The 451,437-nt window shown below is 65.6% G+C and carries 400 protein-coding genes, 16 tRNA genes, 4 pseudogenes and 1 riboswitch (2 of these 421 running past the window's edge); of the genes and pseudogenes, 240 read left to right on the top strand and 180 right to left on the bottom strand.

Translation table 11 applies throughout. The features are described from left to right. The 4 genes from HALZIN_RS0100300 to HALZIN_RS0100315 all read right to left on the bottom strand — a co-directional run. Positions 1 to 139, bottom strand: partial view of an App1 family protein gene (locus tag HALZIN_RS0100300; protein ID WP_031382269.1) — the beginning only. 989 nt of this gene lie to the left of the window's left edge; only the first 139 of its 1,128 coding nucleotides appear in the window; its start codon is at positions 137 to 139; its stop codon lies off the left edge, out of view. A 90-nt stretch (positions 140 to 229) separates the two neighbouring features. Continuing rightward, positions 230 to 793: a type 1 glutamine amidotransferase domain-containing protein gene (locus HALZIN_RS0100305; RefSeq protein WP_031382270.1), complete on the bottom strand. Its 564-nt coding sequence runs from the start codon at positions 791 to 793 to the stop codon at positions 230 to 232. A gap of 220 nt (positions 794 to 1,013) precedes the next feature. Continuing rightward, a complete protein-coding gene (locus tag HALZIN_RS0100310) occupies positions 1,014 to 1,487 on the bottom strand; it encodes a Dps family protein (RefSeq protein ID WP_031382271.1) in 474 nt (157 codons plus the stop codon). 118 nt (positions 1,488 to 1,605) lie between these two features. Next, positions 1,606 to 2,766, bottom strand: a complete 1,161-nt coding sequence (locus HALZIN_RS0100315; RefSeq protein ID WP_031382272.1) for a glycerate kinase — start codon at positions 2,764 to 2,766, stop codon at positions 1,606 to 1,608. 264 nt (positions 2,767 to 3,030) lie between these two features. Between HALZIN_RS0100315 and HALZIN_RS0100320 the strand changes: the two genes are divergently transcribed. The 4 genes from HALZIN_RS0100320 to HALZIN_RS0100335 are packed head-to-tail and all read left to right on the top strand — an operon-like array spanning position 3,031 to position 7,176. Next, positions 3,031 to 3,588, top strand: a complete 558-nt coding sequence (locus HALZIN_RS0100320) for a hypothetical protein (protein ID WP_150113064.1) — start codon at positions 3,031 to 3,033, stop codon at positions 3,586 to 3,588. Next, positions 3,585 to 3,965 (top strand): hypothetical protein, encoded by a 381-nt coding sequence (locus HALZIN_RS0100325; RefSeq protein ID WP_031382274.1) that lies wholly within the window; start codon positions 3,585 to 3,587, stop codon positions 3,963 to 3,965. The genes HALZIN_RS0100320 and HALZIN_RS0100325 overlap by 4 nt, the downstream gene beginning before the upstream one ends. Further along, complete coding sequence (locus HALZIN_RS0100330) at positions 3,962 to 5,830, top strand: sensor histidine kinase (RefSeq protein ID WP_231664015.1); 1,869 nt, start codon at positions 3,962 to 3,964, stop codon at positions 5,828 to 5,830. The genes HALZIN_RS0100325 and HALZIN_RS0100330 overlap by 4 nt, the downstream gene beginning before the upstream one ends. Next, complete coding sequence (locus tag HALZIN_RS0100335) at positions 5,827 to 7,176, top strand: sigma-54-dependent transcriptional regulator (protein WP_031382276.1); 1,350 nt, start codon at positions 5,827 to 5,829, stop codon at positions 7,174 to 7,176. Before HALZIN_RS0100330 ends, HALZIN_RS0100335 begins: the two co-directional genes overlap by 4 nt. Positions 7,177 to 7,196: 20 nt before the next feature. Here the strand turns inward: HALZIN_RS0100335 and HALZIN_RS0100340 are convergent, their stop codons facing one another. Continuing rightward, on the bottom strand, positions 7,197 to 7,619 hold the full coding sequence (locus HALZIN_RS0100340; RefSeq protein ID WP_031382277.1) for an HIT domain-containing protein: 423 nt from the start codon (positions 7,617 to 7,619) through the stop codon (positions 7,197 to 7,199). A gap of 207 nt (positions 7,620 to 7,826) precedes the next feature. Between HALZIN_RS0100340 and HALZIN_RS0100345 the strand changes: the two genes are divergently transcribed. The 5 genes from HALZIN_RS0100345 (at position 7,827) to HALZIN_RS0100365 (ending at position 12,326) form a co-directional block, all read left to right on the top strand. Then, positions 7,827 to 8,855, top strand: coding sequence for a TAXI family TRAP transporter solute-binding subunit (locus HALZIN_RS0100345; RefSeq protein WP_031382278.1), 1,029 nt, complete (start codon positions 7,827 to 7,829; stop codon positions 8,853 to 8,855). A gap of 93 nt (positions 8,856 to 8,948) precedes the next feature. Further along, the gene (locus HALZIN_RS0100350) at positions 8,949 to 11,090 is read left to right on the top strand and encodes a TRAP transporter permease (protein ID WP_031382279.1); all 2,142 of its coding nucleotides are present in this window, start codon (positions 8,949 to 8,951) and stop codon (positions 11,088 to 11,090) included. 24 nt (positions 11,091 to 11,114) lie between these two features. After that, positions 11,115 to 11,861, top strand: a complete 747-nt coding sequence (locus HALZIN_RS0100355) for a sulfite exporter TauE/SafE family protein (RefSeq protein WP_031382280.1) — start codon at positions 11,115 to 11,117, stop codon at positions 11,859 to 11,861. Positions 11,862 to 11,958: 97 nt separating this feature from the next. Beyond that, a complete protein-coding gene (locus HALZIN_RS0100360; RefSeq protein ID WP_031382281.1) occupies positions 11,959 to 12,084 on the top strand; it encodes an entericidin A/B family lipoprotein in 126 nt (41 codons plus the stop codon). Between the two features lie 110 nt (positions 12,085 to 12,194). Beyond that, the gene (locus HALZIN_RS0100365; RefSeq protein ID WP_031382282.1) at positions 12,195 to 12,326 is read left to right on the top strand and encodes an entericidin A/B family lipoprotein; all 132 of its coding nucleotides are present in this window, start codon (positions 12,195 to 12,197) and stop codon (positions 12,324 to 12,326) included. 122 nt (positions 12,327 to 12,448) lie between these two features. Here HALZIN_RS0100365 and HALZIN_RS0100370 read toward each other — a convergent pair whose 3' ends face one another. The 5 genes from HALZIN_RS0100370 to HALZIN_RS0100390 all read right to left on the bottom strand — a co-directional run bounded on the left by HALZIN_RS0100370 (position 12,449) and on the right by HALZIN_RS0100390 (position 17,403). Beyond that, a complete protein-coding gene (locus HALZIN_RS0100370; protein ID WP_031382283.1) occupies positions 12,449 to 13,204 on the bottom strand; it encodes an ABC transporter permease in 756 nt (251 codons plus the stop codon). Further along, a complete protein-coding gene (locus HALZIN_RS0100375; RefSeq protein ID WP_031382284.1) occupies positions 13,201 to 14,244 on the bottom strand; it encodes an ABC transporter ATP-binding protein in 1,044 nt (347 codons plus the stop codon). The genes HALZIN_RS0100370 and HALZIN_RS0100375 overlap by 4 nt, the downstream gene beginning before the upstream one ends. Before the next feature lie 159 nt (positions 14,245 to 14,403). Continuing rightward, on the bottom strand, positions 14,404 to 15,609 hold the full coding sequence (locus HALZIN_RS0100380; protein WP_051907304.1) for an ABC transporter permease: 1,206 nt from the start codon (positions 15,607 to 15,609) through the stop codon (positions 14,404 to 14,406). 7 nt (positions 15,610 to 15,616) lie between these two features. Next, a complete protein-coding gene (gene osmF, locus HALZIN_RS0100385; protein ID WP_084173245.1) occupies positions 15,617 to 16,534 on the bottom strand; it encodes a glycine betaine ABC transporter substrate-binding protein OsmF in 918 nt (305 codons plus the stop codon). Positions 16,535 to 16,800: 266 nt separating this feature from the next. Next, on the bottom strand, positions 16,801 to 17,403 hold the full coding sequence (locus tag HALZIN_RS0100390; protein WP_031382287.1) for a LysE family translocator: 603 nt from the start codon (positions 17,401 to 17,403) through the stop codon (positions 16,801 to 16,803). A 93-nt stretch (positions 17,404 to 17,496) separates the two neighbouring features. Here HALZIN_RS0100390 and HALZIN_RS0100395 point away from each other — a divergent pair, with 93 nt between their 5' ends. Further along, positions 17,497 to 18,900, top strand: coding sequence for an aminotransferase-like domain-containing protein (locus tag HALZIN_RS0100395; protein ID WP_031382288.1), 1,404 nt, complete (start codon positions 17,497 to 17,499; stop codon positions 18,898 to 18,900). A 70-nt stretch (positions 18,901 to 18,970) separates the two neighbouring features. Then, positions 18,971 to 20,011, top strand: coding sequence for a hypothetical protein (locus HALZIN_RS0100400; RefSeq protein WP_031382289.1), 1,041 nt, complete (start codon positions 18,971 to 18,973; stop codon positions 20,009 to 20,011). Between the two features lie 3 nt (positions 20,012 to 20,014). Here HALZIN_RS0100400 and HALZIN_RS0100405 read toward each other — a convergent pair whose 3' ends face one another. Both HALZIN_RS0100405 and HALZIN_RS0100410 read right to left on the bottom strand, forming a co-directional pair. Continuing rightward, on the bottom strand, positions 20,015 to 21,019 hold the full coding sequence (locus tag HALZIN_RS0100405; protein WP_031382290.1) for an ion transporter: 1,005 nt from the start codon (positions 21,017 to 21,019) through the stop codon (positions 20,015 to 20,017). Between the two features lie 28 nt (positions 21,020 to 21,047). After that, a complete protein-coding gene (locus HALZIN_RS0100410; RefSeq protein WP_031382291.1) occupies positions 21,048 to 21,557 on the bottom strand; it encodes an acyl-CoA thioesterase in 510 nt (169 codons plus the stop codon). Between the two features lie 172 nt (positions 21,558 to 21,729). Here HALZIN_RS0100410 and HALZIN_RS0100415 point away from each other — a divergent pair, with 172 nt between their 5' ends. Beyond that, complete coding sequence (locus tag HALZIN_RS0100415; RefSeq protein WP_031382292.1) at positions 21,730 to 22,038, top strand: hypothetical protein; 309 nt, start codon at positions 21,730 to 21,732, stop codon at positions 22,036 to 22,038. A 93-nt stretch (positions 22,039 to 22,131) separates the two neighbouring features. Here the strand turns inward: HALZIN_RS0100415 and HALZIN_RS0100420 are convergent, their stop codons facing one another. From HALZIN_RS0100420 to HALZIN_RS0100440, 5 genes are all read right to left on the bottom strand, one after another. Next, entirely contained in the window at positions 22,132 to 23,445 is a 1,314-nt protein-coding gene (locus HALZIN_RS0100420; protein ID WP_031382293.1) for a short-chain fatty acid transporter, read from the bottom strand. Positions 23,446 to 23,535: 90 nt separating this feature from the next. Next, positions 23,536 to 24,897 (bottom strand): MATE family efflux transporter, encoded by a 1,362-nt coding sequence (locus tag HALZIN_RS0100425; RefSeq protein ID WP_051907305.1) that lies wholly within the window; start codon positions 24,895 to 24,897, stop codon positions 23,536 to 23,538. 84 nt (positions 24,898 to 24,981) lie between these two features. Continuing rightward, positions 24,982 to 25,230: a YfhL family 4Fe-4S dicluster ferredoxin gene (locus HALZIN_RS0100430; protein ID WP_031382295.1), complete on the bottom strand. Its 249-nt coding sequence runs from the start codon at positions 25,228 to 25,230 to the stop codon at positions 24,982 to 24,984. A 32-nt stretch (positions 25,231 to 25,262) separates the two neighbouring features. Next, the gene (gene coaD / locus HALZIN_RS0100435) at positions 25,263 to 25,790 is read right to left on the bottom strand and encodes a pantetheine-phosphate adenylyltransferase (RefSeq protein WP_051907306.1); all 528 of its coding nucleotides are present in this window, start codon (positions 25,788 to 25,790) and stop codon (positions 25,263 to 25,265) included. 29 nt (positions 25,791 to 25,819) lie between these two features. Continuing rightward, a complete protein-coding gene (locus HALZIN_RS0100440; RefSeq protein WP_031382297.1) occupies positions 25,820 to 27,703 on the bottom strand; it encodes a beta-ketoacyl synthase in 1,884 nt (627 codons plus the stop codon). A gap of 395 nt (positions 27,704 to 28,098) precedes the next feature. Between HALZIN_RS0100440 and trmB the strand changes: the two genes are divergently transcribed. Continuing rightward, positions 28,099 to 28,794, top strand: coding sequence for a tRNA (guanine(46)-N(7))-methyltransferase TrmB (gene trmB, locus HALZIN_RS0100445; protein ID WP_031382298.1), 696 nt, complete (start codon positions 28,099 to 28,101; stop codon positions 28,792 to 28,794). Here trmB and HALZIN_RS0100450 read toward each other — a convergent pair. Beyond that, positions 28,791 to 29,684, bottom strand: a complete 894-nt coding sequence (locus HALZIN_RS0100450) for a LysR family transcriptional regulator (RefSeq protein WP_031382299.1) — start codon at positions 29,682 to 29,684, stop codon at positions 28,791 to 28,793. The two genes, trmB and HALZIN_RS0100450, sit on opposite strands and share 4 nt — an antisense overlap. 92 nt (positions 29,685 to 29,776) lie before the next feature. Between HALZIN_RS0100450 and HALZIN_RS0100455 the strand changes: the two genes are divergently transcribed. The 6 genes from HALZIN_RS0100455 (at position 29,777) to HALZIN_RS0100480 (ending at position 35,960) form a co-directional block, all read left to right on the top strand. Then, positions 29,777 to 30,193, top strand: a complete 417-nt coding sequence (locus tag HALZIN_RS0100455) for a PACE efflux transporter (RefSeq protein ID WP_051907576.1) — start codon at positions 29,777 to 29,779, stop codon at positions 30,191 to 30,193. Further along, positions 30,190 to 30,522, top strand: a complete 333-nt coding sequence (locus HALZIN_RS0100460) for a DMT family transporter (RefSeq protein WP_201448216.1) — start codon at positions 30,190 to 30,192, stop codon at positions 30,520 to 30,522. The genes HALZIN_RS0100455 and HALZIN_RS0100460 overlap by 4 nt, the downstream gene beginning before the upstream one ends. Before the next feature lie 74 nt (positions 30,523 to 30,596). After that, positions 30,597 to 32,039: a D-alanyl-D-alanine carboxypeptidase/D-alanyl-D-alanine endopeptidase gene (gene dacB / locus HALZIN_RS0100465; RefSeq protein ID WP_031382302.1), complete on the top strand. Its 1,443-nt coding sequence runs from the start codon at positions 30,597 to 30,599 to the stop codon at positions 32,037 to 32,039. An 89-nt stretch (positions 32,040 to 32,128) separates the two neighbouring features. Further along, entirely contained in the window at positions 32,129 to 33,466 is a 1,338-nt protein-coding gene (locus HALZIN_RS0100470; RefSeq protein ID WP_031382303.1) for a deoxyguanosinetriphosphate triphosphohydrolase, read from the top strand. Between the two features lie 109 nt (positions 33,467 to 33,575). After that, positions 33,576 to 34,496 carry a bile acid:sodium symporter family protein gene (locus tag HALZIN_RS0100475; protein ID WP_031382304.1) on the top strand — a complete coding sequence of 307 codons (921 nt, stop codon included), beginning with the start codon at positions 33,576 to 33,578 and terminating at the stop codon, positions 34,494 to 34,496. 93 nt (positions 34,497 to 34,589) lie between these two features. Continuing rightward, positions 34,590 to 35,960 carry an MFS transporter gene (locus HALZIN_RS0100480; RefSeq protein ID WP_031382305.1) on the top strand — a complete coding sequence of 457 codons (1,371 nt, stop codon included), beginning with the start codon at positions 34,590 to 34,592 and terminating at the stop codon, positions 35,958 to 35,960. 243 nt (positions 35,961 to 36,203) lie between these two features. Here the strand turns inward: HALZIN_RS0100480 and HALZIN_RS0100485 are convergent, their stop codons facing one another. Together HALZIN_RS0100485 and HALZIN_RS0100490 are read right to left on the bottom strand one after the other, a co-directional pair. Continuing rightward, positions 36,204 to 37,106 carry a nuclease-related domain-containing protein gene (locus HALZIN_RS0100485; protein WP_031382306.1) on the bottom strand — a complete coding sequence of 301 codons (903 nt, stop codon included), beginning with the start codon at positions 37,104 to 37,106 and terminating at the stop codon, positions 36,204 to 36,206. An 88-nt stretch (positions 37,107 to 37,194) separates the two neighbouring features. Continuing rightward, positions 37,195 to 38,259 (bottom strand): diguanylate cyclase, encoded by a 1,065-nt coding sequence (locus tag HALZIN_RS0100490; protein WP_035575044.1) that lies wholly within the window; start codon positions 38,257 to 38,259, stop codon positions 37,195 to 37,197. Between the two features lie 94 nt (positions 38,260 to 38,353). On the opposite strand from HALZIN_RS0100490, the gene HALZIN_RS0100495 reads away from it, so the two are divergent. Next, a complete protein-coding gene (locus HALZIN_RS0100495) occupies positions 38,354 to 39,253 on the top strand; it encodes an NAD-dependent protein deacetylase (RefSeq protein ID WP_035575046.1) in 900 nt (299 codons plus the stop codon). Positions 39,254 to 39,366: 113 nt separating this feature from the next. On the opposite strand, the gene HALZIN_RS0100500 is transcribed toward HALZIN_RS0100495, so the two are convergent. From HALZIN_RS0100500 to HALZIN_RS0100525, 6 genes are all read right to left on the bottom strand, one after another. Then, positions 39,367 to 40,359, bottom strand: a complete 993-nt coding sequence (locus HALZIN_RS0100500) for an aldo/keto reductase (protein ID WP_031382309.1) — start codon at positions 40,357 to 40,359, stop codon at positions 39,367 to 39,369. An 85-nt stretch (positions 40,360 to 40,444) separates the two neighbouring features. Continuing rightward, a complete protein-coding gene (locus HALZIN_RS0100505; protein WP_031382310.1) occupies positions 40,445 to 40,870 on the bottom strand; it encodes a YbaY family lipoprotein in 426 nt (141 codons plus the stop codon). Between the two features lie 59 nt (positions 40,871 to 40,929). Next, entirely contained in the window at positions 40,930 to 41,304 is a 375-nt protein-coding gene (locus HALZIN_RS0100510; protein WP_031382311.1) for a translation initiation factor Sui1, read from the bottom strand. Positions 41,305 to 41,405: 101 nt separating this feature from the next. Beyond that, positions 41,406 to 42,101, bottom strand: coding sequence for an HAD-IA family hydrolase (locus HALZIN_RS0100515; RefSeq protein ID WP_031382312.1), 696 nt, complete (start codon positions 42,099 to 42,101; stop codon positions 41,406 to 41,408). Between the two features lie 202 nt (positions 42,102 to 42,303). Further along, positions 42,304 to 43,290, bottom strand: a complete 987-nt coding sequence (locus HALZIN_RS0100520) for a 2-hydroxyacid dehydrogenase (RefSeq protein ID WP_031382313.1) — start codon at positions 43,288 to 43,290, stop codon at positions 42,304 to 42,306. 45 nt (positions 43,291 to 43,335) lie between these two features. Further along, entirely contained in the window at positions 43,336 to 44,304 is a 969-nt protein-coding gene (locus tag HALZIN_RS0100525; RefSeq protein ID WP_031382314.1) for a sugar kinase, read from the bottom strand. 506 nt (positions 44,305 to 44,810) lie between these two features. Between HALZIN_RS0100525 and HALZIN_RS0100530 the strand changes: the two genes are divergently transcribed. The 3 genes from HALZIN_RS0100530 to HALZIN_RS0100540 are packed head-to-tail and all read left to right on the top strand — an operon-like array spanning position 44,811 to position 47,816. Beyond that, positions 44,811 to 46,562 carry a carbon starvation CstA family protein gene (locus tag HALZIN_RS0100530; RefSeq protein WP_031382315.1) on the top strand — a complete coding sequence of 584 codons (1,752 nt, stop codon included), beginning with the start codon at positions 44,811 to 44,813 and terminating at the stop codon, positions 46,560 to 46,562. Beyond that, positions 46,549 to 46,845, top strand: a complete 297-nt coding sequence (locus HALZIN_RS0100535; RefSeq protein WP_051907307.1) for a cory-CC-star protein — start codon at positions 46,549 to 46,551, stop codon at positions 46,843 to 46,845. Before HALZIN_RS0100530 ends, HALZIN_RS0100535 begins: the two co-directional genes overlap by 14 nt. Positions 46,846 to 46,874: 29 nt before the next feature. Beyond that, on the top strand, positions 46,875 to 47,816 hold the full coding sequence (locus HALZIN_RS0100540) for an ArsA family ATPase (protein WP_051907308.1): 942 nt from the start codon (positions 46,875 to 46,877) through the stop codon (positions 47,814 to 47,816). A gap of 94 nt (positions 47,817 to 47,910) precedes the next feature. On the opposite strand, the gene HALZIN_RS0100545 is transcribed toward HALZIN_RS0100540, so the two are convergent. Continuing rightward, on the bottom strand, positions 47,911 to 49,293 hold the full coding sequence (locus HALZIN_RS0100545; RefSeq protein WP_031382318.1) for an NAD-dependent succinate-semialdehyde dehydrogenase: 1,383 nt from the start codon (positions 49,291 to 49,293) through the stop codon (positions 47,911 to 47,913). A 153-nt stretch (positions 49,294 to 49,446) separates the two neighbouring features. On the opposite strand from HALZIN_RS0100545, the gene HALZIN_RS16635 reads away from it, so the two are divergent. Further along, a complete protein-coding gene (locus HALZIN_RS16635; protein WP_051907309.1) occupies positions 49,447 to 50,628 on the top strand; it encodes a right-handed parallel beta-helix repeat-containing protein in 1,182 nt (393 codons plus the stop codon). Positions 50,629 to 50,659: 31 nt separating this feature from the next. Here HALZIN_RS16635 and HALZIN_RS0100555 read toward each other — a convergent pair whose 3' ends face one another. Next, complete coding sequence (locus HALZIN_RS0100555) at positions 50,660 to 51,016, bottom strand: hypothetical protein (RefSeq protein WP_231663392.1); 357 nt, start codon at positions 51,014 to 51,016, stop codon at positions 50,660 to 50,662. Between the two features lie 199 nt (positions 51,017 to 51,215). Here HALZIN_RS0100555 and HALZIN_RS17240 point away from each other — a divergent pair, with 199 nt between their 5' ends. Continuing rightward, a complete protein-coding gene (locus HALZIN_RS17240) occupies positions 51,216 to 51,515 on the top strand; it encodes a DUF4235 domain-containing protein (protein WP_031382321.1) in 300 nt (99 codons plus the stop codon). On the opposite strand, the gene HALZIN_RS17020 is transcribed toward HALZIN_RS17240, so the two are convergent. The 5 genes from HALZIN_RS17020 to HALZIN_RS0100585 all read right to left on the bottom strand — a co-directional run bounded on the left by HALZIN_RS17020 (position 51,415) and on the right by HALZIN_RS0100585 (position 56,795). Continuing rightward, complete coding sequence (locus HALZIN_RS17020; protein ID WP_051907310.1) at positions 51,415 to 52,104, bottom strand: DMT family transporter; 690 nt, start codon at positions 52,102 to 52,104, stop codon at positions 51,415 to 51,417. The two genes, HALZIN_RS17240 and HALZIN_RS17020, sit on opposite strands and share 101 nt — an antisense overlap. A gap of 173 nt (positions 52,105 to 52,277) precedes the next feature. Beyond that, entirely contained in the window at positions 52,278 to 53,342 is a 1,065-nt protein-coding gene (gene fba / locus HALZIN_RS0100570; RefSeq protein WP_031382323.1) for a class II fructose-bisphosphate aldolase, read from the bottom strand. Between the two features lie 91 nt (positions 53,343 to 53,433). Further along, positions 53,434 to 54,612 carry a phosphoglycerate kinase gene (locus tag HALZIN_RS0100575; protein WP_031382324.1) on the bottom strand — a complete coding sequence of 393 codons (1,179 nt, stop codon included), beginning with the start codon at positions 54,610 to 54,612 and terminating at the stop codon, positions 53,434 to 53,436. 69 nt (positions 54,613 to 54,681) lie between these two features. After that, the gene (locus HALZIN_RS0100580; protein WP_031382325.1) at positions 54,682 to 55,719 is read right to left on the bottom strand and encodes a type I glyceraldehyde-3-phosphate dehydrogenase; all 1,038 of its coding nucleotides are present in this window, start codon (positions 55,717 to 55,719) and stop codon (positions 54,682 to 54,684) included. 98 nt (positions 55,720 to 55,817) lie between these two features. Then, positions 55,818 to 56,795 (bottom strand): MDR family oxidoreductase, encoded by a 978-nt coding sequence (locus tag HALZIN_RS0100585; RefSeq protein WP_031382326.1) that lies wholly within the window; start codon positions 56,793 to 56,795, stop codon positions 55,818 to 55,820. 214 nt (positions 56,796 to 57,009) lie between these two features. Between HALZIN_RS0100585 and HALZIN_RS0100590 the strand changes: the two genes are divergently transcribed. From HALZIN_RS0100590 to HALZIN_RS0100615, 5 genes are all read left to right on the top strand, one after another. Beyond that, positions 57,010 to 57,381 (top strand): diacylglycerol kinase, encoded by a 372-nt coding sequence (locus HALZIN_RS0100590; protein ID WP_031382327.1) that lies wholly within the window; start codon positions 57,010 to 57,012, stop codon positions 57,379 to 57,381. Between the two features lie 248 nt (positions 57,382 to 57,629). Next, a complete protein-coding gene (gene adk, locus HALZIN_RS0100595; RefSeq protein ID WP_031382328.1) occupies positions 57,630 to 58,286 on the top strand; it encodes an adenylate kinase in 657 nt (218 codons plus the stop codon). Between the two features lie 137 nt (positions 58,287 to 58,423). Beyond that, positions 58,424 to 59,110 carry a tRNA (adenosine(37)-N6)-threonylcarbamoyltransferase complex dimerization subunit type 1 TsaB gene (gene tsaB / locus HALZIN_RS0100605; protein ID WP_031385294.1) on the top strand — a complete coding sequence of 229 codons (687 nt, stop codon included), beginning with the start codon at positions 58,424 to 58,426 and terminating at the stop codon, positions 59,108 to 59,110. 132 nt (positions 59,111 to 59,242) lie between these two features. After that, positions 59,243 to 60,058 carry an undecaprenyl-diphosphate phosphatase gene (locus HALZIN_RS0100610; RefSeq protein ID WP_031382329.1) on the top strand — a complete coding sequence of 272 codons (816 nt, stop codon included), beginning with the start codon at positions 59,243 to 59,245 and terminating at the stop codon, positions 60,056 to 60,058. Beyond that, complete coding sequence (locus tag HALZIN_RS0100615; RefSeq protein WP_031382330.1) at positions 60,055 to 60,828, top strand: class I SAM-dependent methyltransferase; 774 nt, start codon at positions 60,055 to 60,057, stop codon at positions 60,826 to 60,828. The genes HALZIN_RS0100610 and HALZIN_RS0100615 overlap by 4 nt, the downstream gene beginning before the upstream one ends. On the opposite strand, the gene HALZIN_RS18120 is transcribed toward HALZIN_RS0100615, so the two are convergent. Next, on the bottom strand, positions 60,807 to 61,160 hold the full coding sequence (locus HALZIN_RS18120; RefSeq protein ID WP_031382331.1) for a hypothetical protein: 354 nt from the start codon (positions 61,158 to 61,160) through the stop codon (positions 60,807 to 60,809). The genes HALZIN_RS0100615 and HALZIN_RS18120 overlap by 22 nt on opposite strands. Before the next feature lie 111 nt (positions 61,161 to 61,271). Between HALZIN_RS18120 and HALZIN_RS0100625 the strand changes: the two genes are divergently transcribed. Then, the gene (locus HALZIN_RS0100625; protein WP_031382332.1) at positions 61,272 to 62,393 is read left to right on the top strand and encodes a phospholipase D-like domain-containing protein; all 1,122 of its coding nucleotides are present in this window, start codon (positions 61,272 to 61,274) and stop codon (positions 62,391 to 62,393) included. A gap of 94 nt (positions 62,394 to 62,487) precedes the next feature. Here the strand turns inward: HALZIN_RS0100625 and HALZIN_RS0100630 are convergent, their stop codons facing one another. Continuing rightward, complete coding sequence (locus tag HALZIN_RS0100630; RefSeq protein ID WP_031382333.1) at positions 62,488 to 63,135, bottom strand: YecA/YgfB family protein; 648 nt, start codon at positions 63,133 to 63,135, stop codon at positions 62,488 to 62,490. A 73-nt stretch (positions 63,136 to 63,208) separates the two neighbouring features. Between HALZIN_RS0100630 and HALZIN_RS0100635 the strand changes: the two genes are divergently transcribed. From HALZIN_RS0100635 to HALZIN_RS0100645, 3 genes are all read left to right on the top strand, one after another. Continuing rightward, the gene (locus HALZIN_RS0100635) at positions 63,209 to 63,763 is read left to right on the top strand and encodes a SprT family zinc-dependent metalloprotease (protein WP_031382334.1); all 555 of its coding nucleotides are present in this window, start codon (positions 63,209 to 63,211) and stop codon (positions 63,761 to 63,763) included. Between the two features lie 165 nt (positions 63,764 to 63,928). After that, complete coding sequence (gene acs / locus HALZIN_RS0100640) at positions 63,929 to 65,878, top strand: acetate--CoA ligase (protein ID WP_031382335.1); 1,950 nt, start codon at positions 63,929 to 63,931, stop codon at positions 65,876 to 65,878. Between the two features lie 283 nt (positions 65,879 to 66,161). Further along, positions 66,162 to 66,824, top strand: coding sequence for a response regulator (locus tag HALZIN_RS0100645; protein WP_031382336.1), 663 nt, complete (start codon positions 66,162 to 66,164; stop codon positions 66,822 to 66,824). 123 nt (positions 66,825 to 66,947) lie between these two features. Here HALZIN_RS0100645 and mntR read toward each other — a convergent pair whose 3' ends face one another. The 6 genes from mntR to HALZIN_RS0100675 form a co-directional block, all read right to left on the bottom strand. Beyond that, entirely contained in the window at positions 66,948 to 67,361 is a 414-nt protein-coding gene (gene mntR / locus HALZIN_RS0100650) for a manganese-binding transcriptional regulator MntR (RefSeq protein WP_031382337.1), read from the bottom strand. 16 nt (positions 67,362 to 67,377) lie between these two features. Then, a complete protein-coding gene (locus HALZIN_RS0100655; RefSeq protein WP_231663394.1) occupies positions 67,378 to 68,658 on the bottom strand; it encodes an Nramp family divalent metal transporter in 1,281 nt (426 codons plus the stop codon). A gap of 170 nt (positions 68,659 to 68,828) precedes the next feature. Continuing rightward, positions 68,829 to 72,779: a hybrid sensor histidine kinase/response regulator gene (locus HALZIN_RS0100660; RefSeq protein WP_031382339.1), complete on the bottom strand. Its 3,951-nt coding sequence runs from the start codon at positions 72,777 to 72,779 to the stop codon at positions 68,829 to 68,831. 131 nt (positions 72,780 to 72,910) lie between these two features. Then, positions 72,911 to 73,423 (bottom strand): hypothetical protein, encoded by a 513-nt coding sequence (locus HALZIN_RS0100665; protein ID WP_031382340.1) that lies wholly within the window; start codon positions 73,421 to 73,423, stop codon positions 72,911 to 72,913. 91 nt (positions 73,424 to 73,514) lie between these two features. Beyond that, positions 73,515 to 75,296 carry a sodium:solute symporter family protein gene (locus tag HALZIN_RS0100670; RefSeq protein WP_031382341.1) on the bottom strand — a complete coding sequence of 594 codons (1,782 nt, stop codon included), beginning with the start codon at positions 75,294 to 75,296 and terminating at the stop codon, positions 73,515 to 73,517. A gap of 6 nt (positions 75,297 to 75,302) precedes the next feature. After that, the gene (locus tag HALZIN_RS0100675; RefSeq protein WP_031382342.1) at positions 75,303 to 75,563 is read right to left on the bottom strand and encodes a DUF4212 domain-containing protein; all 261 of its coding nucleotides are present in this window, start codon (positions 75,561 to 75,563) and stop codon (positions 75,303 to 75,305) included. An 828-nt stretch (positions 75,564 to 76,391) separates the two neighbouring features. On the opposite strand from HALZIN_RS0100675, the gene HALZIN_RS0100680 reads away from it, so the two are divergent. The 3 genes from HALZIN_RS0100680 to ttcA all read left to right on the top strand — a co-directional run bounded on the left by HALZIN_RS0100680 (position 76,392) and on the right by ttcA (position 79,770). Further along, the gene (locus HALZIN_RS0100680) at positions 76,392 to 78,209 is read left to right on the top strand and encodes a DUF294 nucleotidyltransferase-like domain-containing protein (protein WP_031382343.1); all 1,818 of its coding nucleotides are present in this window, start codon (positions 76,392 to 76,394) and stop codon (positions 78,207 to 78,209) included. 11 nt (positions 78,210 to 78,220) lie between these two features. Next, on the top strand, positions 78,221 to 78,838 hold the full coding sequence (locus tag HALZIN_RS0100685) for a 3'-5' exonuclease (RefSeq protein WP_031382344.1): 618 nt from the start codon (positions 78,221 to 78,223) through the stop codon (positions 78,836 to 78,838). Between the two features lie 77 nt (positions 78,839 to 78,915). After that, positions 78,916 to 79,770 carry a tRNA 2-thiocytidine(32) synthetase TtcA gene (ttcA, locus tag HALZIN_RS0100690; RefSeq protein WP_031382345.1) on the top strand — a complete coding sequence of 285 codons (855 nt, stop codon included), beginning with the start codon at positions 78,916 to 78,918 and terminating at the stop codon, positions 79,768 to 79,770. A gap of 16 nt (positions 79,771 to 79,786) precedes the next feature. On the opposite strand, the gene hpxO is transcribed toward ttcA, so the two are convergent. Continuing rightward, positions 79,787 to 80,962, bottom strand: a complete 1,176-nt coding sequence (gene hpxO, locus HALZIN_RS0100695) for an FAD-dependent urate hydroxylase HpxO (protein WP_031382346.1) — start codon at positions 80,960 to 80,962, stop codon at positions 79,787 to 79,789. A gap of 215 nt (positions 80,963 to 81,177) precedes the next feature. Between hpxO and HALZIN_RS0100700 the strand changes: the two genes are divergently transcribed. The 11 genes from HALZIN_RS0100700 to HALZIN_RS0100750 all read left to right on the top strand — a co-directional run bounded on the left by HALZIN_RS0100700 (position 81,178) and on the right by HALZIN_RS0100750 (position 91,021). Further along, on the top strand, positions 81,178 to 81,900 hold the full coding sequence (locus tag HALZIN_RS0100700) for an alpha/beta family hydrolase (protein ID WP_031382347.1): 723 nt from the start codon (positions 81,178 to 81,180) through the stop codon (positions 81,898 to 81,900). Between the two features lie 81 nt (positions 81,901 to 81,981). After that, positions 81,982 to 82,057: transfer RNA gene (locus HALZIN_RS0100705), tRNA-Val, on the top strand. Positions 82,058 to 82,078: 21 nt separating this feature from the next. Beyond that, positions 82,079 to 82,155: transfer RNA gene (locus HALZIN_RS0100710), tRNA-Asp, on the top strand. A gap of 85 nt (positions 82,156 to 82,240) precedes the next feature. Continuing rightward, a tRNA-Asp gene (locus HALZIN_RS0100715) sits at positions 82,241 to 82,317 on the top strand. 78 nt (positions 82,318 to 82,395) lie between these two features. Beyond that, positions 82,396 to 82,472 (top strand) — tRNA-Val (locus HALZIN_RS0100720). A gap of 14 nt (positions 82,473 to 82,486) precedes the next feature. Continuing rightward, positions 82,487 to 82,563: transfer RNA gene (locus HALZIN_RS0100725), tRNA-Asp, on the top strand. 116 nt (positions 82,564 to 82,679) lie between these two features. Further along, on the top strand, positions 82,680 to 84,749 hold the full coding sequence (locus tag HALZIN_RS0100730; protein WP_084173255.1) for an FAD-dependent oxidoreductase: 2,070 nt from the start codon (positions 82,680 to 82,682) through the stop codon (positions 84,747 to 84,749). 123 nt (positions 84,750 to 84,872) lie between these two features. Beyond that, positions 84,873 to 85,937: a threonine aldolase family protein gene (locus tag HALZIN_RS0100735; RefSeq protein ID WP_031382349.1), complete on the top strand. Its 1,065-nt coding sequence runs from the start codon at positions 84,873 to 84,875 to the stop codon at positions 85,935 to 85,937. A 201-nt stretch (positions 85,938 to 86,138) separates the two neighbouring features. After that, positions 86,139 to 88,061: a PrkA family serine protein kinase gene (locus tag HALZIN_RS0100740; RefSeq protein ID WP_031382350.1), complete on the top strand. Its 1,923-nt coding sequence runs from the start codon at positions 86,139 to 86,141 to the stop codon at positions 88,059 to 88,061. Positions 88,062 to 88,152: 91 nt separating this feature from the next. Next, complete coding sequence (locus HALZIN_RS0100745) at positions 88,153 to 89,436, top strand: YeaH/YhbH family protein (protein ID WP_031382351.1); 1,284 nt, start codon at positions 88,153 to 88,155, stop codon at positions 89,434 to 89,436. 37 nt (positions 89,437 to 89,473) lie between these two features. After that, a complete protein-coding gene (locus HALZIN_RS0100750) occupies positions 89,474 to 91,021 on the top strand; it encodes a SpoVR family protein (RefSeq protein ID WP_031382352.1) in 1,548 nt (515 codons plus the stop codon). Between the two features lie 6 nt (positions 91,022 to 91,027). Here the strand turns inward: HALZIN_RS0100750 and HALZIN_RS0100755 are convergent, their stop codons facing one another. Beyond that, positions 91,028 to 91,339, bottom strand: a complete 312-nt coding sequence (locus HALZIN_RS0100755) for a high-potential iron-sulfur protein (protein ID WP_031382353.1) — start codon at positions 91,337 to 91,339, stop codon at positions 91,028 to 91,030. Between the two features lie 220 nt (positions 91,340 to 91,559). On the opposite strand from HALZIN_RS0100755, the gene HALZIN_RS0100760 reads away from it, so the two are divergent. The 3 genes from HALZIN_RS0100760 to HALZIN_RS0100770 all read left to right on the top strand — a co-directional run bounded on the left by HALZIN_RS0100760 (position 91,560) and on the right by HALZIN_RS0100770 (position 93,299). Next, positions 91,560 to 92,066 carry a methylated-DNA--[protein]-cysteine S-methyltransferase gene (locus tag HALZIN_RS0100760; RefSeq protein WP_031382354.1) on the top strand — a complete coding sequence of 169 codons (507 nt, stop codon included), beginning with the start codon at positions 91,560 to 91,562 and terminating at the stop codon, positions 92,064 to 92,066. Positions 92,067 to 92,134: 68 nt separating this feature from the next. Then, positions 92,135 to 92,410, top strand: a complete 276-nt coding sequence (locus tag HALZIN_RS0100765) for an Lrp/AsnC family transcriptional regulator (RefSeq protein WP_031382355.1) — start codon at positions 92,135 to 92,137, stop codon at positions 92,408 to 92,410. Between the two features lie 37 nt (positions 92,411 to 92,447). Beyond that, entirely contained in the window at positions 92,448 to 93,299 is an 852-nt protein-coding gene (locus HALZIN_RS0100770) for a DNA/RNA non-specific endonuclease (RefSeq protein WP_031382356.1), read from the top strand. 108 nt (positions 93,300 to 93,407) lie between these two features. Here the strand turns inward: HALZIN_RS0100770 and HALZIN_RS0100775 are convergent. From HALZIN_RS0100775 to HALZIN_RS0100785, 3 genes are all read right to left on the bottom strand, one after another. Continuing rightward, a tRNA-Leu gene (locus HALZIN_RS0100775) sits at positions 93,408 to 93,494 on the bottom strand. A 24-nt stretch (positions 93,495 to 93,518) separates the two neighbouring features. Beyond that, a tRNA-Leu gene (locus HALZIN_RS0100780) sits at positions 93,519 to 93,605 on the bottom strand. Between the two features lie 147 nt (positions 93,606 to 93,752). After that, positions 93,753 to 93,839: transfer RNA gene (locus tag HALZIN_RS0100785), tRNA-Leu, on the bottom strand. Between the two features lie 205 nt (positions 93,840 to 94,044). Here HALZIN_RS0100785 and rnr point away from each other — a divergent pair. From rnr to HALZIN_RS0100830, 9 genes are all read left to right on the top strand, one after another. Beyond that, complete coding sequence (gene rnr / locus HALZIN_RS0100790; protein WP_035575053.1) at positions 94,045 to 96,453, top strand: ribonuclease R; 2,409 nt, start codon at positions 94,045 to 94,047, stop codon at positions 96,451 to 96,453. Continuing rightward, a complete protein-coding gene (rlmB, locus tag HALZIN_RS0100795; protein WP_084173257.1) occupies positions 96,450 to 97,388 on the top strand; it encodes a 23S rRNA (guanosine(2251)-2'-O)-methyltransferase RlmB in 939 nt (312 codons plus the stop codon). The genes rnr and rlmB overlap by 4 nt, the downstream gene beginning before the upstream one ends. A 286-nt stretch (positions 97,389 to 97,674) precedes the next feature. After that, complete coding sequence (gene rpsF, locus HALZIN_RS0100800; protein ID WP_031382359.1) at positions 97,675 to 98,073, top strand: 30S ribosomal protein S6; 399 nt, start codon at positions 97,675 to 97,677, stop codon at positions 98,071 to 98,073. Between the two features lie 26 nt (positions 98,074 to 98,099). Continuing rightward, entirely contained in the window at positions 98,100 to 98,327 is a 228-nt protein-coding gene (gene rpsR / locus HALZIN_RS0100805; RefSeq protein ID WP_031382360.1) for a 30S ribosomal protein S18, read from the top strand. Positions 98,328 to 98,340: 13 nt separating this feature from the next. Further along, the gene (locus HALZIN_RS0100810) at positions 98,341 to 99,192 is read left to right on the top strand and encodes a hypothetical protein (RefSeq protein WP_031382361.1); all 852 of its coding nucleotides are present in this window, start codon (positions 98,341 to 98,343) and stop codon (positions 99,190 to 99,192) included. 15 nt (positions 99,193 to 99,207) lie between these two features. Beyond that, a complete protein-coding gene (gene rplI, locus HALZIN_RS0100815) occupies positions 99,208 to 99,654 on the top strand; it encodes a 50S ribosomal protein L9 (RefSeq protein WP_031382362.1) in 447 nt (148 codons plus the stop codon). Between the two features lie 181 nt (positions 99,655 to 99,835). Continuing rightward, positions 99,836 to 101,224, top strand: coding sequence for a replicative DNA helicase (gene dnaB, locus HALZIN_RS0100820; RefSeq protein WP_031382363.1), 1,389 nt, complete (start codon positions 99,836 to 99,838; stop codon positions 101,222 to 101,224). A 113-nt stretch (positions 101,225 to 101,337) separates the two neighbouring features. Further along, entirely contained in the window at positions 101,338 to 101,637 is a 300-nt protein-coding gene (locus HALZIN_RS0100825) for a hypothetical protein (RefSeq protein WP_031382364.1), read from the top strand. Positions 101,638 to 101,916: 279 nt separating this feature from the next. After that, positions 101,917 to 102,219, top strand: a complete 303-nt coding sequence (locus HALZIN_RS0100830) for a DUF6482 family protein (protein WP_031382365.1) — start codon at positions 101,917 to 101,919, stop codon at positions 102,217 to 102,219. 26 nt (positions 102,220 to 102,245) lie between these two features. Here HALZIN_RS0100830 and HALZIN_RS0100835 read toward each other — a convergent pair whose 3' ends face one another. After that, a complete protein-coding gene (locus HALZIN_RS0100835; protein WP_031382366.1) occupies positions 102,246 to 102,638 on the bottom strand; it encodes a thiol-disulfide oxidoreductase DCC family protein in 393 nt (130 codons plus the stop codon). A 202-nt stretch (positions 102,639 to 102,840) separates the two neighbouring features. On the opposite strand from HALZIN_RS0100835, the gene hemH reads away from it, so the two are divergent. Then, on the top strand, positions 102,841 to 103,830 hold the full coding sequence (gene hemH, locus HALZIN_RS0100840; protein WP_031382367.1) for a ferrochelatase: 990 nt from the start codon (positions 102,841 to 102,843) through the stop codon (positions 103,828 to 103,830). Positions 103,831 to 103,850: 20 nt separating this feature from the next. Here hemH and HALZIN_RS0100845 read toward each other — a convergent pair whose 3' ends face one another. The 6 genes from HALZIN_RS0100845 to HALZIN_RS0100870 are packed head-to-tail and all read right to left on the bottom strand — an operon-like array spanning position 103,851 to position 109,757. Beyond that, complete coding sequence (locus HALZIN_RS0100845) at positions 103,851 to 104,240, bottom strand: Na+/H+ antiporter subunit G (RefSeq protein ID WP_031382368.1); 390 nt, start codon at positions 104,238 to 104,240, stop codon at positions 103,851 to 103,853. A 13-nt stretch (positions 104,241 to 104,253) separates the two neighbouring features. Further along, positions 104,254 to 104,523 (bottom strand): K+/H+ antiporter subunit F, encoded by a 270-nt coding sequence (locus HALZIN_RS0100850; RefSeq protein WP_031382369.1) that lies wholly within the window; start codon positions 104,521 to 104,523, stop codon positions 104,254 to 104,256. After that, entirely contained in the window at positions 104,517 to 105,014 is a 498-nt protein-coding gene (locus tag HALZIN_RS0100855) for a Na+/H+ antiporter subunit E (RefSeq protein ID WP_031382370.1), read from the bottom strand. Before HALZIN_RS0100855 ends, HALZIN_RS0100850 begins: the two co-directional genes overlap by 7 nt. Beyond that, positions 105,011 to 106,606 carry a monovalent cation/H+ antiporter subunit D gene (locus tag HALZIN_RS0100860; protein ID WP_031382371.1) on the bottom strand — a complete coding sequence of 532 codons (1,596 nt, stop codon included), beginning with the start codon at positions 106,604 to 106,606 and terminating at the stop codon, positions 105,011 to 105,013. The genes HALZIN_RS0100855 and HALZIN_RS0100860 overlap by 4 nt, the downstream gene beginning before the upstream one ends. Then, positions 106,603 to 106,953: a Na+/H+ antiporter subunit C gene (locus HALZIN_RS0100865; RefSeq protein ID WP_031382372.1), complete on the bottom strand. Its 351-nt coding sequence runs from the start codon at positions 106,951 to 106,953 to the stop codon at positions 106,603 to 106,605. Before HALZIN_RS0100865 ends, HALZIN_RS0100860 begins: the two co-directional genes overlap by 4 nt. Continuing rightward, positions 106,953 to 109,757, bottom strand: coding sequence for a monovalent cation/H+ antiporter subunit A (locus tag HALZIN_RS0100870; RefSeq protein ID WP_031382373.1), 2,805 nt, complete (start codon positions 109,755 to 109,757; stop codon positions 106,953 to 106,955). The genes HALZIN_RS0100865 and HALZIN_RS0100870 overlap by 1 nt, the downstream gene beginning before the upstream one ends. Positions 109,758 to 110,293: 536 nt before the next feature. Here HALZIN_RS0100870 and HALZIN_RS0100875 point away from each other — a divergent pair. Next, positions 110,294 to 111,592: a lytic murein transglycosylase gene (locus HALZIN_RS0100875; protein ID WP_031382374.1), complete on the top strand. Its 1,299-nt coding sequence runs from the start codon at positions 110,294 to 110,296 to the stop codon at positions 111,590 to 111,592. 11 nt (positions 111,593 to 111,603) lie between these two features. Here HALZIN_RS0100875 and HALZIN_RS0100880 read toward each other — a convergent pair whose 3' ends face one another. Next, complete coding sequence (locus tag HALZIN_RS0100880) at positions 111,604 to 112,317, bottom strand: 16S rRNA (uracil(1498)-N(3))-methyltransferase (protein WP_031382375.1); 714 nt, start codon at positions 112,315 to 112,317, stop codon at positions 111,604 to 111,606. A 148-nt stretch (positions 112,318 to 112,465) separates the two neighbouring features. On the opposite strand from HALZIN_RS0100880, the gene phaR reads away from it, so the two are divergent. The 4 genes from phaR (at position 112,466) to HALZIN_RS0100905 (ending at position 116,317) form a co-directional block, all read left to right on the top strand. Beyond that, positions 112,466 to 112,924 (top strand): polyhydroxyalkanoate synthesis repressor PhaR, encoded by a 459-nt coding sequence (gene phaR / locus HALZIN_RS0100885; protein WP_031382376.1) that lies wholly within the window; start codon positions 112,466 to 112,468, stop codon positions 112,922 to 112,924. 81 nt (positions 112,925 to 113,005) lie between these two features. After that, positions 113,006 to 114,292, top strand: a complete 1,287-nt coding sequence (gene purD, locus HALZIN_RS0100890; protein ID WP_031382377.1) for a phosphoribosylamine--glycine ligase — start codon at positions 113,006 to 113,008, stop codon at positions 114,290 to 114,292. 124 nt (positions 114,293 to 114,416) lie between these two features. Beyond that, the gene (locus HALZIN_RS0100900) at positions 114,417 to 115,289 is read left to right on the top strand and encodes a phosphoribulokinase (RefSeq protein WP_031382378.1); all 873 of its coding nucleotides are present in this window, start codon (positions 114,417 to 114,419) and stop codon (positions 115,287 to 115,289) included. A 50-nt stretch (positions 115,290 to 115,339) separates the two neighbouring features. Next, positions 115,340 to 116,317: a LacI family DNA-binding transcriptional regulator gene (locus HALZIN_RS0100905; RefSeq protein WP_231663418.1), complete on the top strand. Its 978-nt coding sequence runs from the start codon at positions 115,340 to 115,342 to the stop codon at positions 116,315 to 116,317. A gap of 43 nt (positions 116,318 to 116,360) precedes the next feature. Here HALZIN_RS0100905 and HALZIN_RS0100910 read toward each other — a convergent pair whose 3' ends face one another. The 6 genes from HALZIN_RS0100910 to HALZIN_RS0100935 form a co-directional block, all read right to left on the bottom strand. Beyond that, entirely contained in the window at positions 116,361 to 117,092 is a 732-nt protein-coding gene (locus tag HALZIN_RS0100910) for an SDR family oxidoreductase (protein WP_031382380.1), read from the bottom strand. A 10-nt stretch (positions 117,093 to 117,102) separates the two neighbouring features. Then, positions 117,103 to 118,647, bottom strand: a complete 1,545-nt coding sequence (locus tag HALZIN_RS0100915) for an FGGY-family carbohydrate kinase (RefSeq protein WP_031382381.1) — start codon at positions 118,645 to 118,647, stop codon at positions 117,103 to 117,105. A gap of 45 nt (positions 118,648 to 118,692) precedes the next feature. Continuing rightward, positions 118,693 to 119,673, bottom strand: a complete 981-nt coding sequence (locus HALZIN_RS0100920) for an ABC transporter permease (protein WP_031382382.1) — start codon at positions 119,671 to 119,673, stop codon at positions 118,693 to 118,695. Beyond that, positions 119,670 to 121,172 (bottom strand): sugar ABC transporter ATP-binding protein, encoded by a 1,503-nt coding sequence (locus HALZIN_RS0100925; RefSeq protein ID WP_031382383.1) that lies wholly within the window; start codon positions 121,170 to 121,172, stop codon positions 119,670 to 119,672. Before HALZIN_RS0100925 ends, HALZIN_RS0100920 begins: the two co-directional genes overlap by 4 nt. A gap of 57 nt (positions 121,173 to 121,229) precedes the next feature. Next, positions 121,230 to 122,168, bottom strand: coding sequence for an ABC transporter substrate-binding protein (locus HALZIN_RS0100930; RefSeq protein WP_031382384.1), 939 nt, complete (start codon positions 122,166 to 122,168; stop codon positions 121,230 to 121,232). A gap of 186 nt (positions 122,169 to 122,354) precedes the next feature. Continuing rightward, positions 122,355 to 123,083 carry an SDR family oxidoreductase gene (locus tag HALZIN_RS0100935; RefSeq protein WP_031382385.1) on the bottom strand — a complete coding sequence of 243 codons (729 nt, stop codon included), beginning with the start codon at positions 123,081 to 123,083 and terminating at the stop codon, positions 122,355 to 122,357. A gap of 347 nt (positions 123,084 to 123,430) precedes the next feature. On the opposite strand from HALZIN_RS0100935, the gene HALZIN_RS0100940 reads away from it, so the two are divergent. Together HALZIN_RS0100940 and coq7 are read left to right on the top strand one after the other, a co-directional pair. Beyond that, entirely contained in the window at positions 123,431 to 123,772 is a 342-nt protein-coding gene (locus tag HALZIN_RS0100940) for a histidine triad nucleotide-binding protein (RefSeq protein ID WP_031382386.1), read from the top strand. Positions 123,773 to 123,940: 168 nt separating this feature from the next. Next, complete coding sequence (coq7, locus tag HALZIN_RS0100945; protein ID WP_031382387.1) at positions 123,941 to 124,582, top strand: 2-polyprenyl-3-methyl-6-methoxy-1,4-benzoquinone monooxygenase; 642 nt, start codon at positions 123,941 to 123,943, stop codon at positions 124,580 to 124,582. Positions 124,583 to 124,746: 164 nt separating this feature from the next. Here the strand turns inward: coq7 and HALZIN_RS0100950 are convergent, their stop codons facing one another. The 3 genes from HALZIN_RS0100950 to HALZIN_RS0100960 all read right to left on the bottom strand — a co-directional run bounded on the left by HALZIN_RS0100950 (position 124,747) and on the right by HALZIN_RS0100960 (position 130,811). Further along, on the bottom strand, positions 124,747 to 125,781 hold the full coding sequence (locus tag HALZIN_RS0100950; RefSeq protein ID WP_031382388.1) for an SDR family oxidoreductase: 1,035 nt from the start codon (positions 125,779 to 125,781) through the stop codon (positions 124,747 to 124,749). A gap of 45 nt (positions 125,782 to 125,826) precedes the next feature. Continuing rightward, entirely contained in the window at positions 125,827 to 128,919 is a 3,093-nt protein-coding gene (locus tag HALZIN_RS0100955) for an FAD-binding and (Fe-S)-binding domain-containing protein (RefSeq protein WP_084173258.1), read from the bottom strand. Between the two features lie 92 nt (positions 128,920 to 129,011). Next, the gene (locus HALZIN_RS0100960) at positions 129,012 to 130,811 is read right to left on the bottom strand and encodes a thiamine pyrophosphate-requiring protein (RefSeq protein WP_031382390.1); all 1,800 of its coding nucleotides are present in this window, start codon (positions 130,809 to 130,811) and stop codon (positions 129,012 to 129,014) included. Positions 130,812 to 131,157: 346 nt separating this feature from the next. Between HALZIN_RS0100960 and HALZIN_RS0100965 the strand changes: the two genes are divergently transcribed. Further along, complete coding sequence (locus HALZIN_RS0100965) at positions 131,158 to 133,017, top strand: glycoside hydrolase family 15 protein (RefSeq protein WP_268871166.1); 1,860 nt, start codon at positions 131,158 to 131,160, stop codon at positions 133,015 to 133,017. 32 nt (positions 133,018 to 133,049) lie between these two features. Here the strand turns inward: HALZIN_RS0100965 and HALZIN_RS0100970 are convergent, their stop codons facing one another. From HALZIN_RS0100970 to HALZIN_RS0100980, 3 genes are all read right to left on the bottom strand, one after another. Further along, on the bottom strand, positions 133,050 to 133,469 hold the full coding sequence (locus HALZIN_RS0100970; RefSeq protein ID WP_031382392.1) for an OsmC family protein: 420 nt from the start codon (positions 133,467 to 133,469) through the stop codon (positions 133,050 to 133,052). An 88-nt stretch (positions 133,470 to 133,557) separates the two neighbouring features. Then, positions 133,558 to 134,235, bottom strand: coding sequence for an N-acetylmuramate alpha-1-phosphate uridylyltransferase MurU (gene murU / locus HALZIN_RS0100975; RefSeq protein WP_031382393.1), 678 nt, complete (start codon positions 134,233 to 134,235; stop codon positions 133,558 to 133,560). Beyond that, positions 134,232 to 135,290, bottom strand: coding sequence for an aminoglycoside phosphotransferase family protein (locus HALZIN_RS0100980; RefSeq protein WP_031382394.1), 1,059 nt, complete (start codon positions 135,288 to 135,290; stop codon positions 134,232 to 134,234). The genes murU and HALZIN_RS0100980 overlap by 4 nt, the downstream gene beginning before the upstream one ends. A gap of 178 nt (positions 135,291 to 135,468) precedes the next feature. Between HALZIN_RS0100980 and HALZIN_RS0100985 the strand changes: the two genes are divergently transcribed. The 8 genes from HALZIN_RS0100985 to HALZIN_RS0101020 all read left to right on the top strand — a co-directional run bounded on the left by HALZIN_RS0100985 (position 135,469) and on the right by HALZIN_RS0101020 (position 143,920). Further along, the gene (locus HALZIN_RS0100985) at positions 135,469 to 137,901 is read left to right on the top strand and encodes an LPS-assembly protein LptD (RefSeq protein ID WP_031382395.1); all 2,433 of its coding nucleotides are present in this window, start codon (positions 135,469 to 135,471) and stop codon (positions 137,899 to 137,901) included. Between the two features lie 14 nt (positions 137,902 to 137,915). After that, positions 137,916 to 139,223 (top strand): peptidylprolyl isomerase, encoded by a 1,308-nt coding sequence (locus HALZIN_RS0100990; protein ID WP_031382396.1) that lies wholly within the window; start codon positions 137,916 to 137,918, stop codon positions 139,221 to 139,223. Beyond that, entirely contained in the window at positions 139,216 to 140,256 is a 1,041-nt protein-coding gene (gene pdxA, locus HALZIN_RS0100995; RefSeq protein WP_031382397.1) for a 4-hydroxythreonine-4-phosphate dehydrogenase PdxA, read from the top strand. Before HALZIN_RS0100990 ends, pdxA begins: the two co-directional genes overlap by 8 nt. Positions 140,257 to 140,285: 29 nt before the next feature. After that, positions 140,286 to 141,113: a 16S rRNA (adenine(1518)-N(6)/adenine(1519)-N(6))-dimethyltransferase RsmA gene (gene rsmA, locus HALZIN_RS0101000; protein WP_031382398.1), complete on the top strand. Its 828-nt coding sequence runs from the start codon at positions 140,286 to 140,288 to the stop codon at positions 141,111 to 141,113. Further along, the gene (gene apaG, locus HALZIN_RS0101005) at positions 141,113 to 141,496 is read left to right on the top strand and encodes a Co2+/Mg2+ efflux protein ApaG (protein WP_031382399.1); all 384 of its coding nucleotides are present in this window, start codon (positions 141,113 to 141,115) and stop codon (positions 141,494 to 141,496) included. Before rsmA ends, apaG begins: the two co-directional genes overlap by 1 nt. A 49-nt stretch (positions 141,497 to 141,545) precedes the next feature. After that, positions 141,546 to 142,373, top strand: a complete 828-nt coding sequence (locus HALZIN_RS0101010; RefSeq protein ID WP_031382400.1) for a symmetrical bis(5'-nucleosyl)-tetraphosphatase — start codon at positions 141,546 to 141,548, stop codon at positions 142,371 to 142,373. A gap of 63 nt (positions 142,374 to 142,436) precedes the next feature. Beyond that, the gene (gene glpE / locus HALZIN_RS0101015; protein ID WP_031382401.1) at positions 142,437 to 142,766 is read left to right on the top strand and encodes a thiosulfate sulfurtransferase GlpE; all 330 of its coding nucleotides are present in this window, start codon (positions 142,437 to 142,439) and stop codon (positions 142,764 to 142,766) included. Next, positions 142,763 to 143,920: a tRNA nucleotidyltransferase/poly(A) polymerase-related protein gene (locus HALZIN_RS0101020; RefSeq protein ID WP_031382402.1), complete on the top strand. Its 1,158-nt coding sequence runs from the start codon at positions 142,763 to 142,765 to the stop codon at positions 143,918 to 143,920. Before glpE ends, HALZIN_RS0101020 begins: the two co-directional genes overlap by 4 nt. 15 nt (positions 143,921 to 143,935) lie before the next feature. On the opposite strand, the gene folK is transcribed toward HALZIN_RS0101020, so the two are convergent. Together folK and folB are read right to left on the bottom strand one after the other, a co-directional pair. Beyond that, positions 143,936 to 144,454 carry a 2-amino-4-hydroxy-6-hydroxymethyldihydropteridine diphosphokinase gene (gene folK, locus HALZIN_RS0101025; RefSeq protein WP_031382403.1) on the bottom strand — a complete coding sequence of 173 codons (519 nt, stop codon included), beginning with the start codon at positions 144,452 to 144,454 and terminating at the stop codon, positions 143,936 to 143,938. Continuing rightward, complete coding sequence (gene folB / locus HALZIN_RS0101030) at positions 144,451 to 144,807, bottom strand: dihydroneopterin aldolase (protein ID WP_031382404.1); 357 nt, start codon at positions 144,805 to 144,807, stop codon at positions 144,451 to 144,453. Before folB ends, folK begins: the two co-directional genes overlap by 4 nt. A 96-nt stretch (positions 144,808 to 144,903) precedes the next feature. Between folB and HALZIN_RS0101035 the strand changes: the two genes are divergently transcribed. Next, complete coding sequence (locus tag HALZIN_RS0101035; RefSeq protein WP_031382405.1) at positions 144,904 to 145,503, top strand: glycerol-3-phosphate acyltransferase; 600 nt, start codon at positions 144,904 to 144,906, stop codon at positions 145,501 to 145,503. 304 nt (positions 145,504 to 145,807) lie between these two features. Here HALZIN_RS0101035 and tsaD read toward each other — a convergent pair whose 3' ends face one another. After that, on the bottom strand, positions 145,808 to 146,845 hold the full coding sequence (tsaD, locus tag HALZIN_RS0101040) for a tRNA (adenosine(37)-N6)-threonylcarbamoyltransferase complex transferase subunit TsaD (RefSeq protein ID WP_031382406.1): 1,038 nt from the start codon (positions 146,843 to 146,845) through the stop codon (positions 145,808 to 145,810). Positions 146,846 to 147,122: 277 nt separating this feature from the next. Here tsaD and rpsU point away from each other — a divergent pair, with 277 nt between their 5' ends. From rpsU to rpoD, 3 genes are all read left to right on the top strand, one after another. Continuing rightward, on the top strand, positions 147,123 to 147,338 hold the full coding sequence (gene rpsU, locus HALZIN_RS0101045) for a 30S ribosomal protein S21 (protein WP_031382407.1): 216 nt from the start codon (positions 147,123 to 147,125) through the stop codon (positions 147,336 to 147,338). 148 nt (positions 147,339 to 147,486) lie between these two features. After that, positions 147,487 to 149,316: a DNA primase gene (gene dnaG / locus HALZIN_RS0101050; RefSeq protein WP_031382408.1), complete on the top strand. Its 1,830-nt coding sequence runs from the start codon at positions 147,487 to 147,489 to the stop codon at positions 149,314 to 149,316. A gap of 292 nt (positions 149,317 to 149,608) precedes the next feature. Then, a complete protein-coding gene (rpoD, locus tag HALZIN_RS0101055) occupies positions 149,609 to 151,453 on the top strand; it encodes an RNA polymerase sigma factor RpoD (RefSeq protein WP_031382409.1) in 1,845 nt (614 codons plus the stop codon). 88 nt (positions 151,454 to 151,541) lie between these two features. Here rpoD and HALZIN_RS0101060 read toward each other — a convergent pair whose 3' ends face one another. After that, positions 151,542 to 152,462 (bottom strand): LysR substrate-binding domain-containing protein, encoded by a 921-nt coding sequence (locus HALZIN_RS0101060; protein ID WP_031382410.1) that lies wholly within the window; start codon positions 152,460 to 152,462, stop codon positions 151,542 to 151,544. 142 nt (positions 152,463 to 152,604) lie between these two features. Here HALZIN_RS0101060 and HALZIN_RS0101065 point away from each other — a divergent pair, with 142 nt between their 5' ends. After that, on the top strand, positions 152,605 to 153,984 hold the full coding sequence (locus tag HALZIN_RS0101065) for an L-serine ammonia-lyase (protein ID WP_031382411.1): 1,380 nt from the start codon (positions 152,605 to 152,607) through the stop codon (positions 153,982 to 153,984). Positions 153,985 to 154,112: 128 nt separating this feature from the next. Here the strand turns inward: HALZIN_RS0101065 and fabB are convergent, their stop codons facing one another. From fabB to HALZIN_RS17750, 3 genes are all read right to left on the bottom strand, one after another. Further along, entirely contained in the window at positions 154,113 to 155,330 is a 1,218-nt protein-coding gene (gene fabB, locus HALZIN_RS0101070) for a beta-ketoacyl-ACP synthase I (protein WP_031382412.1), read from the bottom strand. 13 nt (positions 155,331 to 155,343) lie between these two features. Next, complete coding sequence (gene fabA / locus HALZIN_RS0101075; RefSeq protein ID WP_031382413.1) at positions 155,344 to 155,859, bottom strand: 3-hydroxyacyl-[acyl-carrier-protein] dehydratase FabA; 516 nt, start codon at positions 155,857 to 155,859, stop codon at positions 155,344 to 155,346. Between the two features lie 197 nt (positions 155,860 to 156,056). After that, on the bottom strand, positions 156,057 to 156,245 hold the full coding sequence (locus HALZIN_RS17750; protein ID WP_150113065.1) for a hypothetical protein: 189 nt from the start codon (positions 156,243 to 156,245) through the stop codon (positions 156,057 to 156,059). Between HALZIN_RS17750 and HALZIN_RS0101080 the strand changes: the two genes are divergently transcribed. Then, complete coding sequence (locus HALZIN_RS0101080; protein ID WP_031382414.1) at positions 156,244 to 158,097, top strand: putative bifunctional diguanylate cyclase/phosphodiesterase; 1,854 nt, start codon at positions 156,244 to 156,246, stop codon at positions 158,095 to 158,097. The genes HALZIN_RS17750 and HALZIN_RS0101080 overlap by 2 nt on opposite strands. Positions 158,098 to 158,115: 18 nt before the next feature. Here the strand turns inward: HALZIN_RS0101080 and HALZIN_RS0101085 are convergent, their stop codons facing one another. From HALZIN_RS0101085 to HALZIN_RS0101115, 7 genes are read right to left on the bottom strand one after another with little or no spacing between them, the layout of a single operon-like run. Further along, positions 158,116 to 159,396 carry an SAM-dependent methyltransferase gene (locus tag HALZIN_RS0101085; RefSeq protein ID WP_031382415.1) on the bottom strand — a complete coding sequence of 427 codons (1,281 nt, stop codon included), beginning with the start codon at positions 159,394 to 159,396 and terminating at the stop codon, positions 158,116 to 158,118. After that, positions 159,393 to 160,181, bottom strand: a complete 789-nt coding sequence (locus HALZIN_RS0101090) for a DUF1365 domain-containing protein (protein ID WP_031382416.1) — start codon at positions 160,179 to 160,181, stop codon at positions 159,393 to 159,395. Before HALZIN_RS0101090 ends, HALZIN_RS0101085 begins: the two co-directional genes overlap by 4 nt. Then, on the bottom strand, positions 160,178 to 161,485 hold the full coding sequence (locus tag HALZIN_RS0101095) for an NAD(P)/FAD-dependent oxidoreductase (RefSeq protein ID WP_031382417.1): 1,308 nt from the start codon (positions 161,483 to 161,485) through the stop codon (positions 160,178 to 160,180). The genes HALZIN_RS0101090 and HALZIN_RS0101095 overlap by 4 nt, the downstream gene beginning before the upstream one ends. Further along, positions 161,485 to 162,282, bottom strand: a complete 798-nt coding sequence (locus HALZIN_RS0101100; RefSeq protein ID WP_031382418.1) for an SDR family NAD(P)-dependent oxidoreductase — start codon at positions 162,280 to 162,282, stop codon at positions 161,485 to 161,487. The genes HALZIN_RS0101095 and HALZIN_RS0101100 overlap by 1 nt, the downstream gene beginning before the upstream one ends. 45 nt (positions 162,283 to 162,327) lie before the next feature. Further along, positions 162,328 to 162,756, bottom strand: a complete 429-nt coding sequence (locus HALZIN_RS0101105; RefSeq protein WP_031382419.1) for a nuclear transport factor 2 family protein — start codon at positions 162,754 to 162,756, stop codon at positions 162,328 to 162,330. A 49-nt stretch (positions 162,757 to 162,805) separates the two neighbouring features. Beyond that, positions 162,806 to 164,221 carry a deoxyribodipyrimidine photo-lyase gene (gene phrB / locus HALZIN_RS0101110; protein ID WP_031382420.1) on the bottom strand — a complete coding sequence of 472 codons (1,416 nt, stop codon included), beginning with the start codon at positions 164,219 to 164,221 and terminating at the stop codon, positions 162,806 to 162,808. Positions 164,222 to 164,255: 34 nt separating this feature from the next. Further along, positions 164,256 to 165,167, bottom strand: a complete 912-nt coding sequence (locus tag HALZIN_RS0101115; protein ID WP_035575062.1) for a MerR family transcriptional regulator — start codon at positions 165,165 to 165,167, stop codon at positions 164,256 to 164,258. A gap of 369 nt (positions 165,168 to 165,536) precedes the next feature. Between HALZIN_RS0101115 and HALZIN_RS0101120 the strand changes: the two genes are divergently transcribed. Further along, entirely contained in the window at positions 165,537 to 166,448 is a 912-nt protein-coding gene (locus tag HALZIN_RS0101120; RefSeq protein ID WP_031382422.1) for a TIGR01777 family oxidoreductase, read from the top strand. Between the two features lie 25 nt (positions 166,449 to 166,473). Here HALZIN_RS0101120 and rapA read toward each other — a convergent pair whose 3' ends face one another. Together rapA and HALZIN_RS0101130 are read right to left on the bottom strand one after the other, a co-directional pair. After that, positions 166,474 to 169,425: an RNA polymerase-associated protein RapA gene (rapA, locus tag HALZIN_RS0101125; protein ID WP_031382423.1), complete on the bottom strand. Its 2,952-nt coding sequence runs from the start codon at positions 169,423 to 169,425 to the stop codon at positions 166,474 to 166,476. 115 nt (positions 169,426 to 169,540) lie between these two features. Beyond that, positions 169,541 to 170,338 carry a TlpA family protein disulfide reductase gene (locus tag HALZIN_RS0101130; protein WP_031382424.1) on the bottom strand — a complete coding sequence of 266 codons (798 nt, stop codon included), beginning with the start codon at positions 170,336 to 170,338 and terminating at the stop codon, positions 169,541 to 169,543. A gap of 149 nt (positions 170,339 to 170,487) precedes the next feature. Here HALZIN_RS0101130 and HALZIN_RS0101135 point away from each other — a divergent pair, with 149 nt between their 5' ends. Further along, the gene (locus tag HALZIN_RS0101135; protein WP_031382425.1) at positions 170,488 to 170,739 is read left to right on the top strand and encodes a hypothetical protein; all 252 of its coding nucleotides are present in this window, start codon (positions 170,488 to 170,490) and stop codon (positions 170,737 to 170,739) included. Positions 170,740 to 170,897: 158 nt separating this feature from the next. On the opposite strand, the gene HALZIN_RS0101140 is transcribed toward HALZIN_RS0101135, so the two are convergent. After that, entirely contained in the window at positions 170,898 to 171,764 is an 867-nt protein-coding gene (locus HALZIN_RS0101140; protein ID WP_031382426.1) for a RibD family protein, read from the bottom strand. 281 nt (positions 171,765 to 172,045) lie between these two features. Between HALZIN_RS0101140 and HALZIN_RS0101150 the strand changes: the two genes are divergently transcribed. Both HALZIN_RS0101150 and HALZIN_RS0101155 read left to right on the top strand, forming a co-directional pair. Further along, the gene (locus tag HALZIN_RS0101150; RefSeq protein WP_031382427.1) at positions 172,046 to 173,347 is read left to right on the top strand and encodes an ATP-grasp domain-containing protein; all 1,302 of its coding nucleotides are present in this window, start codon (positions 172,046 to 172,048) and stop codon (positions 173,345 to 173,347) included. Positions 173,348 to 173,414: 67 nt separating this feature from the next. Further along, positions 173,415 to 175,472 carry a CocE/NonD family hydrolase gene (locus tag HALZIN_RS0101155; RefSeq protein WP_031382428.1) on the top strand — a complete coding sequence of 686 codons (2,058 nt, stop codon included), beginning with the start codon at positions 173,415 to 173,417 and terminating at the stop codon, positions 175,470 to 175,472. Positions 175,473 to 175,505: 33 nt separating this feature from the next. Here HALZIN_RS0101155 and HALZIN_RS0101160 read toward each other — a convergent pair whose 3' ends face one another. The 4 genes from HALZIN_RS0101160 to hmgA form a co-directional block, all read right to left on the bottom strand. Next, positions 175,506 to 175,688 carry a hypothetical protein gene (locus HALZIN_RS0101160; RefSeq protein WP_031382429.1) on the bottom strand — a complete coding sequence of 61 codons (183 nt, stop codon included), beginning with the start codon at positions 175,686 to 175,688 and terminating at the stop codon, positions 175,506 to 175,508. 259 nt (positions 175,689 to 175,947) lie between these two features. Continuing rightward, entirely contained in the window at positions 175,948 to 176,589 is a 642-nt protein-coding gene (gene maiA / locus HALZIN_RS0101165; RefSeq protein WP_031382430.1) for a maleylacetoacetate isomerase, read from the bottom strand. Between the two features lie 12 nt (positions 176,590 to 176,601). Continuing rightward, positions 176,602 to 177,621, bottom strand: coding sequence for a fumarylacetoacetate hydrolase family protein (locus tag HALZIN_RS0101170; protein WP_031382431.1), 1,020 nt, complete (start codon positions 177,619 to 177,621; stop codon positions 176,602 to 176,604). Positions 177,622 to 177,655: 34 nt separating this feature from the next. Next, positions 177,656 to 178,963: a homogentisate 1,2-dioxygenase gene (hmgA, locus tag HALZIN_RS0101175; protein ID WP_031382432.1), complete on the bottom strand. Its 1,308-nt coding sequence runs from the start codon at positions 178,961 to 178,963 to the stop codon at positions 177,656 to 177,658. A gap of 308 nt (positions 178,964 to 179,271) precedes the next feature. On the opposite strand from hmgA, the gene ugpB reads away from it, so the two are divergent. From ugpB to HALZIN_RS0101195, 4 genes are all read left to right on the top strand, one after another. Further along, a complete protein-coding gene (gene ugpB / locus HALZIN_RS0101180) occupies positions 179,272 to 180,618 on the top strand; it encodes a sn-glycerol-3-phosphate ABC transporter substrate-binding protein UgpB (protein ID WP_051907311.1) in 1,347 nt (448 codons plus the stop codon). A 67-nt stretch (positions 180,619 to 180,685) separates the two neighbouring features. Beyond that, on the top strand, positions 180,686 to 181,561 hold the full coding sequence (gene ugpA / locus HALZIN_RS0101185) for a sn-glycerol-3-phosphate ABC transporter permease UgpA (RefSeq protein ID WP_031382434.1): 876 nt from the start codon (positions 180,686 to 180,688) through the stop codon (positions 181,559 to 181,561). Continuing rightward, positions 181,561 to 182,406 (top strand): sn-glycerol-3-phosphate ABC transporter permease UgpE, encoded by an 846-nt coding sequence (ugpE, locus tag HALZIN_RS0101190; RefSeq protein WP_031382435.1) that lies wholly within the window; start codon positions 181,561 to 181,563, stop codon positions 182,404 to 182,406. Before ugpA ends, ugpE begins: the two co-directional genes overlap by 1 nt. Positions 182,407 to 182,460: 54 nt before the next feature. Then, on the top strand, positions 182,461 to 183,588 hold the full coding sequence (locus HALZIN_RS0101195; RefSeq protein WP_051907312.1) for a sn-glycerol-3-phosphate import ATP-binding protein UgpC: 1,128 nt from the start codon (positions 182,461 to 182,463) through the stop codon (positions 183,586 to 183,588). Positions 183,589 to 183,772: 184 nt separating this feature from the next. Here HALZIN_RS0101195 and HALZIN_RS18630 read toward each other — a convergent pair whose 3' ends face one another. The 3 genes from HALZIN_RS18630 to ispB all read right to left on the bottom strand — a co-directional run bounded on the left by HALZIN_RS18630 (position 183,773) and on the right by ispB (position 185,480). Next, on the bottom strand, positions 183,773 to 184,009 hold the full coding sequence (locus HALZIN_RS18630) for a BrnA antitoxin family protein (protein WP_051907313.1): 237 nt from the start codon (positions 184,007 to 184,009) through the stop codon (positions 183,773 to 183,775). 345 nt (positions 184,010 to 184,354) lie between these two features. Continuing rightward, a tRNA-Pro gene (locus tag HALZIN_RS0101205) sits at positions 184,355 to 184,431 on the bottom strand. A gap of 74 nt (positions 184,432 to 184,505) precedes the next feature. Continuing rightward, positions 184,506 to 185,480 carry an octaprenyl diphosphate synthase gene (ispB, locus tag HALZIN_RS0101210; protein ID WP_031382438.1) on the bottom strand — a complete coding sequence of 325 codons (975 nt, stop codon included), beginning with the start codon at positions 185,478 to 185,480 and terminating at the stop codon, positions 184,506 to 184,508. A 314-nt stretch (positions 185,481 to 185,794) separates the two neighbouring features. Between ispB and rplU the strand changes: the two genes are divergently transcribed. The 17 genes from rplU to HALZIN_RS18260 all read left to right on the top strand — a co-directional run bounded on the left by rplU (position 185,795) and on the right by HALZIN_RS18260 (position 203,561). Next, positions 185,795 to 186,106 (top strand): 50S ribosomal protein L21, encoded by a 312-nt coding sequence (rplU, locus tag HALZIN_RS0101215; protein WP_031382439.1) that lies wholly within the window; start codon positions 185,795 to 185,797, stop codon positions 186,104 to 186,106. 36 nt (positions 186,107 to 186,142) lie between these two features. After that, entirely contained in the window at positions 186,143 to 186,400 is a 258-nt protein-coding gene (rpmA, locus tag HALZIN_RS0101220; protein WP_031382440.1) for a 50S ribosomal protein L27, read from the top strand. Between the two features lie 86 nt (positions 186,401 to 186,486). Then, positions 186,487 to 187,683, top strand: coding sequence for an Obg family GTPase CgtA (gene cgtA, locus HALZIN_RS0101225; RefSeq protein ID WP_031382441.1), 1,197 nt, complete (start codon positions 186,487 to 186,489; stop codon positions 187,681 to 187,683). 13 nt (positions 187,684 to 187,696) lie between these two features. Further along, entirely contained in the window at positions 187,697 to 188,836 is a 1,140-nt protein-coding gene (gene proB, locus HALZIN_RS0101230; RefSeq protein ID WP_031382442.1) for a glutamate 5-kinase, read from the top strand. 190 nt (positions 188,837 to 189,026) lie between these two features. Next, positions 189,027 to 189,293 carry a 30S ribosomal protein S20 gene (gene rpsT, locus HALZIN_RS0101235; RefSeq protein ID WP_031382443.1) on the top strand — a complete coding sequence of 89 codons (267 nt, stop codon included), beginning with the start codon at positions 189,027 to 189,029 and terminating at the stop codon, positions 189,291 to 189,293. Between the two features lie 141 nt (positions 189,294 to 189,434). Next, positions 189,435 to 191,117, top strand: a complete 1,683-nt coding sequence (gene murJ / locus HALZIN_RS0101240; RefSeq protein WP_084173260.1) for a murein biosynthesis integral membrane protein MurJ — start codon at positions 189,435 to 189,437, stop codon at positions 191,115 to 191,117. Positions 191,118 to 191,236: 119 nt separating this feature from the next. After that, positions 191,237 to 192,316 carry a bifunctional riboflavin kinase/FAD synthetase gene (gene ribF / locus HALZIN_RS0101245; RefSeq protein ID WP_031382445.1) on the top strand — a complete coding sequence of 360 codons (1,080 nt, stop codon included), beginning with the start codon at positions 191,237 to 191,239 and terminating at the stop codon, positions 192,314 to 192,316. Between the two features lie 10 nt (positions 192,317 to 192,326). Beyond that, a complete protein-coding gene (ileS, locus tag HALZIN_RS0101250) occupies positions 192,327 to 195,167 on the top strand; it encodes an isoleucine--tRNA ligase (protein ID WP_031382446.1) in 2,841 nt (946 codons plus the stop codon). Beyond that, positions 195,160 to 195,699 carry a signal peptidase II gene (gene lspA / locus HALZIN_RS0101255; RefSeq protein ID WP_236254942.1) on the top strand — a complete coding sequence of 180 codons (540 nt, stop codon included), beginning with the start codon at positions 195,160 to 195,162 and terminating at the stop codon, positions 195,697 to 195,699. Before ileS ends, lspA begins: the two co-directional genes overlap by 8 nt. 42 nt (positions 195,700 to 195,741) lie before the next feature. Next, positions 195,742 to 196,191 (top strand): FKBP-type peptidyl-prolyl cis-trans isomerase, encoded by a 450-nt coding sequence (gene fkpB / locus HALZIN_RS0101260; protein ID WP_031382448.1) that lies wholly within the window; start codon positions 195,742 to 195,744, stop codon positions 196,189 to 196,191. 67 nt (positions 196,192 to 196,258) lie between these two features. Further along, positions 196,259 to 197,212, top strand: coding sequence for a 4-hydroxy-3-methylbut-2-enyl diphosphate reductase (ispH, locus tag HALZIN_RS0101265; protein ID WP_031382449.1), 954 nt, complete (start codon positions 196,259 to 196,261; stop codon positions 197,210 to 197,212). A 125-nt stretch (positions 197,213 to 197,337) separates the two neighbouring features. Continuing rightward, positions 197,338 to 197,793 (top strand): GspH/FimT family pseudopilin, encoded by a 456-nt coding sequence (locus tag HALZIN_RS18635; RefSeq protein ID WP_084173650.1) that lies wholly within the window; start codon positions 197,338 to 197,340, stop codon positions 197,791 to 197,793. Beyond that, positions 197,790 to 198,206, top strand: a complete 417-nt coding sequence (gene pilV / locus HALZIN_RS0101270) for a type IV pilus modification protein PilV (RefSeq protein WP_035575070.1) — start codon at positions 197,790 to 197,792, stop codon at positions 198,204 to 198,206. The genes HALZIN_RS18635 and pilV overlap by 4 nt, the downstream gene beginning before the upstream one ends. Next, the gene (locus HALZIN_RS17255) at positions 198,203 to 199,210 is read left to right on the top strand and encodes a PilW family protein (RefSeq protein WP_084173652.1); all 1,008 of its coding nucleotides are present in this window, start codon (positions 198,203 to 198,205) and stop codon (positions 199,208 to 199,210) included. Before pilV ends, HALZIN_RS17255 begins: the two co-directional genes overlap by 4 nt. After that, positions 199,207 to 199,656: a pilus assembly PilX family protein gene (locus HALZIN_RS17260; RefSeq protein WP_201448159.1), complete on the top strand. Its 450-nt coding sequence runs from the start codon at positions 199,207 to 199,209 to the stop codon at positions 199,654 to 199,656. The genes HALZIN_RS17255 and HALZIN_RS17260 overlap by 4 nt, the downstream gene beginning before the upstream one ends. A 15-nt stretch (positions 199,657 to 199,671) precedes the next feature. Next, entirely contained in the window at positions 199,672 to 203,106 is a 3,435-nt protein-coding gene (locus HALZIN_RS17265) for a pilus assembly protein (RefSeq protein WP_084173262.1), read from the top strand. Positions 203,107 to 203,114: 8 nt separating this feature from the next. Further along, positions 203,115 to 203,561 carry a type IV pilin protein gene (locus tag HALZIN_RS18260; protein WP_035575071.1) on the top strand — a complete coding sequence of 149 codons (447 nt, stop codon included), beginning with the start codon at positions 203,115 to 203,117 and terminating at the stop codon, positions 203,559 to 203,561. Here HALZIN_RS18260 and HALZIN_RS18640 read toward each other — a convergent pair. Then, positions 203,558 to 204,067: a GspH/FimT family pseudopilin gene (locus HALZIN_RS18640; protein WP_084173264.1), complete on the bottom strand. Its 510-nt coding sequence runs from the start codon at positions 204,065 to 204,067 to the stop codon at positions 203,558 to 203,560. The genes HALZIN_RS18260 and HALZIN_RS18640 overlap by 4 nt on opposite strands. 217 nt (positions 204,068 to 204,284) lie before the next feature. On the opposite strand from HALZIN_RS18640, the gene HALZIN_RS0101305 reads away from it, so the two are divergent. The 4 genes from HALZIN_RS0101305 (at position 204,285) to HALZIN_RS16645 (ending at position 207,575) form a co-directional block, all read left to right on the top strand. Further along, a complete protein-coding gene (locus HALZIN_RS0101305; protein ID WP_031382454.1) occupies positions 204,285 to 204,494 on the top strand; it encodes a hypothetical protein in 210 nt (69 codons plus the stop codon). Then, a complete protein-coding gene (gene tnpB, locus HALZIN_RS0101310; protein WP_031382455.1) occupies positions 204,491 to 204,847 on the top strand; it encodes an IS66 family insertion sequence element accessory protein TnpB in 357 nt (118 codons plus the stop codon). Before HALZIN_RS0101305 ends, tnpB begins: the two co-directional genes overlap by 4 nt. A gap of 43 nt (positions 204,848 to 204,890) precedes the next feature. Further along, positions 204,891 to 206,492, top strand: a complete 1,602-nt coding sequence (gene tnpC, locus HALZIN_RS0101315) for an IS66 family transposase (RefSeq protein ID WP_031382456.1) — start codon at positions 204,891 to 204,893, stop codon at positions 206,490 to 206,492. 78 nt (positions 206,493 to 206,570) lie between these two features. Further along, positions 206,571 to 207,575: an NAD(P)/FAD-dependent oxidoreductase gene (locus HALZIN_RS16645; RefSeq protein ID WP_236254943.1), complete on the top strand. Its 1,005-nt coding sequence runs from the start codon at positions 206,571 to 206,573 to the stop codon at positions 207,573 to 207,575. 26 nt (positions 207,576 to 207,601) lie between these two features. On the opposite strand, the gene HALZIN_RS0101325 is transcribed toward HALZIN_RS16645, so the two are convergent. The 3 genes from HALZIN_RS0101325 to HALZIN_RS0101335 all read right to left on the bottom strand — a co-directional run bounded on the left by HALZIN_RS0101325 (position 207,602) and on the right by HALZIN_RS0101335 (position 208,553). Continuing rightward, positions 207,602 to 207,892 carry a type II toxin-antitoxin system RelE/ParE family toxin gene (locus HALZIN_RS0101325; RefSeq protein WP_031382457.1) on the bottom strand — a complete coding sequence of 97 codons (291 nt, stop codon included), beginning with the start codon at positions 207,890 to 207,892 and terminating at the stop codon, positions 207,602 to 207,604. Beyond that, positions 207,880 to 208,158 (bottom strand): CopG family ribbon-helix-helix protein, encoded by a 279-nt coding sequence (locus HALZIN_RS0101330; RefSeq protein ID WP_031382458.1) that lies wholly within the window; start codon positions 208,156 to 208,158, stop codon positions 207,880 to 207,882. The genes HALZIN_RS0101325 and HALZIN_RS0101330 overlap by 13 nt, the downstream gene beginning before the upstream one ends. A gap of 146 nt (positions 208,159 to 208,304) precedes the next feature. Next, a complete protein-coding gene (locus HALZIN_RS0101335) occupies positions 208,305 to 208,553 on the bottom strand; it encodes a PP0621 family protein (RefSeq protein WP_031382459.1) in 249 nt (82 codons plus the stop codon). A 154-nt stretch (positions 208,554 to 208,707) separates the two neighbouring features. Here HALZIN_RS0101335 and HALZIN_RS0101340 point away from each other — a divergent pair, with 154 nt between their 5' ends. After that, a complete protein-coding gene (locus tag HALZIN_RS0101340; protein ID WP_031382460.1) occupies positions 208,708 to 210,339 on the top strand; it encodes an NAD+ synthase in 1,632 nt (543 codons plus the stop codon). A gap of 144 nt (positions 210,340 to 210,483) precedes the next feature. On the opposite strand, the gene HALZIN_RS0101345 is transcribed toward HALZIN_RS0101340, so the two are convergent. After that, positions 210,484 to 211,275 carry an outer membrane protein assembly factor BamD gene (locus HALZIN_RS0101345; RefSeq protein WP_031382461.1) on the bottom strand — a complete coding sequence of 264 codons (792 nt, stop codon included), beginning with the start codon at positions 211,273 to 211,275 and terminating at the stop codon, positions 210,484 to 210,486. A 212-nt stretch (positions 211,276 to 211,487) separates the two neighbouring features. Between HALZIN_RS0101345 and rluD the strand changes: the two genes are divergently transcribed. From rluD to clpB, 3 genes are all read left to right on the top strand, one after another. Continuing rightward, positions 211,488 to 212,447, top strand: a complete 960-nt coding sequence (rluD, locus tag HALZIN_RS0101350; RefSeq protein ID WP_031382462.1) for a 23S rRNA pseudouridine(1911/1915/1917) synthase RluD — start codon at positions 211,488 to 211,490, stop codon at positions 212,445 to 212,447. Continuing rightward, complete coding sequence (pgeF, locus tag HALZIN_RS0101355) at positions 212,444 to 213,199, top strand: peptidoglycan editing factor PgeF (RefSeq protein ID WP_031382463.1); 756 nt, start codon at positions 212,444 to 212,446, stop codon at positions 213,197 to 213,199. Before rluD ends, pgeF begins: the two co-directional genes overlap by 4 nt. A gap of 254 nt (positions 213,200 to 213,453) precedes the next feature. Then, positions 213,454 to 216,045 carry an ATP-dependent chaperone ClpB gene (clpB, locus tag HALZIN_RS0101360; protein ID WP_031382464.1) on the top strand — a complete coding sequence of 864 codons (2,592 nt, stop codon included), beginning with the start codon at positions 213,454 to 213,456 and terminating at the stop codon, positions 216,043 to 216,045. Positions 216,046 to 216,335: 290 nt separating this feature from the next. Here clpB and HALZIN_RS0101370 read toward each other — a convergent pair whose 3' ends face one another. Next, entirely contained in the window at positions 216,336 to 216,776 is a 441-nt protein-coding gene (locus HALZIN_RS0101370) for a protein tyrosine phosphatase family protein (RefSeq protein WP_031382465.1), read from the bottom strand. Between the two features lie 20 nt (positions 216,777 to 216,796). Further along, positions 216,797 to 217,708, bottom strand: a complete 912-nt coding sequence (locus HALZIN_RS0101375) for an MBL fold metallo-hydrolase (protein WP_031382466.1) — start codon at positions 217,706 to 217,708, stop codon at positions 216,797 to 216,799. 575 nt (positions 217,709 to 218,283) lie between these two features. Here HALZIN_RS0101375 and HALZIN_RS0101380 point away from each other — a divergent pair. From HALZIN_RS0101380 to HALZIN_RS0101390, 3 genes are all read left to right on the top strand, one after another. Then, positions 218,284 to 220,518: an NADP-dependent isocitrate dehydrogenase gene (locus HALZIN_RS0101380; protein WP_031382467.1), complete on the top strand. Its 2,235-nt coding sequence runs from the start codon at positions 218,284 to 218,286 to the stop codon at positions 220,516 to 220,518. Between the two features lie 114 nt (positions 220,519 to 220,632). Then, a complete protein-coding gene (locus HALZIN_RS0101385; protein WP_031382468.1) occupies positions 220,633 to 221,169 on the top strand; it encodes a retropepsin-like aspartic protease family protein in 537 nt (178 codons plus the stop codon). A gap of 38 nt (positions 221,170 to 221,207) precedes the next feature. Beyond that, a complete protein-coding gene (locus tag HALZIN_RS0101390; RefSeq protein WP_031382469.1) occupies positions 221,208 to 221,741 on the top strand; it encodes a hypothetical protein in 534 nt (177 codons plus the stop codon). A gap of 22 nt (positions 221,742 to 221,763) precedes the next feature. Here the strand turns inward: HALZIN_RS0101390 and HALZIN_RS18125 are convergent, their stop codons facing one another. The 3 genes and pseudogenes from HALZIN_RS18125 to HALZIN_RS18645 all read right to left on the bottom strand — a co-directional run. Further along, positions 221,764 to 221,913, bottom strand: a complete 150-nt coding sequence (locus tag HALZIN_RS18125; RefSeq protein WP_201448160.1) for a hypothetical protein — start codon at positions 221,911 to 221,913, stop codon at positions 221,764 to 221,766. Positions 221,914 to 222,044: 131 nt separating this feature from the next. Continuing rightward, a complete protein-coding gene (locus HALZIN_RS18265; RefSeq protein WP_051907317.1) occupies positions 222,045 to 222,371 on the bottom strand; it encodes an MDR/zinc-dependent alcohol dehydrogenase-like family protein in 327 nt (108 codons plus the stop codon). A 178-nt stretch (positions 222,372 to 222,549) separates the two neighbouring features. After that, positions 222,550 to 222,645 (bottom strand): annotated as a pseudogene (locus HALZIN_RS18645) (hypothetical protein); the annotation flags it as partial. On the opposite strand from HALZIN_RS18645, the gene HALZIN_RS18650 reads away from it, so the two are divergent. Beyond that, complete coding sequence (locus HALZIN_RS18650) at positions 222,635 to 222,964, top strand: hypothetical protein (RefSeq protein WP_422723628.1); 330 nt, start codon at positions 222,635 to 222,637, stop codon at positions 222,962 to 222,964. The pseudogene HALZIN_RS18645 and the gene HALZIN_RS18650 sit on opposite strands and share 11 nt — an antisense overlap. Before the next feature lie 62 nt (positions 222,965 to 223,026). On the opposite strand, the gene gnd is transcribed toward HALZIN_RS18650, so the two are convergent. From gnd to HALZIN_RS0101420, 4 genes are all read right to left on the bottom strand, one after another. Further along, a complete protein-coding gene (gene gnd, locus HALZIN_RS0101405) occupies positions 223,027 to 224,004 on the bottom strand; it encodes a phosphogluconate dehydrogenase (NAD(+)-dependent, decarboxylating) (RefSeq protein WP_031382470.1) in 978 nt (325 codons plus the stop codon). Positions 224,005 to 224,144: 140 nt separating this feature from the next. Beyond that, positions 224,145 to 225,389, bottom strand: coding sequence for a ribonucleotide-diphosphate reductase subunit beta (locus HALZIN_RS0101410; RefSeq protein WP_031382471.1), 1,245 nt, complete (start codon positions 225,387 to 225,389; stop codon positions 224,145 to 224,147). A 176-nt stretch (positions 225,390 to 225,565) separates the two neighbouring features. Continuing rightward, the gene (locus tag HALZIN_RS0101415) at positions 225,566 to 228,496 is read right to left on the bottom strand and encodes a ribonucleoside-diphosphate reductase subunit alpha (protein WP_031382472.1); all 2,931 of its coding nucleotides are present in this window, start codon (positions 228,494 to 228,496) and stop codon (positions 225,566 to 225,568) included. Between the two features lie 395 nt (positions 228,497 to 228,891). Continuing rightward, entirely contained in the window at positions 228,892 to 229,926 is a 1,035-nt protein-coding gene (locus HALZIN_RS0101420; protein ID WP_031382473.1) for a LacI family DNA-binding transcriptional regulator, read from the bottom strand. A gap of 111 nt (positions 229,927 to 230,037) precedes the next feature. On the opposite strand from HALZIN_RS0101420, the gene ltnD reads away from it, so the two are divergent. From ltnD to HALZIN_RS0101475, 11 genes are all read left to right on the top strand, one after another. Beyond that, positions 230,038 to 230,973, top strand: a complete 936-nt coding sequence (gene ltnD, locus HALZIN_RS0101425) for an L-threonate dehydrogenase (RefSeq protein ID WP_031382474.1) — start codon at positions 230,038 to 230,040, stop codon at positions 230,971 to 230,973. Then, positions 230,970 to 232,313 carry a 3-oxo-tetronate kinase gene (otnK, locus tag HALZIN_RS0101430; RefSeq protein ID WP_031382475.1) on the top strand — a complete coding sequence of 448 codons (1,344 nt, stop codon included), beginning with the start codon at positions 230,970 to 230,972 and terminating at the stop codon, positions 232,311 to 232,313. The genes ltnD and otnK overlap by 4 nt, the downstream gene beginning before the upstream one ends. Then, a complete protein-coding gene (gene otnC, locus HALZIN_RS0101435) occupies positions 232,310 to 232,957 on the top strand; it encodes a 3-oxo-tetronate 4-phosphate decarboxylase (RefSeq protein WP_031382476.1) in 648 nt (215 codons plus the stop codon). The genes otnK and otnC overlap by 4 nt, the downstream gene beginning before the upstream one ends. Before the next feature lie 37 nt (positions 232,958 to 232,994). Further along, on the top strand, positions 232,995 to 233,789 hold the full coding sequence (gene otnI, locus HALZIN_RS0101440) for a 2-oxo-tetronate isomerase (RefSeq protein ID WP_031382477.1): 795 nt from the start codon (positions 232,995 to 232,997) through the stop codon (positions 233,787 to 233,789). A gap of 50 nt (positions 233,790 to 233,839) precedes the next feature. Then, positions 233,840 to 234,823: a D-erythronate dehydrogenase gene (denD, locus tag HALZIN_RS0101445; protein WP_031382478.1), complete on the top strand. Its 984-nt coding sequence runs from the start codon at positions 233,840 to 233,842 to the stop codon at positions 234,821 to 234,823. Between the two features lie 68 nt (positions 234,824 to 234,891). Further along, entirely contained in the window at positions 234,892 to 235,908 is a 1,017-nt protein-coding gene (locus HALZIN_RS0101450; protein WP_031382479.1) for a TRAP transporter substrate-binding protein, read from the top strand. A gap of 256 nt (positions 235,909 to 236,164) precedes the next feature. Continuing rightward, positions 236,165 to 236,782: a TRAP transporter small permease gene (locus HALZIN_RS0101455; RefSeq protein ID WP_035575073.1), complete on the top strand. Its 618-nt coding sequence runs from the start codon at positions 236,165 to 236,167 to the stop codon at positions 236,780 to 236,782. Further along, complete coding sequence (locus tag HALZIN_RS0101460; RefSeq protein ID WP_031382481.1) at positions 236,779 to 238,053, top strand: TRAP transporter large permease; 1,275 nt, start codon at positions 236,779 to 236,781, stop codon at positions 238,051 to 238,053. Before HALZIN_RS0101455 ends, HALZIN_RS0101460 begins: the two co-directional genes overlap by 4 nt. Positions 238,054 to 238,068: 15 nt before the next feature. Next, complete coding sequence (locus HALZIN_RS0101465) at positions 238,069 to 239,529, top strand: aldehyde dehydrogenase family protein (protein ID WP_201448162.1); 1,461 nt, start codon at positions 238,069 to 238,071, stop codon at positions 239,527 to 239,529. A gap of 11 nt (positions 239,530 to 239,540) precedes the next feature. Next, entirely contained in the window at positions 239,541 to 240,656 is a 1,116-nt protein-coding gene (locus tag HALZIN_RS0101470) for a tartrate dehydrogenase (RefSeq protein WP_035575075.1), read from the top strand. Further along, complete coding sequence (locus HALZIN_RS0101475) at positions 240,653 to 241,534, top strand: NAD(P)-dependent oxidoreductase (protein WP_031382484.1); 882 nt, start codon at positions 240,653 to 240,655, stop codon at positions 241,532 to 241,534. The genes HALZIN_RS0101470 and HALZIN_RS0101475 overlap by 4 nt, the downstream gene beginning before the upstream one ends. Here the strand turns inward: HALZIN_RS0101475 and HALZIN_RS0101480 are convergent. The 3 genes from HALZIN_RS0101480 to HALZIN_RS0101490 are packed head-to-tail and all read right to left on the bottom strand — an operon-like array spanning position 241,531 to position 244,970. Then, on the bottom strand, positions 241,531 to 242,868 hold the full coding sequence (locus tag HALZIN_RS0101480; RefSeq protein WP_031382485.1) for a four-carbon acid sugar kinase family protein: 1,338 nt from the start codon (positions 242,866 to 242,868) through the stop codon (positions 241,531 to 241,533). The two genes, HALZIN_RS0101475 and HALZIN_RS0101480, sit on opposite strands and share 4 nt — an antisense overlap. Continuing rightward, positions 242,865 to 244,127 carry a ribulose-bisphosphate carboxylase large subunit family protein gene (locus tag HALZIN_RS0101485; protein ID WP_031382486.1) on the bottom strand — a complete coding sequence of 421 codons (1,263 nt, stop codon included), beginning with the start codon at positions 244,125 to 244,127 and terminating at the stop codon, positions 242,865 to 242,867. Before HALZIN_RS0101485 ends, HALZIN_RS0101480 begins: the two co-directional genes overlap by 4 nt. A gap of 15 nt (positions 244,128 to 244,142) precedes the next feature. Beyond that, a complete protein-coding gene (locus HALZIN_RS0101490) occupies positions 244,143 to 244,970 on the bottom strand; it encodes a phosphogluconate dehydrogenase C-terminal domain-containing protein (protein WP_031382487.1) in 828 nt (275 codons plus the stop codon). A 175-nt stretch (positions 244,971 to 245,145) separates the two neighbouring features. Between HALZIN_RS0101490 and nanR the strand changes: the two genes are divergently transcribed. The 4 genes from nanR to HALZIN_RS0101510 all read left to right on the top strand — a co-directional run bounded on the left by nanR (position 245,146) and on the right by HALZIN_RS0101510 (position 248,897). Further along, positions 245,146 to 245,853, top strand: coding sequence for a transcriptional regulator NanR (nanR, locus tag HALZIN_RS0101495; RefSeq protein ID WP_031382488.1), 708 nt, complete (start codon positions 245,146 to 245,148; stop codon positions 245,851 to 245,853). A gap of 220 nt (positions 245,854 to 246,073) precedes the next feature. Then, the gene (locus HALZIN_RS0101500; RefSeq protein WP_031382489.1) at positions 246,074 to 246,790 is read left to right on the top strand and encodes a response regulator; all 717 of its coding nucleotides are present in this window, start codon (positions 246,074 to 246,076) and stop codon (positions 246,788 to 246,790) included. Next, on the top strand, positions 246,787 to 248,424 hold the full coding sequence (locus HALZIN_RS0101505; protein WP_328286624.1) for an ATP-binding protein: 1,638 nt from the start codon (positions 246,787 to 246,789) through the stop codon (positions 248,422 to 248,424). Before HALZIN_RS0101500 ends, HALZIN_RS0101505 begins: the two co-directional genes overlap by 4 nt. A gap of 23 nt (positions 248,425 to 248,447) precedes the next feature. Continuing rightward, complete coding sequence (locus HALZIN_RS0101510) at positions 248,448 to 248,897, top strand: lipocalin-like domain-containing protein (protein ID WP_031382491.1); 450 nt, start codon at positions 248,448 to 248,450, stop codon at positions 248,895 to 248,897. Here the strand turns inward: HALZIN_RS0101510 and HALZIN_RS0101515 are convergent, their stop codons facing one another. After that, positions 248,898 to 249,812, bottom strand: a complete 915-nt coding sequence (locus HALZIN_RS0101515) for a LysR family transcriptional regulator (RefSeq protein WP_031382492.1) — start codon at positions 249,810 to 249,812, stop codon at positions 248,898 to 248,900. A gap of 135 nt (positions 249,813 to 249,947) precedes the next feature. On the opposite strand from HALZIN_RS0101515, the gene metE reads away from it, so the two are divergent. The 5 genes from metE (at position 249,948) to HALZIN_RS17045 (ending at position 255,641) form a co-directional block, all read left to right on the top strand. Beyond that, positions 249,948 to 252,236: a 5-methyltetrahydropteroyltriglutamate--homocysteine S-methyltransferase gene (gene metE, locus HALZIN_RS0101520; protein ID WP_031382493.1), complete on the top strand. Its 2,289-nt coding sequence runs from the start codon at positions 249,948 to 249,950 to the stop codon at positions 252,234 to 252,236. Between the two features lie 185 nt (positions 252,237 to 252,421). Beyond that, a complete protein-coding gene (locus HALZIN_RS0101525; protein WP_031382494.1) occupies positions 252,422 to 253,039 on the top strand; it encodes an FMN-dependent NADH-azoreductase in 618 nt (205 codons plus the stop codon). 34 nt (positions 253,040 to 253,073) lie between these two features. After that, the gene (locus tag HALZIN_RS0101530) at positions 253,074 to 253,478 is read left to right on the top strand and encodes a DoxX family protein (protein ID WP_031382495.1); all 405 of its coding nucleotides are present in this window, start codon (positions 253,074 to 253,076) and stop codon (positions 253,476 to 253,478) included. Positions 253,479 to 253,657: 179 nt separating this feature from the next. Then, positions 253,658 to 254,098, top strand: coding sequence for a lactoylglutathione lyase (gene gloA, locus HALZIN_RS0101535; protein ID WP_031382496.1), 441 nt, complete (start codon positions 253,658 to 253,660; stop codon positions 254,096 to 254,098). A 388-nt stretch (positions 254,099 to 254,486) separates the two neighbouring features. After that, entirely contained in the window at positions 254,487 to 255,641 is a 1,155-nt protein-coding gene (locus HALZIN_RS17045) for a GGDEF domain-containing protein (protein WP_051907319.1), read from the top strand. A gap of 19 nt (positions 255,642 to 255,660) precedes the next feature. Here HALZIN_RS17045 and HALZIN_RS0101545 read toward each other — a convergent pair whose 3' ends face one another. The 4 genes from HALZIN_RS0101545 to HALZIN_RS0101560 all read right to left on the bottom strand — a co-directional run bounded on the left by HALZIN_RS0101545 (position 255,661) and on the right by HALZIN_RS0101560 (position 262,307). Next, positions 255,661 to 258,561, bottom strand: a complete 2,901-nt coding sequence (locus HALZIN_RS0101545) for a valine--tRNA ligase (protein ID WP_031382498.1) — start codon at positions 258,559 to 258,561, stop codon at positions 255,661 to 255,663. A gap of 155 nt (positions 258,562 to 258,716) precedes the next feature. Next, positions 258,717 to 259,151, bottom strand: a complete 435-nt coding sequence (locus HALZIN_RS0101550; RefSeq protein WP_031382499.1) for a DNA polymerase III subunit chi — start codon at positions 259,149 to 259,151, stop codon at positions 258,717 to 258,719. A 327-nt stretch (positions 259,152 to 259,478) separates the two neighbouring features. Beyond that, entirely contained in the window at positions 259,479 to 260,576 is a 1,098-nt protein-coding gene (locus HALZIN_RS0101555; protein WP_031382500.1) for a branched-chain amino acid aminotransferase, read from the bottom strand. Positions 260,577 to 260,783: 207 nt separating this feature from the next. Then, positions 260,784 to 262,307, bottom strand: a complete 1,524-nt coding sequence (locus HALZIN_RS0101560) for a leucyl aminopeptidase (protein WP_031382501.1) — start codon at positions 262,305 to 262,307, stop codon at positions 260,784 to 260,786. 164 nt (positions 262,308 to 262,471) lie between these two features. On the opposite strand from HALZIN_RS0101560, the gene lptF reads away from it, so the two are divergent. The 5 genes from lptF (at position 262,472) to HALZIN_RS0101585 (ending at position 266,365) form a co-directional block, all read left to right on the top strand. After that, entirely contained in the window at positions 262,472 to 263,551 is a 1,080-nt protein-coding gene (gene lptF, locus HALZIN_RS0101565; RefSeq protein WP_031382502.1) for an LPS export ABC transporter permease LptF, read from the top strand. Continuing rightward, the gene (lptG, locus tag HALZIN_RS0101570) at positions 263,551 to 264,615 is read left to right on the top strand and encodes an LPS export ABC transporter permease LptG (protein WP_031382503.1); all 1,065 of its coding nucleotides are present in this window, start codon (positions 263,551 to 263,553) and stop codon (positions 264,613 to 264,615) included. The genes lptF and lptG overlap by 1 nt, the downstream gene beginning before the upstream one ends. Before the next feature lie 278 nt (positions 264,616 to 264,893). After that, positions 264,894 to 265,142 carry a bacterioferritin-associated ferredoxin gene (locus tag HALZIN_RS0101575; RefSeq protein ID WP_084173656.1) on the top strand — a complete coding sequence of 83 codons (249 nt, stop codon included), beginning with the start codon at positions 264,894 to 264,896 and terminating at the stop codon, positions 265,140 to 265,142. A 195-nt stretch (positions 265,143 to 265,337) separates the two neighbouring features. Beyond that, a complete protein-coding gene (gene bfr / locus HALZIN_RS0101580; protein ID WP_031382505.1) occupies positions 265,338 to 265,820 on the top strand; it encodes a bacterioferritin in 483 nt (160 codons plus the stop codon). Between the two features lie 365 nt (positions 265,821 to 266,185). Then, positions 266,186 to 266,365, top strand: coding sequence for a hypothetical protein (locus tag HALZIN_RS0101585; protein WP_031382506.1), 180 nt, complete (start codon positions 266,186 to 266,188; stop codon positions 266,363 to 266,365). Here the strand turns inward: HALZIN_RS0101585 and HALZIN_RS0101590 are convergent. Both HALZIN_RS0101590 and HALZIN_RS0101595 read right to left on the bottom strand, forming a co-directional pair. Further along, a pseudogene (locus HALZIN_RS0101590) lies at positions 266,362 to 267,276 on the bottom strand (MFS transporter); the annotation flags it as partial. The gene HALZIN_RS0101585 and the pseudogene HALZIN_RS0101590 sit on opposite strands and share 4 nt — an antisense overlap. Positions 267,277 to 267,532: 256 nt before the next feature. Next, positions 267,533 to 268,735, bottom strand: coding sequence for an ISL3 family transposase (locus HALZIN_RS0101595; protein ID WP_031382508.1), 1,203 nt, complete (start codon positions 268,733 to 268,735; stop codon positions 267,533 to 267,535). 267 nt (positions 268,736 to 269,002) lie between these two features. Here HALZIN_RS0101595 and HALZIN_RS0101600 point away from each other — a divergent pair, with 267 nt between their 5' ends. Continuing rightward, positions 269,003 to 269,707: an extensin-like domain-containing protein gene (locus HALZIN_RS0101600; RefSeq protein WP_031382509.1), complete on the top strand. Its 705-nt coding sequence runs from the start codon at positions 269,003 to 269,005 to the stop codon at positions 269,705 to 269,707. A 181-nt stretch (positions 269,708 to 269,888) separates the two neighbouring features. Here the strand turns inward: HALZIN_RS0101600 and aguA are convergent, their stop codons facing one another. After that, positions 269,889 to 271,031, bottom strand: coding sequence for an agmatine deiminase (gene aguA / locus HALZIN_RS0101605; RefSeq protein WP_031382510.1), 1,143 nt, complete (start codon positions 271,029 to 271,031; stop codon positions 269,889 to 269,891). A 104-nt stretch (positions 271,032 to 271,135) separates the two neighbouring features. On the opposite strand from aguA, the gene HALZIN_RS0101610 reads away from it, so the two are divergent. The 6 genes from HALZIN_RS0101610 (at position 271,136) to HALZIN_RS0101635 (ending at position 279,792) form a co-directional block, all read left to right on the top strand. After that, positions 271,136 to 271,759: a YbhB/YbcL family Raf kinase inhibitor-like protein gene (locus HALZIN_RS0101610; protein ID WP_031382511.1), complete on the top strand. Its 624-nt coding sequence runs from the start codon at positions 271,136 to 271,138 to the stop codon at positions 271,757 to 271,759. A 247-nt stretch (positions 271,760 to 272,006) separates the two neighbouring features. Beyond that, the gene (locus HALZIN_RS0101615) at positions 272,007 to 273,728 is read left to right on the top strand and encodes a VRR-NUC domain-containing protein (RefSeq protein ID WP_051907321.1); all 1,722 of its coding nucleotides are present in this window, start codon (positions 272,007 to 272,009) and stop codon (positions 273,726 to 273,728) included. After that, complete coding sequence (locus HALZIN_RS0101620; protein WP_031382513.1) at positions 273,725 to 276,028, top strand: ATP-dependent DNA helicase; 2,304 nt, start codon at positions 273,725 to 273,727, stop codon at positions 276,026 to 276,028. Before HALZIN_RS0101615 ends, HALZIN_RS0101620 begins: the two co-directional genes overlap by 4 nt. A gap of 91 nt (positions 276,029 to 276,119) precedes the next feature. Continuing rightward, on the top strand, positions 276,120 to 277,061 hold the full coding sequence (locus HALZIN_RS0101625) for a hypothetical protein (RefSeq protein WP_031382514.1): 942 nt from the start codon (positions 276,120 to 276,122) through the stop codon (positions 277,059 to 277,061). Between the two features lie 37 nt (positions 277,062 to 277,098). Continuing rightward, the gene (locus tag HALZIN_RS0101630) at positions 277,099 to 278,307 is read left to right on the top strand and encodes a toxic anion resistance protein (protein WP_031382515.1); all 1,209 of its coding nucleotides are present in this window, start codon (positions 277,099 to 277,101) and stop codon (positions 278,305 to 278,307) included. 213 nt (positions 278,308 to 278,520) lie between these two features. After that, positions 278,521 to 279,792, top strand: a complete 1,272-nt coding sequence (locus HALZIN_RS0101635) for a malic enzyme-like NAD(P)-binding protein (protein WP_031382516.1) — start codon at positions 278,521 to 278,523, stop codon at positions 279,790 to 279,792. A 109-nt stretch (positions 279,793 to 279,901) separates the two neighbouring features. Here HALZIN_RS0101635 and HALZIN_RS0101640 read toward each other — a convergent pair whose 3' ends face one another. Further along, a complete protein-coding gene (locus HALZIN_RS0101640) occupies positions 279,902 to 280,684 on the bottom strand; it encodes a DUF481 domain-containing protein (protein ID WP_031382517.1) in 783 nt (260 codons plus the stop codon). A gap of 91 nt (positions 280,685 to 280,775) precedes the next feature. Next, positions 280,776 to 283,298 carry a penicillin-binding protein 1A gene (locus HALZIN_RS0101645; RefSeq protein WP_031382518.1) on the bottom strand — a complete coding sequence of 841 codons (2,523 nt, stop codon included), beginning with the start codon at positions 283,296 to 283,298 and terminating at the stop codon, positions 280,776 to 280,778. A 244-nt stretch (positions 283,299 to 283,542) separates the two neighbouring features. Between HALZIN_RS0101645 and pilM the strand changes: the two genes are divergently transcribed. The 12 genes from pilM (at position 283,543) to eno (ending at position 300,835) form a co-directional block, all read left to right on the top strand. Further along, on the top strand, positions 283,543 to 284,604 hold the full coding sequence (gene pilM / locus HALZIN_RS0101650; protein ID WP_422723629.1) for a type IV pilus assembly protein PilM: 1,062 nt from the start codon (positions 283,543 to 283,545) through the stop codon (positions 284,602 to 284,604). Continuing rightward, the gene (locus tag HALZIN_RS0101655; protein WP_035575076.1) at positions 284,601 to 285,167 is read left to right on the top strand and encodes a PilN domain-containing protein; all 567 of its coding nucleotides are present in this window, start codon (positions 284,601 to 284,603) and stop codon (positions 285,165 to 285,167) included. The genes pilM and HALZIN_RS0101655 overlap by 4 nt, the downstream gene beginning before the upstream one ends. Continuing rightward, the gene (locus HALZIN_RS0101660; RefSeq protein ID WP_031382521.1) at positions 285,164 to 285,805 is read left to right on the top strand and encodes a type IV pilus inner membrane component PilO; all 642 of its coding nucleotides are present in this window, start codon (positions 285,164 to 285,166) and stop codon (positions 285,803 to 285,805) included. The genes HALZIN_RS0101655 and HALZIN_RS0101660 overlap by 4 nt, the downstream gene beginning before the upstream one ends. Next, positions 285,802 to 286,359, top strand: a complete 558-nt coding sequence (locus tag HALZIN_RS0101665) for a pilus assembly protein PilP (protein ID WP_031382522.1) — start codon at positions 285,802 to 285,804, stop codon at positions 286,357 to 286,359. Before HALZIN_RS0101660 ends, HALZIN_RS0101665 begins: the two co-directional genes overlap by 4 nt. Positions 286,360 to 286,390: 31 nt before the next feature. Beyond that, positions 286,391 to 288,472, top strand: coding sequence for a type IV pilus secretin PilQ (locus tag HALZIN_RS0101670; RefSeq protein ID WP_051907322.1), 2,082 nt, complete (start codon positions 286,391 to 286,393; stop codon positions 288,470 to 288,472). Further along, a complete protein-coding gene (gene aroK, locus HALZIN_RS0101675) occupies positions 288,472 to 289,014 on the top strand; it encodes a shikimate kinase AroK (RefSeq protein WP_031382524.1) in 543 nt (180 codons plus the stop codon). Before HALZIN_RS0101670 ends, aroK begins: the two co-directional genes overlap by 1 nt. Before the next feature lie 5 nt (positions 289,015 to 289,019). Further along, the gene (gene aroB, locus HALZIN_RS0101680; RefSeq protein WP_031382525.1) at positions 289,020 to 290,129 is read left to right on the top strand and encodes a 3-dehydroquinate synthase; all 1,110 of its coding nucleotides are present in this window, start codon (positions 289,020 to 289,022) and stop codon (positions 290,127 to 290,129) included. A 452-nt stretch (positions 290,130 to 290,581) separates the two neighbouring features. Then, a complete protein-coding gene (gene gltB / locus HALZIN_RS0101685; RefSeq protein ID WP_031382526.1) occupies positions 290,582 to 295,033 on the top strand; it encodes a glutamate synthase large subunit in 4,452 nt (1,483 codons plus the stop codon). Between the two features lie 167 nt (positions 295,034 to 295,200). After that, entirely contained in the window at positions 295,201 to 296,619 is a 1,419-nt protein-coding gene (locus HALZIN_RS0101690) for an FAD-dependent oxidoreductase (RefSeq protein WP_031382527.1), read from the top strand. Positions 296,620 to 296,979: 360 nt separating this feature from the next. Further along, positions 296,980 to 298,629, top strand: a complete 1,650-nt coding sequence (locus HALZIN_RS0101695) for a CTP synthase (RefSeq protein ID WP_031382528.1) — start codon at positions 296,980 to 296,982, stop codon at positions 298,627 to 298,629. Positions 298,630 to 298,641: 12 nt separating this feature from the next. Continuing rightward, a complete protein-coding gene (gene kdsA, locus HALZIN_RS0101700; RefSeq protein ID WP_031382529.1) occupies positions 298,642 to 299,493 on the top strand; it encodes a 3-deoxy-8-phosphooctulonate synthase in 852 nt (283 codons plus the stop codon). Positions 299,494 to 299,539: 46 nt separating this feature from the next. After that, positions 299,540 to 300,835 carry a phosphopyruvate hydratase gene (eno, locus tag HALZIN_RS0101705; protein ID WP_031382530.1) on the top strand — a complete coding sequence of 432 codons (1,296 nt, stop codon included), beginning with the start codon at positions 299,540 to 299,542 and terminating at the stop codon, positions 300,833 to 300,835. A 564-nt stretch (positions 300,836 to 301,399) separates the two neighbouring features. Here eno and fdxA read toward each other — a convergent pair. Together fdxA and mutS are read right to left on the bottom strand one after the other, a co-directional pair. Beyond that, a complete protein-coding gene (gene fdxA, locus HALZIN_RS0101710) occupies positions 301,400 to 301,723 on the bottom strand; it encodes a ferredoxin FdxA (protein WP_031382531.1) in 324 nt (107 codons plus the stop codon). A gap of 240 nt (positions 301,724 to 301,963) precedes the next feature. Next, complete coding sequence (mutS, locus tag HALZIN_RS0101715) at positions 301,964 to 304,549, bottom strand: DNA mismatch repair protein MutS (protein WP_031382532.1); 2,586 nt, start codon at positions 304,547 to 304,549, stop codon at positions 301,964 to 301,966. A gap of 110 nt (positions 304,550 to 304,659) precedes the next feature. Here mutS and HALZIN_RS0101720 point away from each other — a divergent pair, with 110 nt between their 5' ends. The 9 genes from HALZIN_RS0101720 (at position 304,660) to HALZIN_RS0101760 (ending at position 312,042) form a co-directional block, all read left to right on the top strand. Next, positions 304,660 to 305,166: a CinA family protein gene (locus HALZIN_RS0101720; RefSeq protein WP_051907323.1), complete on the top strand. Its 507-nt coding sequence runs from the start codon at positions 304,660 to 304,662 to the stop codon at positions 305,164 to 305,166. 168 nt (positions 305,167 to 305,334) lie between these two features. Then, a complete protein-coding gene (recA, locus tag HALZIN_RS0101725; RefSeq protein WP_031382534.1) occupies positions 305,335 to 306,408 on the top strand; it encodes a recombinase RecA in 1,074 nt (357 codons plus the stop codon). 35 nt (positions 306,409 to 306,443) lie between these two features. After that, positions 306,444 to 306,929 (top strand): regulatory protein RecX, encoded by a 486-nt coding sequence (locus tag HALZIN_RS0101730; RefSeq protein ID WP_031382535.1) that lies wholly within the window; start codon positions 306,444 to 306,446, stop codon positions 306,927 to 306,929. A gap of 235 nt (positions 306,930 to 307,164) precedes the next feature. Next, the gene (gene alaS, locus HALZIN_RS0101735; protein ID WP_031382536.1) at positions 307,165 to 309,768 is read left to right on the top strand and encodes an alanine--tRNA ligase; all 2,604 of its coding nucleotides are present in this window, start codon (positions 307,165 to 307,167) and stop codon (positions 309,766 to 309,768) included. Positions 309,769 to 309,859: 91 nt separating this feature from the next. After that, positions 309,860 to 311,110: an aspartate kinase gene (locus HALZIN_RS0101740; protein ID WP_031382537.1), complete on the top strand. Its 1,251-nt coding sequence runs from the start codon at positions 309,860 to 309,862 to the stop codon at positions 311,108 to 311,110. Between the two features lie 209 nt (positions 311,111 to 311,319). Continuing rightward, positions 311,320 to 311,508, top strand: coding sequence for a carbon storage regulator CsrA (csrA, locus tag HALZIN_RS0101745; RefSeq protein WP_031382538.1), 189 nt, complete (start codon positions 311,320 to 311,322; stop codon positions 311,506 to 311,508). A 94-nt stretch (positions 311,509 to 311,602) separates the two neighbouring features. Continuing rightward, positions 311,603 to 311,695: transfer RNA gene (locus tag HALZIN_RS0101750), tRNA-Ser, on the top strand. 49 nt (positions 311,696 to 311,744) lie between these two features. After that, a tRNA-Arg gene (locus HALZIN_RS0101755) sits at positions 311,745 to 311,821 on the top strand. Between the two features lie 144 nt (positions 311,822 to 311,965). Further along, positions 311,966 to 312,042 (top strand) — tRNA-Arg (locus HALZIN_RS0101760). 205 nt (positions 312,043 to 312,247) lie between these two features. Here the strand turns inward: HALZIN_RS0101760 and HALZIN_RS0101765 are convergent. Continuing rightward, positions 312,248 to 313,228, bottom strand: coding sequence for a tRNA dihydrouridine synthase (locus HALZIN_RS0101765; RefSeq protein WP_035575077.1), 981 nt, complete (start codon positions 313,226 to 313,228; stop codon positions 312,248 to 312,250). A gap of 138 nt (positions 313,229 to 313,366) precedes the next feature. Continuing rightward, positions 313,367 to 313,840 (bottom strand): transcriptional repressor LexA, encoded by a 474-nt coding sequence (gene lexA, locus HALZIN_RS0101770; protein WP_031382540.1) that lies wholly within the window; start codon positions 313,838 to 313,840, stop codon positions 313,367 to 313,369. A 240-nt stretch (positions 313,841 to 314,080) separates the two neighbouring features. Here lexA and smc point away from each other — a divergent pair, with 240 nt between their 5' ends. From smc to HALZIN_RS0101800, 6 genes are all read left to right on the top strand, one after another. Next, positions 314,081 to 317,587 carry a chromosome segregation protein SMC gene (gene smc, locus HALZIN_RS0101775; RefSeq protein ID WP_031382541.1) on the top strand — a complete coding sequence of 1,169 codons (3,507 nt, stop codon included), beginning with the start codon at positions 314,081 to 314,083 and terminating at the stop codon, positions 317,585 to 317,587. A 210-nt stretch (positions 317,588 to 317,797) separates the two neighbouring features. Continuing rightward, entirely contained in the window at positions 317,798 to 319,252 is a 1,455-nt protein-coding gene (zipA, locus tag HALZIN_RS0101780; RefSeq protein ID WP_031382542.1) for a cell division protein ZipA, read from the top strand. Positions 319,253 to 319,429: 177 nt separating this feature from the next. Continuing rightward, on the top strand, positions 319,430 to 321,472 hold the full coding sequence (ligA, locus tag HALZIN_RS0101785; RefSeq protein WP_031382543.1) for an NAD-dependent DNA ligase LigA: 2,043 nt from the start codon (positions 319,430 to 319,432) through the stop codon (positions 321,470 to 321,472). Then, positions 321,472 to 321,738: a YheU family protein gene (locus HALZIN_RS0101790; RefSeq protein WP_031382544.1), complete on the top strand. Its 267-nt coding sequence runs from the start codon at positions 321,472 to 321,474 to the stop codon at positions 321,736 to 321,738. Before ligA ends, HALZIN_RS0101790 begins: the two co-directional genes overlap by 1 nt. A gap of 219 nt (positions 321,739 to 321,957) precedes the next feature. Continuing rightward, positions 321,958 to 323,112 (top strand): patatin-like phospholipase family protein, encoded by a 1,155-nt coding sequence (locus HALZIN_RS0101795; RefSeq protein ID WP_160171079.1) that lies wholly within the window; start codon positions 321,958 to 321,960, stop codon positions 323,110 to 323,112. A gap of 110 nt (positions 323,113 to 323,222) precedes the next feature. Next, on the top strand, positions 323,223 to 324,026 hold the full coding sequence (locus HALZIN_RS0101800; RefSeq protein WP_031382546.1) for a 3-hydroxybutyrate dehydrogenase: 804 nt from the start codon (positions 323,223 to 323,225) through the stop codon (positions 324,024 to 324,026). Positions 324,027 to 324,056: 30 nt separating this feature from the next. On the opposite strand, the gene mnmC is transcribed toward HALZIN_RS0101800, so the two are convergent. The 3 genes from mnmC to HALZIN_RS0101815 all read right to left on the bottom strand — a co-directional run bounded on the left by mnmC (position 324,057) and on the right by HALZIN_RS0101815 (position 327,236). Continuing rightward, complete coding sequence (gene mnmC / locus HALZIN_RS0101805; RefSeq protein WP_031382547.1) at positions 324,057 to 326,105, bottom strand: bifunctional tRNA (5-methylaminomethyl-2-thiouridine)(34)-methyltransferase MnmC2/FAD-dependent 5-carboxymethylaminomethyl-2-thiouridine(34) oxidoreductase MnmC1; 2,049 nt, start codon at positions 326,103 to 326,105, stop codon at positions 324,057 to 324,059. A 262-nt stretch (positions 326,106 to 326,367) separates the two neighbouring features. Continuing rightward, on the bottom strand, positions 326,368 to 326,667 hold the full coding sequence (locus HALZIN_RS0101810) for a YciI family protein (RefSeq protein ID WP_031382548.1): 300 nt from the start codon (positions 326,665 to 326,667) through the stop codon (positions 326,368 to 326,370). Positions 326,668 to 326,699: 32 nt separating this feature from the next. Beyond that, the gene (locus HALZIN_RS0101815) at positions 326,700 to 327,236 is read right to left on the bottom strand and encodes a septation protein A (RefSeq protein ID WP_031382549.1); all 537 of its coding nucleotides are present in this window, start codon (positions 327,234 to 327,236) and stop codon (positions 326,700 to 326,702) included. 101 nt (positions 327,237 to 327,337) lie between these two features. Here HALZIN_RS0101815 and HALZIN_RS0101820 point away from each other — a divergent pair, with 101 nt between their 5' ends. After that, positions 327,338 to 328,225, top strand: a complete 888-nt coding sequence (locus HALZIN_RS0101820) for a PHP domain-containing protein (RefSeq protein WP_031382550.1) — start codon at positions 327,338 to 327,340, stop codon at positions 328,223 to 328,225. A gap of 279 nt (positions 328,226 to 328,504) precedes the next feature. After that, on the top strand, positions 328,505 to 329,128 hold the full coding sequence (locus tag HALZIN_RS0101825) for an L-threonylcarbamoyladenylate synthase (protein WP_031382551.1): 624 nt from the start codon (positions 328,505 to 328,507) through the stop codon (positions 329,126 to 329,128). Positions 329,129 to 329,240: 112 nt separating this feature from the next. Here HALZIN_RS0101825 and HALZIN_RS0101830 read toward each other — a convergent pair whose 3' ends face one another. The 5 genes from HALZIN_RS0101830 to HALZIN_RS0101850 all read right to left on the bottom strand — a co-directional run bounded on the left by HALZIN_RS0101830 (position 329,241) and on the right by HALZIN_RS0101850 (position 332,511). After that, positions 329,241 to 329,723, bottom strand: a complete 483-nt coding sequence (locus HALZIN_RS0101830) for a sirohydrochlorin chelatase (protein WP_051907325.1) — start codon at positions 329,721 to 329,723, stop codon at positions 329,241 to 329,243. Positions 329,724 to 329,889: 166 nt separating this feature from the next. Beyond that, positions 329,890 to 330,114 (bottom strand): hypothetical protein, encoded by a 225-nt coding sequence (locus HALZIN_RS0101835; RefSeq protein WP_031382553.1) that lies wholly within the window; start codon positions 330,112 to 330,114, stop codon positions 329,890 to 329,892. A 440-nt stretch (positions 330,115 to 330,554) separates the two neighbouring features. After that, positions 330,555 to 331,502, bottom strand: coding sequence for an oxidoreductase (locus HALZIN_RS0101840; RefSeq protein ID WP_035575079.1), 948 nt, complete (start codon positions 331,500 to 331,502; stop codon positions 330,555 to 330,557). Positions 331,503 to 331,510: 8 nt separating this feature from the next. Beyond that, the gene (gene hmuQ / locus HALZIN_RS0101845; protein WP_031382555.1) at positions 331,511 to 331,843 is read right to left on the bottom strand and encodes a heme-degrading protein HmuQ; all 333 of its coding nucleotides are present in this window, start codon (positions 331,841 to 331,843) and stop codon (positions 331,511 to 331,513) included. 140 nt (positions 331,844 to 331,983) lie between these two features. Then, positions 331,984 to 332,511: a cytochrome b gene (locus HALZIN_RS0101850; protein ID WP_031382556.1), complete on the bottom strand. Its 528-nt coding sequence runs from the start codon at positions 332,509 to 332,511 to the stop codon at positions 331,984 to 331,986. Positions 332,512 to 332,834: 323 nt separating this feature from the next. On the opposite strand from HALZIN_RS0101850, the gene HALZIN_RS0101860 reads away from it, so the two are divergent. From HALZIN_RS0101860 to HALZIN_RS0101875, 4 genes are read left to right on the top strand one after another with little or no spacing between them, the layout of a single operon-like run. After that, a complete protein-coding gene (locus HALZIN_RS0101860) occupies positions 332,835 to 333,191 on the top strand; it encodes an ArsR/SmtB family transcription factor (protein ID WP_031382557.1) in 357 nt (118 codons plus the stop codon). Then, a complete protein-coding gene (gene arsC, locus HALZIN_RS0101865) occupies positions 333,188 to 333,601 on the top strand; it encodes an arsenate reductase (glutaredoxin) (RefSeq protein WP_031382558.1) in 414 nt (137 codons plus the stop codon). The genes HALZIN_RS0101860 and arsC overlap by 4 nt, the downstream gene beginning before the upstream one ends. Continuing rightward, positions 333,598 to 334,314: an arsenical resistance protein ArsH gene (arsH, locus tag HALZIN_RS0101870; RefSeq protein WP_031382559.1), complete on the top strand. Its 717-nt coding sequence runs from the start codon at positions 333,598 to 333,600 to the stop codon at positions 334,312 to 334,314. Before arsC ends, arsH begins: the two co-directional genes overlap by 4 nt. Positions 334,315 to 334,329: 15 nt before the next feature. Further along, positions 334,330 to 335,640: an arsenic transporter gene (locus HALZIN_RS0101875; protein ID WP_031382560.1), complete on the top strand. Its 1,311-nt coding sequence runs from the start codon at positions 334,330 to 334,332 to the stop codon at positions 335,638 to 335,640. Positions 335,641 to 335,865: 225 nt separating this feature from the next. Here the strand turns inward: HALZIN_RS0101875 and HALZIN_RS0101880 are convergent, their stop codons facing one another. Next, entirely contained in the window at positions 335,866 to 336,783 is a 918-nt protein-coding gene (locus tag HALZIN_RS0101880) for a LysR family transcriptional regulator (RefSeq protein WP_031382561.1), read from the bottom strand. A 147-nt stretch (positions 336,784 to 336,930) separates the two neighbouring features. Here HALZIN_RS0101880 and HALZIN_RS0101885 point away from each other — a divergent pair, with 147 nt between their 5' ends. From HALZIN_RS0101885 to HALZIN_RS0101895, 3 genes are all read left to right on the top strand, one after another. Beyond that, positions 336,931 to 338,082: a 4-oxalomesaconate tautomerase gene (locus tag HALZIN_RS0101885; protein WP_051907326.1), complete on the top strand. Its 1,152-nt coding sequence runs from the start codon at positions 336,931 to 336,933 to the stop codon at positions 338,080 to 338,082. A gap of 60 nt (positions 338,083 to 338,142) precedes the next feature. Continuing rightward, positions 338,143 to 339,270 (top strand): type 2 periplasmic-binding domain-containing protein, encoded by a 1,128-nt coding sequence (locus tag HALZIN_RS0101890; protein WP_051907327.1) that lies wholly within the window; start codon positions 338,143 to 338,145, stop codon positions 339,268 to 339,270. A 67-nt stretch (positions 339,271 to 339,337) separates the two neighbouring features. Further along, entirely contained in the window at positions 339,338 to 341,308 is a 1,971-nt protein-coding gene (locus tag HALZIN_RS0101895; RefSeq protein ID WP_031382564.1) for a tripartite tricarboxylate transporter permease, read from the top strand. Positions 341,309 to 341,550: 242 nt separating this feature from the next. Here HALZIN_RS0101895 and HALZIN_RS17290 read toward each other — a convergent pair whose 3' ends face one another. From HALZIN_RS17290 to HALZIN_RS0101935, 9 genes are all read right to left on the bottom strand, one after another. Next, on the bottom strand, positions 341,551 to 341,838 hold the full coding sequence (locus tag HALZIN_RS17290; RefSeq protein ID WP_084173268.1) for a HigA family addiction module antitoxin: 288 nt from the start codon (positions 341,836 to 341,838) through the stop codon (positions 341,551 to 341,553). A 9-nt stretch (positions 341,839 to 341,847) separates the two neighbouring features. After that, complete coding sequence (locus HALZIN_RS0101900; RefSeq protein ID WP_031382565.1) at positions 341,848 to 342,126, bottom strand: type II toxin-antitoxin system RelE/ParE family toxin; 279 nt, start codon at positions 342,124 to 342,126, stop codon at positions 341,848 to 341,850. 167 nt (positions 342,127 to 342,293) lie between these two features. Continuing rightward, complete coding sequence (gene recD / locus HALZIN_RS0101905) at positions 342,294 to 344,732, bottom strand: exodeoxyribonuclease V subunit alpha (RefSeq protein WP_084173270.1); 2,439 nt, start codon at positions 344,730 to 344,732, stop codon at positions 342,294 to 342,296. Then, positions 344,729 to 348,871 (bottom strand): exodeoxyribonuclease V subunit beta, encoded by a 4,143-nt coding sequence (recB, locus tag HALZIN_RS0101910; protein ID WP_035575080.1) that lies wholly within the window; start codon positions 348,869 to 348,871, stop codon positions 344,729 to 344,731. Before recB ends, recD begins: the two co-directional genes overlap by 4 nt. Continuing rightward, on the bottom strand, positions 348,868 to 352,635 hold the full coding sequence (gene recC / locus HALZIN_RS0101915; protein ID WP_035575081.1) for an exodeoxyribonuclease V subunit gamma: 3,768 nt from the start codon (positions 352,633 to 352,635) through the stop codon (positions 348,868 to 348,870). The genes recB and recC overlap by 4 nt, the downstream gene beginning before the upstream one ends. Positions 352,636 to 352,971: 336 nt before the next feature. Continuing rightward, complete coding sequence (locus tag HALZIN_RS0101920) at positions 352,972 to 353,946, bottom strand: siderophore-interacting protein (protein WP_031382569.1); 975 nt, start codon at positions 353,944 to 353,946, stop codon at positions 352,972 to 352,974. A 122-nt stretch (positions 353,947 to 354,068) separates the two neighbouring features. Then, positions 354,069 to 354,902, bottom strand: a complete 834-nt coding sequence (locus tag HALZIN_RS0101925) for a hypothetical protein (RefSeq protein ID WP_031382570.1) — start codon at positions 354,900 to 354,902, stop codon at positions 354,069 to 354,071. Between the two features lie 80 nt (positions 354,903 to 354,982). Then, positions 354,983 to 355,498 (bottom strand): methylated-DNA--[protein]-cysteine S-methyltransferase, encoded by a 516-nt coding sequence (locus tag HALZIN_RS0101930; RefSeq protein WP_051907328.1) that lies wholly within the window; start codon positions 355,496 to 355,498, stop codon positions 354,983 to 354,985. A gap of 1 nt (position 355,499) precedes the next feature. Next, positions 355,500 to 356,345: an AlkA N-terminal domain-containing protein gene (locus tag HALZIN_RS0101935; RefSeq protein WP_051907329.1), complete on the bottom strand. Its 846-nt coding sequence runs from the start codon at positions 356,343 to 356,345 to the stop codon at positions 355,500 to 355,502. A gap of 242 nt (positions 356,346 to 356,587) precedes the next feature. Between HALZIN_RS0101935 and HALZIN_RS0101940 the strand changes: the two genes are divergently transcribed. Both HALZIN_RS0101940 and HALZIN_RS0101945 read left to right on the top strand, forming a co-directional pair. Continuing rightward, on the top strand, positions 356,588 to 358,090 hold the full coding sequence (locus HALZIN_RS0101940; protein WP_031382573.1) for a protein adenylyltransferase SelO: 1,503 nt from the start codon (positions 356,588 to 356,590) through the stop codon (positions 358,088 to 358,090). 109 nt (positions 358,091 to 358,199) lie between these two features. Further along, positions 358,200 to 359,699, top strand: a complete 1,500-nt coding sequence (locus HALZIN_RS0101945) for a CoA-acylating methylmalonate-semialdehyde dehydrogenase (RefSeq protein WP_031382574.1) — start codon at positions 358,200 to 358,202, stop codon at positions 359,697 to 359,699. A gap of 80 nt (positions 359,700 to 359,779) precedes the next feature. On the opposite strand, the gene HALZIN_RS0101950 is transcribed toward HALZIN_RS0101945, so the two are convergent. Further along, on the bottom strand, positions 359,780 to 360,457 hold the full coding sequence (locus HALZIN_RS0101950) for a hypothetical protein (protein WP_031382575.1): 678 nt from the start codon (positions 360,455 to 360,457) through the stop codon (positions 359,780 to 359,782). 197 nt (positions 360,458 to 360,654) lie between these two features. After that, a riboswitch (TPP riboswitch) is annotated at positions 360,655 to 360,772 on the top strand. Between HALZIN_RS0101950 and HALZIN_RS0101955 the strand changes: the two genes are divergently transcribed. Further along, positions 360,762 to 362,159: a sodium:solute symporter family transporter gene (locus HALZIN_RS0101955; protein WP_031382576.1), complete on the top strand. Its 1,398-nt coding sequence runs from the start codon at positions 360,762 to 360,764 to the stop codon at positions 362,157 to 362,159. (Overlaps the previous riboswitch by 11 nt.) A gap of 148 nt (positions 362,160 to 362,307) precedes the next feature. Beyond that, positions 362,308 to 363,999, top strand: a complete 1,692-nt coding sequence (gene ilvD, locus HALZIN_RS0101960) for a dihydroxy-acid dehydratase (protein ID WP_031382577.1) — start codon at positions 362,308 to 362,310, stop codon at positions 363,997 to 363,999. A 50-nt stretch (positions 364,000 to 364,049) separates the two neighbouring features. Here ilvD and HALZIN_RS16655 read toward each other — a convergent pair whose 3' ends face one another. From HALZIN_RS16655 to HALZIN_RS0101980, 4 genes are all read right to left on the bottom strand, one after another. Further along, positions 364,050 to 364,286 (bottom strand): XRE family transcriptional regulator, encoded by a 237-nt coding sequence (locus tag HALZIN_RS16655; RefSeq protein WP_231663112.1) that lies wholly within the window; start codon positions 364,284 to 364,286, stop codon positions 364,050 to 364,052. Positions 364,287 to 364,483: 197 nt separating this feature from the next. Then, positions 364,484 to 364,645 (bottom strand): hypothetical protein, encoded by a 162-nt coding sequence (locus tag HALZIN_RS17760; RefSeq protein ID WP_328286625.1) that lies wholly within the window; start codon positions 364,643 to 364,645, stop codon positions 364,484 to 364,486. A 32-nt stretch (positions 364,646 to 364,677) separates the two neighbouring features. After that, entirely contained in the window at positions 364,678 to 365,781 is a 1,104-nt protein-coding gene (locus HALZIN_RS0101975; protein ID WP_031382578.1) for a malate dehydrogenase, read from the bottom strand. Positions 365,782 to 365,930: 149 nt separating this feature from the next. Then, the gene (locus HALZIN_RS0101980) at positions 365,931 to 366,386 is read right to left on the bottom strand and encodes a hypothetical protein (protein WP_031382579.1); all 456 of its coding nucleotides are present in this window, start codon (positions 366,384 to 366,386) and stop codon (positions 365,931 to 365,933) included. A 269-nt stretch (positions 366,387 to 366,655) separates the two neighbouring features. Here HALZIN_RS0101980 and HALZIN_RS16660 point away from each other — a divergent pair, with 269 nt between their 5' ends. Then, positions 366,656 to 368,968: a putative bifunctional diguanylate cyclase/phosphodiesterase gene (locus HALZIN_RS16660; protein ID WP_236254946.1), complete on the top strand. Its 2,313-nt coding sequence runs from the start codon at positions 366,656 to 366,658 to the stop codon at positions 368,966 to 368,968. A 32-nt stretch (positions 368,969 to 369,000) separates the two neighbouring features. Here HALZIN_RS16660 and HALZIN_RS0101990 read toward each other — a convergent pair whose 3' ends face one another. Then, positions 369,001 to 369,801 carry an IclR family transcriptional regulator gene (locus HALZIN_RS0101990; protein WP_031382581.1) on the bottom strand — a complete coding sequence of 267 codons (801 nt, stop codon included), beginning with the start codon at positions 369,799 to 369,801 and terminating at the stop codon, positions 369,001 to 369,003. A gap of 251 nt (positions 369,802 to 370,052) precedes the next feature. Here HALZIN_RS0101990 and thiO point away from each other — a divergent pair, with 251 nt between their 5' ends. The 10 genes from thiO to cadR all read left to right on the top strand — a co-directional run bounded on the left by thiO (position 370,053) and on the right by cadR (position 380,378). Beyond that, complete coding sequence (gene thiO, locus HALZIN_RS0101995) at positions 370,053 to 371,207, top strand: glycine oxidase ThiO (protein WP_051907330.1); 1,155 nt, start codon at positions 370,053 to 370,055, stop codon at positions 371,205 to 371,207. Between the two features lie 84 nt (positions 371,208 to 371,291). Continuing rightward, on the top strand, positions 371,292 to 371,594 hold the full coding sequence (locus HALZIN_RS18130; RefSeq protein ID WP_201448163.1) for a nuclear transport factor 2 family protein: 303 nt from the start codon (positions 371,292 to 371,294) through the stop codon (positions 371,592 to 371,594). Continuing rightward, positions 371,591 to 371,956: a hypothetical protein gene (locus tag HALZIN_RS18135; RefSeq protein WP_201448164.1), complete on the top strand. Its 366-nt coding sequence runs from the start codon at positions 371,591 to 371,593 to the stop codon at positions 371,954 to 371,956. Before HALZIN_RS18130 ends, HALZIN_RS18135 begins: the two co-directional genes overlap by 4 nt. Before the next feature lie 12 nt (positions 371,957 to 371,968). Beyond that, entirely contained in the window at positions 371,969 to 372,925 is a 957-nt protein-coding gene (locus tag HALZIN_RS0102005) for a LysR family transcriptional regulator (protein ID WP_031382583.1), read from the top strand. Positions 372,926 to 373,118: 193 nt separating this feature from the next. Then, on the top strand, positions 373,119 to 374,618 hold the full coding sequence (locus tag HALZIN_RS0102010; protein WP_031382584.1) for an amino acid permease: 1,500 nt from the start codon (positions 373,119 to 373,121) through the stop codon (positions 374,616 to 374,618). A 49-nt stretch (positions 374,619 to 374,667) separates the two neighbouring features. Next, positions 374,668 to 376,047 (top strand): glutamine synthetase family protein, encoded by a 1,380-nt coding sequence (locus HALZIN_RS0102015; RefSeq protein ID WP_031382585.1) that lies wholly within the window; start codon positions 374,668 to 374,670, stop codon positions 376,045 to 376,047. 297 nt (positions 376,048 to 376,344) lie between these two features. Then, positions 376,345 to 377,730, top strand: coding sequence for an aldehyde dehydrogenase family protein (locus HALZIN_RS0102020; protein WP_031382586.1), 1,386 nt, complete (start codon positions 376,345 to 376,347; stop codon positions 377,728 to 377,730). Between the two features lie 95 nt (positions 377,731 to 377,825). Then, a complete protein-coding gene (locus HALZIN_RS0102025; RefSeq protein WP_031382587.1) occupies positions 377,826 to 379,007 on the top strand; it encodes an iron-containing alcohol dehydrogenase in 1,182 nt (393 codons plus the stop codon). 53 nt (positions 379,008 to 379,060) lie between these two features. Next, positions 379,061 to 379,789 (top strand): glutamine amidotransferase-related protein, encoded by a 729-nt coding sequence (locus tag HALZIN_RS0102030; RefSeq protein WP_031382588.1) that lies wholly within the window; start codon positions 379,061 to 379,063, stop codon positions 379,787 to 379,789. Positions 379,790 to 379,925: 136 nt separating this feature from the next. After that, complete coding sequence (gene cadR / locus HALZIN_RS0102035) at positions 379,926 to 380,378, top strand: Cd(II)/Pb(II)-responsive transcriptional regulator (protein ID WP_035575089.1); 453 nt, start codon at positions 379,926 to 379,928, stop codon at positions 380,376 to 380,378. Between the two features lie 175 nt (positions 380,379 to 380,553). Here cadR and corA read toward each other — a convergent pair whose 3' ends face one another. Together corA and HALZIN_RS0102045 are read right to left on the bottom strand one after the other, a co-directional pair. Further along, entirely contained in the window at positions 380,554 to 381,507 is a 954-nt protein-coding gene (gene corA, locus HALZIN_RS0102040; protein ID WP_031382590.1) for a magnesium/cobalt transporter CorA, read from the bottom strand. Between the two features lie 182 nt (positions 381,508 to 381,689). Then, positions 381,690 to 382,820, bottom strand: coding sequence for a glycosyltransferase family 9 protein (locus HALZIN_RS0102045; RefSeq protein ID WP_051907331.1), 1,131 nt, complete (start codon positions 382,818 to 382,820; stop codon positions 381,690 to 381,692). Positions 382,821 to 382,990: 170 nt separating this feature from the next. On the opposite strand from HALZIN_RS0102045, the pseudogene HALZIN_RS0102050 reads away from it, so the two are divergent. The 8 genes and pseudogenes from HALZIN_RS0102050 to HALZIN_RS0102085 all read left to right on the top strand — a co-directional run. Continuing rightward, a pseudogene (locus HALZIN_RS0102050) lies at positions 382,991 to 383,305 on the top strand (YkvA family protein); the annotation flags it as partial. Positions 383,306 to 383,500: 195 nt separating this feature from the next. Further along, entirely contained in the window at positions 383,501 to 384,172 is a 672-nt protein-coding gene (locus HALZIN_RS0102055) for a GntR family transcriptional regulator (protein ID WP_231663104.1), read from the top strand. Positions 384,173 to 384,213: 41 nt separating this feature from the next. After that, positions 384,214 to 385,413, top strand: coding sequence for a CaiB/BaiF CoA transferase family protein (locus HALZIN_RS0102060; RefSeq protein WP_031382594.1), 1,200 nt, complete (start codon positions 384,214 to 384,216; stop codon positions 385,411 to 385,413). Positions 385,414 to 385,426: 13 nt separating this feature from the next. Beyond that, positions 385,427 to 386,719, top strand: coding sequence for a TRAP transporter large permease (locus HALZIN_RS0102065; RefSeq protein ID WP_031382595.1), 1,293 nt, complete (start codon positions 385,427 to 385,429; stop codon positions 386,717 to 386,719). Between the two features lie 50 nt (positions 386,720 to 386,769). Continuing rightward, the gene (locus HALZIN_RS0102070; protein ID WP_031382596.1) at positions 386,770 to 387,816 is read left to right on the top strand and encodes a TRAP transporter substrate-binding protein; all 1,047 of its coding nucleotides are present in this window, start codon (positions 386,770 to 386,772) and stop codon (positions 387,814 to 387,816) included. A gap of 11 nt (positions 387,817 to 387,827) precedes the next feature. Beyond that, positions 387,828 to 388,349, top strand: a complete 522-nt coding sequence (locus HALZIN_RS0102075) for a TRAP transporter small permease subunit (protein WP_031382597.1) — start codon at positions 387,828 to 387,830, stop codon at positions 388,347 to 388,349. Next, complete coding sequence (locus HALZIN_RS0102080) at positions 388,342 to 390,282, top strand: aconitate hydratase (RefSeq protein WP_031382598.1); 1,941 nt, start codon at positions 388,342 to 388,344, stop codon at positions 390,280 to 390,282. The genes HALZIN_RS0102075 and HALZIN_RS0102080 overlap by 8 nt, the downstream gene beginning before the upstream one ends. Next, positions 390,282 to 391,223: a hydroxymethylglutaryl-CoA lyase gene (locus tag HALZIN_RS0102085; protein ID WP_031382599.1), complete on the top strand. Its 942-nt coding sequence runs from the start codon at positions 390,282 to 390,284 to the stop codon at positions 391,221 to 391,223. Before HALZIN_RS0102080 ends, HALZIN_RS0102085 begins: the two co-directional genes overlap by 1 nt. Before the next feature lie 152 nt (positions 391,224 to 391,375). On the opposite strand, the gene HALZIN_RS0102090 is transcribed toward HALZIN_RS0102085, so the two are convergent. From HALZIN_RS0102090 to HALZIN_RS0102115, 6 genes are all read right to left on the bottom strand, one after another. Then, complete coding sequence (locus HALZIN_RS0102090; protein ID WP_031382600.1) at positions 391,376 to 392,146, bottom strand: transporter substrate-binding domain-containing protein; 771 nt, start codon at positions 392,144 to 392,146, stop codon at positions 391,376 to 391,378. Positions 392,147 to 392,280: 134 nt separating this feature from the next. Next, the gene (locus HALZIN_RS0102095) at positions 392,281 to 393,009 is read right to left on the bottom strand and encodes an ABC transporter permease (RefSeq protein WP_031382601.1); all 729 of its coding nucleotides are present in this window, start codon (positions 393,007 to 393,009) and stop codon (positions 392,281 to 392,283) included. Next, positions 392,997 to 393,713 (bottom strand): ABC transporter permease, encoded by a 717-nt coding sequence (locus tag HALZIN_RS0102100; RefSeq protein WP_031382602.1) that lies wholly within the window; start codon positions 393,711 to 393,713, stop codon positions 392,997 to 392,999. The genes HALZIN_RS0102095 and HALZIN_RS0102100 overlap by 13 nt, the downstream gene beginning before the upstream one ends. A 22-nt stretch (positions 393,714 to 393,735) precedes the next feature. Then, positions 393,736 to 394,506 (bottom strand): ABC transporter ATP-binding protein, encoded by a 771-nt coding sequence (locus HALZIN_RS0102105; protein WP_031382603.1) that lies wholly within the window; start codon positions 394,504 to 394,506, stop codon positions 393,736 to 393,738. A 259-nt stretch (positions 394,507 to 394,765) separates the two neighbouring features. Next, positions 394,766 to 395,761, bottom strand: a complete 996-nt coding sequence (locus HALZIN_RS0102110) for a succinylglutamate desuccinylase (RefSeq protein WP_031382604.1) — start codon at positions 395,759 to 395,761, stop codon at positions 394,766 to 394,768. Then, positions 395,751 to 396,569 (bottom strand): DUF1338 domain-containing protein, encoded by an 819-nt coding sequence (locus tag HALZIN_RS0102115; RefSeq protein ID WP_031382605.1) that lies wholly within the window; start codon positions 396,567 to 396,569, stop codon positions 395,751 to 395,753. The genes HALZIN_RS0102110 and HALZIN_RS0102115 overlap by 11 nt, the downstream gene beginning before the upstream one ends. Before the next feature lie 459 nt (positions 396,570 to 397,028). Here HALZIN_RS0102115 and HALZIN_RS0102120 point away from each other — a divergent pair, with 459 nt between their 5' ends. Beyond that, entirely contained in the window at positions 397,029 to 398,582 is a 1,554-nt protein-coding gene (locus tag HALZIN_RS0102120) for a methyl-accepting chemotaxis protein (protein ID WP_035575093.1), read from the top strand. Positions 398,583 to 398,613: 31 nt separating this feature from the next. Here HALZIN_RS0102120 and HALZIN_RS0102125 read toward each other — a convergent pair whose 3' ends face one another. After that, the gene (locus HALZIN_RS0102125; protein ID WP_031382607.1) at positions 398,614 to 399,690 is read right to left on the bottom strand and encodes a tartrate dehydrogenase; all 1,077 of its coding nucleotides are present in this window, start codon (positions 399,688 to 399,690) and stop codon (positions 398,614 to 398,616) included. A gap of 127 nt (positions 399,691 to 399,817) precedes the next feature. Between HALZIN_RS0102125 and HALZIN_RS0102130 the strand changes: the two genes are divergently transcribed. Both HALZIN_RS0102130 and HALZIN_RS0102135 read left to right on the top strand, forming a co-directional pair. Next, a complete protein-coding gene (locus tag HALZIN_RS0102130) occupies positions 399,818 to 400,759 on the top strand; it encodes a LysR family transcriptional regulator (RefSeq protein WP_031382608.1) in 942 nt (313 codons plus the stop codon). A gap of 63 nt (positions 400,760 to 400,822) precedes the next feature. Next, positions 400,823 to 402,124 (top strand): glycosyltransferase, encoded by a 1,302-nt coding sequence (locus HALZIN_RS0102135; protein ID WP_031382609.1) that lies wholly within the window; start codon positions 400,823 to 400,825, stop codon positions 402,122 to 402,124. Between the two features lie 19 nt (positions 402,125 to 402,143). Here HALZIN_RS0102135 and HALZIN_RS0102140 read toward each other — a convergent pair whose 3' ends face one another. Further along, the gene (locus HALZIN_RS0102140) at positions 402,144 to 402,830 is read right to left on the bottom strand and encodes a TVP38/TMEM64 family protein (RefSeq protein ID WP_031382610.1); all 687 of its coding nucleotides are present in this window, start codon (positions 402,828 to 402,830) and stop codon (positions 402,144 to 402,146) included. Between the two features lie 126 nt (positions 402,831 to 402,956). After that, positions 402,957 to 404,144, bottom strand: a complete 1,188-nt coding sequence (locus HALZIN_RS0102145) for a TauD/TfdA family dioxygenase (RefSeq protein WP_031382611.1) — start codon at positions 404,142 to 404,144, stop codon at positions 402,957 to 402,959. 122 nt (positions 404,145 to 404,266) lie between these two features. On the opposite strand from HALZIN_RS0102145, the gene HALZIN_RS0102150 reads away from it, so the two are divergent. Together HALZIN_RS0102150 and HALZIN_RS0102155 are read left to right on the top strand one after the other, a co-directional pair. Further along, positions 404,267 to 405,154, top strand: a complete 888-nt coding sequence (locus HALZIN_RS0102150) for a LysR substrate-binding domain-containing protein (protein ID WP_031382612.1) — start codon at positions 404,267 to 404,269, stop codon at positions 405,152 to 405,154. After that, positions 405,138 to 405,602 carry a hypothetical protein gene (locus HALZIN_RS0102155; RefSeq protein WP_150113068.1) on the top strand — a complete coding sequence of 155 codons (465 nt, stop codon included), beginning with the start codon at positions 405,138 to 405,140 and terminating at the stop codon, positions 405,600 to 405,602. The genes HALZIN_RS0102150 and HALZIN_RS0102155 overlap by 17 nt, the downstream gene beginning before the upstream one ends. 6 nt (positions 405,603 to 405,608) lie before the next feature. Here the strand turns inward: HALZIN_RS0102155 and HALZIN_RS0102160 are convergent, their stop codons facing one another. From HALZIN_RS0102160 to HALZIN_RS0102170, 3 genes are read right to left on the bottom strand one after another with little or no spacing between them, the layout of a single operon-like run. Then, positions 405,609 to 407,330: an ArnT family glycosyltransferase gene (locus HALZIN_RS0102160; RefSeq protein ID WP_031382614.1), complete on the bottom strand. Its 1,722-nt coding sequence runs from the start codon at positions 407,328 to 407,330 to the stop codon at positions 405,609 to 405,611. A gap of 27 nt (positions 407,331 to 407,357) precedes the next feature. Then, positions 407,358 to 407,645, bottom strand: a complete 288-nt coding sequence (locus tag HALZIN_RS0102165; protein WP_031382615.1) for a lipid-A-disaccharide synthase N-terminal domain-containing protein — start codon at positions 407,643 to 407,645, stop codon at positions 407,358 to 407,360. Continuing rightward, complete coding sequence (locus HALZIN_RS0102170; RefSeq protein WP_051907333.1) at positions 407,642 to 408,466, bottom strand: glycosyltransferase family 2 protein; 825 nt, start codon at positions 408,464 to 408,466, stop codon at positions 407,642 to 407,644. Before HALZIN_RS0102170 ends, HALZIN_RS0102165 begins: the two co-directional genes overlap by 4 nt. Before the next feature lie 484 nt (positions 408,467 to 408,950). On the opposite strand from HALZIN_RS0102170, the gene HALZIN_RS0102175 reads away from it, so the two are divergent. Further along, positions 408,951 to 409,613: a response regulator gene (locus tag HALZIN_RS0102175; protein ID WP_031382617.1), complete on the top strand. Its 663-nt coding sequence runs from the start codon at positions 408,951 to 408,953 to the stop codon at positions 409,611 to 409,613. Next, positions 409,610 to 411,028, top strand: coding sequence for an ATP-binding protein (locus HALZIN_RS0102180; protein WP_031382618.1), 1,419 nt, complete (start codon positions 409,610 to 409,612; stop codon positions 411,026 to 411,028). The genes HALZIN_RS0102175 and HALZIN_RS0102180 overlap by 4 nt, the downstream gene beginning before the upstream one ends. 73 nt (positions 411,029 to 411,101) lie before the next feature. Here HALZIN_RS0102180 and HALZIN_RS0102185 read toward each other — a convergent pair whose 3' ends face one another. The 6 genes from HALZIN_RS0102185 to HALZIN_RS0102215 all read right to left on the bottom strand — a co-directional run bounded on the left by HALZIN_RS0102185 (position 411,102) and on the right by HALZIN_RS0102215 (position 415,865). Beyond that, positions 411,102 to 411,881 (bottom strand): M90 family metallopeptidase, encoded by a 780-nt coding sequence (locus HALZIN_RS0102185; RefSeq protein WP_031382619.1) that lies wholly within the window; start codon positions 411,879 to 411,881, stop codon positions 411,102 to 411,104. A 33-nt stretch (positions 411,882 to 411,914) separates the two neighbouring features. Beyond that, entirely contained in the window at positions 411,915 to 413,495 is a 1,581-nt protein-coding gene (locus HALZIN_RS0102190) for a bifunctional GNAT family N-acetyltransferase/carbon-nitrogen hydrolase family protein (protein WP_031382620.1), read from the bottom strand. A gap of 119 nt (positions 413,496 to 413,614) precedes the next feature. Then, the gene (locus HALZIN_RS0102195; RefSeq protein ID WP_031382621.1) at positions 413,615 to 413,863 is read right to left on the bottom strand and encodes a GlsB/YeaQ/YmgE family stress response membrane protein; all 249 of its coding nucleotides are present in this window, start codon (positions 413,861 to 413,863) and stop codon (positions 413,615 to 413,617) included. Between the two features lie 260 nt (positions 413,864 to 414,123). Further along, a complete protein-coding gene (locus HALZIN_RS0102200) occupies positions 414,124 to 414,831 on the bottom strand; it encodes a dienelactone hydrolase family protein (protein ID WP_031382622.1) in 708 nt (235 codons plus the stop codon). A gap of 266 nt (positions 414,832 to 415,097) precedes the next feature. Beyond that, a complete protein-coding gene (locus HALZIN_RS0102210) occupies positions 415,098 to 415,364 on the bottom strand; it encodes a DksA/TraR family C4-type zinc finger protein (RefSeq protein ID WP_031382623.1) in 267 nt (88 codons plus the stop codon). A 99-nt stretch (positions 415,365 to 415,463) separates the two neighbouring features. After that, positions 415,464 to 415,865 carry a heme-binding protein gene (locus HALZIN_RS0102215; protein WP_031382624.1) on the bottom strand — a complete coding sequence of 134 codons (402 nt, stop codon included), beginning with the start codon at positions 415,863 to 415,865 and terminating at the stop codon, positions 415,464 to 415,466. Positions 415,866 to 416,080: 215 nt separating this feature from the next. On the opposite strand from HALZIN_RS0102215, the gene HALZIN_RS16670 reads away from it, so the two are divergent. From HALZIN_RS16670 to HALZIN_RS0102240, 5 genes are all read left to right on the top strand, one after another. Further along, positions 416,081 to 416,575 carry an IS110 family transposase gene (locus tag HALZIN_RS16670; protein WP_051907334.1) on the top strand — a complete coding sequence of 165 codons (495 nt, stop codon included), beginning with the start codon at positions 416,081 to 416,083 and terminating at the stop codon, positions 416,573 to 416,575. Positions 416,576 to 416,973: 398 nt separating this feature from the next. Continuing rightward, positions 416,974 to 417,837: a PA4780 family RIO1-like protein kinase gene (locus HALZIN_RS0102225; protein ID WP_031382625.1), complete on the top strand. Its 864-nt coding sequence runs from the start codon at positions 416,974 to 416,976 to the stop codon at positions 417,835 to 417,837. A gap of 88 nt (positions 417,838 to 417,925) precedes the next feature. Beyond that, entirely contained in the window at positions 417,926 to 418,798 is an 873-nt protein-coding gene (locus HALZIN_RS0102230) for an urea carboxylase-associated family protein (RefSeq protein ID WP_031382626.1), read from the top strand. Positions 418,799 to 419,025: 227 nt separating this feature from the next. After that, complete coding sequence (locus tag HALZIN_RS0102235; RefSeq protein WP_031382627.1) at positions 419,026 to 419,382, top strand: hypothetical protein; 357 nt, start codon at positions 419,026 to 419,028, stop codon at positions 419,380 to 419,382. Positions 419,383 to 419,463: 81 nt separating this feature from the next. Next, positions 419,464 to 420,471, top strand: coding sequence for a zinc-dependent alcohol dehydrogenase family protein (locus HALZIN_RS0102240; RefSeq protein WP_031382628.1), 1,008 nt, complete (start codon positions 419,464 to 419,466; stop codon positions 420,469 to 420,471). A 78-nt stretch (positions 420,472 to 420,549) separates the two neighbouring features. On the opposite strand, the gene HALZIN_RS0102245 is transcribed toward HALZIN_RS0102240, so the two are convergent. Beyond that, positions 420,550 to 421,695 (bottom strand): AI-2E family transporter, encoded by a 1,146-nt coding sequence (locus tag HALZIN_RS0102245; protein WP_084173274.1) that lies wholly within the window; start codon positions 421,693 to 421,695, stop codon positions 420,550 to 420,552. Between the two features lie 163 nt (positions 421,696 to 421,858). Here HALZIN_RS0102245 and HALZIN_RS0102250 point away from each other — a divergent pair, with 163 nt between their 5' ends. Continuing rightward, positions 421,859 to 422,737, top strand: a complete 879-nt coding sequence (locus tag HALZIN_RS0102250; RefSeq protein WP_031382630.1) for an NAD(P)-dependent oxidoreductase — start codon at positions 421,859 to 421,861, stop codon at positions 422,735 to 422,737. Between the two features lie 105 nt (positions 422,738 to 422,842). Here HALZIN_RS0102250 and HALZIN_RS0102255 read toward each other — a convergent pair whose 3' ends face one another. The 6 genes from HALZIN_RS0102255 to HALZIN_RS0102280 form a co-directional block, all read right to left on the bottom strand. After that, complete coding sequence (locus tag HALZIN_RS0102255) at positions 422,843 to 424,345, bottom strand: tripartite tricarboxylate transporter permease (protein ID WP_031382631.1); 1,503 nt, start codon at positions 424,343 to 424,345, stop codon at positions 422,843 to 422,845. A gap of 37 nt (positions 424,346 to 424,382) precedes the next feature. Next, positions 424,383 to 424,931 carry a tripartite tricarboxylate transporter TctB family protein gene (locus HALZIN_RS0102260; RefSeq protein WP_031382632.1) on the bottom strand — a complete coding sequence of 183 codons (549 nt, stop codon included), beginning with the start codon at positions 424,929 to 424,931 and terminating at the stop codon, positions 424,383 to 424,385. Then, positions 424,928 to 425,926 (bottom strand): Bug family tripartite tricarboxylate transporter substrate binding protein, encoded by a 999-nt coding sequence (locus HALZIN_RS0102265; protein ID WP_084173276.1) that lies wholly within the window; start codon positions 425,924 to 425,926, stop codon positions 424,928 to 424,930. Before HALZIN_RS0102265 ends, HALZIN_RS0102260 begins: the two co-directional genes overlap by 4 nt. A gap of 120 nt (positions 425,927 to 426,046) precedes the next feature. Further along, a complete protein-coding gene (locus HALZIN_RS0102270; protein WP_031382634.1) occupies positions 426,047 to 426,577 on the bottom strand; it encodes a chromate transporter in 531 nt (176 codons plus the stop codon). Beyond that, complete coding sequence (locus tag HALZIN_RS0102275; protein WP_031382635.1) at positions 426,574 to 427,140, bottom strand: chromate transporter; 567 nt, start codon at positions 427,138 to 427,140, stop codon at positions 426,574 to 426,576. Before HALZIN_RS0102275 ends, HALZIN_RS0102270 begins: the two co-directional genes overlap by 4 nt. A gap of 2 nt (positions 427,141 to 427,142) precedes the next feature. Continuing rightward, on the bottom strand, positions 427,143 to 428,777 hold the full coding sequence (locus HALZIN_RS0102280; protein WP_031382636.1) for a gamma-glutamyltransferase family protein: 1,635 nt from the start codon (positions 428,775 to 428,777) through the stop codon (positions 427,143 to 427,145). A 189-nt stretch (positions 428,778 to 428,966) separates the two neighbouring features. Between HALZIN_RS0102280 and HALZIN_RS0102285 the strand changes: the two genes are divergently transcribed. Beyond that, entirely contained in the window at positions 428,967 to 429,701 is a 735-nt protein-coding gene (locus tag HALZIN_RS0102285) for a GntR family transcriptional regulator (protein ID WP_084173278.1), read from the top strand. 30 nt (positions 429,702 to 429,731) lie between these two features. Then, positions 429,732 to 429,944: a hypothetical protein gene (locus HALZIN_RS16675; RefSeq protein ID WP_051907335.1), complete on the top strand. Its 213-nt coding sequence runs from the start codon at positions 429,732 to 429,734 to the stop codon at positions 429,942 to 429,944. 29 nt (positions 429,945 to 429,973) lie between these two features. On the opposite strand, the gene HALZIN_RS0102295 is transcribed toward HALZIN_RS16675, so the two are convergent. Further along, complete coding sequence (locus HALZIN_RS0102295; protein ID WP_031382637.1) at positions 429,974 to 431,293, bottom strand: DEAD/DEAH box helicase; 1,320 nt, start codon at positions 431,291 to 431,293, stop codon at positions 429,974 to 429,976. A gap of 180 nt (positions 431,294 to 431,473) precedes the next feature. On the opposite strand from HALZIN_RS0102295, the gene HALZIN_RS0102300 reads away from it, so the two are divergent. Next, positions 431,474 to 432,205 (top strand): TSUP family transporter, encoded by a 732-nt coding sequence (locus HALZIN_RS0102300; protein WP_031382638.1) that lies wholly within the window; start codon positions 431,474 to 431,476, stop codon positions 432,203 to 432,205. Between the two features lie 120 nt (positions 432,206 to 432,325). On the opposite strand, the gene HALZIN_RS0102305 is transcribed toward HALZIN_RS0102300, so the two are convergent. Together HALZIN_RS0102305 and HALZIN_RS0102310 are read right to left on the bottom strand one after the other, a co-directional pair. Then, a complete protein-coding gene (locus HALZIN_RS0102305) occupies positions 432,326 to 433,915 on the bottom strand; it encodes an ArnT family glycosyltransferase (protein ID WP_031382639.1) in 1,590 nt (529 codons plus the stop codon). 109 nt (positions 433,916 to 434,024) lie between these two features. Further along, positions 434,025 to 434,948, bottom strand: a complete 924-nt coding sequence (locus tag HALZIN_RS0102310) for an AraC family transcriptional regulator (RefSeq protein WP_084173280.1) — start codon at positions 434,946 to 434,948, stop codon at positions 434,025 to 434,027. 237 nt (positions 434,949 to 435,185) lie between these two features. On the opposite strand from HALZIN_RS0102310, the gene HALZIN_RS0102315 reads away from it, so the two are divergent. Further along, the gene (locus HALZIN_RS0102315; protein ID WP_031382641.1) at positions 435,186 to 436,244 is read left to right on the top strand and encodes an NAD(P)-dependent alcohol dehydrogenase; all 1,059 of its coding nucleotides are present in this window, start codon (positions 435,186 to 435,188) and stop codon (positions 436,242 to 436,244) included. Positions 436,245 to 436,320: 76 nt separating this feature from the next. Here HALZIN_RS0102315 and HALZIN_RS0102320 read toward each other — a convergent pair whose 3' ends face one another. Then, entirely contained in the window at positions 436,321 to 437,130 is an 810-nt protein-coding gene (locus HALZIN_RS0102320; RefSeq protein WP_031382642.1) for an acyl-CoA thioesterase, read from the bottom strand. Positions 437,131 to 437,200: 70 nt separating this feature from the next. Between HALZIN_RS0102320 and tadA the strand changes: the two genes are divergently transcribed. Next, the gene (tadA, locus tag HALZIN_RS0102325; RefSeq protein ID WP_084173282.1) at positions 437,201 to 437,743 is read left to right on the top strand and encodes a tRNA adenosine(34) deaminase TadA; all 543 of its coding nucleotides are present in this window, start codon (positions 437,201 to 437,203) and stop codon (positions 437,741 to 437,743) included. Between the two features lie 86 nt (positions 437,744 to 437,829). Here tadA and mltF read toward each other — a convergent pair whose 3' ends face one another. Further along, positions 437,830 to 439,287, bottom strand: coding sequence for a membrane-bound lytic murein transglycosylase MltF (gene mltF, locus HALZIN_RS0102330; protein ID WP_031382644.1), 1,458 nt, complete (start codon positions 439,285 to 439,287; stop codon positions 437,830 to 437,832). A gap of 167 nt (positions 439,288 to 439,454) precedes the next feature. Here mltF and purL point away from each other — a divergent pair, with 167 nt between their 5' ends. After that, complete coding sequence (purL, locus tag HALZIN_RS0102335; RefSeq protein WP_031382645.1) at positions 439,455 to 443,468, top strand: phosphoribosylformylglycinamidine synthase; 4,014 nt, start codon at positions 439,455 to 439,457, stop codon at positions 443,466 to 443,468. Between the two features lie 194 nt (positions 443,469 to 443,662). On the opposite strand, the gene HALZIN_RS0102340 is transcribed toward purL, so the two are convergent. After that, complete coding sequence (locus tag HALZIN_RS0102340; protein WP_031382646.1) at positions 443,663 to 443,977, bottom strand: putative quinol monooxygenase; 315 nt, start codon at positions 443,975 to 443,977, stop codon at positions 443,663 to 443,665. Between the two features lie 50 nt (positions 443,978 to 444,027). Beyond that, positions 444,028 to 444,252, bottom strand: a complete 225-nt coding sequence (locus tag HALZIN_RS0102345) for a hypothetical protein (protein WP_031382647.1) — start codon at positions 444,250 to 444,252, stop codon at positions 444,028 to 444,030. 141 nt (positions 444,253 to 444,393) lie between these two features. Here HALZIN_RS0102345 and HALZIN_RS17300 point away from each other — a divergent pair. The 10 genes and pseudogenes from HALZIN_RS17300 to nadA all read left to right on the top strand — a co-directional run. Beyond that, a pseudogene (locus tag HALZIN_RS17300) lies at positions 444,394 to 444,621 on the top strand (ATP-dependent helicase); the annotation flags it as partial. Continuing rightward, positions 444,590 to 445,036 (top strand): transposase, encoded by a 447-nt coding sequence (locus tag HALZIN_RS18655; RefSeq protein ID WP_422723630.1) that lies wholly within the window; start codon positions 444,590 to 444,592, stop codon positions 445,034 to 445,036. The pseudogene HALZIN_RS17300 and the gene HALZIN_RS18655, both read left to right, overlap by 32 nt. A gap of 20 nt (positions 445,037 to 445,056) precedes the next feature. Continuing rightward, a complete protein-coding gene (locus tag HALZIN_RS0102360; RefSeq protein ID WP_031382649.1) occupies positions 445,057 to 445,968 on the top strand; it encodes a segregation and condensation protein A in 912 nt (303 codons plus the stop codon). Positions 445,969 to 445,985: 17 nt separating this feature from the next. After that, entirely contained in the window at positions 445,986 to 446,894 is a 909-nt protein-coding gene (scpB, locus tag HALZIN_RS0102365; RefSeq protein ID WP_031382650.1) for an SMC-Scp complex subunit ScpB, read from the top strand. Next, on the top strand, positions 446,891 to 447,775 hold the full coding sequence (rluB, locus tag HALZIN_RS0102370; RefSeq protein ID WP_031382651.1) for a 23S rRNA pseudouridine(2605) synthase RluB: 885 nt from the start codon (positions 446,891 to 446,893) through the stop codon (positions 447,773 to 447,775). The genes scpB and rluB overlap by 4 nt, the downstream gene beginning before the upstream one ends. Before the next feature lie 71 nt (positions 447,776 to 447,846). Continuing rightward, a tRNA-Lys gene (locus HALZIN_RS0102375) sits at positions 447,847 to 447,922 on the top strand. A 19-nt stretch (positions 447,923 to 447,941) separates the two neighbouring features. Beyond that, positions 447,942 to 448,017 (top strand) — tRNA-Lys (locus HALZIN_RS0102380). 35 nt (positions 448,018 to 448,052) lie between these two features. Beyond that, positions 448,053 to 448,128 (top strand) — tRNA-Lys (locus HALZIN_RS0102385). A gap of 19 nt (positions 448,129 to 448,147) precedes the next feature. Next, positions 448,148 to 448,223, top strand: a tRNA-Lys gene (locus HALZIN_RS0102390). A 258-nt stretch (positions 448,224 to 448,481) separates the two neighbouring features. Continuing rightward, entirely contained in the window at positions 448,482 to 449,510 is a 1,029-nt protein-coding gene (nadA, locus tag HALZIN_RS0102395; protein WP_031382652.1) for a quinolinate synthase NadA, read from the top strand. An 80-nt stretch (positions 449,511 to 449,590) separates the two neighbouring features. On the opposite strand, the gene HALZIN_RS0102400 is transcribed toward nadA, so the two are convergent. Beyond that, on the bottom strand, positions 449,591 to 451,437 hold the 3' portion of the coding sequence (locus HALZIN_RS0102400) for an efflux RND transporter permease subunit (RefSeq protein ID WP_031382653.1). 1,237 nt of this gene lie beyond the right edge of the window; only the last 1,847 of its 3,084 coding nucleotides appear in the window; its start codon lies off the right edge, out of view; the stop codon is at positions 449,591 to 449,593.

A 451,437-nucleotide genomic window follows, 5' to 3' on the forward strand; every position in this document is an offset into this window, starting at 1 on the left:
AGGCCTCGCGCGTCGAGCCGTAGCCGCGATAGGCCTGCACCACCACCCCGCCGCGTCCGCGATCGGATTTCATCGGTCGGGCGGCGAGTTTCAGCAGTTTGCGCAATGCCTGATAGGGCGTTCGAGGGCCGTGGGCCATGCGAGCTCCGGGTCGAGAAATGATGGGCGCTAACGTGCAAACGTCCGCCGCGCCGATGGCAGGGCGGACGTGAACAGGCGAGACAACGGCTCAGGCGTGCTGTTCGCTGTGACGCCCTTCGCCGATCTCCTCGATCAACTTGCTGCAGAACGCGTCGAGATCCGCCGGCTTGCGGCTGGTCACCAGCCCGCTGTCGACGACCACTTGCTCATCGACCCACTCGGCACCGGCGTTCTTGAGATCCTGGGCGAGGCTCGGGAACGAGGTCATGCGGCGGCCCTTGACGACACCGGCATTGATCAGCAGCCAGGGGCCGTGGCAGATCGCGCCGACCGGCTTGCCGGTTTCGAAGAAATGCCGGGCGAAGGCCTGGGCCTTCTCGTTGACGCGCAGGCTATCCGGGTTGAAAAGGCCGCCCGGCAGCACCAGGGCGTGGTAACTCGCGACATCGGCGTCGTCGAGCGCGACATCGACGTCGTAGGTGTCGCCCCAGTCGGTTTCCGCCCAGGCGCGGATCCCTTTCTTGTCCGGGGCGACGACATGCACGGTGATGCCCTGCGAATCGAGTTCCTTCTTGGGCACCGCGAGCTCCGATTCCTCGAACCCGTCGGTGGCGAGAATCGCAACGCGCTTTCCACTCAGCTTCTGGCTCATGGCTACCTCCTTGCGGCACAGTGAGCGGCACGGCATGAGGCCGTGCTTCAGAGACTTTCTGGGGATCATCGGCGACGATCACAAGGGCGATCGCCGGACGATGTCCCTTCAGCATAGGCAATGGCGCTAAGACGGCAATCGTCGCGCCGCCAGCGGCGGCATTCAGAAACGACGCCGCCGCCCCGTGGGGCGGCGGCGTGCAAGCGCTAACGAACGGTGCTCAGCCGAGATAGGCGTTGAGCATCCAGATGGTCTTTTCCTGCTCGCGGATATAGTCGCCGACCTGCGAGGCGGTGCCTTCGTCGTCGGCGTCGGCGGCCAGGCTGAGCAGCTCGCGCTGCAGTTCGATCAGCGTCTGATAGCCCTGGACGATGCCGCGCACGCAGGCCTCGCCCTGGTGAACGTCCTTGTCTTCCTGGATGGAGGCGATCTTGACGTAGTCGCTGTAGGCATGGACCGGCTGATGGCCCAGGGTCAGAATCCGCTCGGCGACTTCGTCGACCTTGGTCAGCAGGTCGTCATAGAGCTCCTCGAACTTGGTATGCAGCTCGAAGAACTGATGGCCCTTGACGTTCCAGTGGTAGCCGCGAACGTTCATGTAGAAGATCTGGTAGTTGGCCAGCAGCGTATTGAGCTTGTCGGCCAGTTCGTTGGCGCTGCTGTTGTGCAGGCCGATGGCGTTGGTATCGCTCATTAATGCCCCTCCATAAAACGGTTGTCCGATGGTAGCTGCCCACGGCGAACGCGGACAGCCATCGCGATGCATCGTCGAGATAGCGCTATCCTATTGATTTGGGGCATTCCCGCCACTTTCAAGGGGGCGATGAGACGCGTGGCTCTGGACGCGACAAGACCATCAGCCGGGCCACGGCTTCGGCGCGCTCGGCGAGCAGTTCACCACAGCGCGCCAAGGCCTCGTCGAGGCTCATCGGGCCGTCGGCCAGCGCCAATGCGGCACAGACGCCTTCGTCGTGGGCGGCCTGCCAGCCCTCGCCCAGCCGACCGGCGAGCACCACCGTGGGCACGCCGTGCGCGCGGGCGCGCCGGGCGATGCCGATCGGCGTCTTGCCGGCCAGGCTCTGGCCGTCGAGCTGACCCTCGCCGGTGATCACCAGGTCGCTGTCGGCGAGCGCTTTATCGAAGTTGGCCTGATCCATGACCAGCTCGATTCCCGGGCGCAGTTCGGCATTCAGCAGCGCGCGGGCGGCAAAGCCCATGCCGCCGGCAGCACCCGCCCCGGGATAGTCGCGCTCGTCGCGGCCCAGCGTGTCGGCGAGGCAGTCGGCGAAGTGGGCCAAGGCGCTGTCGAGGCGCTCGACCTCGGCCTCGCTGGCGCCCTTCTGGGGGCCGAACACGGCGCTCGCCCCACGCGGCCCGGTCAGCGGGTTATCGACGTCGACGGCGGTCTCGACCCGTAACCCGGCGAGGCGCGGGTCGAGCCCGGAAAGATCCAGGCTGGCCAGCTTGGCCAATGCCGCGCCGCCGGGGGCCAGCGGCCGGCCGGCGCGGTCCAGAAGGCTCGCGCCGAGCGCCGCGAGCATGCCCGATCCGGCATCGTTGGTGGCGCTGCCGCCCAGCGTCAGGATCAGCCGCTCGGCGCCGGCGTCGAGCGCGGCCAGAATCAACTCGCCGACCCCGCGGGTGGTGCTGGTCAGCGCGGTTCGCTCGTCACGCCCCAGGGCCTGCAGGCCGCTGGCCTCGGCGAGTTCCACGTAAGCGGTGCGGCTGGTCGCGTGCCAGCCCCAGGCCGCCTCGGCGGGCCGGCCCAACGCATCGTGGACGGTGGCGGTGCGCCGCTCGGCGCCGGTCGAGGCGAGCAGCGCATCGAGCGTGCCCTCGCCGCCGTCGCCCATCGGGCACTCCACCAGTTCGGCGTCGGGCAGCACCCGACGCAGGCCACGGGCGATCGCCGCCGCCGCCTCGCGGGCGCTCAGCGCGTCCTTGTAACTGTCGGGGGCAATCAGAAACTTCATGGCCTTCCTCAGGTAGTAAGATCGAATGTCGAGTGAGCCCGGCGCGCCACGCAGGCTTTGCCAATATGCGCCAAGCCAGCGATAAAACAAAACCCATGGCGGTTCGTGGCGCCGCGGATATGCTTGAATGGTGGCCTGTCGGTTATCGGAGCGGGCCGGACGCATGCTGCTTTGGTCCTGTTTGGCGCGACCCGGCGAACGCCCGACAATAAGCCGCGCTACGCTTTAAGAATACCGATTTCCGCCGCTTTGGAGGCGCTCGCCATGACTAGTGGGCTTCGCGTATTGGCCGTTATCGTCAGCCTCGTTCTGGCCGGCTGTCAGTCAGGCCCCGGGCCATTGGCAGCGGGCGCCTCGGCCTCGCTGCCGGCGGCCTGCAGCTGGCCCCGGCGCTCCGAAGCGTCGGTACAAACCTGGGTGCGGGCGGGGATCGCCGAGCTCGAGGCGCGCGGTTTCGACATCCGCAACGCCGATCTGGCGCTGGGCGTGGTCAGCGCCGAGCGTCGTACCCGCCAACCGGGCAGGGGGGCCGTCGATCGCCCCTGGTACGACGGCATCTCCTTCTGGGGCGGCTCGCATCGCCGCGCGGCGAGCGGGTTCGGGCTGGGCTTCGGCGTCGGCGGAGGCTTCGACGATCCGGTACAGATCGAGCGCGTGTCGCTGGTCGTCGGCGACCAGACAATCAAGCTGACCCGCGACTCGAGCGTGATCGACGCCGGTGGCTACGTGCTCGATGCGCGTGCCTACAATCGCGACGCCTTCTGTCGCCAGGTCAGCGGTGCCATCGAGTCGCGCTTGCTGAACATGCCGGAGGCCTCATGAGACGCCTGGTGCCGGTAACGGTATTGCTGCTGATGCTGGCGACGTCGGTGACCGGTTGCGCCACGTCCCGCGTCGCCCCCAGCGAGCGACTGGCGGTGATGGACGCCACGCCGCGCCGGACGCTGGCCAGTGCCATCGACGAGCTGGTCGCGCGGGGTTTCGTGATCCGCCTGGCGAACGCCGAACTGGGGCGGGTCGACGCCGTGCTGGCGACTCGCTCGGGCTATGTGCTAACCCTCGTGGCCAGCCCGGCGACTGCCGGCACCCGTCTGGCCATCCAGGGGCGCCAGGGCGGTCAGCCGCTCGATCCGGCTCGCTTCGACCCGCTGCTGGCGGCGATCCAGGCGCGGCTCGCGACGGCCAGTCCTGCACCGTGAGTCCGGTTCGCCGACGCCGGTTGCGTCGCCTGGCGGCGCTGGCTGGCGGCTTTGCTACCGTTGCGCTGCTGTGGTGGGTCTGGCACTGGCAGTTCGACAATGCCCTGCGCGAGGCGCAGCGTCACGCCGATACCCGACTGGCGCTGTATACCAGCAGCCTCGAGGGTGCGCTCGAGCGTTTCGCCTACCTGCCCGATCTGTTGGCGCGCCAGCCGCTGATTCGCTCGGCGCTGGGCCGCCAGCCGCAGGATACTCTCAATGCAGCGATGATCCGGCGGATCAACGCGCACCTGGCGCGGGTCGCGGCAAGTTCCGGCGCCGAGGCGATCTATATGATGAACGCCCGGGGGCTGACCGTCGCGGCGAGCAATGCTGCCCGCGAGGACAGCTTCATCGGCCAGCGCTACGACTACCGGCCCTACTTTCGACAGGCCATGCGTGGCGGGCAGGGCGAATTCTTTGCCGTCGGCAGCACCACCGGCCGGCCGGGGTATTTTGTTTCGGCCCCGGTGACGGCCGGCGATGTCTCGGTCTCGGTAACGGCCGGCGAGACCGCATCTCGAGGAGCGTCCGCAGCGCCGCCGCTCGGGGTAGTCGCGGTCAAGGTCTCGCTGGAGTCGCTGCAGGCCGATTGGCGACAGGCCGGCGAGAAGGTGATGCTGAGCGATGCCAATGGCGTGGTGATTCTCTCCAGTCGCGCCGACTGGCGCTATCGCTACATGGGTGGACTGGACGCCGAGGCGCTGGGCGAGATCCGCGCCCAGCGCCAGTTCAACGGCACCGAACTGCGCGCGCTGGGCGAGCGGTTGGGCGATGGCTCGCTGTTGATCGACGGCAACGGCGTCGGCAAGCGCTTCTTCACCGTCACGGCGGACAGTACGGCTGGCGGCCTGGGCTGGCGAATGCATTATCTGGTGCCGGTACGCCCGTTGTATGCCAGGGCGCGCAATGCGGTGCTGGTCGCCGGGGCGCTGTGCCTGGCCTTGCTGCTGCTGGGACTCTGGCTGCGCGAGCGCCAGCAACGTCTGTGGCTGCGCGAGCGCGAGGCGCGGCTGATGCGCGACGCCAACGAGCGCCTGGAGAGCCGTGTCGAGGCGCGCACCCGCGAGCTGGAATCGGCCCAGGCCGAGCTGGTCCAGTCCGGCAAGCTGGCGGCGCTGGGCACCATGGCGGCGGGCATCGCCCATGAGCTCAACCAGCCGCTGGCCGGCATCCGCACCTATGCGGCGAGCGGCGCGCGGCTGCTCGAGCGCGGCCGGCCCGAGTCGGCGCAGGACAACTTCCAGCGCATCCAGGCGCTGTCCGAACGGCTCGCCACGCTGATCCGCCAACTCAAGCTGTTCGCCCGAAAGGGCGGCGCCCGCGAGCCGATCGACCTGCTAGCGCGGCTCGACTTCGTGCTCGAGCTGCTCGACGAGCGCATCGTGCGACAGGGGGTCGAGCTCGAGCTGCCCGAAAGCGTGCAGCCGGTCTGGGTGGCCGGCGACAGCGTGCGCATCGAACAGCTGCTCACCAACCTGCTGCGCAACGCCCTGGACGCCCTGCGCGAAGTCGCCGCGCCGCGACTGAGCGTGGACGTGGCGCTGAGCGACACGCGGGTGGTGCTGACGGTCGCCGACAACGGGTCGGGGATCGACGAGGCATTGATCGGGCAGCTCTTCGACCCGTTCTTCACCACCAAGGAGGTCGGCGACGGGCTGGGGCTCGGGCTGTTCATCGCCTACGGCATCGTGCAGGATCTCGCTGGACGCATCCGCGCCGAGAATCGCACTGGTGCGCAGAGCGGCGCGGTCTTCATCGTCGAATTGCCGCGTGCCTTCGAGACCCGACGCCGCCAACCCAGCGAGGAGGATTCCGTGACATGAGCGAACTGCCGGTCTGGCTGGTCGACGACGACCCCGGCGTGCGCGAGTCGCTGAGCCAGTGGTTCGAGCTCGGCGAGCTGGCGGTGAGGAGTTTTGCCAGCGGTGAGGCGGTGCTTGCCGCGCTCGATGCCGGCGAGCCCTGCGGGGCGCTGATCTCGGACGTCAAGATGCCCGGGCTCGATGGTCTGAGCCTGTTGCGCGCTGTCCAGGCGCTCGACGACGAGGTGCCGGTGCTGCTGATCACCGGGCATGGCGACGTGCCCATGGCGGTGGGTGCCATGCGCCAGGGCGCCTGGGACTTCATCGAGAAACCCTACGAGCCCGAGCGCCTCGAGGAGCAGGTGCGCCGCGCCCTCGAACGCCGCCGCCTGAGCCAGGAAAACCGCCGCTTGCGCCAGGCGCTGCGCCAGGGCGGGCTGGCTGCGCGGCTGATCGGCGAAGCGCCGGGCATGCAGCGGCTGCGCGACGAGCTCGCCAATCTCGCGCCGACTCGCGCCAATGTGCTGGTGTTCGGCGAGACCGGCAGCGGCAAGGAGGTGGTAGCGCGCTGTCTGCACGAATTTGGCCCCGGCCAGGCGGCGCCGTTCGTGGCGCTGAACTGCGGGGCGATCGCGCCGGAGCTGTTCGAGTCGGAACTGTTCGGCCACGAAAAGGGCGCCTTCACCGGCGCGCTCGAGACCCGGGTCGGCAAGCTCGAGCATGCCAGCGGCGGCACGCTGTTTCTCGACGAGATCGAGTCGATGCCGTTGACCGCCCAGGTCAAGCTGCTGCGCGCGTTGCAGGAGGGCGAAGTCACCCGGCTGGGCAGCAATCGGGTGATCGCGCTCGATCTGAGGGTGGTGGCGGCGAGCAAGAGCGACCTGCTGGCGCTGGCGAGCGAGAGGGCGTTCCGCGAGGACCTGTACTACCGGCTGGCGATCGCCGAGCTGACGATTCCGCCGCTGCGCGAACGCCGCGAGGACATTGCGTTGCTGTTCGCGCATTTCTGCCGCCAGGCCGCCGAGGTGCATCAGCGACCGCTGCGCGAAATGGACAGCGAGCTGTTCGCCGCGCTCAGCCGTCACGCCTGGCCAGGCAATTTGCGCGAGCTGCGCAACGCCGCCACCCGTCACACCCTGGGGCTGGATATCCCGCAACTGACGCCGCAGCCGGGCGACGTCCCACGCGAGGCGGCCGGCGGTTCGCTCAACGATCAGGTCGCGGCCTTCGAGGCCTCGCTGCTGCGCGCCGCGCTGGCGCACCATCAGGGCAATATCCAGGCGGTGCTCGATGAACTGGACCTGCCGCGGCGCACTCTCAATCAGAAAATGCACAAGTACCGCCTGCGCCGTGACGCCTTCGTCTGAATACAGCTGTCTACGCCCTCCTAGCGGGTCTCGAGCGCGTTGATCAATGGCATGATCAGCCGGCAACGCGCGTCGAGTTCGCTCGTGGCATAAGGCTCGGGCGTGCCCACCCCCCACACCGGGCCCGGCCAGGCGGCGTCGCCGCGGTAGCGGACGATGACGTGGAAATGCAGCTGGGGCACCTGGTTGCCCAGTATGGCCAGGTTGAGCTTGTCGCCGTCCAGCGCGGCCTTGAGCGCGCTGCCCAACCGGGTCGCTTCTTGCCACAGCCGGGCCTGGTCGTCGGCGTCGAGATCGCCGACCTCGACGATCCCGGCGCGACGCGGTACCAGGATCAGCCAGGGGAAGCGGGCGTCGTTCATCAACAGCACCCGGCACAGCGCCAGGTCGACGATGACGTGGGTGTCGGCGGCCAGCCGCTCGTGCAGGGAGAAATCGTTCATGGCGAGCCTCGCTGGTTTCGGCATCGTATCGGCAATAAATTGCCGATATCGAGGTTGGTGTCGGCGTCTTGTTGCCGATCGGCGGTGGCCGCGATTGCGTAGGCGGCGGTTAATGCCTTGAATCGATGTCATTTTGGAACACTGGCAAGCGATTTGCAGGGGTTGTCGCGCCTCAACACAATAACTGCCAATTTCAGGAGAAAAGGCATGCACAAGCGTCAGTTCCTAAAGTCTGCATTGACCCTGGCCAGCGCCGCGGCATTGGGCATTTCCGCCTCGTCGGCCTTCGCGCAGGATGACTCCCGCCAGTATATCATGGGCACCGCGACCACCGGCGGCACCTACTATCCGGTGGGCGTGGCGCTGTCGACGCTGGTCAAGGTCAAGCTCGAGCCCAGCACCGGGATCTCGGTGTCGGCGATCAGTTCCGCCGGCTCCGGCGAGAACCTCAAGCTGATGGACGAGAATCAGGCCCAGTTCGGCATCCTGCAGGGCTTGTACGGCGCCTATGCCTGGAACGGCACCGGCCCGGTGCCCAAGGCGTACAAGAACCTGCGCAGCGTGTCGATGCTGTGGCAGAACGTCGAACACTTCGTGGTCAACAACGAAATGGCCGAGTCGGGCACCATCGCGGACATGACCAACCTGTACGGCGAGCCGTTCTCGATCGGCGCGCGCAACTCGGGCACCGAAGGCTCCGGGCGCTACATCCTCGGCCAGTTGGGCATCGAGCCGGACAAGATGGACATTGCCTACCTGGGCTACGGGCCCAGCGCCGACGCCCTGCAGAACGGCACCATCCAGGGCATGAACATTCCCGCCGGCGTGCCGGCCTCGGCGGTGACCCGGGCCTATGCCAACGCGGGCGAGGACATCACCACGCTGAACTTCACCGACGAGCAGCTCAAGCAGGTCAACAGCGAGTTCGACCTGTGGACGCCCTACGAGATACCGGCCGATACCTATCCCAACCAGTCCGAGCCGATCAACACCATCGCCCAGCCCAACATTCTGGCGGTGCGTGCCGATGTGCCGGCCGATGACGTCTATGCCATCACCAAGACGATGTACGAGAACCTGCCGTTCTTGCAGAACATCCATCCGGCCACCAAGGCCATGGCGCTGGAAAAGGCCATCGCCGGTCTGCCGATGCCGCTGCATGAAGGCGCGGCGCGTTACTTCAGGGAGCAGGGCCTGGAAATTCCCGAGCGCCTGCAGCCGGTCCCGGCCGAGTAAGCCTTTCCTTCCCGAGGCCTGGCGTCCGCCGGGCAGCACGAGCCTCCCGGCACCCGACCGGGAGGCTCGTTACCGATTCGCGAGGAGTGAACCGTGAGCGATCCCATCATCGAACAGGTCCGCGACGAGGACGCCAGCGCAGCCGAGGATCGCCTGCAGCATCCCTGGCTGGGGCGCTTTCTGTTTGGCTTTGCCATCGTCACGGCCCTGGTGCACCTGTATTTCAATACGTTCTCGACCATTTCCACGCTGTGGACGAGCGCCATGCATTTCGGCTTCTTCGGCGTGTTGTGCGCCCTGTCGGTGCCCATGGCGCGGCCGGAGGGTGCCGGCGCCAAGCGCCTGGTGCTGGGTGTCGACGTCATTCTGGCCCTGGCGACGGCGGGTTGCGTCATCTACCTGATGGCTTTCGAGGATGCCCTTTACGCGCGGGGTGTGACCTTCATCGCCTCGGATTGGGTGGCTTCGATCGCCGCCGTGGTACTGGTCCTCGAGTTCGCCCGGCGCACCACCGGCTGGTTCATCCCGGTACTGTGCATCATCGCGCTGACCTACGTCGCCTGGTGGGGGCAGTATGTCGACGGTATCTTCAACTTTCCCGGCCTGAGCTGGGAGACGGTGCTGTTTCGTAGTTACCTAGGCGGCCAGGGCATGCTGGGCTCGATCGCCCGCATCTCCTGGTCGTACGTGTTCATGTTCATCATGTTCGGCGCGTTTCTGGTCAAGTCCGGCGCCGGCGACTTCATCATCGACCTGGCGCGCTGCGCCGCCGGTCGCTTCGTCGGCGGGCCGGGCTTCGTCGCGGTGTTCTCCTCGGGACTGATGGGCTCGGTGTCCGGCTCGGCGGTGGCCAATACCGTGTCCACCGGGGTGATCACCATCCCCTTGATGCGCAAGGCCGGTTTCCCGGCGCGCTTTTCCGCCGGCGTCGAGGCCGCCGCTTCCACCGGAGGGCAGCTGATGCCGCCGGTGATGGGCGCGGGGGCGTTCATCATGGCCTCCTACACCCAGGTGTCGTACCTGACCATCATCGGTGTCGCCGCGCTGCCGGCGCTGCTCTACTTCCTGTCGGTGGCGATGTTCGTGCGCATCGAGGCCAAGCGCAGCAACGCCCAGCATCTCGCCGACCCGGATGCCCCGGGGATCGTCGAGGTGCTCAAGACGGGCTGGCATTTCCTGCTGCCGCTGGTGGTGCTGGTGTGGGCGCTGATCTACGGTTTCACCCCGACCTATGCCGCGGGCATCGCGATCGCCTCGGTGATCGTGGCGTCGTGGCTGTCCAAACAGCCGATGGGGCCGAAGAGGGTCATCGAGGCGCTGGTGCTGGGGACCCGCAACATGATCACCACGGCGATCCTGCTGATTACCGTGGGGCTGATCGTCAACGTGGTCTCGACCACCGGCATCGGCAACACCTTCTCGCTGATGATCACCGACTGGGCCGGCGGCAGCCTGCTGGTGACCATCGTGCTGATCGCCATCGCCTCGCTGATCCTGGGCATGGGGCTGCCGGTCACCGCCTCGTACATCGTCCTGGCGACGCTGTCGGCGCCAGCGCTCTACAATCTGATGGCGAATGCGCAGTTGCTCGATCTGCTGGTGGCCGGCGACCTGCCGGAACAGGCCAAGGCGGTGTTCATGATCGCCGCACCCGACCAGCTGCAGGCGCTGGCGAGTCCGATGAGCATGGCCGAGGCCCAGGCGCTGCTGGCGAAGGTCCCCGACACCTTCTCGAGCCAGCTCTACGAGCAGGCGCTGTCGCCGCAATTCCTGACCATGTCGCTGGTCGCCGCGCACATGGTGATCTTCTGGCTGTCGCAGGATTCCAACGTCACCCCGCCGGTCTGCCTGACCGCCTTCGCCGCGGCGGCGATCGCTGGCACGCCGCAGATGCGCACCGGCCTGACCGCCTGGAAACTCGCCAAGGGGCTGTATATCGTGCCGCTGCTGTTCGTGTGGTCGCCGTTGATCACCGGTACGCCGCTGGAAATGGTCACGGTGTTCGTGATGGCGCTGTTCGGCGTCTACGCGATCATCGCCGGGCTGGAGGGCTATCTGGAGCACGAGCTGTCCTGGTGGCTGCGCCTGCTGATGTTCCCGATCGGCGCGCTGATGCTGTGGCCGCACGGCATGCTCAGCGTCGACCTGCTCGGGGTGGCGATCTTCGTCGCGGTGCTGATATGGAGCGCGCGTCAGGGGGCTGGACCGGCGCGGCCCGCAGCCACTCAGGGTTGACGGTGGCGATGACAGGGAGCGTCCATGGGTTGGCTTGATGGAGTGATGCTGGTGGCATTCGGCGCTGTCGCCGGCTTCATCAACGTGCTGGCGGCCGGGGGCTCGATGCTGACCCTGCCGCTGCTGATGCTGCTGGGTTTGCCGCCGCAGGTCGCCAACGGCACCAACCGGGTGAGCATCGTGCTGCAGAGCGTCAGCGCGGTGGGCAGTTTCCGGCGTGCCGGCGCGGGCGATCTGGGCGTCAGCCTGCGCTTGTCGCTGCCGGCGGTGGCTGGCGCGCTGCTGGGCGCCTGGCTGGCCCTGCTGGTCTCCGATGCGATCTTTCAGGGCGTACTGATCGCAGCGATGGCGCTGGCCTCGCTGATGATGCTGCTGCCTCAGCCGCGGCTCGCCACGCAGACCTTGACCCCAGCGCGGATCACCCCGACGGTCCATCTGGCGATGTTCGTCATCGGCCTGTACGGCGGTTTCATCCAGGTCGGCGTGGGGGTGCTGTTCATCGCCGTGCTGTATCGGTTGCTCAGGATCGACCTGGCCCAGGTCAACGTCTTCAAGGTCTTCATCATTTTAGTCTATACCCTGCCGGCGCTGGCAGTGTTCGTGCTCAACGGGCAGGTGCGCTGGGGTTACGGCTTGCTGCTGGCGCTGGGCAGCATGAGCGGCGCCTGGCTGGCGGTGCGGGTCAACATGGGGCCGCGCGGCGCGCTGTGGGTCAAGTGGCTGACGCTGGCGGTGATTGTGGCGATCATCCTGCGGCTGGCATTTTTCTGACGTCTCGGCGCTTGCGTCCGCGTACGAATTGCCGCTTGCCGAGGCGCCGTTCATGGGTGATAACTGAACTATCCACACGACATTTCAGGGGAAGGCGATGAAAGGCTCATTGAGGATGGCGGCATTGTTGCTGCTGGTTGCGCTGGCCGGCTGCAACACCATGGAAGGGCTGGGCAAGGACGTCAAAAAGGTCGGCTCGGAAATCGAACAGGCTGCCGGCTGATCTGCTGGGCGGGTGGGTGTGCGCAATCGCCCATCGCCTGTTAGGCTTTGGGTGTGACGTTTTGTCACAAGGCCGCTCAAGCGGCGACTTCATTCGTTAAGGAGGACCCAATGAAGAAACTGACAGCGATGATGTTCCTGATGCTGATGGCTGCCGGTACCCTGGCAGGCTGCAACACCCTGGAAGGGGCTGGTGAAGATATCGAGCAGGGCGGCGAAGAGATTCAGGAAGAAGCCTCCTGATAGACTTCGTGCCGCCCGATCCGCTCGGGCGGCACTAGCTATCGTCCGCCCCTCGATTGCAATTCTCGCCCTTTACCGCAGTTCGTTTCTCCCGGCCGGCCTTTCGACGAATCCGTCACCTCTCAACCACCGAAGCGAAAACGCCGTTCCAGACGTTCGAACAGCAGATCGCTGACGATCGCCAGCAACCCTACCAGCACCGCCCCCTGAATCACGTAGGCGATATTGCCGCCGACCAACCCGGCGATGATCGGCGTGCCGAGGCTCTGCGCACCCACCGTCGAACCGATGGTCGCGGTGCCGATATTGATGATCACCGAGACCCGGACGCCGGCGATGATCACTCGCATGGCCAGCGGCAGCTCGACCCGCCAGAGAATCTGCCAGGCGCTCATGCCGGTGCCGCGTGCGGCTTCCAGCGTGGTGGGCGGCACCGAGCCGAGCCCGGCGATGGTGTTCTGGACCACCGGCAGCAAGCCGTAGAGCGACAGCGCAACGATGGTCGGCACGAAGCCGAAGCCGGCCAGCGGCACCACGATCGCCAGCACCGCCGCAGGGGGAAATGTCTGACCGATCGCCGCCAGCGACGACACCATCGGCTCGAACTCGCGGCCTGCCGCACGGGTCACGAACAGCCCCGCCGTGGCGCCGATACCGATCGATATCAGTGATGACACCAGCACCAGGCCAAGATGGTCGAGGGTCAGCTGCAGAAAGCTCTCGCGCTGGTAGATGGCCTTGTCAAGCTCCGGGAAGGCGGCCGCGAACAGCGGCTCGAGCTCCTCCATGAACAAGGTCAGGACGACGAGCAGCGTGGCGAGGATCGGCAGCAGCCAATCGCGCGGCGTGGCGGGCACGAAGAGGCTTGCGCGATTCATGGCTGACGCCCCATTACGCCCTCCATGGTCACTTCGCCGATCAGCTTGCCGGCCTCGTCGATCACCGGCAGTACCATGACCCTGAACCACACCATGCGCGACAGCGCTTCCTTCATGGTCATCTCGGGCGTGGCGATCCATTCGCCGTTGACCGCGGTCCGCGTCTCGCCGTCTGCGCTGAGCCGGCCACCGTGCAGCGCCAGCGGGCGTCCGTCGGCATCGACTTCCCAGCTGTGCCGGCTCGCAGCGCGATCGCGCGCGAGGCGCGGCGGCCGGCAATACTGGTCGACCCAGCGCCGCGAGAGCAGCTTCAGGCCCAGGTCGGCCTTGCCGATGAAGTCGCTGACGAAGCCGTCGGCGGGGTCGACCAGCAATTCGATGGGTCGGTCGTACTGCACCAGCCGGCCCTGGTTGAGGATCGCCACCTTGGAAGCCAGCTTGAGCGCTTCGTCCATGTCGTGGGTGACGAAGACGATGGTCTTGCGGGTCTGTTCGTGGACCCGCAGCATCTCGTTTTGCAGTACCTCGCGGGTCAGCGGATCGACGGCGCCGAACGGCTCGTCCATCAGCAGCACCTCGGGGTCGGCGGCCAGTGCGCGGGCCACGCCGACGCGCTGGGCCTGGCCGCCCGACAATTGATGCGGATACTTGTCGCGGTATTCGCCGGCCGCAAGATGGAACAGGTTCATCAACTCGTCGATGCGCGCATCGATGCGCGACCGGGGCCATTTGAGCAGGTTGGGCACCACGGCGATGTTCTCGGCCACCGTCCAGTGCGGGAACAGCCCGATCGACTGAATCGCGTAACCCATGCGCCGACGCAGCTGTTCCGGCTTGAGCCGACTGACATCTTCGTCGCCGAGCAGGATCCGCCCGCGGCTCATCGGTATCAACTGATTGATCATGCGCAGGGTGGTCGACTTGCCGCAGCCCGACGGGCCGATCAGCACGCCGAATTCACCGCTCTCGACGCGCAGCGAAATGTCGTCGACGACGTTCTTGCCGGCGTAGGTCTTGGTGAGGCCTTGCAGTTCAATCATGAGATGGCCTTGCTGAAAATGGCTGCGCTCGTTCATGCGGCGTTAAAAATAAGCTCAAGATACTCATTTACAACAGTAAACTCCGTCCTCTCGCTGATTTTTGCCTTGCCTGACCATCGCTCACCATCTTTTCAGTCAAGGCCGGTTGGTTATTGCCAATTAGCGCCCGCCGGCGGGACGGCTGATGGCGACCAGGATCTGCAGCAGGAAATCGGCGATTACCGCCAGGGCGATGGTCGGTACCGCGCCGAGCAGTACCAGATCGATGGCGTACTGACCGAGCCCCTGGAAGACGAACGCGCCCAGCCCGCCGGCGCCGATCAACGCCGCGACGACCGTCAGGCCGATCGCCTGCACGGTGACGATGCGCAACCCCGAGAGGATCACCGGTAACGCCAGCGGTATTTCCACCCGCCACAGCACCTGGCGCCGAGTCATGCCCATCCCGCGCGCCGCCTCGAGGGTCGCCGCTGCAACCCCGGCGAAACCGGCGTGGGTGTTGCGCACCACCGGCAGCAGTGAATACATGATCAGCGCGATGATCGCCGGTGCGGCGCCGATGCCCTTGATTCCCAGCGCACGCAGCAACGGGAAGCTGTCGCCAAGTGCCGAGAGCGGCGCCACCAGCAGCGCGAACAATGCGATCGAGGGGATCGTCTGGAAGAAATTCAGGGTGCCGAACAGCGAGCCGCGCAGCGCCGGCCGGCGATGCGCCAGCAATCCCAGCGGCAAGCCGATGGCCAGGGCCGGCGTCAGCGCCAGCGCGACCAGTCTCAGGTGAGTGAGCAGCTGAGCGATGAAGGCGTCCTGGATGTTGAAATACTCGCGGAGAATCGACAGCGCATTGAACTGGCCGCTGGCAAATAGCCCGGCGATGGCGGCGGCCAGGGCCAGGCCGTAGGCGCCGCCGACCCATAGCGGCGCGCGCAGGCGCTGGAAGGCATCGACGATCATCAGCAGCGTACAGAACACCAGCACCCAGAAGGCCGCGCCCTGCGAGACCCGCGCGACCGGCGAGGCCTCGACAAGCGCACGGGCGGCGTAGTCGCCGAGCGCGTAGAGGGTCAGCAGCAGCGTCAACGGTGCGACGGCCAGTGTCAGGCGCAGGCCCTGCTCGGCGGACAGCGGCCTGGCCAGCGCGGCGAGCGCCAGCAGCAGGGCCAGCAGCGCGAGAGTCGCGGCCTGCCAGGTCGTCAGTGCCGCCGCCAGGTTGATTGCTTCGCCGGATACCAGCCGATTGGGCGCCATGGCAGCGAACGGCAGCCACACGCAGCCCAGCAGCGCCGCTACCCACAGCGTCAGCAGCACGCGGTTGGCGACCAGGCGCCTGGCCTGGTCGCCGGTCGGAATCGCGTTGACGGTCACGGTCCGCTCAGTCCAGGAAGCCGTTAGCCTCGAGATAATCGCGGGCCACTTGCTTGGCCGGCAGGCCATCGACCTGAATCTTGCTGTTCAGTTCCTGCAGCGTCTCGCGATCGAGCGAGGCGAGTACCGGCTCGAACAGTTCGGGGAGCTGCGGGTTGGCTTCGAGGACTTGCTCGCGCATCGCCACCGTCGGCTCGTAGACCATCTGCACGCCCTGAGTATCCTCCATGACCTTGAGCCCGGCGGGCTTGATCGCGCCGTCGGTGCCGTAGACCATTGCCGCGTTGGTGCCGCTGGTGCCTTCGGCGGCAGCCCGGATGGTCGCCGCGGTGTTGCCGCCGGAGAGCACCAGCAGCTGATCCTGCGAGAGTGTGAAGCCGTAGGCTTCCTGGAAACTCGGCAGGGCCGCCTGGCTTTCGACGAACTCGGCGGAAGCGGCCAGCTTGACGCCCCCGCCGTCGTTCACCCACTGGCTGAAATCGGCCATGCTGGAAAGATCGTTCTTCTCGGCGAGCGACTGTTTCACCGCGATCGCCCAGGTATTGTTGGCCGGTGCCGGCTCGAGCCAGACGATGCCGTTCTTCTCGCGGTCCCAGTCGCGGACTTTCCGATAGCCCGCCTCGGCATCCTTCCACGCCTTGTCGTCGGTGGTGTTGCTGAAGAAGGCGCCGTTGCCGGTGTATTCGGGGTAAAGGTCGATCTCGCCCTCGAGCAGGGCGGTGCGCACGATATTGGTCGGGCCGAGCTGCAGCTTGTTCTCGACCGGGTAGCCGGCGTCCTCGAGCAGGGCGATCAGCATGTTGCCGAGCAGCGCGCCCTCGGTATCGACCTTCGAGGCGACACGCAACGGGTCGGCGGCCATGACCTGTCCCAGCGTCAAGGCGACGCCGACCGCGAGACCGAGTGATTTGCCCATCCTGGCCATGTTTCCATCCTCTTGTTGACGCGATGTGATGTGTTGAGACGACGCGCCCGAAATCCCTGGGGCCGCTTCGCGTGATGCACCGTCGGCATTGTCAAAGCCTAGCCACAATGCGCGTGACGCTCCACGTTTCAGCACTTTATCGAAACGGCGCGTGCCGAGTCCAGCGGCGTCGTCGCGCTGCCGTCGCGAAGATCAACAAGGCGGGCACGGTCGATGACGTGAGGCGGACTGTCGCCGATGGCGTTGCGATAGTTCGGTCTTTCTCCTCAACCCAGGATGAACACCACGGTGGCGGCGGTCATCGTGCCCATCAGGCCGTTGAAGATCCGCCAGGCGCGTGCGCTCTTGAGGTGGCGGCCCACGGCCATGCCGAAGCCGGCCCACAGCGAGATGCACGGCAGGGCGACGAGCTCGGCGAAGCCGGCCAGCAGCAGGGCGTCGACCCAAGTGCTGCCCTGTTCGGGCAGAAAGCCGGCCATCAGCGCCAGCCCCATCACCCACGCCTTGGGATTGGCGAACTGGAAGGCAGCGGCCTGCCAGAAGGTCAGCGGCCGGCCCTCGCCGCGCAGGCGCAAATCGGGCGGCGGCGCGCTGGCGATCTTCCAGGCCAGGTACAAAAGGTAGGCGCTGCCGATGATCTTGAGCAGCGTCTGGAACAGTGGAAAGCGTTCGAACAGCAGACCCAGGCCCAGCGCGATGGCCGAGAACAGCACGAAGCAGCCGGCCACGATGCCGAGTATGTGCGGCAGGGTGCGCCAGTAGCCGTAGTTGGCCCCCGAGGCGGTAAGCATAAGGTTGTTGGGGCCGGGGGTCAGCGTCATCGAGATCATGTACAGCGCGGCCGGGCCGAGCATGGCGAGCGTATCCATTTTGTATCCATACAAATTTCAGGTTTGCTTTGAATTGTCCCTCTTTGCCAGCATAATGGCGGTTCCAACGGCGTCAACGGATTTATTGTCACCATGACAATCTGGAAACCCGAGTTACCGGCCGGGGTGACGCGTTACCGGGCGCTGGCCGACGCGATCGCCGCGGCCGTCGCCTCCGGCGAGCTCGAGCCCGGCCAGCGGCTGCCGCCGCAGCGACGCCTGGCCGATACGCTGGGCGTTACCGTGGGCACGATCACCCGCGGCTATGACGAGGCCGAGCGACGTGGCCTGCTCGAGGCCCGCGTGGGCAGCGGCACTTATGTGAAAGATCGCCGCGCCAGCGCTCCCGGCTTTCGCCACGTGTCGGTTGAGCCGAGCGCGACCGCTGGCGAGCTGATCGATCTCAGCCTGAGCCTGCCGCCGCCGCATCCGCAGCGCCCGGCGGGTCTGGGCGAGGTGCTGGCCGCGCTTGCCGACGACCCCTCGGCGCTGCAGGCGGCGGTGGACTATCAATCCGAGCACGGCACGCCCGCGCATCGTCGCGCGTTGGCCGACTGGCTGACCCGGCTGGGCTTGCCCATGGTGGCCGACGAACTGACGATCACCCTGGGCGGCCAGCACGCCATCTTCCTGGCGCTGCAGGCGCTGACCCAACCCGGCGAACGCATCGCCGCGGCGGCGCTCACCTATCCGGGGGCGATCGCCGCCGCCCAGCAGTGCCACCTCAAGCTACAGCGCATTCCCTTGGACGATCAGGGCCTGGATGTCGAGGCGCTGGCGCGGCTCTGTCAGCAGCAACCGCCGCGGCTGGTCTATCTCACCCCCGAACAGAACAACCCGACCGGCGCGCAGTTGAGCGAGGCGCGTCGCGAGCGGTTGGTCGAGCTGGCGCGGCGCTACGATTTCTGGCTGATCGAGGACGGCGTGCAGTACCTGCCGCCCGAGGCGCGGGGCAGGCCGCTCTACCTGCGGGCGCCCGAGCGCACGCTGTACCTGTTCAGCACGTCCAAGGTGATCGCCGGCGGGCTGCGCATCGGCCTGCTGCGCGCCCCACCGACGTTGCAGGAGCGCCTGGCCAGCGCCCAGCGCGCGCAGAGCTGGATGGTGCCGCCGTTGATGGTCGAGGTGGTCTGCCGCTGGATCGACAGCGGTGCCGCCGAGCGATTGCTCGGCTGGCAACTCGACGAGATCGCCGCGCGCCAACGTCTGGCCCGGCAGCGGCTGGCTGCCTTCGCGCCGAGCGGCCAGCCTCACGGCTTCCACCTCTGGCTGGAACTGCCCAACGGCTGGCGCGCCGCGGCACTGATCGAGCAACTCGAACGCCAGGGGGTGCGGGTGACCAGCGCCGAGCCGTTCTGCGTCGGCAGCGAGCCGGCGCCGCAGGCGATTCGTCTGTGCGTCAGCGCGGCGGCCGACCGCGAGACGCTGGAGCGTGCGCTCAAGATCATCGCCGACACGTTGGCCGCGCCGCCGGCCAGCCCCTGGCGTACGCTGTGAACGGCGACGCTTGCATCGCCGGCTTATCGCCTCCACCTAGTAAGGCATCACCTCTTGCAAGGAGTCGCCCATGAATCGCGCCCAGGTACTTGCCCACGGCACGTTGCACTGTTTCCCCGTCGGCCTGCGCGATGCCGATGACAAGCCGGTCAACGCCGAGGTCTCGGCGGTGGTCTACGACGGTCGGCGGCTGATCCTGGCCAGCGACAAGCCGATCCCCGGCGAGTCGCGCTCGGCGGTGTTTGCGGTCGACATCGATGCGCACGGCATCCCCGACGATGCCAGCCTCGATTACTTCACCGAACCGGCGATCAAGAGCGCCGCCAAGTACGAGGATTTCGCGCTGACCGCCGACGGTCGTCACGTACTGGCGACCACCGGCTTCGATCGCATCGCCGAGGACGACCACACGCTGAATGCCTACAACCATCTGCTGATCTGGCCGCTGGGTCAGCCCGAGCGGGTGCAGGTGGTCGACCCCGATCCCCGAGACGGCGTCGAGGGCTCGTTGGAGCTGCGCAACAAGCTCGACGGTGCGATCGGCACGCCCTACTACAAGATCGAGGGGCTCGCGGCGATCCCCGGCGAGCGCGGCGACGGGCTGCTGATGTTCGGCGTGCGCGAGCAGGGCAACACTCACGCCGACTTCGATTACGTGTGCCGGATAGTGGGCGCGCACTATCGCGTCAACGCCCAAGGCAATCTCGAGTTCATCGACGAACTGCGCAGCCTGTATCGGTTCAATCCCGGCGACTTCCCCCAGGTGCGTCACGTCTGTGGCCTGTCGAGCCTGGAATACGACCCCTACAACGCCCGGCTCTACCTGCTGACCAGCTTCGAGACCGAGATCGACGGTGTCGAGCATATCGGCGGCTACCTGTGGACGATGAGCCTCGATGACCTCAATGCCGGCCGCGCCCCGCAACTGGTCGAGGACGAACACGGTGAGCCGCTGGTCTTCGAGCACAAGGCCGAGGGGCTGGCGGTACTCGACGAGGAAAGCTTGTTCGTCGCCTACGACAACGATCGCAACCTGGCGCTGGGGTCGATCGACGCGCGCGATGAGCGCCACGCCAACGAGGCGCCCTATACCATCCTGCGCATCGTCTGACGCTCAGTCGTAGCGTTGCTGCCAGCGCTTGGTGGCGATCTGTTCCTTGAGCAGTTCGAGGGTCTCGATCAGCACCTGCTCGGTGATGCGCTCGCTGCGCGTGTCGGCGACCATCAGGATGTCCATGCCGCTGTCGGTGGCGCGGCGCAGCAACTGCGAGAACTCCGGCGAGCGCAGGCCGCCGACCGCCTCGTGGATCAACCGGCCGGCCAGGTCACTGAGCGTCTGGTCCATCGCCTCGCTCAGCTGGCGGCCCATCGGCAGGCGCTGCAGGCGCTGAATCTCGGGGCTTTCCTGCAACGTACGCCCAACCAGGGCGCTGATATAGCGGGCGATCAGCGCGCGGTTGTCGGTGTAGATGTCGTTCAGGCCGGCTTCCAGGCGTTGGGCGATCTCGTCGACCAGCTGCTCCTTGCGCGGCGCCAGCACCTCGTCCGAGAGCCGCTGCGAGAGCGTGTTGCTGCGCCGGATCTCGTCCTGAACGCTGCCGATCAGACGCACCGCGACGCGATCGGAAAGCTCCTCCAGAAGGATGTTGTAATACTTGTGCACCACGCCGAACAGGTACCAACGACGCACTTCGATCAGGCCCAGACGCTGCAGGCGGTGAAGCAGCGCGACGACGCGCAGCACGCGCAGCCAGCGAAAGCCGGCCAGCGGAATGCAGCCGAGTACGTCGTACCAGTGCACGAAGGGGTAGAAGAACCAGCGATGATAGCGGCGCTCGGCGATTGCCACGATCCAGCCGAGTAGCACATCGAGAACGAAGATGCTGACGAACGCCAGGTCGATGGCGAAGAAGTGCTCGCGAACGTTCTGCTGATAGAGCCTCTGCAGTTGCGGAGCGAGCGAGGCGAATGCCTCGCGCAGCGGGGTCACCAGATAGAGGCTGTCGAACAGCAGCAGGGCCAGATTGGCGATCACCAGGACGATCACCAGCACATCCCAGCCCAGCTTGAGCCGTTCTCCGGGCGAGGATCGCTGGCGCTGCGACTTCGTCGGTGTCATGTGGCCTCCTTGCGTGCCCGGCCGGCTCTCAGGAAGCTGGGCCGGTGTATTGGCTGTCGTGCTCCCGCGAGGCCTGTTCGGCCTGCTTGCGCAATTGCTTGCGTAACGCGGCCTTCTCGAAGCGATGTTGCTGCAATGGCGTTGCCGGGCGCAGCGGCGGTACCTGGACCGGGCGTCCCTGCGCGTCCACCGCGACCATCGTCAGGTAGCAGCTGTTGGTGTGGCGGATGAGCTTCTCCTGGATCGACTCGGCGATGACCTTGATGCCGATCTCCATCGACGAGCGGCCGACGTGGTTGACCGAGGCCAGGAAGGTCACCAGCTCGCCGACGTGGATCGGCTGTTTGAACAGCACCTGATCGACCGACAGGGTCACCACATAGCTGCCGGAATAGCGACTGGCGCAGGCGTAGGCGACCTCGTCGAGTTTCTTGAGAACCGCCCCACCGTGGACCTTGCCGCTGAAGTTGGCCATGTCGGGGGTCATCAGCACGGTCATGGTCAGGGAGTGCTGGCGGGGCATGTCATTGGGCGTCATGGGCTGGCTCGTCACGGTGCGCGGTCTCTCGGTCGGCTCTCGGTCGGGCATGCGCAGTGGCGCAGCCCCGGTTGTATCATGTTTGAGGGCGCGCACGGGAGCCCGCGGCTTGGGGCATCGAATGCAATTTGTGCTGTACTGGTAGGACGATCAACGGATGAGGAGGCTTAACATGGATGCAGCCTTTCATGTCGGTGTCACGGTGCAGGCCCTGGATGGCACTCGGTTGGGCGACGTCGATGCGCTGGGCGGCAAGTATGCGCGCATCGTCGACACCGACGGCAACTTCCGCTGGCTGCCTTACACCCGGCTTTCGGCCACTGCCAGCGACCGCTTGACGCTGCTCGACGACCCCGACGGCCGGCTCGGCGCGGTACTCACCTCGCCGCCGCCGGGCGAGGAGGGGGCCCGCGTCGACGAGGCCAGCAGCGAATCGTTTCCGGCCAGCGATCCGCCGGCCTTTACTCCCGAGAAGGATTGAGCGACAAGCGCTGAGCGAGCAGCACCGAGTCGGTCGCACGACCGGCTAGCCTGTACCCTGGCGGTCAGCGCCGGTCGCTCGGGGTATGGCCACTCAAGGTATATAGCTCAGCCCCAGGCTGATGATGACGCCGGTGACCACCAGTTGGATCAGGCAGAAGCCCATGATGTCCTTGGCCTTGAGCCCGGCGATGGCGAGCACCGGCAACGCCCAGAACGGCTGGAGCAAGTTGGTCCAGGCGTCGCCCCAGGCCACCGCCATGGCGATGCGCGGAACATCGGCGCCCAGCGCCTGGGCCGCGGGCAGCATGACCGGAGCCTGGACTGCCCACTGGCCCCCGCCGGAGGGCACGAACAAGTTGACCACCCCGGCGCTGATGAACGTCCAGAACGGCAGCGTGTCGGCGTTGGCGATCGACACGAAGCCCTGCGACAGCGTTTCGGCGAGTCCCGACTGGACCATGATCGCCATGATCCCGGCATAGAAAGGGAACTGAATGACGATCCCCGCGCCGCCCTTGATCGCCTCGTTGAGGCTGTCGAGCAGGCGGCGTGGCGTCCTGTGCAGGACGATGGCCAGGAACAGGAACAGGAAGTTGACGACGTTCAGGTTGAGGCCGCCACCGCGCAGCAGGAAGTGATCGAGCAGGAACAAAAGCCCCGGAATGCCCACCAGCCAGGCCAGGCTGACGCTGTTCTCGAGATGCTCGGCGGGACGCGTGGCCACACCGTCGTGAGGCTCGACGTCGCTGAGCTTATCCGCCTCGACGTAGACGCTGTCCTTGTCGTCGGGCAGCATCCAGCGGTTGACCAGCGGTACCGCGATGAACAGCGCGACGACGATCGCCAGGTTGAACAGCGAGAAGATCGTCTGCGAGGTCGGGATCACGCCGATCTGGTCGGCGGTGAAGTGGCCCTCGGTGGCGATCACCAGCGGGATCGAGCCGGCCAGCCCGGCGTGCCAGACGACGAAGCCGGAGTAGGCGCTGGCGACCAGCAGCCGGTAGTCGACGCGGATCTGACGGGCCAGCTCCTTGGCGAACAGCGCCCCCACCACCAACCCGAAGCCCCAGTTGATCCAGCTCGCGGCGAGCGACACCAGAGTGACCAGCACGATCGCCCGCGCCGGCGTGCCGGCCTTGCCGGCGAGCCGGGCCAGCTGGCGCTTGACCGGCGGTGAGCTGGCGAGCATGAAGCCGGTCACCAGCACCAGCAGCATCTGCATCGAGAAGGTCAGCAGGTCCCAGAAGCCGTCGCCCCAGAAACGCAGCACCGCCAGTGGCGTCTGACGTTCCACGCCGATCGCCGCGGCGGCGGCGACCAGGGTCAGCAGCAGCACGAAGATGAAGGGGTCGGGCAGGTAGCGGTCGACCAGTTTCACGGCTGGTCGTGACAGGTATTTGAGCATGGATGTCTCGCTTGTTGTTGGCGGCGCGTTAGCAAAGCATAGCGGTAACCTTGCGTAACCGATAACCCGCGTCGGCGTCTCCGGTCAACGCTACTTGTGGCCAATGGCCTCGACCCGGTCGCTCCAGCGCGTGCGGCGGTAGTGCAGGTAGTACCCGCCCAGCGTCACCGAGCGCACCAGCGTGAACAGCAGAAAGGCCAGCCACAGGCCGAGATTGCCGAGCCCCAGCGGGCCGGTCAGCAACCACCAGCCAGGCAGGTAGACGATCAGCCCGGCGAACACGCTGTTGCGCATCTCGCGGGTCGCCGTGGCGCCGATGAACACCCCGTCGAGCAGATAGCTCCAGACCGCCAGGGCCGGCATCAGGATCATCCACGGCAAGTAGTCGGCGGCGGTCTCGCGAACCGCCGGCAGGTCGGTGAGCAGGGCGATCAGTGCCGTGCCGCCGAGCGTGAAGCAGAGCATGGCGGCGACGGTGGTCAACAGCGAGAAGCGTGCTGCGGCGCCGACCGCTGCGGAGAATTCGTTCCAGTCGCGGCGCCCGATGGCGCGCCCGGTCAGCGCCTCGGCGGCTTGTGCAAAGCCGTCGAGGCTGTACGAGGTGAGCATGATGAACTGCAACAGCACGGCGTTGGCGGCGACCACCACGTCGCCCTGGCTGGCGCCCTGGGCGGTGAAGAAGGCCAGCGCGAACAGCAACCCCAGGGTGCGCAGGAACAGCTGGCTGTTGACCTGGAACAGTTCGCGGTAGGCGGCCAGCCGCCATAGCCGCTCGCGGCGAAACACGCCGCCGAGTTCGGCGAGCTGGCGGCGCACCAGCCATAGCCCCAGCGTCAGCGCCGTGTAGTCGGCGATCACCGTGGCCCAGGCGACGCCGTCGCTGGCCATTCCCAGGCCGACCACGAACAGCAGGTCGAGGACGATGTTGACGCTATTGGTGAGCACCAGGATCGCCAGCGTCACGCGGCTGTTCTGCTGGCCCAGGAACCAGCCGAGAATCGCGTAGTTGGCGAGCACCGCCGGCGCCGACAGGAAACGGATGACGGCGTAGTCGCGGGCCACCGCGGTGGCCTCGGCGCTGCCGTCGAGCAGCCACAGGCCGAGGGCGGTCAACGGCCGCGAGAAGACGATCAGCAGGCCGCCGATGACCAGCGCCATCACCAGCGCCTGGCCGAGCAGGTTGCGCACCGCGGTGGCGTCGTCGCGGCCCTGCGCCTGCGAGGTCAGACCGGTGGTGCCCATGCGCAGAAAGCCGAAGCCCCAATAGAGAAAGCTGAACAGCATCGCACCCAGCGTCACTCCGGCGAGGTAGCGCGATTCCGGCAGGTGGCCGACCACCGCGGTATCGACCAGGCCGAGCAGCGGTACGGTGATGTTGGACAGGATGATCGGCCAGGCCAGTGCCCAGACTCGCTGGGTGGCGGGGTATGCGGGGGCGGGTGCGGCAGACACGCGGATTCCTTGCTCGGCGTTGGCCTTGACGTTGTGGCGCGTCGGTGTCGCGTGACGATCCGGGTGGCGCAATGCGCTCGGGAATCAGGCGGCGCTGATCAGCTCGTACTTCTTCAGCAGCTGGTCGCGGGTCTCGCTGCGCGTCGGGTCAAGCGGGATGCAGTCTACCGGGCATACCTGCTGGCACTGGGGCTCGTCGAAGTGACCGACGCATTCGGTGCACAGGTTGGGGTCGATGACATAGATCTCTTCGCCGGCCGAGATGGCGTCGTTGGGGCACTCGGGTTCGCAGACGTCGCAGTTGATGCATTCGTCGGTGATCATCAGGGCCATGGTTCATGTCCTCGCTGGGTAAAGAGGGATCCTCACTGGCCTGGATTTTGCGCGCTAAAGCTCCGTCCGACGGAGCCCGGGTCGCAATGGAAGTGTTCGCGCAGCGCAGCGGCGACGCGGGGATGCACGAGTCCGCTGATGTCGCCTCCCAGGCGTGCGATCTCTCGCACTATGGTGGCAGAAATGTAGGAATTTTCGACCGCCGGGGTCAGAAACAGGCTTTCGACATGGGGCGCCTGGGCGCGGTTCATGTTGGCCAGTTGCAATTCGTACTCGAAGTCGGAGACGGCGCGTAGCCCGCGCAGCACGATGCGCGCCCCCTGCTGGTCGAGCAGTTCGGTGAGCAGGCCGCTGAAGCCGACGACATTCACGTTGTCGAGTTCGTCGACCACGTCGCGGGCCAGCGCCACGCGGGTGTCGAGATCCAGCGCCGGGCGCTTGCCGGGGCTCGCCGCCACGGCGATTACCACCTTGTCGAAGATCCGCGCGGCGCGCTCGATCAGATCGAAGTGACCGTTGGTGATGGGGTCGAAGGTGCCGGGGTAGATAACGATGTTCATGGGCGGTCCTGTTCGAAGCGGGCGCGAAGTCACTCGTCGTCGAGACGCCCGTAGGGGTTGTCCACGGTCAGCGAGACCGGCCGGGCATAGCCCGGAATACGGATGCCGTCGGCCTCGACCGTGAGCTCGGGGCCCTCCAGCACGCCCTCGCCGAAACGATAGATGACCGAGAACTCGCCGGTATCGGCACGCCGGTCGTAGGCTGCGCTGGCGGCGAGAACCGCTTCGCGGCGCTGCTTCCAGGCGTCGACCGCGGCCTGGCCGTGACGCTGCGCCAGCAGCCGCTCGGTGACCGCCGGCGACAGTACCAGGCCGGTGGCGTTGTTGCCGCCGAAGCCCTTGGCATTGATGAAGGCGGCATCGGCCTGGAAGGCCAGCGGCTCGCGGAACAGCCGCAACCGCTCGGCGTGCACGTCGTCGGCGATCGCCTCGAGGGTGGGAATGCCCGGTACCAGGCCATGAGCGAAGCTGCCCAGCGCACTGGTCAGCTGATCGCCCGCGGCGCTGCCCTGGGAGTGACCGACGAACGCCTTGAGCCCGGCCACCGGCCACTCCTCGATGCCGTTGGCGCGGGCCACGGCGTCGAGCACGTGGGATTCGGTGGTGCGATTCTTGGGCGTGCTGGTGGCGTGGGCGTGGACGAAGCTTCTTTCGCGTACCGCGCGTTCGCCGAGGATCTCGCGAGCCAGGCTCACCGCCTTGCCCAGGGTGATGTAATTGCCGATGCCCGGCGCCGAGATCGAGCGCTTCCAGCCGTCGGCGTTGACGAACACCCCCGGCGCCGAGCCGAGGATCTGGGCGCCGGTCTCGAGCGCCAGGCGGTCGTCCATCAGCAGCACGAACTGGCTGGCCTCGGCGATGGTGAAACCGCAGTTGCGGGCGAACGGCCGGCAGGCGCGCTGATAGTCGCTGTCGGTGAGCAGGCTCAGCGCATCGAGCGCCTTGAGGCTGTCGTCGTCGGCCAGCGCGCCCATGCTGCGAAAGCCCTCGACGATCTCGGGGGTGATCGGCGCATCGCTGGTGCCGACCATCACCACCCGGCGCGCACCGCTGCGGATGTCCTCGATGCCCAGTCGCAGGTTGTACAGGAAGCTCGCGCAGGCGCCCTGAATCGCCCCGGTGGCGCCGACGCTGCCCAGTACGTAGGCATTGAGAAAATCCGCCGGCATCTGGCCGTAACCCAGCGGCATCTGCTTGGAGGTGGCACGGTTGCCGGAGACGAAGCTCTTGAGCAGCCCGCCCCAGCCGGGTTCGTCGAGCTGGCCGATGGAATTGCCGGCGTAGACGGCGACCTGGTCGGGGTCGAGGCGATCGTGCAGCGCCTGCCAGTCCAGGCCGCTCTGGCCCAGGCAATCGCTGGCGCCGAACACCGCCATCGACAGCCCGCGCGGGTGATGCACGCTGCGATACAGCCGGCCGGGCTCGAAACCGTATGGCAGCCGGCCGGCGGCGCGCACCTGCGCCTGGCGGCGCTCCGGCAGCAGCACGTCGAGCACCCCGGCCGGGACGCTGACCTCGACCTGGCGACCGTCGATGTCGCGGACCTGCCAGGTCTCGGGCAACGGGTCGGGCAACTGACGGCGACGCACCTGGAAGGTCAGCGGTCGCTCTAAGTGCATCTGCGTCGGGCGATTGGCGGGGATGCCGTCGGCGTTGAAGGCGGCGTCCTCGTTGCGGCGGATCAGGGTATGATCGAGTACCCGCTGGCGCACCTGGCTGACCAGCTCGCCGGCGGCGATCGACTCACCGTGGATGTCCTGCCAGCCGCCGTCCGGCTGACGGCTGATCAGCTGCATCATGGCGGCCAGGCCGATCAGCGTACGTTCCTGCTCCTCGACGGGCAGGGCATCGAGCACCGTGCGCCGAAACGCCTGGTGTCCGGAGGTCCTGCCGGCGGCATTGACACCGCCCATGCCGACAATCACCGGTAACTGTGACAAGCCGCGTCCCTCGTTGTGCTGTGAGTCTACGAGTCCTGTTGCTGTCTGGCCTCGCGCAGCGCAGGAGCGATGGCGGGCCGGCAGAACGGCGGGGCATCTGGGTGCCCTGATGTTCGAGTCTGGGGCGCGATGATAGCACCTGCCTCGCAGCCCCGTCATGCTGGCCGGGCCAAGTGATGGGACACTTCGCGGGTCGATGCCGCGCCCGCGATCAAACGCATGTTTGAAAACAGCTGCATTCCGGCTTACGCTAAAACGGCTGTTTGAGTCAGACGAGTTGAAGTGGGTATTGGCGCGCCCGAGGGTGCGCCGTTTTTTGCTAGACTAGCCGCTCTTCGATTCGTTCCGCCGAGCGCGCCAATCCTGACATGCATGCTTCTTCCCGTTCCGTTACCAGCAACCAGTCCGCTCCCCACGACGACCTGGCGCGGCGCGTCACGCGTGCGCTGAACCACCCGCTGCGCAAGCCGGTCGCCGAGCACACCCGCCGGGCCTTTGCCGAGGCCCGGCGCTGGCTGGCGGACCAGTCGCGCCCGCTGGTGCTCGACGCCGGTTGCGGAGTGGGGCTGTCGACCCGCCAGCTGGCCGCTCGCCACCCCGAACATGCGGTGATCGGTATCGACCGCAGCGCCGACCGGCTGGGGCGCGATCACGGCCCGCTGCCCGCCAACGCGTTGCTGGTACGCGCCGATCTGGTGGATTTCTGGCGCCTGGCGCTGGCTGCCGACTGGCAGCCGACACACCACTATTTGCTGTATCCCAATCCCTATCCCAAGGCGTCGCACCTCAAGCTGCGCTGGCACGGCCATCCGGTGTTTCCGGCGCTGCTCGCGCTGGGCGGGCGGCTCGAGGTGCGCTCCAACTGGCGGCTGTATCTCGACGAGTTCGCCCTGGCTACGCATCAGGCCAGCGGTCAGCGGCCCACGGTCGTCGAGCACGATTCGCAGGGCGCCTTCCTGACCCCCTTCGAGCGCAAGTACGTCGCCAGCGGTCAGACGGTGTGGCGGCTCACCGTCACGTTGCCCCATGCTCCCGCGCTGATGCCCGCCGTCGCGGAGGACTAGCGGCACAGTCGCGCGCTGAGTTCGCGCTCCAGCCAGCGGGCGATCGGCCCCTGCCCGGCGGCGCGGCGGCGCACCAGTTCCACGCCGACGCTGGCCGGCTCGGGCAGCTCGCTGATCATTAAGCGGCTGACCAGCGAGCGGTACATCGGATAGGTGGCGATGTGTTCGGGCACCAGCGCCCAGCCGATGCCCTGGCTGACCAGCTCGGCGATCGCGTAGTAGCTGTTGAGCTGCCAGACCCGTGGCGACAGCCGCGCTGGATGCTGGCCGCCCAGCGGAGTGCCGCCCAGCGGCGAGGCGACCACCAGTTGGCGATGGCGGCTGAGCGTCGACAGGCGCACCTCGCGCTCGCCGGCCAGCGGGTGATCGGCGGCGACGATCGCGGTCTGCGAGAGGCGCGCGATCTGGCGCACGCTGAGCGCTTCGGGCAGCGTCGGCTGGCTGAACAGCACGCCCAGGTCGGCGGTGCCGTCGGCAACCCAACTGGGGATGTCGTCCTGCGCGCCGTTGAGCAGCGACAGCTCCAGCGCCGGCCAGCGCTCGGCGAGCACCGTCAGCGTATCCATCAACGGCGGATAGGGCAGCGCCTCGTCGACGGCCAGGGTCAGCCGCGATTCCTCGCCGCTCGCCAGGGCATTGGCGCGGGCCGCGAGCTGGTCGCACTGGCGCAGGATCTCGCGCGCTTCGAGCACCACCGCCTCGCCCTCGGCAGTGAGCACCGGCGTGCGGCGTCGCCGGTCGAACAGCGTCAGGCCAAGATCGAGTTCGAGATGAGCGATCGCCGTGCTGACCGCCGACTGGGCCTTGCCCAGGCGGCGTGCGGCGGCCGAGAACGAGCCTGAGTCGGCCGCCGCCAGCAGGCAGCCGAGCTGGTCGAGATTCCATTGCATGATCTATCTGTTTTCCTGATAGGTATTAACTCGAATCCATCAAGATACTACCTAGAATGCGGGTCGACCATGACATGTTCGAGAGGATGGCGATGCGTAGCTGGAGAGAGCGCGTGTTGCATACCACGCTGTTCGAGGCCGGCGGGCTGGTGCTGGTCACGCCGCTGGCGAGCTGGCTGACCGGTCACGGGATCGGCCGGCTGGGCCTGCTGACCGTGTCTCTGGCGACCTTCGCCATGCTCTGGAATCTGCTCTGGAACCGGCTGTTCGATCGTTGGGTGCCGACCCGTCGGCGCAACCTGGTCCAGCGCGTCGCCCAGGCGCTGGGCTTCGAACTTGGCCTGCTGGTAATGACCCTGCCCGTGGTCGCCTGGTGGCTGGGCATCGGCCTGATCGAGGCGTTCTGGCTCGATCTTGGGTTCATGCTGTTCTTCCTGGGCTACGCATTGATCTTCAACAGCGCCTTCGATGGCATCGTGCAGCGCCGCTTGGCAAGGAGGAACAACTGATGGCCTACGTGTATCTGTGTCTGGCGATCGTCGCCGAAGTGCTGGGTACCAGCGCGCTCAAGGCCTCGCAGGAGTTCTCCCGGCTGTGGCCGAGCGTCGGGGTGGTGATCGGCTACGGGCTGGCGTTCTACTGGCTGACGCTGGTGCTGCGCACCTTGCCGGTGGGCATCGCCTACGCCGTGTGGGCGGGGCTGGGCATCGTGCTGGTGACGCTGATCGGCGTGGTATGGTTCGGCGAGAAGCTCGACTGGCCGGCGGTGGCGGGCCTGGCGATGATCATCGCCGGCGTGACGGTGATCCAGCTGTTCTCGAGCGTCTCGGCACACTGATCCATGCCTGACACTCTTCGGCTAGCCTCGGCGGCCTGCTAGGCTAGGGCGCTTTCGCCAACCGAGGGTCTCCCATGCTTCGCCCGCTCGCCGCCGTGCTGCTGTCGCTGACCTTGCTGGGTACCGCCTCGCCCGGCCTGGCCGCCGGCTTCGATTATGTCGCCCGACTCGCCGATAGCGGCTTTCGCATCAGCGCCAAGGCGCAACTGCTTGACAGCGGCGCGGTGCTCGGCGAAATCGACCCGCAGCGTCAGCTTTCGCCGGCCTCGGTGTCCAAGCTGTACATCGCTGCCGCCGCGCTGGATCGCTGGGGGCCGCAGTACCGCTTCACCACGCGGCTGGTATCGACCGGCGAGCTCGATGCACAAGGCGTCCTGAAGGGCGATCTGGTCTTCGAGGGCGGCGGCGACCCGGCGCTGACCTCAGAAGATCTGTGGCGGCTGATTCAGCGCCTGCGCCTGCAGGGCGTGAGCGCGGTCGACGGCCAGCTGGTGATCAGCCAGTGGCGCTTCGGTCCGGTGAAATGCCGGAGCACCGATCGCTGCCAGACCCGGACGCGCACCGATAACGCCTACAGCGCGCTGCTGTCCTCGGCGGCGGTGAATTACGCCAACTGGTGTCTCGATGTGCTGCCCGGTGGCCGTCCGGGCGATGAAGCACGCATCCTGAGCTGCGATACCGTCGAGCCCACCACCCGCATCGACAATAACGTCGCCACCGTGGCCCGCGGTGGCGACACCCGGCTGGCCGCCGAGCGAATTACCGACGCGCGTGGCGACGTGCTGGCGATCCGCGGGCAGATCGCCCTGAAAAGCTACCCGCGGGCGGTCTATCTCGCCAGTTCCGACCCCGCCCGGCAGACCGCCCAGACGCTGCTGGCGATGCTCGAGCGGGCCGGCGTAACGGTCAGCGGCGGCAGTGCGACCAGTCACACCCGGCCGCCCGACAATGCTCGGCAGCTGGCCGCGGTGGACGGCAAGCCACTGCAGGAGCTGCTGACGCGCACGCTCAATTATTCCAACAACTTCATGGCCGATACCCTGAGCCTGGACCTGGCCGATACCGCGCGGGCGAGCCTGGCCGAGGGTGGCGAGGCGATCGAGTCGTTTGTCGACGGCGTGCCCGGTCATGGGCCGATAAACCTGCTCAGCGGCAGCGGCCTGACCACCGAGAATCGCACCTCGGCCCAGGGCGTCAATGCCCTGCTCGAGGCGATGTATCAGCGCCCGGCGCTGTTCCCGACCTTCGTCGCCGGGCTACAGCTGCCGGAAAACGGCCCGATGCGCTTCATTCGCCGCGGCGATCCGCTGTTCCAGAGCCGGGTGATGCTCAAAACCGGGACGCTCAATCAGCCCTACTCGGTACGCTCGATCGGTGGGTACTTTCGCACTCTGGAGGGACGCTGGGGATCGTTCAGCGTACTGGTCAACGGCACCGCGCAGACGCCGTACCTGTCCTGGTCGCAGGTCCTCGATCCGCTCTCCAAGGACCTGGCGGCGATGATCCGCGCCTACTGAGCGTGCGCATGCGGCGATGTCAGCCGGCGAGTGACGTAGAATGAGGGCATGCTGTACTACCGCGCCGTCACCACGACCAAGGAAGCCCCATGACGCAGATGCACTGGGAGCGACTGCTCGATCCGCAGCGTCTCAACGACAAGCCGCGCGCCGCGCGCGGCGAGATCGGCCGCAGCCCGTTCCACAAGGATCACGATCGGATCGTCTTCGCCGGCTCGTTCCGGCGCCTCGGGCGCAAGACCCAGGTGCATCCGTTGACCGACAACGATCATATCCACACCCGCCTGACCCATTCGCTGGAGGTCGGCTGCGTGGGCCGCAGCCTGGGCATGATCGTCGGCGAGAAACTCTCCCACCGGCTGCCGGAGTGGATCACCCCGGCCGACCTGGGAGTGATCGTCCAGGCCGCCTGCCTGGGGCACGACATCGGCAACCCGCCGTTCGGTCATGCCGGCGAGTACGCCATCCGCGACTGGTTCAAGCGCGCCGGGAGCGACGGCAGCGGCCTGCTCGAGGGGCTATCGGAGACCCAGCGCGAAGACCTTTTGACCTACGAGGGCAACGCCCAGGGCTTTCGCATCGTCACCCAGGTCGAATACAACCAGTTCCGCGGCGGCATGCGCCTGACCGCGGCGACGCTGGGCACCATGCTCAAGTATCCCTGGACGGTCGAGCACGGCGGCCGCGCCGGCAAGTTCGGCGCCTATCAGTCGGAAAAGGCCCAGCTCGCCGAGGTGGCCGAGTGCCTGGGACTCAAGCAGCGCGATGACTGGGCCTGGTGCCGGCATCCCTTGGCCTACCTGGTCGAAGCCGCCGACGACATCTGCTATGCGCTGCTCGATCTCGAGGATGGCCTGGAGATGGGCATCCTGCGCTTCGACGAAGTCGCCGGCGTGCTGACCCAGATTGCCGGTGGCGAGCCGGCCGAGTATCCCGCGATGCGTGCCGCCGGCGTCTCCCAGCGGCGTTGCATCGCCGCGCTGCGCGGCGCGGCGATGGAGCGCGCGGTCAACGATGTCGGCGAGGTGTTCGTGCAGCACGAGGCCGCACTGCTCAGCGGCGCGCTGCAGGACGACCTGCTCGAACTCTGCCATCCGGATCTGGGCTGGGGGGTCACCTCGGCCAAGCAGCTGGCCCGGGAGCGGATCTTTCAGAACGAGCGCAAGGCCAAGCTCGAGATCGGCGCCTACACCACGCTGGGCATTCTGCTCGAGGCGTTCATCGGCGCCGCCCACGAACTTCATCATCATGGCAGCTCGACCTTCAAGCATCAGCGCGTGCTGGCCTTGATCGGCGAGAACACGCCCAGGCCCAGCTGGACGCTCTATGACAGCTATCGTCGGATGCTCGATTTCATCGGCGGCATGACCGACCACTACGCCGTGGATCTGGCCCAGGAGATGGGCGGACGTCTGAAGGGTGACTGATTCTCCAGGAGCCTGCCGGATTTGGCGCTGACCTGCTGCGACAAAGCCATTGAATTATTTGCTAAGTGCCAAGGGCGCCCCACACCAATCGGAATACGAATTTGGAAACATGAACCGACTCATCTCTTTCGTCGAATCCAATCTTGTATGGTTTGTCATTGCCGTAGCCGGGTTGGGATTGACAGTTCCGGAAACCGGGAAATTCCTTGAACCTTCCATCGGGCCATTACTTGCGTTGCTGATGCTTATTATCAGCCTGACCTTCGACGCGCATGACGTGCGAATAGTCCTTCGTAAACCGTCACGACAGTTTTTGGCACTGGGCCTGGTCTATGGACCTATGTCGATTGCCGGATGGCTGACGGGCCGCCTGTTCTTTGGAAGCGGTCCGTTGGCCGCAGGCCAAACCTTGCTTGGCACACTGCCAACGGATGTCTCCTCTCCTCTTCTGGTGCTGATGGCGCGGGGCAATGTTGCCCTGGCCGCCGTTTTCAACGCAGTCAACACGGCGTTGTCTCCGTTCATCGTTCCTTTCCTGTTTCTATGGCTGACAGGCATACAATTGGAAGTTCCCCTTGGCTCGATTATCCTTGAACTGGTGTTGATCGTTCTCGTTCCTACCGTCCTGGGTGTGAGCTTGCGTACAGGGTTCCCATGTTTCTTTGCTCGGCATGATTCGGCTTATGCGGGGCTTGGATCAATTATATATCTACTGATACTGCTCGCTGTGGTAGGCCCGAACGCAAAAACCATCATTGGTTATGGTTGGTACGCTCTTGTGATTGCCGGGGCGGCCTTGTGCCTCAACCTGACCGGTTACTTGGTAGGGATGGTCTCGCGACTGCTAACCACTGATCGCAAAGAGGTGATCACCTATCTCTTTACCGTGAGTAAAAAGGAGTTCAGCATTGCTGCCGCTTTTGTGGCTGCATCCGGCCTGCCATCGGAAATAGCGATTCCAGCGGCTTTTTTTGCAGTGATTCAGATGATCACCTCACCCATTGCGGCCAAGATTCTTGCACGAGGCTAGACATGATGTTTTGACCTGCCCGTCCTCAACGATCGTGGGTTAGTGTTGGGGACGGACATCCATCAACAGCAGAGCCACATTGAGGAGGGTCTCGTGCTCCAGGTGCTGACTCATCGTATCTACCGCCATCTGTTTCTGGCTCAGGTTACCGCCCTCGTCGGCACTGGCCTGACGACCGTCGCCCTGGCGCTGCTTGCCCACGACCTGGCAGGCGGGCAGGCAGGGATCGTGCTGGGTACGGCCCTGGCGATCAAGATGGTGGCCTATGTGGGGATCGCGCCAGTGGCCGGGGCTTACGCCTCGCGTCTGCCTCGTCGCGTCCTGCTGGTCGCTCTGGATCTGCTACGCGCGTCTGTGGTTTTCGCGCTGCCCTTCGTCACCGAAGTGTGGCAGATCTATGTGCTGATTTTTCTGCTCAATGCCGCCTCGGCGGGGTTTACGCCAGCCTTTCAGGCGACGATTCCAGACATCCTTGAGGACGAGGGGCAGTACACCCGGGCGTTGTCGTTGTCGCGTCTCGCCTATGATCTCGAGAATCTGCTCAGTCCCATGGCCGCCGCGGCGTTGCTGGTGGTGATGAGTTTCGATGTGCTGTTCCTGCTCAATGGCCTGGCCTTCCTGGTCTCGGCCGGCCTGGTCGTCTCGGTAGTGCTACCTTCATCTCAGACCGTGGACGAGGCGCCGAGTGTCTGGCGCCGGATCTCCCACGGCATGGGTATCTATCTGAAAACACCGCGGCTGCGTGGGCTGCTAGCCCTGAACATGGTGGTCTCGGCCGCCGGGTCAATGCAGATCGTCAACACCGTGGTCTACGTCCGCTCTGCCCTGGGCATGGGCGAGCAGGCCGTAGCCATGGCCTTCGCGGCGGTCGGAGGCGGCTCGATGCTGGTGGCCCTGCTGCTGCCGAAAATCATGGACCATGCGCGCGAACGCCTGCTCATGCTTGCGGGCGGCGTCCTGATGACGCTAAGCCTCTTTATGGGGCTGCTGGCCCCGGGGTTCGTGGGGCTGCTGGGGCTGTGGTTCTTGCTGGGCGTCGGCGCCTCGCTGGTCATGACGCCCACCGGGCGCTTACTCAAACAATCGTGCCAGCCTGAGGACCGTCCGGCGCTATTTGCCGCCCAGTTCTCGCTATCGCACGGCTGTTGGCTGCTGGCCTATCCGCTGGCCGGCTGGTTCGGGGCGCAGGCGGGGCTGATCGAGACCTTCGCCCTGCTGGGGACGATCGCGCTGGTATCGACGGTGCTGGCGTCCCGCGTCTGGCCGTCACGGGATCCGGTGGCTCTCGAGCATGATCACGCGCCTGTCGAGCACACCCACCGGCATTACCATGACGAGCACCACCAGCATGAACATGAGGGCTGGGAGGGGCCGGAACCCCACCGTCACCCCCATCTTCACCCGCAAGGTCGGCATCGTCATGTCTTCGTAATCGATCGTCATCATCTGGCGTGGCCTAGATAATGAGCGATAGCGCGTTTCGGAACCGTATACACGGCGGCCATGAGAAAACGCCGCATGACCGCAATGCCAGATAACATCTATACCTACCTACCTACCTACCTACCTACCTGACTGTCAGATGCTTGGATACCAATCCAGCGATGGAGAAGCGCACTTGCAGTTCGCCGCGCCTGAACCTGGATGCAGTTGGTCCTCGAGGTCGAGGCCTCTATTTTTCCACCGCCATGGATCTGGTCGCGACGGTCAATGCCAGCGCCCTGCAGTTGGTTTGTGGTGGGCGCGTCGGATCAACGCCCGGGCCACGTCGCCGTGCACAGCATCGCCGAACGCGCCGAGCCGCGCCTCGGCGAGCAGTTGTGCCAGCCCCTCGCCACTGACTACCAGCACATCGTTCGGGGCCTGATCGCTGTCGATCTGCCAGCCGGGCAGCACCAGCACCCCGCGCACCGGCACGTTCAAGCCGCACTCTCGAGCCAGCCAATGGCGCATCCAGCCGGCGGCTTGGCGGGTCTTGCGCAGCGGTTCGCGCTCGCTCCAGCCAGGAAAGCGCAGGCGCTGGCCTTCCACAGCCACCTGGTCCTGGGGGCGGCCGGCGGCGTCCAGCGGATGCGTCCTCGCGCGGGTCTCGACCACGAACACGCCGTAGGGCGTCAGCGCCACATGGTCGATGGTGAAGGTGTCGCTGGGGATGTCGTGGAAGACGAAAAACGGATGGCTCTCGGGGCGGATCAACCGCTCTAACTCCTGACCCACCGCCAGCTCACAGGCCAGCCCCAGCTTAAGCCGGCGAATGCGCTGGAAGTCGCGCATCAGCAAGAAGCAGAACAGTAGCACCAACGCTGAGCAGAGCAGCCCGTAGAGCGCCCATTCGAACCAGATCTGCTTGTCGGCGAAGAGCATGCGGCCCATGCCGTAGGTCAACGGGGCGAGGATCACGATCGGCCCCAGTGCGCCGTTCAAGAACAGGCTGGTGAAGGCGCGATCGAGGCGATCGCGCAGCGCCTGGCCCGGTTCGCGCAGTGGATGGGCGTCGAACGGCGAGTGGACACGAGCGTCGTGCAGGTTGCGCAGCGCCATCACGATACCCGCAGTGGCGCCGAGCGGCGTCAGGAAAATCAGTGGTAACAGGTATTCCAGCCAGGCCATCTCATGTTCATCCTTGCCGCGAGGGTGTGCACGAAGCGCTCATTCTAGCCAAGCGGCCCGTCGCTCACCATGCGCCAACCGGCGCGATTCAAGCCGAACGGGTGATCGGCGTGTAGGCGACCACCCGGTTGCGACCCTGGGTCTTGGCGCTGTAGAGCGCCTGGTCGGCGTGGCACAGCCAGTCATGGTAGTCGTTCATGGCGTCGGTCGCTTCGGCCAGTCCGATACTCAGCGTGCAGGGCAGCAGAGTCTCGCCCTGGACCTCGCGACGCGCAAAGCGTTCGCGCAGCGCGTCGAGCTGCGCCAGGGCCTGGTCGATGGGCGTGTCGGGGAGCAGCACGCCGAACTCTTCGCCGCCGTAACGGCCGACCAGCGCCTGGTCGCCCAGTGTCTCGCGCAGGAAGGCCGCGGCGCGTCGCAGGGTCTGGTCGCCCATGGCATGGCCGAAGGTGTCGTTGATCTGCTTGAAATGGTCGAGGGCGATGAGCGCCAGGGTGATCGGGGGACATTCTGCGGTGAAGTGGCGCTCGGCCAGGACTTCCCAGTGGCGGCGATTATACAGCCCGGTGAGGCCGTCGGTTCGGCTGAACCGGGTCAGCAGGCGTTTCTGCTCGACCAGCGCCTTGGCCTGGCGGTAGACGATCTGGCCGATCGTCAGCGGGTAGATAATCAGCAGCGGCAGACTGGCGAACAACGAAAGCGGCGAAGGCACCAGCGTGAAGGCCGGCACGTCGAGCGCCAGCCAGCCGACGGTCGCACCGGCCCCCAGCGCGATCAGCCCGCGCGCGAGCATGCGCAGCCCGCCGACGGCGATATTGTTGAAGCACAACAGCGTGGCGAAAACCGCGCCGGGGAGTACGCTGAAGCCCATCGCCGCGATCCAGACGCCGCCGAGCAGGGTGTCCAGTAGCAGCAGGCGACGTTCGTGGGTGTGCGGTTCGCGGCTGCGTGCGGTCCACCAGCGAGCGATGTGCGGCCAGGCCAGGCCGTTGATCGCCAGCAGCGTCCACAGCGGCCAGCCGGCGGCGGTTTCGTAAAGTGTTGCGGCGACACACAGCGACCCCAGCCCCAGGCCGATGATGCGAGGCAGGTAGGCGCGCCGGGAGAGGGCGAGGCGCGGATCGCGGCGGAGTGTGGCGGCGGCGGCAGACATGCGGCGTTACGGTCCTGATGCTGGCCACCCGGGCCGGGTGTGTGAGACGTTTTACCTTGGCGCAAAACCCGACTGGCGACTAGTGGAAAGTTTCATGACGACGATCAACGATATTCGCCCGACGCCCGGGCCCGGGCCCGCATCGGGTGGGCCGGGCAGCGCCGCGGCGCAGGCCGCGTTCCAGGCCTTGCAGGCGTTCGCCGAGCGCTATCCGCGGCTGATGGTACTGACCGGCGCCGGGGTGAGTACCGACTGCGGCATTCCCGATTACCGCGATGCGATGGGCGCCTGGAAGCGTTCGCCGCCGGTCCGGCACCAGGCGTTCATGGCCAGCGCGGCGACCCGTCAGCGCTACTGGGCGCGCAGCCTGATCGGCTTTCGCGCCATCGAGGTCGCTCGCCCGGGCCCGGCGCATCGCGCTCTGGCGCGGCTCGAGGCGCTCGGCCACGTCACCGCGCTGGTCACCCAGAATGTCGATGGGCTGCACCAGCGCGCCGGCTCGCGGCGGGTCATCGACCTGCACGGGCGCGCCGAGATCGTGCGCTGCATGGGCTGCGGCGCCAGCCGCATGCGTCATGCGCTGCATCGCGAGCTGGCCGAGCGTAATCCCGACTGGCTCAAGCTCGACGCAGCGGCCGGCCCGGATGGCGACGCCGATCTCGACGGCCTGGACTTCTCGCGCTTTGAAATCCTCGACTGCACGCGCTGCGGCGAAGGCATCTGGAAGCCTGACGTGGTGTTCTTCGGCGACAACGTGCCGCGCACCCGGGTCGATGCCGCCTTCGCGGCGCTGGCCGAGGCCGATGCGCTGCTGGTCGCCGGTTCGTCGCTGATGGTCTACTCGGGGTTTCGCTTCGCTCGCCAGGCGGCACGCGACGGCAAGCCGATCGCCTGCATCAATCGTGGCCACACCCGTGGCGACCTGCTCTACTCCCTCAAGCTTGACGCGGCGACGGGCGAGACGCTGACGGCACTGGCCGAGGCGCTCGGCTGAGACGACGTCGCGATGCTAAAACGTCTTCCTGTACACGCTGTGATCGGCTATTCGACCGATGCAAGAAAGCCCAGCATCGCCCAGCCCGAGCTTTGCGTGGACGCACGCGCATTTCAGCGTGTCGGCGGCGCCATGAACTCCGGGCCCACCGGGTCGCTGACGTGTTTGGCGAGGAGCCGATCGATCTCGGCCAGGTCGTCGGCGTTGAGCTTCCAGCCGTCGATGGCATCGAGCGGCTCCATCTGGTCGGGACGTCGGCCACCCCACAGCGCGATGCCGTTGGCATGGCCGTCGAGCAGCCAGCGCACGGCAAGTTCCAGCACGTGCTTGCCGTGGCGCTCCCGGGCGAAACGCTCGAGGGCATCCACCGCGGCCAGGTACTGAGCGTATCGCGGCTCCTGGAACTTGGGGTCGTTATTGCGCAGGTCGTCGCCGTTGAACTGAGTGTCGCGGCGCATCTTGCCGCTGAGCAGGCCGCGGCACAGCGCACCGTAGGTCAGCATGGTCAGCCCCTCGCGCTCGGCGTAAGGGATTATGTCGTGTTCGGCGTCGCGCTCGAACAGATTGAGCGGCGGCTGCACGCTGTGCAGCGGGGCGACTCCGCTGAAGGCCCGGCACTGCTCGACGGTGAAGTTGCTGACACCGATGGCGCGGATCTTGCCGTCTCGGTAGAGCCGCTGCATGGCGCTGGCGGTTTCCTCCATCGGCACCTGGGGGTCGGGCCAGTGGATCTGGTACAGATCGATCGTCTCGGTGCCCAGCCGACGCAGCGAATCCTCGACTTCCCGCTCGAGGCGCGGCGCGGTGGCGTTGCGCACCAGTCCCTCGATGCCTTCGCCCCATTCGAGGCCGGCCTTGCTGGCGATCACCAGCTCGTCGCGCTGGCCATATTCGGCGAGTGCCTTGCCGACGACTTCCTCGGAGTGACCGTAGCCGTAGGCCGGGGCGGTGTCGATCAGATTGATGCCGCGATCCAGCGCGGCGTGAATGGTACGGATCGCCTGGGCGTCGTCACTGCCGCCCCACATCTTGCCGCCGATCGCCCAGGTGCCCAGGCCGATGCGCGAGGCGGACAGGCCGGTATCGCCGATCTTGAGGGTTTCCATGGGAACGCTCCCTGTTGTGGTGAGTGGATGGCCCTTAGGCTGGCCGGTTAGCGTCGGCTTGGCAAGTCGCCGGCGCGTGTCGGATTCAGGGCCGGCTGGCGGCGACCGGTTCGACGGGCACCTCGACCGGGCCAGTCGCGGCGTTGCCGGTGAGAACCGCGACCGGTTCGGGCGAGGCGTAGAGCAGCCGGCCGTCGGCGCGGATCTCGGCGCGCAGCCGGTAATCGCCACCGGCGCCGACGGCGTTGGCGTCATAGCGCAGTATCACGGGAATCGGCCCGCGGCCCAGGCGCGTGTAATTGCCAGTGGCGATCACTCCGCCGCTCGCCGAGCCTTCACGCAGGGTGACGCTGAGCTCGGCGTTGCGCGGCAGTTCGAGCGGGGCATCGGCGACGACGCGCGCCTCGAGATTGGCGAGGCGCGGGGTCAGCGCACAGCCGCCGAGAGCGAGCAGGACAAGCAGCGCCAAGGCCAGTCGCAGTGGTCGTGGCAGGCCGGGGTGGCGGGTCATAACGGCTCCTGATGCAGTGGGGAATGACATGAAGGGGCGCCGGCAGCGCTAACCCGCGCTCAGCCGCCGGCCAACTTGACCGTGTAGCCCCGGGATTCGAGCTCGGCCTTGAGTAGCTGGCGATGATCGCCCTGAATCTCGATGACGCCCGCCTTGATTGCGCCGCCGGTGCCGCAGCGCTTCTTGAGCGTCTTGGCCAGCGCCTTGAGCTCGTCATGGGCGAGCGGCACGCCGTGTACCGTGGTCACGCCCTTGCCCTTGCGGCCGCTGGTCTCGCGGCGGATGCGCACCACCCCGTCGAGGGCGGCGATGCGTTCGGCCTCGGCCTCGTCGGCGCACTGGCAGTCGGCAAGCGGTTGGCGGCAGGCGGGGCAGGTCTCGCCATGTTCGGTCGAATAGACGAGCCCTCGCAGCTGATCCTGAAGGGAGGCCATCAAGCGGCTCCTGTCGAATGGCACATGGAGACGATGATAGCGCAGCACGCCGCCGGCGACGATGGCCGGCGCGGAGCGTTCGCTGCCGCCTTCGAACGGCGTCAGCGGGCGGCGGCGACCGGCATGACGCGGCTGACGGTCTCGGCGAGGCGGGCGAGGATGACGGGCAGTTGGCCCATGTCGGTCATCGAGATCGCCCCTTGGGGGGTTCGTTCCTCCTCGGCGAAGCGATTGATGTGCACCACGCGCATGCCGGCGGCGAGCCCGGCGGCGACCCCTACCGCGGCGTCATCGATCACCACGCACTGCTCGGGCATGAAGCCCATGCTGCGGGCGGCGTGCAGGAACAATCCCGGGTCGGGCTTCCAGCATTGCAGCGTGTAGCCGCTATACAGGCGCTCGTCGAAATAGCGGCGCAGGCCGGTGCTGTCCAGTGCGTTGCGGATCTTGTGCTCGGGGCCGTTCGAGGCCACGCAGCGGGGAAGGTCGGACAGCGCATCGAGGGTTTCGCGAACGTGGGGGATGGGTTGAAGCTCGCGGGCCATGCGCAGGGCCATGGTCTTGCGCATCTCGGCCTCGGCGGCGCTGCGCACCGTGGCGTCGAGCGCGCCATGGCGGCGCTCCAGCTCGGCGACGATGGTCATGAAGCGCACACCGCGGAACTCCTCCATGTATTGTCGTGCGGCAAAGGGCAGGCCGACGCGATTCAGCGTATCGGCCATCACTTCCGCCAGTAGCGGTTCGCTGTCTACCAGGGTGCCATCGCAATCGAAAAGCAGACAGAGGGAGTGGGGCATGGGTCGTGTCTCTTGCGGCTAGCCTCGCTGTAGCGGGCTCATACTCTTGGTTATCGGCAAGGCCGGCACACGGTTGAGGGTGAATGGCCTTCGTTTCAAGAACACTGTTTCCGAACAGTGTAGTGCAATATAACAAAACATGACAAAGCCATTTTCGACTGAGATGGGCCAGGCGGGGCAGCCCGGACGGCGCCGGCCGCAATCAGCCCTGGCGCCGCTCCCAGGCGGCTTCGTTGACCAGGCTGATCGGTCGCTCGCCATTGAGCGCGAGGGTGATGTTGTCGACTGCGCGTTGAGCCATGGCGGTGCGTGTCTCATGGGTCGCCGAGCCGATGTGCGGCAGCGCCACGACGTTGGCCATGTGCGGCAGCGGCGAATCGCCGGGCAGCGGTTCGCGCTCGAAGACGTCGAGCCCGGCGGCGCGGATCTCGCCGGTCTCGAGCGCGGCGATCAGCGCCGCCTCGTCGACCACCTTGCCGCGGGCGATGTTGATGAAGATCGCGCTCGAGCGCATGCGCGCGAACTGTTCGGCGCCGAACAGGTGAGTGGTCTCGGCGGTCAGCGGCACGCTGACGCAGACGAAATCGGCGCTCTCGAGCAACTCATCGAACTCACAGCGCCGGGCGCCGAGCTCGGCTTCCAGCGCGGGCTTGGGCGAGGCATGGGTGTAGAGCACGTTCATGCCGAAGCCCAGCGCACCGCGCCGCGCCACGGCGGCGCCGATGCGCCCCAGACCGACCATGCCCAGCGTCTTGCCGTGCACGTCGGTGCCGTAGAGCGATGCGCCGATGCTTTCCTGCCAGTCGCCGCGCTTGATGAAGTCGGCCAGCTCGACGACCCGCCGCGCGGTGGCCATGATCAGCGAAAAGCCGGTGTCGGCGGTGGTTTCGGTGAGCACGTCCGGTGTATTGCAGAGCAGGATGTCGCGGCGGGTCAGTTCGTCGACCGGATAGTTGTCGTAACCCACCGAGATGCTGGCGATCGCCTCGAGGTGCGGGGCGCCATCGAGCAGCTCGGGGGTGATCCCGAGGCTGGCGCCGACCAGCCCGTGGGCTTCGCCGAGGGCCTCGCGAAACGCCGGGTCGTCCGCCGACTCGAGATCGGGGAAATAGTCGACGTGAAAGCGTTCGCTGAGCTGTTCGAGGTGCCGATCGGTGAGCCGCCGGAAGGCGACGATACGCTTTTTCATGGGTGACTCCGGATATCGCTTGTCGTGGTGGGCGGTGAGCGTCGTTCAGTTCAGGTCGGGCAGTTCGCTTTCCAGCGCTTGTAAGCGCTCGCGGTGAGGCAGGCCCTCCATGTCGCCGAGTACTTGCACCGCCTCGGCGCCGATCAGGTTGCCGCGGCGCAGCGCGGCGCGCGGCGACAGGCCGTCGAGCAGCGCGCTGACCACGCCCACCGCGAAGCCGTCGCCGGCGCCGACGGTATCGATGACCCTGGCCACCTTGAAGCCTTCCACGGTGAAGCTTTCCGCGTGGCTGCGATAGTAGCTGCCCTCGGGGCCGAGCTTGATGATCACGGCCTTGGCGCCCCGCTCGAGATAGAAGCCGGCGATGTCGTGGGCGGATTCCAGGCCGGTCAGCCGGCGGCCCTCGGCAAGCCCGGGCAGCACCCAGTCGGCGCTCGCGGCCAGCGCATTGAGGGTATCGCGCATCTGTTCTTCGCTGGACCACAGGCTGGGCCGCAAGTTGGGATCGAAGGAGATGCTGGCGCCGGCCTTGCGGGCCTGTTCGAACATGTGCTCGGCCAGCGCCCGTGCCGAGCTCGACAGCGCCGGAGGAATGCCGGTGGCGTGCAGGTGGCGAACCGCCGCGAAGTCCACCGCGTCGGCGTCGGCGGGGCTCAGGTGGCTGGCGGCGCTGCCGCGGCGCACGTATTCGACGTGGGGGTCGGAGCCGTCCTCGCTGCGGGCCTTGAAGACCAGGCCGGTGGAATGCTCGGGATCGCGGCGCAGATGGCGGCAATCGAGCCCTTCGTGTTCCAGCGTGCGCCGGATGTAATGACCGAAGCTGTCGTCGCCCACCCGGCTCAGCCAGCCGACGTGGAAGCCCAGCCGGGCCAGGCCGATGGCGACGTTGGTGTCGGCGCCGGCGATGCCGCGGGCGAAGTGCTCCACGTCGGCCAGTTCGCCGGGAGTCTCGGCGACGAACAGCGTCATCGCCTCGCCGAAGGTGAGGATCTCGGGGTTGTCTGCGTGGCTCATGGCGTACTCCTGCGGTTGATGGCACTGTTCGAAGCCGGGCTAGGCGGGCCAGCTCGTCGTGGCTCACGCTGGCAAGATCGTCGCCTTCCACGGGTTATTCGGTGGCGCGAGGCACGTCTGCGGGAAGGCCGCCATTAGCGCGCCATTCGTGGCAGTCCACGGCATTGGTCACGGCGGCACGGGGGCAGCCATTATGCCAGGCGCTGTCCTTGCAGTGCACATGGCGCAGCGTCAGGCGCTCGCGCTGGGTTAGACATTCGTCGCGCTCCGGAGCCCGCCCGATCGGCAGGAGGCGCGTCATACGGCGGTTTGCGGCATGCAGCTGGGGAGGGCGCCGCCGGCGTCGGTTTGACGCCTTTGCGAATAATTGCTTAGTTTCTCAGGGTATGCCTGTTCCGATTGTGGCCGGTGTGTAACACGTCGCGTCGGCCGGTCAGGCCGAAGGCTTGCGCCGTTATCCCTCGTGAACGGCACCTCTCCCCGCTGTCAGCCATCAAGGACCAGTCATGAACGCAATCTGGATCGCCGTTTTCGGCGTCGTGTGTTTCGTGATGGGCTTTCGGTTCTATTCGAAGTTCATCGCCGAACGCATCTATCGCCTGGACCCCGACTTTCAGACGCCCGCGCATACCTATCGCGACGGCGTCGACTACGTGCCCACCAACAAGTGGATCCTGTGGGGCCACCACTTCACCTCGGTCGCCGGTGCCGCGCCCATCGTCGGCCCCGCCATCGCCATCTACTGGGGCTGGCTGCCGGCGATCCTCTGGGTCGTGCTGGGTACGCTCTTCGCCGCCGGCGTGCATGACTTCGGCGCCATCGTGCTGTCGAATCGCCACAAGGGGCACTCCATAGGAACGCTGGCCAACCGGCTCATCGGGCAACGCGCCAAGCTGCTGTTCTTGTTCATTATTATGGTCCTGGTGCTGATGATCAACGCGGTCTTCGCGTGGGTCATCGCCAAGCTGTTCATTGTCTTCCCGTCGAGCGTGCTCTCGGTGTTCATCCAGATCCCGCTGGCGGTGTGGATCGGCTATCGCGTCTACCGACATTCGGGGTCGATGCTGCTGCCGTCGGTGGTGGCGCTGGTGGTCATGTACGGCACGGCGCTGCTGGCCAGCGTGATCCCTGCCCTGCAGATCGATCTGGTGAGCTGGTTCGGCGGGGCGGACGCCCCGGTCGTCGGCGGCTTCGACGGCACCTCGATGGCCTTTCTGGTGTGGATCATGGTGCTGATGATCTATGTCTACGTCGCTTCCACCCTGCCGGTCTGGAAGCTGCTGCAGCCGCGTGATTACATCAACTCCCACCAGCTCGTCGTCGGCCTGGCGCTGCTCTACCTGGGCCTGCTGTTCGGGGCCCCGGCGATGACCGCGCCGGCAGTCAACGGCGAGGCCGACATCAGCTGGTATCCGCTGCTGTTCATCACCATCGCCTGCGGGGCGATATCCGGCTTCCACGGCCTCGTCGGTTCGGGGACCACCTCCAAGCAGCTCGACAAGGAGACCGACGCCCGGCTGATCGGTTACGGCGGCGCGCTCGGCGAGGGCATGCTGGCCATGGTGGCGATCATTGCCGTGGGCACGCTGTTCGCCAGCAGCGCCGACTTCACTGCCACCTATTCCAGCTTCACGGCGGCCGGCTCCAGCGGCCTGGGCTCGTTCGTCAAAGGTGCCGGCCAGCTGGCGGCCAACCTGGGCATTCCACCGCAGATGGGCTCGACGCTGGTAGCGGTGATCGTGGTCAGCTTCGCGGCTACCACCCTGGACACCTCGGTGCGCCTGATGCGCTACATCATCGCCGAGCTGAGTACCGAGTATGGTATGCCGGTGCTGGCCCACAAGCACGTGGCAACCACCATCGCCGTGGTGTCCAGCGCGGCCCTGGTGATCTTGCCGGAAGGTCCCAACGGCTTCGGCTCCGGCGGCTATCTGTTGTGGCCGCTGTTCGGTACCAGCAACCAGCTGCTGGCAGGCATCACGCTGATGCTGGTGTCAGTATGGCTCAAGCGCCAGGGGCGGCCGGTGATCTTTACCCTGGTGCCGATGTTGTTCCTGCTGGTCATGACCCTGTGGGCCATGGGGCAGCAGGTGATCTTCACCTGGTCCGGCTTGGGGGACGCCCCGCGCAACCTGCTGCTGTTCAGCTTCGGCAGCCTGATCCTGGTCTTTGCGCTATGGATCCTGCTGGAGGCCTCACGCAGCTTTCGTCAGGGGGCCGGGGTGCGCCTGGATGCGTTGAGCGATGAGCCGCGCTGATCGTGACGACAACGCGCCCGCCGGCTGGCGGGCGCGGATTGGCCGGGTCATCCAGGGCTACGATGCGGTGCTGAGTCTGCCGCATCGCCAGGAGATCGCTCGCGAGCTGCAGGATGAAGAGGACCTGTTCATGTTGCTGTGCTTCTGCGACATGATGGGCATCCCCAACCCCGTCAGCGACATGACCCTCGAACTCTATCCCTACATGCTCGAGCGTTTCCACGAGTGGCACCGGCGCCAGGGCATTCCGCGCTCGCCGCTGGACAGCTTCCGCTGCTGCTAGCCGTTCTGTCATCCGACGAGGAGTCCGACATGGCCAGGAGCCTGTTCTTTGGCGGCAAGGGCGGCGTCGGCAAGACCAGCTGCGCCACCGCCTATGCGCTCAACTGCGCGGCGGCGGGACAGAAGACCCTGCTGGTGTCCACCGATCCCGCCCACAACCTGGCCGACCTGTTCGGCCGAGCGCCGGGAGCTACGCCGACACGCATGCGCCCCGATCTCGACGTGGTCGAGCTCGATCCCGATCGCGAGACGCAGCGCTATCTCGATCAGGTCAAGGACACGATCCGGCCGCTGGTCAGTGGCGAGCGCAGCACCACGGTATTCCGCCAGCTGGAGCTGGCGCGTCACGCGCCGGGTACCGAGGAGGCAGCGCTGTTCGACGCCCTGGTCGGGCTGCTGCTCGAGACCGGCCGCGACTACGATCGGCTGATCTTCGACACCGCCCCCGGCGGTCACACCGTGCGCCTGCTGGCACTGCCCGAGATCATGGGCGCCTGGGTCGACGGCCTGATGCAGCGGCGTCGCAAGGTACGCAGCGACTACAAGGCATGGCTGGGCGACGGCGAGGTGGTCGACGACCCCATCCAGGAGGCGCTGATGCGCCGCCGCGGCCGCCTGGCCGCCGCCCGCGAGCACTTGACCTGCGCCGCGTATTCGGCGGTGGTGCTGGTCGCCAACCCCGAACGCCTGCCGACCCTGGAGACGGCCCGCACCCGCGAGCTGCTCGAGTCCCACGGTCTGCACGTCGGGGCGTTGGTGATCAACAAGTGCCTGCCGGAAGACGTCGACAGCACCTGGCTGATCAACTGGCGCGACGAGCAGCGCCCATGGCGCGAGCAGCTCGCTGCCACCTTCGCCGACCGGCCGGTGCGCGAGATCGGCCATCAGCCGCACGCCCCGGCGTCCAGCGATGACCTGCAGCCCTTGAGCGATGCCCTGCAGGGGCTGACTCCCTGGCAAGACCACGACTGAGCGAATGATTGCCCGATTGCACCGAGGCCTCGCCATTTGGCGGGGCCTCGGTATTTCCGGAGAAGTTGCCGTCACGGCGCATCGGGGCTTCCGTCTATGAGTCGGCGACGAACACTGTACGCACGTTGAGGAATTCGCCGAAGCCGTATTCGCTCTGCTCGCGCCCGTAGCCGCTGCCCTTGACGCCGCCGAACGGCAATTCGGCGAATGGCGTGGTCGGGCGGTTGACGAAGCTCATGCCCACGTCCAGACGCCGCGCGACCTGCTCGGCGCGCTTGACGTCCTGGCCGACCACGGTGCCGCCCAGCCCGTAGGGACTGTTGTTGGCCAGCTCGATGGCGTGTTCGGTGTCGTCGGCGATGACCACCGAGGCCACCGGGCCGAACAGTTCCTCGTCGAAGGCCGGGTTGCCGGGCGCGGCGTTGGTCAGCACGGTGGGGGCGTACCAGGCGCCGGGCTTGTCGAGGATCTCGCCGCCGGTCTCGAGCTGCGCGCCCTTCTGCACGGCCCGCTTGACCTGATCGTGCAGGTCGTCGCGCAGGTCCTTGCGCGACATCGGGCCGATGTTGGTGCTTTCGTCCATCGGGTCGCCGATGCGCAGCTTCTGCACCTGATCGACGAGGCGCTCGGTGAAGCGCTCGACCAGCGGTTCGACCACGATCAGCCGCTTGGAGGCCGCGCAACTCTGGCCGGTGTTGTCGAAACGCCCGTCGATGGCGATCTCGACCGCCTTGTCGATATCGGCGTCGTCGAGCACGATCAGCGGATCGATACCGCCGAGCTCCAGGACGCTGGGCTTGGCCAGCTCCCCGGCGGTGGCAGCTACCGACTTGCCGGCTTCCTCGCTGCCGGTCAGCGTCACCCCGCAGACGATCGGGTCGCGCATGATCTCGGCGATCTCGCTCGAGGACACCGGCAGCCAGGTAAAGGTACCCTCCTCGAAGCCGGCGTCATGGAACAGCTGGGTGATCAGTTTGGCGCTGCCCGGCACGTTGGACGCGTGCTTGAGCAGGCAGGCGTTGCCGCCGGCCAGGTTGGGCGCGGCAAAGCGCACGACTTGATAGAGCGGGTAGTTCCACGGCATCACGCCGAGCACCGCGCCCATCGGGTCGCGGACCACCTCGGCCTTCTGGGCGCCGGCCACCTGCTTGGGCTTGGGCGCCATGTAATCTTCGGCATTGTCGGCGTAGAAGCGCACGATGGCCGCCGAGATCCGGGTCTCGGCGATCACGTCGCCGAATTTCTTGCCCATCTCGTGGCAGATCACTTCGGCGATGTCGGCCTGGCGCTTGTCGATCAGGTCGGCCACGGCATGCAGCTTCCTGGCTCGCGCGGCGACCGGCAGCTTGCGCAGCTCGGCGAAGCCGTGGCGGGCAGCGTCCAGCTTGGCCCTGATCTCCGGCTCGCTGAGCATCTCGTGCTCGCCGATCACCTTGTCATTGGCGGGGTTCACGGCAGTCAGCGTCTTGCGGCTCATCGTCTCCTCCTTGGCGTTGACGGCTGGGGCATGCGTCCTTTCCTTCATTCGCAAGCTCACAGTGTAGACAGTGATGCCAAGGGCTTGCCCCTTCAAGGGCGCGATGAAGCTCCATTTCGATTATCGTATGCCGCTGCACAAGGAGCCCGCTCGATGGCCGCCCGCTTCGATTTCGTTCACAGTAACGGGCTGCGGCCCGACGACGAAGGCCGGATAGAGGAGGAGTTCGTGAAGCTGTTAGCTGATCCAAAACGCATGCGGTGGCTCGCCTGCTCGGCGCTGGTGCTGATCATGGCCCTCGCCTCGGGGTTGGTATCGGCCAACCCCGAGGCGGATTGCGATCGTCGCATCAGGCCGGGCGAGGATCTGCAGAATGCCCTCGACGGCTTGCCACGCAACGACCAGCAACAGACGGTGTGCCTGGATGCGGGCATTTATCGCCTCAATGAGATGGTGGTAATAGAGCGCGACAACCTGACGCTACGCGGCCAGGCGAGCGGGGGGCAGAAGGCCACGGTGCTGCAGATGCAGGAAGGCCTTTCCAGCCCGGTGCTGGTGCTGGGGGACGCCTATAATCGCGAGCCGCAGAGCCCCATCCGCCAGGTCACGGTGGAAAACCTGGCGCTTCGCGGCGACGCGAGTACGCAGCGCGAGTTCAAGCCGGCGCTCCCTTACCTGAGCAACAGCGGCCTGGTCGTCAGGCGCGGTGAAGGCATCGTGCTGCGCAACCTGGATATTCGCCAATGTCGAAGCGCCTGTCTGCTGACCGAGTATCACAGCCGGGACGTGCTGATCGAGAACAACACCATGAGCCAGGCCAAGTGGGATGGCTTGTCGCTCAACCGGGCCGGACCGACACGCGTCGTCGGCAACGTCATCGAGGACAACGTGGCGGCGGGCATCACCGTCGAGTACCTGCAGGGCAGCGAGATCGTCGACAACGTCATCGCCGGTAACGGCTCGCATGGCCTGTACCTGGCCGATGCTGAAAACAATCGTTTCAGCAACAACCTGATCAAGAATAATCAGCTGGCTGGGGTCTTTCTGACCTGCTCGATCCGTGACCGTGATCCAGTGTTGTGCTGGGAAGACAGCTTTAGCCGCAATAATGTGTTCAGCAACAATCGCTTCGAGAACAATCGCTACGGCTTCCGCATCGCGGTGGACAAGGCCGCCAACTGCCAGGAGCGCGGCGGACCGCCGACCAACGTCTCGCGGGGTGATGTCTTTGTCGACAGTCCCAACAAGGAGCCCGCCTGGGAAGAATACGGCCGTTGCATCGCCTATGACGGCAGCCGGACCCTGGAGCCATCGAGTCCGCAGAGTTCGGACTAAGCGTCAGCCATTCAATCGCGCGGGGTTGGGTCTAAAGCGCCGCCAGGCGGCGCGAATTGGCCGTGCTGCGGCGATGGTAGGGTTCCAGGGTGCGTTGGCCGGTTTCCCACCAGGGCGCATAGCTGCCAGTGTACAGCCCGAGCAACGATTGCTGCAGTTGTGCGGCGACCTCGATGCCGGCATCGAGCTTCTCGGTGACCATGCGCTGGTTCTCGTCAAGCATGGCCGGGCTGGTGGGCGCTCGCGTGCACCAGAGATTGTTGCGCAAGGCGATCGTCGACAGCGACGAGGCCCAGAGTTCGTAGGTCATCAGGCTGACCGACCAGATGCCGCTGAGGGCCGTCGGCGAGAAAGGCATCAGCGGATCGAGAGCACAGGTTTGACGCATGGGCGAACACCGTGGTGGGCTTGGCTAATGGATTTATCGGCAACAGGGCCGAAAGTCTTCAGTGCATGCTACAGGGATACCGGCTGTCATGCTGTGTTGCAATATCGGCATTCGCAACCGTCTAAGCTACGCTGAGTGCGTAATGCTTCGCCGTCCCCGACGGCACGACGATTCAGGGAAGAACCAGAAGGAGACGCCAATGAAAGATGAAACGCTTTGGTCGCTGCTCAGCACCGGTGCGGCCATCGCCGCTGGCGTGGCGGCCAGGAACGGCGCGCGCAAGTCCTATGAACGCAAGATCGGCAAGCCACCGCTCGACCCCTACGAGCGTGATGTGAAGTGGCGCCATGCGCTGCTGTGGGGCGCAGGCACCGGCATGATCGTCGGCGTGTCGCGAATCATTGGTCGACGAGCCGGCAGCGAGGCGGTGCGGCGCGTCCAGCGTCGCCGCCAGCGCCGCCAGCGGCTGCTCGATTACGGCCCCCGCCCGCTGGGGTAGCATCGGCCTCGTATTCATCCGGCGCCAGCGGGGTGAGCACTGCGGGCACCCCGGGTAGCGTGATCAGCGTACCCAGCGCCATCGCCAGCCCGCCCAGCAGACCGAAGGTCGCCGCATCGCCGGTTTCGCCCAGTGGCAGCGCATCGAGCAGCCAATGTGCGATACGCGCGCCGAGTCCGCTCTCATGCGCCAGCGCGCCGAGGCTGGCGATCATCGAGGCCAGGCTGGCCGGGGTGCGGCGCAGCCCGGGCAGGTAGACGGCAAACGACAGGCCGACGCCGAGCACCCCGAGCAGCAGGAAGCCGACGAGATCGGTGGAGTGCAGCGCGGCAATTACCTGGTCATGGTCCACGAGCAGCGCAAGCACCACCACGAACGTGCTGAAGGCGATGGCCAGCGTGGCGGGTACGGCGCCACGAGCGGCGGCATTCTGAAAGGACAGGATGAACAGCGCATACGACAGCGCCGAGGCGATCCCCGCCGCCACGCCGATCGCCGTTATGCCCGATGCGCCACCATTGAGAAGGCCGGTGAGCAGGGCGACGCCCCACAGGGCGGCGGCCGCGATGATCCACGGTATGCCCGTCACGGACTCCTCCTTGAGTCGTGCCCCGCGAGGGACAAGGTCACTGAGCCTGGCATTATGGTCGAGCCTGGCCGGCAGGACCAAGCGCGTGGCGGATGGCTGCACGTGGCCGCGTGGCTGGGGTAGGCTGTGCTGCCATTTCGACCGAGCGGTAATGGCATTTCGCCCGGTAGCGCTCAGTTCACGCGGGGCGTCAGTTCGCCGGTCGCGTAGCGCTGGGCCATCGCCTCCAGGCCGAGCGGCTTGATGCGGCTGGCGTTGCCGGCGCTGCCGAAAGCCTCGAAACGCGCGATGCACAGCTCGCGCATGGCGCTGACGGTTTCCTTGAGAAACTGGCGCGGGTCGAACTCGGCCGGGTTATGGGCCAGAAAGCGCCGCACCGCGCCGGTCGAGGCCAGGCGCAGATCGGTGTCGATATTGACCTTGCGCACGCCGTGCCGGATGCCTTCGACGATCTCCTCGACCGGCACGCCGTAGGTCTCGGGGATCCTGCCGCCGTACTCGTTGATGATCTCCAGCCACTCCTGGGGTACCGACGAGGAGCCGTGCATCACCAGGTGGGTGTTGGGAATGCGCTCGTGGATGTGGCGGATGCGCGCGATGGACAGCGTGTCGCCGGTCGGCGGGCGGCTGAACTTGTAGGCGCCGTGGCTGGTGCCGATGGCGATCGCCAGGGCATCGACATGGGTCGCGGCGACGAAGGCGGCGGCCTCCTCGGGGTCGGTGAGCAGCTGCTCGTGGGACAGCGTGCCCGCGGCGCCGATGCCGTCCTCCTCGCCGGCCTGGCCGGTTTCCAGCGAGCCCAGGCAGCCCAGTTCGCCCTCGACGGAAACCCCGCAGGCGTGCGCCATCTCGACGCTGCGCCGGGTGACCTCGACGTTGTAGGCGTAGTTGGCCGGGGTCTTGCCGTCGGCCTCGAGCGAGCCGTCCATCATCACCGACGAGAAGCCCAGCTGGATCGAACGCTGGCAGACCGCGGGGCTGGTGCCATGGTCCTGATGCATGACCACCGGAATGTGCGGGAACTCCTCGATCGCGGCCAGGATCAGGTGGCGCAGGAAGGGTGCGCCGGCGTATTGGCGGGCGCCGGCGGAGGCCTGGACGATCACCGGCGAATCGGTGGCATCGGCGGCTTCCATGATGGCGCGCATCTGTTCCAGATTGTTGGCGTTGAACGCGGGAACGCCGTAGCCATGGTCGGCGGCGTGGTCGAGGAGTTGGCGCAGGCTGATCAGGGCCATGGGTGTGCGTTTTCCTGATGGTCGTAAGTGAGGCGTTTAATAAGTGGGGCGGCTAAAGCGCCGCCCCGGGTTGGTGGTGCTGGTTTTTAGCTTACCTGGCGGCGGCTTGCCTGGCCCCGTCCTGCAGGGCGATCACCGCCGGCAGTTGCTTGCCCTCGACGTACTCGAGGAAGGCGCCGCCGCCGGTGGAGATATACGAGACTTTATCCTCGATGGCGTACTTGTCGATCGCCGCGAGGGTGTCGCCGCCACCGGCGATCGAGAAGCCGTTGCTCGCGGCGATCGCCTTGGACAACGCCTCGGTGCCCTTGCCGAACTGATCGATCTCGAACACCCCGACCGGGCCGTTCCAGAGGATGGTGCCGGCGTCCTTGAGCAGCGCGGCGAAGCGCGACGCGGTCTCGGGGCCGATGTCGAGGATCATCTCGTCGTCGCCGACCTGATCGACCGGACGCACCACCGCCTCGGCCGATTCGGAGAACTCGGTGGCCACCACCACGTCCGTAGGCAGCGGGATCTCGACCTTGGCCATCAACGCCTTGGCCTGGTCGACCAGGTCGGCCTCGTGCAGCGACTTGCCGACGTTGTGGCCCGCCGCGGCGATGAAGGTGTTGGCGATACCGCCACCGACGATCAATTGATCGCACTTCTCGGACAGTGCCGTGAGCACCTCGAGCTTGGTCGAGACCTTGGAGCCGCCGACGATTGCCACCATCGGCCGCGCCGGTTTGGCCAAGGCCTTTTCCAGCGCCTCGAGTTCCTTGGCAAGCAGCGGCCCGGCGCAGGCGTCGGCGGCGAAGCGCGCCACGCCGTGGGTCGAGGCCTGGGCGCGGTGGGCGGTGCCGAAGGCATCCATGACGTAGATGTCGCAGAGCGTGGCGTAGGCCCGGGCCAGCGCCTCGTCGTCGCTTTTCTCGCCGCGGTTGTAGCGCACGTTCTCGAGCAGCACGACCTCGCCGTCGGCGACTTCGACCGGTGTATCGAGGTAGTCGTCGACCAGCCGTACCGGCTGGCCGAGCAGCGTGCCGAGATGAGTGGCCACCGGGGCCAGCGAGAATTCGTCGGCGGGCTCGCCTTCGCTGGGACGGCCCAGGTGGCTCATCAGCAGCACCTTGGCGCCGGCGTCGCGCGCCGCCTCGATGGTCGGCAAGCAGGCGCGGATGCGGGCGTCGGAGGTGACGCGGCCCTGCTTGACCGGGACGTTGAGATCTTCGCGAATCAGCACGCGCTTTCCGGCGAGTGCCAGGTCGGTCATCTTGCGCACGTTCATGGACGGATGCTCCTGATGGTGGCTGAACCCGTTGGCTGAACCCGGATAGCCTTGTCGGGGCGGGCGGTGTCACTCGGCACGCGCATCGAGTTCGGCCAGTCGCGCGGCGACGTCGAGCATGCGGTTGGCGAAGCCCCACTCGTTGTCGAACCAGCTGAGCAGCTTGACCAGGTGGCCGCCGGCGACCCGGGTCTGAGTGGCGTCCACGATACCCGAGCGCGGGTCGTGGTTGAAGTCGACCGAGGCCAGGGGCTCTTCCGTGTAGCCGAGCCGCCCGGCCAGGCGCGCGCGGCTGGCCTCGGCGAGCAGCGCGTTGACGGTGGCCGCATCGCACGCCTGGCGCACCGAGATCGCCATGTCCATCGCCGAGACGTTGATCGTCGGCACCCGCACGTGCAGGCACTCGAAGCGGCCGGCGAGCGTCGGCATCAGCCGCTCGATGCCGCGCGCCAGGCCGGTATCGACGGGGATGATCGACTGCATCGCCGAGCGCGTCAGGCGCAGGTCGGACTTGTGATAGGCGTCGATTACCGGCTGGTCGTTCATCGCCGAGTGGATGGTGGTGGTCACGCCGTGCTCGATGCCCAGCGCTTCGTCGAGCACGGTGAGGATCGGAATCAGGCAGTTGGTGGTGCACGAGGCCGCCGAGACGATGCGCATCGCCGGCTCGAGGGCGGCTTCGTTGATGCCGCCGACCACGGTCAGGTCGACGTCGGATTCGGCGGGCTGCGAGAACAGCAGGCGCCGGGCCCCGGCGGCGAGGTGAAGCTCGGCGGTGGCGCGGTCCTTGAAACTGCCCGAGCACTCGATCACCAGGTCGATCTCCAGCTCCTGCCAGGGCAGGCGCTGCGGGTCGGGCTCACGGAGCAGGGCGATCGACCGGCCGTTGATGGTGAGCGTGTCGCCGTCGCTCGCGACCTCGCCGGGGAAACGCCCGTGGGTGGTGTCGTAGCGGGTCAGGTAGGCGACGGTCGCCAAGTCGGAAAGCTCGTTGATCGCGACTACCTCGAGCCCCGCTTCGCCCCCGAGTTCGGGGCGCTCGACCAGTGCGCGCAGCACACACTGGCCGATGCGGCCGTAACCGTTGATGGCGATGCGATGGGGCATGGAGGGCTCGGCGATGGTGGTGATCAGGAGCGCGATTCTAGCGCAAAGCGCGCGGCGCCCCAACCGGCCGGCTCTCGGGCCACGGCCACGGCCACGGTTCAGTCGATGTGCGGGTCGAGCAGCAGCCGGCCATGGATGTCGCCGTTGATCATCGCCTCGGCGCGCTCGGCGATCATCTCCATGCCGAGCTCTTCGTAATGCATGGCGTGACGCACCGCTTCGGGGAGCTCGGCGATATGCTGCCAGGCCTCGCGGCGCCGGGCCAGAGGTTGCATCGCGCTGTCGATACCAAGCAGCGAGACGCCGCGCAGGATGAACGGCATCACCGTGGTGGGCAGTTCGCTGCCGCCGGCCAGGCCCACCGCGGCGACCAGTCCGTGGTACTCCATCTGTGCCAGCACGTTGGCCAAGACGTTGTCGCCGACGGTGTCGATGGCGCCGGCCCAGCGGCTCTTCTCCAGCGGTCGCGGTTCGCCTTCGAACTCGTGGCGTCCCAGCACTTCGCTCGCACCCAGCTCCTTGAGCCACGCCTCCTGGTTGGGCTTGCCGGTGACCGCATGCACTTCATAGCCGTAGTGGGCGAGCATCTTCACCGCCCAACTGCCCACGCCGCCGGTGGCGCCGGTGACCACCACCCGGGCACCGCGCGCCAGGCCGGCTTCCTGCAGGCGCATCACGCTGAGCATGGCGCTGAGTCCGGCGGTACCGAACAGCATCGCCTCGCGGGTAGAGAGCGCCTCGGGGCAGGCCACCAGCCACTCCTCGTCGACCCGCATGGTCTCGGCGAAGCCGCCCCAGTAGCGTTCGCCGACGCCCCAGCCGGTAAGGATCACCTTGTCGCCCCGGGCGAAGCGCCCGCCCTCGCAACTGCGCACCGTGCCGGCGAAGTCGATGCCCGGCACGAACGGGTAGTCGCGGACGATCTTGCCCTTGCCGGTCACCGCCAGCGCGTCCTTGTAGTTGAGATCGGAAAAGTCGATGTCGACGGTCACGGCGCGCTCGGGCAGGCGCTCCTCGTCGATCGTTTCGACCCGGGCGCGCGGGTCTTCATCCTTGAGCATCAGCACGCGGGGCATGGTCATCTCCTGATGTTGGGCATTTCGCGACCATCCCAGACTAGCCGGCCTGGCGGGGTCCGGCAACGCCGGCCCGAGCGCGGATGCTTGCCAGTGCGGGGGCCTTTGCTACCATCGACGGATTGCCGGCATGCCGCCCGGAGCAGCATGCCGGAAGTCTCGACAGGCCCGGCAAGTGGGTGCCCAAGGCGCGCAACAGGAGCGAAATGGCAGCATGAAACCACGCGAAACCGGCTGGCGGCACTTGGTGCATTCGACCCGCTATTCCCTCAAGGGCTTGAAGGCGGCGTTCGCCAACGAGGCGGCCTTTCGCCAGGAGGCGGTGCTGTGCCTGTTGCTGCTGCCGCTGGCCTGGTGGGTCGGCGAGACCCCGGTCGAATGGCTGTTGCTGGTCGGTAGCTGCGTGGCGGTGCTGATCGTCGAACTGCTCAACAGCGCAGTGGAGACCGTGGTCGATCGCATCGGTCCCGAGCATCACGTGTTGTCGGGGCGCGCCAAGGACATCGGCTCCGCCGCGGTGATGCTGTCGCTGGTCATGGCCGGGCTGACCTGGGGCTTGCTGCTCTGGCAGCGTCTGCTCGGCTGATGCCGCCCGGCGCGAAGCAATGAGCGCAGCGCACGGCTGGCTTCTACAGTGACAGTGGAAGGGCTGGGTGCGTCAGCGTGTCGCGTTCAGCCGTTTGTCTGCTTGTCTGGCCGCGACGCCCCCGGTATCGTCACGGGTCTTTCCATTAGTTACGGACGTAGTCACGGACGGCGCCGCCTCCGACACCCACTATGCCGCCAGCGTCAATAACAAAATTGGCCGCGAAAAAATCTAAAGGAGCAGCACAGATGCGTTTGATCCTCTTGGGCGCCCCCGGTGCCGGCAAAGGTACGCAAGCCCAGTTCATTTGCGAGCGCTTCGGCATTCCGCAGATTTCCACCGGCGACATGCTGCGCACCGCGGTCAAGGAAGGCAGCGATCTGGGCCTCAAGGTCAAGGAGATCATGAACGGCGGCGGACTGGTGTCCGACGACATCATCATCGCCCTGGTCAAGGAGCGCATCGGCCAGCCGGACTGTGCCAACGGTTTCCTGTTCGATGGCTTTCCACGGACCATTCCCCAGGCCGACGCGATGAAGGAAGCCGGCGTCAAGCTCGATCACGTGGTCGAGATCGCGGTCGACGACGAGGAGATCGTCAAGCGCCTGGCGGGGCGCCGTGTGCATCCCGACTCGGGGCGCGTCTATCATCTCGAATACCATCCGCCCCGGGAAGAGGGCAAGGATGACGTCACCGGCGAGACGCTGATCCAGCGCGAGGACGATCGCGAGTCGACGGTGCGCAATCGGCTGTCGGTCTATCACGATCAGACCGAACCGCTAATCGCCTACTACCGCGAGTGGGCCGAGCAGGCGCCCGGCGAGGCGCCGGCCTACCACCGCATCGCCGGGATCGGCACGGTCGACGACATCAAGCGGCAGGTGATCGAAGCGCTGGAAGGCTGAGGCCCCGAGCTAGCCCGCACACACGCAGCCCGGTCCCGGTGGCCGGGCTGCGTGTATCGGGTGGCAGCCGCGCGCGGCTTTTGCCGGCTCGCCGCCGGCCGTATAATGCCCGCGCCATTCCACCAGGCGTAACTGCCATGTCGACACTGCTGGCCCTGGATGCTTCCTCGAGCGCCTGTTCATGCGCGCTGTGGCGCGACGGCGAGGTGCTCTCGCGTTTCGCGCTGACCCCCCGCGAGCACACCCGGCGCTTGATGCCGATGATCGATGAATTGCTCGCCGAGGCCGGGCTCTCCACCGCCGATCTTGATGCGCTGGCCTATGGCCACGGGCCGGGTTCGTTCACCGGCCTGCGGATCGCCGCCGGCGTCGCACAAGGCCTGGCGTTCGGCCTCGAACGGCCGCTGATCGGCGTGTCGACGCTCGAGGCGCTGGCGCTGGCCGCGCATCATCAACTGCACGTGCGCTACGTGGTGCCCGCGCTCGACGCGCGCATGAACGAGATCTATGTCGCCGCCTATCATTGCCGCGACGGTGAACTCACTGTACTGGCCGACGAGGCGGTGTTGCCCCCCGAGGGTTTCGAACTGCCCGACGAGCGCCGCGATGTCGACTGGTGTGGCGTGGGCTCCGGCTGGACGCTGTGGGAGGCGATGCCGGCCAGGGTGCAGGATGCCCTGGCCCAGCGCCTGCCCGAGCGTCAGCCCAGTGCGGAATGGATGGCGCGTCTGGCCGCCCGGGCGCAGGCGCGTGGCGAGGGCCGGGCGCCGCACGAGGCCACGCCGGTCTATCTGCGCAACGAGGTGGCCTGGAAGCGTGCCTAGACCTAATCCCCGCGTTGGGCATTCGGCGGCCGCTCGTTGAACGACGCCGGAGCCGATTCGTTTATTCTCCTCTGCGCGCCTCCCTTGCCGGCGGCGTGTCGCGGATTTCGTTGATCACAAGGACGGCTGACAATGGATTGGTTCCAGTTGGTTGCGCTTTCGCTCATCCAGGGGCTCACCGAGTTTCTGCCGATCTCCTCGTCGGCGCACCTGATTCTGCCCTCGCAGCTTCTCGGCTGGCCCGACCAGGGGCTGGCCTTCGACGTCGCCGTGCATGTCGGCACGCTGGCGGCGGTAATGATGGCCTTTCGCCGCGAGGTGGCGGGCATCATCGTCGGCTGGTTCGGCCAGTTCGCCGGTGGCGGGTCGCTGGCCTCGCGCCAGACCGATGCCAGCTGGCTGGGCTGGATGGTACTGCTGGCGACGCTGCCGGCGGTGATCGCCGGCGGGTTGTTCAACGACCTGGTCGAGACCTCGCTGCGCTCGTCGCTGGTGATCGCGCTGGCGACGCTGGGTTTCGGTCTGCTGCTGTGGTGGGCCGACGTGCGTGGCAGTCGTAACCGCGATATGGCCAGCCTGACCCTCAAGGCGGCGCTGATCGTCGGGCTGTTTCAAGCGCTGGCGCTGATCCCCGGAACCTCGCGCTCGGGCATCACCATCACTGCGGCGCTGCTGCTGGGCTTCGATCGCCAGAGTTCGGCGCGCTTCTCGTTTCTGCTGTCGATTCCGCTGATCATCGCCGCGGGCACTCTGAAGGGCCTGGAACTCGCCAAGGCCGGCACCGATACCGCACTGCACGACGTGCTGCTGGGCGCCGGTCTGTCGTTCGTTGCCGCATTGGCATGCATCAAGCTGTTCCTGGCAGCGCTGGATCGCATCGGCTTGTGGCCGTTCGCCGTTTATCGACTGGTACTCGGCGTCGTGCTGCTGGGGTTGTGGCTGGCATGACGACGAGGGTCCCGGTGGTGGTCGGCGAGCCGCTGCGCGCGCTCGCCGAGCGCCTGGGCCTTGACTGGGTGGCGAGCCCCCCGGCCGCCGGGCTGTGGCTGATCGAGACCGCCGCAGGGCTGGCGATCGCCGGCGATCCGGGCTGCTATGGCAAGCCGCTGTCGGCCGATTTCGTCGCCGGCAAGGCCGATCATCGACGGCGCTTCGGTGGCGGCCGCGGCCAGTTGGTGGCCAAGGCCTGCGGGCTGACCAGGGGAGTGACGCCGAGGGTGGTCGACGCCACCGCCGGGCTGGGTCGCGATGCCTTCGTGCTGGCCGGGCTGGGCGCCGAGGTATTGATGCTGGAGCGGGTGCCGGCGATCGCCGTGTTGCTCGAGGATGCCCTGGCGCGGGCAGGCCGTGACCCTGAAGTCGCCGAGATCGCCGCGCGCATGCGGCTATGCCGCGTCGACGCCGGCGATCCCCGGGCGCTGCTCGCGGCGGTGAGCGAGGCGCGCTTCGCGCCGCAGGTGATCCATCTCGACCCGATGTTCCCGCATCGCGACAAGTCGGCGCTGGTCAAGAAGGAGATGCGCGTGTTCCGCGAGCTCGCCGGCGACGACGACGACGCGCCGCGGTTGCTGGAGGCGGCGCTGGACGTCGCCACCCACCGGGTGGCGGTCAAGCGCCCGCGCAAGGCGCCGCCGATCGCCGGGCCGCGACCGGCCCACAGCCTCGAGGCCAGGACCAGCCGCTACGATCTCTACGTTCACCGTTCGCTGCGTGGCTGAGCGGGCCCCGCGGCCTCCGGCGAGACGGCGCTGAGCAGCTGTGGATCGGCCACCTCGTGCTGCCGGGCGAGTTGCAGCAGACGCTGACGCAGGGCCGGGTCGAACAGGCTGCGGCTGCGTGCCAGCGCTTCCTGAAGCAGGCTGTCGAAGGCCCGCCTGGCGTTGTCCTGGCATAGCCAGCCTTCGCTTTCCAGGGTGTCCAGCAAGCCGCTGAACAACCGCCGATCGAAGAATTCGGGGGCATTGAGCCCCGAGAGCAGCGTCAATCGCTCGGCGAGCTGGCGGCGAAGCGCGGCGCGTAACGGGTCCAGCAGCGGGTTCAGCAAAGCCATCCGGGTGCCGATGCAGAGAATGTTCAGGCATTATAGCGACATGACCCGGCCGAATGTCGGCGACATTGAGCGTCGACGACGGCGTGAACGACAGGGAACGGGGGGCAGGCAATGCGCGGGGTTTGGCGAGACGGCAACCGGTTCGCGTTGCTGCCGGAAAGCGCATGCTTTCTGCCGGCGATGACCGAGGCGATCGCGGCGGCACGGCATTCGATCATTCTCGAGCTCTACCTGATGGAGTCGGGCCGCCTGGCCAACCAACTGATCGATGCGTTGATCGCTGCGGCGGCGCGCGGCGTGCCGGTGCTGGCGCTGCTCGACGGCTATGGGGCGATGGGGCTGCAGGCCGAGGATCGCCGACGCCTGGCCGATGGCGGCGTGGCGCTGCGCTTCTTCAATCCGCTGGCCTGGCGCCGGCTGGCCAAGAATCTGACCCGCGATCACCGCAAGTTGCTGGTGATCGATGGCCGCATCGCCTTCACCGGCGGCTTCGGGGCCAGCGACACCTTTCTCGATGCCTGGTTCGAAGTCGCGGTGCGCATCGAGGGGCCGGTGGTGGCCGACTGGATGCGGCTCTTCTCGCGGTTGTGGGATTCGTCGCTGACCCGCGGCGCGGGCGACCCGGGGCTGATCAAGGGCCTGCAGCTGGCGATCGCCCCGCTCGAGGACTATCAGGGCATGTGTGGCCGGGTGGTCTGGGGCCAGGGCTATCGTTATCAGGCGATCCGCCTGTCGCTGCACCAGCAGATCGCCAACGCCCAGCGCCGGATCTGGTTCTGCACGCCCTATTTCGTGCCCACGCTGAGCCTGCGTCGGCGGCTGGCGCGGGCGGCCAGGCGCGGCGTCGACGTGCGTCTGCTGCTGCCCGGCGAGTCCCACGATCACCCGGGGATCCGCTATGCCGGCCAGCGCTTCTACCGGCGCCTGCTGCGTGCCGGGGTGCGTATCTACGAGTATCAGCCGCGCTTCATTCACGCCAAGTTCTCGCTGGCCGACGATTGGGCGACGATCGGCTCCTGCAATTTCGACCACTGGAGCTTGCAGTGGAACCTGGAGGCCAACCAGGAGATCCACGATGCGCGCTTTGCCAAGGAAGTGGCGGTGCTGTTCGAGAAGAACTTCACGCAGAGCCGCGAGATCCTGCCCGAACAGTGGGCACGGCGGCCGCTCGGCCAACGCCTGCGCGAATGGCTCTTCGGCACGCTGGATGCCTGGGTGACGCGTCTCAAATAGAGCCTTGCGGGCTGCGGGCTGCGGGCCGATCATTCTGCTCGTCGCTCGTCGCTCGTCGCTCGTCGCTCGTCGCTCGTCGCTCGTCGCTCGTCGCTTAGCGGCGGCGCTTGTCGCCATGCCCGGCGGGCTTCTTCTTGCGCGGCGCCGGCTTGGGTTTCTCCGGCGGCACACGATAATGCAGATACAAATCGAGCACCAGTTCGGGAAGCTGGACGACCAGCCGCTCGGCCTCGCGCGGCTCGGCGATGAACTCGGCCATGTCGGGCTCGTCGTCGAACAGCCCCGACAGCGCCATGAACGGCAACAGCAGGGTCGCCGCGGCTTCCTCGTCATCCTCGAACCAGGCCGCCTCGTCGAGAAACACACCCTCCATGAAGCCGGCGCACCAGTCACCGATCGGGGTTTCCTCGGCGGCGACGCCGCCGAGTGTCAGCTCGAACGGCAGTTCGGGCAACAGGCCCTGTTCCAAGGCGGCGATGGCGTTGCCGCGCAGGCGTTCGAGCAGACCCAGAATCGTCTCGCGCTCGGCGGCGTCGGCGAATGCCGGCTCGCCGTGGAAGAGTTCGCTGATCCAGGTCGCCGCCGGCACCTCGCGGGGTGCGACGGCCAGCGCGACCAGCAAGCCATGGGCACCGATGATGTCCAGCGCGTCTTCGCCGGCACGCTCGGAGTCGAGGAAATCGTCGAGCAGGTCCAGCGCTTGGTCGTCGAGCAGCGGTTGCGGCGGGGGCGTTTCTGACATCGGCTGAATTCCTCAAGAACGAAGGCTGGGCGCGCTTGCCGCGCGCCGCGTTCGCCGGCATTCTAGCATCCCTATGCAAGTACCGACGCTCCCCGCTCCCGATGCCGACTGGCTGGCCGCGCTCGATCGCGACGCCCTGCACGGCGCGGCGCATGAACGCGCCGCCGAAGCGTGGCGACTGGCCTGCGAAGTGCATCCGCAATTGCCGCGTCCGGCGGCCTGGTTCGATCTGCGTGGCAAGGGCGCTGGCCAGGCACATTTCGGCCGTGGCGGGCTGCGCTTCAATCCGCAGCTGCTCGCCGAGAACCGCCTGGCGTTCTTCACCGAGGTGATCCCCCACGAAATGGCCCACTGGCTGGTCCATCATCTCGCTGAAGGTCCGCAGGCGCGCCCCCATGGCCGCGAATGGCGGCACGTGATGCGCGCGCTCTATGGCCTCGAGCCGCGGGCGACGCACGTCTTCGACACGCGCACGGCGAGCCCGGCGCCCTATCGCTACCGTTGCGCCTGCCGCGATCACTTCTTCAGCCGCCGTCGTCATGCCAGCGCCCGCGCCGGGCGGGACTACTTTTGCCGCAAGTGCCGCAACGCGCTGGTCTACAAGGATTGTACGGTGCTCCGGGGTTAAAATAAACGTTTGATATAAAAGCTAAATTTGCTTCTACCAATGTCTAATTGGGGGGCTTGCCCCCGCTGGGTATAAGCTGTCTACAATTTCATCATCGGCTTGGCCATACAATGCTGGCCGACTCGCCGAGCGCGAGGCCACCACTTCCAGGGACAGAGGCGCGACATGACCGAGCAGCAGAAAGTCCATCCAGTCAGTGAGGAGTTTGCCGCCAACGCATGGGCCGACAAGGAGAAATACCTGTCGATGTACCAGCAGTCGGTCGACGACCCGCAAGGCTTCTGGGCCGAGCAGGCCAAGCGCCTCGACTGGTCCAAGGCGCCGACCCAGATCAAGCACGCCACCTTCGATGCCGACAACGTGGACATCCGTTGGTTCGAGGATGGCGAACTCAACGCCTGCTACAACTGCCTGGACCGCCACCTCGAGCGGCGCGGCGACCAGCCGGCGATCATCTGGGAAGGTGACGACCCCAGCGATTCCAAGACCTACAGTTTTCGCGAACTGCACGCGCGCACCAGTCAGCTGGCCAATGCGCTGAAGTCGATGGGCGTCGGCAAGGGCGATACCGTCACCCTGTACATGCCGATGGTGCCCGAGGCGAGCATGGCGATGCTCGCCTGCGCGCGCATCGGCGCGATCCATTCGGTGGTGTTCGGCGGCTTCTCGCCGGACGCGCTGGCCCAGCGAGTGGTCGACGCGCAATCCAAGGTGGTGATTACCGCCGACGAGTCGATTCGTGGCGGCAAGCATGTCCCGCTCAAGGAAAACGTCGACGCCGCGCTGACCCGCGAGGGTACCGATGTGGTCGACAAGGTGCTGGTGGTCAAGCGCAGCGGTGGCGAGATCGACTGGCACGAGGGTCGCGACGTGTGGTTCCACGAGCGCGTCGATGAGCAGTCCAGCGACTGCCCGGCGGAGCCGATGAACGCCGAGGATCCGCTGTTCATCCTCTACACCTCGGGCTCCACCGGCCAGCCCAAGGGGCTCAAGCACACCACCGGCGGCTACCTGCTGCATGCCGCGTTGACCCATCAGTACGTGTTCGATTACCAGGAAGGCGAAGTCTACTGGTGCGCTGCCGATGTCGGCTGGATCACCGGCCACAGCTATATCGTCTACGGTCCGCTGGCCAACGGCGCGACCACGCTGATGTTCGAGGGCGTGCCCAGCTACCCGACGCCGGGGCGCATCGGCGAGGTGATCGACAAGCACCACGTCTCGATTCTGTATACCTCGCCCACCGCGATCCGCGCGCTGATGGCTCACGGCGACACGGTGATGGACTCCAGCACGCGCAACAGCCTGCGCCTGCTGGGATCGGTGGGCGAGCCGATCAATCCCGAGGCCTGGGAGTGGTTCCATCGGGTGATCGGCAACTCTAAGTGCCCGATCGTCGATACCTGGTGGCAGACCGAGACCGGCGGCATCATGATCGCGCCGCTGCCCGGCGCCGTCGATCTCAAGCCGGGCTCGGCGACGCGGCCGTTCTTCGGCGTGCTGCCGGCGCTGGTCGACAACGAGGGCAACATCCTCGAGGGCGCCAGCAACGGCAATCTGGTGATTCTCGACTCCTGGCCGGGACAGGCGCGCTCGATCTGGCAGAACCACGAGCGCTTCGTGCAGACCTATTTCTCGGCCTACCCGGGCAAGTATTTCACCGGCGACGGCTGCCGCCGCGACGAGGACGGCTATTACTGGATCACCGGGCGTGTCGACGACGTGATCAACGTCTCGGGGCATCGCATGGGCACCGCCGAGATCGAATCCTCGTTGGTCGCCCATCAGGCGGTGGCCGAGGCCGCGGTGGTCGGCTACCCCCATGATATCAAGGGCCAGGGCATTTACATCTACGTCACCCTGGGCGACGAGTACGAGCCCAGCGACGAGCTCAAGAAGGAACTGACCCAGTGGGTGCGCAAGGACATCGGTCCGATCGCCTCGCCGGACGTGATCCAATGGGCGCCGAGCCTGCCGAAGACCCGCTCGGGCAAGATCATGCGCCGCATTCTGCGCAAAATCGCCGCCAACGAGACCGATGGCCTGGGCGATACCAGTACCCTGGCCGATCCCAGCGTGGTCCAGGATCTGATCGAGAATCGCGCCAACCGCTAAGCCTCGTTCAGCCAGTGCCGTCGGCCACCCGGAGTCGCCAGCGCCTCAACGGATGAATGTCGAAACGGATGGAGCACGCCAGTTCATCGACGGTTTTTGGCCTCTCTCGCCGGTCTTCAAGGGCCGGCTTTTTCATGGCCGATCGCATGCGTTGACAGCGGGCTTCGCGAGGCTTGGGAATCGGCGCAGGCATGGGGTAACATGCCAGGCACCCTAGGCGACAGGCCCGGCCGCGAAGTGCCCGACGCGACGGCTCGCTGCAGGAGGATCCGGAGGAGACTCAATGGCTTTTGCCCAGAAATTTATCGTCGCCGATGATCACCCGCTGTTTCGAGCGGCGTTGACGCAGGCGCTGCGACAGGTCGCGCCGCAGGCCGAGATCGTCGAATCCGACACCATGGATGCGACGACCGAGGTGGTGACGCGACACCCCGATGCCGACCTGATTCTGCTCGACCTGCACATGCCGGGCGCGCATGGCTTCTCGGGGCTGATCCAGTTGCGTGGACAGACCCCGGAGATCCCGGTCGCGGTGATCTCGGGCAGCGACGAGCCGCACGTGGTGCGCCGGGCGATCGATTACGGCGCCTCGGGGTTCATTCCCAAGTCGTCGTCGTTGAGCGAGATCGCCGCGGCGGTCAGCGAGATTCTCGGCGGCGAGATCTGGCTGCCCGAATCGCTGGCCGATGTGCTCGGTGAGGCCGACGAAGAGGACACCCGCTTCGCCGAAGCGATCGCCTCGCTGACCCCCCAGCAGTTTCGCGTGCTCAACATGCTCACCGAAGGGCTGCTCAACAAGCAGATCGCCTACGAGCTCAGCGTCTCGGAAGCGACCATCAAGGCGCATGTCACGGCGATTCTGCGCAAGCTCGGCGTGCATTCGCGCACCCAGGCGGTGATCGCCGCGCAGAAGCTCGAGGTCGAACCGCCCAAGGTCGAATCCTGAGTCCGCGAGTGGCCTGAGCGGTGCGCTAAAAGCCTCCTGAAAACGTAAGAAGCCGCCCTGCAGTCATGCGGGGCGGCTTCTTACATTGTGCGTCACCGATTTGTCCGGCGCAGCGACTGGTAATCAGCGTTGGCGTTCGAGGAATTCGCGCATCGCGGCCACCGTCTCCTCGCTGCAGTGATGCTCGATGCCTTCGGAGTCGGCGCGGGCGACGTCCTCGGGGACGCCCAGCGCGCATAGTGTGTCGAGCACCACGCGATGGCGCTGGGCGACGCGTTCGGCCAGCCCCTCGCCCTGGGCGGTGAGAAAGATGCCGCGATAGGGGCGGGCGATGGCCAGGCCGTCGCGCTTGAGCTTGGCGACCACCTTGGATACCGCGGCTGCGCTGACCCCGAAGCACTCGGCGAGATCGCTGGCGCGCGCCTCGCCGAGTTTGGCATGCAGGTGGGCGATTTCCTCCACGTAGTCCTCGACCAGTTCAGTCTGATGGTCCTGCCGCACGCGCTTGAAATATTCATGTTTTGGCAGTGAGTTCATTCGCAACCTGGTTCGGTTAACCCGCGAGAGTGAAAAACAGCACGTAGGCGTTGAGGCCAATGATCAGTGTACAGATGACGCCTCCGATCAGGGTCACGGCCTTGTGGTTGACCAGATTGCCCATGACCTTGCGATTGGCCGTAAAGCATAACAGAGGCACCAGCGCGAAGGGGATGCCGAAACTGAGAATTACCTGACTGGCGACCAGCGCCTTCTGTTCGGAGACGCCGAGCATGATTACCACCAGCGCCGGCAGCATGGTGATCAGGCGCCGTAACCAGATCGGGATCGTGAAGTTGACGAATCCCTGCATGATTACCTGGCCCGACAGGGTGCCGACGATCGACGAGGACAGACCGGCCAGCAGCAACGCCGCACCGAAGATATGGCTGGCGGTGGCCTGCCCCATCATCGGCGCGAGCAGCTTGTAGCTGTCGCTGATGGTGGCGATGTCGACACGCCCCTGAGCGTGGAATACCGCGGCGGCCATCGCCAGCATGCTCAGGTTGACCAGTCCGGCGATCGCCATGCCGATGATCACGTCGAGACGATAGTACTTCATCAGCCGCCGGCGCTGACTGTCGTCGGTGACCCGGATGCGGTCCTGCGACAGCGCCGAATGCAGGTAGATGACATGCGGCATGATGGTCGCGCCGAGTATCCCTGCCGCCAGATAGAGCGAATAGCCGTCCGGAAAGCCGGGAATCAGCAAGCCCTTGAGCAGCGGCTCGACGGCCGGTCGACTGAGCAGCATTTCAAGCAGGAAACCCGCGGCGATGGCGAGAATCATCGAGCCGATGAGGATTTCCATCAGTCGGAAGCCGTAGCGATGCAGGTGCAGGGCCAGGTAGGTGATCGCTCCGGTCAGCAGCGCGCCCTCCATCAATGACAGGCCGAACAGCAGATTGAAAGCCAGCGCCGCGCCGAGGAACTCGGCGAGGTCGGTGGCGATGGCCACGACTTCCGCCTGGACCCAGTAGAACCACACCAGCGGCCGTGGGTAGCGCTCGCGGATGACCTGCGGCAGGTTGCGGCCGGTAGCCAGCCCCAGACGCGCCGACAGCGTCTGGATCAGCATTGCCATCAGGTTGGCGGTCAGCACGACCCACAACAGGGCGTAGCCATAGCGCGAACCGGCTTCGATATTGGTGGCGAAGTTGCCGGGGTCGATGTAGGCCACGGCGGCGATCAGTGCGGGACCGAAGAACGCCGTCCAGCCCCAGCGACGGCGCTTGCCGCGCAGCGCGAAGGCCGCCTTGTCGCGGATCGCATTGTCGGAGATCGATTGCAGCATCATGCGAGCTCTCAGTGACTGACATCCATGATCGATTAACCCATGATTGATTAACCGTAGTTAATAACTGATCTAAAGGTTAATTTGTCGTCTGTACGTTGTCCAATAGCCATGCACAAGAAAGCCGATTGGTAGCGTCTATCGGCATGGGTTTGGCAGTCGCTGGGCTGCGGCTAGTGCTCCTGGCGCGTGGCACGACTGGCCTGCAGGGTTCGCGTCAGCAGCGCGCGCAGCGCGGCGGGGCGCACCGGTTTCAGCAGCAGCTGATAGCCGCCGCGCTTGATCTCCTCGGCGACCTCCTCGGTGCGATCGGCGGTGATCACGATCCCCGGTACCGGCCCGCGACAGCGCTCGAGCAACGTCTCGAGGGCCATCAAGCCGGTGACCTCGTTGTCGAGATGATAGTCGGCGAGGATCGCGTCGGGATCGCCGTCGAGGTGGCGCAGTACCGATTTGGCGCCACCGATCGAGGTGGCGGTGAGCACCTCGCATCCCCAGCCGGTCAGCATCGCCTTCATGCCTTCGAGGATCAGCGTTTCGTTGTCGATGCACAGGATACGCGCGCCCTTGAGCTTGTTGCTGGTGCGGCTATTGGAGGGCTCTTCGCTGGCTCTGGCCACCTGCTGGGCGCTGACTGTCGGTACGTCGACGGAGAACACCGTGCCCACGCCCTCCCAGGAGCGAACCTTGAGCGGATGATCGAGCACGCGGCTCATGCGATCGGCGATCGACAGCCCCAGCCCCAGGCCCCTTTCGCTTTCCTTGTGACGCGAGGCCTGATCGAGACGCCGGAACTCCTGGAAGATCTCGGCCTGCTTGGATTCGGGGATCCCCGGGCCGGTGTCCCAGACCTGGATCGACAGCCGCCCGGCGCGGTGCCGGCAGCCCAGCAGCACGCGGCCGTGCTGAGTGTAGCGCAGCGCGTTGGAGAGAAAGTTCTGCACGATGCGCCGCAGCATCTGGGCGTCGCTGTCGATCCATCGGGCGGTGGGGACGACGACCAGGTCGAGGCCGCGTTCGTCGGCCATCACTTCGAATTCGGCACGCAGCGGGCGGAAGATGTCGGCCAGTGCGAAGTGGCTGCGGCGCGGTGTCAGGGCACCGGCGTCGAGCTTGGAAATATCGAGCAGGGTGCTGAGCAGCTCCTCGGCGGTCTGCAGTGAATTGTCGATATGCCCGAGGGTTCGCGAGTGATCGCTGGACAGTTGTTCCTGCGACAGCGCCGAAGTGAACAGTCGTGCGGCGTTGAGCGGTTGCAGCAGGTCGTGGCTGGCGGCGGCCAGAAAGCGGGTCTTCGAGGTGTTGGCGTCCTCGGCGACTTGCTTGGCCTGGCGCAGCGCCTGCTCGGCTTCGGCGCGGACGCGGTTTTCCTGGCGCAGCGCGGCGTTGGCCTCCGACAGCGCCTGGGTGCGCTCGCGCACGCGCTCCTCGAGGTTCTCGTTGGTCTCCTTGAGGGCGATCTCGGCCAGCCGGCGCTCGGTGATGTCCTGATAGAGCGCGAAGAAGCCGAGTATTCCGCCGCTGTCGCCGAAGTGCGGCGTATAGGTGACCAGCAGGTAGCGGGTGCCGCCATCGTCGTCCAGCGAGACCTCGAAGCTGACCCGCTCGCCGTCCAGCGCACGGTGCATCCATGGCATGCGCTCGCGAGCCACGGCGGGAGAGATCACATTGTCGACGCGCTCGCCGATCACCGCGTTGCGATCGACCTTGAAGACCTGCTCATAGGCGCGGTTGGTGAAGAGGTAACGGCATTCCTTGTCGAAGTAGGCGATCAACGCCGGTACGTTGTCGGTGTAGATGCGGATGTTGTTCTCGGAGCGGATCAGCGCTTCCTCGGTGCGCTTCTGCTGGGTGATGTCCTGATAGGTATAGACGAAACCGCCGCCGGGCATCGGGTTACCTTGCACCTCGAGCACGCTACCGTCCTGGCGATAGCGCACGTAGCGGTGCGGATGGCCCTGGCGGATGTTGTCCATCAGCAGTTCGACGTGCTCCTCGGGGTCGCCGGGGCCGTATTCGCCATTCAGGGCGTTGTAGCGCAGCACTTTGTCGAACGGTGCGCCGACCCGGATCAGGTGGTCGGGAAAGCGGAACAGTTCCAGGTAGCGCTGGTTCCACACCACCAGGCGCAGGTTCTGGTCGACCACGCTGATGCCCTGGTTGATGTTCTCGATGGTCGCCTGCAGCAGCGCGCGGTTGAATTCGAGAACCTGCGAGGCCTCGTCGACGATCGAAATGACGTCCGAGATGCCGATGCCGCGGCCCTGCAGCGCTGAATTGACGACGATGCGCGCCGAGGAGGCGCCGAGCACCGAGGCCAGGAAGCGCTCGGTGAACTGGATCACGTCGATCGAGGCGCGGGTATTGTGATCCAGGGTCTGGCCATTGCGCAGCGCGTAGTCGTCGAAGGCGCGCTCGACCTGGCCGGCGCCCAGGAAACGCTCGCACAGCACCTTGAGATCGCCCACCGTGGTGGCGCCGGTCCAGGGCCGGTTGATCGAGGTCTGGCGGGTCTCGACGCTGTCGACGAACAGCGAGGCCTGAATGCGTTCGACCACCCGCTGCGGCGTGACCTGCGAGACGAAGATATAGCAGAACAGGTTGAGCCCCAGCGACAGCATCACCCCATGGGTGAAGGGACTGCCGATATTCAGTGAGAACAGCCGGTCGGGGGCCAGCCACTCGATACCCAGCGGACCGTTGGCGAGCCAGCCGCCGGGCACCACGCCGGCATTGATCAGTGCCGGCAGCAGCAGGGTGTAGGCCCAGATCGCGAAGCCCACGTTCATCCCGGCGATCACCCCGAGGCGGTTGCCGCGCTTCCAGTAGAGCCCGCCGAGCAACGCCGGGGCGAACTGCGCCGCGGCGGCAAACGACAGCATCCCGGTCGAGGCCAGCGAGCTGAACTCGGCGATCAACTGATAGAACACGTAGGCCAGCGCCAGGATCACCACGATGGTCACGCGCCGCGCCCGCAGCACCAGACGGCCGTAGTCGCGGGCCTTGGTGTCGAACCAGCGCAGCCGGAACAGCAGCGGAATGACGATCTCGTTGGAGACCATGATCGACACCGCGACGGTGGCGACGATGACCATGCCGGTGGCCGCCGAAAAGCCGCCGATGAAGGTGGAAAGCGTCAATAACGGGTTGTCGAAGGCGATAGGCAATGCCAGCACGAAGGTATCGGGCTCGACGCTGCCGTCGGGGAACAGCGTCAGCCCGGCGGCGGCCAGCGGCAGCACGAAGATGCCGAAGGCCACCAGGTAGAGGGGAAACAGCCAGCGTGCGCGTGCGGCGTCGTCGCTGTGGGTGTTCTCGACCACGGTGACGTGGAACTGGCGCGGCAGGCAGAAGATCGCCAGCATGGCGAGCAGGGTCTGGGCCCAGAAGCTCTGGCCGAAATCCTGTTCGGTGAGCTGGCGCTGGAGCTGCAGAAAATCGTCGGCGCGGGTCAGCATATCGCCCATGCCGTCGAACACCCCCCAGGTGACATAGGCACCCAGCGCCATGAAGGCGCTCAGCTTGACTATCGACTCGAAGGCGATGGCCTGGATCAGGCCCTCGTGATGTTCGGTGGCGTCGGTATGCCGGGTGCCGAACAGAATCGCGAACAGCGCCATGACTGCGGCGACGTAGAAGGCGGTATCGGCGAATAGCGGCGTGCGGGTCATGTCCGTCGAAGCGGTCAACACCGTGAAGGCGGCGGACACGGCCTTCAACTGCAAGGCGATGTAGGGCAAGGTGCCGACCAGCGCCACCAGACTGGCGAAGGCCGCCAGTGACTGGGTCTTGCCATAGCGCGAGGCGATGAAGTCGGCGATCGAGGTGACGTTCTGTCGTTTGGCGACGCGAATCATCTTGGCCAGCACTGGCCAGAACAGCAGGAAGGTCAGCAATGGGCCGATGAAGATGCTGGCGAACGACCAGCCCGACGTGGCGGCCTGGCCGACGGCGCCGTAGTAGGTCCAGGAGGTGAAATAGATGGCCAGCGCCAGGCTGTAGATGACCGGTCGTCGGTTGGCCGGGCCGTGCCGACGTGCATGGCGATCGCCACGCCAGGCGATGAGAAACAGGATGGCGATGTAGCACAGCGAGACGGCGATCAGCAGCCAGCCTGGAAACATGAACTCTCTCCCTTGACCAGCGGCCATTCTAAGACAACACCGAGGATGAAGGCAGTCGCGATCCTGGACCCCGTGACGATCCCGTGGCGTGCCTGGCGGCAAGCCGCCAGACGCGTATCAAGCGTGGCGCGTCACTCCGAACACACCGCTTCGAGCAGCGGGTCGCTGCGTTCGAGTTGTCGCAAGCGCTCGACATCGGGCTGGCGATTGTCGGCGTTGAGCGGCACCATCTCCCGCGTCGCGCAATTCAGCAGATAGGTCTGATACGTCAGCAGGTCGCGATATTGTCGTTCGAAGCGGTAGAGGATGAATTCGACCAAGCGTTCCCCGTTGGCCTGCGAAGCCATCCTGTCGTTCCGGTCGACCACGCTGAAGGCGGTGGTCAGCGGATAGAGGTAGGTCCAGGGACGCCACAGCATCTGGCTCTTTTCGGTCGACACCACCTGTGCCGATTCGGGCAACTGCTGGCGTTTGTAACCGTACCAGGCGTACTCGTAGTTGATCTGGTAGGCCAGCATGCCCAACCCCGCGCACACCGGTACGATCCAGCGCGGCAGACGTTTACCGCTGAGCAGGCGCAACAACAGCGCCACGCCTGCGGCGCCCAGGCCGGCAAAGGCTGCCGCGACCAAATGCCATATCATAGTGAGTCCTTGCTCAAAGAATCGGGCTTCCCAGTGGGAAGCCCGATTCGACTGGAGCCAGCGAGCTGACTCGTCAGGGTTGCATTATCGCCTAGTGATCGACCGCAGTGCCAGCCCCCTTGGGATAGCGCACGCTCTCCACCAGATCCTGGATTTCCTTCGGTGGCTCCTCGCTGGCATTGGCGACCAGGAAGGCCACGGCGAAGTTGATGATGGCCCCTACCGCGCCGATGGACAGCGGGGAGATGCCCAGCACCCAGTTGGCGGCGGTATCCGGCAGGTTGTTGGTGCCCGGGATGAAGAACCAGCCCTTGTAGATGAAGATGTATACCAGGGTGAAGGTCAGCCCCGACAACATGCCGGCGATGGCGCCCTTGTTGTTCATCCGCGTGGAGAAGATTCCCATCATCAATGCCGGGAACAGCGAGGCGGCGGCGATGCCGAAGGCCAGTGCAACCACCTGGGCGGCGAACCCGGGTGGGTTGGCACCGAGGTAGGTGGCGACGACGATGGCCACCGACATCGAAATCCGCGCGGCTTGCAATTCGCCCTTCTCGGTGATTCGGGGATTGATCGCGCCCTTGATCAGGTCATGACTGATCGCCGAGGAGATCGCCAGCAGCAGACCGGCCGCGGTGGACAGCGCGGCAGCCAGGCCGCCCGCGGCGATCAGACCGACCACCCAGCCGGGCAGGTTGGCGATTTCCGGGTTGGCCAGTACCAGGATGTCGTTGTTGACCTGCAGCTCGTTGCCCTGCCAGCCGCGTCCGGAGAAATCGGCTGAGTCGTTGAACATCTGGATGTTGCCGTCGTTGTTCTTGTCCTCGAAGGTGATCAGCCCGGTTTCTTCCCAGGTGCGAATCCAGTCGGGGCGATCGGCGTAGGCGATGGGATTGGCGGCGGCGTCCTCGTAGTTCTCGACTTGGCCGGCCATGTCAGGGTAGATGGTGGTGATCAGGTTCAGGCGGGCCATCGAAGCCACGGCGGGCGCGGTGAGGTAGAGCAGGCCGATGAACACCAATGCCCAGCCGGCGGACCAACGTGCATCGGCCACCTTGGGTACGGTGAAGAAACGCATGATGACATGGGGCAGGCCGGCGGTACCGATCATCAGTGACAGCGTGAACAGCACCATGTTCAGCTTGTTGTCGACCATCGCCGTGTATTCGTTGAAGCCCAGCGCGGTGACTACTTCGTTGAGCTTGGCCAGCAGCGGCTCGCCGGAGGCGCTATTGTCGGAGAACAGGCCCAGCGCCGGTATCGGGTTGTCGGTCAGTTCCAGCGAGATGAACACCGCCGGAATGGTATAGGCGATGATCAGCACGATGTACTGAGCCACCTGGGTATAGGTGATCCCCTTCATGCCGCCCAGCACCGAATAGAAGAACACCACCACGGCGGCGATGATCAGGCCGGTGGTCGCATCGACTTCCAGAAAGCGCGAGAAGGCAACGCCGGCGCCGGCCATCTGACCGATGACGTAGGTGACCGAGGCCACGATCAGACAGACTACCGCGACCATGCGTGCCGTCTTGCTGTAGAAGCGGTCGCCGATGAACTCGGGCACCGTGAACTTGCCGAACTTGCGCAGGTAGGGTGCCAGCAGCATGGCCAGCAGCACGTAGCCGCCCGTCCAGCCCATCAGGAAGGTCGAGTTGGCGTAGCCACCAGCGGCGATGAGGCCTGCCATGGAGATGAACGAGGCGGCGGACATCCAGTCGGCGCCGATCGCCATGCCGTTGGTGATGGGGTGGACCCCGCCGCCGGCAACGTAGAAATCCTTGGTCGTGCCGGCCTTGGCCCATATCGCGATACCGATATACAGCGCGAAGGAGGCGCCCACGAACAGGACATTGATCGCAAATTGACTCATGCCGACTTACTCCTCGAGGCCGAATTGCTTATCCAGCCGATTCATCTTCCAGGCATAGAAGAAGATCAAGCCGATGAAAGTCAGGATGGATCCCTGTTGCGCGAACCAGAAACCCAGGTCGGTACCGCCGACGGGGATGCCGGCGAGCAAGGGGCGTAGCAGGATGGCGAAGCCATAGGACACCAGCGCCCAGACGATCAGGCACCCGGTTATCAGGCGAAGGTTCGCCTTCCAGTAGGCAGCAGCGTTGGATTTGTCATCTGCCATATTATTGCTCTCCGTGGTGTATTTAAGCGGGTAAGTGGCACTGAGGTCATGTTGGCCCAGCAGGGCAATCGCTCGTCTACAACAACGCTCATCGCTAACTTTTTGCATGCGACGAATGTCGCGTTGGGGAATGTTCCGACCGGCTGACTCTCTTCGGTCGGCTCTTTTTATAGCGACTGTAGCGGCTGAAGCCATCCTCCCTTCACGTCATGGCCCATTGTCGAGGCGTATTATCGACGTGGGATTGCCTTGAGTGACTCAACAGCAATATTGGGCAACAAAAACAAAAAGTAAAATCCTCTACCTTAGTATTATGAGCAAAAGTTCATTAATATAATATTGTTTAAATTCAGTAATTTATTGGCATGTTCGTACGATTATTACGGGTGCGATCCGGCGTTTATAGGACGATGGTCTAGGCAGGGATTCATGGGACAATGGTCTAGGTCTGATTGTGTAGATCGATAGTCTATCTTTTGTCGGGAAGCGGCGCGTTGTTATGCTGACTCGAGAAGCATGGTTGCATGCAGTCATGCCGAGGCGCGAAACAATACGCATGCTGAATGGCTTCGGTGATATGCATATCAAGGGATGATTATGCAAAGCATCATGGGTATTGGACTTTCGCCTCATGTTGGACGCATGACGTCTTCATCAAGGATGACCCCACGTGATTGAAATGATTCGGCACTACGAACAGACCGTTGTCGGGCATTGCGGCGCAACCTTCGAGGCTCCGGGTCTTGCTGCCGCCATCCGCCCGAATCATTGGCCTTCGGGTGATCGTCGGTTGTGCGGGGTCGCTATGACTATCAAGAGTGCAGCCTGATGGTCGATATCGACCTGTCACAACCGCCTTTCTCTCTGCTCGACGATGCCGGGCGTGCACGTGTGCTCAACGGCGTCGACCTGGCTTATTTCGATAGCGACGAGATCATTCTCGAGGTCGGCCAGCCCGGCGAGTTCGTGTATGTCATTCACAAGGGCGAGATCGCCGAGTTCGACCCACTCGCGCCAGGCGCTCAGGCGCGTATCGGTCATTACACCGCCGGCGACCTGTTCGGTGCCATCAGCATCCTCAACGGCACCAGCCGTTACCGCTTCAAGGTGGAACAGGAAAGCCTCTGCTATGTGATGCCCAAGGCGCTATTCGAGCGCCTGTGCGACGATTACCCGACCTTCGCCGAGTTCTTCCGCCGCGGGCTGGCGCAGAAGACCCGTATGCTGGCCGAGCGCCGTGCCGAGAGCGGCGTGAACATGGCGAGCTTCATGCTCGCGCGGATCAGTGAATGCATGCGCAAGCCGCTGATCGTGACGGCGGCCACCAGCATTGCCATGGCGGTCGGTCGGCTCAACGAGAGCCATGCCGATAGCCTGCTGGTCGGCAAGGACGGCCGCTTCGGGGTGGTGACCAAGACCGATCTGCTCAATGCGCTGGTGATGGAAGGCACGGCGCAGGACCGTCCGGTGGTGGGTATCGCTCACTTCGAGCTGGTGGCCGCCGGCCCCGATCAGTATCTGTTCGAGGCGCTGGTAAAAATGACTCGCCATGAGGTATCCAGAGTCGTGGTGGTGGAGCGGGACAGCCCGATCGGGGTGGTCGAGTTGACCGATGTGCTCAGCTATTTCTCCAGCCGCTCCTACGTGGTCAGCCTCGAACTCGAGCAGGCCGACGATATCGAGGCCCTGGCCCGCGCCAGTGCGCGGCTGCCGGGGCTGGTTCAGGCCTTGATGGCGCAAGGGGTCAAGCTCCGGTTCGCCATGGATCTGCTGGCAGCGCTCAATGGCCGCATCATCAACAAGGCCTTCCAGTTTCTCATCGAACCGCGCTGCCGGGCCCAGAGCTGTCTGCTGGTGATGGGCAGCGAGGGGCGTGGCGAACAGATCCTCAAGACCGATCAGGACAATGCGCTGATCGTCGCCGACGACAGCGACTGGCCGGATTGCGCCGACGCCATGCAGCGCTTCACCGAAACGCTCTATCGGCTGGGCTATCCGCCGTGTCCGGGCAATATCATGGTCTCGAACCCGGTCTGGGTGGACAGCGAGAGTGGCTGGCGCAGGACGATCACGCGCTGGGCCGAGCGGCGTGACGGCGCGGCGTTGATGAATCTCGCGATCATGCTCGACGCGCATGGCGTGGCCGGCGACATCCGCTTGCTGGGACGTCTGCGCGAGCATCTCTTCGCCAGCTGTTCGCACGATGAGCTGCTGTTGTCTTACCTTGCCCGGGCCGCGCTGCATTTTGCCGCACCATTGACCCTGTTCGGTACGCTCAAGAAGCCCCGGCACGGCATCGACATCAAGAAGGGTGGGATCTTCCCGATCGTGCACGGCGTGCGCACCCTGGCACTGGAATGCCGCATCACCGCGACCTCGACCCTGGGCCGGCTGGAGGCACTCGCCGATCAGGGGCGGCTGGAAGCGGACTTTGCCGCTGATCTCGGCGAGGCGCTGGCGCTGTTCACCGAACTGCGCCTCAAGCAGCAACTGGCCCAGCTCAACGGTCGGCAGAACAGCGACGAACCCAATCTGGTCGTGGTCCAGACCCTGTCGTCGCTGGAGCGCGACCTGCTGCGCGAGGCGCTGCATATCGTCAAGGATTTCCAGCAACGCCTGACCCACCGTTTCCATCTCGAATACTGACGAGGGCTGCAATGATACGTTCGCTACGGCGTGTGGCCGACCGCCGCCGTCAAGCCGATGGCCGCTATGGTTGGTTGTTCAATCCCTACACCGGCGAGGAGCTGGTGGCCATCGATTGCGAAACCACCGGTCTTGACACCAAGACCGCCGAATTGGTCTCGATCGCCGCGGTGCGCATCAAGGGCGAGCGGGTGCTGACCAGCGATTCGCTGGACCTGCGTCTCCAGCCACCGGCCAGCCTGAGCGGCGATTCGATCAAGATCCATCGCCTGCGCGGAGTCGATCTGAACGATGGCGAGGCGCTCTATGATGCGTTGGAGACATTCCTCGATTTCGTCGGCAATCGTCCGCTGCTGGGCTGGTGCATCGATTACGACCTGGCGGTGATCAACCGTCACCTGCGGCCGCTGTTCGGCTTCGACCTGCCCAACGTGTGCCTCGACATGGCTCAGGTCTACCTGCGCGAGATGCGTCGGACGCGACCGCACCTGGAACCGACGGTGGACTTCGAGACGCTCGCCAGGGCGCTCAACGTGCCGGTGATGGGACGCCATACCGCGCTTGGCGATGCCGTGACCACGGCGCTGATGTTCGTTCGTTTGAAGAAGGGCGCGCTGGCGGCGGGCTAGGCGGTAACGGCATCGCAAGTCGCCGGGCACGGTGATAGCATAGGCGCGCCTTCATATCCCTGCGTGTCGTTCGCCCCATGCAAGCATCTACCGGTACCCAGAAACGCGAGTTCAACAAGCTCCAGAAACGCCTGCGTCGCCAAGTCGGCAACGCGATCATCGACTATGCGATGATCCAGGACGGCGACAAGGTGATGGTCTGCCTGTCCGGGGGCAAGGACTCCTACACCTTGCTCGAGATCCTGCGCAACCTGCAGCGCAACGCGCCGATCGACTTCGAGCTGGTGGCGGTCAATCTCGACCAGAAACAACCCGGCTTCCCGGAGCATGTGCTGCCCGAGTACCTGAGCGGCATCGGCGTCGACTATCATATTCTCGAGCGTGATACCTATTCGGTGGTCAAGGAGAAGACCCCCGCGGGCAAGACCACCTGTGCGCTATGCTCGCGGCTGCGGCGCGGTTCGCTGTACGGCTACGCCGAGGAGATCGGTGCGACCAAGGTGGCGCTGGGTCATCATCGCGAGGATATCCTCGAGACGCTGTTCCTCAACATGTTCTATGGCGGTTCGCTCAAGTCGATGCCGCCCAAGCTGCTCTCCGACGACGGCAAGAACCTCGTCATCCGCCCGCTGGCCTACTGCCGCGAGGCGGACATCGCCGAGTTCGCGCGGCTGATGGCGTTTCCGATCATTCCCTGCAACCTGTGCGGCTCGCAGCCCAACCTGCAGCGCCAGGTGATCAAGGAGATGCTCGCCGACTGGGAGCACAAGCACCCCGGACGACTGGAGACGATGTTCAAGGCGGTCACCAACGTCGCGCCGTCGCAACTCGCCGATCGCGAGTTGTTCGATTTCGAAGGGCTCGAGGACAAGCAGCGACGCATGAACGCGGGGCGCATCGCGGCCTTCGACCTGCTGGCCCGGGAGGCCTGAGTGTTTCACGTCGCGCTCATGACAACGGCCCGCCGCGGATGGTCTTCTCGATACCGCCCATGATGGTCGAGCCATCCTCGGTGGCGAGCGCGGCGTACCAGGCCTGGGTGGCCGCCGGATTCGCGCCGTGGGTGGTCTCGGCGCGCTTGCGGGCACGGCTGACGATCTCGCCGACCCGCGCGACCCGCGCCGCGTCGTAGGCCTTGAGCGCGGCAGCAATGTCGCCCTCGGCGTTTTCCAGCACCCGCGCCAGCACCCAGCCGTCCTCCATGGCCTGGCAGCCGCCCTGGCCCAGGTCGGGGGCCATGCCATGCGCGGCGTCGCCGATGATCGCCGTGCGCTGACCGACCAGCCGATCCAGCGGCTCGATGTCATGGATCTCGACGCGGGCCATCTGCGCCGGGTCGAAGCGCTCGATCAGCCGCTGCACCGGGGCCGCCCAGCCGGTGAAATGTTCGCGCAACTCGTCGCGATAGCGCGTCGGATCGCTGGCGGTGCCGGCCGGCAGCGGCACGTCGAAGAAGCAGTAGAATTCGGGGCTGGCGGCGTCGCCGCTCATCGGCATCAGCGACACCCGCTGATGCTCGCCGACGTACTGCACCCAGTGATCGAGTGGCGCCAGGTCCGTGCTGGCCGGCACGCGCACGTTCCAGTTGACGTAACCGCAGTAACGCCGCGCCACGCTGTGGCCAAGCACCTTTTCGCGCAGCCGCGAATGGGTGCCGTCGGCGATCACCAGCAGATCGGCGGTTTGCCGGCTGCCATCGTCGAAATGCGCGGTGATGCCCTCGGCGTCGTTGTCGAAATCGCTGCATGTCACTCCCAGGCGCACATTGCGCTCGCCCACCGCCTCGAGCAGCAGGCGCTGCAGCTCGGCGCGGGCGATCGGGCAGGCGCGCTGGCCGACCGCCTCGTAAAGGGGGGCGAGGCTGAATTCGCTGAGCAGCTCGCCGTCCTGGGTGGCGTAGCGCATATGCCGCATGTTGCCGCTGACGCGTTCGACGGCCTCGCCGAGGCCCAGCCGCTCGAGTACCTTGACGCCGTTGGACCACACCGAGATCGCCGCCCCCACCGGCCGTAGCTCGCTGACCCGGTCGACCACGCTGACCCGGTGACCGGCCTGTTGCAGCGCCAGTGCCGCGGTCAGCCCGCCCATGCCGGCGCCGATGACGAGGAGGTTCAAAGCGGCCATGATGCATTCCGTGGTTGTCGTTGGCGGGTGATCGGGTCCGAATTTCGATTTGACCGATCGTTCAGCTTTCCATGCTAAGCGATCTCTCGAGGCGTCTGCAAAGCGCCTGGCATGTCGTGTCGCGGCTCGCAGACAGTCATGTCGATCTTCCGATTGGAGGAATCTGCGTACCATGGACACCCCAGCGGCAGAATAAAGCGATTACCGGGAGGAATATGACTATTTACCGGCAGCGGGGCTATCGGCGGGTTGCGCCGCAGATGCTCAGCGAGGCCTTGGCGTCAGCGGATGATGCGCTGCTGTATATCGACGGCCTGGGGCCGCTGGAAAAACTCGGCGAGGCGCGCCATGGGCGCCTGCTGCTGGCGCATGGGGCGGGCGCCGGGCAGGATGCCGCGTTCATGCGCCAGCTGCGCCAGGCCCTGGCGGACGAAGGCGTGCAGACCCTGGCATTGGAGTTCGCCTACATGCAGCGCATGCGCGAGGAGCAGCGTCGCCGGCCGCCACCGCGTGCCGAGCGGTTGGTCGAGGAGCTGCGCCGTTGGCGCGAGGCGCTCGATGTCGCGGGGCTGGCGCCGGCCTGGCTGGGCGGCAAGTCGCTGGGCGGGCGGGTCGCCAGTCTGCTCGCCGCCGAGGACGGCGCGCCCGGGCTGATCCTGTGCAGCTATCCCTTTCATCCGCCGGGCAAGCCCGAGCGCACGCGGCTGGCGCACTGGCCGACGTTGCGCTGTCCGACGCTGGTCCTGCAGGGCACGCGCGACCCATTCGGTAGCCAGGAGGAGGTCGCCGGTTATACACTGCCGAGCGGCGCCGAGGTGCATTTTCTCGCCGACGGCGAGCATGACTGGCGGCCGCGCCGCGCCACCGGGCGCAGTCAGCAATCGCTGATCGACGAGGCCGCGGCGGTCGCCGCCCGCTGGATGGCCAAGACGCGGTGAGACGTGCTTCAAGCACCGGGACGCTGTCGAAAAGGCGTTGACATTCCGACGTTGCCCGGTAGAATGCAGCGCCACGTGACCGGGTGGTTAGCTCAGTTGGGAGAGCACCAGCCTTACAAGCTGGGGGTCACTGGTTCGAACCCAGTACCACCCACCAAATCACGTTGCGAAGACATGCGGACCGGTAGTTCAGTCGGTTAGAATGCCGGCCTGTCACGCCGGAGGTCGCGGGTTCGAGTCCCGTCCGGTCCGCCATTCTTCGTGCCGATTTCGCCTGGCGATTTCGGATTGACCAGGCAGCTGCGTGTTGACGGCGGTGACAGCCCGATGCGTTGAAAATGGACCGGTAGTTCAGTCGGTTAGAATGCCGGCCTGTCACGCCGGAGGTCGCGGGTTCGAGTCCCGTCCGGTCCGCCATGTCTGTCGAGATTCTGCTACAGGTTCTCTACTAGTAGATTCTCTAGTAGCCCCGCTAACTTGTGTAGCGCATTCGATGGGTGATTAGCTCAGTTGGTTAGAGCACCAGCTTCACATGCTGGGGGTCACTGGTTCGAGTCCAGTATCACCCACCACGCGGATATAATGCGGACCGGTAGTTCAGTCGGTTAGAATGCCGGCCTGTCACGCCGGAGGTCGCGGGTTCGAGTCCCGTCCGGTCCGCCATTTCCCTCCCTGCACCATTCGCCGCCTCGCATTGCCGGGCAGGCCCCACGCGTCCAGCCTGTCTTCCGTCTTCCGTCTTCCGTCTTCCGTCTTTGGCCTTGGTCGCGATTGTTTCCATGCGGCGATTCGCTACACTGTTCATACAGTTGTTTGAATCTTGCCGAGGAACCTCCGTGACCGCTTATCCGCACCTGTTCCAGCCGTTGCAGCTGGGCTCGATCACCTTGCCGAATCGCGTCCTGATGGGCTCCATGCACACCAATCTCGAGGAAGCGCCGGACGGGTTTGCGCGGCTGGCGGCGTTCTATGCCGAGCGCACGCGCGCCGGCGTGGGGCTGATCGTTACCGGCGGGATCGCACCCAACGCCGAAGGGGCGGTGTTTCACGGCGCGGCCAAGCTGACCAGCACCGCAGAAGCCGATCGGCACCGTGTCGTCACCACGGCGGTTCACGAGGCGGGCGGGCGCATCTGCCTGCAGATCCTGCACGCTGGACGCTACGCCTATTCCCCCGATCTGGTGGCGCCTTCGGCGATTCAGGCGCCGATCAACCCTTACCCGCCGCGCGCGCTCGATGGCGACGAAATCGAGCGGACGATCGCCGATTACGTCGAGTGCGCGCGGCTGGCCGGCGAGGCCGGCTACGACGGCGTCGAAGTGATGGGCTCCGAGGGCTATCTGATCAACCAGTTCGTCTGCGCGCGCACCAATCGGCGCGACGATGAATGGGGCGGGCCGTTCGAGAACCGCATGCGCTTTGCAGTGGCGATCGTCGAGCGCATCCGCGAGGCGCTGGGCGAGGCGTTTCTGATCATCTTCCGGCTGTCGATGATCGACCTGGTCGAGGAGGGCAGCACCTGGCAGGAGGTGGTCGCGCTGGGGCGCGCCGTCGAGGCCGCCGGGGCGGGCCTGATCAATACCGGCATCGGCTGGCACGAGGCGCGGGTGCCGACCATCGTCACCAGCGTGCCGCGGGCAGTGTTCAGCGAACTGACCCGGCGCATGAAGGCCGAGCTCAAGGTGCCGTTGATCACCACCAACCGCATCAACATGCCCGAGATCGCCGAGCGGGTGCTGGCCGACGGCCACGCCGACATGGTCTCGATGGCCCGGCCGTTCCTTGCCGATCCGCAGTGGGTGAGCAAGGCGCGCGCCGGCGACAGCGCGGCGATCAATACCTGCATCGCCTGCAACCAGGCGTGCCTGGACCATACCTTCCAGGGCAGGCTGACTTCGTGCCTGGTCAATCCGCGCGCCTGTCACGAGACCGAGCTGACGATCGCGCCGGCCGATACGCCCAAGTCGGTGGCGGTGGTTGGTGCCGGGCCGGCGGGGCTGGCCAGCGCAGTGACCGCGGCCCAGCGCGGCCACCGGGTGGTGCTGTTCGAGCGCCAGGCCGACATCGGCGGCCAGTTCAACTTCGCCCGCCTGATTCCCGGCAAGGAGGAGTTCGCCGAGACGCTGCGCTACTACCGCGAGATGCTCGAACGTCATGGCGTCGATGTGCGTCTCGGAACCGCCGCGGATATCGAATCGCTGCGCGGCTTCGACGCGGTGATCCTGGCCAGCGGGGTGCGTCCGCGCGCGCTCGAGCTGCCCGGCAGCGATCATCCCAGCGTCATCGACTACCCGACGGCGATCCGTCATCCCGAGCGGGTCGGGCGGCGGGTGGCGATCGTCGGCGCCGGCGGCATCGGCTTCGACGTCGCCGAGCTGTTGAGTCATGCGGGGCATCCGGCGCTCGACCCCGCCGCCTGGTGCGCCGAATGGGGGGTCGACCTGACGGTCGACGGGCCCGGCGGTCTCAAGCCGTCGGCGGCGGTGGCGTCGCCGCGCCAGATCCATCTGCTGCAGCGCAAGACCTCGAAGCCGGGCAAGGGGCTGGGCACCACCACCGGCTGGGTGCATCGCGCCGCGTTGCGCCATCGCGGGGTGGAAAGCTGGGCGGGCTGCGAGTATCTGGGTATCGACGACGCCGGGCTGACGCTGCGCGTCGACGGCGAGCGGCGGCGCCTGGCGGTCGACAGCATCGTGATCTGCGCCGGTCAGGAGTCGGTGATCGAACTGCTCGAGCCACTGCGCGCCGCCGGGGTGGCGGTGCAGGTGATCGGCGGTGCCGAGAAGGCCGCCGAGCTGGATGCCAAGCGGGCCATCGATCAGGGCACCCGGGTGGCCGCGGCGCTCTAGCGCGGCGGCTCGCGTGCAGCGCGCACAGTGGTAGACTCATGTAGCGTGTTACCCACGCGACGCCGGGCCGCGATGGCACCCAGTCGTGGCTTGCAACCATAACAGCCCTCAAAGGAAGCCGACATGCCCGCCGATTGCTCTCCACGCTTCGTGGCCAGCGACAATACCTCTGGCATCTGCCCTGAGGCGCTGGAGTACCTGCTCAAGGCCAACGCCTGCGATGATCTCGCCTACGGCAACGACAGCTGGACCCAGCGTGCCGCGGATCGCTTTCGCAGCTTCTTCGACTATGACTGCGAGGTGTTCTTCGTCTTCAACGGCACCGCCGCCAACTCGCTGTCGCTGGCGGCCATGGGCCAGAGCTATCACAGCGTGATCTGCCATGAGCTGGCACATATCGAGACCGATGAGTGCGGCGGTCCGGAATTCTTTTCCAACGGCTCCAAGCTGCTGACCGCCAGCGGCGCTGACGGCAAGCTCACTCCCCAAGGCATCGAGCGGCTGGTCACCAAGCGTAGCGACATCCACTATCCCAAGCCGCGGGTGGTCTCGATCACCCAGGCCACCGAGGTGGGAACGGTCTATACCCGCGAGGAACTGCTCGGTATCCGGGCGATGGCCGACAAGTACGATCTGCGGCTGCACATGGACGGCGCGCGCTTCGCCAATGCCTGTGCCTCGCTCGCGGCCTCGCCGGCCGAACTGACCTGGCAGGCCGGGGTCGACGTGCTGTGCTTCTCGGGGACCAAGAACGGCTTGCCGATGGGCGAGGCGGTGGTCTTCTTCAACCGCGAGCTGGCCGAGGATTTTGACTATCGCTGCAAGCAGGCCGGTCAGCTGGCCTCCAAGATGCGGTTTATCGCCGCACCCTGGCTGGGGCTGATCGAGACCGGCGCATGGCTGGACAACGCCAGTCATGCCAATGCCATGGCCGGCTACCTGGCAGACGGGCTGGCGGCGCTGCCCGGCACCGAGCTGATGTTCCCGGCCCAGGCCAACAGCGTGTTCGTCAAGCTGCCGCCGGCGGTGCTGGCCCGGTTGCGCGAACTCGGCTGGACCTTCTATACCTTCATAGGCGCTGGCGGCGCTCGCTTCGTGTGCGCCTGGAATACCACCACAGAGCTGCTCGATGACTTGTTGAGCGATATTCGTCTAGCGCTGGAGGCGAGCCATTCCAATGTCGGTTGAGCAGTTTTCGGCATCGTCATCGAACCAAATGGGCCGCCCGGAGCTCTTAGAAAAAAGCGGGGCGCCATGCGGTTGCGTTGAAAGACCTCATGCCAGGCTCTCCCTTGCAAGCGCTTTAATCCGTCTACGCTGATTGATACGCCAGCCCGGTAGTCGTTGTCTGTCCTCAGCGGCCGGGTGTCGCGATCCAAGGAGGCCTCAATGAGCATCTTTGATCATGTCCAGAGCCGTTACGAGCAGGTTCGCCAGGAAGAGATGAGTCTGCAGGAATACCTGGAACTGTGCCGCAAGGACCCTGGCGTCTATGCCAGTGCCTCGGAGCGCATGTTGCAGGCCATCGGCGAACCCCAGGTCATCGATACGTCGAAGGATTCTCGCCTGTCGCGTATCTTCACCAACAAGGTCATTCGGCGTTATCCCGCCTTTTCGGAGTTCTACGGCATGGAAGAGGCGATCGAGCAGATCGTCGCCTACTTCCGGCATGCCGCCCAGGGCCTCGAGGAGCGCAAGCAGATCCTTTATCTGCTGGGCCCGGTCGGCGGCGGCAAGTCGTCGCTGGCCGAGCGGCTCAAGCTGCTCATGGAGCGCATTCCGTTCTATGCCATCAAGGGCTCGCCGGTGTTCGAGTCGCCGCTGGGGCTGTTCTCGCCGGAGGAGGACGGCGAGCTGCTCGAGAAGGAATACAACATTCCCCAGCGCTATCTGAAGAGCGTGATGTCGCCGTGGGCGGCCAAGCGGCTCAAGGAATATGGCGGCGACATCTCGCAGTTCCGGGTGGTGCGTCTGTACCCCTCGCGACTCAACCAGATCGCCGTGTCCAAGACCGAGCCCGGCGACGAGAACAACCAGGATATCTCCTCGCTGGTCGGCAAGGTCGATATCCGTCAGCTCGAGCTGTATTCCCAGGACGACCCCGACGCCTACAGCTTCTCCGGCGGGTTGTGCAAGGCCAACCAGGGGATCATGGAATTCGTCGAGATGTTCAAGGCGCCGATCAAGGTGCTGCATCCGTTGCTGACCGCCACTCAGGAGGGCAACTACAACCCCACCGAAGGCATGGGCGCGATTCCCTTCGACGGCGTGGTGCTCGCCCACTCCAACGAGAGCGAATGGCAGACGTTCCGCAACAACCGCAACAACGAGGCGTTCCTCGATCGCGTCTACATCGTCAAGGTGCCGTATTGCCTGCGCGTCTCCGAGGAGATCAACATCTACAAGAAGCTGCTCGAGCATTCGTCGCTGTCCGAGGCGCCCTGCGCGCCGGACACCCTGCGGCTGCTGGCGCAGTTCTCGATTCTCTCGCGGCTCAAGGAGCCGGAAAACTCGAGCATCTATTCGAAGATGCGCGTCTACGACGGCGAGAACCTCAAGGATACCGACCCCAAGGCCAAGTCGATCCAGGAGTATCGCGACAGCGCGGGTGTCGAGGAAGGCATGGACGGGCTGTCGACGCGCTTCGCCTTCAAGATCCTGTCCAAGGTCTTCAACTTCGATTCCCACGAGATCGCCGCCAACCCGGTGCACCTGCTGTACGTCCTCGAGCAGCGCCTCGAGCATGAACAGCTGCCCAAGGAAGCCCATGAGCGCTACCTGCGCTTCATCAAGGAGTACCTGGCGCCGCGCTATGTCGACTTCATCGGCAAGGAGATCCAGACCGCCTATCTCGAGTCCTACAGCGAGTACGGTCAGAACATCTTCGATCGCTACGTCACCTACGCCGACTTCTGGATCCAGGACCAGGAATATCGCGATCCCGAGACCGGTGAGCTGTTCAACCGCCAGGCGCTCAACGAGGAGCTCGAGAAGATCGAGAAGCCGGCGGGCATCTCCAACCCCAAGGACTTCCGCCACGAGGTGGTCAACTTCGTGCTGCGCGCGCGCGCCCAGAACAACGGCATGAACCCCAGTTGGCAGTCCTACGAGAAGCTCAAGGGGGTCATCGAGCAGAAGATGTTCGCCAACACCGAGGAGTTGCTGCCGGTGATCTCCTTCAACGCCAAGGCCTCGGCGGCCGATCAGCGCAAGCACGAGGATTTCGTCGCCCGAATGGTCGATCGGGGGTATACCGAGAAGCAGGTGCGCTTGCTGTCCGAATGGTATCTGCGCGTGCGCAAGTCGCACTGACGGTTGGTACTGACGATGGTTGCCCAGGCGACGGTGAAGGCGGGGCGTTGGTGCCCCGCGTTTCGCGTCGCAACCCGCACGGGAGGCACGCATGAGCTATTTCATCGATCGACGTCCCAACGCCCGGCACAAGAGCGAGGTCAATCGACAGCGCTTTCTGGACCGCTACCGAACGCACATCAAGCGCTCGGTGGAGGAGGCCGTCAACCGCCGCTCGATCACCGACATGGAGCGCGGCGAGAAGGTCTCGATTCCCGCCCGCGACATCTCCGAGCCGGTCTTCCAGCACGGGCCCGGCGGCCGCCGTAACGTGGTCAGCCCGGGCAACAAGGAGTTCGTCGAGGGCGACCGCCTCAAGCGCCCCAGCGGCGGCGGTGGGGGTGGCGGCAGCGGCGAAGGCGGGGCGTCCAATCAGGGCGAGGGCATGGATGAGTTCGCCTTCTCGCTGAGTCGCGAGGAGTTCCTCGATTTCGTCTTCGACGGCCTGGAGTTGCCGCACCTCGAGCGCAAGCAGCACAAGGATCTCGAGGAGGTGCGCCCGGTACGGGCCGGACTGACCCGCGAGGGGGTGCCGGCGCGCATCAACATCGTGCGCTCGATGCGCGAGGCACAGGCCCGGCGCATCGCCATGCGCGCCCCGCTGCGGCGTGCGCTGCGCGCAGCCGAACAAGCGCTCGCAACCGAGGAGCGCAAGGACCCGGTGTTGCGCAACCCGGCGCGCATCCAGGAGCTCAAGGCGGAGATCGAACGCCTCGAGCAGCGCATCGAGGCGGTGCCGTTCATCGATACCTTCGATCTGCGCTACAACAACCTGATCGACCAGCCGCAACCCTCCAACAAGGCGGTGATGTTCTGCGTGATGGACGTCTCGGGATCGATGACCCAGGCCCACAAGGACATCGCCAAGCGCTTCTTCCTGTTGCTCTATCTGTTCCTGGAGCGCAACTACGAGAAAGTCGAGCTGGTCTTCGTGCGCCACCATACCGCCGCCAAGGAGGTCGACGAGGAGGAGTTCTTCTACTCGCGCGAGACCGGCGGCACCATCGTGTCCAGTGCCCTGACGCTGGTCGACGAGATCATTCGCGCGCGCTATCCGGCAAACCAGTGGAACCTGTACGTGGCCCAGGCCTCGGACGGCGACAACTGGGACGACGATTCCACCACCTGCCGTCAGTTGCTGGTCAAGTCGCTGATGCCGCGACTGCAGTATTTCACTTACGTGGAGATCACCCCGCACGCCCATCAGGCGCTCTGGGAGGAATACGAGAGCGTCCAGGCCAGTTTTCCGGAGCGTTTCGCCATGCGTCAGATCGTCGAGGGCGGCGACATCTACCCGGTTTTCCGCGAACTCTTCCGGCGCCGCGCCACGCAGTGAGCTTTGGCCCATCAGCAGCATGGGCACAGGAGGCCGTATGACCCGACGCGAACCCATCGCCACCGGCTCGGATTGGGACTTCGAAACGTTGACCGCCTACGAGCGGGAGATCGCCCGTCTGGCCGATGAGTACCGGCTCGACACCTATCCCAACCAGATCGAGATCATCACCTCGGAACAGATGATGGACGCCTACGCCAGCGTGGGCATGCCGATCGGTTACCACCACTGGTCGTTCGGCAAGCAGTTCCTGTCGGTGGAGCAGGCCTACCGGCGCGGGCAGATGGGGCTGGCCTACGAGCTGGTGATCAATTCCGATCCCTGCATCGCCTACCTGATGGAGGAGAACACGCTGATGATGCAGGTGCTGGTCATGGCGCACGCCTGCTATGGCCACAACTCGTTCTTCAAGGGCAATTACCTGTTCCGTACCTGGACCGATGCCTCGGCGATCGTCGACTACCTGGTGTTTGCCCGCAAGTACGTCGCCGAATGTGAGGAGCGTCACGGCGTGGCCGCCGTCGAGCAGTTGCTCGACGCTTGCCACGCGTTGCAGAATCATGGCGTCGATCGTTACAAGCGGCCCTCGCCGATCTCTCCCGAGGAGGAGGCGCGGCGCCAGGTGGAGCGTGCCGAATACCTGCAGTCGCAGGTCAACCTGCTGTGGCGAACGATCCCCGACAACTCCGCCGACAGCGGCCCGCACAGTGACGACGAGGATCCGCTCGGCCTGCACCAGTACGGCCGCTACCCGGCCGAGCCGCAGGAGAACCTGCTCTACTTCATCGAGAAGAACGCGCCGTTGCTGGAGCCCTGGCAGCGTGAGCTGGTGCGCATCGTGCGCAAGCTGGCGCAGTATTTCTATCCCCAGCGCCAGACCCAGGTGATGAACGAGGGTTGGGCGACGTTCTGGCATTACACCATCATGAACCGGCTTTACGACGAGGGGCTGGTCGACGAGGGATTGGTCCTCGAGTTCCTGCAGTCGCACACCGCGGTGGTCAGCCAGCAGGGCTTCGATAGCCCCTATTTCAACGGCATCAATCCCTATGCGCTGGGCTTTGCGATGTTCAGCGACATCAAGCGCATCTGCGAGGAGCCCACCGCCGAGGATCGCGAGTGGTTTCCCGACATGGCCGGCAGCGACTGGCTGGAGACGCTGCACTTCGCGATGCGCAACTTCAAGGATGAATCGTTCATCCAGCAGTTCCTGTCGCCCAGGGTGATTCGCGATCTCAAGCTGTTCTCGCTGGTCGACGACGATCAGGACGAGATGCTGACCATCGCGGCGATCCATGATGACCGCGGCTATCGGCGGGTGCGCGAGGCGCTGTCGACCCAGTACGCGCTCTCGGTGCGCGAGCCCAATATCCAGGTCTGGCAGGCCGACATTCGCGGCGACCGCTCACTGACCCTGCACCACGTGCAGGATCGGCGCCGGCCGCTGGCCAAGAGCGTCTATCCGGTGTTGCGCTACCTGCACCAGCTATGGGGATTCCCGGTCAAGCTGCACTCCATCGAGGACGACGACGTCGTGCGCCGCTATCAATGGCCGTTACCCGCCGATCTTGAGGAGCGCGCGTAGCCGGCGTCAGGCGCGGGTCCACGACTGGCACCAGCCGCCCGGCGCCACGCTGTAGCCAGGGAACAATCGGCAACCCTGGTTGGCTTTGGTGTAGAACATGCAATTGTCGCAGCGCTCGCCCGGCGAATAGGCCGGCTGATCGCTGGCCTGGCTGGCCTGGGTGACGTAGTTGAGCGCCTTGGCCTGGGGGAGGCTCGGGTCGAGCGGCGGTAGTTGCTGGGCGAGCGCCTTGTGGGACAGCACGCCGGCGCCGAAGGGCAGTGCAGCGAGGCCGAGCAGGCTGTGGCGTATGAAATCGCGGCGGCTGTGATGGGCCATGGAATCTCCTGGATTCGAGCGGGACGATTGCAGGACCGGCTCGCTGGAAGTGCTGGATCGCGGTGTCGGTCCGCGTTGGAGGGGCGTTTTTTGCCTCTGATGTGCCGCTGTCAAGCTTAATTGAAAACTGGCGAGTATAATGGATGGATTCATCCTAGCCGATCCCGTCCCGCTGCGATGAGTCGTGCGGCAATCGGCCGCATCAGGTCAAGGAGACGTCATGCGTTTCACCACATTCGAAAGCCCGGTCGGGATGCTCACCCTGGCGGGCGACGAGGCCGGCTTGCGCCATCTGTATTTTGCCGTGGATGGTTCGGGCGACGCGTCGCCGGGCGACGCTGTCACTGCCGGTTGGCAGCGTGACGACGAGGGGCTGAGTCAGGCACGCGACGAAGTGCTGGCCTACCTGGCCGGGCGGCGGCGCAGCTTCAACATGGATATTGCGCCCGAGGGCAGCCAGGCGCAGCGCGAAGTGTGGGCGGCGCTGATGCGCATCCCCTATGGCACTACGCGCACCTATGGCGAACTGGCCCAGCGATTGGGCGAAGAACGTGCGGTGATTACCGTAAGCAGCGCGATCGCCGCCAACCCGCTTCCCATCCTGGTGCCCTGCCACCGGGTCGTCGCCGCCAACCGGCTGGGCAGCTACCCTGGCGGCGAGGCGCTCAAGCGACAGTTGCTTGCCATGGAGGCGGACGAGTCAACGGGTGTCATCTCTGCCTCCTGAGCGACACGGCTGGTATACTCCTGCGCAACCGTGAGCCGTCGGCTCGCGCCGGTAGCGAGGAGAGACCGATGCAAAACGCCGTGATCCTGATCAATGCCGAGAAAGGCCGCATCAACAGCGTCGCCGAGCGCTTGGCCGAACTCACCGGTATCAGCGAAGTGTATTCGACCTGTGGCCGTTACGACCTGGTCGCCATTGCCCGTACGCCCGATTTCGAGAGTCTCGCCACGCTGGTTACCGAGCGTCTGAACCAGGTCGAGGGCATTCGCGAGACCGAGACGCTCAACGCCATGCAGGTGCACTCGCGGCACGATCTCGAAACCATGTTCAGCGTAGGTTTCTGATGGCCGCCGGGCGACTGCCTCCCGTGGCGAGCGGGCGATGATCGGCGCGCTGCCTTTCATGCGCCGCCAGGTGCGCAACCTGGGCGTCGCGCTGGCCTTCGTGGTGGTCGCCAGCGGGCTGTGGTACTGGCAGGAGCGCGACGTGCGCGAGCGGCTGGTGTGGATGGGCATACCCGACTGGTCGCTCGACAATCCGCTGGCGGTGAACCGCGTGCTGCGCAACGACGGCGTGCTGGTCGGCTGGTCGGACCTGCGCGTCAACCCGTTATGGGTCAGCTACCAGCTGAGCGCGGTGGACGATGCGCGAATCGGCGAGCGGCCCGATTTTCGCCGCGATTGGCGAACCCTGTGGCCGATCACCGCCGGCAACTATTCCGGCAGCGGCTACGATCGCGGACACATGGCGCCCAATTACGCGATCGCGGTCAGTTATGGGCGCGAGGCTCAGCGCCAGACCTTCCTGATGTCGAACATCTCGCCGCAGCGTCCCGGCCTCAACCGGCGGCTCTGGCAACGCCTCGAGGAAGTGGTGATCGATCGTTTCGCGGCGCGCTTCGGCACCTTGCAGGTGATCACCGGGCCGATCTTCGCGGAAGGCATCGGCGGCGTGTTCAACCGGGTGGGGCTCGTCGAGGTGCCCGAGGCGTTCTACAAGATCGTCGTGGTGCCGAGCAGCGAACCGCGGGCGCTGGCCTTCGTCATGCCGCAGGATGTCGCCGGCAACGAGCCGCTCGATCGCTACCTGGTGAGCATCGACGAAGTCGAGGCGCGTACCGGGCTGGATTTCTTCCCGCAGTTGCCGGGGCCGATCGAACATCGTCTGGAATCGTCGGTGAAAACCGCCGGCTGGCAGTTGTCGCAGGTGGCGCGTCTGCCGTCGCGTTACTGAAGCGGTGAGTGCGAGTCAGCGATGCGTGCCCGAGCGTCATTCACGGGCGATAACCATTGCGCAAGAGCAGCGCAGCGCGAGAGGGGAGTGATCGGCTCATGATACGGATGGTGCCCAGGAGAGGACTTGAACCTCCACGTCCGTAAGGACACTAGCACCTGAAGCTAGCGCGTCTACCAATTCCGCCACCTGGGCGTATCATGCCGGCCTGTATTCGCGTGGTGCCCAGGAGAGGACTTGAACCTCCACGTCCGTAAGGACACTAGCACCTGAAGCTAGCGCGTCTACCAATTCCGCCACCTGGGCGAATACATGGCCATCGATCGGGGTGTTGCAACTGTCTATCAAGGGCTGTCTATCAAGGGCTGTCTATCAAGGGCTGTCTATCAAGGGTTTCACCCAACAGGGGACTTTCACCCCGACATTGTCTCGACAAGCAAGACTTCGTCATTCTGGTGCCCAGGAGAGGACTTGAACCTCCACATCCGTAAGGATACTAGCACCTGAAGCTAGCGCGTCTACCAATTCCGCCACCTGGGCAAGTGGCCACGAATCATACCGATTTCATGCCCGAATGCAAGAGGCAAACGGCGGATTTGCAAGGCGGCGTAGCGGCAATGGTTGGGTCGCATCCCGCGCGGCGCTATACTGCGCGCATGACATTATATCCACTCGTCCTTTCGCGTTTGCCACGCTTGCCGCGCTCGCTGCCGCCCGAACCATTCAATTCAAGGAAGCTCCACGCATGAATCACTGGACGTTAAGCGACGATCCTCAAGCGGCGCGGGAGGCCGACAAGTACGACAAGCCGGTCCCCAGCCGCGAATACCTGCTTGCCCGACTCGAGGAGTACGGCAAGCCGATCACCGACGAAAGCATGAGCCGCATGCTGGGCCTCGAGGACGACAACCAGCAGGAGGCGGTGCGCCGGCGGCTGGCCGCCATGGAGCGCGACGGTCAGATCCTGCGCAATCGTCGCGGCGCCTATGCGCTGATCGACAAGCTCGACCTGATCAAGGGCAAGGTGCTCGGCCACCGCGACGGCATCGGTTTCTTGCTCCGCGACGACGGCAAGAAGCCCGATCTGGTGATCCCCCCGCGCCAGATGCGCCGGGTCTTCCATGGCGATCATGTGCTGGTGCGGGTCAGCGGTCGCGACCGCCGCGGCCGTGACGAGGCCACCATCGTCGAGGTGCTGGCGCGCAACACCCAGACGCTGGTCGGCGTCTATCGCGCGCGCTCCAATGAATTCGGCGTGCTGATCCCCGAGAACACCCGCATCGCCCAGGAGGTGATCGTCCCCAACAGCGCCACCGGCGGCGCCCAGGACGGCCAGGTGGTGTCGGTACGCATCACCCAGCAGCCCGAAACGCGCGTCCAGCCGGTCGGCGAAGTCGTCGAGGTGCTCGGCGAACGCATGGACCCGGGGATGGAGATCGATATCGCCATCCGCAGCTACGAGATCCCGTCCGAGTTCCCGCCCGACGTCCAGGACGAGATCGCCAGCATGTCCGCCGAGGTCGCCGAGGCCGACAAGCAGCACCGCATCGATCTGCGCGACGTGCCGCTGGTCACCATCGACGACGAGTCCGCCAAGGATTTCGACGATGCGGTGTGCGCCTGGAAGACCAAGTCGGGCAGCTGGAAGCTGCTGGTGGCGATCGCCGATGTCTCGCATTACGTGCGTCCCGGCAGCGCGCTTGACCAGGAGGCGATCTCGCGGGGCAACTCGGTGTATTTTCCCGGGCAGGTGGTGCCGATGCTGCCCGAACTGCTGTCCAACGGCCTGTGCTCGCTGAACCCCGACGTCGATCGGCTGGCGCTGGTCTGCGAGATGAACATCTCGCAGAGCGGGGCGATCAGTCGCTATCGCTTCTACGAAGGGGTGTTCCGCTCTCATGCGCGGCTGACCTACAACAAGGTCGCGGCGATCCTCGATGGCGACGATGCCGAGGCCGATACGCTGCGCGAGCAGTACAGCGCGCTGGTGCCGTCGCTGAACAACCTGCATACGCTCTACATGCTGCTGCGCGAGGCGCGGGTCGAGCGCGGCGCGATCGATTTCGAGACCACCGAGACAGCGATCCTGTTCAACGACGAGCGCAAGATCGAGGCGATCGTGCCGCGTTCGCGCAACGACGCCCACAAGATCATCGAGGAGTGCATGCTGGCCGCCAACGTCGCCACGGCGCGCTTTCTCGACAAGCACGACCTGCCGGCGCTGTATCGCATCCACGAGAAGCCCTCGCCGGAGCGTCTCGACAAGCTGCGGTTGTTTCTCAACGAACTGGGGCTGTCGCTGGGCGGCGGCGACGACCCCAGCCCCCAGGACTATCGCGATCTGGCCGAGGCGATCAAGGGCCGTCCCGATGCCGACGTCATCCAGACGGTGATGCTGCGCTCGATGAGTCGCGCGGTGTATTCGCCGCAGAATGACGGTCACTTCGGTCTGGCCTACCCGGCCTACGCGCATTTCACCTCGCCGATCCGACGCTACCCGGACCTGTTGGTGCACCGCGCCATCCGCTCGGTGATCCGTGGTCCGCGCCAGACCAACACCGTGCTGCGCGCCGAAGGCGCGCCGGTCGAGCCGCCGAGCAAGTGGGCGCCGTACACCTTCGAGCAGATGCTCGAGCTCGGCGAGCACTGCTCGATGACCGAGCGGCGTGCCGACGACGCCACCCGCGACGTCACCGACTGGCTCAAGTGCGAGTTCATGTCCGACAAGATCGGCGAGGTATTCGACGGCACCATCGCCTCGGTGACCCAGTTCGGCATCTTCGTGCGCCTCGACGCGGTGTATGTCGAGGGGCTGGTGCATGTCACCTCGCTGCCCTCCGATTACTATCACTACGAGGCGGAAAAGCATCGCCTCAAGGGCGAGCGCAGCGGCATGGCCTACCGGCTCGGCGATGGCGTCACCGTGCAGGTGGCACGGGTCGATCTCGACGAGCGCAAGATCGATTTCGAGCTGGTCGACGACAAGCCGCGCCGCCAGCGCCCGCCGCGCAAGCCCGGGGCGGACTCCGCAGCCGGCCAGAGCGACAAGCCCGCCCGCAAGAAATCGCGGCGGCGCAAGCCGCGCCCCGGCAAGCAGGAGCGCGGCGGCGGCTCCGGCGGCAATGACGGCAAGCCCTCCGGGGAGCGTTCATGAGTCGCAGTGGTGGGCCACGCAACAAGCCCGCTCGCTCGCGTCACCCGCAGCAAAGTCACGCGCAGCAAAGTCACGCGCAGCAAAGTCACGCGCAGCAAAAAGGCGCTGGGCGTGGCGGCGGCGCCCTGCCCACGCCCCCCGCGGGGCTGGACAGCGTATTCGGCGTGCACGCCGTGGCCGCGTTGATCGAGCGCGGCGAGGCGCCCCGCGAACTGTGGTTCCAGGCCGGCGCCGCCGAACAGCGCTTGACCGATCTGCTCGCCGCCGCCCGGCAACTCGGGACGCGCCTGGTCGAGCAGCCGCGCGAAGTGCTCGACGGCCTCGCCCAGGGTGGCAGCCATCAGGGCGTGATCGCCTTCTGCCCGCCACTGGCGGCGCACAGCGAAGAGGAGTTGTGGCACCGCCTGGGCGGCTGGCCCCACGCCGAACCGCCCCTGCTGTTGATTCTCGACGGCGTCACCGACGTGCACAACTTCGGCGCCTGCCTGCGCAGCGCCGACGCCGCCGGTGCGCATGGCATCGTCGTCGCCAAGGACAAGGCCGCGCCGCTCAACGCCACGGTACGCAAGGTCGCCTGCGGGGCCGCCGAGGCCGTGCCGGTGTATCGCGTCACCAACCTGGCGCGCGCCATGGCGAAGCTCAAGGAGTCGGGGGTGTGGATCACCGGCACCGCCGGCGAGGCCGAATCCAGCCTCTACGACATCGACCTGACCGGGCCCTGCGCGCTGGTCATGGGCGCCGAAGGCAAGGGTCTGCGGCGGCTGACCCGCGAAGCCTGCGACGGCCTGGTCACGCTGCCCATGGCGGGCAGTGTATCGAGCCTCAACGTCTCGGTGGCCACCGGCATCTGCCTTTACGAAGCGATCCGCCAGCGCCGGCGGGCATCGACCAGGGCCGTCGCCGATGAACTAATGAGGGCGCCGGGGACAAGCTGAAGTGGAGGTCCGGCGCCATGGATGGCGTCGGTAGCGTACAGGGAGGTATTTACAGCGCCTCCACGCAAGCTGTCGACGGGTCAGCCCCGCGTGTAAACGCGATTTGCGATAGCCTTGGGGCATCGGCCGGCTGCAGCCGGTGGCAGTTGCATGCGGCGTGTACCATCACTACAATAACGCGGTTCTTGAAACACCCTCACCCGTTTAATCACTGACTCCTTGCTTCCTCATGGCCAGCAGCAGCGTCTGCCGCCACTGGGAAGCTGTCAAACCGTAAGGAGATACCATGCGTCATTACGAAATCGTGTTCATGGTCCATCCGGACCAGAGCGAGCAGGTTCCGGCCATGGTCGAGCGCTACACCAGCCTCGTCACCGAGAATGGCGGTACCGTGCATCGTCTCGAGGATTGGGGCCGCCGTCACCTGGCCTACCCGATCAACAAGATCCACAAGGCTCACTACGTGCTGATGAATATCGAATGCCGCGGCGAGACGCTCGACGAGATCGAGAACGTCTTCCGCTTCAACGATGCCATCATCCGTAGCCTGGTTGTGCGCTGCAAGGAAGCCGTCACGGAAGCCTCGCCGATGATGAAGTCGGCCGAGGACAAGGGTCGACGTCGCGAAGAGAAATCCGACAGGCCCCGTGCCGAGCGTTCCGAAACCGCCGAAGAAGCCAACTGATTCGCCCATCCAGGAGGAGTTGATCCATGGCACGCTTTTTCCGTCGCCGCAAGTTTTGCCGCTTCACTGCCGAAGGCGTGAAGTACATCGATTACAAAGATATCGATACCCTCAAGGCTTACATCACCGAGACCGGCAAGATCGTCCCCAGCCGTATCACCGGCACGCGGGCACGCTATCAGCGCCAGCTGTCCACGGCGATCAAGCGCGCGCGCTACCTGGCGCTGCTGCCGTACACCGACAGCCACCAGTAAGCGATAGCAAGTGATGTTGCCCCTGGCCCGCTGGGTAATGCGTGGCACGCCGCACGCCGCCGGTGCCGCGGTGCTTGCCGCACTGGTGCCTTGGCTGTTCTGGTTCAGCGCCGCCGTTGCCGCGCTGGTGACGCTGCGCCGCGGCCTGGCGCCGGCTCTGCCGGTGATCGTCGCCGCCGCGCTGCCCACCGGTTGGTGGTGGGTGCAGGGCGACACCATTCCGTTGGCCAGCCTGTTGCTGGTGACGCTGATGGCCGTCGTGCTGCGTGCGCGGATGCGCTGGAGCGAGGCGCTGATCGCCGGCACGCTGGTGGCCGCCGCGCTGGTTCAGTTCGGGGTCTTCCTGCCGCCGGGCGGGGCCGGCCCGTTGCTCGAGCAGTTGCGTCAGAGCTCGACCGAGATTGGCGGTATGCTCGACCAGTTGAGCGCACAGGGCGTGGCCACCGAGCAGCTTGCGATCCTGCTGATCGGCGGCATTACCGGGTTGATCGTGACGCTGGCCGCGATAGCCTGTCTGGCGCTGGCGCGCAGCTGGCAGGCGGGGTTGTACAACCCCGGCGGCTTTCGCGCCGAGTTCCACGCCCTGCGGCTGCAAGGCCGCGAGCTGGCACTGCTGATCGCCTTGACGGTGATCGGTGCATTGCTCGCGGTGCCGGCGTTGCCGATGCTCGGCTGGGTACCGCTGCTGGTCAGCGGCGTGGCGCTGGTGCACGGCCTGGTGGGTCTCAAGGGGATGAACGGGTTATGGCTGGTGGCGTTCTACGTATTGCTGCTGACCACCTGGCCCATGATTCTGATTGTGCTGCTGTTGGGTTGTCTGGATACGTTTGCGGATTTCCGCGCGCGCCTGGCCCGCAGCCAATGACAAGAGGTTAACGAGATGGAAGTCATTCTGCTCGACAATATCGGTAAGCTGGGTGCTCTGGGTGACAAGGTCACCGTCAAGCCCGGCTACGGTCGCAACTACCTGGTGCCCTACGGCCTGGCCGTGCCGGCTACCAAGGACAACGTCGAAGCCTTCGAAGCGCAGCGTGCGGAACTGGAAGCCCAGGCCGTCGAGCGCAAGCAGGAAGCCGAAGCGCGTGCCGAACAGCTCAACGACATCGAACTGTCGCTGGTCGCCAAGGCCGGCGACGAAGGCAAGCTGTTCGGTTCGATCGGTCCGCGCGACCTGGCCGATGCCCTGGCCCAGGCCGGCATCGATGTCGCCAAGAGCGAAGTGCGCATGCCCGAAGGGCCGCTGCGTGCCACCGGCGAGTACGACATCCAGCTGCATCTGCATGCGGAAGTCGACGCCACCGTGCGTATCGTGATCGTCGCCGAGTAACACGCGGCCCAAGGTCGCTCGCCGGACCTTGTAATCGAGCGCGGCAGCTTCGGCTGCCGCGCTTTTATTTTATCGGCATCCTGCAAGCGATCCCGGGCATGTCAGGTCCTGCGATTGCTAGGTAGAATGGCCTCGCGGGCGTTGACCCGCCGCGCTCCCTTTACTGCTGGAAGCCTCGTCCATGAGTGACGCCCTGGAACTCGATCAGGAAACCGCCGCCCTCAAGGTGCCGCCGCATTCGCTGGAAGCCGAGCAGTCGGTGCTCGGCGGGCTGATGCTCGACAATTCGGCCTGGGACACCGTGTCCGAGCTGCTGGTCGCCGACGATTTCTACCGCTACGAACACCGCCTGGTGTTCAATGCCATGATCCCGCTTGCCGAGGGCGGTCACCCGCTCGACGTGGTGACGCTCTCCGAAGCGCTGGAGTCCCGCGATCAGCTCGATACCGTGGGCGGCCTGGGCTATCTCGCCGACCTGGCGCGCAACACCCCGTCGGCCAGCAACATCCGCGCCTATGCCAACATCGTTCGCGAGCGGGCCACCCTGCGTAAGCTGATCCAGGCCGCCAATCAGATCGCCGAAAGCTCGTTCGCGCCGCAGGGCCGGCCATCCGACGAGCTGGTCAACGAAGCCGAGCGACTGGTTTTCCAGATCAGCGAATCGCGGCCCAAGATGGGCGGCCCGATCGGCATGAGCGAACTGCTCTCCAAGGCGGTCGATCGCATCGACGAGCTGTTCAACATGCAGGGCCGGATGACCGGATTATCGTCGGGCTTTCGCGATCTTGACGACATGACCTCGGGCTTTCAGCCATCGGATCTGGTAATCGTGGCCGGGCGCCCGTCGATGGGCAAGACCACCTTCGCGATGAACATCGTCGAACATGCGGTGATCTCCAGCGACAAGCCGGTGATGGTGTTTTCGATGGAGATGCCCGCCGAATCGCTGATGTTGCGCATGTTGTCGTCGCTGGGGCGTATCGACCAGACCCGCGTGCGCACTGGCCAGCTCGAGGACGAGGACTGGCCGCGGCTGACCTCGGCGGTCAACCTGCTCAAGGACAAGAAGCTGTTCATCGACGATACCGCGGCGCTGTCGCCCAACGAGATGCGCTCGCGGATCCGGCGCGTGGTTCGCGAGCACGGCAACCTGGGCATGATCATGATCGACTATCTGCAGTTGATGCAGATCCCCGGGTTTTCCGAGAACCGGACCGGCGAGATCTCGGAGATCTCGCGCTCGCTCAAGGGGCTGGCCAAGGAGTTCGACTGTCCGGTGGTGGCGTTGTCGCAGCTCAACCGCTCGCTGGAGCAGCGCCCCAACAAGCGTCCGGTGATGTCGGACCTGCGTGAATCGGGGGCCATCGAGCAGGACGCCGACGTGATCACCTTCGTCTACCGCGATGAGGTCTACAATCAGGACAATCCCGACAACAAGGGGTTGGCCGAGGTGATCATCGGCAAGCAGCGTAACGGGCCGATCGGCACCGTGCATCTGGCCTTCATCGGCAAGTACACGCGCTTCGAGGATCTGGCGCCCGATAGCTACGGCCAGCACTTTGGCGAATGATGCCGGCCAGCACGGTTGAGCCGCGCGTCGCGAGTCGTATAATGCCGGCCCCGTGGCAGTGGGCGGTCAGGCAGTAACGGTTTCCATCCAATAGAGTCGACAAGGAGATACGCATGGCGGGCGGATTTCGTCGCGGCAACCGCAATCGGACCCCGAAACTTGAAGCGCGTGGAACGCTCGAGAGCGTATCGCGCGAAGGGCCGTTCAAGGAGTGGTTGGGCATGCCGGACCTCTACCGCTACGCGCTGGTGGTCGATGGCGTGACCTACAGCTACCAGACCGAGGACGCCGAATTGCCGGTCGGCGAGGGCGATTGCGTGGTATTCCGCTACAAGGAAACCAAGGCCGGCAACTGGGTGGACCGCAATTCGCTGGGGATCGCCATCGACCCCGCGACCTTTCAGCGCGACTGAGCGGTGGCCCGGTGGGGCGACGCTTCGGCACTGGTTCGCGTTGCCGGCCCCGGGCTGATCAGGCGACCCTCGTGACTGGCGTCCTCAGTGGCGCTGAATTGCCCTTTCGATCGACGGTCTGACCGATCGATCAACTCATCTTTCCTCTTTCCGGCCAGGCGCTCGATAGCTCTTCGCAACGCGACAGGACGCCTCAGGTGAAACGCCGCTGTCATCTGTGCCGGGTAGCGTGGCAGGACGCCAACGCCCGTGCGTGCATTACTATAAAAGGAGGGAGCCATGGACCTTCATGTGCTCAAGCAGTACGTCCACAATCATGCCAATTTCGAAGTGCGCGTCATCAGCCACGCCGGCAGCCGTTGTTATCAGGTTGAAATCGAGGACATCGAAGGTGATCGGCACCTGCTGACTCAACGCGGCAAGCCGATGATGTTCCGTGCCCTGGACGACATCTACCTGGAGCTCAAGCGGGCGGGGATTCACCGCGCCTATCTGGTGCATTACGTCGCCCACGACGAGATGATCGGGCGTCAAGCGCACTATCAGGAGCCGCTGGCGTCACGCATGCCGTTGGTCTTTTAGATGGAGCGCCAATTACCGGCCTGGTCTCAGCGCAGCGGGGGCAGCCAACGCCCCAGCGCAAAGCGATGCCGGGCCACTGCCAGGTAGAGCCGGTCGAGCAATGGCCTGATTCCCGGCAGGTGAGATAGCCAGACCAACCGTCGATAGCCGAGCAGCGCGAGCATCGCACGTACCGCGTCCATCCCCGCGAACCATTTCCCCGCGCCATCCTGGGCAAACATTCGGCCCAGCAATTCCTCGCAGTCACGTTCCCAGGCGCTCGCGGAAAAGTCCCTGGCGCGTATGTCCACGCAGCGCACACGCTGACGATGGGGATGCCGCTGGATCCAGGCGACCTGACGCTGACAGATCGGACAATCGCCGTCATAGAGCAGCATCAGTGGCGCGCGGACATGCGCTGGCGAATGGCGTAGCGTCATCGTTGGTCGGTCCCAATTCATGCAGTGGATACACTTTCCTTACTTGGCAGCATAGCCTCATCAGTGACAATGGCGGGCATAGCGCTGTCTCCAACTGATGTTTGTACAAGCCTTTACAAATACCGCCGATAGCTTGAGTTAATTCCCGTGGCGGCCGGCGGGATTGATACACTCACGGGATCGCAAAGCAAGGAGACCCATCATGCCCAATGCCCGTTTCGGTGTATTACTGGCCAATCTCGGCACTCCGGCTGCACCGACCTCCGAGGCGGTGCGGCGCTACCTGGGAGAGTTCCTGTGGGATGAACGGGTAATCGACGTCTCGCGGCCGCTATGGTGGCTGATCTTGCACGGGGTGATCCTGCGCATCCGGCCGCGCAAGGTCGCCAAGGGCTACGCGGCGATCTGGGGCGAGGACGGTTCGCCGTTGCTGGCGATCGGCCGGCGCCAGCAACGTGCCCTGGCCGAGCGTCTCGCCGAGCAGTTCGGCGAGACGCTTCCGGTCGAGCTGGCCATGACCTACGGCCAGCCGAGCATGGAGACGGCCGGCAAGGCGCTGCGCGATGCCGGGGCGGAGCGCATCCTGGTGCTGCCGCTGTACCCGCAGTTTTCGCGCTCGACGACCGCGGCCGTGTTCGACCGGCTGGCGCGCGCGCTCAAGCCCTGTCCGCATCTGCCCGAGTTGCGCTTCGTCCGCGATTATCACGACCATCCGGCGTACATCGGCGCATTGGCGGCGAGCGTGCGCGAGCACTGGCGCAGGCACGATGGCGAGCGCGGGCGGCTGATGATGTCCTATCACGGCATCCCCAAACGCTATGCCGAGGCCGGCGATCCCTACCCGCAGCACTGCCAGGCCACCAGCCGCTTGCTGGCCGCCGAGCTGGGGCTCGGCGAGGACGAGTGGCTGATGAGCTATCAATCGCGCTTCGGTCGCGAGGAGTGGCTCAAACCGTATACCGACATGACGCTCAAGGCCTGGGGCCAGGAGGGCGTCGAGCATGTCGATATCATCAGCCCGGCGTTTTCTGCGGACTGCCTGGAAACGCTCGAGGAGCTCGAGGTGGAAAACCGCGACAACTTCGCCGCGGCCGGCGGCAAGACCTATCGCTACATCGCGGCGCTCAACGATCGTCGCGATCACATCGACCTGCTGGCGCAACTCGTCGAGCAGCATAGCCGCGGCTGGTAATTCGCCGCGTTGCGCGGTCTTCAAGGCTGGCGACTTGCGCGCTCGCCCTCGTCGTCTTCGCCTTGTTCCTTGAGCTCGGGAATATCGTCCCGGGTGGGCTCGAAGCGGGGGAGCTTCTGATGCAGGGCGCTCTTGGCCAGCAGATGCGCCGACACCGGGGCGGTAATGAACAGAAAAACGGTGATCAGCAATTCCTGATAGCTCAGGCCTTCCTTGACCAGACTGAAATAGCCCATCGAAGCGATCAGCACGCAGCCCACGCCCAGCGTGGTGGTCTTGGTCGGGCCGTGCAGGCGCATGTAGAAATCGCGCAGGTGGGTCAGGCCCAGCGCGCCGATAAACGCAAAGACCCCGCCGGCCACCATGAAGAAGGCGATCACGCCTTCCATCGCGGTATGGAAACCGATCATCTCGCTGCCCTCCTTATTCGATGATGTCGCCGCGTAGCAGGTACTTGCAAACCGCCACGGTGCTGATGAAGCCGAGCATGGCGATCAGCAAGGCCGCCTCGAAATAGATCTTGTCGTTGAGCCAGATGCCGAACAGCACGATCAGCGCGATGGAGTTCACGTACAGGGTGTCCAGCGCCAGGATACGGTCGGGCAGGTCAGGGCCGATCGCCGCGCGATACAGCGTCAGCAGCGTCGCTGCGGTGAACAGCGCCAGGCTGATCCAGAGTGCGATGTCTAGCATTCGAAGATCTCCTTGAGCGGGCGCTCGTAGCGATGGTGGATCCTGTCGATGGTGGCTTGCACATCCTCGGCATTGAGTGCGTGGACCACCAACGTGCGCCGGTCGAGACGCAGATGGGCCGAGACCGTCCCCGGGGTCAGGGTGATCGTGCTGGCGAGGATGGTGATCGTGAAGGCCTCCTCGAGTTCCAGCGGATACTCGATGAACACCGGGCTCATGCGGCTGCGCGGGTTGAGAATCAGCTTGGAGACCTCGTAGTTGGCGACGATGATGTCGCCGAGCACGCGCAGCACGTAGCGCAGCAACAGCCACGGCCGCTTGACGGTTGGCTGGCTCTCCCAGAAGGGCCGGGTAATCAGCGGAATGACCAGCGCCAGGAAACCGCCGAGCAGCAGCTGACCGACCGACACGCTCTGTTGCAGCATCAGCCACATGGCGAGCAACAGTACCGAGAGCAGCGGCATCGGCAACCAGGGTCGTACCGGAATCATGGCTCGTCTCCTGTGGCATCGCTGGGCGCTTCACGTTCGATGATCGAGCGAATGTACGCCTCCTGATCGGCGAGCTGATCGGCCGTGGCGCTGGTGAAGTCGGTCAGCGGTCCGGCGAAGATCACCAGCAGGGGCGAGGCGCCGAGCAGCAGCAGAAGGCCCGCCGTACGCATCGCCCCGACGCGGCGCTGGCCGCGTTCGCTGTCCTTGTCGCGCTCATGCTCCTTGTCGCGTTCGCCGCTCTCGTGGCGCTCGCGGCGGCGCTCGCCTCCCGAGGTCCGCCAGAACAGCGTCGAGCCGGTGCGCGACAGGGCGACGATCGCCGCCAGACTGCTGATCAGCAGGACCGGCCACAGCCATACCAGTTGGCTGGCCGTGGCGGCCTTCAGGACCAGCGCCTTGCCGACCGCGCCGGAAAAGGGCGGAATCCCGGCCACCGTCAGCGCGCCGATGAAGAACAGCGTGCCCAGCAATGCGGTTTGATTGACGGCCCGGCCGCGGACGATGCGTGCGCCGGCCTTGCCGCGCTGATGGGCGATGATGTCGACCAGCAGGAACAGCCCGCCGGTCACCAGCGTGGTATGCACCATGTAATAGAGCAGCGCGGCGTTGGCATCGATGCTGTTCATGCCGATTCCGGCGAGCAGAGTGCCCACCGAGATGATGATCAGATAGGCGACCTGGGTACGCAGATCCCGTGACGAGAGCACGCCCACCCCGCCCAGCGCCAGGGTCGCCAGTGACAGCCACCAGACCCAGGGCTGGGCCAGGTAGGCCAGCGCCCCGGCCTGGGCGCCGAAGATCAGCGTGAAGACGCGCAGGATGGCGTAGATGCCGACCTTGGTGAGAATCGCGAACAGCGCAGCGACCGGGGCCGCGGCCGCGGCATAGGCGCGCGGCAACCAGAAGTACAGCGGCAGGATTGCCGACTTCAGGCCGAATACCACCAGCAACAGCATGGCGCCGGCCTTGGCAAGCACCAGACGGCTGCTGTCGAGCCCTGGCACTTTCGCCGCCATGTCGGCCATGTTGAGCGTGCCGATGGTGCCGTAGAGCACCCCCAGGCCGATCAGGAACAGCGCAGAGCCGGCCAGGTTGAGCACCACGTAATGGAATCCCGAGTGAATGCGCGCCTTGCCGCCGCCGTGCATCAGCAGCGAATAGGAGGCGATCAGCAGCACCTCGAAGAACACGAACAGATTGAACAGGTCACCGGTCAGGAAGGCACCGTTGATGCCCATCAGTTGCAACTGGAACAGCCCATGAAAATTCGAGCCTTGCTCGTCGTTGCCTGCGCTGGCATAAAGCAGGCTGCCGAGTGCGAGTAAGGCGGTCAGCGTGACCATCAGTGCCGACAGCCGGTCGGCGACCAGGATGATGCCGAACGGTGGCTGCCAGTCGCCCAGCGCATAATAGCGAATCGTGCCGTCGGCGCTCTGGACCAGCAGCAGCGCGCACACCGCCAGCAGCAGTGCCGTGGCGACCAGGCTGACGACACGCCGCGGCGTCGCTGGTCCTTCACGGTTGAGCAGCAGCCCCAGCCCGGCGACCAGCGGCAGAAGAATGGGCAGCGCGATCAGGTGATCCATCAACTGCTCTCCTCCCGCGGCTCGTCGAGGCGATTGCCGTTGACGTGGTCGCTGCCCAGATCACTCCGGGCACGTATCGCCAGGATCACCGAGAAGGCGGTCATGGCGAAGCCGATGACGATCGCCGTGAGCACCAGGGCCTGGGGCAGCGGGTCGGCGTAGTCGCCGCCCTGGCCTTTGATCAAGGCCGCGCCGCCGGTGGTCAGCCCGCCCATCGAGAACAGGAACAGGTTGACGGCATAGGAGAGCAGCGTCAGGCCCACCACCACCGGGAAGGTCCGGCCGCGCAGCGCCAGGAACAGCCCGCAGGCGGCGAGCACGCCGGTAGTCATCGAGAACAGCGCTTCCATCAGGCCTTCTCCTTGTCTTTTTGCTTGCTGGGGCGGTGCGTGGTGGTCAGCTTGCCGAGGTTGGCGAGAATCATCAGCGTGGCGCCGACCACGGTGAGATACACCCCCAGGTCGAACAGTGTCGTGGTGACCAGCTTGATCTTGCCGATCAACGGCAGGTAGAACGTGCCGATCGCCGACGTCAAGAAGGGATAGCCTAACGCCAGGCTGCCCAGGCCGGTCAGCGTCGCCAGGCCGACCCCGGCGACGGCGATCGGCTGGTACTGAAACGACATGCGCCGCTGACACCAGTCGACGCCATGGGCGATGTACAGGAGGATCAACGCCACCGCCGTGACCAGGCCGGCGATGAAACCGCCGCCCGGTGCGTTGTGACCGCGCAGAAAGATGAATGCCGACACCAGCAGGGCCAGCGGCAGGATGGTCTGCGACACGCTGATCAGAATCAGCGGATGACGGTCGCGGGACCATGGCCGGCCCTCGGCGTCACTCGATGGCATGAATAGTCGCAGCCGGTTGAGCAGCTTGTAGATGCCCACCGCGGCGATGCACAGCACGGTGATCTCGCCGAGGGTATCGAAGCCGCGGAAGTCGACCAGAATCACGTTGACCACGTTATACCCGCCGCCACCCGGCACGCTGTTGGCGATGAAGAACTGCGAGATCGATTCCAGCGGCCGGGTCAGCACCGCAAAGTTGAGGCTGGCGACGGTCCCGCCGAACGCCGTGGCCAGCAATACGTCGCGCAGGATCCGCGCAGCGCCGGACTCCTTGGGGGTTCGCTGGGGCAGGAAGAACAGCGCCAGCATCAGCAGGATCATGGTCACCACCTCCACCGCCAGCTGAGTCAGCGCCACATCGGGTGCCGAGAAGCGGGCGAAGGCCAGTGAGGTCATCAGCCCGACGATCGACAGCATCAGCAGCGAGATCAGCCGCCGCCGGTGCAGGATCGCCGTGGCCAGGCCGGCGAATATCGCCATGCCGGCGCCGACGATGACCACCCCGTCGAGCGGTTGCAGCGGTAGCGGGCCGCGCAGCTCGGTGGCGTCGAGCAGGGTGCCGCCGACCAGGCCCAGGATGGTGATCACCAGCCACAGCATGTAGCGCTGCAGCGAGCCGTTTTCCAACGTGTCGATCACGCGCTGGGTGGTGTGTACCAGGCTCTGGACCGAGGCCTCGAACAGCAGTCGTGCGTCGCGGGCACGAAACTGGCGCTGAAAGGCGAATAGATACTTGCGCTGCCAGTACAGCGCGGCGCCGCCGATCAGCGCGATGGCACTCATCAGCAGCGGTAGGCTGAAACCTTGCCAGACCACCAGATGCAGTTCGGGCGTGTCGCCGACCAGCGCGGCGTTGCCCGCCGCGGTGAGCAGCGCCGTGGTGGTCAACGCCGGCAGGGTGCCGATCAGCAGGCTCAGCGCGGCAAGCAGCAGCCCCGGAGCGATCATCAGCCTGGGCGGTGCATGGGGTGTCTTGGGCAACTCGGGCATGGGCCCCTGAAAGAATACGTTGTTGACCAGGCGTATCGTGTAGGCCACCGACAACAGGCTGCCCAGCGTCGCCAGTACCGGAATCAACCATGACAGCCCGCCCAGCAGTTGAGTGTCGAGGGACTCCTTGAGCAGCATCTCCTTGGGCAGAAAGCCGCTGAAGTAGGGTACCCCGGCCAGCGACGCCCCGGCGACGACCGCCACTACCGCGACCAGCGGCATCGTCCGCCACAGTCCCTGAAGCTTGCGGATATCGCGGGTTCCGGTTTCGTGATCGACGATCCCGGCGGTCATGAACAGCGCCGCCTTGAAGAGAGCATGACTGAGAATCTGAAAGAGCGCGGCGACCGTCGCTATCTGATTGTTGAGTCCCAGCAGCAGGGTGATCAGCCCCAGCTGACTGATTGTCGAGTTGGCCAGCACGCCCTTGAGATCGTACTTGAGCAGCGCAAAATAGCCCCCGTAGAGCATCGTCGCCAGGCCGGTCAGGCCGACCAGGTAGAGCCACTCGGGGCTGCCGGCCAGCGCCGGGTGCATGCGTGCCAGCAGGAACACGCCGGCTTTGACCATGGTCGCCGAATGCAGGAATGCCGACACCGGCGTCGGCGCAGCCATTGCGTGAGGCAGCCAGAACTGGAAGGGAAACTGGGCCGACTTGGTGAATGCGCCGAGCAGTACCAGCAGCAATGCCGGCAGATAGCGCGGGTCGGCCTGAATCATGTCGCGGCTGTCGAGCACCACCTGCAGGTCGTAGCTGCCGACGATGCGGCCCAGCAGCAGCAAACCGGCGAGCAGCGCCAAGCCTCCGGCCCCGGTCACGGTGAGCGCCATGCGGGCGCCCTTGCGGGCCTCGCTCTGGTGATACCAGTAGCCGATCAGCAGGAACGACGACAGACTGGTGAGTTCCCAGAAGAACCACAGCAGCAACAGATTGTCGGCCATGACGATGCCCAGCATCGCCGCCATGAACAGCAGCAGGAAGGCGTAAAAGCGCGGTGCGTTGTCGCTGGCCAGCAGATAGTAACGGGCGTAGACGATGATCAGCAGGCCGATCCCCAGGATCAGCAGCACGAACAGCAAAGAAAGGCCGTCCAGGCGCAGGGCGAGGCTCAGGTCCAGCGCCGGAATCCAGCGGTAGGCCTGACGGAACACCTCGCCATCGAGTACCGCGCCGGCATAATAGAGCGCGACCGCCAGTGCTATGAGCACTGGCGCGGCTGCCACGGCGGCGCAGGCGCCACGGCGCTCGTTGGAACTCATGATGGGCAGCAGGCCGCCCACCAGTGGCAGCAGCACAATCAATAACAGCGGCATGAACGACTCGCTCTCGTCGTTGGCGTTCTGGCGGATCCGGCGCGCGGCGCGCGGTTGCGATAGGTCACAGTTCAGCCGTTGCGGAAACGACCATCAAGCGAAATCGAAAGGCGGGTCGGTAAGAAACGGGCGGCGTACGGCTCGGGGCGCCAGCATCCAGGCAGGAGTGCGGTCGACCGGACGCGCGGTGGTCAGAGTATCGGCACCGGTATGGCGAGGCGCGCGTGGGGTTGCGCGCGGGGGGTGGCCCGTCATGGTGTCTTCCTCCCTTCGTGGCTTCCCGGCATCCAAGAGCATTGGTCTTCGAAGTAAGCTAGTTTGCTGTTTTTATTGAGATAAAATGCCGGTTGGCTGACGCCTTCGCGGCGTCAGTCTTCGACTCTACCACGCCCCCCGACGCCAATCTAGCGTAACCGGCGTGGCCGCGCCCCGCGAAAATCGCCGGGGCCAGCGCTAGTCGCGCAGCCTCACCTGCGAGAAGATAGGCGCGCGCGTCCTGTACCGTCCTCCGTTCATTTGCCTGGCAAGGAAGTTTCATGATTCGTCGCCTCCCGGTTCCATTGCTGCTGACACTGCTGATGCCCCTGGCCGGCTGCCAGGTCAGCGCCAGTACCACCGACATAGTCGGCCGCGATGCCACTCTCGCCCCCGAGGCCAGCCAGACCACGGCGGCGAGCGCCGCCGAGCAAACCGATACCGCCGCGCCCGCGGTACGTCAGGACTTCGTCGCCTGGGTCGCCGACTTCCGTCGTCAGGCCCTGACCGAGGGCATCAACGCGGTGACGCTGGCGGCGGCGTTCGATGACGTCCGCTACCTGCCGCGTGTCATCGAGCTCGACCGCGCCCAGCCGGAATTCACCCGCCAGGTCTGGGACTATCTCGATACCGCGATTTCCCCCGCCCGGATCCAGCAGGGCCGCGCGCAACTCGCCGAGTATCGCGCGCCGATCCAGGCCGCCAGTCGGCGCTACGGCGTGCCGGCCGAGATCCTGGTGGCGATCTGGGGCATCGAGAGCAACTACGGCAGCAACTTCGGCAGCTTCTCGACCATCGACGCGCTGGCCACGCTGGGTTACGACGGTCGCCGCCCCGACTTCGCCCGCAGCGAGTTGCTCGCGGCGTTGCGCATCCTGCAGCGCGGCGACATCGACCGCGAGCACATGCGCGGCTCCTGGGCCGGGGCCATGGGCCACACTCAGTTTCTGCCGTCGAGCTTCGAGAAATATGCCCGCGACGCCGACGGCGACGGCCGACGCGACATCTGGGGCAGCATCGCCGACGTCATGGCATCGACCGCCAGTTACCTGACCGACGCCGGCTGGCGAAAGGGCGAGCCGTGGGGCGCGGAGGTCCGCCTGCCCGATAACTTCGACTACGCCCAGACCGAACTGGACGTGCGCCGCTCGAGCCAGGCATGGCTGGCGCAGGGGGTGCGTGGCGTGCGCGGCACGCAGTTGCCAGCGCTTGATCAAGCCTCGATCATCGCCCCGGCCGGCGCCCGCGGGCCAGCCTTCCTGGTGGGGCACAACTTCCGGACGATCATGCGCTACAACGCCTCGACCAGTTATGCGCTGGCGGTCGCGCTGCTCTCCGAGCGGCTGGCCGGCGAACCGGGGCTGGTCGGCGACTGGCCGCGCCAGCAGCCGGCGCTGTCGCGCAGCCAGGTCAAGCGTCTTCAGCAGTTGCTCAACGCGCGCGGCTTCGAGGTCGGCTCTGCGGATGGGGTGATCGGACCGAATACCCGGCGCGGGCTGCGTGAATACCAGCGCAGCCTGGGACAGACGCCGGACGGCTTCGCCACCGTAGGGATGCTCGAGCGACTCGAAGCCGACTGAGCGAGGCCGGATTAGCCGAGCCGTGCCAGCAGGGCGGTGACCGCGGTCTCGACGCGCAGGATGCGTTCGCCGAGATGGATGCCCTGGCAGCCCGCGGCGAGCAGGCACTCCACCTCGTAGGCAATGAAGCCGCCTTCGGGGCCGACCAGCAGCACGCTGGGCCGGTGGATGCCGCGCGGGCAGGCCTCGTCCATGCCCGGGTGGGCGAGCAGGCCCTGCTTGCCGGCCAGCAGCCCGGGCAGCCGGTCCTCGACGAACGGCTTGAAGCGGGGCTCGCAACTGAGCGTCGGCAGCACGGTGTCGCGGGCCTGCTCGAGGCCCAGCACCAGGTGGTCGTGGATCTTCGCCGGCGCCAGCTCGGGCGACTGCCAGTAGCTCTTCTCGACGCGCCGGGTGTGCAGCAGGGTGATCTGCTTGACCCCCAGCGCGGTGACGTGCTCCAGCGTTCGGGCCAGCATGCGTGGACGCGGCAGGGCCAGCACCAGGTGCACCGGCAGCGGCGGCGGCGGCGGCCGGTCGAGGACGAGCTCGCTGAACAGCGCCGCCTGCGTATCCAGCGTCGCCAGCCGCGCCGTGCCCCAGCGGCCATCGCGCACCCCCACCGTCAGGCGATCGCCAGGGGTGGCGCGATGCACTTCGCGCAGATGGCGCAGACGGCGCGGGTCGCTGACGCGCGCCAGGCCGCCGGTAGTCAGGTCGGCGGGGTCGAGCAGGATCAGGTTCATGAGCGCTCCGAAGACGCGGGCGGCCATGATAGCCGAGACCGCGGCGGCTGACAGGGGTTTGCAAGCCATGGTTTGCAAGCTATGGGTTGCAAGAAAAGGGGTGCGGTGCACAATGCATCGATGCCGATTAACGATGAGGAGCAGCGCCGTGCGCGTGATACGTAAGTATGCCAATCGCCGACTCTACGACACCCAGCAGAGTCGTTACGTGACGCTCGAAGATCTGCGGCGCCTGATTCTCGACGACGAGCCGTTCCGTGTCGAGGATGCCAAGAGCGGCGAGGACCTGACGCGGACCATCCTGCTGTCGATCATCATCGAGCAGGAACAGGCCGACGGTGACGCCGAGGTGTTCTCCAACGACCTGCTGACCCAGATGATCCGCATCTACGCCATGTCGCAGCCGCTGCCGCTGGCGCGTTACCTGGAGCAGGGCACCCAACTGATGCTCGAGCAGCAGAAGCACTTCAAGGATCAGTGGCAGCAGGCCATGCGCCACACGCCGATGGAGTTGATGCGCGAGATGGCCGAAGAGAACATGCGCTTCTGGCAGCAGACGATGAACCGCACGCAGCACACGCGCGACGACGAGGACAAGGACGACTGAGCCCGTCGCGGCCGGGCAGCGCGCCACGCTTTCTGACATAATGCCGCGGATCGATTCCCCACTCGCGAGCAAGGTTAGTCAATGAAGGTTCTGATCATCGGCGGCGGTGGCCGCGAGCACGCGCTGGCCTGGAAAGCCGCTCAGTCGCCCTACGTGGATTGCGTCTATGTCGCCCCCGGCAACGCCGGCACGGCGCGCGAATCCAAGCTGACCAACGTGGCGATCGCCGCCGACGACCTGGCCGAGCTCGAAGCCTTCGCCCGCGCGCAGGCCATCGGGCTGACCATCGTCGGTCCCGAGGCGCCGCTGGTCGCCGGGGTGGTCGATCGCTTCCGCACCGCCGGCCTGACAATCTTCGGGCCGACCCAGGCGGCGGCCCAGCTCGAGGGCTCCAAGGCGTTCACCAAGGACTTCCTGGCCCGCCACGCGATCCCCAGCGCCGAGTACGCGACCTTCACCGCCGTCGAGCCGGCGCTGGCCTACCTGGCCGAGCGCGGCGCGCCGATCGTCATCAAGGCCGACGGACTGGCGGCCGGCAAGGGCGTGATCGTGGCCATGAGCGACGCCGAGGCCGAAGCGGCGATCCGCGACATGCTCGAGGTCAACGCCTTCGGCGACGCCGGCGCCCGGGTGGTGATCGAGGAGTTCCTTGACGGCGAGGAGGCCAGCTTCATCGTCATGGTCGACGGCGAACACGTCTTGCCGATGGCCACCAGCCAGGACCACAAGCGCGCCGGCGATGGCGATACCGGTCCCAACACCGGCGGCATGGGCGCCTACTCGCCGGCGCCGGTGGTCACCGAGACGGTCTACCGGCGGGTCATCGACGAGGTGATCCTGCCCACGGTGCGCGGCATGGCCGCCGAGGGCCATCCCTACTCAGGCTTTTTGTACGCCGGGTTGATGATCGATGCTCAGGGCGCGCCCAAGGTGATCGAATACAACTGTCGCTTCGGCGATCCCGAGACCCAGCCGATCCTGATGCGTCTCAAGAGCGATCTGGTCAAGCTGTGCCTGGCCGGTGCCGAGGGGCGGCTGGATGGCGAGACCTGCGAGTGGGACGCGCGCGCCGCAGTGGGTGTGGTGATGGCCGCCGGCGGCTATCCGGGCAGCTACCGCAAGGGCGATGCGATCGACGGGCTGGACGCCGCCGAGGCCGTCGGCTGCAAGGTCTTCCATGCCGGCACGGCGGAAGACGACCAAGGTCGGATCGTCACCAGCGGCGGGCGCGTGCTATGCGTAACCGCCCTGGGCGAGCGGGTCTCGCGGGCTCGCGATCGTGCCTACGATGGAGTCGCCGCGATCCACTGGGACGAAGCCCTCTATCGTCGCGACATCGCCTATCGGGCGGTGGCCCGGGAATCCTGACGCCTGGCGCGCGCGTCCACTGACAGGGAGTTGACCATGCAACGCCTCGAGCTCGAGTTTTTGCAAGCCCAGTGCCTGCATCGGTACGCCCTGGCCGCCGCTTCGCGCGTGGGAGCCCACTGAGATGTCCCGCGAGTATCCGATCGTCGCGGTGACCGGCTCGTCGGCCGCCGGCACCACCACCGTGCGACGTACCTTCGAGCGCATGTTCACCCGCGAGGACGTCCATGCCGCCTTCGTCGATGGCGACGCCTTTCATCGCTACACCAAGGAAGAGCTGACGCGGATCTTCCGCGAGGAGCCCGAGCGCACCGACGAGCTCTCGCACTTCGCGGTGGGCGCCAACCTGCTCGATCGGCTCGGAGCGCTGTTCCAGGAGTACGGTGAGCAGGGCACCGGCACCTACCGCCATTACATCCATGCCGAAGACAAGCGCATGATCGAGGCCGGCTACAAGGTCGGCACCTTCACCGAGTGGCAGGACCTGCCGTGCGGTACCGACCTGCTGTTCTACGAGGGGCTGCACGGCGGCCTGGTCACCGGCGACTGCGATATCGCCCGGCATGTCGACCTGCTGGTCGGCGTGGCCCCGACCATGAACCTCGAGTGGATTCAGAAGATCGATCGTGACACCAAGCTGCGTGGTTATACTCAGGAGGCGGTGATCGACACCATCCTGGGGCGCATGCACGACTACGTGCGCTACATCCAGCCGCAATTCTCGCGCACCCACATCAATTTCCAGCGCGTGCCCACGGTGGATACCTCCAACCCGTTCGAGATCCAGGATATCCCCACCGACGCTGAATCGTTCGTGGTGATCCGTTTCCGCGATCCGTCGACGGTGGATTTCCCTTATTTGCTGGCGATGATTCAGGATGCCTTCATGAGCCGTCCGCACACCCTGGTGGTGCCCGGCGCGCGGCTGTCGCTGGCGATGGAGCTGATCCTCGGCCCGCTGGTGCGTCACCTGCTGGCCCAGCGACGCTTTCGTTGACGCCGGTTTAACCCCCCCCCGCCGGGAGAACGATGATACGACGTGGCAAGGTGACCATCACCGATATCGCCAAACATGTGGGCATGACCAACATGACGGTATCGCGTGCGCTAAATAAGCCGGACAAGGTCAAGCCGGAAACTCGCGAACGAATCCTCGCGGCAGCAAGCCAGTTGGGCTATGTGCCGAATGCCTTCGCCAGCCATCTGCGCAGTCGTAAGAACCGCTTGGTCGGGCTGGTTACCGCCAGCGTCGATAACCCTTTCTACAGTGAGGTCATCAAGGCGATTTCGCGCAGTGCCGCGCAGCACGATTATACGATCATGCTGATCGACACCGACGGTTCGGCCGAACTCGAGGCGGTGGCGATCGAGACCCTGCTCAGCTATCAGGTCGCTGGCATCATCCTTTCACCGGTCTCCGATGATGCGGGGTATCGGCCCGCTTATCTCGAGCGGCTGCGAGCGGCTCACCTGCCGATGGTGATGATCGACCGGATCCTGGATGTCGGCGACTTTAGTCGCGTGGTGCTGGACAACCACCATGCCGGGCGACTACTCGGTGAGTGGCTGGTTCGCCAGGAGGTCGGACAGGTGCTGGCGCTTACGGGGCCGAGTGGCTCTCGGATCACGCAGGATCGTATGGCTGGCCTGGTGGCGGCTTATGAGGCGGCGGGCAAGACGTTGTCGCTGGAACAGCGCCCCGGCGATTACACGTTGCAGCCAGGCTATCGTGATATGTCCGCTTACTTGGCTCGGGAGCCCCCCCCCGAGGCGGTCTTCGGCTTCAACCAGTTGATTACCTTGGGGGCCATGCGCGCCCTGCATGACGCTCAGATAGACTGGGACGCCGTCAAGGTGGTAGGGGTCGATCGCCTGCCCTATGCCGATATCTTCGATGTATCTGTACCCTGTGCTGCCCATGACACTTATCGGGCGGGGCACGAGGCGATTCAATTGCTCTTCGAGCGGATCAACGACTCCACGTCTCCCGTGCGCGAAGTCGTGATCGCTGCCGATCTTGTTTGACATCCTGATCGGCTGAACGGCATCGACACCGCACGAACAGTGATCAGCGTGCGGTGTAGCCGCCGTCGATCGGCAGGCAGGTACCGCTGATCATCGAAGCGGCCGAACTCAGCAGAAAGGCCACCGGCTGCGCGACCTCGCGGGGGGCGGCAAAGCGTCCCAGCGGGATCGCCGCCAGCATGGGGTCGCGTTTGGCGGGCTCTGACCAGGCGCGCGCGGCCATCGGGGTTAGGGTCACGGTGGGATTGACGCTGTTGACGCGAATGCCCTGTGGCCCCAGTTCGAGACACAGGACGCGCGTCATTGCGTCCATCGCCGCCTTCGAGGCGCAATAGCCGAGATGATTCTCCAACGCGACCATGGCCGCCTGGCTGGAGACGTTGACGATGCTGCCCTGGCGTCCGGCCGCCAGCATGTTGTTGGCGGCCTCGCGAGCCACGATCGTAGCGGCACGCAAGTTGGTTGCCATCATCGCGTCGAGGTCCGCGGCGTGCAGCCGGGTGGCGGGATCGAGAATCGAGATGCCTGCGCAGTTGACCAGACCGTCAAGAGCCGGGAGGTCGGCGAAAGCCGCTGTAATCGCGTACTCGTCGGTGATGTCCAGGGCCACGGTACGGGCGCCCAGTTCGTGTTCGAGGGCCTTGAGACGCTCCTGGTTACGGCCGAATAGCACTAGATCGGCGCCGCACTCGCGCAACAGTCGGGCGATTTCCAGGCCGATGCCGCTGGTCGCCCCGGTCACCAGGAAGTGCTTCCCCCGAAGTTCGAAATCCATGATCTGTCCTTCAATGGGCTGTCATCGCACCGGCGTCACTGAGCCGGTGCATGATGGGCTTGAGAGTGGGGTAGAGTTGGCAATAGAGCGCGAAGAGTTCGTCGTAGCGGGCTGCCGCTTGTGGATCGGGTGTGGCCCGCTCATCGAGGTTGCCATGACGGTTGGTAGCTGAGATGTCGAGCAGATCGACGGCTTGGCCGGCCAGCAGGCCGGCGCCCAGGGCCGCTTCCACGTCCTCGCGGTAGGTATAGACGGGCAGTTGGGTTACGTCGGCGATGATCTGCATCCAGAGGTTTGAACGGGTGGCGCCGCCGACCACGACCAGGTAGGGGTCGAGCACTTCCCCCTGTTGGCTGCCGGCTTCCATGTTATGACGCAGGGCGAAGGTCACGCCTTCGAGTACGGCGCGATACAGGTGAGGGCGTCGGTGATAAAGGCTCAAACCGATGAAGCAGGCACTGGCCCGGGCGTCCCATACCGGACTGCGTTCGCCCATCAGGTAGGGCAGAAACAGCAAGCCATCGGCGCCCGGGGGAAGCTCTCGGGCGGGCGGCTCGAGCCGATCGTAGACGCTGCCATGCTCCCCGGCCGCGGCCCTGTCCTCGCCGCACAGAGTATCGACGAACCAACTGACCGAAGCCCCGGCGGTCAGCGCGCCGCCAAAGGTATATAGATCCCGGTCTCCATTCAGTACATGCGGCATGCTTATCAGCCCCTGGTCGGCATCGACGTGCTGGTTGATCACCCCCCAGCACATACTGGTGCCGATCATGGCAACGTGATTGCCGGGCCGGGTCGCCCCCGCCGCCAACGTGGCCATCGCCGCATCGACCCCGCCGGCGATCACCGGAATGCCGGCGGGCAGGCCTAGTTCGTCGGCCAGCGCGGGCAGCAGGCCGCCAACGGTCGCACCAGAGTCGACCAGTCGGGAAGGCATCTTGTCCTGCTCGAGTCCCAGGGCCTCGAGCATTTCCGTCGACCAGTCGCGTGCCGCGAGGTCGTAGACGCCGCCGATGTTACCGGCCGAACTGTGGTCGATGGCGATCTCGCCACTCAGGCGATAGTTGATGTAGCTGTTGGGTGGCAGCAGATAGCGGGTGCGTTTCCAGATTTCCGGGCGCTCGGCCTTAAGCCACATCATCTTGGTGAAGCCGTAGTAGCTGTCCACGCCATTGCCGGTGACGCTTCCCAGTCGAGTCAGGTCGATGTGCTCCTTCACCCACTGGACCTGGGCCTCCGCACGGCGATCCATCCAGATCAGGCAGGGGTGAACGGGCTGGATCTCGGCGTCGACCGGGATTCCCGAGCCGCCATAGAGGCTGCTGACACACAGTCCCTTGACGCCTCGGGGATCGACCTCGGAGGCTTCCAGGCAGGCCCTGATGCAGTTGAGTACGGCCTCCCACCATACGTTCGGCCACTGCTCGGCCCAGAGTGGACGTGGGGTGTCGACCCGGTAGCCCTGGCCATGCTCGGCCAGGATCCGGCCTTGGCGATCGATTACCACTGCCTTGGTGCTTTGGGTGCCGATGTCGATCCCGATAACGGTTTCCATGCAGATACCCCTTGCGCTTGAGGGTGGCCTTGAGCTGGCTGGTGGTCAGGTCGTGCGCTTGCGGCTTATGTAGATTGCCAGCAGGATGATCAGGCCTTTGACAACGTTCTGGAGGTAGGGAGAGACGCCCATCAGATTGAGACCGTTGTTGAGCACGCCGAGCAGCAAGGCCCCGACCAGGGTGCCGAGTATCATGCCTCGCCCACCGGTGATGGCGGCTCCACCCAGTACTACGGCGGCGATGGCATCTAGCTCGAAGCCGACCCCGGCATTAGGCTGGCCGCTCATCAGGCGAGAGGTGATGACCAGTCCAGCGATGGCCGCGGTAGTGCCGCTCAGGGTGTAGACCAGCAGCTTGTAGCGCGAGACGCGAATGCCAGACAGTCGGGTGGCTTCTTCGTTACCGCCGATGGCGTACAGGTAGCGTCCGGTGGCGGTATGGCTGAGCAGTACATATCCGAGTGCGTAGACGGCGAACATGATCAGGATGGGCATTTCGATACCGGCCAGGGTGCCACGACCGAAGAAGGCGAACTCCGAGGGTAACCCGGAAATCGGGTAGCCGCCGGTGTAGATCAGCCCGAGCCCGCGGGCGATGCCCATGGTGGCCAGGGTGACGATGATCGGCGGCATACCGGCGAAGGCAATGAAGAGACCGTTGAAGGCCCCGAAGGCGGCACCGACCAGCAGCCCCAGAATGATCGCCAGCGAGGGCGGGACACTGGCGACCATCAATCCGGCCATGACCGTTCCCGACAGGGCCATCACCGGTCCCACTGAGAGGTCGATACCCCCGGTCAGGATGGCCAGGCTCATTCCCACCGCGATGATCGCAATGATCGACACTTGTCGCACCAGATTGATCTGATTGCTTAAAGTAAGAAAATTGTCATTGATTAATGCCATGGCGATGAAGACTGTGACGAGGCCGATCAGCGGGTAGAAAATCGGGGTGCGGCGCCAGCGAGCCAGTCGCATGTTGAGTGACTGGCGGGCTGTGCCGGGCGTTGAGGCGAGCTGGCTCATTGGCTGAGTCCCCCCGTGGCATGGTGCATAATTGTTTGTGAGTTTAGATCGCCACCCTTGAGTTCGGCAGCGATCCGCCCGTGGTGGAAGACAGCGGCGCGATCACACAGGCCGATCACTTCGGGGAGCTCCGAGGAGATCAAAATGATCGCCACGCCTTTGGCGGTGAGCTCCTTCATCAGCGCGTAGATTTCCGCCTTTGCACCGACGTCGATGCCGCGGGTTGGCTCATCGAAGATCAGCACTTTGCACCGATGACCTAGCCAGCGGGCGATGACCACCTTTTGCTGGTTGCCGCCACTGAGTTCGCCAACCGGGGTCTCGGGACCGGGCGCTTTGACGCGCACCGATGCCATCAACTTTGCGGCGGTACGCGACTCCTCGTTGCGCCTAATAAACGGCAGGGCGGCCTGGAATTGCGTCAAATTGTTCAACGAGATGTTGTCGCGACACGAGAACGGAAGGATCAGCCCCTGGGTCTTGCGGCTTTCCGGCAACAACCCGATCCCCTGCTCCAAGGCGGTGGCGGGGTGGCGGAGCCTGACTGGCTTACCCTCCATGCTGACCTTGGCGTTCACGGGGCGCGTCGCGCCGATCAGCCCCATGGCCAGCTCCGTGCGGCCGGAGCCCACCAAACCCGCAAAGCCGAGGATCTCGCCTCGGTGGAGCTTCAGCGAGTGCTCAGGACCATTGGCGTGGAGGCGTAAGGCCTGTATATCCAGTACCACATTGCGGTAATCAGCATCGCAACGATGCGCAGGGAAGATGTTCTCGACGCGGCGGCCGACCATTTTCTCGATCAGATCGTCGCGAGTAGTCGCGGTGATGTCACAATTGTCGACCTTCTCGCCATCGCGCATTACGGTGACGCGATCGCAGATAGTGAAGATCTCCTCCATGTGGTGGGAGATGAATACCATGCCGACCTGCTGGTCGCGCAATTCGCGCATGATGGTGAACAGGTGGTCGGCTTCGCTGGGCGTCAGAGTCGCGGTCGGTTCGTCTAGAACCAGGATGCGGGCATCCAGCGAAAGGGCCTTGGCGATCTCGATGAACTGCTGGTCGGCGACGCTCAGTTCGGCGATGGAACAGTCCAGGGGAATCGAGATCTTGAGGCGGTCGAACAGACGTTGTGCCTCGCGGATCATGCCGGGCTTATCGCGTAGCCCGAGCCGGTTGCGTCGCTCGTGTCCAAGGAAGATATTATCCACGGCATCCAAGTCGGGGATCAGGCTGAATTCCTGGAAGATGATGCCGATTCCGGCATCGAGGGCATCCTGATAGCCGTGGAAGTTGCATGCTTTGCCATCGATTACGATGTCCCCCTCGTCCTGGCGGTAGATGCCGCAAAGGATCTTCATCAGGGTCGACTTGCCGGCCCCGTTCTCGCCGAGCAGGGCATGTACCTCTCCAGCGTGGACATCGAAAGACACATCCTGCAGAGCTTTCACCCCGGGAAACGACTTCGAGATATGCCTTAGGGAAAGTAATGGAGTCATGGGGATACTCGCGTGTGCCGCTCCGGGCGGCACACGTTGTCAGCGTCTACGGTAGGGTTACCAGCTGAAGTCGGCGGCCTTTTCGCGGTCGATCAGCTTCACGTCGATTGGGATTTCCGCAGGAACGTTGCTGGCGCCCCAGTATTTGGCCAGACCGAGACCGAGCCCCAGGCGTACCATATCGCGGGGGTACTGAGCCGAGGTGGCTATGAACGGTGAATTGGCCTCCTGGATCTTGCTAATAGCCTCGGGATGACCGTCTACACTGACTAGCTTTATGTCTTTACCGCTGGCTTCTATGGCAACCAAGGCGCCGAGTGAGCCGATGTCATTGACGCTAAAAATGCCGTCCAGATCCGGGTTCGCTTGGATGATATTCTCGGTCACTGTCATGGCCTGGGCGCGCTCCTGGCGTCCGTTCTGCTTGTCGACGATCTCGATGCCGGAATATTCGCCGAGCGCGGCGGTGCAGCCATCGATGCGCTGCAAGATCGGTACGACAGGAATACCGTCCAACAAGGCCACTTGGCCTTCCCCATCGAGTTTCTGAGCCAGGTAATCGCATGACTTGTAGCCGGCGTCGTAGTTCTTGGAGCCCACGAAGCCATCTACTGGCCCTTTGGCCTGGGCATCGATTGCTATGGTGGTGACGCCGGCTTCCTTGGCGGCCAATACTGCCGTCTCGACGCCGACAGAATCAGCTGGGTTGAGCAGCAGGATGTCGACACCCCGTTGGATCATGTCTTCGACATCGCTGACCTGCTTGGCGACGTCATGGCGGGCATCGGTGATGATAACTTCGGCCCCTATGCTTTCAGCAGCACTCTCGAGCGCTTTCTGCATGGTCACAAAATACTGATTGTTGAGTTCTTGAAAGGACATACCGATTGTCAGAGTATCCTCATCTGCCACCACAGTGCCCGTAGCCAGCATGCTTACGCAGGCGGTGGCGAGGGCTGTCTTGCGGGCGTGTACTGTCAACTCGGGGATTTTCATGTTTGGCTCCAGATTTGTTCTTGTCACATTTGGGATAGGTAATTGTAGATACTGCCAAAATGTTAACGTCAACATTTTGAAGGCTAGTAAGCCCCAAGAAGCGAGTCAATGGCCCTGCGACCAATGTCTAGTCATCTTGTGAGCCCAATTGGTAGAAATCGATGGAGCTGCTGCCGGGTGTGCTATCTACATGTCGAAATTGCTTGGCAGGACCACCATGTCACGAATAGTTACGTTGCGAGGGCGGGTCAGCATATACAGGATGGCATCTGCTACCTCGGCCGGTTCGATGATGCTGCCCGACTCCTTGGCCTTTCGCAGGTTGTCCTCGGGCCAGTCGGCCAGCAGGGCGCTGTTGACGGGGCCGGGCGAGACCGAGGCGACACGGATGCCATGCCTGAGGACTTGGCGGCGCACGGTCTGGACGAAGCTGGTCATGGCCCACTTTGAGGAGGCGTAGACCGGCTCCCAGGGGACGGGAAAATGCCCGGCTACAGAGCTCGTTACCATGATGTCGCCAGTGCCACGCTCGATCATGTGTGGCAGGACATTATGGACGTTCTTCATCACTACACTGACGTTAAGGCTCACCATTCGGTCGATCGAGTCTGGGTCGGCATCGATCAAGTCGCCACCGATGTAGCTGCCGGCATTGGCGTGGAAGATGTCGAGCTGACCCGCCTTCTCCAGGACACGTGACAGCAGCGTCGCGCAGTCCTGCGGGTCGAGCAGGTCGATAACCAGCGGCATTGCGGCCTCGCCGAGTTCCTTGCAGGCCGACTCAAGGGTGGACTCGTCGCGATCGATAAGCACCACACGGGCGCCCGAGGAAATCATTGCTTTTACGCTGGCTAGCCCGATGCCCGATGCCGCTCCGGTTACGGCTGCCACCTTGCCAGTCAAATCATTCGCCATTTAGTTCTCTCCCTATTTGGCTCGCCGCCCCGTAGCCGAGACAGTTCGCTTTCTTACCGGTCAGAGCCGTCATTCGGCGCTGCAGGCCGGGCCAGATTCGTCTTTATACTATTAACTAACGAACTATTTCATGCTGACGCTATAAGTAATGTTAACGTCAACATTTATAGATGTTAGGCAACACCCTCAAGGAGGGCAATATCGATTCGACCAATGTCTAGCGCCGTTGGGTGCTGAATTAGCGATGATCTCGAAGGGTGTCGCAGCCTGACAATATTAGCGGGAAGGGTTACCCTCAGAACCAGCCAAGGTTCCTTCCTTTGTTGCCAGCCTTATGAGAGCCAATCATGAATTGCCTGTTCTGCAAGATGATCAAGCGCGAGATCGAGCCCGACGTGGTCTACGAGGACGACCACGTGCTGGCCTTCAACGACATCAACCCGCAGGCGCCACGCCATGTGTTGATCGTGCCCAAGAAGCACATCGCCACCTTGAACGCCATCGAGGAGGGCGATCTGGCCCTGGTCGGCCGGCTGCAGTACACCGCCGCCAAGCTGGCCCGCGAGTTCGGCTTCGCCGACGATGGCTATCGCGTGGTGATGAACTGCAATGAAGATGGCGGCCAGTCGGTCTATCATATACACATGCACCTGCTGGGCGGCCGCCGCTTTACCTGGCCGGCTGGGTAGCCGGCGATCGGCGCACGAGTCGCGATCTTCAGAGCGCGCGTCTCCAACGGGGCATACCGGGCCGTTCACGACCGTGCGTCGCGTGCGGCCCGTCTCGTCATGACGCCGATTGATGCCACGCCGCCCTCATGTTTCCCTCATGTTGCCTTATCGATCGAGGAAACCGCCATGCTTCGCAAGCTGACACGCCGCGATCAGCTGATCCACCAGTTCGATACCGTGCTGCGCACCCTGGTGCCGCATGCCGCCCAACCCTCGCGGCCGTCGCCCGCCGGTGCTACCCGTGACGAGTCGCTGGATGAGTTCGAGCGCCGCCACGCCGCCGGGCTGATGCGCATCAACCATACTGGCGAGGTATGCGCCCAAGCGCTCTATCAGGGCCAGGGGCTGACCGCCAAGCTGGCCGACACCCGTGCGCAGATGGAGCAGGCCGCGCAGGAGGAGATCGATCACCTGGCCTGGTGCGATGCGCGACTGGTCGAGCTCGACGGACGAACGAGCTATCTCAACCCGCTGTTCTACGCCGCCTCGTTCGGCATGGGCGCGCTGGCCGGCGCGGTCGGCGATCGGCTCAGCCTGGGCTTCGTCAATGCCACCGAGGAGCAGGTCGGCAAGCATCTCGACGCGCACCTCGAGCAGTTGCCGCGCGGCGACAGGCGCTCCCGCGAGGTGCTCGAGCAGATGCGCGAGGACGAGGCCCACCATGCGCGCTGGGCGCTCGAAGCCGGCGGCACGCGGTTCCCGGCGCCGGTCAAGTGGGGCATGTCGTGGATGTCGAAGGTAATGACCCGCAGCGTCTATCGATTCTGAGCGGCCAGCGATGAGCAAAGCGATTCACACCCGCTTGCTGGGCCATCGCCGAGGGACTCAGTCCCGCACTTCACGAGGCCATGGCGCGTGGCGGCCCGGTCGCATTGCAGGCCGATGCCGGATCGCCACTCGCCGAGCGGCTGTGCCGCTCGGTGGCCACTCAGTCACCGCCGGCTCAATAGTGGGCGACGACGGCGCTTGCGACCGCCCAACAGGGCGCCGGCGAGCAGCAGCGCGGCGCCCGCGGCGAAACCGATCTCGCCACGGTGGGTACTCGCCCATAGCTGGGCGCTTTGTGAGTGGGCCTCGGCGTTGAAACGCCCCCGGGCGCCCCGGTCGCCGGCGACCGGCTGCCACAGGTTGTCGGCGCGACTCGAATCTTCCGGCTCGCCGGTCTGCTGGCCGTCGACGGCGTTATGCGCCAGGTAACGGTCCATCAGTCCCGGCGCGAGCTTGTTGCCCCAGATGGTCAGCAGCGAGGAGACGCCGACGTAGAGCTGGCGCCGGCGATGGTGGGCTGCCCAGTAGATCGCGCGTGCGCCAACCTCGGGCTGGTAGACCGGGGCGACCGGCCGTGCGCGCTTGGGCAGATGGCTGCGGCACCAGTCGAACTGCGGCGTATTCAGCCCCGGCATCTCGACGAGCGTGACATGCACGCGGCTGCCCTCGTTGAGCAATTCGCAGCGCAGCCCTTCGGTATAGCCCTTGATGGCATGCTTGGCGCCGCAATAGGCGGTCTGCAGCGGAATCGGCCGGTAGGCGAGCGCCGAGCCGACCTGCACGATGGTCCCGCGGTCGCGGGCTCGCATGCGCTTGAGCGCCGCCAGGGTGCCGTTGACATTGCCCAGGTAAGTGACCTCGGTGACCCGCTTGAACTCCTCGGCGCTCATCGCGTGCAGCGGCGCGAACACCGTGGTCATGGCGCCGTTGATCCAGATGTCGATGGGGCCGAGCTCGGCCTCGATGCACTCGGCGGCGGCCTCGACCTGCCGGGCGTCGGCGACGTCGGCGCTGACCACCACCGTGCGGGCGCCCAGCGCCTCGACCTCGCTGCGTACCGCCTCGAGGCGATGGCCGTCGCGCCCGATCAACCCGAGATGAGCGCCGTGGCGAGCGAATTCCCGCGCCGTGGCGCGGCCCAGGCCGGCGCCGGCGCCGGTGATCACGACGATTTCCTGGTACCTGTGGTGTGCGTTCATTTCACGTCCCTGTGTACGCCATACTGGGTTTCGTTACCCTGGATCTCAGCGACGGCGGCTCAGTTTCCATAGCGCCAGCCCGGCCGCCGCCACGCTGCCGGCGATCAGCGCCGCACGCTGGTTGGCATGCCGCCGGGCCTGTCGGCGGCGACGAACGATCTCGCCCTCCGCCAGGCCGGTATGTGCCTCCGGCGCCTGATCGAGCGCCATGCGCAGCACCTCGGCGATGTGCAGCGCCTGGCGCGGCGTGGTCTGGGCGATCTGCTCGCGGCAACTGAAGCCGTTGGTGATGATCAGGGTGTCCCGGTCGGCCTCGCGGACCTTCGGCAGCAGTACCCGTTCGCCGGCCCCGATCGAGACGTCGTACTTGGCTTTTTCGAAGCCGAACGAGCCGGACATCCCGCAGCAGCCGGAGTCGGCGATCTGATAGTCGAGTCCCATCCGTTCCATCAGGGTCTGCTCGGCGGACAGGCCGATGACCGCCCTGTGGTGACAATGACCATGCACCAGCGCCTTGCGGTTCAGCTTCGGCGGCCGATAGTCGGCGCGCTCGATCAAAAATTCGCTGAACATCATGCTGTTGTCGCGCAGCCGCTTGGCGCGGGCATCATCCGGGAACAGGTTGGTCAGTTCGTCGCGGAACACCGAGATGCAGGACGGCTCCAGCCCGATGATGGGCATGTCCTCGGCAATGGCCGCGTGCAGCGTGGACATCACCTGTTGCAGATACGCCTTGGCGTTATCGAGCATGCCGAAATCGTACAGCGGCCGCCCGCAGCACAGTCCCTCGGGGGGAATCACTACCCGGTAGCCCGCTGCTTCAAGCACCTCGGTGGCGGCCTGCGCGGTATCCGGATAGAAGTGGTTGCAGAACGTATCTGCCCAGAGCATGACGGGGGTGGCCTGGTCGTTGACGACGGGACGCTTGGCGAACCAGGCCTTGAATGTCTGCGGTGCGTAAATCGGCGCCTTGCGTTGCCGCGGCATGGACACCACCTGCTTGGTCACGTTGCGCAGCCCCGGCGCCTGAGTGATGAAGTTGGTGACTGCCGGGATCCGCGAGGCCAGCCGCGACCAGCGGTCGATGAAGCCGAAGGCATAGTGTAACAGTGGCCGCCGATGCGCCCCGGGGGCGAAATAGTGCGACAGGAATTCCGCCTTGTAAGTGGCCATGTCGACGTTCACCGGGCAGTCGTTCTTGCAGCCCTTGCAGGCCAGACACAGCTCCAGCGATTCATGGACCTCTTGCGACTGCCAGCCGTCGGTGATTATCTCGCCGTTCATCATCTCGAACAGCAGCCGGGCGCGACCGCGGGTGGCGTGCTTCTCCTCGCGGGTGACCATGTAGCTGGGGCACATGGTGCCGCTGTCGCTGCGGCACTTGCCGACCCCCACGCAGCGGAATGCTACCCGCGCGAAACTGCGCTTGTCGTCAGGATACTTGAAGGTCGTCTCGACCTGGTGCGGTGCGTAGTTGACCAGACGCAGGTTCTCGTCGAGCCGGTAGGGGTCGATGACCTTGCCGGGGTTCATCTTCCAGTCCGGATCCCAGATGCGCTTGAATTCGCGGAACGCCGCGATCAGCTCCGGGCCGTACATGCGCTCCAGCAGTTCGCCGCGCGCCTGGCCATCGCCATGTTCGCCCGACAGCGAGCCGCCATAGGACACCACCAGGTCGGCCGCCTCCTGGGCGAAGCGCCGATACTTCTCGACGCCCGCCTGCGACTGCAGGTCGAAGTTGATGCGCGAATGGATGCATCCCTGGCCGAAGTGGCCATACATCGAGCCGACGTAATCGTACTTCTTGTACAGCTCCTTGAGATCGCGCACATAGTCGCCGACCTGGTCGGGCGGTACGGCGGAATCTTCCCAGCCGGGCCAGTGCGGCTGCTGCTCGGGCGGCGGGAAGGCGGTCGCCCCCAGCCCCGCCTTGCGCACCTGCCAGAAGCTGGCGGCCTTGGCCTTGTCATCGATGGTTTCGTAATCGACGATCTGGCTGCTGGCGTGCTTCAGCTTGTCGATCATGCGCCGTGCCTGGGCGCCGGTGTCGTCCGAATTCTCGCCGCCGAACTCGACCAGCAGGAAGGCGTCGCCCCTGGGCAGTTCGCCCAGGGCTTGCTCGTTCATGTGTTCGGTGGCTTCGTTATCGAACAGGCGCTTGTCGATGGCTTCCAGGGCGATCGGCCTGGACTCGAGGATCGTCGGCACGTGATCGCCGGCCTCCTCGACGTTGTCGAACCCGACCACCATCAGCGTGCGGTGCGGTGCATTATCGGTCAGTTTGAGTGTGGCGTGCAGCACCGTCATGCAAGTGCCTTCGGTCCCGCACAAGGCGCTGGCGAGGTTGAAGCCACGTTCCGGCAGCAGGTCGTCCAGGTTGTAGCCCGAGACGCGCCGCGGCATGTGCGCGATCTGCGGGTAGCGCTGGCGGATCTGCTCGATGGACCTGTCGCGCAGGTTCTTCAACCTGAGGAAGATGTCGCCCTGGCGGCCGCCGCCGGCGATGATCTCGTCGATCTCCTGCTCGCTGTAGCCATCCTTGAGCGTCATGCGCACGCCATCGTAGGTGAGGATGTCCAGCGCATGCACGTTGTCGCAGGTGCGCGGGCCGTGGCCATAGCATTGGGCCTGGACGGAGTGAACGCCGCAGGAGTTGTTGCCGATATTGCCGCCGATGGTGCACCACTCATGTGTCGACGGGTCGGGGGGGAAGACCAGGTTGTACTTGCCCAGCGCCTGGTTGACCTTGTCGTTGATTGCCCCGGGTTGCACGGTGACACGCTTGCTCTCGGTGTCGATGTCGACGATCCGGTCAAGGTACTTGGAGTGATCCATGACCACTGCATGGTTGACCGTCTCCCCCGACAGGCTGGTACCCGCCCCCCGGGACAGGATCGGCACGCCATGGGCATGACAGATGCGATGGATGGCGACGATGTCGTCCACCGTTCTGGGAATCGTCACGCCGATCGGCGGCTGGCGATAGTTGGAGGCGTCGTTGGCATACAATGCCCGACTGCCAGCGTCGAAGCTCACCTCGCCCTCGATGGCATCGGCCAGTTCACGGGCCAGCTCACGGTACGCGTGCGTCTCGCCCCGGGTCGCCGCGGGAGCGGTTTTCATTATCAGATCGTTCATCGCCAGTTCCTTGCTCGGTAGGCACCTTGTAGGCCGACACCCGAAGCGCTTCGATCGGAATAGCTGTTTCCATCATCGAAATACCCCGGTTGTCAGTGCTTGCGCGTCTTGGGAATGAACTCCCGGGCGAACTGACGGAACGAGGCCTTGACGGTGCCCAGTGCCTCCGGGTCTCCGTGCATCAGCGCCGACATGTAGGCCTTGGCCTGCTCGCGCTTGATGTGTGGCGGAATCGGTGGAATGTTGGGGTCGGTCTTGACCTCCAGCACCACAGGGCGATCGGCATTCAGGGCGCGGTCCCAGGCACCCGCCAAGGCTTCGGATTCGGTGACCTTGATGCCTTTCAGACCGATCAGCTCGGCATAGTCGGCATAAGGAAAGTCAGGAATGTTCTGTGACGCCTCGTATTTCGGATCGCCTTCCTGAACACGCATCTCCCAGGTCACCTGGTTAAGATCCTGGTTATTGAGCACCATGACGATCAGTCGCGGATCGGACCAGCGCTGCCAGTACTTGGCGATGGTCACCAGTTCGGCATTGCCGTTCATCTGCATCGCGCCGTCACCGACCATGGCGATCACTGTGCGTTGTGGATGGGCGAACTTGGCGGCGATCGCATAGGGCACGCCATTGCCCATGGTCGCCAGGCCGCCCGAAAGCGAGGCCATCATGCCGCGGCGCAACTTCAGATCGCGCGCGTACCAGTTGGCCGCCGAGCCGGAGTCGCTGGTCAGGATGCAGTTGTCGGGCAGCTTGGGCGACAGCTCCCAGAACACGCGCTGCGGATTGACCGGATCGGCATCGGCCATGGCGCGCTCCTCGAGCACCTCCCACCACTGGGCGACGCTCTTCTCGATGTGCTCGCGCCAGGAGCGATCGGTCTTCTGTTCAAGGTGCGGTAGCAGTGCCTGCAGCGTGGTTGCGCTGTCGCCGACCAGATTGACTTCCATGGGGTAGCGCATGCTCAGCATGCGACCGTCGATGTCGATCTGCACGCCGCGCGCCTGGCCTTCTTCGGGCAGGAACTCGGAGTACGGGAAACCGGAACCGATCATCAGCAGCGTGTCGCAGTTCGACATCAGCTCCCAGCTCGGGTTGGTGCCGAGCAGGCCAATCGAGCCGGTAACGAATGGCAAGTCGTCCGGCAGCGCCGCACGCCCCAGCAATGCCTTGGCCACCCCGGCGCCGAGCGTTTCCGCTACCTGGATCACCTCATCGGTCGCATGCAGCGCCCCGGCGCCAACCAGTATCGCGACACGTTTACCTTCGTTGAGCACGGCCGCTGCCCGCTTGAGATCGTCTTCGTGCGGGGCGACACGCGGCCGGGCATAGCCAATGCCGGAGTGCACGCTGCCGTGCGAACGCGGTGGCTTCTCGACAGCCGGCTGAGACTGCAGGTCGCTGGGGATGATCACCGCCGTCACGGTGCGCTCGGAAAGCGCGATACGGATGGCCCGATCGATCAAATGACGAACCTGGGCCGGACTGGTGGCCATGTGGACGTACTCGTTGGCCACGTCCTTGTACAGCGAGACCAGATCCACTTCCTGCTGATAGTCACCGCCCAGGGCATTTCGCCCTTGCTGGCCGACGATGGCGACCACCGGCTGGTGATCCTTCTTGGCATCGTAAAGGCCGTTCAACAGGTGAATGGCCCCAGGACCGGAGGTGGCCGTGCAAACTCCCACCTCACCGGTGAACTTGGCATGGGCGCAGGCCATGAAGGCGGCCATTTCCTCATGGCGGGTCTGAATGAATTCAAACTGGTCGCCGGCACGATTGAACGCTCCCATGATGCCGTTACTGCCGTCGCCGGGATAGCCGTATATGCGCCGGACGTTCCATTGAGACAAGCGTTTCAGCAGAAAATCACTGACCGTCTCATTGCTCATGTCGAAATGCCTCCATGCACGTTCATTACATGAACCACGCCGAGCGATGATCGTTAATCATCGGTCTGGTCGATCTTGTCTATTCAAGCTAGAAGCTAGTTAAAACGATTGGCAGGGTTCAAGAAATGAAAAAAATTCATTAATAACAAAAGTTAATAAAAAGATTGGCGCGCCCCGCTACGTAGGCCCAGCGCAGAGGGCAGTGCTATGCTGATGGCTGTGGTTCCCGCACTGCCTCGGTATATGCCGAGTTGAGTGCGGGGCCTAATGATTAGGGCGGCGTCTATGCCCTAAGAAGCCGTTTGCTGGAGAGCGTTGAAGAGTTATCCGAGTAATAATAGCGAACGTGCATGAAGGTAATTGCGTTCGAAGGAGTTTTTGCATGGAAGCCGCAGCCAAACGGATCGAAGATTACGGCTTCATCGGCAATATGCGCACCGCCGCCTTGATCGATCGCGACGCCGCCATCGAGTGGTTGTGCATGCCGCGCTTCGACTCCGATGCCTGCTGCGCCGCCCTGCTCGGTGAACGGAGCAATGGCTACTGGCAGATCGCTCCCCGGGGACAGGTGATCTCGCGCTCCCGGCGCTATCGTGGCGAGACGCTGGTTCTGGAAACGCTGTTCGAAACCGACTCGGGATGCGCGGCGGTCATCGACTTCATGCCGTTGAGCCGTGAGGGTGAGGCGAGAGTCGAACTGATGCGGATAGTCGAGGGCCGCGAGGGCCGCGTGGACATGGAGTGCAACGCGCTGTTTCGCTTCGATTACGGCGATGTCACCCCGCTGCTGAGGGAAGACCGCCATGGCGTTTCGGCCATTGCCGGCGCCGATGCGCTGCGGCTATGCTCGCCGGCGTCGATGCGCTGCGACGAAGACACCCTGCATGCCGCCTTCAGCGTCGCGGCCGGCGAGTGCGTGCCCTTCACGCTGACTTGGCATGCCGCTTTCCAGCCGGCCCCCGAACCGCGCGATGCACTTCGGCTACTCGACGAGGTCGAGCGCTGGTGGCTCGAATGGAGCCGCCGCTGCGATATCGACGAGGCCTTCCGCGAACCGGTGGTGCGCTCGCTGATTACCCTCAAGGCGCTCACCGACGACCAGACCGGCGGAATGGTCGCTGCGGCGAGCTGTTCGCTGCCGGAAAGCATCGGCGGGGAACTCAACTGGGATTATCGCTATGCATGGCTGCGCGATTCCACCTTCACGCTCTATGCACTGCTGACTTCTGGCTATCGGGACGAGGCCTGCGCTTGGCGGCAATGGCTGCTGCGGGCGGCGGCCGGCGAGCCCGGCAAGCTGCAGCCGATCTACGGTATCGCCGGTGAGCGACGCGTCGACGAGCGCACGCTCGATTGGCTCTCCGGCTTCAATGGCTGCCGTCCGGTCAGGATCGGCAATGGCGCCTATCGTCAGCTCCAGCTCGACATGCATGGCGAAGTCATGGACGGCCTGCACGTCAGCCGCATGGAGGATATCGAGCCCGACGCGGATCTCTGGCGCGTCCAGTACCGGTTGGCCAAGTACGTCGAAGCGCACTGGCAGCAACCCGGGGCGGGACTGTGGGAGTTGCGCGGCCCCCAGCGACACTATACCCACTCCAAGGTCATGTCCTGGGTGGCCATCGATCGGGCCATCAAGGGGGTCGAGAACTTCGGTCTCGAGGGCGAGCTCGAGCAATGGAAGCGCTTGCGCCAGCGGATCCACGACGACGTGTGCACGCATGGCTTCAACCGCGACCGCAACAGCTTCGTCCAGCATTACGGCAGCGATGAGCTCGATGCCTCGCTGCTGTTGATGCCGCTGGTGGGCTTCCTGCCGGCCAGCGATCCGCGCATCGAGGCCACGGTCGAAGCGATTCAGCGCGAGTTGACGCATGACGGTTTCATCTACCGCTTCGTCAGCGACGCCAAGCGTCACGACCTGACGGAGGGCGAAGGCGCCTTTCTGGTCTGCTGTTTCTGGCTGGTCGACGTGTTGCTGCTGCAACAGCGGCGCGACGAGGCGCGCGCGCTGTTCGACAAGCTGCTGAGCGTACGCAACGACCTGGGGCTGCTAGCCGAGGAGTACCACCCCGTGCGGCGCTGCCTGCTGGGTAACTTCCCCCAGGCGTTCTCGCACGTGGGGTTGGTCAATAGCGCGCACAATTTCAGTGATGCGTCCCGCGGGCACAAGCCGCAGCCGGCCCGTGCGCGTCAGTCGAACTGACGATGCCGGCCCGGCCGGCCGTTGCCAGCCGTTCAGGCCTCGACGATCTCATAGGAGTGGGTCATTGCGACGCCGCCCTGGGCGAGCATGATCGAGGCGCTGCAGTACTTTTCCGCCGATAGCTCGATGGCGCGCTGGACCTGCTTTTCCTTGAGTCCGCTGCCGCTTACCGTGAAATGCACGTGGATCCTGGTGAACACGCTGGGCACGCCATCGGCGCGCTCGGCCTCGACGGCCGCGATACAGTCGCTGACCGGGGCGCGGGATTTCTCGAGAATTTCCAGCACGTCGAACGAGGTGCAGGCGCCGAGCCCCATCAGCAGCATCTCCATGGGGCGCGGGCCGGTGTTGCGGCCGCCGTGATCCGGCGGGCCATCGATGACCACGCTGTGCCCGCTGCCGGCTTCGGCGACGAACTGGCGACCGTCGGTCCACTTGACGCTGGCTTTCATGATTGGCTAATCCTCGCTGGCGGATGGCGATACGCGGCTGTGAGCCGCAATGGGCGACGCCACAGCATAGCAGCTTGCCGGCGCGGACTCAGCGTTCCGCGTCCGACCGGCGCAGCCAGGCATCCAGCTCGGCCAGGCGCGCCGGGGTGCCGACATCGACCCAGTGACCATGATGATGGCAGCCCGCGACACGCCCGGCATCCATGGCCTCGCGCAGCAGCGGGGCGAGCTTGAAGGCGCCGGGAGGCCGGCCGGCGACCAGCGCCGGGTCGATCAAGGCGATGCCGGCATAGGTCAGGCGCGGCTCGCCGGTTGCGTGCACGCGGCCGGCGGCGTCGAGGTGGAAGTCGCCGGCGGCGCGATGCGCGGGGTTGTCGATGAGGACCAGGCGCGCCAGGTCGTCGCCCAGCGGCGCCAGCCAGGCGCTTGCCAGCGCGCACCAGACGTCGCCGTTGACCAGCAGGAAGGGCGCTTCGCCGAGCAGCGCCAGCGCCTGGCGGATGCCGCCGCCGGTTTCCAGCGGCTCGGCCTCGTGGCTGAAGCGGATCGTCAGGCCGTAATCGCGACCGTCGCCCAACGCCTCGACGAGCTGCGTGGCGCGGTAGCTGACGTTGATCACCGCCTCGTCGATGCCCAGCGCCGCAAGGCGCTCGAGATGATGGCCGATCAGCGGCTTGCCGGCGACCTCGAGCAGCGGCTTGGGACACTGATCGGTCAGCGGGCGCATGCGCGTGCCTCGCCCGGCGGCGAGGATCATCGCCTTCATGGCGCGACTCCTCGTGCCTGCAACCCCCGGCGTGCCAGCTCACGGTGCAGCGCCGGAGCGAAATCGCTGTCCAGCCAGGCGCTCAATTCGCCGAAGGCCGGCCAGGGGGCCAGGCTGTCGCGCAGGTGGGCGAGAAACAGCGGCAGGCGTTGGAGATAGCCCGGCTTGGCGTCGCGCAGAGTCAACCGGCAGAAGATCCCCAGCACCTTGAGCGAGCGTTGCGCCGCCATCAGATCGGCGTGATAGCGGAACGTCGTGATACCGATGGTATCCGCTAGACGCCCGTCTTTGATCGCCTCGCGGCGGAATGCCTCGATGAACGCGGCATAGTCGGCCTCGGCGAAGCGCCGGTAGCGTCCGCGCAGCAGCGAAACCAGGTCGTAGCTGAGCGGCCCGTCGACGGCATCCTGGAAATCGATCAGCCACAATTGGCCGGCGTGGCGCATCAGGTTCATGGCGTCGAAGTCGCGATGCACGGCGACCCGTGGCTGGCTCAGTGCGCTCTCGATCAGCCGGGCGCGGGCGCTCGGCCAGCAGGGCGGCGGGGCGATGCCCAGCAGCCGCGCGAGGCACCAGTCGGGGTAAAGGTCGAGCTCGCGGCCAAGCAGCGCGGCGGCGTAGGTCGGCAGCCCCGTGCGCGGCGCGCGGCGTTGCAGCGTGGCCAGCAGTGCCAGCGCTTCGCGATAGGCGTCGTCGTCGCCCGCATCGTTGGCCAGGCCATCGTCGGTCAGGCATAAATGCAGCGGGGTATCGCCGAGATCCTCGAGCTCGAGAAAGCCGCTGTCGAAATCGGCGTGATGCAGTGCGGGCACCGGCAGGCCGGCCTCGCGCCAGGCCTTGGCGACGGCCACGAACGGCCGGCTGTCCTCCTTGTCGGGTGGCGCGTCCATGACGATCCGCGTGGGCGCGTCGCCCAGCCACAGCCGGTAATAGCGCCGGAAGCTGGCGTCGCCGGCGGCCAGCTCGATTCGCAGCCGTTCGCCATCCGCGGCATGGCGTGCGCCGGCCCAGCGGCGCAGGGCGGCGAGGCGGTCGGTTTGTCGCGCGTCGGCCATGCGGCCTCCTTGGTTGACGGGGTCGGTTCGCCACCGCATGCTGATCTCCTCCCAGCCTCTCGTTATCGATCCGGCGTTATCGATCCGGCCTCGCCGATCGGGCGCCCTGGCGTCGAAGGAGGACGTGCGGCACCGGGGCTGTATAATACCGATTCCAACCGCCAAGGACAGAGGATCCATGGGCAAGCGATTGTTGTGGACTGCCCTCGTCGGACTGGCCGCCAGCGGCGCTCACGCGGCCCCGCCGCAGACGCTGCCGGCCTCGCAGCTCGACTGGCAGCCGTGGGGCGACGATGCCCCGGCCGGTGCCGTGTGCCGGGGGCGCTATGTGATGCCCGAGTATCGCCTGGCGCCCGGCGACACGCCGCGCGAGGTGCGTTCGGCGTCCGATCAGGCCGAGTACGGCGATCAGGGCGCCACCCTCCTGCGCGGCGAGGTGCTGCTGCGCCGCGGCAGCAGTCAGCTTGCCGCGCCGCGGGTGCGCGTCAACGCGGCCCGCGACACGGCTTTCGCCGAGGGCCCGCTGACCCTGCGCGACCAGGGCCTGCTGGTGCGCGGCGGCGACGGCCAGCTGTCGCTCGACAGTGACGCCGCCCAGATCGACGATGCGCATTACGTCCTTCACGATCAGCGCCTGCGTGGCGACGCCATCCAGCTGGCGCGCCTCGAGGATGGCCGCTATCGGCTGCGCGAAGCCAGCTTCACCACCTGCGCCCCCGACAGCCAGCTGTGGCGGGTGGTCGGCAACGATGTGGTCATCGACCGCGAGGCCGGCTATGGCACCGCCAAGAATGCCCGGCTCGAGGTCGGTCGGGTGCCGGTATTCTACTGGCCGTGGCTACGCTTTCCCATCGACGACCGTCGTCAGTCGGGCTTTCTGTGGCCGATCCTCGGCGTGTCCGGCGACGGGCTCGACTACGCCCAGCCGTATTACTTCAACCTGGCGCCGAACTACGATGCCACGCTGACGCCGCGCTGGCTGAGCAACCACGGCCTGCTGCTGGGCGGCGAGTTTCGCTACCTGTTCGGCGAGGATCAGGGCCAGATCGAGGGCGCCTACCTGAGCAGCGATCGCGGCGGCGAGAGCGCCAACCCCAACGACGACGACGATGCCTTCGAGGGCGAAGATCGCTGGTACCTCGATTTTCGTCAGCAGGGACGTTTCGACCCCCGGCTGCGCTACAACCTGCGCTATGGCGCTGCCAGCGATGGCCGCTACTTCGATGACTTCGGCCGCACCTTCGCCGAGAGCGAGACCGATTACCTGGCGCGTTTCGCCGAGCTCGACTACAGCGGCCAGACCTGGCAGCTCGAAGCCAAGGCCCAGGGCTATCAGAAGCTCGATTACCCGCTCGCCGACCGCGACAAGCCGTTCTATCGGTTGCCCAGCCTGACCGCCAACGCCCGCTGGTCGCAGGACAGCGGCTTCTATCAACAGTGGCGCTCCAACGCCACCTACTTCTGGCGCGACATAGACGAAGCCAGCCTGCCCGATACCGAGCGTTATGACCGTGAGTCCGCCACAGGTGCGCGCGTGAATCTGGCGCCGGCTCTCGGCTGGCGTTACGACCCGAGCTGGGGCTATCTCGAGCCGCGCTTCGAACTGCTGTATACCCAGTACCAGCTCGACTACGGCAATCGCGACACCGACCGCGACGAGAGCCTGTCGCGCACCGTGCCGGTCAGCTCGGTGGACAGCGGGCTGGTCTTCGAGCGCGATCTCGCGCTGTTCGACGAGACCTGGCGTCAGACGCTGGAGCCGCGGCTGTATTACGCCTACGCCCCGGCGCGCGACCAGAGCGAGTTCCCCGACTTCGACACCAGCGAGCGGGCGTTTTCCTACGCCCAGCTGTGGACGCCGTATCGCTTTTCCGGCAGCGACCGGGTGGGTGACGTCAACAAGCTCTCCTATGGGCTGAGCACGCGCTTTTTCGAGGACGACAGCGGCCGCCAGCGGCTGTCGCTGGCGGTGGGGCAGAGCGCCTACCTCGACGACCGGGTAATCGGCATGGAGGGCGACCTGGCGCTGCCCGATCGCCAAGACAACTATCAGGCCTGGTACGACGCCACCCGCGACCGCTCGCCGATCGCCACCCAGCTCGACTGGCAGATCACCGATCGCTGGAGCACGCGCTACGAATGGCTCTACGACGAGCAACGCGAAGTCACCGAGCGTAGCGCGGCCTACCTGCGCTATCGGCATCCCGAGGGCTACGCGCTCAATCTCGGCTACCGCTGGGAACTCGAAGGCTTCGATCCCTCCGGCGACGCCGAGGATCGGCTGGGCTACGACCGCGAGGAGTTCGATGCCTCGTTCGCTTACCGGGTCGGCGCCAAGTTCGATCTGATCGGTCGCTACACCTACGACAACACCAACTCGCGCACGCTGGACACCCTGGCGGGCGTGCAATGGAACGATTGCTGCTTCGGCGTTCAAGTTGCCTGGCGCGAGTGGATCGAGGACAACGACACCGCCAACACCGTCGAGGACGATTACACCGATCGCGGGCTGTTTCTGCGCTTCGTTCTCAAGGGCCTGGGCGGCGTCGGTCAGGGAACCGACGAAATCTTCGCCGAGTCTATTCCCGGCTATCAACCGACCCCGTTCTGAAAGAAGAGGTTTTCATGCGCAGACGTCTGTTTGCATCGCTGAGCCTGGCGCTGATGCTGGCTTTCCCCGCCCTGGCACCGGCCGCCGAGCAACCGCTCGACCGTATCGTCGCCGTGGTCAACGACGACGCCATCATGGCCAGCGAATTGCGTGATCGGGTCGCTCAGGCCCGCAGCCAGTTGGCCAACCGCAACATCACCATGCCTTCCGATCAGACGCTTCGCCGGCAGGTGCTCGATCGCATGATCGTCGAGCAGATCCAGCTGCAGATGGCTGAGGAGGCCAACCTGACGGTCGACGACACCGAGCTCAACCGGGCGGTGCGTTCGGTGGCCGAGAACAACGGCATGAGCCTCGATCAATTCGCCAACACCCTTGAAAGCCAGGGGCTGTCGCTGGCCGCGGTGCGCGAGCAGATTCGCCGCGAGATGCTGATCCGCCAGCTCCAGCAGCGCCGCGTCGCCAGCCGGGTCAACGTCACCGACCAGGAGGTCGAGCGCTACCTGGCGCAGCAAAGCGGCGCCCGCAACGCGCGTTATCAACTCGGCCAGATCCTGGTCGCGTTGCCGCAGTCGCCCTCGCCGGACCAGGTGCGCAGCGCCCAGCAGCGCATCCAGGCCATCCAGCGCCAGCTCCAGAACGGTGCCGACTTCGCCAGCGTGGCGGCGGCCGAATCCGATGGGGCCAACGCCCTCGAGGGCGGCAACCTGGGCTGGCGCAGTGCTGCCGAGCTGCCCCCGACCTTCGTCGATGCGGTGAGCCAGCTCAGCGTCGGCGATGTCAGCGAGCCGTTGCGCAGCCCCAGAGGCATCCATCTGATCAAGCTGCTCGATCGTCAGGGCGGCGACCAGTCGCAGCAGGCGGTGGTCGAGGAGCAGAAGATCCGCCACATCCTGATCGAGACCAACCCCAACCGTGATGCCGAGCAGGCTCGCGCGCTGGCCGAGCGCACCCGTCAGCGTATCGTCGCCGGCGAGGACTTCGCCAGCGTCGCCCAGCAGGTCAGCGACGACCGCGGCAGCGCGCTCAACGGCGGCGACCTGGGCTGGGTGCGCCCCGGTCAGATGGTGCCAGCCTTCGAGGACGCCGCCGATCAGCTGGCGGAGGGCGAGATCAGCCAGCCGGTGCAGACCCGTTACGGTTATCATCTGATCCAGGTCGAGGATCGCCGCCAGCGCGATGTGAGCGGCGAGGCGCAGCGCAGCCGGATTCGCGACACGCTGTTCCAGCGCAAGGTCAACGAGGAACTGGAAGCCTGGACGCAGCAACTTCGCGCCGAAGCCTACGTCGACGAGCGGTTGAGCCCCTCCGGCGATGAATGAGCCGCTGCTCGCGCTGACCACCGGCGAGCCGGCCGGCATCGGCCCCGATCTGGCGCTGATGCGGGCGGTCGAAGACCCGTTCCCCGCCGGCCGGGCGCCGGTCAGGGTCGTCGCGATCGGCGATCCCGAGCTGCTTGCCGCGCGGGCGCGTCAGCTCGGCCTGGCGGTGGCGATCGAACCGCTCGAGGCGCAGGCCAGCGTCCCGGCGCCGCGCCGCGGCGTATTGCCGGTATGGCCGGTCGCGTTGCGCGCGCCGGTCACGCCCGGGGTGCTGGATCCCGCCAATGGCGACTACGTGCTTGAACTGCTCGACCGGGCGCTTGCCGCCTGTCGCAGCGGGCGGGCCCAGGCGATGGTCACCGCGCCGCTGCACAAGGGGGTGATCATCGAGGCCGGCCACGGCGGTTTCACCGGCCATACCGAATACCTGCGCGATGCCTGCGGCATCGACGCGGTGGTGATGATGCTGGCCACGCAACTGCCCGCGGCGATGGGGGGCCGGGCGTTGCGGATCGCGCTGGCGACGACCCACCTGCCGCTGCGCGCGGTGGCTGACGCCATTAGCGAATCTGGCCTGCGCCGGGTGCTGGTCATCCTCGATACCGACCTGCGCCGCCGCTTTGGCATCGCCAGGCCGCGTATCGCGGTGTGCGGCCTCAATCCGCACGCCGGCGAGGGCGGGCACCTGGGCCGCGAGGAGCTCGACATCATCATTCCCACCCTCGAACGGCTGCGTGGCGAGGGGCTCGACGTCGCGGGGCCGTGGCCCGCCGACACGCTGTTCACCCCGCATCGGCTTGCCGGCCTCGACGCGGTGCTGGCGATGTATCATGACCAGGGTTTGCCGGTGCTCAAGTTCGCCGGCTTCGGTCAGGCCGCCAACATCACCCTGGGGCTGCCGATCGTGCGCACCTCGGTGGATCACGGCACGGCGCTGGACCTGGCCGGTAGCGGGCGCATCGATACCGGCAGCCTGCGCGTGGCGCTGACGGTCGCCGCCGAGATGGCGCTGGCCGCGCCGGGCACCCGATAAGCACTGCAACCCAAGGAAATTCCTGTCGCATGTCTTCAGCTACCCGCGATCAGCGTCCCGAGCCGCCGCAACACCGGGCACGCAAGCGCTTCGGCCAGAACTTCCTGCGCGACCCGGGGGTGATCATGCGCATCGTGCGCAGCATCGCGCCGCGCCCCGGCGAGCGGCTGGTCGAGATCGGCCCGGGCCAGGGCGCGCTGACCGAACCGTTGATCGAGGCCGCCGACGGCGTGCTGGAGGTGGTCGAGCTCGATCGCGACTTGATTCCCGGGCTGCGTGTGCAATTTTTCAATTATCCGGACTTGGTGATTCACGAAGGCGATGCACTGGCTCTCGATTTCGCCGCGCTGAAGGGCGACGGCGCGGCGCTGCGGGTGGTCGGCAACCTGCCGTACAATATCTCCACGCCGCTGATCTTCCATCTGCTCGGTGCCCGCGAAGCGATCGCCGACATGCATTTCATGCTGCAGAAGGAGGTCGTCGAGCGCCTCGCCGCCGAGCCGGGCGGCGCCGACTGGGGGCGGCTGTCGGTGATGGCCCAGTATTACTGCCGTATCGATGCGCTGTTCACGGTGCCGCCCGAGGCGTTCGTGCCGCGGCCCAAGGTCGACTCGGCGATCGTCCGGCTGGTGCCGCATGCCGAACTGCCGTCGCCGGCCATCGACGAGGCGCTGTTCGCCGATGTCGTGCGCCAGGCTTTCGCCCAGCGCCGCAAGACGCTGCGCAACAATCTCAAGACGCGGCTGTCCGGCGAGGCGCTCGCGGCGCTGGGCATCGATCCGGTGCGGCGTCCGCAGACCCTGAGCGTGGCCGAACTGGTTGCCATCGCCAATCACCTGGCCGGAGAATCGCCTTGATCGACGAACTGAGCGAGGCCATCCGCGTCGATGTCGAACCCAACTATCGGGTCGAGGAATCGTCGCCGGCCGAACAGCGTTACGTATTCAGCTATACCATCACCGTGCACAACCACTCGCCGCAGGCGGTACAGCTGCTGGCTCGCTACTGGAAGATCACCCAGGGCAGCGGCAAGGTCCAGGAGGTGCGCGGCAAGGGCGTGGTCGGCAAGCAGCCGCTGATCGGCCCCGGCCAGACCTTCCGCTATACCAGCCGTGCGGTGCTGGATGGCCCGGTCGGCGTGATGGAGGGCACCTATACCTGCGTCGAGAGCGCGGCGCAGCGTCCGTTCGAGGTCGCTATCGCGCCGTTCCGCCTGGCCGGGCCCAACCAGGTGCACTGACGCCGCCGCATCGAGTCATTCATTGTTACCCGCGCCAAGCAGGAGGCCCATGACTACCTACGCCCTCGGAGATCTGCAGGGTTGCCACGCCGAATTCGTGGCGCTGTTAGAGCGTCTGGCGTTCGATCCGCGCCGCGACCGGCTGTGGCTCGCCGGCGACCTGGTCAATCGCGGCCCGGGCTCGCTGGCCTGCCTGCGCGAGGTCAAGGCGCTGGGCGATGCCGCGCGTGTGGTGCTGGGCAATCACGACCTGCACTTGCTCGGCGTGGCGCGCGGCGGCGGCTCCCTGAAGCGCTCCGATACGCTCGCGGCGATCCTCGACGCCCCCGACCGCGAGGCGCTGCTCGACTGGCTGCAGCATCAGCCGCTGCTGGTCGACGACGGCAGCGCCAGTCCGGCGCGAACGCTGATGGTGCACGCCGGGCTGTTGCCGCAGTGGTCGCTGGATGGGGCCCGGGCGTTGGCCGGCGAGGTCGAGAGCTGCCTGGCCGGCGAGCAGGCCGGGGCGTTTTTCGAGCGGATGTACGGCAATTCGCCGGCGCGCTGGGACGATACGCTCGAGGGCATCGAGCGGCTGCGAGCGATCGTCAACGTGTTCACCCGGATGCGTTTCATCGCCGCCGACGGCACCCTCGACTTCGCCGCCAAGGAGGGCCTTGATAGCGCCCCCCAAGGCTTCGAGCCGTGGTTTCGTTACCCGCGCGAGGACGATCCGCGAGTGCTGTTCGGCCACTGGGCGGCGCTCGAAGGCCACACCCCCGGCGCGGCGTTGCGTGCCGAAGCGCTGGACACCGGCTGCGTATGGGGCAATAGCCTGACCGCGCTGGATCTCGACAGCGGCCGGCGGATCAGCGAGCCCTGCCGTCCGCGCGAATGAATTGAATTGACAATAACGCCATCGCCGGCGCGCCATTCATTACCCGCTGCCCAGGGAGGGCGCATGAGCCAGAGCACTTTCGAACATCTCGATCACGTCACCCTCGAAGGATGGCTGGATAACGGTCAACCGCTGACGCTGGTGGATATCCGCGACCCGCTGAGCTTCTCCCGCGGGCACATTCCCGGTAGTTGCCATGTCGACAACGCCACGGTCGGCGATCTGGTCGATCAGGCCCCCGGCGATCAGCCCATGGTGGTGGTCTGTTATCACGGTCATTCCAGCCAGCAGGCTGCCGAGTGGCTCATCGGCCAGGGGTTCACGCGAGTCTACAGCCTGGACGGCGGCTTCGTCGGCTGGGAAGCCAACCACCCGCACCGCGTCGAGCGATGAACGCCGATCGTCATACCGCCGGGTTGAACGTGTATCGGGTGGGCGGCGCGGTGCGCGATGCGCGGCTGGGCTGGCCGGTGGTCGATCAGGACTGGGTGGTGGTCGGGACCACCCCCGAGGCCATGCTCGAGCGCGGCTTCAAGCCGGTGGGGCGCGATTTCCCGGTGTTCCTGCATCCCGAGAGCCATGAGGAGTACGCCCTGGCGCGCACCGAGCGCAAGGCCGGGCATGGTTATACCGGGTTCGTCGTCCATGCCAGCCCCGCGGTGACCCTCGAGGAGGATCTCGAGCGGCGCGATCTGACCATCAACGCCATGGCCGAGGCCCCCGATGGCACGCTGGTCGACCCCTTCCACGGCCAGCGCGACCTCGAGGCGCGGCGGCTGCGCCACGTCTCGCCGGCCTTCGTCGAGGACCCCCTGCGGGTACTGCGCACCGCGCGGTTCCTGGCACGCTACCGCGGCCTGGGCTTCGCCGTCGCCGACGAGACGCAGGCGCTCATGCGCCGGCTGGCCGAGAGCGGCGAACTCGACCACCTGATCGCCGAGCGCATCTGGGTCGAAACCGAGAAAGCGCTCGGCGAACCGCAGCCGCAGGCCTATTTCGGCTGTCTCGACGACTGCGCGGCGCTGCCGGTGCTGATGCCCGAACTGACCGCCGATGAAGCGGCCCTCAACGACGCCCTGGCACGCCTGAGCGCGGTGCCCGATGCGGCGTGCTGGACAGCGGCGCCGTGGACATTGACCCAGTGGCGCTGGGCGCGGCTGATCGAACACCTCGGCGAGACCGCCCGCGAAGCGCTTAACGTGCGGCTCAAAGTGCCCAACGCCTACCGCGAGCTGGCCCGCCAGGTGGCGCTGAGCCGCGCGCTCTGGCTTGACGAGGCATGGCTGGCCGACGCGCCGCTCGCCGCGGCGCGCACGCTTGCCTGGCTCAACGCCATCGACGGCTGGCGGCGCAGCGAGCGGGTGCCGGCTTTGCTGGCGCTGATCGAGTATGAATGCCCGGCATTGGCCGCACGCCTGGCGCGCGGCTGGCGCGCGGGGGCGCGGATCGAACCGCGAGGCTTGCTCGACGAGGGCTTGCGCGGTGGCGAGCTGGGCGCCGAGCTGGCCCGGCGCCGCCAGGCGGCGATCGCCGAGGCGCTGGGCTGAGCGCGGTTGCTGCCCTCAATCGGCCTGCGAGATCACCGTTCCCCGCCAGGCGAAGTCCACCGGCCACAGGCGTTGCGTGCCCGGTACGAAGGCTGCCCACAGATCGGCATAGCGTTTCTTGTCGCGCGGATGGCGGTCGTCGGGCAAGAGCTCGGCGAGCGGCTGAAGAACGAAGGCACTGGTGGTGATCTCGTCGCGTGGCAGGTCGACGCCGTCGATGCAGCCGGTCAGCTCGCCGACCGTGAGCAGGTCGATGTCGAGCCGCCGCGGGCTGAACTTGGGGCTGTCGGCGCGACGCCCGTGGGCGTACTCGAGACGCTTGCACCAGGCCTGCAGCTCGCCTACCGAGGCGTGGCTGTCGAAGGCGGCGACCAGGTTGTAGAAGTTGCGACCGTCCTTGAAGCCCACCGGCTCGCTTTCGAAGACCCGCGAAATGCGCAATGCCGCGAAGTCGGCAGCGAGCGCGTCGAGACAACGCCGCACGTGATGCTCGCGCTCGATGTTGCTGCCGATGCTGACCACCACCTGGGTCATGTGAGCTGCCCGCGCTCGATGCGCACGCCGACCGTGCTGGCCTCGGCGACCGCGCCCGGCTTGCGCACGCTCAAGCGCAGCCAGGCGATGGCGAACTCCTCGCGCAGCAACGCGGCGAGACGCTCGGCGAAGGTCTCCACCAGCTGGAAAGCGCTGTGGGCGGCGAAGTCGCCGATGCACGCGCTGATCGCGGCGTAATCCAGCGTATGTGCCAGGTCATCGTCGGCCGCGGCGGGGCGGATGTCGGTGGCCAGCTCCAAATCGAGCACCAGCCGCTGGCGAATGCTGCGCTCCCAGGCGTAGACGCCGATCACCGTCTCCACGGCCAGGCCTTCGATCAACACGCGATCCACGGTCAAAAAGTCCTTCGCTGGTAGTCGGGCTTCGATTGTACGCCAGCAAAGTGGCAGAATCCCGGGATTGCCGCGAGCGATTTTACGGAAGCCGCCATGCCCCTCATCGATGTCGTCGAACTCGTCATGCTGGTCGTGCTCGGCTACCTGTGCGGCGGTCTGCTGGGGGCGGTCTGGGTATGCCGCCTGGCGGGGGTGGCCGATCCGCGCTGGCGGGGTTCGCGCAACCCCGGTTTCTCCAACGTGCTGCGCCTCTACGGCCCGCGCCTGGCGTTGGTGACCTTGAGCGTCGACGCCACCAAGGGCATGCCGGTGCTTTGGCTGGCCCGCGCCGGCGAGCTGCCGCCCTGGGCCCAGGGCATGGTCGGGCTCGGCGTGCTGCTGGGTCACAGTTATCCGCTCTGGTATCGCCTGCAGGGCGGCCGGGCGGTGGCCAGCGCCTTTGGCGTGCTGCTGGTGCTGACGCCCTACGTGGCGCTGGCGTGCGCACTGTGCTGGGTGCTGCTCGCCTGGCGGGTGCGCACCGCCGCCGTGGCCTCGCTGGGTGCGGCGCTATTGGCGCCGTTGGCGAGCGTGTGGCTGGCTCGCGAGTACGTGGAGGTGGTGATCGTCTTCGCCCTGTTGGTGCTGGTGCGCCACGTCTGGCATATCCGGCGCCTCGGCCGTAGCTCCGATCCGGGTGGCGGCATGCACTGAGCCCTCGTGGGAGGGACTTCAGTCCCGATGGCCTGGCTGAGTCCACCCCTCGCGAACAAGTTCACTCCCACAAATACCTGCCTGTAGCTGGCCTTGTCGAAGCCTGCCTTGGGGGAGCTGGCTCTCGTGGGAGGGAATTTATTCCCGATGGCGGTGGCGCGGCAGCCCGGGTGTCTCACCCCTCGCGAACAAGTTCGCTCCCACGCTTTTGATCGATTGCTTCGTCCGCCGTTACTGCGCAAGAGTGACGGCAGGTGGCGCTGGGCGGTGGAACATAAAGAGCGCGATCATCGCGCCGGGCTTTTCACGCCGTGATGGTGGGTGGCGTCAAGTCGGCCAACGGCCAGCGCGGTACGGCGCGCATGGCGGTGCCGTCGCGTTCGCCGGCGAGCAGGCGCTGGGCACCGACATACGCGATCATCGCGCCGTTGTCGGTGCAGAAGCGTCCGCGGGGGTAATAGGTGCGCGCACGCCGCTTGCCGACCTCGATGGCCAGGCGCTCGCGCAGCCGCCGGTTGGCGCTCACCCCGCCGGCCACCACCAGCCGCTTCAGGCCGGTCTGGTCGAGCGCGCGCCGGCACTTGATCACCAGTGTGTCGACCACCGCTTCCTCGAAGGCGCGGGCGATGTCGGCGCGTCCCCGGTCGTCGAGTTCGCCGGCATCGCGCAATGCATTGACGCTGGTCAGGGTGTGGGTCTTGAGCCCCGAGAAGCTGAAGTCGAGCCCCGGTCGGTCGGTCATCGGCCGCGGAAAGCGGAAGCGCGCCGGGTCGCCCGCCTCGGCGAGCTTGGCGACCTGCGGGCCGCCGGGATAGGGCAGGCCGAGCATCTTGGCGGCCTTGTCGAAGGCTTCGCCGGCAGCATCGTCGACCGACTCGCCGAGCAAGCGATACTCGCCCAGGCCGCGCACTTCGACCAGCTGGGTATGGCCGCCGGAAACCAGCAGCGCGACGAACGGGAAGGCGGGGGCTTCGTCCTCGAGCATCGGCGCGAGCAGGTGGCCTTCCATGTGGTGCACGCCGAGCACCGGTATGCCCAGCGCTAGGGCCAGGCCGTGGGCGGTGCTGGCGCCGACCATCAGTGCGCCGACCAGCCCCGGGCCGGCGGTGTAGGCGATGCCATCGAGGTCGCCGCGCCCCAGGCCGGCGTCGTCGAGTACCTGCTGGATCAACGGCAGCAGCTTGCGAGTGTGATCCCGCGAGGCCAGTTCGGGGACCACGCCGCCGAAATCGGCATGCATGGCGACCTGGCTGTAGAGGGCATCGGCCAGCAGGCCGCGTTCGGTGTCGTAAAGGGCGACGCCGGTCTCGTCGCAGGAGGTCTCGATCCCCAGTATGCGCATGGTGTGGCTCGTCGCTGGCGGCAGGAAAGCGGCCATTCTACCGGCTTTGCCGCGTCGGCGGCAGGGGCGCTGGCGCGCGATGCGCAATGTTTGCAAAGCTCGTGGGCAGCGACTAGAATACCCGACTCTGCAAGACTGGGTCGTGCGCCCAATACCCGAACTGAACGTCTTTCCCGATCGCCGGATGGTTCGTTTCCCTGTGAACGGCGGGATGCGACGATCGGATCGAGCGCACGTTCAAAATCGAACTCATGATTTCAAGGTAGGTGAGTGCTTAATGCCTTCTGTCAAAGTACGTGATAACGAGCCGTTCGACGTCGCCCTGCGTCGCTTCAAGCGGTCCTGCGAAAAAGCCGGCGTGCTCTCCGAAGTGCGTCGTCGCGAGAGCTACGAAAAGCCGACCGCAGTACGCAAGCGCAAGGCAGCGGCGGCCGTGAAGCGTCACGCCAAGAAGTTGCAGCGTGAGCGCAAGCGTTTCGAACGGCTGTACTGATACGTACTGGAGGCGGACATCGTCTGCCTCAGAGGGACGCCAAGCGGCCGCCATCCGGTGGCCGTTTGCTTTTTGTGTCCGGCGCCTCAGAGGGCATCGCCCTCGCTCCGGACAGCTCATCCCGTCAGCTTTCACATAGAGCCCTCGCATGGCCGGTCAGATCCCTCAGCGTTTCATCGATGACTTGCTCGCTCGTGCCGATGTGGTCGAGGTTGTCGGCGAACGGGTGACGCTCAAGAAGGCCGGCCGCAACTATGCGGGACTGTGTCCGTTTCATCAGGAGAAGTCGCCGTCGTTCACCGTCAGTCAGGACAAGCAGTTCTATCACTGCTTCGGCTGCGGAGCCCACGGCAATGCGCTGCGCTTTCTGATGGAGCACGACAACCTGCGTTTCCCCGAGGCGGTCGAGCAGCTCGCCGCGCGCCAGGGGCTGGAGGTGCCGCGCGAGGGCGCCGACGACCCGCATGCCAAGGCGCGCGAGAAGAAGCGCCAGGAAGGCGTCAACCTGCTCGAGCTGTCGGCGAGTTTCTTTCGCGAACGTCTGGCGATGAGCGAGGGCCGGGCGGCGCGGGACTATCTCGACGATCGCGGGTTGTCGCCCGAGGTGGTACGCGACTTCGCGATCGGCTACGCCCCCGACAACTGGGAGGCGCTCAAGCGTCATCTGAGCGAGCGCGGGGTCAGCGAAGCGGTGCAGGTGGAGTACGGGCTGCTGGTAAGCCGCGAGGACTCCGGGCGCAGCTACGATCGCTTTCGCGACCGGGTGATGTTCCCGATCCGCGACTGGAAGGGCCGCACCCTCGGCTTCGGCGGCCGGGTGCTGGGCGACGCCAAGCCCAAGTATCTCAATTCGCCCGAGACCCCGGTGTTTCACAAGGGGCGCGAACTCTACGGCTTGTTCGAGGCGCGCCAGGCCAATCGCCAGCTCGAGCGGCTGGTGATCGTCGAGGGCTACATGGACGTCGTGGCGCTGGCCCAGTTCGGCATTCGCAACGCCGTGGCGACGCTCGGTACCTCGACCAGCGAAGAGCACCTGCAGCGGCTGTTCCGGCTGGTCGGCGAGGTGGTGTTCTGCTTCGACGGCGACAACGCCGGCCGGCAGGCGGCGCGCCGGGCGCTGGACAACGTGCTGCCGCAGATGATCGACGGCCGCCAGGCGCGCTTTTTGTTTCTGCCCGAGGGCGAGGATCCGGACAGCCTGGTGCGGCGCGAGGGCCCCGAGGCGTTCAACGACCGCATCACCTGTGCCAGCCCGCTGTCGGAATTTCTCTTCGAGCAGGCGGCGCAGGGGCGCGACCTGCAAAAGATCGAGGACCGGGAACGCTTCGCCAGCGGCGTGCTCAAAGCCTTGAGACGTCTGCCCGAGGGCGTGCTCAAGTCATTGTTGCTGGGCGAGCTGGCGACGCGCACCGGGATCGATTCGTCGCGCTTCGCGGCGCTGCTCGAGTCCGGCGGCAAAAGCGAGGCGCAGGCGCCCGAGGGGGCGGAGCCGTCCGCCAGGGGCGCGCCGGGCGAGGCCGAGCGGGGCATCACGGCATCGGCTTCGACGCGCAATGGCTCGCTCGGATTGATGGCGCGCACGCTTCAGTTGCTGGTGCACGAACCGACGCTGGTCGAGCGGTTGCCTGCAGAACTCGACTGGTGTGCCGATAATGACAGTGACGGCTCGCTGTGTCGCGAGGTCATCCGGCTGTTGCGGGCCGGGCGCTATCGCAGCCCGCAGGTACTGCTGGCGCACTTTCACGGTACCGCCGAGGGTCAGCGGCTCCAGGCGCTGGCGCGCCGCGAATTGTTGATACCGCGTGCGGCCAGGGCCGCCGAGCTCGATGGGCTGATAGAGCACTTTCGCCGCCAAAGTTCGGCCGCGGCGCCGGAGACGGAGATCAACGAGCTGCTCGCCAGGCAGCGCAGCGGCAAACGGCTATCGAGCGAGGAGCGTCAACGGCTTATGGCGCTGTTTCAGATCGCCAAGCGCTAAGGGCTTCTCCAGATCGCCAGGCGCTAAGGGCTTCTCCAGATCGCCAGGCGTTGATCGCTCGGAGTCCGGTTTCATTCGGGCGCTAGCGGGGCGGGATTGAAATAACGCGAGGCGCCCTTATCTACAGGGCTAAGTAGAGAGCGTAACCCGATAAACTAACACACCTGAATTGCGGCGCAAATAGATCGAACTGGCGGATGAGTGATTTGATCCGCTATACTTGCGGGCTAACTTGGATTTTCACCGCCTATCGTTCAGGTGCTTCATTCTTCTTCGTCGATATAGGGTATCTATGGCTGGAAATGCGCAGCAGTCACGTCTGAAGGAGTTGATCGCGCGCGGCAAGGAACAGGGCTTCCTGACCTATGCCGAGGTCAACGACCACCTTCCCGAGGATATCGCCGACCCGGATCAAGTGGAAGACATCATCGGCATGATCAACGACATGGGCATCAATGTCGTTGAGGAGGCGCCCGATGAAGACGCGCTGATGATGTCCGATCATTCGACCGACGAATCGGCCGCCGAAGAAGCGGTCGCCGCGCTGGCGGCGGTGGAGAGCGATGTCGGTCGGACCACGGACCCGGTGCGCATGTACATGCGCGAGATGGGTACCGTCGGGCTGTTGACTCGCGAAGGCGAGATCGAGATCGCCAAGCGCATCGAGGAAGGCACCCGCGAGGTGATGTCCGCGCTGGCCTACCTGCCCGGTGCGGTGGAGTCGATCCTCGAAGCCTACGATGCGACCCAGGACGAAGAGCAGCCCGGACGTCTGTCCGACCTGTTCTCCGGTTTCATCGATCCCGACGAGGGGATTCCCGGGGTCGCCGAGGCGGAAGTGCCCGAGGAAGTGCCCGGCGGCGGCGATGGCGAGAGTGATGGCGACGACGAGGATGGCGACGCCGAGGAAGAAGAGAGCAGCGGTGGTCCCGATCCCGAAGAGGCGCGCGCGCGCTTCGAGCAGATCCGCGAGCAGAACGCGGCCGCCAAGGCGGCGCTGGCCAAGTATGGCCCGGGTGCCGCCGAAACGCTTGCCGAGCAGTCGCGCCTTGCCGAGCTGTTCTCGCCGATCAAGCTGGTACCCAAGCATTTCGAGCGTCTGGTCAACCAGGTACGGATCAGCGTCGAGCAGGTCCGCGATCAGGAGAAGATGATTCTTCAGGTTTGCGTCAAGAAAGCCAAGGTGCCGCGCAAGACCTTCATCAAGAACTTTCCGGGCAACGAGTCCAACAGCCAGTGGCTGGATGAATTCCTGGCCAGCAATCCCAGGTATGCCGACAAGCTGCAGGCGTTTCGTGGCGACATCCAGCGCGCCCAGCGCAAGATCGGTTTCGAGGAAGAGCTGATCCAGTTGCCGGTGGGTGAGATCAAGGAGGTCAATCGTCGGCTGTCGATCGGCGAGGCCAAGGCGCGTCGCGCCAAGAAGGAAATGGTCGAGGCCAACCTGCGTCTGGTTATCTCGATCGCCAAGAAGTATACCAATCGCGGCCTGCAGTTCCTCGACCTGATCCAGGAAGGTAACATCGGCCTGATGAAGGCGGTCGACAAGTTCGAATATCGGCGCGGCTACAAGTTCTCGACCTACGCCACCTGGTGGATCCGTCAGGCGATCACCCGTTCGATCGCCGACCAGGCGCGGACCATCCGCATTCCGGTGCACATGATCGAGACCATCAACAAGCTCAATCGCGTGTCGCGGCAGATGCTGCAGGAAATGGGGCGCGAGCCGACCCCCGAGGAGCTCGGCGAGCGTCTCGAGATGCCCGAGGACAAGGTCCGCAAGGTGCTCAAGATCGCCAAGGAGCCGATCTCCATGGAGACGCCGATCGGCGACGACGACGACTCGCATCTCGGCGACTTCATCGAGGACGGCACCATGTTGCTGCCGATCGACATGGCCACCGGCGAGGGCCTGATCGAAGCCACGCGCAACGTGCTGGGCGGCCTGACGGCGCGCGAAGCCAAGGTGTTGCGCATGCGCTTCGGCATCGACATGAACACCGACCACACCCTCGAGGAGGTCGGCAAGCAGTTCGACGTCACCCGCGAGCGGATTCGCCAGATCGAGGCCAAGGCGCTGCGCAAGTTGCGCCACCCCAGCCGCTCGGAGCCGCTGCGCTCGTTTCTCGACGAGTAGCTCGGTTGCTCACAACGCAAAAAAGCCCGCGAGCTTGGCTCGCGGGCTTTTTTGTGGCGCATCCATGGGCGGCTGCGTATTGGCTGGCTCAGACTGACTGACGACCTGCTTCCTCGACCAGCCAGTCGTGGACCGCGCGTATGCGACGATCGTCCAGCGCGCCAGGAGCGTGCACGATGCCATAGCGCTTGTCGGTGGCCACGCGTTGCGCGAACGGGGCCACCAGTTGCCCGGTCTTGAGCTCGTTGGTGATCAGCGTGCGGCGGGCGATGGCGACTCCCATGCCGTCGATGGCGGCTTCCATGGTCAGCTGGTTGCGATTGAAGGTGTAGCCGCGGCGCACGTTGACGTGACCGGCCTCGATCGCCTTGAGGTAATGCTCCCATTCGGCATAGTCGTGGCTGCCGCGCCAGGCCGTGATGTCGTGCAGCAGCGGATAGTAGGCCAGGTCGTCGGGTCGCGAGAGCGGCGGACGGCCGCGCATCAGCGCGGGCGCGCAGACCGGAAAGATCATCTCGTCCATCAGCGGGGTGATCGCAAGCCCGGGGTAGTGGCCGTCGTTGAGATCGATCGCCAGGTCGAAATCGCCGTCGCGCAGCGACAGGCTGCTGTCCTCGGCGGCAATGTGCAGTTCGATGTCGGGAAAGCGTGCCTGCAGCCTCGGCAGGCGCGGCATCAGCCATTTGGCCAGAAAGGAGGGCACCGCGCGCAGTCGCAGGATGCCGCTCATCAGCCCCGAGCGCAGCCGATGAACCTCGAGACCCACCGCCTGGTAGGCGTCGTCGACCACGCCGGCCAGGCGCCGGCCTTCGTCGGTGAGTTCCAGGCGGCGTGGCAGGCGGCGAAACAGCTTGAAGCCCAGCCGTTCCTCGAGCTGCTTGATCTGCTGGCTGACCGCGCCGGTGGTGACATGCAACTCCTCGGCGGCACGGGTGAACGACAGATGCCGCGCGCTGACCGCGAAGACCTTCAGCCAGGCGTGGGTCTGGGCATTGAGTGTTCGGCTCATGGTTTAGCTATTCTAAAAGATAGGCAAATTATTCTCGCTTGTACCTCATATACTCCCAGTTCAGGCTAGCGTCAAACCCGCCGGGCCAATCTTGGCTTTAGCGATATTGATCTTAAGCCTGTCATAGACAGGGGGAGGCAACGTGGCCATCAGCGTGTTCGACCTGTTCAAGATCGGCATCGGCCCCTCGAGTTCGCATACCGTCGGGCCGATGCGCGCCGCCAATGATTTTGTCGAGAGCCTGCGCGGCGCGGACCTGCTGGAGCGTGTTGCGCGCATCGAGGTGCAACTGTATGGATCGCTGTCGGCCACCGGCATCGGTCATGGCACCGACCGTGCGGTGATCATGGGGTTGATGGGCGAACGTCCCGAGCATATCGATCCAGCGATCATCTCGCCCTGTATCGAGGAGCTGCTCGAGGCGCAGGCCCTGCTGCTCGACGGTCGCCTGGCGACACCCTTCGTCTGGGCGCGCGACATGCAACTCTACGAGCACAGCTTGCCGCACCATCCCAATGCCATGCGGCTGATCGCCCACGGCCATGCCGGTGAGCTGTATCGAAACACCTACTACTCGGTGGGCGGCGGCTTCGTCATCGACGAGCGTCAGGCCCAGGCCGGCGAATTGGATAGCGACACGACCCGCTTGCCCTACGACTTCGATTCGGCCGCCGAACTGTTGGCGTTGTGCCGCCTTCACGGGTTGCGCATCAGCGAGCTGATGCTCGCCAACGAGCAGGCGTGGCGCGACGAGCAGACGATTCGCGACGGGCTGTGGCGAATCTGGGAAGCGATGCGCGCCTGCGTCGATCAGGGCTTTGACAAGGAGGGGATGCTGCCCGGCGGGCTCAACGTCAGACGCCGCGCCAAGCGACTGCATCAGCGGCTGATCGCCGTCGAGGACAGTCCCAGTCTGATCGCCTCGACGTTCTCGGCGATGGACTGGGTCAATGTCTTCGCCCTGGCGGTCAACGAGGAAAACGCCGCCGGCGGGCGCATGGTCACCGCGCCCACCAACGGCGCGGCGGGCATCATTCCCGCGGTGTTGCACTACTACATGAAGTTCCAGCCCGACGCCTGCGAGCGTGACGTGGTCGATTTCCTGCTTACCGCGGGGGCGGTGGGCATCCTGTGCAAGAAGAACGCCTCGATCTCGGGCGCCGAGGTCGGCTGTCAGGGCGAGGTCGGCTCGGCCTGCGCGATGGCCGCGGCGGGTCTCGCCGAACTCATGGGCGGCTCGCCCGAGCAGGTCGAGAACGCCGCGGAGATCGGCCTCGAGCACAACCTGGGCTTGACCTGCGACCCGATCGGCGGGCTGGTTCAGGTGCCCTGTATCGAGCGCAACGCGATCGCCTCGGTCAAGGCGATCAATGCCGCGCAGATGGCGCTGCGCGGTGACGGCGAGCACTTCGTTTCGCTCGACAAGGCGATCCGCACCATGCGCGATACCGGCGCCGACATGCAGGACAAGTACAAGGAAACTTCGCGGGGCGGATTGGCGGTCAATGCCATCGAATGCTGATGGTCCCGCGTAGCGACTGCGAAGCCGCCTCAGTCAGGCTGTGCTGAAACGCACCGGCACGGATCGCCCATGAATTCGCCCCGCTCAGGCGGGGCGATCTCGTTGAGCCATCCGTCAAGCGCGGCGGGCTAGTCCCGCAGGCGCTGCAGCACCAGGCAGGCGTTGGTGCCGCCGAAGCCGAAGCTGTTGGACAGCACCCGCTCGAGCGTCACGTCGTCGCGACGTTGAGTGACGATATCGAAGCCTTCGGCCTGATCGTCGAGGGTCTCGACATTGGCTGAGGCGGCCACGAAACCGTGCTCCATCATCAAAAGCGAATAGATCGTTTCCTGAACGCCGGTCGCGCCCAGCGAGTGGCCGGTCAGCGACTTGGTCGAGCTCATCGCCGGGGTGCGATCGCCGAATACCTCGCGGACCGCCTTGAGTTCGGCGACGTCGCCGACCGGCGTCGATGTGCCGTGGGTATTGATGTAGTCGATGCTGCCGTCGACCGTGGCCATGGCCTGGCGCATGCAGCGCGCCGCGCCTTCGCCGGAGGGCGCGACCATGTCGTAGCCGTCGGAGGTCGCGCCGTAGCCGACCACTTCGGCGTAGATCCTGGCGCCGCGCGCCCTGGCGTGCTCGAGCTCCTCGAGCACCACGATGCCGCCACCGCCGGCGATGACGAAGCCATCACGGCCCTTGTCGTAGGGCCGCGAGGCCTGCTCGGGGCGGTCATTGTAGCCGGTGGTCAGCGCGCCCATGGCGTCGAACAGGCACGATAGCGTCCAGTGCTCCTCTTCGCCGCCGCCGGCGAACACCACGTCCTGCTTGCCGAGCTGGATCTGCTCGACGGCATTGCCGATGCAGTGGGCGGAGGTCGCGCAGGCCGAGGAGATCGAATAATTGACCCCCTTGATCTGGAACGGCGTGGCCAGGCACGCCGACACGGTGCTGCCCATGGTGCGCGTGACCCGATAAGGGCCGACGCGGCGCAGGCCCTTTTCGCGCAACACGTCGGCGGCCTCGACCTGATTGGCGCTCGAGGCGCCGCCGGAGCCGGCGATCAGCCCGGTACGCTCGTTGGACACCTGCTCGGGGGTCAGCCCAGCGTCCTCGATGGCCTGGGCCATCGATACATAGGCGTAGGCGGCCGCGTCGCCCATGAAACGGCGCAGCTTGCGGTCGACCAGCGCATCCAGGTCGATGTCGACCACGCCGGCGACATGGCTGCGGAATCCGCGTTCGGCGTAGTCGTCCTTGAAGCGAATGCCGGAGCGGCCGCTTCTAAGGGCATCCAAAACCTGATGTTGGTCATTGCCGAGGCAGGAAACGATGCCCAGGCCGGTGACTACCACTCGTTTCATGGAAGCCTCCTGATCAGAAATTCGCGGTGGAGGTGAACAAGCCGACACGCAGGTCATTGGCCTGGTAGATGTCGCGACCGTCGACCGAGACGGTGCCGTCGGCGATGCCCAGGATCAACCGCCGGGTAATGATCCGCTTGAGGTTGATCCGGTAGGTGACCTTGTCGGCATCCGGCATGATCTGTCCCGAGAACTTGACCTCGCCGCAGCCCAGCGCGCGTCCGCGGCCCGGATGGCCCAGCCAGCCGAGGTAGAAGCCGACCAGCTGCCACATGGCATCCAGGCCAAGGCAGCCAGGCATCACCGGGTCGCCCCGAAAGTGGCAGTCGAAGAACCACAGGTCGGGGTGAATATCCAGTTCGGCGATCAACTCGCCCTTGTCGTACTCACCGCCGGCCTCGTGAATCTGCGTGATGCGATCGAGCATCAGCATGTTGGGAGCCGGTAGCTGGGCGTTGCCCGGGCCGAACAGTTCGCCGCGGCTGCACGCCAGCAGTTCTTCGTAGCTGAAAGAGTGTTGCTTGGTCACTGAGTCATTCCGAGAATCCGAGTTGTTGTGCCACGCACTCGGCGCAGACGGGGCTAGTTTACTGGCACCGCGAGGTGAATGCACGCCGGCCCCAAGGCTAGCGGGGGTGATGGCGTCGCGCAATGCCGACATTAGTGGCCTAGCAGCCTGTCGGACTTAACGCTGATCTGCTGCGAAACCCGGGCTTTCAGCCAATTTCATTCGCTCTGATTCGTTAAATAGCGCGCTATTCGCCTCATCAGATCGATCAACTTGTCTCGAAATCCGCTTTTCTCGCGACGATCGGTCAAATCCGACAGACTGCTAGCAGCTTGCGCCAGACTTGACGCGCGGGGCATGATGCCAGTATTTGTCGCGCGAATCCCACCTTCAAGACGAGCAGCCATGTGGCCCACCTTCACCCTTAATCGCCCGCTGACCTGGATGGGCCTGGCCGCCTTGGCGGCGATGAGCTGGCTGCCGCTGGTGTCGCTGCGCATGGCCGCGCTGGCCATGGTGATGGTGGCCCTGTTCGATGGCTGGCGCCAGGTCAAGCGCGAGCATCGTCGCCGTCAGCTCAGCGAAGAGGCGCTCAAGCTGTCCGGCGATGGAGTGATCATTACCGACCGGCACAACCGCATCATCAGCGTGAACCCGGCCTTCACCCAGATTACCGGCTACACCCGCGAGGAAGTGCTGGGGCTGGATGCCTCGACGCTGTCGTCCGGGCGCCACGACAAGGCCTTCTATGAACGCTACTGGCAGACCCTGGATGCCATCGGGCGCTGGGAAGGCGAAATCTGGAATCAGCGCAAGCATGGCGATCAGTACCCCGAATGGCTGCGGGTCCAGGCGTGCACCGGCGACAAGGGCCGGATCAGCCACTACGTCGGCCTGTTCACCGACATATCCCGGCACAAGGCGCGCGAACAGGACCTGCGGCGGATCGGCTTCGAGGACCCGTTGACCGGGTTGCCCAATCGCCGCCGGCTGCACGACCTGCTGACCTCGCGCCTTCACCGGCTGCGTGCCGGCGAGGGGCTGGACATGGCGCTGATCGACATCGACGGCTTCAAGGCGATCAACGACGGCCTGGGCGTCGATAGCGGCGATCGCCTGCTGGCGCGCTTCGGCCAGCGGCTGGCGGCCTTCGTCGCCGGTGGCGTCGTCGGCCGGCTGGGCGGCGACGAGTTCATGGTGATTCGTACCACCACCTTCGACGATCACGAAAAGTGGGTCGCCGGGCTGCGCGAGCATCTCAGCGAGCCGTTCGAGATCGACAACAGCTCGCTGCGCCTGGGCCTGACCATCGGCAGTTGCCGGGCGCCCGACGACGGCAACGATTCAGGGGTGCTATTCCAGCGCCTGGAGTCGGCGCTGTACTCGGCCAAGCGCCACGGCCGCAATCACGATCGGCGCTTTCGGCCCTCGCTGGAAGTCGCCGGCGACCGCCAGCTGGCGATGGTCAACGATCTGCGCCGTGCCCTGGCCCAGGGCGATCAACTGGAACTCTATTACCAGACCCAGCACCGTCTGAAAGACGGCGACATGGTCGGGCTGGAAGCGCTGTTGCGCTGGCGCCATCCCGAGCTGGGCATGGTCTCGCCGGGGGACTTCATTCCACTGGCCGAACGTCACGGTCTGATGACCGCGCTCGGCAACTGGGTCATCGAGCGGGCCGTCGCCCAACTGGCCAGTTGGTACGCCGGCGGCATGCCGCGGGTGCCGATCTGGGTCAATATCTCGGCGCTGCAGTTGATCCAGGGCGATCTCGAGGCGCGGCTTGCCACGGCACTGGCCCGGCACCGCATGCCGGCGCGCATGCTCGGCCTGGAGCTTACCGAATCGGTGCTGCTCGACGAGCGCGCGGGGGATATCTCGCCGCGCCTCGAGGCGCTGCGCGCCAAGGGCCACCCGATCGCCATCGACGACTTCGGTACCGGCTATTCCTCGATGGCCTACCTGAAACGCCTGCCGATCGACAAGCTCAAGCTCGATCGTGCCTTCATCCGGGCGTTGCCCGAGGATGTCGCCGATGCCGCCATCGTGTCTGCGGTGCTGGCGATGGCCGAAGGGCTGGGCCTCGAAGTGGTCGCCGAGGGCGTGGAGACCCAGGCCCAGCGCGATTTCCTGGTCGCCCACGGCTGCCCGATCACCCAGGGCTTCCTGTTCGCCCGGCCGGAGCCGGCCGAGGCCATCGAGGCGCGCTATCTGAAGGCCGCGTCGAGTGCTGCGCTCAAGTCCTCGTCGACGACCTGAGCGAGCGCTGGCGCAGACTCATGGCTGGCCGGTGAGCGGCCCGCGCCGTGCCCCGGGCTTGGCCAGCAGCAACTGGCAGGTGCCGATCGAACGCTCCAGAAAGCCGCCCTCGCAATAGCACAGGTAGTAGCGCCACAGACGGATGAAGCGCTCCTCGTAGCCGAGCCGGCGCACGCTTTCAAGATTGGCCTCGAAGCGCTCGCGCCACTCGCGCAGGGTGCGTGCATAGTGCGGACCGATCTCCTCGAGATCGAGCAGGTTGAATGTGGTGTGCCGCGCCAGCCCCGTGAGGATCGCGCTGTGCGACGGCAAAAAGCCGCCCGGAAACACATGGCGCTTGATGAAGTCGACCTCGCGCTTGGCGGCTTCGAAGCGCTGATCACGAATGGTGATCGCCTGCAGCGCGGCGAGGCCATCGTCGCTGAGCAGCCGATCCAGCGTCGCCAGGTAGGTGCCCAGGTACTGGTGGCCGACAGCCTCGACCATTTCCACCGAGACGAGCCGGTCGAAACGCCCCTCGAGCTGGCGATAATCCTGCTTCAGCAGCGTGATGCGATCCTCCAGCCCCTCCTCGGCGATGCGCCGGGCGACATACGCGTATTGTTCGGCGGAGAGGGTGGTGGTGGTGACGCGGCAGCCGCGGGTCCGGGCGGCATGGATCGCCAGCCCGCCCCAGCCGGTGCCGATTTCCAGCAGATGATGGTCGGCGCCGACATCGAGCGTGTCGAGCAGGCGTTCCAGCTTGCAGGTCGAGGCCTCCTCGAGACTCGCCTCGGCATGCGGGAACAGCGCGCTCGAATACATGCGATGACGGCGGTCGAGAAACAGCTCGAACAGCTCGTTGCCGATGTCGTAGTGGGCGCTGACGTTGCGGCGGGAACCGCGTGGCGTATTGCGCTTTAGCGTATGCCACGCGCCGGACAGCCAGCGGGCGAGTCGCGCGCTGCCGTTCTCGATCGAGCCGTTGACGCGCTCGAGGTTGGCGGCGAACAGCCGGATCAGCGTAACCAGGTCGTCGCTGTCCCAGTCGCCGTCCATGTAGGCCTCGCCGGCACCCACGGTGCCGCCCAGCGCCAGACGTCGCCAGGTGCGCTCGCGGTGCACGGTGACGCACGCCGCGAGCGGCCCGCCGCGGCCGAACTGGCGACACTCGCCGTCGGCCTCGATCAGCGTGATGTGTCCTCCTTCGAGTCGGTCGAGCTGGGTCAGCAGGCGTGGCTTTAGCCAGCACGCCAGCCGCTCGACGCCCGAGACGGAGGGCTTGGCGGGGCGTGGGGCGGGCGGGCGAAGCGAGGTCATGGCGAATTCTCCCGATGGCCGGAGCCGCGGCGGTGGCGAGTGTAGACCGGCGCGCGCTTGGCCCACAGGCGCAGCGCCTCGAAGTGAATCGCGGCGACGGTCTTGAGGCTCATCCACGGCTGGCGGGACAGCGTCTCGAGCAGTACCCGGCGGGTTGCCGGTCGTGCCGTCAACGTCAGGGTGGCGTCGAAATGGCGCGTGCCTGCCTGCCAGTTCTCCATGTGCAGGTAGAGGCGTTCACCGGGGGCGTTGAAGCGCCACCGGTAGTCCATGTCCATGGGATTGAACGGCGACACGTGCAGCGCCTTGGTGAACGTTGCACCGTGCAGATGACGGGCAGGATCGACGGCACAGGCGTAGACGTGGCGTTCGCCCCAGGGCGTGTTGGTGACCTCGCCGAGGACCGCGCGCAGTCGCTCGTGGCGGTCATAGGCGTAGTAGAGGGTGAGCGGATTGAAGGTCACGCCGCACAGCCGCAACTGGGCGAGCATGCACACCCGGCCATCCGCCGCCGCGGCCAGGTCGCCGCCCAGCTCGCTGGCCAGTCGCTCGCGCACTGCCTGCTTGAGCGGGCGATCGTGAGGGGCCAGGTAATCCTCGCGGCGATAGCGCGCCAGCGCGCTGCGCTGCGCACTGAAGCCGGGCACCTGGGTGAACAGCCGCGGCAGCTCGTCGAGATCCAGCCAGGCCATCCACAACTGGTAGCTGAAGGCATGTCCGCACGGTACGAAGCGCCGATGACGAAGTTGACCACGGTAGATGCAACTGCGCGGCGTGGCGATCATGGCGTCGTCTCCGCGCGGGCATGCCAGGCGCTTTCGTCGGCTCCTGGCTGCTGCAGGGCGCGGGCCACGCGCAGGGCGCTCCACACCCCATCCTCGTGGAAGCCGTTGCGCCAGTAGGCGCCGCAATAATGGGTGCGCAGCCGCGGCTGCGAAATCTCCGCATGGCGCGCCCGGGCCGTTTCGCCTGCGCGGGTAAAGGTGGGGTGCGCATAGCGGTAGCGCCCCAGCACCCGCGCGGGATCGATGGCTGCGGTGTCGTTGAGCGTCACGCACAAGGTCTCGGGCGCCGACAGCCGCTGGAGGATGTTCATGTTGTAGGTCACGGCGGCCTGCGCCTCGTCGGCGCGGCCGTCGAGGCGATAGTTCCAGCTCGCCCAGGCTCGGCGGCGACGCGGCAACAGCCGGGTGTCGGTATGCAGCACGACCGTGTTGTCGCGGTAGGGGATGGCGGCGAGGATCTCGCGCTCGGCCGGGCTGGGATCGCCGAGCAGCGCCAGCGCCTGGTCGGCGTGGCAGGCCAGCACCACCTGATCGAAGCGCGCCGCACCCAGCGCCGTGTTCAGATCGACGCCGCCTGCGTCGCGACGGATGCGCGAGACCGCGCAGCGCTGATGAATGCGCTCGGCGTAGCGTCGGGTCAGCGCCGGAATATAGCGGCTCGAGCCACCGGTCAGGGTCCGCCACTGCGGCCGGTCGCTGAGCGACAACAAGCCATGGTTGCGAAAGAAGCGCACGAAGAACGCCACCGGAAAGCGCGTCAGTTCGCTGATGCTCGCCGACCAGATGGCTGCGCCCATGGGCAGCAGATAATACCTGCGGAAGGCGTCGCCAAAACCGGCGGCGTCGAGATACTCGCCCAGCGTTATGGTCGGATCGAGCCGTCCGGCGTCGAGATCGTCGCTGGCCGCGCGATTGAAGCGCAGGATGTCGCCGAGCAGGCGATAGAAGGGCGGGCTGACGAGATTGCGGCGCTGGGCGAACAGCGAGCGCAGGGAATGACCATTGTATTCGAAGTCGCGGTGGGCCTCGTGCACCGAGAAGCTCATTTCGGTGGCTTGGGAGGCGACATCCAGCTCTGCCAGCAGGCGCTGGAAGTGGGGATAGGTGCGGTCGTTGAAGACGATGAAGCCGGTATCGATGGCATAATCGCGACCCGCCAGCGATACCTCGACGGTGGCGGTGTGTCCGCCCAGGCGCGGCGCGGCTTCGAACAGCGAGACCCGATGCTGCGCCGACAGGTAATGGGCGGCGCTCAGGCCGCTGATCCCGCTGCCGATCACGGCGATGCGTTGCCCGCTGGCCATTACGCGCCCGCCTGCGTACGACGCTTGCGCCCGGCGATGCGCCGCCCCAGGCGCAGGCGCAGCCCCGGCGGCAGGCTGCCCAGCAGCTTGATCAGATATGTGAAACGGCGCGGGAAATGCACGTCCAGGTCGCGCCGCTCGAGACCTTCGAGAATCGCATCGACGGCGCTATCGGCGTCGAGGCGCAGGGGCATGGCGAAATCGTTGCGCGCGGTGAGCGGGGTCTCGACGAAGCCGGGGTGAATCACGCTGACGTCGATCGCCTCGTCGGCCAGGTCGATGCGCAGCGACTCGAGGAAATGGCTGAGCGCGGCCTTGGACGCGCCATAGGCTTCGGCCCGTGGCAGCGGCAGGTAGGCCGCGGCGCTGGATACCGCGGCCAGTAGTGGCCGGCCGGCGTGCTCGTCGCGGGCGCGGCGCAGCAACGGCAGGCCGGCGTCGATGACCTTCAGCGCGCCGTGCAGGTTGACCTCCAGCACGCGCTCGATCAGCGCCAGGTCGAAGTGGCGAGCGTCGAGATATTCGCAGGTACCCGCGTCGTGGAGCAGCAGGTCGAGGCCGGCGAAGGCCGTGTCGATGCGGCGGGCGGCCTCGGCGACCGAGCCGTGGTCGGTGATGTCGCAGGGCACGACCAGTGCGTCGGGGTAGCCGCTGGCCAGTCGCTCGAGCGGCTCGCGACGCCGCGCGCTGAGCGCCACGCGGTGGCCCTGCGCGAGCAGTCGCCGGGCCAGCGCCAGGCCGATGCCCGAGCTGGCGCCGGTCAGCCAGATGCGCCGCTGTCCGCTCAATACTGTCATCTCGATCCTCCTCATCAGCGGGGCGCTCGACGAGCGAGCTGCGGTTCAGGCCAGGCGCCGCTTGAGCCAGCGAATAGCCGTACCGAACAATGGCAGGTGCTCATAGAGCAGGGCGCCGGCATCGAAGTAGTCGTGGTGTTCGCAGACCCGATCGCCCCGGAAGCGCAATCGCGAACAGCCCTCTACCGCTACCTTACGGCCGCTGGCCAGCTTTGGATGCACCAGGGTCAAGGTCCAGCAGACGAACGCCTGATCGGCGTGTCGCTGACGCTGGGTAAACTCGAAATGGATGTATTCGAGCCTGGCGTAGAGCGCGTCGAAGTAGCCGGTCAGTGCCGCGAGGCCGTCGATCCGCTGGAATGGATCGATGAAGCGGATATCCTCAGTGTAAATCTCGGGCAGATTTTTTGTACAGCTTTTGTCCAATTTTTTGTAGAAGGTGCAAAAGGCCTCCAATGGCGGGTCGATGACCATCGCTTTCTCCTTGTCGTATTAAGACGGTGCGCCGCCTTGCGCCGGCGGGTCAGACGTTGGCAAGCGCCTTGAAGGCGTCGAGCGCCCGCAGGCGAGCGGCCTTGTGATCGACGATCGGCGCCGGGTAGCCGTTGGTGCCGAGGCCATCGCGCGGCGGGGCGTGGCGTGCCCTGGCCGGCAAGTCGGCGAGCTCGGGCAGGTAGTGCGCGATGAATCGGCCGTCGGGATCGAAGCGGCTGGCCTGAGTGGTGGGGTTGAAGATGCGGAAATAGGGCGCCGCATCGGTGCCCGTGGAGGCCGCCCACTGCCAGCCGCCATTGTTGGCGGCGAACTCGCCGTCGACCAGGTGACCCAGGAAGAACGCCTCGCCACGCCGCCAGTCGATCAACAGGTGCTTGGTCAGGAACATCGCCGTCACCATGCGCAGGCGATTGTGCATCCAGCCGGTCTGCACCAGCTGGCGCATCGCTGCGTCGACCAGCGGATAGCCGGTACGCCCCTCGCACCAGGCGGCGAAATTCGCGTCGTCGTGACGCCAGGCGAGCTTGTCGGTATGCGTCTGGAAGGGCCGGTAACGGCACACCTCGGGAAAGCCGACGACGATGTGCTGGTAGAACTCGCGCCACACCAGCTCATTGATCCAGCTGGTCAGTCCCTTGTCGCCATCGCCGAGATGACCGTCGTTCTCGCTCATCGCAGCCTGCAGGCACTGGCGCGGCGAGAGCATGCCCAGCGCCAGGTAGGGCGACAGCTCGCTGGTACCGGCCAGCGCCGGACGGTCGCGTTGTTCGGCGTAGTGGCGCGCACGAAAGCGCAGAAAACGCGCCAGCCGGTCGGCGGCGGCTTCCTGGCCGGCGGGCCACAGCGCGGCATCGACCGGGCGCTCCGGGTATTCGGGCGCCTCGGGCAGGGGATCGCCGGCGATCGGCTGGCGAGTCTGGGGAGCGGGCGTATCGCGCAGCGCCAGGCGCGCGGCGTCGATGCGGCGGTGCCAGGCCTTGGCGAACGGCGTGAAGACCCGGTAGTAATCACCCTGGCCGCTAAGCAGTTCGCCCGGTTCGAAGGCCAGCCCGTCGGTGTAGCCGTGCACGCTGAGCCCGATCGCCTGGCAGGCGTCGCCCACCGCGGCGTCGCGGCGACGCTCGTCGAGCGGGTATTCGCGATTGAAGTGCAGCGCCTCGGCATGGTGTTCGCGGGCCAGCGCGACGAGCGCCTGCGGCGCGGCCTCGAAGCGCCCGATGTCGCGCTGGACGAGCGGAATGTTGAGCCCGGCCAGGGCGTCGCGCAGCGCCTTTACACCGCGGCGCAGGAAATCGATCTTGTTGGCGCCGTGGCCATGCCCGCGCCACTGCTCGGGGCAGTGCAGGAAGACCGCGATCACCGGGCCGCGCCGAGCTGCGGCGGCCAGCGCGGTGTTGTCGAGGGTGCGCAGGTCGCTGCGAAACCACATCAATTGGCGGGCCATTGACGCCTCCTGTCGCCGGCATGGGCCGGCTGGGTCAGTCGAGTATATTGCGCAGACGCTCGATCGCCGCGACCGGCATGTCGCCGAGGGGCTGGATGACGCTGGTTTCGAGCTCGGTCGCGCGTATGTGTGTGACCGGGCCGGCCAGGCAGAGCGGCGCCTTGAGCTGCCCGGCGAGCCGCGGCAGGTGGCGGCGCATCAGTTCGTTGCCTTCGGCGCGGTCGCTGGTCAACAGCAGCGCGGCGGCACCCAGGCGTTCCATGACCAGCGTCCACTCGCCGAGCGGCGCCGGCGTGTCGAACAGCTGGATGCGGTAGCCGGCGGCGCTGGCAGCCAGCGCCAGCAAGAGTACGCCCAGCCGGTCGGCCTCGTCGGATAGCCGCGAGAGCAACAGCAAGGGTCCATGCACGTACTGATTGGCGTGATACAGGCGCGTTCCGACACGCGTGCGCAGAAAGCTTTCCAGCAGCTGGCGCTGCACGGCGGCGCCCAACTGGTCATGCCAGCGCTCCTCGAGTTGCTTGACGACCGGCTGCCAGATCTCCATCAGGCAGACCTCGGCGGGATAGAGCGCCAGGGCCTGGTTGAACAACCCTTCGAGGCCCTGCACATCGAGCGCCTCGACCACCGCTATCCATTGCTGGCGCTGGCCGACCCAGTCGCCCTCGTCGATCGCGATCTGCTCGGTCTTGTCGGGACGGTCGAGCAGATCGCGCACCTGGCTGACCGGTACGCCGCGGTCGAGCCAATGGAGAATGCGCTCGACGCGCTGGATGTCCTCGCGGGCGTAGAGCCGGTGCCCCTTGGGGGTGCGTTGCGGGCGGATCAAGCTATAGCGGCGCTCCCAGGCGCGCAGCGTCACCGCGTTGACGCCGGTCAAGCGCGAGACTTCGCGAATCGGATACAGCGCCGAGCCGGCGTGTCCCATGGGCTGGTCATTGATCATGCGCACGCGTGTCCCTAGCTGTCTGGCGATACCGCCTCTGGTCCCGGAAGCGGTCGTGTCCTGTACATAGCGGCGATGCCGACAGGAGTGGATTAAGAGTTATACAAAATAATGGCTTTGTACAACTGTTCCCGTTTATATGGCTGATGCGGCGTCGGCCTGCACTGGCCTGCACTAGGCGTGGCTGGGCAAGTGCGACGGCCACTGACTAGACTATCAGAGACGTACAATAGCCGTATAACTCGACACGCACCGAATCGCGGCAGAGGCTCGCTCAGCCAGGCATCCGCCCGCAGCGTTCGATACGTGTCGCCGGTTCATCCGCGACGCCGCCGTCGCGTCGCGATACAGGCAACGACAGGAGGCGCCATGCGTATTCTGATCACGGGAGGCAGCGGCTTCGTGGGGCGGCTACTCTGCCGGCGACTGGCGCGAGACGGCCACGAGCTGATGGTCCTGTCGCGAACGCCGGATTCGGCCAGGCAGGGGCTGCCCGAAGGCTGCGACATTCGCGACACGGTGGCCGCCTTCGCCCAGCGCGAGCCCGAGGCGATCGTCAATCTGGCCGGCGAGCCGATCGCCGGCAAGCGCTGGAGCGAGGCCCAGAAGCGGCGATTGTTCGACTCGCGGCTGAGCGTCACCCAGCAACTGGTGGATCTGTGCCGACAGTCGAGCACGCCGCCGCGGGTGATGATCTCGGGTTCGGCGATGGGCTATTACGGCGACCAGGGCCAGCGTGCCGTGGACGAGACGACCTCGCCCAACGAGGAATTTGCGCACCGCTTGTGCGCCCAGTGGGAAGCCAAGGCTCACGAGGCCGAGCGCCATGGCGTGCGAGTCGTGCTGCTGCGCACCGGATTGGTGCTCGATGCCGGCGGCGGGGCGCTGGCCAAGCTGCTGCCGGCGTTCAGGATGGGCCTGGGTGGACGTTTCGGCGACGGCCGTCAGTTCATGCCGTGGATCCACCGCGAGGATCACGTACGCAGCATCGAGTTCCTGCTCGATCACGATACCCTGAGCGGTGCCTTCAATGCCTCGGCGCCGCACCCGGTGCGCAACGCCGAATTCGCCGCCACCCTGGCCCGGCAATTACACCGCCCGGCACTGATGCCGGTGCCGGCACCGCTGCTGCAGCTGGGCCTGGGCGAGATGTCGCACCTGTTGCTGAGCGGCGCCGACATGCGCCCGCGGCGGTTGCTCGACGCCGGTTTCCGCTTCAATTACGAGACCCTCGACGCGGCGCTGGCCGATATTCTCCGGCGCGGGCGCGCGGCGGCTTAGTTGCTCGCCACGCCGCTGCCGGTCGTCAGCGGCGGGTCTCGCGGTCGACGGTGACGATCACCCGCACGCCGTCCAGGCGCAGCCGCGCGCCCTCGATCGCCGCATCGAGGGCCTGACGCTCGTTGCGCAGCGCATCGAGTTCGTCCTGGCGCACCGCGGGGTTGTGACGCGCCAGGGCCTGCAGCCGTGACAGCTCGTCGTCGAGCACGCCGCGCATGCGTTGCTGGGCGGCCTCGACGATCGTCGGCAGCTCGCGCTCGGCCTCGAGCTCGCCTTTTTCCAGCAGCTCGCGCAGCTGAGCGTGGCGCGACTTGATCAGGTCGCGGGCGACCGCCTTCTTGACTTTCTGCAGGTTCTTGGCCAGCCCGCTGAACGAGACCTTGGCGGACAAATTGGCGCCGGATTCGTCGAGCAGCACGCGCACCGCGGTGGGCGGCAGGAAGCGATCGACGTGCAGGCGTTTGGGGGCCGGGCAATCGGTGACGAAGACCAGCTCGGCCATCAGCCGCCCGGCGGGGATCGATGGATGATCGAGCAGCGCCAGCGCGGTGTTGCCCAGCGTGCCGGTGAGAATCCGGCCCATCAGTTCGCGGATCAATGGATGTTCCCACGACAGATGCTGGACGTCGTCGCGGGCCAGTGCCCGCTCGCGGGAACGGGTCGCGGTAAAGCCCTCCTCACCCTTGGCGAGCCCCGGCAGGCCGTCGAGCATGTGCGGCCCGGCGCGCAGGTGGACGAGCTGGCTGCCGAGCTCCTGGCTGTCGACGCCGAAGATATCCAACGCCTGATCCAGGTAGCGCGGCAGCGCGCGGTCGGCGTCGAGTTCGCGGATCGACGCGGCGACCGTTGCGGCGCGCTCACCGCGGCAGGCGTTGAGCTCGAGCAGGCGGTTGCGCCCGGCATCGCGCTCGGCCAGGCGGGTCTCGAACAGCGCGCGGGTCTCGTCGATCACCGCCTCGAGGGCGTCGTCGTCGAGCAGCGCTTCGGCCAGCGCGTCGCCGAACGCCGCGTAGAGTTCGCTGCCCACGCCGTGCGGCGCGTCGAAGGCATCCATGCCCTCGCGATACCAGCGCAACAGCCGCTCACCGGGGCTGCCGGCGAACACCGGCACGTGGATCTCGATGGCGTGGCGCTGGCCGATGCGATCGAGGCGACCGATGCGCTGCTCGAGCTGGTCGGGCAACTGGGGCAGGTCGAACATCACCAGGTGGCGGCAGAACTGGAAGTTGCGCCCCTCGGAGCCGATCTCCGAGCACACCATGACCTGGCTGCCGTCCTCCTCGTCGGCGAAGGACGCCGCGGCGCGGTCGCGCTCGACCAGCGTCAGCCCTTCGTGGAACACCGGCGCATGGATGCCGCCGAGCACGCGCAGCGCCTCGGCCAGCTCGACGGCGGTGGCGCGGTCGTGGGCAATCACCAGCGTCTTGTCGCGGCCGACCCCGGTGAGGTGTTCAAGCAGCCAGGTGACGCGCGGGTCGATCTGCCACCAGGGCTCGGCATTGAACGGATCGTCGCCCGGCGAAACGTCGCTCAGCGCGCGGTAGGTGGTGTCGAGATAGAGCATGAGATCGGGGTGGTCGAGGCCGGTCTCGATCAGCAGCTCGTCGAGGTGGTCCTCGTCGCGCTCGAGCTTGCGCAGCACCCGGCGATAGGCCGAGGGCGCCTCGAGCCGGGCGACGTGCAGGTGGCGCGGGGGAAAGCCGCCGACGTGGCGCCGACTGTTGCGAAACATCACTCGGCCGGTGCCGTGGCGGTCGAGCAACTGCTCGCGCAGCTGAGCGCGGGCGGAGCGCTGCTGGGCGGCGTCGCTCTGCGGGTCGGCCAGGGTCGCGAGCAGCGCCTGGCTGTCGGCATCGTCGATCACCGCGGCGGCGCTGGATTGCGCCGCGGCGTCGCCGGGCAACCGCTCGAGCGCGTCGATCGCCTCGGCGACCTGTACGTAGCCGGCCTCTTCGGCGCGAAAGCGCGCCAGGTCATGATAGCGGTCGGGGTCGAGCAGACGCAGCCGGGCGAAGTGGCTGTGCATGCCCATCTGCTCGGGAGTGGCGGTGAGCAGCAGCAGGCCGGGCACGGCGCGCGCCAGGCGCTCCACGCAGTCGTAGCCGGGGCCGCTGGCCGCCGGCGACCAGTCGAGATGGTGGGCCTCGTCGACGATCAGCAGGTCCCAGGCGCAGGCCTCGGCCTGGCGTTGGCGGTGCGGGTTGGCGAACAGCCATTGCTGGCTGGCCAGGATCAGCTGGCCGGCGTCGAACGGATTGGCCTCGCCGTGGGCCTGGCTCTGCTGCTCGTCGAGCAGCGTGACATCCAGGGCGAAGCGCCGCAGCAGCTCGACCAGCCATTGGTGGGTCAGGCTGTCGGGGACCAGGATCAGCGCGCGCTCGGCGCGCCCGTTGAGCAGCAGGCGGTGCAGGATCAGCCCGGCTTCGATGGTCTTGCCCAGGCCGACCTCGTCGGCGAGCAGCACCCGCGGGGCGTGACGCCGCGAGACTTCGTCGGCGATGTACAGCTGGTGGGGGATCAGGTCGATCTTGGGTCCGGCCAGGCCGAGCGCCGGATTCTGGCTGATGCGATGATGATGGTGCAGGGTGCGAAAGCGCAGGTCGAACCAGTCGTTGCGGTCGACCTGACCGGTCAGCAACCGGTCGCGGGCCTGGTTGAACGGCATGCGGTCGGAGAGCTCGGTCTCGGAGAGTTCGTGCCACTCGCCGGCAGCGTCCTGGCCGATATAGACCACCAGGCCGTCGCGCTCCTTGGAGTCGTCGACGCTCAGCTGGCTGCCGTCGGCGGACTCGATACGGTCGCCGCTGCCGAACATCACCCGGGTCAGCGGCGCCTGGCGCACGCTGTAGGTGCGCGTCTCCTGGCTGGCCGCGAAAAGCACGGTGACGCTGCGCGCATCGACGTTGAGGATGGTGCCCAGGCCCAGGTCGGCCTCGCCGTCGCTGATCCAGCGCTGACCGGGAATGAATTCGCTCATGGTGCCTCGGATGCTCAGGAATACGGTGCGTTGCGTCCCGGCCGCCGGCGATGGCGGGCGGCCGGTCGGCGACGGGGCGCGTATGGTACAGCAATCTCCAGCGGCAATTAAGCGCTTAACGGTCGAGCCAGGCGTCGAGCTGGGCGCGGCCGAATTCGCCGACATGGCGGGTCAGCAGCCTGCCGTCGGCCGAATAGAACAACGTGGTCGGTAATCCGGGGGCCTGGCTGAGCGCTGTCAGCCGTTGACGCGGGTCGAGCAGCGTCAGCGGCAGGTCCAGGGCCTGTCGGTCCAGGTAGCGCGCGACCTCGAGCAGGCTCTCGCCCTGGTTGACCGTCACCACCCGCACATCGCCGCGCTGCGCAGCCTCGGCGAGCAGCGCCAGCTCACGCCGACAGGCCGGGCAGCCACTGGCCCAGAGGTTGATCAGCAGCGGCTTGTCCGCGAGCTCGGCAAGTGCCACCCGGTCGCCGTCGAGCGCGTCGAGAGTGATGGTGGGCAAGCGTTGCAGGGTGGCCTCCGAAGCGAGCGGTTGCCAGGCCATCAGCCCGGCCCACAACCCGGCAGCAACGATCAGCAGGCCCTGGGCGGTGACTGCCTGGCGAGGCCGGCGACGCAGCGACCACGACGTCCAGGCCGCGCCGGCCAATAAGCCCGCGAGCGGCAGATAGCCGGGTTGCCACAGCTTGAAGGCATCGAGCGGCGCGGCGCGATAGCTGTCGGCATGGAGCAGCACGTAGCCCAGCCGCGCGCCAAGCAGCGCAGCGAGCAACAGGCCGTTGAACCAGCGGCCGCGTTGCGTGGCGGGCAGGCGCAGCAGCAATGCGCTGGCGAGCAGCAGCGACCCGGCGCTGACGAAGGCGTACAGGCGCGGCAGGGCGATGAGCAATGGCCCGAGGGCGATGGCGTCCATGAGCGACAAGGTTCCATGCGGGACGGCGGACGGGCGCGTCGTCAGCGCTGTGCTGGCAGGCTACAATGGCCAGCCTACGGGGCCGCGGCCCCGCTGTCATCCGCCCTGATCATCGCACGACGCTACGTTGCGTCACCGGAGTCGCTGTCATGGCCAAGCGCTACGATGGCCTGCGCGCCCTGGCGATCGCCAGCCAGGCGCTGGGCTTCATCCTGATCATTACCCTGGAAACCGTGCTCGGCGACGCCGCGCGGCCCTGGCAAGGGGCAACGCTGGCGGCGATGCTGCTTGCCGCGCTGAGCATCGCGGGGATCCGCCAGTACCGTTACAACCGCGGCCGCAAGGCGGCGGAGCGCGCCCGGCGCGGCGCGGCGCGCCGTGAGCGCGAATCCGCGGATTGAGCGCTTTCGCGGCTGACGATCAACCTGCGCACCCAACGCGATACGCTCCTTGTCGCTCACCGCCGGCGTTCATTCATTGGCAAGCGATACTTGTGCCAACCGGCGCTGATTCAGGAATGTACCACTGCTGATCAGCGCAATCCGCCTATCGGCTTTGGCTAGCGACCCGCCGCCTCGGCGGATGCGCGCCGGTCGAAGCGGGCGAAGAGCTGCCCGGCGCCCCCGTCGACGTCCTGCTGATAATAGAGACTGGCCAGCGACAAGCCGACCGGGGCAGCGAGCGCCGGGCCTTCGAGCAGGCTCTGGTAACGCTCGCCGCCGATCATCGTCAGGCGCTGGGTGACGAACAGCGTATCCAGCACGCCATGGCGCAGCAGCGAATGCAGTGAATAAGGACCGGCCACCGAATAAATCCGCCGGTAGCCGCGCTCGCCGAGTCGCCGGACGACCTGGCATATGTCGAGCTCGCCGGTGATGCTGGCGGCGTCCGGCTCGGCGTCCAGGCCGATCACTTCGGCCCCCTGGGCGGCCAGGCGATCGCGCCGCTCGGCGCTGATCAGCGAGCGGGCGATGAAGATCAATACCCGCCGGCCCTGCTCGAGCAGCGTCTCGGGTAGCGGGAAGTCGAGCGTATTGCTGAGCACCACCACATCGGACTGAGGCCGCAAGCCCTGGGTGCGGCGCCACGCCAGCAGATCGCTGAAGGCCGGGTCGTCGGCCACCGGCAGCGCGGCCTGGGCGCGCCCTTCGGCCAGCTGGCGGAAGTAGCGTCCACCGATCAGCAGGGCGTCGGCGCGTGCCGCAAGCTCTTGATAGAGCCGCCAGTCATGGCGGTTGGCGACGCTCGTCGGCACCTCGTCGTGGCCCGCGGCGTCCTCCACGGCGACCCGGCCATCGAGGCTGGTGACGAAGTTGCTGTAGACGAAGGGGATGGCGTGCGGGGCGTGATCGAGCGGCGTGTCGAGATAGAGCCCTTCCAGCGTGCATGCCTGCGTGGGGGCGGGATAGAGCCTGAGGAGTGTCATGGCCGTGCTTTCCAAATGCTTTCCAGGTCGATTCGATGGCGACTGCGAATGGCACGATAGCACGCGCATCGGCGCCGCGTTTGGCGCCGAGGATGACTATTTTCATACTTTTGGCTCGCCGCCAGCGGCTATCTTGAGCATAACGCTGTAGCAGGTATGGCCCATGCGACGGGTCGCCTGTCGGGTGGGGCGGCTGCTTGGCGATAGTGGCCGCGAGGCGGCGTTCCGTTCTCGCACGAGATCACTCACAGGCGACCCGTTCGGGTGCCAGGGAGGCAGCGATGGATGCGCGCAACGTCTTCGTCGTCGGGCTCAATGCGTTCAATCGCGAGCGTCTCGAGCACCTCCGCGGCGCCAGCGAGTACCGTTTTCATGGCGTGATCGAACCGGAAGCGGTCTACGACACCGAAATATTCCCCATCGAGGCCATGCTGAACCAGGCCACGGCGCAACTGGACGCCTTCGCGGGGCGCATCGACGCCATCGTCGGCTACATGGACTTCCCCGTCTCGACCATGCTGCCGTTGCTGTGCGAGCGCTACGCCACACCGACCGCCAGCCTCGAGAGCCTGCTCAAGTGCGAGCACAAGTACTGGAGTCGGCTGACCCAGCGCGAGGTGATCGGCAATTACATCCCGCGCTTCACCGCCTTCGACCCATTCGACGATAGCGCGCTGTCGCGTATCGGCGAGGCGGGGCTGTACTTCCCGTTCTTCGTCAAGCCGATCAAGTCATCGGGCTCGCGGCTGGGCTTTCGCATCGACAGTCCCGAGGACTTCGGTGCCGCGATCGCCCGGTTGCGCGAGGATATCGGGCTGATTTCCGAGCCGTTCAACTTCATCCTCGAACAGGCCAACCTGCCCGACGCGGTACGCGCGGTGGACGGCGGCTTCTGCATGGCCGAGGAGATCATCGGCGGCTGGCAGTGCACGGTGGAAGGCTACGTCTTCCAGGGCGAGGTGGTGCCCTACGGCATCGTCGATTCGATTCGCTACCCGCAGGTGTTGAGCTTCTTCTACTACCGCTACCCCTCGCGCTTGCCGACTCACATCCAGGACAAGATGCGCGAGCTGACCACCACCATCATGACCCATATCGGCTACGACAACGCCGCGTTCAACGTCGAATTCTTCTGGGACGAAGTCCAGAACCGCATCTGGCTGCTCGAGATCAACACGCGCATTTCCCAGTCGCACTGCGATCTGTTCGAGAAGGTCGACGGGGTCAGCCATCAGCAGGTCAGCGTCGACCTGGCGCTGGGCCAGCGCCCCGACATGCCCACGGCAGAGGGCGCTTACGAGGTGGCGGGAAAGTTCTTCTATCGGGTGTTCTTCGTCGATGCCGTGGTCACGCGGGTACCCAGTGTTCAAGAGATCGACGCGTTGCAGCAACGCTTCCCGGGGTGCGTGATCGCCCTGCAGGTCGGCCTCGGCACGCGGCTTTCCACGTTGCCCGAGCAGGACAGCTACAGCTTCGCGCTGGCGCACATCTGGATGGGCGCCGACAGCGACGAGGCGCTGCTCGCCGACTACACCGCGCTTGCCGAATCGCTGACGTTCGAATTCGAGGAGGTCATTGGCTGAACGCCGCGCGGCGCTTCGCCTACCCTGAAAGCATCCATGCCGAATAACGACACGATAAGGGACCGCCATGCGCATCGTCAGCGACTTTCCACGCCGGGTTCACGAAGAGGAGACCTGGATCACGCTTGCCGACGGTTGCCGGCTGGCGGTACGCATCTGGCGGCCGGTGGATGCCGAACAGCGGCCGGTACCGGCGATCCTCGAATACCTGCCTTACCGCAAGCGTGACCTGACCGCCCAGCGCGATGCCCAGACCCACCCCTACTGGGCCGGTCACGGCTATGCCGGGGTGCGCGTCGACATTCGCGGCAGCGGCGAATCGGATGGCGTGCTAACCGATGAGTACCTGCAGCAGGAGCTCGACGACGGTGTCGAGATTCTCGACTGGCTGGAACGCCAGCCGTGGTGCGACGGCAACGTGGGGATGATCGGCATCTCATGGGGCGGCTTCAACGGCCTGCAGATCGCCGCTCTCCAGCCGCCCCAGCTCAAGGCGGTGATCACGCTGTGCTCCACCGACGACCGCTACGCCGACGATGTTCACCACATGGGCGGCTGTCTACTCGGCGACAACCTGTCGTGGGCCTCGACGATGTTCGATGCCAACGCCAGCCCGCCCGACCCGGCGCTGGTCGGCGAGCGCTGGCGCGAGCTGTGGCAGCAGCGCCTGGAAGGCAGCGGCCTGTGGCTGGCGACCTGGCTGGCCCATCAGCGCCGCGACGCCTACTGGAAGCATGGCTCGGTGGGCGAGGACTTCGCGCGGATCCGCTGCCCGGTCTACGCCGTGAGCGGCTGGGCCGATGGCTACTGCAATGCCGTGTTCCGCCTGCTGGAAGGGCTCGACGTGCCGCGCAAGGGCCTGGTCGGGCCCTGGGCGCACAAGTACCCGCACCTTGGCGTGCCGGGCCCGGCGATCGGTTTTCTGCAGGAGACGCTGCGCTGGTGGGATTACTGGCTGAAAGGCCAGCAGACCGGGATCATGGATGAGCCGATGCTGCGGGTCTGGATGCAGGATTCGGTGCCGCCCTCGGCGCGCTACGAGGTGCGCCCCGGACGCTGGGTCAGCGAGCCGAGCTGGCCGTCGCCGACGATCGTGCCTCAATCCTTTCGCCTGACCAGCGGCCACGATCTGGTCCCCGATGTCGCCCAGATCGCCGCCGCGCCGGGCGCCGCCGCGCCCGAGGTCGACGACGTTCCGCTGACGATCCGTTCGCCGCTGTTCGTCGGCCTCTACGCCGGCAAGTGGTGTTCCTACAATGCGCCCCCCGACCTGCCCCACGACCAGCGCGACGAGGATGGCGGGGCGTTGATCTTCCAGACCCGGCCGCTCGGCGAGACGCTCGAGATCTGCGGCCAGCCGATGGCCGAGCTTGAGCTCGAGGCCGACCAGCCGGTGGCGATGATCGCCCTGCGGCTGAACGACATCGCCGTGGACGACAAGGCCACTCGGGTCTCATACGGCCTGCTCAACCTGACCCATCGCGACAGCGACGAGCATCCCGAGCCGCTCGAGCCGGGCAAGCGCTACCGGGTGCGCATCCCGCTCAAGCACATCGCCCAGCAGTTCCCGGTAGGGCATGCCTTGCGACTGTCGCTGTCGAGTAGCTACTGGCCGCTGGCCTGGCCGTCGCCGAGCCCGGTGCGCTTGACCCTGTATCCGGCCTCCAGCCGGCTGATCCTGCCATGCCGCGAGCCCAGCCCGGCCGAGGAGGCGGCGTTGCCGGCCTTCGACATGCCGGAAGGCGCACCGCCGCTGGCGCGCACGCTGATCCAGCCGAGCCAGGAGGCCTGGCGGGTGATCCGCGATCTGGCCAACGACCGCACCACCCTCGAGGTGGTCAACGACGCAGGCGTCTATCGGCTCGACGACATCGACCTGGAGCTCGCCGTGCGGGTCACCGAGCGCTACAGCTATGCCTACGGCAATTACGCCAGCCTCAGCGGCTGGACCGAATGGGAACGCCACTTCCGGCGTGGCGACTGGCAGGTGCGCACCGTGACCCGCACGCTGATGACCTCGGACGCCGACAACTTCCGCCTGCGCGCCACCCTTGACGCCTACGAGGGCGATAGCCGGGTGTTCGCCAAGAGCTGGGACGAGGAAATACCTCGCGACCTGGTCTAGCGTTCGCCACCAGGTCGCGAGCAGCGCGCCGGGTCAGTGCAGTTGACGTTCGCAGACCTCGCGGTTGGCCTGGACCGCCTCGGGGTAGGTCGGGTAGCGATCGATCTCGCGGACCTTGCCGCCGGTGGTTTCCAGCAACAGCCAATAATCCGGTTGCTGCAAGCGTCCGCGAGGGGCGAGCGTGGCGGGGGTGATCTTGAAGCTTCGCTGGGTCATGACAGCCTCCATTCCGATTACATAAGTACACAATCAGCATGGAAGAGTTACGCTCGCTGAGAAACATGGTTTTCTAAACGAAAAATAACGGCTTGCCGATCAGGACGATGAGCTGGAAAGTATCGGTTTTCTGATCCGGCCATGACGGCGCGAACGGCTCCTGTCATCGAAGGGCATGCATGGACGCACAGATCTCCTTCATGGGGCACTTCGAGCTACTGAATCTATGGGTGGCCTGGTTCTCGATCTTCTCCTTGACTCAGCGGGCGTCCGGTTGTGCGCCGGGGGCCGCGCGCTGGAAGGCGTCCAGTGTGTCGCAACGCGCGGCGATGCGCCGGATCGTCGGGTAGCCGCTCAAGTCGCACTCGAAGCGTCGCGCATTGAAGACCTGCGGCACCAGGCAGGCATCGGCCAGGGTCGGGGTATCGCCGTGACAGAACGCGCCGGTATCGGATGAATCGACGAGCAGCGCCTCCAGCGCCTCGAAGCCCTCGGCGATCCAGTGCCGATACCAACCGAGCTTGGCCGTCTCGTCGAGGCCCAGCACGCCGGTCAGATACTTGAGCACCTTGAGATTGTCGAGCGGATGGATCTCGCAGGCGATCAGCTGAGCCAGTGCGCGTACCCGGGCGCGCCCCTCGGCGTCCGCGGGCAGCAACGGCGGTTCGGGATGGCGCTCGTCAAGATATTCGCAGATCGCCAGCGACTGGGTCAGCCGCGTGCCGCTATCGGTCTCGAGGGTCGGCACCAGCCCTTGGGGATTGCGGGCGAGGTTGTCCGCGCCGCGCTGCTCGCCGCCGGTCAGATCGACCGCGATCTGGTCGTAGTCCAGCCCCTTGAGATTGAGCGCGATGCGCACCCGGTAGGCCGCCGATGAGCGAAAGTAGCCGTAGAGTTTCATCGGGGCCTCCGCTCACTTCGCATGGTATTGGACGACCTGCTGGTCGATGGCGCCGAAGATGCTGTCGCCCTGAGGGTCGAACATCTCGATGCGCACCCGGTCGCCGAAGCGCAGGAAGGGCGTGGTGATCTCGCCGTGCAGGATCTTCTCGACCATGCGCACCTCGGCCAGGCAGCTGTAGCCGACCCCACCCTCGGCGATGGGCTTGCCGGGCCCGCCGTCGACGCCGGGGTTGGAGACGGTGCCCGAGCCGATGATCGCTCCCGCACCCAGCTGGCGCGTCCTGGCGGCATGTGCGATGAGCTGCGGGAAGCCGAAGACCATATCGGGGCCGGCCTCGGGCTCGCCGAATTTCTCGCCGTTGAGATGCACGGTCAGCGGCCGATGAACCCGGCCGTCGCGCCAGGCGTCGCCCAGCTCGTCCGGGGTGACGGCGATCGGCGAGAAGCTCGAGGCCGGCTTGGCCTGGAAGAAGCCGAAGCCCTTGGCCAGCTCGCCGGGAATCAGCCCGCGCAGGCTGACGTCGTTGACCAGCATGACGAGCTTGATGTGCTCGGCGGCCCGCTCGGGCGAGACGGCCATCGGCACGTCGTCGACGATCACCGCCAGCTCGCCCTCCAGGTCGATGCCGTGCTCCTCGCTGAGCGCCTCGATATCCTCGCGTGGCGCCAGGAAACGATCGCCGCCGCCCTGATACATCAGCGGGTCGTTCCAGAACGTCTCGGGCATCTCGGCGCCGCGCGCCTGGCGCACCAGTTGCACGTGATTCAGGTAGGCCGAGCCGTCGGCCCAGTGATAGGTACGCGGCAAGGGTGAATGCAGCGCGCTCATGTCGAGGGCGAAGGCGTCCGCGGCCTGGCCGGCGTTGAGTTCGGCATAGACGGCGTCCAGCCGGGGGGCGAGGGCGTCCCAGTTCTCGATGGCCTGCTGCAGGGTGGCGGCGATCTGCGGCACGCGTACGGCGCGGGCCAGGTCGCGGGAGACCACGATCAGCTGGCCGTCGCGGCCCTGGTTGAGTGTGGCAAGTTTCATGAAGCGGCCCTTGTTCGGTGTCGTCGGAGGTCAATCAGCGCTGGCCGGGGGTGAAGTGCGAGCGCAAGCCCGCCCACACGTCGACGTAGCCGCGCTGGCGGAAGTCGGCGTCCAGGGCGGCCGGGGTCGGCTGGTACACGTAGCGGCTCTCGAACATGAAGGCCAGGGTGTCGCCCAGACGCTGCGGGGCCAGTTCGGCGGACGTCGCCTTCTCGAAGGTCTCCGCGTCGGGCCCGTGGGGCGACATGCTGTTGTGCAGGCTCGCTCCGCCGGGCAGGAAGCCTTCGGCCTTGGCGTCGTACGCGCCGTGGATCAGGCCCATGAACTCGCTCATCAGGTTGCGATGGAAGTAGGGCGGGCGAAAGGTGTGCTCGGCCACCATCCAGCGCGGCGGGAAGATCACGAAGTCGATGTTGGCCATTCCCGGCGTGTCGGAGGCCGAGGTCAGTACGGTGAAGATCGACGGGTCGGGATGGTCGAAGCTCACCGTGTTGAGGGTGTTGAAGCGCGCCAGGTCGTACTTGTAGGGCGCGTAGTTACCGTGCCAGGCCACCACGTCCAGCGGCGAATGGTCGAGCCGGGTCGCCCACAACCGGCCCGAGAACTTGGCGACGAGCTCGAACTCGCCGGTCACGTCCTCGTAGCACGCCTCCGGACTCAGAAAGTCGCGCGGGTTGGCCAGCCCGTTGGCGCCGATCGGCCCCAGACCGGGCAGCTCGAACGGGCTGCCATAGTTCTCGCAGACATAGCCGCGCGCCGCCTCGGCACCGCCGGCGAGCCGGACCTGGAACTTGATCCCGCGCGGAATCACGGCGATCTCACCCGAAGCCACCTCAAGCACGCCCAGTTCGCTACGCAGCGTGATCGCACCCTGCTGCGGCACGATCAGCAGCTCGCCGTCGGCGTCGTAGCAGAAGCGCTCGGTCATGTCGCGGTTGAAGGCGTAGACGTGCACGCCGCAGCCGGTCTGTGCCGTGGCATCGCCATTGACGGCGATCGTCATCAGCCCGTCGATGAAGTCGGTGGGGATGTCGGGCAGCGGATGCGGATCCCAGCGCATCTGGTTGGGATCGGCGGCCGGCTCGTGCGGTGGCGCCGTGGCCCACTGGCCGCGCGCAAGCGGGCGATAGGCGCTTTGCGCCACCGAGGGGCGGATGCGGTACAGCCAGCTGCGCAGGTTGTGGCTGCGCGGGGCGGTGAATGCCGAACCGGTCAGTTGTTCGGCGTAGAGCCCGTAGGGGCAGCGCTGGGGCGAGTTCTGGCCTTCCGGCAGCGCGCCGGGCAGGGCCTCGCTGGCATGATGGTTGCGGAACCCGCTTAAGTATTCCGGTTTGTTATTCATGAGCGTTCCTCGTCATCGATACGGGCAAGACACGACCACGCCGGCATTTGGTTTCATTTGAAACTAAATCGTAGTGAGGGTGGCAGCCGCGGTCAAGGGCTGTGTTCGTGAGGTGCGGAACCTAAATCCGGCGGTCGATATGTCATCAAACGAACATCTAATGGTCAGGATCTTGTAATGCGACCACCTTTAAGATCGCGATTGTCTTTCGAACGATGGACAACCGATAACAATGCCTGATCGTTCGATCAGCGAGTCGCGGTACGGGGCCCGTGTCCGTCGACCCCAAGCTTGTACAGGAGCCTTGCATGTCTCGTTCGCTGTTTATTCCCTCCCTCGCGTGGCGCCGTGCCGCTCCGGGACTGGCCGGTACTCTGGCCGCGACACTCTTGAGCATGGGTTCGGCCCAGGCTGAAACACAGATCGAATGGTGGCACGCCATGGGCGGCACGCTCGGCGAGAAGGTCAACGAGATCGCCGCCGACTTCAACGCCAGCCAGGATGAATACGTCGTCAAGCCTGTCTTCAAGGGCAACTACACCGAAACCATGACCTCGGCGATCGCCGCCTTCCGTGCCGGCAAGGCACCGCAGATCGTGCAGATCTACGAGGTTGGCACCGCGACCATGATGTACGCCAAGGGCGCCATCGTGCCGGTCTATCAGCTGATGGCGGATGCCGACGTCGACTTCGACCCGAATGCCTACCTGTCGGCGGTCGCCGGCTACTACACCACGGCCGACGGCAAGATGCTCTCGCTGCCGTTCAACTCCTCCACGCCGGTGACCTACGTCAACCGCGACATTCTGGAGAAGGCCGGCGTCGACGAGGTGCCGACGACCTGGCAGGGCCTCGGCAAGACGCTCGAGAAGGTGGTGGATTCCGGCGCCGCGCAGTGTGGCCTGACTACTACCTGGCCCTCCTGGGTGATGCTCGAGAACTACTCGGCGCGCAACGACATTCCCTTCGCCAGTAAGGCCAATGGCTTCAAGGGGCTGGACGCCCGCCTGCAGTTCAACGACACCGCGGTGGTCGATCATATCCAGCGTCTCAACCAGTGGCAGCAGGACGGACGCTTCGCTTACGGCGGCCGCAAGGACGATGCCGCACCCAAGTTCTACTCCGGCGAGTGCGCGATGATGATGGGCTCCTCGGCCTCCTACGCTGGGGTGCGTGACAATGCCGACTTCAACTTCGGTGTCGCGCCGCTGCCCTACGATGCTGAGGTCGTCGACACGCCCAACAACACCATCATCGGCGGCGCCTCGCTGTGGGTGCTCGACGGCGCCAGCGAGGCGCAGAAGGAGGGGGTCGCGGCGTTCTTCAAGTACCTCTCCTCGCCCGAGGTGCAGGCCGACTGGCATCAGTTCACCGGCTATCTGCCGATCACCACCGCAGCCGCCAAGCTGACCCGCGAGCAGGGGTTCTACGACGAGAACCCGGGCACCGACGTGGCGATCAAGCAGATGACCGGTTCCGAGCCCACCGAGAACTCCAAGGGGCTGCGGCTGGGCAACATGGTGCAGATCCGCGACGTGATCAACCAAGCCCTGGAGAAGATCTTCGCTGGTAACATCGGCGTTCAGGAAGGACTCGACCAGGCGGTCGAGAAGGGCAACGCGCTGCTGGCCAAGTTCCAGCGCGCCAACAGCTGATCGCCCGCCAGGTTCGGCCCGCCATCGTGAGTCGCTGGCGGGCCGGCGTGCGTTGCGGAGACCCTGAATGACCCACTTTCAACGCTATCGTTTCACTCCCTGGTTGCTGATGGCGCCGCAGCTGATCATCGTCGGGGTGTTCTTCTTCTGGCCGGCGCTGCAGGCGGTCGAACAGGCCTTCTACGTCGAGGATGCCTTCGGCCTGTCACGACAGTTCGCCGGGCTGGGCAATTTCGTGGCCGTCTTGACAAGCCCCGAATACTATAGCGCCGTGTGGACCACGGTGGTGTTTTCCCTGGCGGTGGCGCTTGGAGCGATGGCCATCGCCCTGCTGCTGGCGGTGCTGGCCGATCGCGTCATCAAGGGCGACAATGCCTACAAGACACTGCTTATCTGGCCCTATGCCGTGGCGCCGGCGGTGGCCGGCGTGTTGTGGCTGTTTCTCTTCGATCCGACCCTGGGGCTGGTGAGTGCCGGCCTCAAGGCGCTGGGCATCGGTTGGAACCACAACCTCGACGGCAGCCAGGCGTTGCTGCTGGTGATCCTGGCCTCGATCTGGAAGCAGATGAGCTACAACTTCGTGTTCTTCCTGGCCGGGCTGCAGGCCATTCCCAGGAGCCTGCTGGAGGCCGCCGCCATTGACGGTGCCGGCCCTTGGCGGCGCTTCTGGACGGTGACCTTTCCGTTGTTGTCGCCGACCAGTTTCTTCCTGCTGGTGATGAACAGCGTCTACGCCTTCTTCGACACCTTCGGCACCATTGATACTGTCACCGGCGGCGGGCCGGGCGGCGCCACCACCACCCTGGTCTACAAGGTCTACCAGGATGGCTTCGTGGGGCAGGACCTGGGAGCCAGTGCCGCCCAGTCAGTGCTGTTGATGATCCTCGTGGGGCTGCTGACGCTGATCCAGTTCCGTTTCGTCGAACGTCGAGTCGAGTACTGATGCGCTACCAACGACCCGGGCTTGATCTGGCCAGCCACCTGCTGCTGGCCATCGGTTGCGGCCTGTTCTTCCTGCCGGTGTGGCTGGCCTTCACCGCCAGCACCCATTCCATGAGCGACCTCTACGCCAACGTCGCGCCGCTGTGGGTGGGCGATGCCGGGTTGTCCAACTACGCGCGGCTGATCAACGACCCGGTGAGCGGCCTGGGCACCGACGTGCTGCGCCTGCTCGCCAACTCGCTGGTGATGGCGCTGGGCATCGCCGTGGGCAAGATCGCCATTTCGCTGCTGGCCGCCTACGCCATCGTGTTCTTCCGCTTCCCGTTGCGGCGGCTGTGCTTCTGGCTGATCTTTATCACCCTGATGCTGCCGGTGGAGGTACGCATTATGCCAACCTTCGCGGTGGTAGCCGACCTGGGGCTGCTGGACAGCTATGCGGGACTGATCCTGCCGCTGATTGCCAGCGCCACCGCGACCTTCCTGTTGCGTCAGTTCTACCTGACCATCCCGCCCGAGCTGGTCGAGGCCGCGCGCATCGATGGCGCGGGCCCCTGGCGTTTTCTGCGTGACATTCTGCTGCCGTTGTCGAAGACCAATCTCGCGGCATTGTTCGTGATCATGTTTATCTATGGCTGGAACCAGTATCTCTGGCCGCTGTTGATTACCACCAATGCTGACTATCTGACCGTTGTGGTCAGTCTCAAGCGTCTATTGACGACCGGTGATGCTCTGGTGCCCTGGCAGGATGTCACGGCCACCGCGATGCTGGCCATGGGGCCGCCGGTGCTGGTGATCCTGCTGATGCAGCGTTACTTCGTCAAAGGCCTGGTCGAGACAGAAAAGTAAACGCTTGCCACGGCGTGAAAGGCACCTACGAGGAATGCTGACGAGACAACTTTTATGGCAACCCTGCAACTGAGCGACCTCAAGAAACGCTATGCCAACGGCTTTGTCGCCCTGCACGGGATCGACCTGGCCGTCGAGGATGGCGAGCTGATCGTGATCGTCGGCCCCTCGGGCTGCGGCAAGTCGACGCTGCTGCGCAGCCTGGCCGGGCTGGAATCGATTACTTCGGGCGAGCTGACCATCAACGGCCGGCGCGTCAACGAACTGGAGCCCGCCGCGCGCGACATCGCCATGGTCTTCCAGAACTACGCGCTCTATCCGCACATGAGCGTGTTCAACAACATGGCCTATGGCCTCAAGAACCGCGGCGTGCCGAAGGCCGACATTCGCCGCCGGGTCAATGCTACCGCCGAGCTACTTGACCTCGGCGCACTGCTCGAACGACGCCCGCGCCAGCTCTCGGGCGGCCAGCGCCAGCGCGTGGCCATGGGCCGGGCGATCATCCGCGAGCCCCAGGTGTTCCTGTTCGACGAGCCGCTGTCCAATCTCGACGCCAAGCTGCGCGTGCAGATGCGCCTGGAGATCCGACGCCTGCAGAAGCGGCTCAAGGTCACCTCGGTCTATGTGACCCACGACCAGACCGAGGCGATGACGCTGGCCGATCGGTTGGTGGTGATGAACGGCGGCCGGGTCGAGCAGTGCGGCACGCCGATGGCGCTCTACGGCCGCCCGGCGACCCGCTTCGTCGCCGGCTTCATCGGCTCGCCGGCGATGAACTTCCTGCCGGTGACGGTCCACGATGAATGCCTGCGGCTGCCCGGCGGCGGCGAACTGACGCTGGCCACCGGGCTGGATGATGGTACCGAGCTGACGCTGGGGGTGCGTCCCGAGCACCTTGTCGCCCTGGACGAGGGTGCTGTGATTCCGGGCGAGGGTGCGCTCATCCAGGCTACGGTGGAATTGGTCGAGCCGTTGGGCGCCGATACCCTGACCTATGCCCGGATGGCGGGCCTCGACGAGCTGCTGGTGGTGCGCCTGCACGGCGAACACGCCGCCGGGGAAGGCAATGTCCTGCGCCTGTGGCTGTCACCCGAGCGCAGCCACCTGTTCGGTGACGACGACCGCCGCATCGAGGCGCATCACGCCACCAGACCCTTGAATAAAGGATCGACCGGCCTCTGACACTAGATTATTCCAGCAATATGCTTACGTACTTATGCGCCTTCCAAGCCGAACTTCTTCAGCTCACTAACGGCCGCGGAGAGCGAGTGGGCAGGTTGCTGGCGCCGATGGGTTTCTCCACGTGCCCCAGCGCTGCGAGTTCACCGGTCCAGTTCGTTGGCTGAATGCTTTCTCAGGAAAACCTTCAAGCCTGGTTCATGCGCGTCTGCCAGCCGGGCCCGGTGTCCCGGAAGGCTTCGATAACATCCGGGTCGAGGCGCAGGCTCACCTGGGCCTTGCGGCATTCGGCAACAGGCCGGCCGCGCCTGGGCGTGAGCATCTCTTCGGCGGCTTGCTCCCCGAAGATCTCTGGCAGCGCCTCGCAAGCCGGCCTGGCTCGGCGGAAATCATCGTCGGTCCATTCCGGGGCTTCGTCGTCAATTCTTTCGGTTCATCGCACTTTGCCGGGAAATGCGGCACAGGTCATCGCGAACCAGCTCCCTCCCACAGCCCCCTGCCGGTTAGCTTGCCCTTGTGGGAGGGAATTTATTCCCGATGGCGGCGGGCACTGTACCTCCCCGGCCATGCCGGGCGCCTGCGGCGCCAATCGGGAACCAGTTCCCTCCCACCGGCGTCCCCATGCTCCAGTGGGCCATCCAGGCTGGTTTGCGTGGGAGAGAGTTTATTCCCAATAGCGGGGCCTTGACGTTTCACGCTGATCCGCGAAGAACCCAAAAAAAGGCCACCGCTCTGATGAGCTAAGTGGCCGTTTTTTATTGAGATTCTCTGGTCGGAGTAGCAGGATTCGAACCTACGACCTCTGCCTCCCGAAGGCAGCGCTCTACCAAGCTGAGCTATACTCCGACGCGGTTGGGCGTGCGCCTCAACGGAGGTGCATTATACGCACTGCCAGGCGCTTGGCAACCCCCGTGCAGTGCTCAGGATTGCCGGTCCACGGCCAGCCGGGCGAGCTCCGCCATGGTGTCGCGATAGCGGCTCGGCGCCAGCGTATCGAGCTGTTTCAGCGCACGCTCGGCCATCTCCTCGGCACGCGCGCGGGTGTATTCGAGCGCGCCGGTGGCGTGGACGATGGTCAGGACCTCGGCGAGCTGATCGAGGCCGCCCTGGCGAATCGCCCGGCGGATCAGCTTGGCCTGCTCGGGGCTGCCTTCGCGGATGGCGTGAATCAGCGGCAGGGTGGGTTTGCCCTCGGCCAGGTCGTCGCCGACGTTCTTGCCCATGGTATCGGCGTCGCCCTGATAATCGAGCAGGTCGTCGATCAGTTGAAAGGCGAGTCCTAGATAGCGCCCATAAAGGCGCAGCGCCTCTTGTTGCTCGGCACTGCCGTCGGCGAGGATCGCGCCGCTGTGCGAAGCGGCCTCGAACAGCATCGCCGTCTTGCCGTGGATGGTGTCGAAGTAGGCGGTCTCGTCGATGTCCGGATTGCCGACATTGGTCAGCTGCAGCACCTCGCCCTCGGCGATCGTGCAGGTGGCCGCCGACAGCACTTCCATGACCCGCATCGAGCCGACCTCGACCATCATCTGGAACGAGCGCGAATAGAGAAAGTCGCCGACCAGTACCGACGGTGCGTTGCCCCAGTGTTCGTTGGCGGTGGTGCGCCCGCGGCGCAGGCTGGATTCGTCGACCACGTCGTCATGCAGCAGCGTCGAGGTGTGCATGAACTCGATCAGCGTGGCGAGCGTTATGTGCTTGTCGCCGTCATAGCCGAGCGCACGCGCCGACAGCAGGACCAGCAGCGGGCGCAGGCGCTTGCCGCCGCTCTCGATGATGTAATGGCCGATGGTCTCGACGAGCGGAACCCGCGAGTTCAGCTGGGCGAGCACGGCGCGGTCGACGGCGGCGAAATCCTCGGCCACCGCTGCATGGATAGGCGATGCGTTGAGTTGCATGTAGTGGCTGTCTGTCAGGGAGTTGGCGAAACCCGGGATGCGCGTTCGGTGTTTCTTCGAGGCGCCGTGTGGGTCGCTCTTGCCCCCGGCGCCGGCCATGGCTTGCCCGCTATGCTATGAGGGGGGGTGGGGGGCGTCAAGGCGAGGCGTGACGCGGCGCGGCATGCGCGCGATCCCCTTGTAGATTCGTCCACGGATGGTTATAATCCGCGACCCTAACTCATCATGCTCCCTGTCAGATGGCTGCCAAAAGGGGCGCCACTCGCCGCAGGCCGATGAAGAGCCCATCCCCGATGAGTGTCTGGAGACGAAGTATGTACGCTGTTATCAAGAGTGGCGGTAAGCAATACCGCGTCCAGGAAGGCCAGACCCTGAAGCTCGAGAAGCTTGAAGTGGCCACCGGCGACAGCCTGGATTTCGACCAGGTGCTGCTGGTCGCCGATGGCGACGACGTCAAGGTCGGCGCGCCGCTGGTCGATGGTGCCAAGGTATCCGCCGAGGTCGTGTCCCACGGCCGTGGCGACAAGGTCACCATCATCAAGTTCCGTCGTCGCAAGCACTCCATGCGTCGTCAGGGCCACCGTCAGTGGTTCACCGAAGTCAAGATCACCGGGATTTCCGCCTGAGCGGTAGCACTCCCCTGAACCTGCGAGGACTTTGCAATGGCTCATAAGAAGGCAGCCGGTAGTACACGTAACGGTCGCGATTCCGAATCCAAGCGCTTGGGCGTCAAGCTGTTCGGCGGCCAGGCCGTGGCCCCGGGCAACATCATCGTCCGTCAGCGCGGCACGCGCTTCCACGCCGGCACCGGCGTGGGCATCGGCAAGGATCACACCCTGTTCGCACTGGACGAAGGCGTGATCAAGTTCGAGACCAAGGGTCCGAAGAACCGCAAGTTCGTGAGCGTCGTCTCCGCCTGAGACCCCTCTCGAACGAGCACTGAAAAGGCCCCGCCAGCGCGGGGCCTTTTCGTATATGGCGGCCATCGCCGCCCGGAGAATGTCAGATGCAGTTCGTCGATGAAGCCTCGATCATCGTGGAAGCCGGCAATGGCGGCAACGGTTGCCTGAGTTTCCGCCGCGAGAAGTACGTGCCCAAGGGCGGTCCCGATGGCGGCGATGGCGGTCATGGCGGCAGCGTCTACCTGATCGGTGACGACGCGCTGAACACCCTGATCGATTTCAAGTACCAGCGCTTCTACAAGGCCCAGAACGGCCAGCCGGGCCAGGGTCGCCAGATGAGCGGCAAGGCCGGCGACGAGCTGCACGTCAAGGTGCCGGTGGGCACCACGGTGATCGACGAGGACTCCCTCGAGGTGATCGCCGACGTCACCGAGATCGGCCAGGTGGTGCTGGTCGCCCAGGGTGGCCGTCGCGGGCTGGGCAACATCCACTTCAAGTCATCGACCAATCGCGCGCCGCGGCGCACCACGCCGGGCACGCCGGGCGAGCGCCGCAACCTGCGCCTGGAGATGAAGGTGATGGCCGATGTCGGCCTGCTGGGCATGCCCAACGCCGGCAAGTCGACGCTGATCCGCGCGGTGTCGGCGGCCAAGCCCAAGGTCGCCAACTACCCGTTCACCACGCTGGTGCCCAATCTGGGGGTGGTCAAGCTGGGCACCCACGAGCACTTCGTGATGGCCGACGTGCCGGGGTTGATCGAGGGCGCCTCCGACGGCGCGGGGCTGGGGCTGCGCTTCCTCAAGCACCTGACCCGCACGCGGCTGCTGTTGCATGTGGTCGATGTCGCGCCATTCGACGAATCGGACCCGGTGGAGTCGGCCCGGGCCATCGCCCGCGAACTCGAGCAGTTCTCCCCGGCGCTGGCCGAGCGGCCGCGCTGGCTGGTACTCAACAAGCTCGATTTGCTGCACGAGGACGAACGCGAGACGCGCGCCCAGGCGATCGTCGACGCGCTGGACTGGCAGGGCCCGGTGTTTCGCATTTCGGCGATCGCCGGCGAGGGCACCGCGCCGCTGGTCCAGGCGGTCTATCGCTGGCTGACCGAGCAGCGCCGGCTCGAAGCCGAGGACGAGGCGGCCGCCGAGCTGGAGCGCGAGATGCGCGCGCGCATGGAAGCCGAGGCGGTGGCACGTGCCGAGGCGCGGCTGAGTCGCAAGCGCAAGCCGGTCGAGGCCGATCAGGACGATGACGACGACTTCGACGACGATGATTATGATGTCGAGGTCGAGTACGCCCCCTGAGGTGGAGAGTCGGATGGAGAGCAACGAGCGGGCACCGGGCCGCGAGGCGCTGAGCGGCGCGCGCCGGGTGGTGGTCAAGATCGGCAGTGCGCTGCTGACCAACGACGGTCGTGGCCTCGACGAGGCCGCCATCGGTGGCTGGGTCGATCAGATCGCCGCCCTGCACGCCCGCGGCATCGAGGTGGTGCTGGTCTCGTCCGGCGCGGTGGCGGCGGGCATGGCCCGGCTGGGCTGGAGCGTGCGGCCATCGGCGGTCCACGAGCTGCAGGCCGCGGCGGCGGTGGGTCAGACCGGCCTGGCGCAATGCTACGAAGGGCATTTCGCGCGCCACGGGCTGCGCAGCGCCCAGATCCTGCTGACCCACGACGATCTGTCCAACCGCAAGCGCTACCTGAACGCCCGCTCGGCGCTGCGCACGCTGGTCGCTCTGCGCGTGGTGCCGGTGATCAACGAGAACGACACCGTGGTTACCGACGAGATCCGCTTCGGCGACAACGATACCCTGGGCGCGCTGGTCGCCAACCTGCTCGAGGCCGAGGCGCTGGTGATCCTCACCGATCAGGAGGGGCTGTTCGATGCCGACCCGCGCCACAGTCCCACCGCGCAGCTGATTCACGAGGGCCGCGCCGGCGATCCGCAGCTGGCCGCGGTGGCCGGCGGCGGCGGGGCGCTGGGACGCGGCGGGATGGCCACCAAGATTCGCGCGGCGCGGCTGGCGGCGCGCTCCGGGGCGGTCACGGCGATCGCCGGCGGTCGCCAGGCCGAGGTGCTGACCCGGCTGGTCGACGGCGAACGCCTGGGTACCTTGCTGCGCCCCGAGCATGCACCGCTGGCGGCGCGCAAGCGCTGGCTGGCCGGGCAACTGCAGGTGTGCGGCAGCCTGACGCTGGATGCCGGCGCGGTCAGCGTGCTGCGCGATCGCGGTTCGAGTCTGCTGCCGGTCGGCGTCAAGGCGGTCAGCGGTCGGTTCGTGCGCGGCGACATGGTGGTCTGCGTCGACGAGCAGGGCGAGCGGGTCGCCAAGGGGCTGGTCAACTACGGCAGCGACGAGGCGGCGCGGATCGTCGGCCGGCCGAGTCACCAGATCGAGGCGATCCTCGGCTACATGGAAGCCCCGGAGCTGATTCACCGCGACAATCTGGTGGTCATCTAACCCTTGCAGGCCAGGCGTCATGCGTTCTGTGGCAAGCCACGCTGGCGCGTGATAGAATGCCGCATCCTCTCAGACATGGCCCGTGACCAACGCATTCGCTGCGGCATGGCCAGACCGGTTTGGAAGTATCTGATTACCGAATCGGATCAAACACTTACACCGCATTTTATGGTTCTCCAAGGAGATTACGGTGGCGAATACCAAGCAAGCAAAAAAGCGTGCCCGTCAGGCCGAACAGCGTCGCAAGCACAACGCCAGTCAGCGCTCGATGGTGCGTACCTACATCAAGCGCGTGATCAAGGCGGTGCAGGGCGGCGATCATGCCCAGGCCATGGATGCCTTCAAGGCGGCGCAGCCGGTCATCGACCGCATCGCCGACAAGGACGCGATTTCCAAGAAGAAGGCCGCGCGCCTGAAGAGCCGCCTCAACAAGCGGGTCAAGGCGCTGGCTGCGTAAGCCGGACGTCGCTGCGGTGCCCCGCCCGGCCCAACGGGCGGCGGGGGACTCGAGAAAAACCGGCTGCGGCCGGTTTTTTTGTGCATGCCGTTTGCCGAGGCGGGGTGATGAGCCCGCGCACGAGCTAGGACACGGAAAGGGATGAGCACGGTGCAGCCCGACGACGAACCCAATAGAGTCGCGCATGATGCGCAGGACGATCCAGCCTCGCTGGATGCCCCGGCCGCTGGCGATGCCGCGCCGAGCGATGCGGCACCGGGCGCCGTAGCGGGGCGTGCGACGCCGGCGAGCGGCGGCCTGCTGCGCTCGGGGATGGTGGTCAGTGCGATGACCATGCTGTCGCGGGTACTCGGGCTGGCGCGGGACGTGACGATCGCCGCGCTGTTCGGCGCCGGCAGCGGCGCGGATGCGTTCTTCGTCGCCTTCAAGATTCCCAACTTCCTGCGTCGGCTGTTCGCCGAGGGCGCGTTCAACCAGGCGTTCGTGCCGGTGCTCTCGGAATACGCCTCCCGGCGTGCCCGCGAAGAAGTGCGCGAGCTGCTCGACGCCGTGGCCGGCAGTCTGGCGGTGGTGCTGGCGTTGATGACCGCGCTGGCGATCGTGCTGGCGCCCTGGCTGGCGCTGATCTTTGCCCCGGGCTTTGCCCGCGATCCCGACAAGCTGGCGCTGACCGCCGAGATGCTGCGGCTGACCTTCCCCTATCTGCTGCTGATCTCGCTGACGGCGTTCTCGGGCAGCGTGCTCAATACCTGGAATCGCTTCGCGGTGCCGGCGTTCACGCCGGTGCTGCTCAATCTGGCGCTGATCGGCGCAGCGGTGGCGCTGACGCCGTGGATGAGCGTGCCGTCGATGGCGCTGGCCTGGGGCGTGCTGATCGCCGGCGCCGCCCAGCTGGCGTTCCAGGTGCCGTTCCTGGCCCGGCTGGGGCTGCTGCCGCGACCCTGGCCGAACTTCCGTCATCCCGGCGTCCGGCGCATCCTGTGGCTGATGGCGCCGGCGCTGTTCGGCGTCTCGGTGTCGCAGATCAACCTGTTGCTGGATACCGTGCTGGCCTCGCTGCTCGCCGACGGCAGCGTGTCGTGGCTTTATTATTCGGATCGTCTGGTGGAGCTGCCGCTGGGCGTGTTCGGCGTGGCGCTGGGCACGGTGATCCTGCCGGCACTGTCCAGGCGCCACGCCGAACGCTCGGCCGAACACTTCGCGCAGATGCTCGACTGGGCGCTGCGCGCGGTGCTGCTGCTGGGCCTGCCGGCGGCGCTGGCATTGGAGGTGCTCGCCGAACCGCTGCTGGTCAGCCTGTTCCACTACGGGGCGATGACCGATCGCGATATCGCCATGGCGGCGATGAGCCTGCGCGCCTATGCCCTGGGGCTGGTCGCCTTCATGCTGATCAAGGTGCTGGCGCCGGGCTACTTCGCCCGCCAGGACACCGCCACGCCGGTCAAGATCGGGGTGGTCGCGATGATCGCCAACATGATCCTCAATCTGGCCTTGATCCTGCCGCTGGCCCACGCCGGGCTGGCGCTGGCCACCGCGCTGTCGGCGTTTCTCAACGCCGGGCTGCTGGCGCGCGGGCTGCGTCGTCGCGGGGTGCTGGCGTTTCAGCCCGGCTGGGGGCGCTTTGCCTTGCAGTTGCTGGGCGGCTGCACGCTGATGACGCTGGCGTTGTGGTGGTTCGCGCCGGACTGGCAGGTATGGCTGGAGTGGGGCGTATGGCGCCGGGCCGGCACATTGGCCGCGCTGGTGACGGGAGGCGCCGGGGTGTACTTCGCCTGGCTGGCAGCGACCGGCGTGCGCGTGCGCCACTTCAAGCTGCGCAGCTGAGTTCGCCGGCGATAGCCTGCCGTTGATATGCAGTGCGGCGGCTGTCAAGGCCACCCCCCTTCGTTATAATCGAAGGCTTTCCCGGTGCTTGATGGGCTATTTCCGAACGTGAAGGACGTATGCAACTGATTCGCGGCTTGCACAATTTGACGGCGGAGCATCGGGGGTGCGTGGCGACCATCGGCAATTTCGATGGCGTGCACCGCGGGCACCAGGCGATCCTTGACCAGCTGCGCGACCGTGCCGCCGCGCTGGGACGGCCGGTGACGGTGGTGATCTTCGAGCCGCAGCCGCGCGAATACTTCGCCGGCGACCAGGCGCCGCCGCGGCTCACCCGGCTGCGCGACAAGGTCCGCCTGCTCGCCGAACACGGCGCCGAGCGGGTGGTCTGCCTGCCATTCAACGAGACGCTGCGCAGCCTGACCGCGCGGGCGTTCATCGATAGGGTGCTGGTCGACGGGCTGGGCGTCCGCCATCTGGTGGTGGGCGACGATTTCCGCTTCGGCTGCGACCGGGTCGGCGACTTCGCGCTGCTGCGCGAGGTTGGCGAGGCACGCGGCTTCGTCGTCGAGCATACCCGCACCTTCGTGCTCGACGACGAGCGGGTTTCGAGTTCGCGGGTGCGCACGCTGCTGGCCAGCGGCAACTTCGCCCAGGCCCAGCGCATGCTGGGCCGGCCCTATCGGCTGGCGGGACGCGTGGTGCGCGATCAGCAACTGGGCCGCACGATCGGCGTGCCCACCGCCAACCTGCCGCTGCTGCCCGGGCCGATGGCGCTGCGCGGCGTGTATGCCGTGCTCCCCCGCCTCGCCGATGGGCGCGAGTTCACCGGCGTCGCCAACATCGGCTGGCGGCCGACGGTGGGCACGCCGCGGCCGGTACTCGAGGTGCATCTGTTCGATTTCGACGGCGATCTCTACGGCCAGCGCATCACCGTGGTGCCCTGCGCGCGGCTGCGCGGCGAGCTGACCTTCGACGGGCTCGAGGCGCTCAAGCGCCAGATTCATCGCGACCAGGCGCGGGCGCGGAACTATTTCCGCGACATCGCACTGCCGGGAGACGCTTCTCCGGGCGACGCCTCGCCGGGCGCGGCGGACGACGCGACGTGGCACTCCTTTCTGGCATCGGCGCCGCTGGCGGCGATGCCGGCGACTTCCGAATTCCCGGCGGCGGGAGCCGCCGACAACGACGACGGCTGACTCCAAGGCTATGAGCGACTACAAGCACACCCTCAACCTGCCAGAAACCGACTTCCCGATGCGCGGCAATCTGCCCAAGCGGGAACCGGCGCGCCTCGCGCGCTGGCAGGAGCTCGATCTCTACCAGCGGCTGCGCGAGACCGGGCAGGGGCGCGAATCCTTCGTGCTCCACGATGGCCCTCCCTACGCCAATGGCAGCATCCATATCGGTCACGCCGTCAACAAGATCCTCAAGGACATCATCGTCAAGGCCAAGGGCCTGGCGGGTTTCGACGCGCCCTACGTGCCGGGCTGGGATTGCCACGGGCTGCCCATCGAGCACAAGATCGAGACCACTCATGGCAAGCATCTGCCGCCGGAGCAGGCCCGCGCGCTGTGCCGCGAGTACGCCGGCGAGCAGATCCAGGGCCAGCGTGCGGATTTCGAGCGCCTCGGGGTGGTCGGCGACTGGGCGCATCCCTACCGCTCGATGGACTTCGCCAACGAGGCCGGCGAGGTGCGTGCGCTGGCCGAGATGGTCCGCCACGGTTACGTGTTCAAGGGGCTCAAGCCGGTCAACTGGTGCTTCGATTGCGGTTCGGCGCTGGCCGAGGCCGAGGTCGAGTATGCCGACAAGCAGTCCGATGCCATCGACGTGGCCTTTGCCTGCGCCGACGACGCCAAGCTGGCCGCGGCGTTCGGTCTGAGCGCATTGCCCAAGTCCGCCGCCGCGGTGATCTGGACCACCACGCCGTGGACCATTCCCGCCAACCAGGCGCTCAACGTGCACCCGGCGTTCAGCTACGCGCTGGTCGATGTCGGCGAGCGGCTGTTGCTGCTGGCCGAGGAGCTGGTGGAGAGCTGTCTGGCGCGTTTCGGCCTGCACGGCGAGGTGATCGCCACCGCCCAGGGCGAGGCGCTGGATCTGATCGAATTCCGCCACCCATTCTACGATCGCCGCTCGCCGATCTACCTGGCGGATTACGTGGGCATCGACGAGGGCAGCACCGGCATCGTCCATTCGGCACCGGCCTACGGCTTGGACGACTTCGTGACCTGCCGTGCCCACGGCATGGCGTTCAGCGAGATCGAGAGCCCGGTACAGGGCAACGGCGTCTACGTCGACGAGCTGCCGCTGTTCGGCGGCCAGATGATCTGGAAGGCCAACCCGCAGATCGTCGCCAAGCTCGAGGAGGTCGGCGCGCTGCTGGCCCATCAAAAGATCACCCACAGCTACATGCATTGCTGGCGGCACAAGACGCCGGTGATCTACCGTGCCACCGCGCAGTGGTTCGTGGGCATGGACATCCGCGGCGCGGACGGCAGGACGCTGCGCGAGTGCGCGCTGGACGGCATCGAGGCGACCCAGTTCGTGCCGGCCTGGGGCAAGGCGCGGCTGCACTCGATGATCGCCAACCGTCCCGACTGGTGCATCTCGCGCCAGCGCAACTGGGGCGTGCCGATCCCGTTCTTCCTGCACAAGGCGAGCGGCGAGCTGCACCCGCGCACCCTCGAGCTGATGGAGGCGGCAGCCGAGCGCATCGAGGCCGAGGGCATCGACGCCTGGTTTCGTCTCGACCCCGCCGAGCTGCTCGGCGACGAGGCCGGTGACTACGAGAAGGTCACCGATACCCTCGACGTGTGGTTCGACTCCGGCACCACCCACTGGCATGTGCTGCGCGGCTCCCATGCGCTGGGCCACGCGCAGGGCCCGCGTGCCGACCTGTACCTGGAAGGCTCCGACCAGCACCGCGGCTGGTTTCACTCGTCGCTGCTGACCGGCTGCGCGATCGACGGCCATCCGCCCTACAAGGGGCTGCTGACCCACGGTTTCACCGTCGACGCCCAGGGCCGCAAGATGTCCAAGTCGGTGGGCAACGTGATCGCCCCGCAGGAGGTGATGGACAAGCTCGGTGCCGACATCCTGCGGCTGTGGGTCGCCTCCACCGATTACTCCGGCGAGATGGCGGTCTCCGACGAGATATTGAAGCGTACCGCCGACGTCTACCGGCGCATCCGCAACACCTCGCGGTTCCTGCTCGCCAATCTCAACGGCTTCGACCCGGCGCGCGACGCCATCGCCTTCGGCGACATGCTGGCGCTGGATCAGTGGGTGGTCGATCGGGCCGCCCAGTTGCAGGTGCGTATCGAGCAGGCGTACGAGGAATACCGCTTCCTCGATGTCTATCAGCAGGTGCACACCTTCTGTGCGCGGGAGCTGGGCGGTTTCTACCTCGACGTGATCAAGGATCGCCAGTACACCACCCAGGCCGATTCCCTGGCCCGCCGCAGCTGCCAGACCGCGCTCTATCACGTGGTCGAGGCGCTGGCCCGCTGGATCGCGCCGATCCTGAGTTTCACCGGCGAGGAGGTCTACGAGCACATCCCCGGCGAGCGCCGCGACAGCGTGCTGCTGGAGCGCTTCTACACCGGGCTGGCCACGCTCGACGAGGGCGCCGAGTTCGGCCGCGACTTCTGGGAGCGGGTGCTGCAGGTCAAGCAGGCGGTCAACAAGTGCCTGGAGGACGCGCGCAACGCCAAGCAGATCAAGAACGGCCTGGCCGCCGAGGTCACCCTCTACGCCAGCGACGAGCTGCGCGAGACGCTGGGCCGGCTGGGCGACGAACTGCGCTTCGTGCTGCTGACCAGCGAGGTGCATCTGGCCTCCCGGGACGCTGGCGGCGCGGCGCAGGCCGAGGCCAGCGAACTCGAGGGGTTGCGGGTCGCGGTCGCGCCCAGCGCCCACGCCAAGTGCGAGCGTTGCTGGCAGCATCGCCCGGATGTCGGCAGCCACGCCGAGCACCCGGACCTGTGCGGTCGCTGCATCAGCAACCTGCCGGACGGCCCCGGGGAGGCGCGGCATTATGCCTGACATGCGGCCTGAGCCGGATACGGCCGAGGGCGACCAGCAGGCGGCGCCGATGCGCCGGCCGTTGCGCTGGCTGTGGCTGTCGCTGCTGGTCGTGGTGCTCGACCTGGGCAGCAAGGCGCTGGCCAGCAACCTGCTGATCTATGGGCAGCCGGTGGAGCTGCTGCCGGTCTTCGACCTGACGTTGCTGTACAACACCGGCGCGGCGTTCAGCTTTCTGGCCACGTCCGGCGGCTGGCAGCGTTGGCTGTTCGCGCTGCTCGCGGTGGGCGCCAGCGTCGGCCTGAGCATCTGGCTGACCCGGCTGAAACGTGGCGAGGTGCTGCTGGCCGGCTCGCTGGCACTGATCATCGGCGGCGCGCTGGGCAATCTCTATGATCGCCTGGTGCGCGGCTATGTGGTGGATTTTCTCTCCTTCCACTGGTCAAACAGCTATTACTTTCCCGCCTTCAACCTGGCCGACACGGCCATCACCCTGGGGGCGATCGGGCTGATTATCGAAACTCTGCGTGATGCCCGGCGTCCAAGGGCCTGATACGCCCCAAGTGGCCGAATATGCAAAGTGGAGCGCGATGAGATGAGTGAATACCGGATCGGCGAGGGCATGGAAGTCACCCTGCACTTCACCCTCAAGCTCGAGGACGGCACGGTGGTCGATTCCACCCGCGACAAGCAGCCGGCGACGTTCCAGGTCGGCGACGGCAACCTACCGCCGGGCTTCGAGGCGCCGCTGACGGGCCTGACCGACGGCGAGACCGGCAGCTACGAGATCTCGCCGGAACATGCCTTCGGCCAGCACAACCCGCAGAACATCCAGTCGTTGCCGCGCGACAGTTTCGACGACACCGACGAGCTGGAAGAGGGCCTGGTGATGTCGTTCGCCGACCCGGCGGGCGGCGAGTTGCCGGGAGTGATCGCCGAGATCGGCGACAAGCGCGTCGAGGTGGACTTCAATCACCCGCTGGCGGGGCGTACCCTGACCTTCGACGTCGAGGTGATCGAGGTGCGGCCGGCGACGACCCACTGAGCCGCCGCGTAGCGCTTTTCATAGACATACACCGCCATTGATACCGCGCGTATCGAGCGAGGCAGACATGCAGATCAAGTTGGCCAATCCCCGCGGCTTCTGCGCGGGCGTCGATCGGGCGATCGATATCGTCAACCGGGCGCTCGACGTGCTGGGCCCGCCCATCTACGTGCGCCACGAAGTCGTGCACAACCGCTTCGTGGTCGACTCGTTGCGCGAACGCGGGGCGATCTTCGTCGACGAGCTCGACGAGGTGCCCGACGACGTCACGGTGATCTTCTCCGCCCATGGCGTGTCGCGTGGCGTTCAGCAGGAGGCCGAGCGGCGCGGGCTGAAGATCTTCGACGCCACCTGCCCGCTGGTCACCAAGGTGCACATGGAAGTGCTGCGCTACGCCAAGCGCGGCCAGGAGTGCATCCTGATCGGCCATGCCGGCCACCCCGAGGTGGAGGGCACCATGGGCCGCTACGACACCTCGCACGGCGGCGCCGTCTACCTGGTCGAGGACGAGGCCGATGTCGCCGCCCTCGAGGTCAAGGACCCCGAGCGGCTGGCCTTCGTCACCCAGACGACACTGTCGATGGACGATACCGCGCGGGTGATCGATGCCCTGCGCGACAAGTTCCCGGCCATCCAGGGGCCGCGCAAGGACGACATCTGCTACGCCACCCAGAACCGTCAGGACGCGGTGCGCGAGCTGGCCGCCGACTCGGATCTGGTGCTGGTGGTGGGCAGCGTCAACAGCTCCAACTCCAACCGCCTGCGCGAACTCGCCGAGCGCATGGGCACGCCGGCCAGGCTGATCGACGACGCCAGCCTGATCGAACCGGAGTGGCTGGAAGGCGTCGAGCGCATCGGCATCACCGCCGGCGCCAGCGCCCCCGAGGTGCTGGTCAAGGGGGTGATAGAACGGCTGCGCGCACTGGGCGCCGAGGTCCCCGAGGAACTCGAAGGCCGCGAGGAGAACATTACCTTCTCCATGCCGAAGGAGCTGAGAGAGCAGGTCATCGTCAGCGACTGAGACAATTCCCTCCTCGAACGTTGAAAAGTCGGGCATATGCCCGACTTTTTTATGGATTAATCCCTGACGCGCTGCGCTAGACTGATACATATTGAAACAATACCGTCGCCGTTCGAGGACTCCCTGTGCGCCAAGCCGGCTTCACTCTGATCGAACTGCTCGTGACGATAGCTCTAGTTGCCATCGTGGCAGGTATAGCAGTGCCTAACTTTTCAGGATTGGTGAGCGAAAACAGGTTGTCAGCATTGACTACAAATCTTAATGCTGCTCTACGACTTGCTCGTAGCGAAGCGATTAAGCGCAACCAGCGTTTGACGCTATGTGGGATAGTCAAATGTGACGGCGATTTCAGTGCCGGCTGGCAGCTAAAGACGACAATCAATAGCGATCCGCCCTTGCGAGAGCAAGCCTTCGATGACAATTCGGCGAGCGCAGTGGGCGAGGCTCCCTTCGTATTCAACCCACTCGGGGAATTGGCGCCCGGTAGTGGCCAGTGTCTCGTAGTCAGTGTGGGCGGTGCCAGTCAGGCGCTGCAAGCTACGCCGAGTGGGGCCATTCGATCGATAGAGACCTGCCCATGATCGTTTCTCGCCAAACGGGTGTGTCATTGCTTGAGGTCTTGATTTCGCTGCTTGTGCTGGCGATCGGGATCTTGGGGATAGTGGCATTACAAACCAAATCACTTGCGCTGGTGCAGGAAGCCTACTGGCGGGGTCAGGCAGTAGGCCTTGCATATGACTTGGGGGACCGTTTACGAGCCAACTCTAGCCAGCTGTCAGGTTATGCCACCGACATGGACGATGATGCCCCTCAAGGCAGTGGCTTGGTCAACATAGATCTGGCGGGATGGCTAAACGATTTAAACGCTATCTTACCTAATGGTGACGGCAGCGTAGCAATCGATGGCGATCAGGTAACAATTACAGTCCAGTGGAACGCTTCGCCACGACTGGAGGGAACTTTGCAGTCCTCTGTGACGAAGGTAAATTTATGAGCCGTTACTCACCGATTTTGCCAAGACATCAACGAGGGTTGACCCTCGTCGAGCTGATGATTTCGTTGGTCTTGGGACTATTAATTACCGCGGGTATTTATCAGCTATTCAATGTTACGCAGCGGACATACCGTTTTGAGCAGGCAGTGGCTGATGTTCAGGAAAATGGCCGTTTCCTGATTAACGTTTTTCAGCGCGAACTCCGCCATTCAGGGTTTCCGCCAGCCTGCCAAGGCGCGTCAGGCCCTGGAGAGTCGCTAACGCTCAACCTCCAATCAAGCAAAAAGACAAAGGAAGCTATTTTTCCCGATGGCCGCTTTGATGCAATCGGAGGCTGGTCAGAACGGCCTGCAGAAGGAGGGTATGCGCAGCAACTTGATTCTGGCGATTATCAAAAAGGAGATGCTTTATTAGTTCATCATGCCGCTAACCCGGCTGGTCTAGTCGTGGATGAACCCATTAACATAGGTGATAAAGATATAACATTGGCAGAAGGGGCGAGCGTCAAAGCGGGTGATATCTTCGCCTTGGCTTTTCAGAACCGGTGCGAGGTGATTGAAAATACCCAAGATGGTAAACTTATAGTTCCGAGTGGCTTTTCATATGGATTTCCTCCCGAAGATGACGGCACTTGGATTGGCGCCCTGGTCGGAGATATTTATTACATCGGCTGGGATGATCCGCGACAGGAACCGGGATTGCGCCGATTGAATCTTCTTACCGGACAAAGTGAAACCTTGGCCAGCCCGGTTGTTGACCTGGAAGTGCGCTATTTGGTTGATGATAATTACCAGGAGGCCCCAGATAAAGGTGATTGGAATAAGATAACGGCGGTCAGGGTGAGCCTGCTATTACGGGGGGCAACGCGAAATGTTCTTGAAACACCGGCTCAGGTTAAAGCAGGTGATATCGACTTCATGGCGCCTGACGACGACCTGCGTCTCTACCAGGGTTTTACCACGACGGTAGCGTTGCGTAACCGGCTGATGGAGGGGAAGCAGTGACAGCATCCCTTTATGACTTGCCGACACGACGATCTCAACAGGGGGTCGTGCTTGTCGTGTCGCTAATATTTCTACTTTTGTTGAGTTTGCTGGGACTTGCCTCTATCCAAAGTGCAACCTTGCAAGAGCGCATGGCAGGTAATCAGCGTGATCACGATATGGCCTTTCAGGCTGCGGAGGCGGCATTGCGCTGGGCGGAGAGCCAGGCAAAGAAAGGCAATGCCATCAATGACACGGCTTGGTCAGAAAAGAAAGAAATGGATACTTATAATTTAGGCGATATCAGGTTGAACCGTAATCCCCAGTATTATATATGGTCGGGAGGGCAGGCCGTAGAAGGCGACGATAACATTAATGGTAAACCCCTCTACCAGATAACCGCAATAGGATACGGCGGATCGCCCAATAGTCGTGTGGTATTGCAAAGTTGGTACGTGCCTGATTAAAATTGAGGTTGGTTTATGCGTATAATGCGTGCCGTTATTTTATTTTCACTGAGCCTCTGCGGGTTGCTGGTGGCAGTGAACGCATGGTCCAAGAGCTTGTCTCAGACACCGCTCTCGGCGGGAGCGCGTGTTGACCCGAATTTGATGTTCATAATTGATGATTCGGGCTCGATGCGTTTCGAGATCATGCCAGAATCCAATATTGCCCTTGCATCGCGTTTTGTGTATCCAAGGGCGGAAGGTACATACCAAGTTAGGGGGTCTGAATATCAGAATAATGTGCCTACCTTTGATGAAAGCGACCCCTACAATGCCTATAGTCGCTCACCGCAGACTAACACGCTTTATTACAACCCTTCCGTTACCTATCGCCCCTGGGTAAAAGCCGATGGTGCGCGCATGGCCGATGCCTCACCACGTCTAGCGCCCGATAATCCTGCCTTTCCTGAGCGAGGGCGCCGAAACTTGACGCAAGAGTCGACCGAGAGAGCAGCTCAGTGGGTAGGCAGTTGCGATACCATCACGGAGAGTGGTCCCTCGGGTTGTCAAGCTGTCATCAATTCTAGAAATAATCGCTATTTATTCAATTATCAGGAAACTTTTTATCCAGCAGTCTATTTTTGGTACAAAGGGGGTGGGTATAATAATATAAATAATTATCGGCGCACTGAAATTCGCCCTGATAATTCTCCTTTTGTTGGAGAGGGGCGTGAAAATCGTGTGGATTGTGCTAACTCGACAGCGATGCCGGCAAGTTGTACCTACCAAGAAGAGATGCAGAATTTTGCTAACTGGTATACTTATTACCGCTCGCGGACTTTGGCAGCGCGAGCCGGGGTCGGTCAGGCTTTTTCCCAGATTGGCGCAACAGTTCGGGTCGGTTTCGATACCATAAATAGCGGTAGTTATTATGACACTGCCAATGGGAACGTTTCTGATGGAGTACGTACTTTTTACGGTCAGGGCCGCGGTCGTTTCTATGATCGGCTGTATGAACATGATGTGCCTGCAGAAGGTACTCCGTTGCGGCGCGGCTTGCAAAGAGCTGGCAATTATTATCAGTACAGGGATGAACCCTGGCGTGATGACCCTAGTTCCAACCAGAGTGTGGGCTTTCAATCCTGTCGGGCTGGCTATACGGTGTTGATGACCGATGGTTATTGGAGTGGTGGTCCTCCTGTCGGTATTGGCAATGATGATGGACAAGCCGGCCCAACGATTAACGGGGCCAGTGGGCAGAGTTACCGTTATCCGGCTAATCCGCCTTATGCTGACAACACAGCACTTACCTTGGCTGATGTGGCGATGAACTATTGGAAACGAGACTTGCGTGTTGACTTGGCCAACGATCTGCCGGTCAGCGGTCAGGATCCGGCCTTTTGGCAGCATATGACGTCCTTTGGCATTGGTTTTGGAGTCGAGGGAAACGTCAACGCCAATACTGCCTGGCAAGCGGTAGCTGATGGTTCCCCAGTGGATTGGCCCGATGCCAATGATTTTAATAGCCCGGACAGTACCCGTGCGAACCGGGCTCGGCTCGATGACCTGCTGCATGCCGCAATCAATGGCCATGGCGGCTTCTTCAATGCTGCCGATCCACAATCTTTCGCCGATGGTCTCGATGCAGTACTTGGTGCTATCGTTGCTCGAGAGGAGGCTTCGGTGGTGCCGGTTGCGGTAAGTAGTGACGCCATTGACGAGGATACCAGAATGTTTTCCGCTGGTTTCCGCAGCATCGACTGGTCCGGGCAACTTAAAGGTTATCAGTTGTTGCCAGGCGGCAAGCGCAAACTTCTATGGGATGCTGAGTCTATGCTGCGAGAGCAGTCACCTGACGATCGGTTGCTGCTCACTTCAAAAGGAGGTAACGGGGTAGAGTTGGCACCTCAGAATAGCAGTTTAAGTGCTGATCAGGTACGTTGGTTGAAAGGGGCTTCGGTGGATGGGATGCGAAGCCGTATCCCGGATGGCCAGAATGCCCCCAACCTGCTTGGTGATATCGTCAATAGTGCGCCCTTTCTTCTTTCGCCTCCCCAGGAAAGTCAGCGTCCTGGGGTGATATTCGTCGGCGCCAATGACGGCATGCTGCATGCATTTTCCGCTGACAGTGGAAAGGAGCTTTTCGCTTATCTTCCTAGTGAGCTTGTGACATCGGATTCCGGGCAAGCTTCGCCACTCGAATCGCTGATGCAGCCTGACTATACGCATCGTTATTTTGTCGATGGCTCGGCGGTGGCGCGCAATGTGGAAATCGATGGCGGACCTGAAGCCGTGGTAGTAGGTACGATGGGCGCGGGGGGGCGCAGTGTCTTTGCCCTCGATGTGAGTGACCCAGCCGATATGAAGCCAGAGGACGTGCTTTGGGAATTCTCGAATCCTAACTTGGGGGAAGGCGTCACTCGCCCCGCCATTTCTCGAGTAATTTATAATGGAGAGCCTCGCTGGGTTGCGTTGTTTGGTAATGGTTATAACAGTGTTTTCGGGCGTGCGAGTCTGTTCGTGGTGGACCTGGTAAGTGGCGATCTTCTCAAGCGATTTGATACCAACGTGGGCAGCCTGCAAGAGTCGAATGGCTTGGGGCCCCCCACCGCGACCCGCTGGCCCGACTACATGGGGGCGAGTACCTATGCTTACGCTGGCGATCAGCAGGGCAACATGTGGCGTTTTGATTTAACCGACCTGAAGTTTGATTTAATCGGTATAAACAACAAGTCTGTCAGGTTGCTGGCGGGGCAATCTTCTCAGCCAATTACAGCACCTCCTCAGTTAGAGTTCAAACCCGGCGACTCAAGTACATTGATGGTGCTGTTCGGTACCGGTAGCTTCCAGTTTGTTGATGACCGCAGTGACCGTAGCATACAGCGTCTCTACGGACTGGAAGACAATGGAGATGCAAACCCGGTTCCGGTGGAGGCCGAAACACCCAACCTGGCTAAGCAAGAGATTACCTCCATGACCAGGGTCGACGGCAAGCTCGTGCGTGGCGTGACTAATAAGCCGGTAGCAGAAAATCAGCGAGGTTGGTATCTGCAGTTGCCACCAGGCGAGCGGATGGTTTCGATGCCGACGCTACCTACCGGTATCTACCACCAGCGCGCACTATTCGCAACCTTGAGTCCTCTATTTGGCCAATGCTCTGCAGGCATCGATGGGTATGTGTATGGTCTGCGCATCGATACCGGGGGTAGCGGGATGCGTGCTTTTTTCGATGTTAACGGCGATAAAAAGATTGATGGTAGCGACAATATCACGGACCAGATTGGTAATGTTCAAATAGTTGCTGGGTTGCAGCTCGGTAGTGGTCAGTCTCAGGTTGCGGTTAATGATCCAGAAAATGATAACGACGTTCTTGCGGGCACTATTGATAGTGGCGGTAGTGGCGGTGGTCGTATAGAGGCTTCGCCCGGTGAGGCCGGACGTCAGTCTTGGCGTCAAGTTTTTAATTATTAGGGGTTCATATGGACAAGGCAAGCCGGGAAAGACAATGGCGTGAGCAAGGCTTTACATTGATCGAAGTGATGATCGTGGCAGCGATTATCGCTATTCTTGCGACCATTGCCTATCCCAGCTATCAGCGCTACGTCAGCGACACTTGGCGTGGTCGTGCCACGGCTTGTCTGGCTGAACTGGCGCAGGGGATGGAACGCCGTTATACCTCAAACATGTCTTACTTGGTGGATGCTGATGAGCAATCTCTTCCATCTAACCAATGTGTTTCTGAACTTTCTGACGAAAATCGCTATACTATTGGATTCGCAGACAAGCAGCCACAGTCTCAGACTTTTATTATCGAAGCAACGCCCAATGGAGCGCAGGCACCTGACAGCCAGTGTGGAACATTGTCGGTCGACCAGGCTGGGCAGCGGAGCGTTACGGGGAGCGGTAGTATCGGTGACTGTTTTTAGCGCTTGCATTGAGCGGTATCACCTGAACGGAGTCTACCGGTATTGCTCATTACCAGTGAGGCGGACTCTCCGTTGGTATCGCATAGCTCAAAAGTGCCGTTATATCCTCTTGGCCAACCAGTGGCAGGGATGCGAATCCAACGGTAATCATTGCGGAACCGGGTATTTGACACGTTACCTTCTGGGATGATTTTGAGGATATCGGTGTCTTGGCTAATATTGTTGCCATCGAAAGGGCCCTGAATGACGAGTAGTGGCAAAGACCAATTTTTGTTGCATGACTTTTGGTCCCGGCTAGGACATAAGGTGATTACCTGCTCTCGAGTTATCGCTGTGTTCCGGGCCAAGGCGATTGCTGATCTCAGACGTGAGAGATCTGTGACAATCGAATTGCGTGAGATGAGCTGACTGAACGAAGGGGCGACCCAGCCTAACGTAATAACCAGAATCGTTAAAGTGACCATCAATTCTATCAGGGTGAAGCCACGTTGGCGTATAAGGTGCATGCTGACCGTTTCCTTTTAATGGTGTTATTTTATGTATCAAAAGACGATAAACGTTTTAAGTTTTTTTGTTGTAAGTGAAAACGGACATTCTTTGTGAGTGATTTCTTAATCATCGGTGGCGGCGTCATCGGCATGATGTAAGCGCTCCACAAACCCCATCTTCTGCCGCTGAATAGTGTCCGTCAGACTGGTGTCACCCGATTCCAAGGAGGACACCATGACTGACCTGACCTCGACACAGGCCTTCTGGCTGGGCCATCTGTTCCATGCTTCCTCTCGGCACCTGTCGCTGAGCGAGTACGCCGCGGAGCAAGGGCTGGAGCTGGCGTCACTGCTGGCGTGGGAAAAGCGCCTGGTGGTGCAGAATGTGCCGGTGCCACCTCGCCATCGGCCGCTGCGCTTCGTCGCCGTGGAGGTGGCCCGATGATTCGGCCGGACACCGGACTGCGGGTCTACCTGTGCCGTGAGCCGGTCGATATGCGCAAGCAGATCGACGGGCTGGCCCTGCTCGTTCAGGAGGCCATGGAGCTCAACCCCTTCGAGGAAGCGGTGTTCGTGTTCGGCAACCGCCAGCGCGACAAGGTGAAGCTGCTGTTCTGGGAACGTAACGGCTTCGTGGTCTGGTACAAGCGCCTGGAACGGGAGCGCTTCAAGTGGCCCGACCGGCTGGAGGACGACACCGTCTCCCTGTCCGGCCAGGAACTGAACTGGCTGCTCGACGGCTACGACCTCAGTGCCATGCAGCCCCACAAGGCCTTGGATTTTCAGTCGGTTGGCTGACATTTTTGCTGCTGTCAGCAGGCCGTTTTGGTAAAATATCAGGATGACATCCCACGCTTTCTCACCCCCTGATTCCCGCTCTCAGCTGCAGCGCCAAGTGCGTTCTCAGCAGGAGGAGATCGCGCGTCTTCATCAGTTGATGGAGAAGAAGGAGGCTCAGTGGGAAGCCACCAAGGCGGCGCTTTTCGAGCAGTTCCGCCTGGCCATCGAGCGTCAGTTTGGCCCCTCCACCGAAAAATACCGTGTCGCGCAGGGGGATCTGCTCATCAACGAGGCCGAAGCGGCGGTCGACGAGGAAGACGCCAACGCTCAGGATGACGCGACCGACGACGAGGAGGACGCGCCGACCGAGCCCCGTCAGCCGGTCAAGCGCCGCAGCCGTGGCGGTCGGGTGGCTCTGCCTCCTGAGTTGCCGCGCGTCGAAGTCGTGCATGAGCTGCCCGAAGATGCCCGTCACTGCCACGATGACGGCACCGAGCTCAAGGAGATCGGCCAGGAGGTCAGCGAAGAGCTGCATGTCGTGCCGGCGCGGGTCGAGGTGATCCGCCATGTACGCGTCAAGTACGGCTGCCCGGCCTGCGAAGAGGGCGTGCAGATCGCCCCGGCACCGGCCAAGCTGCTGCCCAGGAGCAACGCCAGCGCCACCTTGCTGGCCTACGTGGCCACCGCCAAGTACCAGGACGCCTTGCCGCTCTATCGCCAGAGCCGGATCCTTGCTCGGCACGGTGCCGAGATCCCGCGCAACACCCTGGCGCGCTGGATGGTGCTGGTCGGCGAGCGGCTGATGCCCCTGGTTGAGGTCCTCCGACAGCAGCTGCTGCAGAGTCCGCTGATCCACATGGATGAGACCACGCTGCAGGTCAACGCCGAAGCCGACCGGCCGGCGAGCGCCACCTCCTACATGTGGCTGCAGCGCGGCGGCCCACCGAGCCAGCAGGTGGTGCTGTTCGACTACGACGCCAGCCGAGCGGGTCGGGTGCCGGTGCGCCTGCTGGGCGACTATGGCGGTCGCCTGGTCACCGACGGCTACGAGGGCTATGCCGAGGTGGTGCGGAAAAACGGCATCATCCATGCCGGCTGCTGGGCGCACGCCCGTCGCAAGTTCGTCGAGGCCCAGAAGGTGCAGCCCAAGGGCAAGACCGGCAAGGCCGACTGGGCGCTCAACCAGATCCGCAAGCTCTACGCCGTGGAGAAGCAGGCCAGGGCCCTGGAGCCCGAGGCGCGCCGGGCGCTGCGCGAGCAGAAGAGTCGCCCCCTGATCACCCAGCTGCGCACCTGGCTCGGCAAGTCGCTGACGCAGGTGCTGCCGAAAAGCGCACTGGGCAGGGCGCTGCACTACCTGGATGGCCAGTGGCAGCGCCTGACCCGCTTCCTCGATGACGGCCTGATCCCGCTGGACAACAACGCCGCGGAAAATGCTATTCGTCCCTTTGTCGTCGGCCGAAAGAACTGGCTCTTCAGCCATACACCGAGCGGTGCGCGGGCCAGCGCGGCGATCTACAGCCTGATCGAGACGGCGAAGGCCAACGGCCTCTCGCCCTACGAGTACCTGCAGTTCGTGTTCGAGACCCTGCCGACACTCGGCGAGGATGACGATCTCGACACGCTGCTCCCCTGGCGCTGGAAAGAGACTCTACCGGTCTGACTCAGGCCCAACAGATGGGGTTCGTGGATCGCTTACGGCATGATGACCGCGCTGCAACTGGCCGACGCCGGCTAGCGGGTGACATTGATCGAGCGTGGCCACTGCGGCCAGGAGGCGTCCTGGGCGGGCGGTGGCATCGTCTCGCCGCTCTACCCCTGGCGTTACGGAGCGCCGGTGTCGGCGTTGTCGCGCTGGTCCGAGGGTTTCTATCCCGAGCTATCGCTGCGCCTGCTGGAGGAAACCGGCATTGACCCCGAGTATCGCCAGCGCGGGCTGCTCTACCTGCGTGTCGACGACGAGGCGCGGGCGCTCGACTGGGCGCTCGAGCTTGGCAAGCCACTGGAGCGGGTCGATGGACAATTCATCTACCGCAAGGAGCCCAACGCCGCGCCGGGCTTCGACCAGGCATTGTGGATGCCGACCCTGGGCAGCATTCGCAATCCGCGCCTGGGCCAGGCGTTGCGGGCGCGCTTGGCGGCGATGCCGCAGGTCACGCTGCACGAAGAAACGGCGATGGAGCGCCTGCTCGTCGAGGGCGAGCGGGTTCGCGGCGTGCAGGCCAATGGCGAGCGGATCGCGGCCGAGCGCGTGGTGGTCTGCGGCGGGGCCTGGAGCGCCGGATTGCTCGAGACCGTCGGCTATACACTGGCGGTGCGACCGGTAAAGGGCCAGATGATCCTGTTCCGTGCGCCGCCCGGGCTGGTCGAGCGGGTGGTGCTGCTCGATGGGCGCTATGTGATCCCGCGCGGCGATGGGCGGGTGCTGGCCGGGTCGACGCTGGAGGAAACCGGCTTCGACAAGGCCACCAGCGCCGCCGCGCGGGAGTCGTTGCGGGCCAGCGCGACACGCATCGTGCCGGCGCTGGCCGATTGTGAGGTCGAGCATCACTGGGCCGGGCTGCGCCCGAGCTCGCCCGATGGCGTGCCGATGATCGGCAACGTGCCGGGCGTCGCCGGGCTCTACGTCAACGCCGGCCACTACCGCAACGGGCTGGTTTTGGCGCCGGCGGCGACGCGACTACTGGTCGATGAGATGCTGGGCCGTGAGCCGATCGTCGATCCGCGGCCCTATCGTCTGGATTGATTCCCGTTAGAAAATTTCGGCGTAAGTCACAAGCCGGCTTCTTTCTGATGACGTATGGCCAACACCACAACAAAGTCATCGTCGATGCGGTATCGAACGACATAGCCACTATCGCCGAATTCAATCAGCCAGTCCCGGTATTCCTCGGGCAAGTCGTCAATGGGGCGTCCGATACGTGGCAGCTCTCCGAGTGCCTGGACGCCTTGGATGATGACCTTTGCGGCCCGCTCGGCTGCTGCGAGGTTTTTCGGCCGCAGGAACTCGCGTAGCCGCTCCAGATCCCGGACCGCTGCCGGGGCGAAGATCACTCGCGACATATCGGTGCTGGCAGTTCGCTATCCGTTCCCCAGCTGGCCAGCCACTTCTCTACTTCGTCAGCGGTCGCGTGCAGTCCGGTGGCTTGGTAGTCCTCCCATGCCTTGAGTGTGTCCTGCTTGAAGGCCTCGCGTCTTTCCTCGCGCTCCACATATTGCTCGATGGCTTCGCGCATTAGCCAGTGCGCCGAGCGCCGGCGAGCATCGGCCAAGTGTTGGACGCGACTCTTCAGGCCGTCATCGAGTTTGATGGACGTTGGCGTTGCCATGCTGGCCTCCATAGTAAGAGGTAATACCCTTGACTACTTTAAGTCGGTTTGGGCCTGGTGTCGATGGTGCTGTCACCCGGTACGAGATCGAGCATCACTGGGCATGACTGCTGTTGCACGGGGCGTAGGTTGTATAGAACCGTGCCTCAGGAGGGCGTCTGCTCCTCGAGGAAGCGGGCGTGATGGTCGCTGGAGCAGAACCACAACTGGTCGCGGCGCACGGCATCGGGCTCGGGCAGGTGCACGCGGCAATAGGCGCAGCGCACCATCCTGGCGTCCTCGACGCGGCGCGGGGCGTCCTGCTCGAGTTTCCATTCTCGGTACATGCGGTAGAGCTTGAGGCCGGCCCACAACAGTATCGCGAAGATGATCAGGCGGATAAGCAAGAGATTCATTCCTTGGGTCTCCCATGACGGCCCGGCAGTGCTTTGCACGCGCCAGCCCTTGCGGGACAATGAGGGTAAAGGGGGTAGTGTAAAGCCAGCCTCATGGCTCGCCAATCGTGCCCCGCCCCGTTTCTGGCCCAGCGACTGTGAGGATTGTACGCTCATGCAAGATTTGACCCTGGTAATGGCCCAGCTGGACCCGCTGGTGGGCGATATACCCGGCAATGCCGAGCGCGCCATCGAGGCCGTGCGCGAAGCGCGCCTCGAGCACAAGGCCGATGTCGTGGTCTTTCCCGAGCTGTTCCTGACCGGCTACCCGCCCGAGGACCTGCTGTTTCGCGAATCGATGGAGACGCGCCTCGAGGCGGCGCGCGCGCGCATGGCGCACAAGGTGGCCAAGGACGTGATGGTGGTGATCGGCTATCCCGGCCATCGCGCCAGCGGCTATCACAACCTGGCCGGGGTGCTCTACAACGGCGAATGGCTGGGCGAGTACGCCAAGCAGGCGCTGCCCAATTACCAGGTCTTCGACGAGCGGCGCTATTTCATGCCGGGCAGCGAGCCGCTGATCATCGAGCATGGCGGTGCCAGGCTCGGCATCCTGATCTGCGAAGATCTGTGGGACGGCGCACCGGTACGCCAGTGCCGCGATGCCGGCGCCGACGTGCTGGTCGCCCTCAACGCTTCGCCCTTTCATCAGAACAAGCCTGCCGAGCGCCTGACGCTGTTCGCCGAGCGCGCCCGCGAAGCGCAGCGCCCGGTGGTCTACGTCAACCAGATCGGCGGCCAGGACGAACTGGTCTTCGATGGCGGCTCGCTGGTGGTCGATGCGGCCGGTGAGTTGCGTATACGCGCCCCGCACTGGCAGGTTGGGCTGATGCCGGTGCGCTTCGTCAACGACGCCGGTCGCTGGACGCCGGAAGCCGGCGAGATCGAGGCGTTGCCCGGCACCGAGGAAAATCTCTACTGCGCGCTGGTCACCGGGCTGCGCGACTATGTCAACAAGAGCGGCTTTCAGGGCGTGGTGCTGGGACTGTCGGGGGGTATCGACTCGGCGCTGTCGCTGGCGATCGCCGTCGATGCGCTGGGCCCCGAGCGGGTCCAGGCGGTGATGATGCCGTATCACTACACGGCGCAGATCTCGCGCGACGATGCCGCCGAACAGGCGCGGCTGCTCGGCGTGCGCTACGAATCGCTGCCGATCGCCGGGATGGTCGAGGCGGCCAACGCGACGCTCGCCGAAAGCTTCGCCGGCGCGCCGCAGGACACCACCGAGGAGAACCTGCAGTCGCGCTGTCGTGGCGTGCTGTTGATGGCGATCTCCAACAAGAAGGGCCTGATGGTGCTGACCACCGGCAACAAGAGCGAGATGGCGGTGGGCTACGCCACGCTCTACGGCGACATGGTCGGCGGTTACAACGCGCTCAAGGATGTCTACAAGACCTGGGTCTATCGACTGGCGCGCTGGCGCAATACCCAGGAGCCGGCGATTCCCGAGCGGGTGATCAACCGCCCGCCGTCGGCCGAGCTGGCCCCGGACCAGCAGGACAGCGATTCACTGCCCGGCTACGACACCCTCGATGCGATTCTCGAGCGCTACATCGAGCGCGACATGAGCGCCGAGGCGATCATCGCGGCGGGCTTCGCCAGCGAGGATGTCTACAAGGTCGTCAAGCTGGTCGATCGCAGCGAGTACAAGCGCCGTCAGGCGCCGGTCGGCGTGCGGGTGACCGCGCGCGGTTTCGGCCGCGATCGCCGCTATCCGATCGTCAATGGCTGGCAGCCGGGGGAATAATCCAGCTACGAGCTACGAGCTACGAGCTACGAGCTACGAGCTACGAGCTACGAGCTACGAAAAGCAAGACACCGCCGCTGGAAACATCCTGTGGCGGTGTCTTTTGTCATGAAGGGCTAATCATGCTGCCGAAGCCCGAAGCGGTTATAGCGTCAGCGGCTCGGCGTCGACGAGGCGCGGCTCGAAGGTGCGACCGTCGAGACGCGCGTTGTCCGGATCGTTCTCGATCAGCGTCTTGAGCACCTCGCGGGCGCGATCGCGCATGTTCAGCCCCAGATACCCCTCGACCATGGTCGCCAGGGCGTCGCGGGTGGCGGTGGCTTGCGGATAGCGCTCGAGCACCCAGCGTCCGCGTTCGACGGCGGCGAGATAGGCGCCCTTGCGCAGATAGAAGTCGGCAATCTGCAGTTCATGGCGGGCCAGCACGTTGCGCAGATAGATGATGCGCTGCCGGGCGTCGGCGGCGTACGGGCTGTCGGGGAAGCGCCGCACCAGTTCGCCGAAGTCGACGTAGGCGTCGCGCGAGGAGCCCAGGTCGCGCTTGGAAATGTCGATCAGCTCGAGCCCCTCAAGGCTGAAGCGTCCGGCCTGGTAGGCGGCCAGGCCGCGCAGGTAATAGGCATAGTCGACCTGCGGATGGTCGGGATGCAGGCGGATGAAGCGGCTGGCCGCGGCGCGCGCGGCTTCCCAGTTCTCGACCTGGTAATAGGCGTAGATCAGTTCAAGCTGGGCCTGCTCGGCGTAGTTGCCGAACGGGAAGCGGGTATCCAGCGCCTCGAGCTGTTCGACGGCGGTGCTGTAGCGCCCGGTGTCGAGCGATGACTGGGCCTGCTGGTAGAGTTCCTGCTCCTGAAGGTCAGGGTTCACCTCGTTGCTGGCACAGCCGGCGAGCAGGGCTGCGACAAGGGCCAGGGCGGCAAGGGGAGAAACGCGCATCGTCATCCTCGTATCGGGCAATCGTCAACGGCCATGCTAGAATCGGCCGGATCCGGTGACTCGTAAAGTCCCACACTATCTCGTAAAGTCCCACACTATCTCGTAAAGTCCCACACTATCTCGTAAAGCCCAACACTATAAAGCACACCGCACCAGCGGGGACACCCCGCCGGGAAAACACCCAGTCGAACTCCATAGGCACCCCGCGAGCTATGCCCGATATCCTGCAGCGCGACGAGCGCATCCCCGACTCCATGGTCGGCATTCGCCTGGACCAGGCCGCCGCGGAGCTGTTCGCGGAGTTTTCCCGCGAGCGCCTCAAGGGCTGGATCAAGTCGGGGGCGCTGACCCTCGACGGGGCGACCGCCAAGCCCAAGGACAAGGTCTACGGTGGCGAGCGGCTGGTGCTGGAGGCGGTGCTCGAAGACGCCGTGCGCTGGCAGCCGCAGGCAATCGAACTGGCCATCGTTCACGAGGATGACGACGTGCTGGTGCTCGACAAGCCGGCCGGGCTGGTGGTGCATCCGGCTGCCGGCAACCCCGACGGCACCCTGCTCAACGCGCTGCTGCACCACTGTCCGGCACTTGCCGCGATCCCCCGTGCGGGGATCGTGCATCGCCTCGACAAGGACACCACCGGACTGATGGTGGTTGCCAAGACCCTGGCGGCGCAAACCTCGCTGGTCGGCCAGCTTCAGGCGCGCAGCGTCTCGCGCGAGTATGCCGCAGTGGTTACCGGGATGATGACCGCCGGCGGCACGGTGGATGCGCCGATCGGTCGCCACCCCAAGGATCGCAAGCGTCAGGCGGTCACCGAATCGGGCAAGCCGGCGGTGACTCATTATCGGGTGGTCGAGCGCTTTCGCGGCCATACGCATGTGCGTTGCCGGCTGGAAACCGGACGCACCCACCAGATTCGCGTGCATATGGCGCATCGCCGTTATCCGCTGATCGGCGACGCGCTGTACGGTGGGCGGCTCAAGCTGCCCGCCGGGGCCAGCGAGGCGCTCAAGGAGCAGTTGCGCAGTTTTCCGCGCCAGGCGTTGCATGCTCGCACGCTGGCCTTCGTGCATCCGGCGAGCGGCGAGTCGGTGAGCTTCAGCGCCGAGCTGCCCGACGACTTGTGGGTGTTGCTGGATGGCCTGCGTGCCGACGGCGAGGAGCGAACATGAGCGATCAACCCACGCTGCTGCTGCCCGACTGGCCGGCGCCGACTACTGTGGGCGCGCTAGTCACCAGCCGTGAAACCGGCCCCAGCCAGGGTCCTTATGCGGCCTTCAATCCGGCGCTGCACGTCGGCGACGACCCGGCCACGGTGGCTCGCTGCCGGGCGTCGTTGAGCGAGCAGGTCGGTGACGGCCGGCCGCTACTGTGGCTCGACCAGGTCCACGGCGCCGCGGTGGCGCAGGACTTTCGGCCGAGCCACGCCGAGCAGCCGCCGCAGGCCGACGCGGCGGTGGCCTTCGATGACCGGCATGCCTGCGTGATCCTCACCGCCGACTGCCTGCCGGTGTTCTTCTGCGATTGGCGTGGCACCCGGGTAGGCCTGGCGCATGCTGGCTGGCGCGGCCTGGCCGGCGGCGTACTCGAGGCCAGTATCGCCGCGCTGGGCTGCCCGCCCGACGAGTTGATGGCCTGGCTGGGACCGGCGATCTCCAACGCCCAGTTCGAAGTGGGTCGCGAAGTCCGCGAGGCCTTCGTCGCCCTGCAGCCCGCCGCCGAGAGCGCCTTCGAGCCGAGCCCCTATCGGCTCGGTCATTACATGGCCGATCTCTACAAGCTGGCGCGGCTGCGCCTCGAGCGGCTGGGGGTGGCGCATGTCAGCGGCGGCCACTTCTGCACCGCCTGCGAGGGGCGCTTCTATTCCCACCGCCGCGACAACGGCGTGACCGGGCGCATGGCCAGCATGATCTGGATCCGCTAGCCCCTGCGGGGGAGCTGTAAGCTATAAGCTATAAGCGGTAAGCACTCTATTACCGATTCCAGCGCTGGTGCCAATGTCGTGACTTACGGCTTACGGCTTACGGCTTACGCGCCCCTGACCCACATCGAACCTTCTGCGTTTCCTCCTCCGGTCGACTTGAAAGCGCCCCAACATACCTCCATTGATAGTGTCAAACATGACGACTTGGGCCCACGGCGCGTCCGACCGCGCCGCCGCCCCGATGGAGGATTTCGATGCGTATCGATCGCATGACCAGCAAGTTGCAGAACGCCCTGGCCGAGGCCCAGTCCCTGGCCGTCGGGCGTGCCCATAACCAGCTCGATCCCGGCCATGTGCTGAGCGCGCTGCTCGACGCCCGCGACAGCGGCATCAAGGGTCTGGTGCAGAAGGCCGGCGGCGAGCTGGGCAAGTTGCGCGACGGCCTGGCGCAGTATCTCGACAACCTGCCCAAGGTCGGTCAGTTCGACGGCAACGTGACCATGAGTCAGGATCTGGCGCAGCTGTTCAACCTCGCCGACCGCGAGGCCCAGGCACGCGGCGATCAATACATCGCCAGCGAGCTGGTGCTGCTCGCCGCGCTGGAGATGAACCACGCGATCAGCAAGGTGCTGATCCAGGCCGGACTGTCCAAGACGGCGCTGGTCGCGGCCATCGATAGCCTGCGCGGCGGCCAGGCCGTCGACGATGCCAGCGCCGAGGAGAGCCGCGAGGCGCTGGATAAATACACCCTGGATCTCACCGCGCGGGCCGCCGAAGGCAAGCTCGACCCGGTGATCGGCCGTGACGACGAGATCCGTCGCACGATTCAGGTGCTGCAGCGGCGCACCAAGAACAACCCGGTGCTGATCGGCGAGCCCGGCGTGGGCAAGACGGCGATCGTCGAGGGCCTGGCCCAGCGGATCATCAACGGCGAGGTGCCGGAAGGCCTCAAGGACAAACTCGTGCTGTCGCTGGACATGGGCGCGCTGCTTGCCGGCGCCAAGTTCCGCGGCGAGTTCGAGGAGCGCCTGAAGGCGGTGCTCAACGAACTGGCCAAGGAAGAGGGCCGGGTGATCCTGTTCATCGACGAGCTGCACACCATGGTCGGCGCCGGCAAGGCCGAGGGCTCGATGGACGCCGGCAACATGTTGAAGCCGGCGCTGGCGCGCGGCGAGTTGCACTGCGTGGGCGCCACCACCCTCGACGAGTACCGCAAGTACATCGAGAAGGACGCCGCGCTCGAGCGCCGCTTCCAGAAGGTACTGGTCGACGAGCCCTCCGAGGAGGATACCGTGGCGATCCTGCGCGGCCTCAAGGAGCGCTACGAGGTGCACCATGGCGTCGACATCACCGACGGCGCGATCATCGCCGCGGCCAAGCTGTCGACTCGCTACATCACCGATCGCCAGCTGCCCGACAAGGCCATCGACCTGATCGACGAGGCGGCCTCGCGGATTCGCATGGAACTCGACTCCAAGCCCGAGGAGATGGACCGCCTCGACCGCCGGCTGATCCAGCTCAAGATGGAACGCGAGGCGCTCAAGAAGGAGACCGACGAGGCTTCGAAGAAGCGCCTGGAAAACCTCGAGGAGCAGATCGGCGAGCTCGAGCGCGAATACGCCGACCTCGACGAGGTGTGGAAGTCCGAGAAGGCCAGTATCCAGGGCGCCGCGCAGTTCAAGGCCGAGCTCGAGCAGGCGCGCATCGATCTCGAGGCGGCGCGCCGCCAGGGCGACCTGGGGCGGATGTCCGAGCTGCAGTACGGGGTGATCCCGACCATTGAGAAGAAGATCGCCGAATCCGGCGAGAGTGGCGGGGCGGCCGACACGTCCCAGCACCAATTGCTGCGCTCCAACGTCACCGAGGAGGAGATCGCCGAGGTGGTGTCGCGCTGGACCGGCATTCCGGTGGCCAAGATGCTCGAGGGCGAGCGCGACAAGCTCTTGCGCATGGAAGACGCGTTGCACGACCGGGTGATCGGTCAGGACGAGGCGGTCAAGGCGGTCGCCGATGCGGTGCGCCGCTCGCGCGCCGGGCTCGCCGATCCCAACCGCCCCAATGGCTCGTTTCTGTTCCTCGGCCCGACCGGGGTGGGCAAGACCGAGCTGTGCAAGTCGCTGGCCAATTTCCTGTTCGACACCGAGGAGGCGATGGTGCGCATCGACATGTCCGAGTTCATGGAGAAGCACTCCGTGGCGCGGCTGATCGGCGCGCCGCCGGGTTACGTCGGCTACGAGGAGGGCGGCTACCTGACCGAGGCGGTGCGCCGCAAGCCCTATTCGGTGCTGCTGCTCGACGAGGTCGAGAAAGCCCACTCGGACGTCTTCAACATCCTCCTGCAGGTGCTCGAGGATGGCCGGCTGACCGACGGTCAGGGGCGCACCGTGGATTTTCGCAACACGGTGATCGTGATGACTTCGAACATGGGCTCGGATCTGATCCAGAAATTCGCCAGCGAGGGCGAGGACGCCTACGCCCGCATGAAGGAGGCGGTGATGGAAGTGGTCGGTCAGCACTTCCGGCCGGAACTGATCAACCGTATCGACGAAGTGGTGGTATTCCATCCGCTCGACCAGGAGCAGATCCAGAAGATCGCCGAGATCCAGCTGCAGCGCCTGCGCGAGCGGCTCGCCGAGCGCGACATGACGCTGACGGTCAGCGACGATGCGCTGGCCCAGCTGGCGGTGGTCGGCTTCGATCCGGTGTACGGCGCACGGCCACTCAAGCGGGCGATCCAGAACCGCCTCGAAAACCCGCTGGCCCGGGAACTGCTGGCCGGCCATTTCGGCCCCGGCGACGCCATTCGGGTCAGCGCCGAGGACGGCCACCTGGCGTTCGCCAAGTAAGGGCTTGCCGGCAAGTACGCAATCAGGCACTCAAGGTGCGTTCGTTCGCCGCCTGATTGCGTCGGCAAGCCGCATGGGTAGGCTATTCGGCGAGTTCGCTGCGCTTGTCAGGCGTTCGGCTCGCCCGAATCGTCCGCATCCTGTACGCCTGCAGGGCGTCCATCAGCAGGCGCAAGGCTTCCTTGAGCGCATCGACACCGTGCTGCGCAATGCGCAGAGCGCCAAGTCCGACAGGCTCCCCTGACCTGGCACCTTGGCGAAGGGGCGACGCAGGAGGCGTGACATGCCGGTCAGCGCCCTGGGCTCGCCTGGTCCGCCTGCTGCTCGAGACGCTCGCGAAGGGGCGCCAGATCATAACCGGCGGATTGGGCTGCCTCGATGAGCTCCGGTACGGGGCGATGCGCTGCCTGTGACAAGGCCCAAAGATGCGCAACGCGCTTGCCCGAACGGCAGAAGCCGAGAACGGGGCCAGGGGAGCTATTCATGACATGGGCGAAGCTGTCGATATCAGCCTGGGAATAGTCACCCGGTTTGACCGGAACCTCGTGCCAGGCCATGCCCAAAGATTCCGCCTTGGCTTTCAGAGCCTCGGGATCCGGCTGGTCTTCGCTTTCGCCCCGTGGACGGTTGGAGAGGATCGTGCCAAACCCCTGGGCAGCGAGTTGCTCAAGCTCATCGAGTCGGGGTTGCGCAGTGACGCTCAATTGATCATCAAGTGGTTTGATATCCATATTTCCTCGCTTCGTTCCATTCAGTTGCGTGCTTCATCCCAGACGGCGCCGGGTAGCGCGTCAAGCGGGATCTTGAGATAACGCCGGCCGTTGTCTTCCGGTTCCGGCAAGGCGCCACCACGAATGTTGATCTGTAGAGACGGCAGGACCAGCGCCGGCATGGGTAACCTGGCGTCCCGTTCGTTGCGAATCGCCATATAGTCTTCGAGGGTCTGATCGTCGCAGAGGTGGATGTTGGTTTCGCGCTGGCTGTGTACCGTGCTTTCCCACTCCGGTTCGCGACCGCCAGGCCTGTAATCATGCCCTGTAAAGAGCCGGGTGTCGTCTGGTAGCGCCAGAATCGCCTGGATGGAATCCCACAGCCTGTGGGCATTGCCACCGGGAAAGTCGGTACGGGCCGTCCCGCCGTCAGGCTGGAACAACGTGTCGTGAACGAAGGCGGCGTTGCCGATCACGTACGTGATCGAGGCCAAGGTGTGCCCCGGCGAGAACATCACACGGCTCTCGATCTCCCCGATCTTGAAGGTGTCACCTTCACTGAACAGATGGTCCCACTGACGGCCATCAGCCGGAAAGTCAGGCCAGTTATAAAGGTCTTTCCACAGCGCCTGAACTTGCGTGATATAGCTTCCAATGGCCGTGGGCGCGCCGGTTTTCTCTTTCAGGTACTGCGCCGCTGAGAAGTGGTCGGCATGTGGATGGGTGTCGAGAATCCACTCCACCGTCAATTGCTGAGCTGCCACGTAGTCCAGTAGCTCGTCGGCATGGTGCGTTGCAGTGGCCCCCGACTTCCCATCGAAGTCCAGAACCGGGTCGATGATCGCACAGCGGCGGGTCGCTGGGTCGCTCACCACATACTGCACGCTTGAAGTCCGCGGTTCATAGAAGCCAGCCACGTCGGGCCTGCCAGGTGAGTGTCGAAAGGTTTGCATGAAAACCTCTTTAGCTCCGTGTACTTGGTTACTAGGATAGCTAAAAAAGGAATAAGAAAAAGTCTGCTGGACAAAACGACACAAACCTTCAATGGAAGTTACCGATCGCCCGCCTAACCAGTCACGATACACGCATGACGTGTTGCCACGATTGCTTGCGCCACAAGATAGCCAGAAAGGCCGGCGCGCCGATCAGCCAAGGGAAATGGGCGGCAACGGCTTGAAGGAAGTCACCTAACCGCCGCGCGGGTGAACAGGGCCAGGCACTGGCGCATTTAGCCGGCCAGGCACTTCGCTTATGCGTAGCCGGCGCTGCACTGGTATACTGCGACGCGACCGCTGGGGCGCCGGTGCCGCGCCATTGACCGTCGATCGGCACATGAAGGATCGACACGGGCATCGGAGTCAGCAACCGAATTCATCCCTGCACGGTGGATGCGTTTTCACAGGTCGGAGCGTCGTACGAATGTCGGGCCTCATGTCATCGAGGCGTGCCGGCTCTTGGCGGCCGTCTCGGCCAGTCTCCACCGTTTCAGATTTTCGCAATCGCAGTGACCAGAGAGGTTTACGCCAAGATGCCCAAGACGCCGAAGATCATCTATACGCTTACTGACGAAGCCCCCGCGCTGGCGACCCATTCGCTGCTGCCGATCATCGATGCCTTCACCGATCCCGCCGGCATCGAGGTGGAGACCCGCGACATTTCGCTGGCCGGTCGCATCATCGCGCTGTTTCCCGATTGCCTGAGCGAAGAGCAGCGCATCGGCGATCATCTCGCCGAGCTCGGCGAACTGGCCAAGACGCCGGAAGCCAACATCATCAAGCTGCCCAACATCAGCGCCTCGACCCCGCAACTCAAGGCGGCGATCAAGGAACTGCAGCAGCAGGGCTACAAGCTGCCGGATTACCCGGAAGAGCCCGGCAGCGACGACGAGAAGCAGGTCAAGGCGCGCTACGACAAGGTCAAGGGCAGCGCCGTCAATCCGGTGCTGCGCGAAGGCAACTCGGATCGCCGCGCGCCGCAATCGGTGAAAGGCTACGCGCGCAAGTACCCGCACCGCATGGGCAAGTGGTCGAGCGACTCGCAATCGCACGTCGCGCACATGAGCGAGGGCGACTTCTACGGCAGCGAGAAGTCCGCGGTAATCGACGGTGCCGGCGAACTCAGGATCGAGCTGGTGGGCAAGGACGGCGGCCTCACGGTGCTCAAGGACAAGCTCGCGGTGCTCGAGGGCGAAGTGGTCGACGGCGCCGCGATGAGCAGTCGCCGCCTGCGGCGCTTCATCGCAGCCGAGATCGAGGACGCCAAGCAGCGCGACGTGCTGTTCTCGCTGCACCTCAAGGCGACCATGATGAAGGTCTCCGATCCGATCATGTTCGGCATCGTGGTCAGCGAATTCTATGGCGAAGTGCTGGAAAAGCACGCCGATACACTGGACAAGGCCGGTTTCGACCGCAACAACGGCATCGGCGACCTGTACTCGGCGATCCAGTCGCTGCCCGGCGACAAGCAGGAAGAGATCAAGTCCGACATCGAGGCGCTCTACAGTGAGCGCCCGCCGCTGGCGATGGTCAACTCGCACAAGGGCATCACCAACCTGCACGTGCCCTCTGATGTGATCATCGACGCCTCGATGCCGGCGATGATTCGCGATTCGGGCAAGATGTGGGGCGCCGACGACGCGCTGCACGACGCCAAGGCGGTGATTCCCGACCGTTGCTACGCCGGCATCTATCAGATCGTGATCGAGGATTGCAAGCAGCACGGCGCCTTCGACCCGACCACCATGGGCAGCGTGCCCAACGTCGGCCTGATGGCGCAGAAGGCCGAGGAGTACGGCTCCCACGACAAGACCTTCCAGATCCCCGCCGACGGCACCGTGCGCGTCACCGACGGCAATGGCCGGGTGCTGTTCGAGCACGAGGTCGAGCGCGAGGACATCTGGCGGATGTGCCAGACCAAGGACGCGCCGATCCAGGACTGGGTCAAGCTGGCGGTCACCCGGGCCCGCGACAGCGGCGCGCCGGCGGTGTTCTGGCTGGATTCGCAGCGCGCCCACGACGCCCAGCTGATCACCAAGGTCGAGCGTTACCTGAAGGATCACGATACCGACGGCCTGGATATCCGCATCATGGCGCCGGAAGACGCCATGCGCTTCTCGCTCGAGCGCATCCGCAAGGGCGAGGACACCATCTCGGTGACCGGCAATGTGCTGCGCGACTACCTGACCGACCTGTTCCCGATCATGGAACTCGGCACCAGCGCCAAGATGCTCTCCATCGTGCCGTTGATGAACGGCGGCGGGCTGTTCGAGACCGGCGCCGGCGGCTCGGCGCCCAAGCACGTCCAGCAGTTCCTCGAGGAAAATCATCTGCGCTGGGATTCGCTGGGCGAATTCCTGGCCCTGGCGGCCTCGCTCGAGCACCTCGGCAAGACCTTCGACAACGCCCGCGCCACGGTGCTGGCGAAGAGCCTCGACAAGGCCAACGGGGCGTTCCTCGACAGCGACAAGTCGCCCAAGCGCAAGGCCGGCGAGCTCGACAACCGCGGCAGCCACTTCTACCTGGCGCTGTACTGGGCCCAGGCCCTGGCCGCGCAGGACGACGACGGCGAACTCAAGGCGCTGTTCGGCAAGCTGACCGAGGTGCTGAAAGCCCAGGAGCAGACCATCGTCGACGAGCTCAATCAGGTCCAGGGCCAGCCGGTGGACATTCAGGGCTATTTCCACCCCGATTATCAGCGGACCCGCGAGGCGATGCGTCCCAGCGCCACCTTCAACAAGGCGCTCGAGGAGATCGTCAAGAACTGAGTGCATGACACTGTGCGCGACGGCTAGCCTCGTCGTTTATAAAGAAAATCGCCAGCTCCCCCGGGGCTGGCGATTTCCGTTTGCTTGGGATTGAAAGCGGCCAGCCGAGGTGTCATGAGCGACGACGACAAGGCGCTACGGCGTACCGGCCTGGGCATGATGTTATTGTTCTGGGTGATCGTGCTGGGTCTGGCGGGATGGTGGTTCCAGGGCCGGCTCGATGAGCAGCATAATCCGAATGCGGCGCTGACGGCCTCAGCGCCGGGCGATGCGCAGCCGGTGACCCTCGAGCGCAACGCCGCTGGGCATTTCGTCGCCACCGGGCGGATCAACGGCGAACCGGTCGAGTTTCTGCTCGACACCGGGGCCAGCCTGGTGTCGGTGCCGGCCTCGCTGGCCGAGCGACTGGGCCTCGAGCGGGGCGCGAGCGTGACCTTCGAGACTGCCAACGGCCAGGCTCGCGGCTATCTGACCACCCTCGACGAGATTGCCCTGGGGGGCCTGCGCGCCGGTGACGTGCGCGGCTCGATCAATCCCGGCATCGGCGGTGAGACGGCGCTTTTGGGAATGAGCTTTCTCAACCGTTTCGAGATTCGTATACGCGGCTCGCAGATGATCCTGAGCCCGCCACAATCCGCCAACGAATCATGAGCTAAATACAGCGAATCGCTCACACAAGGGAGAACGTCATGCGCCAATGGACAGCAGTCGTGTTACTGGGCAGTTTGCTGGCGGGGTGCCAGGGAATGCTGCCCGGCAGCGACGGCCGGCCGCCCGAGATCATCGACCGCAGCGAGCAGGCGCCCGGATCGGCGGTCGTCGAACGCAAGGTCGCCTTCCCGGCCGACACCTACGCCAAGCTGGAAAAGCGCGGCAACGCCACGATCAAGGGCCGGCTGCGCTATACCACGGCTCAGGGGCGAACCCTCGTCGGCGCCAACGAGCAGATCTCGATCGCCCCGGCGACCGCGTATTCCGCCGAAGCCGCCGATGTGGCGCTGGCCGGCAAGCGCATCGAGCCGGCCGATCCGCGCGCCCGGGAATATACCCACTATGCGCGCACCGACGGCGATGGCTACTTCGTGGCCCGCGGCATCCCGGCGGGGGTGTTCTACGTCGCCGGCAGCGTGCTGTTGCCCGACGGCAAGTCGCGCAGCCCGCTGATCCTCAAGCAGGTCAAGATCGGCGCGGGGCAGACCCGCGAGGTGGATCTGAGCCGTTAGCCGCCCGGTTGGTTAGCCGGACTCAATCGCGCGAGAACCCGGAAGCCTGCCTGCCATGATCGTCGCGCGGCTGGCGGTAATGGCCGGGAATCGTCACGCGTTCGCCGTTGGGCAGATCGCGCACATGGGTGGGCACGTAGACGCGGGTGATGACGCTTCTTCGCTGAGTCATGTCCGAGTGTCCTGATCAAGTATTGTGTCGGCAACGCGTACGCTACGCCTTGCCTTGGCGGGAATCAACCTCGCTGCACCCGGCTGTCGGCAGTGTCGGCAGCCGGGCGTCATGATCGTCGACGGCGCGCTTCAGGTACCGCTCTGTGGCTGTAACGCCACCTTGATCCAGCCTTCCTCACGGCGGTCGAAGGCCTCGAAGGCGCTCAGCGTGTCGGGCATCGGCTCATGCTGGGTAAGAATCCTGGCCGGGTCGATCTTGCCGGCCAGGGTCAGTTCGATGAGCTTGGGAATGTAGTTGCGATGATGGCAATTGCCCATGTGCAGCGTCAGGCTGCGATTCATCGCCATGCCGATCGGGAAATGCCGGAAGTCGGGCGGATAGACGCCGATGATCGATAGCGTGCCGGCCTTGGCGAGACCCTCGACCGCCCATTGCAGTGCCTTGGCTGGGGGCATCGCCGGGATGCCAGGTATCGCCGGACGGGTTGGTCTGCGGCGCGGTGTCGTCGGCCTCGCGTTCCTGCTCCGCAACATCGCTGCGCTCGGCCGCCTCACCGTGATGGGCGTGTTCGGCGTCGACCCCGACCGCGTCGATGGCGCGATCCGCACCGATGCCCCCGGTCAGCCGCTGGAGCGTTTCCACCGGCGCCTCGCGTTCGTAATCGATGGTCTCGGCGCCGAGCTCGCGGGCCATGTCCAGGCGATCCTGGTGGCCGTCGATGGCGAACACCCGGCCGGCGCCGAACAGGAAAGCCCAGCGAGCGGTAAAGCGCCTGCGCGACGTGATTGTCGGCGTAGACGTTGAGCGTCAGCCGGCGCGCGGCGAAGTCGTCACATGTGGTGGCGATCAGTGCCTGGCAGAGCGGCGGCCCAGCCCGACGGCGCACGCCATGTGCGATGCCGGCTTCGCCAACCTGCCCAGCGAATGGTGCCATTACAGTTACGGCGATCAAATGTGGGCGTGGTATCGCGACGAACCCCGGGCGCTGTCTGGCCCTACGGGTCCTGATACGCTGGAGGCACGCTGGCGGCGGTCGCTGGGGCATTGAAGGAAGCCCGTTCTCTGGGCGGGGCGTGCGGATACAGGGAGCGGGGAAGCTGCAGCGTCTGACTACTTCGGCGGCTCGACATGCCCGCCGAAGCCGAAGCGCATCGCCGAGAGCAGCCGGTCGGCGTAGGTGTTTTCCTGGCGTGAACGGAAGCGCGAGAACAGCGCATTGGCCAGCACCGGGGTAGGCACGCCCTGTTCGACCGCGGCGTCAATGGTCCAGCGCCCTTCGCCACTGTCGGCGACCGCGCCGGTGAAGTTGTCGAGCCGGTCATCGCCGGCCAGCGCCTGGGCGGTCAGGTCGAGTAGCCAGGAAGAAACCACACTGCCGCGCCGCCAGACTTCGGCGATGTCGGCCAGGTCAAGCTCGAAGCGCTCCTCTTCGGGCAACGCCGGCGACGACTTGGTCTTCATGATGTCGAAGCCTTCGGCATAGGCCTGCATCAGGCCGTACTCGATGCCGTTGTGGACCATCTTGACGAAGTGCCCGGCGCCTACCGGGCCGGCATGGATATAGCCGCGTTCGGCCCGGTCGTCGGGTGCATGGCGGCCCTGGGTGCGCTCGATGGTGCCGTAACCGGGGGCCAGGCTGTCGAACAGCGCATCGAGGCGCTCGAAGATCGCACGCTCGGCGCCGACCATCATGCAGTAGCCGCGCTCGAGCCCCCACACGCCGCCGGAGGTGCCGACGTCGACGTAGTGGATGGCCTGTTCCCTGAGGGTCCGGGCGCGGCGGATGTCGTCCTTGTAGAAGCTGTTGCCGCCGTCGATGATCACGTCGTCTGCGTCCATCACCTCGGCAAGCGCCATGATCGTCGTCTCGGTGGCCTCGCCGGCCGGCAGCATCACCCATACCGCACGTGGCTTGGCCAGGTTGGCGACCAGCTCGGTCAGGCTCTTGGCGCCGCTGGCGCCATCCCGGGTCAGGGCGTCGACGGCCTGAGTGTTCTGGTCGTAGGCGACGATCTCGTGGCCCTTGCCCATCAGGCGACGGGCGATGTTGCCGCCCATGCGGCCGAGTCCGATGATGCCGAGTTGCATGCTGTGATCCTTTGCTGATTCGTGGCGCTTTCGTGGCACTAAAGGCTAGCGTCGGCCGGTGGCTTTGACCATGATCGACGCCCGCGCAATAAAATGGGCCATGCGTCGGCATGGCCCATTCCGTCGTCGATAAAGGGCGATTAATCCCAGCTCAGCGCACCGCCGACCTGGTATTCGGTGACCCGGGTCTCGAAGAAGTTCTTCTCCTTGCGCAGGTCTATGATCTCGCTCATCCACGGGAAGGGATTGCTGGCGCCGGGGAACTGCTCCTTCAGGCCGATCTGGGCCAGGCGGCGGTTGCAGATGAAGTGCAGGTATTCCTCCATGATCGCCGCGTTCATGCCCAGCACGCCGCGGGGCATGGTGTCGCGGGCATAGGCGACTTCCAGCTCGGTGCCCTCGAGGATCATCTGGGTGACCTCGTCCTGGAACGCGGGCGTCCACAGGTCGGGGTTCTCGATCTTGATCTGGTTGATCATGTCGACGCCGAAGTTCAGGTGCATCGACTCGTCGCGCAGGATGTACTGGAACTGCTCGGCGACGCCGGTCATCTTGTTGCGCCGGCCCATCGACAGGATCTGGCTGAAGCCGCAGTAGAAGAAGATGCCCTCGGTGACGCAATAGAAGGCGATCAGGTTGCGCAGCAGCTCCTGGTCGGTCTCCGGGGTGCCGGTCTGGAAGTCCGGGCGCGACAGCGACTGGGTGTGCTTGAGGCTCCAGGCGGCCTTGGCGGCGACCGAGGGCACTTCGCGGTACATGTTGAAGACTTCGCCTTCGTCCATGCCCAGCGATTCCACGCAGTACTGGTAGGCGTGGGTGTGGATCGCTTCCTCGAAGGCCTGGCGCAGCAGGTACTGGCGGCATTCGGGGTTGGTGATCAGCCGGTAGACCGCCAGCACCAGGTTGTTGGCGACCAGCGAATCGGCGGTGGAGAAGTAGCCCAGGCTGCGCTCGACGATGCGCCGCTCGTCGGCGGTCAGGCCGTCGGTGCTCTTCCACAGCGCGATGTCGGCGTTCATGTTGATCTCTTGCGGCATCCAGTGGTTGGCGGAGCCGTCGAGATACTTCTGCCAGGCCCAGTCGTACTTGAAGGGCACCAGCTGGTTGAGATCGGCGCGGGCGTTGATCATCGTCTTGTCGTCGACCTCGATGCGCGCCGCGCCCATCTCGAGCTCTTCCAGGCCGGCGGCGACGTCGAGCTCTTCCAGCGATTGCCTGGCGCGTGCCAGGCGCTCGTTGTCGCCGACCTGATAGCGGCTGGCGCTCTCCGCGACGGCGTCCTGCACGGCTGGCTTCGGTGCAGCCGGCTTCGGCGCGGCCGGCTGTGGCTTGGCCTGTTCGGCGGCGGGCGTGTCGTCTTCGTGGAATTCGTCCCAGTTCAACATATGGCTGTCCTGTTCTTTCGCTGGCGGCGTCAGGGCATGACGCCGGTGGCTAGACTGTGTGAGCTACGAGCTACGAGCTACGAGCTACGAGCTACGAGCTACGAGCTACGAGCTACGAGCTTCGAGCTACGAGCTACGAGCTACGAGCGGCTCGCTGCCCGAAGCTCGTGGCCGGGTTACTGGCAGGCCTCGCAGCCCAGTTCGTCGATCTCCCCGGCCGAGGGCGCGCGGGAGCCGCTGCCGCCCTTGCCGGTGAGGAAGTCGTCGATACCGCGCGCTTCCTGGGTGCCGGCGCTGGCCGTGGGTGCGGCCGATGCGGCCGGCTGCGCGGCGCTCGGCTCGGGCGTTGGGGCACTGCCGTTGCCCACGGCGTTGAGTCGGCCGCGATCGACGGTGGACTTCTCGACCGCCGAGGCGCTCAGCGCGCGCAGGTAGTAGGTGGTCTTGAGGCCGCGATACCAGGCCATGCGGTAGGTGACGTCGAGCTTCTTGCCCGAGACCCCGGCGATGTACAGGTTCAGCGACTGGGCCTGGTCGATCCACTTCTGGCGACGCGAGGCGGCATCCACCAGCCACTTGGGCTCGACCTCGAAGGCGGTGGCGTAGCGCGCCTTGAGATCGTCCGGCACGCGGTCGATGGGCTGTAACGAACCGTCGTAGTACTTGAGGTCGTTGATCATCACCTCGTCCCACAGGCCGCGCGCCTTGAGGTCGTTGACCATGTGGGCGTTGACCACGGTGAACTCGCCGGACAGGTTCGACTTGACGAACAGGTTCTGATAGGTCGGCTCGATCGACTGCGAGACGCCGCAGATGTTGGAGATCGTCGCGGTGGGCGCGATCGCCATCACGTTGGAGTTGCGCATGCCCTGGCTGGCGAGCTTGGCGCGGATACGGTCCCAGTCCCGGGTGGTCGAGGTGTCGACTTCGATGTAGTCGGCGCCGCGCTCCTGTTTCAGCTTGTCGATCGAGTCGATGGGCAGGATGCCCTGACTCCACAACGAGCCATCGTAGCTCTGGTACTGGCCGCGCTCGGCGGCGAGATCCGAGGAGGCCTCGATGGCGTGATAGCTGACCAGTTCCATGGAGGTGTCGGCGAAGCTCACCGCGGCGTCGGAGGCGTAGGCGATGCCCTGCTTGTACAGCGCATCCTGGAAACCCATGATGCCGAGCCCCACCGGGCGATGCTTGAAGTTGGAGTTCCTGGCCTGCGGCACCGCGTAGTAGTTGATGTCGATGACGTTATCGAGCATCCGCACGGCGGTGCGCACGGTCTTGCCGAGCTTGTCGCCGTCGAACACGCCGTCGACGACGTGCTGGGAAAGGTTGATCGAGCCCAGGTTGCAGACCGCGATCTCGTCGGCACTGGTGTTCAGGGTGATCTCGGTGCACAGGTTGGAGCTGTGGACCACGCCGGCGTGCTGCTGCGGGCTGCGCAGGTTGCAGGGATCCTTGAAGGTGACCCACGGGTGGCCGGTCTCGAACAGCATCGACAGCATCTTGCGCCACAGGTCCTTGGCCTTGACGCGCTTGTAGAGCGTGAGTTGGCCGGTGTAGGTCATCGCCTCGTACTCGGCGTAGCGCTTCTCGAAGGCGGCGCCGTACAGGTCGTGCAGGTCCGGGCAGGTGGAGGGAGAGAACAGCGTCCACTCCTGGTCGTCGAACACCCGCTTCATGAACAGGTCCGGCACCCAGTTGGCGGTGTTCATGTCGTGGGTGCGGCGGCGGTCGTCGCCGGTGTTCTTGCGCAGCTCGATGAACTCCTCGATGTCCAGGTGCCAGGTCTCGAGATAGGCGCACACCGCGCCCTTGCGCTTGCCGCCCTGGTTGACGGCGACGGCGGTGTCGTTGACCACCTTGAGGAACGGCACCACGCCCTGGCTCTTGCCGTTGGTGCCCTTGATGTAGGAGCCCAGCGCGCGCACCGGCGTCCAGTCGTTGCCCAGCCCGCCGGCCCACTTGGAGAGCAGGGCGTTGTCGCGGATCGCGCTGTAGATGCCGTCGAGCTGGTCGGGCACGGTGGTCAGGTAGCAGCTGGAAAGCTGGCTGCGCACGGTGCCGGCGTTGAACAGCGTCGGCGTCGAGGCCATGTAGTCGAAGCTCGACAGCAGCTCGTAGAACTCGATGGCGCGCGCTTCGCGGTCGTCCTCGTTGAGCGCCAGGCCCATGGCGACGCGCATGAACATCACCTGCGGCAGTTCGTAGCGCACATCGTCGCGATGGATGAAGTAACGATCGTAGAGCGTCTGCAGGCCGAGATAGGTGAACTGGTTGTCGCGGCCGTGATCGAGCGCATCGCCGAGACGTTCGAGGTCGAACTCGGCAAGCTGCGGGTCGAGCTGTTCGAACTCGATGCCCTTGGCGATGTAGGCCTTGAAGGCCGGCTTGTAGAACTCGGCCATCTCCTGGTAGGTGGCCTCCTCGGCGATGCCCAGGAACGAGAGCGCCTCGCGGCGCAGGTTGTCCTGCAATAGCCGCGCGGTGACGTAGGTGTAGTTGGGCTCCTTCTCGACCAGCGTGCGCGCGGTCATCATCAGCGCGGTGGCCACGCCGTCCAGCGACACGCCGTCGTAGAGATTCTTCAGCGAGTCGTCGACGATCTTCTTGGCATCGACGTTGTCGAGCTCGGCGCAGGCGTCATTCACCAGCGTCTCGACACGGCCCAGGTCGAGCGGACGGACGCTGCCGTCGGCGAGGGTGACGTTGAGCGTCGGGTGCGGCTTTTGGATATCGCCGCCGCTGGCCTGGCGAGCACGGGCATGCTCCTCGCGATAGAGCACGTAGGCGCGCGCGACCTTCTGCTCGCCGGCGCGCATCAGCGCCAGCTCGACCTGGTCCTGGATGTCCTCGATGTGCAGCGTGCCGCCGTCGGGCATGCGGCGCTGGAAGGCCTCGGCGATCTGCGCGGTGGCCTCGGCGACGAAGTCGCGGACCCGCGACGAAGTTCCGGCATTGTCACCCTCGACCGCGATGAAGGCCTTGGTCATGGCCACGGAAATCTTGCTGGCGTCGAACGCGGCGACGCCGCCGCCGCGCTTGATGACGCGCAGCTGTTTCGGTGCAGTCGTGTTCAGGGCCGTCTTGCCGGGATCGAGTGTGGTTTCCATGATGCCGGGTTCCGTTAGTGAGATGGTGAAATGAAAACGCTGTCCAGGGTGCTTCGAGGCCAAAAAGGCGACGGTTTCAGCGCGTTAAGGACCATTGACAGGGTTTTTTCTGAATTGCCAGGTGTCACAGTATATTGTGGTCATGCCATGTAAGAGCACAAGATAATGTGGCTTTTGACTGTCGGCAAGTGAATAACCTGTGGGTAACTTGTGACTCTTTGCGGCGGGGTCAACGCTGTTTTCGTCAGGCCGCATGGTTGTGGGTTTCACGGCGTTGAAGAATTTTTTTCGAGCGTCGACGAAGAAGCATCGGCTGCTACATCGGGTCAGCGTCTTCGTGGCGGAGGCCTGAGTGCCATCCTATGGCCGTTTGAGCGGGAGCAACGGTTGCCGTGCTATGCGCTTTCTCCCACGCAAAGTTCGAAACCGACATCGTAAACCGATGGTTTCACGGCCTGTCCCTTGATGCGTGCGATGACCTGCTCCGCGGCAATGCGGCCGATGGCCTCTCGCGGCGACACGATCGTCGTCAATCGGGGGGTGATGTGCTGGCCGAAGGGCAGCCCGGTGAAACCGGCAATAGCAACGTCGTCGGGTACGCGAATACCCGTCCGGTTGGCATCCAGAATGGCGCCGGTGGCCAGGGTATCGTCGGCGAAGTGAATGGCCTCGGTTCCCGGCCGCTGAACCATCACGTGGCGCAACGCCTTGGCGCCAATTTCCAGCGCGCTGACGTCCGGCCATTCCTCCAATGGCGCTTCCAGGCCGTACTGCTGCAGCAGATCGCGATGGCCGTCGTAGCGCAGTCGGGCGCGATAGTTGCCTTCCATCTGCGCACCGGCATACACGATACGCCGATACCCTCGGTCGAGCAGATGCTGCGCCATGCAGCGCCCGGCATCGTAGTGCGACAGGCCGATGTTGAGGTCGATACCCTGACCGAGTTCCATGATCTCCATGACCGGCTTCTGCCAGCGCCTGAGCATGGCAGTGCAGGCTTCATCGTGGCGTAGCCCGGTAATCACCAAGGCGGATGAGGACCAGCCGAGAAAGGTCTGTACCAGTTCGTGCTCACGGCGCATGTCGTACTCGGTATTGCCGAGCAGGATCTGGTAGCCATGCTTCTCGAAGGTGGTCTGCAGGCCATGGATGACCTCGATGAACACCACGTTGGACAGCGACGGTACGATTACCGCAATGAAGCGTGAATTAGCCGAGGCCAGGCTGCCGGCGAGCATGTTGCGCACGTAGCCGACCCGTTCGATGGCGGCCTCGACGCGCTCGCGGGTGGCCTGGCGCACGCTGACGGGAGAGTTGAGCACGCGCGAGACGGTGATCGTGGAGACCCCCGATTCGCGGGCGACATCGGCCAGGGTGGGATTGTCGGCACCACGTCGCTTGCGACGCTCCGGCAATTCTGAATTAGACATTGGTCGTGCTCCTATTTCCAACGCTTGCGCGTTCTGAGAGGGTAATCTAAACCAGATGTTAGCGCTAACATTCAAATCCCATCACAATATGACAATAGGGGAGACCGCCAGATGGTTGAGCGCGCGTCGCACGCCGAAACAGTAGGAGTCATCGGCCTGGGGGCCATGGGGCTGGGCACGGCCACGGCCCTGCTCGAGGCCGGGCTGGCGGTGATCGGCTGCGATATCAGCGATGTCGCCCGGGAGGCCTTCGAGTCCCGAGGCGGTACCAGCGTGGACACGCCGGCCGAGCTGGCGAGGCGTTGTAGCGTCGTGTTGGTGATCGTAGTCAACGCGGAGCAGGTCGAGTCGGTGCTGTTCGGCGAAACAGGTGTGGTGAATCGGCTGGCTTCGGGCAGCGTGGTAATGCAGTGCGCCACGGTGGCGCCAAGCTATGCCAAGGCGCTTGGCGAACGGCTCGACGCCGTCGGCTTGCTGATGCTTGATGCTCCGATCAGTGGCGGGGCGGTCAAGGCGCGTCAGGGGCGGCTGTCGGTGATGGCCTCGGGGCGCGAGGCGGCCTACGCCAAGGCCAAGCCGGTCCTCGACGCCATGGCGGAGACAGTCTACCGCCTGGGCGGTTTCCCAGGCGCGGGCTCCAGCGTCAAGCTGGTCAATCAACTTCTGGCTGGGGTGCATATCGCCGCCGCTGCCGAGGCCATGGCGCTAGGCATTCGCATGGGAATCGACCCCGACACGCTCTTTGATGTGATCACACATTCGGCGGGCAACTCCTGGATGTTCGAGAATCGCGTGCCGCACATCCTCAAGGGCGATTACACGCCGCTTTCAACCGTGGATATCTTCGTCAAGGATCTCAATATCGTGCACCAGGCCGGGCGCGAGCTGGCCTTCTGCATGCCGGTGGCATCCAGCGCCCTGCAGCAGTTCACCGCTGCCAGTGGTGCCGGGTTCGGGCGCGAGGACGACTCGGCCGTCGTCAAGGTCTACCAGCGCCTGTCCGGAATCACGCTGCCCGCCGCCAACGATGCGGAGGGCGGCACATGAGCCTCGTTCTCGGCGCCATTGCCGACGATTTCACCGGCGCCACCGATCTGGCCAATAATCTAGTCCGAGCCGGCATGCGCTGCATCCAGACCATCGGCGTTCCCGATCACGCGCTCGACGTCGTCGACGTCGACGCCGTGGTGGTGGCGCTCAAATCGCGCTCCTGCCCCGTGGAACAGGCCGTGAACGATTCGCTGGCGGCACTTGCCTGGCTGCAGGCGCAGGGTGCACGCCAGTTCTACTTCAAGTACTGCTCGACGTTCGACTCCACGCCGCGCGGCAATATCGGCCCGGTCGCCGATGCCCTGCTTGAGCGTCTTCGGGCGATCCAACAAGAGCGTCTTTGGGCGACCCAGCAAGAGCGCGTGCAAGGCGAGCAGACGGTGATGGTGCCGGCGTTTCCGGTCAACGGACGCACCGTCTACCAGGGCCATCTGTTCGTCGGTGATCGACTGCTCAACGACAGCGGCATGCAGCATCACCCCTTGAACCCCATGCAGGACGCCGACCTGGTGCGCGTGCTGGCCCGGCAGACACCGCATCCGGTCGGTTTGCTCGCCCATGCCACCCTGGCCCAGGGCACCGAGGCCGCCCAGGCGCGCCTGGCCGAGCTGCAGCATGAGGGCATTCGTCATGTGATCTGCGACACCCTCGATGACAACGACCTGAGCGTCCTCGCCGAGACGCTGGCCGACCTGCCCTTGGTCACCGGCGGGTCGGGGCTGGGCCAGGCCCTGCCCGGGGTCTATCGCCAGCGCGGCTGGCTGGCGCCGGTCGCCAATGCCGGCCAACTGGCGACGCCGAGTGGCGCGGCCCTGGTGCTGTCGGGAAGCTGTTCGCGGGCCACGCTGGGCCAGGTCGAGCATTTTCTGCGCACGTATGAGGGCTTTGCGCTGGATCCGCTGGCCCTGGCCGAGGGCGATGCCCAGATCGAGGGAGCGCTGGTATTTGCCCGCCAACGCCTGAGCGAGATGACGCCGGTGCTGATCCATGCCTCGGCACCGCCCGAGCGGGTCGAGCAGGCCCAGCAGCGTTTGGGTGCGGCGCAGGCCGGCGAGCTGGTCGAACGCGCCATGGCCCGGCTGGCCCGCGAACTGGTCGGCGCCGGTGTCGGCCGGCTGGTGGTGGCCGGCGGCGAGACCGCCGGTGCGGTGGTGTCGGCGCTGGGGGTGAGCGAGCTGCGCCTCGGCGGGCAGATCGACCCCGGCGTGCCGTGGACGCAGACTCAAGTGGCCGGGCGAGAGGCGCCGCTGTCGCTGGCGCTCAAGTCCGGCAACTTCGGTGGGGTCGACTTTTTCACCCGGGCCTTCGCGGTCCTCGGCCCGGGAGCGACGTCATGAGCCGCCACGCCGACAACCGCCTGCGCGAACAGATCGTCACCCATGGCAAGTCGCTGTTCGACCGCGGCCTGACCATGGGCTCCAGCGGCAATATCAGCGTGCGCCTCGATGACGGCGGCTGGCTGATGACGCCGACCAACGCCTGCCTGGGGCGGCTCGACCCGGCGCGCATCTCGCGGCTCGACCGCGACGGGGGGCTACTCGGCGGCGACAAGCCCACCAAGGAAAGCTTCCTGCACATGGCGATGTACGCCGAGCGCCCCCGGTCGCAGGCCATCGTGCACCTGCACTCGACCCATTCGGTGGCGGTGTCCTGTCTGCCGGACATCGACACCCACGACTGCATTCCGCCGCTCACCGCCTACTACGTGATGCGCGTCGGCCGGCTGCCGCTGGTGCCGTACCACCTGCCCGGCGATACCGCGCTGGGCGACGCGGTGAAAGGCCTGGCCGGCCGGCACAGCGCGGTGCTGCTGGCCAACCACGGCCCGGTGGTGGCGGGCAAGTCGCTGGAAGCGGCGGTCTACGCCACCGAGGAGCTCGAGGAAACCGCCAGGCTGTTTCTGCTGCTGCGCGGCGAGAACCCGCGCTGCCTGACGCCCGAGCAGGTCGCCGAGCTCGAAGCGCGCTTTCCGCGCGATTGAATCGGCAACCCACAACGACACGAGACAGGAAGCGTTCATGATCAAGCTGGCCGCCAACCTCAGCATGCTGTTCGTCGAGCACGACTTTCTCGAGCGCTTCGCGGCGGCGGCCAAGGCCGGGTTCCGTGGCGTCGAGTACCTGTTCCCCTACGCCCATGAGCCGCGCGAGCTGCGCGGCGCCCTGGACGACAACGGCCTGCAGCAGGTGCTGTTCAACCTGCCGCCCGGCGACTGGGACGCGGGCGAGCGCGGCCTGGCCAGCCTGCCGGGCCGCGAGGCCGAGTTTCGCGACAGCGTCAGCGAGGCGCTGCGCTACGCCGAGGCCCTCGACTGCCCGCGCCTGCACGCCATGGCCGGGCTGCTGCCGGCGGAGGCCGACGAGGCCACGCGGGAAGCGCACCTGAGCACCTACATCGACAACCTGCGCCATGCCGCGGCGGAACTGGCCCGGATCGGGCGGACCCTGCTCATCGAACCGATCAATACCCACGACATGCCGGGGTACTTCCTCGACCGCCAGGCCCAGGCCCGCGAGGTGCTGGGACGGGTCGGCGCCGACAACCTGCGCGTGCAGTTCGACGTCTATCACTGCCAGATGAGCGAGGGAAACCTGTTCGCCAATCTCGAGGCGCAGTTGCCCTATCTCGGGCACGTGCAGATCGCCGGCGTGCCGGGGCGCCACGAACCGGATGTCGGCGAAGTGAACTATCCGGCGGTGCTCGAGCGCCTGGCGGCGCTGGGCTACGACGGCTGGGTGGGCTGCGAATACCAGCCGACGGCGGAGACTGTCACGGGGCTGAAATGGGGCAAGGCCTATGGCCTGCAGGCTTGATAAACCAGTGGTAACCACGAGTGCGTGACGAACAACGACAAGGAGAGACGATGCATGTATTGATCACCGGCGCCGCCGGCTTTCTCGGCCAACGCCTGACCAGGACGCTACTCGAGCGCGGCGAGGTCAACGGCAAGGCGCTGACGCGCCTGACGCTCGTCGATCGGGTCGCGCCGGCAGCGCCGGCCCACGAGCGCATCACGCTCGACTGCCGGGCCCTGGACATTACCCGCCCCGGCGCCCTGGATAGCCTGCTCGGCGAGCGTCCCGCGCTCATCTATCACCTCGCTGCCGTAGTCAGTTCGGCGGCCGAGGCCGACCTGGATCTGGGTATGCAGGTCAATTTCGACGCCACGCGCGCACTGCTGGAAGGGTGCCGTGCGGCCGGTCTCGCCGACACACGTCTGGTCATGGCCAGCTCGGTGGCCGTCTATGGCGGTGAGCTACCGGCGGTGCTCGACGACATGACGGCACTGACGCCGCAGAGCTCCTACGGCACCCAGAAGGCCATGTGCGAGCTATTGATCAACGACTACAGCCGGCGCGGCCTGGTCGATGGCTGCGTGCTGCGCCTGCCGACCATTGTGGTACGCCCGGGGCGACCCAACGCCGCCGCCTCCAGCTTTGCCTCGAGCATCCTGCGCGAGCCGCTGGGCGGCGAATCGACCGTGTGCCCGGTGCCCACCGAGCTTGAGCTGTTCGTGATGTCGCCGGGGCGCGTCATCGACGCGCTGCTGCATGCCGCCACTCTCCCGGGCGACGCGTTGGCACCCTACCGGAGCATGATGCTGCCGGGGTTGACCGTGAGTGTCGCTGCGATGCTCGAAGTGCTGCGCGAGCTGGGCGGGGAAGAGGCCCTGGCTCGGGTTAGTCACGAGCCCGACCCGCGCATCGAATCCATCGTCGCCAGCTGGCCGGCGCGCTTCGAGACACAGCGAGCCGAGCGGCTTGGCTTTGTAGGGGATCGCGATTTCCACGAGATCGTACGCATCTTCATCACCGAGCAGGAAACACCCAGAGAACGATCCCGATAATCATAACAGTTCATCTGGCGGCTTGGCCGCCATCATCCAGAAGCGCAACGCTAAAAGAGGAAACAACAATGACAGCTCACTATGCACGCACCGCTCTGAACACTGTTATCGTCGGGCTTGCCGGGGCCACGCTGGCCACAGCCAGCTTTAATGCACTGGCGGCCCAGACCGTCTCGGTTGGACATACCACTTCCGACAATTCCCATTATTCGGTCGGTGTTGACGCCTTCAAGAAGACCCTGGAGAAGCTCAGCGACGGCGAGTTCGTTGTCGAGGAGTACCCTTCCGGCGCCCTGGGCGGCGAACGTGCCATGATCGAAGGGCTGCAGATCGGCACCATCGATACAGTCATCACCTCGACGGGGCCGCTCGGCAACTTCGTACCCGAGACCTATGTGCTCGACCTGCCGTTTCTGTTCGCCAACTATGACCAGGCGCGCTGCGTACTGGATGGTCCGGTTGGTCAGGATCTGCTCGATAAGATTGGTGAAAATAACCTGGTCGGTCTGGCCTGGACCGAGAATGGCTTCCGTCATCTGACCAATAATGTGCGTCCGGTCAAGACGCCCGAGGATGCCGCCGGCCTGAAGATTCGCACCATGGAAAACAAGATGCATATGGCCGCCTTCGAGGAGATGGGCGTACGTCCCACCCCGATGGCCTTCCCTGAGCTATTCACGGCGCTGCAGCAGGGTACTGTCGATGGTCAGGAAAATCCCATCTCGGTGATTCTGACCAGCAACCTGTGGGAGGTCCAGGATTACCTGTCGTTGACCGGTCACGTCTATTCACCGGCGGTGATGCTTGCCTCGCCAGTGCTATGGGATGGCCTCAGCGAAGAGGAAAAGGGCTGGTTCAAGCAGGCTGCCAAGGCCGGCGCCGAGGCTACGCGTGCCGAAGTGTCGCGCCTTGAGACCGAGGGCGTCGAGGCGCTCAAGGAAAAGGGCGTGGAGGTGGTCGAGAATATCGACAAATCACAGTTTCAGCAGGCCGTTGAGCCTTCCTACTCAGTTTACACCGACCAATATGGTAGCAAAATGCTCGACCGGATTCGCAACAGCGAGTGCCTGGCCAGCAGCAACTAGGGCCTGTTGACGTTTCAGCGTGAACCGCGTTGCTGCGCCGCATGGCGTCCTTTGACGCGCAACCCAACGGGACGGGGTCCATGGGGCGCAGTACTGCGTTATTCGTCGCTCATTGGGAATAACCAAACCACGCTCCTCATGCCTTGTTCTACACCCAATGGGCCTCCGTCGCGGCCGCGACGAAACGTCAACAGGCCCTAAGTACTTTAGAAACCTTGCCACCCCCGCGTGGGGTGGCTGATACAAGGTGACTGCCATGCTGGAACTCTTCCTGCGCCTTGAACGCTTCACGTCACGCATCGCGCTGATAGCCGCCGTGGTGATGCTGATCATCTCGGTGTCGCTGGGCTTCTACCAGGTGCTGACGCGTTTCGTATTTAATGCTCCGTCGACCTGGTCCGAGGTGATGTCGCGTTCGGCAATGATCTGGTGCGTGTTCCTGGGTGCGGCGGCCTGCTTCCGCGGGGGCTACATGATGGCGGTGGAAGTCATCTACAAGCTGGTACCGGCACGGGCCTTGGTATGGCTCGAACTGCTGGTCGCGTTCGGCTGTCTTGTCGTGCTGACGATTCTGGTCTATTTCGGCACGCTAATGACGATCCGAGTAAGCTCACAGACATTGTCGGGCATGGGAATTTCGATCGCCTGGGCATACGCCGCCATCCCCGTAGGAGCTGCCTTCTCGGTGCTCGCAGTACTGGCGCGCATCGCCGCTCAAGTGACCCGACGCGAACCGATCGGCCCCGCCGAGGCCGAGGCACCGCCCGAGAAGAAGCCGGAGATCTCCGCAGCTCCTGCTAGACAGGCGCCGCAAGGTGACACGCTGCAGAATTCCGTCAAACCGGCGGCGACTACCGGGAGGGTGCGCTCATGAACCTGGCCATCGGTCTCTCGCTGATTATCCTTTTCGGCCTGGGCGTGCCCATTGCCGTGTCCATCCTGCTGGCCTCGATCATCGGCATCGAATTCTTCTCGCGGCTGCCGCTGTTGATGGTGCCGCAGCAAATGTTTGTCGGAATCGACAGTTTTCCGCTGATGGCGATCCCATTCTTTATTCTGGCGGGCAACTTGATGGCGGCCGGGGGCATCTCGCAGCGTCTGGTGGATCTCGCCAAGTCAATCGTTGGTGGGCTGCAGGGCGGGCTGGCGATGACCTGCGTGCTGACCTGCATGATGTTCGCCGCGGTGTCCGGGTCGAGTGTCGCGACGACGTTTGCCATCGGCTCGATCCTGATCCCGGCGATGGTCAAACATGACTATCCACGTCCGCTAGCGGCCTCGATTCAGGCCTCGTCCGCCGAACTGGGCGTGCTGATTCCGCCATCGATACCGCTGATTCTGTATGGCGTCAGCACCGACACCTCGATCGGGCGGCTGTTCATCGCTGGCATTGGGCCGGGGCTATTAATTGGCGGATCGCTGCTGCTGTTTTTGTACTTGTTCTGCAAGGTCCGCGGATACGGCTTGCGGGATCGTGAGGAGCGTCACGATTTCACCACTGCCTTCCGGCGGGCCTGGGCGGCAATGCTGATGCCGGTGGTGGTCATCGGCGGCATCTACGGCGGTGTATTCACACCCACCGAGGCCTCGGCGGTAGCTGTCGTCTATGCGCTTATCGTCGGTGGGCTGGTCTACCGCGAACTAGGCTTCGATGATCTATGGCCAATCTTCAAGCAGAGTGTGATTTCGACTACGACCATCATGTTGATAATCGCTGCCGCTACACTGTTCAGCTTTCTGATCAGTCGTTCGGGACTGCCTTCTGATGTGGCTGCCTGGGTAACCCAAGTCTTCGATAGCCCGGTGGCATTCCTGCTCGCGGTCAACGTGATGCTGCTGATGGTGGGGATGTTCATCGAGACCTCGGCCGCGATCCTGGTGCTGGCACCGATCTTTACACCCATTGCCGTGCAGTACGGCATCGATCCGGTGCACTTCGGTCTGATCGTCGTCGTCAACCTGGCCTTGGGCATGTTCACGCCGCCGCTGGGCGTCAATCTGTTCGCCGCCTGTGCGGTGGCCAAGCTATCCATCGATCAGCTGATCCCCTGGTTGCTGCGTTTCGTGCTGGTGGTTCTGGCCTGTCTGATGGCGATTACCTATCTGCCCTGGATCTCGCTGGGGTTGGTCGATCTTCTTTACTGAGCGAGGAAAGCAACCATGCATGAGCTACCCGAGATGCCACCCCGCGCTGCGCTGATTGCCGGCGAGTGGGTAACGACCCCCCATACGCTGCGTGTGGAAGCGCCGGCCACCGGCGAGACGCTCACCGAGATCGCCCGTTGCGGGGCGGAGCATGTCGAGGAGGCCGTGAGGGCCGCACGGTGCGCCTTCGACGGCAAACTGGGCGAATGGCATCGCTGGTCGGCCCGCCAGCGCGGCGAGTGGCTGTTTGCCTTCGCCGCCGCCATCGACACCGATGCCGAGGCGCTGGCCGCGCTGGAATGCGCCGATACCGGCAAGCCGATGAGCCAGGCCAAGGGCGACATTGCCGTCTGCGCACGCTACTTCCGCTTCTATGCCGGTGCCGCCGACAAGCTTCATGGCGAGACGATCCCGTTCGAGAACGACTTTACGGTGCTGACCCTGCGCGAGCCGTTCGGCGTCTGTGCCCAGATCATTCCCTGGAACTACCCGGCGCAGATCTTCGGGCGCTGCGTGGCCGCCGCGCTGGCCGCCGGCAACAGCGTGGTCCTCAAGCCCGCCGAGGACGCCTGCCTGAGCGTGCTGCGCCTGGCCCAGATCGCTGTGCGCTGTGGCCTGCCGTCCGGCGTGCTCAACGTGATTCCCGGCCTGGGAGGCGAGGCGGGCGCGGCATTGTCGGCGCATGCGCTGATCGATCATCTGTCGTTCACCGGCTCGCCGGCCACCGGCACGCGGGTTACCCAGGCCGCGGCGGCCAATCACGTGCCCGTGACCATGGAGCTGGGCGGCAAGTCCCCCCAGGTGGTGTTCGCCGATGCCGATCTCGACACTGCACTGGCGGCGGTAGTGCGCGGCATTATCCAGAATGCCGGCCAGACCTGCTCGGCGGGCAGCCGCTTGCTGGTCGAAGCGAGCTGCTACGACGCAGTGATTGCCGCTCTTGCCGAGCGTTTCTCGGCGCTGCGTTGCGATGCCGGCGAGAAGGACCCGGATTGTGGCCCGCTGATCAATGCCCGCCAGCGCGAAAAACTCGAGGTGCGGCTCGCCGCGGCGAAGGACGATGGCATTCGTGTCGCGGCCGCCGGTCAAGTGGCCGGGGGCGCGCCCGGCGGCGGTCACTTCGTGGTGCCGCAGATGCTCGTCGACATTCCCGAGTATCACGACGTGGTGCGCGAGGAGCTGTTCGGTCCGGTGCTGGCGGTGCAGCGCTTCGACGACGAGGACGATGCCGTGCGTCTGGCCAATGCCACCGACTTCGGTCTGTGCGCCGGCATCTGGACCCGCGACGGCGGACGCCAGCTGCGCCTGGCCAAGCGCATCCGCAGCGGTCAGGTGTTCGTCAACAACTACGGCGCCGCCGGCGGGATCGAGTTGCCGTTCGGCGGGGTGCGACGCTCCGGCCATGGCCGCGAGAAGGGCTTCGAGGGGTTGAAGAGTTATACGCAACTGAAAACCGTCGCCATCAAGCACGGCTGAGGATAACGACAATGACCTACAAGATAGCGGTGTTGCCGGGTGACGGGATCGGCCTCGAGGTCGTGCCGGAGGGGTTGCGCGTGCTGAAAGCGGCGGCCAAGCGCTTTGACCTGCCGCTGGAATGCGAGGCGTTCGACTTCGCCAGCTGCGCCTATTACATGGCGCATGGCGACATGCTGCCGGACGACTGGTACGAGACGCTGATGCGCTTCGACGCCATCTTCTTCGGTGCGGTGGGCTGGCCCGATACGGTGCCCGATCACGTCTCGGCGTGGGGCTCGCTGCTCAAGTTCCGGCGCGCCTTCGACCAGTACGTCAACCTGCGCCCGTGCCGGCTGATGCCGGGCATCGAGAGCCCGCTCAAGGGGCGCGGGCCGGGCGACATCGACTTCATGGTGGTGCGCGAGAACACCGAGGGCGAATACTCGCGCCTGGGCGGGCGCGTCTTCGAGGGCACCGACCGCGAGGTGGTGCTGCAGGAAACCATCATGACCCGCACCGGGGTCGACCGGGTGCTCAGGTACGCCTTTGAGCTGGCAGCCACCCGCTCCCGTAAAAAGCTGACCTCGGCGACCAAGTCCAACGGCCTGTCGATCTCGATGCCGTACTGGAACGAGCGGGTCAGGGCGATGCAGGCGAACTACCCGGACGTCAGCGTCGATCAGTTCCATATCGATATCCTCACCGCCAACTTCGTGCTGCATCCCGACTGGTTCGACGTGGTGGTGGCCAGCAATCTGTTCGGCGACATTCTCTCCGACCTGGGCCCGGCCTGTACCGGCACCATCGGCATCGCGCCCTCCGGCAACATCAACCCCACCCGCGAGTACCCCAGCCTGTTCGAGCCGGTCCACGGCAGCGCGCCGGACATCGCCGGCCAGGGCATCGCCAATCCCATCGGCCAGATCTGGTGCGGGGCGATGATGCTCGAGCACCTGGGCGAGATCGAGGCCGGCAAGGCCATCGTCGGCGCCATCGAGGCGGTCATGCAGCGCAGCGACCCGAGCGTGATCACCCCCGACCTCAAGGGCAACGGCACGACCGAGACGCTGGGCCGCGCCATCGCCGAGGCGCTGGCCGCAGGTGGCGCGCAACCCCAGCCAGCCATCGAGGAGCAACGGGCATGAGCAAACCCTATCGTGTCGGCATGGTGGGCATCGGCCTGATGGGCCACGGCATCGCCACCAGCCTGCTGCGCCACAATCATGCGTTGTGTTTTCTCGACCATCCCGGCAATCAGCCTGTGGACGATCTGCTCGACAAGGGGGCGACACTCAAGCGCAGCGCCCGCGAGGTCGCCGAAGCCTCGGAAGTCGTCATCCTGTGTGTCACCGGCACGCCGCAGGTGGAAAGCGTGCTGTTCGAGCCGTGCGGGGTGATCGAGGGGCTGGGCGCGGGGAGCATGGTCATCGACTGCTCCACGGCGATTCCCAGCTCCACGCTGAAAATCGCCGAGCGGGTCGCCGCGGCAGGTGGGCAGTTCCTGGATGCGGCGATGACGCGCACCCCCAAGGAGGCCGCCGAAGGCCGGCTGAATCTGATCGTCGGCGCGCCGGACGAACTGTTCCGCGATGTGCTGCCGCTGTTGCAGGACTTTGCCGAGAACATCACCCATGGCGGCCCGGTGGGCTCCGGTCACAAGCTCAAGCTACTGCACAACTACGTGTCGCTGGGCTTCACCGCGGTACTCGCCGAGGCTGCCTCGGCGGCACGCCATGCCGGGATCGCCGACGATGTGTTCCTCGAAGTGCTCGGCAATGGCGGCGGTGCTGGGGTGGTGCTCGAGCGATTGCGTCCGTTCATCGCCGCCGGCGATCCCTCGGGGTTTCGTTTCAGCCTCGCCAACACGCTCAAGGACGTCGGCTACTACAACGCCATGGCCGAGGACGTGAAGGCGCCGCACAGTGTGGCGGGGGCCATCGAGGCGCTGTACCGCGAGGTCAACGAGCAAGGGCATAGCGAGCGGCTGGTGCCGGAGCTGATTCGTATCCTGGAAACGCGTTAACGCCGGACGCCACCGTCGCGGATGGTGGCGAAGTAGCCGTCGCTGCCGATCTGGCCGCCCTTGAAGGCGATCTCCAGGCCATCGAAGCGCGCGTCATCGCTGTAGGCCGTGCACAGCGGCGACCCCGGCGTCTCCGGCAATGGCAGGCGTGCGGTCAGGGCGTGTATGTCCAACTGCTGCAGGGCATGACTCGAGGTATCGCCGCCGGCGACCACCACGCGGATCAGACGTTCGGCAATCACCAGCTCGCGCAGGATCTCGCCCAGGCGCCGACCGATGCCGTGGCGAGCCTGTTCGGTGTTCAGCGCCGGATCGGCGGCATCGGGGCCCAGCGCGGTATGCAGGATCACGCTGTCGCCGGCCTGCAGGGCCGCCAGGCCGCGCTGCAATGCCTCGTCGCGTGCCGCCTCGGCGCTTGCCGGGTCGGCCAGCCGGGCGGCGTCCACGGCGATGGTCTGAAAGCCGTGTTCTTGCACCCAGCGGATCTGCCGGGCGGTGGTTTCCGAGCAACTGCCCGAGACCACGGCGATCCGCTCCACGCCGCCGGGATCGGCAAAGCTTGGCGACGGGCCGATCAGCCCTTGCCTGCGCCATTCGAGAATCAGCGCGTACTCGACACCGGAGGAGCCCACGACATAGCTGCCACCAGTCTGGCGCGTGCGCCACAACTGATGGCCGACGCTGGCCTGGGTGGCTTCATCGATGACGTCGTAGAGTAATGCTTGATGACGGCGTTGCCAGTCGTCGATGCGCCTGTCGATGTCGTCAGCAGTCAACGAGGCCGGGTCCACAAGGCCGATATCCAGCGTTGTTTGCTCGGCCAGGTGGCAACGCAGGTCGGCTTCGCGCATCGGCGTCACCGGATGGCGCGCCATCACCGGATGCCGGTCGATGCGATACACGTCGCCCCGATAGGCCGCGAACAGTTGGCCGAAGGCGGTATAGCGCTTCATCTGCGGCACGCCGACCACGATCGGCACGCAGGCCTGGCCGAACACCTCGCGCCCGATTTCCAGTGCACAGCCGATGCTGCCGGTCCCGGGCGCGCTGTCGAAGGTCGAGCAGGTCTTGTAGTGGCACAGCCCGGCACGGCGTTCACGTAGCCAGCTCAGCGCCGGCGTGAGGTGCTCGTGCATCCAGGCCGGCGACTCGCTGCGGCTGGTGCCGGCCAGGCCGAAGGCTCGGCACGCCGCGAAGCGGGTCAGCTGCGCATCGTCGGGGATGGCCGTGAACAGCACCGTCGGCACGCCCCGACTGCTCAAGGCCTCCAGGGCATCGGTCGAGCCGGTGAGATCATCGCCGTAGTAGGCGATGAGTGTCTCGGGTGCGCTCATGGGAAGGTCTCCAGGGCCTGGGCGAGCTCGCGATGCTCGCCGGCATAGGCCTCCAGCGTCACGCCCTGAACGGCGGCGTCCCAGGCCTGGCGCAGGCTCTTCACGCCGCTGGCGATGCCGCCGGGGTGGGCCATGATGCCGCCCCCGGCACAGAAGATCAGGTCGGTGCTGCCCAGCGCCTGGTAGGTATCCACCGCCTGACGTGCCGTCTGGCCGGAAGAGAATACCGGGATCACCTCGCAGCCCGGCGCCGGTGGCGAGAACATCGGCGTCAGGCAGGCACGGGCGCTGGCGATCACACTATCATCGGCCTCGCTGAACTTGTTGGCCAGGCCGTTGACGTGGATGTGATCGACCCCGGCCAGGCGCCACAGCTTTTGATAAGCGATGAAACTCATGCCCAGGTGCGGCGAGCGACTGTAAATGCCCCAGCCGGCGCGATGACCGTGCAGGGCCAGCCGGCAATGCCGGCGCAGGTGCGCCACGCCGGTCAGCCCCACGCTGTTGAGCGCGACCATGGCGCAGGTGCCACCGGCCGCCGCCACGTAGTCATGATGGCGCAGCATGGCATCCAGATCATCGGTGATGTTGAAGGCATACATCACCTTGCGCCCGGTGCGTTCGGTATGCGCATTGACAATCGGCATGACCGCATCGACGCGCGCTTCGAACGGGTTGTGCGGCCCGTTGGCCTGCAGTTCGTCGTCCTTGATGAAATCGATGCCGCCCGCGACGAGTTGCTCGACGACCTCGGCGGTCTGCGCCGGCGACAGCCCCACGCTGGGCTTGATGATGGTGCCGATCAACGGGCGCCGCTCGACGCCGGTGAGTTCGCGCGTACCGGCGATGCCGTACTGCGGCCCCGGATAGGTCGCGGCGAAGCTTGCCGGCAGCGTCAGGTCGAGTAATTTGAGCGCCGAGAACTCCTTGAGCTCGAACAGGTTGCCGGCCACCGTCGAGAGCAGGTTGGGCAACGACGGCCCCAGGTTGGCGATCGGCCAGGAAAGCGTGACCTGTGCCCGCTGATAGCGCGGCATGTCGCTGCCCTTGGTCGGACGCGCCGGCAGTGACGGCGTCTCGACGCAGTCGAGTCGCTCGATATGCTCGACGATGGCGCCATGGTTGGCGCGCAACGCGTCGGTCTCGTTGGCCAATCGAGTGAAGGTGCCCGACGACTGTTCGCCGGCCATCGCCTCGGCGGCCCGTTCGACCGGGTAGGGTGTCTCGATGAGATAGCTGGCGTGGATCCGTTCGCTCATGACGACTTCCCCGGTTCAGGTGATGCGGCGGATGCTTTCGGCGATTTGTTCGGGCTCGAAAACCTTTTTCCAGTCATCGCGCATCAGCATCGGCTTGCCGTTTTCGATGGCCTTGTTGCAGGCATCCGAGAACGCTCCGGGCTGCTCGTCGAAGATGACGGCGGAGAGGATGTTCATGTGGCCGAGCAGGAAATCGCGTGCGCATTGCTGGGAGACGCCTCGGGCCACGACTTCATCCATGGCTTCGCGCATCACCGCCAGCAGTGTGGCGCAGACGGTCTCGGAGAGTCCCGGTTCGAGCAGCGCCATCTCGTCGACGCTGACCCGATGCGAACGGTCCACCGGGGCGTAGATCGTCCGGGCGATGCGCTCGCCGAGTGCGAAGCTGTCTTCCGGCCCCTGCATCAGGGCGCTGACGATATGCTGGGTGGCTTTGAGGCCGCCGAAGTAATCCTTCTTGGCGTCCAGCTCCGTCTCGTCGTTGAAGATCGGCGGATGGCATGGGTGGGTGACGAAGTAGGTCAGATCGTCACGCGCAGGCAGATGCCCGGCGAAAGGCGCCGCCGCATCGAGCGTGACGACCATGGTGCCGCTTTTCATCATTGGCGCGAGCTGGTGGGATATCTTGCCGACCAGCGTGTCCGGTACGGCCAGGATCACTGCGTCGGCATCCGGCACCGCACGCTCGGCATCGCTGCATTCGATGCCCAGTTCCTGAGAGAGCCGCTGTCGTCCTGCCTCGCTGACTTCGATGTGGTCGACCGTGAATTCCGAGTTCTTGAGGTTGCGCGACAGGCGAAAGCCCATCTTGCCGCCGGCGCCGATCAATGCGATGCGTGTCATTGTCGTTGTCCTGCCTTGTCGATGAGAAGAAATGCGAAGCAACTGGTATGATGACATGATAACTACACCTTTCTGTCAAACACGTCTTTGGTCGCAGTCTGTGCCGTGACGGACTGGGCTGAAGTCAGCGAGTGGATTAGATAAGCTGCCTCCCGACCACCGCGAGAGACACGTCATGAGCGATGCCCTGAAGATTTCCCGCCGCAAGCTATCCGACGACGTGTTCGATCGGCTCTACGCCATGCTGCTCAATGGCGAGTACCGACCGGGCGATGGCCTGCCGTCGGAGCGCCAACTGATGGAGCTGTTCGGTGTGGGGCGGCCAGCGGTGCGCGAAGCGATGCAGTCCCTGGAGCGTGCCGGCCTCGTCCGCATCAACCATGGCCAGCGACCCACGGTGACCATGCCGACAGCCTCGGGCGTGCTTGCGCAGATCGAACTGACCGCCATGCATATGCTGTCGAGTTCACCGCAGTCGCTGGCACAGCTCAAGGAGGCGAGGGTCTTCTTCGAACTCGGCATGGTCGCCCGGGCAGCGGAGAAGGCTACGGACGAGGACGTCGAACGATTGCAAACGCTACTCGAGACGCAGCGTGCCCAACTGAACGTTGATGCCGGTGCCTTCATCAAGGCAGACATGTCGTTTCACGTCGCCATTGCCGAGATCACCGGCAATGCAATTTACATTGCGGTCAGCAACGCCATGCTTGATTGGCTGGCGAATTTTCATACCTCTGAGCTGCACTGGAAAGGCAACGAGCACATTACGCTGGAAGAGCATGCGCGCATTCTCGAGGCCATTCGCCGGCGTGACCGCGATACAGCCACAGACGAGATGCGAGCCCACCTCGACCGGGCGGGAAAGCGCTATGTCTTGACATGAGCTGACGCTTGATCGGAACTGGCTGGCGGGTGATGCGAGAGCGCGCCAGAATCGATCGGAGGCTCACTCACCGATACGAATGATTTGAGGTAGCTTTGGCATCTATCCGCTATGGTTGAGGTGACTTCCTCGTAACGGCCTGTTGCAGGGGTGTAGCATGCGCTAGGCTTCTAGAACGTTACCGACCGTGGCGGACGATGACGCCACTCCAGTCAACAGGATGGATGACAGTTTGGACAGTAGAGACAAGGACTTGGTACTGATCATCGAAGACGATGAGCGTCTGGCGAATCTGACTCGAGAATACCTCGAGGCCAATGGCTTCGAGGTGAAGATCGAGGCCGATGGCGCCCATGGGGTCGAGCGGATCGTCGAGCTCGCGCCGGATATCGTGATACTCGACCTGATGTTGCCCGGCGAGGATGGCCTGTCGATCTGTCGTCGCGTGCGTTCCCGCTTTACCGGGCCGATTCTGATGCTGACCGCGCGTACCGACGACATGGATCAGGTATTGGGGCTCGAGATGGGCGCCGACGATTACGTGCCCAAGCCGGTGCAGCCGCGGGTATTGCTGGCGCGCATGCGCGCGCTGATGCGGCGTAGCGACCCGGCGGAGAGCGGCAGCGGCGCGCTGCGCCTGACCTTCGGCAACCTGTTGATCGACAGTGCCACGCGCGAGGCCTGGCTCGAGGATGAGCGCATCGACCTGACCAGCGCCGAATTCGACCTGTTGTGGCTGCTCGCCGACAATGCCGGCCGGGTATTGACTCGCGAGGAGATATTCTCGGCGCTGCGCGGCATCAAGTACGACGGCCAGGATCGCTCCATCGATGTGCGTGTTTCGCGGATCCGCCCCAAGATCGGCGATGACCCCAACCACCCGCACCGCATCAAGACGGTTCGCAGCAAAGGCTACCTGTTCGTCAAGGACGCATGATCGCCATGCGTCGCGCGCTGGCCGACAGCACGTTCCTGCGGGTCTATGCGGCCCTGTTGCTGGCGCTGGTGTTGACCTTCGGTCTGGCGATGCTGGGCTACCTGATCGTCGATCAGGTGCGCCGCGAGTATTACCGCGAGTCCATGGCCGAGGCGCCCATGGCGCTACTGTCGACGCTGGTCGCCGAAGTCGATCCCGCCAAGCGTGAATCCTGGCTGGCCGATCAGAGCAAGCGTCTCGGCATGCAGTTGACCCTGCGCGCGCTCGACGAGCCCGACTTCAACTACTTTCAGCGAGCGCGCCTCGAGGAAGCCCGTCCGCTGGTTTCACGCGATGGTGACGGCAACTGGCATTTGTGGCGGCGCCTGTCCAACGAGCCGCTATTGCTCGAGGCGCGTCTCAGCTCTCTCTCCGAACAACAGCTACGTGGCCTGGTCGGCAGCCTGCGTGTCTGGCTAGAAGGCAAGTACTCCCCCGAATTGCCGTTGCAGAGTCTGATCGACCGTCAGGCACTGCCGGTCTCGCTGTCCCTGACGCCGCCCACGGTACTCGACGAAGAGCAGCTCGAGCGCCTCGCGGACGGCGACGTGGTGATGCATCTGCTGCCCGAGCGTGGCACGGTCTCGGCTTTCGCACGACTCAAGCCGATGACCGATAACAGCGGCACGCGCTGGATACGGGTCGGGCCGCTGTATGCCTTCGACCCCATGCCGCTGGTGCTTACCCTGGGGTTGGTGCTGGTCGCGCTGACGCTGCTGGCGGGAGCGATCTACTTGATCGTGCGCAGCGTCGAGGCGCGCATGGCGCGGCTGGAAAAGGCTGCGACACGCATCGCCGGCGGCTATCTGGATACCCGCGTCAAGGTCGACAGCAGCGACTTCATGGGCCGTCTGGGCATGGCCTTCAATGGCATGGCCGCTCAGGTTCAGTCGTTGATCCGTGCCCAGCAGGAGATGATCCGTGCGGTCTCCCACGAACTGCGCACGCCGGTGGCGCGGATTCGCTTCGCCGTGCAGATGGTCGACGACATGACCGAGCAGGAGGGCGTGCGCCGCCAGCTCAAGGGCATCGACAGCGATATCGAGGAGCTCGACCAGCTGATCGACGAGATTCTCACCTACGCCAAGCTGGGCAGCGACAACGCCAGCGGCGTGCGCCTCGAGGCCGAGACGGTGGAATGCCGCGACCTGGCGGGGCGGGTCGTCGAGGCGCTCGACTCGCTGCATCCGCATATCGAGCTGGCGATCGCCCCCGGCGAGGAGATCGAGGTGGTCGCCGAGCCTCGTTACCTGCAGCGCGCGTTGCAGAACCTGGTCGCCAACGCCTGCCGGCACGCCGAGTCGCGGGTGTTGATCACACTGTCCCGCGATGCCCGGGCGGTCCGCCTGGACGTCGAGGACGATGGCCCCGGTGTGCCCGAGCATGAGCGCACGGAGGTCTTCAAGCCCTTTGCCCGGCTCGACGATAGCCGGACTCGGCGCTCGGGCGGCTACGGCCTGGGCCTGTCGATCGTCCAGAAGATCATGCTCTGGCATGGCGGCAGCGTCGTCGTCGACGATAGTCAGATCCTGGGTGGTGCGCGCTTCAGTCTGCTGTTGCCGGGCACCGCTTCGCCATCGCGTATCGGTAACTGACCGACCCTTCACGAGGTATCACCATGACCGCATCTCACTCAGCGACGCCTGCGCCTCACGATCTGGCCGGCTCCTGGCAGCTGGTGCGCTTCGTCTACTGCTGGCCGGATGGCCGTGAGCTGGCGCCGCTGGGCGACGCCGCAGGCCAGCTGTGCTATCTGCTCGACGCTGATGGCGAGCCCGGACGCATGGCGGTGCAGATCGTGGCGCGCGACCGTCCGCCCTTCGACATGGCCAGCGAAGCCAGTCTGGCGGCGCATTTTCGCAGCGGTTTCGCCTACGCCGGCCAATGGGCGCTGGAGGAAGATCAGGTCCATCACGACGTCGACCTGGCCAGCCTGGCGTGTTGGGAGGGCGCGCGGCTGTCCCGTACGGTGCGGCTGCAGGGCGGCCGACTGACGCTGACCACCGACCAGCCCAGCCCGCAACGGCCCGAGGGCGGGTATGTGACGCTTCTCGAATGGCGGCGCTGATCAGGCCGGCTTGATGCCCTCGAGTACCGCGAACGAGGTCTCCCGCGCGGTACGCAGGAAGTCCTCCATCCATGGCAGTTCGCGGCTTTCCTCGCGGATCGCCGCGAACAGCGTGCTCCATACGCCCTGTTCGCCGAGCGGCAGCGCCTTCACGTAACCGCGCTCGAGATATTCGGTGAGCGCCCAGTTGGGCAGCGCGCAGACCCCGCGACCACTGGCCACCAGTTGCATCATCATGATCGTCAGTTCGGCGGTGCGCACCTCGCGCGGCGCCAGTCCGGCCGGGTCGAGGAACTGGCTGAACACGTCCAGCCGGGCGTGTTCGACCGGGTAGGTGATCAGCGTCTCGTCGGCGAGTTGCGCAGGGGTGACGAAGCCGTGTTCGGCCAGCCGATGCTGCTTGGCCACCGCCAGCAGGCCCTCGTAGCGGAACAGCGGCTCGTAGTGCACGCCGGGCAACGGTTGCGGGTCGGCGGTGATTACCAGATCGAGCTGTTCGCGGGCCAGGGCCGGCAGCGGGTCGAAGTTATGGCCGCTGGGAATGTCGACTTCCACTTCCTGCCAGTGATTGCGAAAGCGGTCGATGGTCGGCATCAGCCACTGGAAGCAGCTGTGACACTCGATGGCCATATGCAGCCGGCCTTGCTCGTCGCCGGCCAGGCGGGCCAGGTCGCGCTCGGCCATGCGCACCTGCGGCAGGATCTGATCGGCCAGCGTCAGCAGACGCTCACCGGCGCGGGTGAAGGTCACCGGACGCGTCTTGCGCTGGAACAGCGGGTTGCCCAGGCGCGCCTCGAGATCCTTGATCTGGTGCGACAGCGCCGATTGGGTGAGGTGGACGCGCTCGGCGGCCTCCACCAGCGAGCCGGCGTCACGCAGGGCGATGAGAGTGCGGAGATGACGTAGCTCGAGCATGTCATGAAAGCCATTCACGTTGATGATTAGATAATTTAGTTTGATTCACCCGGCGGTGCCAGCGAGACTCTTTGGCCAATGGCGACGGTACAAGCCGCCCCATCTTACCGGCTAACAGCAACCGAGGAAGCAACGATGACGCTGGCACATACTCTGGGCTACCCCCGCATAGGCGCTGGGCGCGAGCTGAAGAAAGCCGTCGAAGCCTATTGGCAGGGCGAGAGCGACCAGGCAACGCTTCAAGCCACTGGCGCCGAGCTGCGCGCCCGGCACTGGCAGGCGCAGCGCGACGCCGGGCTGGATTTCGTCACGGTCGGCGACTTCGCCTTCTACGATCAGGTGCTCAACGTCTCGGCGCTGATCGGCGCCGTGCCGCCGCGCTTTGGCGATGTCGCGGGCGCGATCGATCTCGATACCACGTTCCGCATGGCCCGCGGGCGGGCGCCGACCGGCACGCCGGCCGCCGCCTGCGAGATGACCAAGTATTTCGATACCAACTACCACTATCTGGTCCCCGAACTGCAGCCGGGCCAGACCTTTCGCGTCGCCAGCGAGCAGTTGTTCCGCGAGGTCGACGAAGCCCATGGCGCCGGCCATCCGGTCAAGGTCGCGCTGACCGGTCCGCTGACCTGGCTGTGGCTGGGCAAGGAGAAAGCGGCGGCGGGCTTCGAGCGGCTCGAACTGCTCGACGGCCTGGTCGCCGTCTACGGCGAGATTCTCGCGCGGCTCGCCGGGCAGGGTGTGGAATGGGTCCAGCTCGACGAGCCGGCGCTGGTCCAGGATCTGCCGCGCGCCTGGCAGCAGGCCTATGAGACGGCCTACAACAAGCTGCAGTCGGCACCGGTCAAGCTATTGGTGGCGAGCTATTTCGGCGAACTGGGCGACAATCTGAACCTGGCCGCCGGGCTGCCGGTGGATGCCCTGCACGTCGATTGCGTGCGCGCCCCGGAGCAGCTCGAGCGGGTGCTCGACCGGCTGCCGGCCTACAAGATTCTCTCGCTGGGGGCGATCGACGGGCGCAACATCTGGCGCGCCGACCTGGCGGCGCTGCGCGAGAGCCTGGCCACCGCGCGCATGCGCCTCGGCGAGCGGCTGTGGCTGGCGCCGAGTTGCTCGCTGCTGCACGTGCCGGTGGATCTCGGCGCCGAAACCCGGCTCGACCCGGAACTCAAGCGCTGGCTGGCCTTCGCCCGCCAGAAGCTCGACGAGGTGGCGACCCTGGCGCGGCTGCTCGACGGCCGCGGCGAGGCTGCCGATCACGCCTATCTCCAGGCCGCCAGCGAAGCGCTCGAGTCGCGCCGCCAGTCGACGCGCATCCACAAGCCGGCCATCGGCGAGCGATTGGCGGCGGTGAGCGCCGCGGATGCCCGGCGTCCGAGTGGCTACCCGCAGCGCGCCCGGACCCAGCGCGCGCGGCTCGACCTGCCGCTGTTCCCGACCACCACCATCGGCTCGTTCCCGCAGACCGGCGAGATTCGCGCCGCCCGGCGCGCCTTCAAGCGCGGCGAGCTCGACGCGGCGGCCTACGAGGCGCGTATGCGCGAGGAGATCGCCTTCGCCGTCGAGCGCCAGCAAGCGCTGGGCCTCGACATGCTGGTGCACGGCGAGCCGGAGCGTAACGACATGGTCGAATACTTCGGCGAGCAGCTCGACGGCTTCGCCTTCACCGACAACGGCTGGGTACAGAGCTATGGCTCGCGCTGCGTCAAGCCGCCGGTGATCTTCGGCGATGTCAGCCGGCCCGCGGCGATGACGGTGCGTTGGAGCGAGTACGCCCAATCGCTCACCGACAAGCCGATGAAGGGCATGCTGACCGGCCCGGTGACCATCCTGCAGTGGTCGTTCGTGCGTGACGATCAGCCGCGCGAGACCTCGTGCCGGCAGATCGCCCTGGCGCTGCGCGACGAGGTCGCTGATCTCGAGGCGGCCGGCATCCAGGCGATCCAGATCGACGAGCCGGCGCTGCGCGAAGGGCTGCCGCTGCGCCGGGCGCACTGGCAGCGCTACCTCGACTGGGCGGTCGAGTGCTTTCAACTATCGGCCGCCGTGGCGCGTGACGAGACGCAGATCCATACCCACATGTGCTATTCCGAGTTCAACGACATCATCGAGGCGATCGCCGCGCTGGATGCCGACGTGATCACCATCGAAACCTCGCGCTCGGACATGGAGCTGCTCGACGCCTTCCAGGAGTTCGCCTACCCCAACGAGATCGGGCCGGGGGTCTATGACATCCATTCGCCGAATATTCCCCAGGTCGACTGGATGGTTCAACTGATGGACAAGGCCGCCGAGAAGGTGCCCGCCGAGCGGCTGTGGGTCAATCCGGACTGTGGCCTCAAGACCCGCGGCTGGGCCGAAGTCGAGCCGGCCCTGGCCAACATGGTCGAGGCGGCCAGGGTGCTGCGCAAGCGCCATGGCTGAGGTGTGATCCTGGCGCAGAAAAACGACCGCTGTGGCGATCCCGCAGCGGTCTGCAAGACTGTGGACAGGGCATCGAGCGCCAGTGATAATCGTTTAAATCGAATGGTGAGCGCGGTTTTTTGCGATTTTCATTTCAAAAAAACCATCCAATAATGTCGCCATTACTTCACTTTAGAGAACTGGAAATGACGACCCCGACCAAGATACTGTTGCTGACTAGTTCGATCCTCGGCGATGGTGGCCAATCCCGTGGACTGGCCGAGCATTTCAAGCATCAGGTCGCCGAGCGTGGCGATGTGCAGATCACCGAGCGTGACCTGGTGGCCGATGCACTGCCGCATCTGGACAGCGCCGAATTCGCCAGCTGGATGGTGGCCGAGGAGGAGCGCAGCGCCGAACAGCGCGAACTGGCGGCACGCTCCGAGGCGGCGCTCGCCGAGCTGTTCGCTCACGATGTGCTGGTACTGGCGGTGCCGCTCTACAATCTGGGCATTCCATCGCAGCTCAAGGCCTGGTTCGACCGGGTGCTGCGCGCCGGCCAGACCTTTCGCTACACAGAAAATGGGCCGCAGGGGTTGGTCGAGAGCAAGCGCGCCGTGATACTGGCTGCGCGTGGCGGCCAGTACGTCGGCACCGCGCTCGATTCGCAGACGCCTCATCTTCGCCACATGCTGGGGCTGATGGGCATCGAGGAGGTCGATTTCGTCTACGCCGAGGGGCTGGCGATGGGCGATCGACATCGCGAGGCGTCGATCGGCGAAGCCAGGCAGGCGATCGGCCATTACGTTTCATCGCGGCTCTGATCGCGCGGCCGAGAGAAAACTGGGAGAAACTGTCATGCGTCAACTGCTGCAAAACGATGATCTGGGGAAACTGATCATTCGCCTGAGCGTCGGGGTCCTGATTCTGTTCCACGGCATCAACAAGGTCCTTAACCCGGGGAGTTTCGACTGGCTGGGGCAGATGCTCTCGGGCGTCGGTCTACCGGCATTCATCGCCTACGGCGTAGTGCTGGGCGAGATCGTCGGGCCGCTCATGGCGATTCTTGGCTGGCAGGCGCGGATCGGCGGTCTGCTGATGGCGGCCAACATGGTCGTGGCTATCGTGTTGGTGCACCTGCCGCAGTTCTGGACGCTCAACGATCAGGGTGGCTGGACGCTGGAACTGCAGGGCATGTTTCTCTTCGGTGCGCTGGCGGTGATGTTCCTGGGTAGCGGACGCATGGCGATAAAGCCCGACTGATCATGGTCCGGAGGCGTCGCGGCGGCCGTCTTGCTGGTTCGAGGCTTGCTGTGGCGGCCGTCGTCCATGTCTCTTGCGGCGTTGCCCCGCGCGGCATGCCCTTCGGGTGTCGTTCACCGAACGTCGCTGGTGGTCTACCATGGAAGAGTTCAACACACTGACGGATCAGGAAAAATATCATGCAATATCTGCACACCATGGTTCGCGTCAGCGATCTCGATGCTTCCCTGCATTTCTACTGCGAACTGCTGGGACTCGAGGAGATCAGCCGCCAGGAGAGCGAGAAGGGTCGCTTCACGCTGATCTTTCTCGCCGCGCCGGAGGACCGGCAGCGTGCCCGGGAGGAGCGCACCGCGATGCTCGAGCTGACCTGCAACTGGGACCCCGAGGAGTACTCCGGCGGGCGCAATTTCGGCCACTTGGCCTATCGCGTCGAGGATATCTATGCTTTGTGCGAACGCCTTGAGGCCAACGGCGTGACCATCAACCGCCCGCCGCGCGACGGCCACATGGCCTTCGTCCGCTCGCCCGACGGCATCTCCATCGAGCTGCTGCAGCAGGGCGACGCACTGCCGCCGCAGGAGCCTTGGGCGTCGATGGAAAATACCGGCAGCTGGTAAGGGAGTCCATGAAAGGAGCGATCGGATGGCCAGGGCATACTCTCCCATGCCGAGCGCTTCGAGCACGTCACGGCCACATGCAACATGGCCACATGCAACGTGGTACGTGGCGTTTTCAGACAAGCGGTTTGCCGACAGGGTGGCGGGCCATGCGCCAAAGGGTCTACCCTAAAGCTGTTATTCCGGCTTGGAAAGGCTGGCGTCGCGGTGGCGGCTGTCAGCATTCATGTCCCGCCAAGGAGTGGCGTGGTCTCATCACGGCCGGACCGAACGGCGCAATGCAAGCTGGCGAATAGCGTCGGATTGACAACCGGAGCCGAGCGATATCGCCACGACGGCGAATCGAAGACTGCAACCATCCCGGTGGCGGAAGGAGAAAAGGATTTCCATGAACGGCAAGTTCCGTAACCTCGGAAGCTGGCGCGCATTGTCGCTACCCGCCTGTCCGCTACCCGCGGATCGTCAGCGCTATTTCTACACGCTGTCGCAGCTCTACCTGATCGCGGCCGTCGTCTACCTGTTCGATTTCATTCCGATGTTCTGGCTGCTGAGCGATACGCGGCTATTCATCATCAGCGTGACCGGGCTGGGCATGACCGTGGTCGCCCGCGAGCTGCATCGGCGGGGCCACATGGGCGCCGGCGTATCGCTGATGCTGAGCATGATGACGGCGCATATGCTGGCCTCGATCGGCACGTACGGCAGTGGCCTGGGCTTCGAGCTGTATTTCGCGCTGATCCTGCTGGTCACCTACATCAGCGCCTTGCGCCAGATCGCCAAGCTCGGGGTCAGCCTGGCGGTGATGGGCCTGACGACCTATCAATTGATGGGAACCCCCGAAGTGACGCTCGTCGACAGGCTGGGAGGCTGGGCGCCCCAGGTCCTGCTGATCGCCAATCTGGCGACCGTAGGAGTGCTGTTCGCGGTGATTCTGCGCCGCTTGGAGGGGGTTTCCCAACGCCTCGAGATCAGCTATCGGCGTCAGGCCCATCACGATGCCCTGACCGGGGTGTTCAATCGGCGTGCCGTGCTGCACGAGATCGAGCTCGCGCTGGACAATGCGCGGCCGTTTGCGCTGCTGATGATCGACATCGACCATTTCAAGACGATCAACGACCGCTATGGGCACAAGCTTGGCGACCGAGCGCTGTGTCATCTGGTGGAGTGCCTGCGGGTGAGTCTGCGCGACGAGGATACCCTGGGCCGTTACGGCGGCGAGGAGTTCATCGCCGTGCTGCACGGCAAGAGCCATGGCGAGGCGCTGTGTGCCGCCGAGCGTCTGGCCTCGGCCGTGCGCGAAACGTCCTACGCGCTTGAGAGTGGCGCCTTGAACATGACCCTCAGCATCGGTGTGGCGGTCGATGGCGAGGCCCAGGATATCGACAACCTGATCGCGCTGGCCGACCGGCGACTCTACCAGGCCAAGCGCGACGGTCGCGACCGGGTCTGTGGCACCGACACCCCGGCGATGCAAGGCGAGATACCGGTGGTGCTCGACAGGGCGGCCGAACAGATGCGCGCGGTGTTCGAGCGGGCCAGCTGACCCGCTGCCCTGCGGTCGCTTACAGCGCGGCGATCTTGTCGCGCTGTTCGGCGAGCGCCGCGCGGCTGGCCCTGGCCTCGGCCAGCTTGGCGCGCTCCTTGTCGACCACCGCGGCGGGCGCCTTGGCAATGAACCCTTGGTTGCCGAGCTTCTTCTCGATGCCGCCGATGAACGCATCCTGCTTGTCGAGCTCCTTGGTCAGGCGCTTGAGTTCGGCGTGCTTGTCGATCAGCTCGGCCATCGGCACCAGCACTTCCATGTCGCCGACCAGTTGCGTCGCCGCCAGCGGCGCCGCGGCCGGATCGTCGAGCCAGCGGACGCTTTCCAGCTTGGCGAGCTTGGCGAGGAACACCCGGTTGGCGGCGAGGCGCTCGCGGTCGCCTGCGCTGCCCTTGGCCAGCAGCACGTCGAGCGACTTGCCCGGTGCCAGGTTCATCTCGGCGCGAATGTTGCGCACCGCGACGATCACCCCCTTGAGCCACTCGATATCGCGCTCGGCCTGCGCGTCGCGCTTGTCGGCATCCGCCTGAGGCCATGGTTGGCTCATCACCGACTGCGCGCCGTTGCCATCTGCCTTGCCGGCCAGCGGTGCGACCCTTTGCCAGATCTCCTCGGCGATGAACGGCATCATCGGCTGGGCCAGGCGCAGGATCGTCTCGAGTACGTGCACCAGCGTGCGCCGAGTGCCCCGCTTGGCGGCGGGCGAGGCGTTGTCGGTCGCTCCCGACATCCTGTCTCCCGCGACATTGGCACTTCCCTGTGCGGCATCCCACAGCACCGGCTTGGAGAGCTCCAGATACCAGTCGCAGTATTCGTTCCAGACGAATTCGTAGAGCGCCTGCGAAGCCTGGTCGAAGCGGTATTCATCGAGCGCCTTGGTGATCTGGGTCGCGGTGTGCTGCAGACGCGAGACGATCCAGCGATCCGCCAGCGACAGCTCCACCGCCTGGCCGTCGTCGCCCAAGTCCTGGCCCTCGGTGTTCATCAGCACGTAGCGCGAGGCGTTCCACAGCTTGTTGCAGAAGTTGCGGAAGCCGTCGAGGCGGCCCATGTCGAACTTGATGTCGCGTCCGGTGGTGGCCAGCGACAGGAAGGTGAAGCGCAGCGCGTCGGTGCCATGGGGCTCGATGCCCGCGGGGAATTCGTCGCGGGTCGCCTTGTCGATGGCGCGCGCCTTGTGCGGCTGCATCATGTTGCCGGTGCGCTTGGCGGCCAGGCTTTCCAGGTCGATGCCGTCGATCAGGTCGATGGGGTCGAGCACGTTGCCCTTGGACTTGGACATCTTCTGGCCCTGGGCGTCGCGCACCAGGCCGTGCACGTAGACCTGCTTGAAGGGCACCTCGCCGGTGAATTTACACGTCAGCATGATCATCCGCGCGACCCAGAAGAAGATGATGTCGAAGCCGGTGACCAGCACGCTGGTGGGGTGGAAGGTCTTAAGCTCCTCGGTCTGTTCGGGCCAGCCCAGGGTGCCGAAGGTCCACAACCCGGAGCTGAACCAGGTGTCGAGCACGTCGTCGTCCTGGGTGAGGATCACCTCGGGGGCCAGGTCGTATTTCTCGCGCGCCTCGGCCTCGCTGCGCGCGACGTACACGCCGCCCTCGGGGTCGTACCAGGCGGGGATGCGATGGCCCCACCACAGCTGGCGCGAGATGCACCAGTCCTGCAGGTCGCGCATCCAGGCGAAGTACATGTTCTCGTAATTCCTGGGCACGAACTCGATGTCGCCATTCTCCACCGCCGCGATCGCCGGCTTGGCCAGGCTCTCGACGGCGACGAACCACTGGTCCGTCAGCAGCGGCTCGATGACGTCGCCGGAACGATCGCCATAGGGCAGGGTGTTGGTGACGCTTTCGGTCTTCTCGAGCAGCCCGGCTGACTGCATGTCGGCGACGATCGCCTCGCGGGCGGCGTAGCGGTCGAGCCCCTGGTAGGCGGCGGGCAGGCCGGGGTCGATGTCGGCGTTGGGCGTGCCGTCGAGGTTGAAGACCTCGGCGGCGTCGCGGATCTGCGCGTCGGGGGTGAACACGTTGATCAGCACATGGCCCTGGCGCTTGCCCACCGCGTAGTCGTTGAAGTCGTGGGCGGGGGTGATCTTCACGCAGCCCGAGCCCTTGTCCATGTCGGCGTGTTCGTCGGCGACGACGGGAATCCGCCGGCCGACCAGCGGCAGTTCGATGAATGTGCCGACCAGCGAGGCATAGCGCGGGTCGGCCGGGTTGACCGCCACGCCGGTATCGCCGAGCAGCGTCTCCGGGCGGGTGGTGGCGACGACGAGATAGTTCTTGCCGTCGTCGGTGGTCGCGCCGTCGGCCAGCGGATAGCGGAAGTGCCAGAACTGGCCCTGCTGCTCGCGGTTTTCCACCTCGAGATCGGAGATCGCGGTGTGCAGCGTCGGGTCCCAGTTGACCAGGCGCTTGCCGCGGTAGATCAGGCCCTCGTCGAACAGCCGCACGAAGACTTCCTGGACCGCCTTGTAGAAGCCGTCGTCCATGGTGAAGCGTTCGCGGCTCCAGTCGACGCTGGCGCCCATACGGCGCAACTGCCGGGTGATGTGGCCGCCGGACTCGGCCTTCCACTCCCAGACCTTGTCGATGAACGCCTCGCGGCCCAGGTCGTGGCGGCTCTGGCCGCTCTCGGCGGCGATCTTGCGCTCGACCAGCATCTGGGTGGCGATTCCGGCATGATCGGTGCCTACCTGCCACAGCGTGTTGCGGCCCTGCATGCGCTGGTAGCGGGTCAGCGTATCCATGAGGGTGTCCTGGAACGCATGGCCCATGTGCAGGCTGCCGGTGACGTTGGGCGGCGGGATCATGATCGAGAAGGGCTGACCTTCGCCCGAGGGCGCGAAACGGTTGTCGGCTTCCCAGCGCTGGTACCAGCGGGTCTCGATCTGTTCGGGTTGGTAGGTCTTGTCCATGGAGCGCTCTTGTGAAGATGGCGGCATCGGCCCGGCGGCCCGGCTAAGTTGTGCAAGTGAGCGGCGCGGCGGGCTCGGCCGAACGGCTGATGAAAATGGGCCCGATTATAGCGCCCGGGGTCGGCAACGTCATGAGTGGCCAGAAAGCTAGGCGCCTACAGCTTGTGCGCCTTCACCGGGTAGCCGCGCTGCTTGTAGGTCTGCCAGCAATCGCGCTTGGCAGTGAGGATGGCCTGGTGCTGGTTGATGATCTCGGCGACCCGCTCGAAGCGCGAGAACCATTCGGGGATCGTCAGACTCAGGTTGAGCATCGCCTCGCTGCCCGGCGCATCGAGGGCCGGCTCGGGCAGCGCCTGCCAGCCGATGGTCACCGGCACGTCGTGGCCGCTGTCGCTCAGCGCGTGCGGCACGTAACTGTCTTCGCGAAAGGTCCACAGCCGCTCGTCGAACGCCTGGGCCTCGTCCTCGTCCTGGGTGTGCACGTGCAGCCGGTAGCCCTTGCGGTAGATGGTCTCGGCCAGCCGGCAGGCGAAGTCGAGGCGCGCCTCGCGGGTGGTATCGGGCAGGATGTAGAAGTCGACGTGGGTCACGGCTAGGGCCTGATGATGGGCTATGGGCTATGGGCTACGGGCTATGGGCTACGGGCTACGGGCTACGGGCTACGGGCTACGGGCTACGGGCTATGGGCTATGGGCTATGGGGGCGTGGGAGGGAATTTATTCCCGATGGCGGTGGGCACTGTACCTCCCCGGCCATACCGGGCGCCTGACGGCGCCAATCGGGAACAAGTTCCCTCCCACAAAGGCCCCTGACCATGCTCCTGAGCCACCTTCATCGGGAACAAGTTCCCTCCCACCCGGCTGCGAGTCGGCGCTGTACTGCTCGCGACTCGCAGCCCGTCGCCCGATTGCGAGGGCTTACGCCAGGCGCGTCAGCCAGCCGTGGGTATCCTCGCGGCGTCCGTACTGCAGGTCGAGCAGCTGGGTGCGCAGGCGCTTGCCGATCTCGCCGCCGCCGTCGACGAGGCGGATGCGCTCGTCGTCGCTGACCAGCTCGCCGATCGGCGTGACCACCGCCGCGGTGCCGCAGGCGAAGACTTCTTGGATCTCGCCGGAGGCGGCGCCGTCGCGCCATTCGTCGATGCTGATGTGGCGCTCTTCCGGGGTCAGGCCCTCATCGCGGGCCAGCTGCATGATCGAGTCGCGGGTCACCCCCTCGAGAATGGTGCCGGTCAGCTTGGGCGTGACGATCCGCCCGTCGCGGTAGACGAAGAACAGGTTCATGCCGCCGAGCTCCTCGACCCACTTGTTCTCCACCGCGTCGAGGAAGGCGACCTGAGCGCAGCCATGCGCCTCGGCTTCCTTCTGTGCGGCCAGCGAGGCGGCATAGTTGCCGCCGCACTTGGCGTAGCCGGTGCCGCCGGGGGCGGCGCGCTTGTAGTTCGACGACAGCCAGATCGATACCGGCTTGACGCCGCCCTTGAAGTACGCCGCCGCCGGCGAGGCGATCACGTAGTAGTCGACCTCCTTCGACGGGCGCACGCCGAGGAATTTCTCGCTGGCGATCATGAAAGGACGCAGGTAGAGACTGGTCTCCTCGGCGGCGCTGGCCGGGGTGGGCACCCAGGCGTCATCCTGGGCGACCAGGGCCTCGAGCGAGCCGATGAAGTCGTGGTCGCCGAGTTCGGGCAGTGCCAGGCGTCGCGCCGAGGCGCGAAAGCGCGCGGCGTTCTTCTCGGGGCGGAAGGTCCACACCGAGCCGTCGGCGTGCCGATAGGCCTTGATGCCCTCGAAGATTTCCTGGGCGTAGTGCAGCACGGCGGTGGCGGGGTCGAGGGTCAGCGGGCCGTAGGGGCGCACTTCATGACCGTGCCAACCCTTGTCCGCGGTCCAGCGGATATGCGCCATGTGGTCGCTGAAGTAACGGCCGAAGCCGGAATTGCCGAGGATCTCGTCACGGATGGCGGCATCCGTGGGGTGGGCGTTAGGCCGTACGTCAAAGCCAGAGGTGGTCACCGGAAGTCTCCGTTACAGGGCTGGGCCCCGGCGGGTGGCGAATCGCCGGGCCGTGGACCGTTGCGGTTGGGCGTCGCCATGCCGACCAGACCGGCGCAGCGAACGATGACAGCGAGAATGACATACCCGACCCGAGCCGGGAAAGCCCGGCTCGGGTCGGTGCAGCGAGAATCAGCATGCAACGGCGTGTCGAGAAGCGCCGCGCGGCTACGCGACGTTTTCCGGGGTCTCGCCCAGCTCGGTCTCGCGATCCAGCAGGTATTGGGTCAGCAGGCCCACGGGGCGGCCGCTGGCGCCTTTCTGCTTGCCCGAGGTCCAGGCGGTGCCGGCGATGTCGAGGTGCGCCCAAGGGTAGGTATCGGTGAAGCGCGACAGGAAACACGCCGCGGTGATCGAGCCGGCCGGGCGCCCGCCGATGTTGGCCAGATCGGCGAAGTTGGAGTCGAGCTGGCTCTGGTAGTCGTCCCACAGCGGCATGTGCCAGGCACGATCCCAGGCGGTTTCGCCGGCGTCGAGCAGGTCCAGCGCCAAGTCGTCGTCGTTGGAAAACAGCCCGGTGGCATGATGGCCCAGGGCGATCACCGCCGCGCCGGTGAGGGTGGCGATGTCGACCACGCTGGCCGGCTGGTAGCGCTCGGCGTAGGTCAGCGCATCGCACAGCACCAGACGGCCTTCGGCGTCGGTATTGAGCACCTCGACGGTCAGCCCCTTGAGGGTCTTGATGATGTCGCCGGGCTTGGTGGCACGGCCGTCGGGCATGTTCTCGGCGCTGGCGACGATCGCCACCACGTTGATCCGGGGCTTGAGCGCGAGCAGCGACTTGACGGTGCCGAACACGCTGGCGGCACCGCACATGTCGAACTTCATCTCGTCCATGTCGGCGCCCGGCTTGAGCGAGATGCCGCCGGTATCGAAGGTGATGCCCTTGCCGATGAGCACGTGGGGCGCCTCTTCAGCGTCGTCGGCGCCCTGGTAGCGCATCACGATCAGTCGCGAGGGCTCTTCGCTGCCGCGGCCCACCGACAGCAGCGAGTGCGCGCCGAGCGCCTCGAGCGCTTGTTCGTCGAGGATCTCGACATCGAGCGCGCCGGCCGAATTGCGGCCGAGCTGCTCGGCCTGTGCCGCCAGATAGCGCGGCGTGCAGACGTTGCTCGGCAGGTTGCCCAGGGTACGCGCGTAGTTGATACCTTCGCCGATGGCGCGGCCGACGAGGGCTCCGCGTTGGCCGGCGGTGGCTTCGGCGGCGTCGCTGAGCAGCAGCCCGACGCGCGACAAACGCGGAGCCGGCGCGGGCTCGGACTTGAATTCGCTGAAGCGATAGATGGCGCGCTGCGCGGCTTCGGCCGTCGCGCGGGCTTTCCAGTCAGCGTCGCGGTCGGGCACGGGCACGTCGCCAAAGGCCACCACGGCCTCGTCGAGCGGCAGTTTCACCAGCGCCTGGAAGGTGGCGTCCAGCGCGCTGCGCAGGCTGGCCTCGTTGCACTTGGCGCGCGTGCCGAGGCCGACCAGCATCAGGCGCTCGGCGGCCAGGCCCGGCGCGAAGGGAATCAACTGCACATTGCCGAGCCCGGCAGCGAAGTCGCCGCGCTCGATCAGCTGGCCGATCAGGCGCTCGCTGGCGTCGTCGAGCTTGGCGGCTACCGGGAGCAAGTCACCATCGGTGAATACCGGAACCACGAGGCAGGCCGTCTCGACCTTGGCCGGGTTGACGGTGAGAACAGGAAATTCCATGACATCTCCACGACAGATAGTGTGCGCGACCGCCTTGCTGACGAGACAGGCGAGCCGGGATTCTGGATAATGCCGGCACTGACACATGGCCGGCTGAACTCCCCCAGTGTACGCAAAGCACTGTGCCATTGCATGGACCGTCATACAGCGTCAGGGAGACCGATTTGATAATTTTCCGCTATCTGACCCGCGAGATACTGGTCACCATGGGGGCCGTTGCCGGCGTCCTGTTGCTGGTCATCATGGGCAGTCGCTTCATTCGCTATTTTTCCAGCGCCGCCGAAGGCGAGATCCCGGTCAGCATGCTGGGCACCCTGATGCTCTTCAATCTGCCGGGCTTCCTCGAGCTGATCCTGCCGCTGGCGTTCTTCCTGGGCATCCTGCTGGCCTACGGCCAGCTCTATCTGAACAGCGAGATCACCGTGCTGGTGGCCTGCGGTACCAGTCCCAACCGGCTGCTGCGGGTGACCATGCTGCCCGCTGCGCTGATCACCCTGCTGGTGGCGCTGTGCAGTCTGTGGCTGACCCCGGCGGGCGGTCGCTATAACGAGATGCTGATCGAGGAGCAGCAGAGTCGGCTGGATTTTTCGGCGCTCACGCCGGGGCGCTTTCTGGACTTCGGTGATGGTCGTACCGCCTATACCGAGTCGTTCAACGACGATCAGACGCGCATGCGTCAGGTCTTCATCAGCGAGCGTCAACAGCGCGACGACGGCAGCCCCGAAACCGTGGTGACACGGGCCGAGGGCGGCTATCAGACCACCGATGAGCAAACCGGCAGCCGCTTTCTGGTGCTGACCGATGGCGAGCGCTACAGTGTCGAGCCAGGACGCAATGTCGCCGAACGGCTGGAATTCAGCACCTATGCGGTGCGCCTGTCGCGTGCCGCGGAGATGGCCCAGCTCGACGACGCCGAGTACGCCTCGACGCCGGCGCTGATCGCCTCGGATGACGACGAGTCTATGGCCCAGCTGCAATGGCGGCTGAGCATGCCGCTGATGATTCCCATCCTGACCCTGCTGGCGTTGCCGCTGTCGCGGGTCAACCCCCGCCAGGGGCGCTTCGCCAAGCTGCTGCCGGCGATCTTTCTGCACATCAGCTACCTCAGCCTGCTGCTGGCGGCGCTCGATGCCATCGGTCGTGGCTCGCTGTCGCCGGCCATCGGCATGTGGCCAATCCACGCGGTCTATCTGCTGCTCGGGCTAGGCTTGCTGCGACGTTCGCAACTGGGAGGCAATCGCTGATGCTGGCCGACCGTTTCGACCGTTACATCGCCCGCAACGTGCTGGCGGCGATGCTGGTGGTACAGCTGGTCCTGCTCGGGCTCGACCTGGTGATCAGTTTCATCAACGATCTCAACGACGTCGAAGGCAACTACAGCGCTTTCGACGTGCTGCTCTATCTGGGCCTGCGCTTGCCCTGGCGGTTCTATCAGTACGCCCCGGTGGCGGTATTGATTGGCGCGCTGATCGGGCTGGGCAGCATGGCCTCGAGCAACGAACTGACGGTGATGCGCGCTGCCGGGCGCTCGCTGGTGCGCATTCTCTGGGGGGTGATGAAGCCGGTCGGCCTGGTGGTGATCCTGCTGCTGGTGATCGCCGAATTCGTGACGCCGCGCAGCGAGCAGTTCGCCGAGGCGTGGCGGCTCGAGCAACTGGAGGGCGCCGGTGCGGTACTCAGCCAGCGCGGCGGTTGGCAACGCGAGGGCGATGCCTTCTATCGCTTCGGGGCGATCCGCGCTGACGATACCGTGATCGACCTGACCCGTTATCGCTTCGAAGGCCAGCGGCTGACCGAGGCCACTCATGCGCAGCGCGCCGTATGGCAGGGCGATCGTTGGGTACTCGAAAACGTCGACACTACCCGCTTCACTGATACCACCACCGAAACGCAGCAGGCGCGCCGGCAAGTCTGGCAGACCGCGTTCTCGCCGGCCCAGCTCAACCGGCTATTGCGCGATATTGAAAGTCAGGCACCCAGCGAGCTGTGGGCCTATGCGCAGTATCTGCATTCTCAGGGGCTCGCCGCCACCCAGCCGCTGCTGTATTTCTGGCAGAAGCTGATCATGCCGCTGACTCTGGTGTCGCTGGTGCTGGTCGCGGCCTCGTTCGTGTTCGGCCCGTTGCGCAGTGTTGCTGCGGGCACCCGGGTGTTCTACGGGGTGATCGTCGGGCTGAGTTTCAAGTACTTGCAGGACCTGCTGGCACCGGCCTCGACGCTGTTCGGCTTCTCGCCGATCTGGGCGGTGCTGACGCCGACCCTGGTCTCTGCGGCGTTGGGGTTGTATCTGTTGCGACGCAGCGGCTAGGAGCCCGTCGGACTTGACACTGACCTACTGCGAATCCCGGCCTTTCGGCCAATTCCATCGATCCATTTCGTTAAATAGCGCGCTATTCGCCTCAATCGATCGATAAATTTGACTCGAAACCCGTGCTTCTCGTGACGATCGGCCAAGCCCGACAGACTCCTAGAACGTTCCATGACATACGTTAGCGACCGGCCATCGCGGGCATGGTGTTGCGATTATGGTTGCGGTTCGGTATGCGAATCATTTACATTACCTTCGCGATGCCAAGCGAGGTGCTTATGTACGTATGTCTATGCAAGGGCGTTTCCGACAAGGCCATCCGCCAGGCGGTGGCACAGGGCGCGCGTAGTTGGCGCGACGTCCGCGAGCAGACCGGCTGCGCGACCCAGTGCGGCAAGTGCGCCTGCATGGGCAAGACGATCGCTCGCAATGCCATGGCGCAATGCGCCCTGGAGCAAGGCGTCGCTGAGCAATCCGCCGCGATGCGCCAGCCGGCGATGCTGACCGACTTGGCTTACGCGCTCTGATTAAGCGTCGCCGACTCAGCGATCAAAGTCGCCCTCGTTATGATCCGCCAACCCTTGTCATCTGCAAGTGACTATACGTAACACATTGCCTTTATTGGACTTTTTTCTTCTTGTCGGCAATACTTCCAGTATCGACAATGCTGGGTGTAATCGTGTGCCCGGCGCAGGCAGAGCAAGGCGGATGAGGAGATTCCCATGAAAGGCGATAGCAAGGTCATCGAGCACCTCAACAAGGCGTTGGGCAACGAGCTGGTGGCGATCAACCAGTACTTCCTGCACGCCAAGATGTACAAGGACTGGGGGCTGCTCGGTCTGGCCAAGTGGGAATACGACGAATCGATCGAGGAGATGCGCCACGCCGATGCCTATATCGAGCGCATCCTGTTCCTCGAGGGACTGCCCAACCTGCAGGACCTGGGCAAGCTGCGCATCGGCGAAAACACCCGCGAAATGCTCGAAAGCGACCTGGCCATCGAGCACGAGGGGCGCAACGATCTGATCGAGGCGATCGCCTATTGCGAGCAGGTGCGGGATTACGTCAGCCGTGACCTGTTCCGCAAGGTCCTCGACGACGAGGAAGAGCACATCGACATCATCGAAACCGAGCTCGGCCTGATCGACAAGGTGGGCCTCGAGAATTACCTGCAGAAGAAGATGCACGAGTCCGACGAGGGCTGAATGCGTGCAGGCGCCTGACCGGTGTTGTGCGAAAATGTGCCCCGCGGAAGCTGTGTGAAGACCGCTTCCTGAACTGGCAAGATGGCCGTGGACTCACCCGTTCACGGCTATTGTTGTAGGCGACACCGGCAAGGATCGCCCCGCGGCCAGACTCCCGCTGCTTTCTACTAGCCTTGAAGACTCCGTCCCGCAAGATCGCCCGGTGCGGGTGGTTGGTGCCCTGTGGGGATCCCCTGGGCGTATCGAAATGGGGGCGGCAAGACATGTACCGTGGCAAGTACCCCCGAAGGGCTGGTGGAAATCCACGCCGGGGCTTATGTTGAGGGCACATGGTTCGTTATGACGGTCAGTCACGGAGTCCTGCCATGACCCGCACGCTGAAACCGCCACCCCGGCGTGGTGCGATGCGTCGCAAGCCCCGCACGGCCCGGGCCACCGGCCGGCCCCTGGATATCGACCGACTGCTCGACCGGTTGGTGAGCGTCGCCGTGCTCGTCGCGCTGACGGTCGGGCTTGCAGCGCTGGTGGTGAGCCTGCTCGACTAGCGTGCCGTTTGTGCCGGTTCGACCTCCTCGAAGCGGTCGACCCGGCGCAGCGGGGCGAAGCCCCATAGCCACAGCCCGACCACGGCCAGGGTGCCGACGCCGCCGATGACCGCCGCGGGCACCACGCCGAACCATGCCGCGCTGGTGCCGGCGCGGAACTCGCCGAGCTCGTTGGACGAGCCGATGAACAGCATGTTGACGGCGTTGACCCGGCCGCGCATGTCGTCCGGCGTGGCCAGTTGCAGCAAGGTCAGGCGGATGTTGACGCTGATCATGTCGGCGGCGCCGGCGATCACCAGCGCCGCCATCGACAGCCAGAACGTCTCGGACAGCGCGAACACCAGGTTAGCCGCACCGAACATCGCCACGGCGGCGAACATCACCCAGCCGACATGTCGACGGATCGCCTGCACGCCGAGATACACGCCCATCAGCAGCGCGCCCAAACCCTGCGGCCCGACATGCAGGATCTCCTGGGCATAGATCGGCAGCAGGGCGATTACTCCGCCCAACAGCACGGCGAACAGATCGAGCGAGATCACGCCGAGGATGATCGGCTTGGCGCGGATATAACCGATGCCGGCGGTGAAGGCGCGGGCACAGCCGAACAGCGCCAGTACGGCGTAGTACCCGCTCACGTCGCGCGACGAGGTATAGGAGAGCCATAGCAGCAGGCCGCTGCACACCGCCTGCAACGCCCAACTAGCCTGCAGGATGCGCTTGCGCTCGAAGCGATCGACCAGGTCTCCGGCGGGCAGCAACAGCACGACCATCGGCAGGAACTGGGCGAGGCCGACGTAGGCCAGCGAGAGCGGATCGCGAGTGATGTCGTAGACCTGCCAGGCGACCACCACCGCCTGGATCTGCATGGCGAACACCGCGGCCAGGCGCGACAGCAGAAAGGCCAGGAAACCGGACTGGCGATAGACCTTGTCGCTGGTTTCGAGGGTCGAGTCGGCGTCGGGCTGGGTGGTTCGCGGCTAGCTATTATGGGGCGGGTAGAAAGGCCAGGAAACCGGACTGGCGATAGACCTTGTCGCTGGTTTCGAGGGGCGAGTCGGCGTCGGGCTGGGTGGTTCGCGGCTAGCTATTATGGGGCGGGGTCGAAGGGGGGCGGGGCGTCGCTGGGCATGAGCTTTCCGGGCAAAGGTGAGCCGAAAATTCGGTTCATCGCACTTTGCCGGGAAAAGCGGCCCGGATCTTCAGGAAGAAGTACGCCGTGTCACGGTACCCGTAGGCCATCCGTTTGATGACCTTGATCCGATTGTTCATGCCCTCCAGCACACTGGTGTTCAGCCGGTGTCGAGCGCTGGAGATGATCCCCTCCAGGTAGGGTTCCAACCGCCTGGTGAACCGCGCCAAGGCATCGATGCCGCTGCTGATTGCCATGTCGTACCACTCCCGCCAGGCGCTTCGAGCGGTGGCTTCGTCGTCGGCAAACCATAGGGTCTTGAGCTGATCCTTGAGCAGATACGCCGTGGTTAGTGAGGCATTGACCGCCAGCAACTCATCCAGCTTCACCGCCTGCTCGGGCTTGAGGTTGTCGGCATTGCGCAGCAGCAACCAGCGGCTGCCCTTGATCACCCTGCGGGCCGCCTTGTCGTCGCGCAGCTGGTTGGCCTGATCGACGCGCACCCGATTCATCACCTCGCGCCCGTACTTGGCCACCACATGGAAGCGGTCGTAGACCACCTCGGCATTGGGACATTGGGCCTTCACCTCGAGATCGAAGGCCGAATTCATGTCCATGGCGACGGCCTCGATCCGCTCTCGCGCCTCGCCCAGCCACTCGAAGAACGGGCGGATCGCATCGCGGGAGCGGCCTTCGCCGATCCATACCACCTGCTGGGTGTCAGCGCAGGCGACCACGGTGGCGTAGCGGTGCCCCTTGTGCAGGGCGAACTCGTCCATCATCAGGCGCCTCAACCGTGTTGGGTCCGGTGCCGGCAGGTCGCGTTGCAGGCGCTGCTTGTCGAGGGTCTTGACGGTATGCCAGTGCAAGCCGACCAGATCCGCGACATGCCGGATCGGCAGCAACGTAACCAAACGCTCCACCCACTGGCGCAGCGTGGTGGTGACCGGCGAGCGCCCGGGTAACCAGTCGATGCGCTCTCGTGTCGGGCCACAGACCGGGCAGCGCAAGCGTCGCACCGGGACGTCGAGCTCCACCCGGTAGATCAGCAGTGGTGCCTCACGGACGCGCCGGCGATGCACGTCATGCACCAGGAAACAGGCATGGTCGCAGCCGCTGCAGACGGGCGGGACCCGGTCATCGGGCTCCAGCTGGAGCCGCAGCGTCTGAGCATCCAGGAACTCGTGGTGGGTGACGGTGAAGCCTTTCCAGAACAGGTTGAGCGGGGTAGCATCCATGGTAACGGCGGTATCCGTAGGCAGACGTTTGTGGTGAACATCAGCATATACGGATTTACCGCCGTTTTTCTATCCTGCCTTCACCGCAAACCCTGCCTGTTTCACGCTGATCTGCGAAGAACCGAAAATTCTACGCCCCGCGACGGATAAGGTCATTACGGCTAACTGATAAGCGGCTAATGACCCGCTGGATGGCCACTATCGCGGCTTGGGTCGAACCTGGTGAGTCGGTAGTCTGATCAACGACAAGCCGACAAGGATGCGTCGATGAAGGGCTTCTGGAGCACCGCCTTCCTACTGTTGCTGATCGCCGTGGGCGTCGCCTTCGACAAGGGCGTCTGGACGATCCCCCGCGAATGGAACCCCTTCGCGCCGCTCACCGTCAGCGATCCGCTGACCCCGGTGACCCAGTGGAAGCTCGATCGCCTGAAGGGCGATCGCGAGGCCTGCCGGGCGGTGCTCGCGTCGGCGCCGCCAGGCACCCTGAACTACGCGCCGCTGGCCGACTACACCCCGGTCGCCGGTTGCCCGCTGGATAACGTGGTGCGCGTGCGCGGCGGCGAGGTCGGTTTCAATGCCAGCTTCGTGGCCAGTTGTCCGCTGGCGGTGGCCTGGGTGCTGTTCGAGCGCTATCGTCTGCAGCCCGCCGCCGAGGCGCATTTAGGCGCGCGTGTCGTCGCCGTGCAGCATTACGGCAGCTTCGCCTGTCGCAACATCTATAATCGCAAGAACGCCCCGCGCAGCGAGCATGCCACGGCTGAGGCGCTGGACGTCGCCGCCTTCCGGCTGACCGACGGGCGGCGCATCAGCGTGCTCGACGGCTGGGGCGGCGACGATGCCGCCGGCGAGTTCCTGCGCGAGGCGCAATCCGGCGCCTGCGGGCTGTTCGGCACGGTGCTCGGCCCCGAGTACAACGCCGCCCACGCCAATCACTTCCATTTCGGCATGCGCGGCATGAGCTTCTGCCGCTAGGAAATACTGTACAAATGCCTGCGCGGACTAGGCGTCCCCGACGAATCGCTGCGTTGCGCGGTGCTGGAGCGCCAGCCCGGTCGGAATCCTCACATATAACCCATATGCTGCGGTTCCTGCGCTCCGGGCGCCTTGCGTTTCCTCCCGCTCACCTATTTGTGCAGCACTTCCTGGGACGACGCTACGTGGTGTGTCCCGGCACGCGGCGGGCGGGCTGCTGCTGAGTGATGCAATGGATGTTGCCGCCGCCGAGCAGGATCTCGCGGGCGTCGACGGCGATCACCCGGCGGCTGGTGAACAGGCTCTCGAGAATCGCTCGTGCCGTGTCGTCGTGGGCCGGATCGAGCCTGGGCATCACCACCGCCGAGTTGCCGATATAGAAGTTGACGTAGGAACCGGCCATGCGATCGCCGGGCTTTCGTGGGCGCGAACTGCTCAGCCGGTCGACGCCGCTGGCCTCGGACTCGGCGATGGTCAGCGGGCCGGGCATCGGCAGCTTGTGCACGGTCAGCCGGCGCCCCTTGGCGTCGCGGGCGGCCTCGAGGATATTCAGCGCCTGGCGGGAAATGGCGTGCTGCGGATCGCTCGTATCGTCGGTCCAGGTCAGCGCCACCTCGCCGGGGGCGACGAAGCAGCACAGGTTGTCGACGTGGCCGTCGGTCTCGTCGAGATAACAGCCGCGCGGCAGCCAGATGACCCGGGTCACGCCCAGATAGTCGCCCAGCAGGCGTTCGAGCTCGGCCTTGCTCAGCTTGGGATTGCGGTTGGGGTTGAGCAGGCACTCCTCGGTGGTGATCAGCGTGCCTTCGCCGTCGACGTGGATCGCCCCACCTTCCATTACCAGCGGGGCGATGAAGCGCTCGGCACCGAGCATCTCGGCGATCTTCGATCGGATGCGGCGATCCTTGTCCCACGGGAAATACAGGCCGCCGTTGAGCCCGCCCCAGGCGTTGAATTCCCAGTCGACCAGTGCCAGCCGGCCGTCCGGATGGGTCAGGAAGGTCGGGCCGACGTCGCGCATCCAGGCGTCGTTGCTCGACAGCTCGACTACCCGGATGTGGGCCGGCAATTGATGGCGCGCGTTCTCGTACTGATCGTCGTTGACGCCGACGAACACCGTCTCGCTCTCGGCGATCGCCCGGGCGACGGCGACGAACGCCGCCTGGGCCGGCTTGGCGCCGTAGCGCCAGTTGTCGGGGCGCTGCGGCCAGAGCATCCAGCAGGCGTCATGCGCGGCGAACTCGGCGGGCATCGAAAAGCCCAGCGCGGCGGGGGTGGCGGGTGGGCTGTCGGTGGCGGAGATGATGGCTTGCCGGGTGATCATGGAAGTTCTCGAAAGGGGGCGACTCGTCGTCAGTCTGCCTGGCCGAAGCCCCGGGGGCTAGGCTAGGCTGGTGAGATCATGCACAGCGATCCATGGAGGTAATCATGAAGTTAACCGTTGACGGCATCGAGGACCAGCAGCCGATCCCCGAGACGTTCGCCTTCGGCGTGCCCGGCGACGGCGAGCCGATGACGCTCGGGCCGAACCGCAACCCGGCGCTGCACTGGACCGATATCCCCCAGGGCACGCGCAGTTTCGCGGTGATCGTCTGCGATCCCGACGTACCGGGCGATCCATCCGACGTCAACCAGCAGGGCAAACGCCTGCCGGCGAGCATGCCGCGCGTCGACTTCTATCATTGGGTGCTGCTCAACGTTCCCGCCGACGTTCACCGGATCGACGAAGGTGCGGCCTCGGACGGCGTGACGCCCAAGGGCAAGCAGCCCGGTCAGGGCCAACTGGGCCTGGCGGGCATCAACACCTTTACCGATTTTCTCGCCGGCGATCCCGACATGGGCGGCACCTACGGCGGCTATGACGGCCCATGCCCGCCATGGAACGACGAACTGCCGCATCGCTACCGCTTCACCGTCTATGCGCTCGACGTCGACAAGCTCGACATGCGCGGCGAGTTCACCGGCGACGAAGCGCTGGGCGCGATGCAGGGGCATATCCTGGGGCAGGCCACCGTGACCGGTATCTATACGCTCAACCCCGATCTTCGCTGAGGAAAACTGCATAAATGTCTGCGCGGATCAATCGCTGCGTTGTGCGGTGCGCGGAATCCTCACATATACCCATATGCTCCGGTTCCTGTGCTCCGTACGCCTTGCGCTTGATTCCGCTCGCCTATTTATTCAGCGTTTCCCTAACGCCGTTCGTGCCGGCCGAGCCTAGTCGGTTCGGCCGAACCGGATTGTCGTTGGCGCGGCCGGCTTGTATCATGGATGAATAACCAGTTATCCGTGGTGGCGCATGGCCCGCCAGATTCTCGACGATCCCTTCTACTATCTCGTCAACTTCCAGACCGTGCTCGCCTGGCTGGGCGAGCGCTACGGCGATGTGCTGAGCGACGACGAGCGTGCCTTCATCGACGCCTTCGGCGAAGTGCCGCGCGCCTCGCAGGCGCTGCTGGTGCGCCTGATCATGCGCAAGGGTGTGCTGTTTCGCCGCTCCAGACTCGACTATCCGGAAATCGCCGCGGAGTTCGGCGCGGCGCAGGTCGACGCGGCCGAGCCGCTGGCCCCCGCGCTGGCGCCGTTGATCGCCCGGGGGTGGGTCGATCCGGCGCCGACGCTGGCCCTCGACGAGCTCTTCGCACTGCTCACCAAGACCGAGCTGCAGCGCTTGTTTGCCGAGCGGCTGGCCGGGCTGGGCCTGCGCCAGGCCGGCAAGCGCGACTGGCTGGCGGTGCTGCACGAGGCGGGCGAGCCGCCGCGCACCCTCGCCGAGTGGGGGCTTGGCGACGAGACCATCCTGGCACTGCGCGTCGATGCACTGTGCGAGCGTCTGCGGCTGATGTTCTTCGGCAACCTGCACCAGGGCTGGAGCGAGTTCGTGCTCGCCGACCTGGGCATGGCGCGCTACGAGCGCGTCGCCTTCTCCCGCGAGTCGCGGGCCTTCGCCTCGCGCGACGATCTCGAGAGCTATTTGCATCTGCAGCGTTGCCGCGAGCGCCTGGGCGGCGACGAGCCGGTGAGCGCGATCGATGCCGACGTGCCCCGTGCGGCCCACGCCAACCCCTGGCTCGAGGCGCGCCGCGCCAAGCTGCTGTATCGGCTGGCCCAGCACAGCGAGCGCCAGGGCGAGTTGCAGGTCGCGCATGACCTGTATGCCCGCTCCGCCCATGCTGGCGCGCGTGGCCGGCGGCTGCGCATGCTCGAGCGTCTCGAACGCTTCGACGAGGCGCTGATACTGGCGCGCGCGGCCGAACGTAGCCCGGAAAGCGAGGCCGAGCGTCAGCAACTCGCGCGGGTGCTGCCGCGCCTGCATCGACGGCTCGGCCTGCCGCGTCCGGCGGCGACTGCAACGACCGAGGTCGAGCGGCTCGATCTCGAACTGCCATTCGCCGGGCTGTCGGTGGAGCGCACGGTGCAGGCGCACCTGAGCACGCCCGACGCGCCGGTGCACTATGTCGAGAACACCCTGATCGGCGGGCTGTTCGGGCTGCTCTGCTGGGAGGCGATCTTCGCGCCGCTGCCCGGGGCGTTCTTCAATCCCTTCCAGCGCGGCCCGGCGGATCTCGCCCGGGGCGACTTCCACGCGCGGCGTCGCGCGCTGTTCGACGGCTGCCTGACGAGCCTGGAGAGCGATGCCTATCAAGAGATCATCCGGCGCGCGCATGGCGATAAACGGGGCATCCAGTCGCCCTTCGTCAGTTGGGAGTGCCTGCCCGAGGCGTTGCTCGACCAGGCGCTGGCCTGCCTGCCGGCCGCCCACCTGCGGCTGTGCTTCGAGCGGCTGCTGGCGGACATCCCCGCCAACCGTGCCGGGCTGCCGGACCTGATCCAGCTGTGGCCGGAAGAGGGGCGTTATCGGATGATCGAGGTCAAGGGCCCGGGCGATCGCCTGCAGGACAACCAGCGACGCTGGCTGGCGTTCTTCGAGCGCCACGCCATGCCGGTCAGCGTCTGTTATGTACGCTGGGCGCCGAGCGAGAGCGCGGGCGATGTCGTGAGCGAGGCGGTACGCACTTGAGTTATCGCGTAGCGGTACGCGCGCTGTGCGAGTTCACCGCGCGCGGCGGCGATCTCGACCTGCGCTTCACGCCGTCGCCGACCGCCCAGGAGGGCATCGCCGGCCATGCGCTGGTCGCCGCGCGGCGTGGCGCCGACTACCAGCGCGAGATCGCGCTCGCCGGCGAATATGGTGCGCTCGCGGTGCGCGGGCGCGCCGACGGCTACGACGCGGCCCGCAACCGGCTCGAGGAGATCAAGACCTTTCGCGGCGACCTGGCGTCGATGCCCGACAACCACCGTCGCCTGCACTGGTCGCAGGTCAAGGTCTACGGCGCGCTGCTGTGCCGTGAACGTGCGCTCGATGAGGTGCGCTTGGCGCTGGTCTATCTCGACGTGGTCAGCCAGCGCGAGACGCTGATCGAGGAGCGTTTCGACGCCGCGACCCTGGAGGCGTTCTTCGAAGATCAGTGCCGGCGCTTTCTGGCCTGGGCCGAGCAGGAGCTGGCCCACCGCCAGCGACGCGACGCCGCCCTCGAGGCGCTGCGCTTTCCCCACGCCGGGTTCCGGCCCGCCCAGCGCGAGCTGGCCGAATCGGTCTACAAGGCGGCGGGCACCGGGCGCTGCCTGATGCTGCAGGCGCCCACCGGTATCGGCAAGACGCTGGGCACGCTGTTCCCGACCCTCAAGGCGATGCCGCGTCAGCGCCTCGACCGGCTGTTCTTCCTGGCCGCCAAGACCCCGGGCCGGCGGCTGGCGCTCGACGCGCTGGCCACGCTGGCGCCCACTGAGGGCGATGCCACCCGGGGAGACACGGCGCCGACGGCGCTGCGCGTGCTCGAGCTCACCGCCCGCGACAAGGCCTGCGAACACCCGGACAAAGCCTGTCACGGCGATTCCTGCCCGCTGGCCAGCGGTTTCTACGACCGCCTGCCCGAGGCCCGCGCGGCGGCGGTGCGTCACGGCCGGCTCGAGCGTGCGGCGCTGCGCGAAATTGCCCTGGCCCATGACATCTGCCCGTACTACCTGGGCCAGGAGCTGGCGCGCTGGTGCGATGTGGTGGTCGGCGACTACAACTACTATTTCGACCTGCACGCCATGCTCTACGCGCTGACGGTCGAGAATCAGTGGCGCGTCGTGCTGCTGGTCGACGAGGCCCACAACCTGGTCGAGCGCGGGCGCGGCATGTACACCGCCGAGCTCGATCAGGGCGCGCTGCGTGCCCTCAAGCGCAGCGCCCCGGCGGCGCTCAAGAAGCCGCTCGAACGCGTCGGGCGCCAGTGGCGCGCGCTCAACGGCGAGGCGGGCGATAATCCGACCAGTGACGACTACCACGTTCTCGACACGCCGCCGCAGCGCCTGCTGGGCGCGCTGCAAGGGCTGACCGCGGCGATCGGCGACTACAGCGAGCAGCCGTTCACGCTCGACAGCGAGCTGCAGCGCGTCTACCTGGACGCCCTGCATCTGGCGCGGCTGGCCGAGCTGTTCGATGACCATTCGCTGTACGACATGACGTTGCGCGACGGGCGGCGCGGCGCGCGGCTCTCGCGGCTGTGCTGTCGCAACGTGGTGCCCGCCGGCTTTCTCGCCCCGCGCTTCGCCGCCGCGCACAGCGCGGTGCTGTTTTCGGCGACCCTCGGCCCGGCCGACTATTATCGCAACCTGCTCGGGCTGCCGGACGCCACGCCCTGGCTCGAGTCGGCCTCGCCGTTCTCGGCCGAGCAGTTGAGCGTGCATCGGGTGCGCACGATCTCCACCCGCTACGCCGATCGGCCCGCGTCGCTTGAGCCGATCGCCGCGCTGATGGCCACGCAGTATCGCCGTCGCCCGGGCAATTACCTGGCGTTCTTCAGCAGTTACGCCTACCTCGATCAGGTCGCCGAGCGCTTCGCCGCCGCGTTTCCGGCGATTCCGCTGTGGCGACAGTCGCGGCGCATGGACGAGGCCGAGCGTCAGGCGTTTGTCGAACGCTTCGCCGCGGACGGCCGAGGGATCGGCTTCGCGGTGCTCGGCGGGGCGTTCGGCGAGGGTATCGACCTGGCCGGCGAACGCCTGGTCGGGGCTTTCGTCGCCACGCTGGGGCTGCCCCAGGTCAACCCGGTCACCGAGCAGTTTCGCCGATGCCTCGAGACCCGGTTCGGCCGCGGCTACGACTACGCCTACCTGTATCCCGGCGTGCAGAAGGTGGTCCAGGCCGCCGGGCGGGTGATTCGCACGCCCGAGGATCGCGGCAGCGTGCACCTGATCGACGATCGCTTCGGCGAGCCGCGGGTGGCCCGGCTGCTGCCCGCCTGGTGGGCGCTCGACGGCGATCGCCGCTGAAACGCCATCCTCGAGTGCGGCGCCGCTTTATCCCGCGCCGGGCCTTCCCTACAATCATTCTCTCCTACCCTGGTTGGCGGAACCGCATCGTATGCTGGGATTTCTGCAAGGCTTGGCCTACGGGCTGTTCGTTACCTGCCTGCCGTGGTTTCTGATCGGCATGGCCAGCCCGCGGCTGGCGTTGGCGGAACTCGACCCCAATCGCCTTCAGGTGATCGTGCGCTACTGGCTGCTGGTGCCGTTCGTGGCGTTCGTGATCTGGCTGACCTCGTTGTGGGGCGGCTTCGGTCCCTCGCTGGCCGGTTGGTTGGCGGGGCTGGTGGCGATCGCCGTCGAGTTGCCGGTTGAGCGCCGCGCGCGTAACTGGTGGCAGCGTTGGCGGGCGCGGCGTCAGGCCCGCCGCCAGGCGGCCGAGGACTCGCGGCAACGCGCCGAACGCCAGCGCGAGGCGCAGGAGCGCGGGGTGATGAGCCTCGACCCGGAGCATCCGCCGGCCGACGCCGACGAGGTGGTGCGCGCACTGTGCGCGGCCAAAGGCGAGCTGCTTGCGCTCTCCCGCGAGGATGTGGCGGTGCAGGCCGACCGGCTGTACAGCCGCTATCGGCACGTCGAGTCGGTCCTCGCGGCGCGTTTCGAGCGCACCGAACTGGCCTACCAGCGCGCCCATGGGCTGGTCAACGAGGTGTGCCTGGGGGCGGTGGACAACCTTACCCGGATGGCCGCCCAGGCGCGCAGCGTGGCCGGCGTCGACGGTGACTTCGTCAGGCGCCGGCTGGATCGCGAACGCCAGACGTTGAGTGTGGCCGAACGCCTGGCATTGAAGCGCCGCCTGGAACTCGTCGCCGACACCGAGCGCCATCTGCGCGACCTGTCGGCGCGCAACGAGGCGGCATTGACGGCGCTGGACGATACCGCCGTGGCGCTGGCGCGGGTCGAGACCCAGCGTCCGCAGGCCTCGGTGGCCGCCGAGCGGGCGCTGGGCGATCTGCGCCGCTTCGCCGAGGGCGCGGCGCGCTACAGCCGCAGTCAGTAGGCGTCATTGGAGTGTGCCAATCGCGAGGAGCCAAGCGATGAGCGACGATCGAGACGAACAACACGACGACCGGCGGCTGGCGCTGCCGGCGGTGGAGGAGATCGCCGCGGGGCTGTCGGCCGACGACCGCCGCGACAGCGATCCCGAAGAGAGCGAGCTGGCGGCACTGGCCGACGACTTCGTCGACGGTCTGCTCCGACCGGGCGAAGGCGAGGAGCCGCGCCGCGCGGTCGACGAGATGGGCCTCGAGCTGCAACGCCAGGCCGCCCACCAGAGCGAGATGCTGCAGACGCCGCTGCGCCGCCTGGCGCGTCAGGGCGACGAGGGCGGGCCGGTCGCCGAGTCGCTCGCCCAGCTGCGCGCGCGGATGCAGGATCTCGATCCGCAGCAGCACGCGCTGGGCGGCGGCGGGCTCGATCGGGTGCTGTCACGCCTGCCGGGGGTGGGCAGCCGTCTGCAGCGCTATTTCCAGAAGTTCGAGAACGCCCAGCAGGCCCTCGATGCGATCATCCACGATCTGGAAGCCGGAGGCGAGATGCTGCGCCGCGACAACCTGACCCTGAGCGACGATCAGCAGGCGCTGCGCGACATGGCCGGCCAGTTGCAGCGCCAGGTGGCGCTGGGCCAGCTGATCGACCGGCGGCTGGTCGCCGCCGCCGAGGCGCGTTCCGACGATCCCCAGAGTTCCACCCTCGACCAGCCCGCATTCATCGACCAGCGTCCCTTCATTGAAGAGGAGCTGCTGTTTCCGCTGCGCCAGCGCATCGTCGATCTGCAGCAGCAGCTCGCGGTCAGCCAGCAGGGCGTGCTGGCGCTGGAGGTGGTGATTCGCAACAATCGCGAGCTGATGCGCGGCGTCGACCGGGCGATCAACGTCACCGTCTCGGCGCTCACCGTGGCGGTGACGGTGGCCATGGCGCTGGCCAATCAGCGGCTGGTGCTCGATCGCGTCGAGGCGCTCAACCAGTCGACCTCGGCGATGATCGCCGGCACCGCTCGCGCGTTACGCGCCCAGGGGGTGGAGATCCAGAGCCGGGCGGCCTCGGCGACGCTGGATCGCGAGACCCTCGAGGAGGCCTTTCGCGAAGTCATGGCGGCGCTGGACGACGTCTCGCACTATCGCCAGCAAGCCCTGCCGCGTCTCGACGAGCAGATCGAGCGGCTCGATGCGCTGTCGCGCCAGGGCAATGCGGCGATCGACCGGCTCGATCGCGGCAACCGGCGGCGCACCGACGACAGCCTGTAGCGCTGGATGTCGGTGCGAAACATTTCAGAACACTGTTTTCGATAAGCTGCGCGTTATGCCGCAGAGACTGGCCATAACCCCTAGCCAATACTTGGAAATGTTTTCAAACTGGCGCTTAAAAGCCTGCCAAGACAAATACTTGGATCAAGTTGTTGGGCTGATCTTTTTTCTATATTCTGGCCGGCATACCTCCCGACCGACCGGACCAAGCGCATGACAGACGCCAAGAAGCAGGCCGCCCTGGATTACCATTCGCAACCCTTCCCCGGAAAGCTGTCCGTCGAGATCACCAAGCCGACGAGTTCCGCCAAGCACCTGGCGCTGGCCTACAGCCCGGGCGTGGCCGAGCCCTGCCGCGAGATCGCCAGGGACCCCGAGAACGCCTACCTGTACACCGGCAAGGGCAACCTGGTCGCGGTGATCTCCGACGGCAGCGCGATTCTCGGCCTGGGCAATCTCGGTCCGCGGGCCAGCAAGCCGGTCATGGAGGGCAAGGGCGTACTGTTCAAGCGTTTCGCCGGCATCAATTCGGTGGATATCGAGGTCGACGCCGAAAGCCCGCAGGCGTTCATCGACACCGTCTCGCGTATCGCCGGCACCTGGGGCGGCATCAATCTCGAGGATATCAAGGCCCCCGAGTGCTTCGAGATCGAGCGCACGCTGATCGAGCAGTGCGACATTCCGGTCTTCCACGACGACCAGCACGGTACCGCCATCGTCACCGCGGCGGGCATGCTCAATGCGCTGGAGATCGCCGGCAAGCCCATCGATCAGGCGCGCATCGTCTGTCTGGGCGCCGGTTCGGCGGCGATCGCCTGCATGAAGCTGCTGGTCTCCTGCGGCGCGCGGACCGAGAACATCTACATGCTCGATCGCAAGGGGGTGATCCATAGCGGGCGCAGCGACCTCAACGAATACAAGGCGATGTTCGCCACCGAGACCGCGCTGCGGACCCTCGACGAGGCGATCGACGGCGCCGATGTGTTCGTGGGGCTCTCGGGGCCCAACCTGCTGAGCGCCGAGCAGCTCGGCAGGATGGCCGCCAGCCCGATCGTGTTCGCCTGCTCCAATCCCGACCCGGAGATCCACCCCGATCTCGCCCATGAGACCCGCGACGACGTGATCATGGCCACCGGCCGTTCCGACTTTCCCAACCAGGTCAACAACGTGCTGGGTTTCCCGTTCATCTTTCGCGGTGCGCTGGACGTGCGTGCCACGCGCATCAACGAAGAAATGAAGCTGGCCGCGGTCTATGCACTGCGCGACCTGGCGCGCGAGCCGGTGCCGCAGGCGGTGCTCGAGGCCTACGAGGTCGATGCGCTGGAATACGGTCGCGGCTACATCATTCCCACGCCGATGGACGCGCGATTGCTCGACCGGGTCGCCTCGGCGGTGGCGCGAGCGGCGGTCGATTCCGGCGTGGCGCGTCGGCCGTTTCCGCCGCACTATCCCTTGACCCGCGTCGAGGATGTCTACGGCGGCTGAGCCATGGCGTTGGCAAGGTTGACACGATAGCGCGAGCGCACAAGCAAGTCGGCCCCTTCTGGGCCGGCTTTTTCGTCAGGCTCTGATGCCTCAGGATTTGAACGATCGGCTACCAGCGATACAGCAGTGACGCCGCGGTGGTGCGATCGATATTGGAACTGGCGCCTTCGGGGGGCTGCGAGTTGCGCTCGATCTCGTGGGACAGGCGTAACGCGAGATGGGCGTTGAGCTGTGCGGTCACCGCCGAGAAGGCGCGAGTGGTGACATTCTGAGCGGTGCCTTCGACGGAGAGTTCCTGCTGGAAGCTGGAGCCTTCGCTGAAGTTCCACTGGTAATCCAGGGCGCCGTAGCCTACCGCCAGATCATCACCTTCGCCGCTTTCCAGCTCGTCATGGCGATAGCCCGGGCCGGCTTCCAATGACAGCACATGATCGGGACCGGCGAGCAGTTGGCGGCCATAGCCGGCGATGGTCGTGAACTGATAGTCGTAACCGCTGAAGCGATCCTTTTCCCAGCGCGTGAAGCCGAACAGATAATGCGGCCCCTCGAGATCGTAGCGTTCGCGCCCGCCGAGCAGATACTGCTCGGCGCTGGTGTTGTCGTTTTCCTCGACCTTGCGAGTCTCGGCGCGCAGGGTCTGGGTCCAGTGCCCGGTCAGCCAGGTCAGGCGGCCCTTGGCGAGCAGCGTCGAGCTATCGGTGTTGCCCGACAGACTGGTGTAGCCGAGCTCGGCCTGACCGGTGAATTCCGGCGCGTCGTCTTCGGGGGCCGGGGGCGCGTAGAACAGCGAATCCTGCGCTGCTGCTGTCAGGGGCGAACACAGCAGGCTCAACACGGCCGTCGCGGCGCTCAGGACCGGTGTCTGCGTTGCTGTGGCGATCAGCCGCGGCATGATGGGACTCCTGGTTCTCACGTCGTATCCGTGTCCACCGGCGCGTATGAGCCCGGCGGACACGGACAAGCTGGCGCCTGTGCTGGCGTGCTCAGAAAATGGCTTCGTAGGTGCCGGTCCCCTGCGAGCCGCTGCTGTCCTCCAGTTCGCTGTCGATGCGCTGCGGCTCGTAGTCGGGCAGGTTGCTTTCGCGGAAGATCTCCTCGATTCCACCTGGCTGGTCGTCTTGCAGGCGCCGCCCGGTATCCGGGTCGATGCGCGCCGTGACGATACCCGCGGGACGTTCTGGAACGATCTCGGGAGTGCCCTTCAGAGCCTGGCGCATGAACAGCTTCCAGATCGGCAAGGCCGCCTGTGAGCCGTATTCACCGGTACTCTCGTTGTTGTCCTTGCCGACCCACACGGTAGCGACCAGCTGGTTGTTGAAACCCGAGAACCAGGCGTCGCGCTGATCGTTGGTGGTGCCGGTCTTGCCGACGATGTCGCTGCGCTCGAGATCCAGCGCGCCGCGACCGGTACCGCGCTCGATGACGTCGCGCAGGATGTCGCGCAGGATGTACAGGGCCTGCGGATCGACCACCCGGGGGGCGAGCGGATAGCGCTTGCCGTCGATACCGACCTCGTCGGCCTCGGTGCTGCAATCGCGGCAGGCGACCTGAGGCGTATATTCGAGCAATGGCTGTTGCTCGCCGGTCTTTTCGACGCGCTGGATGTACCAGGGCGAGACCTTGAAGCCGCCGTTGGCAAGGATCGCGTAGGCATTGGCCATCTCCAGCGGGCTCAGCGAGGCGCTGCCCAGCGCCAGCGACAGGCCGTTGGGCAGGCGGTCCTCGGCGAAACCGAAACGCTCGAGAAAGCGCAGCGCCTTGTCCAGCCCGAGCGTCTGCAGCACCCGGATCGTCACCAGGTTGCGCGACTCGTAAAGCCCCACGCGTAACCGGGTCGGCCCTTGGAATTCGCCTTCGGCATTCTCGGGGCGCCAGGAGCCGCCCATGTCGCTCATTACCACCGGCGCGTCGTTGACCACCGTGGCGGCAGTCATGTTGCCTTCCTGTAACGCCGCCAGATAGATGAACGGCTTGAAGATCGAACCGGCCTGGCGCTGGGCCTGGGTGACGCGATTGAAGCTGCTGGCCGCGAAGCTGAAGCCGCCTTGCAGCGCGCGGATCGCGCCGTTCTTGGGGTCGAGGGCGACGATCGCACCCTCGGTGCCGGGCTTCTGCGACAGACGCCAGCCGTCGTCGGTCTCGAGAATGCGTACCAGCGAGCCGCGCTCGGCGATCGCCGCGGCGTTGGCAGGCACCTCGCCGCGCCATTTGGGGCTCTTGTAGTCGCGTGCCCACTTCAGGCCAGTCCAGTCGAGGGTCACCAGCTTGGCCTGCTTGGTCAGCACTTGCATCTGGCGCTCGTCGGTGGAGACCACGATGGCCGGCTGTAACGGGCCGAGATCGGGGGTGCGTTCGAGCACCTTGAGCCAATTGCTGACGTCGCCGTCGATGCCGGCGACCTTGATCTCGCTGCTCTGTGCCGCCTGACGGGCGGTCTTGATGATCTCATCGGACTCGGCCAATTCTTCCTCGAGACCTTCCTGTTGGGTATTGTCCTGGGCCTCGACCAGGCTAGGCGGGATGCCTGCCTGCTCGGCGCCGCGCCAGCCGTGGCGCCGGTCGTAGTCGATCAGACCCTGGATCAGTGCCTGGCGGGCGTCGGTCTGCAATTTGCTGTCCAGCGTGGTGGTGATCCGATAACCGCCGGTATAGGCCGTGTCGCCGAAGCGCTCGACGGCGAACTGGCGGGCCATTTCGGCAACGTAGGGCGCTTCGACCTCGACCCGGGTGGTTTGTTCGCGAGCGGTGATGGGCTGCTTGACGGCGCGATCGTAGGCGCTCTGGTCGATATAGCCCAGCTCGCGCATGCGATAGAGGATCCAGTTGCGGCGGATCAACGAACGCTCGGGATTGCTCAGCGGGTTGAGGGCCGAAGGCGCCTTGGGCAGTCCGGCGATCATCGCCTTCTCGGCCAGGCTCAGCTCGGCCAACGGCTTGTCGTAGTAAGTGGTGGCGGCGGCGGCAATCCCGTAGGCGCCTTGGCCCAGGTAGATCTTGTTGACGTAGAGCTCGAAGATCTCCTGCTTGGACAGGATCTGCTCCATCTGCAGCGACAGCAGAATCTCGCGGATCTTGCGGGTAAAGGTTCTGTCCAGGGTCAGCAGGTAGTTGCGCGCCACCTGCATGGTGATGGTGCTGCCGCCGGACTGGATGTCGCCGCCGCTGAAGACGAGTTCGACGGCGGCCCGTGCCAGGCCCTTGGGGTCGACCCCGAAATGTTCAAAGAAGCGGGCATCCTCGGCGGCCAGGAATGCCTGGACCATGTCCTGAGGGACCGTCTCGAAATCGACCGGCTTGCGTCGCTCCTCGCCGAATTCGCCGATCAGCTTGTCGTCGCGGGTGTAGATGCGCAGCGGAGTCTGCAGTTCATAGCCCTGGAGTTGGCGTACATCGGGCAGGCCGGGGGCGAAATACAGCGCGGCGCCGATGACGGCCAGCACTCCCGCAGCGCTCAGGGATAGCAGTAGCCAAAGGGCCGAGATCAGCAGGCGTCTAAAGAGCTTCATGAAATGACAATGTCCGTGGTGTTCGGGTGGCGGTCGGGCTGCGAAGAGCGGAACTATCCATTGAACTGCGCATTATAGGAAGCTGCGCTGCCATGAACCAGCGTTGACGACAAAACGCCGGCTCTGATGTGTAAATGCGCTGTACATCAGGTAATCTCACCCGCAGGGGACTGAAGCTTTTGCTGCTTTCAGCCGATATAACGATAACGCAAATAACGCGAACTGATTGCGCAGGGGTACGCCATTGTTGGGTCTGGATAAGTCCGGCAAGGGACTGGTCGGCATCGATATCACGTCGGCTACCGTCAAGCTGATCGAACTCAAGCAGGCTGGCCGTCACTACCGGGTCGACAGCTACGCGGTGCGCCCGCTGCGCGAAGGCGTGGTCGTCGAACGCCGCATTCGCCAGATGAGCGAAGTCGTCGAGGCCATCCGTCGCGCCGTCGATCATGCGCGACCGCATTCCCGTCAGGTCGCCGTCGCCGTTCCCGCCAGCGCGGCGATCACCAAGACCCTGACCCTGCCGGCCTCGCTGAGCGAGGACGAGATCGAGGCGCGCATTCAACTCGATTCCGACAAGCACATTCCCTTTCCGTTCAACGAGGTCGCCTTCGATTTCCAGCGCCTGGGGTTGAACGCGCGGTTCGCCGATCAGCAGGACGTGCTGCTGGTGGCATGCCGCCAGCAGGACGTCAGCCAGTTGACCGAAGCGGTGATGCAGGCCGGCCTGGAGCCGGCCGCGGTCGATGTCGAGACCTTCGCCACCGAGCGGGCCTTCGGCGAACTGCGCCATCAATTCCCCCACGTCGGCGACGATCAATGCGTGGCGCTGGTCGACATCGGCGCCAACATGAACGCCTTCCACGTGCTGCGCGGCGGGCGCATCATCTATAGCCGCGACACGGTGTTCGGCGGCCGCCAGTTGACCGAGGAGATTCGCAGCCGCTACGGCTTGAGCTTCGAGGAGGCCGGGCTTGCCAAGAAGCGTGGCGGCCTGCCGGGCGACTATCAGCATGACGTGCTCAGTCCCTTTCTGGATACGCTGGCCCAGCAGATCGGGCGCTCGTTGCAGCTTTATTACACGGCGGGCCGCAATCCCGAGGTTACCCAGCTGATCCTGGCGGGGGGCTCGAGCGTGATTCCCGGGCTCAAGGAGCGGCTGAGCGAGGACAGCGGCCTGGCGATCGAGGTGGCCAATCCCTTCCTGCGCATGGCGATCAATTCGCGTATCGACATCCATACCCTGGCCAGCGACGCACCGGCAATGCTCACCGCCTGCGGGCTGGCGATGAGGGTGCGCTCATGACCATCGAAATCAATCTGCTGGCCTGGCGCGAGGCGCGTCGCGAACGGCGCAGCAAGCGCTTCCAGTTGATCCTCGGCCTTTCGGCGCTGGTGGGTGTCGGTGCCGGCTGGCTGGTGTCGAGCCTCTACCAGCAGCAACTCGACGTTCAACTGCAGCGTAACGGCTACGTCGAGTCGCAAAGCCAGCAGCTCGATCGCGACATCACTACGCTGCGCGAGTTTCGCGAGACTCGTGAACAGATGCTGACCCAGATCGCGCTGATTCGCGAGCTGCAGTTCAGCCGTCCGCAGACGGTGCGCGTGTTCAATCAACTGGCGACCAGCCTCGAGGACGGCGTCTACTACACGCGGGTGTCGCGGGAGGGCGAACGGTTGCGGCTCGCCGGGTTGGCCGAGACCAACCGTCAGGTCTCCGACCAGATGCGCGCACTGGCCACCCGCGAGGTGCTCGGCGTGCCGACGCTGGCGGCAGTCGAGGCCAACGACGCCGGACTGCGGCGCTTCGACATGACCGTCGCCGAGGTCCCCGGCGAGTCGACCCTGGTTCAGGAGGCGCAGCCATGAACGGCAACATGAAGGCCGAATGGCAACGTCTGCGCAACGTCGACTGGCGCGAGCTCGACCTGCGCGAGGCCGGGCGTTGGCCGCTGTCGCTGCAGGCGCTGTGTTGCGCGCTGACGCTGGCGTTGCTGTTCTGGGGCGTTTATCACTTTCTCGCCGCGCCCAAGTTGGCACGTTTCGAACAGGCGCGCGAGCAGGAGCGGGCGCTGCTTCAGCAATACGAGAGCAAGGCCTACCAGGCTGCCAACCTGCCGGCGATGCGCGCGCAGATGGCGACCCTGGAGTCGCGCATGGCCGAGCTGCTGGAGATGCTGCCGACCGGCGCCGAGGTGCCGTCGCTGCTCGACAGCATCAGCGACACCGCACTGGAAAACCAGCTGGCCATCGACTTTATCCGCCTGCGCAGCCCGGTGGTCCAGGAGTTCTACATCGAGCAGCCGTTCGATATCCAGGTGCAGGGCGACTATCACCGCATCGCCGCGTTCCTTTCGGGGGTCGCCGGGTTGCCGCGCATCGTCACCCTGCATGATTTCACGCTGGAGCCGGTCGAGGGCGAGGACACCCTGCGCCTGTCGATACTGGCCAAGACCTACAACCACCGCGCACCGGCGGCCGACGCGGCCGAGGAGAAGGTGCCATGACGCGCAGGTCCCGCTGTTTCGCGCTGCTCGTAGTGGCGCTGCTCGTAGTGGCGCTGCTGGCCGGGTGCAGCGACGCCCGGCTCGATGCGCTCGACCAGCGCCTGGCGAGCCTGCGTGCCAAGCCCAGCGGCGAGCTGCCGGCATTGCCCGAGACCCCCGTCTATCAGCCGGTCACCTACGATCAGGCAGGCTCGCGCAGCCCGTTCCAGCCGGAACGGCCGGCCGGCGACGATGCGGCGGCCAGCGGCAACGACTTGAAGCCGGACCTGAGCCGTCCCCGCGAGGCGCTCGAACGTTTCACGCTCGACTCGCTGACGCTGGTCGGCACGCTGGCGATCGACGGGCGCAATTCGGCACTGGTGCGTGATCCCGAGGGCAAGGTGCATCGCGTCTATGCCGGCATGTACATCGGCACCGACTACGGGCGCATCAGCACGATTACCGATCGCGACATTTATCTGGTGGAGATCGTCTCCAATGGCCAGGGCGGCTGGATAGAACGCCGCCGCACGCTTTCGCTCGATAACAACGCCGAATCACGGCAACGGGGTTGACCGGCCGCGAAGCCGGTTACAGGGGAACGACATGAGGGGATTGATTGGCACGCTGCTGACGGCAGGGCTGTGTGCGTTGGCGGGGCCGGCACTGGCCGCGTCGACGTTGACCGGCATGGATTTCGAGCAGCGCAGCGACGGTCAGCTCGACGTCATGCTGCGCTTCTCGGACGGGGTCCCCGAGGTTCGTGGCTATCGCATCGACTCACCGCCGCGCCTGGCCATCGACCTGATGGATACCGTCAATGAACTCGATCAGCGACGCTTCGAGCTGGGTCTCGCCGGGGTCGATAGTCTCGTGGCGTTGTCGGCGGGCGATCGTACCCGCTTGGTGCTGACGCTCAACCAGGCGCTTCCCTACGCCACTCGCGAGCAGGGCAACACCCTGATGCTGCGTCTGGGCGAGGGCATCGACGATTCGATGCCGAGCGCGCGCCGCGCCAGCGCCGACGAGCCCGCGACGCCCCGGGCGTCGCCTGGGGTATCAAACTCGCAGGTGTCGCGGATCACCGACATCGATTTCCGGCGCGGCGACGACGACGCCAGCCGATTGGTGGTGACGCTCGACCGCGAGGGCGTCGATACCCGGTTCAACGAGCGCGGCGGGCGGATCGTCGCGACCCTCGATGGCGTCGCGCTGCCGGCTGAGTGGAACCAGGTGCTCGACGTCAGCGATTTCGGCACGCCGATGCAGCGTATCGTGCCGCAGGGCGGCGCCCAGAACACGACCCTGGCAATCACCACCCGCGGCGAGTACACGCTGCTGTCGACCCAGAGCGGCCGGCAGCTGATCATCGAGGCCAAGCCGGTCAGCCGCGCCGAACAGCGCGAGCAGGAGCGCGAGCGTTTCCCGTTCACCGGCAAGCGCATCACGCTGAACTTCCAGGACATCCAGGTCCGCGAAGTGCTGTCGATCATCGGCGAGTTCACCGGGCTCAACGTGGTCGCCAGTGACAGCGTGCAAGGTAGCGTTACCCTCAACCTGCAGGACGTGCCCTGGGACCAGGCGCTCGATCTGGTGCTCAAGAGCCGCGGGCTGGCCAGTCGCCAGTCGGGCAACGTGCTGGTGGTCGCCCCCGCCAATGAACTGGCGGCGATGGAACGTCAGGAGCTCGAGGCCCAGGCCCAGCAGCAGGAACTCGCGCCGCTGACCACCCAGTACATCCAGGTGCGCTATGCCAAGGCCGAAGAACTGGCCAGCCTGCTGCGTGGCGCGGATGGCCTGGGGCTGCTTTCCGAGCGCGGCCGGGTGAGCGTCGATGCGCGCACCAATACGTTGCTGCTGCAGGAAACCCCCGAGCAGATCGAGGCGATCCGCCGGACGCTCGATCAGCTCGACATCCCGGTGCGCCAGGTGCAGATCGAGGCGCGTATCGTCATTGCCCGCGACAGCGCCGCTCAGGAACTGGGCGTCAACTGGGGGCTGTCGTCGCCCGCGGGCAGCCGGTTCGATCTCAGCGGGGCCGCGGACGGCAATGCCTCGACGGTACCCACCACCGGCAACGACCCGGCCTCCTACGGCGGCGGCCTGGCGGTCGATCTGGGCAACGACGTCAGTCCCGCCTCGGCGTTCAGCTTCGGCTATCTATCGGGGGATATCCTGCTCGATCTCGAGTTGCGCGCGCTGGAAAGCGAGGGCAAGAGTCAGACCATCTCGCAGCCCAAGGTGATCACCGCCAATCAGCAGACCGCGGTCATCAAGCAGGGTCAGGAAATCCCCTACCAGGAGGCGACCTCGAGCGGCGCGACCAACGTCGAGTTCAAGGAGGCGGTGCTGTCGCTGGAAGTCACCCCGCAGATCACGCCTGACGACCGCATCATCATGGACCTGATCGTCAAGAACGACGATGTCTCGGACACCAGCTTCGCCGGCGCGCCGGCCATCGACACCAACGAGATCCAGACCCAGGTGCTGGTCAACAACGGCGAAACGGTGGTGCTGGGCGGCATTCTGACCACCGAACAACTGCGCAACCTGTTCAAGACGCCCTTTCTCGGCGATCTTCCTGTGCTCGGACAGCTATTCCGCTATACCGAGGAGAGCAATGAGAAGGTAGAATTGTTAGTCTTCATCACCCCGAAGATCATCGAGGACAATCTGGCGATTCGCTGATGCAGGGTTTTCCCAATATTTTTCTGGTCGGCCCCATGGGGGCCGGCAAAAGCACCATCGGCCGCCTTCTGGCGGCCGAGTTGCAGCGCGATTTCCTGGATAGCGATCACGCCATCCAGGCGCGCTGCGGTGCGGACATTCCCTGGATCTTCGACATCGAGGGCGAGGCCGGCTTTCGCGAGCGCGAAGTGGCGATGGTCGACGAGCTGACCGGGTTGTCGGAAATCGTGCTGGCCACCGGCGGCGGGGCGGTGATGAACGAGGCCAATCGCCGCGCGCTGCGCGAACGCGGCACGGTGGTCTATCTCTACACCACCGTCGAGCAGCAGTTGCGCCGCACCGCCAAGGACCGCAACCGCCCGTTGCTGCGCAACAAGGACCCCGAAGCGGTATTGCGCGGGCTGTTCGAATTGCGCGACCCGCTGTACCGCGCCACTGCCGATCTGGTGGTGCGTACCGACCGACGCGGCCCGCGAACGGTCGTCAACGACATCCTCAAGCGTGTCGAGCGTCTCGTCGATCCGCTGCAAGCCAAGGTATAGATGCCATGTCCACGCTCGCCGCTCCTGCCATTCGCACCCTGACCGTCGAGCTCGGCGAGCGCAGCTATCCGATCCACGTCGGCCCGGATCTGCTCGGCAATCCCGCGCATCTGCGCCCTTACCTGGCCGGCAGTCAGGTGATGATCGTCACCAACGAAGCCGTCGCACCGTTATATCTGGATGCCCTCAAGCGCGGGCTCGGCGAGGATTTGACAGTGCGCCAGGTGATCCTGCCCGACGGCGAGCAGACCAAGACTCTGGCCTCGGTGGAGCGCATCTGGGACGCCCTGCTCGAGGCCGGCTTCAACCGCCGCTGCACGCTGATCGCGCTCGGCGGCGGCGTGATCGGCGACATGACCGGCTATGCCGCGGCCTGCTATCAGCGCGGCGTGGCCTTCATTCAGGCGCCCACCACGCTGCTTGCCCAGGTCGATTCCTCGGTGGGCGGCAAGACCGGCGTCAATCATCCGCGCGGCAAGAACATGATCGGCGCCTTCTGGCAGCCCCGCGCGGTGCTCGTCGACACCGCCACCCTGAAAAGCCTGCCGCCCCGCGAGCTGTCGGCGGGGCTGGCCGAGGTGATCAAGTACGGGTTGATTCGCGATATCGAGTTCCTGGGCTGGCTGGAAGCCAACGTGTCGGCGCTGCGCGAGCTGGATGACGCGCTGCTCATTGATGCGATCCTGCGCAGCTGCGCGACCAAGGCGGCGATCGTCGCCGAGGACGAGACCGAACAGGCGGTACGCGCGCTGCTCAACCTGGGGCATACCTTCGGCCATGCCATCGAGGCGCACCAGGGCTACGGCGTCTGGCTGCACGGCGAGGCCGTGGCCAGCGGCATGGCCATGGCCGCCGCGCTGTCGCAGCGGCTCGGCTGGCTGAGCGGCGACGATGTGGCGCGCAGCGAGGCACTGCTGCGTGCCGCCGGCCTGCCCACCGCCGCGCCGGCGGCGATGAGCGCCGACGACTTCATTGCGCGCATGCGCCTCGACAAGAAGAACCTCGATGCAAGGATTCGCCTGGTATTGCTGAGCGCGCTTGGCCAGGCGTGCATCCATGATCGCCTCCCGCCGGATGAGCTGCGGGCGTTCATCGAGAGCTATCCGCGCGCCTGAATCCGGCATCGCTTCGCCAAAACCCGCCTGGAAACCCGGCGGGTTTTTTTGTGTCGGGCGGCTGTCGGGTCGTGGATAATGCACCGGCTGGTTGCCTCTATTCGCATGACGTATGCTGAATTGGCATGAGGAAAGAGCGTTATTGTCGCTGAGCGTGCGACGCAGGCGTCGCGACAACGGCCGGTCTTGCGGTTGCCGGAATGACATTGCTAAGCCATTGAGTGGCTTGGTAATTATCGCTGGAATGACGCTAAGCACGCGTTTTTCGGGGAGTTTCTTTCGGCGGGCAATGCGTGCGGGAATTGCGCTCGGGGTCGAGACTGGCTATTCTGGTCGGCCTTTTGGCGCCCGAACGCGGTCGAATAAATGGCCGTAAAAATTATAAAAAACGAAAAAATATACCGCGCTTTCAATCTGGACACAAGTCCCCTGGATTTCTGTGAGGCACGCCCATGATGAGAGGTCTCCACCAGCCTGGCGAGTTCCGCGATAACTGTGGCTTCGGCCTGATCGCCCATATGCAAGGCCAGGCCAGCCACGACCTGCTGAAAACCGCCATCGAGTCGCTGACCTGCATGACTCACCGGGGCGGGATCGCCGCCGACGGCAAGACCGGCGATGGCTGCGGCCTGCTGTTCACCATGCCCATGGGTTTCATGCGTGCCCTGGCGCGCGATTCGCTGGGCGTCGAGCTGGGCGCGCGCTTTGCCGTGGGCTGCATCTTCCTGCCCGACGACGACGCTCGCGAGGCGCACGCCCGCGAGGTGCTCGAAGCCGAGCTGGCGGCCCGTCAGGTCAGCGTGCGCGGCTGGCGCGACGTGCCGGTCGACCCGGAGGTGTGCGGGCCGATGGCGCTCGAGTGCCTGCCGCGGATTCGCCAGATCTTCGTCGAGCCCAGCGACGATCGTCTCGACCAGGCGTTCAACGTCGATCTGTTCATGGCGCGCCGCCAGGCCGAAGAGACGCTGCGCGACGACGAGGACTTCTACGTCTGCTCGCTGTCGACCAAGGTGGTGTCCTACAAGGGCCTGATGATGCCCGTGGACCTGCCGAACTTCTATCGCGACCTGGGCGATGCGCGTCTCGAGACCTCGATCTGCGTGTTCCACCAGCGCTTCTCGACCAATACCGCGCCGCGCTGGCCGCTGGCCCAGCCGTTCCGCTTCCTCGCCCACAACGGCGAGATCAACACCATCGAGGCCAATCGCGGCTGGGCCAACTCGCGCAAGGAAAACTTCGTCAACGCGCTGCTGCCCGACATCACCGAGCTCGACGAGATCGTCAACACCCGCGGTTCCGACTCCTCGAGCATGGACAACATGCTCGAGGTGCTGATGACCGGCGGCATGGACCTGTACAACGCCATTCGCATGATGGTCCCGCCGGCCTGGCAGAACGTCGAGACCATGGACGGCGAGCTGCGCGCCTTCTACGAATACAACTCCATGCACATGGAACCGTGGGACGGCCCCGCCGGCCTGGTGATGACCGACGGCCGCCACGCGGTGTGCATGCTCGACCGCAACGGCCTGCGCCCGGCGCGCTGGGTGATCACCGACAACGGCTACATCACGTTGTCCTCGGAGATCGGCGTGCACGACTACCAGCCCGAGCAGGTGGTCGCCAAGGGCCGGGTGGGGCCGGGCCAGATCCTGGGCATCGATACCGAGACCGGCCAGGTGCTGCACACCGCCGACGTCGACAACCGTCTCAAGTCGGCCTATCCGTACAAGCGCTGGCTCAAGGACCACGCCCACTATCTGGAGTCGGCGCTCACCGAGCTGGCGCGCTTCCAGCCGTTCGAGCCCGATGCGCTGAGCATCTACCAGAAGATGTTCCAGGTCACCAACGAGGAGCGCGAGCAGCTGCTGCGCCCGCTGGCCGAGAGCGGCCAGGAGGCGGTCGGCTCGATGGGCGACGATACGCCGATGGCGGTGCTGTCGCGCCAGAGCCGGCTATTGACCGACTATTTCCGCCAGAAGTTCGCCCAGGTCACCAATCCGCCGATCGATCCGCTGCGCGAAGCGATCGTGATGTCGCTGGAAACCTGCTGCGGCGCCGAGCTCAACGTCTTCGAGGCGACCCCCGAGCACGCCCACCGGCTGATCCTGACCACCCCGGTGCTCTCGCCGCGCAAGTTCACCGCGCTGGTCACCCAGGACGATCCGGCGTTTCGCAGCCACACCCTGACGCTGAATTACGATCCCGGGCAGGCGGGTCTCAAGCAGGCGCTGCTGGCGCTGTGCGAACAGGCCGAGCAGGCAGCGCGCGATGGGTCAGTGATTCTGGTGCTGTCCGACGCCGAGCTCGAGAAAGGCAAGCTGCCGATCCACCCGGCGCTGGCCACCGGCGCGATCCATCATCATCTCGGCCGCCTGGCGCTGCGCCCGCGGGTCAATATCGTGGTCGAGACCGGCTACGCCCGCGACGCCCACCAGATGGCGGTGCTGTTCGGGGTCGGCGCGACGGCGGTCTACCCGTACCTGGCCTACCAGGTGATGGCCGACATGCATCGCCGCGGCGAACTCACCGGCAATCCGGCGGATACCCGCGAGAACTATCGCAAGGGGCTGCAGAAGGGGCTGTTCAAGATCCTTTCCAAGATGGGCATCTCGACGCTGGCCTCCTATCGCGGCTCGCAGCTGTTCGAGGCGGTGGGACTGTCGTCCGAGGTCATGGCGCTGTGCTTCGACGGCATGATGTCGCGCATCGAGGGCACCGGTTTCGCCGAACTCCAGCTTCAGCAGGAGCTGCTGGCGCGCGATGCCTGGATTCCGCGCAAGACCATCCGCCAGGGCGGGCAGCTCAAGTACGTTCACAATCACGAGTACCACGCCTACAACCCCGACATCGTCATGGCTCTGCAGGAGGCGGTGCAGCAGGGCGATTACGCCAAGTGGAAGAAGTTCGCCCAACTGGTCAACGAGCGCCCGGTGGCGACCATTCGCGATCTGCTCAAGCTCAAGCCGGCCCCCGAGCCTTTGGCGCTCGACGAGGTCGAGCCGGTCGAGGCGCTGTTGCCGCGCTTCGACAGCGCCGGGATGAGTCTCGGCGCGCTGTCGCCCGAGGCCCACGAGGCGCTGGCCCAGGCGATGAACGAGACCGGCGGGCGCTCCAATTCCGGCGAGGGTGGCGAGGATCCGGCGCGCTACGGCACCATCCGCTCGTCCAAGATCAAGCAGATCGCTTCCGGACGCTTCGGCGTCACCCCGGCCTATCTGGTCAACGCCGAGGTGCTGCAGATCAAGGTCGCCCAGGGCGCCAAGCCCGGCGAGGGCGGCCAGCTGCCGGGCAGCAAGGTCAACGAGATGATCGGACGGCTGCGCTACGCGGTACCCGGGGTGACGCTGATCTCGCCGCCGCCGCACCACGACATCTATTCCATCGAGGACCTGGCGCAGCTGATCTTCGATCTCAAGCAGGTCAACCCGAGCGCCCAGGTATCGGTCAAGCTGGTTTCCGAGCCGGGCATCGGCACCATCGCCACTGGCGTGGCCAAGGCCTATGCCGACCTGATTACCGTGTCGGGCTACGACGGCGGCACCGCGGCCAGCCCGCTGACCTCGATCAAGCACGCCGGCAGCCCCTGGGAGCTCGGCCTGCCCGAGGTCCATCAGGCGCTGCGCATCAACGGCCTGCGCGACAAGATCCGCCTGCAGACCGACGGCGGCCTGAAGACCGGGCTCGACGTGGTCAAGGCGGCGATCCTCGGCGCCGAGAGCTTCGGCTTCGGCACCGCGCCGATGGTCGCGCTGGGCTGCAAGTACCTGCGCATCTGCCACCTCAACAACTGCGCCACCGGCGTCGCCACCCAGCACCAGTACCTGCGCGACGAGCATTTCCGCGGCACCGTCGACATGGTCAAGCACTACTTTCGCTTCATCGCCGAGGAAGTGCGCGAACTGCTGGCGCTGCTCGGTGTGCGTGAGCTCACCGCGCTGATCGGGCGCACCGATCTGCTCGAGATACTCGAGGGCGAGACGCCCGCGCAGCGCAAGCTCGATCTGAGTCCGCTGCTGACCAACGACTTCGTGCCTGCCGAGGCGCCGCAGTTCTGCCAGGTCAGCCGCAACGTGCCCCACGACCCGGGTGCCAAGAACCAGGAGGTGCTCGATGCGCTGCTGCCGGCGATCGAGGCCCGTTCGGGCGGCGAGTTCGCGTTTGCCATCACCAACTGCGATCGCAGCGTCGGCGCGCGGGCCTCGGGCGAGATCGCCAAGCGTTATGGCGAGCAGGGCCTGGAGGATGCCCCGGTCGTCGCCCGCTTCGCCGGCGTGGCGGGGCAGAGCTTCGGGGTGTGGAACGCCCGCGGCCTGCATCTCTATCTCGAGGGCGATGCCAACGACTACGTCGGCAAGGGCATGAACGGCGGCAAGGTGGTGATCGTGCCGCCCAGGGCCAGCCGCTTCAAATCCCACCAGACGGCGATCGTCGGCAACACCTGCCTGTACGGTGCCACCGGCGGCAAGCTGTTCGCCGCCGGCACTGCCGGCGAGCGCTTCGCGGTGCGCAACTCCGGCGTGCATGCGGTGATAGAGGGGGCCGGCGATCACTGCTGCGAGTACATGACCGGCGGCCTGGTCGCGGTGCTTGGCGAGACCGGCGTCAACTTCGGTGCGGGAATGACCGGCGGCTTCGCCTATGTGCTCGACGAGGATCGTACCTTCGTCGACAAGTACAACCATGAGCTGGTGGAGATCCATCGCATCAACACCGAGACCATGGAAGCCTACCGGCGCTACCTGCGCGAGGTGATCGAGGAGTACGTTGCCGAGACCGACTCGGCCCGGGGCCACGAGATCCTCGACGATTTCTCCGAGTACATCCGGCATTTCTGGCTGGTCAAGCCCAAGGCGGCAAGCCTCGGCGGCCTGCTCGCCCAGTCCCGGCGTCAGCCGGAATAAGAGGCGGCGTCAGCCGGAATATGAGGCGGCGTCAGCCGGAATAAGAGGCGGCGTCAGCCGGAATAAGAGGCGGTGTCAGCCGGAATAAGAGGCGGCGTCAGCCGGAATAAGGGCCGTCGATGGCCCGAGTGGCGCTTGCTGCTCGATGAATAACAGGAGATACGCTCATGGCAACCCGTTTGGACAACGATTTCCAGTTCATTGATGTCGGCCGCCAGGACCCGAGCAAGAAGGACGCGCGCAAGCGGGCCAAGCAGTTCACCGAGATCTACGACCCGTACAAGCCCAGCGAGGCGGCCAGCCAGGCGCACCGCTGCCTGCATTGCGGCAACCCGTACTGCGAATGGAAGTGCCCGGTGCACAACTACATTCCCAACTGGCTGAAACTGGTCAGCGAGGGCAATATCCTCGAGGCGGCGGAGATGTCGCACCGCACCAATACCCTGCCCGAGGTGTGCGGCCGGGTGTGTCCGCAGGATCGGCTGTGCGAGGGCGACTGCACCCTCAACGACGGCTTCGGCGCGGTGACCATCGGCTCGGTGGAAAAATATATCACCGACACCGCGTTCGCCATGGGCTGGCGGCCCGACCTGTCCAAGGTCGAGTGGACCGACAAGCGGGTGGCAGTGATCGGCGCCGGGCCGGCGGGGCTGGGCTGTGCCGATATCCTGGTGCGCAACGGCGTCAAGCCGGTGGTGTTCGATCGGCATCCCGAGATCGGCGGTCTGCTGACCTTCGGCATTCCCGAGTTCAAGCTCGAGAAGAACGTCATGGAGCGGCGTCGCGCGGTATTCGAGGAGATGGGCATGGAATTCCGTCTGAACGTCGAGATCGGTCGCGACGTCACCATCGACGAGCTGCTCGGCGAGTACGACGCGGTGTTCATGGGCATGGGTACCTACAAGTACATGCAGGGCGGCTTCCCTGGCGAGGATTTGCCCGGCGTGTACAAGGCGCTGGACTACCTGATCGCCAACGTCAACCACTGCCTGGGCTTCGAGAAGGACCCCGCCGACTACGTGTCGATGGAGGGCCGGCGCGTGGTGGTGCTGGGCGGCGGCGATACCTCGATGGACTGCAACCGCACGGCGATTCGCCAGGGCGCGACCGGCGTGACCTGCGCCTACCGACGCGACGAGGAGAACATGCCCGGCTCCAAGCGCGAGGTGGCCAACGCCCGCGAGGAGGGCGTCGAGTTTTTGTTCAATCGTCAGCCGGTGGCGATCGTCGGCGAGGACAGGGTCGAGGGCGTCAAGCTGGTGCGCACGCGCCTCGGCGAGCCCGACGAGCGAGGCCGGCGCAGCCCCGAGGTGGTGCCGGGCTCCGAGGAGGTGCTGGCGGCGGACGCGGTGGTCATCGCCTTCGGCTTCCAGCCCAGCGAGATCGCCTGGTTCGAGGCGCACAACATCGCCGTCGACGAGCGCGGACGGGTCGCCGCGCCGGAACACGGCGACTTCGCTTTCCAGACCAGCAACGAGAAGATCTTCGCCGGCGGCGACATGGTGCGCGGCTCCGACCTGGTGGTCACCGCCATCCACGAAGGTCGCCAGGCCGGCGAAGGCATCCTCGACTACCTCGGCGTCTGACGCGATTTAGGGAGATCGAAACCATCGGGAATAAATTCCCTCCCACCATGGACCTTGCCGCCTGGCCTGGTTTTCGTGGGAGTGAATTTATTCGCGACGGCGGTGGGCATTGTACCTGTCGGGTCATGCCGGGCGCCTGGCGGCGCCAATCGGGAACAAGTTCCCTCCCACCGAGCTAGGGGCTACGAGCAGGGCGGAGTCATCATCCTGCCCGTAGCCCGTAGCCCGTAGCCCGTAGCCCGTAGCCCGTAGCCCGTAGCCCGTAGCCCAAATTGAGCCGTTGACCGTATTCTGCTACTCTGTCGTCCCATCCGGGCCGCTCCCACCAGGCCTTCTGACCCACGATTCAACAGGTTCTCCATGACACGATATATCTTCGTGACCGGCGGCGTTGTGTCCTCTCTCGGCAAGGGCATCGCGTCGGCCTCGCTGGCGGCGATTCTCGAGGCGCGCGGCCTCAAGGTCACCATCCTCAAGCTGGACCCGTACATCAACGTCGATCCGGGCACCATGAGCCCGTTCCAGCACGGCGAGGTATTCGTCACCGAAGACGGCGCGGAGACCGATCTCGACCTGGGCCACTACGAGCGCTTCATCCGCACCAAGATGACCCAGGACAACAACTTCACCACCGGCCGCGTCTACGAGCACGTGCTGCGCCGCGAGCGCCGCGGCGACTACCTGGGCGGCACCGTGCAGGTGATCCCGCACATCACCGACGAGATCAAGCGCCGCGTCTACGAGGGCGGCAAGGACTGCGACGTGGCGCTGGTGGAGATCGGCGGCACGGTGGGCGACATCGAGTCGTTGCCGTTTCTCGAGTCGATCCGCCAGATCAGAAGCGAGAAGGGCGCCAGCCAGGCGATCTTCATGCACCTGACGCTGGTGCCCTACATCAAGACCGCCGGCGAGACCAAGACCAAGCCGACCCAGCACAGCGTCAAGGAGCTGCGCTCGATCGGCATCCAGCCGGACATCCTGATCTGTCGCAGCGAGGTCGAGCTCGAGGAGAGCGAACGGCGCAAGATCGCGCTGTTCACCAACGTCGAGGAGCGCGCCGTCGTCCCGCTGCAGGACGCCGACACCATCTATCGCATCCCGCTGATGCTCCACGAGCACGGCCTCGACGAGATCGTCTGCGACAAGCTGCGTATCGAGGCGCCGCCGGCCGATCTGGGCGAGTGGATTCACGTCTTAGACGCCAAGCTCAACCCGCTCAAGTCGATCAACATCGCCATGGTCGGCAAGTACATGGAGCTGCTCGACGCCTACAAGTCGCTCAACGAGGCGCTGATCCACGCCGGCATCCAGACCCGGGTCAAGATCAACATCGACTACATCGACGCCGAAGATATCGAGCGCCACGGCACCGAGCGCCTGGCCGGCAAGGACGCGATCCTGGTGCCCGGCGGCTTCGGCGAGCGCGGCGTGGAGGGCAAGATCGCCACTGCCCGCTATGCCCGCGAGAACGGCGTGCCGTATCTCGGCATCTGCTTAGGGATGCAGGTCGCGGTGATCGAATTCGCGCGTCATGTGGCCGGCTGGGACGACGCCGACTCCACCGAATTCACCCGCGACACCCAGCACCCGGTGGTCGGCCTGATCACCGAGTGGCTAAGCCCCGAAGGCAGGATCGAGCTGCGCGACGCGGCCTCCGACCTGGGGGGCACCATGCGTCTCGGCGGTCAGGTGTGTCAGCTCAAGCCGGGCTCGAGGGCGCGCGAGGTCTACGCTCTGGACGCCATCACCGAGCGCCATCGTCACCGCTTCGAGGTCAACAACCAGTTCGTCGAGGCGCTCGAGGCCGCCGGGCTGGTGGTCGCCGGCAAGAGCGTCGACAATTCACTGGTGGAGATGATCGAGCTGCCCGACCATCCGTGGTTCCTGGCCTGCCAGTTCCATCCCGAGTTCACCTCGACGCCGCGCGACGGCCATCCGCTGTTCACCGGTTTCGTCAACGCCGCGCTGGAACACAAGAGCGCCCGCCAGCGCACCCAGGTCCCGGGCTGAGGAGTCGCCGTCATGGCCGAGTCACAGAAGATCATCGAGTTTGCCGGCCTGCGTGCCGGCAATTCGTTGCCGCTGATGCTGTTCGGCGGCATGAACGTGCTGGAGTCCCGCGAGCTGGCCCTCGAGGTGGCCGAGCGCTATGTCGAGGTGTGCACCCGGCTGGGCATTCCCTACGTCTTCAAGGCCAGCTTCGACAAGGCCAATCGCAGCTCGATCCATTCGTTTCGCGGCCCCGGCGTCGACAAGGGCATCGAATGGCTGGCCGAGATCAAGTCGCGCTTCGACGTGCCGGTGATTACCGACGTCCACGAACCCTGGCAGGCCGCGCCGGTGGCCGAGGTCGCCGACATCATCCAGTTGCCGGCGTTCCTGGCGCGCCAGACCGACCTGGTGGTGGCGATGGCCGAAACCGGCGCGGTGATCAACCTCAAGAAGCCGCAGTTCCTCGCCCCCCACGAGATGCGCCACATCATCAACAAGTGCCGGGAAGCCGGCAACGACCGGCTGATCCTCTGCGAACGCGGGTCGAGCTTCGGCTACAACAACCTGGTGGTCGACATGCTCGGCTTCGGCGACATGCAGCAGACCGGTTACCCGGTGATCTTCGACGTCACCCACTCGCTGCAGCGTCCGGGCGGGCGCGCCGACAGCGCCGGCGGGCGCCGCCGGCAGGTCGCCGAACTGGCTCGCGCCGGGGTCGCCGTGGGCCTGGCCGGGCTGTTCCTCGAAGCCCATCCCGACCCCGACAATGCCAAGTGCGACGGGCCCTGCGCCTTGGCGCTGGACAAGCTGGAACCCTTCCTCGCCCAACTCAAGGCGCTCGACGAGCTGGTCAAAGGATTTCCAGAATTAGAGATATCCTGAGCGGAGCCGTGAACCTTCACTCAACGCTGACAAAGGACGACTGACGATGAGCAAGATTGTCGAAATCCGCGCCCTCGAGGTGCTCGATTCCCGCGGCAACCCGACCGTACAGGCCGAGGTGGTGCTCGACGACGGCGCCAGGGGCGTGGCCTGCGCGCCGAGCGGCGCCTCGACCGGTTCCCGCGAGGCGCTGGAGTTGCGCGACGGCGACAAGTCGCGTTATCTGGGCAAGGGCGTGCTCAAGGCTGTCGCGGCGGCCAACGGTCCGATTCGCGACAAGCTGCTGGGCCTGGATGCGCGCGACCAGCGTGCCCTGGACAACGCCATGCTCGCGCTCGACGGCACCGACAACAAGGCCCAGCTCGGTGCCAACGCGATCCTCGCCGTGTCGCTGGCGGCGGCCAAGGCCGCCGCGGTCAGCAAGCAGGTACCGCTCTACGCGCACATCGCCGAACTCTACGGTCAGCCGGGTCGTTACCTGATGCCGGTGCCAATGATGAACATTCTCAACGGCGGCGAGCATGCCGACAACAACGTCGACATCCAGGAATTCATGATCCAGCCGGTAGGCGCGGCGAACTTCCGCGAGGCGCTGCGGGTGGGCGCCGAGATCTTCCATGCGCTGAAAAAGGTACTCGCCGGGCGCGGGCTGTCGACCTCGGTGGGCGACGAGGGCGGCTTCGCGCCGGATCTCGCTTCCAACGCCGATGCCCTGGCGGCGATCAAGCAGGCGGTGTCCGACGCCGGCTACACGCTGGGCAAGGACGTTACCCTGGCGCTCGATTGCGCCGCCAGCGAGTTCTACCAGGACGGTCAGTACAACCTGGCGGGCGAGGGCAAGTCCTACGATGCCGCCGGCTTCGTCGACTACCTGGCCGGGCTGTGCGACGACTACCCGATCGTGTCGATCGAGGACGGCATGGACGAGTCCGACTGGGACGGCTGGAAGGCGCTGACCGACAAGCTCGGCGACAAGCTCCAGCTGGTCGGCGACGATCTGTTCGTGACCAATACGCGCATCCTCAAGCGCGGCATCATCGATCAGATCGGCAACTCGATCCTGATCAAGTTCAACCAGATCGGTTCGCTGTCCGAGACTCTGGACGCGATCAGGATGGCCCAGGATGCCGGCTTCACCGCGGTGATCTCGCATCGCTCGGGCGAAACCGAGGACACCACCATCGCCGATCTGGCCGTAGCGACCTGCGCCGGTCAGATCAAGACCGGCTCGCTGAGCCGTTCGGACCGCGTCGCCAAGTACAACCGCCTGCTGGTGATCGAACAGGAGCTCGGCGACAAGGCCGCCTACCCCGGGCTCAAGGCGATCAAGGGCCAGCAGTGAACTAACCCCGCCAGCCGCCGGGCCCCGTCCGGCGGCGCCGCATACGGCGCTCATGAGGTTGTGTGGCGCTTTTCGATTCCCGCCGTTGCCAGTGTCAGTCAAAGCGACTTCGCGTGTAGGAGATTCCTTACAAAATGGACTCGCTTGATGCCAGTGTATATTTCCAAGTTATTGTTTTTAAGTGATTTCGCTAAAAGATCCAGTGCTGGATGAGGCACGCTCAAAGAGAGGCCCATTGCCGACCCGCCGCGATCGGGCAAAATGGCTGCGGGATTTTTGGGAAGCGACTTGTCTAGCTCGACTCCATCGGCAGGATGCCACGGGATGCAGCAGGACGATCCATCCGGTGTCGCAGGACGCGGTTGCCGGATAAGGAAGCGGTCGAAGGAGTGGGCAAGGGATTGCCCATAAAACAGGGTGTAGAGCGGGCGGCCTTCGGGTCGCCTTTTTTATGGGCGGGGCTTTTTGGGTTTCTCGTCGGGCTTCTGGCGTGGGTTTCTTGTAAGGCTATAGGCAATGACGTGCCATGCTCGGAGCATGGCACGGGAATCGTTGCGTAGGCGATCAGCGTTCGAGCTGTTCCAGCTTGCCGGGCTTGCCGTCCCACTCCTCGGCGTCCGCCGGCGGGTCCTTGCGTTCGGTGATGTTGGGCCAGATCACGGCGAGCTCGGCGTTGAGCTCGATAAATTGCTTCTGATCGTCGGGTAGTTCGTCCTCGGAATAGATCGCCTCGGCCGGGCATTCCGGCTCGCACAGGGCGCAGTCGATGCATTCGTCGGGGTCGATCACCAGGAAGTTCGGCCCTTCATAGAAGCAGTCGACGGGGCAGACCTCGACGCAGTCGGTGTATTTGCAACGAATGCAATTTTCAGTGACGACGAATGTCATGGGAATTCCCTCGAGTCATGGTCGTGGCGCAGTACGCTCGATGTCCGGTTTCTTTGCATCGGCAGCCGTCGCGGCAAGGACGGCTGCACGTTTAGTGGTTATAAATGTGGGGTCCGTTATAAGACCCACTTCTAATTGGGCGCTAATTCTAGTGCCGGCGCCAGGTGCCGGCAAGCGGCGCTATGGAACGTTTGGCCATGGCGTCATGCCTACCTGGACCGATCGACAGGAACGCCAGCCTCACAGTCGCTCACGCCAGCGGTACAGCAAGTCGAGCGCCTGCCGCGGGCTGAGTTCGTCCAGCGCCAGGCCAGCGAGCTCCTCGACCAGCGGGTGCGGCGTGCTGGCGAACAGGTCGGGTTGCGCAGGCGCCGGTTGCGAGGCGCCTGCGCCGGCCGGCACGCTGCGCTGGCCCTGGTCGATCTCGTGCTGCTCGAGACTCGCCAGCTTGTCGCGGGCGCGCGCCACCACGGCCGGGGGGACGCCGGCGAGCTGGGCAACCTGCAGCCCGTAGCTCTGGCTGGCCGGGCCCTCCTCGACCCGATGCATGAACACGATGCCCTCGCGATGCTCGGTCGCGGTCAGATGCACGTTGGCGACCCCGTCGAGCTGCTCGGCGAGCGCGGTCATCTCGAAGTAGTGGGTGGCGAACAACGTCAGCGCACGCGTGGCGGCCAGATGCTCGGCGCTGGCCCAGGCCAGCGACAGCCCGTCGAAGGTGCTGGTGCCGCGGCCGATCTCGTCCATCAGCACCAGGCTCTCGGCGCTGGCGTTGTGCAGGATGTTGGCGGTCTCGGTCATCTCGACCATGAACGTCGAGCGCCCGCCGGCCAGATCGTCGCTCGAGCCGATACGCGTGAAGATGCGATCCAGCGGGCCGATCTCGGCGCTGTCGGCGGGCACGAAGCTGCCGCTGTGGGCGAGCAGCGCGATCAGCGCCGCCTGACGCATGTAGGTCGACTTGCCGCCCATGTTGGGGCCGGTGATCACCAGCATGTGGCGGCTGGGGTCGAGGCGCAGGTCGTTGGGCACGAACGGCGCGTCGCTGACATGCTCGACCACCGGGTGGCGGCCGCCGTGGATCGTCAGCCCCGGGCTATCGGTGAGGTGCGGGCGTACCAGTTCGAGCGCCAGCGCGCGTTCGGCGAAGGCCGCCAGCACGTCGAGCGCGGCGAGCGAGCGGGCGCTGGCCTGCAGCGCGTCGAGCTCGGCGCCCAGCGTGTCGATCAGGCGATCAAAGAGCAGCTTCTCGCGGGCCAGGGCGCGGGACTTGGCGGACAGCGCCTTGTCCTCGAACGCCTTGAGCTCGGGGATAATGAAGCGCTCGGCATTCTTGAGCGTCTGGCGACGAATGTAGTCGGCCGGCGCCTCGCGAGCCTGAGCGCGGGGAATCTCGATGAAATAGCCGTGCACCCGGTTGTAGCCGACCTTGAGCCCGACCAGCCCGGTGCGCTGACGCTCGCGGCTCTCGAGCTCGACCAGGTAGTCGCCGGCGTTCTCGGCCAGCCCGCGCACCTCGTCGAGCTCGGCATCGAAACCGTCGGCGATCACGCCGCCGTCGCGGATCACCACCGGCGGGCTTTCGACCAGCGCCCGGGTCAGGGTGTCGGCGAGCTCCGGGTAGGGGCGGATATGGCGCTTGAGCGCGTCGAGGGCGCTGCCTTCGTCCAGCGGGGCCAGCGTCGCCTGGAGCTCGGGCAGCGCCACCAGGGCGTCGCGCAGGCGCGCCAGGTCGCGGGGGCGGGCGCTGCGCAGGGCGACGCGGGCGAGGATCCGCTCGACGTCGCCGATCGGCTTGAGGTTGGCGCGCAGGGTCTCGAAGAGATCGTCATGCAGCAGCAGTTGCACCGCGCCCTGACGCCCGGCGACCTGCTCACGGTCGCGCAGCGGGCGGTTGAGCCAGCGTTTGAGCAGCCGCGAGCCCATCGCCGTGGCGGTGGTGTCGAGCACGCTGGCCAGGGTGTTTTCACTGCCGCCGCCGAGGTTCACGTCGATCTCCAGGTTGCGGCGGCTGGCGGCGTCGATCACCACCGCGTCGTCGCGATTCTCGATACCCAGTTGGGTGACGTGGGGCAGCCGCGAGCGCTGGGTGTCGCGGGCATAGTCGATCAGCACCCCGGCGGCGGTCAGCGCACACTCAAGGTGGGCACAGCCGAAGCCGCGCAGATCGGCGACAGCGAACTGATCGCACAGCAGCCGGGTGGCCGATTCCAGGTCGTAAAGCCAGCCGCTCTGGCGCTTGAGCCCGGCACGCTCGGCCAGCGCCGGCGGCAGGTCCTGGGCGTCGCCGACCAGCAGTTCGGCGGGTTGCAGGCGGTGCACCTCGGCCAGCATGTCGGCTTCGCCGTCGACTTCGAGCACGCTGAAGCGACCGCTTGAGAGCTCCAGCCAGGCCAGGCCCCAGCGCTCGCCCTGGCAGTGCAGGGCGAGCAGCAGGTTGTCGCGTCTGGCGTCGAGCAGCGCCTCGTCGTGCAACGTGCCGGGGGTGACGATGCGCACCACCTGACGATCCACCGGCCCCTTGCTGGTCGCCGGGTCGCCCATCTGTTCGCAGATCGCCACCGATTCGCCCGATTTGACCAGCCGCGCCAGGTAGCCCTCGGCGCTGTGATAGGGCACCCCGGCCATGGGGATCGGCTTGCCGCCCGACTGGCCGCGCGCGGTGAGCGTGATGTCGAGCAGTTGCGCGGCGCGCCTGGCGTCGTCGAAGAACAACTCGTAGAAATCCCCCATGCGATAGAACAGCAGCACGTCCGGATGCTCGCGCTTGATCTTCAGGTATTGGGCCATCATCGGCGTCTGTTGGGGTGTGTCGGCCTGTGCCATGGCGATCCTAGCTGCGTTACTGTCATCGATATCGAAAGCCAGTATTCTACGCTTACCAATCACCTGGCGTCAGGGATGTCGTGTGCGTCAGGCTGTTCGAGGAGTTTGCAATGCCCGATATTTCTGAGCAGGACGCCACTTGCCTGGCGCTCAGCGAGCGTCTCGGCGCACTGTGTCGGCAGCATGGCGTGACCCTGACCGCCGCCGAGTCCTGCACCGGTGGCGGCGTGGCCAGCGCGATTACCGACATTGCCGGGAGTTCCGCCTATTTCGAGACCGGCTACGTGACCTATTCCAACGCCGCCAAGACCCGCCTGCTGGGCGTGTCGGAGGCGACGCTCGAGACCCGCGGTGCGGTGAGCCGCGAGACGGTCGAGGCGATGGTCGCCGGGGCCTGTCGCGAGAGCGGGACCGATCTCGGCGTGGCGATCAGCGGCGTCGCCGGGCCCGGCGGCGGCAGTGCGGAAAAGCCGGTGGGGACGGTGTGGTTCGCCTGGGGAAGCAGGCTTGCGCAGCATGCCGAATGCCGGCGCTTCGACGGCGATCGCCGGGCGGTCCGCGAGCAGGCGGTACGCGTGGCCCTCGAAGGCTTGATCCGCTGGCTAGAGGCGGCGTGAGTGGCTCTCGCGAAGCGGGTTTTATCATCGACGGGAGTAGGCGAGTGACGAATTTTTCGTCATAATACTGTCTGGCCATACAGTGACTGGATAAGGTCAGCGGATGCTGGCGATGCGCGCCCAGAACCGGGTGTCGCGCCAACCTACACGTGCTATCAGGAGACATTCATGGCACAGGACGATAACCGTTCCAAGGCACTCAGCGCGGCGCTGTCGCAGATCGAGCGCCAATTCGGCAAGGGTACCGTGATGCGTCTGGGCGACACGCCACGGGTGACCATGCCGTCGGTGTCCACCGGCTCGCTGGGTCTGGACATCGCGCTGGGCATCGGTGGCTTGCCGCTGGGTCGTGTCGTCGAGATCTTCGGGCCCGAGTCGTCGGGCAAGACCACGCTGACGCTGTCGGTGATCGCCCAGGCGCAGAAGCAGGGCAAGACCTGCGCGTTCATCGATGCCGAGCATGCGCTGGACCCGAGCTATGCCGAGAAGCTCGGCGTCAATCTCGACGACCTGCTGGTCTCGCAGCCGGACACCGGCGAGCAGGCGCTGGAGATCTGCGACATGCTGGTGCGCTCCGGCGGGGTCGACGTGATCATCATCGACTCGGTGGCGGCATTGACGCCCCGCGCCGAGATCGAGGGCGAGATGGGCGATTCCCACGTCGGGCTGCAGGCGCGGTTGATGTCCCAGGCGTTGCGCAAGATCACCGGTAACATCAAGAATGCCAACTGCATGGTGGTGTTCATCAACCAGATCCGCATGAAGATCGGCGTGATGTTCGGCAGCCCCGAGACCACCACCGGCGGCAACGCGCTGAAGTTCTATTCCAGCGTGCGTCTGGACATTCGCCGCACCGGCTCGGTCAAGCAGGGCGACGAGGTGACCGGCAACGAGACCCGCGTCAAGGTGGTCAAGAACAAGGTGGCGCCGCCGTTCCGCCAGGCCGAGTTCCAGATCCTCTACGGCAAGGGCATCTACCATGCCGGCGAGGTGGTCGACCTGGGCGTGCAGTGCAAGCTGGTCGACAAGGCCGGCGCCTGGTACAGCTACCAGGGCAACAAGATCGGTCAGGGCAAGGCCAATGCCGCGCAGTATCTCGAGGACAATCCGGCGATCATGGAGGAGATCGAGAGCCAGATTCGCGGCCAATTGCTGAACATCACCGACGGCAAGGCCAAGGAAGAACCCGAGACGCCGCAGGTCGAGGCAGCGGCCGGCGAGGAGCGCGACGACCTGCTCTGAGCCAACCAGCGTGAAGCGAGGAGGGCCGCCGAATCATGTGTGCCGCGCCGGGTAATGCACTGAGTAATGAGCCCACACCCCGTGACGACGCCATTCGCCTGTTGGCGCGCCGCGACTACTCGCGGGCCGAACTGGCGGGGCGGCTTGCCCTCAAGCATCACGATGCCGAAAGCATCCGGCAGACGCTGGATGCGCTCGAGGCCGAAGGCCTGCAGTCCGACGCGCGCTTCGCCGAGAGCTTCGTGCGCTCGCGTCTGGCTCGCGGCCAAGGGCCGATGAAGGTGCGTGCCGGGCTCAATGAGCGAGGCGTCGAGCGAGAGCTTATCGGTACGGTGCTCGACGCGGCGCAGGCCGAGACGGACTGGCAGGCGCTGGCCTGCGAGGCGCTAGCCAAGCGCTTTGACGGTCCCGGCGCCACGCCGCGCGAGCGGGCCCGGCGCGAGCGCTTCCTGGCCGGGCGCGGCTTCGATTTCGAGCAGATGAAATACGCCCTGGCACATGCCTGGGATGCGCCGGAGTGAGTCGCCGGTGGCTTTTCCAGAATCCCTCCCTCAGATCCCCTCCCTTTAGTCCCACGCTGAACGCGTTATACTAGTGCGCTTGCGACGGCTGCTTGCAACGGTTCGGGACGCCATTTTCCCGCCATTTTCGACACGCCGCCACGACGTCTTGCGAAGACCATGTTCCCAAGCCAGTTACACGAATGACGGTCGGTCGCGTCCCGCAGCGCCCCAATCACATTGCCACGGGTTTGCCATGAAAAGCGCAGATATCAGACAGGCCTTTCTGACCTTCTTCGAAGAGCAGGGGCACACCATCGTGCCGTCGAGCTCGCTGGTGCCGCACAACGATCCCACCCTGCTGTTCACCAACGCCGGCATGGTCCCGTTCAAGGATGTCTTCCTGGGACGCGATCCGCGGCCCTACGTGCGCGCGGCCTCGGCCCAGCGCTGCGTGCGCGCCGGCGGCAAGCACAACGACCTGGACAACGTCGGCTACACCGCGCGCCATCACACCTTCTTCGAGATGCTCGGCAACTTCAGCTTCGGCGACTACTTCAAGCGCGATGCCATCCGCTTCGCCTGGGCGTTTCTGACCGAGCGGCTGGGGCTGCCCGCCGACAAGCTATGGGTCACCGTGCATGTCAGCGACGACGAGGCCGAACGCATCTGGAAGGACGAGATCGGCATCGATCCCGAGCGCTTCTCCAAGCTCGACGCGGACAACTTCTGGCAGATGGGCGATACCGGCCCCTGCGGCCCGTCCTCGGAGATCTTCTTCGACCATGGCCCCGAGGTGTGGGGGGGGCCGCCGGGCAGCGCCGAGGAAGACGGCGATCGCTACATCGAGATCTGGAACCTGGTGTTCATGCAGTTCGACCGCGACGCCGCCGGGACCCTGAATCCCTTGCCCAAGCCGTCGATCGATACCGGCATGGGGCTCGAGCGGGTCGCCGCGGTGCTGCAGGGCGTGCACTCCAATTACCAGATCGACCTGTTCGAGAACCTGCTCAAGGCCGCCGGCGAGATCATCGGCCACGTCGATCTCGAGGCGCCGTCGCTGCGGGTGATCGCCGATCATATCCGCTCCTGCGCCTTCTTGATCGTCGACGACGTGCTGCCCTCCAACGAGGGCCGCGGCTACGTGCTGCGGCGGATCATCCGCCGCGCAGTGCGCCACGGTCACAAGCTGGGCGCCCGCGAGGCGTTCTTCCACAAGCTGGTCGCCGCGCTGGACGCCGAGATGGGCGAGGCCTATCCGGAGCTGCGCGAGGCGCGGGAGCGGATCGAGAAGGTCCTGCTCAAGGAGGAGCAGCAGTTCGCGCGCACCCTGGACCATGGCATGGGCCTGCTCGAGGCGGCCCTCGGCGAACTGAGCGGCGACACGCTGCCCGGCGAGACGGTGTTCAAGCTCTACGACACCTACGGCTTCCCGTTCGATCTGACCGCCGACATCTGCCGCGAGCGCGGCGTGACCCTCGACGAGACCGGCTTTAAGCGCGAACTCGAGGCGCAACGCGAGCGCGCCCGGGCGGCCAGCCAGTTCGGCGCCGATTACAGCGCCTCGATCAATATCGAGGGCGAGACCGCCTTCACCGGCTACGAGCGGCTCGAGGACGAGTCGCGGGTCACCGCGCTGATCGACGAGGCGGGCAACGCATTGGCGGCACTCGAGGCGGGCCAGCGCGGGGTGGTGGTGCTCGATCGCACGCCGTTCTATGGCGAGTCCGGCGGTCAGATCGGCGACAGCGGCTATCTCGACGCCGACGGCACCCGCTTCGAAGTCGACGACACCCAGAAGCAGGCCGGCCATCATTTGCACCATGGGGTGCTGAGCGAAGGTCGCCTGACGGTCGGGGCGACGGTCACGCCCCGGGTCGACGCCTCGCTGCGCGCGGCGATCATGCGCAACCATTCGGCGACCCACCTGCTGCACAAGGCGCTCAGGCAGGTACTCGGCGAACACGTCCAGCAGAAGGGCTCGCTGGTCACCGCCGAGCGGCTGCGCTTCGACTTCAGCCACTTCGAGGCGATGAGCGCAGAGCAGCTCGCCGAGGTCGAGGCGATCGTCAACCGCCAGGTGCTGGCCAACGCCGACACGCGCATCCAGCAGATGACCCTCGACGAGGCCAAGGCCAAGGGCGCGGCGGCGCTGTTCGAGGCCAAGTACAGCGACAACGTGCGGGTGCTGACCATCGGCGCCGACGACTTCTCCATCGAGCTGTGCGGCGGCACCCACGTGGCCCGCAGCGGCGACATCGGCGCCTTCCACGTGCTCACGGAGACCGGCATCGCCGCCGGCGTGCGGCGCATCGAGGCGGTCACCGGCGAGGGCGCGCTGGGCTATTTCCGCGAGCAGGAAGCGCGCGTCACGCGGCTCGCCGAACGCGTCAAGGCCAAGCCGGAGCAGCTCGAGGAGCGCGTCGAGCTCCTTCTCGAGCGCAACCGCACGCTCGAGAAGGAGCTCGAGCGGCTCAAGGCCAAGCTGGCCAGCGCGGCGAGCAGCGACATGCTCGGCGAAGCGCGCGAAGTCGCCGGCGTGCGGGTGCTGGCCAGGCAGGTCGAGGGCGTCTCCGGCAAGGAGCTGCGCGGCCTGATGGACCAGCTCAAGAACAAGCTGGGTTCGGGCGTGCTGGTGCTGGGCGTCGCCGACGGCGGCAAGGTCAGCCTGATCGCCGGGGTCACCGACGATCTCACCGGCCGCGTGCGGGCCGGCGAGCTGGTCAACCATGTCGCCGCTCAGGTCGGCGGCAAGGGCGGTGGCCGCGCCGACATGGCCCAGGCCGGGGGCAGCGATGCCGCGGCGCTCCCGCAGGCACTCGCCAGCGTTCCGGATTGGCTGGCAGGCCAACTGGGCTAGAATCATCCATCGCTGGGCCGTACGAACATCGTCCGGCCCTTTCTTATAGGTCCAGGACGTTTCACTTACTCACTTCACGGATAGACAACCTATGGCGCTATACGTACAGAAGTTCGGTGGCACCTCGGTGGGCTCGGTCGAGCGCATCAAGGCCGTCGCCGATAAAGTCAAACGCTACCGCGACGACGGCCATCAGGTCGTGGTGGTGGTCTCGGCGATGAGTGGCGAGACCAACCGGCTGATCGAACTCGCCGGCCAGATCAACGACGAGCCGACGCCGCGCGAGATGGACATGCTGGTGTCCACCGGCGAGCAGGTCACCAGCTCGCTGCTGGCCATGGCCCTGCACAAGCTGGGCGTGCCGGCGACTTCCTACACCGGCGGCCAGGTCGGCATCCAGACCGACAGCGCGCACACCAAGGCACGCATCCAGCGCATCGAAACCGATGAGCTGCGCCAGGATCTCGACGAAGGCCAGGTGGTGGTGGTTGCCGGTTTCCAGGGAATCGACGAAGAGGGCAACATCACCACCCTGGGGCGCGGTGGCTCGGACACCACCGGGGTCGCCCTGGCGGCGGCGCTCAAGGCCGATGAATGCCAGATCTACACCGACGTCGACGGCGTCTACACCACCGATCCGCGGGTCTGCTCCAAGGCGCGTCGCCTGGAGTCGATCACCGTCGAGGAGATGCTCGAGCTGGCCAGCCTGGGCTCCAAGGTCCTGCAGATTCGTGCCGTCGAGTTCGCCGGCAAGTACAACGTCCCGCTGCGCGTGCTCTCGAGCTTCGAGGAGGGCGCCGGCACCCTGATCGTCGCTGATTCAGATGAAGAAGAGGATTCCATGGAAGAGCCGCTGATCTCCGGTATCGCCTTTACCGCCAACGAAGCCAAGCTGACCCTGCTCAACACGCCGGACGTGCCGGGCGTCGCCTCGCGAATCCTGGGCCCGATCGCCGACGCCAACATCGAAGTCGACATGATCGTCCAGAACGTGGCGCCGGCCGGCGATTACACCGACTTCACCTTTACCGTGGCCAAGGGCGATTTCAAGCAGACCCAGCGCATTCTCCAGGACGAGGTGATTCCGGCGCTGGGCGGCGGCGAGCTGCGTGGCGACGACAACATCGCCAAGGTGTCGCTGGTCGGTGTCGGCATGCGCTCTCACGCCGGTGTTGCTTCAAAGATGTTCCGCACGCTGTCCGACGAGAACATCAATATCCGCATGGTTTCCACCTCCGAGATCAAGATCTCCGTGGTGATCGACGAAAAGCACATGGAACTCGCGGTGCGTGCCCTGCACAAGGCGTTCGGCCTGGACAAGGACGACATCGAAAGCGAGTGAATCGGGCATAACGTGCCATGCGTTCTACGCTAGTGGTTGTAAGGAAACGCGAGCGGGCCGCACGGCTTTCATTCAACGTGGCGATCGGGTTTCATGGCTCGCTGAATTTGGCTCAGGCAGGTGTATGGCGCATAATCGTGCGCCATGCCTTCTATTGGCTGTAAAAATGCGCGCATCCCGTTGGAAGAACGTCTGAAAGGAGATCAGTCATGCTCATCCTGACCCGCCGAGTCGGCGAGACCTTGATGATCGGCGATGAGGTTACCGTCACGGTTTTAGGTGTCAAAGGTAATCAGGTCCGTATCGGTGTCAACGCGCCCAGGGACGTCGCCGTCCATCGCGAAGAGATCTACCAGCGCATTCAGCGTGAACAGACCGGCAACGACAGCAGCGAATGAGGTCCAGGGGTGTCTGAGAACGCCTTCCGAAAAAAACCTGGCAAGGGTGGACAAGATTCAACAGAAACGGTAACATACGCGCCGTGTTGATGAGGGAGAGGTGGCCGAGTGGCTGAAGGCGCTCCCCTGCTAAGGGAGTATAGGGCTTATACCCCTATCGAGGGTTCGAATCCCTCCCTCTCCGCCATACAAGCGTATATGTGCCCTCGACACGATCGTGAAGATGCATCGAAGATGCGCCCGTAGCTCAGCTGGATAGAGTACCTGACTACGAATCAGGTGGTCGGAGGTTCGAATCCTCCCGGGCGCGCCATCTTCCTGCCGATGGGTGTTTTTATTCACGCCCATTCCGCGTTTGGCAGCGAGTCAACGGGTTCGATTCAGCCAGCGTCGTCGTACTGCAAGCGAGCATTGCAGGCGAGAAATTGTAAAGTTGTAGAGCAGTGCACCGTGTTTAGCGCCCGTAGCTCAGCTGGATAGAGTACCTGACTACGAATCAGGTGGTCGGAGGTTCGAATCCTCCCGGGCGCGCCAGATCCCGATCCGCTCTCGCCTTTATGGTGAGAGCGGATTTTCGTTGGTAGGCTGTTTTTGCGAGTCGTTTCAAGAGATTTTCTCGACGCTTGCTTTCATGAATTTCCTTGGCAGCTTCAAGGGCCGTCGGCTAACGTCGCGGCCCCGAGGGGTCGTTTCGAGGCGCGCTGCCTGGCAGTGCGCCTCTTTTTTTATTATGCGGCGCTCAGTCGGCGAGGGCTGTCTCGGAGACTTCGGGAGCGCCATGCAGGCCGGCGAGGAACGGCGCCAGGCGCGTCTCGCGGCGCAGCGCCTGGAAGCGGCGGGCAGCTTCGTCGTCGCGCCCGCGCATCTGGTTGAGCCACTGTTTCAGCAGCGCCACCACCACTTTCTCCGGTAACGTCTCACACTGGCGGCGGGCGTAGGCGTCGAGAATGTCCGCGCGGCGCTGCCAGCGCGTTTCCGGCAACCGCTCGCCGGTGCGTTGCCAGTGGCGGATACGTGCCGGCAACGCCGGGTCGGCAAGCACCGCGCGGCCCAGCATCACGTCCTCGCAGCCCGACAGGCTGCGCGCCTTCCAGTAGTCGGCGAGCGTCCAGATATCGCCGTTGGCGATCACCGGGATGGTCAGCCGCTGGCGAATGCGCGCGATCCATTCCCAGTGCGCCGGAGGCCGGTAGCCCTCGTTGCGGGTCCGCGCGTGGACCACCAGATGTCGGGCGCCGCCGTCCTCGGCGGCCTGGGCGCAGGCCAGCGCCAGACGCCGGTCGGCGAAGCCCAGGCGGATCTTGGCGGTCACCGGTATCCGCTCGCCGACCGCCTCGCTCACCGCCGACACCACCCGCTGGACCCGCTGCGGATCACGCAGCAGCGAGGCGCCGCCATCGTGACGGTTGACGGTCTTGGCCGGGCAGCCGAAATTCAGATCCAGGCCGGTGGCGCCCAGGCGCAGCGCCTGGCGGGCATTGGCCGCCAGCGCCGCGGGGTCGGAGCCCAGCAGCTGCAGATGCACCGGCACGCCGCTCGGCGTCGCCACCGCGTCCTGGCGGGCCTGACGTCGGTCCGGGTGAAGCTCCGGGCAGTGCTTGTAGAACACCCGCGGCGGCAGTCGCGCATCGACCACCCGCACGAATTCGGTCACCGTCCAGTCAAGGCCCTTGTCTCGCGTCAACAGATCGCGGGTCACGGCATCGATGACGCCTTCCATGGGCGCCAAGCCGATTCGGCCGGGATGAAGTAGCTTGGCCACGTGGCAACCTAACTCTGAGTATGTGAGACGCCGTGAACTCAGGCGGGACATTGTACCCGTCGCAGTGCGACGGCGAGACGCGGAACCGATAGCGCATCAGGCCGCGATACTGGGCTGACGCATCACGCCCATCACCAGGCCGAGCACCTGGACGTCATCGTTCTTCAGATAGATCGGCGGCATGCTGGCGTTGGCCGGCTGCAGGCGCACCCCCGACTTGTCGATGTAGAGCTTCTTCAGGGTGACTTCCTTATCGTTGATCATCACCACCGCGGTTTCGCCGTTCTCGGCGCTCTCCTGACGCTCGATGATGATCACGTCGCCGTCGAAGATGTTGCAGTCGATCATCGAGTTGCCGCGCACCCGCAGGGCATAGGTATTGCGACGCACCATGCGCGAGGGGATCGACACCGTGCTGGTGTCGGGACAGGCCTCGATCGGCAGGCCGGCGGCGACCTGGCCGAGCAGCGGGATCTCGACCAGATCGGTTGCGTCGATCGCCTCCCAGGCGCCGTCGTTGAGCGGCAGGTTGGGCTGGCGTTGCAGATAGTGCGGTGTGGCGTGCTGCATGACCCTCTCCCTCGAGTGCGAGGCCGTCGGAACGAAGCCAGAGCCCTGAAGGCAGGACCCGGCGCCCACGGCAATGCGCATCATAGCAAGCCCGGCGAGGCGGGCAAACGCACGCGACCAACATTCATCGCCGGCGGTCGCGGCGTCCGCCGACGGGCATAGAATCACCGCTTGGGCGCGGCCCGGCAGTTCGGTAGACTCACCGGTTGACCGTTGGCGTCGAGGAAACCCCACACCCGCATGCGTCTCAAATCGATCAAGCTGGCCGGCTTCAAGTCGTTCGTCGACCCCGTGAGCGTGCCGTTCGACAGCAGCATGACGGCGATCGTTGGACCCAACGGCTGCGGCAAGTCCAACGTCATCGACGCGGTGCGCTGGGTGATGGGCGAATCCTCGGCGAAGACGCTGCGCGGCGAGTCGATGACCGACGTGATCTTCAACGGCTCCACCGGGCGCAAGCCGGTGGGCCAGGCCTCGATCGAACTGTTGTTCGACAATCGCGACGGCAGCATGGGCGGGCCCTATGCCCAGTACGCCGAGATCGGCGTCAAGCGCGTGGTCACCCGCGACAGCCAGTCGAGCTACTTCTTCAACGGCCAGAAGTGCCGGCGCCGCGACATCGCCGATCTGTTCATGGGCACCGGGCTGGGGCCGCGCTCCTACGCGATCATCGGCCAGGGCATGATCTCGCGGCTGATCGAGGCGCGTCCCGAGGAGCTGCGCTCGACGCTGGAGGAGGCCGCCGGCATCTCCAAGTACAAGGAGCGGCGCCGCGAGACCGAAAACCGCATGCGCCGCACCCAGGAGAACCTCGAGCGCCTCGACGACATTCGCGAGGAGCTCGACAGGCAGCTCGAACGCTTGAAGCGCCAGGCCGAGGCAGCGCGACGCTACCAGACCCTCAAGCAGCAGGAACATCGCCTCAAGGGCGAGTTGGCGCTGTTGCGCGGCCGTGCGCTGCGCGCCCGGCAGGGCGAGCAGGAACATCGCGTGCGCGAGCTGGAGACCCAGGTCGAGCGCGAGATCCTCGGCCAGCGCCAGTGCGAGAGTCGGCTCGAACAGTCGCGCCAGGAACACGACCGCCTGGCCGAACAGCTCGAGGCCCATCAGGCGCGCTTCTACGAGACCGGCGCGGCGATCGCCCGGCTCGAGCAGCGCCTCGAACACGCCCGCCACCAGCAGCAGCAATTGGCCCGCGAGCTCGAATCCGCCCGCCGCGAACTCGGCGAACTCGACGAACTCGGCGAGGCCGACGCCGAACGCCTGGCGCGACTCGACGAGCGCCTGGAGACCCTGGGCCCCGAGCAGGAGGAGACCGCCGAGTCGCTGGCCGAGCTCGAGGCGAGCCTCGACGAGGCCGAGACAGCCTATCAGGACGCGCAGCAGCGCTGGGAGCATTTCAACGAGGCGGATCGTCAGGCCTCCCACGACGCCGAGCGTGCCCAGGATCGGGTGCGCAACCTGGAGCGGGGCCTGGAAGCGCTGGGCGGCGACCTCCAGCGGCGCCGCCAGCAGCGCGACGAGCTGCCTGATCAGCGCGAGCTGCGCGAGCGTCGCGAGACGCACAACGAACAGCTCGCCGAGATCGATCTCGGGCTCGAAGCGCTGGAGGCCCGCCGCGACACCACCCAGGCCGCCCGCGACGCCGATCGCGAGGCGCTGCGCGAGCTGGAGGCCGCCCGCGAGGCGGATCGCCAGCGGCGCAGCCAGCTACAAGGCGAGCTGGCCTCGCTGGAGGCACTGATCGCCGCCAGTCTCGACGATCAGCACGCCGCGCTGGATACCTGGCTCGCCGAGCGCGGCCTGGCCGACGCCCCGCGGTTGGCCGAGGGGCTGAATGTTGCGCCTGGCTGGGAGCGCGCGGTGTCCTGGGTGTTGGCGTCCTGGCTCAACGCGCGGCTGCTGCCGGAGTTGCCGCGCCGGGCACTGGATAGCGCCCCGCAAAGCGGCGAGCTGGCGCTGGTCGAAGGCGCCGCGGGCGGGCCGGCGGCGGCGGGAACGCTGGCCGAGCAGGTCGAGGGCGCCGGCGCCGCGACATCGATACTGGTGCGGATTCGCTGCGCCGATGACGCCGGCGAGGCCTGGGCGCTGCGTGACGCGCTGGCCCCCGGCGAGAGCGTGCTCAGCGCCGACGGACTGTGGCTGGGCGACGGCTGGGCGCGCTATCTGGGCCTCGCCGATGGCGCCGACAGCGTGCTCGCCCAGCAGCGCCGGCGCGATGCGGCCCGCCTCGAGCTGGAGCGGCTGGAAGCGCGGCTCGCCGAGTGCGAACAGCGGCTCGACGCGCTTCAGGATCGCGACAGCGAACACGAAAGGAGCCTCGAGGAGGTGCGCGTCGCCGAGCGCGATCTCGGCGAGCGGCGTCAGCAGGCAGCGCTCGCCGAAGGCAACCTCGCCTTGCGGCTTGAACACGTCGATGCCCGCGCGCGGGAACTCGACGCGGACATCGCCGATCTTCAGGCGCAGCGCGAGAGCCGGGCGCTCGAACTCGAACAGGCCCGCGAACGCTGGCAGGCGGCGATGGGCGAACTCGAGGACAGCAGTCAGCGCCGCGAAACCCTCGAGCGCCAGCGCCGCGTTGCCCAGGAAGCGCTCGCCGCTCAGCGTGCTCGGCTGCGGCCGTTGCAGGAGCGTTCGCAGCAACTGGCGCTGGAGCATCAGCGGCTGACCGCCGAGCATGCCGGGCTGGCCGAGCAGCGCACGCGCAGCGCCGAGACGCGCGCCCGGCTCGAGGACAAGTGCGGGGAACTCGAGGCAAGCCGCGAAACCCTGCGCGAGCCCGAGGCCGAGGAACGCGAGCAGCTCGACGAACTGCTCGATCGCCACGCCCGCGAGGAACAAGCCCTCAACGCCTGTCGCGACGAGGCACAGCAGCTCGGCGAGCGGCTGCGTGAAACCGAGGCGACGCGTCAGCAGCACGAGCGCAATCTCGAGGGCATCCGCCATCAGCTGGAAGAGGGGCGCATGCAGGTGCAGGCGCTCAAGCTCAAGGCCGACGCCCAGGACGAGGTGCTCGCCGAACTGGGCTACGGTGGTGCAAAGACGCATGCGCTGGCCGAGGCACTCGATCCCGAGGCTACCGAATCGGTCTGGCAGACGCGCCTCGAGGAGGCCGCCGACAAGGTGCGCCGGCTGGGGGCGATCAACCTGGCGGCGATCGAGGAATATGACCAGCAAGCGGAACGCAGGGACTATCTCGAGGGTCAACATGCCGAGTTGAGTGAAGCGCTCGAGACCCTTGACCGGGCGATTCGCAAGATCGATCAGGAAACCCGGACCCGCTTCAAGGAGACTTTCGAACGGGTCAATGAGGGGTTCGGAGCGCTTTTTCCGCGGGTTTTCGGCGGCGGCGCGGCCTGGCTGACGCTGACCGGCGAGGATCTGCTGGAAACCGGAGTCGCCATCATGGCGCGCCCGCCGGGCAAGAAGAACAGCACCATTCATCTGCTCTCGGGGGGCGAAAAGGCATTGACCGCCTTGTCGCTGGTGTTTGCCATCTTCCAGCTCAATCCGGCGCCTTTCTGTATGCTCGACGAAGTCGATGCTCCACTCGATGATGCTAACGTGGGGCGCTACGCGAAGCTGGTTAAGGACATGTCCGAATCGGTGCAATTCATCTACATTACCCACAACAAGATCGCCATGGAGGCCGCCGAGCGGTTAATGGGCGTGACCATGCAGGAGCCGGGCGTGTCGCGTCTGGTTTCGGTGGGTGTCGAGGAGGCCGCAGAGCTTGCCGATGCATGAAAACTTTGCAGTCAATGCTTGCAGCCAATGCCGCAATGCATTAACAACGCAAAAGACCAACGATAAACAGGCAGAATTGAAGGGCGGTTGCACTGGGCTGAGGAAAGAGTTGACTTTCTAAATAAAGTGGCCTTTTTTTTAGCAATCGCGCTATGCTAGTGACCAACTGGACATCAGGCATGGCGCCTTAGCAAACAGGCAAGACGACCCATGGAACTAAGAGAGTGGTTGATCATCCTCGGGCTGGTATTGGTGGCAATCATCGTCGTCGACGGTGTGCGTCGCCTGCAACGCCAGCGTAAAGTCCCTCGCCTCGACGAGGTGCCGAGCGGTGCGAGTAAAGCGGATGAGGATAATGGCGAGGCGCTCGACCCCGAAGAGGCGGCGCGCCGGGCCGAAATCAATTGGGAGTTGCCCAACGGCGGGGCAAGGGTCGTCAGGCCGGCTGCGCAGACCCCAGTCGAGCCGAAGCCCAAGTTACAGCGTCAGGAGCATCCTGGACCTTCCAAGGTCTTTGCGCGCATGAGCCGCTCCGGCGAGCCGGATGAACGCATGGCGCATCGAGAGAGCCCGCGAGAGAGCCCGCCGGCGCAAGCGGGCCGCTACGCAGACGAACCTGCGCCCGCTGCCGAGGCGGCACGCGAAGAGAGCGCATCGCCGACGCCACGCCGCGAACCGAGCATGAATGTGGACGCGACCGAGCGAGCCACCGACACCGCCCAGCCGCGTCGCAGCGTCGAGCCGCCGGCGGTGCGCGATGACGATGAAGTGCCGGCCACCGATACCGATGCCGGCCGTGCGCGCGGCAAATCGGCGATGGCCGCCGCGTTGCGCTCCGGCGGTCAGCGTGTCTCGCAATCGATGCAACGCATGACCTCGGCGTGGCAGCGTCACGAAGCCGCGCCCGCGCTGCATGACGAAGACCATGAGCCGAGCCTGGACGGCAACGGTGGACGTAGCGAAGAGTCGCGTGGCGACGCACGCCGCGAAGAGTCCTGTGGCTTGGTCTTCCCGCGTTTCGCCGACCAGCGCCTGGAGCCGGTGGGCTCGACGGTTACTCAGGGTGGCGATGATGACGCCTACGAGGCCGAACGCCAGGACATCGTCAGCCACATGCCCCGCGAGGAAGCGCCGCGTGAGGACGTGGTGACGGTGCATCCGGTGGTCGAGAAGGCACAGCGTCATCACGTCAGCGCGCAGCGTGCCCGCGAAACGCTGGCACATTCCGACGAGATCGTGGTGATCAGCGTCATGTCGCGTAACGAGGAGGGTTTTGCCGGCACCGACCTGCTCAATCTGATGCTCGCCTGCGGCCTGCGTTACAGCGAGATGGGCATCTTCCTGCGCTACGAGACCGAGGACAACGAGAGCGAGTTGCAGTTCGCGATGGTCGACGTGGTCAAGCCGGGCACCTTCGATCTCGACACCATGGACGACTTCAGCACCCCGGGCGTGACCTTCCTGATGCCGCTGCCCGGCGCGCGGGATTCGGCGGCCGCCTTCGAGGCGATGGTCGAGACCGCGATGGTGATCGTGCGCAACCTGGGCGGCGAGCTGAAGGACGAGAATCGCAGCGTGATGACCGCGCAGACCGTCGAGTTCGCCCGCCAGCGGGTTCAGGAATTCGAACGTCGCTACCGGTTGCATCGCTCTCATGCCAACTGAGGCCAATTGAGGGCAACGGAAAAAAGCCGTCTCTCCCTTCTGTGAGCCCCTGACGGGGCTCTTTTTTTTGCGCCGCCGTCTTGCCGCGCTTCCGCTGCCGGCTTTGCCGGGCTGGCTTTGCCCCAGGCCGCGCGCGTCTTACACTCTGTCTTTTGCCGCACCGAGACCGCGCCTGTCATGAGCCAGACCGATCCCCAACTGCTCGACGAGATCAATCGCCTGCGCAGTGAACTCGACGACGCCAACTACCGCTATTACGTCCTCGACGAGCCGGAGCTCACCGACACCGACTACGATCGGCGTTTGCGACGCCTGGAGGAGATCGAGCAGGCCCACCCCGAACTGGTGACGGTGGATTCGCCGACCCAGCGGGTCGGCGCCGCGCCGGCCGAAGGCTTCGCCGCGGTCGAGCACGCGGTGCCGATGCTGTCGCTGGACAACGCCTTCGACGAGGACAAGATCGTGGCCTTCGCCAAGCGCCTCAATGATCTCCTGGAGCGTAGCGACGACGATCTGGCATTCTGCTGCGAACCCAAGCTGGACGGCCTGGCGGTGTCGCTGGTCTACGAGCAGGGGCGGTTCGTCAGCGGCGCCACCCGCGGCGACGGACGCACCGGCGAGGGCATCACCAGCAACCTGCGTACGCTGCGCTCGATCCCTCTCAGGCTGCGGGGCAGAGAATTTCCCGATTTACTGGAAGTGCGTGGCGAGGTCTACATGAGCCATTCCGGCTTCGAGGCGCTCAATGCGCGGGCCCGCAAGGAGGGCAGCAAGGTCTTCGCCAACCCGCGCAACGCCGCCGCCGGCAGCCTGCGCCAGCTGGACTCACGGATCACCGCCCGGCGCCCGCTGGAGTTCTGCGCCTATCAATTGGTCAGTCGGGAAGCTACCAGCCTTGCCAATATCGACGCTCCGCATAGCGAGCAAATGAAATGGCTACGATCCTGGGGCTTTCGCACCAGCCCGGAGCTTGCGGTCGTCAAGGGTAGTGCGGGCGTGCTCGACTACTGCCGGACCCTGGGCGAGAAGCGCGAGCGGCTCGATTACGATATCGACGGGGTGGTGCTCAAGGTCGACGACCTGCGAGCGCAGCGCGAACTGGGCTTCGTCGCCCGCGCGCCGCGCTGGGCCATCGCCTTCAAGTTTCCCGCCCAGGAACAGGCCACCCGGCTCAACGACGTCGAGTTCCAGGTCGGGCGTACCGGGGCGATCACGCCGGTGGCGCGGCTCGAGCCGGTCACCGTCGCCGGGGTCACGGTCGCCAACGCCTCGCTGCACAACGCCGACGAGATCGCCCGGCTGGGGGTGATGATCGGCGATAGCGTGGTGATCCGCCGCGCCGGCGACGTGATCCCCCAGGTGGTGCGGGTGGTCGCCGGCGAGCGCCCCGACGACGCTCGCGAGATCGTCTTTCCCGATCACTGCCCGGTATGCGGCTCCGCGATCGAGCGGATCGAGGGCGGGGTGGCGATCCGCTGTCCGGCCGGGCTTTATTGTGCGGCCCAGCGCAAGGAGGCGCTCAAGCACTTCGCCAGCCGACGGGCGCTGGATATCGACGGGCTCGGCGACAAGCTGATCGATGCGCTGGTCGAGCGCGGCTGGGTCAAGACGCCGGCCGAGCTGTTCGCGCTCGGCGCCGGCGATCTGGCCGAGCTGCCGCGGATGGGCGAGAAGTCCGCCGCCAACCTGGTCGGGGCCCTGGAGCGAGCCAAGCACACCACGCTGCCGCGCTTCATCTACGCGCTGGGCATCCGCGAGGTCGGCGAAGCCACCGCCAGCAACCTGGCGCGCCATTTCGGCACGCTTCAGGCGCTGATGGAGGCCAGCCAGGAAGCGCTGGAGGCGGTCGCGGATATCGGCCCGATCGTCGCCGCGCACATCCACGCCTTCTTCAGCGAGAGCCACAATCGCCAGACGGTGACCCAGCTGCTCGAAGCCGGGCTTAACTGGCATGAAGAGGCGGTAGACGAGCGTCCGCAGCCGCTGGCCGGCCAGAGCTGGGTGCTCACCGGCACGCTGGAGAACCTGACCCGCGACGAGGGCAAGGCGCGGCTGCAGGCGCTGGGCGCCAAGGTCGCCGGCAGCGTCTCGAAGAAGACCGCCGCGGTGGTCGCCGGCGAGGCCGCCGGCAGCAAGCTGGCCAGGGCGGAGGAACTGGGCGTCGAGGTGCTCGACGAAGCGACCTTCCTGGCGCGCCTCGATGAATGGGAGCAAGGCTGATGAATGATCGCTTCATCGAAGTACCGTATCGCATGCTGCCAGGCGAGACGCTGGATGCGCTGCTCGAGAGCTACGTCACCCGCCAGGGCTACGACACCACCGACACCGGCGAGGGCATGCGCGGCTGGGTGGTCGAGCTCAAGCGTCAGCTCGAACGTGGCGAACTGCTGATCGCTCATGATCTCGAGACCGAAACCACCGAAGTGATGACGCTGGCCCAGTGGCGCGCCTTCGGCCGCGACCTGGCCGATGACGAGGAAGACTAGATGGCCACGAGCCACGAGCCACGAGCCACGAGCCGCAAGCCGCAAGACAGGAGGCGCTCCGCTGCGCCAAAGTCACCAACTGCGCTGCCCTTATAGGGATCTCGCTGCATGTTGCGATGCAACACTCTCTTTCCTAGAGTAAGAGGTCGAGCCATCGCCATGACGGCACTTATCGCCAACGACGGGGTCGATTCGTTACCGTCTCGTCAGGGGGGCAACATGTCACGAGCCATGAATATCCTGGTATTGCAGGGCGGTGGGGCGCTCGGCGCCTATCAGGCCGGCGTCTACCAGGCGCTTCACGAGGCGAGCATCGAACCGGACTGGGTGGTGGGCACCTCGGTGGGCGCGATCAATGGCGCGCTGATCGCCGGCAATCGCCGCGAGGACAGCCTTGCCCGGCTAACGGCGTTCTGGACGCGCATCGCGCAACCCGGCTATAGCCAGGGCGCCGCGCTGGCGGACTATGAAGCGCGTACCGCCAAGTTCATGGCGCTGGCGTCCGGCGTGCCGGGTTTCTTTCGGCCGCGTCCGCCATGGCTGATCCCCTATACCCATAATCTCTGGGACGTTCCACCGAGCTTCTACGACACCGCACCGCTGCGCGAGACGCTGGAAGAGCTGGTCGACTTCGAGCGCCTGGGTACCCGCGATCTGCATGACGGCACCCGGCTGAGCGTCGGCACGGTGAATATCGCCAAGGGCGCGATGCGTTATTTCGACAGCCAGTACGATACCCTGCAAAGCGCGCATATTCTTGCCAGCGGCGCCCTGCCGCCGGGCTTTCCGCCGGTGTGGATCGACGGCGAGGCCTACTGGGACGGTGGGCTGTGCTCCAACACGCCGATGGACTATGTGGTGGAAAGCGAGCGTCCGGGCAGCGACATGCCGATCAATTGCTACGTCGTCGATCTGTGGAGCTCCGAAGGGCCGGTGCCCGAAACCATCGCCGATGCCATGCTGCGCGAGAAGGACATTCAGTATTCGACCCGCGCCGGTCACAACCTGCACTTTCTCAAGGAACTCAATCGCCAGCGTCAGGCGATCAAGACCTTGGGTCGGCACCTGACCGAGGAGGCGCGCCAGCGCCCCGAGATCCAGCAATTGCTGGAGCAGACGCAGCGCTCGCCGGTCAACATCGTACGACTGCTGGCGCCGGTTCGCGAGCGTGAAACCGCCCAGAAGGACATCGACTTTTCCTACGCCACGATCATGGAGCGCTGGCGGATGGGGCTCCGGGACATGACCCGCGCGCTTGAGATATGCCCCTGCCGGCGCGACCCGGTCAGCGACGACATCGGTGCCAATGTATGCAGTTACCGCAGTCGGCAGGACGGTGAGTTGGAAGACATGACCGATGCGTCTTACGTTTGAGCCGTTGCCAAGCGCTTTTTGATGAGGCTAGTTTTCTAGACTGAGCGACGCCGGTGGCGTCGCCCGCCAGCCTGGCACGCGTCAGGCGAATCGACCAAGGAGAGAGTGCAATGTCACAGCATCCGGCACAGGACCGCATCCAGGACAAGGTGGCGCTGATCACCGGCGCGGCCAGCGGGATCGGCAAGGAGATCGCGATTCTGTTTGCCCGCCAGGGGGCCAGGGTGGTGATTCTCGATCTCGATCGCGAGGCGGCCGAGGCGGCGGCCCGCGAGATCGCCGAGCAGGGCGGCACGGCGCTCGGCGTGGCCGCCGACGTGACCGACGAGGCCCAGGTCGAGGCCGCCTTCAAGCAGGTCGCGGATACCTACGGGCAACTCGACGTAATGATCGCCAACGCCGGTTCACAGCACGTCGAGCCGATTCACAAGCTCTCCTACGAGGCCTGGAAGAAGGTCACCAACATCCAGCTCGACGGCAGTTTCCTGACCACCCGCGCCGCCTTTCGCCAGATGATGCAGCAGGAAAGCGGCGGCTGTCTGCTCTACATGGGCTCGGTGCATTCCCACGAGGCTTCGGCGATGAAGTCGCCCTACGTCACCGCCAAGCACGGCCTGCTGGGGCTGTGCCGGACCATGGCCAAGGAGGGCGCGGCCTACGGCATCCGTGCCAACACCATCTGCCCAGGCTACGTGAAGACGCCGCTGGTCGAGAAGCAGATCCCCGATCAGGCCCGCGAGCACGGCATGAGCGAGGAGGAAGTGATCGAGAAGGTCTTCCTCAAGGACACCGTCGACAAGGAATTCACCACCGTCGCCGACGTCGCCGAGACCGCGCTGTATCTCGCCACCTTCCCCTCCAACGCGCTGACCGGCCAGTCGATCGTGGTCAGTCACGGCTGGTTCATGCAGTAATCCGCCAGCGGTGCCTTGCTGGTGTCCCGCTCACGCCACGGGCGGATTGTTGGCGCGCACCAGCTCGGCGATCAGGCGCCGGCCGGGATGCAGGTGATCGGCGAGCTCGCGTTCCATGGGCAACGGCTCGTTGCAGATCCGCGAGGCGATCAGTTCGGCGCATAGCGGCGCGCTGGCCAGCCCCCGCGAGCCATGCGCGGCGCTGATCCACAACCCCGGATGATGGACGCCGGGGGTTTGCGGCACGCGCCGGGCGTCCTTGGCCAGCGACGCGTAGTCGGCTCGCCAGCGGGGCGCATCCGGCACCGGCCCGGCGTAAGGCGTCTTGTCGGGGCTCGCCGCGCGCACCGCGGCGCGTCCGTCGAGTTCGCCCGGGGCCAGCCGCGCGCCGGCCTTCTCAAGCGCCTGCACGAAGCCCGGCAGTGCGCGCTTGAGTTCGGCCAGGTTCGCCGCATGATCGGCCTCGCGCAGCGCGGCGTCGTCATCGTTGGGCACGAAGCTGGCGCCGAAGCTCAGCACGCCGTCGCAGGCCGGCGCCACGTAACCGCCGGCGCAGACCACCCGCTCGAGCGTAGGGCTGCCCGGTGGCAACGCAACGCTCGATAGCTGGCCGCGGATCGGTTGCAACGGCAAATCGGCGTTCTGGGCGAAGCGGCTGGCCTGGGTCGCCGTGGCGATCACCACCTGATCGGCGACGAGCGTTTCGCCGCCCGCCAGTTCCAAGCGCCAGCCCGCTGCGTCGCGCCGCAGACTTTCGACCGCGGCGCGCCTGAACGTGACGCCCGGCGTGGCCGCCAATGCCCGGCAGAGTTCAGCGGGGCGCACCCAGCCGGCCTGTGGATACTCCAAGCCACCATGAGCGAGCGCCAACTTGCCGGTCAGCCCGGCGCGCTGGCTGGCCTGCTGCTCGTCGAGCCCCTCGACCACCGACGCCGGCAGGGCGTGATTGGCGAGAAAGCGCTGCTGACGGCGCGTCTCGCGCTCCCCCGTCGCCAGTTGCAGCACGCCGCAGTCCTGCCACAGCCGGCGCTGCGGATCGATCTCGGCGAGCCAGCGCCGGCTGTGCAGCAGCCCGGCCAGATAGACGCGGCTCTGACGATTGGTCTCGGCGGCCAGTTTGACGTAGAGCGCGCCCTGGCGATTGCCCGAGGCCCCGGCGCCGGGCGCCTGGCGATCGAGCAGGATGACCTGGACGCCGCGCCGCGCCAGGGCCTGGGCGACGCAGCCACCGGCCAGTCCGGCGCCGATCACCGCGACGTGCCGCGTTGGCTGGGGCGGCGGCGGAATGAACCAGGGCGTCCGCCGTCGCCGCTCGTCCTCGGCGGGCGTTGCCAACGTGGCGCACAGCATTTCGCGCTTGCGACCGAAGCCCGGCGCCTTGCGCCAGGCGAAGCCGGCGGCGGCGAGCCCGCGCTTGACGATCCCGGCGCAGGTGAAGGTGGCCACACTCGCCGCCGGCCGGCTGGCCAGGGCCATGGCCGCGAACAGTTCCGGGCGCCACATCTCGGGGTTCTTGCCGGGCGCGAAGCCGTCGAGAAACCAGGCGTCGACGTGGCCGTCCAACCGCGCCAGGCACTCGGCGCTGTCGCCGAAGTGCAAATCGAGGATCACGTTGTCGGCGAGCCATAGCCGGTGCACGCCACTGACCGGCTCGGGCCATTGCGCGAGCAGCCGACACGCCTTGGACGCCAGATCCGGCCAGGCGCTCAGCGCGCGCGCAAGGTCCGCGTGGGCGAGCGGGAAGCGCTCGGTGGAAACCAGGTGCAAGCGGGCTCCGCCCGGCGCATGAGTCTCGAAGCAGGCCCAGGCGCACAGCATGTTGAGCCCGGTGCCGAAACCGCTCTCGCCGATCACGAACGGGCGCGACGCTTGCCAGGCGGCGAAGCGCCGGGGCAGATCGTTGCCGGCGATGAACACGTGCTGGGTCTCGGCGCGACCATCGTGGCGCGAGAAATACACGTCGCCGAAGTGGCTGGAGTGTGGCGCCTCGCCGATCTCGTCCATCTGCCAGGTCAGTTCGGCCGGGGTCAGCGCGGTGAGCGGCGACTGCGGACGGGCAGGGTCATCGGCGCTTGGCAGCACGGCTACGCTCCTTAAAAAAACAACAGGCCTTGAACAAGCTGGCCTTGGATCAGCTGACCTCAAGCCAGTTGGTCATTATTTGATCGATCTTGGCGAGACGGCGTGGTCGTTGCCCAGGCGCGGGGTGTCCGCCGTCTCTTAACAGGGTTTTCCACAGCGACTGTGCAAAAAAGGGCTGTGGGAAACTTCACCGTGGATAACCTGGTGGCAAGTTTTTCTTTGCAAAGGCAAGAAGTTGGCGATGGCCTGTCAGCCTGTGTCAGGGCAGGACCTTCTTGAACGGCTTGACGGTGACCCTGGCGTAGACGCCGGCGATGGCGTACGGGTCGGCATCGGCCCAGGCCCGGGCGTCGTCGAGGCTGTCGAATTCGGCGATTACCAGGCTGCCGCTGAAGCCGGCGTCGCCGGGGTCGTCGGCATCGACCGCCGGATGCGGGCCGGCCAGCACCAGGCGCCCCTCTTCGCGCAGCTTCTCGAGCCGGGCCAGGTGATCGGGGCGCGCCGACTGGCGCTTGTCCAGGCTGTTCTTCACGTCTTCGCTGAGGATGGCGTAGAGCATTGAGTATCTCCTTGTTATCACGAACTGGCTTGTCATTGGGGACTGGTCAGATAGCGACGCAGATAGAAGCCCTGGGCGATGATGAACGCCAGGGTCAGGCCGAGCATGCCGAACAGCTTGAAATCCACCCAGGTGGCCTCGTCGAAGGTCTTGAAGACGTAGACGTTGAGCAACGCCATGGCGGCGAAGAACGCGACCCAGGCGAGATTGAGGCGCTTCCAGGCCGCTGCCGGCAGGCTCATGGCGTGGCCCATCATGCGTTCGATCAGCGTCTTGCCGCCGAACAGCGGCGCGGCCAGGAAGACCAGCGCGAACAGCGCATTGACCACGGTCGGCTTCCACTGGATGAACGCCGGGTTGCGAAATATCACCGTCGCCCCGCCCAGCACGACCACCAGTGCCAGGGTGACCAGCTGCATCTTCTCGACGCGCTTGTAGCGCCAGCGGACGAAGCCGACCTGAGCCAGCGTGGCGGGAATCAGTACCAGGGTGGCGAGCACGATGTCGTCGCTGAACTGGTAGACCGCAAAGAAGATCGCGATGGGCAGAAAGTCGATAAGCAGCTTCATGGCAGGAATCCCGTGTGGCGCAGGCCGAGTTGGCGTTGACCCGTTGCGAAGGGGCGCGCACCATAACCGGTCCTATTCTGACAAAGACGCCCGCCGGCGTCATGCCCATGATCGCACTCCCCGATTCGCTCGACGCCGTCGCCGGTGTCGATTTGCATATGCACTCCACCGCCTCCGACGGCGCATTGCTGCCCGCCGAGCTGATGGCGCTGTGCCACGGCCGCGGCCTGAGCCACGTGGCGCTGACCGATCACGATACCGTCGCGGGGATGGCCGAGGCCGCCGCGGCGGCCGATCGGCTGGGGCTCAAGCTGCTCGCGGGCAGCGAGCTGTCGGTGCAGTGGCGGGGCGTGAACATCCACGTGCTGGGCTATCTGCCCGCCGACGTGCAGGGTACGCTCATCGAGGGGTTGGCGGCGCAGGCCGAGGCCCGCGAGCGGCGCAGCGTCGAGATCGCCAAGCGGCTCGAGGCGATCGGCCTGGACGACGCGCTGGCCCGGGCGCGCGCCTGCGCCGGAAGTGCGCGCCCTCTGGGGCGGCCCGATTTCGCCCGGGCGCTGGTCGAGGCCGGCTTGGTGCCCGACATGGCCGCGGCGTTCAAGCGCTACCTGGGCGCCGGCAAGCGCGGCGACGTCAAGATGCACTGGCCGTACCTCAGCGCGGCGATCGGCTGGGTGCGCGACGCCGGCGGGGTGGCCTCGCTCGCCCACCCGCTGCGTTACGGGCTGACCCGACGCAAGCGCGGCCTGCTGCTCGACGACTTCGCCGCGGCCGGCGGCGAGTCGGTGGAATTGATCAGCGGCTTCCAGAATCCCGACCTGTCCAGCGATCTGGCGCGCCAGCTCAATGAGCGCGGCCTCTATGCCTCGCTGGGCAGCGATTTTCATTTTCCCGGCGGGCCGTTGGCGCCGGGCAGCATGAGCGCTGCGCCGCGTACCCCGGTCGCGCCGCTGTGGCGGCATCCGCGGTTGGCGGCATTCGCCGGTTGAGTCCGACCCCGGGCGAAGTCCTGCTAGCAGCCTGTCGGACTTAACGCTGATCTGCTGCGAAATCCGGGCTTTCGGCCAATTTCATTCGCTCTGATTCGTTAAATAGCGCGCTATTCGCCTCATCAGATCGATCAACTTGTCTCGAAATCCGCTTTTCTCGCGACGATCGGTCAAATCCGACAGACTGCTAGGCTGGCTTTAGAGTCCTAGCGCGATGCCAGCCACTCGCAGGCGCAGCCGCCCGTCAATTTCATCCCGTCATGTCCCAGGGAGGTGCCCATGACCCAATTCTTCCAGATTCACCCCGAGAACCCGCAGAAGCGGTTGATCGACCAGGCCGTCAAGATCATCAAGGAGGGTGGGGTGATCGCTTACCCCACCGATTCGGGCTACGCGCTGGGTTGCCACCTGGGCGACAAGAAGGCCATCGAGAAGATCAAGTGGCTGCGCTCGCTGGACGACAAGCACAACTTCACGCTGGTGTGTTCGGACCTGTCCGAGATCGGCACCTACGCCAAGGTCGACAACGCAGTGTTCCGCCTGCTCAAGAATCAGACGCCGGGCGCCTATACCTTCATTCTCAACGCCACCAGCGAGGTGCCGCGCCTGCTGCTGCATCCCAAGCGTCGCTCGATCGGCGTGCGGGTGCCCGACCATCGCATCACCCTCGCGCTGCTCGCGGCGCTCGGCGAGCCGCTGATGAGCGTGACGCTGATTCCGGTCGGCGAGGAGTTGCCGATGACCGACCCGGAGATGATTCGCGAACGCTTCGGCGCGCATCTCGACCTGGTCGTCGACGGCGGCGCCTGTCACCTGGAGCCAACCACGGTGATCGACCTGCGCGAACTGCCACCGACCATCGTCCGCGAAGGACGCGGCGATACCGCGCCGTTCACCGCCTAGGAAAAACCCAATTTTTCCTTAAAGGGAAAATCGATAAGCCGTTCGAGCAGCTCGACCACAAAATTGCCACCAACAGCGCCGCTGGGATTTGAAGATCGGGAGAAGGCGCTCTTCAAGTGATCTCGGCGCCAAGGGCCGGCAGCTCCAGCAGCAGTGGCTCGCCGGCGAGGGCTTGCTGCAGGCGGGTGGCGAGGATGTCCACGTTGTCCGCCAGCAGCTGCGCCAGGCGCAGGTCCACCGTCGCCTGGTGGTCGACCAGCGGCCGGGCCACCTTGATGCCGAGCCGCGGGTAGCTGGCCTGGACCTCGGCCAACCGCTCGGGCAGGTAGTCGGTCAACGCCTGGCTGGGGCCGAAGAAGAACGGCAGGATGATCAACTCGGTCACGCCCTGCGCGGCGGACCGCTCGGCCAGCGGCCCCAGCGTCACGGCCTTCTCGCCAGCGAGCTGCTCAGGGTCGATCTTGCAGGAATGCAACAGCGAGGTGGCCTCGACCGCCTCGCCTGTGGCCCGGCTCAGGGCCAGGGCGAGCCGGCGCAGGTTGAGTGTGGCCTGCGGACGCAGCGAGCCGTTGTCGACGAGCAGTATCTTCCGCATGGGATCTCACGGTTGGCGCTGGGCGGGATGCTGGCGCGCATGACGGTAGCGCTCATCACACTACCCAGCCGGAGCGCGAGTCAAGTCGCTATGTCGGTCGGCTCGCGAATCGCAACGAAAAACCCCTCCGTCGGGAGGGGTAAACGATCGAACGTGTGAAGCGGAATCAGTCTTCATTGATGACGATGTCACGAGCCTCGCCGGCACGTACTTCGTCCCAGGCCTGGTCGAGGGTGTAGTTCTGATGGGCATTGATCGTATCGAGCACTTCTACGGCATCCTGCAGGGACTCACCGCCGGCTTTCAGGGCGACCACCAGCTTGGCAAGGTCCTGCTTGCTGAAGGTGTTGGCGATGTCGTCGGCATGCTGGGTCAGTTGGCTGCAGTTCATGGTTCTATCCTCATGTAAGGTCATCATCCCCCGGGAAGTCCCGTCTTGGGGCGGCCATCTCCGATGGCGTTCTGGTGCCTTAGCTACTCATGCTGGGCCGGGTAAGTGCCCGATGCTGCAACAGCGATAGGGTCACAAGCGTTCAAGACCTTCGCTTCTGGCGCCTGGGTCGAATCAAGGCATGGCGCTCAGGTGTAGCCGGGGTCAGGTCGGTGAGTCGGGGGTAGCGACGCCCTGCCTGAACCGTGATTTCACTATGAGTTAGAACAAGACGCGCCACAAAGCGCCATTAGCTGCATAAGTCGTTGTAGCAAAACTACATAAGGTGGATTCGAGCCCGGGCCAGGTAGCGAGACTACCGGATGCGCTCTGTTTGACTGATGAGCCGAATATTTCGTCTATGCGGCTCATAGGGTGAGCCGGATTGATTCATTATCGGCTCACTGACCGAGCACTGACCCAGGCCGACCGGCAAGGCAATCGGCTTTATGCCACGTCGCGCCGGTCAATTCGCAGGAGACCTGCCACAGCCGCTCGGCGATGGCCCGGTCCCGGGCCGCCGGCGACATACGGGCACGCTTGGGCGCGCCACGCGTCTCGGCGATACCGGCGGGGCCGAGGTAATCGCCGGGGCGAACGTCGCTGGCGGTCGCTGCATGCAGGGTAGGGCGCGCACCCGCGGCGGCGGTCTGGCTGATCCACGGCATCAACACCTTGAAGAGACTACCCACCACCGCGCGGCTTTTGACGCCATGATCGAACAGCGCCGTACGCGCGAGACCGGGGTGAGCCGCCAGGCTGGTCAGCCCCCAGCCTTCATCGTCGCTGTGGCGTTGCAAAGCCTGGCTGAACAGCAGCATGGCGAGCTTGGACTGGCGATAGGCACGCCAGGGGTCGTAGCGGCGCTCGCCCTGGAGATCGTCGAAATCGATCTGTCCGCCGCGGTGCGCCAGGCTCGAGAGTTGCACGACGCGGGGTGCCGGGGCCGACACCAGCAGGGGCAACAGCAGGCTGGTCAGCAGGAAATGGCCCAGATAGTTGACGCCGAGCTGGCGCTCGAAGCCATCCTGGGTCAGCTTTCGCAGCGGCAACGCCATGATGCCCGCATTGTTGATCAGCAGCGCCAGCGAGGTTTCGCTGGCGCGCAACGTGGCCGCGAAGTCACGCACCGAGGCCAGACTGTCCAGGTCGAGCGGCTCGAAGCGAACGTCGACTCCCGGGCTTTCACCGCGAAGCGCACCGACCGCCGCGTGGCCCTTGTCCGGGTTGCGCGCCGCCACGATGACGCGGTAGCCCTCGCTCAGCAGGCCCTTGGCGGTTTCAAGACCCAGCCCGGTGTTGGCGCCGGTGACGACCGCCAGCGGCGGCCGATCGTGGAGCTCAGTCATGGGCGAGTTCAGGCATCGTTGTTCTTGGCGATGGTCTGGATGACCTCGAAGCCCTCGAACTTCGGCGGGCCGAGATAAAGCCCCTCACGGCGGCTCTGGCCGGCATTGGCATGTGCGGCGCGAAACGCCTCGGAGTGCGTCCAGGCCTCGAAATCCTCGCGCGAACGCCAGAGGGTATGCGAGGCGTAGAGCACGTGGTCTTCCTCCTTGGGGCCGCGTAGCATGTGAAACTCGATGAAGCCGGGCAGGCCCTGCAGGTGGGTCTCCCGCTCGAGCCATATCTGTTCGAACTCATCAACTCTCTCGGGATTCACCCGGAAACGATTCATGGCGATGAACACGGGGCACTGTCCTTATGGTCGGTTGATTCGCAGCTCAGGATGACACCCTACCCCATCACGCGAGCAATGCGAAAAGCGCAAGGCAAGGCCTTGTGCGACGAATGGCAAAGAGCTCGTGGGGATCTCTCAGCATTAAAGCGCTACATGTCGGCAGGCGTTTCCTGTGTCTTTCTGCTTGCATAGTGTCGGATGGCGCCGAGGAAATGCAGAATGAGCAAGGCAGGAATAATGTACATGCCATTATATATATGAATCCACCCCACCGTTTGATAAATTGTTGTTGGGCTTGTCATGGGCAGGCAGACAGAAAACCATCCGAACACATCTACGCATTCACCCACGCTAAACAGATACAGTGGTCCTGTTAAAACCTGAAAAACCAACAGGATCAATATCACCCTGTGAACTACGTAAGCAGTCTGTCGCTCTATTGCGGTTTTGCCGAGGTTCTCGGGAAACCCTTTGTACAATCTGAATGATACCCGCCAGAAGATGAAGATCAATACAAAAAATCCCAAGGATATATGTATTCCCAGGATATAGCTTCTGACCGTCCCTGACGGTGCTGCGTAGGCTGCATAGCCCAGCGCGAGCATTACAACGACAAGAAGTGCCGTAACCCAGTGGTTGATAATGGATACAGGCGAGTAGCGTTCGCGATCAGACATGCCTTGTCCTCTAAATGCCAGTTGGTCGAATAGCGATCAGAATGCCCTGTTTCTGACCAACGGTGTTTGCTCGCTTGTTTATGTTGGTTGTAAAGGATATAGCTATTGGCCGTGCCTGGTTATGTATTGAAAGTAGCATAATTGGGCAGCGCCGGGGTATTTGGCACTGCCATGCTTGGGCCGCGCTACTCGGGGCCGGGCCAGCGCTGTTCTGCTTCCACCTGGCTGCGACGCTGCCGATCGGCGCGATCAGGGCCTATCTTCATCAGCGTGATGAGCAGCATGCAGTTGCTTTTTATCATCATGTCTGTAATTCTGGACATATGGACAATATAATCGCTATCGAGGCGTTCGCCGCGCTCTCCCAATCGACCCGCCTGGAAACCTTCCGGTTACTGGTACGCCACGAGCCGGACGGACTGCCCGCGGGGGAGATCGCACGCCTGCTGGATGTGCCGCACAACACGCTGTCGACGCACCTGGGCGTCCTGGCGCGAGCCGGCCTGGTGGTCTCGCGCCGGCACAGCCGCTCGGTGATCTATAGCGCCAGCCTGGAGCGCATGCGTGAAACGCTGAGCTTTCTGGTGCGGGACTGTTGTGCGGGGCATCCCGAGCTGTGCGAGCCGCTACTTCGGGAGCTACAACCCTGCTGCCCAACCGATGAGGGAGACTCAGCATGATCAGCGTCATCTATCACAACCCCGACTGCGGCACCTCCCGTAATACCCTGGCGATGATGCGCCAGTCCGGGGAAGAGCCGCACGTCATCGAGTACCTGAAGACGCCGCCCACCCGGGATACGCTCGTCGAGCTGCTGGCGGCCATGGCTATCACTCCCCGAGCGCTGTTGCGTCGCAAGGGCACGCCCTACGACGCGCTGGGCCTGGACGATCCCGCGCTCAGCGACGACCAGTTGATCGATGCCATGCTGGCGCATCCTATCCTGATCAATCGCCCCATCGTGGTAACCGAAAAGGGTACGCGGCTGTGCCGGCCCTCCGAGACAGTGCTGGCGCTGCTGCCCGATCCAGTGAGCGAATTCACCAAGGAAGATGGCGAGATCGTACGTTCTGGAGGAACTTCATCGTGAGCCCGGATCAACTGCCCAACATTGACCCTGAACATTTACATCCCATTGATGTTAATGCGTTGGTCGGCCCAGACCAGCCCCGCCATCCGCCACGTATTCTGGTGCTATATGGTTCACTGCGGGAGCGCTCCTACTCGCGGCTGGTGTCGGAGGAAGCCGGGCGTTTGCTGCGCTGGTACGGTTGCGAGGTGCGCACGTTCGACCCCGCCGGCCTGCCGCTGGCGGACGATGCCGACGCCAGCCACCCGAAGGTGCAGGCGCTGCGTGAACTGGCCGAGTGGAGCGAGGGCATGGTATGGGTCAGCCCCGAGCGCCACGGCGCCATGACCGGCCTCATGAAAACCCAGATCGACTGGATTCCGCTGGCGCTGGGCGGCGTGCGTCCGACCCAGGGCAAGACGCTGGCGGTGATGCAGGTCTCCGGCGGCAGCCAGAGCTTCAATGCCGTCAATCAACTGCGCATTCTCGGTCGCTGGATGCGCATGCTGACCATCCCCAACCAGTCCTCGGTGCCCAAGGCCTTCCATGAGTTCGATGAGGCGGAGCGAATGCGGCTGTCGCCGCTCTACCTGCGCATCGTCGATGTCTGTGAGGAGCTGGTGAAGTTCACATTGCTGACACGGGGCCGCTCGGCGTATCTGACGGATCGCTACTCGGAGCGAATCGAGAGCGCCGAAGCGGTTTCCAGGCGCGTCAACCAGAAAACGCACTGAAACGGAGCTGCATGCATGCTGGCCTTTGCGATCTTCCTGGTCACGTTGATACTGGTCATCTGGCAACCGAAGGGGCTCGGGATTGGCTGGAGCGCCCTGGGGGGCGCTGCCGTGGCCTTGTTGACGGGGGTCGTCAACTGGGGTGACGTGGCTGTCGTCTGGGATATCGTCTGGGATGCCACCTTCACCTTCGTGGCGTTGATCATCATTTCCCTGATCCTGGACGAGGCCGGCTTCTTTTCCTGGGCTGCGTTGCATATCGCGCGCTGGGGCAATGGCCGGGGACGGCTGCTGTTTCCGCTGATCGTCGTGCTGGGGGCGCTGATTGCTGCCGTGTTCGCCAACGATGGCGCGGCGCTGCTGTTGACGCCGATCATGGTGGCGATCCTCGCCCGGCTTGAGTTCAGCCCTGCGGCGTCCTTGGCGTTCATCATCGCCACGGGATTCGTTGCCGACTCGACCAGCCTGCCGCTGGTGATCTCGAACCTGGTCAATATCGTCAGCGCCAACTATTTCGAGATCGGCTTCGATCGTTACGCCCAGGTGATGGTGCCGGTCGATCTGGTCTCGCTGGCCGCCACGCTGCTGGTGCTGGGCGTGTACTTTCGCAAGCAGATACCCGCGGGTTACGACATTGCGCGGCTGGAAGCGCCGGCCACGGCGATTCGCGACCGTCAGGTCTTTCGTGCGGCCTTTCCGCTGCTGATCGTATTGCTGGTTGCGCTGTTCCTGACCGGCCGATGGGAGACCCCGTTTTCCCTGATCATGGGGGCCGCGGCGCTGATCCTGGCGGCCATCGCCGGGCGCTGGTTCACGCCGGGACATGGGCACGTCGTCTCGCTCAAGAAGATAGTGAGCAACGCCCCCTGGCAGATCGTGCTGTTTTCCGTGGGCATGTATCTGGTGGTGTACGGCCTGGGCAATGCCTGGCTCACGGCATGGGCGGCGGACGTGCTGGTGTGGTTGAGCCGGCAAGGCGACGTGGTGGCGACCGTCGGCACGGGCTTCGCTTCCGCCATCCTGGCCTCGCTGATGAACAACATGCCGTCGACGCTGGTCGGCGCCCTGGCCATCGACCAGGCACAGGTATCGAGCCAGACCCAGCAACTGATGATCTACGCCAACGTCATCGGCAACGATCTGGGCCCCAAGTTCACGCCCATCGGCAGCCTTGCCACGCTGCTCTGGCTGCATGTGCTGGCCGGCAAGGGCTATCGCATCGGTTGGGGGCTATACATGAAGATCGGGCTGGTCATCACTCCGCCGGTGCTGCTGGCCACGCTGATTGCGCTGGCGCTCTGGCTACCGGCGATATCATCGCAATAACCCCAATGCGCGGCAGGCTGCAGCCTGCCGAGTGCAACGTAGCCAAGCGGATAAGCGGATGCACGGCACAATCTTGATGGATTTACTTAAACGCGTACCCATTTAATTGCCTCGTCTATTATTTTTATTGACTCAAACTATTTTTGTTTTTGATAAGTAGAAAATGCAGAATAAATCGTACAGTTTGGTGTGGCTGTCATATTGAGATATGGCTCGGTCACTGCTTCAAGAGGGTCGGTTTTTACCCCCGTCGCCCCACAATTCCAACAACGTCTTGATGAACAACTCGGCGGTACTCGACAAGTTGTGATCGTTGCGCTGGATCAAACCGATGGTGCGTTGTATTCGCGGCTCTGGCAAAGGACGCGAACAGAGCGTGTCATGACCCGACCCTGGCATGGTCATCCTCGGTAAAATGGCGGCACCAAGACCGGATTCCACCAGCCCAAGCGAAGTAGAAAGGTGCTGTACTTCATAGAAGCCGTTGAGACGAATGCTCTCCGATGACAGCACATTGTCCAGCAGCGTACGGTTGCCGCTATCACGACTAACGGTAATCATTCGAATCGCTTCTAGATCGGCCCAGGTGATCGTCTCCTTGGCAGCCAATGGATGATCTGAACGCAGCGCTAACACGAAGGGATCGCGTAATAGCGGGGTGAACGATATCTCCGGTAATTGCGGGCTGATCATATTGATTCCAAAATCCGCCTCGCCATTGATCACTCGCTCCAGCCCTTCATTAGCACTGACATCGAGTATGCGTATGCGAATGCCCGGCCATGCCTCGTTGAAGCGACGAATAACGCTGGGCAGAAAGTAGAACGCCGCCGTAGGCAGGCAGGCGATGGTCAAGGTCCCCTTCTGATGGGTTGCGAGTTCGCGAATACCTAGAATCGACGATTCGTAGTCGTCGATCATCCTCCTGGCCCGAGGCAGAAAGTCAGCACCGATTGCAGTCAACCATGTGCGCCGTGTGGTGCGTTCGAGGAGTGTAACCTCAAGCGCTTCTTCAAGCTTCTGAATACGCCGAGATAGTGCAGGTTGCGATAGATGAAGGCGCTGCGCCGCCTCGTGAAAACTACCCAGCTCGGCGACTTGGACGAAGGACTGCAGATCGAGAAACTCTATACGATGTAACATAGACGGTTCTTGCATTGAAACGGTGTAATTGAACAGTTTAACGCATTAATGTGCATATCACATCAGAATTTGTTTTTATTTGCATTTGATGCATCAAAACGAGGGTGACATGCTCGTTTCACGAGTCCGTAAGAAAGTGAAACAGCAATGATCAATAGCATTCCCTGCATCATCATGCGCGGCGGCACATCTAAGGGCCCATTCCTGCGCATGAGCGACCTGCCCGAATCGCCAGAGGCACGAGCGGAGACATTGCTCAGCCTGATGGGCGCGGGCCATGCGCTTCAGATCGATGGCATTGGTGGCAGCGATCCGCTGACCAGCAAAGTGGCTATTGTTGAACGCTCCGATCATCCGGAGGCCGATGTTGATTATCTCTTTGCTCAAATTGACGGCCCCGGCCGTCGCGTCGACTTCAACCCCAATTGTGGCAATATGCTGTCGGCGGTCGGCCCCTATGCGATCGAGACTGGACTGATCGAGCCTAGCGACGATATGACCGTGGTGCGGGTTCGCAATCTCAACACTCAGCGTCTCATCGAGTGTCACGTACCGACACCGGGCCGGCAGGTTCTCTATGAGGGCGATACTCGAATCAGCGGGGTGCCAGGCACTGCCGCCGGCATTCAGCTGAGTTTCCTCGACGTCGTGGGTACCAAGACCGGGGCGCTGCTGCCCACCGGACAGGCGCAGGAAACTATCGATGGAGTCGTGGTGACTTGCCTTGACGCGGCGACTCCCACGTTGCTGATTGCAGCCGAAGAATTCGGCCTGAATGGAAACGAAACACCCGCCGAACTCGACGCCAATGAGCCCATGCTGGCCCGACTCGAGTTGATTCGTCGTGAAGCCGGACGACGCATGGGGCTCGGCGATGTCAGCCAAGGCGTACTGCCCAAGCCGGTTCTACTGTCAGCGGCCGACGAAGTCGACGCCACGTTGCGCGCGCGCTACTTCGTACCATACCGCTGTCACAAGGCGCTCGCCGTCACGGGTGCCATCGCCTTGGCGACAGCGGTCAGCGTGCCGGGCACCGTTGCCCACCGCATCGCCCTCGCTTCCGGTCGTCTGACCGACGACGAGCCGCTGAATCATGTTCGTCTCGAGCATCCTTCCGGATACATCGATCTTGACGTCGAACACCGAGGGCAAGATTCGCATGACGTCGCTCGCGTATCGCTGGTCCGTACGGCACGCAAGATCATGACCGGCACGCTCTACTATTCCAGCACATCTACCAGCTCCGGCACATCAACCAGCAATTCGCCGGTCGATACGGTGAAGGCAAAAGCCTGTTAGAAGCATCTAATACCAACGAAAACCCACCCGATCAGCAACACAAGAACAAGGAGTCGCATCATGAGTCCCTTGAAAACCGAACCGACACTCACCGCCCGACTGAAGCGCGCCGCAGGCCTAGGCCTGGTTTACGCTGGGCTGAGCGCCGTGGCCTTACCCGCCACGGCCGCCGCCGATACCAACGTGCCCGACGACATCAAATGGACCATTCCCTTTGGCGTAGGTGGCGGTACCGATGTCTGGGCACGCTTCTTTGCCCCCTGGTTCAGCAACTATCTGCCCGGCGAGCCAACCATCATGATCGATAATGTGCCCGGAGGCGGCTCGATCAACGGCGCCAATCTTTTTGCAATGCGGGCGCGTGCCGACGGCAGCCAGTGGCTGGGTACCTCGGCTTCGACCCAGTATCCGGCGATGCTCAACGACCCGCGCGTGCGCTATGACTATGCCGACTGGAAACCAATCCTTGCCACGCCGACAGGTGGCGTCGTGTACGCTTCACCGAGCCTCGGTGAAGATGCCGACAGCGCCCTGCAAACCTTGCTGAAGAAGCCGGTCAAACTCGCTGCACAATCGCCCACAGGCGTCGAACTGCCGGTTCTGATAGCCCTCGATATGCTGGGCGTCGACGTCAATCCGGTATTCGGGATGCGTAGCCGTGGCGAGGGTCGACTGGCCTTCGAACGTGGCGAAGCGAACATCGATTTCCAGACCACCTCGGCCTACCTGAGCAATGTTCAGCCGCTGGTCGAGGACGGCAAGGCCATCCCGCTGTTCAGCCTGGGCGTGCTTAATGACGATGGCAAGATCGTTCGCGATCCGACCTTTCCGAATTTGCCAACGTTCAACGAGATTTACCAGCAGACCGAAGGCAAGGCACCGTCGGGTAACACCTACGAGGCCTATCGCAAGTTCTTCGCCTCCGGTTACGCCCTGCAGAAACTGGTGATGGTGCCGGCCGATACCCCCGAGGCACTCACCGAGACGTACAGGCAGGCGGCTCGCGAATTCATCAAGACCGACAAGTTCAAGCAGGAATCGGCAGCTCAACTCGGCCCCTATACGCCGATCGTCGGCAAGACGGTCTCGGCCTATCTCGAGGACGCCATGTCGATCAAGGACGAGACGCGTCAATGGCTGGTCACCTGGTTGGCGGACAAGTTCGACGTCCATTTGAGCACGCGCTGACCTTCCGGCCTCGTCGTATAGAGGCGGGGCCGGCTCGATTCCAAAACGACAACGCGAAGAACACGCCATGCTCGATATCCTTCTCTCCAGTCTGGGACAAGTCTTCACCTTCTCCCATCTTTTCTACATGATGCTTGGGATCATCGTCGGCCTAGTGGTCGGCATTATTCCCGGTCTTGGCGGCATAGCCGGCATGTCGCTGTTGCTACCCTTCCTGTACGGCATGGAACCCTCGCAAGCGCTGGGAATGCTGATGGGCTTGGTGGCCGTCATTCCTACCGGCGACACCTTCGCCTCGGTGCTACTTGGCATTCCCGGCTCCAGCGCTTCACAGGCCACGGTGATCGACGGCTTCGCGTTGGCCAAGCGTGGTCAGGCGGCTCGTGCACTGTCCAGTGCCTTCCTTTCGTCGATGATCGGCGGCTTGATCGGTGCCGTGGTACTGACCGGTTTCATTCTTATTGCCCGGCCGCTGGTGTTGTCTTTCTCATCATCCGAGCTGTTCATGCTGACACTGCTGGGCCTGTCGATGGTTGCCGTGCTCTCGGGCCGTGACCTGTTCAAAGGGCTGGCCGCATGCGGGCTGGGCCTGTTGGTCGGTGCCACAGGAATGGCCCCGGCGACTGGCGAGTTTCGACTGAATTATGGTCTCGATTACCTCTACGATGGCTTGCCGCTAGTGGTGGTCGGCCTTGGTATCTTCGCGTTACCCGAAATCATCGATCTACTGACACAGCGAGGTGCCATAGCCAGTGAGCCTTGCCGGCTCGGCGCGGGGTGGCGCCAGGGGTTTCGCGATGTACGTCGGGAAAAAGGCCTGGTCGCCCGTTGTGCGGGGATTGGTAGTCTGATCGGTACCATCCCGGGGCTAGCCGGTTCGGTAGTCGATTGGATGACCTATGGCCATGCGGTACAGAGCGCCAAGGATAAGAGTGAGTTCGGCCAAGGCGACATTCGTGGCGTGATCGCCCCGGAATCGGCCAACAACGCCACAGCTGGTGCGGCGATGGTGCCAACACTCCTGTTTGGCGTACCGGGCTCCGGCAGCGCGGCGGTGTTCCTCGGTGGGCTTTTATTGCTCGGCCTGCAACCGGGTATCGGCATGATCGAGACCCATCTCGACCTGACCTACACCATCATCTGGTCGCTGGCACTAGCCAACATCATTGGCGCAGGACTTTGCCTGGGGCTCGCTGGACCGGTCGCCAGTCTTACACGGGTACGCTTTACCATCCTCGCCCCACTGATCACTATTCTTATTTTGTTTGCCGCCTATCAGGCGACCCGTGCCACAGGCGATCTGGTCGCTCTGGCCGCTGTCGGCGCCATTGGCGTGCTGTTCAAGAAGGCCAACTGGTCGCGTCCAGCGTTCTTGATCGGCTTCGTGCTGGCTCCCGGTGCCGAAACGTATTTCTACCAGGCGCTACAGTTTCAGGGCAGCGCGGCCTTTGCCCGTCCCGGTGTGCTGATTATCGGCGCGTTGATCCTGGCGGCGCTGTTTATCCCGGCCCTCAAGGCACTGTGGCAGAAACATCGGCAGACAAAAAAGGGTGGTGGTGAGGCCGCTGATACCGAGGCGACCGCCCCAGCCGAGCCGGCACGCGCCACATTGGGCGGCGTGGATATATTGCTGCTAGCCGGGTTGCTGGGTCTGGCTGCGTTCGCCTGGAGCGACGTCGCAGGCCTGTCGCTATTGGGCAGCGTGTTTCCCAAACTGGCTATCGCCATCATGGCATTGGGCTGTCTTGCCGAAATCGCACGGCACCTGATGCGCCGTCCACAATGGCAGCGCCAGGCGTGTCGTGAGGAACTGATCTGGCTGGCGGGTTTCTGCACGCTGATCGCGACCATCCTCGGCCTGGGCTTCATCAGCACCGCTGCGCTGTTCTGCCTGGTGTTTCTGCTGGGTATCGCCCGGCTGAAGTTATGGACGGCAGCGGGTATGGCTGTTGGCGTGGTCGCCTTTCTTGTCGGCATGGCCCATTTCCTGACCCTCACCTATCCAAGCGGTGTCCTCGACCCTTGGCTGTTCAGCTAAACCCACTATAACTTCAGCTCCATACTCAAGGAGTAGTGGCAGTATCGGGTGTAGGGGCGGATATTACGTGGCGATAGGGGAGAAGTAACCAGAGGAGATCAGAGGCGGCCCGGTCGGGCCGTCGCTATTGGCCAGGAGCGGTCGTTTGGCCAGAGCAGATATAACGCCCGCCATAAACGGCGCGAGGTACGAGCGTCCGGCGACCGAAGGGAGCGAATTTAATGGCATGGTTATGTGCTCTGCTACGCAGCGACAAGCTTCTTGACCCTAAGGTCTTTACGGTGTTGCTCAGCGTGCCAAAGCTCATATTGAGACTGCTGGGTTAGCCAGCTCTCCGATGAGGTATTAAAAGCGATAGAAAGCCTAATTGCCATTTCCGGGCTAATACCGGCTTTGCCGTTCAGAACAGCGCTTAACGTTTTCCGGCTGACCCCGAGCGCTTCCGCAGCTGCTGTAACAGACAGACCAAGGGGCTCTAGGCAAAGCTCTCGTATGACTTCACCAGGATGGGGCGGGTTGTGCATCAACATAGGAATACCTCAGTGATAATCTTCGTAATTCACTATCTCGGCGTCTCCATCCTCAAAGCGAAATGTCACGCGCCAGTTACCGCTTACCGTCACCGACCAGATTCTTGACCGATTGCCGGAAAGCTCATGGAGCCTAAGGCCCGGCAAGTCCATATCGTTGGCGCCGGAAGCCGCATTAAGTCTACCGAGAATAAGCTGAAGCCTCTTTGCATGAGCGGCCTGGATCCCTGCAGTGCTGCCGGACTTGAAGAACTTGGCCAAGCCCTTGTGTTTGAAGCTTCGTATCATTCCTTAAATGTAACCTGTAACGTACTGGGTGTCAATTTGCGTAACGCCAATATTAAGCGGGGCCCGACTAGGGCGTCCGGTGGACGGCCGCAAGGCCGCAAGGCCGGGAACGAACTTATGACTGGGTTATAGCTCCCTTGCCTTGGAAAACCACACGCTTTGTCTTGTCAGCCAAGCCTGGCGTGGCTGTGTGACTGTAACCTCTCCAACCCACTGATCCGAACCACCTCCCTCGTCACCGCCTCGTCGAGCATGCCGCGCCCGGTTTCCACCAGGGTCAGCCAGTGCCTGGCGCGTGTTATGCCCGTGTAGACCAGTTCTCTAGTCAGGATCGGGTTGGGCGCATCGGGCAGCAGCAGCGCGGTGTGAGTGAATTCCGAGCCTTGGGACTTGTGCACAGTCATGGCGAACACGGTTTCCACCGCCTGCAGGCGGCTGGGCAGTACCCACTTGATGGGCTTGTCGGCATTGGCGGTGGGGAAGGCGACGCGCAACACGTTTCTGCCCGGTTCTTGCGGGTGCGGCTGGGCGAGGGTGATGCCGATGTCGCCGTTCATCAGGCCCAGGCCGTAGTCGTTGCGGGTGACGAGCACCGGGCGGCCAAGATACCAGCCGCGTTCGAGCTCCCGGTCGTTGGCGCTGATCAGATTCTCGCGGCGCAGCGCCTTGCCGATGCGCAGGTTCAGGCCTTCCACGCCCCACGGGCCCTTGCGCAGCGCGCATAGGAGCTGGAAGCGGTTGTGCGCCTCAAGCACGGCCAGCGCCCAGGTATCAAACGCCTCACGCTGTGCCTGTGGGTCGCTGCCGGCCGGGGGGCGCTGTCGCTTGAGCACCTCGAGATAGTGGCGGTAGCCGGTGGGTGGGGCGAGTTCGTTGCCGCGGTGCTGCCGGCCCGTGCCCCGGTTGACGAAGCCGGCCGGGTTGCCGTCGACCACCAGCCGCTCGAAGGCCGGGTCGTCGGCATCCGCCAGGGCGAGGCGGGCAATATCGGCGTAAGCGCTCCGGAATACTTCGCGGATGGCGTGCTTCTTGTCCCGGGGCTGATGATCGCCGGTCAGCGGGGCGTTGACGGCCTGGGCGAGCTGACCGATGCCGCTGGTGGCATCGAAGCGATGGCTGACGCGCAGCATGGCGATGGCCTGGTCGAGCGGCTGGCCGTTCGCATCCCGGTACTCGTCGCGCTGGAGCCACTGGCAGGTCGCCGGGCTGTAGTGGCCGCCTTCGGCTCGCTGGCACAGATCGCCGAGCACCGCGCCGGCTTCCACCGAGGCGAGCTGGTCCTTGTCGCCGAGCAGGATCAGCCGCGCTCGCGGCGGCAGGGCGCCGAGCACGGCGGCCATCATCTCGATGTCGACCATCGAGGCTTCGTCGATCACTAGCACGTCCAGCGCCAGCGGGTTGCCGGTGTGGTGGCGGAAGTGGCGCGTGTCGGGCCGCGAGCCGAGCAGGCGGTGCAGCGTCGTCACCTCGGTGGGAATCTGCCGCTTGAGCGCCTCGGGGTCGTCGCTGACGCCGTCGAGTCTCAAGCCGCCGACCTGCCCGGCGATCGACTCGTTGAGCCGCGCGGCGGCCTTGCCGGTGGGCGCGGCTAGACGAATGCGCAGCGCGCGCTGGGTGTGGGCGAGCTGTTGCGATTGCAGCAGGGCGAGCAGCTTGACCACGGTGGTGGTCTTGCCGGTGCCGGGGCCGCCGGTGATCACCGCGAAGTGCGCGCGGGCGGCCAGGGCGCAGGCGATCTTCTGCCAGTCGGGGCCGGGCGCTCGGATGTCGCCGGGGAACAGTGCGTCCAGGGCCTGGCGAAGTTGGGCGGCCGATGCATCGCGAACGAGTTCGCTCCCACGGCTGGCAGCGGGCTGGGAGTCTGGGTGGTGGCCTGGTTTTGTGGGAGGGAACTTGTTCCCGATGGGGTCGTGAGCCGAGCCACCGGCATCGGACTCGTTCGCCGCGAGCTTGGCGCTTATCTGGCGGCGAATGTCCTGTTCGTACTGCCAGTAGCGGCGCAGGTAGAGCCGGGCGCTGCCGGGGCCGTCGAGCCTGACCAGCGGCGTGTTGCCGGAATGGTCGTCGCGGCCGTCGGCGACCAGTAGCGGGTGGTCGAGCGCGGCGCGCCAGCGTTCCAGTTCGAGCCCTTCCAGCACCTGGCTGGGCAGTGGCGGCGGGTCGCTGAGGTCGTCGCCTTCCGGCGGTAGCGAGAGCGCCAGGTTGGGCGCGGCCAGGGTCTGGGCAAGATCCAGGCAAACATGGCCGCGTCCGAGCTGATGGCTGGCCAGCGCGGCGGCGAGCAGCAGCAGGGGCGAGTCGTCGCTCACTTCGCGATGCAGAAACACCGCCAGGGCACGGTCCAGCGCGCGCAGCCAGCCGCGCTCCACCCAGCGGTCGAGCAGGGCGAGCAGCGCGTCGATGTCTTGCAGCGCCGGGTTCGGGGCCGTGCCGTCTGTAGCGCTGGCCACGTCGGCCGTTTCGTCTTCGGCGGTTGGCGGGGCCTCGCTCGCTTCGCCCGGCTCGGCCTGGACGAGCGGGTCTTCGTCCAGGTCCTCAAACAGGTCGGGGGTGGCGTCGTGCTTGCCTTTACCTTGTTTGTCTTTACCAGGCGCGCGCTTGGTCATGCCGGCGTCTCCGTGTCGGTCGGCGCTCGCTCGGCGGCCGTGTGGTCGTGGCCCCGGAACAGCGCGTCCATTGCCTCGATCAGCTCACGGGGCGGGCGCTCGGCATACACGCCGTGGCCCTCGGCGTTGGTTCCGCGCAGGAACACGGTCAGCGAGCCACCGATATGGCGGTCATAGTCGTAATCCGGCAGGCGCGATCCGAGTAGCCGGTGCAGGGCGAGCAGGTAGAGCGCGAACTGCAGGTCGTAGCGCTTCTCGGCCACCGCCAGGCGCATCGCCTCGGGGCTGTAGGCGGCGTCGTCCGGGCCCAGGTGATTGGATTTCCAGTCGGCGACGTAATAGCGCCCCTCGCACTCGAACACCAGATCGATGAAGCCCTTGAGCATGCCGTTGAGCGTATCGGGGTCGAGGGGCGAGCGCGGAGTGCCAGCGAGTGTGTGAGCGCTTACGAGGGCGTCCAGGCGACGGGTGTCGACGCGGCTGGCGGCGAACCAGAATTCCATCTCGACCTGGTAGGTGGCCAGCGAATCGAGCCTGAACGTTGCCGCCGTCTGGCCCGGCGCGGGCAGCGGCAGCGTGGTGGTCAGCAGCGCGCCGAACCATTCGTGCAGGGTGGGCAGCCATTGCGACCAGCCGCGCAGGTTTAGGCGCCGCGCCAGGGCGTCCTCCCGGGCGGCGGGGTCGGCGGCCACCCTGGCGAAGCCCTGCCCGCCGGCCCATTCGAGTATGCCGTGCAAAAAAGTCCCGGGCCCCGGGCCTCTTGGAAACCGATGCAAGGAACGATCTGCGCGCGGCCATACGGCGTTACTCTCTCGCTCGAACTGCTCATTTACCGGCATGTAAACTCCGCTTTCTCGCGAGAGAGTGCCTTGTCTGGCCGTCGCTCGATGGCGTTCCTCAAGGAATGGCGACCTGTCACGAGGTTCTTCGATCACTTCCAGCGCGGTGGATTCCAGCGCGCTGGCCGGTTCGGGCAGCGTCGCACCCTCGACCGGACTGATGGATGCGATATCGGCAGGCGCCATGGGCGGGGCGCTGTGGAGAGTGTCAGCGCTTACTGGGGCGGGCTCGATTGCACCCGCCGCCGCGCCGTCGGCGGAGATGCGCAGCGCCGAGTAGCTGGCGATCCACCAGTGCTCGCGGGCGGGCCGCGTGGGGGTGGGCGCCTCGCCGAGGGCGTCATCGACGCCGGCCAGCTCGACGACGCGGGCATGGGCCGGCGGCGCCGGCTCGATCTGGATGTTCGGACAGGCATCGTCGCCGAGGCCCTTGAGCCGAGCCAGCGCGGCGTCGAAGCCGGCCGGGTCGATGGGGTTGCCATTGTCGAGCAGCTGGCCGATGGCGCTGCCTTCCAGACCCTTGAGCGGCGCCATGCCCAGCCAGGTGGCGTGGCGCGCGCGGGTCAGGGCGACGTAGAGCTTGCGCAGGTCCTCGCCCAGGCGCTCGCGGTCGACGATGGCCAGCATCTCGTCATCGGCCTCCAGGGTGATATGCAGCCGGCCCTCGGCGTCGTGCCAGCGCAGCGGCGAATCGTCCTTCCTGGTCGGGCGGTGGCCGCAGATGAACGGCAGGAACACCAGCGGATACTCCAGCCCCTTGGACTTGTGGATGGTGATCACCTGCACCAGGTCGGCGTCGCTTTCCAGGCGCAGCTTGTGGGCGTCGCCCTGGCCTGCGGGGCGGGCGATGGACTCGGCCAGAAAGCGAATCAGCGCGTGCTCGCCGTCGAGTTCCTGGCTGGCCTGCTGCAGCAGCTCGCCGAGGTGTAATAAATCGGTAAGTAGGCGCTCGCCCTCGCTGGCCGGGCCGCCTTCGAGTAGCCGCGTGGCGATCTCGAAGTCGTTGATCAGCCGGCGTACCAAGGGCAGCACGCCCTGGTTGCGCCACAGCCGATGATAGTCGCGAAACTGCATGACCCGGCCTTCCCAGGCCAGCTCATCATGTCCTTGTGAAGAGCCAAGGTCGTTCAGTTCGGCGAGGCTTAGCCCCAGGGCGGGCATCGCCAGGGCGGTGTGCAGCTTGCGGGCGTCGTCGGGCTCGGCGCAGGCGTGCAGCCAGGCTTCCAGCTGCGAGGCCATGGATGATGCGAACACCTTGTCCTTGTCGGAAAGGTAGACGCTCTTCACCCCGCGCCGCGCCAGCGCCTGGCGGATCGCCCGCGCCTCGCCCAGGCCGTTGACCAGCACCGCCATGTCGGAGGGCCTGAGCGGCTTGAAGGCGTGTTTGTCCCCACCCTGGAAACCGGCGCGGTTACTATTCATAAACCCGGCACGGCCGTTTTCCATAAACCCGGCGCGGCCGCTTTCCATAAACCCGGCGCGGCCGCTTTGGCCCTGCTCCAGCAGCTCGACCATGTGCGAGGCGCAGCGCTCGGCCATCTCGCCGTGGTAGGCGGTCTTGGACAGCGGCTCGTCGCAGTCGAGCCGCCACAGCGTCATGGCGGGCAGCGGCCGGCCGTCCACGGTGAGCGCGTCCTTGCGGCCCTTGGCATCGACGCCGATAAAAGGCACTGGATTGCCACCGTCGCGTTCCTTGAACAGGAACGCCCCGGGCGGGTGGCTTTCGGCATGCGCGAAGCAGCGATTGACCGCCGCGACCATCTCGGTGCTGGAGCGGAAGTTGGTGCCCAGGGTGACGTGGCGGCCCTGGGTATCGCGGCGCGCGCGCAGGTAGGTGTGGATGTCGGCGCCCCGGAAGGCGTAGATCGCCTGCTTGGGATCGCCGATCAGGAACACCCCCCGGGTTTCAGAAGAGCCGCGGCGATTCTCGCGGATACGATAGACGCAGTCGAAGATGCGGTACTGCACCGGGTCGGTGTCCTGGAACTCGTCGACCAGCGCCACCGGGAACTGGCGGCGGATCTGCGCGCCCAGCGCCTCGCAGTTGGGGCCGGCCAGGGCGCGGTCGAGGTGGGTCAGCAATTCGTTGGGGCCCATCTCGGCGCGCCGCTGCTGCTCGCGGTCGAGTCGTTGGCGGCACCAGTGCACGGCATGGGTGAGCAGGTCGGCGTAGGGGTCGGGCAGGGCCCGCAGCTCGCCCTGCAGCGCCTCCAGCGCGGCCAGCGCCGGGTGATCCGGCGGTTCGCCCTCGAGCCAGATCTCGGCCATGCCCGCCGGGGTCAGGCGTTTCCAGGCGGCATCGGTCAGCCCCGGCCAGATGGCATCGTCCTGGCACCATTCGCGCAGCGCACCGAACCAGTTGGCGCGGCTTCTGGCGTTGAAGCTCTGGCCCTTGAAGGCCTTCTGCCTGGCGGCGTTCTCGAACAGCGTCTCGCACTCGTCGAGCCAGGCCGGCCACGGCGCCTTGAGCTCCGCCAGGCGCCGGGCGGCCTCATGCTGGGCGCGGGAGACGGCCTCGGCGGGTGGCGGGGCGTCCTTGGGCAGCGCCGCGCATTCGGGCAGCAGGTCGCGCACCGCCTGGTGCAGCGCCTCGGGGGCGTCCCAGTGGCGCACCACGCTGGCCAGCACCTCGCCGTCCAGCGTGTAGTAGAAGTTGCGCCAGTAGTCGCGCACCACCTCGAGCTCCAGCTCGGTCTGGTCGTTTTCCAGATCGAGCGAGAACAGGCTGCCGCTGTCGAAGGCGTGCTCGCGCAGCATGCGATAGCACCAGCTGTGAATGGTCGACACCGCGGCCTCGTCCATCCATTCGGCGGCGAGCTGCAGACGCCGCGCGCAGGCCGGCCAGACGGCCGGGTCGTACTGGTCGCGCAGGGCGAGAAGCAGCGGGTCATTTGCGACAGCGGTGCCGGGGGCAGGTTGGAGCGAGGGTCTTTTTCCAAGGAGGGAAAAAGTAGCGCTCACGGATGGGTTTACAGCGCCCTCGCGCAGGCCTGCCTCCGGAGTCGCGGCATCGTCGGCAGGCATTTCTGCTAAAAAAACCCCCGCCGCTTCCACCAGCCGCGCGCGAATCCGTTCGCGCAGCTCCTGGGTGGCGGCGTTGGTGAACGTCACCACCAGGATTTCGGGCGGGGTCAGCGGGCGCTCGAAGGCGGCCTGGTCGTCGTCGTGACGCGCGCCGAGCACCAGGCGCACGTAGAGCAGGGCGATGGTGAAGGTCTTGCCGGTGCCGGCGCTGGCTTCTATCAACCGGCTGCCATGTAAAGGGAAACTGAGTGGATCGAGCTGCGTGACGTCGCTCATGGCTGGCCTCCCGCTTTGCCGTCCTTTTCCGGCTTGCCCCGCTGCGGCTTGTCTCCTTTCACGGCGCGATGCACCGGGGCCAGCAGCCGCTCGGTGAGCTCGGCGAAACCGAAGGCGTCGCGGCGGTGATCGTGCAGCGCGGCGAAGCTCGGCCAGCGGTGGGCGAGATACGGGTTGCGGTCGACTTCGCCGGCGTTGTAGCCGTCGCCCTCGTACTGCTTGCGCGCGGCCTGCCAGGCGTCGCCGTCGCGCTCGCTGTCCGGCGTGTTTTGTGAAGAGCCCAACTTGCTGAGCCAGACGAAGGCGCTGCCGCTGGCCAGCGGCAGCGGCTCGCGCATGCCGGCCTGCCAGGCGGCGATCAGCTCGACGAGGTGGGCGCGGGCGGTGGCGGGCTCGAGCGGCGGCAGGGTGACGTGGCCGGCCTTGGAGAGCAGCCGCGTGGTCATCGGCTGGCCATCCAGATGGCCCGATAGATGCGCGACCCACGGGCGCAGGATGTGATGCCAGTGATACCTGCCTTTCTTGATCAGGCTGCTGCTGGTCAGCACCAGGCGGCAGCGCTCGCCGTCGGCGTTCAGCCGCAGCCCGTCCAGCCAGTCTTCCAGCGGCGCCGCGCCGGGAACGTCGAGCAGCACCGCCTCGGGCTCGTCGATGGCGTGGGGCCAGGCCTCGAGCGCGGCTGCGTAGGCGTCGAACAGCGCCTCCATCGGCTCGACGAGTTGCTCGCGCATGCGGCTGCCGAACGCGCCCATCGCCAGCACGCCCTGGCCCTGCAGGCGCTCGAGCGCCTGGTGCAGGGCCGGCAGCCGCGGCTGGCCGTGGTCCACGGCGCGGCGCTGTACCTGAATCAGCTCGTCCTGCAACTGCCAGTTGGTGAGCCCGTCGAGGGCGAAAGGCTCATGATCGAGACTGACCAGGTCCTCGCGCTCGAGGGTGACCTTGAGCCGGGTGGTGAAGAAGGCCCGCGCCGGGTCGCGCAGGAAGTTGCCCAACTGGGCCAGCGTCAGCGGCGTGTCCTGCTCGAACGGCCGCAAAGCTACTGAGCTCGACGATACGGTGTTAAAGCCCTTCTCGAACTGCTCATTTACGGCTTGTAAACTCCGCGTTCTCGGCGGGCTTTGCCTTGTCTCGTCTTCGCTAGTGACGCTTTGGCGTCGTTCGAGATCCGAATCCAGCTCGGTCGGGTGCACCGCGCGCCATTCATGGGCGTAGGTGATCAACCGGCGCTGGCCGACGCCGCGCTCGGCCAGCGCCGCCGGGGTCGGGAAGTAGACGCGGCTGAACGGTTGCAGCGGGTGCTCGCTGGTCAGCGCGTCCAGCAGCGCTTCGTCGTGGGCGGAGCGCCAGCCGGCACGCAGATGATCGCGCAGTTGGCCGACCAGCACCGAGGGCGGTTTCTCGCTGTTGTCGACGATGCTGCGGCCCACCCAGCTGACGTAGAGCTGGTCGCGGGCCGAGAGCAGCGCCTCGAGGAACAGGTAGCGGTCGTCCTCGCGGCGCGAGCGGTCGCCGGGGCGGTAGTCGCCGTTCATCAGGTCGAAGTCCATCGGCGGATGGCTGCGCGGGTAATCGCCGTCGTTCATGCCCAGCAGGCAGACGCGCTTGAAGGGGATCGCGCGCATCGGCATCAGCGTGGCGAAGTTGACCGCCCCGGCCATGAAACGCTGCGACAGGCTGTGTTCGTCGATCTGTGCAAGCCAGTGCTCACGCACCACGGAAAGCGGCAGTTCGCGGGTCAGGCCGGCTTCCTCGGCGCTCTCCTGCCAGGTCTGCAGGGCCAGTTCGAGCTGGGCCAGCATCAGGCTGTCCTGGGCGTCGTCGCCGCTGAAGCTCTCCTCGAGCAGCGTGCGCAGCCGCTGCACCCAGCCATTGACGTCGGTGGGCTCGCGCAGCGCGTGCCACTGGCGCTCGAGGGTTTCCAGCAGGCTGGCCAGCGGCCCGGCGAGCTGCGCTTCCAGCCCGCCGATGTCGTCGAACGGTTCGATCCCCTGCCAGGGGCCGCTGGCCGCCTCGCCCACGGTGTAACCGAGCAGCAGCCGGCGCAGGCCGAAGGCCCAGGTGTTCTGCTCCATGCCGTGGGGCAGGTCGAGGCTTTCGCGCTGGCGGCCGTGCAGCCCCCAGCGGATGCCGGCGCCCTGAATCCAGTGGCGCAGGGTCGGCAGGTCGTCCTCTTTGAGCCCGAAGCGCTCGCGCAGCGCCGGCACGTCGATCAGGTCGAGCAGGTCGCTCACCGAGACCCGCAATTCGGGCAGGCGCAGCAGCGTTTCCAGGGCGATCAGCAGTGGCAGGCGGTGGCGGCTGCCCTGGTCGGACAGGGTGTAGGGAATGAAGCGCGGATCGCCGGGCGCGTCCTGGCGCCGCGCGTATTGGCTCTTTTCATACTGACCGAACACGGCCTGGATGTGCGGCGCATACTGGTCGATGTCCGGCACCATGACGATGATGTCGCGCGGGCGCAGTTCGGGGTCGGCGCTGAACGCGGCGAGCAGTTGATCGTGAAGGATCTCGACCTCGCGCTGCGGGCCGTGGGCGAGGTGGAAGACGATCGAGTCGTCGCTACGGGTGTCCACCGCCGGCCAGGTCTCGCGGGTCTCGTGGGGCGGGCGCAGCTCGCGGATGTCGTCCTGCAGCTGGTTGAGCAGGCGCTGCTCGCCGCGGCTGTCGACGAACGGCTCGAACAGGTCGATGCGCAGCGCCTCGGCGGCGAACAAGCCTTCGTACTGCTGGCTGTCGTCGTGCTCGTCGAGCAGCCGCAGGTAGTCGCGACCCTGCTTGCCCCAGGCGGCCAGCAGCGGCTGGGCGTGCAGGTGCAGGCCGGCCTCGCCGTCGCCATCGCCGAGCACGTCGAGCTGCGTGGGCATGCCCGGCTTGCGGCGTTGGCGACGACTCGCTGCCCTCAACAGCTCCTTGTGCTCGATGATATCGGCCCAGTAGTGCTGGCAGGGGTTGTGCACGCACAGCACCACCTGGCAGCAGCGGGCGATGACCGCCAGCGCCTCGAGCGTCTGCTGGGGCAGCGATGAGATGCCAAACACCATCACCCGGCGCGGCAGCCCGGGCGGACGGGCGTCGCAATCCAGATGACGCGCCGCCTCCAGGAAGCGCCGATGCACCATGGCGCGGCTGGAGGCGACGCCGTCGTCGCCGACATCCTCGATCAGCGCCCGCCAAAGCGCCGGCTGCCAGCACTGGCTTTCGTCCAGCGCCCGGTACTCGCCGCGGGCGGTGATCAGCACGTCCTCGCCGCGGCTCCAGGCGTCCAGCCAGTCGGCGCGGTAGACCTGGTACTGATCGAACAGGTCGGCCAGGCGCTCGGCGAGCTGGTGGTGCTTGCGCAGGTCGTCGTCGCCGTCGAGGAACTGGCGCAGCGGGGCGAAGACATCGCGCGCCATCAGCTCCGGCAGCAATCGCCACAACCGCCACACCAGGCGCGACTTGTCGAACGGCGAGGTGGCCGGCACGGCGCCGGGGTCGTTCTCGACGTGGGTGAGCACCGCGCGATAGGCCTGCCACAGGAAACGCGCCGGCAGGGTGATGTCCAGCGCGGCGGCGATGCCGGTGCCGCCGTCGCGCTCATCGGCGGCCAGCGCCAGCTTCATCCACTGGGCGATGCCGTTGCTCTGGACCAGGATTACCTCGTCTTCCAGCGGCGCCAGCGGGTGGCGTTTCATCCACTCCACGGCCACGCCGCGCAGGTCTTCCAGGCGGTTGCCGTGGATGGCCATGAAGCCGGGCTGGAGGTCGGGCGACGAGGCGAGGGGCATGGCGATCCTGCATGACTGGATAAATGAGCAGCAGTTATGGTGCCCCAACCCACGACGGGAGCAAAGGGAAGAAGCGTGTTATCGTAACTTGAGCGGAGGTATCGACGATGAACCGAGCCGAGACGTTACAACGACTGCAAGCTCACATGCCGGCCCTGAGGGCGGATTACATCCGAACTTCTCACATCGCTGATAGCCTTGAAACAGTGCTATGACTAGCCGGGAAAGGCGCTAGTCGTTCTTCGATAGCTCCAGATTCAAGTCACTTGGTTCGATGCTCGGCATCGCTAAGATATTCGCCCCCTCGCGGGCGACGTAGCCATGGCGGCAGCGTTGCTAACCCAGCACCTTGCCCTCGCACCAGTAGCCCATGCTGGTGACGTAGCGCTTGGGCAGCCCGCACTCGTTGACCAGGTAGCGACGAATGCCCCGCGCCACCTTGGTTTCCGCGGCGATCCAGGCGTAGAAGGGGGCGCTGTCGTCGACGCTCGCGGCTTCCCAGAACAGGCAATCGTCGGCCGTCTCCTCGGCGATGTCGGCACTCTCTGTACTTCCGGCGGTACTCCCGGGCTCACCGCCCAGGGCACGGATTTCCCGGTTCAGGTCGAGATCGCGCACCGCGCTCAGCAGCCGTTCGCCGTGGACGCAGCCGGGGGCGGCGTCGCGCGGCAGCCAGCGTACCTGGGCGGTGGGCGTCAACGGCTGCTCGTCGCCGCCTTTCGGCACCTCGACCAGCGCTTGTACCAGCGGGCGATCGGAGCGCGAGGCGAGCTCTTCTAGAATGCCGGCCGCCGCCGGCAGGGCGGTCTCGTCGGCCACCACCAGGATGCGTCGCACTCCGCGCGGCGGCTTCCATTCGAAGCCCACCGGGGCGGCGTCCGTATCGGCCACCGGGGCGGTCATCGCCAGGCGATCGCCGGGCCGGGCCTGCATCGCCCAGCGCGAGGCGGGGCCGTTGTCGCCGTGCAGCACAAACTCGACGTCGACCTCGGCGCGGGCCGGGCGCAGTTCGCGGATGGTGTAGGTGCGCATCGGCGGGCGCTGGGCGTCGGGCAGGGCACGGTAGGCGCCGTACCAGTCGTGCTCTTTCTGCCTGGCGATCTCCAACAGGGCATCGAGACCGCTCTGGACGCCGGGTTCGCTATCGGCTTCAGGAGCGGGGAAGAACAGCTTGATGCGCTGGTCCGGCGCATGGGTGGCCATCTGGCCGACCTCCGGCCCGGTGAAGGTGAACCGGACCAGCGACGGGCTGATCGGGGTACGCCGGGAAAGGGTGACGTCGAAGATTCGGTAGCTTTGCTGTGCGGCCATGGCGCATTCCCCGTTGCGATCGCAGCAGGCTATCACTTCTGATAACCATTCTCAATTGACCGCTTGCCTGGTTTCCCGCCGAGGCAAAGTGACGTACCCGCCGGGAACGCCGTCATCTCCGCTCACTCCCTGGGCGGCAGCCGGCGGCGCTCGAACCGCCCGCCGAGGCGCGCCTGGCCGAACAGTCGCCCGCCCAGGCGGTAGAGCAGATACAGAAAGCCCAGCGGAAACAGCACCGTCTGGGTGATGAAGATCATCGTCAGGTCGACGACCTTGTCGGTGATCGCGTCGAAGCCGTCGACCACGCTCGCTACCGGGTTGCCGACCAGGTTGTCCAGGCTGCCCTTGAGCTGCTGCCACCAGCTCTGGGCGTCCTGCTGACCGGCGATCCGCTCGTCGGCGATCTCCGCCAGGCGCTCCTCGGTGGTTTCCAGCTGGCTCATGGTGGCCTGGCGCGGCTCGTCGAGGAACGCCTCGCTGGCCAGGCCGCTGGCCAGCGCCACCAGCAGCACCGCGAAGCGCAGGAACACGCAGGCGAGCGCCAGCTTGAGCGCGACCGCCTGCCCGACCCGCGCGCGCAGCGCCACCAGTACCGCGGCCAGTATACAAGCGCCGCTGACCAGCGCCTTGATGACGACGTTGGCTGAAATGCCCAGCAGCAGCTTCTGCAGGGCCAGCGAGCCGGTGGCGGCGAACATCACCCATGAGAAGCGCTCGATCATGTCGTTGGCCGGGTCGAGCGCTTCGCCGACCGAGATCTGGAATACTTGCAGGTCGACGGTCGAGGACTGCAGTACCGAGATGGTGGCGTTGAGCCCCCGGGCGATGGCGAAGGCGGCGAAGGCGTTGCCGAGCGCATCGTCGAGGGTGGCCAGCGCCCAAAACTGCGGCGCCTCGAGCCAGGCCAGGGCGGCCAGCAACAGCAGGCTGGCCGCCAGCCAGAAGGAGCGTGTCATCGTGAGTGGTCTCTCGGGGGCGGTCTGGGGCATTCTCGCCCAGGTCGGTGGCAGCTGTCAGGGTCTACATTTTCAGTGACTCATGAACTGGCGAACAGATCGTCCGAGGCGGCGAGACTCACGCCCTCGAGCCGCAGCAGCCACTGCTTGCGCGGTAGCCCGCCGGCATAGCCGGTCAGCTGGCCGTTGCTGCCGATCACGCGATGGCAGGGCACGACGATCGCCAGCGGGTTGCGGCCGTTGGCGGCGCCCACCGCGCGGTGGCTGTTGGGACAGCCGATGTCCCGCGAGATCGTCGCGTAGCTGCAGGTATCACCGAAAGGCACCTCGCGCAGGCGTTGCCAGACGCGCTGCTGGAACGCGGTGCCCTGTGGGGCGAGGGGCAGCGAGAATTCCCGTCGCGCGCCGCGAAAGTATTCGGCGAGCTGGGCCTTGCAGCGCTCGATCAGCGGATGAGGGCGGGCGTCATGCGCGGCCTCGTCGACGAAGCGGATGTGGGTGATGCCCTGGTCGCTGGCGCGAATCTCCAGCAGGCCGATGGGCGAGTCCGAAGGCGCGGCAAGATAGTCGAGATAGTGAAGAGTGTCGAGGGTCATGTCAGCGGTTCCACAGTTGGAAGGTCAGGTAGCTGCGCCAGGGCGAGGCGGCGGCGGGATCGGCCCCGTCGAGCTCGCCGAGCGCCTTCTTCACGCCCAGGTCGCCGCCCAGCCAGATATCGGGGTGGCTGGCGCCGCGCATGCGCGCGTAATCCACCGTCCAGGGGCCGATGCCCTTGAGCGTCAACCAGGCCTGGGCGTCCTCGTCGTGGCCGTGGGCGAGATGCCATTCGGCCAGGCGTCGCAGCGTGTCGCGCCGCGCGCCCGGCATACCGAGAAAGGCCAGGTCGCTGGCGGCGATAGCGGCCGGCTCGGGAAAGCGGCGACGCCCTTCGCTAGCAGCCTCATCCTCACGCTCACCCAGCGTGTCGACCAATATCTGGGCCAGCCTGCGGGCGGCCGCGACCGAAACCTGCTGGCCGAGAATCGCCTTGATGCCGGCCTCGAACTGGCTCCAGATGCCGGGCAGGCGCAGGCCTTCGACCAGCTTGAGCCCCGGGGCCGTCTGGGCCAGGTGGGCCTCGATGGCGGTGCTGTCGGCGTCGAGGTCGAGCACCCGACGAATGTTGCCGACCACTGCCTTGAGCGACGCCAGCCGATCGAGCTCGAGGGTCACCGAAAAGCGGTGATGCTGCGGCTCGTGGTGCGCGGTGAAATGCCCCTTGGCCCCTTGCCAGGCAAAGCAGCGACCGTAATGGTCGTCGCCGACCCACTCGAGGCCGTTGATCGAGCGCTGGTCGAGGAAATCGCGCAGCCGCTCCCAGGCATAGGGCGGGCGATAGGCCAGCTGCAGCGTCAGCCCGCGGCCGCCGTTCGCGGCGCGGCGGCGCAGCTCACCGGGGTTCATGCCCATGCGTCCCGCGACAGGCGCGCCTGGCGACAGCGTTCGGGGTCGAGCACGGCGTTCTCCTTCAAACGATAGCCATCTTGGCGATCAGTGTATCGCGTTGCCCGCCATGGACTCGCCGGAATCGGCACTCGAGTGACTGTCCGGCACACTTGCAAAGTGCGTTGCCCGCTATCACCTATTCTCAAGATAACGCGTTCATTTCGCCGATGGCGATGACCATCGGTCATTCGGGAGGCTCGATGTTACCCACGTTCACCCTGCGCTATGTCCGCTTGCCAGCGCACTTCTACGAGCGCTTCGTTCCCGTGCCCGTTGCCTCGCCACAACTGGTGGCCTTCAACCGCCCGCTGGCCGAGGAGCTGGGCTTCGACCTGGACGCCTACGACGCGGCGCTGGCCACCCAGGTGTTTTCGGGCAATCGCGTGCCCGACGGCGCCGAGCCCCTGGCGATGGCCTACGCCGGGCATCAGTTCGGCAACTTCGTGCCGCGTCTGGGCGATGGCCGGGCGGTGCTGCTCGGCGAGGTCACCGACCGCCAGGGGCGGCTGCGCGACATCCAGCTCAAGGGCGGCGGACGCACGCCGTTCTCGCGCGGCGGCGATGGGCGCGCGCCGCTTGGTCCGGTGCTGCGCGAGTACCTGGTCAGCGAGGCGATGCACGCCATGGCTATTCCTACCACCCGGGCGCTGGCGGCGGTCACCACCGGCGAGCGAGTGGTTCGGCGCATCCCCGAGCCGGGGGCGGTCCTGACCCGCGTGGCAGCGAGCCACATTCGCGTCGGCACGTTCCAATACTTCGCCGGGCGCGGCGATATCGACGGCCTGCGCGCGCTGGCCGACCACGTCATCGAGCGCCACTATCCACAACTGCAGCCCGAACTCGCCGACACCGAGCATCTCAACCGTCCCGAGGGCGAGCGCTATTTGGCGCTGCTCGAGGCGGTCCAGGCCCGCCAGGCGGCGCTGATCGCCCGCTGGATGGGCGTCGGCTTCATCCATGGAGTGATGAACACCGACAACATGAGCGTCTCCGGCGAGACCCTCGATTTCGGTCCCTGTGCGTTCATGGAGGCCTACGATCCGCGCACCGTGTTCAGTTCCATCGACGAGGGCGGGCGCTACGCCTACGGCAACCAGCCGGGCATCGGTCAGTGGAACCTGGCGCGGCTGGCCGAGACGCTGTTGCCGTTGATCGACGCGGACCAGGAGCAGGCCATTGCCAGAGCCACCCAGGTGATCGAGACCTATCCGGGGCGCTTCGAGGCCGAGAAACTCGCGGTGATGCGCGCCAAGCTCGGCCTGACCGGCGAGGAGGCGGGCGACGGCGAGCTCGTCGATTCACTGCTGGAGGCGATGCAGGCGGGGCGCGCGGACTTCACCCTGACTTTCCGGCAACTCGGTGACGTGGCGGCCTCGGCCGAGGCCGAACCGGTACTGCTCGAGCTGTTCGAACGCAGCGAGCCGATCCAGGCCTGGCTCGCCCGGTGGCGCGAGCGGCTGGCGCGCGAGGCGGCCGAGCCCGACGAGATCGCCCGGCGCATGCGCGCGGCCAATCCCAGGTACATCCCGCGCAATCACCGCGTCCAGGAGGCGCTGACGGCGGCGGACGACGGCGACTTAGGGCCCTTCGAGACGCTGCGCGAGGTGCTTTCCAGACCCTTCGACGAGCAGCCGGGGCGCGAGGAGTACGCGCTGCCCGCCGCGCCCAGCGAGCAGGTGCTGCGCACCTTCTGCGGCACCTGAGGCGGACGAAAGTCGTACGCGGGCAGGCGTTGTGCGGGGTTGCCGTGCGCGTAAACTGGCCATAGCAAGAATGTTAGCGACAGCCACAATCACAACAGGAGCCGCCCGCATGTCCGTCCGAGATATCGCCCTCTATATCGATGGCAAGCCCGTGCCGTCGCAGTCCGGTGACTGGCGCGAGGTGATCGATCCCGCGACCCAGAAGGTCGTCGCCCGGGTGCCGTTCTGCAGCGTCGAGGAGGTCGACCTTGCGGTGGCCAGCGCCCAGGTCGCCTTCAAGACCTGGCGCAAGGTGCCGCTGGCCAAGCGCATGCGCATCATGCTCGCCTTCCAGGCGCTGATCCGCGAACACACCGGCGAGCTGGCGGCGCTGATCACCGAGGAGCACGGCAAGACCCTGCCCGACGCCGAGGGCGAGGTGGGGCGCGGCCTGGAAGTGGTCGAGCATGCCTGCTCGATCACCTCGCTGCAGCTCGGCGAAATCGCCGAGAATGCCGCCAGCGACGTCGACGTCTATTCGCTCAACCAGCCGCTGGGCGTGGGCGCGGGGATTACCGCGTTCAACTTCCCGATCATGCTGCCGTGCTTCATGTTTCCGCTGGCCATCGCCACCGGCAACACCTTCGTCTTGAAGCCTTCCGAGCAGGACCCGTCGTCGACCATGCGGCTGGTCGAGCTGGCCCATGAGGCGGGTGTGCCGCCCGGTGTGCTCAACGTCGTGCACGGCGGCCCCGAGGTCGCCAACCGGTTGTGCGACCACCCGGACATCAAGGCCGTGTCGTTCATCGGTTCGACGCCGGTCGGCACACAGATCCACGCCCGCGCCGGGGCCGCCGGCAAGCGCGTGCAGGCGATGATGGGCGCCAAGAACCATTGCGTGATCATGCCCGACGCCAATCGCAGCCAGGCGATCAACAACCTGCTGGGCTCGGCGTTCGGCGCCGCCGGCCAGCGCTGCATGGCCAACTCGGTACTGGTGCTGGTCGGCGAAGCGCGCGAGTGGCTCGACGAGATCGTCGACAAGTCCCGCGCCATGACCGTCGGCCCCGGCACCCAGCGCGACGCCGACCTGGGCCCGCTGGTGTCGCCGGCGGCGCGCGAGCGGGTGGTGGCGCTGATCGGCAAGGGCGAGGCCGAAGGCGCTACGCTCAAGCTCGACGGCCGCGGCCTGAGCGTCGACGGCTATCCGGACGGCAACTTCGTCGGGCCGACCCTCTTCAGCGACGTGACCGCCGACATGGCCATCTATCGCGAGGAGATCTTCGGTCCGGTGCTGTGCGTGGTCGGTGTCGACACGCTGGACGACGCCATTGCGTTCATCAACGCCAACCCCAACGGCAACGGCACTTCGATCTTCACCAACTCCGGCTGGGTGGCCAAGCGCTTCGAGAGCGACATCGACGTCGGCCAGGTGGGTATCAACGTGCCGATCCCGGTGCCGGTGGCGTATTTCAGCTTCACCGGTTCGCGGGCCTCGAAGCTCGGCGACCTGGGGCCCAACGGCAAGCAGGCGATCCAGTTCTGGACCCAGACCAAGACCGTCACCGCGCGCTGGTTCGAGCCGGAAAACGTCTCCTCGGGAATCAACAGCACCATCTCGATGGGCTGATTCGTACCATGCTGTAACGCGGCCTCGTCTCGCCGGAGACGGGGCCGTCCTGCGTTGAGAGAAACAAAGAGTCAGTGCGTCTAGACGATCCGGCACCTCTGAAGCAACTGAATGACCGGCTCGAGCTGGCTTTCGTGAAGCACCAGCAGGGTCGTGGCCTGCGGCTCGCCCTCGGCGGGCGTGACGATGGCGAACTCGCCCTCTTCGAGGTGGAATTCGTGGACCTCGCAGGGCCCGGAAGTCGTCAGGCAGCGGATCGAGCGGTAGACGTCGTCCTCGCCGTAGGTAAGGCGATGATAGATCTTGAAGAAGGTATAGAGAAGCAGCCCCTGGTCGAACGCGGGCCAGCGCGCCGGGGTGCTGCGAGTCAGCTCGTCTATCGCCTGGCCGGCCTGCTCGGCCTGGGCGATCGCGTCGTCCAGCGGCCTTTCGAGCAGCGAGCGGTCGTCGCAGGGCAGCGCCTGGCCGTCGCGTCGCGCCTGGCGATAGCGGGCCTCGACGTGGCGCAGGTCGGCGAGGTTACGCAGGGCATGATCGCTATGATTGAGTTCGCCGAGCTGGAAGTTGCCGTTTTCCCAGCCGTGGATCACCCGCACCTTCAGGTCGGCCGCGGCCAGCGGGCGGTCGAGCAGAGCGTGCAGAGCGACCGGCAGGTGGTCCCAGCGTGCATGAACGTGATTGCCGAACGCCTGGTAGGGATCGGCGAACAGCGCATGCAGCCGGCCGGGGGCATGCTCGTTGGCTTCGTGATAAGGCATGGCGCTTGGACCCTATGTCTGCGTTATTCTTCGTTGTTGTGTCATCGTTTCAGACCGTCGAATGATACGTTGAGCCGGCGGTTCATGCAGCACCGCCAGGCCGGACGCTATGCCCGGCACATCCGAGGTTACGACAATTTGCCATAACTTGGGTTATCGGCGCTGCGGCGTTAATCTTTAATCGACACATCTACATTCACTGTCGCCAGGGGAGTCCTGTCCACAGGGCGGGCTGAGAGTGCGGCTTTACGAAAGCGCTGACCCTGGAACCTGATCCGGTTCATACCGGCGGAGGAAGTGCGACATGTTTTACGCGACCCTGGCCGCGCTCGCTGCGGCGTTGCTGTTGTTTGCCATCCTGGGACTGCGCGCGAGCCGCGCGGGGGAGGCGCTCGACGACTACATGACCGCGCGCAATTCACAGCCGGCCACCACCCTGGGGCTGTCGTTTCTGGCCTCGGGAATGGGCGCGTGGATTCTCTTCGCCCCGCCGGAAGTGGGGGCCTTCGTCGGCCCGGTGGCGCTGGCCGGCTACGCCATCGGCTCGGCGCTGCCGTTTCTCGTGCTGGCATTGTGCGGCCCGGCGATCCGCCGCTGCCTGCCCGAAGGCCGGAGCATCGGCGAGTTCGCCGCGGCGCGGTTCGGCAGTGGCGTACGCCGCTATGTGGCGCTGATCTCGGTACTCTACATGGCCTGCTTCCTGGCCGCCGAGTTGAGCGCCATCGGCGGGATCACCGAATTGCTCTCGCCGCTGTCGGGCAGCGTGGCGATCGTCGCCGTGGCGGTGACCACGCTGGCCTATACCGCCTGGGGCGGGCTGCGTGCGAGTCTGGTCACCGACCGCTGGCAGGCGCTGTTGCTGAGCGCGCTGCTGCTGGTCGTCGGCGGCGTGGCGCTGGCGCGAATGCCCGCGTTGCCGGCCTCGGCCGCACTGCCCGACGTCGCGTTCGGCGATGCGCTGGGGGTGGCGCTGACGCTGGTGATCGCGGTGACCGCAGCCAACCTGTTCCACCAGGGCTACTGGCAGCGCATCTGGGCCGCCCGCGATTCCCGGGCGCTGGGACGCGGCGCCGTACTCGGCGCCGTGACGACGGTAGTGGTGGTCGCCGTCGTCGGCGGGCTGGGAATCCTCGCGGCGCTGAGCGAGGCCCGGCTCGGCGAGCCGCCGATGCCGTTCTTCGCCCTGCTGATCGCGGCTCCAGGCTGGCTGAGCCTGCTGGCGCTGGTGCTGGCGGTGACGCTGGTCGCCTCGAGTGTCGATACGCTGCAGAATGGCATCGCCTCGCTACTGGTCGGCGAGGGTGACAGCCTCGACCGACGCGGGCTGTCGCTGAGCGGGGCGCGCTGGATCACCCTGGCGTTGATGGTGCCGGCGATGCTGGTGGCGCTGCAGGGCGTGTCGGTGCTGCGGCTGTTTCTGATCGCCGATCTGTTATGCGCCACGGCGGTGGTGCCGGTGCTGTTGGGGCTCTGGTCGCGGATGAGCACCGCCGCGGCGGTGGCCGGTGGGCTGGCCGGGCTGAGCGGCGCGGTGCTGCCGGGCTGGATCGCCCAGGGCAGCCTGGCAGGCGGTCTGCTGGCGGCGAGCTTCCCGGGCGGCGCGCCGACCCTGGCGCCGTTTCTCGGCGCGCTGACGGCCTCGACGCTGGTGGCGGCGCTGGTCGCCTGGGTGCGGCCGGTGAGGGCGCTGTCGGCCCAGTGATCGGCTGGCTCGCTGGCTGCCCGCTGTGCCACTCAGCGACCGGAGGCAGTTTGCAAGCGGACTGCCGCGCTTTCAGACTGAGTCGGCTAGGCTGTTATGCAGCCTCGCAACAGACCCGCCCGCGTGACCAGTTCAGGGAGTAGCCGTGATGAGTGATGAACCCCACGCCGACCCGCGTCGTCGCTATTCGAGCCCGGTGGTCGACGGCCCTGGCAAGTCGGCCAGCCGCGCGATGCTGCGTGCGGTGGGCTTCGAGGACGACGATTTTTGCAAGCCGCAGGTGGGCATCGCCTCCACCGCCAGCCAGGTCACGCCCTGCAACAGTCATATCGACGAACTCGCCGAGCAGGCCCGGGCGGGAGCCAACGAGGCCGGCGGCAAGGGCGTGGTGTTCAATACCATCACCATCTCGGACGGCATCGCCAACGGTACCGAGGGCATGAAGTACTCGCTGGTCTCGCGCGAGGTGATCGCCGACTCGATCGAGACGGTGGCTGGTTGCGAGGGCTTCGACGGGCTGGTGGCGATCGGCGGCTGCGACAAGAACATGCCGGGCTGCATGATCGGCCTGGCGCGGCTCGATCGGCCCAGCGTGTTCGTCTACGGCGGGACCATCCTGCCGGGCGACAATCACACCGACATCGTCTCGGTGTTCGAGGCGATGGGCGCCCACTCGCGCGGCGACATCGACCTGATCGCGCTCAAGCAGATCGAGGAGACGGCGATCCCCGGGCCGGGCGCCTGCGGCGGCATGTACACCGCCAATACCATGGCCTCGGCGATCGAGGCGCTGGGCATGAGCCTGCCCAACTCCTCGGCGCAGAACGCCGTCTCCGACACCAAGCGCGACGACAGCCGTGCCGCCGGGGCGGCGGTGCTCGCGCTGCTCGAGCGTGACCTCAAGCCCAGCGACATCATGACCTCTGATGCCTTCGAGAACGCCATCACCGTGGTCATCGCGCTGGGCGGCTCGACCAACGCGGTGCTGCATCTGCTGGCGATGGCCAGCGCCATCGGCGTCGAGCTTTCGGTGGACGACTTCACGCGGATTGGCCGGCGCGTGCCAGTACTCGCCGACCTGCGGCCTAGCGGGCATTACATGATGAGCGAACTGGTGGCGATCGGCGGCATCCAGCCGCTGATGAAGACGCTGCTCGAGGCCGGTTTGCTGCACGGCGATTGCCTGACGGTGACCGGCAAGACGCTGGCCGAGAATCTCGCCGAGGTCGCGGCGTACCCGGACGATCAGCGGATCATCGCGGCGCTCGATGCGCCGATCAAGGCGCAGAGCCATCTGCGCATCCTGCATGGCAACCTGGCGCCGGAGGGCGCGGTGGCCAAGATCACCGGCAAGGAGGGCACGCGCTTTACCGGCCGCGCGCGGGTGTTCGGTTCCGAGGAGGAGGCCCAGGCGCGCATCAACGACGGCAGCGTGGTCGCCGGCGAGGTGGTGGTAATCCGCTACGAAGGGCCGCGCGGCGGGCCGGGCATGCGCGAGATGCTGACCCCGACCTCGGCGATCATGGGGCGCGGGCTGGGCGATCGGGTGGCGTTGATCACCGATGGCCGCTTTTCCGGCGGCAGCCACGGTTTCGTGGTCGGCCACGTCTCGCCGGAGGCGTTCAACGGCGGGCCGATCGCGCTGGTCGAGGATGGCGACGAGATCACCATCGATGCCGAGGCCGACACCATCAACGTCGCGCTCAGTCACGACGAGTTCGAGCTGCGCCGCGCGGCCTGGCGCCAGCCCGAACCGCGCTATCGGCGCGGGGTGCTGGCCAAGTATGCGCGCACCGTGAGTTCGGCATCGCTTGGAGCGGTGACGGACCTGCCGGAGTAGCCGATGGCCGCGATCCACAACGGGTCAGCGCCCAGCCCGACACAGGCTCCTCAGGGTGGCGTGGCCGTGGCTACGCTCGGGGTTGACTCGCCGTCGTCGACGACGCTTTCCACCCGATCGCGGATCGCCTGGAGGTCGTCGGCGGAGAAATGCTCCAGACGACCGGCGAGCAGGTCGCTGATGCGCTGAGAGGGGATGCCGGCGCGCCGGGCGATTTCACGGTTGCCGAGTTCTGAAAGGGCGATGCGGCGAGTGACTATGCGCATCAGACGGGTGCGATGTTCCATGTCTCGAACATCGAAGTCCCGTTTGCGGCACTGTGCGCGTGAGGCACAGTTGCCGGTTTGTCGTACCGCGTCCATGAGGCTCCAGAAGTGACAATCGGACCCCTCAAGCATGCGCAATTTTTTCCCGCGCGACCAGTGCAAATTCAAGCTTTTTCAGGGGCATCTTGCCGCGCATCGGCCGCTACCGTCGCGAGGCGTCAAATCTCGTCGCGTGGCGGCGTGGGGCGCACCAGGATCTCGTTGACGTCGATGTGTTGGGGCTGGCTGATGGCGTACATCACCGCGTTGGCGATATCGCGATCGGCCAGGTCCTGCTCGCCCGGCCGCGGCAGGCGCTCGGCAGGGGAATACCGTTGCACGGCGTTGCGCCGTGCAACGGGAGGGGCGTGCGTTAGATGACCCGATCGGTACGCAGCACGCAGGCCTCGCTGTCGTCGTCACGGTCTTCCTCGCCGTAACGATTGGCCCCGGAGCGCAGGCTGACGCTCAGGTTGTTGTGCGCGTCCTCGGTCTCGGCCGGCAGCAGGTGCTTGACCGCGTCCTTCTCCTCGAGCAGCTCCTTTTCGGTGGCGTCGAGGCGCTTCTGGGCGGCGTCGTCGATGGGCAGGCCCTGGACGATCTGGTAACGGCCGTAGCGGCAGCGCACCGGGAACGAGAACACGATGCCCTTGGCGATGCCGTAGCTGCCGTCGGAGACGATGCACATGCTGACGAAGTCGCCCTCGGGCGTGCCCATGTACCAGTCGCGCATGTGATCGATGGCGCCCTGGGCGGCCGAGGCGGCACTGGATTGGCCGCGGGCGTCGATGATCTCGGCGCCGCGCTTCTGGACGCGCGGAATGAAGGTGTTGTCGACCCAGTCGTGATCGAGCCCGGGCCAGATCGGTTCGCCCATCGCCTCGGCGTTGCGCACGTCGGGAAACTGGCTGGCGCTGTGGTTGCCCCACACGGCGACCTTGCGGATGTCGGCGGTGTTGAAGCCGGTGCGGTTGGCGATCATGCCCTTGGCGCGGTTGTGGTCGAGCCGGCTCATCGCGGTGAACTGCGACGGCGACAGGTCGGGCGCGTTGCGACTGGCGATCAGCGCATTGGTATTGGCCGGGTTGCCGACCACCAGCACCTTGACGTCGGGGTTGGCGTGGTCGTTGAGCGCACGGCCCTGACGGCTGAAGATCTCGGCGTTGGCGGCCAGCAGATCGGCACGCTCCATGCCCGGGCCACGCGGCTTGGCGCCGATCAAAAAGGCGAAATGCACATTGCGAAAGCCGTCTTCCGGGTTGTCGTGCAGCCGCACGGCATGCAGCAGCGGGAAGGCGCAATCCTCGAGCTCCATGGCCAGACCGCGTAGCGCTTCCATGGCTTCGCTGCGCTCGATCAGCTGCAAGATGATGGGCTGATCGGTGCCGAAGACCTCGCCGGCGGCGAGACGAAAGAGTAACGAGTTGCTGATGCTACCGGCGGCGCCGGTGACGGCGATGCGGAAGGGGCGTTTCATCATTGGGTTCCCAAGGCTGGTTGGATGGTGGCGCTAGCCACGCGACATCGTCATCTGGCCCGATCGAAGCCGATGGCTGCGCGCTGAAAAATGGCCGTCGGGCTCCGCGGAGCCCGACATACAGGCTAGCATAGAGGGCTGGAGAATTTTCAGCGACCCCCACCATCGTGGCACAGGCTGGGTCTTGCCACATAGGGAAAGGCCCGTCCCAGGTAGCGATCGGCGCTGGCCGTGTCCGCATGATCGAGCAGTGTCGAGGGGTGCTGGTCGAGGATGTGCGGGGTATGGCGACGCAGCCAGCCGAAGGTGATCGGCGTGACGATGACAGTGCTGGCGGGCGCTTGTCCCGGCTCCATGACGTCGGCGATCAGTAGCCGGCAATCGTGGCGGATGGTGCGCAGCGAGAGTATCTCGTCCTGGGGCCGGTCGAGATTGAGCACATTGGCTATCGCCAGCGTCAGTACCGGCGCCAGGCCGCCCCGCGCCACTATCCGTTTCAGATAGACCGGCGAAAAGTAGCTGTCGGCGCCGTCGTCGGCGCTGATGCATTGCCAGGCATACCAGTGCCCAGGATAGAGCGGTAAAGGGGCGCTTGACGGCTGCACTAGAACCCTCACGAGTCCGTGTGAGTGGATAGTCAGTATGGAGAGCAGCCGCGGGGACACTCAATACGAATCTTCTGGCACCTATACGCGGCATGAAGGGTTGGTTATTTTAGCTGAAGGGCGTTCGGTCATGGACAGAAGATCTTCGCATGTCGCCTGATACCCTTGAGGTAAAAGGCTGACGCGACGCTAACGGATCGCTGGGCGAGCGTTTTCAGCGATGATTAACCGAGCAAGGACATAAAAGGGGCCGGGTATTGGAAGCCTCGATGAAGCGTACACGGGGAAGCATGGACGGCGCGACACAGCATGGCTTGCGGATACGCAGCGAACAGGTGCGCATCCTCTACGACGGGTTGTGGCTGCCGATGGTCTCGGTGGTACTGGTCGCGGGGCTGCTGCTGGTCTCGTTGTGGTCGGTCGTCGACCAGCGGCAGATGCTGGCCTGGATGACGGCGGTGGTACTGATCACGTTCGCCCGGCTGGGATTGGCCTGGTGCTTTCAGCGCAAGCAACCGCCGGCCGAGGCGGCGCGGCGCTGGATGATCGGCTACGCGATCGGCTCGACCGCCAGCGGTCTGCTGTGGGGCGCATGTGGCCTATGGCTGTTTCCGGTCTCCGACTTCCAGCATCAGGTGATCCTGGTCGTGGCGCTGGCCGGCATCGCCTCGGGCGGGGCGGTGACCATGGCGCCGGTGTGGCCGATCGCAGCGACGTTCCTGATTCTTACACTGCTGCCATTGAGCCTGCGTTACCTGTGGCTGGGCGGCCCGGCGTCGCTGACCGCGGCGGCGATGGTGTGGCTCTTCCTGGGTTTTACGCTGGCCGTCAGCCATCGCTGGAACCGAATCCTGCGCGACAACTTTCACCTCCAGGCCGAAGGCGAGACGCGTGAGCAGGCGCTGCGCGCGAGCGAAAGCCGCTACCACACCATCTTCCAGGCTTCGCCACTGGGCATGCTGCATTTCGACGCCCAGGGCCGGGTTACCGACTGCAACGACAAGCTGCTTCAGATTACCGGCGAGTCCCGCGAGCGCTTTCTGGGGTTCGACATGCTGGAATCCGTGCAGAGCATCCGCGTCAAGCGGGCCGTGCAACGTGCGCTGAGCCATGGCGAAGGCTATTACGAGGGCGACTACAGCATGCTGACGGCATCGGGCCCGGCCTTGCCGGTGCGAATCCTGTTCAGCGGCGTGCGTGACGATCAGGGCGCTATCGTTGCCGGCGTGGCGGTCGTCGAGGATTTGACCGAGCGGCGCCAGGCCGAGGAGACCATCCACCGTCAGGCTTATTACGATGCGCTGACAGGACTGCCCAACCGGCGCCTGCTCAGCGAGCGTCTGGCGCAGCTGATGGCCGAATCGGCCCACCGTGGCGAGCACGGCGCGGTGCTGTTCATCGATCTGGACCGCTTCAAGGAGGTCAACGAGTCGCTTGGCCACTCGGTCGGCGACCGGCTGCTCAATGCCACGGCGCGCCGCCTGACCGAGCTGCTGCGCGATGGCGACATCGCCGCGCGCGTCAATAGCGACGAGTTCGTGGTGGTGGTCGCACGCATCAGAGGCGATCGTCAGCAGGTGATCGATGGCGTCAACGGCGTTGCCGAGCGTGTCATGAGCGCGCTTTCCGAGCCCTACCATCTCAGCGATCGACCGCTGTTGGTGACGCCGAGTATCGGTTTTGCGCTGTTCGGCGAAGAGCAGAGCAGCGCGACCGGGCTGCTCAAGCAGGCCGAAACGGCGATGTTCCAGGCCAAGACGGAGGGGCGCGCGAAGGCCTGCGGCTACTTGCCGAGCATGCACACGGCGGCGGTATGGCGACTGAATCTCGAGCAGGACCTGCGCCTGGCGCTCGAAGGCGACCAATTGCAGCTGCATTTTCAGCCCCAGGTCGACGGCGATGGACGGATCGTCGGCGGCGAGGGGTTGTTGCGCTGGTTGCACCCGAAGCGCGGCATGGTCCAGCCGGTCGAATTCATTCCGGTGGCCGAGGAGAGCGGGCTGATCCTCGATATCGGCCAGAGGGTGCTGGACCAGGCCTGCGAGGCGCTCATGCGACTCGATGCGCGGCAGCTCCCTCGGCTGTCGATCAATATCAGCCCGCGCCAGTTCGGCCAGCCCGAGTTCGTCGCCTCGATCGGACGCGGCATCGAGCGCTCGGGCATCGATCCGTCGCGTTTGCAGCTCGAGATCACCGAGGGGGTGATGATCGACAACCTGATCGAGACGATCGAGACGATGCGCGATCTCAAGCGTATCGGCGTGGGCCTGGCGATCGACGATTTCGGGGTCGGCTACTCGTCGCTGTCCTACCTGAAACGCTTGCCGCTGGACGAACTCAAGATCGATCGCAGCTTCATTCAGGAACTCGACAACTCGAATGACGAGGCGATCGTCCAGACGATCATCACGATCGCTCGGAACCTGCATCTGACGGTCGTCGCCGAGGGCGTCGAGAGCGCCGCGCAACGCGACTTCCTGCTGAGCAACGGCTGTCACATCTTCCAGGGCTTCTGGTTCTTTCGTCCGTTGCCGTTCGATGCGCTGGTCGCGGCGATCAACGATTGTCAGAGCACGGCGTGAGCGCTCCCGAACAGCCGGGCATATGGCGCCGGTCAAGCGGAGGCACTGTTGCCGGGTGCGGCTTCGGCATCGATGGCGGCAATTGCCTCGGCCGCCCGTTGCAGGGCCGGCAGGAACTCCCGGGCGCGCTCCGGCGTCAGGCGCATGGTCGGTGCCTGAACGGCAATGCCCAGATTCGAGCGCCCCTTGCTGCCGGGAACCAGCACCGCGATGCACAGCAGTCCCGGCAGCAACTCCTCGTCGTCGAAGGCGTAGCCGTCGCGACGCACACGCTCGATCTCGTGTTCCAATGCATCGACATCCGCCCGGGTGTTGGGCGTGAAGCGCTCCAGCGTGACGTGGGCGAGCAACCGCTTGCGCTGGGCCGGTGGCATCTGCGCCAGAAACAGCTTGCCGCTCGCCGAGGCATGTACCGGCACCCGTGAACCGGGATGCAGGTAGAAGCGCAGCGGCGCGCTGGTCTCGACACGATCGAGATACAGCACCTCGTTGCCCGACAGAGCCGTGATGTTGCAGCTTTCGCCGATCTCCTCGACTAGCCGGCTGAGCACGCCATGACGAGCGCCGTGCACGGTGTTGTTCATCAGCAGGGTCTCGGCCAGACGCCGCAGACGCATACCGGTCCCGTAATGTCGGCTGTCGCCATCGCGCTGCAGCATGCCGGCGGCCTCGAGCTGTTGCAACATGCGGTGCAGCGTGGGCTTGGGCAGCCCGGTCTCCTCCACCAGCCCCTGCAGCGTGAAGAACTGATCCTTTTCCGCGATGACTTCCAGCAGCGCCAGCAGGCGCATCGTTGGCGTGTCGCCATCGATCTTGGCTACGTCAGACGTCATGTCGAGCCTCTCGTACGGATGGTCGTGGGCATGAGAGCAATATAACAATTCCTATATTTGGTAGAAAGCATACCATTTCTTGAAATATTCATTGACGATGAGGCGAGACGGTCGCTAGATTCTTTCCCCATGTTCCATTCGTTGGAATCCAGCGTTCCGGTTGGCTTTATCGCCACGTGGCAGGGGCGCCGTGGCTGTGCGGTCGCCACCGCGCAAAGGCCGGGCACGAGCGACTATCGGAGGGGCATGGCATGCAGGACTTCCTGATCATCGGCGGGGGTGTCATCGGCATGATGACCGCCTGGCAACTGGCCGAGGCCGGCCACTCGGTAACGCTGCTCGAACGCGGCGAATGCGGCAAGGAGGCCTCCTGGGCCGGGGGCGGTATCGTCTCGCCGCTGTATCCCTGGCGCTACGAGGAGGCGATCTCGCGTCTGGCCGAGTGGTCCGAAGGACGTTACCCGGCTCTGGCGAATCGCCTGACCGGGGAGACGGGGATCGACCCCGAGTACCGCCAGACGGGATTGCTGTATCTCCACGTCGACGACGAGGCCGACGCCGTGGCGTGGGCGCGGCAACGGGGCAAGCCGCTGGTGCGCGTGGATGCCGATTTCGTCTATGGCAAGGAGCCGCACCTGGCGGCCGGGCTCGACGATGGACTGTGGATGCCGACCCTCGGCAGCATCCGCAACCCGCGGCTGGGCCAGGCGCTGCGCGCCCGGTTGCGCACCTTGCCGAAGGTCGCCGTGCACGAGGGCTGCCGGGTCGAGCGGCTGGTCGTCGAACGGGGCAGGGTGACGGGCGTGCAGACCGCCGGGGGGCATTTCGGGGCGGCACGCGTGATCGTCTGTGGCGGTGCCTGGAGTGGACGGCTGTTGGGTGAAGTCGGGGTGGCGCTGCCGGTGCGCCCGGTCAAGGGCCAGATGATGCTGTTCAAGACGCCGCTGACGACCGGTTGTCGGCAACTGCTCGAGCGCGTGGTGTTGAAGGACGGGCGCTACCTGATTCCGCGCGCCGATGGCCGGGTGCTGATCGGCTCCACGCTGGAGGAGGCCGACTTCGACAAGACACCCACCGCGGCGGCCCATGCATCGCTGCATGCCAGTGCGGTTGCCATGCTGCCGGGGCTGGCCGAGTGCGAGGTGGAGCATCACTGGGCGGGGCTGCGCCCCGGTTCGCCCGAGGGCGTGCCCTTCATCGGCGAGGTGCCGGGCATCGCCGGGTTGTTCGTCAACGCCGGGCATTACCGCAATGGGTTGGTGCTGGCGCCGGCCGCGACGCGCCTGCTGGTCGATCAACTGTTGGGACGTGAGCCGATCGTCGATACCGCGCCCTACCGGGTACCGGCGTCCACGGATCATGAGCCCGCCATGCTGGCCCAACAAGCGACTCCCCACTGGCGCTAAGTCATGCGGATGCTTGGCACTACCCTCGAAGTCATCGCGGTGGCCGCTGGCCGATCGCGGACTACCCCAGTCGAGGGGAACCACATGAGCCAGCTCGGTATTGAACTCTTGGAAGCCTTCAGCGAGGCCTTGAACCGCCACGACATCGATGCGGTGATGGCGATGATGACCGAGGATTGCGAATTCCATGCCCTTGCCGGACCGGAACTGATGGGCAAGCGCTTCGTCGGGCAGGCCGAGGTGCGTCAGGCCCTCGAGAATGCGTGGAAGGTGCGCCGGACGCGGCCTGGGTCGATGGCGAACATGTCGTGGTGGGGGACCGGGGCTTTACCGAGAGCACCTGCAAGGGCACGACCGTGGATGGCGTCCGCTCCGAGGCGCGCATGATCGACGCCTTCACCTTCCGCGACGGCAAGATCGCGGTGAAGAACGCCACGCCGGGGCGCTCAGGATGCACGAGGAGTGCGTGGCGGGCATGCAAACCTTCAAGCCTGATCGCCGATATCGACTGCGATCCCCAGCCCGGCGGCCATCACGCGCTGGGCTATGGCGGCAACGGGGTGATGTACTCGGCCCAGGCAGGACGCCGGCTGGCACAATGTACCATGGCTCGTTGCTCGATCGGCTCCAGTCGCATCTTCGCATGGCCCAGCGCAAAGGGCATTGCCGAGGCACGGCGAATGCCGCATGGTCGTCGACAAGAGCGCCGGCAGGCTCGGTATCGTGCGGCGCCCTTATCGGCCCGCTAACGAGGTGGCGATATGCGTGGGGCATTCGGCTTCGATCTGCGCAGCATGGAAATCTTCGTCGAGACCCTGGAGCGGGGCAGCCAGACGGCGGCGGCGCTGCACCTGGGACTCAAGCAGTCGTCGGTCTCGCAGAGCCTGGCCAATCTCGAGGAAACGCTGGGGGTGTCGCTGTTTTTGCGCCACGCCCGGCCGCTGGAGCCGACCGCCGCGGGGCGCTTCTTCTATGACCGAGCCCAACGCATGCTCGGCGAGGCCCGCGCAACGCGGCGCGAACTGCGCAGCGGCGCCTTCCAGCAGCTTCATCAGGTGCGCATCGCGCTGGTGGATTCGCTGGCCACCGCGGTTGGCCAGCCGTTGATCGAGGCGATCAAGCGTCATACCCGCGATTACACCCTGACCACCGGGCTCTCCCACCTGCACGGCCATGCGCTGCTGACCCGTCACGTCGATATCATCGTCTCCGACGACCGGCTCGAGAACTACGATGGGCTCGAGCGCCATTCGCTGCTCGACGAACCCTTCGTGCTGGTACTGCCTCGGCATTGGCATGGCGGCCACGACAACCTGCGTTGGCTGGCCCGGCAGCTGGATTTCGTGCGCTACACCCCGCAGTCGCTGATCGGCCAGGCGATCGAGCGACACTTGCGGCTCAACCAGCTGGAACTGCCCGCCCGGCTGCATCTCGACAACACCTTCGCCCTGCTGCGCATGGTCGACGCCGGCGTCGGCTGGACGATCACCACGCCGCTGTGCCTGTGCCAGGCCGGGCTCGAGCGTCTCGACGTGCAGGTGGTCGAGCTGCCCATCGCCCCGTTGCGTCGCGAATTGACGCTGGTGGCGCGGCGCGACGAGCTTGGCGACCTGCCTTCGCAGTTGGCCCGCGACAGCCGCGGGTTGCTGAAGACGCGCTGCGCCGGTGAGCTCCTGCGCCATCTGCCCTGGTTGGCCGCGCAGATCGACGTGCGCTGAAGGCTGCGTGCTGCGTTGCGGTGCACTATCGATTTTTTCGATAGCCAACCGGTGTCTGGCGCCGATGCTAGTTGCCGCGCCGGGACGAGTCTGCCCAGACTGCAGGAAGCCGCGACCGTTGCCGCGGAAAGTCGCGTCTGCGTGCGGCGAGTCGCTCGCCCGCGTTATACCGATCAGCTGGAAGGGCACAACAATGACCACAAATACCCGCAAGGATACGAGCAGTATTCACTACCGGCACGAAGATGCCGCCTATTTCGAGAAGCGCGGGCTACGTCGCCACGCCGGGCCCTGGTCGCTCTGGGCGCTGGGCGTGGGGGCGGTGATTTCCGGGCACTACTCCGGCTGGAACCTGGGGCTGGCCTCGGGCGGCTGGGGCGGCATGCTGATCGCCACCGTGCTGATCGCGGTGATGTATCTGGGGCTGACCTTCTGCATCGCCGAGATGTCGCCGGCGCTGCCGCACACCGGGGCCGCCTACTCCTTCGCCCGCTCGTCGATGGGGCCGTGGGGCGGTTTCGTCACCGGACTTTGCGAAAACGTCGAGTACGTTCTCACCCCGGCGGTGATCGTGTTCTTCATCGGCTCCTACCTGACCGGGATCTTCGAGACCGAAGCGGCCTTTCAGCCGATCTGGTGGGTGCTGGGCTACATCCTGTTCGTGGGCTTGAACATCGTCGGCGTGGAACTCTCCTTCAAGGTCACCCTGGGCGTGACGCTACTCGCCCTGGCGGTCTTGCTGGTGTTCTGGTTCAGCGCCTTCCCGAATATCGATTTCTCGGCCTGGGCGCTCAATATCGGCGAGGGTGGCGTGCTGCTGGAGGGCGGCAATGGGCCCTTCCTGCCGATGGGCATCGTCGGTGCGCTGGCGGCCATGCCATTCGCGGTGTGGCTGTTCCTGGCCATCGAGCAGCTACCGCTGGCCGCCGAGGAATCGGTCGATCCCAAGCGCGACATGCCCAAGGGCATCATCCTGGGCATCGTCACGCTGATCATTTCGGCGTTCATGATCCTGTTCCTCAACCCCTCGGTCGTCGGTGTGGGCGCCTATGCGCTGGGCCAGTCGGGCGAACCGCTGCTCGACGGCTTCAAGGCGATCTTCGGCAGCGGCACGGCCAAGATCCTGGCGCTGGTGGCGATCGTCGGGCTGATCTCGAGTTTTCATACCATCATCTTCGCCCAGGGTCGGCAGATCTATTCGCTGTCGCGTGCCGGTTACTTTCCGACCTTCCTGTCGGTGACCCACGGCTCGCGCAAGACTCCGCACGTGGCGATGATCGCCGGCGCGCTGGTCGGCCTGACGATCATGCTGATCAGCTTCGTCGGGCTGGGTGCCGACCAGAGCTCGGCGGTGATCGGCGGCACGCTGTTGAACATGGCGGTGTTCGGGGCGATGTGCTCGTACATCGCCCAGGCCGTCTCGTTCATTCTGCTGCGCAAGAACTACCCGAGCATGGAGCGGCCCTATCGCAGCCCGTTCGGCAATGCCGGCGCCTGGGCGACCATCGTCATCGCCGTGGTGACCATCTTCTTCCAGCTCTCCGATACGACCTACCGGGTTGGGGTGGTGGGCGTGGCGGCCTGGTTCGCGGTGGGCATCGTCTACTTCGCGCTCATCGGCCGGCATCGTCTGATACTCTCCCCGGAGGAGGAGTTCGCCGTCGCGCACCGCGAGCGTGCGGACAACGCATGAGGCGAGTGCCGCCCTATGACAATCCCAACATGGCCAGCGAGGTAGAGCGATGGGCGTCAAGCAAGCCAGGCAAGTGACCAGCGCCGACCAGGCCCGGCAACTGGTCGAGGAGCGCGGGCTGAGCCACGTCAAGGTCGGGTTGTTCGACATCGACGGCGTGATGCTCGGCAAGTACATGAGCAAGAAGAAGTTCTTCGATGCGCTGGAGAACGGCTTCGCGTTCTGCGACGTGGTGCTGGGCTGGGACAGCAAGGACGCGCTCTACGACAACGTCCAGTACACCGGCTGGCACACCGGGTATCCCGATGCCGCGCTACGCATCGTCCCGGAGAGCTGCCGCGAACTTCCCTTCGAGGATGGCATGCTGCTGTTTCTTGCCGAGTTCGCCGGGCCGGCGCGGGAGATCTGCCCGCGTGGTTTGCTCGAAAGGGTCCTGACGCGTGCCGAGGGGCTGGGTTTCGAGGTGTTTGGCGCGCTGGAATACGAGTTTTTCCTGTTCCAGGAAACGCCGGAATCGATCCGCGACAAGGGCTTTCGCAACCTCAAGCCGCTGACGCCCGACATGATGGGCTATTCGATGCTCAGAAGCTCGGTGCACAGCGAGCTCTACCATGAGTTGCTGGCGCTGTCGGAGAGCATGGACTTTCCCATCGAAGGCTTGCACACCGAGACCGGCCCCGGCGTGCTGGAAGCGGCGATCGGCGTCGACGCCGCGCTCGCCGCTGGCGACAAGGGCGCGCTGTTCAAGACTTTCGTCAAGGTCTGGGCCCAGCGGCGGGGGTTGATGGCGACCTTCATGGCCAAGTGGTCGCCGGACTATCCCGGTCAGAGCGGCCACATCCACCTGTCGCTGCGCGAGCGCGACGCCGGCAGGTCGGCGTTCTTCGACGCCGCCAAGCCCTACACGATGAGCGCCGTGCAGCGCCACTTCGTCGCCGGTCAACAGCAGCTGATGCCGGAATTCCTGGCGCTGTTCTCGCCGACCGTCAACAGCTACACGCGGCTGATTCCCGGTTTCTGGGCGCCCACCGAGGCGACCTGGGGGGTGGAGAATCGCACCTGTGCGCTGCGCGTGATCCCCGGCAGCGACACCTCGCAGCGGGTCGAGTACCGCCTGGGCAGCGCCGACGCCAACCCCTACCTGGCGCTGGCGGCGGCGATCGGCGCGGGACTCTACGGCATCGAGCATCAGCTCGAGCCCGACGAGCAGGTCGTCGGCAACGCTTACACGCTGGAGCATCCCGTCCATCAGGCGTTGCCGCGCACGCTGTGGGACGCGGCGCAGCGGCTCAAGGCCTCGGCCCCGGCGCGCGAGCTGTTCGGCGACGCCTTCGTCGAGCACTTCGCGGCGACCCGCGAGTGGGAGGAGCGCGAGTTTCGCCGGCATATTACCGATTGGGAGCTCGATAGGTACTTCGAGATAATCTGAGCTACGGGCTACGGGCTACGGGCTACGGGCTACGGGCTACGGGCTACGGGCTACGGGCTACGGGCTACGGGCTACGGGCTACGGGCTACGGGCTACGGGCTACGGGCTACGGGCTACGGACGGGCTACGGGCTACGAAGGCCTGATTCGGCATCAGGTGGGAGCGAATTTATTCGCGATGGAATGGGCTTCGTCGGGAACAAGTTGCCTCCCACCGGACCATGGGCCAAGACAAGCGCTGGTTGAGCCTTTGGGGTTCGTGGCTCGAAGCCCGAAGCTCGTGAGCTGAGGAATATTCATGGCTGCACAAAAAACGATTTCCCCGGTGGATGGCTCGGTCTACGTCGAGCGCGAGCTGGCCGATCCGGCGCGGGTCGAGGCCACCCTGGACCGTGCGAGCGCCGCGCAGCGGGCCTGGCGCGAGGTGCCGCTGGCCGAGCGGGCGCGCTACTGCTCGGCGATGGTCGATGCCTTCGTGGCGATGCGCGATGCGCTGGCCGAGGAACTGACCTGGCAGATGGGCCGGCCGATCGCCGCGGCCGGCGGCGAGATCGGCGGCTTCGAGGAGCGCGCGCGGGGCATGATCGCGCTCGCCGAGCAGGCGCTGGCGCCGATCCGGCTGGCCGACAAGCCGGGGTTTACCCGCTATATCAGTCGCGAGCCGCTGGGCGTGGCCTTCGTGATCGCGCCCTGGAACTTTCCCTTCATGACCGCGGTGAACGCGATCGTGCCGGCGATCATGGCCGGCAACGCGGTGATCCTCAAGCATTCCGCCCAGACCCCGCTGTGCGCCGAGCGCATCCAGCAGGCCTTCGCTGCCGCCGGCCTGCCCGAGGGCGTGTTCCAGTATCTGCATCTGTCGCACGCCGCGGCCGAGGGGGTGATGCGCGATCCGCGCATCGCTTACGTCTCCTTCACCGGTTCGGTGGCCGGCGGCGAGCGGGTCGAGTCGGCGCTGGCCGGGCGCTTCATCGCCAGCGGGCTGGAACTGGGTGGCAAGGACCCGGCGTACATTCGCGCCGACGCCGACCTGGACGCCGCCGTCGAGGGTGTGATGGACGGCGCCTTCTTCAATGCGGGGCAGAGCTGCTGCGCCATCGAACGCATTTACGTCCATCAGTCCCTCTTCGAGGCCTTCGTCGAGCGGGCGGTGGCCTGGTTGCGTCAACTCAAGCTCGGCAACCCCGGCGATCCGGCGACGAGCCTGGGCCCGCTGGTGCGCCCCGAGGCGGCGGATTTCGTGCGCGGCCAGATCGAGGAGGCCGTCGCCGCCGGCGCCAAGGCCTGGATCGACCCCGGCGACTACCCGCTGTCGGCACCCGGCAGCGCCTATCTGGCACCGCAGTTGCTGACCGGCGTCGATCATTCGATGCGGGTGATGAGCGAGGAAAGCTTCGGGCCGGTGGTCGGCGTTATGCCGGTGACCGATGACGACGAGGCCGTGGCATTGATGAACGACAGCCCGTTCGGGCTGACCGCGGCGGTATTCACCCGTGACATCGCCGCGGGCGAAGCGCTGGCCCGGCGGCTGGAGGCCGGCACGGTATTCACCAACCGCTGCGACTATCTCGATCCCGAACTGGCCTGGACCGGCGTCAAGCAGTCCGGGCGTGGCTGTTCGCTGTCGCGGATCGGTTACGAGAGTGTAACCCGGCCGAAGTCGTTCCACTTGAAGCACGCTTGAAGCCATAAGCCGTAAGCCGTAAGCCGTAAGCCGAATGGAGGTTCTACTTAAAGCTTACAGCTTCGAGCTTACGGCTCTAACGAAACGAGGTCTCCATGAACCAACATGCTAGCCAGTTCACTACCACCTGGAGTTACCCCACCGAAATCCGCACCGGCAGCGGTCGGATACGCGAGTTGCCCGAGGCGTGCCGTGCCCTGGGCATGCGCGCGCCGTTGCTGGTCACCGACCCCGGCCTGGCCCGGTTGCCGATGGTCGAGGCGGCGCTGGTGGGTTGCCGCGACGCGGGGCTCGACTGTGGGCTGTTCAGCGCCGTCAAGGGCAACCCCACCGGCACCAACGTGGCCGACGGCGTGGCGGCCTTTCGCGACGGCGGCCACGACGGGGTGATCGCCTTCGGCGGCGGCTCGGGACTCGACGCCGCCAAGGCGGTGGCGCTGATGGCCAAGCAGCCGGATGGCCTGTCGATCTGGTCGCTGGAGGATGTCGGCGACAACTGGAAGCACGCCGACGGCGAGGCGGTCGTGCCGATCGTCGCCGTGCCCACCACCGCCGGCACCGGCTCCGAGGTTGGTCGGGCCTCGGTGATCACCGACGAGCAGGCGCGGGTCAAGCGGATCATCTTTCATCCCCGCATGCTGCCGGCGACGGTGATTCTCGATCCCGAACTCTGTGTCGGCCTGCCACCGGCGATCACCGCGGCGACCGGCATGGATGCGCTGTCGCATTGCCTGGAAGCGTGGTGCGCGCCCAACTACCATCCGCTGGCCGAGGGCATCGCCGTGGAGGGCATGCGGCGTATCCGCGATTTCCTGCCCGCCGCCTATCGCGACGGCCAGGATATCGAGGCGCGCCAGCAGATGCTGGTCGCCTCGATGATGGGCGCGACCGCCTTTCAGCGCGGGCTGGGCGCGATACACGCGCTGGCCCATCCGCTGGGCGCGCTGTACGACGCTCACCACGGCACCCTCAACGCGATTCTCATGCCTTACGTGCTGCGCGCCAACGAGTGCGCGATCGGCGAGCCGATGGTGCGCCTGGGGCGTTATCTCGACCTGCGTCAGCCGGGCACCGCGGCGATCATCGACTGGGTGCTCGAGCTGCGCGAGCGGCTCGGCATCCCGCATACCCTGGCCGAGCTGCATATCGATCTGGCCCAGGCCGAGACGGTGGGGCGCATGGCCGTGGCCGACCCGTCCGCCGGCTCCAATCCCATCGCCTTCGACGCCGCGCAGTACCAGACGCTGCTGTGCAACGCCGTCGAGGGTCGTCTGTAAACTCCCGGGTTGGGTAGAATGCGGCGCGTTCAATTTTTCAAGGAGACAATGCCATGCGAATCGGCCTGCTGCAGTGCGACGACGTCGATGAGAAGCTGCAGCCCCGCCACGGCAACTACCCGGAGATGTTCGAGCGGCTGTTCACCCGCGTCGACCCGACCCTCGAGTTCCAGGTGTGGCGCTGCCTGGATGGCGAGATTCCCGGTGACGTCGATGCCGTGGATGCCTGGCTGACCACCGGTTCCAAGTACGGGGCCAACGATGGCGACGAGTGGATCGAGGCGCTGGGCGGCTTCGTGCGCGAACTGTGGGCGGCCGGCAAGCCGCTGGTGGGGATCTGCTTCGGTCACCAAGTGATCGCCAAGGCGCTGGGCGGCGAGGTGGTCAAGAGCGAGCGCGGCTGGGGCGTGGGCATGTCGTTCAATCGGCTCACCGAGCGCGCCGCGTGGATGGACCCGTGGCAGGAGGGGCTCGATCTGGTGGTCAGCCACCAGGATCAGGTATCGCGGCTGCCCGCGGGCGCCGTGGTGCTCGCCGCCAGCGACTTCTGCCCGGTCTACGTGATGCAGGTCGGCGAGATCTTCCTCGGCGTGCAGGGTCACCCGGAGTTTTCCAAGGCCTACTCCGCAGATTTGATGGAGCTCCGCCGCGGCAAGATCCCCGGCAACCGGGTCCGCGAGGGTCAGGCCTCGCTCAACGCGCCGGTCGACGACCAGCTGATGGTGCGCTGGATTCTCAACTTCATGCGTCAGGCACTCAATCGTCGGGCGGGTCAGCGATAACGTCTGTTCCAGCTATCGTGACCCCAAAACTCGATGGTCGGGGGTTTGCCTCAGGCTTTACACTGCACGTCTTGGAAATTATCCACCGGCAAGTCACGGCTTGCGCCCGCGGGTGCGGCAGGCGGAGGAAGGCATCATGAAAATTGGTGAACTGGCACAGCGAGCGAGCTGTCAGGTCGAGACCATACGCTATTACGAGCGCGAAGGCCTGTTGCCGGAGCCAGCGCGTAGCGCCGGCAATTACCGGCTCTACGGAATGATGCACGTCGAGCGCCTGATGTTCATCCGCCACTGCCGCGCGCTGGACATGACGCTGGGTGAGATTCGCCGGTTGTTGCTGCACCGCGACCATCCCGAGCGCGATTGCGCCGAGGTCAACGATCTGGTCGACGAGCATATCGGCCATGTCGAAACGCGGCTCGCCCAGCTCGACAGCCTGCGCACTGCACTGATCGAGTTGCGCGCGCGCTGCCGCGGCGACGCCGATATCGGCGCCTGCGGCATTCTCCGCGAACTCGCCCAGCCGGCGGACGAGGACGAGGAGAGTGGCGAGTCGCCGGCGGTGCGGCATATCGGCGGCGCGCACTGAGATTGAAAAATCATCGAGCGTTGGTTCGTGGCGGTGGGGCGATGAAGCCTGTAGCCGTTGTCTTTCGGGAATAAATTCCCTCCCCCGAACCCCTGCTGCCACTGAGACGGTACCGAGCTTGTGGGAGGGAACTTGTTCCCGATGGTTTAGCTACTTTGGCAAGCTTCTGGGCAATCTATAACCAGTTCTTGTGCTTGAAATACAGGTACGGCGATACGCCAGCGACCACCATCAGCCCCAGTGCGAGCGGATAGCCGAATCTCCAGCTGAGTTCGGGCATATAGGTGAAATTCATGCCGTAGATGCTGGCGACCAGGGTCGGCGGCAGGAACACCACGGCAGCGATCGAGAAGATCTTGATGATCTGGTTCTGCTGAATGTTGATGAAGCCCTGGGTGGAGTCCATCAGGAAGTTGATCTTGTCGAACAGAAAGGCGGTGTGACTCATCAGCGTCTCGACGTCGCGCATCACCTCGCGGGCGGTCTCCTGAATCTCGCTGTGGCCGCGCAAATGGCGAATCAGGAACGACACCGAGCGCTGGGTGTCCATCAGGCACAGCCGGATCTTGCCGTTGCTGTCCTCGAGCTTGGCGAGCTGGTCGATGGCGTCCTCGAGATCCGAGCCTTCCTCCTCGAGGACCAGATGGCTGACATCCTCGAGCTTGCGGTGAATGTCCTCCAATGTATCGGCGAGGTTTTCGACCTTCTGCTCGAAGATGGTCATCATCAGCGTCTGCGCGGAGCTCGCCTCGACCTGGCCGCTGCGCGCGCGCAGCCGCAGCAGCCGGAAATCGGCGAGCTCGCAGTCGCGGAAGGTGATCAGCCGCTCCGGCTGCAGGATGAAGGCGACCGTGGTGTTGCCGTGGCGACCTTCGCTCTGGGAGAGGAACAGCGAGTGGACGTGGATGCCGTCGGCGTCGACGAAATAGCGCGCCGAGGACTCGATTTCCTCGACATCCTCTCCGGCGGGCAGTTCGTCGGCGAGAAAGGCGTTGAGCCGATCGCGTTCGTCTTCGTCGGGCTCGTGGGCATCGATCCAGGTGGAGTGCGCGAGGCGCCGGGCCAGCGGCTGCGTCTCCTCGGTGACTTCCATGATGGTCTGGCGGTGAAGCTCGAAGGTACGAATCATCGATGTCCCTGATTATCCGGTGGCGTGTGCCCAGATTAGGCGTTCGCCGGCGTCTCGCCAACCGTCGCGCATCGACTCGTCACCAATACAAGCGACCCGGCACGCCGACGCGGGTGACGGTGATCATCAGGGTCTCGAGCGCGGAAAACTGGCCGGTCAGGCCGTTGATGGCATGTCTCAGTTTAGGACAGCCCGGCGGCCTCGAGTGGCATGGGGGTGAGCGCGCCGGGAAGCGAAACGGGCGGATAAGGCATCGTGCAATCGAGCGAGGCCACGACCTCCGCCGGGGAGGGCGACAGCAACACCTGATCGGCCTGGCCACGGGGCGCGAATTTCCGAGAAATGGACGTGTTGAGCACGGCGGTAACGGGCACCCCGAGCGCGACCGCCATGTGCATGGGGCCGGTGTCCGGCGTGATCAGGCGTGGCAACTGCGTCAGCGTGGCGGCAAAGTCGCGCAACGCCATGGCGGGGGCCACACAGCCATGATGGCCGTTGCGGGCTTCCAGATCCGGGCGCATCGCAGCTTCTTCGGGGCCGATCAGCAGCAAGAAGCGTAGGCCGCGATCGTTGAGCGCATCGCAGAGCGTCAACCAGAAAGCCAGTGGCAGGCGCTTGTTCAGGTGGCCGCCCACGAACACGCCGATATCGAATGGCTTGTCGGTGAGTTGCTGGAGTCCGGCCCGTGCCCGCGTCTGTTCGGCGTCCGAGACCGTCATCCAGGGGCGCGCCTCGCAATCCAGCCCCAGGGTACCAGCGATGACCGCGGCCACGTCATAGACATGCGTCTGGCCGGGCGGCACGCGGTAGACCTGATCGTAGAGGCCGGCCAGGCGTGAAGCGGCGCCTAGGGTGCGTCGGGCGCCGGCGGCCTTCAGGCAGAGCCTGCCGGTCAGGGAGGTATCCGCCACCTGAATGGCCAGGTCATAGCGTCTCCGGCGCAGCGTGCGCCACAGCGCGACCAGCTTCCAGGGGCGAACGAGCATGTCCCGGCCGAGGGCATGGCAATGGGTCACTGGCATCCCCGCAAACAGGGAGACGGTGGTGTCGGTGGCCAGGTAGTCGATCTCGAGCTCGGGGCGCCCTTCGGCCAGCGCGTGGATCAGCCGGGCACTGATCAGGGCGTTGCCGATACGAAAGTTGGGGCGCACCAGCAGGACTCGCTGGACGCCTTCCAGGGTCGCCGGGGTCGCGGCAGTACCGGCGGCCGAGCCGGCGAGCCAGCGGTACAGCCACGCCTTGGCACGTTTTTCCAGACGCTTGCCCAGCTGGCGCATGGCGGTGTGGCGGCGTAGGCGGGTGAGCAGGAACATGGCAAGGCCTCTCCGGGAAGCGGGGAGTGGCCACTATGGAGATAGAGTCTTAACGAAATCTTAGATCCTGTTGACGTTTCAGCGAACCGCGTTGTTGCGCCACATGGCGCCCTAGCGATCCGGCAGGAGCAAAAATGCGTGACACCATGACAAGACGACCAATCTGGAACGCCAAACAATGGGCGCGAACGATCAAGCGGGATGTACATGCAGTCTGGTTAGCCGCGCGCGATTCGCGCACACCGTGGATAGCTCGGGCGCTTGCGCTGGTTGTTGCAGCCTATGCCGTCTCGCCCATCGACCTGATCCCCGACTTCATCCCGGTACTGGGTTATCTTGACGATCTGATCATCGTGCCGCTCGGTCTCCTGCTGGTTGTCCGGCTTATACCGCCCGAAGTGATGGAGGAGCACAGAGAAGCCGCGGCCAAAGCGAGCGAACGGCCAGTCAGCCGCTTGGCGGCTGGCGTGGTCGTTACCGTGTGGGTCGCTGGTATTGCACTCTTGATCCGTTCAACCGTCTTCTGAAAATGACAGGGGATGCCCGATCCGGTCAGTCTCCGGAGCGGCGATACTGCAGTGAGAGCAATACCTGGATTGCATGCAATCTTACGACCAAAGCGCAATAGGCAGCGTCCGATGGCGGGTTCTACGCTTTGATTGCATGCAATGGGGGATTTTGTGACGACCAGACAGACGTCCTATCCGACGGCGGTGGCGCAGGTCTACGAGGCGATCAAGCGTCGCATCCTCGATGGCAGCTACCGGCCCCACGAGTACGTGCGCGAAACCGGCGTGGCCAAGGAGCTCGAAGTCAGCCGCACCCCCGTACGCGAGGCCTTGCGCGAGCTGGTCACCGAAGGCTGGCTGGAGGCGATTCCCCATCACGGCGCCCGCGTCACGGCCTGGACCGAACAGGACGCCCAGGAGGTCTTCGAGATCCGCCTGTTGCTCGAGCCGCTCGCCATCCATCGCGCCGCACGGCATATCCAGGCGGCCCAATTGAAGCAGCTACAGCAACTGGCCAAGCGTATGGAACTGCTGGCCGAGCAGGCCGGCGATTCGGCGCGCAACGACATCGCGGCCCTGAACCACGAGTTCCACCGCGAGCTGATCCGCGCCTCGGGTAGCCAACGCCTGGCCACGGTGCTCGACATGGTGGTGCGCACCTCGGTGACACGGCGCAATCTGCAGAACTACCGGCACGATCATGTGCTGCGCAGCATGCGTCACCACCGCGAGATGCTGGTCGCCATCGAGGCGGGCAACGCTCAGTGGGCCGAGAACGTGATGCGCGCCCACCTGCTGGCGGCGCGGGATCTGCATCTGAATTTCGAGGATGGCGGCGGCTGAGCGCCTTTCGACCTCCAGCGAACGCGAGGATTACAACAACAATGCTTCCCGACACGCCACTGTCCGATCTCAAGGTGCTCGAACTCGGCCAGTTGATCGCCGGCCCCTACTGCGGCCAGGTGCTGGCCGATTTCGGCGCCGAGGTGATCAAGATCGAACCGCCCGGCAAGGGCGACGCCATGCGCCAGTGGGGCGAGGCCGATGCCAACGGGGAGCCGCTGTGGTGGAACGTCATCGGCCGCAACAAGCAGTCGCTGACCCTCGACCTGCGCCAGCCGCGTGGCCAGCAAATCCTGCGCGAGCTGGCCGCCGAGGCCGACATCCTGATCGAGAACTTTCGCCCCGGCACCATGGAAAAATGGGGGCTGGGCTACGATGCGCTGGCCCAGCGCAACCCCGGCCTGATCATGGTCCGGGTGACCGGCTTCGGCCAGGACGGCCCCTACGCCACCCGGGCCGGGTTCGCGGCCGTGTGCGAGGCGATGGGCGGGTTGCGCTACGTCAGCGGCTACCCCGATCGCGCGCCGGTCCGGGTGGGGATCTCGCTGGGCGACACCCTGGCCGGGGTGCATGGCGCGCTCGGCGCGCTGCTCGCCCTGCACCAGCGCGAGCGCACCGGACGCGGCCAGGTGGTCGACAGCGCGATCTTCGAGTCGGTGCTGGGCATGATGGAGAGCCTGATTCCCGACTATGCCCGCGCCGGCAAGATTCGCGAGCGCAGCGGCAGTTTCCTGCCCAAGATCGCCCCGTCCAACGCCTATCCGGCCCGCGACGGGCGCGACGTGATCATTGGCGCCAACCAGGACTCGGTCTTCCGCCGTCTGTGCGAGATGATGGGCCAACCGACGCTGGCCGACCATCCGGATTACGCCACCCATCGCGCCCGCGGCGACAACCAGCAGGCCATCGACGCGGCGGTGGCTGGCTGGACCCGCCAGCACGACGCCGACGACATCGTCGCCTGGCTGGCCGAGGCCGGGGTGCCCGCCGGGCTGGTCTACCGCGCCCCGGAGATGCTCGACGACCCGCACTTCCAGGCCCGCGAGGCGATCGTCGAGATCGCGGACCGTCATGGCCGGCCGCTGCCGATGCAGAACGTCTTTCCGCGCTTGTCGGCGACACCCGGGCGCGTGCGGCATGTGGGCCCGGCGCTGGGCGAGCACAGCGACGCCGTGCTCAAGGACTGGCTGGCACTCGACGATGCCGGCATCGCGGCGCTGCGCGACGGTGGCGTGATATGAGCGGAGCGCGATCATGAGCGATACCGTCATCGTCCTGCTGGCCCTGGTGGCGCTGATCGGCCTGGGCATGCCGATCTTCCTGGCCCTGGGGTTCTCGGGGCTGGTCGGGCTGTACCTGGCCAAGGGCTCGCTGGCGTTCTTTTTCGCCCCTTCGTCGCTGTTCGGCCAGCTCAACAGTTTCGAGCTGATCGCCTTGCCGCTGTTCGTGCTGATGGGCAACTTTCTCGGCGCGACGCCGGTGGGAGCGAGCCTGTTCCAGGCCGCCGTGCGCTGGCTCAACTGGCTGCGCGGCAGCCTGGCGATTTCCTCGGTGGGCGCCTCGGCGATGTTCGGGGCGGTGTCCGGGGTGAGCCTGGCCGGGGTCGCCGCGGTCGGCTCGATCGCCGTGCCGCAGATGCTCGAGCGCGGCTACAGCCGCTCGCTGGCCGCCGGCTCGGTGGTCAGCGCCGGGGCGCTGGCGATGCTGATTCCACCCAGCGTGCCGTTCATCATCTACGGCGCGGTGTCCAGCGTGTCGGTGGCCGACCTGTTCATCGGCGGCATCGTGCCGGGCATCGTGCTCGCCCTGGCGCTGTCGCTGTATATCTACTTTCGGGTACGCCTGAATCCCGGTGAGGCCCCCCGCGTCGAGGAACATTTCACGTGGGGCGAGCGCTTTCGCAGCCTGGCCAATATCTGGCACGCCGCGCTGCTGGTGGTGGCCGTGCTCGGCTCGATCTATTCCGGCCTGGCCACGCCGAGCGAGGCCGCCGGCATCGGTGCGCTGGGCGCCTTGCTGATCGCCACTGTCGTGTTCCGTTCGCTGTCGTGGCGCAAGCTGCTCGAGATTCTTGCCACCACGGTGCGCGTCAGCGGCGCCATCCTGCTGATCATCGGCTGCGCCAAGATCTTCGGCGACTATCTCAACCTGGTGCGGGTGCCGCAGCTGCTGACCGAGATGCTGACTGCCAGCACGTTGCCGCCCTGGGCCATCTTGCTCGTGGTGATGGTGCTGCTGGTGCTGCTCGGCATGATCGTCGACGCGGTATCGCTGATCGTGGTCACCACCCCGGTACTGCTGCCGCTGATCCAGGCGCTGGGTTACGACCCGCTGTGGTTCGGCATCGTACTGGTGCTCAACCTGGAGATCGCCGTGGTCACGCCGCCGGTGGGGCTCAATCTGTATGCCTTGCGCGGGGTGTGTCCGGAGCTGTCGATCGAGGAAATCATTCGTAGCGCGCTGCCCTTCGTGGCGGTGCAGTTCCTGGTGCTGATGCTGTTCGTGCTGTTCCCCAGCCTCAGCCTCTGGTTGCCGGGCCTGATGTGACCCGGCGATTCAACGTGATAACCCACAACAACAAGCCAAGGAGAATCACCATGCCAATCACCCGTCGCAACCTGCTCAAGTACGGTACCTTCGCCACCGCCGGCGCGACGCTGTTCGGTGGGCACAGTCTGTTTGCACGGCCGACCATGGCCGCCACCACCCTGACCGGCGTGACCTACATCACGCCGTCGTACGAAGCGCTGAGCTACGGTTCAAACGGCTTCGTCGACTATCTCGAGCAGAACGGCGGCGAGGCGCTCACCGTCGACTTCTACCCTTCGGGGCAGTTGCTCAAGGCCGACGAGCAGTTGCCGGCGCTGCGTGCCGGCAGCATCGACTTCATGTTCCATACCACCTCGTACATCACCCGCTCGTTGCCGATCCTCGGGATCACCGGGCTGCCCGGCGTGGTGGGCGAGCTGTATCGCAATCCCGAACGCCTGGCCCAGGACAGCCCGCTATTTCAATTGATCAACGAAGAGTTGGCCAAGGACAATCTCTACATGCTGTCGTCGGGGGGCGGCATCCTCGAGCCGGAGTACATCTGGAGCACCCGGGCCAGCCCGATCACCTCGCTGGAGGCGCTGCGCGGCAAGAAGATCCGCATCGTCGGCTTCGAGGCCACCAAGGCGCTGGAGCCCTACGCTATCGCCGCGGTGCGCATCCCGTCTTCGGAAACCTACCTGGCGTTGCAGCGCGGCACGGTGGATGCAGCGGTGGCCAACATCTCTACCGTCTACGGGCGTAGCCTCTTTGAACAGCTCGGCACCTGCTACGAGCTGCCGATGACCGCCTTCACCGTCGCGCCGTTCATGCTGCGCTCGCGCTGGGATGCACTGGACGACGGCACCAGGCAGGCGCTGCAGGGCGCCAGTCAGTGGTACTCCGACAACTTCGCCAGTTACTGTAACGACGTGGTGTATCCCGACAAGTATTGGCCCGCCATCAAGGAGGCCGGAGTCAAGGTCGTCGAACCCAGCAAGGAGGATCTGGCGGCGTTCAACGAGAGTACCCAAGGCGTCTGGAATGACTGGAAGGAGCAGGTGGGCCAGGATGTCGGCGAGCGCGCCATCGCGCTGGCGCTCGGCCAGGCGTGAAGGGGGCGGCGATGCTCAAGCCAGCCTTGCGCGGATGGGACGGCCTGCTGGCCGTCCTGCGCTGGACATCGATGGCGGTGCTGGCGTTCATGATGCTGACCATCTGCTACGATGCCATCATGCGCTATTTATTCGCCGCGCCGACCAGCTGGAGCCTGGAGATCAACTCCTTCCTGCTGGTCTATCTTGCGGTGGTCGGCGCGGGCGAGGCGCAGCGCCACGATGCGCATATCCGCATCACCTTCTTCATCGACAAGCTGCCCGGCCGGGTCAAGGCGCTGATCGCGCTGTTGACCGGTTTCATCGGCATGACATTCTGCACCATCCTGGTATGGCGGGGCGGGCTGATGGCGCTGCAGTCCTTCGAGTACGGCGAGCGGGTGTCGAGCGCCTTCGGCACGCCCATGGTCTATCCCTACGCGCTGTTGCCCATCGGCTTCGGGGCGCTGGCCGTGCAATTTCTGATCGAGACCTGCCGGGCGGCGTATCGGCTCGTCCATCCCGCCGCCGACAAGGAGACTTCGCATGCCTGAGACACTCAGCCACAAGTTGATCGGCGCCCACCTCGTCGAGGGCGAGATGCTGCCGGGCCGCGAGATCGCCCTGGGCATGGACCAGGCGCTGCTGCAGGACATCCTCGGCACGCTGGTGATGCTCGAACTCGACGCCATGGGCATCGAGCGGGTGAAGACCTCGCCCAGCGTGCAGTACATCGATCATACCCTGATCCAGCAGGACAATATCAACGCCGATGCCCACCTGTTCCTGAAGAGCGCCTGCGAGCGGCTCGGCGTCTGGTACAGCGGCCCGGGCAACGGCATCAGCCATCCGGTGCACATGGAGCGCTTCGGCAAGCCCGGCGACAGCCTGGTCGGCTGCGACAGTCACACCACCGCCGCCGGGGCGCTGGGCATGCTGGCGATCGGCGCCGGCGGCATCGAGGTGGCCATGGCCATGGCCGGCGAGCCGCTGTACCTGCCCATGCCGCGTATCATCGGGGTGGAGCTGGCGGGCCAGCTGCCCGACTGGGTCAGCGCCAAGGACATCATACTCGAACTGCTGCGCCGCCATGGCGTGGCCGGGGCGCGCAACTGCATCCTCGAATATTACGGCCCCGGCCTGGACGGGCTCGATGCCATGGACCGTCACGTGCTGGCCAACATGGGCACCGAGATGGGCGCGACCACCAGCGTGTTTCCCAGCGACGACATCACCCGCCGGTTCATGGCTTCACGCGGCCGCGAGGCCGAGTGGACGCCGCTGGCCGCCGATCCGGGCTGCGCCTACGACAGCGACGAGCGTATCGAGCTTTCGCAGCTCGAGCCGCTGATTGCGCTGCCGTCGAGCCCCGACAAGGTCGTGCCGGTCAGCGAGGTTGCCGGCGAACCGGTCTATCAGGCCTACATCGGCTCCTCGGGCAACCCGGGTTATCGCGACTTCGCGGTGGCCGCCGAGATCGTCAAGGGGCGCAATATCGCCAACGGCATCTCGCTGGACATCAACCCGTCGACGCGCCAGATCCTCGCGGCGCTCATCGACGAAGGCCACCTGTCCTCGCTCGTCGCGGCCGGCGCACGCTTGCACCAGCCGGGCTGCAACGGCTGCATCGGCATGGGCCAGGCGCCGGCGGCAGGGCGCAACAGTCTGCGCACCGTGCCGCGCAACTTCCCCGGCCGCTCGGGCACCCGCGAGGACAGCGTGTTCCTGTGCAGCCCGGAGACCGCCGCCGCCTCGGCGCTGCACGGCGTGATCACCGATCCGCGCACGCTGGACATGGCCTATCCGCGGGTCCGCGAGCCTGAGGACATGACCGCCAACGAGCGGATGTTCGTGCCGCCGCTGCCGCCGGAGCAGGCGCGCGGCGTGTCGCTGCTCGCCACCGACAACACGCCGCCGCTGCCCGCGCTCGAGGCGCTGCCCGAGACGCTCGACGCGCCGGTGCTGCTCAAGACCGGCGACAACGTCTCCACCGACGACATCATCCCGGCCGGTGCCCGGGTGCTGCCGATCTGGAGCAATATCCACGCCTCGGCCGAGTTCGCCTTCGAGACGCTGGACCCCGGCTACGTGCAGCGTGCCCGGGCGCGCGGCGCGGCGGGGCACATCATCGTCGCCGGCGATAATTACGGGCAGGGCTCGAGCCGCGAGAACGCCGCGCTGGTGCCGCGTTCCCTGGGGCTGCAGGTGGTCATCGCCAGGAGCATCGCGCGCATCCACTGGCAGAATCTGCCGTGCTTCGGCGTGCTGCCGCTGACCTTCGAGGAGCCGGCGGATTTCGACCGCTTGCAGCAGGATGATCGCCTGAATATCGTCGGCCTGCGCCAGCAGCTCGCGGCAGGGCAGCGGGTCGTCGCCACGCTCAACGATACCGACACGCTGTACCTGCGCCATGAACTCAGCCCTCGGCAGCAGGCGATCCTCTCCCAGGGGGGCGTCATCAACTGGCTGAACATGGAGGGACGCTGATGAGTGCCCTGACCCCACCGGTCCGCGTGGAGATCGTCGAGGTTGCCCCGCGCGACGGTTTTCAGTCGATCCGCGAGCCGCTGCCCACCGCGGACAAGATCCGCTGCATCGAGGCATTGATCGAGGCGGGTATCTCGCGCCTGGAAATCGGCTCGTTCGTCAGTCCCAGGGCGATTCCGCAGATGGCCGATATCGGCGAGATCGTGGCGGCATTCAGCCAGTACCCGGCCATGCGCTTCTCGGCGCTGGTGCCCAACCTCAGGGGTGCGGAGCGGGCCCTGGACAACGGTCTGCGTGAGCTGGTCTACGTGGTGTCGGTCTCCGAATCCCACAACCGGAGCAACGTGCGCCAGAGCGTCGAGGCATCCTTGACGGGGCTGGGAGCCATCGCGGAGTTGCTGCACGAGCGCGGCTTGCAGGATGCCGTCTGCCTGCGCCTGGACCTGGGCACGAGTTTCGACTGTCCCTACGAGGGCCCCATCGGCTGGCAGCAGGTCGATGCGGTGCTTGCCAAGGCGCGCCATGCGGTGCGCGACATCGCGCTGGAAGTCGCGCTGTGCGACACCACCGGGCGAGCCTCGCCCTACCAGGTGGCGGATCACTTCACCCGCCTGCGCGAGCGGCACGATGACCCGCGGCTCACATGGGCGTTCCATGGCCACGATACCTACGGCATGGGTGTGGCCAACGCGCTGTTCGCCATCCACCACGGGGCGACGGCACTCGATGCCGCCACGGCGGGGCTCGGCGGCTGTCCGTTCGCCCCCGGCGCCACGGGCAACACCGCCACCGAAGATCTGCTTTACGCGCTGCATGGCGGCCAGGTGCATACCGGGGTGTCGCTACCGCGCCTGCTCGAGGCGGCCGATCTGATCGCGGCGCTGCCGGGCGGACAGACCGCGAGTCATCTCAGCAACGTGCCGCGCGAGCGGGTGGGCTGAGCGCATCACCACACAGCAAAAAGGATGGCCGCGAGGGCCATCCTTTTTGCTTGGGTATTGCCTTGGCGTGACTGAGGGGGCAAGTCGCCGAGCGCAAGACCTCCACGGTCATGAGCTCTTCAAGGACAAGACCTTCAAGGCCAAGATCACGCTTACTGCTTCTTGGTGCCGAAGTACTTCTGGAAGATCTCGTCGTAGGTGCCTTTTTCCTTGAGCGTGGCAAGAGCGTCGTTGAACTTCTGGGCAAGCTCCTTGTCGCGCTGGCGGAAGGCGATACCGAAGCCGTCGCCGAAGTATTTCTTGGGCTCGGTGATCATGCCGCCGACCACCTTGTAGTTACCCTCTTCGCTGTCGATCAGCGTGGACTTGCCGACCGGGAAGTCGAGAAACACGATATCCAGGCGATTCGATTCCATGTCCAGCACCATGTCGCCGGCGGTGGAGTAGCGCTTGATGTTGGCGACATCGCCGTACATGTCGGTGGCGTAATTGTCCTGCAGGGTGCCGCGCTGCACACCGATGCTCTTGCCTTCGAGGGTCTCCTTGGCCGGGGTGCGGATGTCGCTCTTGGCCGGTACGAACCAGGCCGAGGGCGGCATGAAGTACGGGTCGGAGAACAGCACCTGTTTGCGGCGCTGCTCGTTGATGGTCATCGACGACATGATCGCGTCGTACTTGCGCGACAGCAGACCGGGAATGATGCCGTCCCAGCCTTGTACGACCCATTCGCAATCGATGCCGATCTCCTTGCACAGGGCGTTGCCCAGTTCGATGTCGAAACCGGTCAGTTCGCCACTCGGCAGACGGTATTCCATCGGTTCGTAGGGCACGTCGACGGCGATGCGCACCGTTTCTTCCTGGGCCTGCACGGTGCCGGTCAGCAGGGCGGCGCCCAGCAGGGTAATGGAAAGCAGTTTCTTCATGAGTAGTAATTCCCCGTTCTTGTATTGATCGACCTTGGCCGATGACCCGCTAACGTTATCTCACCACGCGCCGGGTCGGAAGAGGGAAAAGCACTTGAGATCAGCACTTTTCCAACGCTCGTTTCAGTCCGGTCTCAACCTTGCGGCTTGAGATGGGCCAGCAGCCGTTTCTCCAGGTGACGGAAGAAGTAGATGATCGAGAAGGTCAGGCACAGGTAGATCGCCGCCACGAACAGGAAGGCCTCGAAGGGCGCGTAGAAGCGCGCATAGACGAAACGTGCCGCGCCGGTGAGGTCCATGATCGTTACCACACTGGCGATGGCGCTGGCCTGGAGCATGAAGATCACCTCGTTGCCGTAGGCCGGCAGGGCGCGGCGGAAGGCGCTGGGCAGGATGATCCGCCGCATCATCTTGGCCCGCGACATGCCATAGGCGCGCGCCGCCTCGATTTCGCCCCTGGCCGTGGCCTTGATCGCACCGTGGAATATCTCGGTGGTATACGCCGCGGTATTCAGCGTGAAGGCGATCAGCGCGGGATAGAAGGGTTCCTCGAGGATCAGCCATAGCCAGGTATCCTGGATGCCCTCCACGAAGACCACGCCGTAATAGATGATGTAGAGCTGAATCAGCAGCGGCGTGCCGCGGAACACGTAGGCATAGAAGAAGATCGGCCACTTGATCCAGGGACGCTTGGAGCCCCGGCCGATGGCCAGCGGTACCGCCAGCACCAGACCGATCAGCAACGACAGGGAGACCAGTTGCACGGTGGTCGCCAGGCCCTCGGCGTAATAGCCGAGGGTGTTGGCGGTGAAGATCTCGTTGCCGGCCAGCAGGTCGGTCAACCAGGCGTTCAGTTGTTCCATTCGTCACCCCCTCCGAAGCCGACGTTGTAGCGCTTCTGCAGGCGCGCGAAGAACCACTCCGAGACGCTGGCGATCAGCAGGTAGATCGCCGCCACCGGAATCAGGAAGGTGAACGGTTCACGGGTGGCCTTGGCGGCTTCCTCGGCGACCCGCACCATGTCGGTGAGACCGATCACCGACACCAGCGCCGTGGTCTTGAGCAGTACCATCCAGTTGTTGGATAGTCCCGGAAGCGCGTGGCGCATCATCTGCGGGAAGCGCACGCGGCGGAACATCAGCGACTCGGACATGCCGTAGGCGCGGGCCGCCTCGATCTGGCCTTCGTCCACCGCCATGAAGGCGCCGCGGAAGGTCTCGCCCATGTAGGCGCCGAAGATCAGCCCGATGGTCGCCACGCCGGCGACGAACTCATTGATATTGATAAAGATGTCGATATCGAACTGGTAGTAGAGCCAATCGGTGATCATGTTGATGCCGATCTGGCCGCCGAAGAACAGCAACATCATCAGCACCAGGTCGGGAACCCCGCGAATCAGCGTGGTGTAGAGCGTACCGATGCGATGCGCCAGCCAGTTGCGCGACATCTTGGCACTGGCGGTGAGCAGACCGAGGATCACCGACAGCAGCAGCGACAGCAGGGCCAGCTCGATGGTGACCAGCGCGCCTTCCGCGAGGCGTGGCCCGTAACCTTGCAGGTCGATCATGGGAAGTGTCTCCAGCCAGCTCTCAGAACTTGGGCGTCAGGAACTGCTTGAGGCGTTCCGACTGTGGGTTTTCCAGCACCTCGGCGGGCGCGCCGGCCTCCTCGATCAGCCCCTGGTGCAGGTAGATCACCTGGTTGGAAACGTCGCGGGCGAAGCCCATCTCGTGGGTGACCACGATCATGGTGCGGCCCTCTTCGGCGAGATCGCGCATGACCTTGAGCACATCGCCGACCAGCTCCGGATCGAGCGCCGAGGTCGGCTCGTCGAACAGCATCACCTCGGGCTCCATGGCCAGCGCGCGGGCGATCGCCCCGCGCTGCTGCTGACCGCCGGACAGCTGGGTCGGGTAATAATCGGCGCGCTCGCCCAGGCCGACTCGATCGAGCAGGGCGCGGCCATGCTCTAGGGCTGCCTTCCTGGGCTTGCCGAGCACGTGAATGGGCGCCTCGACGACGTTCTCGAGCAGGGTCATGTGGGCCCACAGGTTGAAGCCCTGAAAGACCATCGACAGCTTGGCGCGGATGCGCTCGACCTGGCGCCAGTCGGCGGGTTCGCGACCGCGGCGGGTCTGCTTGAAATCGATCGACTCGCCGTGAACGACCAGCTCGCCCTCGTTGGGCTGTTCGAGCAGGTTCATGCAGCGCAGGAAGGTACTCTTTCCCGAGCCGGACGCGCCGATCATGCTGATGACGTCGCCCTTGTGGGCCTTGAGTGACAGGCCCTTGAGCACCTCGTTGTCGCCGAAGCGCTTCTTGAGATTGATCACTTCCAGTGGCAGGGGTGTTGCGGCCATGAGTCGGGCTCCAGTGACGGATCTTGCCGGTGCGGTCGGCATTGAACAGGGAAGGCTAACGAGGCCGGCGCGAAAAAGCAGCGATTCTAACAGGCACTCGGCCCGGGATCAGAACCGGCGTGACGTCTGGTCATTCGACTTTGGTCGAAAGGTGGTCGGCTCGAAATACGCTATCGGGGGCATGGGTGCCTCTGTCTTGTTGTTGTCTTCGATCCATTCGACGACGGCGCAGGGCCGTACCGAGTGTCAGGCGTTGGGGTCAGCCGCCGATCTGCGGTGGCGGCGTCGGGCGCACCAGCAGCGCGGCGCGGGCGCCGATCTCGACGGCCGCGTTGGGAAACACCACCGCCAGGGGCGCCGAGTCGACGACGAAGTCACCGGCCACGGCGTCCGCGGCCAGCCGGGTGCCGGCGGCGAACTCGGTGAAGTTCGGCGTAGCGTCGGCGAAGCACAGCTTGAAATTCTCGGCCTGGCGCATCAACTCGTGCTCGACCTGGAAGAAGGCCATGGCCTGCGGATCGCCGCCGCTGGGCTCGCGTCCTTCGACCAGCGCTTCGAGCAGCTGACGCATCGGGCGCAGCGCGCCGAGGTCATTGTCGCCGAAGGCGCGCACCTTGCCGAGTTCCAGGGTAAACGCTTGAGCCGCGTGGTAGTGGCGCGAGTAGTGCGAGAAGGTCCAGCTGTGGCGATGCTGATGCAGCACCGCCTGGATGCCCGCGGCCGCCAGCCAGCGCCACTGCTCGGCATCGGTCGCGGCCTCCTGGGTATACGGCTCGACGGCGAACAGCGGATAGCGGCTATCGCGGATCGCCGTGTGCAGGTCGTAGTGCAGCCTGGGCTGCGAGTGGCGCGCGTAGAATTCATCCACCGCCGCCATCAGTTGGCGTGCGCGCTGCGCCTCGTCGCCGTCGGCGCGTTGCTCACGGTCGAACAGCCGGTTGAGATTGGTCGCGGTGAAGCGCTCGCCGGCGCGTAGCGCGGGAATGTTGCCGAGAATGATCAGCGTCGGCGCACCGACACGCAGCAGGCCGGCTTCGAGCCGCGCGAGCAACTCGCCGAGCAGCTCGATCGGCGCCGTCTCGTTGCCGTGGATGCCCGCCGACAGCACGCAGGCCCGCGCCTGCTGGCGCGCGGCACTGGGTATCAGTTCGAGGACGCCGGGGGCATGGACCACGTAGCGGGCGAAGGGCAGACGACCCTGGCGCGCGTCAGGCGCCTCGCCATCCAGCGTCAGGGTCAGCCATTCAGCCAGCATGCCGGTCGCCGCGGATGTCGGTGGATTCGAAGATCTTGTCGGCGCTGGCGGCAACGAAGCCTTGATAAAGCGTGCCGTCGGTGCCGTGGTAACGCTTGGCGAATTCGTAGTAGCAACTGGGGATCTTCTCGACCTGGCCGCCGGCGAAGGTGAACTCGACCCGGTCGGCCAGCGTCGAGCCCTGTTCGAGCAGGACCTCGGGGGAGCCCTTGATGCGACCGCCCGATTCGTTGATGCCCAGTCCCAGCGACTCGACCTTGGCCAGCACCTTCTCGACGCTGTCGTAGGTCCTGAACTGATTGACGCTGATGGTGAAGTGATTGGCGCGCAGGCCGATGATGGCCAGCCAGGCGGCGTACTCGCTCTCTGCCATCAAGGCCTGGTAGTCCTCGAAGCTCGGCGCGTCCCACAGCCGACCGGCCCACATCACGTCGGGGGTGGCGACCCGGGCGGGATCGATCTGGGCGACGAGAGCGTCGATGATGCGCTGGGCGGAGTCCGAGAGCTCGTCGCACTTGAGTTCGGAGAGAAACACCCGCGGCTGATCGTCGGCCGGCGGCAGGTAGCCATAGGCGCGCAGCTTCTTGGCCGCGAAGTCGTAGGGCTCGTAGCGGGTATAGCCCAGTGCCAGCAGGTGCGGTTCCAGGTCGCTCAACGTGATCGGCCCGCGATCGAAGGTCCGAAAGGCGACGTGATCGTTGATGATGGTCTCGCCGTCGGCGATGAATGCATCGTGGATGCGCTGCGCCTGGGGCGTCATGGCGATGTAGTCGTCCCACAACTGGGCGAAGAAGGTCTCGAGTGTCATGGCATGCCTGTCTGTTTTCTTGTGATCCGGGCTCGTGGTGTCTGAAATCCTGCGGTCTGAAAAGACGCGCTGCGGCTGACTGGCCAGTAGCCGGGCGAATGCCCGATTAGCCACCGCGATGCCTTACCATCCGGCGGGGTTGTACATGCGGCAAGGGCTCACGTCGAGCTGATGAAAATGGCGGGTGCGATAATGAAAACCGTCCGGCCCGCTTGAGGCTCGGGGTCGTGCCCCTATCAACCCTGGCAGCTCCGCGGCGCCATTGAAGAGGCGTCGGGGCGGTAAATGGCCCGCCTCGCTTCAGGTCCGAGCCGGGATGCCGATAAGACGGTAGTCCACATGGGCGAGACGCAGAGGCGAGGGCAGACGATGGCAGCGAGTAGCGCGGTGATGGTGCATGACGGGAGTCGCTCCCGGGCGGGTGCTTCTCGGGGAGCGTCGAGTCGCTCGTTCCCCAGTTTGGCAGGCTGGACGCTCAAGAAGAAGATGTGGCTGACCCTGGCGCTGATGTGGCTGGTGATGATCGCTATCGTCGTCGGCATGGCCTGGCAGAGCCGCAACACCATGTACGAAGACCGCCAGCGGTCGCTGTACAACGTCGTCGGCATGGTGAATACGCTGCTCGAGGGCTATGCGACACAAGTGTCGGCGGGTGCGATGGGGCAGGCGGACGCCCAGCAACGGGCTATCGCGGCGCTCGATAGCATGCGCTTCGGTGAGGAGCGCGACAACTATGTGTTCGTGTTCGATGCGAACGCGGATATCGTTTACCACCCGCGTCGCGAAGCGGGCACCAGCATGCGCGACTATCAAGACCCCAATGGCGTGGCGGTCTATCGCGATCTGGCCAGCCTAGCCTCGGAGGGCGGTTACTTGCCCTATCACTCGCAGCGCAGCGCCGAGGACAAGACGTTGCTCTCCAAGCTCAGCTACGTCGAGCGCTTCGAGCCTTGGGGGTGGAACATGGCGGCAGGCGTCTACACGGATGATATCGAGTCGGCCTTTATCGGCAAGCTCTGGCAATATGCGGCGATTCTGCTGATCGCCGGCGGTGCCTTGACGGCCGTGTTTCTGGTGTTGATTCGCAACGTCTACAGCAGCCTGGGCGGCGAGCCGCGTGCGGCGGCCGACGTGGTCGGGCGCATCGCCGACGGCGACCTGACCCGGCCGACGCCGCTACGCGCTGGCGACACCAGCAGCCTGATGTACGCCATCGAGCGCATGCGCGGCGAACTGGCGGCGACCATCGCGGGGATCCGCCGCGCCAGCGAGTCGATCGACACCGGCACCCGCGAGATCGCCACCGGCAACAACGACCTTTCGGCGCGCACCGAAGAGCAGGCGGCCTCGCTGGCCGAGACCGCCGCGAGCATGGAGCAGCTGACCTCGACCGTCAGCCAGAACGCCGACAACGCCGGCCAGGCCAACCGGCTCGCCGCCCAGACCACGGAGTCCGTGGCCAGCGGCCAGGCAGTGATTTCACGGGTGGTCACCACGATGGGCGATATCCGCGAAAGCTCCGGCAAGATCGCCGACATCATCACGCTGATCGACGGCATCGCCTTCCAGACCAACCTGCTGGCGCTCAACGCCTCGGTGGAGGCGGCGCGCGCCGGCGAGCAGGGTCGCGGTTTCGCGGTGGTCGCCAGCGAAGTGCGCAACCTGGCCGGTCGCTCGGCCAAGGCCGCCAGCGACATCAAGGCGTTGATCGAAAGCTCGGTGGGCCAAGTCAACACCGGGGCGAAGCTGGTCGACCAGGCCGACAGCGCGATGAGCGAAATCCGCGACAGCGCCCAGCGGGTCAGCGACCTGATGGGTGAAATCTCCGCGGCGTCCAATGAGCAGTCGTCGGGGATCGAGCAGGTCAGTCAGGCGGTGACGCAAATGGACCAGGTGACTCAGCAGAACGCCGCGCTGGTCCAGCAGGCCGCCGCCGCCGCGGGTTCGCTGGAAGATCAGTCGGGCCAGCTGTATGAAGCGGTGGCGCGCTTTCGGGTCATCGATAACGCCTGAGGGACCGTTCGGTCGGGCGACTTGATCGCGTTCAGCCGGCCAGTTTTTCGGCGATCGCCTTGCCGAGCGCTTCGGTGCTGCCTTTGCCCTTTAGATCGGGCGTCAGTGGCGCCTGCTGCGGCCCCGCGGCGAGCACCGCCTCGATGGCGTCGACGATCGCCCGGCCGGCGTCCTCGTGGCCGAGGTGCTCGAGCATCATCGCGCCTGACCAGATCTGGCCGATGGGGTTGGCGATGCCGCGCCCGGCGATGTCCGGCGCGCTGCCGTGGACCGGCTCGAACAGGCTGGGGAAATGACCCTCGGGGTTGATGTTGGCCGAGGGCGCGACGCCGATGGTGCCGGTACACGCCGGGCCCAGGTCGGAGAGGATGTCGCCGAACAAATTGCTGCCCACCACCACGTCGAACCAGTCGGGATGCAGGACGAAGTTGGCGGCGAGAATGTCGATGTGGAACTTGTCGACAGTGACGTCGGGGTAGGTCCTGGCCATCGCCGCCACGCGCTCGTCCCAGTAAGGCATGGTGATCGAGATGCCATTGGACTTGGTCGCCGAAGTCAGCTTGTGGCGCGGGCGCCGGGCGGCCAGCTCGAAGGCGTACTTGAGCACCCGGTCGATGCCGATGCGGCTCATCACGGTCTCCTGGATGACCACTTCGCGTTCGGTGCCTTCGAACATCCTGCCGCCGATGCTCGAGTATTCGCCCTCGGTGTTCTCGCGGACCACGTAGAAGTCGATGTCGCCGGGCTGACGATCGGCGAGCGGGCTCTTGATGCCGGGCATCGAGCGGCACGGGCGCAGGTTGATGTACTGATCGAAACCGCGCCGGAACTGCAACAGCGAGCCCCACAGCGAAACATGGTCGGGAACCGTGTCGGGCCAGCCGACCGCCCCGTAGAACAGCGCATCGAAACCGCCGAGCGTGTCGCGCCAGTCGTCGGGTAGCATCTTGCCGTGTTCGCGATAGTAGTCGCAGCTGGCGAAATCGAAGTGCTTGAAATCCAGCGCGATACCGAAGCGCTCGGCGGCGATCTTGAGCACGCGAAGGCCTTCCGGCATTACTTCGCGACCGATGCCATCGCCGGCCATTACGGCAATCTTGTGACTCATGGGAACGTCTCCTGATGCGTTGGTTGATCGGTGGGCGTCTGTCCACCAGTCTAGACCCTGGGTGCGCCGAGATAATCAGGCTAGAATGCAAGTCATTGTTGCGGAAAAGTGGAGAATAGCGCGCCTCATGACGCCGCTCGACGACCTGGCGTTCTTTCAGCAGCTGGCCCGCTGCGGCAGCCTCACCGCTACCGCGCAGGAACTGGGCATGTCGCTGTCGGCGGTAAGCAAGCGTCTCAAGCAACTCGAGGCGCGGCTTGGCGTCGAACTCGCCAGCCGCACCACGCGCCGACTGACGCTGACCGCGGAGGGCGAGCTCTACCGGCGTCGCGGCGCGGCGATCCTCGATGATCTCGGTGAGCTCGAAGGCACGCTGAGCACGCGTCAGGCTGTGCTCAGCGGCCAATTGCGGATCAACGCGACATTCGGCTTCGGCCGGCGCCACGTCGCGCCGCTGATCTCGCGCTTCACCGCCGAGCATCCGCGTCTCGAGGTGCTGCTCGAATTGACCAATTTCCCGCTCAATCTGGCCGATCACGGTTTCGATGTGGGCATCCGTGTCGGTCCGCCGCCGGATGCCCGCGTGGTGGCGCGGCGTGTCCTGGCCAATCGGCGGGTGCTGTGTGCGGCCCCGAGCTACCTGGCCCATCGCGCGGCGCCGGCGCATCCGCGCGAACTGGCCGGCCACGACTGCCTGGTGGTGCGCGAGAACGACAGCGGCTATGCCCTGTGGCGCTTCGATCGCGGCGACGAGACGGCGGCGATCAAGGTCGGCGGGCGGCTGGCCAGCAACGATGCCGAGGTGGTCACGCGGCTGGCGCTGGACGGCCACGGCGTCATGCTGCGTTCATGGTGGGACGTTTACCCTTACCTGCAACGGGGCGAGCTGCAGGCCCTGCTGCCGGACTGGCACGGCGTGGCGGCCGATTTCTACGCCGTCTACGAGCCGCGTCGGCATTTACCCGCGCGGTTACGGGCCTTTATCGCCTACCTTGAAGACAACCTGCCCGGACGCGTGCCGCCCCAGGATGTCGGCAGCCCGAAAGCAGGCAAGCACGGCTCGGCCTGATATGATGTGCACCCGCCCATGGGCGTGCTGAGTGCCAAGGGAGACGAAGGCTTGAATATCCTCATGTTTACCAATACTTATCGGCCGATCGTGGGCGGCGTCAGCGAGTCGGTCCAGCGACTCAAGGGACGCCTGCAGGCCGAAGGGCATCGGGTATTGGTGGTGGCGCCCAAGCTGCAGGGCCAGCCGCGGCATGAGCCGGACGTGATCCGTGTGGCGGCGGTGCAGCACTTCAACGGCAGCGATTTCTCGCTGCCGGTGCCGATTCCCGGCCAGCTCTACGAGGCCATCGAGGCCTTCGAACCCGACATCGTCCATTCGCATCACCCGTTCCTGCTCGGCGATACCGCCGCGCGGGCCGCCGAGACCTACGGCTTGCCGCTGGTGTTCACCCACCACACGCTCTACGAACACTACACCCACTACGTGCCGGGCGATTCGCCGCGCATGCAGCGTTTCGCCGTCGCGCTGTCCACCGAGTACACCCATCTTTGCGATGCGGTGATCGCCCCCAGCGAGAGCACGCGCAGTCTGCTGTTCCGGCGTGGCGCCAACAGCGCCGTGTACGTGGTGCCCAGCGGCGTCGACACGCGCCGCTTCGCCAATGGCGACGGCCGGGCGCTGCGCCGGCGGATGGGCATTCCCGAGTCGGCCTACCTGGTGGGGCACGTCGGCCGCCTGGCCCAGGAAAAGAATCTGCCATTCCTGGCTCGTGCGGTGGCCGATTGGCTGGCCGGCCACCCGGAGGCGCATTTTCTGATCGTCGGCGATGGCGATGCGCGCGCCGCCATGCACGGCGCGGCGGCCCAGCAGGGTGTGGCCGATCGCTTCCACTTTTCCGGCAAGCTGCACGATCAGGCGTTGATCGACGCCTATCATGCCATGGATGTGTTCGCCTTCGCCTCGCACAGCGAAACCCAGGGCATGGTGCTGGTCGAGGCGATGGCGGCGGGACTGCCGGTGGTGGCGATCGACGCCTCGGGGGTGCGCGAAGTGCTGCGCCACGGCGAGAACGGCCTGTCACTGGCGCGCGACGATATCGCCGCATTCGGCGAGGCGCTCGACAAGCTCATCGACCCGGCGTTGCGCGAGGTGCTGCGCGAAGGTGCGTTGGCGACCGCCGAGGCGTGCGACGAGGCGTGCTGCGCGGATTCCTGCCTGGCGGTCTATCGGCGGGTGATCGCCGCCGGCGGCCCGGTCAGCCATGCCGACGACGGGGCCTGGGAGCGCGTCCGCGGCCGGCTCGAGGCGGAATGGCAGTTGCTGCGCCATCGCGGTCGGGTGTTGCGCTCGATGCTGCAGGACGAGCCGATGTTCGGCCTGCCGCTGGTCAAGCAGGACGAGTCGGAAGCGCCGCAGAAATGACCGGCGACGCTCAGCGCCATTACAGGCGGCGCGAGCGCTGCTTGCGATCCGCGTAACGCTTGAGCGCGACCAGCACCAGTATGCCTAGTGCGATTCCGCCCAATGCCCACGCCAGTTCGCTGCGATTCTCGGCGGTAATCAGCTCTCTGAGCTGACTGCCCAGCAGCGTGACGCCGACCAGCCCGGGGATGATCCCGATCAGCGAACCGACCATGTAATCGCGAAAGCGCAGGTGGAAGGCGCCGGCCATCATGTTGGTCAGCGTGAAGGGCGCCAGCGGCAACAGGTTGACCACCGTCATGGTGCGGATGCCACGTCCGGCGAGTCGTTTGGCCAGGCCATTGAGGTGCTTGCCGCCGTGGCGCAGCAGCACTTCGCGGCCGAGCTTGCGGCCCACCCAGTAGGTGACGGCCGAGGCCAGCAAAGTGCCGACGAGCGCGTAGCCGAAGCCCCATAGCGGGCCGAACAGCAAACCGGTCACCGCCACCAGGATACTCAGCGGAAAGACCATCAGCGTCGCCGCGACGTAGACGCCCATGACCACTGGCGCCGCCCAGGGCGAATCGCGCCAGCTCAGCGCATAGCGGGTCATTTCCATCAGTCGTTGCGGGGTCAGTGCATCGTTCATCGCCAGCCATTGCCAGAGCAGGCCCAGGCCGACCAGGCCGAGCAGCAGGACGATGACGAGGCCCAGGGAGCGGTTCATGGGTGGTGCAGCTCGTCGCGAAGGAGTTCGCGCTCAGGATACTGGGATAAACGCCGGTGACCAACGACTGCTGGCCATAAAGTGCCCGGGGGCGAGGCCCGGGCAAGCGACAGTAGGGCCCGCCGCTCAGCGCGCCAGCACGCGCAGGCGTGATTCCAGCAGGTCCAGGTCGAGATAGGTGCCCTGCAGGTGACGCGTGCCGGTATTGGGATCGAAGGCGCGTCGGCCATGCAGCACGCGACGGTTGTCGAAGGCGATCATCTGGCCCGGCTCGAGGGCGAACTCGATCTGGTGTTGCGGGTCGTGGAGCAACTGCCAGAAACGCTGGTAGGCCGCGTACCAGGCTTCGACCTTGTCCAGCGGCAATCGCAGGGTGTCGCGGATCCAGTTGTTGAAGCGCACTTCCAGCGGGTTGCCGTCGGCGTCGAGCTGAATCACCGCCGCGCGGACCGCGATGTCGTGCTCCTCGTCCTGGAAGCGGAAGTCGATGGGCGTCTCGGCGAGCACGCGGAACGCTTCGGGGTCGGCGTCACGCAAGGCCTCGGCCACCGCGAAACCGTCGGCGAAGATCGATTCGCCACCCTCGGCTTCGTTCTGCAGGCAATACAGCAGCTGGATGTCCGGCGGCTGGCGCCAGTTGGGCAGGTCGGAGTGCAACGCCAGGCCGATGGCCGTGTAGGCGGCGTTGTTGGGGTTGGGCTTGGAGCGCACGTCGAAGCGCGCACCGAAGTTGGTGGCGCGCATCGGCCCGATGCGCCCGGCCAGCCGGCTGACCTCCTCGTCGGCCAGCGGGCCGTCCTCGAGCAGCACCAGGCCGTCGCGCAACAGCGCCTCGAGCCATTCGCGCTCGCCTGGCCTGTCGAGGAAATCGGCATGACGGACGCAGGTAGGACGGAAGTCGCGCGCCCAGGGGCGGCGCGCCGGCAGCGCTTGCGTGTGCTGGGTGCCGGTCTCCGCGAGGCGGCGCTGATAAAGCCAGACCGGATCGTAGTGACTGAGATGGCCATCGGCCCATGCCACACGCAGGATGCCGTCGTCGAGGCCGACGCTCGGCGCACCGGAAATACCCTCGAGCGGCAGGTAGAGGCGCTCGCGGGTCAGCGGGTGGCGGCAGGCGGCGCACGGGCAATGATCGCGCAGCCACAGCAACGGGAAGTGGCCGTGAACGCCATCGTCCCAGGTCACGGTGACACGCGCGCCGCTCGCCACGGCGTCGTTCAGGGCGGGGCCGTCGTCGTAGGCCGACAGTTCGCCCATGTCGACGCGCAGGCGAGTGACTGTCTGCTGGGTGTGATCGGGATGCGCAGTGGTCATCGGTAGCCTCCTGTTGCGAACGTCGATAGCGATTGAGCGACACAGCTTGACGTTTGCGTGGGCCTTGGACAAACGATTAATCTACGGTCAATGACCAAGCTAAGCTAATGGCTGCCTTTTCCATGGATTCCATGCCTCCGATGTTGTGGCTGCAGGCCTTCGAGGCCGCGGCGCGTACCTTGAGTTTCACCCAGGCCGGCCAGGAGCTGGCGGTGAGCCAGTCGGCGGTCAGTCAGCGCATCCGCCTGCTCGAGGATCGCCTCGGTCAGAAGCTCTTCGTCCGCCATGCGCGCAGCCTGACGCTGACCCCGGCCGGTCGGGCCTGGCTGCCGAGCGTACAGGAGGGCTTCGCGCGGCTCGCCGAGGGCACTGCCGAAGTGTTCGGTCCGCGCGTCGAGGCGCCGGTCACGCTGCGTGCCACGCCGGTGATGCAGCAGACCTGGCTGGCGCCGCTGCTGCTCGACTTTCATCGCCGGCACCCGCAGGTGGTGGTGCGGCTGGTCAGCGCGATCTGGCGCGACGACTTCGGGCCCGAAGGCGCGGATATCGAGATCCGTTACGGGCTCGGCCACTGGGAGGGCTCGGTGGCTTTTTCGCTGGGTGACGAAGAACTCTTGCCGGCCTGCTCGGCCGGAACGGCGGAACGCCTGGCCACGCCGCAGGCGCTGGCCGGCGAGACGCTGATTCATGCGGTGGGCTTTGCCGTGGGCTGGTCGGCCTGGCTCGAGCGCGCCGGGGTGCCCGGGCTCGACCGTCAGTGCGGCTCGCTGATATGCGACAGTCAGGTCATGTCGCTGTCGCTGGCGGCCCGCGGTGGCGGCGTGGCGCTGGCCCACCGCAGCCTGCTGGCCAAGCGTGCCGACCTGGTGGCACCGTTCGCCCTGAGCGTACCCAGCGACGAGGGATTCTGGCTGGTGCGCCCGGCGCGTCGCTCACCGCGCCCCGAGGCGTTGCTGCTGTGGGATTGGCTGGTGGCACATGGTGGCGAGACCAATGGCGAACTACCGTGAAGGCAGGCCTGAAGGGGAGAAGTCGATGCGACTCAAGCACAAGCCGACGCTGACCGGTGGCCTCATGCTGGCCGGGATCCTGTTGCTCGCGACGCCTTTCCCGGCGGCCGCCGACGAGCGGCGCCATGACATCACGTTCGGCAGTCAGACGTCGGGCAGCGACCGGCACCGCGACGACCCGCGCATGGGTTGGCAAGACGGTCGTGATCGCTGGCGTGGCTACACTGGCGGAGACCGGAACGGCCATCGCAACCGTCCCGGCTGGGCGCCCAATGTCGAAGTGATCGTCGACGGCGTGTCGAGCGATGATCGCCGGTCCCTTCGCGACCCGCTGGAAGGCCCCGATCGCTGCCATCAATTGCGCAGCGACAGCTGGTCGACGAATATGCTCGATTGCCCCGCACCGACCCCGCCTACACGCAGCCAGGACTGGTCGAGTGCGCAGTGATGTCGCTCAGCGATCGTCCGGCGATGTTTCCAGGCTGGTTGGCACGACATACAGTGGCGCTGCCTGGGTGTCGCCCTGGCAGCCCCCGAAGGCCTTGCCCGGTATCAACCACCAGCGATCGCCATTCTGCAACCCCAGGTCACGGGCCAGCGAAAGATCGGCGCATTGCAATTCATCAGCCCTATTCTGATCGATGAATAGCCAGCGTTGCCGAGGCTGGGCATTCAGCCAGGCATAGGCGCGCTGCAACTGCCGACCCAGCGGGGTGGCGTTGCCGAAGTGGACGGTCGGCTGGCGCGTTTGCAGAAGGAATTCTTCGTCGAAGTCGACCATCGCCAGCCAGGTATCGTCACCGGTGATCCGTTCGACGCGTTGCATCATGTCGCGTGGCGAGCGGGTGGCATCGAGCTGGGCATAGCCCCAGGTCGACCACAGTACCCAGAACACCACCAGCCAGCTGGCCAGCGCCAGCATGCCGCGTCGCGGACGTAGCCAATAAAGCAGCGCCGCCGCACTCAGGCCCAGCACGATCCACCACAGCCACGGCGACAGGTCGTGTTTCGCGGCCAGTTCGGCGAGCGCCGTCAACCCGGCCGCGCCGAGCAGGCCTGCGCTCAGGAAAATGCCGCCGAGGAGGGCGAGCAGTGCAGCGCCCAGCCAATGCAGCCAGCGCTTGCTCAGCAGGCCCGGCAGCAACGGCGCCATGGCCAGCACCAGCAGCGGAATCCCCGGCAGTACATAGATGCCACGCTTGCCCGGCGACAACGAGAAGAACACGACCAGCAGAACCACTCCGCTAAGCGGCAGCAGTATCCGGGCATCGAGCCGGCGAGCGCGATGCCACCAGGCGGGCAGCAGCCAGGGCAGCCCCAGGATCAATGGCAGCCAGGCCCAGGAAATTACCATGACGAGGTAGTAGTACCAGGGCTCGAGATGATGCCAGGACTCGGCATAGCGCTCGCCGGTCTGCTTGAACAGGATGTTGTTGCGGTAGGCGGCAAGGGTCGGATCGTCGCTCAGCGTAGTAATCAGCACCATCGGTACCACCCACAGCGCGATGGTCGCAAGGAGGACCAATACCCCCAGTGCTAGGTCCTTCCAGGCCAGGCGGACGGCCTGGCCGCGCCACGCCAGCAGCCCCCAGGCTGGCAGCATCAACAATGGCAAAAAGCCCACGCCCTTGGTGAGAACCCCCAGCCCCATCGCCACGCAGCCGATGTACCACCAGCGCCGCGCCGGTCCCAGCAGGGCATGCCGCAACAACCCGTAGGCGCCGAGAGTGGTCCACAGCGTTACCAGCATGTCGATCTGCGCGGTCTTGGCCTGGAGCACGAACTGCAGGGTGGTCAGCAGCGCGATGCCGGTGAGCGTAGCGATGCGTCGACCATAGAGCCGCCGCGCGAGATCCATCACCAATCCCAGCGTGCCCAGCGCGCCGATCAGCGAGGGCAGCAGAAAGCCCAGCCGCACCGATCCGGTCAGGGCGATCGCCGCCGCCGACGCCCACATGAAGATCGGCGGTTTGTCGGGGTAGGGCTCGCCGCCGCGATGGGGAATCCAGAAATTGCCGGTATCGAGCATCTCCAGCGCGTTGAGAGCAAAGCGCGGCTCGTCGGCCGGCCATGGATCGCGCAGGCCGATGCCCAGGGCCAGCAAGAGCACGGCTGCGATCAGCACCAACAGTCCGCTAAGGTGCTGCTTGCCGCGAAGGTAAGCGGGGCGTTGCATGGCTACTCACCATTCGAAGGAAATGGGCTAAGAGCGTGAGGTTTCCTGTTCCAGGCGGGACTCCCGGTGAATCAGCATCAGATTGCGGACATAGATGAACAGCCCCGCCCCCTGGCCGACGATGAACACCGGGTCCTGTCGATACAGCGCATAGGCGAGCAGTGTGGCGCCGCCCCCCAGGCTGAAGAACCAGAAAGCCTTGGGGACGATGCTGCGCTTGGCGCGTTCACTGGCGATCCATTGGACCATGAAGCGCGCCGAGAACAGCGCCTGGCCAAGAAAGCCGATGGTGATCCACAACCACTCCTGACTCACCGAGATACCCCCTTCAAGGTGCTTGCATGACCGGCCCTCTGGAGAGCCTGCTCGGGCAGAGCAGGCTCTCCAGTACTCAGGTCATTGCTCAGGGTTGTCGGCCCGCTGACGCTTTCCAGCGGCGCGGGCAAACGCGAACGTCGATGCAGCCACATGACACCCAGCAGATCGACCAGGCCGGCCCATAACCGATTGTTGAGCCCGTAATGCGAGCGTCCGCTGCCGCGCGGGCGGTGATTGACTGGTAGCGATAGACAATTGCCCCCCTGCATCAGCACCAGCGCGGGGGTGAAGCGATGCATATGGTCGAAGTAGGGTAGGTCGAGAAAGGCCTGGCGGCGTATGACCTTGAGGCCGCATCCGGTATCAGGCGTGGCGTCATCGAGCAGCGCCGCGCGAACGCCGTTGGCGACCCGCGAGGAGAGCCGCTTGAGCCAGTCGTCGCGACGGTTGGTGCGTTGGCCGATGACCAGCGTGACATCGCCTCGCTGGGCGCGTTCGAAAAGCCTCGGAAGATCAGCGGGATCGTTCTGGCCATCGCCATCCAGCATTGCCAGCCAGCATCCCCGCGCCGCACCGGCGGCTTGCCAGATCGAGGTGCTCTGCCCGGCGCTGCGCGCGTGACGAAAGGGCCGCAGTCGAGCATCCTGCTCGGCGCGCCGACAAAGCAATTCCCAGCTGCCATCTCGCGAGGCATCGTCGACTACCAGAATCTCGTAGTCGGTATCCGCAAGGGCGGCCTGAATCTCGTCGAGCAACGTAGGCAGGTTGCCGGCCTCATCTTTGGCGGGTATCAGAATGGAAAGCTGCGGTGCTGTCACGATGGAGCCCTATGATGTCCCTATTGCAGGTCGCCAGTCTGGCAGATTTTCCTTAAACTATCCTTAAGCCCTTCTAAGTACTCTAACAGTAATCAGCGAGGCTATCGCATTCAAGAGACTGGAGTTTGCATACTTTCCTTGAGCTCGTGACAGGCAGAAACGATGGACGGTGGCAATCAGCGAGGCTATCGCATTCAAGAGACTGGAGTTTGCATACTTTCCTTGAGCTCGTGACAGGCAGAAACGATGGACGGTGGCAATCAGCGAGGCTATCGCATTCAAGAGACTGGAGTTTGCATGCTTTCCTTGAGCTCGTGACAGGCAGAAACGATGGACGGTGGCAATCAGCGAGGCTATCGCATTCAAGAGACTGGAGTTTGCATACTTTCCTTGAGCTCGTGACAGGCAGAAACGATGGACGGTGGCAATCAGCGAGGCTATCGCATTCAAGAGACTGGACAGAGAATGGAGCGATGAGGCCGGCATGCGCGTATTACTGGTAGAGGATGACCCGCTGCTGGGCGACGGTATCAAGACGGCCCTGCAGCGTGAGGGCTACGCGGTGGACTGGCTGTTAAGCGGCCACGATGCGCTGGCCGCGGTACGCTACGATACCTTCTCGGTGGTGGTGCTGGATCTGGGGCTGCCCGATCTTGACGGCATGCAGGTGTTGAAGGAGATTCGCCGCCGCAGTGTCCTGCCTGTCTTGATCCTGACTGCCCGTGATGACATCGAGGCGCGTATCGCTGGACTCGATGGGGGCGCCGACGATTACGTGCTCAAGCCCTTCGATCTGCAGGAACTGCTGGCGCGGCTACGTGTAGTGATGCGTCGCGCCCAGGGGCGGGCTTCGCAGATCATCGAGATCGGCCCGCTGCGGATCGACGAGGCGAGCCATGAAGTGACCTGGCATGCCCGGGTGGTGCCGCTGGCGCGACGCGAGTATGCATTGCTGCTCGAACTTGCCCGCCATCCGGAGAAGATCATGACCCGTCCGCATCTCGAGAGCCTGCTTTACGGCTGGAATGAAGAGATAGCCTCCAATGCCGTTGAGGTGCATATTCATCACCTGCGCCGAAAGCTCGACAAACGGCTGATCGCCACCGTGCGAGGTATCGGCTATCGCCTGAGCCCGAACTGCGAATGATCTCGATCAGGCGCTATCTTACCCGCACCCTGGCGCTGGTGCTGGCCGCGATCACGGCACTGAGCATCACCGCCGCCTACCTGATCACCAAGTATGAGATGGAAGAGATACTCGATGCTCAACTGAGCTTGCAAGCGCGTTTGATCGCCGCCCAGATCAGCGCCGACACGCCCCTTGCGACCTATCGCGAGATCGCCGCACAGCTCAGCCAGCCCGGGCATCCGGCGCGACGCTATACCGAGGGTCGGGCGGAGCCCCCCGATGCCCCGGGCGAGGCAGTGCGTTATAGCCACGAGGAGCGCATGCTCGCGGTGGGTTTCTGGAACGGCGATGGCACGCCGCGTTTGCTAGGCGCGAAATGGAACGACCAGGTTCCCTTTCCGCCGCCGAGTGCCGTGGGGTATCGTTGGATCGACTATGGCGGTGATCGTTGGCGGGTGTTTTCGCTGTTCGATACGCGCAGCGAGACCTGGATACGTGTCGGCATCCAGGAGGAGTTCATCGATGAGCTTGGCGGCAAGATCACCCTGGGCAACCTGATTCCGATGTTGATCGCCTTGCCGCTGCTGCTGCTGGCCACGGCATGGATCGTCAAGCGCAGCCTCAGACCTATCGACGCTCTGTCGCGTGAAGTGGCCAGTCGCAATGACCGCCAGCTGAGTTTCATCGAGGCCACTGTGCCGCGGGAATTGGGCGGCCTGCAGGCCTCGATCAACGCCTTCATCGCCCGCTTGCGCGAGACGCTGGAGCGTGAGCGGCTCTTCACTGCCGATGCAGCCCATGAGCTGCGCACCCCGCTGGCCGGAATCAAGATTCACCTGGATAACGCGCGTGCCGGCGAAGGCGCCTCGCTGGACAAGGCCTACACCGGTGTGGCGCGCCTGCAGCGGGTCGTCGAGCAGCTGCTGGTACTGGCCCGACTGGACCGCGGCGACGCCCAGCAGGCGCATGATATCGATATCTACCCGCTGGTGCTGGAACTGGTCGCTGAACTCTGGCCCTGGGCTCAGGCGCGTGGCCAGACGCTCGAAGTGACAGGGTCGACATCGCTTCGGGTCCGCGCCGACCCGGTCGAGATGGGCATCCTGGTGCGCAATCTCGTGGATAACGCACTGCGCTACACGCCTGACGGCGGGTGCGTGACGCTCGAGCTGGCGAGCGCCGCGGGCGAGGCGCGGCTGATCGTGCGCGATAACGGTCCCGGGGTCCCGGAAGCCATGCTCGCACGGGTCACCGAACGCTTTCGGCGCGCCACGGACCAGCGCACTACCGGCAGCGGACTGGGCCTGTCGATCGTGCTCGAGCTGGCACAGCGTCAGCAAGCGCGGCTGACGCTGGCCAATCGCGATCCGTGCGGGCTCGAAGTGACTCTGGCATGGCCGGCAGCGGGCGCGACTCGGGTAATGACGCCGTAATCGCGCATCCTCTAACGCAAAAGGTCTCGCCGCATTCGGCGAGGCCTTTGCGTTTGTGTGAAGAGCCGAGGACTCAGCGCGGCAGGCGAGCCAAGGGCGCCTGGCGAAAGTAGCGTGCGAGCAGTGCATAGAGCTCGGGGTAGGCGCCATCGAGCACGTCGGGGGCACTGAAGAAGGTCTCGCAGCATACCGCGAAGCACTCGCCGGGATGCGTCGCGGCGTAGTCGTCGATCGGCGTGGGCTGGCCACGCTCGAGGTGCGCCTGCAGATCGTCCCATACCGCCGTGAATACCCGGTGCCACTCTTCGGCGGCGATATCCCGCGGCAGCGGCGGGCAGCCGTCGGCCTCCTGCGAGTTGCCCATGTCGAGCTTGTGGGCGAATTCGTGGATCACCACGTTGAAGCCGCTCCAGTCGCCGCTGTCCGCCAGGTCGGCCAGCGACACCACGATCGGCCCCTGGTACCAGGTCTCGCCGACTCGCTCGTCCTCGTATTCGTGCACCACGCCGGCGTCGTCCATCTCTTCCACATGGCGCCGAAACGCGTCGGGGACCACCACCACCTGATGGACGTTGGCGAACGCCTCGCGGGCCGCTCTGTCGTCCCAGCCGAGCGTCAGCAGGCAGGCCTGGGCGGCCAGGCCCAGGCGCGCGGGCAGGTCGAAGGCGTCGTCGTCGGGTAGCGTCAGACGCTTGCGGTGCAAGAACGCCCAGGCGCGCTCACCGAGCCGTTCGGTGTCGGCGTCGTCGAGTGTCGCGAGCAGCGGCACGCGCCGGCGAGCCTCCCGCCAGTCGGCTTCGGGGAAGGGCCGGCGTGCGCCGCCCAGGCGCTTGAGCTCATTCCACAGGCTCATGGTGCGTCTCGCTGGTGTACATTCAGCCGCTGGTCAGTTGCCATCGTCCTGTCTGCTTCCGGATGGCCGGCCCCCCGACTTCCACGACCAGTCGCGCAGGCGCAGGTCGTAGAGATCCTGGCGGCGATCCTTGAGGTTGGTCACCGAGCCTTCGCTGCGCACCACCTTGAGTCTCGTCAGGTCGAGATCCGAGAACATCACCATCTCGGTGTTGGGGGTGGTCTCGGAGAGCACCGCATCGTGGGGGAAGGCGAAGTCCGACGGCGAGAACACCGACGACTGGGCGTACTGGATGTCGAGATTCTCGATCGACGGCACGTTGCCGACGCTGCCGCACAGCACCACGTAGCATTCGTTCTCGATGGCGCGTGCCTGCGAGCAGTGGCGCACCCGCAGGTAGCTGTTCTTGGTGTCGGTCCAGAACGGCACAAATAATATGTCCATGTCCTGGTCGGCGAGCAGCCGCGGCAGTTCCGGGAACTCCACGTCGTAGCAGATCAGGATGCCCACGCGGCCGGCGTCGGTGTCGAACACGCGCAGCTCGTCGCCGCCTTCCACCACCCAGTCGCGGCGCTCCTGCGGGGTGATGTGCAGCTTGGCCTGGCGGTCGATCTCGCCGTCGCGATGGCACAGGTAGGAGACGTTATAGAGCTTGTCGTCGTCGCCGATCTCGACCATCGAGCCGGCGACGATGTTGATGTTGAACGACACCGCCATGCGCGAGATCTCGTTCTTGAAGCGCTCGGTGAAGCCGGCCAGGAAACGGATCGCCTCGATCTGGTTGGACTGGTCGGTGAGCCCCATCAACGGCGTGTTGAACAGCTCCGGCAGCACCGCGAAGTCGCTCTGGTAGTCGGCCACCGCATCGACGAAGTACTCGACCTGCTGGAGCACCGATTCCACCGAGGCGAACTCGCGCATCTGCCACTGCACCGCGCCGACGCGCACCTGGGTCTTGCGCGTCTCGAGCACCCGCTCGGCGGGTTCGAAGAGGATGTTGTTCCACTCCAGCAGCGTCGCGTAGCCCTGGGATTTCTCGTCCTCGGGCAGGTACTTGCGCAGCAGCCGCTTGACCTGAAAGTCGTTGGCCAGCTGGAACGATAGGATCGGGTCGTGGATCTCCTTGCGGGCGACCCTTTCCAGGTACTCGGTGGGCGACATCTCGGCGGCGTACTGGTGATAGTTGGGAATCCGCCCGCCGGCGAGAATCGAGCGCAGGTTGATCGAGCGGCACAGTTCCTTGCGCGCCTCGTAGAGGCGCCGGCCCAGGCGGTGGCCGCGATAGGCCGGGTCGATCAGCACGTCGAGGCCGTACAGCGCATCGCCGCCCGCGTCGTTGAGGATCACCTCGCGATGGCCGATCAGGTCGTCGTATTGGTGCGGGTTGGAGAAGGCGTCGTAATCGACCAGTGCGGTCAGCGCCACGCCGACGATGCGGCCGTCGTCCTCGATGAGGATCTGGCCGTCGGGAAACTCGCCGATCAGCTTGTCGATGGTGTGTTTCGGCCAGGCCCCGCCGATGTCGTCGTAGACGGCATCCATCAGCGTCTTGAGCTGCGGATAGTCGTCGGGGGCCAGGTTGCGCAGGTTGAGGTGAAGATCGTCGAGCGACATGGGATTCCTGATTCGTCAGTCCATGGCGTCAGGATACCATGCGAGCGCAAGGTAACGGGCCGGCCCGGCGGACTAAGCCGCCGGACCGGCTATCTCGGCGCTGGTTATTTACGCACAGCTCATTTACGCACGACGCGATAGATGATCAGCAACACGATGGCACCGATCACCGCAATGATGAAGCTGCCGATGTTGAAGCCGGAGACGTCACCGAAGCCCAGTGCGGTTCCTATCCAGCCGCCAACGACGGCGCCGAGAATGCCGATGATGATAGTGACAATGAAGCCACCCGGATCTTTACCCGGCATGATCAGCTTGGCAATCGCACCGGCGATCAGGCCGAAGATGATCCACGCAATAATTCCCATCGCGTCTATCCCTAGTTGATTCATGGTCTGGGCATGCCTTCCTGACATGCCCTCTGGAAGCTAGTCGTGGATGGCGGAAACGACAAGCGCCGAATTGGCGGCACCCTCTCCGCGAAAGGGGCGTCGGCGCTTCCAACAGAGCTTAGAGACGCATCGACCAGGACGCGTGGCGCTGGTTGGCAACGCATAGACGGGAGGGCATCGCAAAATCTCTGGTATTGGCCTCGCCCCGTGTATTAATGCGGGGCGAGGCGATGGCTTCAGGCGTTTTCCAGGAAGGTCAGCGCCTGGCCGTGGGACAGTGCGGCGGCGTGACGGTGATAGGCGCTGCGCGCCCAGCAGTTGAAGCCGTGATCGGCGCCATCGTAGACGTGGATCTCGACGTCGTCGCGCTGGGCGAAGGTATCGCGTACCTGGCCGATGTGCTCGTCGGTGATATGGCCGTCGTTGCCGGCGAAGTGGAATTGCGCCGGGACCTTGAGTGCGTCCGACTTGTCGAGATGCTTGGCGATGCCGCCGGGGTAGAAGCACACGGCCTTGTCGACGCCGGATTCGATGCCGGCCAGATAGGCGAGAATCCCGCCCATGCAGTAGCCCAGCGAGGCCACCTCGCCCTGGCATTCGGGGCGCTGACGCAGTGCCTGGGTGGTGCTGGCCAGATCCTTCACGGCGACCGTGAAGTCGATCTCGTTGACCAGCCTGAAGGCCTTGTCCATGTCATTGCCTTCGTAGGCCAGCTCGACGCCCGGTTCCTGGCGCCAGAACACGTCCGGGGCGAGCACCACGTAGCCGTCCAGCGCGTACTGCTCGGCGACGCTGCGGATGTGCCGGTTGACGCCGAAGATCTCCTGAATCAGCACGATGCCCGGGCCCTTGCCGGCCGGCGGCAGGGCCAGGTAGCCCTTGAAGGACAGGCCGTCGTGGCTGGCGATATCGATCCACTGGGTGGTGACGGGTGATTGCGACATGGTTCCTCCGTGATGGCTGTCGGTTCGCCGTCCGCGCGCCGCAAGGGCAAACGCGTGCAGCGAGCGGTGCGTACTATTCGTCCGCTAATCGTAGGCGTGGTGGAGGGCCAGGACAATCGTTCGCCGGGTGGATTCGGTGTCGGCGCCGTCGGGCCGTGAATCGACGCCTGCTCGAGCATTCCGCACGGCATCGGCGCCGGACAGCGTCCTCGGGTCGAGAACGATGTCGGCCTTGCTGGCCATTCGTGATAACCGCAACTGTCCGCTCAGCGTAACTGGCTGTCCTTGCTGCCGCGACGGTTGTAACCGCTGAACGCCGCCTGGTGCCTGTCGCGTTCGCTCTGGCAGACGATGCACAGGCGCACCCCGGGCACCGCCTCGCGGCGGGCCTGGGGAATCGGCGCGTCGCACTCCTCGCAGTGGGTCAGGCTCTCGCCGCGTGGCAACTGGCTGCGCGAGCGTTGCACGGCATCCTCGACCGTGCTGTCGATCTGGTCCTGCACGGCGCCATCCCGCGACCATCCGCCGGCCATGTCGTCTCCTCGGCTCGGGTGAGCCACCAATTGATCGGATTGATTCAATCAGTATAGGAATCCTGCAGGGGCCGACGCCAGCGCGTCGTGCCGCGGCGCTCAGCCGATGGCCGCGACACCGGCCTTGGCGACCTGCGCGTCCTGATCCGGCTTGACGCCGGAAACGCCGACACTGGCGATCACCTGGCCGTCGACGATCACCGGCACGCCGCCGGTGAGCAGCGCCTTGAGCGGCGCGGTGACGAAGGCGGTGCGGCCGTTGTTGATCATCTCCTCGAAGACCTGGGTCTCCTTGCGGCCGATGGCGGCGTTGCGGGCCTTTTCGCTGGCCACGCCGGCCGAGAAGGGCGCGGCGCCATCGAGCCGTCGCAGGCCGAGCAGGTGGCCGCCATCGTCGGCGACGGCGATGGTCACCGCCCAGTGGTTGGCCTCGGCTTCCTGCTGCGCGGCATCGAGGATGGCGTTGACGTCGCTCAAGTTGAGTACGGCTTTGGTGTGCATGACTTCTCCTTGGTTAGTTATATGGCTACGAGCTACGAGCTACGAGCTACGGGCTACGGGCTACGGGCTACGGGCAACGGGCCGCTCATAGGCCCTCGAGGCCGGTTTTCGTGGGAAATGGGATGGACCCGTCCCCCCCTTGTGCCAAGATGCGTGTGTAACGCCATCTATCGGTGCATGGGGCACCCACGGCATCCCGAGAGGAGGGTCCATCCATGAATCACATTAGCATTGTGGGGATCGATCTCGCCAAGCATGTCTTCCAGCTGCACGCCATCGATGCACACGGCCGTAAGGTCTTCGGCAAGGCAGTGAGCCGGCAGCAACTGCGCCTGACACTGAGCCGGATGCCACCTTGCCGGGTTGCGATGGAAGCCTGTGGTTCGGCCCATTATTGGGCGCGCGAGATCCGCGCGATGGGGCATGACGCGCGCCTGTTGCCGCCCCAGGCCGTGAAGCCCTTCGTCCAGGGCCACAAGAACGACGCCCGCGATGCCGCGGGGATCGCCGAGGCGGCGGCGCGCCCCGCCACGCCCCACGTAGCCATCAAGACCGAGGCACAACAGGCGCTTCAGGCCGTGCATCGGGTACGCACGCGCCTGGTTCGCGAGCGCACGGCGATCGTGGCGCTGGCCAACAAGCTGGCCCGGATCTGTTGGTCCGTGCTGGCTCATGGCCGGCCTTACCAGCCTCAGGGCCAGGCGATCTGAGGGCCGGAAGGCCAGAAGAGAAGGCAAGAAGAGGAAGAGGATACAGAAAAGAGTTTTCCCGAGGTTGCGCGGGCAAGTTGCCTCGATGACATGATCGGCAAGACCGGCTCTCTGGCACACTGATAATTCGCTAGGCCCATTGAGGCCGCGTGGGAGATAAGAGGCCAGAGAGCGCGCATTCCATCAGGGCCCGGTGCCGCAGCAGGTGCCATGAAGAGGCCGGATATAAGCGTGCAGTCTCACCTCATGTCTCGTCGCTGCTGGCTTGCACAACGGGACGGGTCCATATAAGCGAATTTATTCGCGATGCCGGTATGCCATGAAATCCGCTGGCTTGGGCAAATCGGGCGGCCATGCGATGCTGTGCCGATTGTCGGGCCATACCATAAAAAGGTGATATGAAAGTACCCAAGCGACTCCAGCCCCTGGTCGACGACGGCCTGATCGACGAGGTCGTCAGCCAGTTGATGAGCGGCAAGGAAGCCCAGGTCTATGTGGTGCGCTGCGGCGGCGAGCGGCGTTGCGCCAAGGTCTTCAAGGAGGCCAGCCAGCGCAGCTTCAAGCAGGCCGTGCAGTATCAGGAGGGCCGCAAGGAGCGCAACAGCCGGCGCGCCCGGGCGATGGCCAAGAAGACCCGCTACGGCCAGAAGGAACAGGAAGCGGCCTGGCTCAGCGCCGAGGTCGATGCGCTGTACCGGCTGGCCGCGGCGGGGGTGCGCGTGCCGCGCCCCCATGGCTTCGTCGACGGCGTGTTGCTGATGGACCTGATCAGCGACGGCGAGGGCGATGTCGCGCCGCGGCTCGGCGAGGTGACGCTGAGCCCACAGCAGGCCCGCGACTATCACGACAGGGTGATCGCCGACGTGGTGCGCATGCTGTGCGCCGGGCTGGTGCACGGCGACCTGTCCGAGTTCAACGTGCTGGTCGATCGCGACGGCCCGGTGATCATCGACCTGCCCCAGGCGGTCGATGCGGCGGGCAACAACAGCGCGCCGATGCTGCTGGTGCGCGACGTCGACACCATGCGCGACTGGTTCGGACGCTTCGAGCCGGCGCTGCTCGACACCGACTACGGCAAGGAGATCTGGGCGCTTTTCGAGGCCGGCGAGCTGCACCCGGAGAGCCGGCTCACCGGGCACTTCGAACCCGACACCCACAGCGTCGACGTGATGGAGCTGATGGCGGTGATCGACGACGCCCGCGAAGAGGCCGAGGAGCGACGCGAACGCGAGCGTGACGATGCCGAGGATGACGACTACTGAGTCGTCGGGTCGGTGGCAGACCGTGACGACGAGGCTGGCGGTGCTATGGTTGAACTGACCGCCAGCCTCGTCGCCAAGGAGACTCCGCATGGCCCACGTTCCCGCCGCCTACCAGGCGACCCAGGGCTCGCCGCTCGACATCGACCGCGACTTCTACCGGCGTATTGCCGATGACAGCGCAGGGCGCACCCTCGTCGAGCGCCTGCGGGTGCCGATCCGCGACGCTCGCGCCTGGCGGGTTCCCGCCGGCCATGTGTTCCGCATCTGCACCACCGACGGCCCCCAGGTCGGCGATCTCAACCTTTGGTCGCTGGCCAACCCGCGCGAGCGGATGTGGGCCTCGCGCACCCGCCAGTTGCAGCGCGCCCACGTCACCACCTTCGACCGGCTGTGGTCGAGCCTGCCCTATATCCGCCCGCTGGCGACCATCGTCGCCGACACCCTCGACTGGTATGGCGTCGATGCCGACGGCGGGCGTCTGCACGACCTGCTGGGCACGCGCTGCGATCCCTACGTCAACCGACTGCTCACCGGCGAGGACTTCGACTTTCATTGCCACTCCAACCTGACCCGCGCGGTGCTGCCCCACGGCCTCGACGAACGCGACGTCCACGACGTGCTCAACGTCTTCCAGTGCACCGGGCTCAATGCCGACGACGAATACTTCATGAAGGCCTGTCCGGCGCGCCCCGGCGATTATCTGGAATTCTTCGCCGAGATCGACCTGCTGTGCGCGCTGTCATGCTGCCCCGGCGGCGATCTGTCGCTGCAGCTGTGGGGCGCGACCGACGAGCAATTGCTGGCGACCTGCCACCCGCTCGATGTCGAGGTATACGCCCTCGACCCGGCGCTGCTCGAAGGCTGGCGATCACCCGCGCCTTCGGCCTATTCCGGCGGCCACGGTCTGCGCCTGGACGGCCCCGACTGGACGGCGCGGCATCCCTCGATTCGTCGAAAGTGATCATGCCGGGTTTCAGCGCGAGGCCGCGAGAAGGCCGATCCTCGACCGGGCACCGAAGCCATGGCCGGACATTGGGTGGTGACAGGAGCGGGCCCGTCAGGAAAGCGCCTACAATTTATTCGCGCGAGTACAGCCCGGATTGTTGCGGAGCAGCGTGGCTCGGCGTATGAAGATGAGAGGCAGTATTCTGCCTCCCGGATCGCTTCGCCACACAAGGACCATCTCTCATGCGCAAGAATCAACCGTTCCCCCTTGTCCCCATGAATCCCGCCGATGCGTTCGACGTCTGGAAGACCGGCGTCACGGCTTTCGAACTGTGGGCGACGGCGCTCTCGACGATCGGCCAGCGTCAAACGCTGTGGTCCACCCAGGCGCCTTCCGACGCCAAGATGATCAGGGAGAACCAGCGCATGGTGACCGAGAAGCTCGAGGCCTGCATGGAGATCGGATTCGAAATGCAAAAGGCCATGCTGAGCATGGCGACCGGTCAGTTCTCGCCCTGGTGGATCACCAGTCAGCGCACCATGAAGACCATGCATCGGCGCACCACGGCCAATTCGCGGCGGCTGTCCAAGAGTCGCTGAGCGGCGTCGCCGGCATTGAAGTTTGCGCCGAAGGACGCCATTGATTGAGATGGATAGCAGCCAATCAGCAAGGAGAGCGCCATGAAAGTTGTTACAGTAAAAAGCCCCGGCGGACTGGATCGTCTCGACGTCGGCGAGCAGCCCGCGCCCGGCGAGCCCGGGCCGGGCGAGATCCGCGTGCGCATCCATGCCAGCTCGCTCAACTATCACGATTACGGCGTGGTCTCGGGGGCGATGCCCACCGAGGACGGACGCATTCCGATGTCCGACGGCGCCGGCGTGGTCGAGGCCCTCGGTGAAGGCGTCGACGAGTTCAAGGTCGGCGACAGCGTGGTCTCGGGCTTCTTTCCCAGCTGGCAGACCGGCCCGGCGCTGGTCGGCGATTTCAAGACCGTGCCCGGCGACGGCGTCGACGGCTATGCCCGTGAGCAGGTGATCCGGCCGGCGAGCTGGTTCACCCGCGCGCCGGCGGGTTACAGCCATGCCGAGGCGGCGACGCTGACCACTGCCGGGCTCACCGCCTGGCGGGCGCTGGTGGTCGACGGCGGCATCAAGCCCGGCGACAGCGTGCTGGTGCTGGGCACCGGCGGGGTGTCGATCTTCGCCCTGCAGTTCGCCAAGCAGATGGGGGCGACGGTGATCGCCACCTCGTCATCCGATGACAAGATCGCCAGGCTACGCGAGCTGGGCGCCGATCATACGCTCAACTACAAGCGCGAGCCGGAGTGGGGCAAGCGCGTCAAGCAACTGACCGACGGGCGCGGCGTCGACCACGTCATCGAGGTCGGTGGCCCGGGGACGCTGCCGCAGTCGATCGACGCGGTACGCATCGGCGGACACATCGCGCTGATCGGCGTGCTGACCGGGCGTGGCGGCGAGGTGCCCACCGCCAAGCTGATGGCCAGGCAGGCTTCGCTCAAGGGGTTGATCGTGGGCAGCCGCCAGGACCAGATCGAGATGATCCGCGGCATCGAGGTCAGCGGTCTGCGTCCGGTGATCGATCGGCGTTTTAGGCTTGACGAGATCGCCGATGCGTTCCGTCACCAGGAAGGCCAACGGCACTTCGGCAAGATCTGCCTGGAGTTCTGATGAGGCGACGTGGAGTCACCGGCAGTGTAATGTCCTAAAAAAGCCCGCATGATGATACGGGCCCTCGTCATGTAGCCGTCAGCGTTCGCCGATGGACGCTTCCGGTTGCCGTTCGGCGTGGCGCTCGCTGAGAAAGTGGCCGAGCGGCTCGAGGCCATCGATGTGCTCACTGAGCGTCTTGACCGCGACCAACAGGGGGACGGCGACGATCATGCCCACCACGGACCATAGCCAGGCCCAGAACGAGATGGTCAGGAACACCACCACGGTATTGAGACGCAGGCTGCGGCCGACGAAATAGGGGGTGATGAGTTGCCCCTCGAGCGTGGTCAGGAAGAAATAGGTGCCGGCGACGATGGGTGCCCAGCCAATCCAGTCGTACGAAACGATGGCAACCATGGCGGCAATGATGATGCCCGCCAAGGCGCCGAGGTACGGGACGAAATTGAACAGGAAGGCGATGATCCCGAAGACCAGTGGACTGGGCATGCCCAGGGCCCACATGGCGATCGCCACCGCGACACCCAAGCCGGCATTGATGACGGTGATGGTGAACAGGTAGCGCGACAACTTACGTTCTATATCGTGAGTGATCCGCACCGCGCGTTTCTTGTCGCGCAGAGTGGGCATGATGTGCACGAGCTTCTCGTAGAACATGTCGCCCGAGGCGAGCAGAAAGAGCAGAAGCACCAGGGTGAACAGGAACTGCGTCATCACGGTGGGCACGAGCGCCGCGAGTTTCTGGCTGAGATTGTCATCCTGGGTTTCGACCTGTTGAACCTTTGGTGAATCGGAGCTCGCCATCGAATCGAGCTTTTCCTTGGCTTCGAACAGCTCGCTGAACGGGCCGGTTATTTCGTTGAGTCGGCCTTCTATGCGCATCTCTATCTGCGGCGCATTGTTTATCCAGCCGCTGACGGGGACCGCCAGGGCGGCCGCGATCGCGAACAGACCGGTGAGCAGGGAGGTGATGATGATGAGCGCCGACAGCCCTTGGGATAGGCCGCGCCGGTCGAAGAAACGGCGTATCGGGCTGAACACCATCGATAGCAGAAAGGCCAACACCACGGGCACCAGAAACAGCTGGGCAAAGCCCAGGGCGAAAACCGAGAGATAGATGAAGATACCGATGCCGACCCAGGTTGGAAGCGTGCTTGACCAGCGCTTGTGAGGTGTCGGGTCGCTATTGCTTTCAGGGCTGCCGTTGCGAGTTTCTGTAGTCATGGAGCGCTTTCTGGAAAGTGGTAGGCACGGCCGGCTAGGCCACGGGTTATCAAGCCGAAGTCTAGCCTAGTTGAACCGACGCGATTTTCACTAGCACAGGATAGGTCGATGCGTTCGCGTACCGGGATGTATCGAACGTCGCCAACCGACAGGGAGAAGCATCATGAAAGTAGCCTTCATTGGTCTGGGCATCATGGGCCGGCACATGGCGCGTAACCTGATGCGCCACGATGACCTGACGCTGAGCGTCTTCAACCGCTCGCCGGAGCCGGTCGAGGCGCTGGTCGAGGCTGGCGCCCGCGGAGCGAACTCGGCTGAGGAGGCCGTCGCCGAGGCGGACATCGTCTTCACCATGCTCGCCGAACCGAGCGTCGTCGAAGCGGTGGCGTTCGGCGAGGGCGGTTTCGTGGCGGCGATGGGCGAAGGCGCGCTGTGGGTCGATTGCTCTACCGTCAACCCGTCGTTCAGCCGCGCGATGGCGACCCGCGCCGGCGGGCATGGCCTGCGTTTCGTCGATGCGCCGGTCGCCGGCACCAAGCAGCCGGCCGAGGAGGCCGCGCTGACGTTCCTGGTGGGCGGCGCACGCGAGGATGTCGAGATCCTGAGACCGCTTCTCGACTGCATGGGCCAGAAGATCGTGCATGCCGGTGAGACGGGGCAGGGCGCGGCCTTCAAGATGCTGGTCAACGCCCAGCTGGCGCAATCGATGCTGGTCTACGCCGAGACCGCCCTGCTCGGCGAAAACCTCGGTTTCTCGCGGGATTTTCTGATGGATACGCTGCCCAACCTGCCGGTGTCGGCGCCGTTTCTCGCCGGCAAGGCGGAGTTGATCCGCAGCGGCGATTATGCCGCCCAGTTCCCGCTGGAGTGGATGCACAAGGACCTGCAACTGCTCGACCTGACCGCCTACGAGCAGAATCAGCCACTGTATCTCGCCAGCCTGGCCAAGTCGCTGTACGGCAGCGCCAAGGCGGCCGGCCATGGCCGCGACGATTTCGCCGCGATCCATGCCTATCTGGCGAATCAGGCAGACCAGGGGTGACGCGTTCGGATTCCGCCGAACGGTAGTCTGGTGATGCGAGCTACAACCGCGAGGCGGGGCGCAGGTCGTAGTCGAAGGGCCAAAGCGGCCCCCGCAGGGGCCGGCTCAGGCGGGTGTCGCGGCGTGACGCTGGCGCAGCCGGTGACGAATCGCGAAGGCCACCGATACCGCGGCGAGAATCAGCAGCGTCAGCGAGATCGGCCGGGTGAAGAACAGCGCCCAGTTCTCGTCGATCATCAGCGCGCGGCGCAGGTTGGTTTCGGCGATCGGGCCAAGGATCACCCCGAGCACCAGCGGTGCCAGCGGATAGTTGAGCTTGCTGAGGATGTAACCGAAGATCCCCACCCCGAGCAACAGGTAGATGTCGGTGACGCGATTGTTGAGGGCGAAGGCGCCGACCACACAGAACACCAGCACCACCGGCACGATCACCGAGCGCGGCACGTCGGTGACGCGCAGGAACAGACGCATGCTGAACAGGCATACCACCAGCACCATGAACGCGGCCAGCAGCATGGCCATGAACATGCCGTAGACCAGGTCGCCGTTGTCGAGAATCAGCCGCGGGCCGATGCCGATGCCGTGGACCATCAACGAGGCCATCAGCACCGCGTCGACGGCGCTGCCGGGGATGCCCAGCGCGATCATCGGAATCAATCCGCCCCCCGAGGTTGCCGAGTTGCCAGACTCCGAGGCGATCACCCCCTCGGGCGCTCCGGTGCCGAACTGCTCGGGGGTCTTGGAGGCGCGCTTGGCCTGATCGTAGGCCAACAGGTTGGCGATACTGCCGCCGGCGCCGGGCACCGCGCCGATGAACACCCCGACCAGCGACGAACGAATCAGGTTGACCGGATGGGCCAGCGTCTCGCGCAGCGCATCGAGCGGCTTGAAGGCCACGTTGGAAGAAATCAGCTGCTTGCCGCGCTGGGGCTGCTCGGCGTCCTCGACCTCCTGAAGCAACTGGCTGACGGCGAAGATGCCGATCAGTACCACCAAGAACGGAAAGCCGTTGGCGAGCAGGTCGGCGTCGAAGGTGAAGCGCGCCACGCCCATCATCGGGTCGGCGCCCACGGTGGCGATGAACAACCCCAGCAGGCCGGTCATCAGCCCCTTGAGCATCGACTTGCCGACCAGACTGGCGACCACCGTCATGGCGAAGATGATCAGCGAGAAATATTCCCAGGCGCCCAGCTTGACGGCGATCATCGCCAGCGGCGGGGCGGCGATGATCAGGATGATCGCGCTGATCAGGGCGCCGAAGAACGATGCCCAGATGCCCAGTGCCAGGGCGCGGCCGGGCTGGCCACTGCGCGCCATCGGGAAGGCGTCGAAGGTGGTGGCCACCGACGACGGCGTGCCGGGAATGCCCAGCAGGGCGGCGCTGATCAGCCCGCCCGAATAGCCGCCGACGTAGACCGCGAGCATGGTCGCCACGCCCTGTAGCGGATCCATGGTGAAGGTCAGCGGCAGGGTCAGCACGATGGCCATGGTGATGGTAAAGCCCGGGATCGCCGCGGCGATGACGCCGGCGACCACGCCGAGCAGCATGGTGACCATCGTCGATAGCGTGAACAGCTGGTCCATGCCGGCGAACAGCGCTTCCGTCATGTTGCATCTCCTTTCGAAGGCAGCCGCGAGCCGTGAATCAGCTGAACGGGCCGCGGGGAAGGCTGATGATGAAGACATCCCGGAACAGCCAGTCGAGGCCGAACGAAAACGTCACGGCAATGACCGCGGCGATCGCCAGGCTGCGCGGGCGGCGTGCGCCGAGTGCAAACTGAACCAGGATCAAAAACGCCAGCGAAGCCAGGCGAAAGCCCAGCATCGGTACGCCGAGGATGTACAGGACGAACAGCGCAAGGACGCCGAATGCCAGCCGCTGGCGCCACAGCCAGCGCTTGACCAGCCCCGCTGCAGCGCTCGGCGCGCCACGGTAGTGCAGCCACTCCTGGGCCATGATGCCCAGATTGATCAGCATCAGGACGGCCAGGACCAAGCGCGGAAAGCTGCCCGCACCGAGCGGCTCCCACGCTGACGAAGGCAGCGCTCCGGCCTGCACGAACAGCGCGCCGAACAGCACCAACAGCGTGCCGTTCAGCAGCAGATGGGCGAGGGCACTGGCGCGTCGGGTATCGGTGTCGACGACGACCCGGTCCGAGGACCGGGTCTGCCGTGAAGGGGCGGACGAACTCATTGAGCCAACTTCCCTGATAGCCGCTCGATGGTCCCGTCGGTGCGTTTGAGGTAGTCGGTGAACGCCTTCGGGCCTAGGAATTGCACTTGGGCACCGGCATTACGGACTTGCTGGATGAACTCCTCATCCTGGGAGAGTTGCTGCATGGCGTCGGCGAGCACCGCGACCTTGTCCTCGGGGGTGCCCTTGGGGGCGATCAGGCCGCGCACGATGTTGAGGCTGAGCGAGTCGTAGCCGAGTTCCTTGAAGGTTGGTACGTCCGGGGTCTCCTCCTGGCGCTCTGCGCTGCCCACCGCCAGGAAGCGCAGATCGCCATTCTTGACGAATTCGCCACTCGAGGCGATGTCGCCGATCGCCGCGTCGATGTTCCCGCCAACCAGCGAACGGATGCGAGCACCGGTGCCCTCGAAGCCGACGTAACGGAACGACAGGTTCGCGGCGTCTTCTATCATTGCCGCCTGGACATGGGGAATGCCGCCGAGTGTCACGCCGACACGGATCTCGCCGGGATTCTTCTTGGCGTAATCGACGAACTCGTCGAAGGTTTGCCAGGGGCTGTCGGCGTTGACCGTCAGGTACTGCGGCGAGGCGGTCATCGCGGCCACCGGTGTGAAGTCGTCCCAGTTGAGATCGGTCAGGCCGGTCGCGTTGGCGACCAGCAGGCCCTCGTGGATCTGACCCACCGTATAGCCGTCGGGCTCGCGCTTGGAAAGCTCCTTGAGGCCGGTGGTGCCGCTGACTCCGGGCATGTTGATCACCGGCATCGGCTGGTCCAGGTACTCCTCGGCATTATTGGAGATCAGCCGCATCAGGGTATCGCTGCCGCCACCCGGCGACCAGGGCACGATGAGTTCCACTGGCTTGCTGGGATAGTCCTCGGACTGGGCCAGCGCCGATGCACTGGCGCCGAGCGTGGTGCCCAGCACCAGGCCGCCAATGGCCAGCTTGAGACGTGTGGAACGGGGCTTGCTTGACTGTGGTGGAAAGAATGACATGGCTGTTTTGTCCTTGTAGGTCATCGTATTGATGCATTGCGTCGTTACTGGCCCGCGAGGGCCACACTCGGTTCGTGCGTGTACCGCCGAACCGCGAACGGGCAAGGTCCCGGTCGCCCGCTAGCCGAGTAGCAGGGCGCCGTAGCCAAGCCCGAAACACACGACGAACGCCGGGTGGACCCGGGTCGCCAGGAGTAATACGCCGGCCACGCCAGCGATGATCGCGGTGTGCAGGGTGCCGGCGGTGTCCAGCCCTTCAGCGAGAAAGCGCCAGGTCAGATAGGCCATCAGCGTCATCACCACCGGGCGTACCCACTGGCTCATCGACTTGACCTTGACCGAGTCGCGATAGCGATACAGCGTGCCCAGCGCGGCCAGCATCAGCAGCAGCGACGGCGCGACGGTGGCGAAGATGGCGGTCAGCGAGCCGGGCACGCCGGCGACGTCGTAACCGATATAGCCGGCCATCTTGGTGGCGATCGGGCTGGGCAAGGCGTTGCCCAGCGCCAGGGTCTCGGCGAAGCCCTGCGAGCTCATCCAGCCGTAGCGGCCGACCACCTCGTTTTCGATCAGCGGGATGATCGCCGGACCGCCGCCGTAGCCGACGATGTTGGGAATGAAGAACGCCAGGAACAGCTGCCAGTAGATCATTTGCTCGCCTCGCTGGCCGTACGGCGGGGCTCGGGGCGCAGCAGCGCGGCGAGCAGGAGCGCCCCGATCACCAGTCCCGGATGTACGCCGAGCCAGTAGATCAGCCCGCCGGCGACGGCGCCCATCGTCAGCGTCACAAGCCAGCCGAGGCTGGCCCGCGACTTGGCGAAGAAGTCCCAGGTCAGCTTGGCCATCATCACCATTACCACTGGCACCACGCCCTGGCCCATGCCCTGCACCCAGCGCTGGTCGCCGTGACGGGCGTACAGGCCGAGCAGCGCGACCATCGCCACGATCACCGGCACGATCACCGCGATCAGCGCATTGAGCGCACCCAGCACGCCGCCGACCCGGTAGCCGATATAGCCGGCCATCTTGGTGGCGATCGGCCCGGGCAGGGTGTTGCCGATCGCCAGCACGTCGGCGAACGTCTCGTCGTCCATCCAGGCGTGGCGCTCGACCACCTCCTGATGGACCAGCGGGATCATCGACGGGCCGCCGCCGAAGCCGAACAGGCCGATGCGCAGGAAAGCCAGAAATAGCTGGGTCTGGGTACGCAGCATGATCACAGCACCGCGATACTGGCGTCGGTGCGCGGCTCGGTGCCGCCGCAGTAGATGCCGCTGTCCGGGTCGCGGATGATCATCTGCCCACGCCCGAAGCCGCGCGGATCGTGCTCGACGCGCATGTCGTGGCCGCGCTCGGCCATCGCCCGCACCAGCGGCGCCGGGTAGCCATGCTCAATGCCGATGCGCTTGCCGCCCATCCACTGCCAGCGCGGGGCGTCGAGCGCGGCCTGCGGGTTGAGCCCGAAGTCGATCAGGTTCATCACCACCTGGACGTGACCCTGGGGCTGCATGAAGCCGCCCATCACGCCGAACGGCCCGAGCGGCGTGCCGTTGTCGCGGGTCAAAAAGCCGGGAATGATGGTGTGGAAGGTTTTCTTGCCCGGCGCGAGCACGTTGTCGTGGGTCGGGTCGAGGCTGAAATCGTGGCCGCGATTGTGCATCGCGATGCCGGTGCCCGGCACCACCACCCCGGAGCCGAAGCCGTGATAGTTGCTCTGGATGAACGACACCATGTTGCCGTCGCTATCGGCGGTCGCCAGGTAGACGGTGCCGCCGGCCTGCGGCGTGCCCGGGCGCGGCTCGAGCGCGCGCTCGCCGATCAGCGCGCGGCGCTTGCGGGTGTAGGCGTCGCCGAGCAGCGCCGCGACGCTGTGGGTCATGTGCTCGGGCTGGGTGATGTGGGCCTGGCCGTCGCTGTAGGCAAGTTTCATCGCCTCGAGCTGGCGGTGCAGCACCTCGGGGTTGTCGCGGCTGTCGATCTCGAAACCCTCGAGGATGCGCAGCGCCATCAGCGCGACCAGCCCCTGGCCATTGGGCGGGATCTCCCAGACCTTGTGGCCGCGGTAATCGGCGGCGATCGGCGCGACCCACTCCGCTTGGTAGCCGGCAAGATCCGCGGCGCGCAGATAGCCGCCGGTGTCGCGCGAGAAGGCGTCGATGCGCTCGGCCAGCTCGCCGCGGTAGAAGCTCTCGCCACAGCTTGCGGCGATCGCTTCCAGGGTCCGTGCCTGGTCCTCGCAGCGATGCCACTCGCCGGCACGTGGCGCGCGACCGGTCGGCGCGAAGGTCTCGAACCAGCCGGCGGTGGCGGCGTCGGTGAGATGTTCGCGGAAGGTCGTCTCGGCGCGCTGCCACAGGCTGGCGATCACCGGCGAGACCGGGAAGCCCTCGCGGGCCAGCCGGATCGCCGGGGCGAGCAGCGTCTGGAAGTCGAGCTTGCCGAAGCGCCGCGACAGCTCGGCCCAGGCCGCCGGGATGCCGGGCACGGTGACCGGCGTCCAGCCGTACAGCGGCATGGCCTCGAAGCCGGCCTCGGCGAGTGCCTGTGGGGTCAGCGCGGCGGGCGCGGTACCGCTGGCGTTGAGGCCGTGCAGCGCCCCCGTCTCGCCGTTCTTGTCGGCGATCCAGACCAGCGCGAAGGCGTCGCCGCCGACTCCGCAGCCGGTGGGTTCAACCACGGTCAGCGCCGCGGCAGTGGCGATCGCGGCATCCACCGCGTTGCCGCCCCGGGCGAGGATGTCGCGGCCGATCTGGCTGGCCTGGGGCTGCGAGGCGGCGACCATGCCGTGCTTGGCATAGGTGGCGCTGCGCTGGGAGGCGTAGGGCGTTGCCGAGGAAAAGGGCGTCAACATGCCGTCTCCAATCGATTGTTGTGTTATAAATCGTTTTGAATAAAAAAAATCGATTTTCTTGAGATGACTATGGCGCGGGACTTGGCTAACGTCAACACGGGATTCACGCGACGTGGCAGCGCCGCGGGAAAATCGTCCAGAAACCCTTATCGGGGAGCGCGCCTTGCACACTGCACCGGGAACCACGCCATGACCGCATCGCCATCCGCCAGCCGCGACATGGCCTCGAGCCGAATCTTCGAGACGCTCAAGCAGGACTTGATTCGCGGGCGCTTCGCGGCCGGCGAGAAACTCGCCATCAGCGCCCTGAAGGATCATTACCGGGTCGGGCTCAGCCCGCTGCGCGAGGCGCTCAACCGGCTGGCGGCCTATGGCCTGCTCGAACAGGTCAACCAGCGCGGCTTTCGGGTGCCGGCGATGCGTCTCGAGGAACTCGACGACATTGCCGGGCTGCGCACTCAGCTCGAATGCATGGCGCTGACCCAGGCCTTCCAGGCGGGCGATCCAGAATGGGAGTCGCAGTTGCTGGCGGCACACCATCGGCTGCGCCGGGCCGAGGAGCATCCCGGGCGGGTGGAAGAGTGGGAGCAGGCGCATCTGCGTTTTCACCGCGCGCTGCTGGCGTCGTGCGGCTCGCACTGGCTGCTGCGCTTCATCGAACAACTGCACGACCAGTTCGACCGCTACCGTCGCCTGGCGCCGCCCAACCCGGCGGTGCGCAAGGTGCTCGACCGCCAGCACGGCGAACTGGTCGAGCTGGCGCTGAGCCGCGACATAGCTGCCGCGCGGGCGCTGCTCGACGATCATATCCGGCTGTCGCACGGGGTCGCCCGCGGCTGTTGCCAGCCATCGGCATCCAACGACGATCGAGCGCGCAAGGATTCGGGAGGGGGCGCCGGGGGGCGCTATAGTGGTTATAGGTGACTAATAACCCTTGCGATGGAGAACGCTGTCATGCACAAGAGCCGATTGGCGTGTCTGGTCGTCGACGGTCAGGACGACGTCAACGAAGCGGCCTACTTCTGGTCCCAGGCGCTGGGTGCCGGTGTGGTCGAACGGCTGGAGGCGTGGGTGGTGATGCAGGCGCCCACCGGGCATCGTTTCTGCATCGTCAACCCACAATGTGCGGGTCTTGCCAGCGCGCCGGGGGTCACCGTCTGGCGTTGACTCCCGGCGTTCAAGGTGACTAGCGCGGCTTACTCGCCCTGGTTGGCGCTGCGTCCACGGCCGCGACCGCCCCGGCGTCGGCGGCGCTCGCCGGCCGGCTTGTCGCTGTTGCGGGGGGGTTGCCCGGCGGGCTTGCGGGTGCCGCGACGGGCATTGTCGTTGCGAGGCTGGCGCGGGCGTTCGTCCGCGGCCGGCTCTTCCGCCGCGCTACCCGGCTGGCCCGGCTCGAAGCCGGCGATCGGCGTGCGGGTCAGGCTCTGCTTGATCAGCCGCTCGATGCCGGCGAGTTCCTTGCTCTCGTCGCTGGAAACCAGCGACACGGCCTGGCCGCTGGCGCCGGCGCGTCCGGTGCGGCCGATGCGGTGGACGTAGTCCTCGGCGACATTGGGCAGCTCGAAGTTGACCACCTGGGGCAACTGATCGATATCCAGTCCGCGAGCGGCGATGTCGGTGGCGACCAGCACCCGGATCTCGCCGGACTTGAAGCCGCTGAGCGCCTTGGTACGGGCGTTCTGGCTCTTGTTGCCGTGGATCGCCGCGGCCTCGATGCCGGCGCCCTCCAGATAGCGGGTCAGCTTGTTGGCGCCGTGCTTGGTGCGGGTGAAGACCAGCACCTGGTGCCACTCGCGCTGCTGGATCAGGTGGCTGAGCAGCGCCGGCTTGCGCTGTTTGTCCACCGGGCAGACCCACTGGGTCACGGTGGTCGCGGCGGCGTTGCGCGGGGTCACCGAGATCTCCACCGGGTCGTTGACCAGGCCCTTGGCGAGCTGGCGGATCTCGTTGGAGAAGGTCGCCGAGAACATCAGCGTCTGGCGCTTGGCGGGCAACACCTTGAGGATCTTGCGGATGTCGTGGATGAAGCCCATGTCGAGCATGCGGTCGGCTTCATCGAGGATCAGCACTTCGAGCTGGTCGAACGACACCGCCTTCTGGCCGAACAGGTCGAGCAGCCGGCCGGGGGTGGCGATCAATACGTCGACGCCGCGGCGCAGCGCGTCGATCTGCGGGTTGGCCTTGACCCCGCCGAAGATCACCGCCGAGCTCAGCGGCAGATGCTTGCCGTAGGTGGCGACGCTCTCGCCGACCTGGGCGGCCAGTTCGCGGGTCGGGGTGAGCACCAGCGCGCGCACCTGGCGCGGACGCGCGCGTTCGCCGCTCTTGAGCCGCTCGAGCAGCGGCAGGGTGAAACCGGCGGTCTTGCCGGTGCCGGTCTGGGCGGCGGCCATCACGTCGCGGCCTTCGAGCACGGCGGGGATCGCCCTGGCCTGGATCGGCGAGGGGGTGTCGTAGCCCTGTTCGGCCACGGCGGTCATCAACGGGGCACAAAGTCCCAGGGAAGCAAAGCTCATGAATTCTCTCGGTGGCTGCGGGATGGGGCCGGAAACCGGCGGGGCAGCGGGCCTGCAGCTTAACGGATAAGTCCTCCGGGTGCTACCAAGGTGGAAGGGCCCGAGCTGCCGGGCACGGCCACACGTGTTGGCTGAAGTGTGCGAAAATGAACCGACTCAACGACTTGCTGGCCGGTTATCGTGTCTTTATTGATCGCCCTGGTGTTCTTCGCCATCGTCTTTCTGACCGCCCTGCTGTCCGGCATCTTCGGTATGGCCGGCGGTCTGCTCCTGCTGTGGTTCCTGCTGCTAGCGCTGCCGGCGAGCGTGGCGATCGTCGTCCACGGGGTCATCCAGCTGTGCTCGAACGCCTCGCGGGCGTGGTTCTCGCGCCACTACATCAATGCGCGGATCGTCGCGGTCATCGCCTCGGGTGGGGCGCTGTCGGCGATCGCGCTGGCGCTGATCGGCTATCACCCCAATACGACGATCGTCTCGTTGTTGATCGGCGTGATGCCGATCCTGGTATGGATCCCCAAGGCCTGGTTCCATTTCGATGCGGCGCGGCCGAGCCACGCCTTCGGCTGCGGCATCGTCGCCGGCGGGCTGACCATCGCCGCCGGCGTCTCGGGGCCGACTATCGATCTGTTCTTCATCCGTACCGCCATGGACCGGCGTCAGATCGTCGCCACCAAGGCGGCGGTCCAGGTGATTGCGCACGCCATCAAGATCGTCTTCTATGCCGGCTCGGCACTCGCCCTGAGTGGCGAGCAATGGGGCGTGGTGGCGTTGGCGGTACCGTTCGCGATCCTCGGCACACGTGCCGGCAACGGCATGCTGCGGCGGCTGACCGATGCCAATTTCCGCTACTGGACGCGCTGGATCGTCACCGTGATCGGTGGCTTCTATCTCCTGCAGGGCTTGCTGCTCTGATTGCCTGGCGGGGCGCCCCTGTGTCGACTCGAGCGGGTGTCTGACCAGCGAACCGGCAATCCAAGACGACAAGGCCCGGCATCCGCCGGGCCTTGTCGTGTACGAGGTCGGAGTATCGGCTCAGCGGTCGAGCAGGCCGTGCCGGGCGCTAGGCATCAGTACCAGGAAGCTGCCCCGGTAGGGCTGGCTGAACAACGCCCCGGCGCGCTGGGCGGGCGAAAGCGTATCCACCACCTCGATCAGCGCGCCTTGTGGATGATCGGCACTCCAGGCGATAACCTCGTCGGAGTCGATCACGGTCATGTCCTGGGTGAGGCGACCCAGGAAGCGGAACTGGTTGGCGTAGTCGCCGACATAGGCGACGGGCACGCCCTGCTGTTGCTGATAGCCGATCTCGCGGGCGAACGGTGTGACATCGTAATAGCGAGCCAGCGCCGGGGACAGGCCGATCAGCAGGGCCAGCAGGCTGAGCGGCCAGGCCAGCGTCATGATCACTCGCCGGGGATGCAGGCTCAGCCCGACGATGAGAGCCAGCGGCACCAGTGCCGTCAGGCGCACGGCATTGGGCAATGGTGCCAGCGGATAGAAGCGCAGGGCGATCTCGGGCAGGGCGAGCATCAGGCCGGCGAGCACCAGCAGCAGAAGGCGGTAGAGCCAGGTGCGCCGGGGCGGGTGCCGCTCGATCTGACCGGCCACCCAGATCGCCAGGAAGGGCAGGGCCGGCATCAGGTAGTGGACCTGCTTGCCGCTGACCAGGCTCAGAATCACCAGTGGCGGCAGGCAGCCCCACAGGGCGAAGCGCTCGAGCGAGCCGCTTGCCAGCGGACGTCGCCACAGCCAGACGGTTGGCCAGGGCAGGGTCAGCAACGGCAGCAACGGCAGATACCAGTACCAGGGGCGGGCATGAGCGAAGGCGTTGGTCACACGGCCGGCGGACTGGCCCCAGAAGATCGCCTGGGCATACTCGGGGCTGCCGGTAATCGCGGCGGGAATCGCCCAGGCGAGCACCACGGCGGCACCGAGCAGGGTGGCCGGCAGGATCGCCCAATAGTGGCGGGCGCCGATCGTCACGCCGTCGGGGCGCCAGAAGCGGGTGCTCAGGGTCAGCGGCAACCAGTAGATCAGCACCACCGGCCCCTTGGCGAGCAGGGCCAGGCCCAGGCCGAAGCCGGCCAGAACGAGCCAGCGCCGCTCGGCGCGATGCACGTAGCGCACCCAGCCCAGCGTCGCGATCAGCAAACAGGTGGTCTGCAGGATGTCGAACATGCTCAGTGGCATGTAGACGAACCACATGGTCATGGCCAGCAGCACCGGCGGGGCCCAGCGCATGCCCGGTGCCTGCTGCTCGGGCCATTCGCGCTGGATGGCCACCAGCAGCGGGAAGGTCAGCAGGCCGACGGCCGGAATCGTCAGGCGAGCCACGACATCACTGGTGCCGAACAGTGCCCAGGCGGACTGGATCAACCAGAACAGCAGTGGCGGCTTGTCGGGGTAGGGCTCGCCGTTGAGATGCGGGACCAGAAAGCTGTTGTTCTGCCACATCTCCCAGGCCACCGACAGATAGCGCGTCTCGTCGATGGGCATCAGCGGCAGGTAGTTGACGCGGATGACGACGGCCACGACGGCGATGATCAGGGTCAGCAAAAGGCCCGATTGCCAGGTACCGATACCTGGCCATGACGACAGGCGAGTGGATAGCGTTCGAAGCATCGAAGTTCCAGCGATGGCATGATGAATGTGGCAGCAGGGTGGACGAGAATTCTTAACGGGAGCTTATCGGTCGTCCACGGCCGACCTGCGGGTGGGGGTGGCTCGACATTCAACCGAGCGCCGCACGGCGACGTTCGCTGACCGGCGGCATGCCGAAGTAGCGCTTGTAGTCGCGGCTGAACTGCGAGGCGCTCTGATAGCCCACCGTGTTGGCGGCGCGCGCCACGCTGTGCTGTTGCTGGCCGAGCAGCGCTCGCGCCTTGAGTAGCCGCAGGCGCTTTAAGTATTGCATCGGCGCCAGCCGGGTGGTGTGCTTGAAATGGTGATGGAAGTGCGAGGCGCTCATGTTGACCTGCCGGGCCAGCGCGTCGACCGTCAATGGCTGGGTATAATGCTGGTGAAGGAAGGCCAGCGCATCGGCGATCTGGGCGTACTTGCCGGACACGCGGATCAGCCGCCGCAACGAGTCGCCCTGGGGGCCGCGCAGCGCCTCGAAGACCACTTCGCGGATGCGCCCGCCGCCCAGCGTGTCGGCGAGCAGCGGGTCGTGCAGGCACTCCAGCAGGCGCAGCACGTTGTCGCCCATCGTCTGATTCATCGTCACCGCGGCCATCGGCGAGGGACTTTCGCCGTCGCCGTGAATGGCGGGCAGCGCGCGGGCCAGTTCGCCGAGCATTACCCGGTCGAGACGCACCATGACCCCCAGCAACGGCTGCTCGGGGCTGGCCAGGGTCTCGCACTCGAAGGGCAGCGGCAGCGCCTGGATCAGGTAGTTGCCGGCGCCGTAATGGATCACCCGGTCCTCCAGATAGCCGACCTTGCCGCCCTGGGCGACGACGATCAGGCAGGGGTCGTAGATCAGCGGCGTGCGCGGCTGGCCGCAACTGGTGAATAGCTCCACGCCGGGCATGCGCGTCGTCATGAATCCTTCGCCATCGACCAGCGGGGCGATCAGCGCGGCCATGCGTCGGCCAAGATCGGCAATCGGGGCTGCCTCGTGCAGCGCCTCGATGGGATGGGCGGTTGAATGCATGGCCTGCTCGCGCTCGCTGACAGTGGGTGTGTATCGTAACATTGGTCACGGAAAAAGCTTCAACTGTGCCTGATCAGCTGTCATCAAGCAGTATCGGGCATGCATAAAGCAGAATCGAGCATGGCCTGCCCGACGCACAGCGGCCACACTAGGAGCGTTGGTTCAGCAGTTAATCGGTCGCGTTCGGCGGCTGATCCTGTCTGTTGAAAAACCTGCCTTTTGAAAAGGAGTTCCTGCATGCCGCAAGCCAAGGGTTACGCCGCGCATTCCGCCGAATCCCCGTTGACACCTTACGCCTTCGAGCGCCGCGAGCCGCGAGCCGACGATGTCGCCATCGAGATTCTCTACTGCGGCGTCTGCCACAGCGACCTGCACTTCGCCCGCGACGACTGGGGCATGGCCTCCTACCCGGTGGTGCCGGGCCACGAGATCGTCGGTCGGGTGACCGGCGTGGGCAGCGAGGTGAGCAACTTCAAGGAGGGCGACCTGGTCGGCGTGGGTTGCATGGTCGACTCCTGCCGCCACTGTCAGGCCTGCAACGACGGTCTCGAGCAGTACTGCGCCGAAGGCTTCGTCATGACCTACGGCAGCCCCGACCGCCACGACGGCAGCCTGACCCAGGGCGGCTATTCCGACAAGGTGACGGTCAGCGAGCGCTTCGTGCTGCGCATGCCCGAGGGCATCGATCTCAAGTCCGCCGCGCCGCTGCTGTGCGCCGGCATCACCACCTACTCGCCGCTCAAGCACTACGGCGTCAAGCCGGGCCACAAGGTCGGCGTGATCGGCATGGGCGGCCTGGGTCACATGGGCGTCAAATTGGCCAAGGCCTTCGGCGCCGAGGTGACGCTGTTCACCCGCTCGCAGAGCAAGGTCGACGAGGCCCGGAGCAACGGCGCCGATCATGTCGTGGTCTCCACCGACGAGGAACAGATGGCGGCCATCGCCGAGACCTTCGACTTCATGCTCGACACCGTGCCGGTGCCGCACGACGTCAATCCTTACCTGCAGGCCCTGAAGTACGACGGCACGCATATCCTGGTCGGCCAGTTGCAGCCGCTCGAGCCCGCCGTCGAGGGGGTTAACCTGATCTTCCGGCGTCGCGTGCTGGCCGGTTCGCTGATCGGCGGCATCCCCGAGACCCAGGAGGTGCTCGACTTCTGCGCCGAGAAAGGCATTGCCTGCGATGTCGAGATGATCGACATCAAGGACATCAACACCGCCTGGGAGCGGATGCAGAAGGGCGACGTGCGCTATCGCTTCGTGATCGACATGGCATCCGTGAAGGACGCCGTCTGATCGATTCGCTGGCATGAAAACGACGCCGCCGGCTCGCGATGACCGGCGGCGTTTTCGTGCATGGGCCAGGACGGTCTCACTCACGCATGCGGATCAGTCCTTCCTGCGCGCTGGAAGCCACCAGATAACCCCGGGCGTCGTAGATGCTGCCGCGGGCGAAGCCGCGCCCGCCGCCGGCCCAGGGGCTGTCCATGGCATAAAGCAGCCAGTCGTTGATGCGCACGTCGCGGTGGAACCACAGCGCGTGATCGAGACTGGCGATGCGCAGCCGCGGGTCGCCGAAATAGCTGTCGTGGGGGATCAGGCTGGTGGTCAGCAGGTGGAAATCCGAGCTGTAGGCGAGCAGGTAGCGATGCAAGGTGGCGTCGTCGGGCAGCTCGCCGGCGAGCCGAAACCACAAGCGCTTTTGCGGCGTGCCGCCGTCGCTTGCCTCGGGCAGGTGCAAGAATTCGATTGGGTGCCCGGCGAAGCGCTCGGGCTGGGCGCCGTCGGCGATCAGCTCATCGGGGGTGGCCACCGGCGGACGCGTCGGCTGATGATGGAAACCGCTTTCCTCGATATGAAACGAGGCGCTGCAGAAGAAGATCGTCTTGCCGTGCTGGATCGCGCTGACCCGGCGCGTGGCGAAGCTGCCGCCGTCGCGGACCCGGTCGACCTGATAGACCACCGGGTGATGGGGGTCGCCGGCGAGCAGGAAATAGCCGTGCAAGGAGTGCACACGGCGTGCCGGGTCGACCGTCTGGCTGGCCGCCGAGAGCGCCTGGCCGAGCACCTGACCGCCGAACAGCTGGGGAAAGCCCAGGTCCTGGCTATGGCCGCGGAACAGGTTCTCCTCGAGCGTTTCCATGCCCAGCAACTGGACCAGGCCGTCGAGTGCTTGTGTCATGCGTTGTCTCCCTGCGTATGAGCTGCACATGTAGTATGGGCGGCACGACAGGATACCCGAGACACCCGCCATGCGCAGCGACAGCTACTACATGCACCGTGCCCTCGACCAGGCCCGCGCCGCCCAGGCCGCCGGCGAGGTGCCGGTGGGCGCGGTGGTGGTCGATGCGGCGGGGGCGATCGTCGGGCGCGGCTTCAATGCGCCGGTCGGTGGCCACGATCCCAGCGCGCATGCCGAGATCCGTGCGCTGCGCGACGCCGCCGGGCGGCTCGCCAATTACCGGCTGGACGGCTGCACGCTCTACGTGACCCTCGAGCCGTGCATGATGTGCGCCGGGGCGATCATCCACGCGCGCCTGGCGCGGGTCGTCTACGCCGCCGCCGAGCCGCGTACCGGAATGGTCGAGTCGCGGGCCAATCTGTTCGCCCAGCCGTGGTTCAACCATCGCGTGACGGTGGAGGGCGGGCTGTTGGCGGTACAGGCGCGCCGCCTGTTGCAGGCGTTCTTCGCCGAGCGCCGTGAGGCCGCGGGGCTGGCTGGTGATGACCACGTAGAGGCGCGGTTCGCGGGCGCAGATGGCCAGCGAAACGCGGACCCCGAGCGCCCGGGGTAACGCGGTTACTGCTGGCGGTGGCTGAGTCGTTTTCGGGCAGTCGATACCGGATCGCGGCCGTGGCGTTGGCCGCGTGCCCGGCGCGTTCACAAAACCGGCGGCACCACGTCGAACAGGCCGCCGTCGTCCGCGCCGGGTTCGCGTTGATTGAGCTGGAAGAACTGCTGCTGGCTGCGTTCGATGTAGTTGAGGATCTCGTAGTAGCGGCGAATGTTGCGCACGTAGATCACCGGTTCGCCGCCGCGGGCATAGCCATAGCGCACCTGCGAATACCATTTGCGCTTTTGCAGCAGCGGCAGGGCCTCGCGCACGTCGGCCCAGGCGTAGGGATCGCCGCCACGCATCTCGGCGATCTTCTGGGCGTCGTAGAGATGGCCGAGACCGACGTTGTAAGCGGCCAGCGCCATCCAGGTGCGGTCCGGCTCCTCGATCTCCTCCGGCAGGCGCTGCTTGACGCTCTTCAGGTAGCGCGCCCCGCCGTCGATGCTCTGCGCCGGGTCGAGCCGGTTGGTCACGCCCACCTGCTCGGCGGTCGACTGGGTGAGCATCATCAGCCCGCGTACCCCGGTCGGCGAGGTCGCCTCGGGCTTCCAGTGCGATTCCTGATAGCCCAGCGCGGCAAGCAGCTTCCAGTCGAAGCCGGTCTTGCGGGCGGCGGCGAGGAACTCATCCTTGTAGGTGTCCAGGCGCGCATTGGCCTGCTGGATGAAGGTCCGCGCGCCAACGTATTCCAGATAATCGTCCTGGCCGAAATAGCGCGCGCTGAGCGCGGCGAGCGTACCGTCGGCCTGCATCTCGTCCAGGAAGCGGTTGACGCGCTGCAGCAGACCCAGCCCCCGATCGGCGGGCAGCGCCCAGGCCAGGCTCAGCGGATCGCCGAGCAAGAAGCCGTTCTCGACGCCGGGGAAGAACAACCGGTTGAGCTTGAACTGGTGCGCGTAGATCACCGCCACGTCGAGCTCGCCGTTCTCGACCAGGCTGAGCAGATCGGCGACCTCGATGTCGGCCGACTCCTTCCAGCTCAACCCGGGCAGCGAGTCCTGCTGCAGCTCGCGCAGCACCAGGCCGGCGCCGGAGCCCTTGATCACGCCGATCGAACGGCCCAGCAGCTTGCCGGGTTCGGCGACCGGCGGCAACCCGCGGCGATACACCACCAGCGGCTGCAGGGTCATGATCGCGCGGCTGAAGTGGATGCCGGGCAGGGTCGGGTCGAGCGGCAGCGCCGCGGCGCCCAGGTCGGCCTTGCCGCTGCGCACGGCGTCGAGCACGTCGTCGATATTGCCATCGCTGTCCAGCGACAGGCTGACGCCGAGCCGCTCGGCGAAGCGCCTGACCAACTCGAACTCGAAGCCGGTTGGCCCCTGGCGGCCTTGGTAGTAGGTGGTCGGGGTGTTGCGGGTATCCACCTGCAGAAAATCGCGGGCGCGAATGGCGTCGAGCAGCGGAGCCTCGGGCGGCGGGTTCAGTGCCGGCCAGCCAAGCAGCACGAGACCTGCCATGCTGAGCCCCAATCGACGCGAGTGGCGGGCGAAAGCCTGAAGCATGCGGTGCCGTCGGTAACAGTGGACGCCTCACCATACCCGGGGGCCTCGAGACTGTCACCTGACGCCATTCCACGGATTTCTCGAAGCAACGGCTTTTTAGTATCATGGACGATTCAATCGCCGCCCGCGGCACCCATTCTTCGGCTTTCACAGAGGCTTCTTTCGACATGCTCGAACTGAGAGGCGCGCCCGCCCTTTCCGCTTTCCGTCATGCCAAGCTGCTGGCCACGCTGCGTGCCCGGGTTCCCGAGATCGAGACGCTGCACGCCGAATACGTGCACTTCGTGGACCACGACGGCGACTGGACTTCCGGTGAGCGCACCGTGCTCGACAGTCTGCTCGCCTACGGCGCCCGGGAAGAGGCTCCGGCCGCGCGCGAAGGTCACCTGTTCCTGGTGGTGCCGCGACTCGGCACGCTGTCGCCGTGGTCGTCCAAGGCCACCGACATCGCCCACAATTGCGGCCTGAACCGGGTCCGGCGCATCGAACGGGGCATCGCCTACCGGGTGACTCTCGACGGCGTGCTCAGCGAGGCGGCCTTCGAGGCGATCATCGCCACCCTGCACGACCGCATGACCGAATCGGTGCTCGCCAACTCAAGCGACGCGGCCAAGCTGTTCGCGCAGCGCGCGCCGGCGCCGCTCGCCCAGGTCGACGTGCTCGGCAGCGGGCGCGCCGCGCTGGAGGCCGCCAACGGCGAGCTGGGCCTGGCGCTGGCCGACGATGAGATCGACTACCTGCACCAGGCATTCGTCGAGCTCGAGCGCAATCCCAGCGATGTCGAGCTGATGATGTTCGCCCAGGCCAACTCCGAGCACTGCCGGCACAAGATTTTCAACGCCGACTGGCTGATCGACGGCGAGGCGCAGCCGCGCTCGCTGTTCCAGATGATCAAGAACACCCACGAGCAATCCGGCGACGACGTGCTCTCGGCCTACAGCGACAACGCCGCGGTGATTCGCGGCAGCCGGGCCGGGCGTTTCTTCGCCGCGCCGCTGCTATTTAACGCGCCCGAAGCCGCGCGAATTAACGCGCCCGAAGCCGCGCGAATTAACGCGTCCGAAGCCGCGCGAACGGCGAACGTCAACGCGCCCGAAGCGGCGCGATACGCCACGCATCAGGAACCCATCCATATCCTGATGAAGGTCGAGACCCACAATCACCCGACCGCGATCGCCCCGCATCCCGGTGCGGCGACCGGCTCGGGCGGCGAGATCCGCGACGAGGGCGCGACCGGCGTCGGCGGCAAGCCCAAGGCCGGGCTGACCGGCTTCGCGGTGTCCAACCTGCGCATCCCCGAGTTCGTCCAGCCCTGGGAAGCCTTCGACTACGGCAAGCCCGAACGCATCCAGAGCGCGCTTCAGATCATGCTCGAGGCGCCGATCGGCGGGGCGGCCTTCAACAACGAGTTCGGCCGCCCCAACCTCGCCGGTTATTTCCGCAGCTACGAGCAGGACGCGGTGGGCGTCGACGGCATCGAGCGGCGCGGCTACCACAAGCCGGTGATGCTGGCCGGCGGCTACGGCAACATCCGCGAGGGCCACGTCGCCAAGCGCGAGATACCCATCGGCGCCAAGCTGATCGTGATGGGCGGCCCGGCGATGCTGATCGGGCTCGGCGGCGGGGCGGCCTCGAGCATGGCGTCCGGTACCTCGAGCGAGGATCTCGATTTCGCCTCGGTGCAACGCGGCAACCCCGAGATGGAGCGCCGCGCCCAGGAGGTCATCGACCGTTGCTGGGCGCTGGGCGATGAAAATCCCATCCGCTTCATCCACGACGTCGGCGCCGGCGGGCTGTCCAACGCCCTGCCCGAGCTGGTCAAGGACGGCGGGCGTGGCGGGCGCTTCGAGCTGCGCGACGTGCCCAACGCCGAGCCGGGCATGAGCCCGCTGGAGATCTGGTGCAACGAGGCCCAGGAGCGCTACGTGCTGGCGGTGGCGGCCGACGATCTGGCCACCTTCGAGGCGCTGTGCGCGCGCGAGCGCTGCCCCTACGCGGTGGTCGGCGAGGCCGTCGAGGCGCATCACCTGGCCGTGCACGACGATCACTTCGACAGCACACCGATCGATCTGCCGATGAGCGTGCTGTTCGGCAAGCCGCCCAGGATGCAGCGCGAGTTCACGCGCCAGGCGCGGCCGATGCCGGGCGCCGATTTCGACAATCTCGACCTGCGCGAGGCCCTCGATCGGGTGCTGCGCCTGCCGGCGGTGGCCTCGAAGAGTTTTTTGATCACCATCGGCGATCGTTCGATCACCGGCCAGGTCGCCCGCGATCAGATGGTCGGCCCGTGGCAGGTGCCGGTGGCCGACGTGGCGGTGACTACCGCCAGTTACGACACCCACGCCGGCGAGGCCATGGCGATGGGCGAGCGAGCGCCGGTGGCGCTGATCGACCCGGCGGCCAGCGCCCGGCTGGCGGTCGCCGAGACGGTCACCAATCTTGCCGCGGCGCCCATCGCCACGCTCGGCGACGTCAAGCTTTCCGCCAACTGGATGAGCGCCGCCGATCACCCCGGCGAGAACCAGGCGCTGTATGACGCCGTGCACGCGGTGGGCATGGAACTCTGCCCTCAGCTTGGCATCGCCATTCCGGTGGGCAAGGACTCGATGTCGATGCGCACCGCCTGGCAGGCGGGCGAGGGCGACGACGCCGAGGACAAGGCGATCACCGCGCCGCTGACCCTCAACGTCACCGGTTTCGCGCCGGTCACCGACGCGCTCGCCACGCTGACGCCGCAGTTGCGCCTCGACCGCGACGAGAGCGATCTGATCCTGATCGACCTGGGCGGCGGCCGGAATCGCCTGGGCGGCTCGGCACTGGCCCAGGTCTACGGCCAGGTCGGCGACGTCTGCCCGGATCTCGACGAGGCCGAGGATCTTGCAGCGTTCTTCGCCGTGATCCAGGGCCTCAATGCCGACGGCAAGCTGCTCGCCTACCACGATCGCAGCGACGGCGGGTTGCTGGTGACGCTGCTGGAAATGGCTTTCGCCGGCCGCGGCGGGCTCGAGATCAAGCTCGACTGGCTGGTCGACGACGCCTTCGAGGCGGCCGGCGCGCTGTTCGCCGAGGAGCTCGGCGCGGTGATCCAGGTCGATCGCCAGGACACCGAGTTCGTGCTCGCCCAGTTCGCCGCGGCGGGCATCGGCACCTGCGGCGTCATCGCCCGGCCACGCTACGACGATCAGGTGCGCGTGACGCTGTTCGAGGAGCCGCTGCTCGAGACCACCCGGGCGCTGACCCAGCGCACCTGGGCCGAGACCAGCTATCGCCTGCAGGCGCTGCGCGACAACCCGGAGTGCGCCAAGGCCGAGTTCGACGATCTGCTCGACCTGCGCGACCCGGGGCTGTCCGCTTCGCCGAGCTTCGACGTCGACGAGGACATCGCCGCGCCGTTCGTCAACGCGACCCGCCCGCGCATGGCGATCCTGCGCGAGCAGGGCGTCAACGGCCAGCTGGAGATGGCCGCGGCCTTCGACAAGGCCGGCTTCGAGGCCATCGACGTGCACATGAGCGACATTCTCGAAGGCCGCGTGAGCCTCGACGCGTTCAAGGGGCTGGTCGCCTGCGGCGGCTTCTCCTACGGCGACGTGCTCGGCGCCGGCGGCGGTTGGGCCAAGTCGGCGCTGTTCAACGCCCGCGCTCGCGAGCAGTTCGCGGCGTTCTTCGCGCGCGACGACAGTTTCGCGCTGGGCGTGTGCAACGGCTGCCAGATGTTCTCGCAGCTCAAGGAACTGATTCCCGGCGCCGACAACTGGCCGCGCTTCGTGCGCAACGAGTCCGAGCAGTTCGAGGCGCGGGTGTCGATGGTCCAGGTCGAGCAGAGCCCATCGATCCTGCTCGCCGGCATGGAGGGCTCGCGGCTGCCGATCGCCGTGGCCCACGGCGAGGGGCGCGCCGAGTTCCGCGACGCCGGCCATCTGCGCGCCATGCAGGGCAGCGAGCAGATCGCGCTGCGCTACGTCGACAACTACGGCCAGGTGACCACCCGCTATCCGGCCAACCCCAACGGCTCGCCGTCCGGGGTGACCGGGCTGACCACGCCGGACGGGCGCGTCACCATCATGATGCCGCACCCCGAGCGGGTGGCCCGCGCCGTCACCAACTCCTGGCGGCCGGCGGAATGGACCCGCGATGGCGCCTGGATGCGGCTGTTCCGCAACGCCCGGGTCTGGCTCGGCTGATTACCATCGGAGTGTTGCGATTCAACGGGCTTGCCATTCGGCGAGCCCGTTGACGTTTCAACCTACGCCGAACGCAGGTTGTCGCAAGGGCGCTATAAACCCTTCCATGGGCGCTACTTTCGCCATCCATGGCGAAAGACCCTTGCTTTAACCTGCGTTCGGCGTTCGGGCAGCCGGTGTTTTGAAATACATACTTACTCGGGTCGTACCGCGGTGTAGAAGAAGCGTACGCTCGGCTGGCCATTCAGCAGCGGCGCGCTGCCCTCCTTGAACGGCGCGTAGTGGGGCATCTGCTGATGATGTTCGTAGGCGGCGCGATCGCGGTAGACCTCGTGCAGGACGACCAACTCCTCGCTGCCTTCCGGGGTCAGCACGTCGAAGGCCAGGCAACCCTCCTCGTTGGTCAGCGACTCGCTGGCGTCGTTGTGGGCCAGCGCCAGGAAAGTCGGCACCTGGCCCGGTTTGATCTGAAATTCGGCGATGACCACGAAGTAAGTGGTGTTGGCCATGACACTCTCCTTGTCGGTGAAGTCGAAGGATCCCCCGCCTCCGGCGCGGGTCAGTCTCGCGAATCCGGCGCGGGACGCGGTGAGGCGTCGTCGATGCCCAGCTTTTCCTCGAGATCGGCCAGAATGTGGCGGAAGTTCTCGATCAACTGGTCATAGCGGCCGAAGTCGTGGCCGCAATTGTCGCAGAACACGTGGTACTGGCCTTCGCGACCCGGCGGAAAGCGCTTCTCGCGGCTGCCGCAGTCGGGGCATTCGGGACCTGTCGGTGCTTGCATGGGAAGGCTCCTCGTTGTTGCGATGTGCGATGGAAGGACGGCAACCTCCGGTCGCCCTAAAAGACTACTTCTGGGCACAACGCCGGAATTCAAAGGGCGCCAAGCGTGACGGTCTGCCAGGATTCGCCGACGAAGCTGCGGGCCCGCGGCCGGGTGCTGGTGCTGGCCCACGTGCGCGAACTGGTCGATCAGAATCATGTCAAGTACCGGGCCTATGGGCTCGAGGCGGACATCTTCAGCGCCGGGCTGGGGCGCAAGCAGGCCGCGCGCCAGGTGGTGTTCGGCTCGCTGCAGTCGGTGGTGCGCAACCTCGATGCTTTCGCCGGCGGGCCCGCCGATGCCGGGTTCACGCTGCTGCCACCGTGCCACGCCGGTGATCGTCGGCGAGATCATCGCCCGCGCCGTCGAGCGCCGGCGGCTTCGACGCCCCGCACGTCGATCTGATTGCGATCCGGCAGCCCACCGAGTCGGTGGGGCTGTACCAGCAGATCGTCGGTCGCGGGCTGCGTCTGGCGCCCGGCATCGGTTGAACACCAGCGTGCTGGAGGGCATGAACAACCGAATCAAGGTCATCAAGCGAATGGCCTACGGGTGGGGCGCCGTTGGCAGGTCCGCGAGAAGCTGTTCGACTATGTCGGGCGCTATCGCAAGGCGGACGGCGCCGGGTCGGCGTACTGAACGAGGCTATTTCGGATGCTTGACGCGCTCCGGGCTTGATAGACTAGCGGCTTTGGTTTCGACGACCTTCGAAGCTGTCGAAGCTATCGACAACCCCCAGCAGTAGCAGCCGAGGCCCAGCCGATCGTGAGCGAAACGCCGGACAGTGTCGCAGCGCCCGAGCAGGCCGCCGTTCAGCAAGCGGCGGCGGTGCTGGCACGGTTGCACGACCAGCCGATTACCGAGCTGCCGGAGGATCTGTACATTCCGCCCGAGGCGCTGCGGGTGTTCCTCGAGACCTTCGAGGGGCCGCTCGATCTGCTGCTCTATCTGATCCGGCGCCAGAATCTGGATATCCTGGCCATCGACGTGGCGGCAATTACCCACCAGTACATCGAATACGTCGAGCTGATGAAGGCGCTGGAAATCGATCTGGCCGGCGAATACCTGCTGATGGCGGCGATGCTCGCCGAGATCAAGTCGCGCACGTTGTTGCCGCGCCCGCCCAAGGGCGACGCCGAGGACGACGAAGAAGATCCGCGCGCCGAGCTGATCCGCCGGCTGCAGGAGTACGAACGCCTGAAGCTCGCCGCCGAAGGCCTCGACGAGTTGCCGCGCCTGGGCCGCGACTGGTTCGGCGCCCAGGCCGGCCTGCCAGCGCTCGAGACCCGCGTGGTCCACCCCGAGGTTGGGCTCGACGAGCTGCTGCAGGCGCTGTCGGGGATTCTCAAGCGCGCCGAGCTCAACCAGGCGCACACCATCAGCCGTGAGGTGCTCTCCACCCGCGAGCGCATGCTGATCATCATGGAACGCCTGAATCGCGAGGGTTTCACGCCCTTCGAGTCGCTGTTCAGCCTCGACGAGGGTCGGGCGGGGGTGGTGGTGACGTTCATGGCGATTCTCGAGCTGGCCAAGGAGGCGATGATCGAGATCGTCCAGAACGTGCCGCTGTCGCCGATTCACGTGCGCGCCCGCCAGCCCGTCGACGCCGACGAGGCCGTGGCCAACGATGACCAAACCAGCGAAGGCGGCGAGAGCGCCTTCGAGGAGGAGGCGTGAACCGGGAAACGCGCGGCATGACGCTCAGCACGCGGCTCGACGAAATCCTCGAGGCGGCGCTGCTGGCGGCCGGCGAACCGCTGTCGCTGGAGCGTATCGAGGCGCTGTTCGACGATCACGAACGCCCGAGGCGGGGCGACTTGCGCGATGCGCTGGGCGAGCTGGGCGCGCGGCTGGAGACCACCGCGCTGGAGCTGATCGAGTCGGCCTCGGGCTATCAGATACGCATCCGCCAGCGATTGTCGCCGTGGGTCTCGCGGCTGTGGGACGAACGCCCGCAGCGCTATTCCCGCGCGCTGCTCGAGACCCTGGCGCTGATCGCCTATCGCCAGCCGGTGACGCGTGGCGATATCGAGGAAGTGCGCGGCGTGGCGGTGAGCGGCTCGATCATGCGCACCCTCGGCGAGCGCGGCTGGATCCGCGTGGTCGGTCAGCGCGACGTGCCGGGGCGGCCGTCGGTGTTCGCCACCACCCGCCAGTTTCTCGACGACTTCGGGCTCAAGACCCTCGACGCGCTGCCGCCGATGCACCAATTGCAGGGCATCGAGCTCGGCGAGCCGGGCTACACTGACCCCGAGTCGCGGGACGACGCCGAAATGACAGGCATTCCAGAGGTGACAGCACCAGAAACACCCGTGGCCCCCGTGCCGCAAGAGACGACAGTAGGTGAGCAGCCCGGCCACGACGAGACGCAACCTGTGCCGCGCTTCACACCCCTCGAAACCACCACGACGGCCGGGACGGCCGACGATACCCACGCCGGGAAGGCGTCACGCCGACCGGGACTGAGCTTCGCCGATCTCGAAGCGCGCCTGGCCGAACGCGCCCGCCAGCAACGGCCCGCCGACGTTGCCGATGACAACGGCAACGACGACGAGTCGGGCGGCGCGGACCATTCAATCGATGAGACATCCTCAGACTCATGAACAGTTCCAGCAACTCCAGTAGCTCTAGTAAAAACAGCAACACCGAAAAGCTCCAGAAGGTTCTTGCCCGCGCCGGGCTGGGTTCGCGCCGCGAGATGGAAGCCGCGATCAGCGACGGCCGGGTCAAGGTCAACGGCGAGGTGGCCAAGCTCGGCGATCGCATCGCAAGCCGCGATCGGGTCGCCTTCGACGACCGGCTGGTCACGCTGCGCGACGACGCCGAGGTGTCGCGCCGGGTGATCATGTACAACAAGCCCGAGGGCGAGCTGTGCACGCGCAAGGACCCCGAGGGCCGACGCACCGTCTTCGAGCGCCTGCCGCGGCTCAAGGGCGAGCGCTGGATCGCCATCGGCCGGCTCGACATCAATACCAGCGGCCTGCTGCTGTTCACCACCGACGGCGAGCTGGCCAACCGGCTGATGCACCCCTCGACCCAGGTCGAGCGCGAATACGCGGTGCGGGTGATGGGCCAGGTCGAGCGCGAGCACGTCGTGGCGATGGTCGAGGGGGTGATGCTCGAGGATGGCCCGGCGCGCTTCAGCGACGTCCAGGAGTTCGGCGGCGAGGGCATCAACACCTGGTTCCATGTGGTGATCATGGAGGGCCGCAACCGCGAGGTGCGCCGGCTGTGGGAATCGCAGGGCCTGACGGTCAGCCGGCTCAAGCGCGTACGCTACGGCAACATCTTCCTCGACAAGCGGGCCAAGGCCGGCGAGTGGACCGAACTCACCCAGGGCGAGATCGACGACCTGTCCACGCTCGCCGGTCTCGCCCCGCGCAAGGTGCCGAGCCTGACCCCCGACGAGCAGAATCGCTGGAGCCGCGACAAGAACAAGCGCCGCCCGGTACGCGCGATGCGCAAGCCCAAGGGCTCGCGTTAAGCGCTGATTCGTCGACAAAAAAGGTATTGCCAGGAGAGGGCGCTGCCGGTAATATGTGCGCCCTGTCGGGAGGGTCGTTAGCTCAGTTGGTAGAGCAGTTGGCTTTTAACCAATTGGTCGTAGGTTCGAATCCTACACGACCCACCATCTCGACGGACCCGGCGGCGGGTCGTTAGCTCAGTTGGTAGAGCAGTTGGCTTTTAACCAATTGGTCGTAGGTTCGAATCCTACACGACCCACCACTCCGCCGAACGTCGCTCTCGCGAGGGCGCGTTGCGGGTCGTTAGCTCAGTTGGTAGAGCAGTTGGCTTTTAACCAATTGGTCGTAGGTTCGAATCCTACACGACCCACCATCTCGACGGACCGCGTTGCGGGTCGTTAGCTCAGTTGGTAGAGCAGTTGGCTTTTAACCAATTGGTCGTAGGTTCGAATCCTACACGACCCACCAGATTGCGATTCGACGCCCTCGTAGCCCTGCTGCGAGGGCGTTTTGCCATGTCGGTCGCCGGCAACTTCGCGGCGAGTGTGCTGTCCAAGGCTGTGCGAGGCAACCTGGGCTGGGCAGCGTGCAAACGGCGCAGTACCATGCCTGTCAGGAGCCTGTCGGATGTGACCGGTCTCCTAGGTGCGCCGCGATCGAAGCGATCGATCGCCGGCGCTTCGAGTCACGCAGGGGGAGCCCCTGCCTGTCACAGTGGTAGACACGATGACAATCATGACTTCCCGCGCCCTGGTGCAAGAGCACCTGGCCCGCGCCTACTGCCCGACGCGGATCCCCGCCGAGGACGAGGCGCGCATCGACGAGATCAAGCGCCTGCTCGAAGAACGCAACGCGGTGCTCGTCGCTCACTACTACACCGACGACGCGATCCAGCAACTGGCCGAGGAGACCGGCGGCTGCGTGGCGGATTCGCTGGAGATGGCGCGCTTCGGCGCCCGTCACGAGGCCGCGACGCTGGTGGTCGCCGGGGTGCGCTTCATGGGCGAGACGGCGAAGATCCTGTCGCCCGAGAAGCGCGTGCTGATGCCCACTCTAGAAGCCACCTGCTCGCTGGACATCGGTTGTCCGGCCGACGCGTTCGCGGCGTTCTGCGATCAGCACCCCGAGCGCACGGTGGTGGTCTATGCCAACACCTCGGCGGCGGTCAAGGCGCGCGCCGACTGGGTGGTGACCTCGTCGATCGCCGTCGACGTGATCGAGCACCTGCAGGCCAGGGGCGAGAAGATCCTGTGGGCCCCCGACAAGCACCTGGGCGGCTACATCCAGCACAAGACCGGCGCCGACATGCTGCTGTGGGACGGCGCCTGCATCGTCCACGACGAGTTCAAGGCCAAGGGCATCAACGATCTCAAGGCGCTCTACCCGGACGCCGCGGTGCTGGTGCACCCGGAGTCGCCGGCGCCGGTGGTCGAGATCGCCGACGTGGTGGGCTCCACCTCGCAGCTGATCAATGCCGCCCGTGAATTGCCCCAGCAGCGCCTGATCGTCGCCACCGATCGCGGCATCTTCTTCAAGATGCAGCAGGCGGTGCCCGGCAAGACGCTGTTCGAGGCGCCCACCGCCGGCAACGGCGCAACCTGCAAGAGCTGCGCGCACTGCCCGTGGATGGCGATGAACGCGCTGGACAACCTGGCCGGCGCGCTGCGCGACTACAGCGGCGAAGTGTTCGTCGACGACGCGTTGCGTCTTGAGGCGCTCAAGCCACTGGAGCGGATGCTCAACTTTCAGCGTTAAGGGCGGAGAGGGCTCAGCCCTTCCCGACCCTTATCTAAAACTGGTTTGGATGGCCACTGGCGCAGGGGCTGAAGGTTTTATCACGCCCCTTGCGTCGTTCCGCGGCGGCCGCGCAGTCGCGCCCCGATGCGCGCGCCCAGGTAGAGCATGCACGGCGTCAGCAGCAGCGTCAGGCCGGTGGCGAAGCTCAGCCCGCCGGCGATCGCGCTGGACAGCTGGGTCCACCACTGGGTCGAGGGCGCGCCGAAACCCAGGGTCGGCGAGAGCAGATCGACATTGACGCTCAGCACCATCGGCATCAGCCCGAGCACCGTGGTGATGGCGGTCAACAGCACCGGCCGCAGACGCCGGCTGCCGGCTTCGAGCGCGGCGTTGAAGGCATCCAGGCCCTCGGCCAGCAACTGATTGTAGGTGTCGATCAGCACGATATTGTTGTTCACCACGATGCCGGCCAGGGCGATGATGCCCATGCCCACCATGACGATGCCGAACGGCTGGGCATTGAGCAGCAGGCCGAGCAGCACACCGGCGGTGGAAAAGACGATTGCCGAGAGCACCAAGCCCGCCTGGTAGAGGCTGTTGAACTGAGTGACCAGGATGATCGTCATCATGAAGATCGCCACGCCGAAGGCTATGCCCAGGAAGCGGCTGGTCTCGGCCTGGTCTTGCTGCTCGCCGGCGAAGTTGTAGCGGACCCCCTCGGGGAGCGAATCGAGCGCGCCGCTCAGCGCGCGCAGGCGCTCGTCGACCTGCCGGCCGGGGGCGACGTCGGCTTTCAGGGTCAGTGCGCGCCGTCCGTCGACGCGATGCAGGGTGCCGACCTTGGGCGCCGGCTCCAGGCGCACGAACTGGCTGATCGGTACCTGGCCGCGCGCGGTGGTGACGGTCAAGCGGCGCAGCTGGTCGAGACTACGCCAGGCCCCGGGCAGGCGCACCCGGATGTCGACCTCGTCGTCGGCGTCGGGCGGGCGATAGGTGGCGAGTTGCAGGCCGTTGGTGACCAGTTGCACCGCGCTGCCGACGGTGGCGACATCCGCGTCGAAGCGGGCTGCCGCCTCGCGATCGACTTGTAGCCGCCACTCGACCCCGGGCAGGCTGCGATTGTCCTCGATGTCGCGGAAGCCGCCGAGTTCGTTCATCGCCGCGCGCAACTGCTCGATCGCGGGTTCGATCGCTGCCGGCTGGCGCGCGGTGAGTTCGATCTGGATCGGCTTGCCGCCGGTCGGGCCCTGCTCCTGTTCGCGGAATTCCAGGCGCACGCCGGGCAGGTCGGCGGTGCGCTCGGCCATCTCGGCAAGGATCCGGCGCGCCGGACGGCGCTGGTTCCAGTCGATCAACTGGAAGGTCAACTGGCCGATCACGTCGGCGCCGAGCTGGCCGTCGGGGATCGCGAAAGAACGTGCGTAGAGCGCCTTGATCTCGGCCATTCCGGCGACGCGGCGTTCGACGCGCCGGACCACGGCATCCTTTTCGGCGATCGACAGGTCGCCGCGCGCATGGACCAGGATCTGGGCACTGTCGGGTTCCACCGAGGGGAAGAACTCGACGCCCTGGTTGAAGCGTGCGTAGCCGACGTAGACCAGCGCCATCAGCAGCAGCGTGCCGATGAGCGTCAGTGCCGGGTGATGCAGCAGGCGTGCCAGCACACGGCGGTAGAGCCGGCCGCCGGTGCTGACCCGGAGGCTGCCGGTGGAGCGTTCGCGGCTCAGCAGATGGCCCAGGGTCGGCAGGAACACCAGTGCCATGACCAGCGAGGCGAGCAGGCACAGGATTACCGTGGCCGGCAGGTATTTCATGAATTCGCCGACCACGCCGGGCCAGAACAGCAGCGGCATGAACACCGCCAGCGTGGTGGCGGCGGAGGTGATTACCGGCCAGGCCATGCGCCCCGCCGCGCCGGCCCAGGCGGCGCGTGCCGGCTGGCCTG

The sequence above is a fragment of the Halomonas zincidurans B6 genome (assembly GCF_000731955.1).
GTDB classification, from domain to species: Bacteria; Pseudomonadota; Gammaproteobacteria; order Pseudomonadales; family Halomonadaceae; genus Modicisalibacter; species Modicisalibacter zincidurans.

Bases quoted from the DNA above. Each gene is read 5' to 3' on its own strand.
- HALZIN_RS0100305 (WP_031382270.1), bottom strand. From the start codon at position 793: ATGAGCCAGAAGCTGAGTGGAAAGCGCGTTGCGATTCTCGCCACCGAC.
- HALZIN_RS0100310 (WP_031382271.1), bottom strand. From the start codon at position 1,487: ATGAGCGATACCAACGCCATCGGCCTGCACAACAGCAGCGCCAACGAA.
- HALZIN_RS0100315 (WP_031382272.1), bottom strand. From the start codon at position 2,766: ATGAAGTTTCTGATTGCCCCCGACAGTTACAAGGACGCGCTGAGCGCC.
- HALZIN_RS0100320 (WP_150113064.1), top strand. From the start codon at position 3,031: ATGACTAGTGGGCTTCGCGTATTGGCCGTTATCGTCAGCCTCGTTCTG.
- HALZIN_RS0100325 (WP_031382274.1), top strand. From the start codon at position 3,585: ATGAGACGCCTGGTGCCGGTAACGGTATTGCTGCTGATGCTGGCGACG.
- HALZIN_RS0100335 (WP_031382276.1), top strand. From the start codon at position 5,827: ATGAGCGAACTGCCGGTCTGGCTGGTCGACGACGACCCCGGCGTGCGC.
- HALZIN_RS0100340 (WP_031382277.1), bottom strand. From the start codon at position 7,619: ATGAACGATTTCTCCCTGCACGAGCGGCTGGCCGCCGACACCCACGTC.
- HALZIN_RS0100345 (WP_031382278.1), top strand. From the start codon at position 7,827: ATGCACAAGCGTCAGTTCCTAAAGTCTGCATTGACCCTGGCCAGCGCC.
- HALZIN_RS0100355 (WP_031382280.1), top strand. From the start codon at position 11,115: ATGGGTTGGCTTGATGGAGTGATGCTGGTGGCATTCGGCGCTGTCGCC.
- HALZIN_RS0100360 (WP_031382281.1), top strand. From the start codon at position 11,959: ATGAAAGGCTCATTGAGGATGGCGGCATTGTTGCTGCTGGTTGCGCTG.
- HALZIN_RS0100365 (WP_031382282.1), top strand. From the start codon at position 12,195: ATGAAGAAACTGACAGCGATGATGTTCCTGATGCTGATGGCTGCCGGT.
- HALZIN_RS0100370 (WP_031382283.1), bottom strand. From the start codon at position 13,204: ATGAATCGCGCAAGCCTCTTCGTGCCCGCCACGCCGCGCGATTGGCTG.
- HALZIN_RS0100375 (WP_031382284.1), bottom strand. From the start codon at position 14,244: ATGATTGAACTGCAAGGCCTCACCAAGACCTACGCCGGCAAGAACGTC.
- osmF (WP_084173245.1), bottom strand. From the start codon at position 16,534: ATGGCCAGGATGGGCAAATCACTCGGTCTCGCGGTCGGCGTCGCCTTG.
- HALZIN_RS0100390 (WP_031382287.1), bottom strand. From the start codon at position 17,403: ATGGATACGCTCGCCATGCTCGGCCCGGCCGCGCTGTACATGATCTCG.
- HALZIN_RS0100395 (WP_031382288.1), top strand. From the start codon at position 17,497: ATGACAATCTGGAAACCCGAGTTACCGGCCGGGGTGACGCGTTACCGG.
- HALZIN_RS0100400 (WP_031382289.1), top strand. From the start codon at position 18,971: ATGAATCGCGCCCAGGTACTTGCCCACGGCACGTTGCACTGTTTCCCC.
- HALZIN_RS0100405 (WP_031382290.1), bottom strand. From the start codon at position 21,019: ATGACACCGACGAAGTCGCAGCGCCAGCGATCCTCGCCCGGAGAACGG.
- HALZIN_RS0100410 (WP_031382291.1), bottom strand. From the start codon at position 21,557: ATGACGCCCAATGACATGCCCCGCCAGCACTCCCTGACCATGACCGTG.
- HALZIN_RS0100415 (WP_031382292.1), top strand. From the start codon at position 21,730: ATGGATGCAGCCTTTCATGTCGGTGTCACGGTGCAGGCCCTGGATGGC.
- HALZIN_RS0100420 (WP_031382293.1), bottom strand. From the start codon at position 23,445: ATGCTCAAATACCTGTCACGACCAGCCGTGAAACTGGTCGACCGCTAC.
- HALZIN_RS0100430 (WP_031382295.1), bottom strand. From the start codon at position 25,230: ATGGCCCTGATGATCACCGACGAATGCATCAACTGCGACGTCTGCGAA.
- coaD (WP_051907306.1), bottom strand. From the start codon at position 25,790: ATGAACATCGTTATCTACCCCGGCACCTTCGACCCCATCACCAACGGT.
- HALZIN_RS0100440 (WP_031382297.1), bottom strand. From the start codon at position 27,703: ATGGGCGGTGTCAATGCCGCCGGCAGGACCTCCGGACACCAGGCGTTT.
- trmB (WP_031382298.1), top strand. From the start codon at position 28,099: ATGCATGCTTCTTCCCGTTCCGTTACCAGCAACCAGTCCGCTCCCCAC.
- HALZIN_RS0100450 (WP_031382299.1), bottom strand. From the start codon at position 29,684: ATGCAATGGAATCTCGACCAGCTCGGCTGCCTGCTGGCGGCGGCCGAC.
- HALZIN_RS0100455 (WP_051907576.1), top strand. From the start codon at position 29,777: ATGCGTAGCTGGAGAGAGCGCGTGTTGCATACCACGCTGTTCGAGGCC.
- dacB (WP_031382302.1), top strand. From the start codon at position 30,597: ATGCTTCGCCCGCTCGCCGCCGTGCTGCTGTCGCTGACCTTGCTGGGT.
- HALZIN_RS0100470 (WP_031382303.1), top strand. From the start codon at position 32,129: ATGACGCAGATGCACTGGGAGCGACTGCTCGATCCGCAGCGTCTCAAC.
- HALZIN_RS0100475 (WP_031382304.1), top strand. From the start codon at position 33,576: ATGAACCGACTCATCTCTTTCGTCGAATCCAATCTTGTATGGTTTGTC.
- HALZIN_RS0100485 (WP_031382306.1), bottom strand. From the start codon at position 37,106: ATGGCCTGGCTGGAATACCTGTTACCACTGATTTTCCTGACGCCGCTC.
- HALZIN_RS0100490 (WP_035575044.1), bottom strand. From the start codon at position 38,259: ATGTCTGCCGCCGCCGCCACACTCCGCCGCGATCCGCGCCTCGCCCTC.
- HALZIN_RS0100495 (WP_035575046.1), top strand. From the start codon at position 38,354: ATGACGACGATCAACGATATTCGCCCGACGCCCGGGCCCGGGCCCGCA.
- HALZIN_RS0100500 (WP_031382309.1), bottom strand. From the start codon at position 40,359: ATGGAAACCCTCAAGATCGGCGATACCGGCCTGTCCGCCTCGCGCATC.
- HALZIN_RS0100505 (WP_031382310.1), bottom strand. From the start codon at position 40,870: ATGACCCGCCACCCCGGCCTGCCACGACCACTGCGACTGGCCTTGGCG.
- HALZIN_RS0100510 (WP_031382311.1), bottom strand. From the start codon at position 41,304: ATGGCCTCCCTTCAGGATCAGCTGCGAGGGCTCGTCTATTCGACCGAA.
- HALZIN_RS0100515 (WP_031382312.1), bottom strand. From the start codon at position 42,101: ATGCCCCACTCCCTCTGTCTGCTTTTCGATTGCGATGGCACCCTGGTA.
- HALZIN_RS0100520 (WP_031382313.1), bottom strand. From the start codon at position 43,290: ATGAAAAAGCGTATCGTCGCCTTCCGGCGGCTCACCGATCGGCACCTC.
- HALZIN_RS0100525 (WP_031382314.1), bottom strand. From the start codon at position 44,304: ATGAGCCACGCAGACAACCCCGAGATCCTCACCTTCGGCGAGGCGATG.
- HALZIN_RS0100530 (WP_031382315.1), top strand. From the start codon at position 44,811: ATGAACGCAATCTGGATCGCCGTTTTCGGCGTCGTGTGTTTCGTGATG.
- HALZIN_RS0100535 (WP_051907307.1), top strand. From the start codon at position 46,549: ATGAGCCGCGCTGATCGTGACGACAACGCGCCCGCCGGCTGGCGGGCG.
- HALZIN_RS0100540 (WP_051907308.1), top strand. From the start codon at position 46,875: ATGGCCAGGAGCCTGTTCTTTGGCGGCAAGGGCGGCGTCGGCAAGACC.
- HALZIN_RS0100545 (WP_031382318.1), bottom strand. From the start codon at position 49,293: ATGAGCCGCAAGACGCTGACTGCCGTGAACCCCGCCAATGACAAGGTG.
- HALZIN_RS16635 (WP_051907309.1), top strand. From the start codon at position 49,447: ATGGCCGCCCGCTTCGATTTCGTTCACAGTAACGGGCTGCGGCCCGAC.
- HALZIN_RS0100555 (WP_231663392.1), bottom strand. From the start codon at position 51,016: ATGCGTCAAACCTGTGCTCTCGATCCGCTGATGCCTTTCTCGCCGACG.
- HALZIN_RS17240 (WP_031382321.1), top strand. From the start codon at position 51,216: ATGAAAGATGAAACGCTTTGGTCGCTGCTCAGCACCGGTGCGGCCATC.
- fba (WP_031382323.1), bottom strand. From the start codon at position 53,342: ATGGCCCTGATCAGCCTGCGCCAACTCCTCGACCACGCCGCCGACCAT.
- HALZIN_RS0100575 (WP_031382324.1), bottom strand. From the start codon at position 54,612: ATGAACGTGCGCAAGATGACCGACCTGGCACTCGCCGGAAAGCGCGTG.
- HALZIN_RS0100580 (WP_031382325.1), bottom strand. From the start codon at position 55,719: ATGCCCCATCGCATCGCCATCAACGGTTACGGCCGCATCGGCCAGTGT.
- HALZIN_RS0100585 (WP_031382326.1), bottom strand. From the start codon at position 56,795: ATGCCCCGCGTGCTGATGCTCAAGGATGAAGACCCGCGCGCCCGGGTC.
- HALZIN_RS0100590 (WP_031382327.1), top strand. From the start codon at position 57,010: ATGAAACCACGCGAAACCGGCTGGCGGCACTTGGTGCATTCGACCCGC.
- adk (WP_031382328.1), top strand. From the start codon at position 57,630: ATGCGTTTGATCCTCTTGGGCGCCCCCGGTGCCGGCAAAGGTACGCAA.
- tsaB (WP_031385294.1), top strand. From the start codon at position 58,424: ATGTCGACACTGCTGGCCCTGGATGCTTCCTCGAGCGCCTGTTCATGC.
- HALZIN_RS0100610 (WP_031382329.1), top strand. From the start codon at position 59,243: ATGGATTGGTTCCAGTTGGTTGCGCTTTCGCTCATCCAGGGGCTCACC.
- HALZIN_RS0100615 (WP_031382330.1), top strand. From the start codon at position 60,055: ATGACGACGAGGGTCCCGGTGGTGGTCGGCGAGCCGCTGCGCGCGCTC.
- HALZIN_RS18120 (WP_031382331.1), bottom strand. From the start codon at position 61,160: ATGGCTTTGCTGAACCCGCTGCTGGACCCGTTACGCGCCGCGCTTCGC.
- HALZIN_RS0100625 (WP_031382332.1), top strand. From the start codon at position 61,272: ATGCGCGGGGTTTGGCGAGACGGCAACCGGTTCGCGTTGCTGCCGGAA.
- HALZIN_RS0100630 (WP_031382333.1), bottom strand. From the start codon at position 63,135: ATGTCAGAAACGCCCCCGCCGCAACCGCTGCTCGACGACCAAGCGCTG.
- HALZIN_RS0100635 (WP_031382334.1), top strand. From the start codon at position 63,209: ATGCAAGTACCGACGCTCCCCGCTCCCGATGCCGACTGGCTGGCCGCG.
- acs (WP_031382335.1), top strand. From the start codon at position 63,929: ATGACCGAGCAGCAGAAAGTCCATCCAGTCAGTGAGGAGTTTGCCGCC.
- HALZIN_RS0100645 (WP_031382336.1), top strand. From the start codon at position 66,162: ATGGCTTTTGCCCAGAAATTTATCGTCGCCGATGATCACCCGCTGTTT.
- mntR (WP_031382337.1), bottom strand. From the start codon at position 67,361: ATGAACTCACTGCCAAAACATGAATATTTCAAGCGCGTGCGGCAGGAC.
- HALZIN_RS0100655 (WP_231663394.1), bottom strand. From the start codon at position 68,658: ATGATGCTGCAATCGATCTCCGACAATGCGATCCGCGACAAGGCGGCC.
- HALZIN_RS0100660 (WP_031382339.1), bottom strand. From the start codon at position 72,779: ATGTTTCCAGGCTGGCTGCTGATCGCCGTCTCGCTGTGCTACATCGCC.
- HALZIN_RS0100665 (WP_031382340.1), bottom strand. From the start codon at position 73,423: ATGATATGGCATTTGGTCGCGGCAGCCTTTGCCGGCCTGGGCGCCGCA.
- HALZIN_RS0100670 (WP_031382341.1), bottom strand. From the start codon at position 75,296: ATGAGTCAATTTGCGATCAATGTCCTGTTCGTGGGCGCCTCCTTCGCG.
- HALZIN_RS0100675 (WP_031382342.1), bottom strand. From the start codon at position 75,563: ATGGCAGATGACAAATCCAACGCTGCTGCCTACTGGAAGGCGAACCTT.
- HALZIN_RS0100680 (WP_031382343.1), top strand. From the start codon at position 76,392: ATGGTCGATATCGACCTGTCACAACCGCCTTTCTCTCTGCTCGACGAT.
- HALZIN_RS0100685 (WP_031382344.1), top strand. From the start codon at position 78,221: ATGATACGTTCGCTACGGCGTGTGGCCGACCGCCGCCGTCAAGCCGAT.
- ttcA (WP_031382345.1), top strand. From the start codon at position 78,916: ATGCAAGCATCTACCGGTACCCAGAAACGCGAGTTCAACAAGCTCCAG.
- hpxO (WP_031382346.1), bottom strand. From the start codon at position 80,962: ATGGCCGCTTTGAACCTCCTCGTCATCGGCGCCGGCATGGGCGGGCTG.
- HALZIN_RS0100700 (WP_031382347.1), top strand. From the start codon at position 81,178: ATGACTATTTACCGGCAGCGGGGCTATCGGCGGGTTGCGCCGCAGATG.
- HALZIN_RS0100730 (WP_084173255.1), top strand. From the start codon at position 82,680: ATGCGGCGATTCGCTACACTGTTCATACAGTTGTTTGAATCTTGCCGA.
- HALZIN_RS0100735 (WP_031382349.1), top strand. From the start codon at position 84,873: ATGCCCGCCGATTGCTCTCCACGCTTCGTGGCCAGCGACAATACCTCT.
- HALZIN_RS0100740 (WP_031382350.1), top strand. From the start codon at position 86,139: ATGAGCATCTTTGATCATGTCCAGAGCCGTTACGAGCAGGTTCGCCAG.
- HALZIN_RS0100745 (WP_031382351.1), top strand. From the start codon at position 88,153: ATGAGCTATTTCATCGATCGACGTCCCAACGCCCGGCACAAGAGCGAG.
- HALZIN_RS0100750 (WP_031382352.1), top strand. From the start codon at position 89,474: ATGACCCGACGCGAACCCATCGCCACCGGCTCGGATTGGGACTTCGAA.
- HALZIN_RS0100755 (WP_031382353.1), bottom strand. From the start codon at position 91,339: ATGGCCCATCACAGCCGCCGCGATTTCATACGCCACAGCCTGCTCGGC.
- HALZIN_RS0100760 (WP_031382354.1), top strand. From the start codon at position 91,560: ATGCGTTTCACCACATTCGAAAGCCCGGTCGGGATGCTCACCCTGGCG.
- HALZIN_RS0100765 (WP_031382355.1), top strand. From the start codon at position 92,135: ATGCAAAACGCCGTGATCCTGATCAATGCCGAGAAAGGCCGCATCAAC.
- HALZIN_RS0100770 (WP_031382356.1), top strand. From the start codon at position 92,448: ATGATCGGCGCGCTGCCTTTCATGCGCCGCCAGGTGCGCAACCTGGGC.
- rnr (WP_035575053.1), top strand. From the start codon at position 94,045: ATGAATCACTGGACGTTAAGCGACGATCCTCAAGCGGCGCGGGAGGCC.
- rlmB (WP_084173257.1), top strand. From the start codon at position 96,450: ATGAGTCGCAGTGGTGGGCCACGCAACAAGCCCGCTCGCTCGCGTCAC.
- rpsF (WP_031382359.1), top strand. From the start codon at position 97,675: ATGCGTCATTACGAAATCGTGTTCATGGTCCATCCGGACCAGAGCGAG.
- rpsR (WP_031382360.1), top strand. From the start codon at position 98,100: ATGGCACGCTTTTTCCGTCGCCGCAAGTTTTGCCGCTTCACTGCCGAA.
- HALZIN_RS0100810 (WP_031382361.1), top strand. From the start codon at position 98,341: ATGTTGCCCCTGGCCCGCTGGGTAATGCGTGGCACGCCGCACGCCGCC.
- rplI (WP_031382362.1), top strand. From the start codon at position 99,208: ATGGAAGTCATTCTGCTCGACAATATCGGTAAGCTGGGTGCTCTGGGT.
- dnaB (WP_031382363.1), top strand. From the start codon at position 99,836: ATGAGTGACGCCCTGGAACTCGATCAGGAAACCGCCGCCCTCAAGGTG.
- HALZIN_RS0100825 (WP_031382364.1), top strand. From the start codon at position 101,338: ATGGCGGGCGGATTTCGTCGCGGCAACCGCAATCGGACCCCGAAACTT.
- HALZIN_RS0100830 (WP_031382365.1), top strand. From the start codon at position 101,917: ATGGACCTTCATGTGCTCAAGCAGTACGTCCACAATCATGCCAATTTC.
- HALZIN_RS0100835 (WP_031382366.1), bottom strand. From the start codon at position 102,638: ATGACGCTACGCCATTCGCCAGCGCATGTCCGCGCGCCACTGATGCTG.
- hemH (WP_031382367.1), top strand. From the start codon at position 102,841: ATGCCCAATGCCCGTTTCGGTGTATTACTGGCCAATCTCGGCACTCCG.
- HALZIN_RS0100845 (WP_031382368.1), bottom strand. From the start codon at position 104,240: ATGATCGGTTTCCATACCGCGATGGAAGGCGTGATCGCCTTCTTCATG.
- HALZIN_RS0100850 (WP_031382369.1), bottom strand. From the start codon at position 104,523: ATGCTAGACATCGCACTCTGGATCAGCCTGGCGCTGTTCACCGCAGCG.
- HALZIN_RS0100855 (WP_031382370.1), bottom strand. From the start codon at position 105,014: ATGATTCCGGTACGACCCTGGTTGCCGATGCCGCTGCTCTCGGTACTG.
- HALZIN_RS0100865 (WP_031382372.1), bottom strand. From the start codon at position 106,953: ATGGAAGCGCTGTTCTCGATGACTACCGGCGTGCTCGCCGCCTGCGGG.
- HALZIN_RS0100870 (WP_031382373.1), bottom strand. From the start codon at position 109,757: ATGCCGCTGTTATTGATTGTGCTGCTGCCACTGGTGGGCGGCCTGCTG.
- HALZIN_RS0100875 (WP_031382374.1), top strand. From the start codon at position 110,294: ATGATTCGTCGCCTCCCGGTTCCATTGCTGCTGACACTGCTGATGCCC.
- HALZIN_RS0100880 (WP_031382375.1), bottom strand. From the start codon at position 112,317: ATGAACCTGATCCTGCTCGACCCCGCCGACCTGACTACCGGCGGCCTG.
- purD (WP_031382377.1), top strand. From the start codon at position 113,006: ATGAAGGTTCTGATCATCGGCGGCGGTGGCCGCGAGCACGCGCTGGCC.
- HALZIN_RS0100900 (WP_031382378.1), top strand. From the start codon at position 114,417: ATGTCCCGCGAGTATCCGATCGTCGCGGTGACCGGCTCGTCGGCCGCC.
- HALZIN_RS0100910 (WP_031382380.1), bottom strand. From the start codon at position 117,092: ATGGATTTCGAACTTCGGGGGAAGCACTTCCTGGTGACCGGGGCGACC.
- HALZIN_RS0100915 (WP_031382381.1), bottom strand. From the start codon at position 118,647: ATGGAAACCGTTATCGGGATCGACATCGGCACCCAAAGCACCAAGGCA.
- HALZIN_RS0100920 (WP_031382382.1), bottom strand. From the start codon at position 119,673: ATGAGCCAGCTCGCCTCAACGCCCGGCACAGCCCGCCAGTCACTCAAC.
- HALZIN_RS0100925 (WP_031382383.1), bottom strand. From the start codon at position 121,172: ATGACTCCATTACTTTCCCTAAGGCATATCTCGAAGTCGTTTCCCGGG.
- HALZIN_RS0100930 (WP_031382384.1), bottom strand. From the start codon at position 122,168: ATGAAAATCCCCGAGTTGACAGTACACGCCCGCAAGACAGCCCTCGCC.
- HALZIN_RS0100935 (WP_031382385.1), bottom strand. From the start codon at position 123,083: ATGGCGAATGATTTGACTGGCAAGGTGGCAGCCGTAACCGGAGCGGCA.
- HALZIN_RS0100940 (WP_031382386.1), top strand. From the start codon at position 123,431: ATGAATTGCCTGTTCTGCAAGATGATCAAGCGCGAGATCGAGCCCGAC.
- coq7 (WP_031382387.1), top strand. From the start codon at position 123,941: ATGCTTCGCAAGCTGACACGCCGCGATCAGCTGATCCACCAGTTCGAT.
- HALZIN_RS0100950 (WP_031382388.1), bottom strand. From the start codon at position 125,781: ATGAACGCACACCACAGGTACCAGGAAATCGTCGTGATCACCGGCGCC.
- HALZIN_RS0100955 (WP_084173258.1), bottom strand. From the start codon at position 128,919: ATGAACGATCTGATAATGAAAACCGCTCCCGCGGCGACCCGGGGCGAG.
- HALZIN_RS0100960 (WP_031382390.1), bottom strand. From the start codon at position 130,811: ATGAGCAATGAGACGGTCAGTGATTTTCTGCTGAAACGCTTGTCTCAA.
- HALZIN_RS0100970 (WP_031382392.1), bottom strand. From the start codon at position 133,469: ATGAAAGCCAGCGTCAAGTGGACCGACGGTCGCCAGTTCGTCGCCGAA.
- murU (WP_031382393.1), bottom strand. From the start codon at position 134,235: ATGAAGGCGATGATCCTCGCCGCCGGGCGAGGCACGCGCATGCGCCCG.
- HALZIN_RS0100980 (WP_031382394.1), bottom strand. From the start codon at position 135,290: ATGGCCGACGCGCGACAAACCGACCGCCTCGCCGCCCTGCGCCGCTGG.
- HALZIN_RS0100985 (WP_031382395.1), top strand. From the start codon at position 135,469: ATGGGCAAGCGATTGTTGTGGACTGCCCTCGTCGGACTGGCCGCCAGC.
- HALZIN_RS0100990 (WP_031382396.1), top strand. From the start codon at position 137,916: ATGCGCAGACGTCTGTTTGCATCGCTGAGCCTGGCGCTGATGCTGGCT.
- pdxA (WP_031382397.1), top strand. From the start codon at position 139,216: ATGAATGAGCCGCTGCTCGCGCTGACCACCGGCGAGCCGGCCGGCATC.
- rsmA (WP_031382398.1), top strand. From the start codon at position 140,286: ATGTCTTCAGCTACCCGCGATCAGCGTCCCGAGCCGCCGCAACACCGG.
- HALZIN_RS0101010 (WP_031382400.1), top strand. From the start codon at position 141,546: ATGACTACCTACGCCCTCGGAGATCTGCAGGGTTGCCACGCCGAATTC.
- glpE (WP_031382401.1), top strand. From the start codon at position 142,437: ATGAGCCAGAGCACTTTCGAACATCTCGATCACGTCACCCTCGAAGGA.
- HALZIN_RS0101020 (WP_031382402.1), top strand. From the start codon at position 142,763: ATGAACGCCGATCGTCATACCGCCGGGTTGAACGTGTATCGGGTGGGC.
- folK (WP_031382403.1), bottom strand. From the start codon at position 144,454: ATGACCCAGGTGGTGGTCAGCATCGGCAGCAACATCGAGCGCGAGCAT.
- HALZIN_RS0101035 (WP_031382405.1), top strand. From the start codon at position 144,904: ATGCCCCTCATCGATGTCGTCGAACTCGTCATGCTGGTCGTGCTCGGC.
- tsaD (WP_031382406.1), bottom strand. From the start codon at position 146,845: ATGCGCATACTGGGGATCGAGACCTCCTGCGACGAGACCGGCGTCGCC.
- rpsU (WP_031382407.1), top strand. From the start codon at position 147,123: ATGCCTTCTGTCAAAGTACGTGATAACGAGCCGTTCGACGTCGCCCTG.
- dnaG (WP_031382408.1), top strand. From the start codon at position 147,487: ATGGCCGGTCAGATCCCTCAGCGTTTCATCGATGACTTGCTCGCTCGT.
- rpoD (WP_031382409.1), top strand. From the start codon at position 149,609: ATGGCTGGAAATGCGCAGCAGTCACGTCTGAAGGAGTTGATCGCGCGC.
- HALZIN_RS0101060 (WP_031382410.1), bottom strand. From the start codon at position 152,462: ATGAGCCGAACACTCAATGCCCAGACCCACGCCTGGCTGAAGGTCTTC.
- fabB (WP_031382412.1), bottom strand. From the start codon at position 155,330: ATGAAACGAGTGGTAGTCACCGGCCTGGGCATCGTTTCCTGCCTCGGC.
- HALZIN_RS0101080 (WP_031382414.1), top strand. From the start codon at position 156,244: ATGTGGCCCACCTTCACCCTTAATCGCCCGCTGACCTGGATGGGCCTG.
- HALZIN_RS17750 (WP_150113065.1), bottom strand. From the start codon at position 156,245: ATGGCTGCTCGTCTTGAAGGTGGGATTCGCGCGACAAATACTGGCATC.
- HALZIN_RS0101085 (WP_031382415.1), bottom strand. From the start codon at position 159,396: ATGACCTCGCTTCGCCCGCCCGCCCCACGCCCCGCCAAGCCCTCCGTC.
- HALZIN_RS0101090 (WP_031382416.1), bottom strand. From the start codon at position 160,181: ATGATCGCCACGCCGCGCAGTTGCATCTACCGTGGTCAACTTCGTCAT.
- HALZIN_RS0101095 (WP_031382417.1), bottom strand. From the start codon at position 161,485: ATGGCCAGCGGGCAACGCATCGCCGTGATCGGCAGCGGGATCAGCGGC.
- HALZIN_RS0101100 (WP_031382418.1), bottom strand. From the start codon at position 162,282: ATGACAGTATTGAGCGGACAGCGGCGCATCTGGCTGACCGGCGCCAGC.
- HALZIN_RS0101105 (WP_031382419.1), bottom strand. From the start codon at position 162,756: ATGGTCATCGACCCGCCATTGGAGGCCTTTTGCACCTTCTACAAAAAA.
- phrB (WP_031382420.1), bottom strand. From the start codon at position 164,221: ATGGCCCGCCAATTGATGTGGTTTCGCAGCGACCTGCGCACCCTCGAC.
- HALZIN_RS0101115 (WP_035575062.1), bottom strand. From the start codon at position 165,167: ATGATCAATGACCAGCCCATGGGACACGCCGGCTCGGCGCTGTATCCG.
- HALZIN_RS0101120 (WP_031382422.1), top strand. From the start codon at position 165,537: ATGCGTATTCTGATCACGGGAGGCAGCGGCTTCGTGGGGCGGCTACTC.
- rapA (WP_031382423.1), bottom strand. From the start codon at position 169,425: ATGAGCGAATTCATTCCCGGTCAGCGCTGGATCAGCGACGGCGAGGCC.
- HALZIN_RS0101130 (WP_031382424.1), bottom strand. From the start codon at position 170,338: ATGGACGCCATCGCCCTCGGGCCATTGCTCATCGCCCTGCCGCGCCTG.
- HALZIN_RS0101135 (WP_031382425.1), top strand. From the start codon at position 170,488: ATGGCCAAGCGCTACGATGGCCTGCGCGCCCTGGCGATCGCCAGCCAG.
- HALZIN_RS0101140 (WP_031382426.1), bottom strand. From the start codon at position 171,764: ATGACACTCCTCAGGCTCTATCCCGCCCCCACGCAGGCATGCACGCTG.
- HALZIN_RS0101150 (WP_031382427.1), top strand. From the start codon at position 172,046: ATGGATGCGCGCAACGTCTTCGTCGTCGGGCTCAATGCGTTCAATCGC.
- HALZIN_RS0101155 (WP_031382428.1), top strand. From the start codon at position 173,415: ATGCGCATCGTCAGCGACTTTCCACGCCGGGTTCACGAAGAGGAGACC.
- HALZIN_RS0101160 (WP_031382429.1), bottom strand. From the start codon at position 175,688: ATGACCCAGCGAAGCTTCAAGATCACCCCCGCCACGCTCGCCCCTCGC.
- maiA (WP_031382430.1), bottom strand. From the start codon at position 176,589: ATGAAACTCTACGGCTACTTTCGCTCATCGGCGGCCTACCGGGTGCGC.
- HALZIN_RS0101170 (WP_031382431.1), bottom strand. From the start codon at position 177,621: ATGAAACTTGCCACACTCAACCAGGGCCGCGACGGCCAGCTGATCGTG.
- hmgA (WP_031382432.1), bottom strand. From the start codon at position 178,963: ATGAATAACAAACCGGAATACTTAAGCGGGTTCCGCAACCATCATGCC.
- ugpB (WP_051907311.1), top strand. From the start codon at position 179,272: ATGTCTCGTTCGCTGTTTATTCCCTCCCTCGCGTGGCGCCGTGCCGCT.
- ugpA (WP_031382434.1), top strand. From the start codon at position 180,686: ATGACCCACTTTCAACGCTATCGTTTCACTCCCTGGTTGCTGATGGCG.
- ugpE (WP_031382435.1), top strand. From the start codon at position 181,561: ATGCGCTACCAACGACCCGGGCTTGATCTGGCCAGCCACCTGCTGCTG.
- HALZIN_RS0101195 (WP_051907312.1), top strand. From the start codon at position 182,461: ATGGCAACCCTGCAACTGAGCGACCTCAAGAAACGCTATGCCAACGGC.
- ispB (WP_031382438.1), bottom strand. From the start codon at position 185,480: ATGCAACTCAACGCATCGCCTATCCATGCAGCGGTGGCCGAGGATTTC.
- rplU (WP_031382439.1), top strand. From the start codon at position 185,795: ATGTACGCTGTTATCAAGAGTGGCGGTAAGCAATACCGCGTCCAGGAA.
- rpmA (WP_031382440.1), top strand. From the start codon at position 186,143: ATGGCTCATAAGAAGGCAGCCGGTAGTACACGTAACGGTCGCGATTCC.
- cgtA (WP_031382441.1), top strand. From the start codon at position 186,487: ATGCAGTTCGTCGATGAAGCCTCGATCATCGTGGAAGCCGGCAATGGC.
- proB (WP_031382442.1), top strand. From the start codon at position 187,697: ATGGAGAGCAACGAGCGGGCACCGGGCCGCGAGGCGCTGAGCGGCGCG.
- murJ (WP_084173260.1), top strand. From the start codon at position 189,435: ATGAGCACGGTGCAGCCCGACGACGAACCCAATAGAGTCGCGCATGAT.
- ribF (WP_031382445.1), top strand. From the start codon at position 191,237: ATGCAACTGATTCGCGGCTTGCACAATTTGACGGCGGAGCATCGGGGG.
- ileS (WP_031382446.1), top strand. From the start codon at position 192,327: ATGAGCGACTACAAGCACACCCTCAACCTGCCAGAAACCGACTTCCCG.
- lspA (WP_236254942.1), top strand. From the start codon at position 195,160: ATGCCTGACATGCGGCCTGAGCCGGATACGGCCGAGGGCGACCAGCAG.
- fkpB (WP_031382448.1), top strand. From the start codon at position 195,742: ATGAGTGAATACCGGATCGGCGAGGGCATGGAAGTCACCCTGCACTTC.
- ispH (WP_031382449.1), top strand. From the start codon at position 196,259: ATGCAGATCAAGTTGGCCAATCCCCGCGGCTTCTGCGCGGGCGTCGAT.
- pilV (WP_035575070.1), top strand. From the start codon at position 197,790: ATGATCGTTTCTCGCCAAACGGGTGTGTCATTGCTTGAGGTCTTGATT.
- HALZIN_RS17255 (WP_084173652.1), top strand. From the start codon at position 198,203: ATGAGCCGTTACTCACCGATTTTGCCAAGACATCAACGAGGGTTGACC.
- HALZIN_RS17265 (WP_084173262.1), top strand. From the start codon at position 199,672: ATGCGTATAATGCGTGCCGTTATTTTATTTTCACTGAGCCTCTGCGGG.
- HALZIN_RS18260 (WP_035575071.1), top strand. From the start codon at position 203,115: ATGGACAAGGCAAGCCGGGAAAGACAATGGCGTGAGCAAGGCTTTACA.
- HALZIN_RS18640 (WP_084173264.1), bottom strand. From the start codon at position 204,067: ATGCACCTTATACGCCAACGTGGCTTCACCCTGATAGAATTGATGGTC.
- HALZIN_RS0101305 (WP_031382454.1), top strand. From the start codon at position 204,285: ATGACTGACCTGACCTCGACACAGGCCTTCTGGCTGGGCCATCTGTTC.
- tnpB (WP_031382455.1), top strand. From the start codon at position 204,491: ATGATTCGGCCGGACACCGGACTGCGGGTCTACCTGTGCCGTGAGCCG.
- tnpC (WP_031382456.1), top strand. From the start codon at position 204,891: ATGACATCCCACGCTTTCTCACCCCCTGATTCCCGCTCTCAGCTGCAG.
- HALZIN_RS0101325 (WP_031382457.1), bottom strand. From the start codon at position 207,892: ATGTCGCGAGTGATCTTCGCCCCGGCAGCGGTCCGGGATCTGGAGCGG.
- HALZIN_RS0101330 (WP_031382458.1), bottom strand. From the start codon at position 208,158: ATGGCAACGCCAACGTCCATCAAACTCGATGACGGCCTGAAGAGTCGC.
- HALZIN_RS0101335 (WP_031382459.1), bottom strand. From the start codon at position 208,553: ATGAATCTCTTGCTTATCCGCCTGATCATCTTCGCGATACTGTTGTGG.
- HALZIN_RS0101340 (WP_031382460.1), top strand. From the start codon at position 208,708: ATGCAAGATTTGACCCTGGTAATGGCCCAGCTGGACCCGCTGGTGGGC.
- HALZIN_RS0101345 (WP_031382461.1), bottom strand. From the start codon at position 211,275: ATGCGCGTTTCTCCCCTTGCCGCCCTGGCCCTTGTCGCAGCCCTGCTC.
- rluD (WP_031382462.1), top strand. From the start codon at position 211,488: ATGCCCGATATCCTGCAGCGCGACGAGCGCATCCCCGACTCCATGGTC.
- pgeF (WP_031382463.1), top strand. From the start codon at position 212,444: ATGAGCGATCAACCCACGCTGCTGCTGCCCGACTGGCCGGCGCCGACT.
- clpB (WP_031382464.1), top strand. From the start codon at position 213,454: ATGCGTATCGATCGCATGACCAGCAAGTTGCAGAACGCCCTGGCCGAG.
- HALZIN_RS0101370 (WP_031382465.1), bottom strand. From the start codon at position 216,776: ATGGATATCAAACCACTTGATGATCAATTGAGCGTCACTGCGCAACCC.
- HALZIN_RS0101375 (WP_031382466.1), bottom strand. From the start codon at position 217,708: ATGCAAACCTTTCGACACTCACCTGGCAGGCCCGACGTGGCTGGCTTC.
- HALZIN_RS0101380 (WP_031382467.1), top strand. From the start codon at position 218,284: ATGCCCAAGACGCCGAAGATCATCTATACGCTTACTGACGAAGCCCCC.
- HALZIN_RS0101385 (WP_031382468.1), top strand. From the start codon at position 220,633: ATGAGCGACGACGACAAGGCGCTACGGCGTACCGGCCTGGGCATGATG.
- HALZIN_RS0101390 (WP_031382469.1), top strand. From the start codon at position 221,208: ATGCGCCAATGGACAGCAGTCGTGTTACTGGGCAGTTTGCTGGCGGGG.
- HALZIN_RS18125 (WP_201448160.1), bottom strand. From the start codon at position 221,913: ATGACTCAGCGAAGAAGCGTCATCACCCGCGTCTACGTGCCCACCCAT.
- HALZIN_RS18265 (WP_051907317.1), bottom strand. From the start codon at position 222,371: ATGCCCCCAGCCAAGGCACTGCAATGGGCGGTCGAGGGTCTCGCCAAG.
- HALZIN_RS18650 (WP_422723628.1), top strand. From the start codon at position 222,635: ATGGCGAACACCCGGCCGGCGCCGAACAGGAAAGCCCAGCGAGCGGTA.
- gnd (WP_031382470.1), bottom strand. From the start codon at position 224,004: ATGCAACTCGGCATCATCGGACTCGGCCGCATGGGCGGCAACATCGCC.
- HALZIN_RS0101410 (WP_031382471.1), bottom strand. From the start codon at position 225,389: ATGTTGAACTGGGACGAATTCCACGAAGACGACACGCCCGCCGCCGAA.
- HALZIN_RS0101415 (WP_031382472.1), bottom strand. From the start codon at position 228,496: ATGGAAACCACACTCGATCCCGGCAAGACGGCCCTGAACACGACTGCA.
- HALZIN_RS0101420 (WP_031382473.1), bottom strand. From the start codon at position 229,926: ATGTCTAATTCAGAATTGCCGGAGCGTCGCAAGCGACGTGGTGCCGAC.
- ltnD (WP_031382474.1), top strand. From the start codon at position 230,038: ATGGTTGAGCGCGCGTCGCACGCCGAAACAGTAGGAGTCATCGGCCTG.
- otnK (WP_031382475.1), top strand. From the start codon at position 230,970: ATGAGCCTCGTTCTCGGCGCCATTGCCGACGATTTCACCGGCGCCACC.
- otnC (WP_031382476.1), top strand. From the start codon at position 232,310: ATGAGCCGCCACGCCGACAACCGCCTGCGCGAACAGATCGTCACCCAT.
- otnI (WP_031382477.1), top strand. From the start codon at position 232,995: ATGATCAAGCTGGCCGCCAACCTCAGCATGCTGTTCGTCGAGCACGAC.
- denD (WP_031382478.1), top strand. From the start codon at position 233,840: ATGCATGTATTGATCACCGGCGCCGCCGGCTTTCTCGGCCAACGCCTG.
- HALZIN_RS0101450 (WP_031382479.1), top strand. From the start codon at position 234,892: ATGACAGCTCACTATGCACGCACCGCTCTGAACACTGTTATCGTCGGG.
- HALZIN_RS0101455 (WP_035575073.1), top strand. From the start codon at position 236,165: ATGCTGGAACTCTTCCTGCGCCTTGAACGCTTCACGTCACGCATCGCG.
- HALZIN_RS0101460 (WP_031382481.1), top strand. From the start codon at position 236,779: ATGAACCTGGCCATCGGTCTCTCGCTGATTATCCTTTTCGGCCTGGGC.
- HALZIN_RS0101465 (WP_201448162.1), top strand. From the start codon at position 238,069: ATGCATGAGCTACCCGAGATGCCACCCCGCGCTGCGCTGATTGCCGGC.
- HALZIN_RS0101470 (WP_035575075.1), top strand. From the start codon at position 239,541: ATGACCTACAAGATAGCGGTGTTGCCGGGTGACGGGATCGGCCTCGAG.
- HALZIN_RS0101475 (WP_031382484.1), top strand. From the start codon at position 240,653: ATGAGCAAACCCTATCGTGTCGGCATGGTGGGCATCGGCCTGATGGGC.
- HALZIN_RS0101480 (WP_031382485.1), bottom strand. From the start codon at position 242,868: ATGAGCGCACCCGAGACACTCATCGCCTACTACGGCGATGATCTCACC.
- HALZIN_RS0101485 (WP_031382486.1), bottom strand. From the start codon at position 244,127: ATGAGCGAACGGATCCACGCCAGCTATCTCATCGAGACACCCTACCCG.
- HALZIN_RS0101490 (WP_031382487.1), bottom strand. From the start codon at position 244,970: ATGACACGCATCGCATTGATCGGCGCCGGCGGCAAGATGGGCTTTCGC.
- nanR (WP_031382488.1), top strand. From the start codon at position 245,146: ATGAGCGATGCCCTGAAGATTTCCCGCCGCAAGCTATCCGACGACGTG.
- HALZIN_RS0101500 (WP_031382489.1), top strand. From the start codon at position 246,074: ATGGATGACAGTTTGGACAGTAGAGACAAGGACTTGGTACTGATCATC.
- HALZIN_RS0101505 (WP_328286624.1), top strand. From the start codon at position 246,787: ATGATCGCCATGCGTCGCGCGCTGGCCGACAGCACGTTCCTGCGGGTC.
- HALZIN_RS0101510 (WP_031382491.1), top strand. From the start codon at position 248,448: ATGACCGCATCTCACTCAGCGACGCCTGCGCCTCACGATCTGGCCGGC.
- HALZIN_RS0101515 (WP_031382492.1), bottom strand. From the start codon at position 249,812: ATGCTCGAGCTACGTCATCTCCGCACTCTCATCGCCCTGCGTGACGCC.
- metE (WP_031382493.1), top strand. From the start codon at position 249,948: ATGACGCTGGCACATACTCTGGGCTACCCCCGCATAGGCGCTGGGCGC.
- HALZIN_RS0101525 (WP_031382494.1), top strand. From the start codon at position 252,422: ATGACGACCCCGACCAAGATACTGTTGCTGACTAGTTCGATCCTCGGC.
- HALZIN_RS0101530 (WP_031382495.1), top strand. From the start codon at position 253,074: ATGCGTCAACTGCTGCAAAACGATGATCTGGGGAAACTGATCATTCGC.
- gloA (WP_031382496.1), top strand. From the start codon at position 253,658: ATGCAATATCTGCACACCATGGTTCGCGTCAGCGATCTCGATGCTTCC.
- HALZIN_RS17045 (WP_051907319.1), top strand. From the start codon at position 254,487: ATGAACGGCAAGTTCCGTAACCTCGGAAGCTGGCGCGCATTGTCGCTA.
- HALZIN_RS0101545 (WP_031382498.1), bottom strand. From the start codon at position 258,561: ATGGACAAGACCTACCAACCCGAACAGATCGAGACCCGCTGGTACCAG.
- HALZIN_RS0101560 (WP_031382501.1), bottom strand. From the start codon at position 262,307: ATGGAATTTCCTGTTCTCACCGTCAACCCGGCCAAGGTCGAGACGGCC.
- lptG (WP_031382503.1), top strand. From the start codon at position 263,551: ATGCTGGCCGACCGTTTCGACCGTTACATCGCCCGCAACGTGCTGGCG.
- HALZIN_RS0101575 (WP_084173656.1), top strand. From the start codon at position 264,894: ATGTACGTATGTCTATGCAAGGGCGTTTCCGACAAGGCCATCCGCCAG.
- bfr (WP_031382505.1), top strand. From the start codon at position 265,338: ATGAAAGGCGATAGCAAGGTCATCGAGCACCTCAACAAGGCGTTGGGC.
- HALZIN_RS0101585 (WP_031382506.1), top strand. From the start codon at position 266,186: ATGACCCGCACGCTGAAACCGCCACCCCGGCGTGGTGCGATGCGTCGC.
- HALZIN_RS0101595 (WP_031382508.1), bottom strand. From the start codon at position 268,735: ATGGATGCTACCCCGCTCAACCTGTTCTGGAAAGGCTTCACCGTCACC.
- HALZIN_RS0101600 (WP_031382509.1), top strand. From the start codon at position 269,003: ATGAAGGGCTTCTGGAGCACCGCCTTCCTACTGTTGCTGATCGCCGTG.
- aguA (WP_031382510.1), bottom strand. From the start codon at position 271,031: ATGATCACCCGGCAAGCCATCATCTCCGCCACCGACAGCCCACCCGCC.
- HALZIN_RS0101610 (WP_031382511.1), top strand. From the start codon at position 271,136: ATGAAGTTAACCGTTGACGGCATCGAGGACCAGCAGCCGATCCCCGAG.
- HALZIN_RS0101615 (WP_051907321.1), top strand. From the start codon at position 272,007: ATGGCCCGCCAGATTCTCGACGATCCCTTCTACTATCTCGTCAACTTC.
- HALZIN_RS0101625 (WP_031382514.1), top strand. From the start codon at position 276,120: ATGCTGGGATTTCTGCAAGGCTTGGCCTACGGGCTGTTCGTTACCTGC.
- HALZIN_RS0101630 (WP_031382515.1), top strand. From the start codon at position 277,099: ATGAGCGACGATCGAGACGAACAACACGACGACCGGCGGCTGGCGCTG.
- HALZIN_RS0101635 (WP_031382516.1), top strand. From the start codon at position 278,521: ATGACAGACGCCAAGAAGCAGGCCGCCCTGGATTACCATTCGCAACCC.
- HALZIN_RS0101640 (WP_031382517.1), bottom strand. From the start codon at position 280,684: ATGCCGCGGCTGATCGCCACAGCAACGCAGACACCGGTCCTGAGCGCC.
- HALZIN_RS0101645 (WP_031382518.1), bottom strand. From the start codon at position 283,298: ATGAAGCTCTTTAGACGCCTGCTGATCTCGGCCCTTTGGCTACTGCTA.
- HALZIN_RS0101655 (WP_035575076.1), top strand. From the start codon at position 284,601: ATGACCATCGAAATCAATCTGCTGGCCTGGCGCGAGGCGCGTCGCGAA.
- HALZIN_RS0101660 (WP_031382521.1), top strand. From the start codon at position 285,164: ATGAACGGCAACATGAAGGCCGAATGGCAACGTCTGCGCAACGTCGAC.
- HALZIN_RS0101665 (WP_031382522.1), top strand. From the start codon at position 285,802: ATGACGCGCAGGTCCCGCTGTTTCGCGCTGCTCGTAGTGGCGCTGCTC.
- HALZIN_RS0101670 (WP_051907322.1), top strand. From the start codon at position 286,391: ATGAGGGGATTGATTGGCACGCTGCTGACGGCAGGGCTGTGTGCGTTG.
- aroK (WP_031382524.1), top strand. From the start codon at position 288,472: ATGCAGGGTTTTCCCAATATTTTTCTGGTCGGCCCCATGGGGGCCGGC.
- aroB (WP_031382525.1), top strand. From the start codon at position 289,020: ATGTCCACGCTCGCCGCTCCTGCCATTCGCACCCTGACCGTCGAGCTC.
- gltB (WP_031382526.1), top strand. From the start codon at position 290,582: ATGATGAGAGGTCTCCACCAGCCTGGCGAGTTCCGCGATAACTGTGGC.
- HALZIN_RS0101690 (WP_031382527.1), top strand. From the start codon at position 295,201: ATGGCAACCCGTTTGGACAACGATTTCCAGTTCATTGATGTCGGCCGC.
- HALZIN_RS0101695 (WP_031382528.1), top strand. From the start codon at position 296,980: ATGACACGATATATCTTCGTGACCGGCGGCGTTGTGTCCTCTCTCGGC.
- kdsA (WP_031382529.1), top strand. From the start codon at position 298,642: ATGGCCGAGTCACAGAAGATCATCGAGTTTGCCGGCCTGCGTGCCGGC.
- eno (WP_031382530.1), top strand. From the start codon at position 299,540: ATGAGCAAGATTGTCGAAATCCGCGCCCTCGAGGTGCTCGATTCCCGC.
- fdxA (WP_031382531.1), bottom strand. From the start codon at position 301,723: ATGACATTCGTCGTCACTGAAAATTGCATTCGTTGCAAATACACCGAC.
- mutS (WP_031382532.1), bottom strand. From the start codon at position 304,549: ATGGCACAGGCCGACACACCCCAACAGACGCCGATGATGGCCCAATAC.
- HALZIN_RS0101720 (WP_051907323.1), top strand. From the start codon at position 304,660: ATGCCCGATATTTCTGAGCAGGACGCCACTTGCCTGGCGCTCAGCGAG.
- recA (WP_031382534.1), top strand. From the start codon at position 305,335: ATGGCACAGGACGATAACCGTTCCAAGGCACTCAGCGCGGCGCTGTCG.
- HALZIN_RS0101730 (WP_031382535.1), top strand. From the start codon at position 306,444: ATGTGTGCCGCGCCGGGTAATGCACTGAGTAATGAGCCCACACCCCGT.
- alaS (WP_031382536.1), top strand. From the start codon at position 307,165: ATGAAAAGCGCAGATATCAGACAGGCCTTTCTGACCTTCTTCGAAGAG.
- HALZIN_RS0101740 (WP_031382537.1), top strand. From the start codon at position 309,860: ATGGCGCTATACGTACAGAAGTTCGGTGGCACCTCGGTGGGCTCGGTC.
- csrA (WP_031382538.1), top strand. From the start codon at position 311,320: ATGCTCATCCTGACCCGCCGAGTCGGCGAGACCTTGATGATCGGCGAT.
- HALZIN_RS0101765 (WP_035575077.1), bottom strand. From the start codon at position 313,228: ATGGAAGGCGTCATCGATGCCGTGACCCGCGATCTGTTGACGCGAGAC.
- lexA (WP_031382540.1), bottom strand. From the start codon at position 313,840: ATGCAGCACGCCACACCGCACTATCTGCAACGCCAGCCCAACCTGCCG.
- smc (WP_031382541.1), top strand. From the start codon at position 314,081: ATGCGTCTCAAATCGATCAAGCTGGCCGGCTTCAAGTCGTTCGTCGAC.
- zipA (WP_031382542.1), top strand. From the start codon at position 317,798: ATGGAACTAAGAGAGTGGTTGATCATCCTCGGGCTGGTATTGGTGGCA.
- ligA (WP_031382543.1), top strand. From the start codon at position 319,430: ATGAGCCAGACCGATCCCCAACTGCTCGACGAGATCAATCGCCTGCGC.
- HALZIN_RS0101790 (WP_031382544.1), top strand. From the start codon at position 321,472: ATGAATGATCGCTTCATCGAAGTACCGTATCGCATGCTGCCAGGCGAG.
- HALZIN_RS0101795 (WP_160171079.1), top strand. From the start codon at position 321,958: ATGTCACGAGCCATGAATATCCTGGTATTGCAGGGCGGTGGGGCGCTC.
- HALZIN_RS0101800 (WP_031382546.1), top strand. From the start codon at position 323,223: ATGTCACAGCATCCGGCACAGGACCGCATCCAGGACAAGGTGGCGCTG.
- HALZIN_RS0101810 (WP_031382548.1), bottom strand. From the start codon at position 326,667: ATGCTCTACGCCATCCTCAGCGAAGACGTGAAGAACAGCCTGGACAAG.
- HALZIN_RS0101815 (WP_031382549.1), bottom strand. From the start codon at position 327,236: ATGAAGCTGCTTATCGACTTTCTGCCCATCGCGATCTTCTTTGCGGTC.
- HALZIN_RS0101820 (WP_031382550.1), top strand. From the start codon at position 327,338: ATGCCCATGATCGCACTCCCCGATTCGCTCGACGCCGTCGCCGGTGTC.
- HALZIN_RS0101825 (WP_031382551.1), top strand. From the start codon at position 328,505: ATGACCCAATTCTTCCAGATTCACCCCGAGAACCCGCAGAAGCGGTTG.
- HALZIN_RS0101830 (WP_051907325.1), bottom strand. From the start codon at position 329,723: ATGCGGAAGATACTGCTCGTCGACAACGGCTCGCTGCGTCCGCAGGCC.
- HALZIN_RS0101835 (WP_031382553.1), bottom strand. From the start codon at position 330,114: ATGAACTGCAGCCAACTGACCCAGCATGCCGACGACATCGCCAACACC.
- HALZIN_RS0101840 (WP_035575079.1), bottom strand. From the start codon at position 331,502: ATGACTGAGCTCCACGATCGGCCGCCGCTGGCGGTCGTCACCGGCGCC.
- HALZIN_RS0101850 (WP_031382556.1), bottom strand. From the start codon at position 332,511: ATGTCTGATCGCGAACGCTACTCGCCTGTATCCATTATCAACCACTGG.
- HALZIN_RS0101860 (WP_031382557.1), top strand. From the start codon at position 332,835: ATGGACAATATAATCGCTATCGAGGCGTTCGCCGCGCTCTCCCAATCG.
- arsC (WP_031382558.1), top strand. From the start codon at position 333,188: ATGATCAGCGTCATCTATCACAACCCCGACTGCGGCACCTCCCGTAAT.
- HALZIN_RS0101875 (WP_031382560.1), top strand. From the start codon at position 334,330: ATGCTGGCCTTTGCGATCTTCCTGGTCACGTTGATACTGGTCATCTGG.
- HALZIN_RS0101880 (WP_031382561.1), bottom strand. From the start codon at position 336,783: ATGTTACATCGTATAGAGTTTCTCGATCTGCAGTCCTTCGTCCAAGTC.
- HALZIN_RS0101885 (WP_051907326.1), top strand. From the start codon at position 336,931: ATGATCAATAGCATTCCCTGCATCATCATGCGCGGCGGCACATCTAAG.
- HALZIN_RS0101890 (WP_051907327.1), top strand. From the start codon at position 338,143: ATGAGTCCCTTGAAAACCGAACCGACACTCACCGCCCGACTGAAGCGC.
- HALZIN_RS0101895 (WP_031382564.1), top strand. From the start codon at position 339,338: ATGCTCGATATCCTTCTCTCCAGTCTGGGACAAGTCTTCACCTTCTCC.
- HALZIN_RS17290 (WP_084173268.1), bottom strand. From the start codon at position 341,838: ATGTTGATGCACAACCCGCCCCATCCTGGTGAAGTCATACGAGAGCTT.
- HALZIN_RS0101900 (WP_031382565.1), bottom strand. From the start codon at position 342,126: ATGATACGAAGCTTCAAACACAAGGGCTTGGCCAAGTTCTTCAAGTCC.
- recD (WP_084173270.1), bottom strand. From the start codon at position 344,732: ATGACCAAGCGCGCGCCTGGTAAAGACAAACAAGGTAAAGGCAAGCAC.
- recB (WP_035575080.1), bottom strand. From the start codon at position 348,871: ATGAGCGACGTCACGCAGCTCGATCCACTCAGTTTCCCTTTACATGGC.
- recC (WP_035575081.1), bottom strand. From the start codon at position 352,635: ATGCCCCTCGCCTCGTCGCCCGACCTCCAGCCCGGCTTCATGGCCATC.
- HALZIN_RS0101920 (WP_031382569.1), bottom strand. From the start codon at position 353,946: ATGGCCGCACAGCAAAGCTACCGAATCTTCGACGTCACCCTTTCCCGG.
- HALZIN_RS0101925 (WP_031382570.1), bottom strand. From the start codon at position 354,902: ATGACACGCTCCTTCTGGCTGGCGGCCAGCCTGCTGTTGCTGGCCGCC.
- HALZIN_RS0101930 (WP_051907328.1), bottom strand. From the start codon at position 355,498: ATGACCCTCGACACTCTTCACTATCTCGACTATCTTGCCGCGCCTTCG.
- HALZIN_RS0101935 (WP_051907329.1), bottom strand. From the start codon at position 356,345: ATGAACCCCGGTGAGCTGCGCCGCCGCGCCGCGAACGGCGGCCGCGGG.
- HALZIN_RS0101940 (WP_031382573.1), top strand. From the start codon at position 356,588: ATGTTACCCACGTTCACCCTGCGCTATGTCCGCTTGCCAGCGCACTTC.
- HALZIN_RS0101945 (WP_031382574.1), top strand. From the start codon at position 358,200: ATGTCCGTCCGAGATATCGCCCTCTATATCGATGGCAAGCCCGTGCCG.
- HALZIN_RS0101950 (WP_031382575.1), bottom strand. From the start codon at position 360,457: ATGCCTTATCACGAAGCCAACGAGCATGCCCCCGGCCGGCTGCATGCG.
- HALZIN_RS0101955 (WP_031382576.1), top strand. From the start codon at position 360,762: ATGTTTTACGCGACCCTGGCCGCGCTCGCTGCGGCGTTGCTGTTGTTT.
- ilvD (WP_031382577.1), top strand. From the start codon at position 362,308: ATGAGTGATGAACCCCACGCCGACCCGCGTCGTCGCTATTCGAGCCCG.
- HALZIN_RS16655 (WP_231663112.1), bottom strand. From the start codon at position 364,286: ATGGAACATCGCACCCGTCTGATGCGCATAGTCACTCGCCGCATCGCC.
- HALZIN_RS0101975 (WP_031382578.1), bottom strand. From the start codon at position 365,781: ATGAAACGCCCCTTCCGCATCGCCGTCACCGGCGCCGCCGGTAGCATC.
- HALZIN_RS16660 (WP_236254946.1), top strand. From the start codon at position 366,656: ATGAAGCGTACACGGGGAAGCATGGACGGCGCGACACAGCATGGCTTG.
- HALZIN_RS0101990 (WP_031382581.1), bottom strand. From the start codon at position 369,801: ATGACGTCTGACGTAGCCAAGATCGATGGCGACACGCCAACGATGCGC.
- thiO (WP_051907330.1), top strand. From the start codon at position 370,053: ATGCAGGACTTCCTGATCATCGGCGGGGGTGTCATCGGCATGATGACC.
- HALZIN_RS18130 (WP_201448163.1), top strand. From the start codon at position 371,292: ATGAGCCAGCTCGGTATTGAACTCTTGGAAGCCTTCAGCGAGGCCTTG.
- HALZIN_RS18135 (WP_201448164.1), top strand. From the start codon at position 371,591: ATGATCGACGCCTTCACCTTCCGCGACGGCAAGATCGCGGTGAAGAAC.
- HALZIN_RS0102005 (WP_031382583.1), top strand. From the start codon at position 371,969: ATGCGTGGGGCATTCGGCTTCGATCTGCGCAGCATGGAAATCTTCGTC.
- HALZIN_RS0102010 (WP_031382584.1), top strand. From the start codon at position 373,119: ATGACCACAAATACCCGCAAGGATACGAGCAGTATTCACTACCGGCAC.
- HALZIN_RS0102015 (WP_031382585.1), top strand. From the start codon at position 374,668: ATGGGCGTCAAGCAAGCCAGGCAAGTGACCAGCGCCGACCAGGCCCGG.
- HALZIN_RS0102020 (WP_031382586.1), top strand. From the start codon at position 376,345: ATGGCTGCACAAAAAACGATTTCCCCGGTGGATGGCTCGGTCTACGTC.
- HALZIN_RS0102025 (WP_031382587.1), top strand. From the start codon at position 377,826: ATGAACCAACATGCTAGCCAGTTCACTACCACCTGGAGTTACCCCACC.
- HALZIN_RS0102030 (WP_031382588.1), top strand. From the start codon at position 379,061: ATGCGAATCGGCCTGCTGCAGTGCGACGACGTCGATGAGAAGCTGCAG.
- cadR (WP_035575089.1), top strand. From the start codon at position 379,926: ATGAAAATTGGTGAACTGGCACAGCGAGCGAGCTGTCAGGTCGAGACC.
- corA (WP_031382590.1), bottom strand. From the start codon at position 381,507: ATGATTCGTACCTTCGAGCTTCACCGCCAGACCATCATGGAAGTCACC.
- HALZIN_RS0102045 (WP_051907331.1), bottom strand. From the start codon at position 382,820: ATGTTCCTGCTCACCCGCCTACGCCGCCACACCGCCATGCGCCAGCTG.
- HALZIN_RS0102060 (WP_031382594.1), top strand. From the start codon at position 384,214: ATGCTTCCCGACACGCCACTGTCCGATCTCAAGGTGCTCGAACTCGGC.
- HALZIN_RS0102065 (WP_031382595.1), top strand. From the start codon at position 385,427: ATGAGCGATACCGTCATCGTCCTGCTGGCCCTGGTGGCGCTGATCGGC.
- HALZIN_RS0102070 (WP_031382596.1), top strand. From the start codon at position 386,770: ATGCCAATCACCCGTCGCAACCTGCTCAAGTACGGTACCTTCGCCACC.
- HALZIN_RS0102075 (WP_031382597.1), top strand. From the start codon at position 387,828: ATGCTCAAGCCAGCCTTGCGCGGATGGGACGGCCTGCTGGCCGTCCTG.
- HALZIN_RS0102080 (WP_031382598.1), top strand. From the start codon at position 388,342: ATGCCTGAGACACTCAGCCACAAGTTGATCGGCGCCCACCTCGTCGAG.
- HALZIN_RS0102085 (WP_031382599.1), top strand. From the start codon at position 390,282: ATGAGTGCCCTGACCCCACCGGTCCGCGTGGAGATCGTCGAGGTTGCC.
- HALZIN_RS0102090 (WP_031382600.1), bottom strand. From the start codon at position 392,146: ATGAAGAAACTGCTTTCCATTACCCTGCTGGGCGCCGCCCTGCTGACC.
- HALZIN_RS0102095 (WP_031382601.1), bottom strand. From the start codon at position 393,009: ATGGAACAACTGAACGCCTGGTTGACCGACCTGCTGGCCGGCAACGAG.
- HALZIN_RS0102100 (WP_031382602.1), bottom strand. From the start codon at position 393,713: ATGATCGACCTGCAAGGTTACGGGCCACGCCTCGCGGAAGGCGCGCTG.
- HALZIN_RS0102105 (WP_031382603.1), bottom strand. From the start codon at position 394,506: ATGGCCGCAACACCCCTGCCACTGGAAGTGATCAATCTCAAGAAGCGC.
- HALZIN_RS0102110 (WP_031382604.1), bottom strand. From the start codon at position 395,761: ATGCTGGCTGAATGGCTGACCCTGACGCTGGATGGCGAGGCGCCTGAC.
- HALZIN_RS0102115 (WP_031382605.1), bottom strand. From the start codon at position 396,569: ATGACACTCGAGACCTTCTTCGCCCAGTTGTGGGACGACTACATCGCC.
- HALZIN_RS0102125 (WP_031382607.1), bottom strand. From the start codon at position 399,690: ATGAGTCACAAGATTGCCGTAATGGCCGGCGATGGCATCGGTCGCGAA.
- HALZIN_RS0102130 (WP_031382608.1), top strand. From the start codon at position 399,818: ATGACGCCGCTCGACGACCTGGCGTTCTTTCAGCAGCTGGCCCGCTGC.
- HALZIN_RS0102135 (WP_031382609.1), top strand. From the start codon at position 400,823: ATGTTTACCAATACTTATCGGCCGATCGTGGGCGGCGTCAGCGAGTCG.
- HALZIN_RS0102140 (WP_031382610.1), bottom strand. From the start codon at position 402,830: ATGAACCGCTCCCTGGGCCTCGTCATCGTCCTGCTGCTCGGCCTGGTC.
- HALZIN_RS0102145 (WP_031382611.1), bottom strand. From the start codon at position 404,144: ATGACCACTGCGCATCCCGATCACACCCAGCAGACAGTCACTCGCCTG.
- HALZIN_RS0102150 (WP_031382612.1), top strand. From the start codon at position 404,267: ATGGATTCCATGCCTCCGATGTTGTGGCTGCAGGCCTTCGAGGCCGCG.
- HALZIN_RS0102155 (WP_150113068.1), top strand. From the start codon at position 405,138: ATGGCGAACTACCGTGAAGGCAGGCCTGAAGGGGAGAAGTCGATGCGA.
- HALZIN_RS0102160 (WP_031382614.1), bottom strand. From the start codon at position 407,330: ATGCAACGCCCCGCTTACCTTCGCGGCAAGCAGCACCTTAGCGGACTG.
- HALZIN_RS0102175 (WP_031382617.1), top strand. From the start codon at position 408,951: ATGCGCGTATTACTGGTAGAGGATGACCCGCTGCTGGGCGACGGTATC.
- HALZIN_RS0102180 (WP_031382618.1), top strand. From the start codon at position 409,610: ATGATCTCGATCAGGCGCTATCTTACCCGCACCCTGGCGCTGGTGCTG.
- HALZIN_RS0102185 (WP_031382619.1), bottom strand. From the start codon at position 411,881: ATGAGCCTGTGGAATGAGCTCAAGCGCCTGGGCGGCGCACGCCGGCCC.
- HALZIN_RS0102190 (WP_031382620.1), bottom strand. From the start codon at position 413,495: ATGTCGCTCGACGATCTTCACCTCAACCTGCGCAACCTGGCCCCCGAC.
- HALZIN_RS0102195 (WP_031382621.1), bottom strand. From the start codon at position 413,863: ATGGGAATTATTGCGTGGATCATCTTCGGCCTGATCGCCGGTGCGATT.
- HALZIN_RS0102200 (WP_031382622.1), bottom strand. From the start codon at position 414,831: ATGTCGCAATCACCCGTCACCACCCAGTGGATCGATATCGCCAGCCAC.
- HALZIN_RS0102210 (WP_031382623.1), bottom strand. From the start codon at position 415,364: ATGGCCGGCGGATGGTCGCGGGATGGCGCCGTGCAGGACCAGATCGAC.
- HALZIN_RS0102215 (WP_031382624.1), bottom strand. From the start codon at position 415,865: ATGCACACCAAAGCCGTACTCAACTTGAGCGACGTCAACGCCATCCTC.
- HALZIN_RS16670 (WP_051907334.1), top strand. From the start codon at position 416,081: ATGAATCACATTAGCATTGTGGGGATCGATCTCGCCAAGCATGTCTTC.
- HALZIN_RS0102225 (WP_031382625.1), top strand. From the start codon at position 416,974: ATGAAAGTACCCAAGCGACTCCAGCCCCTGGTCGACGACGGCCTGATC.
- HALZIN_RS0102230 (WP_031382626.1), top strand. From the start codon at position 417,926: ATGGCCCACGTTCCCGCCGCCTACCAGGCGACCCAGGGCTCGCCGCTC.
- HALZIN_RS0102235 (WP_031382627.1), top strand. From the start codon at position 419,026: ATGCGCAAGAATCAACCGTTCCCCCTTGTCCCCATGAATCCCGCCGAT.
- HALZIN_RS0102240 (WP_031382628.1), top strand. From the start codon at position 419,464: ATGAAAGTTGTTACAGTAAAAAGCCCCGGCGGACTGGATCGTCTCGAC.
- HALZIN_RS0102245 (WP_084173274.1), bottom strand. From the start codon at position 421,695: ATGACTACAGAAACTCGCAACGGCAGCCCTGAAAGCAATAGCGACCCG.
- HALZIN_RS0102250 (WP_031382630.1), top strand. From the start codon at position 421,859: ATGAAAGTAGCCTTCATTGGTCTGGGCATCATGGGCCGGCACATGGCG.
- HALZIN_RS0102255 (WP_031382631.1), bottom strand. From the start codon at position 424,345: ATGACGGAAGCGCTGTTCGCCGGCATGGACCAGCTGTTCACGCTATCG.
- HALZIN_RS0102260 (WP_031382632.1), bottom strand. From the start codon at position 424,931: ATGAGTTCGTCCGCCCCTTCACGGCAGACCCGGTCCTCGGACCGGGTC.
- HALZIN_RS0102265 (WP_084173276.1), bottom strand. From the start codon at position 425,926: ATGTCATTCTTTCCACCACAGTCAAGCAAGCCCCGTTCCACACGTCTC.
- HALZIN_RS0102270 (WP_031382634.1), bottom strand. From the start codon at position 426,577: ATGATCTACTGGCAGCTGTTCCTGGCGTTCTTCATTCCCAACATCGTC.
- HALZIN_RS0102275 (WP_031382635.1), bottom strand. From the start codon at position 427,140: ATGCTGCGTACCCAGACCCAGCTATTTCTGGCTTTCCTGCGCATCGGC.
- HALZIN_RS0102280 (WP_031382636.1), bottom strand. From the start codon at position 428,777: ATGTTGACGCCCTTTTCCTCGGCAACGCCCTACGCCTCCCAGCGCAGC.
- HALZIN_RS0102285 (WP_084173278.1), top strand. From the start codon at position 428,967: ATGACCGCATCGCCATCCGCCAGCCGCGACATGGCCTCGAGCCGAATC.
- HALZIN_RS16675 (WP_051907335.1), top strand. From the start codon at position 429,732: ATGCACAAGAGCCGATTGGCGTGTCTGGTCGTCGACGGTCAGGACGAC.
- HALZIN_RS0102295 (WP_031382637.1), bottom strand. From the start codon at position 431,293: ATGAGCTTTGCTTCCCTGGGACTTTGTGCCCCGTTGATGACCGCCGTG.
- HALZIN_RS0102305 (WP_031382639.1), bottom strand. From the start codon at position 433,915: ATGCTTCGAACGCTATCCACTCGCCTGTCGTCATGGCCAGGTATCGGT.
- HALZIN_RS0102310 (WP_084173280.1), bottom strand. From the start codon at position 434,948: ATGCATTCAACCGCCCATCCCATCGAGGCGCTGCACGAGGCAGCCCCG.
- HALZIN_RS0102315 (WP_031382641.1), top strand. From the start codon at position 435,186: ATGCCGCAAGCCAAGGGTTACGCCGCGCATTCCGCCGAATCCCCGTTG.
- HALZIN_RS0102320 (WP_031382642.1), bottom strand. From the start codon at position 437,130: ATGACACAAGCACTCGACGGCCTGGTCCAGTTGCTGGGCATGGAAACG.
- tadA (WP_084173282.1), top strand. From the start codon at position 437,201: ATGCGCAGCGACAGCTACTACATGCACCGTGCCCTCGACCAGGCCCGC.
- mltF (WP_031382644.1), bottom strand. From the start codon at position 439,287: ATGCTTCAGGCTTTCGCCCGCCACTCGCGTCGATTGGGGCTCAGCATG.
- purL (WP_031382645.1), top strand. From the start codon at position 439,455: ATGCTCGAACTGAGAGGCGCGCCCGCCCTTTCCGCTTTCCGTCATGCC.
- HALZIN_RS0102340 (WP_031382646.1), bottom strand. From the start codon at position 443,977: ATGGCCAACACCACTTACTTCGTGGTCATCGCCGAATTTCAGATCAAA.
- HALZIN_RS0102345 (WP_031382647.1), bottom strand. From the start codon at position 444,252: ATGCAAGCACCGACAGGTCCCGAATGCCCCGACTGCGGCAGCCGCGAG.
- HALZIN_RS18655 (WP_422723630.1), top strand. From the start codon at position 444,590: ATGCCGGGTTCACGCTGCTGCCACCGTGCCACGCCGGTGATCGTCGGC.
- scpB (WP_031382650.1), top strand. From the start codon at position 445,986: ATGACGCTCAGCACGCGGCTCGACGAAATCCTCGAGGCGGCGCTGCTG.
- rluB (WP_031382651.1), top strand. From the start codon at position 446,891: ATGAACAGTTCCAGCAACTCCAGTAGCTCTAGTAAAAACAGCAACACC.
- nadA (WP_031382652.1), top strand. From the start codon at position 448,482: ATGACAATCATGACTTCCCGCGCCCTGGTGCAAGAGCACCTGGCCCGC.